402 protein-coding genes, 6 tRNA genes and 10 pseudogenes (2 of these 418 cut by a window edge) are annotated in these 461373 nt (G+C 60.9%); 183 read left to right on the top strand and 235 right to left on the bottom strand.

What is annotated here, in order from left to right; translation table 11 throughout:
• The 10 genes from ACUN0G_RS11280 to ACUN0G_RS11235 all read right to left on the bottom strand — a co-directional run.
• Positions 1-377 carry the beginning of an MFS transporter gene (locus ACUN0G_RS11280; RefSeq protein WP_445575546.1) on the bottom strand. It extends 811 nt beyond the left edge of the window, so the window shows 377 of its 1188 coding nt (coding positions 1-377); its start codon is at positions 375-377; its stop codon lies beyond the left edge, outside the window.
• Between the two features lie 2 nt (positions 378-379).
• Positions 380-1654 carry an MFS transporter gene (locus tag ACUN0G_RS11275; RefSeq protein WP_445573411.1) on the bottom strand — a complete coding sequence of 425 codons (1275 nt, stop codon included), beginning with the start codon at positions 1652-1654 and terminating at the stop codon, positions 380-382.
• Positions 1651-2724, bottom strand: coding sequence for an LLM class flavin-dependent oxidoreductase (locus tag ACUN0G_RS11270; protein ID WP_445573410.1), 1074 nt, complete (start codon positions 2722-2724; stop codon positions 1651-1653). Before ACUN0G_RS11270 ends, ACUN0G_RS11275 begins: the two co-directional genes overlap by 4 nt.
• A 14-nt stretch (positions 2725-2738) precedes the next feature.
• Positions 2739-5330, bottom strand: coding sequence for a TonB-dependent receptor domain-containing protein (locus tag ACUN0G_RS11265; RefSeq protein ID WP_445575545.1), 2592 nt, complete (start codon positions 5328-5330; stop codon positions 2739-2741).
• Positions 5331-5488: 158 nt separating this feature from the next.
• On the bottom strand, positions 5489-6343 hold the full coding sequence (locus tag ACUN0G_RS11260) for a class I SAM-dependent methyltransferase (protein ID WP_445573409.1): 855 nt from the start codon (positions 6341-6343) through the stop codon (positions 5489-5491).
• Entirely contained in the window at positions 6327-6986 is a 660-nt protein-coding gene (locus ACUN0G_RS11255; protein WP_445573408.1) for a hypothetical protein, read from the bottom strand. The genes ACUN0G_RS11260 and ACUN0G_RS11255 overlap by 17 nt, the downstream gene beginning before the upstream one ends.
• Entirely contained in the window at positions 6983-7879 is an 897-nt protein-coding gene (locus tag ACUN0G_RS11250) for an alpha/beta fold hydrolase (protein WP_445573407.1), read from the bottom strand. The genes ACUN0G_RS11255 and ACUN0G_RS11250 overlap by 4 nt, the downstream gene beginning before the upstream one ends.
• Before the next feature lie 14 nt (positions 7880-7893).
• A complete protein-coding gene (locus ACUN0G_RS11245) occupies positions 7894-8403 on the bottom strand; it encodes an aromatic-ring-hydroxylating dioxygenase subunit beta (protein ID WP_445573406.1) in 510 nt (169 codons plus the stop codon).
• A 30-nt stretch (positions 8404-8433) separates the two neighbouring features.
• Entirely contained in the window at positions 8434-10263 is a 1830-nt protein-coding gene (asnB, locus tag ACUN0G_RS11240; protein ID WP_445573405.1) for an asparagine synthase (glutamine-hydrolyzing), read from the bottom strand.
• 90 nt (positions 10264-10353) lie between these two features.
• The gene (locus ACUN0G_RS11235; RefSeq protein WP_445573404.1) at positions 10354-11511 is read right to left on the bottom strand and encodes an aromatic ring-hydroxylating dioxygenase subunit alpha; all 1158 of its coding nucleotides are present in this window, start codon (positions 11509-11511) and stop codon (positions 10354-10356) included.
• A gap of 632 nt (positions 11512-12143) precedes the next feature.
• Between ACUN0G_RS11235 and ACUN0G_RS11230 the strand changes: the two genes are divergently transcribed.
• The 11 genes and pseudogenes from ACUN0G_RS11230 (at position 12144) to ACUN0G_RS11180 (ending at position 21967) form a co-directional block, all read left to right on the top strand.
• On the top strand, positions 12144-12899 hold the full coding sequence (locus ACUN0G_RS11230; RefSeq protein WP_445573403.1) for a hypothetical protein: 756 nt from the start codon (positions 12144-12146) through the stop codon (positions 12897-12899).
• A 109-nt stretch (positions 12900-13008) separates the two neighbouring features.
• Positions 13009-13239 carry an AlpA family transcriptional regulator gene (locus ACUN0G_RS11225; protein ID WP_057023657.1) on the top strand — a complete coding sequence of 77 codons (231 nt, stop codon included), beginning with the start codon at positions 13009-13011 and terminating at the stop codon, positions 13237-13239.
• A gap of 4 nt (positions 13240-13243) precedes the next feature.
• A pseudogene (locus tag ACUN0G_RS11220) lies at positions 13244-14117 on the top strand (ParA family protein).
• A 53-nt stretch (positions 14118-14170) separates the two neighbouring features.
• Positions 14171-14380 (top strand): hypothetical protein, encoded by a 210-nt coding sequence (locus ACUN0G_RS11215; protein ID WP_057023655.1) that lies wholly within the window; start codon positions 14171-14173, stop codon positions 14378-14380.
• A 14-nt stretch (positions 14381-14394) separates the two neighbouring features.
• Positions 14395-15981 carry a ParB family protein gene (locus ACUN0G_RS11210; RefSeq protein ID WP_445573402.1) on the top strand — a complete coding sequence of 529 codons (1587 nt, stop codon included), beginning with the start codon at positions 14395-14397 and terminating at the stop codon, positions 15979-15981.
• A complete protein-coding gene (locus tag ACUN0G_RS11205; RefSeq protein WP_445573401.1) occupies positions 15978-16526 on the top strand; it encodes a DUF2857 domain-containing protein in 549 nt (182 codons plus the stop codon). The genes ACUN0G_RS11210 and ACUN0G_RS11205 overlap by 4 nt, the downstream gene beginning before the upstream one ends.
• Complete coding sequence (locus tag ACUN0G_RS11200; protein WP_445573400.1) at positions 16523-17713, top strand: STY4528 family pathogenicity island replication protein; 1191 nt, start codon at positions 16523-16525, stop codon at positions 17711-17713. Before ACUN0G_RS11205 ends, ACUN0G_RS11200 begins: the two co-directional genes overlap by 4 nt.
• A 337-nt stretch (positions 17714-18050) precedes the next feature.
• Positions 18051-18806 carry a PFL_4669 family integrating conjugative element protein gene (locus ACUN0G_RS11195; RefSeq protein WP_445573399.1) on the top strand — a complete coding sequence of 252 codons (756 nt, stop codon included), beginning with the start codon at positions 18051-18053 and terminating at the stop codon, positions 18804-18806.
• Entirely contained in the window at positions 18803-19321 is a 519-nt protein-coding gene (locus ACUN0G_RS11190) for a DUF3158 family protein (RefSeq protein WP_445573398.1), read from the top strand. The genes ACUN0G_RS11195 and ACUN0G_RS11190 overlap by 4 nt, the downstream gene beginning before the upstream one ends.
• Positions 19318-19758 (top strand): single-stranded DNA-binding protein, encoded by a 441-nt coding sequence (locus tag ACUN0G_RS11185; protein ID WP_445573397.1) that lies wholly within the window; start codon positions 19318-19320, stop codon positions 19756-19758. Before ACUN0G_RS11190 ends, ACUN0G_RS11185 begins: the two co-directional genes overlap by 4 nt.
• Positions 19759-19999: 241 nt before the next feature.
• Positions 20000-21967 carry a DNA topoisomerase III gene (locus tag ACUN0G_RS11180; protein ID WP_445573396.1) on the top strand — a complete coding sequence of 656 codons (1968 nt, stop codon included), beginning with the start codon at positions 20000-20002 and terminating at the stop codon, positions 21965-21967.
• A gap of 43 nt (positions 21968-22010) precedes the next feature.
• On the opposite strand, the gene ACUN0G_RS11175 is transcribed toward ACUN0G_RS11180, so the two are convergent.
• Complete coding sequence (locus ACUN0G_RS11175) at positions 22011-22268, bottom strand: hypothetical protein (protein WP_445573395.1); 258 nt, start codon at positions 22266-22268, stop codon at positions 22011-22013.
• Positions 22269-22477: 209 nt separating this feature from the next.
• Here ACUN0G_RS11175 and ACUN0G_RS11170 point away from each other — a divergent pair, with 209 nt between their 5' ends.
• The 12 genes from ACUN0G_RS11170 to ACUN0G_RS11115 all read left to right on the top strand — a co-directional run bounded on the left by ACUN0G_RS11170 (position 22478) and on the right by ACUN0G_RS11115 (position 32031).
• A complete protein-coding gene (locus ACUN0G_RS11170; RefSeq protein ID WP_307518501.1) occupies positions 22478-22819 on the top strand; it encodes a helix-turn-helix domain-containing protein in 342 nt (113 codons plus the stop codon).
• 878 nt (positions 22820-23697) lie between these two features.
• Positions 23698-24279 (top strand): STY4534 family ICE replication protein, encoded by a 582-nt coding sequence (locus tag ACUN0G_RS11165; RefSeq protein WP_445573394.1) that lies wholly within the window; start codon positions 23698-23700, stop codon positions 24277-24279.
• A 71-nt stretch (positions 24280-24350) separates the two neighbouring features.
• Complete coding sequence (locus ACUN0G_RS11160) at positions 24351-24608, top strand: hypothetical protein (protein WP_307518505.1); 258 nt, start codon at positions 24351-24353, stop codon at positions 24606-24608.
• A 100-nt stretch (positions 24609-24708) separates the two neighbouring features.
• Entirely contained in the window at positions 24709-25203 is a 495-nt protein-coding gene (gene radC, locus ACUN0G_RS11155; protein ID WP_307518507.1) for a RadC family protein, read from the top strand.
• A 52-nt stretch (positions 25204-25255) separates the two neighbouring features.
• Positions 25256-26002: a DUF5983 family protein gene (locus ACUN0G_RS11150; protein WP_445573393.1), complete on the top strand. Its 747-nt coding sequence runs from the start codon at positions 25256-25258 to the stop codon at positions 26000-26002.
• A gap of 108 nt (positions 26003-26110) precedes the next feature.
• The gene (gene pilL2 / locus ACUN0G_RS11145) at positions 26111-26653 is read left to right on the top strand and encodes a PFGI-1 class ICE element type IV pilus protein PilL2 (RefSeq protein WP_445573392.1); all 543 of its coding nucleotides are present in this window, start codon (positions 26111-26113) and stop codon (positions 26651-26653) included.
• Positions 26650-27321, top strand: a complete 672-nt coding sequence (locus ACUN0G_RS11140; protein WP_445573391.1) for a chemotaxis protein — start codon at positions 26650-26652, stop codon at positions 27319-27321. Before pilL2 ends, ACUN0G_RS11140 begins: the two co-directional genes overlap by 4 nt.
• A 9-nt stretch (positions 27322-27330) precedes the next feature.
• Entirely contained in the window at positions 27331-28050 is a 720-nt protein-coding gene (locus ACUN0G_RS11135; protein WP_445573390.1) for a TIGR03759 family integrating conjugative element protein, read from the top strand.
• On the top strand, positions 28032-28580 hold the full coding sequence (locus ACUN0G_RS11130) for a lytic transglycosylase (RefSeq protein ID WP_307518517.1): 549 nt from the start codon (positions 28032-28034) through the stop codon (positions 28578-28580). The genes ACUN0G_RS11135 and ACUN0G_RS11130 overlap by 19 nt, the downstream gene beginning before the upstream one ends.
• Positions 28577-29092, top strand: coding sequence for an integrating conjugative element protein (locus ACUN0G_RS11125; protein ID WP_445573389.1), 516 nt, complete (start codon positions 28577-28579; stop codon positions 29090-29092). The genes ACUN0G_RS11130 and ACUN0G_RS11125 overlap by 4 nt, the downstream gene beginning before the upstream one ends.
• A gap of 9 nt (positions 29093-29101) precedes the next feature.
• Positions 29102-31207: a type IV conjugative transfer system coupling protein TraD gene (gene traD, locus ACUN0G_RS11120; protein ID WP_445573388.1), complete on the top strand. Its 2106-nt coding sequence runs from the start codon at positions 29102-29104 to the stop codon at positions 31205-31207.
• A gap of 92 nt (positions 31208-31299) precedes the next feature.
• Positions 31300-32031: a TIGR03747 family integrating conjugative element membrane protein gene (locus ACUN0G_RS11115; protein WP_445573387.1), complete on the top strand. Its 732-nt coding sequence runs from the start codon at positions 31300-31302 to the stop codon at positions 32029-32031.
• A gap of 184 nt (positions 32032-32215) precedes the next feature.
• Here the strand turns inward: ACUN0G_RS11115 and ACUN0G_RS11110 are convergent, their stop codons facing one another.
• From ACUN0G_RS11110 to ACUN0G_RS11060, 11 genes are all read right to left on the bottom strand, one after another.
• Positions 32216-32893, bottom strand: coding sequence for an HAD family hydrolase (locus ACUN0G_RS11110; RefSeq protein ID WP_058821777.1), 678 nt, complete (start codon positions 32891-32893; stop codon positions 32216-32218).
• A gap of 31 nt (positions 32894-32924) precedes the next feature.
• Positions 32925-34343: a UbiD family decarboxylase domain-containing protein gene (locus ACUN0G_RS11105; RefSeq protein WP_445573386.1), complete on the bottom strand. Its 1419-nt coding sequence runs from the start codon at positions 34341-34343 to the stop codon at positions 32925-32927.
• Positions 34344-34357: 14 nt separating this feature from the next.
• Positions 34358-35608 carry an MFS transporter gene (locus ACUN0G_RS11100; RefSeq protein WP_445573385.1) on the bottom strand — a complete coding sequence of 417 codons (1251 nt, stop codon included), beginning with the start codon at positions 35606-35608 and terminating at the stop codon, positions 34358-34360.
• Between the two features lie 25 nt (positions 35609-35633).
• Positions 35634-36854, bottom strand: a complete 1221-nt coding sequence (locus tag ACUN0G_RS11095; protein WP_445573384.1) for a phosphoribosylanthranilate isomerase — start codon at positions 36852-36854, stop codon at positions 35634-35636.
• The gene (gene trpD / locus ACUN0G_RS11090; RefSeq protein ID WP_445573383.1) at positions 36851-37906 is read right to left on the bottom strand and encodes an anthranilate phosphoribosyltransferase; all 1056 of its coding nucleotides are present in this window, start codon (positions 37904-37906) and stop codon (positions 36851-36853) included. The genes ACUN0G_RS11095 and trpD overlap by 4 nt, the downstream gene beginning before the upstream one ends.
• A complete protein-coding gene (locus ACUN0G_RS11085) occupies positions 37903-38514 on the bottom strand; it encodes a cysteine hydrolase family protein (RefSeq protein WP_058821782.1) in 612 nt (203 codons plus the stop codon). Before ACUN0G_RS11085 ends, trpD begins: the two co-directional genes overlap by 4 nt.
• Positions 38515-38541: 27 nt before the next feature.
• Positions 38542-39597, bottom strand: coding sequence for an LLM class flavin-dependent oxidoreductase (locus ACUN0G_RS11080; protein ID WP_445573382.1), 1056 nt, complete (start codon positions 39595-39597; stop codon positions 38542-38544).
• A 562-nt stretch (positions 39598-40159) separates the two neighbouring features.
• Positions 40160-40783, bottom strand: a complete 624-nt coding sequence (locus ACUN0G_RS11075; protein ID WP_445573381.1) for a LysE family translocator — start codon at positions 40781-40783, stop codon at positions 40160-40162.
• Positions 40784-40816: 33 nt separating this feature from the next.
• Entirely contained in the window at positions 40817-41602 is a 786-nt protein-coding gene (locus tag ACUN0G_RS11070; protein WP_445573380.1) for a class I SAM-dependent DNA methyltransferase, read from the bottom strand.
• Entirely contained in the window at positions 41599-42552 is a 954-nt protein-coding gene (locus ACUN0G_RS11065; RefSeq protein ID WP_445573379.1) for a hypothetical protein, read from the bottom strand. The genes ACUN0G_RS11070 and ACUN0G_RS11065 overlap by 4 nt, the downstream gene beginning before the upstream one ends.
• A gap of 27 nt (positions 42553-42579) precedes the next feature.
• Positions 42580-43359, bottom strand: a complete 780-nt coding sequence (locus ACUN0G_RS11060; protein WP_445573378.1) for a hypothetical protein — start codon at positions 43357-43359, stop codon at positions 42580-42582.
• 498 nt (positions 43360-43857) lie between these two features.
• Between ACUN0G_RS11060 and ACUN0G_RS11055 the strand changes: the two genes are divergently transcribed.
• From ACUN0G_RS11055 to ACUN0G_RS11015, 9 genes are read left to right on the top strand one after another with little or no spacing between them, the layout of a single operon-like run.
• Positions 43858-44193 (top strand): integrative conjugative element protein, RAQPRD family, encoded by a 336-nt coding sequence (locus ACUN0G_RS11055; RefSeq protein ID WP_058821789.1) that lies wholly within the window; start codon positions 43858-43860, stop codon positions 44191-44193.
• The gene (locus tag ACUN0G_RS11050; RefSeq protein ID WP_058821790.1) at positions 44190-44429 is read left to right on the top strand and encodes a TIGR03758 family integrating conjugative element protein; all 240 of its coding nucleotides are present in this window, start codon (positions 44190-44192) and stop codon (positions 44427-44429) included. Before ACUN0G_RS11055 ends, ACUN0G_RS11050 begins: the two co-directional genes overlap by 4 nt.
• A gap of 17 nt (positions 44430-44446) precedes the next feature.
• Positions 44447-44818 (top strand): TIGR03745 family integrating conjugative element membrane protein, encoded by a 372-nt coding sequence (locus ACUN0G_RS11045; protein WP_201021322.1) that lies wholly within the window; start codon positions 44447-44449, stop codon positions 44816-44818.
• A 7-nt stretch (positions 44819-44825) separates the two neighbouring features.
• Positions 44826-45239, top strand: coding sequence for a TIGR03750 family conjugal transfer protein (locus ACUN0G_RS11040; protein WP_445573377.1), 414 nt, complete (start codon positions 44826-44828; stop codon positions 45237-45239).
• Entirely contained in the window at positions 45236-45877 is a 642-nt protein-coding gene (locus ACUN0G_RS11035; protein ID WP_016978885.1) for a PFL_4703 family integrating conjugative element protein, read from the top strand. Before ACUN0G_RS11040 ends, ACUN0G_RS11035 begins: the two co-directional genes overlap by 4 nt.
• Positions 45874-46686, top strand: a complete 813-nt coding sequence (locus tag ACUN0G_RS11030) for a TIGR03749 family integrating conjugative element protein (protein WP_445573376.1) — start codon at positions 45874-45876, stop codon at positions 46684-46686. Before ACUN0G_RS11035 ends, ACUN0G_RS11030 begins: the two co-directional genes overlap by 4 nt.
• Positions 46676-48193: a TIGR03752 family integrating conjugative element protein gene (locus tag ACUN0G_RS11025; RefSeq protein WP_445573375.1), complete on the top strand. Its 1518-nt coding sequence runs from the start codon at positions 46676-46678 to the stop codon at positions 48191-48193. Before ACUN0G_RS11030 ends, ACUN0G_RS11025 begins: the two co-directional genes overlap by 11 nt.
• Complete coding sequence (locus ACUN0G_RS11020) at positions 48156-48572, top strand: TIGR03751 family conjugal transfer lipoprotein (protein WP_445573374.1); 417 nt, start codon at positions 48156-48158, stop codon at positions 48570-48572. Before ACUN0G_RS11025 ends, ACUN0G_RS11020 begins: the two co-directional genes overlap by 38 nt.
• Positions 48572-51325, top strand: coding sequence for a conjugative transfer ATPase (locus ACUN0G_RS11015; RefSeq protein WP_445573373.1), 2754 nt, complete (start codon positions 48572-48574; stop codon positions 51323-51325). Before ACUN0G_RS11020 ends, ACUN0G_RS11015 begins: the two co-directional genes overlap by 1 nt.
• A gap of 36 nt (positions 51326-51361) precedes the next feature.
• On the opposite strand, the gene ACUN0G_RS11010 is transcribed toward ACUN0G_RS11015, so the two are convergent.
• The 3 genes from ACUN0G_RS11010 to ACUN0G_RS11000 all read right to left on the bottom strand — a co-directional run bounded on the left by ACUN0G_RS11010 (position 51362) and on the right by ACUN0G_RS11000 (position 52968).
• Entirely contained in the window at positions 51362-52096 is a 735-nt protein-coding gene (locus ACUN0G_RS11010) for a zeta toxin family protein (RefSeq protein WP_445573372.1), read from the bottom strand.
• Positions 52093-52341 carry a hypothetical protein gene (locus tag ACUN0G_RS11005; RefSeq protein ID WP_020300912.1) on the bottom strand — a complete coding sequence of 83 codons (249 nt, stop codon included), beginning with the start codon at positions 52339-52341 and terminating at the stop codon, positions 52093-52095. The genes ACUN0G_RS11010 and ACUN0G_RS11005 overlap by 4 nt, the downstream gene beginning before the upstream one ends.
• Before the next feature lie 369 nt (positions 52342-52710).
• Positions 52711-52968, bottom strand: a complete 258-nt coding sequence (locus ACUN0G_RS11000; protein ID WP_445573371.1) for a LasR-specific antiactivator QslA — start codon at positions 52966-52968, stop codon at positions 52711-52713.
• A gap of 169 nt (positions 52969-53137) precedes the next feature.
• On the opposite strand from ACUN0G_RS11000, the gene ACUN0G_RS10995 reads away from it, so the two are divergent.
• From ACUN0G_RS10995 to ACUN0G_RS10975, 5 genes are all read left to right on the top strand, one after another.
• Complete coding sequence (locus ACUN0G_RS10995) at positions 53138-53392, top strand: helix-turn-helix domain-containing protein (protein WP_445573370.1); 255 nt, start codon at positions 53138-53140, stop codon at positions 53390-53392.
• Positions 53393-53497: 105 nt separating this feature from the next.
• Entirely contained in the window at positions 53498-54454 is a 957-nt protein-coding gene (locus ACUN0G_RS10990) for a TIGR03756 family integrating conjugative element protein (protein WP_445573369.1), read from the top strand.
• A gap of 32 nt (positions 54455-54486) precedes the next feature.
• On the top strand, positions 54487-55833 hold the full coding sequence (locus ACUN0G_RS10985; RefSeq protein WP_445575544.1) for an integrating conjugative element protein: 1347 nt from the start codon (positions 54487-54489) through the stop codon (positions 55831-55833).
• Between the two features lie 3 nt (positions 55834-55836).
• A complete protein-coding gene (locus ACUN0G_RS10980; protein WP_445573368.1) occupies positions 55837-56145 on the top strand; it encodes a hypothetical protein in 309 nt (102 codons plus the stop codon).
• A 10-nt stretch (positions 56146-56155) separates the two neighbouring features.
• Entirely contained in the window at positions 56156-57700 is a 1545-nt protein-coding gene (locus ACUN0G_RS10975; RefSeq protein ID WP_445573367.1) for a conjugal transfer protein TraG N-terminal domain-containing protein, read from the top strand.
• Positions 57701-57710: 10 nt separating this feature from the next.
• Here ACUN0G_RS10975 and ACUN0G_RS10970 read toward each other — a convergent pair whose 3' ends face one another.
• Positions 57711-58094 (bottom strand): DUF3742 family protein, encoded by a 384-nt coding sequence (locus tag ACUN0G_RS10970; protein ID WP_445573366.1) that lies wholly within the window; start codon positions 58092-58094, stop codon positions 57711-57713.
• Between the two features lie 455 nt (positions 58095-58549).
• Here ACUN0G_RS10970 and ACUN0G_RS10965 point away from each other — a divergent pair, with 455 nt between their 5' ends.
• Positions 58550-58879, top strand: coding sequence for a hypothetical protein (locus ACUN0G_RS10965; RefSeq protein ID WP_057005013.1), 330 nt, complete (start codon positions 58550-58552; stop codon positions 58877-58879).
• 135 nt (positions 58880-59014) lie between these two features.
• Entirely contained in the window at positions 59015-59977 is a 963-nt protein-coding gene (locus tag ACUN0G_RS10960; protein ID WP_057005012.1) for an ArdC family protein, read from the top strand.
• A 139-nt stretch (positions 59978-60116) separates the two neighbouring features.
• Here ACUN0G_RS10960 and ACUN0G_RS10955 read toward each other — a convergent pair whose 3' ends face one another.
• Positions 60117-60311: a DUF7740 domain-containing protein gene (locus ACUN0G_RS10955; protein WP_137211827.1), complete on the bottom strand. Its 195-nt coding sequence runs from the start codon at positions 60309-60311 to the stop codon at positions 60117-60119.
• Positions 60312-60534: 223 nt separating this feature from the next.
• Between ACUN0G_RS10955 and mobH the strand changes: the two genes are divergently transcribed.
• Positions 60535-62262: a MobH family relaxase gene (gene mobH / locus ACUN0G_RS10950; protein ID WP_445573365.1), complete on the top strand. Its 1728-nt coding sequence runs from the start codon at positions 60535-60537 to the stop codon at positions 62260-62262.
• Between the two features lie 267 nt (positions 62263-62529).
• Here mobH and ACUN0G_RS10945 read toward each other — a convergent pair whose 3' ends face one another.
• From ACUN0G_RS10945 to ACUN0G_RS10900, 10 genes are all read right to left on the bottom strand, one after another.
• A complete protein-coding gene (locus ACUN0G_RS10945; protein ID WP_445573364.1) occupies positions 62530-65658 on the bottom strand; it encodes an AAA family ATPase in 3129 nt (1042 codons plus the stop codon).
• Positions 65639-66187, bottom strand: coding sequence for a hypothetical protein (locus tag ACUN0G_RS10940; RefSeq protein WP_445573363.1), 549 nt, complete (start codon positions 66185-66187; stop codon positions 65639-65641). Before ACUN0G_RS10940 ends, ACUN0G_RS10945 begins: the two co-directional genes overlap by 20 nt.
• Positions 66171-67391 (bottom strand): ABC-three component system protein, encoded by a 1221-nt coding sequence (locus tag ACUN0G_RS10935; RefSeq protein WP_445573362.1) that lies wholly within the window; start codon positions 67389-67391, stop codon positions 66171-66173. Before ACUN0G_RS10935 ends, ACUN0G_RS10940 begins: the two co-directional genes overlap by 17 nt.
• A 73-nt stretch (positions 67392-67464) precedes the next feature.
• On the bottom strand, positions 67465-68517 hold the full coding sequence (locus tag ACUN0G_RS10930) for a ComEC/Rec2 family competence protein (RefSeq protein ID WP_445573361.1): 1053 nt from the start codon (positions 68515-68517) through the stop codon (positions 67465-67467).
• A gap of 231 nt (positions 68518-68748) precedes the next feature.
• Positions 68749-72981 carry an nSTAND3 domain-containing NTPase gene (locus tag ACUN0G_RS10925; protein WP_445573360.1) on the bottom strand — a complete coding sequence of 1411 codons (4233 nt, stop codon included), beginning with the start codon at positions 72979-72981 and terminating at the stop codon, positions 68749-68751.
• Between the two features lie 87 nt (positions 72982-73068).
• Positions 73069-74373 (bottom strand): RES family NAD+ phosphorylase, encoded by a 1305-nt coding sequence (locus tag ACUN0G_RS10920; protein WP_073162562.1) that lies wholly within the window; start codon positions 74371-74373, stop codon positions 73069-73071.
• 34 nt (positions 74374-74407) lie between these two features.
• Positions 74408-76177, bottom strand: coding sequence for an alkaline phosphatase family protein (locus ACUN0G_RS10915; RefSeq protein WP_073162564.1), 1770 nt, complete (start codon positions 76175-76177; stop codon positions 74408-74410).
• A gap of 5 nt (positions 76178-76182) precedes the next feature.
• Positions 76183-76425, bottom strand: a complete 243-nt coding sequence (locus ACUN0G_RS10910) for a hypothetical protein (protein WP_445573359.1) — start codon at positions 76423-76425, stop codon at positions 76183-76185.
• Entirely contained in the window at positions 76419-77291 is an 873-nt protein-coding gene (locus tag ACUN0G_RS10905) for a DUF4062 domain-containing protein (RefSeq protein WP_445573358.1), read from the bottom strand. Before ACUN0G_RS10905 ends, ACUN0G_RS10910 begins: the two co-directional genes overlap by 7 nt.
• Before the next feature lie 118 nt (positions 77292-77409).
• Entirely contained in the window at positions 77410-80340 is a 2931-nt protein-coding gene (locus ACUN0G_RS10900) for a DEAD/DEAH box helicase (protein ID WP_445573357.1), read from the bottom strand.
• Positions 80341-80764: 424 nt separating this feature from the next.
• Here ACUN0G_RS10900 and ACUN0G_RS10895 point away from each other — a divergent pair, with 424 nt between their 5' ends.
• Positions 80765-85822, top strand: a complete 5058-nt coding sequence (locus ACUN0G_RS10895; RefSeq protein WP_445573356.1) for a hypothetical protein — start codon at positions 80765-80767, stop codon at positions 85820-85822.
• A 965-nt stretch (positions 85823-86787) separates the two neighbouring features.
• Here the strand turns inward: ACUN0G_RS10895 and ACUN0G_RS10890 are convergent.
• From ACUN0G_RS10890 to ACUN0G_RS10865, 6 genes are all read right to left on the bottom strand, one after another.
• Entirely contained in the window at positions 86788-88623 is a 1836-nt protein-coding gene (locus tag ACUN0G_RS10890; protein WP_445573355.1) for a tyrosine-type recombinase/integrase, read from the bottom strand.
• 222 nt (positions 88624-88845) lie between these two features.
• Positions 88846-88921: transfer RNA gene (locus ACUN0G_RS10885), tRNA-Gly, on the bottom strand.
• 63 nt (positions 88922-88984) lie between these two features.
• On the bottom strand, positions 88985-89545 hold the full coding sequence (pgsA, locus tag ACUN0G_RS10880) for a CDP-diacylglycerol--glycerol-3-phosphate 3-phosphatidyltransferase (protein WP_003208929.1): 561 nt from the start codon (positions 89543-89545) through the stop codon (positions 88985-88987).
• Positions 89546-89577: 32 nt separating this feature from the next.
• Entirely contained in the window at positions 89578-91416 is a 1839-nt protein-coding gene (gene uvrC / locus ACUN0G_RS10875) for an excinuclease ABC subunit UvrC (RefSeq protein ID WP_445573354.1), read from the bottom strand.
• Position 91417: 1 nt separating this feature from the next.
• A complete protein-coding gene (gacA, locus tag ACUN0G_RS10870) occupies positions 91418-92059 on the bottom strand; it encodes a response regulator transcription factor GacA (RefSeq protein WP_008436066.1) in 642 nt (213 codons plus the stop codon).
• Positions 92060-92210: 151 nt separating this feature from the next.
• Positions 92211-92576 (bottom strand): helix-turn-helix domain-containing protein, encoded by a 366-nt coding sequence (locus ACUN0G_RS10865; RefSeq protein WP_177040175.1) that lies wholly within the window; start codon positions 92574-92576, stop codon positions 92211-92213.
• Positions 92577-92658: 82 nt separating this feature from the next.
• Between ACUN0G_RS10865 and ACUN0G_RS10860 the strand changes: the two genes are divergently transcribed.
• Positions 92659-92877: a DNA-binding protein gene (locus ACUN0G_RS10860; protein WP_421523977.1), complete on the top strand. Its 219-nt coding sequence runs from the start codon at positions 92659-92661 to the stop codon at positions 92875-92877.
• Between the two features lie 85 nt (positions 92878-92962).
• On the opposite strand, the gene ACUN0G_RS10855 is transcribed toward ACUN0G_RS10860, so the two are convergent.
• Together ACUN0G_RS10855 and ACUN0G_RS10850 are read right to left on the bottom strand one after the other, a co-directional pair.
• Positions 92963-93397: a GNAT family N-acetyltransferase gene (locus ACUN0G_RS10855; RefSeq protein ID WP_177071612.1), complete on the bottom strand. Its 435-nt coding sequence runs from the start codon at positions 93395-93397 to the stop codon at positions 92963-92965.
• A gap of 13 nt (positions 93398-93410) precedes the next feature.
• Positions 93411-94163 (bottom strand): carbon-nitrogen hydrolase family protein, encoded by a 753-nt coding sequence (locus ACUN0G_RS10850; protein ID WP_445573353.1) that lies wholly within the window; start codon positions 94161-94163, stop codon positions 93411-93413.
• Positions 94164-94308: 145 nt separating this feature from the next.
• Here ACUN0G_RS10850 and ACUN0G_RS10845 point away from each other — a divergent pair, with 145 nt between their 5' ends.
• Positions 94309-94443, top strand: coding sequence for a hypothetical protein (locus tag ACUN0G_RS10845; protein ID WP_256344006.1), 135 nt, complete (start codon positions 94309-94311; stop codon positions 94441-94443).
• 339 nt (positions 94444-94782) lie between these two features.
• Positions 94783-95859 carry a 3-deoxy-7-phosphoheptulonate synthase gene (locus ACUN0G_RS10840; RefSeq protein WP_445573352.1) on the top strand — a complete coding sequence of 359 codons (1077 nt, stop codon included), beginning with the start codon at positions 94783-94785 and terminating at the stop codon, positions 95857-95859.
• A 124-nt stretch (positions 95860-95983) separates the two neighbouring features.
• Here ACUN0G_RS10840 and ACUN0G_RS10835 read toward each other — a convergent pair whose 3' ends face one another.
• From ACUN0G_RS10835 to ACUN0G_RS10785, 11 genes are all read right to left on the bottom strand, one after another.
• Positions 95984-96682, bottom strand: a complete 699-nt coding sequence (locus tag ACUN0G_RS10835) for an NAD(P)H-dependent oxidoreductase (protein ID WP_445573351.1) — start codon at positions 96680-96682, stop codon at positions 95984-95986.
• A gap of 9 nt (positions 96683-96691) precedes the next feature.
• Positions 96692-98311, bottom strand: coding sequence for an ABC transporter ATP-binding protein (locus ACUN0G_RS10830; RefSeq protein ID WP_445573350.1), 1620 nt, complete (start codon positions 98309-98311; stop codon positions 96692-96694).
• Positions 98312-98313: 2 nt separating this feature from the next.
• Entirely contained in the window at positions 98314-99141 is an 828-nt protein-coding gene (locus tag ACUN0G_RS10825) for an ABC transporter permease (RefSeq protein WP_003208948.1), read from the bottom strand.
• Between the two features lie 3 nt (positions 99142-99144).
• Positions 99145-100104: an ABC transporter permease gene (locus ACUN0G_RS10820; RefSeq protein WP_445573349.1), complete on the bottom strand. Its 960-nt coding sequence runs from the start codon at positions 100102-100104 to the stop codon at positions 99145-99147.
• 186 nt (positions 100105-100290) lie between these two features.
• Positions 100291-101877: an ABC transporter substrate-binding protein gene (locus ACUN0G_RS10815; RefSeq protein ID WP_445573348.1), complete on the bottom strand. Its 1587-nt coding sequence runs from the start codon at positions 101875-101877 to the stop codon at positions 100291-100293.
• 12 nt (positions 101878-101889) lie between these two features.
• Complete coding sequence (locus ACUN0G_RS10810; protein WP_445573347.1) at positions 101890-103500, bottom strand: 5-guanidino-2-oxopentanoate decarboxylase; 1611 nt, start codon at positions 103498-103500, stop codon at positions 101890-101892.
• A gap of 11 nt (positions 103501-103511) precedes the next feature.
• Positions 103512-105611: an acetate--CoA ligase family protein gene (locus ACUN0G_RS10805; protein WP_445573346.1), complete on the bottom strand. Its 2100-nt coding sequence runs from the start codon at positions 105609-105611 to the stop codon at positions 103512-103514.
• An 18-nt stretch (positions 105612-105629) separates the two neighbouring features.
• The gene (locus tag ACUN0G_RS10800) at positions 105630-106790 is read right to left on the bottom strand and encodes an acyl-CoA dehydrogenase family protein (RefSeq protein WP_445573345.1); all 1161 of its coding nucleotides are present in this window, start codon (positions 106788-106790) and stop codon (positions 105630-105632) included.
• 42 nt (positions 106791-106832) lie between these two features.
• A complete protein-coding gene (locus ACUN0G_RS10795; protein ID WP_258344903.1) occupies positions 106833-107624 on the bottom strand; it encodes an enoyl-CoA hydratase/isomerase family protein in 792 nt (263 codons plus the stop codon).
• 154 nt (positions 107625-107778) lie between these two features.
• A complete protein-coding gene (locus tag ACUN0G_RS10790) occupies positions 107779-108417 on the bottom strand; it encodes a TetR family transcriptional regulator C-terminal domain-containing protein (RefSeq protein WP_445573344.1) in 639 nt (212 codons plus the stop codon).
• A 41-nt stretch (positions 108418-108458) separates the two neighbouring features.
• Entirely contained in the window at positions 108459-109352 is an 894-nt protein-coding gene (locus tag ACUN0G_RS10785; RefSeq protein WP_445573343.1) for a class II aldolase/adducin family protein, read from the bottom strand.
• Between ACUN0G_RS10785 and ACUN0G_RS10780 the strand changes: the two genes are divergently transcribed.
• The 7 genes from ACUN0G_RS10780 (at position 109351) to ACUN0G_RS10750 (ending at position 117459) form a co-directional block, all read left to right on the top strand.
• Entirely contained in the window at positions 109351-111306 is a 1956-nt protein-coding gene (locus ACUN0G_RS10780; protein ID WP_445573342.1) for an oxidoreductase, read from the top strand. The two genes, ACUN0G_RS10785 and ACUN0G_RS10780, sit on opposite strands and share 2 nt — an antisense overlap.
• Complete coding sequence (locus tag ACUN0G_RS10775; RefSeq protein ID WP_445573341.1) at positions 111294-111872, top strand: helix-turn-helix domain-containing protein; 579 nt, start codon at positions 111294-111296, stop codon at positions 111870-111872. The genes ACUN0G_RS10780 and ACUN0G_RS10775 overlap by 13 nt, the downstream gene beginning before the upstream one ends.
• A 121-nt stretch (positions 111873-111993) precedes the next feature.
• Positions 111994-112200 (top strand): hypothetical protein, encoded by a 207-nt coding sequence (locus ACUN0G_RS10770; protein WP_063028939.1) that lies wholly within the window; start codon positions 111994-111996, stop codon positions 112198-112200.
• Entirely contained in the window at positions 112188-113015 is an 828-nt protein-coding gene (locus ACUN0G_RS10765) for a hypothetical protein (protein ID WP_445573340.1), read from the top strand. Before ACUN0G_RS10770 ends, ACUN0G_RS10765 begins: the two co-directional genes overlap by 13 nt.
• A gap of 161 nt (positions 113016-113176) precedes the next feature.
• Complete coding sequence (locus tag ACUN0G_RS10760; protein ID WP_445573339.1) at positions 113177-114565, top strand: amidase; 1389 nt, start codon at positions 113177-113179, stop codon at positions 114563-114565.
• A 93-nt stretch (positions 114566-114658) separates the two neighbouring features.
• The gene (locus ACUN0G_RS10755) at positions 114659-116011 is read left to right on the top strand and encodes a citrate-proton symporter (RefSeq protein WP_063028934.1); all 1353 of its coding nucleotides are present in this window, start codon (positions 114659-114661) and stop codon (positions 116009-116011) included.
• 101 nt (positions 116012-116112) lie between these two features.
• Positions 116113-117459, top strand: coding sequence for an OprD family outer membrane porin (locus ACUN0G_RS10750; RefSeq protein ID WP_445573338.1), 1347 nt, complete (start codon positions 116113-116115; stop codon positions 117457-117459).
• A gap of 9 nt (positions 117460-117468) precedes the next feature.
• Here ACUN0G_RS10750 and ACUN0G_RS10745 read toward each other — a convergent pair whose 3' ends face one another.
• Positions 117469-118371: a LysR family transcriptional regulator gene (locus tag ACUN0G_RS10745; RefSeq protein ID WP_017475444.1), complete on the bottom strand. Its 903-nt coding sequence runs from the start codon at positions 118369-118371 to the stop codon at positions 117469-117471.
• A 1008-nt stretch (positions 118372-119379) separates the two neighbouring features.
• On the opposite strand from ACUN0G_RS10745, the gene ACUN0G_RS10740 reads away from it, so the two are divergent.
• The 10 genes and pseudogenes from ACUN0G_RS10740 (at position 119380) to ACUN0G_RS10695 (ending at position 129598) form a co-directional block, all read left to right on the top strand.
• The gene (locus ACUN0G_RS10740; RefSeq protein ID WP_003215747.1) at positions 119380-120150 is read left to right on the top strand and encodes a FadR/GntR family transcriptional regulator; all 771 of its coding nucleotides are present in this window, start codon (positions 119380-119382) and stop codon (positions 120148-120150) included.
• Positions 120151-120246: 96 nt separating this feature from the next.
• On the top strand, positions 120247-121449 hold the full coding sequence (locus ACUN0G_RS10735; protein ID WP_093208421.1) for an ABC transporter substrate-binding protein: 1203 nt from the start codon (positions 120247-120249) through the stop codon (positions 121447-121449).
• 67 nt (positions 121450-121516) lie between these two features.
• On the top strand, positions 121517-122377 hold the full coding sequence (locus ACUN0G_RS10730; RefSeq protein ID WP_258344893.1) for a branched-chain amino acid ABC transporter permease: 861 nt from the start codon (positions 121517-121519) through the stop codon (positions 122375-122377).
• A 1-nt stretch (position 122378) separates the two neighbouring features.
• The gene (locus ACUN0G_RS10725) at positions 122379-123389 is read left to right on the top strand and encodes a branched-chain amino acid ABC transporter permease (protein WP_445573337.1); all 1011 of its coding nucleotides are present in this window, start codon (positions 122379-122381) and stop codon (positions 123387-123389) included.
• Positions 123386-124135 carry an ABC transporter ATP-binding protein gene (locus tag ACUN0G_RS10720; protein WP_445573336.1) on the top strand — a complete coding sequence of 250 codons (750 nt, stop codon included), beginning with the start codon at positions 123386-123388 and terminating at the stop codon, positions 124133-124135. Before ACUN0G_RS10725 ends, ACUN0G_RS10720 begins: the two co-directional genes overlap by 4 nt.
• Complete coding sequence (locus ACUN0G_RS10715; protein WP_445573335.1) at positions 124135-124830, top strand: ABC transporter ATP-binding protein; 696 nt, start codon at positions 124135-124137, stop codon at positions 124828-124830. The genes ACUN0G_RS10720 and ACUN0G_RS10715 overlap by 1 nt, the downstream gene beginning before the upstream one ends.
• 13 nt (positions 124831-124843) lie before the next feature.
• On the top strand, positions 124844-126115 hold the full coding sequence (locus ACUN0G_RS10710) for a Zn-dependent hydrolase (protein WP_445573334.1): 1272 nt from the start codon (positions 124844-124846) through the stop codon (positions 126113-126115).
• On the top strand, positions 126112-127515 hold the full coding sequence (locus ACUN0G_RS10705; RefSeq protein ID WP_445573333.1) for an amidase: 1404 nt from the start codon (positions 126112-126114) through the stop codon (positions 127513-127515). Before ACUN0G_RS10710 ends, ACUN0G_RS10705 begins: the two co-directional genes overlap by 4 nt.
• A 164-nt stretch (positions 127516-127679) precedes the next feature.
• Positions 127680-128542: pseudogene (locus ACUN0G_RS10700) on the top strand (LysR family transcriptional regulator).
• Between the two features lie 51 nt (positions 128543-128593).
• Positions 128594-129598 (top strand): LacI family DNA-binding transcriptional regulator, encoded by a 1005-nt coding sequence (locus ACUN0G_RS10695; protein WP_445573332.1) that lies wholly within the window; start codon positions 128594-128596, stop codon positions 129596-129598.
• On the opposite strand, the gene ACUN0G_RS10690 is transcribed toward ACUN0G_RS10695, so the two are convergent.
• The 12 genes and pseudogenes from ACUN0G_RS10690 to ACUN0G_RS10635 form a co-directional block, all read right to left on the bottom strand.
• The gene (locus ACUN0G_RS10690) at positions 129595-130320 is read right to left on the bottom strand and encodes an SDR family oxidoreductase (protein WP_445573331.1); all 726 of its coding nucleotides are present in this window, start codon (positions 130318-130320) and stop codon (positions 129595-129597) included. The genes ACUN0G_RS10695 and ACUN0G_RS10690 overlap by 4 nt on opposite strands.
• 138 nt (positions 130321-130458) lie before the next feature.
• Positions 130459-131991 carry an FGGY-family carbohydrate kinase gene (locus ACUN0G_RS10685; RefSeq protein WP_445573330.1) on the bottom strand — a complete coding sequence of 511 codons (1533 nt, stop codon included), beginning with the start codon at positions 131989-131991 and terminating at the stop codon, positions 130459-130461.
• Position 131992: 1 nt separating this feature from the next.
• Positions 131993-133072 carry an alcohol dehydrogenase catalytic domain-containing protein gene (locus ACUN0G_RS10680; RefSeq protein WP_421526031.1) on the bottom strand — a complete coding sequence of 360 codons (1080 nt, stop codon included), beginning with the start codon at positions 133070-133072 and terminating at the stop codon, positions 131993-131995.
• Positions 133073-133141: 69 nt separating this feature from the next.
• Positions 133142-134134, bottom strand: a complete 993-nt coding sequence (locus ACUN0G_RS10675; RefSeq protein ID WP_445573329.1) for an ABC transporter permease — start codon at positions 134132-134134, stop codon at positions 133142-133144.
• Positions 134100-135608, bottom strand: a complete 1509-nt coding sequence (locus ACUN0G_RS10670; RefSeq protein ID WP_421552133.1) for a sugar ABC transporter ATP-binding protein — start codon at positions 135606-135608, stop codon at positions 134100-134102. The genes ACUN0G_RS10675 and ACUN0G_RS10670 overlap by 35 nt, the downstream gene beginning before the upstream one ends.
• Positions 135609-135671: 63 nt before the next feature.
• Entirely contained in the window at positions 135672-136598 is a 927-nt protein-coding gene (locus ACUN0G_RS10665) for a substrate-binding domain-containing protein (RefSeq protein ID WP_445573328.1), read from the bottom strand.
• Positions 136599-137522: 924 nt separating this feature from the next.
• A pseudogene (locus tag ACUN0G_RS10660) lies at positions 137523-138634 on the bottom strand (IS481 family transposase).
• Between the two features lie 160 nt (positions 138635-138794).
• Positions 138795-140237, bottom strand: coding sequence for a mechanosensitive ion channel domain-containing protein (locus ACUN0G_RS10655; RefSeq protein ID WP_445573327.1), 1443 nt, complete (start codon positions 140235-140237; stop codon positions 138795-138797).
• Positions 140238-140300: 63 nt separating this feature from the next.
• Positions 140301-141167, bottom strand: coding sequence for a pirin family protein (locus ACUN0G_RS10650; RefSeq protein WP_445573326.1), 867 nt, complete (start codon positions 141165-141167; stop codon positions 140301-140303).
• A 135-nt stretch (positions 141168-141302) separates the two neighbouring features.
• Complete coding sequence (ycaC, locus tag ACUN0G_RS10645) at positions 141303-141929, bottom strand: isochorismate family cysteine hydrolase YcaC (RefSeq protein WP_063028909.1); 627 nt, start codon at positions 141927-141929, stop codon at positions 141303-141305.
• A 44-nt stretch (positions 141930-141973) separates the two neighbouring features.
• Positions 141974-142657, bottom strand: coding sequence for an isochorismatase family protein (locus tag ACUN0G_RS10640; RefSeq protein WP_063028907.1), 684 nt, complete (start codon positions 142655-142657; stop codon positions 141974-141976).
• Positions 142658-142741: 84 nt separating this feature from the next.
• Positions 142742-143608 carry a pirin family protein gene (locus ACUN0G_RS10635; protein WP_177040386.1) on the bottom strand — a complete coding sequence of 289 codons (867 nt, stop codon included), beginning with the start codon at positions 143606-143608 and terminating at the stop codon, positions 142742-142744.
• A gap of 109 nt (positions 143609-143717) precedes the next feature.
• On the opposite strand from ACUN0G_RS10635, the gene ACUN0G_RS10630 reads away from it, so the two are divergent.
• From ACUN0G_RS10630 to ACUN0G_RS10620, 3 genes are all read left to right on the top strand, one after another.
• Positions 143718-144623 carry a LysR family transcriptional regulator gene (locus ACUN0G_RS10630; RefSeq protein WP_445573325.1) on the top strand — a complete coding sequence of 302 codons (906 nt, stop codon included), beginning with the start codon at positions 143718-143720 and terminating at the stop codon, positions 144621-144623.
• Between the two features lie 136 nt (positions 144624-144759).
• A complete protein-coding gene (locus tag ACUN0G_RS10625; protein ID WP_445573324.1) occupies positions 144760-145866 on the top strand; it encodes an efflux RND transporter periplasmic adaptor subunit in 1107 nt (368 codons plus the stop codon).
• A 2-nt stretch (positions 145867-145868) separates the two neighbouring features.
• A complete protein-coding gene (locus tag ACUN0G_RS10620) occupies positions 145869-148940 on the top strand; it encodes an efflux RND transporter permease subunit (RefSeq protein ID WP_445573323.1) in 3072 nt (1023 codons plus the stop codon).
• 167 nt (positions 148941-149107) lie between these two features.
• Here the strand turns inward: ACUN0G_RS10620 and ACUN0G_RS10615 are convergent, their stop codons facing one another.
• The 3 genes from ACUN0G_RS10615 to ACUN0G_RS10605 form a co-directional block, all read right to left on the bottom strand.
• A complete protein-coding gene (locus tag ACUN0G_RS10615; RefSeq protein WP_330208948.1) occupies positions 149108-150337 on the bottom strand; it encodes a M20/M25/M40 family metallo-hydrolase in 1230 nt (409 codons plus the stop codon).
• 69 nt (positions 150338-150406) lie between these two features.
• A complete protein-coding gene (locus ACUN0G_RS10610; protein WP_421526104.1) occupies positions 150407-151465 on the bottom strand; it encodes a diguanylate cyclase in 1059 nt (352 codons plus the stop codon).
• Between the two features lie 79 nt (positions 151466-151544).
• Positions 151545-152180 (bottom strand): LysE family translocator, encoded by a 636-nt coding sequence (locus ACUN0G_RS10605; protein WP_445573322.1) that lies wholly within the window; start codon positions 152178-152180, stop codon positions 151545-151547.
• 129 nt (positions 152181-152309) lie between these two features.
• On the opposite strand from ACUN0G_RS10605, the gene ACUN0G_RS10600 reads away from it, so the two are divergent.
• The 3 genes from ACUN0G_RS10600 (at position 152310) to ACUN0G_RS10590 (ending at position 156414) form a co-directional block, all read left to right on the top strand.
• Positions 152310-153713 carry an aminotransferase-like domain-containing protein gene (locus ACUN0G_RS10600; protein WP_445573321.1) on the top strand — a complete coding sequence of 468 codons (1404 nt, stop codon included), beginning with the start codon at positions 152310-152312 and terminating at the stop codon, positions 153711-153713.
• A gap of 929 nt (positions 153714-154642) precedes the next feature.
• Positions 154643-155320, top strand: a complete 678-nt coding sequence (locus tag ACUN0G_RS10595; protein ID WP_421525633.1) for a sterol desaturase family protein — start codon at positions 154643-154645, stop codon at positions 155318-155320.
• Complete coding sequence (locus tag ACUN0G_RS10590; protein ID WP_445573320.1) at positions 155317-156414, top strand: SMP-30/gluconolactonase/LRE family protein; 1098 nt, start codon at positions 155317-155319, stop codon at positions 156412-156414. Before ACUN0G_RS10595 ends, ACUN0G_RS10590 begins: the two co-directional genes overlap by 4 nt.
• Positions 156415-156468: 54 nt before the next feature.
• Here the strand turns inward: ACUN0G_RS10590 and ACUN0G_RS10585 are convergent, their stop codons facing one another.
• From ACUN0G_RS10585 to ACUN0G_RS10560, 6 genes and pseudogenes are all read right to left on the bottom strand, one after another.
• Positions 156469-157914 carry a hypothetical protein gene (locus tag ACUN0G_RS10585; protein WP_421525631.1) on the bottom strand — a complete coding sequence of 482 codons (1446 nt, stop codon included), beginning with the start codon at positions 157912-157914 and terminating at the stop codon, positions 156469-156471.
• Positions 157915-158026: 112 nt separating this feature from the next.
• Positions 158027-158395, bottom strand: coding sequence for a hypothetical protein (locus tag ACUN0G_RS10580; RefSeq protein ID WP_258344866.1), 369 nt, complete (start codon positions 158393-158395; stop codon positions 158027-158029).
• Positions 158392-158895: pseudogene (locus ACUN0G_RS10575) on the bottom strand (hypothetical protein); the annotation flags it as partial. The gene ACUN0G_RS10580 and the pseudogene ACUN0G_RS10575, both read right to left, overlap by 4 nt.
• A gap of 219 nt (positions 158896-159114) precedes the next feature.
• Positions 159115-160179, bottom strand: coding sequence for a lipocalin-like domain-containing protein (locus ACUN0G_RS10570; protein ID WP_445573319.1), 1065 nt, complete (start codon positions 160177-160179; stop codon positions 159115-159117).
• Positions 160169-162643 carry an FtsX-like permease family protein gene (locus ACUN0G_RS10565; RefSeq protein WP_445573318.1) on the bottom strand — a complete coding sequence of 825 codons (2475 nt, stop codon included), beginning with the start codon at positions 162641-162643 and terminating at the stop codon, positions 160169-160171. The genes ACUN0G_RS10570 and ACUN0G_RS10565 overlap by 11 nt, the downstream gene beginning before the upstream one ends.
• Before the next feature lies 1 nt (position 162644).
• Positions 162645-163313, bottom strand: coding sequence for an ABC transporter ATP-binding protein (locus tag ACUN0G_RS10560; RefSeq protein ID WP_445573317.1), 669 nt, complete (start codon positions 163311-163313; stop codon positions 162645-162647).
• Between the two features lie 346 nt (positions 163314-163659).
• Here ACUN0G_RS10560 and ACUN0G_RS10555 point away from each other — a divergent pair, with 346 nt between their 5' ends.
• From ACUN0G_RS10555 to ACUN0G_RS10535, 5 genes are all read left to right on the top strand, one after another.
• The gene (locus ACUN0G_RS10555; protein ID WP_258344862.1) at positions 163660-164343 is read left to right on the top strand and encodes a lipopolysaccharide core heptose(II)-phosphate phosphatase PmrG; all 684 of its coding nucleotides are present in this window, start codon (positions 163660-163662) and stop codon (positions 164341-164343) included.
• 348 nt (positions 164344-164691) lie between these two features.
• Positions 164692-166347 (top strand): lipid IV(A) 4-amino-4-deoxy-L-arabinosyltransferase, encoded by a 1656-nt coding sequence (arnT, locus tag ACUN0G_RS10550; RefSeq protein ID WP_421525625.1) that lies wholly within the window; start codon positions 164692-164694, stop codon positions 166345-166347.
• A gap of 59 nt (positions 166348-166406) precedes the next feature.
• Complete coding sequence (locus ACUN0G_RS10545; protein ID WP_445573316.1) at positions 166407-167927, top strand: ArnT family glycosyltransferase; 1521 nt, start codon at positions 166407-166409, stop codon at positions 167925-167927.
• A 67-nt stretch (positions 167928-167994) separates the two neighbouring features.
• Entirely contained in the window at positions 167995-168756 is a 762-nt protein-coding gene (locus ACUN0G_RS10540; protein ID WP_445573315.1) for a M15 family metallopeptidase, read from the top strand.
• A gap of 83 nt (positions 168757-168839) precedes the next feature.
• Positions 168840-169562, top strand: coding sequence for a L,D-transpeptidase family protein (locus ACUN0G_RS10535; RefSeq protein ID WP_445573314.1), 723 nt, complete (start codon positions 168840-168842; stop codon positions 169560-169562).
• On the opposite strand, the gene ACUN0G_RS10530 is transcribed toward ACUN0G_RS10535, so the two are convergent.
• The 5 genes from ACUN0G_RS10530 to ACUN0G_RS10510 form a co-directional block, all read right to left on the bottom strand.
• A complete protein-coding gene (locus tag ACUN0G_RS10530) occupies positions 169529-170389 on the bottom strand; it encodes an alpha/beta fold hydrolase (RefSeq protein WP_421525621.1) in 861 nt (286 codons plus the stop codon). The genes ACUN0G_RS10535 and ACUN0G_RS10530 overlap by 34 nt on opposite strands.
• Positions 170390-170694: 305 nt before the next feature.
• Positions 170695-172275 (bottom strand): dipeptide ABC transporter ATP-binding protein, encoded by a 1581-nt coding sequence (locus tag ACUN0G_RS10525; protein ID WP_445573313.1) that lies wholly within the window; start codon positions 172273-172275, stop codon positions 170695-170697.
• Complete coding sequence (locus ACUN0G_RS10520) at positions 172272-173099, bottom strand: ABC transporter permease (RefSeq protein WP_421525619.1); 828 nt, start codon at positions 173097-173099, stop codon at positions 172272-172274. Before ACUN0G_RS10520 ends, ACUN0G_RS10525 begins: the two co-directional genes overlap by 4 nt.
• Positions 173099-174076 carry an ABC transporter permease gene (locus ACUN0G_RS10515; protein ID WP_076015720.1) on the bottom strand — a complete coding sequence of 326 codons (978 nt, stop codon included), beginning with the start codon at positions 174074-174076 and terminating at the stop codon, positions 173099-173101. The genes ACUN0G_RS10520 and ACUN0G_RS10515 overlap by 1 nt, the downstream gene beginning before the upstream one ends.
• Positions 174073-175656 (bottom strand): ABC transporter substrate-binding protein, encoded by a 1584-nt coding sequence (locus ACUN0G_RS10510; RefSeq protein WP_445573312.1) that lies wholly within the window; start codon positions 175654-175656, stop codon positions 174073-174075. The genes ACUN0G_RS10515 and ACUN0G_RS10510 overlap by 4 nt, the downstream gene beginning before the upstream one ends.
• A gap of 340 nt (positions 175657-175996) precedes the next feature.
• On the opposite strand from ACUN0G_RS10510, the gene ACUN0G_RS10505 reads away from it, so the two are divergent.
• The gene (locus tag ACUN0G_RS10505) at positions 175997-177349 is read left to right on the top strand and encodes a tetratricopeptide repeat protein (protein WP_445573311.1); all 1353 of its coding nucleotides are present in this window, start codon (positions 175997-175999) and stop codon (positions 177347-177349) included.
• 650 nt (positions 177350-177999) lie between these two features.
• Here the strand turns inward: ACUN0G_RS10505 and ACUN0G_RS10500 are convergent.
• Entirely contained in the window at positions 178000-178992 is a 993-nt protein-coding gene (locus ACUN0G_RS10500; RefSeq protein ID WP_445573310.1) for a P1 family peptidase, read from the bottom strand.
• 306 nt (positions 178993-179298) lie between these two features.
• Here ACUN0G_RS10500 and ACUN0G_RS10495 point away from each other — a divergent pair, with 306 nt between their 5' ends.
• The 7 genes from ACUN0G_RS10495 to ACUN0G_RS10465 all read left to right on the top strand — a co-directional run bounded on the left by ACUN0G_RS10495 (position 179299) and on the right by ACUN0G_RS10465 (position 188299).
• The gene (locus ACUN0G_RS10495; protein ID WP_421526150.1) at positions 179299-181737 is read left to right on the top strand and encodes a TonB-dependent receptor plug domain-containing protein; all 2439 of its coding nucleotides are present in this window, start codon (positions 179299-179301) and stop codon (positions 181735-181737) included.
• 58 nt (positions 181738-181795) lie between these two features.
• A complete protein-coding gene (locus ACUN0G_RS10490) occupies positions 181796-183133 on the top strand; it encodes an LLM class flavin-dependent oxidoreductase (protein ID WP_445573309.1) in 1338 nt (445 codons plus the stop codon).
• A complete protein-coding gene (locus ACUN0G_RS10485; protein WP_445573308.1) occupies positions 183130-184047 on the top strand; it encodes a 5'/3'-nucleotidase SurE in 918 nt (305 codons plus the stop codon). The genes ACUN0G_RS10490 and ACUN0G_RS10485 overlap by 4 nt, the downstream gene beginning before the upstream one ends.
• Positions 184044-185033, top strand: a complete 990-nt coding sequence (locus ACUN0G_RS10480; protein ID WP_421526147.1) for an LLM class flavin-dependent oxidoreductase — start codon at positions 184044-184046, stop codon at positions 185031-185033. Before ACUN0G_RS10485 ends, ACUN0G_RS10480 begins: the two co-directional genes overlap by 4 nt.
• Positions 185030-185908 (top strand): LLM class flavin-dependent oxidoreductase, encoded by an 879-nt coding sequence (locus tag ACUN0G_RS10475; RefSeq protein WP_445573307.1) that lies wholly within the window; start codon positions 185030-185032, stop codon positions 185906-185908. The genes ACUN0G_RS10480 and ACUN0G_RS10475 overlap by 4 nt, the downstream gene beginning before the upstream one ends.
• A 266-nt stretch (positions 185909-186174) precedes the next feature.
• Complete coding sequence (locus ACUN0G_RS10470) at positions 186175-187167, top strand: LLM class flavin-dependent oxidoreductase (protein ID WP_445573306.1); 993 nt, start codon at positions 186175-186177, stop codon at positions 187165-187167.
• On the top strand, positions 187157-188299 hold the full coding sequence (locus ACUN0G_RS10465) for an LLM class flavin-dependent oxidoreductase (RefSeq protein WP_445573305.1): 1143 nt from the start codon (positions 187157-187159) through the stop codon (positions 188297-188299). The genes ACUN0G_RS10470 and ACUN0G_RS10465 overlap by 11 nt, the downstream gene beginning before the upstream one ends.
• A gap of 857 nt (positions 188300-189156) precedes the next feature.
• On the opposite strand, the gene ACUN0G_RS10460 is transcribed toward ACUN0G_RS10465, so the two are convergent.
• The 8 genes and pseudogenes from ACUN0G_RS10460 to ACUN0G_RS10425 all read right to left on the bottom strand — a co-directional run bounded on the left by ACUN0G_RS10460 (position 189157) and on the right by ACUN0G_RS10425 (position 194702).
• Positions 189157-190236 carry a sigma-54 interaction domain-containing protein gene (locus ACUN0G_RS10460; RefSeq protein WP_167665456.1) on the bottom strand — a complete coding sequence of 360 codons (1080 nt, stop codon included), beginning with the start codon at positions 190234-190236 and terminating at the stop codon, positions 189157-189159.
• A 99-nt stretch (positions 190237-190335) separates the two neighbouring features.
• The gene (locus ACUN0G_RS10455) at positions 190336-191001 is read right to left on the bottom strand and encodes a methionine ABC transporter permease (RefSeq protein ID WP_003212526.1); all 666 of its coding nucleotides are present in this window, start codon (positions 190999-191001) and stop codon (positions 190336-190338) included.
• The gene (locus ACUN0G_RS10450; RefSeq protein WP_421526211.1) at positions 190998-191744 is read right to left on the bottom strand and encodes a methionine ABC transporter ATP-binding protein; all 747 of its coding nucleotides are present in this window, start codon (positions 191742-191744) and stop codon (positions 190998-191000) included. The genes ACUN0G_RS10455 and ACUN0G_RS10450 overlap by 4 nt, the downstream gene beginning before the upstream one ends.
• On the bottom strand, positions 191741-192535 hold the full coding sequence (locus tag ACUN0G_RS10445) for a MetQ/NlpA family ABC transporter substrate-binding protein (protein WP_421526210.1): 795 nt from the start codon (positions 192533-192535) through the stop codon (positions 191741-191743). Before ACUN0G_RS10445 ends, ACUN0G_RS10450 begins: the two co-directional genes overlap by 4 nt.
• Before the next feature lie 14 nt (positions 192536-192549).
• Positions 192550-193587 carry an isopenicillin N synthase family dioxygenase gene (locus tag ACUN0G_RS10440; protein ID WP_445573304.1) on the bottom strand — a complete coding sequence of 346 codons (1038 nt, stop codon included), beginning with the start codon at positions 193585-193587 and terminating at the stop codon, positions 192550-192552.
• An 86-nt stretch (positions 193588-193673) separates the two neighbouring features.
• Positions 193674-194192, bottom strand: a pseudogene (locus tag ACUN0G_RS10435) (thioredoxin family protein); the annotation flags it as partial.
• A gap of 77 nt (positions 194193-194269) precedes the next feature.
• Positions 194270-194449, bottom strand: a complete 180-nt coding sequence (locus ACUN0G_RS10430; RefSeq protein ID WP_421526208.1) for a hypothetical protein — start codon at positions 194447-194449, stop codon at positions 194270-194272.
• Positions 194450-194459: 10 nt separating this feature from the next.
• Positions 194460-194702: a DUF2790 domain-containing protein gene (locus tag ACUN0G_RS10425; protein WP_445573303.1), complete on the bottom strand. Its 243-nt coding sequence runs from the start codon at positions 194700-194702 to the stop codon at positions 194460-194462.
• Positions 194703-194918: 216 nt separating this feature from the next.
• Between ACUN0G_RS10425 and ACUN0G_RS10420 the strand changes: the two genes are divergently transcribed.
• Positions 194919-195659 carry a response regulator gene (locus tag ACUN0G_RS10420; RefSeq protein WP_063028866.1) on the top strand — a complete coding sequence of 247 codons (741 nt, stop codon included), beginning with the start codon at positions 194919-194921 and terminating at the stop codon, positions 195657-195659.
• Positions 195656-196960, top strand: coding sequence for an ATP-binding protein (locus tag ACUN0G_RS10415; RefSeq protein WP_445573302.1), 1305 nt, complete (start codon positions 195656-195658; stop codon positions 196958-196960). Before ACUN0G_RS10420 ends, ACUN0G_RS10415 begins: the two co-directional genes overlap by 4 nt.
• Before the next feature lie 831 nt (positions 196961-197791).
• Here the strand turns inward: ACUN0G_RS10415 and urtE are convergent.
• From urtE to urtA, 5 genes are all read right to left on the bottom strand, one after another.
• Positions 197792-198481 carry an urea ABC transporter ATP-binding subunit UrtE gene (gene urtE / locus ACUN0G_RS10410; protein ID WP_076015741.1) on the bottom strand — a complete coding sequence of 230 codons (690 nt, stop codon included), beginning with the start codon at positions 198479-198481 and terminating at the stop codon, positions 197792-197794.
• Positions 198482-198491: 10 nt separating this feature from the next.
• Entirely contained in the window at positions 198492-199250 is a 759-nt protein-coding gene (urtD, locus tag ACUN0G_RS10405) for an urea ABC transporter ATP-binding protein UrtD (protein WP_017475231.1), read from the bottom strand.
• Positions 199247-200407, bottom strand: a complete 1161-nt coding sequence (gene urtC, locus ACUN0G_RS10400; RefSeq protein ID WP_017475232.1) for an urea ABC transporter permease subunit UrtC — start codon at positions 200405-200407, stop codon at positions 199247-199249. Before urtC ends, urtD begins: the two co-directional genes overlap by 4 nt.
• Before the next feature lie 10 nt (positions 200408-200417).
• Positions 200418-201335 (bottom strand): urea ABC transporter permease subunit UrtB, encoded by a 918-nt coding sequence (gene urtB, locus ACUN0G_RS10395; protein ID WP_063028859.1) that lies wholly within the window; start codon positions 201333-201335, stop codon positions 200418-200420.
• Positions 201336-201497: 162 nt separating this feature from the next.
• Positions 201498-202706 (bottom strand): urea ABC transporter substrate-binding protein, encoded by a 1209-nt coding sequence (gene urtA / locus ACUN0G_RS10390; RefSeq protein WP_017475234.1) that lies wholly within the window; start codon positions 202704-202706, stop codon positions 201498-201500.
• 300 nt (positions 202707-203006) lie between these two features.
• Here urtA and ACUN0G_RS10385 point away from each other — a divergent pair, with 300 nt between their 5' ends.
• Both ACUN0G_RS10385 and ACUN0G_RS10380 read left to right on the top strand, forming a co-directional pair.
• Positions 203007-206393, top strand: coding sequence for an ATP-binding protein (locus ACUN0G_RS10385; protein WP_445573301.1), 3387 nt, complete (start codon positions 203007-203009; stop codon positions 206391-206393).
• Positions 206368-207108, top strand: coding sequence for a response regulator (locus ACUN0G_RS10380; protein WP_445573300.1), 741 nt, complete (start codon positions 206368-206370; stop codon positions 207106-207108). Before ACUN0G_RS10385 ends, ACUN0G_RS10380 begins: the two co-directional genes overlap by 26 nt.
• Positions 207109-207153: 45 nt before the next feature.
• Here ACUN0G_RS10380 and ACUN0G_RS10375 read toward each other — a convergent pair whose 3' ends face one another.
• On the bottom strand, positions 207154-207984 hold the full coding sequence (locus tag ACUN0G_RS10375; RefSeq protein WP_445573299.1) for an IclR family transcriptional regulator: 831 nt from the start codon (positions 207982-207984) through the stop codon (positions 207154-207156).
• Positions 207985-208225: 241 nt separating this feature from the next.
• Here ACUN0G_RS10375 and ACUN0G_RS10370 point away from each other — a divergent pair, with 241 nt between their 5' ends.
• The 8 genes from ACUN0G_RS10370 (at position 208226) to ACUN0G_RS10335 (ending at position 215963) form a co-directional block, all read left to right on the top strand.
• Positions 208226-209254 carry an ABC transporter ATP-binding protein gene (locus ACUN0G_RS10370; protein WP_445573298.1) on the top strand — a complete coding sequence of 343 codons (1029 nt, stop codon included), beginning with the start codon at positions 208226-208228 and terminating at the stop codon, positions 209252-209254.
• Positions 209251-210096 (top strand): ABC transporter permease, encoded by an 846-nt coding sequence (locus ACUN0G_RS10365; RefSeq protein WP_003218273.1) that lies wholly within the window; start codon positions 209251-209253, stop codon positions 210094-210096. Before ACUN0G_RS10370 ends, ACUN0G_RS10365 begins: the two co-directional genes overlap by 4 nt.
• A 4-nt stretch (positions 210097-210100) precedes the next feature.
• Positions 210101-210895, top strand: a complete 795-nt coding sequence (locus ACUN0G_RS10360) for an ABC transporter permease (protein ID WP_063028849.1) — start codon at positions 210101-210103, stop codon at positions 210893-210895.
• A complete protein-coding gene (locus tag ACUN0G_RS10355; protein ID WP_445573297.1) occupies positions 210895-211185 on the top strand; it encodes a (2Fe-2S)-binding protein in 291 nt (96 codons plus the stop codon). The genes ACUN0G_RS10360 and ACUN0G_RS10355 overlap by 1 nt, the downstream gene beginning before the upstream one ends.
• Complete coding sequence (locus ACUN0G_RS10350; protein WP_445573296.1) at positions 211182-212525, top strand: FAD-dependent oxidoreductase; 1344 nt, start codon at positions 211182-211184, stop codon at positions 212523-212525. The genes ACUN0G_RS10355 and ACUN0G_RS10350 overlap by 4 nt, the downstream gene beginning before the upstream one ends.
• Complete coding sequence (locus ACUN0G_RS10345) at positions 212522-213625, top strand: NAD(P)/FAD-dependent oxidoreductase (protein ID WP_258344851.1); 1104 nt, start codon at positions 212522-212524, stop codon at positions 213623-213625. Before ACUN0G_RS10350 ends, ACUN0G_RS10345 begins: the two co-directional genes overlap by 4 nt.
• A 17-nt stretch (positions 213626-213642) precedes the next feature.
• Complete coding sequence (locus ACUN0G_RS10340; protein WP_445573295.1) at positions 213643-214674, top strand: ABC transporter substrate-binding protein; 1032 nt, start codon at positions 213643-213645, stop codon at positions 214672-214674.
• 164 nt (positions 214675-214838) lie between these two features.
• Entirely contained in the window at positions 214839-215963 is a 1125-nt protein-coding gene (locus tag ACUN0G_RS10335) for an IS481 family transposase (protein ID WP_445573294.1), read from the top strand.
• Between the two features lie 815 nt (positions 215964-216778).
• Here the strand turns inward: ACUN0G_RS10335 and ACUN0G_RS10330 are convergent.
• The 3 genes from ACUN0G_RS10330 to ACUN0G_RS10320 are packed head-to-tail and all read right to left on the bottom strand — an operon-like array spanning position 216779 to position 220555.
• Complete coding sequence (locus ACUN0G_RS10330; protein WP_445573293.1) at positions 216779-218077, bottom strand: NAD(P)/FAD-dependent oxidoreductase; 1299 nt, start codon at positions 218075-218077, stop codon at positions 216779-216781.
• A complete protein-coding gene (locus ACUN0G_RS10325) occupies positions 218074-219162 on the bottom strand; it encodes a polyamine ABC transporter substrate-binding protein (protein ID WP_003219153.1) in 1089 nt (362 codons plus the stop codon). The genes ACUN0G_RS10330 and ACUN0G_RS10325 overlap by 4 nt, the downstream gene beginning before the upstream one ends.
• Positions 219163-219196: 34 nt before the next feature.
• A complete protein-coding gene (locus tag ACUN0G_RS10320) occupies positions 219197-220555 on the bottom strand; it encodes a glutamine synthetase family protein (protein WP_445573292.1) in 1359 nt (452 codons plus the stop codon).
• 140 nt (positions 220556-220695) lie between these two features.
• Between ACUN0G_RS10320 and ACUN0G_RS10315 the strand changes: the two genes are divergently transcribed.
• On the top strand, positions 220696-221598 hold the full coding sequence (locus ACUN0G_RS10315) for a helix-turn-helix domain-containing protein (protein ID WP_445573291.1): 903 nt from the start codon (positions 220696-220698) through the stop codon (positions 221596-221598).
• A 112-nt stretch (positions 221599-221710) separates the two neighbouring features.
• On the opposite strand, the gene ACUN0G_RS10310 is transcribed toward ACUN0G_RS10315, so the two are convergent.
• Genes ACUN0G_RS10310 through ACUN0G_RS10300 form a run of 3 tightly spaced genes read right to left on the bottom strand, consistent with a single transcriptional unit; the run spans position 221711 to position 224841 of the window.
• Positions 221711-222808, bottom strand: coding sequence for an acetoin dehydrogenase dihydrolipoyllysine-residue acetyltransferase subunit (locus tag ACUN0G_RS10310; RefSeq protein WP_445573290.1), 1098 nt, complete (start codon positions 222806-222808; stop codon positions 221711-221713).
• Positions 222805-223824, bottom strand: a complete 1020-nt coding sequence (locus ACUN0G_RS10305; protein WP_076015753.1) for an alpha-ketoacid dehydrogenase subunit beta — start codon at positions 223822-223824, stop codon at positions 222805-222807. The genes ACUN0G_RS10310 and ACUN0G_RS10305 overlap by 4 nt, the downstream gene beginning before the upstream one ends.
• A gap of 39 nt (positions 223825-223863) precedes the next feature.
• Positions 223864-224841 carry a thiamine pyrophosphate-dependent dehydrogenase E1 component subunit alpha gene (locus tag ACUN0G_RS10300; RefSeq protein WP_003219159.1) on the bottom strand — a complete coding sequence of 326 codons (978 nt, stop codon included), beginning with the start codon at positions 224839-224841 and terminating at the stop codon, positions 223864-223866.
• A gap of 310 nt (positions 224842-225151) precedes the next feature.
• On the opposite strand from ACUN0G_RS10300, the gene ACUN0G_RS10295 reads away from it, so the two are divergent.
• Positions 225152-227017 carry a sigma-54-dependent Fis family transcriptional regulator gene (locus ACUN0G_RS10295; protein WP_445573289.1) on the top strand — a complete coding sequence of 622 codons (1866 nt, stop codon included), beginning with the start codon at positions 225152-225154 and terminating at the stop codon, positions 227015-227017.
• 164 nt (positions 227018-227181) lie between these two features.
• Here ACUN0G_RS10295 and ACUN0G_RS10290 read toward each other — a convergent pair whose 3' ends face one another.
• Entirely contained in the window at positions 227182-227961 is a 780-nt protein-coding gene (locus ACUN0G_RS10290; RefSeq protein ID WP_445573288.1) for an acetoin reductase, read from the bottom strand.
• A gap of 190 nt (positions 227962-228151) precedes the next feature.
• Between ACUN0G_RS10290 and ACUN0G_RS10285 the strand changes: the two genes are divergently transcribed.
• Positions 228152-230296 carry a TonB-dependent siderophore receptor gene (locus ACUN0G_RS10285; protein ID WP_445573287.1) on the top strand — a complete coding sequence of 715 codons (2145 nt, stop codon included), beginning with the start codon at positions 228152-228154 and terminating at the stop codon, positions 230294-230296.
• On the opposite strand, the gene ACUN0G_RS10280 is transcribed toward ACUN0G_RS10285, so the two are convergent.
• Complete coding sequence (locus ACUN0G_RS10280; protein WP_445573286.1) at positions 230286-231416, bottom strand: MFS transporter; 1131 nt, start codon at positions 231414-231416, stop codon at positions 230286-230288. The two genes, ACUN0G_RS10285 and ACUN0G_RS10280, sit on opposite strands and share 11 nt — an antisense overlap.
• 99 nt (positions 231417-231515) lie before the next feature.
• Between ACUN0G_RS10280 and ACUN0G_RS10275 the strand changes: the two genes are divergently transcribed.
• On the top strand, positions 231516-232280 hold the full coding sequence (locus ACUN0G_RS10275) for an AraC family transcriptional regulator (protein ID WP_445573285.1): 765 nt from the start codon (positions 231516-231518) through the stop codon (positions 232278-232280).
• 140 nt (positions 232281-232420) lie between these two features.
• On the opposite strand, the gene ACUN0G_RS10270 is transcribed toward ACUN0G_RS10275, so the two are convergent.
• Together ACUN0G_RS10270 and ACUN0G_RS10265 are read right to left on the bottom strand one after the other, a co-directional pair.
• The gene (locus ACUN0G_RS10270) at positions 232421-232858 is read right to left on the bottom strand and encodes a carboxymuconolactone decarboxylase family protein (protein WP_421553739.1); all 438 of its coding nucleotides are present in this window, start codon (positions 232856-232858) and stop codon (positions 232421-232423) included.
• Between the two features lie 111 nt (positions 232859-232969).
• Complete coding sequence (locus ACUN0G_RS10265; protein WP_445573284.1) at positions 232970-234007, bottom strand: AraC family transcriptional regulator ligand-binding domain-containing protein; 1038 nt, start codon at positions 234005-234007, stop codon at positions 232970-232972.
• A 203-nt stretch (positions 234008-234210) separates the two neighbouring features.
• Here ACUN0G_RS10265 and ACUN0G_RS10260 point away from each other — a divergent pair, with 203 nt between their 5' ends.
• The gene (locus ACUN0G_RS10260; RefSeq protein WP_445573283.1) at positions 234211-235152 is read left to right on the top strand and encodes a SphA family protein; all 942 of its coding nucleotides are present in this window, start codon (positions 234211-234213) and stop codon (positions 235150-235152) included.
• Positions 235153-235279: 127 nt separating this feature from the next.
• Here the strand turns inward: ACUN0G_RS10260 and ACUN0G_RS10255 are convergent, their stop codons facing one another.
• The 5 genes from ACUN0G_RS10255 to ACUN0G_RS10235 all read right to left on the bottom strand — a co-directional run bounded on the left by ACUN0G_RS10255 (position 235280) and on the right by ACUN0G_RS10235 (position 240265).
• Positions 235280-236548 (bottom strand): DSD1 family PLP-dependent enzyme, encoded by a 1269-nt coding sequence (locus ACUN0G_RS10255; protein WP_445573282.1) that lies wholly within the window; start codon positions 236546-236548, stop codon positions 235280-235282.
• Positions 236548-237876, bottom strand: coding sequence for a D-arabinono-1,4-lactone oxidase (locus ACUN0G_RS10250; protein ID WP_445575543.1), 1329 nt, complete (start codon positions 237874-237876; stop codon positions 236548-236550). The genes ACUN0G_RS10255 and ACUN0G_RS10250 overlap by 1 nt, the downstream gene beginning before the upstream one ends.
• A gap of 77 nt (positions 237877-237953) precedes the next feature.
• The gene (locus tag ACUN0G_RS10245; protein ID WP_445573281.1) at positions 237954-238322 is read right to left on the bottom strand and encodes a c-type cytochrome; all 369 of its coding nucleotides are present in this window, start codon (positions 238320-238322) and stop codon (positions 237954-237956) included.
• A gap of 236 nt (positions 238323-238558) precedes the next feature.
• Entirely contained in the window at positions 238559-239311 is a 753-nt protein-coding gene (locus ACUN0G_RS10240; RefSeq protein WP_421553741.1) for an outer membrane beta-barrel protein, read from the bottom strand.
• Positions 239312-239434: 123 nt separating this feature from the next.
• Positions 239435-240265 (bottom strand): arylamine N-acetyltransferase family protein, encoded by an 831-nt coding sequence (locus ACUN0G_RS10235; RefSeq protein WP_445573280.1) that lies wholly within the window; start codon positions 240263-240265, stop codon positions 239435-239437.
• A gap of 158 nt (positions 240266-240423) precedes the next feature.
• Here ACUN0G_RS10235 and ACUN0G_RS10230 point away from each other — a divergent pair, with 158 nt between their 5' ends.
• Positions 240424-240669 carry a DUF6555 family protein gene (locus ACUN0G_RS10230; RefSeq protein WP_023658994.1) on the top strand — a complete coding sequence of 82 codons (246 nt, stop codon included), beginning with the start codon at positions 240424-240426 and terminating at the stop codon, positions 240667-240669.
• A gap of 34 nt (positions 240670-240703) precedes the next feature.
• On the opposite strand, the gene ACUN0G_RS10225 is transcribed toward ACUN0G_RS10230, so the two are convergent.
• Both ACUN0G_RS10225 and ACUN0G_RS10220 read right to left on the bottom strand, forming a co-directional pair.
• Positions 240704-240898: a DUF6021 family protein gene (locus tag ACUN0G_RS10225; protein WP_063028817.1), complete on the bottom strand. Its 195-nt coding sequence runs from the start codon at positions 240896-240898 to the stop codon at positions 240704-240706.
• 24 nt (positions 240899-240922) lie between these two features.
• Positions 240923-241096 carry a hypothetical protein gene (locus ACUN0G_RS10220; protein ID WP_167663801.1) on the bottom strand — a complete coding sequence of 58 codons (174 nt, stop codon included), beginning with the start codon at positions 241094-241096 and terminating at the stop codon, positions 240923-240925.
• A 153-nt stretch (positions 241097-241249) separates the two neighbouring features.
• Between ACUN0G_RS10220 and ACUN0G_RS10215 the strand changes: the two genes are divergently transcribed.
• Positions 241250-241771, top strand: a complete 522-nt coding sequence (locus ACUN0G_RS10215) for a DUF3087 family protein (RefSeq protein WP_445573279.1) — start codon at positions 241250-241252, stop codon at positions 241769-241771.
• Positions 241772-242624: 853 nt separating this feature from the next.
• Here the strand turns inward: ACUN0G_RS10215 and ACUN0G_RS10210 are convergent.
• The 9 genes from ACUN0G_RS10210 to ACUN0G_RS10170 all read right to left on the bottom strand — a co-directional run bounded on the left by ACUN0G_RS10210 (position 242625) and on the right by ACUN0G_RS10170 (position 249358).
• Positions 242625-243755, bottom strand: a complete 1131-nt coding sequence (locus ACUN0G_RS10210) for an MFS transporter (RefSeq protein ID WP_445573278.1) — start codon at positions 243753-243755, stop codon at positions 242625-242627.
• Positions 243756-243830: 75 nt separating this feature from the next.
• Positions 243831-245195, bottom strand: a complete 1365-nt coding sequence (locus ACUN0G_RS10205) for an MFS transporter (RefSeq protein ID WP_076016073.1) — start codon at positions 245193-245195, stop codon at positions 243831-243833.
• 92 nt (positions 245196-245287) lie between these two features.
• Entirely contained in the window at positions 245288-245824 is a 537-nt protein-coding gene (locus tag ACUN0G_RS10200; RefSeq protein WP_445573277.1) for an alpha/beta fold hydrolase, read from the bottom strand.
• A 3-nt stretch (positions 245825-245827) separates the two neighbouring features.
• The gene (locus tag ACUN0G_RS10195; protein WP_445573276.1) at positions 245828-246604 is read right to left on the bottom strand and encodes an HvfC/BufC family peptide modification chaperone; all 777 of its coding nucleotides are present in this window, start codon (positions 246602-246604) and stop codon (positions 245828-245830) included.
• Positions 246601-247452 carry an MNIO family bufferin maturase gene (gene bufB, locus ACUN0G_RS10190; RefSeq protein ID WP_445573275.1) on the bottom strand — a complete coding sequence of 284 codons (852 nt, stop codon included), beginning with the start codon at positions 247450-247452 and terminating at the stop codon, positions 246601-246603. The genes ACUN0G_RS10195 and bufB overlap by 4 nt, the downstream gene beginning before the upstream one ends.
• Before the next feature lie 98 nt (positions 247453-247550).
• A complete protein-coding gene (gene bufA2 / locus ACUN0G_RS10185) occupies positions 247551-247823 on the bottom strand; it encodes a BufA2 family periplasmic bufferin-type metallophore (RefSeq protein ID WP_076016069.1) in 273 nt (90 codons plus the stop codon).
• Positions 247824-247847: 24 nt separating this feature from the next.
• Entirely contained in the window at positions 247848-248615 is a 768-nt protein-coding gene (locus ACUN0G_RS10180; RefSeq protein WP_076016068.1) for an alpha/beta fold hydrolase, read from the bottom strand.
• Positions 248616-248660: 45 nt separating this feature from the next.
• Positions 248661-249089, bottom strand: a complete 429-nt coding sequence (locus ACUN0G_RS10175) for a DoxX family protein (protein ID WP_445573274.1) — start codon at positions 249087-249089, stop codon at positions 248661-248663.
• Entirely contained in the window at positions 249086-249358 is a 273-nt protein-coding gene (locus ACUN0G_RS10170) for a BufA1 family periplasmic bufferin-type metallophore (protein ID WP_003211270.1), read from the bottom strand. Before ACUN0G_RS10170 ends, ACUN0G_RS10175 begins: the two co-directional genes overlap by 4 nt.
• A gap of 701 nt (positions 249359-250059) precedes the next feature.
• Here ACUN0G_RS10170 and ACUN0G_RS10165 point away from each other — a divergent pair.
• A complete protein-coding gene (locus tag ACUN0G_RS10165) occupies positions 250060-252885 on the top strand; it encodes an ATP-binding protein (protein ID WP_445573273.1) in 2826 nt (941 codons plus the stop codon).
• Positions 252886-253996: 1111 nt separating this feature from the next.
• Here the strand turns inward: ACUN0G_RS10165 and ACUN0G_RS10160 are convergent.
• Positions 253997-254881 carry a LysR family transcriptional regulator gene (locus ACUN0G_RS10160; protein WP_076016066.1) on the bottom strand — a complete coding sequence of 295 codons (885 nt, stop codon included), beginning with the start codon at positions 254879-254881 and terminating at the stop codon, positions 253997-253999.
• 104 nt (positions 254882-254985) lie between these two features.
• Between ACUN0G_RS10160 and ACUN0G_RS10155 the strand changes: the two genes are divergently transcribed.
• From ACUN0G_RS10155 to ACUN0G_RS10130, 6 genes are all read left to right on the top strand, one after another.
• The gene (locus ACUN0G_RS10155) at positions 254986-255642 is read left to right on the top strand and encodes an RraA family protein (protein WP_445573272.1); all 657 of its coding nucleotides are present in this window, start codon (positions 254986-254988) and stop codon (positions 255640-255642) included.
• Positions 255639-256868 (top strand): pyridoxal phosphate-dependent aminotransferase, encoded by a 1230-nt coding sequence (locus ACUN0G_RS10150; RefSeq protein ID WP_445573271.1) that lies wholly within the window; start codon positions 255639-255641, stop codon positions 256866-256868. The genes ACUN0G_RS10155 and ACUN0G_RS10150 overlap by 4 nt, the downstream gene beginning before the upstream one ends.
• Before the next feature lie 97 nt (positions 256869-256965).
• On the top strand, positions 256966-258303 hold the full coding sequence (locus tag ACUN0G_RS10145; RefSeq protein ID WP_256576936.1) for an MFS transporter: 1338 nt from the start codon (positions 256966-256968) through the stop codon (positions 258301-258303).
• Positions 258304-258328: 25 nt separating this feature from the next.
• Positions 258329-258991 carry an RraA family protein gene (locus ACUN0G_RS10140; protein ID WP_093198880.1) on the top strand — a complete coding sequence of 221 codons (663 nt, stop codon included), beginning with the start codon at positions 258329-258331 and terminating at the stop codon, positions 258989-258991.
• Between the two features lie 97 nt (positions 258992-259088).
• A complete protein-coding gene (locus tag ACUN0G_RS10135; protein WP_017478976.1) occupies positions 259089-259646 on the top strand; it encodes a helix-turn-helix domain-containing protein in 558 nt (185 codons plus the stop codon).
• Between the two features lie 87 nt (positions 259647-259733).
• Positions 259734-260309 carry an HD domain-containing protein gene (locus ACUN0G_RS10130; protein ID WP_445573270.1) on the top strand — a complete coding sequence of 192 codons (576 nt, stop codon included), beginning with the start codon at positions 259734-259736 and terminating at the stop codon, positions 260307-260309.
• Positions 260310-260315: 6 nt separating this feature from the next.
• On the opposite strand, the gene gspD is transcribed toward ACUN0G_RS10130, so the two are convergent.
• From gspD to ACUN0G_RS10070, 12 genes are all read right to left on the bottom strand, one after another.
• On the bottom strand, positions 260316-262529 hold the full coding sequence (gene gspD / locus ACUN0G_RS10125) for a type II secretion system secretin GspD (protein ID WP_445573269.1): 2214 nt from the start codon (positions 262527-262529) through the stop codon (positions 260316-260318).
• On the bottom strand, positions 262526-263050 hold the full coding sequence (locus ACUN0G_RS10120; protein ID WP_445573268.1) for a hypothetical protein: 525 nt from the start codon (positions 263048-263050) through the stop codon (positions 262526-262528). Before ACUN0G_RS10120 ends, gspD begins: the two co-directional genes overlap by 4 nt.
• On the bottom strand, positions 263047-263658 hold the full coding sequence (gspM, locus tag ACUN0G_RS10115; protein WP_023659000.1) for a type II secretion system protein GspM: 612 nt from the start codon (positions 263656-263658) through the stop codon (positions 263047-263049). The genes ACUN0G_RS10120 and gspM overlap by 4 nt, the downstream gene beginning before the upstream one ends.
• Positions 263633-264673, bottom strand: coding sequence for a PilN domain-containing protein (locus ACUN0G_RS10110; protein WP_177027103.1), 1041 nt, complete (start codon positions 264671-264673; stop codon positions 263633-263635). The genes gspM and ACUN0G_RS10110 overlap by 26 nt, the downstream gene beginning before the upstream one ends.
• Positions 264670-265392: a type II secretion system minor pseudopilin GspK gene (locus tag ACUN0G_RS10105; protein WP_445573267.1), complete on the bottom strand. Its 723-nt coding sequence runs from the start codon at positions 265390-265392 to the stop codon at positions 264670-264672. The genes ACUN0G_RS10110 and ACUN0G_RS10105 overlap by 4 nt, the downstream gene beginning before the upstream one ends.
• On the bottom strand, positions 265389-266006 hold the full coding sequence (locus ACUN0G_RS10100; RefSeq protein ID WP_445573266.1) for a prepilin-type N-terminal cleavage/methylation domain-containing protein: 618 nt from the start codon (positions 266004-266006) through the stop codon (positions 265389-265391). Before ACUN0G_RS10100 ends, ACUN0G_RS10105 begins: the two co-directional genes overlap by 4 nt.
• Positions 266003-266371, bottom strand: coding sequence for a type II secretion system protein (locus ACUN0G_RS10095; RefSeq protein WP_445573265.1), 369 nt, complete (start codon positions 266369-266371; stop codon positions 266003-266005). The genes ACUN0G_RS10100 and ACUN0G_RS10095 overlap by 4 nt, the downstream gene beginning before the upstream one ends.
• Complete coding sequence (locus ACUN0G_RS10090; RefSeq protein WP_258344813.1) at positions 266368-266799, bottom strand: GspH/FimT family pseudopilin; 432 nt, start codon at positions 266797-266799, stop codon at positions 266368-266370. The genes ACUN0G_RS10095 and ACUN0G_RS10090 overlap by 4 nt, the downstream gene beginning before the upstream one ends.
• Positions 266799-267224, bottom strand: coding sequence for a type II secretion system major pseudopilin GspG (gene gspG / locus ACUN0G_RS10085; protein ID WP_017478966.1), 426 nt, complete (start codon positions 267222-267224; stop codon positions 266799-266801). Before gspG ends, ACUN0G_RS10090 begins: the two co-directional genes overlap by 1 nt.
• Positions 267225-267244: 20 nt before the next feature.
• Positions 267245-268447, bottom strand: a complete 1203-nt coding sequence (gspF, locus tag ACUN0G_RS10080) for a type II secretion system inner membrane protein GspF (protein ID WP_226477903.1) — start codon at positions 268445-268447, stop codon at positions 267245-267247.
• Positions 268444-270168, bottom strand: a complete 1725-nt coding sequence (gene gspE / locus ACUN0G_RS10075) for a type II secretion system ATPase GspE (protein ID WP_258348808.1) — start codon at positions 270166-270168, stop codon at positions 268444-268446. The genes gspF and gspE overlap by 4 nt, the downstream gene beginning before the upstream one ends.
• 95 nt (positions 270169-270263) lie before the next feature.
• Complete coding sequence (locus ACUN0G_RS10070; protein WP_421525542.1) at positions 270264-270491, bottom strand: hypothetical protein; 228 nt, start codon at positions 270489-270491, stop codon at positions 270264-270266.
• Between the two features lie 508 nt (positions 270492-270999).
• Between ACUN0G_RS10070 and ACUN0G_RS10065 the strand changes: the two genes are divergently transcribed.
• Entirely contained in the window at positions 271000-273753 is a 2754-nt protein-coding gene (locus ACUN0G_RS10065) for a beta-glucosidase (protein ID WP_421525541.1), read from the top strand.
• 109 nt (positions 273754-273862) lie between these two features.
• On the opposite strand, the gene ACUN0G_RS10060 is transcribed toward ACUN0G_RS10065, so the two are convergent.
• Both ACUN0G_RS10060 and ACUN0G_RS10055 read right to left on the bottom strand, forming a co-directional pair.
• Complete coding sequence (locus tag ACUN0G_RS10060; protein ID WP_017478961.1) at positions 273863-274489, bottom strand: TetR/AcrR family transcriptional regulator; 627 nt, start codon at positions 274487-274489, stop codon at positions 273863-273865.
• 61 nt (positions 274490-274550) lie between these two features.
• Entirely contained in the window at positions 274551-275591 is a 1041-nt protein-coding gene (locus ACUN0G_RS10055; RefSeq protein ID WP_445573264.1) for a LacI family DNA-binding transcriptional regulator, read from the bottom strand.
• A gap of 205 nt (positions 275592-275796) precedes the next feature.
• On the opposite strand from ACUN0G_RS10055, the gene ACUN0G_RS10050 reads away from it, so the two are divergent.
• Genes ACUN0G_RS10050 through ACUN0G_RS10040 form a run of 3 tightly spaced genes read left to right on the top strand, consistent with a single transcriptional unit; the run spans position 275797 to position 280321 of the window.
• Entirely contained in the window at positions 275797-278037 is a 2241-nt protein-coding gene (locus ACUN0G_RS10050) for a TonB-dependent receptor (protein WP_445573263.1), read from the top strand.
• A gap of 2 nt (positions 278038-278039) precedes the next feature.
• Positions 278040-279371 (top strand): LLM class flavin-dependent oxidoreductase, encoded by a 1332-nt coding sequence (locus ACUN0G_RS10045; protein WP_445573262.1) that lies wholly within the window; start codon positions 278040-278042, stop codon positions 279369-279371.
• Positions 279368-280321 carry a sulfonate ABC transporter substrate-binding protein gene (locus ACUN0G_RS10040; protein WP_445573261.1) on the top strand — a complete coding sequence of 318 codons (954 nt, stop codon included), beginning with the start codon at positions 279368-279370 and terminating at the stop codon, positions 280319-280321. The genes ACUN0G_RS10045 and ACUN0G_RS10040 overlap by 4 nt, the downstream gene beginning before the upstream one ends.
• On the opposite strand, the gene ACUN0G_RS10035 is transcribed toward ACUN0G_RS10040, so the two are convergent.
• A complete protein-coding gene (locus ACUN0G_RS10035; RefSeq protein ID WP_445573260.1) occupies positions 280291-282681 on the bottom strand; it encodes a TonB-dependent siderophore receptor in 2391 nt (796 codons plus the stop codon). The genes ACUN0G_RS10040 and ACUN0G_RS10035 overlap by 31 nt on opposite strands.
• 87 nt (positions 282682-282768) lie before the next feature.
• Positions 282769-283191 (bottom strand): homoprotocatechuate degradation operon regulator HpaR, encoded by a 423-nt coding sequence (gene hpaR, locus ACUN0G_RS10030; RefSeq protein WP_010175430.1) that lies wholly within the window; start codon positions 283189-283191, stop codon positions 282769-282771.
• Between the two features lie 212 nt (positions 283192-283403).
• On the opposite strand from hpaR (ACUN0G_RS10030), the gene ACUN0G_RS10025 reads away from it, so the two are divergent.
• Positions 283404-284660, top strand: coding sequence for an OprD family porin (locus tag ACUN0G_RS10025; RefSeq protein ID WP_445573259.1), 1257 nt, complete (start codon positions 283404-283406; stop codon positions 284658-284660).
• An 11-nt stretch (positions 284661-284671) separates the two neighbouring features.
• On the opposite strand, the gene hpaA is transcribed toward ACUN0G_RS10025, so the two are convergent.
• Positions 284672-285574, bottom strand: coding sequence for a 4-hydroxyphenylacetate catabolism regulatory protein HpaA (gene hpaA / locus ACUN0G_RS10020; RefSeq protein WP_445573258.1), 903 nt, complete (start codon positions 285572-285574; stop codon positions 284672-284674).
• A 143-nt stretch (positions 285575-285717) separates the two neighbouring features.
• Here hpaA and ACUN0G_RS10015 point away from each other — a divergent pair, with 143 nt between their 5' ends.
• The 8 genes from ACUN0G_RS10015 (at position 285718) to hpaI (ending at position 293018) form a co-directional block, all read left to right on the top strand.
• Positions 285718-286383 (top strand): fumarylacetoacetate hydrolase family protein, encoded by a 666-nt coding sequence (locus tag ACUN0G_RS10015; protein ID WP_421525533.1) that lies wholly within the window; start codon positions 285718-285720, stop codon positions 286381-286383.
• On the top strand, positions 286380-287150 hold the full coding sequence (locus ACUN0G_RS10010) for a fumarylacetoacetate hydrolase family protein (protein WP_445573257.1): 771 nt from the start codon (positions 286380-286382) through the stop codon (positions 287148-287150). Before ACUN0G_RS10015 ends, ACUN0G_RS10010 begins: the two co-directional genes overlap by 4 nt.
• 5 nt (positions 287151-287155) lie before the next feature.
• Positions 287156-288616 (top strand): 5-carboxymethyl-2-hydroxymuconate semialdehyde dehydrogenase, encoded by a 1461-nt coding sequence (hpaE, locus tag ACUN0G_RS10005; RefSeq protein WP_201139891.1) that lies wholly within the window; start codon positions 287156-287158, stop codon positions 288614-288616.
• Between the two features lie 148 nt (positions 288617-288764).
• Complete coding sequence (gene hpaD / locus ACUN0G_RS10000; RefSeq protein WP_003209884.1) at positions 288765-289622, top strand: 3,4-dihydroxyphenylacetate 2,3-dioxygenase; 858 nt, start codon at positions 288765-288767, stop codon at positions 289620-289622.
• A 14-nt stretch (positions 289623-289636) separates the two neighbouring features.
• Entirely contained in the window at positions 289637-290029 is a 393-nt protein-coding gene (locus ACUN0G_RS09995; protein ID WP_177037362.1) for a 5-carboxymethyl-2-hydroxymuconate Delta-isomerase, read from the top strand.
• 51 nt (positions 290030-290080) lie between these two features.
• Positions 290081-291385 (top strand): MFS transporter, encoded by a 1305-nt coding sequence (locus ACUN0G_RS09990; RefSeq protein WP_063031555.1) that lies wholly within the window; start codon positions 290081-290083, stop codon positions 291383-291385.
• A gap of 10 nt (positions 291386-291395) precedes the next feature.
• Positions 291396-292199, top strand: a complete 804-nt coding sequence (hpaH, locus tag ACUN0G_RS09985; protein WP_445573256.1) for a 2-oxo-hept-4-ene-1,7-dioate hydratase — start codon at positions 291396-291398, stop codon at positions 292197-292199.
• A gap of 18 nt (positions 292200-292217) precedes the next feature.
• Positions 292218-293018 carry a 4-hydroxy-2-oxoheptanedioate aldolase gene (hpaI, locus tag ACUN0G_RS09980; protein WP_445573255.1) on the top strand — a complete coding sequence of 267 codons (801 nt, stop codon included), beginning with the start codon at positions 292218-292220 and terminating at the stop codon, positions 293016-293018.
• 132 nt (positions 293019-293150) lie between these two features.
• On the opposite strand, the gene hpaR (ACUN0G_RS09975) is transcribed toward hpaI, so the two are convergent.
• Entirely contained in the window at positions 293151-293573 is a 423-nt protein-coding gene (gene hpaR, locus ACUN0G_RS09975; protein WP_445573254.1) for a homoprotocatechuate degradation operon regulator HpaR, read from the bottom strand.
• Between the two features lie 195 nt (positions 293574-293768).
• Between hpaR (ACUN0G_RS09975) and ACUN0G_RS09970 the strand changes: the two genes are divergently transcribed.
• The 8 genes from ACUN0G_RS09970 (at position 293769) to ACUN0G_RS09935 (ending at position 304180) form a co-directional block, all read left to right on the top strand.
• A complete protein-coding gene (locus ACUN0G_RS09970; RefSeq protein ID WP_076016037.1) occupies positions 293769-295067 on the top strand; it encodes an NAD(P)/FAD-dependent oxidoreductase in 1299 nt (432 codons plus the stop codon).
• Positions 295068-295269: 202 nt separating this feature from the next.
• On the top strand, positions 295270-295635 hold the full coding sequence (locus tag ACUN0G_RS09965; protein WP_003209872.1) for a cupin domain-containing protein: 366 nt from the start codon (positions 295270-295272) through the stop codon (positions 295633-295635).
• A gap of 52 nt (positions 295636-295687) precedes the next feature.
• Positions 295688-296347 carry a helix-turn-helix transcriptional regulator gene (locus tag ACUN0G_RS09960; RefSeq protein WP_445573253.1) on the top strand — a complete coding sequence of 220 codons (660 nt, stop codon included), beginning with the start codon at positions 295688-295690 and terminating at the stop codon, positions 296345-296347.
• A gap of 86 nt (positions 296348-296433) precedes the next feature.
• Complete coding sequence (locus ACUN0G_RS09955) at positions 296434-297255, top strand: molybdenum cofactor biosynthesis F family protein (protein ID WP_445573252.1); 822 nt, start codon at positions 296434-296436, stop codon at positions 297253-297255.
• Entirely contained in the window at positions 297248-298048 is an 801-nt protein-coding gene (locus ACUN0G_RS09950; RefSeq protein WP_445573251.1) for an SDR family NAD(P)-dependent oxidoreductase, read from the top strand. The genes ACUN0G_RS09955 and ACUN0G_RS09950 overlap by 8 nt, the downstream gene beginning before the upstream one ends.
• The gene (locus ACUN0G_RS09945; RefSeq protein WP_445573250.1) at positions 298041-298802 is read left to right on the top strand and encodes an SDR family oxidoreductase; all 762 of its coding nucleotides are present in this window, start codon (positions 298041-298043) and stop codon (positions 298800-298802) included. Before ACUN0G_RS09950 ends, ACUN0G_RS09945 begins: the two co-directional genes overlap by 8 nt.
• Positions 298803-298976: 174 nt before the next feature.
• Positions 298977-303761 (top strand): RHS repeat-associated core domain-containing protein, encoded by a 4785-nt coding sequence (locus ACUN0G_RS09940; protein WP_445575542.1) that lies wholly within the window; start codon positions 298977-298979, stop codon positions 303759-303761.
• Between the two features lie 2 nt (positions 303762-303763).
• Positions 303764-304180 carry a hypothetical protein gene (locus tag ACUN0G_RS09935; RefSeq protein WP_445573249.1) on the top strand — a complete coding sequence of 139 codons (417 nt, stop codon included), beginning with the start codon at positions 303764-303766 and terminating at the stop codon, positions 304178-304180.
• Positions 304181-304276: 96 nt separating this feature from the next.
• Here the strand turns inward: ACUN0G_RS09935 and feaR are convergent, their stop codons facing one another.
• The 3 genes from feaR to ACUN0G_RS09920 form a co-directional block, all read right to left on the bottom strand.
• Complete coding sequence (feaR, locus tag ACUN0G_RS09930; protein WP_258344794.1) at positions 304277-305230, bottom strand: transcriptional regulator FeaR; 954 nt, start codon at positions 305228-305230, stop codon at positions 304277-304279.
• A 117-nt stretch (positions 305231-305347) separates the two neighbouring features.
• Positions 305348-305932, bottom strand: coding sequence for a DUF3156 family protein (locus ACUN0G_RS09925; protein WP_445575541.1), 585 nt, complete (start codon positions 305930-305932; stop codon positions 305348-305350).
• Positions 305913-307412 carry an APC family permease gene (locus tag ACUN0G_RS09920; RefSeq protein ID WP_003219898.1) on the bottom strand — a complete coding sequence of 500 codons (1500 nt, stop codon included), beginning with the start codon at positions 307410-307412 and terminating at the stop codon, positions 305913-305915. Before ACUN0G_RS09920 ends, ACUN0G_RS09925 begins: the two co-directional genes overlap by 20 nt.
• 217 nt (positions 307413-307629) lie before the next feature.
• On the opposite strand from ACUN0G_RS09920, the gene ACUN0G_RS09915 reads away from it, so the two are divergent.
• Complete coding sequence (locus ACUN0G_RS09915; RefSeq protein WP_445573248.1) at positions 307630-308958, top strand: hypothetical protein; 1329 nt, start codon at positions 307630-307632, stop codon at positions 308956-308958.
• A gap of 173 nt (positions 308959-309131) precedes the next feature.
• On the opposite strand, the pseudogene ACUN0G_RS09910 reads toward ACUN0G_RS09915, so the two are convergent.
• Both ACUN0G_RS09910 and ACUN0G_RS09905 read right to left on the bottom strand, forming a co-directional pair.
• Positions 309132-309617: pseudogene (locus ACUN0G_RS09910) on the bottom strand (flavin reductase family protein); the annotation flags it as partial.
• A 156-nt stretch (positions 309618-309773) separates the two neighbouring features.
• Entirely contained in the window at positions 309774-310943 is a 1170-nt protein-coding gene (locus ACUN0G_RS09905; protein WP_445573247.1) for a p-hydroxyphenylacetate 3-hydroxylase oxygenase component, read from the bottom strand.
• 228 nt (positions 310944-311171) lie between these two features.
• Between ACUN0G_RS09905 and ACUN0G_RS09900 the strand changes: the two genes are divergently transcribed.
• From ACUN0G_RS09900 to ACUN0G_RS09880, 5 genes are all read left to right on the top strand, one after another.
• A complete protein-coding gene (locus ACUN0G_RS09900) occupies positions 311172-312659 on the top strand; it encodes an aldehyde dehydrogenase family protein (RefSeq protein WP_445573246.1) in 1488 nt (495 codons plus the stop codon).
• A gap of 823 nt (positions 312660-313482) precedes the next feature.
• Entirely contained in the window at positions 313483-314019 is a 537-nt protein-coding gene (locus ACUN0G_RS09895) for a DUF3833 domain-containing protein (RefSeq protein ID WP_445573245.1), read from the top strand.
• A 17-nt stretch (positions 314020-314036) separates the two neighbouring features.
• The gene (locus tag ACUN0G_RS09890) at positions 314037-314342 is read left to right on the top strand and encodes a DUF6482 family protein (RefSeq protein WP_093198989.1); all 306 of its coding nucleotides are present in this window, start codon (positions 314037-314039) and stop codon (positions 314340-314342) included.
• On the top strand, positions 314339-315880 hold the full coding sequence (locus ACUN0G_RS09885) for a cryptochrome/photolyase family protein (protein ID WP_445573244.1): 1542 nt from the start codon (positions 314339-314341) through the stop codon (positions 315878-315880). The genes ACUN0G_RS09890 and ACUN0G_RS09885 overlap by 4 nt, the downstream gene beginning before the upstream one ends.
• Before the next feature lie 105 nt (positions 315881-315985).
• Positions 315986-316450, top strand: coding sequence for a hypothetical protein (locus tag ACUN0G_RS09880; RefSeq protein ID WP_177078356.1), 465 nt, complete (start codon positions 315986-315988; stop codon positions 316448-316450).
• Positions 316451-316599: 149 nt separating this feature from the next.
• Here ACUN0G_RS09880 and ACUN0G_RS09875 read toward each other — a convergent pair whose 3' ends face one another.
• On the bottom strand, positions 316600-318705 hold the full coding sequence (locus ACUN0G_RS09875; RefSeq protein ID WP_445573243.1) for a TonB-dependent receptor family protein: 2106 nt from the start codon (positions 318703-318705) through the stop codon (positions 316600-316602).
• A 433-nt stretch (positions 318706-319138) separates the two neighbouring features.
• On the opposite strand from ACUN0G_RS09875, the gene ACUN0G_RS09870 reads away from it, so the two are divergent.
• Positions 319139-320326: an acyl-CoA dehydrogenase family protein gene (locus ACUN0G_RS09870; protein WP_445573242.1), complete on the top strand. Its 1188-nt coding sequence runs from the start codon at positions 319139-319141 to the stop codon at positions 320324-320326.
• A gap of 8 nt (positions 320327-320334) precedes the next feature.
• Positions 320335-321423 (top strand): sigma-54 interaction domain-containing protein, encoded by a 1089-nt coding sequence (locus ACUN0G_RS09865; protein ID WP_445573241.1) that lies wholly within the window; start codon positions 320335-320337, stop codon positions 321421-321423.
• Between the two features lie 35 nt (positions 321424-321458).
• On the opposite strand, the gene ACUN0G_RS09860 is transcribed toward ACUN0G_RS09865, so the two are convergent.
• The 16 genes from ACUN0G_RS09860 to ACUN0G_RS09785 form a co-directional block, all read right to left on the bottom strand.
• A complete protein-coding gene (locus ACUN0G_RS09860) occupies positions 321459-323264 on the bottom strand; it encodes an ABC transporter ATP-binding protein (RefSeq protein ID WP_445573240.1) in 1806 nt (601 codons plus the stop codon).
• 290 nt (positions 323265-323554) lie between these two features.
• On the bottom strand, positions 323555-324067 hold the full coding sequence (locus ACUN0G_RS09855) for a GNAT family N-acetyltransferase (RefSeq protein ID WP_445573239.1): 513 nt from the start codon (positions 324065-324067) through the stop codon (positions 323555-323557).
• Positions 324064-325506 (bottom strand): MFS transporter, encoded by a 1443-nt coding sequence (locus tag ACUN0G_RS09850; protein WP_445573238.1) that lies wholly within the window; start codon positions 325504-325506, stop codon positions 324064-324066. Before ACUN0G_RS09850 ends, ACUN0G_RS09855 begins: the two co-directional genes overlap by 4 nt.
• Positions 325503-326711 carry an acyl-CoA dehydrogenase family protein gene (locus ACUN0G_RS09845; RefSeq protein ID WP_445573237.1) on the bottom strand — a complete coding sequence of 403 codons (1209 nt, stop codon included), beginning with the start codon at positions 326709-326711 and terminating at the stop codon, positions 325503-325505. The genes ACUN0G_RS09850 and ACUN0G_RS09845 overlap by 4 nt, the downstream gene beginning before the upstream one ends.
• A gap of 20 nt (positions 326712-326731) precedes the next feature.
• Positions 326732-328447 carry a dipeptide ABC transporter ATP-binding protein gene (locus ACUN0G_RS09840; protein WP_445573236.1) on the bottom strand — a complete coding sequence of 572 codons (1716 nt, stop codon included), beginning with the start codon at positions 328445-328447 and terminating at the stop codon, positions 326732-326734.
• Positions 328444-329307 carry an ABC transporter permease gene (locus ACUN0G_RS09835; RefSeq protein WP_076016009.1) on the bottom strand — a complete coding sequence of 288 codons (864 nt, stop codon included), beginning with the start codon at positions 329305-329307 and terminating at the stop codon, positions 328444-328446. The genes ACUN0G_RS09840 and ACUN0G_RS09835 overlap by 4 nt, the downstream gene beginning before the upstream one ends.
• On the bottom strand, positions 329304-330284 hold the full coding sequence (locus ACUN0G_RS09830; protein ID WP_026078166.1) for an ABC transporter permease: 981 nt from the start codon (positions 330282-330284) through the stop codon (positions 329304-329306). Before ACUN0G_RS09830 ends, ACUN0G_RS09835 begins: the two co-directional genes overlap by 4 nt.
• A complete protein-coding gene (locus tag ACUN0G_RS09825; protein ID WP_445573235.1) occupies positions 330281-331942 on the bottom strand; it encodes an ABC transporter substrate-binding protein in 1662 nt (553 codons plus the stop codon). The genes ACUN0G_RS09830 and ACUN0G_RS09825 overlap by 4 nt, the downstream gene beginning before the upstream one ends.
• A gap of 969 nt (positions 331943-332911) precedes the next feature.
• Complete coding sequence (locus tag ACUN0G_RS09820; RefSeq protein WP_445573234.1) at positions 332912-333418, bottom strand: GNAT family N-acetyltransferase; 507 nt, start codon at positions 333416-333418, stop codon at positions 332912-332914.
• Positions 333419-333459: 41 nt separating this feature from the next.
• On the bottom strand, positions 333460-334860 hold the full coding sequence (locus tag ACUN0G_RS09815) for an LLM class flavin-dependent oxidoreductase (protein WP_445573233.1): 1401 nt from the start codon (positions 334858-334860) through the stop codon (positions 333460-333462).
• Between the two features lie 37 nt (positions 334861-334897).
• Positions 334898-336556: a dipeptide ABC transporter ATP-binding protein gene (locus ACUN0G_RS09810; RefSeq protein WP_445573232.1), complete on the bottom strand. Its 1659-nt coding sequence runs from the start codon at positions 336554-336556 to the stop codon at positions 334898-334900.
• Positions 336553-337416: an ABC transporter permease gene (locus ACUN0G_RS09805; RefSeq protein ID WP_076014576.1), complete on the bottom strand. Its 864-nt coding sequence runs from the start codon at positions 337414-337416 to the stop codon at positions 336553-336555. The genes ACUN0G_RS09810 and ACUN0G_RS09805 overlap by 4 nt, the downstream gene beginning before the upstream one ends.
• 15 nt (positions 337417-337431) lie before the next feature.
• Positions 337432-338484, bottom strand: a complete 1053-nt coding sequence (locus tag ACUN0G_RS09800; RefSeq protein ID WP_445573231.1) for an NADP(H)-dependent aldo-keto reductase — start codon at positions 338482-338484, stop codon at positions 337432-337434.
• Positions 338485-338516: 32 nt separating this feature from the next.
• Positions 338517-339770 (bottom strand): acyl-CoA dehydrogenase family protein, encoded by a 1254-nt coding sequence (locus ACUN0G_RS09795; protein ID WP_421523464.1) that lies wholly within the window; start codon positions 339768-339770, stop codon positions 338517-338519.
• A 23-nt stretch (positions 339771-339793) separates the two neighbouring features.
• Positions 339794-340726, bottom strand: a complete 933-nt coding sequence (locus ACUN0G_RS09790) for an ABC transporter permease (protein WP_445573230.1) — start codon at positions 340724-340726, stop codon at positions 339794-339796.
• The gene (locus ACUN0G_RS09785; protein WP_445573229.1) at positions 340723-342426 is read right to left on the bottom strand and encodes an ABC transporter substrate-binding protein; all 1704 of its coding nucleotides are present in this window, start codon (positions 342424-342426) and stop codon (positions 340723-340725) included. Before ACUN0G_RS09785 ends, ACUN0G_RS09790 begins: the two co-directional genes overlap by 4 nt.
• 434 nt (positions 342427-342860) lie before the next feature.
• Between ACUN0G_RS09785 and ACUN0G_RS09780 the strand changes: the two genes are divergently transcribed.
• Positions 342861-345011: a TonB-dependent receptor family protein gene (locus ACUN0G_RS09780; RefSeq protein ID WP_445573228.1), complete on the top strand. Its 2151-nt coding sequence runs from the start codon at positions 342861-342863 to the stop codon at positions 345009-345011.
• Positions 345012-345155: 144 nt separating this feature from the next.
• Here ACUN0G_RS09780 and ACUN0G_RS09775 read toward each other — a convergent pair whose 3' ends face one another.
• Complete coding sequence (locus tag ACUN0G_RS09775) at positions 345156-346091, bottom strand: AraC-like ligand-binding domain-containing protein (RefSeq protein ID WP_445575540.1); 936 nt, start codon at positions 346089-346091, stop codon at positions 345156-345158.
• 360 nt (positions 346092-346451) lie between these two features.
• On the opposite strand from ACUN0G_RS09775, the gene ACUN0G_RS09770 reads away from it, so the two are divergent.
• The 12 genes and pseudogenes from ACUN0G_RS09770 to ACUN0G_RS09715 all read left to right on the top strand — a co-directional run bounded on the left by ACUN0G_RS09770 (position 346452) and on the right by ACUN0G_RS09715 (position 357857).
• Positions 346452-346613 carry a hypothetical protein gene (locus ACUN0G_RS09770; protein ID WP_421523460.1) on the top strand — a complete coding sequence of 54 codons (162 nt, stop codon included), beginning with the start codon at positions 346452-346454 and terminating at the stop codon, positions 346611-346613.
• Between the two features lie 42 nt (positions 346614-346655).
• Entirely contained in the window at positions 346656-347714 is a 1059-nt protein-coding gene (gene oxdA / locus ACUN0G_RS09765; RefSeq protein WP_421523459.1) for an aliphatic aldoxime dehydratase, read from the top strand.
• Between the two features lie 83 nt (positions 347715-347797).
• Positions 347798-348664: a transporter gene (locus tag ACUN0G_RS09760; protein WP_445573227.1), complete on the top strand. Its 867-nt coding sequence runs from the start codon at positions 347798-347800 to the stop codon at positions 348662-348664.
• 189 nt (positions 348665-348853) lie between these two features.
• On the top strand, positions 348854-350368 hold the full coding sequence (locus ACUN0G_RS09755; protein ID WP_445573226.1) for an amidase: 1515 nt from the start codon (positions 348854-348856) through the stop codon (positions 350366-350368).
• Positions 350369-350453: 85 nt separating this feature from the next.
• Positions 350454-351047, top strand: coding sequence for a nitrile hydratase subunit alpha (nthA, locus tag ACUN0G_RS09750; RefSeq protein WP_017478886.1), 594 nt, complete (start codon positions 350454-350456; stop codon positions 351045-351047).
• A gap of 41 nt (positions 351048-351088) precedes the next feature.
• On the top strand, positions 351089-351751 hold the full coding sequence (gene nthB / locus ACUN0G_RS09745; protein WP_445573225.1) for a nitrile hydratase subunit beta: 663 nt from the start codon (positions 351089-351091) through the stop codon (positions 351749-351751).
• Positions 351748-352998, top strand: a complete 1251-nt coding sequence (locus ACUN0G_RS09740) for a GTP-binding protein (RefSeq protein ID WP_445573224.1) — start codon at positions 351748-351750, stop codon at positions 352996-352998. Before nthB ends, ACUN0G_RS09740 begins: the two co-directional genes overlap by 4 nt.
• 28 nt (positions 352999-353026) lie before the next feature.
• Positions 353027-354025 (top strand): annotated as a pseudogene (locus ACUN0G_RS09735) (PAS domain-containing protein); the annotation flags it as partial.
• Positions 354026-354310: pseudogene (locus ACUN0G_RS09730) on the top strand (methyl-accepting chemotaxis protein); the annotation flags it as partial.
• A gap of 78 nt (positions 354311-354388) precedes the next feature.
• On the top strand, positions 354389-356029 hold the full coding sequence (locus ACUN0G_RS09725) for an AMP-binding protein (RefSeq protein ID WP_445573223.1): 1641 nt from the start codon (positions 354389-354391) through the stop codon (positions 356027-356029).
• Between the two features lie 55 nt (positions 356030-356084).
• On the top strand, positions 356085-356651 hold the full coding sequence (locus ACUN0G_RS09720; protein WP_445573222.1) for a TetR/AcrR family transcriptional regulator: 567 nt from the start codon (positions 356085-356087) through the stop codon (positions 356649-356651).
• A gap of 165 nt (positions 356652-356816) precedes the next feature.
• Positions 356817-357857, top strand: a complete 1041-nt coding sequence (locus tag ACUN0G_RS09715; RefSeq protein ID WP_445573221.1) for a zinc-dependent alcohol dehydrogenase family protein — start codon at positions 356817-356819, stop codon at positions 357855-357857.
• A gap of 120 nt (positions 357858-357977) precedes the next feature.
• Here ACUN0G_RS09715 and ACUN0G_RS09710 read toward each other — a convergent pair whose 3' ends face one another.
• The 4 genes from ACUN0G_RS09710 to ACUN0G_RS09695 all read right to left on the bottom strand — a co-directional run bounded on the left by ACUN0G_RS09710 (position 357978) and on the right by ACUN0G_RS09695 (position 364478).
• Positions 357978-358679: an MlaA family lipoprotein gene (locus tag ACUN0G_RS09710; RefSeq protein ID WP_445575539.1), complete on the bottom strand. Its 702-nt coding sequence runs from the start codon at positions 358677-358679 to the stop codon at positions 357978-357980.
• Between the two features lie 86 nt (positions 358680-358765).
• Positions 358766-360160: an efflux transporter outer membrane subunit gene (locus ACUN0G_RS09705; protein ID WP_445573220.1), complete on the bottom strand. Its 1395-nt coding sequence runs from the start codon at positions 360158-360160 to the stop codon at positions 358766-358768.
• Positions 360157-363291: an efflux RND transporter permease subunit gene (locus ACUN0G_RS09700; RefSeq protein ID WP_445573219.1), complete on the bottom strand. Its 3135-nt coding sequence runs from the start codon at positions 363289-363291 to the stop codon at positions 360157-360159. The genes ACUN0G_RS09705 and ACUN0G_RS09700 overlap by 4 nt, the downstream gene beginning before the upstream one ends.
• A gap of 2 nt (positions 363292-363293) precedes the next feature.
• The gene (locus tag ACUN0G_RS09695; protein ID WP_445573218.1) at positions 363294-364478 is read right to left on the bottom strand and encodes an efflux RND transporter periplasmic adaptor subunit; all 1185 of its coding nucleotides are present in this window, start codon (positions 364476-364478) and stop codon (positions 363294-363296) included.
• A 144-nt stretch (positions 364479-364622) separates the two neighbouring features.
• On the opposite strand from ACUN0G_RS09695, the gene baeS reads away from it, so the two are divergent.
• Positions 364623-366008 carry a sensor histidine kinase efflux regulator BaeS gene (baeS, locus tag ACUN0G_RS09690; protein ID WP_445573217.1) on the top strand — a complete coding sequence of 462 codons (1386 nt, stop codon included), beginning with the start codon at positions 364623-364625 and terminating at the stop codon, positions 366006-366008.
• 3 nt (positions 366009-366011) lie between these two features.
• Positions 366012-366695 (top strand): response regulator, encoded by a 684-nt coding sequence (locus ACUN0G_RS09685; RefSeq protein WP_445573216.1) that lies wholly within the window; start codon positions 366012-366014, stop codon positions 366693-366695.
• 81 nt (positions 366696-366776) lie between these two features.
• Here ACUN0G_RS09685 and ACUN0G_RS09680 read toward each other — a convergent pair whose 3' ends face one another.
• The 3 genes from ACUN0G_RS09680 to gabT are packed head-to-tail and all read right to left on the bottom strand — an operon-like array spanning position 366777 to position 369296.
• Positions 366777-367265, bottom strand: coding sequence for an Lrp/AsnC family transcriptional regulator (locus tag ACUN0G_RS09680; protein WP_010449292.1), 489 nt, complete (start codon positions 367263-367265; stop codon positions 366777-366779).
• A 45-nt stretch (positions 367266-367310) separates the two neighbouring features.
• Positions 367311-367955, bottom strand: a complete 645-nt coding sequence (locus ACUN0G_RS09675; protein WP_445573215.1) for a 2-haloalkanoic acid dehalogenase — start codon at positions 367953-367955, stop codon at positions 367311-367313.
• A 48-nt stretch (positions 367956-368003) separates the two neighbouring features.
• A complete protein-coding gene (gabT, locus tag ACUN0G_RS09670; protein WP_445573214.1) occupies positions 368004-369296 on the bottom strand; it encodes a 4-aminobutyrate--2-oxoglutarate transaminase in 1293 nt (430 codons plus the stop codon).
• A 193-nt stretch (positions 369297-369489) separates the two neighbouring features.
• On the opposite strand from gabT, the gene ACUN0G_RS09665 reads away from it, so the two are divergent.
• Positions 369490-370416, top strand: coding sequence for a 2-hydroxyacid dehydrogenase (locus ACUN0G_RS09665; protein WP_445573213.1), 927 nt, complete (start codon positions 369490-369492; stop codon positions 370414-370416).
• Between the two features lie 1908 nt (positions 370417-372324).
• Here the strand turns inward: ACUN0G_RS09665 and ACUN0G_RS09660 are convergent.
• The 12 genes from ACUN0G_RS09660 to ACUN0G_RS09605 form a co-directional block, all read right to left on the bottom strand.
• Positions 372325-373410 carry a tartrate dehydrogenase gene (locus ACUN0G_RS09660; protein WP_445573212.1) on the bottom strand — a complete coding sequence of 362 codons (1086 nt, stop codon included), beginning with the start codon at positions 373408-373410 and terminating at the stop codon, positions 372325-372327.
• A 20-nt stretch (positions 373411-373430) separates the two neighbouring features.
• Positions 373431-374891 carry an NAD-dependent succinate-semialdehyde dehydrogenase gene (locus ACUN0G_RS09655; RefSeq protein WP_445573211.1) on the bottom strand — a complete coding sequence of 487 codons (1461 nt, stop codon included), beginning with the start codon at positions 374889-374891 and terminating at the stop codon, positions 373431-373433.
• Positions 374892-375008: 117 nt separating this feature from the next.
• Positions 375009-376166: an acetylornithine deacetylase gene (gene argE / locus ACUN0G_RS09650; protein WP_445573210.1), complete on the bottom strand. Its 1158-nt coding sequence runs from the start codon at positions 376164-376166 to the stop codon at positions 375009-375011.
• The gene (locus ACUN0G_RS09645) at positions 376163-377317 is read right to left on the bottom strand and encodes an NAD(P)/FAD-dependent oxidoreductase (protein ID WP_445573209.1); all 1155 of its coding nucleotides are present in this window, start codon (positions 377315-377317) and stop codon (positions 376163-376165) included. The genes argE and ACUN0G_RS09645 overlap by 4 nt, the downstream gene beginning before the upstream one ends.
• Entirely contained in the window at positions 377314-378693 is a 1380-nt protein-coding gene (locus ACUN0G_RS09640; protein WP_445573208.1) for an FAD-dependent oxidoreductase, read from the bottom strand. The genes ACUN0G_RS09645 and ACUN0G_RS09640 overlap by 4 nt, the downstream gene beginning before the upstream one ends.
• Positions 378675-378983 (bottom strand): (2Fe-2S)-binding protein, encoded by a 309-nt coding sequence (locus ACUN0G_RS09635; RefSeq protein WP_076014590.1) that lies wholly within the window; start codon positions 378981-378983, stop codon positions 378675-378677. Before ACUN0G_RS09635 ends, ACUN0G_RS09640 begins: the two co-directional genes overlap by 19 nt.
• Positions 378980-380821, bottom strand: a complete 1842-nt coding sequence (locus tag ACUN0G_RS09630) for an ABC transporter ATP-binding protein (RefSeq protein WP_445573207.1) — start codon at positions 380819-380821, stop codon at positions 378980-378982. Before ACUN0G_RS09630 ends, ACUN0G_RS09635 begins: the two co-directional genes overlap by 4 nt.
• Before the next feature lies 1 nt (position 380822).
• Positions 380823-381698 (bottom strand): ABC transporter permease, encoded by an 876-nt coding sequence (locus tag ACUN0G_RS09625; RefSeq protein WP_258344740.1) that lies wholly within the window; start codon positions 381696-381698, stop codon positions 380823-380825.
• Complete coding sequence (locus tag ACUN0G_RS09620; protein WP_017478859.1) at positions 381695-382651, bottom strand: ABC transporter permease; 957 nt, start codon at positions 382649-382651, stop codon at positions 381695-381697. The genes ACUN0G_RS09625 and ACUN0G_RS09620 overlap by 4 nt, the downstream gene beginning before the upstream one ends.
• A gap of 13 nt (positions 382652-382664) precedes the next feature.
• Positions 382665-384302, bottom strand: a complete 1638-nt coding sequence (locus ACUN0G_RS09615; protein WP_258344738.1) for an ABC transporter substrate-binding protein — start codon at positions 384300-384302, stop codon at positions 382665-382667.
• Between the two features lie 95 nt (positions 384303-384397).
• Positions 384398-385672: an NAD(P)/FAD-dependent oxidoreductase gene (locus ACUN0G_RS09610; RefSeq protein ID WP_421551651.1), complete on the bottom strand. Its 1275-nt coding sequence runs from the start codon at positions 385670-385672 to the stop codon at positions 384398-384400.
• A 21-nt stretch (positions 385673-385693) separates the two neighbouring features.
• Entirely contained in the window at positions 385694-386362 is a 669-nt protein-coding gene (locus tag ACUN0G_RS09605) for a haloacid dehalogenase type II (RefSeq protein ID WP_017478856.1), read from the bottom strand.
• A gap of 499 nt (positions 386363-386861) precedes the next feature.
• On the opposite strand from ACUN0G_RS09605, the gene ACUN0G_RS09600 reads away from it, so the two are divergent.
• Together ACUN0G_RS09600 and ACUN0G_RS09595 are read left to right on the top strand one after the other, a co-directional pair.
• A complete protein-coding gene (locus tag ACUN0G_RS09600; protein ID WP_445573206.1) occupies positions 386862-387713 on the top strand; it encodes a GNAT family N-acetyltransferase in 852 nt (283 codons plus the stop codon).
• 21 nt (positions 387714-387734) lie between these two features.
• Positions 387735-388448 carry a cupin domain-containing protein gene (locus ACUN0G_RS09595; RefSeq protein ID WP_445573205.1) on the top strand — a complete coding sequence of 238 codons (714 nt, stop codon included), beginning with the start codon at positions 387735-387737 and terminating at the stop codon, positions 388446-388448.
• Between the two features lie 8 nt (positions 388449-388456).
• Here the strand turns inward: ACUN0G_RS09595 and ACUN0G_RS09590 are convergent, their stop codons facing one another.
• Positions 388457-389341: a LysR family transcriptional regulator gene (locus tag ACUN0G_RS09590; protein ID WP_017478853.1), complete on the bottom strand. Its 885-nt coding sequence runs from the start codon at positions 389339-389341 to the stop codon at positions 388457-388459.
• 95 nt (positions 389342-389436) lie between these two features.
• On the opposite strand from ACUN0G_RS09590, the gene ACUN0G_RS09585 reads away from it, so the two are divergent.
• The 4 genes from ACUN0G_RS09585 (at position 389437) to ACUN0G_RS09570 (ending at position 394181) form a co-directional block, all read left to right on the top strand.
• Positions 389437-390573 (top strand): DSD1 family PLP-dependent enzyme, encoded by a 1137-nt coding sequence (locus tag ACUN0G_RS09585; protein WP_445573204.1) that lies wholly within the window; start codon positions 389437-389439, stop codon positions 390571-390573.
• Complete coding sequence (locus ACUN0G_RS09580) at positions 390563-391747, top strand: NAD(P)/FAD-dependent oxidoreductase (protein ID WP_330208806.1); 1185 nt, start codon at positions 390563-390565, stop codon at positions 391745-391747. The genes ACUN0G_RS09585 and ACUN0G_RS09580 overlap by 11 nt, the downstream gene beginning before the upstream one ends.
• A complete protein-coding gene (locus ACUN0G_RS09575; protein WP_445573203.1) occupies positions 391744-392589 on the top strand; it encodes a GNAT family N-acetyltransferase in 846 nt (281 codons plus the stop codon). The genes ACUN0G_RS09580 and ACUN0G_RS09575 overlap by 4 nt, the downstream gene beginning before the upstream one ends.
• Before the next feature lie 146 nt (positions 392590-392735).
• Positions 392736-394181 carry an aldehyde dehydrogenase family protein gene (locus ACUN0G_RS09570; RefSeq protein WP_258344724.1) on the top strand — a complete coding sequence of 482 codons (1446 nt, stop codon included), beginning with the start codon at positions 392736-392738 and terminating at the stop codon, positions 394179-394181.
• Between the two features lie 83 nt (positions 394182-394264).
• On the opposite strand, the gene ACUN0G_RS09565 is transcribed toward ACUN0G_RS09570, so the two are convergent.
• The 9 genes from ACUN0G_RS09565 to thrS form a co-directional block, all read right to left on the bottom strand.
• Positions 394265-394341: transfer RNA gene (locus ACUN0G_RS09565), tRNA-Pro, on the bottom strand.
• Positions 394342-394431: 90 nt separating this feature from the next.
• A complete protein-coding gene (locus ACUN0G_RS09560; RefSeq protein ID WP_003219935.1) occupies positions 394432-394788 on the bottom strand; it encodes a MerR family transcriptional regulator in 357 nt (118 codons plus the stop codon).
• A complete protein-coding gene (gene ihfA / locus ACUN0G_RS09555) occupies positions 394769-395071 on the bottom strand; it encodes an integration host factor subunit alpha (RefSeq protein ID WP_002553164.1) in 303 nt (100 codons plus the stop codon). The genes ACUN0G_RS09560 and ihfA overlap by 20 nt, the downstream gene beginning before the upstream one ends.
• Positions 395072-395074: 3 nt before the next feature.
• Positions 395075-397453 carry a phenylalanine--tRNA ligase subunit beta gene (gene pheT / locus ACUN0G_RS09550; RefSeq protein ID WP_445573202.1) on the bottom strand — a complete coding sequence of 793 codons (2379 nt, stop codon included), beginning with the start codon at positions 397451-397453 and terminating at the stop codon, positions 395075-395077.
• Positions 397454-397479: 26 nt separating this feature from the next.
• Positions 397480-398496: a phenylalanine--tRNA ligase subunit alpha gene (pheS, locus tag ACUN0G_RS09545; protein WP_063031643.1), complete on the bottom strand. Its 1017-nt coding sequence runs from the start codon at positions 398494-398496 to the stop codon at positions 397480-397482.
• Between the two features lie 109 nt (positions 398497-398605).
• Complete coding sequence (gene rplT / locus ACUN0G_RS09540) at positions 398606-398962, bottom strand: 50S ribosomal protein L20 (RefSeq protein WP_003219940.1); 357 nt, start codon at positions 398960-398962, stop codon at positions 398606-398608.
• A gap of 28 nt (positions 398963-398990) precedes the next feature.
• Complete coding sequence (rpmI, locus tag ACUN0G_RS09535) at positions 398991-399185, bottom strand: 50S ribosomal protein L35 (protein WP_002553160.1); 195 nt, start codon at positions 399183-399185, stop codon at positions 398991-398993.
• 59 nt (positions 399186-399244) lie between these two features.
• The gene (infC, locus tag ACUN0G_RS09530) at positions 399245-399796 is read right to left on the bottom strand and encodes a translation initiation factor IF-3 (RefSeq protein ID WP_169875357.1); all 552 of its coding nucleotides are present in this window, start codon (positions 399794-399796) and stop codon (positions 399245-399247) included.
• The gene (thrS, locus tag ACUN0G_RS09525) at positions 399796-401718 is read right to left on the bottom strand and encodes a threonine--tRNA ligase (RefSeq protein WP_445573201.1); all 1923 of its coding nucleotides are present in this window, start codon (positions 401716-401718) and stop codon (positions 399796-399798) included. Before thrS ends, infC begins: the two co-directional genes overlap by 1 nt.
• A gap of 364 nt (positions 401719-402082) precedes the next feature.
• Here thrS and ACUN0G_RS09520 point away from each other — a divergent pair, with 364 nt between their 5' ends.
• Together ACUN0G_RS09520 and ACUN0G_RS09515 are read left to right on the top strand one after the other, a co-directional pair.
• Positions 402083-402397, top strand: coding sequence for a hypothetical protein (locus ACUN0G_RS09520; protein WP_258348801.1), 315 nt, complete (start codon positions 402083-402085; stop codon positions 402395-402397).
• A 289-nt stretch (positions 402398-402686) separates the two neighbouring features.
• Positions 402687-402899, top strand: coding sequence for a cold-shock protein (locus ACUN0G_RS09515; protein ID WP_003179963.1), 213 nt, complete (start codon positions 402687-402689; stop codon positions 402897-402899).
• 73 nt (positions 402900-402972) lie between these two features.
• On the opposite strand, the gene ACUN0G_RS09510 is transcribed toward ACUN0G_RS09515, so the two are convergent.
• Positions 402973-403293: an I78 family peptidase inhibitor gene (locus ACUN0G_RS09510; protein WP_017478844.1), complete on the bottom strand. Its 321-nt coding sequence runs from the start codon at positions 403291-403293 to the stop codon at positions 402973-402975.
• A 147-nt stretch (positions 403294-403440) separates the two neighbouring features.
• Positions 403441-403746 carry a hypothetical protein gene (locus ACUN0G_RS09505; RefSeq protein WP_258344722.1) on the bottom strand — a complete coding sequence of 102 codons (306 nt, stop codon included), beginning with the start codon at positions 403744-403746 and terminating at the stop codon, positions 403441-403443.
• A gap of 143 nt (positions 403747-403889) precedes the next feature.
• Between ACUN0G_RS09505 and ACUN0G_RS09500 the strand changes: the two genes are divergently transcribed.
• The gene (locus tag ACUN0G_RS09500) at positions 403890-404102 is read left to right on the top strand and encodes a hypothetical protein (protein ID WP_076014608.1); all 213 of its coding nucleotides are present in this window, start codon (positions 403890-403892) and stop codon (positions 404100-404102) included.
• Positions 404103-404135: 33 nt separating this feature from the next.
• On the opposite strand, the gene ACUN0G_RS09495 is transcribed toward ACUN0G_RS09500, so the two are convergent.
• The 7 genes and pseudogenes from ACUN0G_RS09495 to ACUN0G_RS09465 all read right to left on the bottom strand — a co-directional run bounded on the left by ACUN0G_RS09495 (position 404136) and on the right by ACUN0G_RS09465 (position 411103).
• Entirely contained in the window at positions 404136-405164 is a 1029-nt protein-coding gene (locus ACUN0G_RS09495) for a nucleoside hydrolase (RefSeq protein ID WP_421551661.1), read from the bottom strand.
• A 25-nt stretch (positions 405165-405189) separates the two neighbouring features.
• A complete protein-coding gene (gene rbsD / locus ACUN0G_RS09490; protein ID WP_258344720.1) occupies positions 405190-405594 on the bottom strand; it encodes a D-ribose pyranase in 405 nt (134 codons plus the stop codon).
• On the bottom strand, positions 405591-406508 hold the full coding sequence (rbsK, locus tag ACUN0G_RS09485; RefSeq protein WP_445573200.1) for a ribokinase: 918 nt from the start codon (positions 406506-406508) through the stop codon (positions 405591-405593). Before rbsK ends, rbsD begins: the two co-directional genes overlap by 4 nt.
• 23 nt (positions 406509-406531) lie before the next feature.
• Complete coding sequence (locus ACUN0G_RS09480) at positions 406532-407554, bottom strand: LacI family DNA-binding transcriptional regulator (protein ID WP_063031656.1); 1023 nt, start codon at positions 407552-407554, stop codon at positions 406532-406534.
• Positions 407555-407557: 3 nt separating this feature from the next.
• Complete coding sequence (locus ACUN0G_RS09475; protein ID WP_063031658.1) at positions 407558-408535, bottom strand: ABC transporter permease; 978 nt, start codon at positions 408533-408535, stop codon at positions 407558-407560.
• 27 nt (positions 408536-408562) lie between these two features.
• Positions 408563-410086: pseudogene (locus ACUN0G_RS09470) on the bottom strand (sugar ABC transporter ATP-binding protein); the annotation flags it as partial.
• Positions 410087-410143: 57 nt separating this feature from the next.
• Positions 410144-411103: a sugar ABC transporter substrate-binding protein gene (locus ACUN0G_RS09465; RefSeq protein ID WP_445573199.1), complete on the bottom strand. Its 960-nt coding sequence runs from the start codon at positions 411101-411103 to the stop codon at positions 410144-410146.
• Positions 411104-411669: 566 nt separating this feature from the next.
• Here ACUN0G_RS09465 and ACUN0G_RS09460 point away from each other — a divergent pair.
• The 3 genes from ACUN0G_RS09460 (at position 411670) to ACUN0G_RS09450 (ending at position 413933) form a co-directional block, all read left to right on the top strand.
• The gene (locus ACUN0G_RS09460) at positions 411670-412758 is read left to right on the top strand and encodes an asparaginase (RefSeq protein WP_076014615.1); all 1089 of its coding nucleotides are present in this window, start codon (positions 411670-411672) and stop codon (positions 412756-412758) included.
• Positions 412759-412987: 229 nt separating this feature from the next.
• Positions 412988-413239 (top strand): DUF1654 domain-containing protein, encoded by a 252-nt coding sequence (locus ACUN0G_RS09455; protein ID WP_201142495.1) that lies wholly within the window; start codon positions 412988-412990, stop codon positions 413237-413239.
• Between the two features lie 4 nt (positions 413240-413243).
• Positions 413244-413933 carry an endonuclease I family protein gene (locus ACUN0G_RS09450; RefSeq protein ID WP_258344712.1) on the top strand — a complete coding sequence of 230 codons (690 nt, stop codon included), beginning with the start codon at positions 413244-413246 and terminating at the stop codon, positions 413931-413933.
• 43 nt (positions 413934-413976) lie between these two features.
• Here ACUN0G_RS09450 and ACUN0G_RS09445 read toward each other — a convergent pair whose 3' ends face one another.
• Entirely contained in the window at positions 413977-414354 is a 378-nt protein-coding gene (locus ACUN0G_RS09445; protein ID WP_226477700.1) for an SPOR domain-containing protein, read from the bottom strand.
• A 263-nt stretch (positions 414355-414617) separates the two neighbouring features.
• Here ACUN0G_RS09445 and csrA point away from each other — a divergent pair, with 263 nt between their 5' ends.
• The gene (gene csrA / locus ACUN0G_RS09440; protein ID WP_003192511.1) at positions 414618-414812 is read left to right on the top strand and encodes a carbon storage regulator CsrA; all 195 of its coding nucleotides are present in this window, start codon (positions 414618-414620) and stop codon (positions 414810-414812) included.
• A 120-nt stretch (positions 414813-414932) separates the two neighbouring features.
• On the opposite strand, the gene ACUN0G_RS09435 is transcribed toward csrA, so the two are convergent.
• Positions 414933-415391 carry a DUF2214 family protein gene (locus ACUN0G_RS09435; protein ID WP_421551666.1) on the bottom strand — a complete coding sequence of 153 codons (459 nt, stop codon included), beginning with the start codon at positions 415389-415391 and terminating at the stop codon, positions 414933-414935.
• Between the two features lie 169 nt (positions 415392-415560).
• On the opposite strand from ACUN0G_RS09435, the gene ACUN0G_RS09430 reads away from it, so the two are divergent.
• Positions 415561-415821: a hypothetical protein gene (locus ACUN0G_RS09430; RefSeq protein WP_258344710.1), complete on the top strand. Its 261-nt coding sequence runs from the start codon at positions 415561-415563 to the stop codon at positions 415819-415821.
• A 60-nt stretch (positions 415822-415881) separates the two neighbouring features.
• Here ACUN0G_RS09430 and ACUN0G_RS09425 read toward each other — a convergent pair whose 3' ends face one another.
• Positions 415882-416556, bottom strand: coding sequence for an HAD family hydrolase (locus tag ACUN0G_RS09425; RefSeq protein ID WP_445573198.1), 675 nt, complete (start codon positions 416554-416556; stop codon positions 415882-415884).
• Between the two features lie 243 nt (positions 416557-416799).
• On the opposite strand from ACUN0G_RS09425, the gene ACUN0G_RS09420 reads away from it, so the two are divergent.
• From ACUN0G_RS09420 to ACUN0G_RS09400, 5 genes are all read left to right on the top strand, one after another.
• On the top strand, positions 416800-417012 hold the full coding sequence (locus ACUN0G_RS09420) for a phage infection protein (RefSeq protein WP_421551668.1): 213 nt from the start codon (positions 416800-416802) through the stop codon (positions 417010-417012).
• Positions 417013-417173: 161 nt separating this feature from the next.
• Complete coding sequence (locus ACUN0G_RS09415) at positions 417174-417944, top strand: alpha/beta fold hydrolase (RefSeq protein ID WP_421523413.1); 771 nt, start codon at positions 417174-417176, stop codon at positions 417942-417944.
• Positions 417945-418055: 111 nt separating this feature from the next.
• Positions 418056-418304, top strand: a complete 249-nt coding sequence (locus ACUN0G_RS09410; protein ID WP_421523412.1) for a DUF2790 domain-containing protein — start codon at positions 418056-418058, stop codon at positions 418302-418304.
• 51 nt (positions 418305-418355) lie between these two features.
• On the top strand, positions 418356-419027 hold the full coding sequence (locus ACUN0G_RS09405) for a heavy metal response regulator transcription factor (protein WP_063031680.1): 672 nt from the start codon (positions 418356-418358) through the stop codon (positions 419025-419027).
• Positions 419024-420436 (top strand): heavy metal sensor histidine kinase, encoded by a 1413-nt coding sequence (locus ACUN0G_RS09400; protein WP_258344705.1) that lies wholly within the window; start codon positions 419024-419026, stop codon positions 420434-420436. The genes ACUN0G_RS09405 and ACUN0G_RS09400 overlap by 4 nt, the downstream gene beginning before the upstream one ends.
• Here ACUN0G_RS09400 and pcp read toward each other — a convergent pair.
• The 3 genes from pcp to ACUN0G_RS09385 are packed head-to-tail and all read right to left on the bottom strand — an operon-like array spanning position 420429 to position 422744.
• On the bottom strand, positions 420429-421076 hold the full coding sequence (gene pcp, locus ACUN0G_RS09395; protein WP_445573197.1) for a pyroglutamyl-peptidase I: 648 nt from the start codon (positions 421074-421076) through the stop codon (positions 420429-420431). The genes ACUN0G_RS09400 and pcp overlap by 8 nt on opposite strands.
• A 7-nt stretch (positions 421077-421083) precedes the next feature.
• Positions 421084-422034 (bottom strand): DUF979 domain-containing protein, encoded by a 951-nt coding sequence (locus ACUN0G_RS09390; RefSeq protein WP_063031687.1) that lies wholly within the window; start codon positions 422032-422034, stop codon positions 421084-421086.
• Positions 422031-422744, bottom strand: coding sequence for a DUF969 domain-containing protein (locus ACUN0G_RS09385; protein ID WP_177071439.1), 714 nt, complete (start codon positions 422742-422744; stop codon positions 422031-422033). The genes ACUN0G_RS09390 and ACUN0G_RS09385 overlap by 4 nt, the downstream gene beginning before the upstream one ends.
• 228 nt (positions 422745-422972) lie before the next feature.
• Between ACUN0G_RS09385 and ACUN0G_RS09380 the strand changes: the two genes are divergently transcribed.
• Positions 422973-423200, top strand: a complete 228-nt coding sequence (locus ACUN0G_RS09380; RefSeq protein WP_445573196.1) for an SPOR domain-containing protein — start codon at positions 422973-422975, stop codon at positions 423198-423200.
• 3 nt (positions 423201-423203) lie between these two features.
• Here ACUN0G_RS09380 and ACUN0G_RS09375 read toward each other — a convergent pair whose 3' ends face one another.
• Complete coding sequence (locus ACUN0G_RS09375; RefSeq protein WP_445573195.1) at positions 423204-423629, bottom strand: GNAT family N-acetyltransferase; 426 nt, start codon at positions 423627-423629, stop codon at positions 423204-423206.
• 184 nt (positions 423630-423813) lie between these two features.
• A complete protein-coding gene (locus tag ACUN0G_RS09370; protein ID WP_421523407.1) occupies positions 423814-424590 on the bottom strand; it encodes an AraC family transcriptional regulator in 777 nt (258 codons plus the stop codon).
• Between the two features lie 211 nt (positions 424591-424801).
• Here ACUN0G_RS09370 and ACUN0G_RS09365 point away from each other — a divergent pair, with 211 nt between their 5' ends.
• The 5 genes from ACUN0G_RS09365 to ACUN0G_RS09345 all read left to right on the top strand — a co-directional run bounded on the left by ACUN0G_RS09365 (position 424802) and on the right by ACUN0G_RS09345 (position 431376).
• A complete protein-coding gene (locus ACUN0G_RS09365) occupies positions 424802-426418 on the top strand; it encodes an APC family permease (RefSeq protein ID WP_445573194.1) in 1617 nt (538 codons plus the stop codon).
• 30 nt (positions 426419-426448) lie between these two features.
• Positions 426449-427375 carry a 4-hydroxyproline epimerase gene (locus ACUN0G_RS09360; protein ID WP_445573193.1) on the top strand — a complete coding sequence of 309 codons (927 nt, stop codon included), beginning with the start codon at positions 426449-426451 and terminating at the stop codon, positions 427373-427375.
• Positions 427376-427413: 38 nt separating this feature from the next.
• Positions 427414-428361, top strand: a complete 948-nt coding sequence (locus ACUN0G_RS09355; RefSeq protein WP_258344697.1) for a dihydrodipicolinate synthase family protein — start codon at positions 427414-427416, stop codon at positions 428359-428361.
• 180 nt (positions 428362-428541) lie between these two features.
• Positions 428542-430113 (top strand): aldehyde dehydrogenase (NADP(+)), encoded by a 1572-nt coding sequence (locus ACUN0G_RS09350; RefSeq protein ID WP_445573192.1) that lies wholly within the window; start codon positions 428542-428544, stop codon positions 430111-430113.
• Positions 430114-430116: 3 nt separating this feature from the next.
• The gene (locus ACUN0G_RS09345) at positions 430117-431376 is read left to right on the top strand and encodes an FAD-dependent oxidoreductase (protein ID WP_445573191.1); all 1260 of its coding nucleotides are present in this window, start codon (positions 430117-430119) and stop codon (positions 431374-431376) included.
• Between the two features lie 45 nt (positions 431377-431421).
• Here ACUN0G_RS09345 and ACUN0G_RS09340 read toward each other — a convergent pair whose 3' ends face one another.
• Positions 431422-432513 (bottom strand): NADH:flavin oxidoreductase/NADH oxidase, encoded by a 1092-nt coding sequence (locus tag ACUN0G_RS09340; RefSeq protein ID WP_258344694.1) that lies wholly within the window; start codon positions 432511-432513, stop codon positions 431422-431424.
• Positions 432514-432571: 58 nt separating this feature from the next.
• Between ACUN0G_RS09340 and ACUN0G_RS09335 the strand changes: the two genes are divergently transcribed.
• The 3 genes from ACUN0G_RS09335 (at position 432572) to ACUN0G_RS09325 (ending at position 434997) form a co-directional block, all read left to right on the top strand.
• The gene (locus ACUN0G_RS09335) at positions 432572-432907 is read left to right on the top strand and encodes an ArsR/SmtB family transcription factor (protein WP_258348794.1); all 336 of its coding nucleotides are present in this window, start codon (positions 432572-432574) and stop codon (positions 432905-432907) included.
• Between the two features lie 175 nt (positions 432908-433082).
• Positions 433083-434255, top strand: coding sequence for an alpha/beta fold hydrolase (locus ACUN0G_RS09330; RefSeq protein ID WP_445575538.1), 1173 nt, complete (start codon positions 433083-433085; stop codon positions 434253-434255).
• Between the two features lie 199 nt (positions 434256-434454).
• The gene (locus ACUN0G_RS09325) at positions 434455-434997 is read left to right on the top strand and encodes a GNAT family N-acetyltransferase (protein ID WP_445573190.1); all 543 of its coding nucleotides are present in this window, start codon (positions 434455-434457) and stop codon (positions 434995-434997) included.
• Positions 434998-435135: 138 nt separating this feature from the next.
• Here the strand turns inward: ACUN0G_RS09325 and ACUN0G_RS09320 are convergent, their stop codons facing one another.
• Entirely contained in the window at positions 435136-435597 is a 462-nt protein-coding gene (locus ACUN0G_RS09320; protein ID WP_421523400.1) for an anti-virulence regulator CigR family protein, read from the bottom strand.
• Between the two features lie 257 nt (positions 435598-435854).
• A tRNA-Val gene (locus ACUN0G_RS09315) sits at positions 435855-435931 on the bottom strand.
• 184 nt (positions 435932-436115) lie between these two features.
• Between ACUN0G_RS09315 and ACUN0G_RS09310 the strand changes: the two genes are divergently transcribed.
• Positions 436116-437399, top strand: coding sequence for an NAD(P)/FAD-dependent oxidoreductase (locus tag ACUN0G_RS09310; RefSeq protein ID WP_017478810.1), 1284 nt, complete (start codon positions 436116-436118; stop codon positions 437397-437399).
• A gap of 162 nt (positions 437400-437561) precedes the next feature.
• Here the strand turns inward: ACUN0G_RS09310 and ACUN0G_RS09305 are convergent.
• From ACUN0G_RS09305 to ACUN0G_RS09225, 17 genes are all read right to left on the bottom strand, one after another.
• Positions 437562-437638, bottom strand: a tRNA-Asp gene (locus tag ACUN0G_RS09305).
• 105 nt (positions 437639-437743) lie between these two features.
• Positions 437744-437820 (bottom strand) — tRNA-Asp (locus ACUN0G_RS09300).
• 55 nt (positions 437821-437875) lie between these two features.
• A tRNA-Val gene (locus tag ACUN0G_RS09295) sits at positions 437876-437951 on the bottom strand.
• Between the two features lie 107 nt (positions 437952-438058).
• On the bottom strand, positions 438059-438823 hold the full coding sequence (locus ACUN0G_RS09290) for an SDR family oxidoreductase (protein WP_083676665.1): 765 nt from the start codon (positions 438821-438823) through the stop codon (positions 438059-438061).
• Positions 438824-438834: 11 nt separating this feature from the next.
• Entirely contained in the window at positions 438835-440046 is a 1212-nt protein-coding gene (locus tag ACUN0G_RS09285) for an O-succinylhomoserine sulfhydrylase (RefSeq protein WP_017478808.1), read from the bottom strand.
• A 186-nt stretch (positions 440047-440232) separates the two neighbouring features.
• Complete coding sequence (gene purF / locus ACUN0G_RS09280) at positions 440233-441738, bottom strand: amidophosphoribosyltransferase (RefSeq protein ID WP_017478807.1); 1506 nt, start codon at positions 441736-441738, stop codon at positions 440233-440235.
• Positions 441739-441779: 41 nt separating this feature from the next.
• On the bottom strand, positions 441780-442337 hold the full coding sequence (locus tag ACUN0G_RS09275; RefSeq protein WP_003212681.1) for a CvpA family protein: 558 nt from the start codon (positions 442335-442337) through the stop codon (positions 441780-441782).
• A 260-nt stretch (positions 442338-442597) separates the two neighbouring features.
• Positions 442598-443263, bottom strand: coding sequence for an SPOR domain-containing protein (locus ACUN0G_RS09270; RefSeq protein WP_258344691.1), 666 nt, complete (start codon positions 443261-443263; stop codon positions 442598-442600).
• Positions 443247-444554, bottom strand: coding sequence for a bifunctional tetrahydrofolate synthase/dihydrofolate synthase (gene folC, locus ACUN0G_RS09265; RefSeq protein WP_445573189.1), 1308 nt, complete (start codon positions 444552-444554; stop codon positions 443247-443249). The genes ACUN0G_RS09270 and folC overlap by 17 nt, the downstream gene beginning before the upstream one ends.
• Positions 444551-445471 (bottom strand): acetyl-CoA carboxylase, carboxyltransferase subunit beta, encoded by a 921-nt coding sequence (gene accD, locus ACUN0G_RS09260; RefSeq protein ID WP_003212675.1) that lies wholly within the window; start codon positions 445469-445471, stop codon positions 444551-444553. Before accD ends, folC begins: the two co-directional genes overlap by 4 nt.
• Positions 445472-445714: 243 nt before the next feature.
• Positions 445715-446347: a phosphoribosylanthranilate isomerase gene (locus tag ACUN0G_RS09255; protein WP_258344689.1), complete on the bottom strand. Its 633-nt coding sequence runs from the start codon at positions 446345-446347 to the stop codon at positions 445715-445717.
• A 63-nt stretch (positions 446348-446410) separates the two neighbouring features.
• Positions 446411-447235 (bottom strand): tRNA pseudouridine(38-40) synthase TruA, encoded by an 825-nt coding sequence (gene truA, locus ACUN0G_RS09250; protein WP_445575537.1) that lies wholly within the window; start codon positions 447233-447235, stop codon positions 446411-446413.
• A 210-nt stretch (positions 447236-447445) separates the two neighbouring features.
• Positions 447446-449998, bottom strand: coding sequence for a FimV/HubP family polar landmark protein (locus ACUN0G_RS09245; RefSeq protein ID WP_445573188.1), 2553 nt, complete (start codon positions 449996-449998; stop codon positions 447446-447448).
• A gap of 160 nt (positions 449999-450158) precedes the next feature.
• Positions 450159-451169 (bottom strand): aspartate-semialdehyde dehydrogenase, encoded by a 1011-nt coding sequence (locus tag ACUN0G_RS09240; RefSeq protein WP_445573187.1) that lies wholly within the window; start codon positions 451167-451169, stop codon positions 450159-450161.
• A 239-nt stretch (positions 451170-451408) separates the two neighbouring features.
• The gene (gene asd, locus ACUN0G_RS09235; protein ID WP_010175747.1) at positions 451409-452521 is read right to left on the bottom strand and encodes an aspartate-semialdehyde dehydrogenase; all 1113 of its coding nucleotides are present in this window, start codon (positions 452519-452521) and stop codon (positions 451409-451411) included.
• A 64-nt stretch (positions 452522-452585) separates the two neighbouring features.
• Positions 452586-453668, bottom strand: coding sequence for a 3-isopropylmalate dehydrogenase (gene leuB / locus ACUN0G_RS09230; protein WP_445573186.1), 1083 nt, complete (start codon positions 453666-453668; stop codon positions 452586-452588).
• A gap of 53 nt (positions 453669-453721) precedes the next feature.
• The gene (locus tag ACUN0G_RS09225) at positions 453722-454486 is read right to left on the bottom strand and encodes a class I SAM-dependent methyltransferase (protein WP_445573185.1); all 765 of its coding nucleotides are present in this window, start codon (positions 454484-454486) and stop codon (positions 453722-453724) included.
• A gap of 39 nt (positions 454487-454525) precedes the next feature.
• Here ACUN0G_RS09225 and ACUN0G_RS09220 point away from each other — a divergent pair.
• Positions 454526-454615, top strand: a pseudogene (locus tag ACUN0G_RS09220) (outer membrane lipoprotein carrier protein LolA); the annotation flags it as partial.
• 2 nt (positions 454616-454617) lie between these two features.
• Here the strand turns inward: ACUN0G_RS09220 and leuD are convergent.
• Together leuD and leuC are read right to left on the bottom strand one after the other, a co-directional pair.
• Entirely contained in the window at positions 454618-455262 is a 645-nt protein-coding gene (gene leuD / locus ACUN0G_RS09215; protein ID WP_005789771.1) for a 3-isopropylmalate dehydratase small subunit, read from the bottom strand.
• A 10-nt stretch (positions 455263-455272) separates the two neighbouring features.
• Positions 455273-456691, bottom strand: a complete 1419-nt coding sequence (leuC, locus tag ACUN0G_RS09210) for a 3-isopropylmalate dehydratase large subunit (RefSeq protein WP_003212658.1) — start codon at positions 456689-456691, stop codon at positions 455273-455275.
• A gap of 145 nt (positions 456692-456836) precedes the next feature.
• Here leuC and ACUN0G_RS09205 point away from each other — a divergent pair, with 145 nt between their 5' ends.
• Both ACUN0G_RS09205 and ACUN0G_RS09200 read left to right on the top strand, forming a co-directional pair.
• Positions 456837-457727, top strand: coding sequence for a LysR family transcriptional regulator (locus ACUN0G_RS09205; RefSeq protein ID WP_017478796.1), 891 nt, complete (start codon positions 456837-456839; stop codon positions 457725-457727).
• A 63-nt stretch (positions 457728-457790) separates the two neighbouring features.
• Positions 457791-461099 (top strand): EAL domain-containing protein, encoded by a 3309-nt coding sequence (locus ACUN0G_RS09200; protein ID WP_445573184.1) that lies wholly within the window; start codon positions 457791-457793, stop codon positions 461097-461099.
• On the opposite strand, the gene ACUN0G_RS09195 is transcribed toward ACUN0G_RS09200, so the two are convergent.
• A protein-coding gene (locus ACUN0G_RS09195) for a hypothetical protein (RefSeq protein ID WP_445573183.1) crosses the window boundary here: on the bottom strand, positions 461085-461373 show its 3' portion. The gene runs 1610 nt beyond the window's last position; only the last 289 of its 1899 coding nucleotides appear in the window; its start codon lies beyond the right edge, outside the window; its stop codon occupies positions 461085-461087. The genes ACUN0G_RS09200 and ACUN0G_RS09195 overlap by 15 nt on opposite strands.

Genomic DNA, 461373 nt, shown 5'->3' with positions numbered 1-461373 from the left:
ACGGTGATGGCGACCACCACGGTGACCGAGGCACTGGCCGCCACCAGCAGCCGGCTGAGCAGCAACAGCGTGAACGTCCCCGCTGCTGCCCCGGCCAGGTTGGCAACCACAAACACCAGCAGCGCCACCAGCAACAGGCGTCGCCTGCGCACCCTGGCGCTAAGGTAGATCAATACCGGACCAGCCAACGCATAGACCAGGGCATAGAGGCTCATCAACAAGCCGGCCTGCCCCTGGGTGACGCCAAACGTCTGGGCGAGGTGATCGAGAATCCCCGCCACCACCAGTTCAACGGTGCCGACCACAAACGCCAGGCCTGCCAGTAACCATACCCCGGGCGCCAGGCGGTTGCGCTCGTTTGCGGCTTCCAATGCCATACTCATGGCGGTGTTGCTCCCTTGCTTGATAAACCGGTGGCGGTGTGACGATAACGGCCCAGGCCCAACAGCAATACGGTAGCCATCGAGAAGGCCGCCAGCAGCACCTGACTCGATAAGCCGTAGCCGCCCGAGCGGTCATACATCACGCCCAGCATATAGGTGCCCAGGCTGATCGCGATGGCAGATGTAAACGGCTGCACCGAACCATAGATCACGCTGAAGTGGCGCAAGCCAAAATACCGTGTCAGAAAATACTGGGTAGTGCCGGTTTCACCGCCGGCACCAAGGCCGATCAGGAATACCGCGGCCCACAGCCAGCCCGGCTGGCTGGCCTGAATCAACACCAGCATGCCCAACACCGCCAACAATGCAAAAGGCAGCGCCACCCGGGGGCTGTTGTAGCGGTCCAGTGCAAGCCCCAGCAGCGGTTGCGACACGATCATGCCCAGCCACAACGCCGAAAGCACGTCTACGGCGTCTGAGCGTGCCAGACCCTTTTCCACCAGCAAGGGCACGCCATGGATGATCACCCCCGTGACCGCAAACACCCCCAGCAGCAAATTTGCCAGGATCAACCAGAACGTTATCCCCGCCCAGGCCTGGCGCGGTGTGCTGCCCTCGGTCGGGCGTCGACGGCTGGATGCAGACACCACCACAGGCCGCTCGCGAAACAGCCACCACAACAGAGGCAAGGCCACCATGCCCTCAAGCAGGCCGAAGATCAAATAGGTGGTGCGCCACCCAAACACCTCGATACACAGGTTGCCAGCATACAACGCCAGCGGACCACCGACACCGAAACCCAGGCCCAGCAACCCATAGGCGGCGCCCCGTCGATGATTGAACCAACCGCCGAGAATTCGCGCATAGGGAATGTTGCCCGGCGCCAGCAAACCCATCAGCAAAAACAACAGATACAACTGCCAATCGGCCCGTACCCAGGCAGTGCAAGCCATGCACACCGCCAGCAGTGCCGTAAGCGGCAATACCAGCGCCCGCGCGCCCCAACGGTCCACAGCCCAGCCTTTGAACGGGCTACTCAGCGCCACCGCCAAGCCCAGCCAGGTCACCAGCAATGCCACGTGGCTGCGGTCCCAGTGCAATTCGGCGCTGATGGGGTCGATAAACAACGAGAAGCTGCTGATCACCAACCCGGTGGGGCCAACGATGACGCCGATGACACAGGCCAGCAGCACCCCCAGCGTCACCGGTGTGAACTCAGAAGCGCGTGGCTCGACCAGCGGTTCGGCCCGGCTGATGGACGTATCACTCATGAGGCCGCCCTCAGGCGCTCGATCAACTCGCGCCGCAACTGAATATCGAGCGCACTCTCGGTGGTGGCCTCCAATTGGACAATATCGATGCCAGCCTGATGAAACGCCAGGATGTCCAAGGCGACCTTGTCGATCGTTCCGACCCGCAGGACGGCGAACGCGCGCTCGACCACTTCGACCGCCCATTGCTGACGCCTGGCCGGGCTCAACTGCCCGAGCAGCTCGCGTTCGTTGTCCCGCGCCAACTGAGGTGAGGCACTCAGTTCCGCAGCGGGGCGCGCCAATAACAAGCCCAGGGCTGCCTCACGCCACTTTCGCGCGGTGTCCCGCGCCGCCTGTTCGGTCTCGCCGAGAATCACCTGGAAATGCTTCCAGAACTTCAAGGGGCGCCCATCGGCCAGCGCCTGCAGTTTCACTTTTAGCTGATAGGTGGCCTCAGGGCTGCTGAAGCTGCCGGCGTAGATGTCGGCAAAGCGCACCGCCAGTTGCTGGGCACTGTCCGACGAACCACCGATGGATAAGGGAGGACGCGGCTGCTGCACCGCCGAAAAGCCGCTGCCGGCATTCTCGAGCCGATAGAACTCGCCCGCATAATCGAAGGGCTCGGAACTGGCCAGGGTGCGGGTGAAGATCTCCAGGTATTCGAAGGCTCGCCGATAGCGTTGCTCCTTGTCGGCAAAATCACCGTCGCGGCGCACATCGGCGTCGCTGGAGCCGATCACCACATGCACCGCCGCACGTCCCTGGGACAAACGGTCCAGGGTCGCCAGGGAGCGTGCCGCGACGGTGGGTTGAGTGACACCTGGACGGTGGGCCACGGTCACCCGCAGTGTGTCGGTAGACGACAAGGCGTAACCGGCCACCAGCCAGGGGTCCGGCCACGCGCTGGCCACGGTCACCAAGGCACTGTCCAGGCCATCGGCCTCCTCCAACCGGGCTTTCTGCTGAATATCGAAGGGGCATACCGGGCGACTGCGCAGGTCGGGCAGGAAACGCCCGGCCTGGCGTTCAAACACCGTGTCACCGGCGACGGCACAGGCACGCACGCCGCCACGCAATTCAATGGACATCGTGTTCACCTCCCCTAGAAGCTGTAGACCGCGTTCACGTAATAGAAAGCCCCGTTGAAGCTGATCTGCGAGGCATAGGTGTCGTAGTGGTTGAACCCCAGGTAAGCGCTTTCAGCGGGCAGTTTGTCGGGTTTGACGTCGAACACGTTGTTTGCACCCACGGCCAGCGACAGTTGGCGAGTCGCGGCGTAGCGCAACTCGATGTCGGTGAGGTACTTGGGGGAGTTCTCGAAATGGTTGAACTCGGTGGTGGAGTACGCATTGGGCCCGGTGTAATAGTCCAGTTCAGAGATGGTTTTGCTGTAGCGCGTCTCGCGTACGGTCAGGCCCCATTTATCGCGACTCCAATTGGCTTCCAGGGACACCTGGCTACGGGGTGTGGAACTGGTGATCCAGGCCTGTTGCTGATCGTTGAGCAGCAGCCGGCCGTCGCTGCCGATGTGGTTTTTCAGCAGATTGGTGCGGTTGAAGTTGGCGCCCAGGCGCCAGTCGATCTGGCCCCAGCCGTCGAGCCGGGTCAGGTAGGTGGCCGTGATGTCGACACCGTGGGTGCGGGTGTCGGCGCCATTGGTCATATAGTGGGTGCTGACCGAGGCCAGGCCCGACGGCACCGAAATGCCGCCGGCATGTAGCGCGTCGATGGCTTGCTGGCCCGAGTAGGTGCCGCCGTCGACGATACGGTCACGTAGGGTGATCTGGTACGCGTCGATGGCGATATTCAAGTCGCTCAGCGGGTTGAGCACCAACCCCAGGTTGTAGTTGATCGACTTCTCGGGCTTGAGGTCCTCGGCTCCCAGCATCTTGGCCGCCGCCGAGTTGGCGGCGAGCAACCCGGTGGCAATCGTCGGCGAGACCCCAAGGCTGGTATAGTTCTCCTGGGCCAGGGACGGCGCACGAAACCCGGAACTGACACTGGCCCGCAGGCCCACCTGGGGGTTGAAATCGTACCGGGTCGAGAGCTTGCCGTTAGTGGTACTACCAAAGTCGCTGTAATGCTCGTAACGGGCCGCCGACGCCACTTGCCATTGCTCGGTCAGGTGGGTGGAGAGGTCCAGGTAGCCGCCCAGCACGTCCCGCGTCCACTGCCCGGCAGTGGCGGGTGCCTGGCCGGGCAAGGCTTTAGAGCCGCCGTTGTAGTAGGAGTAGTAATCGCCGGCGCCAACCTTATACAGATCGCGGCGCTGCTCCAGCCCCCAGGAAAAGTTCAGCGGCTTGGGCAGCAGCGCCACGTCGAAGGCACGGCGCAGGTCCAGGTTGTTGGTCCATTGGGTGACCTTGTATTCGGCCAGGTCAAACTTGCGTGGGGTGGTGCCGGTTTCGTTGTACAGCGCGAGGTTCACCGAGTGGTCCATTCCGATATCGGGCTTGTCGGCGCCGTAGGTGGAGCTCAGGTCCCAGTCCCAGTCACCGAACAGTTCCACGCCGCGCAGGCCGGCGGTGAGGGAATAGTCGTCCTCATCACTGGTGATGTGTGGCGTAAAGCCGTTGGGGTAAATGGTCGGCACCAGTGTGGGCAACTGGTAGATCTGCGCCGACGACACCGTGCGATGGGTGTAGGTCGCGAAGCTGTAGAAATCCAGCTGGTCGGTCAGCGCCGCCCCTGTGTTGAACGCCAGGGCCTGGCGATGCACGGCCGGGTCGCCAATGGAGGGGTTGCCGTAATGCCCGGTACGCTCGTCGATGCCGGCGCGGATCGTACTCTTTTGCTCGCGGAACTCGGCGCTGAGATTCAGATAGCCGGTCTCCCCCACCCGGTAGCCGTTGTTCACCGCCCCGCCCTGGGAAAAGCCGTCACCCGCGCCGTACTGGCCAGCGTTGTAAGAGACCAACCCGCCGTGGTCGGCCGAGCGCAGAATGATGTTGATCACCCCGGCAATGGCATCGGAGCCGTATTGGGCCGAGGCGCCGTCGCGCAGTACTTCGATGTGGTCGATGGCGGCCATGGGGATGGTATCCAGGTCGACCCCGGTGGAACCACTCTGCAAGCCGCCGCTGACGTTGATATTGGCCGTCTCGTGGCGACGCTTGCCATTGACCAGCACCAGTACATGGTTGGGGCTCAGGCCCCGCAGGGACTGGGCGTTGGTCAGCGCCGAGGCGTTGTAGGCCTGGGCCTGGCGCGACAACGAGGGCAGTAACTTGATCAAGGCTTCGCGCACATTCTGGGTGCCGGTCTGGCGCAATTGCTCGTTGGAGACCACGTCAATCGGGCTCAGGCTGTCAGTGGCCTTGACATCTGCCTGGCGAGTCCCGGTCACCACCACGGTGGCCAGGGTTCCGGCCGAGGTCGCGGGGGTTGAGGTGGTGGGCTGTGGCGCCTGGGAGGCCACCGTGTGCAAGGTCAAGACGCCGGAGGCGCTGCGGCTGAAATCCAGGCCGCTGCCGCGCAAGGCTTGCTCCAAGGCCTGGTCCACGCTCAACGAGCCTTTGATGGCAGGCCCCGACAGCCCCTGCACCCGCGCCTGATCAAACGAGATCGGCGTGCGGCTCTGGCGGACGATGCTCAGCAGCACCTGAGACAAATCCCCCGCCGGAATATCAAAGGACAACACCTGAACCTTGCCCGCCGGCGCGCCAGGTTGGGCCCAGAGGGGCTCGGCCGCCATCAGGCAGGTAAAGCCCATGGCCCAGATCATGGGAGTACGGTGTAAACAGGACGGACGTTCAATTGACATCATCAACTTACCCTAAGGAAATCACGTACCTGTGTGTGCAACTGCCCCAGGTTCTTTTCAGCAGCGATCCAGACTGTTTATTCATAAGGTTATGCCCCGCTTTTTTCCGCACGTCGAACACAGCGCCAGACGCTGACGGGGATGTCTGTCACATGCCCCTGGCGCGCCATGCGTTGTTCGGCGATGGCGCCCAGGCGGGCAAAGAACTCCTCGATTCGTTCCGGTGGCACCAACGGGCTGAAATAGGTGCCAAAGGTGGCGGCGTGAAAGCGCTGATATTCCTCGATGCTGTGGATCCGCAGCGCCGCCGAGCGACTGGCAATCGAACGCACCTGAAAATGGCGCTGCACCAGCGCTTCCAGCGCCACCCGTGATCGGGTACGCGTGCCCATCGGCAGTACCGCCGCTTCGGCGAAACGCGCCTGCACGTGCCCCGGCGTGACCAGTTTCATCGCCAGCAGTGCCTCGCCTACCAACTCATCCTCACCGCCCAATCCTTGCGGCGAGACGGGGTGATGAGACGTGAAGAGAAACACGCCCTGCTCACCCAGATGCCGTGCCACCCACTGGAACAACTGGTCCTCATGGGGATACAACCAATGCAGGACAGCCGTCATGCTTATCAGGTCAAAACGCTGCTCCAGCGCGGGCAGGTCCAGCAGGTCGCCCTGCTGCAACACCACCTCGGCCGGGGCATGGCGCAACTGCTCGCGCGCCAGGTCCAGGCGCAACTGCGAACGCTCGATGCCCCACACCTGCTCCAGGCTCGGCCAGCGCTCCACGGCCCCTTGCAGCAGCGAACCGATGCCGCAACCCAGGTCGAGTAAACGCCTGGGCTGGATCTGTGCACGCCCCAGGACCCAGTCCTGGTCACGCAACTGCAAGAGTTGGCTGGAGGTTTCATAACCGGCCAGGGTACGGGCTTGCTCAATGATCGTGCTCATGCTCGATGGCTCCTGCGGGGATAAGGATTTCCCTGGTAATGGTCCATTCGCAGCCATGGCCCTGTTCGTCGGCCAGCAACGTCCAGCGGGCGTCACACCCCTTGGCATGGACCAGCGAAGACAGGAGCTTGGTGCAATAGGTGCAGGCCGACTTCAAGGTGATCGGCACGCCGTTGGCCCGGGCATGCTCGCGGTAGTCCCAGATTCCGCAGTGATGCACCTTGAACAGACTGGCGTCGGGAGCGACCTGGCGAATCTCGAAACGCGTGCCGTAGAGCGAAGCCTGTCGCCCCAGGCGCTCGGCCGCCACAGCGGGTTCACCCTGGCCGGCAGGCTCCAGGGCGCGATACACCTGGCCGGTAGCGGCCGCCCAGGCATCCAGGTCGTAAACCTGCTTGCGCTGCACGATGAATTGTTCGATCAGTGCCTGGGTGCGGAAAAACACCGCCTGCCACTCGGTACTGCCGGCGCCCAAGGCGGGCGGCAAGTCCTGGAAGATCCGCCCGGTGACGTCAACCCAGTCGGCGAGGTCCTGCGCCCGATGTTCCTGGATCAGGTAGGCCGTCATCGCGCTGTGGGCCTCAAACAGACGCTGACGCCACAGCGCACCTTGCTCGGCCGGCGTCAGGGGCGCCGCACTCATGGCTGCGCAACCTGATGCAGGAAGGGCAAGAGCTGCTCCAGCACCGCCTCGGGTGCTTCTTCGGCCAGCATATGGCTGGCCGCAATCGCCGCGCCCCGCACCTCCACGGCCCAGGATTGCCACACCGCCAACGGGTGGCTGGTCGCGGCGTAGGGACGGTCCTGCCACAGCACCAGCACCGGGCAGCGCACCTGGTGACCGGCGTCGCGGTCGGCCTGGTCGGCGGCGGCATCGGCGCCGGCTGCCGCCCGGTAGTCTTCGCACATCGCGTGCAACACCTCGGGACGGGCAAAAGCTTGGTGGTAACTTTCCAGCGCCAGCGGATGATAAATATCGCGACCCTGGGCCATGCGCTGTAACGTCCAGTCGAGGAAATAGCCAGGGTTGGCACCGATCAGCCGCTCCGGCAGATCAAACGGCTGGGCCAGGAAAAACCAGTGGTAGGCGTTCAGGGCAAAGGCCTTGTTGACCCCTGCCCAGACATCCAGGATCGGCACCACTGTCAGCGACACCAGAGCACTCACCACCTGCGGGTGTTCCAGCGCCAAGCGATACGCCACCCGTGCGCCACGGTCATGGCCCACTACCGCGAACCGCGAAAACCCCAGCTTCTGCATGACGTCCAGCTGGTCCAGGGCCAGTGCGCTCTTGTCATAAGCGCCCGGAGCGTTAGCATCCAGGGCGCGGGATTCGCCGTAGCCGCGCAGGTCTGCCAGCACCACCGTGTAGTCCTCGGCCAAGCGCGGGGCAACGCGGTGCCAGGCCAGGTGGGTTTGCGGGTAACCGTGCAACAGCAACAGTGGCGGGCCACTGCCCTTGACCGCCACCTGAATCCGCGCACCGCGGGTGGTCAGGGTCGAGTACTCGAAACCGGGAAGCAATGAATGACTCATGAAGGGCTCCTGCCTCATAAAATGATGCTGATGCGCCGCTGGGCACTGATGGTTTCGTGGTCCAGGCGAATTTCGCGCTTGAGAATCCGCAAGCCACGAGGGCTGTCGTACAGCACATGGGTGGCCTCGCCGACGAAGTACCAGGTTTGCTGGTTGCGAAACTGGTGCACCACGAAGTTGCTTTTGATGGTCAACTGCTCGCCGTCCCGGGACTTGATCCGCACGTTGCTCACCAGCCGTCGGGTACGCGAAGGCGGCGTCTCCATCCAGCTATGGCCACTGAGGAGGCTGTCGACCCGCTCACGCAGGCGGCCGTAGTCATCGGCAATGATGAACAGGCTGTCGTGGGGCTCACCCTCAACCAGATGGCGTTGCAACGGCAGCACCCGGTACTGGGCGGGTTGATCGAACAGGCCGATCCAGGTTTCCAGCTCGCGGTTGTCCAGCAGCTCGGCTTCGCTGATCAGGAAGTCGCTGACCCGGGTCTGCAAGCTCGGGGCGCTGATGTTCAATGGAAGGCTCATGGGCATGTCCCCTGAAGGTTGAAGGCGGTGCTAGAGGCGGATTTCCACCTGGTACAGGCGTAACCAGCGGTCCAGGTTCAGCAGGTAGGCCAGGCCGGCCGTGGGGCTGCTGGAGGCCCGGGGACTGGGCAGCGGCTGTTCCAGTTCGAGCAGCTCACCCACCCGGAGCGCATCCACCAGGTCTAACACCGGCGAGTCGCCGTCAATCAGCAACTGCCTGAGCTGGCTGCGCAACAACGCCAGGTAGCGCGGGTCGGGATTGGCCGGAAAGCCGCTTTTCCTGCGCTCGACAATCGCTTCGGGCAATTCGCCGCGCACGGCGTTGCGCAACAGAGTCTTGCCCTCCCCGGCCACGCTCTTGATCGACCAGGGCACATTCCATACGTAGTCCACCAGGCGGTGATCGCAAAACGGCACCCGCACCTCCAGGCCCACCGCCATGCTGATGCGGTCCTTGCGGTCGAGCATCGCCGGCAACCAGCGCGTCAGTGCCAGGTACGTGACCTCGCGCTGTCGCCGCTCAACCGGGCTGTCTGCGGCCAGGTGCGGAACCTCCGCCAACGCTTCCTGGTAACGCCTGGCCATGTATGCCTGCGGTGCAACCCGCTCGGCGACCTCGGGCCGCAGCAGTTCCCAAAGACCACTCTTGCCCGCCAGCCAAGGAAACCCGGAAAAATCCAGGGCCTGCTGGTCGTGAAAAAACGGATAACCGCCGAACACCTCGTCCGCCGACTCCCCCGAGAACGCCACCGTGGTGTGCTCGCGCACCTGCTGGAACAGCAGGTACAGCGAGCTGTCCAGCTCTCCCCAACCCGGCAGGTCCCGGGCACGCAGTACCGCGTCTTCCTGCTCCAGCACCTGTTCGGATGCGACCGCCAAGGTGGTGTGCGGCGTACCCAGCGCTGCGGATGCCAACTGCGCGAAAGGTTCGTCCCAACTGCTTTGCCACGGGGTTGGGGTAAAGCCTTCACCACCGCCGGTAAAGTCCACCGAAAAGGTCGGCAACGAGCGCCCTTCACGCCCCAGCGCCTGAACGGCATAGGCGCTGATGGCGCTGGAATCCAGGCCGCCGGAAAGCAGGCTGCCCAGGGGTACATCCGCCACCAATTGTTCCTCGACCACCTGGCGCAACAAGCTGGCAACCTGCCGGGCAGTGTCGGCTGGGCTGTCACTGTGAGGCTCGGCCGTCAGCGACCAATAGACAAGGTCCTGTCGCCCGTTGGCATCGAACCTCAAGGCATGGCCAGGCTTGAGCTGATAAAAACCCTGGTAGATCCCGTGGCCAGGCGTGGGCGCGGTACTCAGCGCAAACAGCTCGGCAACCCCACTGGCATCCAGCACCGGGCGTACCTGGGGATGGGCAAGGATGGCCTTGGGCTCGGAGCCGAACAGCACGCCGGTGCCGGTGGCAAAGTAATACAGCGGCTTGACACCAAAACGGTCGCGTACCAGCCACAGGCTTTGGTCCCGTTCATCCCACAGGGCAAAGGCGAAAATCCCGGTCAACCGGGCGAACGCGTGCTCGCCCCATTGCAGGTAGGCACGCAGCACCACTTCAGTGTCCGAACGGGTGGTGAAGGCCTGCCCCAGTGCCTGCAGTTCTTGGCGCAAGGCCAGGTAGTTGTAGACTTCTCCGCTGTAGGTCAGCACCACTTCGTTGCTGGCGTCGGCCATGGGTTGGGCGCCATGGGCCAGGTCAATGATCGACAGGCGCCGATGCCCCAGCAGCGCGTGGGGCGCCACCCATATCCCTTCGGCATCCGGGCCCCGCAGCGCCAGGGTGCGCGTCATGTTTTCGATCACCTCGCGCTGGGGGCGCAGGTCTTGGGTCCAATCGGTCCATCCGGCAATTCCGCACATGAATAATGCCCTTGCAGTGCCCGATATTCCCCACGTAGCCCAAGCTCGGTGCGCGTGGAAGATCTGCCAGGAGTCGGTGATAGTGACTGGCTAAACAGCGATGGCCAGTTGGCGCAGAGGGGTCTGTTGCCCGAGGCGACGGCTCCATTCACGCCAGAAACTGCGGTTTTGTTCTTCATCGGTGTGGCGCTGGGTGCCTGGCCCCATGCCCCGGGAAAAATCACTGTAGCCCAGGGCACTGTGGGCATAGGCCCGCTGGCAGGACTCAAGGATTTCCACATCATCCGGGGTGCCGAAGCCGCCCGGGCCAATAAAGGAGATCAGGCCGTTGATCCGCGCTGCCCGCTCCTCTCGGCTCTCGTTGCTGAACCCCGCGCCCCATACGGTGACATTGACCTGGGTAGCGGAGACGGGGAAAAAGGTGCGGATGTTCAGGCCCAGGATGTCGTTGATCACCAGGTTGGGAAAGATGAACAGGCTCTTGTTGGTGTGGGCGATGGTCTGCGCCCGCGCCAGTCCGAAGCGCTGCACCAGGTGCTCGAATTTATCGGCAATCGGCGCTTTCAGTGCCTCGGGAAACAAAGGGCTCCAATAGGCAATCGGCCGGCCCGTGGAGGGGGGCCCGCTCATGATCAAGCCGTGCCCGTTGCCCAGGGATAAACCTTCGCCGGTACGCTTGTGGGACGCCGGATCGGTGCCCAGGGTGTTGAGGTATTCGAGGTAACGCTTGTGGGCGAACGGCAGGTGGTAGGCATCAACACCGTTCTCGGCGAGCAATTTCCAGTTGCCTTGAATGGCATGGTCAAACGCGCCGGGGATTATTTCCAGGGAGGACTCGGACTGGTCGAGGATCAGGTCGATGTAGTCGGCAGCCTGCCCGAGGTAGTCCTCCAGGGTGTTCTGCGTGCGGGCAAAGTGAATGAACACTAAACCCTTGTAGACGGAGTGCTTGATGCGGGTCAGCGACAGGTCGAGGTTGCATTGGCCGTGATGCTCGTAGGCTGCCTTGTCTGGCTGGCCAATCAGCGCCCCAGCCGTGTCGTAGGTCCAGCCGTGGTAAGGACAGCTAAAGCGCTGGGTATTGCCCTGAGGCTCGGAGCACACCCGCGCGCCCCGGTGCGAACAGGCATTGAGGAACACCGCAAGTTCACCGGTGCCCTGACGCTGGAAGATCAGGTTGCGCCCGCCCACGTCACGGGTAAGGAAGTCCCCGGCCGCTGGCACCTCGCTGAGGTGGGCCAGATACAACCAACTCTTGTCGAAGACCGATTCGAGTTCTTGCTGGTAAACCTGGGGGGAAACATAAGCCTGTCGATTTACTTTGAAATAACTAAGATTATCGGTCTCTATAAATCCATTCACGTCACGACCTCCCTTGCTGTTTCGATAGAACTTATAAAAACCTAACACAACAAAACCGGCGGTAACTATAACGATTGACCATTAGCTCATAACTGAAAGCCATAGGCATAAGCACTGAAAAAATAAATCTAAGTCGACAGTAAAAAAAACAAGGAGCTATTGCACTCATAAAGGGCTTCTTTGCACTTAGCAAAAACTAAAGCCGTCACAGACCACTCACTAGCCCCCACAGATAACGACAACGCAAAATTGCATTATCCAGGAAATAAATAGTAATTTTCGGTTACGCGACGACGTGAGCGTTTGTCTAGATTTTCCTTCGCGCACCGAGCTCAAGCCATTAGTTCGCTAACTGCTGGGATCGGCGAATGCACGCGCTGGGTATTTATCCCTAACGACTGCCAAGCCGCGACTTGCATGAACAAATTCACACTGGTAGCAACCACGGAAGCCTATTTCATCGCGTAAGGCATTCAGACCTCCCGTAGCGGACCACCCTTCTATTAGAGGCCACCTCTATGAACGAAGCTAGTAGAGTGACTCCAACTGAAAAGCTGTTCTACAGGCCCATCGAAGCCGCAATACGTTGGAGTAATTTAACTGCCCATGAGTCCGTGATCCTCGAGTTCGCATGGGGCCATCCCGATCGCCTAAGCAATGAGTTTCCGCAGTGGCCGTGCCTGCACGCGAACTTCTGGAAGATTCTGGATGCCATTCGAAATCGTGAGATTCCGTACGGAGCCTTGGGTATTACGGTCACTCCAGGCACACCTGTCGACTTCAGGCTCCTGACCATCCGACATTCAGATTTAAAGCGCTGGATGTCTATGTACCACCCTGATCAACGACCATCTTTTCTTTTCGGCCCACCGCTAATCAGTCAGGAAACAATCCACAACCACACGTACTTGACCTTACAAGCCGATCGAGATGCCCTACAGGTACAGCTAAAAGCTAGCGGCGTGAAACTCCAAACTTTGACTGATGAGTTGAAAGCTGCAGGACTGGAGCGCGAACAGCTTCGCGAGCTCGCCGAAAACAAACTCCAACTTAGTGAAGGCAGCAAGGAAACTTTACTTAACATTATCGGCGCGCTGGTCGAAACCATCTTAGGTTCCACCAGCACCGGTAGACGGCACTCCGTTTTCGACAGTCAAGCTTCTCTCGTCGACTCAATTACCGCGCACTACGGCGGCGTAAAGGGTCTGAGCAAACGCACACTAGACGGAAAGTTTGCGGCCGGCAGACGCAACCTTGCAAAGGCTAAAAAGTGAGGGTTGCACTGCAATCACTTCAATTGCACTGCAATGACTACTCCCGCTTTCTACTATTGAATCCAGGTCACTTCCCACCCGATGCCATACGGCGCTAGGAGTGACCAACATGCTTAATCAATCTTTCTCTACGGCTGATGCACCTAATCCTCAGGTCGAGCGCCATATCATGCGCCGTGATGAGGTGGAGCGAAAAACCGGATTCAAGCGCGCTCACATCTACAACCTGATGAAGGAAGGTAAGTTCCCTAAAGCTAAACGTATTGGACTGCGTGCAGTCGGATGGGACTCGCTGGAAATCGAGCAATGGATCACCGAACGTTTGGTGCAAGAGGGCTGATGGTATGCGTGAGATATCGATTGTTTCGACCAAAGGAGCTGTCGGCAAAACCACTGTAGCGGCCAATCTTGCCGGTCTGCTAGTGGATACGGGCCTCCGTGTGCTGCTACTTGATCTGGACAGCCAACCCACCCTCTCCAGCTATTACGCATTGAATCAAAAAGCGTCTGCGGGGACGTACGAGTTTATAGCACTCAATCAGACATCTCCTGCACAGATTATTTCCAAAACAGAGGTCAAAGGTCTCGACTTGATTATCTCCAATGACGATCAAGGTCGGTTGAGCACATTACTGCTGCATGCCCCCGACTGTCGGCTGCGGCTGCGAAATTTACTTGACCAATTCGGCGCCAGCTATGACCTTCTTTTGATCGACACCCAAGGCGCACGCAGCGTGCTTCTGGAGATGGCCACGCTGGCCTCCGATCTTGCCCTCTCGCCCGTCACTCCGGAAATGCTCGCCGCACGCGAGCTGCATCGCGGCATCCTAAAGCTGCTGAGTGAACTAGAACCGTTTCGTCACTTGGGCATAACAACACCATCGCTGCGACTGCTGCTTAACCAAGTAAACGCACGGCGGAAGGATACCCAGATGATCATTCGGGGTCTGCGCGAAACCTTCATTAAAACACCCAACATATCAATCCTATATACCCTAATTCCAGATCGGGGTGGCGTACCTCAACGCCGCATCTCTTGGACTTCCAGTACACCGAATGGAGAGTCGCCAGTCACCCGGACGATGTTCGTCATCAACGCTAGAAACCATGCAAGCGTTGGCCGCCGCGCTGTTCCCGGAATGGCGTTCGGCAATCTACACGGTAAACAGAGTCTCGGTGATTCAATCAGGCGACTCGTCGCGCGAGTGTTCTCGATAGCCGTTTAGGTTAATCGATCTTGATGCCAACAGCGTTTGGCAAGGAGTCTGTTGATGTTGTATCAGCTTCCCATCATCGTTCCACCGTCCACTCAACCACACCACCCACCTTGTGAGGAGTACTGCACCGTGGTCTTTCGCCTGCAGGGTGGGCGCTCGGCCATGGGCTGGTTCCTCGCAGAACTCTCCCGACATTTCGAAGGTTCGGGCACTGCCGAGATCGTCAAGTTCGAGGTCGGTGACCATTTGCGCAACCGGCGTTAACTGAGGTTGTTCAGATGAAGAAGCTGAGTCAGGAGCAGATCACCGACAAGCTGCACCAGGACCACTTCCCTCGGGGCCCGGAGCTGGCGCGGCTGTCCGATCCACTCATCGACACGCCCATGCTGGTCACGCTGGAGCAGTTGCGGCCCTACGAACACAACCCGCGCTTCATCCGTAATCCGCTGTACGACGACATCAAGGTGTCGATCCGTGAGCGCGGACTGGATCAACCGCCACCGATTACCCGCCGCCCGGGCGAAACCTATTTCATCATCCGCAACGGGGGTAATACGCGCTTGGCGATTCTCGGCGAGCTGTGGCAGGAAACCCGCGACGAGCGCTTCTTTCGCATTCATTGCCTGTTCCGACCTTGGACCAATGAGCTCACCGCCCTACTCGGCCATCTGGCTGAAAGCGATCTGCACGGCCAACTCACCTTCATCGAACGGGCTCTGGCGGTAGCCAAGCTCAAAACCATGCTCGAAGCAGAGGGAGCGGTGCTATCGCAACGAGAGCTGGCAAAACGCCTTGCCGCTGGAGGCTATCCGATTTCGCAGTCGCATATCAGCCGGATGCTGGACACTCTCGAACACTTATTACCCGCCATTCCACAAACGCTGTATGCCGGATTGGGTAAGACTCAGATAGAGCGCCTGATCGGTCTACGTAGTCAGGCTGAGCGAACCTGGAACCGTTATCCAAACGCCGCAGTTTCATTTGCAGATTTCTGGCTAGAGACCATGGGCTACTTCGATGGCGATCCTGAATCCTTTGATCTTGAACAGATCCAGGACGAGTTGCTCGAACGCATGAGCGGCTTGCTCGGACAGTCCTACCGTATGCTGGCCCTAGAGTTGAGCGATACCCAACGGGTCGTCTCCACGCCTGAGACTGTCACCACCACGCCTTCAGAAAACAGCCATCTGCCAAGCGTGGATGAAACTGCGGCAGAGTCGCCCTCCTCCGACACTGACCCCGAATCAACTGACGCCAAGAGCAAGAAAGAGCCAACTTCAGGAGAACTGCTCACAGCACCCGAGATAAATGCTTCACCTGCGGTCAGCCCTCGATCACGCGTTCAGCAGATTCGTGAGCAAATCGATCGTGAGATAGACACCGAGGGGAAGTCTCCAGTCGATACCTGCCCAATCGACGACCTCTGGCTCATCCCACCCCCGCTGGATACGCCCGAACAACTGCGTTTAGCCATTGCCGGACTGGCTCGGGAAATGGCGGCCTATGCCGGAGATGCCGAGAGCATCATTGATCAAAAGCTTGGCTTGGGCTTCGCGCTGGACATTGAGCAACTTGATCTTTCAACGCCTCGCTCGATCGGCGTTCACCTAATGCTCCTGGCCCTGCTACGTGCTCAAGATGAGGTGAACTGGGAGGATCGCAAGCAAATACCCTCCGCACTGTTCGGACAGCTTTTGCTGGGGGTCTATCAACTCCCTCTACCAGATCGACCGGTCACGGACGTGGGGCTGGAGCGACTGCCTGACAATCTGCTAATCAAACTGTTTCGCCTGATCCGCTTGGCACGGCGTCTAATCGACTTAACGCTCACCGCTGAAGATAACTCACCGAAGGAGCTGAGATGAACCTGTCCTTCAATATGCTCAATCAAGCCATGCTAACCCAGGTACTACACGAACTCCGCCAGGGGAACCTGCAGCGCTGCAAGGCGCTTGGACTGAGTGAGGATGACATTTTCTTGCTGCAATCCTTACCGCCGACCACACTATCGCGCCTGGCCCACGCCACCGTCCCTTGGCTGGAGGTCAAGATTGACTCGCCGGTGCTACATCGTTTGATTGAACAATCTGAACGCGACGAACAGAACGAACGGTTGATCAACCGAGCGCTCAAGCTCGGCGCCAGCAGCACCATCATGTACCAGTGCTTTGGCTTGGCGCATTCGGAAACAGCCATGCGCCGGCGCCTACTCAAGATAGAAACCCGTAAAGGCCGTCCTCAACATTTGAGCGAAGCGCAGGAACATGCGTTGTGGCAACGTTGGTGCCAAATACGAACAGAAGACGGGACCGAGGATAAACTCGACGCCATGATGATGCTTGCTGAGGAACAGCAGATCAGCTTGACCATTGTTTGGCAGCAAATCGACCAGTACAGCAACAACACATGAATGCTGTTCATTCCAGTCGCTGGCAACGTGTCCTGCAGCAATGCACCCAGCAGTTGCAAGAGCGCTGGCCCGAACGCCCCACCACTGAACAGCCCTCCAACCAGGCTCTACAGGCGGGCTTTCTGTTTAGTGGCCAATCACACGAAGTCGTGCCCTGTCGGCTGCTATTGGATAATCGGCTGACGCCCTTGGAGCGAAATGCCTGGCAGGTATTTCGACTCATGCTGCAGGGTCAGGGCGTGGTCACGCCACGCTATGAGGATTTGCAGCCTTACCTCTCGAGCGTGCCCTACGGTGCGTCAGCCTCCCGTGAAACCATCGCTCGGGTGTTGACGATGCTCAGGTTGACGCGTTGGCTCAGTTTGGTGAGTCGCGGACGCGATCAGCTCAGCGGACGTCTTCAAGGTTCGCTGTACGTTCTGCACGATGAGCCGTTAACCCCCGCCGAAGCCATGGAACTGGATCAGGATTACCTGGCTCTGGTCGGACATGCCCTCGGCCATGCCACCAAGGCGGTGCGTATTGTCGCGCAGCACATTGTGGAAGAAATCCGCCAGGACACGAATATCGATCAAGGTCGACTACCGACACGGCTCGACAGTTGGGGCGAACACTGGATGCAGCAAGGATTGGATCCGGCAAGCGACTCCGCGGTGCACGATTCCGAACGGGGGGAAGATGCCCTCGTTCGGAATCGTGCAGGCCCTCGTTCGGATTCCGAACCGAGTCTGAACGCCAGTGTTTCCGGCACCGTTCGGAATCCGAACGCCGCCTGTACTGTATTAAAAGAAAGCATTTGTACAGTACCGCGCGCGACCTCAGCGGTGGATAACCTGCACTGGCCCGCTGCGCTGCACCTGAGCCCAAGCGAGCGTCAGGCCGTCGCCGTGGCGCTGAACAAGCTCAAACCAGCGGATCGGCAGGCGGTGCTCAACGAAGCGGGGGCACGCTGTGCGGCCGGTGGAATCCGCAAGCCAGCGGCGTATCTGATGGGTCTGATCCAGCGTGCGCTGAACGGCGAATTTCATCCTTGGGCAGGTCAGGCCGAACCGTCACCCATTGCAAAACCGCCAGCACCAACCCCCTCGCGCCCCATTCGAAAACAGGGCGAACCCGCCTCCGCCCTCGCCCAAGCGTGCCTGAATGAGCTGCGCCAACTGCGTGGCAAACGCGGTGGACGTCAGTAGATTTGATGCCAGTGGCATCAAATCCATGGGGTTCCAATCTACGAACACATCGAACCAAATTATGAAACTTTTAGGGAAAAGCCGGGACATCTCCTCCCATGAACGTAGACGTCAATGGATTTGATGCCAGTGGCATCAAATCCATTGAGTTCCACTCTACGAACATGTCGGACCAAACTATGAAACTCTTAGGGAAAAGCCGGGACATCTCCGCCCATTGACGTCTCCATAGTTAACCCTCTTAAACCAAACCGAACAGACCGCATTCAGCTTTTTGGCTGTCCTTGACCCGCATCTGTCGCAACGTTCCCGTCCAAGCCGATGCGAGGACACCACCGTGGCCGATCACTATCAACTCAATCTGGGTTCATTGCGCAGCAGCATCACCCTGACCCTGCACACCCACCATGCCGCCCGTATCTGGCAAGGTCGAGCCGCACGCGAAGGCGTGCACTCGATCATGGGTATGGCCGGCTACATCAGTGTCACCAACCTGATCAAACAAACCGCGGCCCAGGACGATCCCTATGCCGATTGGGCCATCGTGCAACTCGAAGAAAAACTGATGCAGGCCAAGGCAGGGATGCTGGAGCTGACTCAACAGCTGGATCGGATCAGACAGGATCTGCCGACGCAGATCGACATGGGCGACAACCTCAACATCCACCCCGTCACCTTGCCGTTGTACATCGGCAGCCAGCTAGGTTTTCTGGCGGTCTACCTGCTGACCGACTACGACACTCTTGTACGCCGAACCCTGTTGTCTCATCACACCGCCTTGATCGGTCGCAGGGACATGGAAGCCTGGATCGATGACGGCGCCCATCTGCTGCGCAGCCTATTCGGCCAGGCCCAGCGTTATCGGCATGCCGGCGTCACACGTGATGATATGGCGGCGAACAACGCCCGTGCCATTGCGGCCATCGAGAAGATGGGTTTGCCTCCGATGGACATCCTTGAGGGGCATCGCCGCTCCCAGTTCGCGCCGCCAATCACTCGCCGTGGTGCGGTGGCAGTGGATGACGCCGACGCGTTGGCAGAGGACGTGGGAGCGTCGTCTGCGACAGTGAATGAGCCGGAGGACCAAGCATGAATCCGATGATCCCGGCTCAACCAATGCACTTCGAAGCGCTGACACAGGACGCCTATCGACAGCTTGAACACGCAGCCTCCCTAAAAGGCCTTTTAAAGCCCTTTAAGGGTAAGGGGGAGTTGGAGCACCTGGCCCAGGTGGCGAGGGAAATCGAGGCGCAGTTATGCCACCTGATGGAGGCCGTGGTGCAGCAGGCCGGACAGCCCCCTTACTCACTGCTGGATATCCGATTGGTGCTGCAGAACACCAGCGCCGGCAGCACCTTTTTGCGTTGGCGCACCCGTGATTTTGCCCGTATGGGAGTCTCGGTCTGGGAACGCCAGGTCTGCAACGAAGCCTTGCCGCAGGTCGTACGCGAAAGATTGCACCGTTTCGAATGCGACCGCATTGCACTCAACCTGCAGATGAGCGTGGTGCATTCGCTTTACCGCCAGGCCACGACCTGCGCAATCAAAATGGCCAGCGCCGAACAGCTGCTGCGCCAGTTCACACCCGCAATGGAGGTATCACGATGAGTACTTTTTTCGTTGGCGAAGGCAATATAGGCAGTGCGCCAGAGTTCCAGGAATTTCCATCCGGTAATGACGAGCCACGACGTTTGCTACGGCTGAATGTGTACTTCGACAACCCCGTGCCACGCGAGGGTAACTATGAAGATCGGGGCGGTTATTGGGCGCCGGTTGAGCTTTGGCACCGCGAGGCTGAACACTGGAGCACGCTGTACCAGAAAGGCATGCGCGTGCTGGTTGAAGGTCGTACCGTGCGCGACGAGTGGGAGGACAGCGAAGATAACGCGCGGGTGACCTTCAAGATCGAGGCCCGTCGAGTCGGTATCCTGCCTCACCGGTTAAACGGCGTGGTCATGCGCGAGCGCTCCAGTGAACCCGCGATTTCTCAAAATACAGAGCAGGCCAGTACACCGGCGTCGAAACCCAAGAAGCGCGGAGGGTAAACACCTGGGGCCTGACAGACTTCAGGCGTAAAAATTGCGCCTTTGCGCGAAGTCGCCGGTCAGTTTTAACTCACTGCTCGTGAAGCCCCGCCCTGTCGTCCACGCTACAACAAGGTAGCAGCTTCGGCCCATTCAAGGCTGCCCTCACGGACTAATATGAGGAACCTGCCATTCAGGTTTCTCATATCTCGCCACTGCTGTTTCCAACAACGCTGCTCCGAACTCAATCCGGAGCAGTTCTATGCGCCTCTTCCTCTGCGAGAAGCCTTCCCAAGGTCGGGACATTGCCAAAGTACTTGGAGCCACCCGGCGCGGCGATGGTTGCCTGATCGGTATAGAGACAACCGTCACTTGGTGTATCGGCCACTTGCTGGAGACAGCCCCACCTGACGCTTACGGTGACCAATACAAATCCTGGTCGCTGGATCATCTTCCGATCATTCCCGTGCAGTGGCAGGTCGAGGTCAAACCCAAGACTGCCACGCAGTTCAAAATCATCAAGCGCCTGCTCAAGGAAGCCGCCACGGTCATCATCGCGACCGACGCCGACCGCGAAGGTGAAATGATTGCCCGCGAGTTACTGGAGCTCTGCCAGTACCGAGGTCCCGTTCAGCGCCTCTGGTTGTCCGCCCTCAACGAGGCGTCGATTCGCAAAGCCCTGTCCTCGCTGAAGTCTGATCAGGAGACTTTCCCGCTCTATCACTCGGCGCTCGCCCGCGGCCGCGCCGACTGGCTGATCGGCATGAACCTCAGTCGTTTGTTTACCCTTCTCGGTCGGCGAGCAGGTTACGACGGCGTTTTGTCAGTGGGGCGCGTCCAGACACCCACTTTACGTTTGGTAGTCGATCGGGATCGTGCGATTGCCAGCTTCGTCCCGGTGCCTTACTGGAACGTTGACGTGCACCTATCGTCGATGGGCCAGCGATTCATCGCGTCGTGGTTACCACCACGTTCAGGACGGGACGAAGCGGGGCGTTGCCTGCAACAGGCGCTTGCCCATCACGCGGTCCAAACAATCACCGGCGAGAAGTCCGCCACGGTACTTTCGTTGCAGACTGAGCAGTTCCGAGAACCACCGCCCCTGCCCTTCGACCTGAGCACGTTGCAAGAAGTCTGCTCGCGTAAGCTGGGGCTCGGTGTTCAGGAAACCCTGAACATCGCCCAAGCCCTGTATGAAACCCACAAAGCCACCACCTACCCGCGCAGCGATTGCCGCTATTTGCCAGAGAGTATGTTCAACGAGACGCCCGCGGTACTCGATGCCCTGCTCAAAACGGATCCTGCACTCAGACCTGCATTCGGGAGCCTCGATCGATCATTGCGCGCCCGCGTATGGAACGATGCCAAGGTCACCGCGCACCACGGCATCATTCCCACCACCGAGCCCGCAAACCTGGTGCGGATGTCCGAACAAGAACGCCAGGTCTACGAACTGATCCGTAGCCACTACCTGGCGCAGTTTCTTCCGCATCATGAGTTTGATCGAACCCAGGTCGAACTGGAATGTGGCAAAGAACGTTTGACCGCTGTCGGCAAACAGATCCTGATCCAGGGCTGGAAAGGCTTGCTCACCGAAAACACCGAGGACGATGAGCGCGGCCAAAAGTCCCAAGTCTTACCTTTCCTGCAACAGGGTACTCAGTGCGCCGTAAACGACGTCGAACTCAAGTCCATGCGCACCGCCGCTCCCAAGCCGCTCACCGAGGGCGATCTGATCAAGGCGATGAAAAATGTGGCCAAGCTAGTCAACGACCCACGCCTGAAACAGAAACTTCGGGACACCACCGGTATCGGCACCGAAGCCACGCGAGCCGGCATTATCAAAGGGTTGATTGATCGCGGTTATTTACTGAAGAAAAAACGCGCCTTAATGGCCTCCGCCGCGGCCCATACCCTGATTGAGGCGGTACCGGCAGCAGTCGCCGATCCAGGTATGACCGCAATCTGGGAACAGGCGCTGGATGAAATCGAAGCGGGACGCCTGAGCCTGGATGCGTTCGTTGCCAAGCAGGCGAACTGGATTGCGCAGTTGGTCGCACACTACCGCTCGCTCACTTTGGCAATAGCGGTCGAAACGAGCCCGAGCTGCCCCAAGTGCAACGCCTCAATGCTCAGGCGAAAGGGAAAATCAGGACCGTTCTGGTCATGCTCCCACTATCCAGACTGCAAAGGCACCGTGCCGATCAGCAAAGCGACGCATCGTCCATGAGGTGCCATTGGTGTTCACATGAATCTCGGGGGTGATGTGCGAGTCAGTGCACCATCAACGGCGGCTGATCCTTCTCCAAGTCGCCTAGCGGTTGTCCGACTTCACGCGCCAAGGCGATGCCTGCCGCTATCCATATCTGCCCCAGTTCGTTGAACGCTTTCAGGTGAGCAGAATCTTCGTTAAGCCAATGAACAAGGTTGTCGCAGTGTTCGGGGCTATCAGGGTAGTCATGGATCTTGATGAACAACTCCACTGTTCGATCCCAGATCAGGTCCATGTCGTTCTCGCGCTGCTCACCCATGCTCAACCTTGCCTCCCTTTGGTCCTATCAGACCGCTCAGTCTCACTGGTCACTACGTGCTTTCATTCCTGTAGGAACACATGTCACGTCGCGACAAAAAGGTATTTCAGTCAATATAGCAACCCAAAAAGTCGATACTCAACCGTTAAGGATGTTCATGTCAATGGGTCTTTGCTCAACCATTCGGGTTGAATTGGAGAACTCATCACTTGACACATAAACATCCAACCCAAGCCCAAATCGGACGCATGATCGCGAAGCACCGCACTCAGCGTAATTTTACCCAGGAAGAGGTGGCTGAACGCCTGGGGATAGGCAGCGAAGCCATTTCGCGCCTTGAGCGGGGTGTGGTGGAGCTTTCCGTGGTCAAGCTGATGCAACTGGCGGACGTCTTCGACTGCCGGATGGATGAACTGCTGACGGAATCGAGCAATCGCCCCAACGACCAGGGCCGGATGATCGCGGGCCTGCTGAGCGGCCTTCAAGAAAGCGACCGTGCCTTTATCCTGACGACCGTCGAACAGCTGGCCGCTCATCTCAATAGCAAATAACCCCTTCGCCACTGGCTTGACGTGATCCCACCCTCTCTGCTGTAGTGCTTCAGGATCATCGCCAACGGCGACCCAAGACCGATTTGCTCCGGGTGGCTCGGTCGGACTTTTAGAGTTCGGAGCCTTCTTTTCTGCGGAATTTAATTCCCGTTTTATGCTAGACCTGATCGTGGTGGCGGATGACCGCTGTTGCCTCTACCCGGCAATAGCGGTCATCCGCTTCGGCGATCGTATTCAGTCCCGGAGCCCACCGGGGAAACACTGGGCTCCCTTTGTGCGCGGATGCGTGCCAGCAGGTTCCGACCCAGGCCACGACAAGGGTCGGTTGGCGAATCATGGCGCAGTTAAACCAAGTTTTGCGAGGAGCTTGTCGACTGCGTCAGTTCGCCAAAGGTGGCTTTTCTCTTCCTCGCCTGGCGCCCAGCCGGGCCCACTGTTCATTTTTTCATTTTCTTAATTCCAGTAACTGCCACCGTATTCCGGCCTTAAAAAACCGGGTCGCAGCGTCTTGACGCTCCCCTGTGACAGGCTTATATAAAGGGCGTGGTCCGCTGTCGTTGACAGCCCAGCCCAGGTAGCCAGAACCTTCAAGGCTACGCCATGTTCGTGGTGGTTCACCCAAGTGCGATCAGCATTCGGAAGCTCGCGCGTTTACCGCATCGGCGGTGATGAATGCCCACTATCCCATGCCTGCGGATCACCTCCGCAGACACTTCTCTGCTGCACCGCTATTCCCCCAAGTCGCATCGTTCTGATTGTCATCGGCTTGCCGATGGTGAATCGCTCATCGCTTGCCTTCACCTTACCCACCCTGACGGGGGCTCACTTCCCGTAAGGGATTGTGCGTCGCCGTTTTCCCTTGAAACAGGAGAACTACCATGGCCCACGCCAACCACTCCCATGAAGCGACCACTTACTTCAACTTGCACACCGTCGGTATCGGTTACCTCAACCGAGTTCGTGAAGTACAAGTCCGCCGCGGCCAACCATTCATGGCCTGCGATATTGCAGCCCTGCACGGTGCCACCGATGCGGTGGAATACACCCGCTTCGACTGCAAAGTCGCTGGGGGTGAAGCAGAACGCTTGATTCGTCTCTATATGGACGCCGTCAAAGCCGAGAAAAAGGTCTTGCTGTCGTTTCGTATCGGCGACCTGTGGATCGATCCGTTTCTCTACGAGAAAGGCGATAAACAAGGCCAACCGGGCGCCAGCCTGAAAGGTCGTTTGCTGTTCATCGACTGGATCAAGGTCAACGGCACGGTCGAGTACAAAGCGCCCGCCAGGCAGGAAGCAACAGCACCTGCTGAGCAAGTGCCAAACAGTGAGCCATCCCCAACGTCGGCTGATGCCGAAGCTGAGGAGCTCGAAAACCCAACAGAAGCTCAGGTCGAACCTGAATCTGCACTTGCTCCAAGCACGGCGCGCCGTGATGCCCCCCGTACCGTTCAGTCCGCCTGAACAGCCCACGATACCCCTCATCAAGGCGCTCCCTCGAGCGCCTTTTTTTCACTCCGCAAAGGAGAATCCACATGGAATCCTTCTGGCTATGCGACGACTGCCTATTCGCGGCTGCTTACGAGGACTTCAGCACGTTATCGCTCTACTACACCACGGATGAAAGCGAGAAACGGATCGCCGGCATCCATCGTGGACTGGTTCGGTTAATGCCCATTAGTGCCGACTTCGATCCCGAAACTGGCTGGGGAATAAGAGCCTTTTCTCCGTTGCCTTGCGACGGTTGTGGTTCACCTCTGCACGGTCAGCGCCACCGATTCACTCGGCTGTAAACCGTACATAACCTGCAAACGCCTGCAACTCCACACCCACCCAGGGGACACCACGCCTCTCGGGCGTGTACCCCTGATTGTTCCCTTCGGAGGTACCACCATGAGCACCCAACTCACACTGATTGAAACCTCAAATGTCGAGGCTGATCGTATCGTCCAAGAAAACCAGCTGATCGACGAAGCGCTGCGTATTCTGGATCGTCGGCTGTTCTCCCGTGGCCCTAACCTGACGTCGCCTGAAGCTGTGGCCTCCTACCTAAAACTGCACCTTGTGCAACAGGAGCACGAAATCTTCGGCGTAATTTTTCTCGATGCCCAGCACCGGGTGTTGGTGTTCGAAGCCCTCTTTCACGGCAGCATTGATGGCGCCAGCGTTTACCCCCGCCAAGTCGTTAAGCGTTCGCTCGCGCATAACGCTGCGGCCGCCATTTTTGTTCACAACCACCCTTCAGGGTGCACGGAACCCAGCCAGGCGGACCGCATCTTGACCGCACGGCTGAAGGAGGCCTTGGCCTTGATCGAAGTGCGCGTACTGGATCACTTCATTGTGGGTGAAGGTCGTCCGCTCTCCCTTGCCGAATATGGCTGGCTTTAACCCTCACAGGCGCCTTCGGGCGCCTTATTCATTTTCATCCTGGAGAACCCTCATGAACCCCGCCCCCCAAGCCGCAGCCCTGCTGCCGGCCTCAAATCCATTTGCTCGCGGCTACGACAACCTTCATATCGAACGGCTGCTACTGATCACCTACGAAAACGACTACCCTCCCTGCTTTCGACCCCTGCACGACTCCCAAGCCCAACTGCCCGACAATGAGCTGCAACTGTTCCCCTGCCTGTTCAATGACGATTTCGCCTTGATCAGCGAAGGCCAATCCATTTCGGATGATTTGGATGAACGCTGCCCGTCCACCGGGCTAGTGCGCCAAGTAATCTACGCTGTGATGGGCGAAATGCTCAACGAGCGGCATCACCTCGGTGATCTGTACTCCCTGGAAGAGGCACAAGTCATGGTCCATCGCTTGAGCTTCGAAACGGGACACTACAGTCGAGCCTGGGAGATCAGTACCGCACACCTCCCCGAAGGAGCGATGCTTTATCTGGAAGAGTGGGTCAGTCACTCCGATCTGCGGAAAACCAGCCTTTTGTTTGAGCTGTTCGCGTTGCCGGATTGCCACGGGACCGGTTGCAAACTAATCGGCACACCCTGGACGGACGAGAATCTGCTGAACATTGAGGGCAAACCTTATTCAAACTTGAGACAAGAGCAACTCGACGCCGGCACACCGGAAGCCTTGGTCAACGTACTGTATCTGGCGGCATTGGCGGATGTGCGATTGTTGATCTTCGACCCCGACGCTGCCGTCTTGGATGGGCTCGCCATTTTTGATGAATAGCAACGTGTTCGGCGTTAAAACAGGACCCGCCTTGAATCAACTTTCTCACTGAGTCGCGCCTTCACCTCATGTCAGGTTCTGCACTGAATCTGACATGAGGTTTTTTCCATGGAGCGTTTTTTCACGCCTGTCTGCCTGCTGGGGTTGTTGAGCGCCTGCACCGCGCAACTCCCCAACCCATTGCCGACCATTCCGAAAATCGACAGCGGCTCCAATCGAACCCAGTTTTCGAGGGGGCCAATCGAAGTAGACCATCCGGCAGAACTCCGCTATGGCCGCTATACGCTGGTCAGCACCGAACCCACTGCGGAACAACGTGATCTTCTCGCTCAAATCATTGAAGTGAACATCCCTTCCAGCCTGAACCCATCGGTACAGGAGGCGATGCACTACGTGCTGCAGCGTTCGGGTTATGCGCTTTGCCCAGATACTGCGTCGCTGAAGGTGCTGTTTACTCGGCCCCTGCCCGCGGCCCATTACCGGCTTGGTCCAATCCCTTTGCGCAGCGCGCTACAAGTGCTGGCTGGCCCCGCCTGGCGACTCACGACCGATGAAATCAACCGATCGGTCTGCTTCGAACAGCAAAAAACGGGTGTCGGTGTCGCGCTGATCGCACCCGTCTCGCCCCATCAGTCGGAGGAGCGACCATGAAAGCCTCGACATTTCAGACCCTCATCGTTGGCTTACTTTGCCTGGCAGTCGCCGGTCTGAGCGCTGGTTGGTACAACCAGTTCCAACGCGTGGCCGAGCTACAGAGTACGAACACTCAGCACCTACACACTTTGGACACCCTGCAACGTGATTCAAGCGCGCTCAAGGACGCACAGGAGAAGCTGCAGTACGCACTCAAAGATCTGAAGCAGATGGTCGATACCGGTGAGCAACAGGCCAATACCCTCGATCCGATGCTGGACCAATGGGCGCAGGAGATACAGGAACTGCGCGACGGTCAGGCAGCTCGTGCCACCAAGGCGGACCTGACCGCGCTGCGCGCACGGCTTGAACAGGTCGAGCAGCAGCTTCTGGACCTCAAAACCCAGCCATCACCCCTACCTCCGAGTTTATCCGCGACCAAGCCGAAAAAGACCGCTCGCCCTAAACCTGCCCCGCTTTCGCCACCGTTCTCAGTGTTGGGTGTCGAGTCCCGCGGGGGTGAGCGCTTTTTGGCGATTGCCCCTCCTGACAGTCGCTCTCTCACGGATGTTCGGCTGTTGCATAGCGGCGAGCAGCTCGGAGCCTGGTACCTGAAAGTGCTGGAGCCGAACTCAGCCATCTTCGCGGTGGTCGCTCAGCCAAACCAGACCGTGCACCTCCCTTGAGAAGTGATCATGAACAGAGCGCCACTACTCCTCGTCGTCTGTCTGGTTTCTCTACTGAGCACGAGTGCTTCGATGGGCAACCCCATTACGGCACAGTCACAGTTCCAGGACACGCAGTCCGCTCCGCTGAGGCGCTCTGACTCTGAACAGGCGGCGAGCTGGGGTCTAACGGAGCAGGAGTGGACGCGCTTCGAACAGATCCAAGCCGGCCCACGCGGCTTTTGGAGTCCAAACCTCGATCCGCTGACCGCACTCGGGGTCGAGGCCCTGACCGACCAAGAGCGCCAGCGCTATGCCGAATTACAGGTAACGCTGGAAGCCAAACGCGCCGAGCGCGAGTTGGCCTACCAAAACGCTTACACCGCGGCCTGGACCAAGCTGTTTCCCGGACTGCTACCGATCCAGGGCATGGCATCTTCGTCCCCTGCCAGCTCATCGGTCGTTCCGCGCCCAGCTTTGTTTGTGGAGGACCACTGCCCGGCATGCACCGCCGAAGCGCAGCGTCTGCAAAGCAGCGACACGGCGTTCGATATCTACCTGGTGGGCAGCCAAAGCGAGGATGAGCGCGTCCGTAACTGGGCTCAGCAAGCGGACATTGATCCGGCCAAGGTTCAACGCCGGCAGATCACCCTGAACCATGACCGTGGTCGCTGGTTCAGCCTGGGTGCTCCGGGGCCATTGCCCGCCACATTTCAACAGGTGAACGGACAATGGCAACGGCTCGACTGAGCGGTCTTGCGCTCACGCTGACGGTGCTCGCCGTCCAGGCTGACGAACTTCCGCCTCCGGCCTATCAGCTGGCGGCGCATGACGCCGGCATCCCTTCTACGGTGCTGTTCGCGATTGCGCTGCAGGAGAGTGGTATCCGCGTCCGTGGCCGACTGCTGCCCTGGCCTTGGACCTTGAACATCGCCGGAACACCCTACCGCTTCGCCACTCGCCAGGCCACCTGTCACGCCTTACTTCAGGCGCTCACTCAACATGACGCCAAGCGGGTCGATGCCGGATTGGGGCAAACCAACCTGGGCTACCACGGGCAACGTTTTTCCAGTCCCTGCGAAGCCCTCGACCCCGACCGAAATCTCGCCGTCACCGCGGCGCTGCTACAGGAGCATCACGCCGCCACCGGTGATTGGGTGTCAGCGGCCGGACGCTATCACCGCCCGGCAGGAGGAACGCCGGCCGCGCGTTACCGCGCCGGTTTTTCCCGGCAACTCGAACGGTTGCAGGCTTCCTTCAAACAGGGCACACCACCATGAAGCGAATGCCCCTTACCTGCTACTTCATCCTGCTCTTGGCACCTTTCGCCCAGCCGGAGCTGACCGTAGCCGGGGATCAGCCTAGCGACTTCAACCGGCCCCATTTTCAGGTTGCCAGGCCGCTAATAAACAACAAGCTCCAGCCTAATCGGGCCATGCATGCGGACCTGTCCACGTTTGCCGATGAAGCCTGGATACTACCCGTCCGCAGCTCTCACTTGAGCCCCGGCCAAATCACGTCTCGCGCCTTAAACATGCCGGGCTTACGGCCATTTTTCCTGGTGGGTGAGGATCCCCAGTCACTGGCTTGGTTGCGTCAACGCGCGACTGAACTGCAGGACATGGGCGCGGCCGGTCTAGCGGTTGAAGTAACCGATATCGAAGCTTTGGCCCGAATTCGAGCCGCCGCTCCGGACATCACCATCCTACCGGTCAACGGCAACGACATCGCCACTCGCCTGCAGATCGAGCACTACCCCGTCTTGATCACCGCCACCTCACTGGAACAGTGAGTCCAAGCCATGGCCGAGCATGCGATGGAATCCAAGCTCCGGCCAGCGGTTGAGCTGTACACCGTAGCGATCTGCATCGCGGCCGCAGTGCTGTGCGTGTACTCGCCCTGGGCGGTGGCCCTGACACCCGAGATCGGTCTGGTTGCGGCGCTGGCCTATGCCCTGTTCGGCCTGATCCGGCTGCGACAAGCCTGGGAGGTGTTGCGCTATCGGCGCAATATCCGCCGGCTGCCCCGCTACGAACTGACCAGTCGGCAGATTCCGGTTAGCCGTAAGCGCCTGTTCATGGGCCGCGGCTTTCGCTGGACCCGCCTGCACACCCAGCGCTTGGTCGAGGCTCAGGATCCGGCTGTCGCCCACTATATCGACCAACCGACTCGCTATCGTCTGGCACGCGGTCTCGAACGCCGCCTGGAACATGCACCGTTTCCGCTCTCGACATTGGCACGCGTCACCGCTTGGGACAGTGCCTTCAATCCGGTGCGCCCTTTACCACCGGTAGGAGGCTCGCCACTGCTGCATGGGGTCGAGCCCGATGAAACGGAAGTCAGCCTGCCGCTGGGCGAACGGGTCGGACACACCCTGGTGCTCGGCACTACCCGCGTCGGCAAGACCCGGCTCGCCGAGGTGTACATCACCCAGGACATTCACCACGTTGAACATGAGGTAGTGATTGTCTTCGACCCGAAGGGCGATGCCGACTTGCTCAAGCGCATGTACGTCGAAGCCAAACGCGCCGGTCGGGAAAAAGAGTTTTATGTCTTCCATTTGGGCTGGCCAGAAATCTCCGCCCGCTATAACGCGGTGGGACGTTTCGGACGTATTTCTGAGGTGGCATCTCGCATTGCTGGGCAGCTCAGTGGTGAAGGTAACTCCGCTTCCTTCCGTGAGTTCGCATGGCGTTTTGTCAACATCATTGCCCGTGCTTTGATCGAATTGGGCCGGCGTCCGGACTACCTGCAAATCCAGCGGCATGTGGTCAACATTGATGCCCTGTTCATCGAATACGCCCAGCAGTTTTTCGCCAAGACCGACCCGAAGGCGTGGGAAGTGATTGTCCAACTCGAAGGCAAACTCACCGAGAAGAACATTCCCCGGCATATGATAGGACGCGAAAAGCGGGTGGTGGCCATCGAGCAATACCTGGCGGTGAAACGCGTATTTGATCCGGTAATGGACGGACTACGTTCAGCGGTGCGCTACGACCGCACTTACTTCGACAAAATCGTCGCCTCGCTACTGCCGCTGCTGGAGAAACTCACCACCGGCAAGACCGCCCAGTTACTGGCTCCCAACTACACCGATTTAGATGACCCTCGGCCAATCTTCGATTGGATGCAGATCATCCGAAAACGCGGCATCGTCTACGTCGGTCTGGATGCGCTGACCGATGCCGAGGTGGCCGCCGCTGTGGGCAACTCCATGTTCGCCGACTTGGTCTCGGTCGCCGGACATATCTACAAACATGGCATTGACCATGGGCTGCCTCAATCTGACAACGCTGGTTACAAACTGCCAATCAACCTGCACGCCGATGAGTTCAACGAGTTGATGGGTGATGAGTTTATCCCGCTGATCAATAAGGGCGGTGGTGCCGGCATTCAGGTGACGGCCTACACCCAGACCCTCAGTGATATCGAAGCGCGGATTGGCAACCGGGCCAAGGCCGGCCAGGTGATCGGCAACTTCAACACCCTGCAAATGCTGCGGGTGCGCGAAACCGCGACCGCGGAGCTGCTCACCCAGCAGTTGCCCAAGGTTAATGTGCTGACCAAGATACTGGTGTCGGGTGCCACCGACACCTCCGATCCGGAGGCCAACACGGACTTCACCTCGTCCTCACAGGACCGTGTCAGCAGCACCAGCGTGCCGCTGATCGAGCCTGCTCACATCGTCAGCTTGCCCAAGGGGCAAATGTTCTCCTTCCAGGCCGGGGGGCAGCTTTGGAAAGTCCGCATGCCGTTGCCAAAACCCTCCAACGACGATGCCATGCCCAAAGACCTGCAGGAGCTTACCCAACGGATGCGCGCGGCTTACAACAAACAGGCAGGACAATGGTGGAGTGCAAGCGGTGGCGGTCCAACAACAAACTTCGATCTGGATCAGGTTGGGTAGCCCGGCCCTGTCACAGGTTTCGATTCAGCAAAAACGTATTTGGCAGGCGTCGTGCCCGCATCAACTCTGCAACTCGCAATATGGAGTGAACGATGACGACTTCCGCCCAGAACACGTCGCCACAACCGATCCAGCGCCCGGGATTGATTATCTCGGCAATCATCCTAGTCCTGCGCATCATCAGTATGCTAATGGCGTCGTTGGTGTTCTCGATCCTCATCGAGTTCGCCGGTTTGCTACTGGTCTGGGGCGATCAGGGTTGGCGGCACAGCCAGGCCATGTTGACGAACGAACTGGGCTGGCTGAGTGAGCATTTCAAATATTCACTCATCATCCAACAACCCGGACACACGATTGTCCAGTGGCTGAATTTTCTAATTCAATGGCTGCTGGTCAAGACTGGTTTTGCGGATTTTGCCCAGCAGGCGAGGCTGTCGAGCCAGGGCAAGGGCTTCTGGAGTTGGACCAATCAGCTATACGTGAGCATTGAGGATTTCGTGCTGGCAGCGGTGTATGTCACCTTCACCTTCGTGGTGCGCCTGACCATTCTGGTTCTAGCCACACCACTATTTTTGTTGGCCACGCTCACCGGTTTTGTCGAGGGTTTGATGCGCCGTGACCTGCGCAAATTTGGCGCAGGGCGAGAAAGCAGTTTTGTCTATCACCGCGCCAAACGAGCAGTGATACCGCTGCTGATCGTACCTTGTGGCATTTACCTTTCCCTGCCCTTTTCGCTTAATCCCATGGCTATTTTTTTTCCTAGCGCGGTGATGTTAGGGATAACAACAGCAGTCACCGCAACGACGTTCAAAAAATACCTTTAACAATGCAATAAACTAAAAAATTCTATTCGTCCGACCATTTCATCCACCAGCCCTCCAAAGGCAAGGCGTTGTATGCATTCAATTTGCCTCCGAGAAAGTTGGACATCATCACTAGCCTTCTAAGCGATTATTTCATGCAGCCACTACGCCGGTGTCATTTCAAATCCTTCAAAACCTAAGTTATTCAAGAGTCTGTACGGCAGTCCTCCAGCCGTAGCAGGTCATTCGCCGACTGAATAACGAAATCCGGCGCCAGCACCTCGCAGCGTGATGACAGCCCATACCCGTAAGCCGCCCAGCAACTCGCTACTCCAAGGTTGCGGGCGTACCCGAGATCGATCTCGGTGTCGCCGATCACCAAGACCTGGGCTTTGTCGCCGTGACGCATCCGGGGCCTGACCCGTTCAAAAAAGCTCGCTGGGTCCGGCTTGGGCGCGCGATCACCAACAGCCGCAACCACCCCGCGAAAGCATGGGCCAAGCCGGTACTGTTCAAGGGTGTCCAGGATCGAGACCTCGCCCTTGTTGGAAACAATAAACAGCTCTATACCTGCCTCATGCAGTTGCTGCACAACAGCTTCGACACCCGGATAAGGCGCACTCTGGGCCACCCCCAATCCGCCGTTGTAGATCGCGCGATAGTCAGCGACCCATGCCGGCAAACCAGGCACATCACCGGGGCCCAGCAGCACACCCAACATATCCACCAACGAGAGCCCCTGGTCGATCACTTGGTCGATCAAGTGGGCGGCAAAAGGCGCCGCACCACGGCGGCCGGCCAGGGCTTCCAGGGTTTTGCGGATCGCATTGCGGGTGTCGAACAGCGTGCCATCGAAATCAATCAGCAGCGTGCAATAGTGCATAGGCCATGGACCACTCAAGTGGGCAAAACCATCAGGCAAACGCCCGGCGGAACCGTGGGCGTAGAGTAAACGGCACGGTGCAATCGAACACGCTTTTGGGCGCCGCCCCCGTGAACTCCCCAGAGCAGTAAAGGCTCGACAGCGTCGGGTCCAGCGGCGTACCCGGCAATGGTCGAGTGGGGTGAATATCCATTTCTGCCCGGAAGCGGGTGGACATCGCCCACAACACGTCCTCGGCGGAGTGCGGATTGACGTCCTCGTCCAGCAGCACAATGTTCTTGGTGCTGGAAATGGCTTCCAGCAGCCGTTGCGCCAGTTGCCGGACCAGCCGATCATCCGCCTCGCAGGACTTGGCCACCTGCAATACGGTCAACAGATGGCCGCCGCCGGCGGGTTGCGCCACGATGTCCTTGATCCACGTGCTCATGCCCCACTCACTGAGCAACCGCAGGATCGATGCTTCCTGGCCAGCCCCCAACAACTCCGACTGCTCCCGACCCGGCCCCGAGAGCGCCTGATAAACAGCCCCCGGACGATGGCTCAAGGCACTCACACGCAGCGTCGACACTTCGCCGCACGGTGAGTAGTAACCCAGGTACTCCGGCATCGAGTGCGCATCGCCGAGCGATGACTCGGGCTCCATTTCGGTTCCCAGGCTCGCCTCCAGCACGATCTCCGCGTGCTCAACAAACCGCCCGGCGTTGGAATAACACGGTGCCAGTTCGACGCCGCGCCCACGAATCGCGCCCGCCACGCCCAGTTCGTCGTCACCAAAGCCGAGGGCAGGTTTGCTCAAGGCGGCGGCGATATAAATGGCCGGGTCCATGCCGATGTTGACTGAAACCGACAGCCGTTCGCCCCGCTGGGTATGCAGGTCAATCAGGCGTTGCAGGTCGCCTCCCGGATAGATCGCAATCGCCACCGAAGCGGGTTTGATCGTGATGCGATGCACCGAGCAATTGCTCGCGCCACTGCGCTCATCGCGGGCGTAAACCATACCCAGCGTAATGGTCGGTCCCGGGTCACCGACCGAACACGTGAGCGCGGGCAGCAACGTGTGCACGTCTGGGTTTTCCAGTACCACCCGCTCCGCCGCAGGGCGCACCATGACCGGCGCGATCGGGTGCATGATCGCCCGGCACACCAACTCGGCATTGCACACCTCACTGCCGTGGCGGCCTTGAGGGTCCAGGAACATCCGGGTATTAGCCCGGCTGCCGAACACCCCCAGCAATACCGAAAATGCCCCCGTCCGGGGCTTGCGGTATAACCGCAGCGGTTGCTCGGCGCTCATCACCGAGTTGGTCGCGGTTCGGTACGCGGCCAGGTAGTCACTCAGCAAATCCAGGTTCGGGTCTATCGGTGTATTGATGTGCGCCACGGTTTGTCCGTGACGCTCAAGCACACTCAACGCCGAACGCAGGTCATGAATCTCAAGGCTGTCAGTCATCACTGCGCCCTCGCTCAGGAGCCAGCCGAAGCCGCCGGGATGGCAACCTCAGGCACCGGGCGAGCGGCAATCAGGATGAACACTACTGAGAGCAATGCACAGAGTGCACCCAGCATGATCGACGCCGCGTAGCTCTGGTAAAGGTCGAACAACAGCCCCGCGACGCTGCCGCCGATCAAGGCGGCGACGCCCACCGAAATGTACAGCGAGCCGAGGATCGCCCCCAGGTTCGCCGTGCCGAACCAACTGGCGGCCACCGACGGATAAAGGGATATGCAGCCACCGTTGGCCACACCGAAACAAATCGCGAACAGCGCCAGCGTGACGAACGTATGGGCGCCCAGCCACAGCAGGTTGAGCAGCACCAGTGCGAAGGTCAAAACCATCAGCAGGCGACGCGCGCCCATGCGGTCACCGATGCTGCCCAGGAATAACCGGCCGGCGACGTTGCCCACGCCGATCAGCCCGATCAACAGGTTCGCCTGGGTGGCGGAAATACCAAACTGCCGCGCATAGGGGTTGATGTGCACCAGCGCAAGAAACAAGCCCACCGAGCCAAAGAAAATCGCGCCGAAATACCACCAGAATCGCCCCGTACTCGCAGCCTCCGCCAGGCGCATGCCGCTGGGCGCCGCCTGACGCCCGGGGCTCGCATCCGCCGGCGTGAGGCCATCCGGAAACAGCCCGAGCTCTTGCGGATTACTCCTGACCAGCGACGCCACCAGCAGCCCCACCACCAGGATCGCCCCGGCAAAAATCTGCAGGGTCGATTCCCAGGAAAAGTGCTGCATCAGCAGCCCGGCAGCGGAAGGACCGACAAATGTCCCGACCCCGGTTCCGGCCAGCGCAATGCCCGAAGCCTTGCCGCGATTCTTGACGAACCAGCGCTGGACCGCGGCCACCGTCGGCACATACACCAGGCCGACACCCAGCCCGACGAGGGAACAGAAACACACCAGGAACAGTTGCAACGACCCCGAGGCAAGGCTACTGAGGAAGAACCCCAGCGCCAGCAAGACGATGCCAACCCCGACCACGACGCGAGTAGAGATACGATCCGCCAACGAGCCGGAAAACACCCCCACCACGTAATAGATGAACGCCGTCAGTGAGAACACCGAAGCTACGGAAAAACGCCCCACATCGAAGTTGGACTGGATCTGTGAAAAGAACGCGCCGAATGAGTAGGCGCCACCAAAGATAAGCGCCAGCAGCAGATGCGCTGCGAACACTACGTACCATCCCGGAAAGATTTTGGATTTCATCACACTGCTCTCGCTCTTGCAGACGTTAATAGGCAACGCTGACTACGCTGGACGTGGCCCCGGACACTCGCACGCGAACCAGGGTCTTGACCTCTAGACCAGTGACATTGCGCACCCGCTCGACACCGGCGTAGTCGAGCTTCTCGGCCACACAGATAATCTGCTCGACATGCGCGCCTGCCCGCCGCACCGCCTCGATCAAACCGATGAGCGTGCCGCCGGTGCTGATCAGGTCATCGACAATCACCACACGATCACCGGGCTCGACGCCGTTGAGGTACAACTCGCCCGAAATGTACTCACAGTCGAAGCCGACCTTGACCTGTCCTTCGAGCCCCGACGGGTACCAACGCGCAATGCCAAAGGGCAGGCCACAGAGCAACGAGACCGCCGCCAGCAGCACACCGCCCTTGTCCTCCTCCCCCACCAGCTTCAACCCCGGGGAGAGGTCAGCCGCCTCGCACACCCGTTGCGCCGCCACGTGCAGCAACTGCGCCGAGGTCGCGGGTACCTGTTCGGTCAGCGAGTTGATCAGGAACTGCTTGCCGTTGACCTCCACCAGTGGCCGGTCATGGAAGGCGTCGCGCAGGATGTCGACTTCACCGAATGCCACCTTTTCCAGGGGTGGCTCCTGCCCCGCCATCTCGACCGCCGAGACAAAGGCGCGCATCTTGGCGCTGTCCTTGGTGGTGGCGGTTGCCGAGACGCCGCTGCTGACATCCACTCCGTCAGGGTTCAAGGCCTCCATCAGGTGCCGGACGTTGCTCACATTCAGGCCGCCGGCGACGATCACCGGGCGGGAAAAATGACGGCGTTGCAGCAGCTCCCAATCGAAACGCTGGCCCGTGCCACCGTCCTGCCCCTTAACGTAGGTGTCGAACAGATAGGCGCTCACCTGATAGCTATTGATCAGGTCAACATCCACTTCCGCGGCGACGCGAAAACCCTTGATCACGGGCTTATCGATCTGCTGGCAATACTCATTGCTCTCATGGCCCTGCAACTGGACCATCGAGATGCCCGAGCGCTTAATCGTATCCAGGACGACGGGCAACGGCTCATCGACAAATACGCCGACCGTGCTGATAAACGGCGGCAGCCGGCTGATGATCCCGCGCACCACGTCGGCACTGACCTGGCGCGGGCTCGGCGAAAAGACAAAACCCAGCGCATGGGCACCGGCACTCACGGCCGCCAATGCATCTTCCAGCGTGGTGATGCCGCAAATCTTGATGGTTGTTTTCATAATCCCTGCCCCAAAAATCCTTGAAAAACCTGATAGGCCTTGCCGCTATCAATGGCTGCGCGGGCCATGTGTGCACCTTCCAAGAAGCTCTCTGCCCTGGCGCTCAACACTAGCAGCGCGCTCGCCGCAATCACCACCGCATCGCTGCGGGGCCCTCGCTCGCCTTCGAGGATGGCGGTGCACAGTTGCGCGTTGCGCTGGGGGTCACCCCCGATGAGGTCCTGCATGCGGCAAGCGTCAACGCCGAAGTCACGCGGGTGCAGGCTGAACGTCTCGACGGTGCCGTGACGAACATGTGCGACCAGGGTTTCACCGACGCAACTGACCTCATCGAGACCATCGAGTCCGTGCACCACGAAGGCTTCTTCACGCCCAAGCCTTTGTAGGGTGTCGGCCATCAGCCCAAGCTGATTGGGTCGTGCGACGCCGATCAGCTGACGCTTGACGCCCGCCGGGTGAACCAGCGGGCCCGCCAGGTTGAAGACGCTGCGTACGCCGATCTCACGCCTGATCTCGCCGATACGCGGCGCAAACCGGTGAAAGCTGGCGGTGGCCACAAACGCGAAGTTGTATGCGGCGAGGTCTGCGCGGATTTGCTGCGCACTACTGCGTTGTTCAACATCCACCCCCAGTGCGGCAATCATGTCGCTGCTGCCACAGCGGCTGGTGACGCTGCGGTTGCCGTGCTTCACAACCGGCACGCCCACCGCAGCGGCGACGAAGGCCGCCGTGGTGGAAATATTGAACGTACCGGCCCGGTCACCGCCCGTTCCGCCGATATCGACCGCGTTGTCGAAGCCGGTCTGCAAGGGCGTACTGCGGCTCAAAATGGCATCCACCGCCCCGGCAATCTCGTCCGCCGTCTCACCTTTGCGACTCAGGGCAACCAGCGTGGCGGCAATTTGCAGGTCGCTGAACTGGCGGTCCAGAATGGCCTCGACCACCTGCTTCGTCTCCTGGCGGGTCAGATCGGCCCGCTCTTCCACCAACTGGCGAATCACCTGATGGTAATCGGCACACGGCAACTGGTTGGCGTCCTGTACCGCGCTCATGTCGATACCTCGCAGCTGTCACGCATGTGCTGCATGACCGACGCCAACGGCAGAACCCGGCCAAGCACATAACCGATATGTTCCAGCGCCGCCAGATGACGAGCCTCGCTGGTCCCTGCCACGCATTCATGCGGCACCCAGACCCGGTAATCCAGTTGCAAGGCGTCCTGGGCGGTGGCACGCACGCAAACATCCGTCGCCACGCCGGTCAACACCAAGGTATTAACGCCCAGGCCCTTGAGCAGCAAGTCCAGATCTGTGGCGAAGAAGCCGCTGTAACGGCGTTTCACCAGGACATAATCACTCTCGTGGGGGCGCAGTTCGTCGATGATCTCGATCCCCGGCGTACCCTCGACGCAATGCTCAGTTTCGCCGTACTCAAGCTCCAGCCCGAAGTCGACCTTCTGCTTGCGGTGTGATTCGCGGGTATAGATAACCGGGATCCCCAGCGTGCGGGCCAACTCGGCCAACTCGTGGATCAGCGGCACAATGGCGCCGGCGCCCTTGCAGGCGATGGGTGCGTCTTCGTCGACAAAATCGTGCTGCATATCGATCACCACCAACGCAATGTTGTGTGTGGCGTTGACCGTCGTGAAAGGTCGTTGCATGGAGCTCTCCCATTCCATTGAGATGAGTCAGAAATCGTTGGCGACTATCCCTGCCAGGGCGGCATAACTGTCTCGGGTAGCCGCCAGGTCATCCAGATGGTCGAAGCACATGATGTGCAATACGCCGAAACCGCCGGACTGTTCCTGCATGTCCTCGATCCGCTGCCTGACCGTTTCAGCCGAACCCAGGATCCAGCAATGCTGGGCGACGTACTCCACCGTCACATCGCTGTCGGGCACGTCGGGGTGATGCTTGAGCAACCCCAAGGCGTTGTTACCCGCCAGCATCGGCAGGTAGTCCTCGCGGAAATAACGCCCCATCTCACCGCCCACTGAACGACGCCAGGCCTCTTTATCGGTGTCGGCGACGAAGAACGGGCGGCTCACCCGCCACATGTCTCTTGACGGAGCAACACGTCCTGCCTCAAGCGCCCCACGCTCCACCGCCGCCCAATGGGTGTGCAGGTATTGGGGGGTGAAGCAAAAACTGATGGGGATCCAGCCATTGGCACCGGCAAGTGCCAGGGTGGGGGATGAGGCGGAGAGGCCAGTCACGCCAATCGGTGGGTAGGGCTGCTGGAATGGCTTGAGGTGGTAGCCGGAACATTTATCCATCTGGTCGGCGGGCCGCCGTACCGTCCAGTACTTGCCGCGATACTCAAAGGGGCCTTCGCTTTCCCAAAAGCGGGTCATGATCGCAATCGACTCGGCGGTCATCTCGCGATGCGCGCCAGACTTGTGATCAATGTTGAACATCTCAAGGTCGAGGTTAGTGCCGCTGGCCCCGATACCGACCATGAGGCGCCCTTCGGAAATATGGTCGAGCCAACTGATGCGATGCGCCAGCTCCGCAGGGTGATGGAAAGGCAACATAAAGGCCCCGGGAGCCAGTTTGATGCGCTTGGTTTTGAGAAAGGCTTGTGCGATCAACAGGTCGGGTGAAGGACAGGGTTCTGACGGCATCATGTAATGCTCGCCAATCCAGGCTTCTTCAAAACCGATGCGGTCCAGATATTCCAGCGTATCCAGATCGTGAAAATGGCCGTCGCGGATGGAGCGATGGCGCGGATGCGCCGGCATCATAAAAGCTCCCAACTTCATCAGGTGTACCCCCTTAGATCCGTCTATGGTTACCGCATCTACCCTAAAGCAATTTTTCGGCCAGCCTCATTCATCCGTCTCAGTTCAGAGGCACCGTCAACGATTGAAAACCGCAAAAAACCGTTGGAATCAATAAAATGAACGCGAAAAAAACAAACCCACCAAAACCCGCGATTCGGAGAGGATTTGTGTTGTTTTGCACACCAGAACGATACATTTAGTAACAATTTGTCAGGAGTAAGTGCATGGTTAACAGAGATGAAGAATAGGTTGGAACCTGAAGAGGTCCAAGCGAGCCCCCAGTCCGTTATCGACACCGAAAAGAGGTTCAAACACTCTGAAGACCACCTCCGAATCTAGTGAAATACGTGACCTACCTTCATTGATTACTCGTATGGCATCGATGCACCAAGTCGTTGGGCAGACTGATGACTCTGAACGATGCAGCTCGTTATGCCGTTCCTTTGCGACGGCATTTGAACGCTGGAGCATTTTGACGGCGTGATCGAGCAGCCTTCACTCGAATGTTGAATAGCTCACCAGGTTACGGGGGAGCGGAGAAAAAAAGCAGGCCTGCCATGACCAGCAAAATAACACCCGCAATACGATTTATAAGGCGGATGGTGACGGAATTGCTACGGGTATGAGTTTTGACCCATACCCCCGAATAGGCGTAGCAGCACGCGCAAAAAAACTCTACCAGGATGTAAATGCCCCCAAGGGTGATCAATTGCATGTCATACGCGATCCCTGGAACGATGAACTGCGGCAGGAATGCAGTAAAAAGCAAAAGCGCCTTAGGGTTGCTAGCGGCCACGAGAAACTCTTTGGTCGTCATGTCCGCCGTGCTCACAGCGTCTATCTCGCCATATTTTTCGGGGGGCGTCGAGAAGATAAGAATCCAAGAAATATATATGAGGTAAAGGGTACCGATAGCCTTGATAAATGAAAAAGCAAAGGGAGATTGTTTGAGTAACTCCCCCATTCCATACGCAACCAACAGAATCATAATAGCGAATGCGATAAAACGACCCACCAGACTCATGACTGTGGAAAAAAAACCCGCTTGCGTGCCGTGATTGAACGCGAGCAAATTGTTAGCGCCTGGGGTTATCGCAACCACAAACGCAGCGGGTGCAAAAGTGATCAGTTGTTGAAATGTGAGCAAGGGATATTTTCCTGAAGCAGCAGACGTGAACGGTCAGGCGGCTGACAGTGATTTCCTTCCAATGATGTAGTCATAGTAAATTTCATTGCCACCTACGCCATAACGGTGAAAAATTTTGCCGCGTTGCACATCAACAATATCCTCATCAGCGATCTTTTTGTCGATCCATTGATTTAGCGCGATGCACTCTGGATCCGGATCATTTGGCTTCACATGAAAAATGAACCATCCTCCCGCAGAGAGAAGTTCAAAAGCTTTTTCAAAACCTGCGACCGGTATGTGATTACCCCAGCCAGTAGCAGATGCGACACCAACGCAGTTCGGTTTAAAGGAGTTGATGGTGGACAAGCTCTCGTGGGAAAGATTGCAAAGGTCATCAACGATGTAGTCATTGTAGACAAAAGGCCGATCTCTCGCGGCAGCTTCCTGGGCTTCTTCTACGATATCCAATCCTATAATCTTCAGGCGCCTACTGTTATTGAGCAGGGCCTGCCCAAACGCCCCGGAACCAGCGCCTATTTCCAATACGCGCAATTCCTGTTCCTTTGAATGTTGATCAAGTAGCTGCTCGAACTTCTCTGCTAGCAGTGCTGGCGTACGACATCCGAGCATCCCGTAAATCATGGCGTCATACAAATTCGGGATCTTGTACATGGTTTTGTAGTCGTGCATCGAGTAGATCGCTTCCACACCTTCTACGACAGCTGAAAATCTCTCCTCAGACTGAATGTTAATGTTGCTGGAATGAACCGGTCGAATCGAATACTCCATTGCCAGCTTGCTATAGTCAGTGACCGGAAGATTTGCTTTTTCGTTCATTTCATACTCCTCGTGCGTTGGTAAATTTTCTCGTTCGTCTTGCTTAGCTGAAAAAAATAACGATGATTATGCCAAGGTAACTTGAAGCGACTCCAATTCTTTAATGTCCTAAAAAGTCCATCATCGGGCGCACTGTGCCAGAATTTATTACTATCATTCATATGGAAGTACGGACAAAAGAGCGAAATGACCAGCGTGATGCGAAATCCCTGAGTCACGGGAGTTACACCGTGAAAGATTTTTGAACCCTTAGTGAAGATAGCCTCACCTTTATTATGAAAGTCTGCAACTCTGATTTTTTCGTGGTGCTGTTCTATGCGAGGAACAAATGTCGCGGCCACGCCATCGTAGTAAAGAAAATTGCCTCCCATGTAGGTGGAGCTGTCGGTAAGGAGGATGGTCAGTACATAATCCATACCGTCGGTATGCCACTTTGCGACGTCCGGATTTTTCTCGGGGCGAGACGCGTCATGACGATAGTAATTAATTTGGACCGCCGCATCCGGATGTGGATGGAGTATCAAAGGTACGCCGGCAAGCGCTGACATATTGCATAGAAAGTCAGGACTATCGATTAGATCAGCGATAAATTGTGAGTGTTGTTGCGCCCCCCTTAACCGCCTGGAGACAATATGTGGATTACTCGGTGCTTTTTCTTCCAATCGTTGCGCAGTGGTTGAAAGGATATTGATACATTGATCAGTGAAGGGGCGGATCGGTCCAATATAGCCAAGATTATCAATGTGCCGCTCATGGCGATTGATATCGGACTGACTGTAACCGAGATCCAATAACGTGCGGCACAAGGTGACGTCGATTTTTGCATCGGATCGGTTGAAGGCATCGTCCCAGAGAGGTTCACCCTGCAGCCGGGAAGGTTCCGGATGTCTAGCTTTCAAAGACTTTACAAGCAGCGACAAGCCTTTTGACATACGTGGAATATCTTTCATGGCAATATCTCGAATGCGCTGTCGTATTCAGGAATGAATATTTTTGGCTCTCAAGTACGCTGGATACTGTCGGTTTACAACATCGTCGACCCAAGGCTGCACCACATCCTCAGGAAGGTCATCCTGTAGGAGGCGAAATAAAGTATTATCATCTTTCCAAGGTTGATGCTTTGAGCGTAATACCAGTACCAAAGTAATACGCTCAGACTCACTATTTATTTCTGCAGCGTGTAGTAAACAGCGACCTTGCAATAGAACACTCGCACCGACTTCCTGAGTTACTCGTATAATCTCATCTTCGGAGAACGGCGCCTGGAGCTCACCAAAACTTGATCGGGCAGAAGCGCTTCCCTTGTAGATCAAGGTGGCAGTATTGGTCTTGGCGCCATCGATATACAATGGAATAAGTTCTACCATCGCGGCCCCGTCCGTATGATAACCAATCGCCGGCTCGCCCCGTCGATAATAATTTATATGCGCCGCAGCGGTGGAAATAGGATAAGGTTCAAGCTCACAACCTGCCAACAGGGACAGGTATTCGAGCCTATACTTATTCAGCATCAGGCTTTCAATTTGGGGTATATGAACATGAGCTTTGCGCAAGTGCTTTAACGACAAAAACTTATTGCTTGCTATAGACTCTAGCTTAAGGGCTTCGTCCAAGATACCCCTTAATAGTGCAGGGTCGTAGCAGTTTTTGAATTGTGCAAAGCCAAGCGTTGAAATAGCTCGATCAGAAGGGAAATTTCCGATGATGCTTTCCAAGCTCATCGCGCTTAATAATCTGCTACTATTCAATGCAATCAAAATTATACCTTCCTTGGCATCAGTATTAAATTAAAACCAACAGAACATATCAGCACATCTTTGATGATAAGCCTAACTCTGTTATGTATCGAATATATTAACCAGCATCGCTTAATTGCGATGAAGTAATATTTAGCCCATGCGATTGGACAGGTCAAGGGAACCTGACAAATGGCAATCAATGTGCGTGGTACTTGGGTCATCAAGCTAAACTCATGCGCCGTCATGTACCAACGTCTTCAACCGATTGGCATCTATTCGTAAATAGATAAGCACAGCGCGGCCTTACCGCCGAACGGAGGTGCGACCGGCGCAGCTCAAGTGCTGACGCGCCTATCTTGGGATTGGTTGCGAGCCAAATGGCGTTTATACGGATCACTGCTACAGGGCTCGCAAGAAAGCGCATTCCATAAATGTGATCCATCACACCTCAGGTTTCTTACGGAAAATTTCACCCTCTAGCTTGATTCTGCTCCCAGATCCATAAGGGCTAGCATCATGCCAATTACCACCTTCCGCAGCTTGTTTTTGCTATCGCTGGTTATCGTCCATGGCAGCAGCTATGCCGCGTCTGATCGGGAGCAGGATCAGTTCAGCCAAGTCCAGCAGCAGCTCGATATTATCGAACGCCTTGTAACGCAAGCTGAGGCAGCCAGCACGTTCGAACCCGACGATCGCTATCGCTTCGACTATCCCCGCCTAATTCAAGACATTCAGCGCATTCGTCAAGGCGTACGGGACTATCTATCCCCCTCCCGCGCCCAACCCCGTGATCCCACCGATTTGGTCGGCAATTACCGCCTCGACACTACGCCCGCAGAGCCTTCGCCATGAGCATGACTGACGCCCAAATCGCAGCGTTTCAGAATGCCTCCGGTTTCTCGGCACAGAACAGTTCCACGCTGTGGCTATCCCTGGTTCTCGTCCTGGTTTTGCTTTGGTGTGCCTGGGTGATGTGGACGGCTTACCGGGGTTGGGCCGCCGGCAGTGTGCGCTTTGGGGCCTTCGGCGGCAGCGCCGTGCGCGTCTTGCTCGCCCTGCTCCTACTGATGTTCTTCACCCTGTCCTAATCCAGGAGATCGCCGCCATGCTCAAGTGCTTAGTCCCCCTGAAAAACAATCTGCGTGATCGCGCGAGCCAGCGCTTGATCGGCCTGTTGCTGGTGCTTGGTCCGAGCCTGGCCTTTGCCCAATTACCCACCATGGAAGCCCCTTCGCGCGGCGAAGGATCCGGGTTGATCGAGACCATAAAAAACTATGCCTACGACGGCGGCATCCTGCTCGGTCTGCTCATCGCCCTGCTCGCTTTTCTCGGTGTGGCCTGGCATTCCCTGACCGTGTATGCCGACGTGCAGAATCAGCGCAAGACCTGGAAGGACCTCGGCGCGGTGGTCGGTATTGGAGCACTGTTGGTGGTGATCATCATCTGGTTCCTGACCAAGGCTGCCGCAATTCTGTGAGGTGGGCATGAACGACACTATCGAACGTCTTGCTGACGGCACCTTGGTCTTTCTACCGGAGCGACTCAATCGTGATCCCGCCGTATTGCGCGGTTTGACCAATGATGAGATGTGGGTAGCGCTTGGCACCGGCGCCGTCATTGGCCTGCTGTTGGGCGTTCCTCTGGCAATCGCCACCGCCTCCATTGCCGTGGCACCGACCAGCATGATCGCAAGCATGGCAGTGGTGTTATTTGCCGGTGGCACGCTACTGCGTCGGGCCAAACGGGCCCGCCCCGAGACCTGGCTGTACCGCAAGCTCGAATGGATACTCGTCAGCCGTTGGCGCCTGAGTCGCGGGAGTTTGATCCTTCACTCCGGCGGCTGGACGGTTCGCCGTTCGCGTCGACTGCGCCCTGCCCTGTCCCGGTGGCAGCCATGAGTCGTTTTCGGAACAAGGTGGATGCCCAACAGGCCCATATCTTCAGCCTGCGTCTGGCGGTAATGATCCTTGCCCTGGTCTGTGCCGGGCTCTGGTACGGCTGGCGCTCGGCACCGACCGATCTAACCGTGCATGTACCACCGGATCTGCGCTCGGGCAGCACTCGCAAGTGGTGGGATATCCCCTCAGAGAATGTCTATGCCTTTGCCCTGTACATCTTTGGTCAGCTCAACCGCTGGCCCTCGGATGGCGAGCAGGATTATCGCCGCGCTATCTATGGCTTGCAGTCCTACCTGACACCCGCCTGCAAGGCCTTCCTCGATGGCGACTACGAGTACCGCAAGGCCGCCGGCGAACTGCGCCAGCGGGTGCGTGGCGTCTACGAAATTCTGGGCCGAGGCTACAGCGAAGATCCTGAACTCAGGGTCAAGCAACTCGACCGCGACAGCTGGCTGGTCAAGCTCGACCTCAACGCCGATGAGTATTACGCCGCCGAACCGGTGAAACGGGTGGTGGTGCGTTATCCATTACGCGTGGTGCGTTTTGATCTGGACCCCGAACGCAATAAGTGGGGGCTGGCACTGGATTGTTATCAGGGCACTCCCCAAAAAATCTCCCTGCCTGGAGGTGAGCCATGAAGCGGATTTCTACCCTGGGACTCGCCGTCGCACTGACTACATGGGGAGCTGTAGCGCAGGCCGTCGAACTGATGCACTGGGAACGCCTCCCCCTCGCGGTCCCTCTGGTGATCAATCAGGAACGGGTGGTCTTTATCGATGAGGATGTTCGAGTCGGCGTGCCCTCAACCCTGACGGGCAAGCTGCGCGTGCAATCAACCGGCGGCACGCTGTACCTGCGAGCGTCGGAAGCCATTGCACCGACCCGACTGCAACTGCAATCGGTCACGACGGGCGAGATCATCCTCCTGGATATCGCGGCCACCCCTGGCGATCAACCGCTGGAGCCCGTGCGTATTCTCAAGAATGCTCCGGTGCAGGCTACCGAGGCGGAATCGAGCACCGCACCTATTCCAGAACGTACGCCGATCCCGGTCGCTTTGACGCGCTACGCCGCACAGAGCCTGTACGCGCCGCTGCGCACCGTAGAATCCCTACCCGGCGTACGCCGCGTACCGCTCAAGCTGCGCACGGAACTGCCGACCCTGCTGCCGACCGAAAACGTGTCCAGCACGCCCATCGCCGCCTGGCGACTCGGTGATTACTGGGTGACGGCGGTGAAGTTGCGCAATCGTGGTTCAGAGACGGTGCAACTCGACCCGCGTCGGCTTCAGGCCCAGCTGTTCGCCACGGCCTTCCAGCATGCTTTCCTCGGGCCTGTCGGCAGTGCTGAAGACACCACGATAGCCTACCTCGTCACTCGCGGTGCCGGTCTCGAACACGCCGTGCTGCTCCCACCCGTTACGCGAGGTGCTGACGATGAAAGCTAACGCCTTGCTCAAATGGCTGGTACCGGCTGCGCTGCTGGCCGTGGTGCTGATCATCCTGAAAAGCTGGGTCGCTGGCGGCAGCACGCCCTCTCCAGAGAACCCAGTTGATCAGGGCAACATTCAGTTATCCGCCGAGCAGGCCAAGTCGCTTGGCATTGCTGGCGACACTCCACGAGATACGGTCGCCACCCTGATCGGTCAAGTAAAGGCCATGCGCAGCGACATGCTCGGTTTGAAGAAACACAATGACTCACTGCAGACGGAAAACAACCGCCTGCGCGAGCGGGAAAACAGTGTCGATTCGCGTATCCAGACGGCGCTTGGCAGTGTGACCCAGCAGGTCGACGAAGGCCGCCGACAAGCCAACGAGGCCCGACTCAAAGCGGAACAAGACAGTCGCCAGGCTCGCGGTCTGCTGACGCAATTGCAGGATCAGTTGTCGGGGCTGACCGGCAAAGGCAAGGATATGCCGATCGGATTGGGGCTTGAGCCTGGCGATGGGGCCCAGTTCGACGGGCAGCATCCTGCCAATGATGCGCTGCAGTGGATTGAACCCTCGGATGCTCCGTCCACCGACGCCCAAGGCAAAACCAAGACCTCCTCCGCACTGAGTCTGCCTACCGCTTTCAACTCACTGGAGGGCTTGAAAGATAACGCTATTGATCGCAGCCAGAAGCAGCTACGTGCAGTCACTAAGGGTGAGCCTGACCTGACGCGATCCGTTGATCGTACCGAAGGCGCGAAGCAGATCTACACCATTCCCGAAAACGCCACGCTGATGGGATCGGTCGCCATGACTGCGCTGATTGGCAGAGTCCCCGTGGACGGCACAGTGAACGATCCCTATCCCTTTAAGGTACTGGTCGGTCCGGAGAACCTGACGGCCAACGGCATCGACCTGCCGGACGTCGCGGGTGCCGTGATGAGCGGCACGGCGTCCGGGGACTGGACCCTGTCTTGCGTACGCGGACAGGTCGAGTCGATCACCTTTGTGTTCACCGATGGCACCATCCGCACGGTGCCTCAACCGAAGGCGGTAGCCAGCCGCAATGCCTCCACCACCCAGAGTTCAAGCACCGACAAAATCCGCGGTGGCCTCGGTTATCTATCCGATCCGTATGGCATTCCTTGCATCGCCGGCGAGCGCCGCTCGAACGCCCAACAGTACATCGGCAGCCAGAGCCTCATCACTGCGGCCGGCGCGGGTGTCGCCGCCTTGCTCGGGGATGAGCAGAACAACAGCAGCGTGATCAGTTCGGGCGGTAGTACGCTCGGGGTTACCAACAGCACGGGCAACAGCGCGCTGAATTCAATTCTCAGTGGTGGGGTCAGCGACATCCGCGAGTGGGTCAACAAACTGTATGGCGAGGCCTTTGCTGCCGTGTACGTGCCACCGGCCGCACAGGTCGCGCTGCACCTCGACCATGAGATCACCATCGACTACGAGCCCAAGGGCCGGAGCGTTCGCCATGAAAAAGACCATGCCTCTCTACCTGACCTGGATTAGCGTGTTCTGCTGGGTCTTGGCGGGGTGCGCCACCGACAAGGAAACGCTGCTGCCCCATGGCGAGCAAACCATGCTGGACGTCTGGAATGACGCCGGTTCGCAAGGCACTCAGCAGCAACTGCTGGATGCTCGGCAGCAGTTACGCCGTCCGCTGGCCCAGACAGATGTCTCCGCGGCTCTCCAAGAACCGTACACGCGTACAGCGGCGAACGAGATCCGCAACCTGTTCCCTCGCCTGCCCAATCCCGATCTGGTGCTGTACGTGTATCCGCATTTGAGTGGTACCGAACAGGCACCGGTCCCGGGTTACTCGACTGTCTTTCCGTTTTACCAACGGGTGCAGTACGCATTACCTGGTGAACGTCAGGAAGACTTGTAGTGCGTAGCGGCGATTCGAGGAACCACACTGCCGCGTGGAAAGCTTGGCGCAATCCATTGCGCCATCGCGCCACCTTGGCCGAGGAAGCCGCACTCTACGCGCATAACCCCAGCTTCACTGACCACCTGCCGTGGGTCGAATACCTCGATACCGAACAGTGTTTTCTGCTCGATGACAATCGCTCGGTGGGCGCGGTATTCGAGTTACTGCCCATCGGCACCGAAGGGCGCGAACCCGATTGGCTGATGGCAGCCCGCGATGCCATCGAGGATGCCCTGCAGGACAGCTTTGACGAGCTGGATCAAGCGCCTTGGGTGGCGCAGTTTTTCTGTCAGGACGACAACGACTTCACCCCCTACCTGAACCGGCTGACTGGCTATGTTCGGGACAGTGCGCGAGGCACGGTGTTCACCCAAACGTACCTGGAACTTACTCGCCGACATCTGAAGGCCATCGCCAAGCCCGGTGGTCTGTTTGAGGATAAGGTAGTGACGCGCCTGCCCTGGCGTGGCAATAACCGACGGGTGCGCCTGGTGGTCTATCGCTGGCTTGAGTCTGACGCCGAGGAGACTGGACTCACTCCGGTGCAATCCCTCCAACAGGCTTGCGAACGAATCGGTGCCTCGCTACAAGCATGCGGGGTGCAATCGACGCGAGTCGATGGCCAAGGTTTGTATGCCTGGTTGTTGCCCTGGTTCAATCCGGCACCCAGGCTCACCGATGAATCGCCCGAGGATTTCTACCGCCGCGTGGCCTATCCGGATTCAGGCGACGGTGAGTCGCTGGAACTACCCTTTGATCATGACTTCGCCGAGCGGCTGTTCTTTAACGAGCCGAGTTCAGATGTCCAACGCGGACTCTGGTTTTTCGATGATCAGCCTCATCGGGTGATGGTGGTGGACAAGCTGCGGCGGGCACCGTTGATTGGTCAACTCACCGGCGAAACCCGCAAGGGCGACGCGGTGAATGCCCTGTTCGACCAGTTGCCTGAGGGCACGGTGATGAGTCTGACCCTGGTGGTCAAACCTCAGGATGTGCTCGAAGACCAGTTGAACCGCCTGGCGCGCAAAGCCATCGGTGAAAACCTGGCCTCGACCCAGACTCGTCAGGATGTCGAAGAGGCTCGTGCAATCATCGGTCGCCAGCACAAGCTGTACCGCGGCACCTTGGCGTTCTACCTGCGCGGTCACGATGAACAGCAATTGCACCAGCGCTCGGTCAGCCTTGCTAACGCACTGTTAGGTGCCGGTCTGCAGCCGGTGCGCGAAGGCGACGAGGTCGCGGCCTGCAACAGCTACCTGCGTTGGTTGCCGATGGCTTACAACCCGGCCCGCGACACGCGAAACTGGTACACCCGCCTGATGTTTGCCCAGCACCTGGCGAATCTGGTTCCGGTCTGGGGCCGCAGCACCGGCACCGGCCACCCGGGCATCACCCTGTTCAACCGCGGCGGCTCGCCATTGAGCTTCGACCCATTGTCACGCCTGGATCGGGCCATGAACGGTCATCTGCTGTTGTTCGGCCCCACCGGCGCCGGCAAGTCGGCCACCCTGGTCACCCTACTGATGCAGGTCATGGCGGTGTACCGCCCTCGCCTGTTTATCGTCGAGGCCGGCAACTCATTCGGCTTGCAGGGCGACTACTTCGCGACACAAGGTCTCTCGGTCAACAAGGTCCAATTGAAACCTGGCGCCTCCGTCAGCCTCGCCCCGTTCGCCGATGCTTGGCGCCTGATCGAGCAGCCGGATCAGGTGGCGAGTCTGTCGATCGATGAGCTGGACGATGAGGTGGTAACCAGTCGCGAAGACCAGCGTGATGTTCTCGGCGAACTGGAAATCACTGCCCGTCTGATGATCACCGGAGGCGAGGCCAAAGAAGAGGCGCGCCTGAGTCGAGCCGATCGCAGCTTGATCCGCGAGTGCATTCTCGATGCGGCGCAGACCTGCGTCGCGGCGGGTCGCCAGGTACTGACCCGCAACGTGCGCGACGCCTTGCTGGGCGTCGCCGCCGATCCGCACTTGCCAGAGAAACGTCGCGAGCGTGCCCAGGAAATGGGCGAGTCCATCGACCTATTTTGCCAGGGTTTCGAGGGTGAACTGTTCGATCGCGAAGGCACGCCTTGGCCCGAGAGCGATGTGACTATTGTCGATCTCGCCACTTACGCTCGCGAAGGCTACGAGGCCCAGATGTCCATCAGCTACATCAGCCTGATGAACACCGTGAACAATCTGGCCGAGCGCGACCAGTACCTGGGCCGACCGATCATCATGGTCACCGACGAGGGCCATATCATCACCAAGAACCCGCTGCTGGCGCCATTCGTGGTCAAGGGGACGAAGATGTGGCGCAAGCTCGGCGCTTGGTTCTGGCTGGCCACACAAAACCTTGCCGACTTCCCCGCTGCTGCGCAGACCATGCTCAACATGATCGAATGGTGGATTTGTTTGAACATGCCGCCCTCAGAAATCGAAGAGATCGCTCGCTTCAAGAAGCTCACGCCGGCACAGAAAGCCCTGTTGCTCTCCGCCAACAAAGAACCAGGTAAATACACCGAAGGGGTCGTGCTGTCGAAGAAACTCGAGACGCTATTTCGAGCCGTGCCACCCAGTCTTTACCTAGCCCTCGCCATGACGGAACCCGAGGAAAAAGCTGAACGCTGGAAGTTAATGCAGGAATACCAGTATTCTGAATTGGAGGCAGCTTATCGGGTATCTGAACGCATTGATCAGGCCCGTGGAATAGAGCCAGGGTAAGGTGGGAAGTGCATCCGGTGTTGACCAACCCGGCAGCTAGCCGTTGAGCACTTTTTCAACGTAGGCATCCATGAACCAGCCAGGAACCTCGTCAACTTTGAACTCAAGGTCAGTCCCATCCGTAACTTCGGCAAGCAACACGAGGTCGGCACCGGAGTTATCGAAGATGTAGGCCCGGTTCGAAGCAGCAATAGCCGCAGGCAGCAGGCTCAGACAACGGCCATAACGCTGGACAATTTTCTCTGTGGGAACTGGATGCCCACCTGCTGCAACACGGTTCCTGACCCTGTTGATATTGATGTCAGGGTCTTCAGTTGCCACAAAGTAGAGGTAGGTTCGATATCCAGACTCTCTCGCCTTGAGCATAAAAGCGATTTTGTCGTCGCTGGACATCACCGTTTCGAAGGTGAAAGACAGCTGCTCTTCGAGAAGCTTGTTCCGGATGAAGTCAGAGAGCACCGAGGCAAAATAGGAGTTCATCGCGACCGTCTGGAAATTCAGACCGTTGCTGCTAAAGCCTATCTTGGCCGACTCCTCATCGAGCCCGGCGGACTTGACCAGCCGATGCTCCCTAATGAAACTGAGGACCTCATCACCTTCAGCTTCCAGTTGAAAATCTCTGAATTCCAGACGGCCGCTCTCTTTGGCAGCCTTCTCGATTTCATCCGGGTTAATGTAGATACCAATCAGGTGGGAAGGGATGGCACTTTTCATCGTGCTCTTGCCGGAGCCATTGGGTCCAGCAAAAACCCTCAACCGAGGAACCGTCATGAGCAGCGGCGCACCTTGATTACACCACCCAGAGTCACTTTGTGCTTGGGTTTGGCCACCCGAATGACCTTGTGCTTACCGTCGGCAGTCGTTTCAACAAGCATGCCGTTCATGACCTCCATCACACTGCGCCCGGCAGCCAGCGCGTTGATATAGGCGGTATTGATGGCACCTTCAGCCATGACCGGAATCTTATCCTCCAGTCGGCTCACCAGATCGTCACTCAACACTCGTTTGGCTTTCATATCGCGCTCCACGTTCTCAGAGCGTGCAGAATCTGCACTTAATCAGAATCTTAGCTACGTAAACCTGTTTGTAACAGGGCGAAAACTACTTCTGTCAGCCCCCAGTCTAGAGGAATGGCGTCTGGAACCATACCTTTCAAGAGATTTTCACGCTCGATGCATGACTGGCGGCACTGGAGGCAAGTACCGCCCCTGGCGCAGCACCCAACTAAGGAAAGCGCGATTCCCACCAAGTTTTTCAGTATTTGGACCAAGACACCTCAGCTAGACAGACAATAGCTCTAACGCTGCAATCATTTGTCTGTGCCGAGGTGGTCTGATTGATGCAAACGAGGGTCAAGTCGATGTAATCGCCATGAGCAACAATAGTTACTGTGACACGCCCCGAAGCCGCTGCTGAATCCTCAATAAAAAACCTGCTTCAAAAGCATCCTGGCAGTCACCGACTGGAAAGGTCTTACGTGTTTGCGCCAGCTCCCACCACAGCGGAATCTCACCAGACGTATCAAGCCAAGCCTGAGCGCATTGCACGCCACGTTCGATCATCGGAGCAAATTCGTTGCCCCAAGGTGTCAGAAGACTTGGGCAACCATCCGCCGCGGGAATTGAAATGTAGTTTTCGTCCATACACACCCTAGATTTCTGATTTTATTGTTAGACGCTGGACCCAGCCTCGAAATCTTAACGAAACCAAATGAACGCTCGATAACAGGCATGGGCACCAAAGGGCCTAATTCAATGCCAATGTAGACTATATCCCGTGGATTGAGAGTCCCTCAAGGCGCAATTTGCGCGCATGACTCAAGACTACGAACAACTTCGTCTGCAACTGGCGGAGAACATCCGCTGGATGCGGCGCGTAAAGAACCTTACCCAGGAGCAGCTGGCGCTCATGGCCGAGGTGGATCGCACCTACGTCAGCCAAATTGAACGATGCACGGGCAATCCGTCGCTGTTGGTCCTGTGTAAACTCGCCAATATTTTCGAAATCAACGCAGATCAGTTACTTGTGGAACCCGATATCCTGCGCAGCGCCCTTCACGTCAAATAATAGTCTCACGTTTCACAAACCCGATAGATCCGCCTTCATAATTTCCACTGACAGCCTTCATTCCGTAACCGAACCTGCCCAGGCCATACACCGAGAGCCTGGATTATGCCTGTTGCCTGCTCGTCACTTCCGCCCACAAAAATACGGCCCTTGGCGCTAAGCATCCTGCTGGCGTGCGGCCCTAGCATGGCGCTGGACACCGGCAGCATCACCTCCTCCGTGTTTTCGCCAAACTGTCTCGAATACAAGGTTGTCGGCATTTGTTTCTGGCTTCTCTGCACGCCCTTCGGCTGCACAGTCAGAACCTCGACCAAGGTTCGCCATTTCATTCCTGAGCTGGTGGTCTCGAGTTACGCCACCACCGGCAATAACCCTTGGACCGAGATGGCCACCCTCTCCTCTCCCATCAGCGGTGCGGAAGGTGGCGGCAACCTGATCACGCCGAACACCCACCGCGACAACCTGCCTCGTTTCAAAAACGTTGATGGCATCGGTCACCCAGGTGGCTGGGCCGCAACGCAATTGGCCGCTCAATCCGGTTACACCTGCGCCAGCGGCGCTACCGCAGTCATGCCCTACTACCTGAGCACCCTGGACTCGCTGGCCTGGCGCCATGGCCTACCGGAAAGTTTCTACCCCGAGTCGCTAATGCCGGGGATCCGCGAAATCGGTCGTCAGGCCTCGGGTAATATGTGGGGTAGCGTTTATCCCCGGCAGGGGTTTCTGGTACAGCCCGACGACTTCAAGGCGGCCGCAGTCATGGCGCAACGGGCCGGCGATGTGATTACCCGCAGCTGGCAGCCGCATGTGTACGTACCGCTCACGCCCGCCAAACGCGACGGCTACTGGCCACCTGGCCCGATCATTGAAAACGACGCTTCGACCCACAAATGGCAATTGCTCTACCCTCAGGTTCAGCCCACGTGCGCCATCTTCCCCAGCGATCCGGTACAGAGCGCGGATGGCGGCTACGCCTGGTCGCTGTGGCGTCCCTATAGCTGCTGCAAACGTGAGGGGCAGACCTTTCTGTTCAGCATCGACTTCGAAGGCGGTGCGTCATGAGTCGGTTTTTCACGCGAGCATGGTTTGGCGTGATGAGTCTATTGCTCTGCGGACTGCTCGCCATGGCCACGCCTGCCCACGCCGCCGAGGGCGATTACCGCCTGGGCACTCAAGGCGAAGTGCTCGACGACCGGGTGATGTATACCATCGGTGGCGGCTCGGCAGTGGGCTCACCTAGCTCGCTTTACCGACCCAGTGGTCTCGGTGTCGGCGGGTCCTGGCGAGCGAACATGATGTGCGGAAACATGAGCCTCACCAATACCCTGCAAAACCAGCTGAACGGTGCCACCGAAGGTTTCCAGCAGATCATGGGCAATATCGTGCAGAACGCGACCCAGGCGGTGATGTCGCTGCCAGCGTTGATCATCCAGCGCGCCAACCCCGGTCTCTATGAGTTGCTCAGTAACGGGGTGATGCAGGGGCGTATCGACTTCGATCGTTCCAAACTGACCTGCCAAGCCATGGCCGAGAAGATGGCGGATAAGGTCGGTCAAGCCGGCTGGGGCGCGCTGGCCAAGAACCAGGAGATGCAGGGCAACCTGGAGCAAACCGGCGGTGATGCGGTGGCTGCGGTGAAAAACACCGAGGCGCGTAACGGCAACAATGGGGTGTCCTGGGTCGGCGGTTCGAAGGCAGGAGGCAATGGGCAGACACCCATTCGAGTGACCGCCGACGTGGTGCGCGCGGGCTATAACCTGCTGCATAACAGGTCGGTGGATGACAGTGCCTCGATCAGTAGCAGCGATTGCCTGGGTGGGGCTATTTGCCAGACATGGACCTCGCCCCAAGAGGAGTCCGAATGGGCCGTTCGCGTGCTGGGCGAGAGCGAAGTCTCGACCTGCGACAGCTGCGAAACCCTGCGTGCGACCGCCGGCAGCGGGCTGACGCCGCTGATCCAGGAGGCCTACAGCGAACGCCTCAAGGCCCTGCAAGGGCTGCTGTCTGGCTCACTGCCGCCTACCCCTGACAATCTGGCTAAAGCCTCCAGTCCAATGCTGCCGGTAACCCGTGGCGTGGTCGAAGCCTTGCGCGACGATCCCGACCAGGATCTGCTGGCGCGACGTCTGGCCAGCGAGACGGCCCTGTCCAGCGTACTCGAAAAGGCGCTCCTGCTACTGCGCACCCTGCTGGCAGGCAGTCACGAACCGAACATCGCCTCCGCCGAGCCGGCCCAAACCGCCTTGACGAAAAACATCGACGCTCTGGAGCGCGAAATACGCCTGCTACAGACCGAACTACAGGTCCGGCAGATGCTGGCCACCAACACCGCCAGCCTTGTGCTCGATCGGCATGCGGGTGGTGCCGATGCTTCGCGTACCGTCGAGCAAGGCGACCCCGAGCCCGGTCGACTCAATGATGCTGACGCCAGACGAAAGTAAGCCATGAAACGTTCACGGCTGTTCACTTTGCTTTCAGGTCTGGGAATTACCGCGGCGATGATCCTGAGCGTCACACTGGTCGCCTGGATCGGCCGCAATACACTGGGTAGTTTCGAGGCCTGGCAGCAGGCATTCGAATCCGTACGGCCCTATCTGCGGTGGTGGCGTGCCCTGCTCTATGGCGCCCTCTTTGCGGCCTGGTGGGATCTGCTTCGGCGCTACCGACATCGACAACAGGATCGACTGCGCGTGAAGCGCATTGGGGCAATGGGGCTCGTGCTCTTTACCTGCGTCGAACTCACCCGATTGTGAGGTTGCCACCATGCTCATGAGCACCAACAGCTACCTGGAGTTTTACCTCTCCCTGCTGGCCTGGATCATTAACAACGGCCTCTGGAACGTCCTGTCCGATACCGGACTGTTCGCTGCGCCCTTTGGTGCAATCATCTTGCAAGAATGGTTGTCGGCCCGTCAGCAAGGCGCGGATGAAGGCAACAAGGGACTGCTCTCGGTGCCGCGAATCGAGAACCGGCTGTGGCTGGCCTACATCGTGGTGTTGTTCGGTTGCGCGCCGGTCTTTCCGCTGAGCCTCGCCTCAATGGCGTTCGATGATGCGGCGAGTCAACGCTGCGGCATCAGTGTGGCTAAGCCAGCAGAAACCGCCTGGGGAACCACCTTCAATACCATCGGCGAACGCTCCGCCAACGTACCGATCTGGTGGTTTCTGGTGCATGCCTTGAGCAAAGGAGTAACCGCGGCGGCCACCGCCTCCATCCCCTGCGCACCGGATATCCGGCAGATGCGCATGGAGATCGATACCTCGCGCATCGACAGTCAGGTACTGCTGCAGGAAGTCGCCGACTTCACTCGCGACTGCTATGGCTATTCCCGCTCTCGGCTGTTCACCAACCGCCCGCAGTTAGACAAGGCACAAAGTCACGATGCGTCCTGGATCGGCTCAAACTTTTTTCTCGATACGCCCGGCTACTACGATACGGATCGTTCACGCACACCGCGAGTCAGCTGGCCGTATGACGAAAGCCGCGATGTGTCCTTGCCACGGCTGGAGAATGGCGCGGGCTACCCCACCTGCAAGCAGTGGTGGAGCGATAGCGGTGTCGGATTGCGCGAGCGCTTGATCGAGCAAGTCGATCCTTCGCTGCTGACTCAGCTGAAAGGTTGGTTGACTGGCCGTTCGAGCAACGAGATCGAGGATGCCACCCTCCGTGAGCTGGTCAGCCCGCGCCAGCAATCGATGTCCATGTCGCCCGGACAGGTGTACCAGGACTATGGCTCCAGCGCCCGTGGCGGCTCGATCAATCAGGGGCTCAATAACCTGGCCACCAACACCGGGCTGGCCCTCGGCTCCTTCAGCAACTTCCCGGCGATGAATGCGCTACGCGCCGCTCTGCCAATGGTGCAGGCCTTCCTCATCATGGGCGTCATCATCAGCTTACCGTTGATCCTGCTGGTCAGTACCTACCAGCTGAAGACCGTCATGACGGTGACGTTCGCGCTGTTCACCTTACACATGCTGACCTTCTGGTGGGAACTGGCGCGTTGGGTCGACTCCAGCATGCTCGATACCCTGTACAACCAGGTTTCGGCTTCCAATCAGGTGCTGTTGTCGCTGCCCACATCCGGGTTTATGGATGGGACTGTCACCGCGCAGGTGATCGAGTACGTGATGGGGGCGATGTTCATCGTGCTGCCGATGGTTTTTCTAGCCACCATGAGTTGGGCCGGATATACCGTAGGTTCCATAGCAGAAGGCATGCTAGGAAAAGGGACGCTCAGTGCCCAAAATGCGGGTTCGAAAGGAACTGATGCCCTGATGTCTGCAGGTACTTCAATCAGAAAAAGCTAACGACAACCCACTAATGCTCGTCCAGATCAGGCTGTCCCGGTGCACGATTGAGTTCGTACTCGCCATAAGGGTCACCGAATGCCTGAGCCCCGTAAAAGTCCTTTGAATCGTTGAATCGGCGATGGACGATTACCCAATACAAAACAATTAGAGTCATCAACGACAGGAGCACCCAAAAACTTACAAAAAGCAACGCGCCCACCATAGTGAGCTTGGCAATCAGAAAGCTCCCGCGAACGATTAAATTACCCCCAGGCATACCTGCGGTCACCGCTCGCTCAGCCACGCGGGACTCAAACGCTTTCAACTTACGATAGCCACGCTTCACCGACATGCCACAGACGTACGCCCAGCAGTGGACACGGGAAACTTGAACAGGGTTCTGCGTCGGCATGTTCTCGCCCTCTTCTGAGCGTTTTCATGGTTGAGACAGGAGTAACAGCCTACTACTGAAAACTGTCCGTGCCTGACCGTCTATCAGTTTGCCGAGCCGAAAAATCTTCACTGGAAGACAGAAGACAAGCCGCGTGAAACAGCTTCTCTACAGTGATTGACCCTTATAAATCGTCCGGCTAAATACAAGGTACGGATCGCTGTTATCGACAGCACCTTCCCAGGTAGCCAGAGCCTTCAAGACTACGTCACTTCGGTGATGGTTCTCCCCAAGTGCGATTAGCGTTCGGTAGCTCGCACGGTCACCGTTGCTACGGTGATGAACGCCTACTGCTCTCCTGAGCGTCTTCCGAGCTCCGCTCGCCAGACAAAACTTCTTGTTTTTCTTCAACCCACCGCGGGGAAATTATCTCCCGCACGGGACAGGTTTCTTCGCGCTTTCAACGGAGGCACACCATGTCCGACTCGCTAACACCCAAAGCCCTGAACACCCTTCAGCTTCCTATTGTGTTCACCCCCGCAGCTTGGCAAAACGCGGTACTGCTCGAGCGCTCAGGTCATCCTGAGAAGCTGCAGGTCGATCGGCTCAGCCACGTATTGCGCGCAGCCTTCGAGGCACACCTGGCCTCTCCACACGAGCCCTATGTGCTGTTCGAGGTAGCCCACATCGCGTCAACGGGTCATCCACGCCAAAACCCGTTGCTGCAACTGAGCCTAAGCCTGCTCCTCGAGCCAGGCCAGCCTAACGCCTTACTGATAGCGCTTGCAGGAGAACATCAACGCTAAACGCACACGGTCGTACTCACCACCCCGATCCACACTCAGACGGCATGCAAGCCCTGCATCAATCCAACCATCACCCACCGGGGAACCCTCCCCGACGGGCAAGGCGTTCCTCCGTTTTCTCTCGAGGAAAATGCCATGCGCGATATCTACCAAGACGTGACTGACAAGATCGTTACCGCGTTGGACCAAGGCGTTGCCCCCTGGATCAAACCCTGGTCCTCAAGTGGCTCAGCTGACGTCGGTCACCATCAACCCTTCCCCATTAACGCCATCACGCGTCGCCCCTACTCGGGGATCAACTTACCGTTGCTCTGGGCCGAGGCGAGGTCGCAGGGATTCACTCAAGATCGTTGGCTGACCTTCAATCAAGCCAAAAAGGCCGGCGGGCACATCCGTAAGGGTGAGCACAGTGCCCTAGCGGTGCTCTACAAGCCGATGGAGCGCGAGGAACAGACCGAGTCAGGCCAACCGGTCCTCGATGAGAACGGTCAACCCAAGGTCGCTCACTTTGGCATTCTCAGGACGCATTTTCTGTTCAACATCGAGCAAACGGAGGGGCTAGAAACGTTCAACGAAACCTTGCTCGATACGGACCCGACCGATCCCTTCCTGGCCAACAGTGCTGCGGAAAATCTGCTGTTAAGTTCAGGCGCACACATCGTTCATCGATCTGCCGACGAAGCCTTTTACCACCCGATCAGGGATCTCATCCAACTGCCGACAAAAGCGCAATTTCACGATGAAGGTGGGTACTACGCCACCGCACTTCACGAGCTGACACACTGGACCGGGCATCACTCTCGGTTGCAGCGCGAAGGCGTGACGTCACCCTGTTCGTTCGGCTCACCAAGCTACGCGTTTGAGGAGTTGATCGCCGAAATGGGCGCTGCGTTCTTATGTGCCTACACCGGTATACAGGGAGAGCTGCGGCACGAGGGTTACATCGACTCCTGGCTCAGCCTGCTCAAGGCTGACAAACGCGCGATCTTCCGCGCCAGTGGCCAGGCCCGAAGCGCCTCGGAGTATGTACTCAACCTGGAGCAGCAACTGAAGCAAGCGGTCTTGGATGACTCACTGTGCATGAACGATGGAGCTTGATCGTTACCTCACCGCTGCAAACGCTTCACAGGGCCCAACGCGAGTTGAGCCCTTTTTTTTGTTTCCAGAAAACAGACGGAATCATACGGCGGGCCCTCACGCAAAGAACAAGAGAGGGGCGCACACCCGCAGCATGCCGTTATGTATCCAGGTTCTGCGCCAGAAAATCCACCAGCTCGAGCGGACTCCGGCTGTCGATCACCTTGTAGATCAGATCGCGTTTACTGCGCGGCAACTTCTTGACCACGCTCCTCGCCGAGGCCCTGACGGCTTCGTCGGTCCCATGGATACGTGCCGCGAGCAGCAACACGAGCGTGGCGTCAGTGAGGTTCATGGCAAGACCAAAAAAATAGGCACCGCAGTGTACCGACTCTTGTCTTTTCCATACCAGCCCCCCAACAAACTGACGTGTAGCAGTATCGATAATCCGATTGCCGCACAAAGGGGCACGAGCCAAAAGGACGGGTAAGGGTTGGAAAGGAATGGGGAGTCAAGGGTAAGAGCCCTATCCGAAAAGGCTAAAAGGCTACTGACCCAGCCACTTCCCGGAGGTCACGATGCTCAATCTGTTTCGTTACAAAAGGCAGAAGCCCACTCCGCCACCGACCATGAGCGTCGCCGAAGGTTACCTGCCCATCGAGTCGGCCCAGAGCTTGTTAGCCGCGGAGCATCGCCGCCAGCTGCTTGATCGCATCTGGCAGTACACCGCCCTCTCCCACGCGCAGTTCATCCAACTCTATTTAAATCCGATCCATCGCTACGCCGAACAGGTCCAGCAGCTCCCGGCCAGCGAGACGCACCACCATGCGTATCTCGGCGGCATGCTCGACCATGGACTGGAATTGGTCGCCTGTAGTTTGAAACTACGCCAATCCTATCTGCTGCCCACCGGCGCGGCGCCGGAAGACCAAGCCGCGCAGACTGACGCCTGGTCGGCCGGCATCGCTTATGGCGCCCTGCTGCATGACATTGGCAAGATCGCCGTGGACCTGGAGGTCGAGCGCCAAGATGGCCGTGCTTGGCATCCTTGGCAGGGCCCGCTGGACCAGCCCTACCGTTTTCGTTACCTCAAAGGTCGCGACTACCATTTACATGGAGCCGCAACCGGCTTGCTCTACACCCGGATTCTCGACCGCCCGATCCTCGATTGGCTCAGTGGGTTTCCGTCGCTTTGGGCCAGTCTGCTGTATGTTCTGGCGGGTCAGTACGAACGTGCCGGCGTGCTGGGTGAGATGGTGATTCAAGCCGACCGCGTCTCCACCTCGCAGAACATCGGTGGCAACCCGAGCAAGGCGCTGCAAGCGCCAATTCATTCGCTGCAACATCACTTGATCAGCGGACTGCGTCATCTGGTTCAACACGAGCTGAAACTCAACCAGCCGGGTGCCGCGGGTTGGCTAACCCAGGACACCCTGTGGCTCGTCAGCAAGGCAGTCACGGACAAGCTGCGAGCCTATCTACTGTCGCAATCAATTGAGGGCATTCCCTCCTCCAACATCGCAGTGTTCGACGAACTCCAGTCGCATGGGTTGGTCGAGTCCACCCCGGCAGGCAAAGCCATCTGGACCGCTCTTGTCGCACAGGGGAACTGGCAGCAAACCTTTACTTTTCTGCGCATTCAACCGGCTTTAATCTGGGGGAGCGAAGACCGCCCCGAGGCTTTCAGCGGAACGGTGAGCATTGCAGTCGATGACCACCCGACTGACGCTCCGCCACCTGCACCAGCCCCTAAGGCAGGCGGAACAGGATCGCATCAAAACCAATCGCTGGAAGATCCTATGGCGATGGAGGATGCCGACTACCTCGGAACGTTGCTGGATATGTTCAAAATGGGAGAACCCGAGGTACGTGATGCGCCGTCAGAAAATGCTCTCGAAGTCTCAAGCCCCCCTGCGGACAGCCCAGGTCAAGTTTTCCTGAATTGGGTCAAGGAAGGCATCCAGAGCCACAAGCTGATCATCAACGACAGCAAAGCTAAAATCCACACGGTGGATGGCTCTGTGTTCCTTGTTACGCCGGGTCTATTCCAACGCTATGTACAGGAGTTCCCTGGTATCTCTAAAGGGGCCAATCAGGAAAATGAAGAATGGCGATGGGTACAAAAACAGTTTGAGAGCCTGAAGACCCATAGAAAACGCGCTGATGGTTTGAACATCTGGGTCTGTAAGGTCGAAGGTCCTCGCAAGAAAGCAAAACTCAAAGGCTATCTTCTAGAAAACTCAGCACTATTTTTCGAAGCCGGGTCCATACCGACCGACAACCCCTTTCTTAAACTCGAAAAATAGCAAATTTCCATAGCTTCTACTGAAGTAATTGGTAGCGGCCAAAATATTTGGACCTGCAGTATCCAAGGATAGCGTAAACCAGCTTACTCAACGGCTAAGCTGATTCGAAACGCTAAGGTAGTTCGCAGCGAACCCGCCAGCTAACAATAACTCCCTCAAGATAAGTAATTAGCAGATACTGTGCAATGTGAAAACCAGGCCCTAAAAGCTCCGTCGCCGAGTGGTGTATCACGGAAGGGGAAAATTAATCCCCTCCGCGATAAATTACTAATTCAGGAATGGCTCGACCGGCACTACCACCCCAAATTTTTCCAACTGCAGAAACTTTGCGCCCAAAATCTCAGCTGGAATCTTACGCTGCAAAAGGCCGAAGAAGTTTTCATCGTGTGTAGAGATGATAATTTGTTTATCAAACTGTAGACAGATACTGCGCAAAAGATCAATGGTTGAGAGAATATTGATGGAGTCCATCGACTGGATAGGATCATCGATCATCACGACATCGATCGAATTACCCTGATCATCCTTGGCATGAAGCGCGCCGGCCAGAAACACACTGAGACTGAGGATATTGGACTGAGCAGCGCTGAAGTACAGGATTGGAGAAATCAAAATCCCATCTTCGTCACTCACGACAATATTCAAACCGGGCTTATCAGAGTCAAAATCCGGCTTGAATTCTACCTTCTTAAAGGATGGGTGTGGGTCAATTTTTTTGTAGATAACGTTGATGAGATCTTCATAGAAGAAATTATTAATCATTGTCTTCAGCTGTTCGATCACAGCCGACCGCTCCGAACTCAGGAGAATATCAACTTGACTTCGCTGATCCAGCTGAACTTCCAGTTCAGCCAACTCATCTTGAAGGGATAACCGCTTGATGTAGGGTTTAAAGGAAGCCATCAATTCCAACAACAGTTTGAAACTGTTTTCAGCGGTTTCAAGTTGCTCGGTGCGCAAGCGACGGGTCTGGAGTTCACTGCTGATCAGTGCTTTGACTTGGTCTAAACTATCCTCTAAGCGAACAACCATCAAAGCTGCAAGGCTTTCATAGAAAGCGTTGATTGCGGACTGAGCGCGAGCCAATTCCAGATCAAGCCCATCTTTCTGAGATCGAAGCTGGGCAAAACTCACCCACGTCCCATCGGACACCATCTTCTGCTGGAGTGCACTGCACTGAATCGTCAGCTTATCAGTAGCGGCCTTGGCGTTAGCAAGTTGAGATTCAAATTTACTCTTCTCGGCCTGACAATATTCAGCCAATTGAGCTGAATTGATACCGTTATTAACCAGGTACTGAGAGACAAGCAGATAGGACGCTTGGGACTTAAGGGTATCGGCTTCCGTTGTCAGCACCTGCAAATCTGCATCAATCTGTGAAACCTTTCGATTGAGCTGTGCAATCTCTTCAGATAACTCAGTTTGGCGATTTACAAGTCCGGAGCGTTTGAATGAAAGCTGAGCGATCTCGCCTTGAGCACGGGTCAAGAGCTCATCCAGTGCGAGACTCCATACGGTCTTATCGAGTGTGTTAACTCTGTCCTCTAAGGCGCGTTTTTCCACCTCCAGATCAGACTTTTCTCGTTCAATTAGCTCCAGTCTTGCACTCATCTCCTTGATTGTTCCGCGAAGGTCAGCCAACTGCTGCCCATGTGCCTCTTCCGCCACTCGCGTGATAGATTTCACTTCATCCAGCAGCTGCTTACGACGTGTTTCCGACTGTGCGAGAAGTTCCGCGTTTTCCTGACTAAGCCGCGATAGCAGAGTCTGCGATTTAACTTTCAGCCTGAGCTTGTCGGCATCTTCGTGGGGGGCGCTGCACAGCGGGCAAATATTTGACGGCCATGCGCTGAGGTAGTCAAGGCCGGTGGAAATCAAACGTTCATGCACACCCATCTGGTTAGCCAAGGCTGCTTGAGTCGCATGCACAGTTTTGTCATGGAGATCAATGGATTCCAACTCAGTAAAACACTTGGTCAAGCGCTCAATATTCTCTTGACCTAAATATTTAGTGCCTTCAACCGCAGACAAGATAAAGTTTGCAGTAAGTTTGAAACCTGACACTTGCTTCAAGTTGGCTTGAAGGCCATCCAACTTTGCTGTGTCCAGACGAACCGAAACCTCTTTCTCAGCAATTTGCTGAGCGATCAACTCTATTCGCGCACGATGCGATGTTAGCTCTGCATATATCGGCCCCGCATTATCGATAGAGTTCCTAAGAAACGCAACGCGATCATCAGCCTCTTTGAGCTCCTGAGTAAGATCGCTCATGGCCCTTGCAAACCCTGACAACTGTGCCGCATGACCTGATCGGCTATCTCCCAGCGCTATTTGACGTTTGGCGATCTCATTGAGGCGTGATTCAGACAGAAAGAACCCAACGGAATGATTGATTATGTCAAGAATATTTGTCGAACGCTGACTCGCCTCTAGGACGTCGTTTGTGCTTTTTTCATGAGCGTTCAGCAGTTCCTGATAGCCGCCAGCATCTTTTACACCCTGATCAAGACGCGCTGAAATAGCTTTCTGATCGATGAAAAATTGGCTATTAAGTTCAATCTCAGGAATCTTTACCAATCTATCAGCAAGAGTGTCAACCGCCCGGACATTAGCTTCACGTTCTACGTTTAATTCATGCTGTCGGGAGATAAGGCTTGCATTCAGTGCATATTCAGCCTGAGCGGAAAACCTCTCGTCCGCGAGCAAGATGTTCTCACCAGCAGCGTTGAGCTGTGTAGCTAATGCATTGAAACTATCAAAGATGGAGAGGTCAACAGGCTGATCCAGCTCGGCGATAATGGCTTCACGCTGAGAATCCAAAGCCAGCAGCTCAGATTTATTATCAAGGATAAGTGCAGTCAATTCCTTGCGGGCCTTTTCAGTTTTCCCGCCAAAATTTTCCATAAACTTCGTATAGCGTTCTTGCGGCTTCGCCTCCCGGAGGAATCTGTCAATCTCATCTTGACTTAAGATGACACGCCGAAAGTAATCGTTCTCGCGTCCTTTTTCTCCAAAGCGTAAGTCCCGTCCATTAATGCGTATTTTTCCCAACTCTCGTGTAAAAGGAGTAGGCAGCGTAGTTGAAACAACCACCTGAGTTTTAACTTCGTCGTCGACGTATTTATTTCGAAGGATCTCCTGCCCCTTGTCCACGTCCTTGGTCGCGCGGGCAGCGCCTTCATAATTAGCTCTATTGTAGTCGCCACCTAAACGCTCCAAATGATTCGTGACCGCCCATTCGACAGCATCATAAAACGAGCTTTTACCAAATCCATTAGGAGCAAATATCGCAACAAAATTAGAAGGAAGATCGTCAGCATTCGTAAAATCGAATGTGCCTTCTGATTTCATTTTGTAAGCACGAAATGCTTCAATTTCAACCTTTTTGATTTTCATTTTTATTCAGAGATTCTATGATTTCATTTATCATTGACGCGCGTTTTTCCTTGGATTCAATCTTTTGATCTAACGGCGCGCCCCGAACGAATTTCTCCAGCGACAATAACGGTTCTCGGGTTTCCGCAACACGAGGATCCAGCGTCAAATCTGCTCCTAGGAGCTGTTCTTCCAGGCAGCCAGTTAATTGCTCAACCGTGGGCAATTCAGCATACCCATCAATTATCAATTTACGAGCAGAGTATTTGTTGTTCTCGATCTGGTATTTATCCCAAATCGGCACAGTGCCGATCGTCACAAAAGCGATATATACGTTCCACACAGCGAGGTTTCCGGGAGGTTGGTGGTGAACCGAAACAAGGTTTTGGATCACCCGCCAGTTCGCTACGATATCTGACGGTTTTTTACACAGGCAAGCAATACACGAAATATAGGACAGCAAATCATCTGAGCGAAACATTTGAAATTCAATGCCATCAAACTCAGCAGTAAGAAACTCAAAATCATAATCTTTAATTAATAATTTCATTCAACTTTTTCCTGAGTTCTAGCAGTTGAACCTTACCTGGAGCCAAACTGCGATAGTCAAACTCTTTCTCGATGACGCAGCTTTTGCGCAAACCTTCCAGATGAGTGAGCTTATAGCTGTTATAAATCGCACTCTCAACTTCATCAATAGAGAAAGGACCTTGGTTCGGAACGGTTGCAATATTGCTAATTACATTCTCAAGCACAAAGTCTGGAGGAAAGGGTTGCGCTGCAGCATCAGGCGAGGCGACCACAAGGGTGCCGTTTTTGTCGAGCAACTTACGGGCAATTTTGAGAATTTCATCCAAGCGGCCAAGCCAGTTGGTGACATCGCTGGTGTACAGCAGGCGACGCTTTTTATCGATCCCGCCGATATAGCCGTTATCCGTAATTCCAGCACCATCCATGAGTGCGGAGATCACAACAAACTCTAAATATGCAATCCACAACTCTCGTGCTTCCAGCACGCTGGACTGCCCCGTGTCTATCAATAACTGGACATCATAGTGCTTCATGATTTCGTAAGGAGGCGGCATTCCGCTCTCGATTAATGAGTCTGCGAAACCAATTAATGCAGTTTTCAGATGCTGAACATTACTGGGATCAATCACATTGAATGCGAAAATCCTATCCCGAACTCTCGAAAAGCACTCCATATGTGGCGGAATCATTGGCGCACTTGAATGGAGGGTGAGGAGTTCGGTGTATCGAGCTAGGCCATGACAATCGACGCGGCCATACTGGTGATCCAGACAACTGGCCTCCATCTCGAATTCCACTCCCACCAAATACGGATAATCGTTATCTATATGGTATACGCCACCTCCAGACATCCCTTGAATGATGTCTTTACTCGGAATACCCGCCAATTCCAGGGTTATAAGGTCGTTGACCACGCTGGCCGCGTGGCCAGTCCGATGCTTGATTGGCGTTGCACTCGCCCTTTCCGCTTTTGGGAGGCCCACAAAAGTGAGGTTGGCCTGGAGTGGCAAGTGAGCGGCACTCCAAGATTTCTGAGATAGGTCAGCCTGATGCGTAATTTTTAATACTGCGCAATCTAAGGATTCCTGCTGACCCACCTTGGGGAAAACCAAGACGCCCAGCACTTCAATGGAATTCTGATTATGGTCAACTACCACGTTACGAGCAGCGTCTTCAAAAACGGCGTGCCTGGCCGTGAGCACGTAGGAAAATTCCTGAGTCATGGCATTCACCAGAACACCGCTTCCGCCATTAACCATTACACAGTATGACTGCATAATTTCCGAAACTGTCTTATTAGAATCTGATTTCATCATCGAGCACTTCTAGACGCGAGGAGTATTCCTCAATTTCATGAGCTAGTAGCAGGGGAGCGACCACATGATCATAATTAAAACACACTTTACCCAGCGTAGATTTTATGATTCTGGCGATCGTCCTTTTGTTCGGAAGCCCATGCCTAGATCCATCAGTGGACACAATATAAATCGGCGAATCCAGAAGCCCCAACAAATCGCTACTGGTATTGTATTGGCTTCCGTGATGCGACAACTTTACAAGCTCCAATTGAAGCTTGTTGGTTTCGCTGTGATCAAAAGCCCGTAAGCTTTCGCACACTACGCCATCGTGTGCATCTCCTAGAAAAAGCATGCGTCTACCATCTGCCTCGAGTATAAATGCTATAGAGCTACCGTTATAAATAGAGGCATCAGAATGAAACTTATCGTCTGACCAGATATCTTGAAACGCTAAATGATAGTCAGTGTCGTGCGCCGAGGTCTTTCCTGAATCAACTTCGAAAGGCCAAACATTCAATAACTTCATAAGTTGCTCACGACTAGGCGACAACACCTTGAACGTAAAGGGGCCAGCTTTATAAGTTTGCCCTGCCATTACGAGCGGAGCTCGAACGCAGCCAATCTTATCAAGCAATTCTTCCAGGTCTTTTCCTTGCTTGACCGATGTTTGCGGATCGTCATCAAGCAGCTTGATATTATTTTCGGGTATTTCGGGCACATCAAAATGACGTGTGATCAATCGCGAAGAATTAAACCAGATGGATTTGACCATATCACCTAGATAACCAGGTTTCTCAAAGGCTTTGATAAGTCCATTGATATGATCGTCATCAATGTGGGTGAGGATGGCTAGATCGATGTGCTGCCCTTTGGCTTTCAAATCATCGAGGGTATTGCACAGCGCACCGGCGTAAAGCTGCCGTGGCCCATGCCTGAAGGTCGTAGACGTTCCTCCATCTATCAGCAGATTGAACACCCCGCCAGGCCCCTCATGGCTGACGAGAATGCAGTCTCCTTGCCTCGCTTTGAGAACGCGGACGATTATAGCCATCAGGACTCCCTGTCACTGCCTGGCTCTGCCAGGCTGTCAAGATGCCAGTAGCATAGGCCCTACGCGGAAGACTTCCAAGGAAAGCGTCCAAGCCAATTTCTGGCGTCAGACAACCTACAGATTTTTCCCCTCATTTCGTACAGTGCCTAGGCACTAGTCAGATAACAACAGATCTTTATGCTGACCAACCGCGCGACAGTCTACGAGTCCGTTTGCGCCTTAATGCCGGGGTCACTCCATTCCCCCTAACATCTCGGCAAACGTCATAATAGGCATGCCTTTCCTCCGCCGGAGCGACCACGGCTCGAAGGTGTCCTCGATGAGTGATAGCCCCGTTCGAAGGGTCATCATCCACAAAAGCGTCGACTCGACGTCGGCTCCGCCCTGCATGGAAGACAGCCAAGTACGGCAGGATGAGGATAGTGCCCAGCGAGAGAGCTGAGCATCATCTGTAGAGAGGTCTTCGCTGTCGTCAAACAGCGGGTGGCTAGCCACCAAAAGATCGTGCTTGATGGCCAGCGCCCGTGCCACTCCTTGATCGTCGATCATAGATAGCGCGAGCGCCACGCGAGAATCGGAGGTATTCGTGCCGCGAAGGGCTTCCAAAGAATCAGCATCGCAGCAACGTGCCAGCTTCGCGCCAAGCGCCAGAAGCAGCGGCGCAGCTAACTGCGGATCAATGTGGTCTACCGCTCGATTAATCACTGACCAAGGCACGAGAGTGAGCTCGGAGGGATGATGGCTGAACCTGTGCACAGCGCTCCAAGCCGCCGCGTAACGCACGGGATAAAGATTTTCCTCGCCGCTACCGACCACATGGTTGTCGCAAAGACAGTGTTCGATCACCGTCCAGGCCGTCGGATAGTCTGGAGTGATCATCAGGTCGAGCAAAGCCCCGTGTAGAAGGGCATCAATGGCCTTGTCGTCTTCGCGGATGAGGAAAGCCGTGATGCGGTCTAAGACTGCCACCGGTAGGGAGTCTAACTGACCGAACGCATTCGTAGCAGCACGGGCGACGTGATACTCGGGCTCCTCTCGGTGCTGATGCATAAAATGCCTAGCATAGTTTCGACGGTCGCCAAGAAGCGTTAGGAGAGCCTCGAGTCCTTCAGCCCAGCGATGCTGACCAATGACAACGGCCAGTGCCTCTCGAACTGGCGCGCTCCTGTCTGTGACCAAGTCCAATAGTGCCGCCTTTTCAGCCCCGTCGGCCTTCGGGGCCAAGGCCCCTATGGCGGCGCGTCTTACCCTGTAGTGCGGATGAACGAGCGCCTTGGCGATCAAACGACGGGCCGTTGGGCTGCCGATCGCGGCTAAAGCCCCAACGGCCGCCTGGGCATCGTCTTCATCCTCAGATCCGACCCATTTTTCAGCTAATACTTGGACATCCTCGCCTTCAACAGCTGAGGCCTTAAGCAGTAGACGCGCCAGACCCCGGGGCCCTTCATTCAGCAGGGTTTGTCTCTGGTCCAGCGGGATATCCTGGAAACATTTTAAGAGGGTGGCGTCTTCAGCTCGGAGCTCACGCGAAAGCGCCAGGTGCAAGGCGGCCTTAGCATTGGGCGGGCTCGCGGTCAAAATGCGCTGCGCAAGCGTAGCCGCCTTTTTCCCGTACTCCAGGCTGGCAATCTTCGGTGCTAGCAGCACGGCGCGAACTGGCGACAGTTGCGGTAAAAGGCCCAACAGAATGCTCTGCGCCGATGGCTTTCCCGATCCCCCTTCACCGTCGCTTTCAAGAAATGAAAGAGCCCGGACGGCGGCGTCGATCGCCTTGGTACCGCCGCCAGTCAGTGCTCGCATAATGCGGTCTCGCCCAAATTCGAGGCGCCGGTCAGCAATGATGTTCAGCCCTGCGGCCTGAAGCCAGTCGTCCTCACCAGCGGCCGCGAAAAAGGCGTCAAGCTCGACGGCCTTGACCGTGGGCCGACTGTAGCGCATGACCTCGGCCCAAAGCGGCAGAATAATATCCGGTCTAGGATATTTCGCGATCCATTCGTGGCCTTGCAGGCGCCGGCGCGCGCTGACATAGCCTATGGCAAAGTGATCAGCCGAAGAAGGCCCTTCCTCCTCGGCGCGCTCCTGGATGGAGAGACTTACAGCAAAATCCAGCTCTCCTTGCCAAGCTTGACGGCGCTCCTCGCTGGACCGAGCCAAGGTAATGTCAACGCTCGCCCGCATGTCCATAATCTGATCCCACACCGCATCATACGGCGGCTCAGCACCCGCCAAGGCGCATTCCGAAATCGCGTCGGCACTCATTGCAAATTCGGCTCTGTTCGATACCACCTCACCTGCTGCCAGGAAAGCCTCGGTAAAATCCACCGCAAAAGGCCGCAGCCAGGAAATTAGATCCTCGGCAGCATAGTCGGTATCCGTCCATGGCAAGCAATAAGCGATAAATCCATTGACGATGCGCAGTTCTGGATCGGCGGCGACCACGGCATCGCGATCAGTCTTGGAAACCTTGGGTGGTTGCCAGCCGACAGCACCGAAGCCATCTTTCTTTCTCGGCCCACCACGCTCGAGCCAGTCTACGAGCCTGCGAATCGGAGAATCCGGGCTAAGTAGTCGAGTGGCCGAGCTCCACGCCCCTCTGAAGTTGTTGGCATCGCCCGCAGCCTTGATCAGGCCGTCAATCAGAATGCTATCGAAGGCTGCTACAACGGCCTCGTCGGATTCAACCCCATCGTCCTCAAGCGCCCTCGCCCCGGTCACCAGACGTTCGACTGCACCTAAGAACTCAAGATCTTTCCTGGCCAGGACGAGGGCCGCTCGGGCAGACGCATTGATCGCATCTTCAGCCGCGCGAGGCTGTTCACGAGCCAACTGTTCCATTGCTTCAACGACTTTGGCATGAGCGGTATAGTTGCCCTTGCCGTCCTTGGTCAGTTGGGTCAGAGCCAAATGTTTAGCCAGGTCGTCGAGCCCGATCTCGACCACGCGCTCGCGATCAACCTCACGGCGAAGCTGGACAAGCTGGCTAGGTGGTAGGCTGCGCGAATTACGCAGCAGTGCCCAGAGCACGGCGGCGCCGCGGACGCCTCGATCGCCAAAGCCGCCAATCTGATCACGGACCACCTGCAACCGGCTATCACTGAGCGCCCGATCCACTAGCCGACTGATGTCCACTTCAGCGGGCTCGGAGACGGCTATCAGTTCGCGTGCAAAAGCGTTCAGCTCGAACGGCGACTTCAAGGCACGGAGCAACCATTTTTCATGCTGGCGCGTGAGGTCCTGGCGCCACGCGCCGGTAGCAACCAAGGGACCCATCAGGATCACCTTGCGCGCCGCCTCAACGTAGGCGTCGTCGTCGATGACGACGGTACAGTCAGCCCACACTGGCGCTGGCGCTGCGCTGAGAGCCGCGCGATAGATCTCACTCCGCGACGTGATGACGAACTGCTTGTCAGGGCCTCTATGGTGAATGAGGGCGCTGATCCGTTTGGTCCAATCCTCGGCCTCGCCCCTCTTTAACCCGGACTGACCCCATGGGTCTTCTAGATGGAAGAGCACCCGACCAGGAGCGGCGAATGCCTCTTCGATCGCTGGCAGCCCCGCGCTTTCGCGGACCACTTTATAAGGCGGATCAGCCTGGCGGCGGTCGAAGGCCAGTTTGTCGGCTGTGAGACTCTTGCCATAACCCGATGGGCCGATCAGCAACACTGCGCCGAGCTTAGTCAAGTAAGCTTCGGCAAGAGGAAGGTTGGAGGGAGGAACGTACCGGGCGAGCTGCGGGCTGGCGTGCGGCATACCACCGAAACCTTCGGCAATCTTCTGGATATCCGTCTTGCGCAGTGGATCGGGGACTGTGAGAAAACGATCCTCGACGGCCCGTTTGAACCGTTCAACGCAGGCATCAAGGCCCTGAGTAGGGACATGCAGCGCGCCACCGAGGATTGTGTCGATTTGTCGCCGCGTCTCCTCATGGGTCATGCCTTCGATCAGGGCGAAACGACCGGCTAGGCTAAGTTTTCCCGCTGCATCGAGATTGAGATTCTTAGGGAGGAAGGCAGCATCGGACTTCTGCTCAGGATAACTGACTCGTCCCTTGGCCAAATCACCATCCACGCTGGAGTTGGTGATGAAGACATAGCGACGACTGCTATCGGCAAGGAGCAGAGCTTTGGCACGGGATCGCGGCTTCGGCCCCTTGACGCCCTTCGCCCCCTTATCGTTGACTACGCTCGCAAACTCCTTGGCGCTCCAGGCGCCAGCGCCCTTGAACTTGATTTGCACATGCAGTTCGCCGCTAGCAGTGATCTTGAGGCTGGCTTCGGCCGCTTCCTCCGGCACTGCTAGGCGCGCCATTACGTCGTCGTGAGACGCTGGCTCAACCACCACCTGGTCTGTGACGGCACCCGGACCAAACATTAGGCGCAACGCCACCCAGACAGTCACCAATTTCTGGTAGTCGTAGCCGTAGTAGGACGCGTTGGCCCCACCTTCGTCATTTCCTATGGTCATAGAGATGCTTGTCCGCTCAAGATCGTGCAACCGGTTAGTACTCGGGTGTCTAAGTGGCCCTATGCATCGGTGATAAACAAATAGGTCTCAATAGTCCCATTCACCGTAGGGGTCTTGCTCGTAACGCCAATCCCTGATGACGATATCGCCGTTTATAACTAGCGGCTCGACCTCAAAGGTGACACAGCCGATTTTGTGGGCCTCCAGAGTATCCGGGATATACGCAAGACCAGACGGGAAAGGCCCATTGCCGATGATGGGGTCGTCCTCTGTCCTTTCCTGATAAGGAATGATGGCGAGCACACGTGAAAACAGAACAATGTTGATCCCGTCCTGGTGCTGAACAGAGGCAAACATCACCCCATCAATAGGTGGCTCAACCTGCGTAGAAAGGTACTCTGCAATCACTTGGGTCAGTAAATATTCATGTTCTTGGTCAGGCGTGACCGGCGAACTAATTTTACTGTGCAAGGTGCGTAGAAACTGTCTTCGCTCCATATTCATTCGATACGCCGGATCAAAACAACTCATAGGCTGAGAATCGAATATGTTCTCCAACACACCAAAATCGAGCACTCGGGCATCCCGTAATAACTGAAACGCCCCCGTTAGCACCATACCGCCCACCGATGGGCGCAACTCGGCGATGCACGTGTCTCGATCAAATGCGCCATAAAACACAGGAACGCCAACAGGATTCATTCGTCCTGCACGCGCCTTTTCCTTGGGAGGTGCCGCTAGTTCAGTTTCCGGGGAGACAAGAATGTTTTTAGGATCCGATGACGGTGGGCAGTAGCGCCCTCGATACAGTTCCCAACCATCCTCTACTTCAAACAATCGCACCACCTCCTGGCTGTTTTCGTCTTTGAGGTGATGAATACCTTTAAACAACCAATCGAGGAACGCTTTACCGTGATCGTTAAAGAAACGGCTGCGGTGCATCACACCATTTTTGAATTCTTGCCATTTTTCCTCGACTTCTGTCGGTCGGATACTGCGCCGCATGTACAGCGCATCAGCCTCAAAACGTGGCTCACCGCCTCGTTTCAAGTCATATTCAGAGCAAACAGTGAGCAACTCGACAATGGCAGCAGTGACGGAGCCTTCATTATCGTCGCACTCAAGCATTTCCGCGACGATGAGCGCCAAGGGATTGCCGGCGCGAATGTAGCGTCCCAGATCCCCAGCACCGCAAGTTCTGATGACCGGATCAGTCCCGTAGAAATTGTAAAGAATCTCTGCAATATCATCCGCTAAAACCTCAATGGCTATGCAGGGCCGCACATGCTCACAGACCGCACACTTGGCCATATCGCATTGATCACGAATACGTTGCCGAAGAAAGATATCCCCCACACAGCCATCACATACAATTTCTACGCTGCCTTTCAAATCATACCCCTTGAAAGCACCTATCCTAGAACCACTATTTCTGAGCCGGATGCACCGCTTGCAGATGGTTGGAAAAACCTACCTCAGTTTCACAACGCCAAGTCGCCCACAGCTTGCATCCCGTCTCGCCCCCCATGTCCAACTCAAACGCCAACCAGTTCCGAGCCGGCATCACATACCGATTAAAACCGGGGAACAACATCATCTCGACACAGTGCTGCACATCGATGGATTGGACCTTGCTGGCGGTATGGTTCAGCAACTGAAGAAAAAGCCGTTCGGCCACTCCAATCAACGACGGATGCACCACACCTGACGAAGTAAATTGCTGAATCTGCGCCCAGTTCGACGTTGGCGGAATATCCCTTCGGTAGCAACTGCCCCAGGCCGCGACATGCACGTCCCCAGAAGCAATGGATACACGCAGCATTCTCTGCTCAGCAATACGAGTCAGCGACTCCAGGAGTCGCTTACGCTCCCCCTCGTGATCCCCGTGCGACCAATGATCCTTAAGGTCATCAGCATTACTGTCGAGCACATGATCCTGCCCAAACGTATCGAGCAACCCTTCAGCCAGCGACAATTTGGGGTGCGCGACCGGAACCGAGGACATGAAGATCAAGTGCTGACATTTGCTTCCAGGATGAGCAGGCTTACCGTCACGGAGCGTGTTGAGCCAAGCCTGCATAGCAGTCCAGGTATCGGCCCCCAGTACCTGGGTACGTGAACGCTCAGTGCGCAGATCAGCAACAAACAACGATACCGGCCCCAAGTGATAGCCAAAACTAAAGCCCGGCTGACCATCCAAGAGCGGCAAGGCCAATCGATCTCCCTTTAATCGGGCACTCCATTGCATCGGCTCATACTGTGGATCCTGCTGGGAAACGTTTGCACGCTGGAGCAATTGCAACGGCGGCAAATCATCAAGGGCATGCTGCAACTGAAACACCCAGAACGCCCTACGCGCATGACGCATCAACACCTGGAATAACTCACAGTGCTGCATAGCCGGGCTGTAGGACCCCCAACCGTCGAAGATGTCGTGGTCGTCCCACATCATCACCGTAGGGATTCTCGCCATCGCATCAGCGGCATCAAGGTTCGGTTTGGGGTGCCCCCAGTCACGCCGCGTATCTGGCAGCCAACGATTGGCATAGAGCCCGAAATAGTAGGACTCGATCTCTTTCTCCAGCGCCGCACTTACCTTGAACGCCAATTGCTCCTTGCGCGACAGTCCGACCCATTTCTTGAGGGACTTCACATCCTCCCAAATCGAGTCAAAGTAAATTTGGTCGCCCCCCATCAGCATCAATTGGAACCGCTTCAAGCCCTTGTCATGAATTCGTCCTTCATGCCAAAGCTGTTCCTTGTCCAGCACGTAACCTGCAGCACGCAAGTCACTGTCATGATTGCTGATCAGGTCAGTCCAGACGGCGTTTTCAGGGCGCACCAACTTGCGCATCCCACTAGGGTCCGAAAAACCATTGCAAGAGACGTAGGCCATTCTTGGGGCATAGTCTCGACCGGGAATGGAGAACTGCCATTGCGGCCCTTCCTGCCCTACACCAAACTTTATTGTTCGCTCCTGCGCCTGCTGATCACAGCTCAGGTCGTAACGAAGGATGGTTTCTTTCGGGCGCTCCAGCAAAACCTTCGGCGCCGGACAAACGTGGCCGTCAACAGAAAGAACAGGAAATGCGGCGCCAGCTACAACTCCGACTAACGCGGTCACCTGCCACTGCCCGGTTTTGCTGACGCCTCGGAAGGACAATACTGGCCCCACAGTAAAAAGTGCTTTTGACATCCCTGTTATCTCCCTTCAAGTTCGGCGGCAATAACTTTGACAATCTTGGCGCGTGAAGCGGCTCTCTTGGCCAGAATTTGCGCTTCGCCTGTTTGATCCAACCATTCCCTAAAACGCTGGAGCGCATGGCGCGTTTGCGACGCATCGCGACAGTTGGCCAGGAAGGCAAACTGTACTTTCTGTACATCATCAGCGACAAAAATACCGAAGGAACCGCTTACAACCGTAGCATCCGGAAAGCCTAACAACGCAGTGGCCTGAGTCTCTGGGCGATTAAATGCAACGGTCCTTCTGCACCTTTCAACAGATCAGCATGCTCATGGTCACGTAGAAAAGGCTTACCCACCAGCTCACGCGCAGCAGCAACCGTGAACGCAGCCGGGATTGCATGGACAAACACAACGACATTCACTCCAGCAATTGGAACAATGGCGAACGCTTCGCTAGAAAGGACTTTGCCACCATTGAGCGCCTGCAGTAACACCGCTTCCATCGCTCGTTTGCGCTGACGGAAGTCCATCCGTGTCCAATCCAGCGCCTGGCCCATATCGAAACGGCTCGAAGCCGCAGCGGTTACACCGCGCGGGGTCAGAACGACCAACGCATCGAGAAGCGCTTCCTGAACGCGGCTACGCAATTGCTCAACGGTTGAGACCATTCCACCCCTGAAGGGTGTCTGTTGTGCAATAAAGGCCTGGAAGCGCTGATTACGTGCTGTCTCAGCTACCTGGCCATCGCCTGTTGGGATATTTGGCATAGCGATGAAGCGCACCTTCCCCCGAGTAGTGGCTAGTCCCTCCATGTACTCCGCATGGCAAATACCAATGTCGCCGTCACCACTGGCCCAGCCGGCATCACCATTGGACAGCACCAGTAGCACATCGCAATCCCTCACGGCTTGCAAACAGGCTTCCCAGCTGTCCTGCATTCCGTCCGCAGGAGGTGCATCTTCGTTAATCCAAACTTCAAATACCTGTTTGCCAAATAGCTTCGTGCCCTCTATCTCACGTTTGAGTTGCTCTCGGATATTGCTGAGCGTTTGATCGCTGTCCGCGGGAAAGCGATCGTTACAACGACTGGACAGCATTACTTTGATTCTCTTTGACTGGGCCATCCTTGCTCCTGCCACACTTCCGAGGCCTCAAATTCTTTGATCAATGAATACCTTCCCGCCCTATCTCCAGATTCACCTGGCCAAGAAGCCGGAGGCAATATGGTGCCCCCCCTTTCTGTTAGGCACTGGTTACGACCCGGACATCTGAACCAGATACGTTCTTAATGTAGGAGTAACTGGTGCCGAGGAGAGCAAGCTGATCAGCGGAGATTTTCGCTGCCGAAATGGCAGGCTGTACGATCACGAATCTGAAAATCATCTCGTGGTCGTGGCACTTGTTGCGAAGCAGCTCCAAATCTATTGGGTCACCCTTGAGGATTCTGTCGAACCCTTTCGGCAGCGATTGCTGGTACCGCCACATCAATCGATTGAAGAATTTTTCCTCGGTGTGCAGCCACTTCACCGATCGTGACGCTTGGCCGCAGACCTCGTAGACATCGTTCACGCGAGCACCAGGCCGATCTTTTTGGGGGCAATACTTGCAGTGGTAAAGGTCGACAAAGATTGCGTCCTTGCTTTCTTTGATTGCCACCAAATCCGCAATCTCACCTGCGCCATCATCGTTGAAAATGAATGCATAGTCGTCCTCGATTCGGCTGTAGGTGAAACCTTGGACGGTGTCCATGTTACGAGTTGCCCTCATGGACTCGCTGTGGATCTGGGTGGTCCCCCAGTCCCAAGCCTCAATCAGCGCTATAGGAAGCTTCAAGTCCAAACTATTGGGTGTGTAGAACCGGTAATTACCCTCGACCATTGAACCGTCTACGGCTAGCAGGACCAAAGGGTTCGCATCCAGGTACTGCTCAAACGAGCTCTCTTCAGCGAAAATGATCTTCACCCCTGGGCAGGAGACTTGGTAGCTGTCGTTCAGTAACCGTATCGTGATGCCAGGAAGCTGACACTCCGTGCCATCTGCTGCTATGGCGATGACGGGCACTTCTAGTGTCAGATCGTCGGTCCGCTGAGGCTTGCCAAGCTCGACATCAAGCAGGTTGAAGATCTCACCATTGAGCGCCAGCGAAATTTTCTGCTCGTTTTCGATCGCAATGGGCTCAGGCCAATCAGCATAGAAGAGTCCAGTTGGCCAGGCTCCCTCAATCTTCTCCGAGCGAATCACATCCTTGAGCACTTCAGAAGGATTTATCGTGGCATTGTTGAGTTTCTGTGAGGCGCGCTTGCACCAATCAATCCAGTAAATGATGCTGGAAGAGTTCATCTCCCAGATCTTCCCTTTGTGAGAGCAGCCAACGGTGGTGCGCTGTCCATCTTCATAGCCCGTTGCGAAGATGTTGGATTTTTTCGCCGTGCCGTTCTCGATTTCACTGATGACGGTATTGATGTCCCGCCCGACGTGCATCGTGAATCTCAGATCCTTGCGTGTCCTGGACAGCCCCACGTTCTGCAGCTTCATGAGCTTGATGTTGTGCAGGGTTCGGAAGGTAGGCTCGCCGTTGATTCGCCTGGCATCCTTTGCAATCAAATTCAAAAAACGCGTCGCTTGCGACTCATCACCAGAGGAGTGAATGAAGAGCGTCTTGTCAGGCGCGTGGTAGTACGCCAGGTACAGAATCCAGTTCGTGTCCACAATCGCCGAGGTCTGAGCCCATCCGACGGGTGTTTCTCGTCGGGCCACCATGATGATGGTGTCTGAATCGTCGTTGATAGAAAGGAACTGCAGCGGTTCTTTCTTCTGGGAGAAGTGATTCGCTTTCTCTGGCCGCCAATGGTCGCGCTCCACATGGTAGGCGATCGCACTGATCTTGGGGTTTGGGTTCAACCCGAAGATCTCCTCGGAGTCGGCATCACCCGGGAACTGTTCAGTGAACGTCTCTTTTTCGATTTCGCGGGCGATCTTGTCTTGGCTCACATCTCGAATCACGGCGCTCCAGTCGGCGCTTTCCTTGTAAAGCACTGCCATCTGGTAATCGACTTTCTGGTTGGCAATGTTTGAGACGAATTTGGCGTCGCCTAGCGTGTCATCAACCCGGGTTAGCCGGCCGATGAACTGTAGCGTGACGGCCGGACTGCGATGCTGGTCGTGAATAGCCGCGATTTTCAGCTCTGGCAGGTCGAAGCCTTCGCCCAGCATGTCCACGCATACGATGATCTTGTATTTCTTCTCGACAATTTCACCCAGCAGCTTGACCCGATTCGGCACCTTGCTGTGGATGAGAATGGGTGAGAGGTCTTCATGCTTTTTGTAGAGCTCAAACAGGGCTTCAGCACGTTTTTGCGATCGTGCGCGTACCATCAGTAGGTGGTTAAAGCCTTGCTCTCGATCACCTCGCAACAACTCTACCGCCTTATCAGCAACCACTTGGTCAGCCAACTCGAGGTTGTATTCGCGCACTGGGTGAAATTCGATCGACTTGAAGTAGCCATCGATCTGCGCATCCTTCAACGGGTAGTTGTAGATAATCTTGCCTTCGAGGGGCTGATTGTCCTCCCTGAAAGGCGTAGCAGTGAACTGCAGGCATGGCTTCTCTTTAAACGCGGTTTTCACCCGCCCCCATGTCATGGCAGCCACATGATGGGTTTCGTCGATGATCAGGTGGCTGCAGAGCTCAGCCAAGGCTTGGAGCGATTCTGTGTCGAATCGCTGCAATGCTTGCGGAGTAGCGACAATTACATTCGCCTCGGCAAGCTGTTGGACATTTTCAGCCGACATTCCTGAGCCGATCGCCCTAACCACAGGGTTAAGTGCTGTGGCAGAAACAGCACCGATCTCCCGAAGTTTTTTCAGCCCGAGGCATTTTTCGACAAGCTGGGAACGCAAGGCATCTGACGGGACGAGCACCAATGTCCTTGCCAACCGCCCTGCGATAAGCAGACCAAGCATGGTATCGGTCTTGCCGGTACCCGTTGGCATCACGATCGTTGCCGTCGTGGCCGGAGACATCACCAGGTGGCCCAGTGAAGCGTATAGGGCGGCAAGCTGAGGCTTACGCAAGCCCGGCGTATTGGTATCCCGGACTGCCAGGTTGAAGTTGAAGAGGTGTTGCTGCCAGCTTTGATATACGTCTAAGTACTTCCCTGTAGCATCGACCATTGCGTTCACCAAATTGAATGTAAAAATCAGCGCTGATTATTCAATGGCCACATGCTATCAGTGAACATCAGTTCAGGTGTACCCTGAAAGTTTGCGGTCATACCCGCCACTCTCTCTACCTTCACCAACTGACGATCGATGCCAAACACTCAAATCTGAGACGGGGGTAAAATGCCCCCCAATCCACCCTAGTCTCCGTCAGAAAACGTCATTCGCGATAGCTCCCACACCCGGTGTGAATGAGGGCAAAAATGGGGGGAAAACTCGCTTTTTTCGAGCTGGCCCCATCGTAATAGCCAGGCCGAAATGTTGTTCGGCAGCCCTGAGAGCTAGTGATAACTGCTCATAAGCAACTTGCATAAGCTGGGGCTGGAAAGCGAGCGTAGCGCAAATATGGGCGACAGACATCATTCAGGAGACATTCATGTCAGGCGGCATTAGTGCAATCAAAGGATTTGATTACCAAGCGGCGGTTATTCTAGAACTGTTGCTGGAGCATTTCAGAAAGCACCCTGAGGGCCGAGTAAGGCCAGAGGGACTGGATGATCTGGACCTCTATGAATCTAAAAGCGCCGAAGGCATTACGTTCGTTCAGATTAAAAAGCCAACAGAGAACGTAGAAGGCGAACTCACACCGTCCCCTTGGACTCTGCATAAAGCCGCCCGGCACTTGATGGGCTCCGCCGTAGATAATTTACGTAACGAAAAGGCCAGGCAAATATGGATTCTGGGTGATGAAAGCGACTTTGAGCTCAAACAGCTTATTGCCGCGGGAACCCAAGCGCCAGCGCAGTGCCCGGCGTCATTCTGGCTCATGGTCTTGTTGATCACTCGACAAAGCCTTGAAGCAGATGGTTTACCCGTCGAACACCTACCCAAGCCCAATTACAAGCGGCTGAAAGCGTGGACAATGACACACAACTCAGACACTTTCGTTAATTGGCTGGGGGAACACATCTCTTCAATCGCCACCCAACAAGGTGCATCGAAGCGCCTCGTCAACATCCACGCGCAGAAACTCTCAACCTACGCAAGCTCCATTCCGCATGTGCTAGAAAGAATCACTCTGCGATGTGGGTACGGATCAGAACAGCAGGTCAATGCTCGTGTAAAGAATACACTCTCCAGCGATTTGGCTCTTTCTGCAGAGGTCGTCAACAGCACGCTCTATCTCAACCTTCGAGCCTTTATCAATGAAATCTCGAAAAAGCCTAGGCAATGTTTCTCTCGGGATGATTTCGAAGCGGAGGTGCGTTGTGTATGGCCGCACATGAGCCCCATCCGCGTGCCCCCGGCCCTGTCCCCCCATCACATAACGCGCGCCGACATCACCCATTCGCTGATGTCTGAGCCTTTCGCGGAAGTGATCGGTGTTTCGGGATCTGGAAAGACCCACCTGGCTACCGAGACTTATCATCTGGCCCGCCAACGTGAGCCAGGCCGCGAGATCTATTACATCGAAGTCAGGCCGGAGACTTCCCTGAGGTCCGTGCTGGCCGGAGTTTCCTTTCAGCTGCGTAGGATAGGTATTCGAGAACCTTTCAAAGTTATTACCCGAGCGGTCGAGACAGAACAAGAACGTATCTCGCAGTTAGCGGCGGCATTAAGCGTGTCCAGCGCCAGAATATTGCTCTTGATCGACATTGCCGACGGTACATGCGGTCCGTCGTTCAAGCGTGAAATCAGTTCATTTATCAAGACGCTGCAACCTGGCGCCGTATCAATACTATTTTTTTCCCAAGAAAGCCCGCTGCTGCTGAGCAACTTAGAACGCAAAAGCGCCCATGTTGCCACGCTGAACCTGCGCGGTTTTACGTATGAGGAATTCTCCAGGCTGGTAAGCCACTACCACGCCAACTCCCAAGACTGGCCGCTTTATAGGATCTTCAGGCGCATCACCGCAGGTCGAGAATCCGGTTTGTTCGCAACGCTTGCGGATACACTTGCACGTGCCTCAACGCTCGGCGAAATGCAAATGCTCGCCGCACAAGAACCAGAAAAGATTCTGCCCATGGCAGAGCGGATCAGATTCGCAAATATCAGTAATCGCGCCTGCTCTGCGGCGGAAAAACTCATATGTTTCGCCCTCCCATTCGACCGCTCCGACGCCATAGAGATTTTCCCCAAGGAACCTGTGGCGCTCGCCATATCAGAAATGCTTGAGCTTGGCCTGTTGCGGACCCGAGGTGACGGTCTATTGGAAATGCATGAGGTCGTCAGGGCGGGGCTTGAAGAGAATATCCCTGTTGATACCCGCCGCTGTGCACACCAAACACTGGCCACTTGGTACGGGTCGTGCGGCGTCGTCAGCGCCGAGGTATTTCACCTTGATAAAGCCAACCTCACCGCAATGGCACAAGCCCGTGCCAAACAGGCTTTTCTTAAAGGGCTGAACTGGAACGAACTGGCAAGCTTTGTATTGCGCCGCAAACTCATCAGCGCAGAGGAAGTCATTACCACCTTTGCACAAGCCGACAAGGCCATTGAGCGCTGTTTCATACTGCCTGACCTCTTGCGTGCGCTGGATTACAACGATGCCAATGCTCTGATCGCTGTACTGAAAGAACGGATCAAACATCCACAGCTCGACTACCAGTTTGACAGTGCGATTACTGAAGCCATCATGCAGATCGACCCTGGAAAAATTGAAGAACTGATAGTGCTTATCGTTGATGCGACCACGGATGAGGTAAAACGGAAATCCGCGTTTTCCACGCTGTCGAGTGGCATAAGAAAGTTCAAATTCGTACTTTCAGAAGCGACCCTTTGCCTTTTCGACGCCCAATCTTTCGAGACACAACGATCACTGTTAGGCATTTTTTCGCAGGACAAACGCGTTGTTACACTCAGTCGCGTTTTCCAAGTCCATGCAGAAGAACTAAGAGCCGCTACTTGCGATAAACACGTAAGCCCTCTTCATCTGAAAATAGCTACACTGGAGGACGCCAAAGCCCTTATCACGGCCTTGCCGTCCGTTTCCACGCAGGCCATGTTGATTTCCAAATCGGCGTTATTAGGTCCGCTCGTCGACACTCTCCGTCCACTTAGAGTTGCCTTGAAACGCCACAGTATTGAAATCCTGAGGCAGCCCTCTATTGATCCGGGGTTGCACGCCAATGCCATTCGCGTGATCTCTCTGTTTGCAGACAGGCACACCCCTGTGCTCTGTCACGCGTCGATTGTCAACCAGCTACCAATGGCGGCCTTCCATGCAGTTATCCCAGCGATGATGCCCTCGTTGTGTGAGCGAGGCAACTATGAAAGCGTCGTTCTAAACCCGTTAATATCGATTGGAGAGCGCCGTTGGGCCATGACAGCACTCGCGCTTTTAGGTGTCGACCTCGAAGAAACCTTGCACGCACTCGCAGCGCTGCCCGGCCAAAAAGACACGGACGACCAGTGGGAGCTCTACAGCCTACTGACCTGTAGCTTTAGCCCATTCAAGGGTGCCATAGCTCTATTGCGCAAATTCTTCGAAGCAAACCAAGGCAGCGCACCCATAGCACTGACGCTGGGCCCATTGCTCAAATTGAGCGAACTCGATGCACCCGACGCTTCAGCGCTTTTGGTCATGGCATTGACAAGCCCCCACAGAGAGGTTCGTTGCCTCGCTGCGATGCGATTGCAATACCGAAGGGACAGCACCGTCCTCGCCCCCATGATCCAGGCCTATCGCAAGGAACAGGACACCTCCACGGCACTTTATCTGGCCAGGGCCATTGTTGCTTCCGGTGCCAAGAATACAGGTGATCTAGACCATGACCAGCACCAGGATGCCCCGTTCATGGTGTGGCGTTGCATATTGGCCAGACGCAGTAAAGACCAACGGGCATCTGCTTTACTCGTCAAGCTAGCACTTGATAACGCCCAATCATGGAAGGTCCGCAGGGCAGCAATAGCAGCGGCAGGCGAGTTGCCGTACGACACTTTACTCTCGCTGATCCATACCCCTCTGCTGACAACTGCACTTCCGCTTGCCGATCACAGTGTCAGTCTTTCCAGCTACCTTATTCTGAGCTTGCACATCGAACATAACGCCAGACTATTTCTCCAGTGGCATTCCTTGGGACGAATAACCTTTATTAAGCTCGTGGGGGGCCTCGTTGACCGTGAAATCAAGGACAGATGGTTTTCAGAATGCGCGACGTCAGGCGAGACCGCTGCCGAGTGGTTGTATGACAGCCTTTCACGCGACAACCGAACCGCGCCCGATAATCTTGGCGCTGTGGAAAATGCCATCCACCTCCCCTTACTTCAACTGGCTACAATCCGGTCATTACGCAAACATGGCAAAATCGACATCATCGAAGCCTTGCTAAAGACTACAACCTGCGAATGGTTGAAAATCCATGCCACCAAACAACTCGTTATAGCACGGGGAGGCGGCAGTGCCACGGAGTCCTACCTTCGCCACCTCTTAGGCGATGTGTGTTCCGATCACTCCTTTCTCGGAGCTCTCCTACCAGATCTCTGCCGTCGCAAGCCGGCCTCTAGCGCCCGAAGCCCGTATCCACCGCCCCACCGAACTATCAGCAATAAACCCCAGGGACTGGCCGCCTCCTCAATCATAAAAATGGTCCGGGAAGAAACCTTCGAACACGCCTTGCCCCACGATTTCGTCATCACGGATTTATCGCAGACACAACTCATCGAGTTGATACAATTGCTCGCCCCTGAGCGCGACCCTTCTTCTTTTGTTAGCGAATTCCAATCCGTCCTTGGATTTATGTCAGACGGTCACTATGTCGCACAGGAAAGCTCGCGCTCCCGTCCGTCCTCGAATGCTCGCTCCAGACTCAGGGCCGCGCTGGCGGCTGCCAACGACTTCGACGTGAAAATCAACTGGCATAGCCAAAGCCTTTCCAGCCCCTATTGCACCGACTACCGTGCCGGGTACTTTCGTGCACTGGTACTTAGGGGTAACTCGCAAAAAATCTATAACGAACTGGACGTCAATCGCGACACCCTGCTCATTGAGCTTTTGGAGAACGGCAGAATCGAGTCGCTCTCCAACCTGCTGGACGACCGGGTTATCCCTTTGATCTCGCCCTATATAGAACCTTGCAACCTCGAGCTGTTTTTATCACTCTGCAACGTTGCAGCGCTTATACAAACTCCGTCAATCGATGCCACACTCAAGCGACTTACCTATCGCTGGGCTAGAGAGTTCACAGCACCCGTGTCTGAGGCAATGGCCCATAACAAACGCTTTTTACATCAAGGCTTCCACCTTCTTTCTCGACACCCTCGATTCATCCATGCCGACGGCATTTATGAGTGCCTCGCCTCGGTCTACAGGCACACGCACGAAGTGTTCGATGATTTCGACCTGCCCGACATCTTCGAACATCACTCCCGCGCCTACGTCGATCTGGAGTCCAGGCTTGTAGACCTTGTGGAATTCGAGCACTACCAAGTTAGCAGATACGACAAATTGGATGATCGTTGTGCACAATTGTTCAGCTCCCTTTATGTTCCCTAGGCTCTTTACGATACCTTTGAAACCCTGTCAAAGCCGCTCGGCCTGATGTCCAATAGAGTTCTCGCCTTTAAGGCGAGGGCACTTTTCTAGCCCAGCAATACGAACTTTCCGACGCTTACCGGAAATGGTTATAAGCGTGCACCCGAGCGGCGCCACCAAATCCATCTATGGCATTACACTGAACTCCATCAATGGCTAAACCGGAACGCAGTTAGGATCCCCAATCTCGATCGCCCGTGCATGATTTGCGAATGGGGCAAAACTGGGGGCAAACAAAAGATTTATCGACCTGAAAACACCGCCCTAGAGCCCAGTCAAAATGTTCTTTGGAGAGAACGACCTTGACTGTATATACAGACTTCGGGCTTACCAGGCTTTGCGGCGCGACTCTGCATCAACCGCAACCGCTCTCAAAATCGGCAACCCTTTAACAAGCGTCTTCGCGCCTTCAGGCTCTTGCAGTGATACGACCTGCCCGGGGAAACGAGAGTCGAACGCCTCTCAAGTGGCATATCTACCGAGACCCAAGATATCCGTGGGAGTAAATGTGGGAGTATTTTTTTAGACATGAAAAAGCCCAACCTTTTCAGATTGGGCTAAGTCATTGAAAAATATGGTCGGGACGGAGTGATTCGAACACTCGACCCCTAGCACCCCATACATAGGGTCGCTGATTGCTCAAAATTTATCCCTCAGCCATGCCTGCTGGGCGAATAAAAAACCCGGCGCGAGGCCGGGTTACCCACGCTCTCCAGGACGCAGCCCCCAAATGAGAGGGATGGAGAGCTGACAAGAGAGTGCGGGGGCGAGATATTGCCAAATGGTGTCATTCTGTGCAATAGAAGCCTCTCCGTCCCCCTCCAACATTTCATGTAACTTGTGAATTCCACGCATTCAGAAGTAACTCTTGCCAGACGCACTTAAGCGAGCGGCAATATCCGTTGTCACCGCTCGAAGGCAGCCCCTCAGCGTGAGCCCAAGGCAGTGCAAACGATCCGTGCAGTAATGTCGAAATTCTCCAGAGTGAGCACATCAATTGGCGAACGACCTTTTAGTCGCTCATGAGGCTTACAAAGGGTGCGATAAAGCTTCCATGAATCCGCATCCGGAGACTGCATCAGCACCGCGAGAACTAATTTGTACCGCAATGGATCAAGCTGCCAATCGGGAATGCGCTGACCGCGATTCCCCAGGCTCAGAGACAGCAGACGCCGAGCCTTGATATCGCGATTGATCTGATCACGCGATTTGCCGGCCAGTCTGGCGAAAACCAGCAACGGCAAGTTACTCGAAGCCTCAAACGTGGCCAACATTTCCGCGCGTTCAGACTGGATGTCAGACATGTGAGAGTTGAGAGCTTTTTCAGTCCGTATCGGAGCGGCCACGACAGGCAATCGGCCGGCCCCCATCGGGGCATTCTCGCGACTGTCAAGCATCGCCACTGGGGCGGTCGCCGGTGGAAAGCTGCTGTAGAGAACGGCATTTCCCTTCGCGTTTTCCAGTAACGGCAGCGAAGCTGCGCCCTCTAAACGAATAGTCAGCGTAGAGCTTGCCGCTTTCAGCTGGCCCTGCCCCCAAAGATCCAGACGATTCGCCCAGTCCTGCATCATGGTCCGGCGCTGCTCGACATATTCCGCGTGATTGTAGGCCGCACTAACCTTGTCCGGATCCGCATGAGAAAGTTGAGCATCTACCCACACCTTCGGGTACCCGATCTCGTTCAGCGCCGTCGAGATCGTCGCCCTCATCCCATGACCGGTGAGTTGATCAGCGTACCCCATCCGACGTAACGCGCCATTCAGAGTGTTCTCGCTGATGCGCTTGCTAAGGTCACTACGGTGCGCAAATAAATAACGTTGCGCGGGGACAACCTGATCAAGCATGTACCGCACTATCTCAAGCGCCTGAACCGACAGCGGGACGATGTAGGGCGGTACATTTTGGGCCTGTTTCCCAGGTTTTCGCATCGCTAACTGGAGTTGTTTCACTACTTCCGCTGGTATGACCCACAAGCGCTTCTCCAGATCGAACTGATTGGGTGTTGCCAACCGTAACTCGCCCGTACGGACACCGGTCAGCAACAACAGCCGAAGGCCAAGCCGAGTTTGGTTCGCACCACCGTAGTTTCGAAGAGCAACCATCAATCCCGGGAGCTCGTCCATACGAAGAAATGGATTGTGTGTAACAGGCGGTTTGGGGAGTGCTACAACATCGAGGTCTGAAGCCGGATTGTGTTCCAGCCCCTCGACCTTCACCAGCGCATATCGGAACAATTGGTTGAACCAGGTCCGACATTTTTCGGCTGTCGTTAAAGCCTTGCGCTGTTCGATCCTGCTTAGCAAATCCAGCAGATCGTGACGATTGATATCGTAGATAGACCGTCCACCCAGTGTGGGCAGGACGTCTTTATTGAAGATTCTCAAGATTTGCGAAAGCGTGCTTTGGCGGCCCTCCTTCAGGCTCAGTCTGCGGAACTCCACCCACTGATTGAATATCGCCTCGAAGGTATGCTCTGTCGCAAGACGAACAGCACGGCGCTGCTCTTTACGGTGCACATAGGGATTGATCCGCTGGGCAACCAAGGCACGTGCTTCATCACGGCGGCTACGAGCTTCTTTAAGCCCAATTTGCGGGTAGCTACCTAGGGACATGCGCTTTTGCTTGCCCGCCCAGTAGTAACGGAAAAGCCAGATTTTTCCGCCGCTGGCCGTCACATTAAGTGTGAGGCCATCACTGTCACCAAGGGTGTAATCACTGCCCGTGACCCGGGCGTGCCGAATAGACATTTCTGAGAGTGCCATCGCGAGCTCCTGAACAGAGTCAGGGCCAGATGCTCATCTCGCTACACAATCTGCTCCAGCAATAAACCGATTCAGTGCTCATCAGAATCCTGGACTCAAACCTGGACTTAAACGCACCGGATAGTGCTGGATTTCAGTGGTTCCCGCCGGAACGAAAAAAGGACCCGAAGGTCCTGATTTCAATCACTTACAGAATTCACTGGAACTCTGCAGCGCAATATTTGGAGCGGGAAACGAGACTCGAACTCGCGACCCCGACCTTGGCAAGGTCGTGCTCTACCAACTGAGCTATTCCCGCGTCTTGGTGATGCGCATTCTATAGAATCCTCATCACCCGTCAACCCCTTGATTCAAAAAAGTTTTATTTCTTTTCAACCTCAGTGCGCAGATGCGGCCAGGCGGCGCGCAAATATTGCAGCATGGACCACAAGGTCAGGCCCGCGGCGATCAGCAGCAAGGCGTAGCCCAGCAATACCCAGAAGGAGAAATCCGACGGGTTGGCCAGCAGGATCACCAGGGCAAGCATCTGCGCCGCGGTTTTCCATTTGCCCATGTTGGACACGGCCACGTGGGCACGGGCGCCGATTTCGGCCATCCATTCCCGCAGGGCCGAGACGACGATCTCGCGACCGATGATCACAGCCGCCGGCAAGGTCAGCCAGAGGTTGCCGTGTTCCTGCACCAGCAGCACCAGGGCGACGGCTACCATCAGTTTGTCAGCCACCGGGTCCAGGAACGCGCCAAACGGCGTGCTCTGCTCCAGGCGGCGGGCCAGGTAGCCGTCCAACCAGTCGGTGGCAGCCGCGAAGGCGAAGACCGAACTGGATGCCATGTAACTCCATTCGTACGGCAGGTAAAACAGCAAAATGAAAATCGGAATGAGCAGGACGCGTAGTACGGTGATCAGATTAGGGATATTCATCGGCACAACTGGCTACGAGGTGAGAAGGCATTCTACTCGCTGTGCAGATTTGCATAAATCAACTCTGCGAGCTTTTTACTGATACCGGGAGCTTTGGCTATTTCTTCGATGCTGGCACGGGACAGCTCCTGCAAGCCACCAAAATGTTTCAACAAGTCCCGCCGCCGTGTCGGCCCTACCCCCGCCACCCCTTCCAGGGTTGAGGTACGCCGGGTCTTGCCACGTCGGGCGCGGTGGCCGGTGATGGCGAAACGGTGGGCTTCGTCGCGGATCTGCTGGATAAGGTGCAGCGCCGGGGAGTCGCCCTTCAAAGTGAACTCATGGGCGGCATCATTCAAGTACAAGGTTTCAAAGCCGGCCTTGCGGGTGGCCCCCTTGGCCACGCCGAGCAGGATCAGGTCGGGCACCGCCAGTTCGTTGAGCACGTCGCGGGCCATGGACAGCTGGCCCTTGCCACCGTCCACCAACAGGATGTCCGGCAGCTTGCCCTCGCCGTCCTTCAGCTTGCTGAAGCGCCGGGTCAGGGCCTGGTGCATGGCGGCGTAGTCATCGCCCGGGGTGACGCCTTCGATGTTGTAACGCCGGTAATCGGACTTGATCGGCCCTTCCGGCCCGAACACCACGCAGGAAGCCACCGTGGCTTCGCCGCTGGAGTGGCTGATGTCGTAGCACTCGAGGCGCTGGGGCGGCTCGTCGAGATTGAGGACTTCGGCCAAAGCGTCAAACCGCGCGGCGACGTGCTGCCGGTTGGCCAGGCGTGCGCCCAGGGCCTGTTCGGCATTGGTCACGGCCAGTTGCTGCCAGCGGGCCCGGGTGCCGCGTACGCGGTGACTGATGTCCAGCTCGCGACCGCGCAATTCATGAATCGCCTCGATCAGCGCCGGGAAGTCCTCGTGCACCACGTTGACGATCAGCTCGCTCGGCAGGTCGCGCTCGGGGCTGCTGACGTAGTACTGGCCAAGGAACGCCGCCATGACTTCGGCGACCTCCTCTTCTATACCGGTCTGGGGGAAGAAGTTCTTGCTGCCCAGCACCCGGCCGCCGCGCACGCTGATCAGGTGCACACAGGCGCCGCCCGGGTTGACGAAGGCGGCGATCACGTCGACGTCGCCGGTGCCGCCTTCCATGCTCTGCTGGTCCTGCACGCGGCGCAGCAGGGAGATCTGGTCGCGCAGTTCGGCGGCACGCTCGAAATCCAGGGTACTCGCCGCTTGCTCCATGGCGCCGGACAGTTCATCGGCCAGGGCGTTGCTGCGGCCTTCAAGGAACATTACCGAGTGGCGCACGTCCTCAGCGTATTCCGCAGGCTCAACCAAGCCCACGCACGGCGCCTTGCAGCGCTTGATCTGGTACTGCAGGCACGGGCGGTTGCGGTTCTTGTAGAAACTGTCTTCGCACTGGCGCACGAAAAACGCCTTTTGCAGCAGGCTCAGGCTTTCGCGGATGGCGCCGGCGCTGGGGTAAGGCCCGAAGTACTTGCCCTTCTGCTTCTTGGCGCCACGATGGATGCTCAGGCGCGGAAAGTCGCCGTCCGAGAGAAACACGTACGGGTAGGACTTATCGTCACGCAGCAGGATGTTGTAGGGCGGCCGCCATTCCTTGATCAGCGTCTGCTCAAGCAGCAGCGCCTCGGTTTCATTGGCGGTGATGGTGGTTTCCACCTGGGCGATACGCGCCACCAGTGCCGCCGTCTTCGTTGCCAGGCCGGTCTTGCGGAAGTAGCTCGCCAGGCGGCTCTTCAGGTTCTTGGCTTTACCGACGTAGAGCAGGCGCGTTTCGCTGTCGAACATGCGATACACGCCGGGACGGCCACTGCAGGTTGCAAGGAACGCACTCGGATCGAATTGGACCTTTATTTCAGGAGCTGTCATTTCAGGCGCTGGCATCTACCATGCCGTGGCGTACCGCCAGCAGGGTCAATTCAACATCACTGCTGATGGAAAGCTTTTCGAAAATCCGATAACGGTAGGTGTTCACGGTTTTCGGCGACAGGCACAGCTTGTCGGAGATCGACTGGACTTTCTGACAGCCGACAATCATCAGGGCGATCTGGATTTCCCGCTCCGACAGCGCATCGAACGGCGAGTCGCTGGTGGGCTGGAACGACTTGATCGCCAATTGCTGGGCAATCTGCGGGCTGATGTAGCGTTGGCCGGCAAATACCAGGCGGATAGCCTGGACCATCTCGGCCAATCCCGCGCCTTTTGTCAGATAGCCAGCCGCGCCCGCTTGTAGCAACCGTGTAGGAAAAGGATCTTCCTCGCACACGGTCACTACCACGACTTTGATATCCGGATGGCTGCGCAACAACTTCGTAGTGGCGCCAAGACCGCCGATCCCGGGCATCTTGACGTCCATCAAAACCACATCGGGCTTCAACTCCCGGGCCTTGATCAGGGATTCCTCCCCTGACTCGGCCTGGCCGACTACTTGCAGGCCATCGATGTCAGCCAGCATTCGTGTAATGCCTGTACGAACGAGATCATGGTCATCGACTACTAGCACCCTAATCAAGCAGACACCTCGCGATATGGTCTTATAGGTTGCTGAACACCTTAGCAAAAAACCACGGCGCAGACCTAGCCGCAAGCGTCATATATATAGAGTTTCAATGAACAAGGGCCGTCTACCGGGCGGTAGGCGGCCGAATTTTCTGAGAAAAAGGTCAGGATTCCTGGAGGGGTAGCTTTGTTTTTCCATTCAATGAAGCTGAATGCTCGGCCAGCGTAGTGGTCAATCGCCGGATTGCATCCTGATCCTCCTTTAACATTGCCCGGTAATTGCCCAGGACTTTTTCCTCCAGCTGGCTAAGGTTATCCAATTGAATAGGAGTAGACGTGCCCGTCAGCACGTACAGGATATCGACACCTCTTTCAGCTACCCGTGACAGATAGTCCGCCTTGGGCGCCCGTCCACCACTTTCATATTTGCCTTGCGCGTTGGCTTCCACGCCTCCTATTTCACCAAAAGTTTTCTGTGACAGGCCAAGTCGCTCTCTTTCTTGCCGTAACCGCGAACCGATTCCACTCATTTGGATGTATGATCCTATTTGGCACACCCCAAGAGGTGACACTCTCATCTCTTTATTAAACAAACTTGAACGGTTTTGAACTATGCCCGGAATTCGTACGGCTGCACAAGCCAAGGCTTGGCTTGAACATCAAGGAAAATCTGTTCAAGAATTCGCCCGGGAGCATGGCGTGGACCCGGCAACCACCTATCAAGTGCTCGCTGGGCGCAAAAAGGGACGACGTGGAGAAGCCCACAAGGTCGCGGTCCTGTTGGGCATGAAGGACGGGATCATCCCGCTTGAGGGCGAAACCGTAAGGTAAGATCAGGAAGTCATTTCTTGAAGTCAGTATGCGCTTATTAAAGCCAAGTGCCTGTTTTCCAAAAATCGGCAGTACTAGCACCTGATCACGTCCGGCAATTGCGCTCCATGCGCCAGAAGCAATCCTCCGCATCTACGATTTCCAGGCCCTTGCGTTGATACAGCCGTCGCGCCGGGTTGGTCTTGAAAACGGTCAACCGTAAAAGACCCAGCCCTTCCGCGCGCGCCTTGTACACCATCTGCTCGATAACCCAGCCGCCAGCCCCTTGATGACGAAACGCCTCAAGGATGTGCAATTCGCGGATATACAACGCCTTTGGGTCACGACTAAGGCTGATGAAACCCAGCACCTGGGTATCGCGACAGATCAACCAATTTTCCCGACCTGCCCAGGCGGTATCGAACCCGGCATCGGACCAGGACAAGTCGTATTGGCGATAATAGTTGCCCATGGCCTGATGGGTCAGGGTTCGGGCGAAAGCCAGGTGCTGGCTGGTTGCAGCCTGTAGTTGAAACGCCATGTGTCTGCGCCTCCTAAATCGCCACCTGTTCCCCGTGCCAGTGGCCAGCGCTGCTGCGACGTGCAATCACCAACAAATCGCCCACACCTGGGGCGGCTGCGATCAAAGTGCCGTCAGCGCCCCAGATGGCACTGCGTCCGGCGCACGTCCAGCCACCGGTCGGGCCACCGTGATTGGCCATCAGCACCAGCATTTGATGCTCGGCCGCGTAGCCTTGGAGCAACGTCGTATCTGGAGCGTAGCCGCCTTCGCTGATCAACACACCCGCAGCGTAGATGTTCGCCCCGGCTTCGGCTGCCTGCCGTGGGTGGCTGGGGTGGGAGAAGTCTGCACAGACCGCCAGGGCAATCCGGTCGCCACCCCATTCAAGGGCGGCCCCGCCCTGCCCCGCAGCAAAGGCCGCTTCTTCACCGGGATGCAGATGCTGCTTGGTATAGACCGACACCGAACCGTCCGGCCCCAGCACCAGCGCGCCGATCAACACCTCACTGGCGGCCCCCAGGCGAATCGGCATGCCCACCACCGCGGTAATGCGCAACTCACGGGCCATCTCCCGCAGCGGCGCCACTACTTCATCGTCAGGCGCAATCGCCAATCCGGCGGCCAACGCTGGTTCGTACCCCGTCAGCGACAGTTCCGGAAACACCAGCAATTGCACATCATGCTCTGCCGCCGTGCGCATGAATGCCAAGTGACGCGCGATATTTACGGGCACGTCGCCCGCAATGGAAATGGATTGGGCAGCAGCAATCGTAAAGGCCGTCATGGTCGCATCCAGGCAATCATCGTGAAGTCCGTGCAGCATATCGACACTTGGGTCATAGCCGTAAGTACCCACACTCAATAGAAATTACTGATTGAATCCACCCGCTCGCCTCAGTTAAGCTCCCCCCATCATTTGGAGACACACCATGCTGCAACTCACCCACATTCAGGTTTGCCCTGCTGCCAGCGTCCAGCGCTCGGTCGTGGCTGCCCGTGTGAGCGGTTTGAGCGCACTGGTCAGCTTTTATTTTGGGTATTGGTTTAGCCACTGGCGCGCCTGATACCTGAAATCGGCGCCCACTACTCAAGGGGTCGCCTACCAGAGAAATCTAACCCCCGGTCGGCTCCCCGACCGGGGGTTTTGTTTTTTCAGCCCTTAATTATTTTTGCCACACACCGAACACTTAAAGGACTCACGACATGAACTACGCCACCTGTTACCGCTACGACACCTCCACCGCCTGGCGATTTAGCAAGCTCCGTTCGGGACAGCCTGCCGCCTCCGATCGGTCACCTATTGGTGGCAAGCCAACACACGTAGCCAATACGGCCAATTGTCGAACACCCCAGTAGGGCAGAGCGCGCGGGAACAGCCCGCCGCTTGCCCAGGAAGCCCGAATATGAACGCCTCGATCGCCGCTCTGCCTGTTTCAACCCTGTCCTGCGCCAATGAAGCGCTGACCCAGCGTTTGCCCAGTGCCCTTGAGCTCAAGCACCAACTGCCCCTGAGCCCATTCCTCAACGAACAGATCCACGCCCATCGCCAAGCCGTGCGCGCCATTCTCCAGGGCGAAGACTCACGCCTGCTGGTGATCGTCGGCCCGTGCTCGATCCACGACCCGGAATCGGCCATGGAATACGCACGCAACCTGAAAAAACTGGCCCATGAAGTCAGTGACCAGATGCTGCTGGTGATCCGTGCCTACGTCGAAAAACCCCGCACCACCATCGGTTGGAAAGGCTTGGCCTACGACCCACGCCTGGATGGCAGCGACGACATGGCCGCAGGCCTGACCCTGTCCCGGGAACTGATGCGTGAAATGCTGCGCCTGGGCCTGCCGGTGGCCACCGAGCTGCTGCAACCGATGGCTGCCGGCTACTTCGATGACCTGCTGAGCTGGGTCGCCATTGGCGCGCGCACCACCGAATCGCAGATCCACCGCGAAATGGCCAGCGGCCTCGGCATGCCCGTGGGCTTCAAGAACGGCACCGACGGCGGCGTCGCCATCGCCTGTGACGCCATGCGCTCCGCCGCGCACCCGCACCGCCACTTCGGGGTCGACAGCCAGGGCCATCCGGCGATCATCCAGACCCCGGGCAACCCCGATACCCATCTGGTATTGCGCGGCGGCCACCGTGGGCCGAACTACGATCGTCAGAGCGTGGCCCAGATACACGCCGACCTGGCCAAGAGCAAAGTCGCGCCGCGGATCATGGTCGACTGCAGCCACGCCAACAGCGGCAAAGACCCGCTGCGCCAACCGGCAGTGTTCAACGACGTGCTGGAGCAGCGCTTGCAGGGCGACACGTCGCTGATCGGCATGATGATCGAGAGCCACCTGTTCGAAGGCTGCCAGCCGTTGAGCCCGTCGATGAAATACGGCGTGTCGATCACCGATGGCTGCCTGGGCTGGGATGGCACCGAACAGTTGCTGCGCAGCGCTGCCGAGCGGCTGCGGGCACACAATCCCGCCTGATAATGACGATCAAATGTGGGAGCGGGCTTGCTCGCGAATGCGGTGGTTCAGCCAGCATATGCATCAACTGGCACACCGTTTTCGCGAGCAAGCCCGCTCCCACGCTGGATCTTCACTTACTTGACTAAAGTGGGTACAGCGCCTCATCAAACTGCTCGAGCTTGGGAAACACCAACGGCTGGTCATCCGCCAGCCCTTCCAATCGCTGCTGGTAGCGGTGCAGAAAATCCTGCCGAGCCTCGGCGCTGATATACGGCACATGCCACGCCACAAACGGCTCGAGCACTTCAAACCCGACATACGCCAGCGTGCCACGCAGAATCGGCCGCAGCATGTCCTCCAACGGCCCATGAATCGCCCCCTCGCCAAACATATGCTCGCGTCCGCCGAGGGTCACCGTGACCAGCGCTTTCTTGCCCGCGAGCCCGCCCTGATCGTAAAACCGCTTGCCGCCGTAACACACCCCCGACACCAGCACCCGGTCAATCCAGCCCTTGAGCATCGCGGGCGCCGAGAACCAGAAGATCGGGAAGTTGAGGATCAGCAGATCGGCCCACAGCAGCTTGTCCAACTCCTGCCGGATATCCGCCGCGATGGATTGGCTTTTCACCCCCAGGCGCTGCTCCAGGGCATACACCAGATAGTCGGGGTTCTCCCGCGAGGTGAAGTCCGAGGCGCTGGCTACGGGATTCCAGTTCATCGCGTACAAATCACTGACCTGCACCTCGTGCCCCTGCGCTTGCAGGGTGGCGATGGCCTGGTCACGCAAGGCCGCGGTAAACGACTGCGGCTCGGGATGGGCATGGACAATCAACACCTTCATAAAAACTCCTCAAGAAGTAAGCGCGGCCCGTTCGGCCAGCAAATGGTCGAGCCAGTCGGGGTCCATTTCCGGCTCCGATGAAAACAGCAGGCCGGTGTAGTCCTGATACGGCGGGGTGAAGATCGCGCTGCGGCTGCCCTGGTCCACCACCCTGCCCCGCTGCATCACCACCACTTCGTCGGCGATGGCGCGCACTGTGGCCACGTCGTGGGTGATAAACAGGTAGGCCACGCCCAACTGTTGCTGGATACGGTTGAGCAGCTTCAGCACGCCTTCGGCCACCAATTGATCCAGGGCCGAGGTCACTTCATCGCAGATGATCAATTGCGGATCGGCCGCCAAAGCGCGGGCGATACAAATCCGCTGCTTCTGGCCGCCGGACAGCTCACGGGGCTGACGCTCCATGAAGGTGGCCGGGTCCAGCTCGATCATCTCCAGCAACTCAGCGACCCGGGCGCGCATGGCCTTGCCCTTGAGGCCGAGGTAGAAGGTCAGCGGCCGGCCGATGATGTCGACGATGCGCTGGCGCGGGTTCAGCGCGGTATCGGGAATCTGGTAGATCATCTGGATCCGCCGCAACTGCTCCTTGCTGCGCCGACGAAAGTCCGCCGGCAACGCTTCACCGTCATACAGCACCTGCCCCGCCGTAGCCGGCAGCAACCCGGTAATCACACGTGCGGTGGAGCTTTTGCCGCTGCCGGACTCACCGATCACCGCCAACGTCTGGCCGCGATGCAAGCTCATCGACACGTCATGCAGCACCGGCTGATGCCCGTAGCTGGCGCACACCTGACGCACTTCCAGCAGCGGCACCTGCTGCTGCGGACAAGCCTTGGGCTCGGTGCGAAAACTGCGTACCGCCCATAGGGATTTGGTGTAGTCCTGCTGCGGCGCACTGAGCATGGTGCGGGTCTCGGCCTCCTCCACCAGCTTGCCGTGACGCAGCACCATGATGCGGTCGGCCATCTGTGCGACCACCGCCAGGTCATGGCTGATATACAGTGCGGCGCTGCCGAAGGTTTTCACTGCATCGCGAATCGCCGCCAGCACTTCGATCTGGGTGGTGACGTCGAGGGCGGTGGTAGGTTCGTCGAAGATGATCAGGTCGGGGTGGCTGGCCATCGCCATGGCGGTCATCACCCGTTGCAGTTGCCCACCGGAGACCTGGTGCGGATACCGTTGGCCGATGGTTTCCGGATTGGGCAGGCGCAGCACGCGGTACAGCTCCACCGCCTCGCGTTCAGCCTGGGCGCGACTGATGCCACCATTGATCACGGCGGTTTCCACATGCTGGTCAATCAGCCGATGGGCCGGGTTGAACGACGCGGCGGCGCTCTGCGCGACGTAGGCAATGCGCAGTCCTCGCAGCTTGCGCAGCGCTTCGGGCTTGGCCTGCAACAGCTGAATACCGTCAAAGCACACCGAGCCACCGGTGATGCGGCAACCGTCGCGGGCAAAGCCCATGGCCGCCAGGCCCAGGGTTGATTTACCCGCGCCAGACTCACCAATCAGCCCCAGCACCTCGCCCCGTTGCAACGTCAGGTCGATGCCCTTGATCAACGGATGCCAGGTGTCTTCGTAATGCCCTTCAATCTGCAGGTTGCGGATTTCCAGCAATGGCTTGTCCATCCTCAACACTCCTTCAGGCCGCTGGATTTATGCAGCATCCAGTCGACGACAAAATTCACGCTGACGGTGATCAACGCCACTGCCAGCGCCGGCAGCAACGGGCTGATATCGCCGAAGGTGATCAGCACCGCGTTGTCGCGGACCATGCTGCCCCAATCGGCGGTGGGCGGTTGAATGCCCAGGCCAAGGAACGACAGCGCGCTGATAAACAAAAACACGAAGCAAAAGCGCAGGCCGAACTCGGCAATCAGCGGCGCGGCGGCGTTGGGCAGCACTTCGCGGGTGACCAGCCACCACAGCCCTTCCCCACGCAAGCGCGCGGCTTCGACAAAATCCTGCACCACCACGGTCATCGCCACAGCCCGGGACAGGCGAAACACCCGGGTCGAGTCCAGCAATGCAATCACCAGCACCAGGGAGGTGGCATTGGTGCCCACTACGCTGAGAATCAGCAAGGCGAAGATCAGCTGCGGGATCGCCATCAGGATGTCCACCACCCGCGACAACCCCTGATCGACCCAGCCGCCCTTGATCGCCGCAATCAAGCCGCTCAAGCCACCCAGTAAAAACGCCAGCACCGTCGTCAAAAAAGCGATGCCCAGGGTGTTGCGCGCGCCATACACCAGGCGGCTGAACATGTCCCGCCCAAGGTTATCGGTGCCCAGCAGGAACTGGCCGCTCCAGGGCGCAAACCCGTCACCCACCACCTGGGTTTCCCCGTAAGGTGCGAGCACCGGCGCAAATAACGCCACCAGCACGTACAGCACGATAACCAGCAGGCCGAACTTCGCGCTCAATGGCGCCCTGGCCAGTTGTGTGAGGAGGCTCATGGTCTACCCCTTGGGATGCATCAGGCGTGGGTTAGTGGCGATGGACAGCACATCGGCGCCGGTGTTGAGCAGGATGTAGGTGGCAGCAAAGATCAGGCTGCACGCCTGCACCACCGGGATATCGCGCTTGGACACCGAGTCCACCAGCAACTGGCCGAGGCCCGGGTAGACAAACACCACCTCGACCACCACCACACCCACCACCAGGTACGCGAGGTTGAGCGCGATCACGTTGACGATCGGCGCAAAGGCATTGGGCAGCGCATGGCGCCAGATAATCCGCGACTGGCTGATACCCTTGAGCCGGGCCATTTCGATATACGGGCTGGCCAGCAGGTTGATCAGCGAGGCACGGGTCATGCGCATCATCTGCGCAATCACCACCAGGCTCAGGGTGGCCACCGGCAGCACCGAGCGTTCGAGAATGGTGCCGAACGACGCGTCCGGCGCCAGGTTGGACAGGCTGGGAAACCAGCCGAGCTTGACCGAAAACACCAGAATCAGCAGGTAGGCAACGAAGAACTCGGGGAATGACACCGCACTCAGGGCCGAGGTGTTGAGCAGGCGGTCGAACCAGCTATTGCGGTACAGCGCGGCGAGCATGCCCAGCACCAGCGCCAGGGGCACCGAAACCAGCGCAGCCAATGCCGCCAGGCGCAAGGTGTTGCCCAGGCGTGCGCCGATCAGTTCGGCGATGGGCCGCTGGTTGGCCAGGGACGCGCCGAGGTCGCCGTGCAGCAGGCGCAGCAGCCATTGCACGAACCGGCTCAGCGGCGGCAGGTCGAGCCCCAATTGGGCGCGAAACGCGGCGATGGTTTCAGGCGTGGCGGACTGGCCGAGCATGGCCTGGGCGATATCGCCGGGGAGCATGCCCACGGCCAGGAAGATGATCACCGAGACGGCGAACAACGACAGCAGGCCGAGAGCAAGGCGTTGGAGTACCAGTTTGAATAGGCTATTCATGTTCGGTTCTCATGAGTTGGGCATGTGCTCGAAGGCGACAAATGTCCTCTGTGGGAGCTGTCGAGCTTTAGCGAGGCTGCGATGCAGGCGCCGCGGTTTAACAGGACACCGAGGTGATGCCATCGCAGGCAAGCCAGCTCCCACACTTGATTTTCATTGCCTGAGCGATAGCGTTCGACACAAGAGTCACGCCTGCCACCACCGCTCGATCAGCCGCAACCCATCCAGTTCTCCATACGGCGCCGTCAGCGGTCCATGGCTGACGCGGTTCGAGCGGGCCGCTACGGAGCTGGCGAACAACGGCACAATCGCCCCGCCATCGTCCCGGCACAGGCTCTGCATTTCGTTGTACATCTCCTGGCGCAGCGGCGCGTTCATCTCGCCCCGCGCTGCGTTGAGCAACTGGTTGAAGCGGTCGTTATCCCAATGGGTTTCGTTCCACGCCGCACCCTTGGCGTAGCCGATGCTGAACATGCGGTCGGCGGTCAGGCTGCTGTACCAGAACGAGGTGGTGAATGGCTGCTTCATCCAGATGTTGGAGAAGTACCCATCCGCCGGCTCGCGCACCACGTCGATATCAATCCCGGCCTGGCGTGCCTGTTCCTTGAACAGCACCGAGGCGTCCACTGCGCCGGTGTAGGCGGCATCGGAAGCTTGCAGGCGCACCTTCAGCGACTCGACACCGGCCTTGCGCAGGTAGAAGCGCGACTTGTCCGGGTCGTAGGTACGCTGCTCCAGCGCCGCGTTGATAAAGCGGCTGCCGGGCTGGATCGGATGGTCGTTGCCCACCAGGCCATAGCCATGCAGCACCGAGGCCAGCAGGGTTTCGCGGTTGATCGCATGCTTCATCGCCATGCGAATGTCGTTGTTCTTGAACTCGTTGCTGTCGCACAGCATCGGGAAGGTGTAGTGCTGGGCGCCTTTGGTTTCTTCGATGACCAGCGTGGGATTGCGCTTGAGCAGGGCCACGGTTTTCAGGTCGACCTTGTTGATCACGTCCACCTGCCCGGTGACCAGCGCATTGACCCGCGCCGCGCCGTCGGCAATCGCCAACAGCTCGGCGCTGGCGAAGTGCGCCCGGCCCGGCTTCCAGTAATCCGGGTTGCGCTCCAGGTCCATGCGCACGCCGGGCTCGAAACTTTTCAGGCGATAGCCGCTGGTGCCGATCCCGGCCTGCCAGTCGGCGGCACCGTCCTTGGCGGGCATGATCACCAGGTGGTAATCGGCGACCACATAGGCGAAATCGGCATTGCCCGAATGCAGTTCGAACACCACCGCATCGCTGCCCTTGGCGCTGACACTGGCCACATCGCCGATTACGGTCTTGGCCGCCGACGTAGAGTTGGCTGCCAGGTGATGGTTGATCGAGACCACCACATCGTCGGCGGTCAGGCTTTTGCCGTTATGGAAGGTCACGCCCTGGCGCAGTTTGAAGGTCCAGATGCGTGCGTCGGGCGTCGACTCAAAGCTCTCGGCCAGTTCGGGGATGGCGCTGCCGTCCACCGCGATTTCCGTGAGGGTGTTGTACACCGCCGAAAAGCCGACGAAGGTAAAGGTATCGACCCAGGAACCCGGATCGCGGGAGTCGGTGGTGCTGCCGCCGGCCAATCCCATGCGCAGCACGCCGCCGGGCTTGGGCGTGCCCTCTTCAGCGAAGGCCTGCAGCGGCAGGCCCAAGGAAAACGCGGCGGCCACGGCACCGGCTACAGCGCTGTGTTTGAGGAAGTCTCGTCGGTGCATCGCTTGAGTCATTTTGTTGTTGTTTTCGCTCATGGTGTTGCTCCTCTAAAGGTTCACACAGGCATGCTTCAACTCGATCAGGGTCACGCCGTTGCGCTTGAAACCGTTACGCAAATCCGTCTGCAGCTCATCCAGGTTCTGTGGCTCGCTGACCGTGCAGCCGAACGCCCGCGCCAGGGCGGCGAAGTCCGGGTTGCGCGGCAGCACGCCGATGGGTTCGATGTCCAGGCTCAGCATGTCGTCGCGAATTTGCCCGAGGGCGTCGTTGTTCCACAGCAACACCACCAGCGGGCTGTCCAGCTCTTCCACCGCCGTGGCCAGTTCCTGGGCGGTGTAGAGAAAGCCACCGTCGCCCACCAGCACCAGGCCAGGCCGTTCAGGCGCACCGAACTTGGCGCCGATACCGGCCGGCAGGCCATAGCCCAAGGTGCCGTAGCCGGTGGGATGCAGCCAACTGCGGGTGGCGTTGCTGGGGAAGGCGTAGTTGCCTGTGTAGGCCAGTTGGGTCATGTCACTGCTGATGAAGGCATTGGCGGGCAACTCGGCGGCGACGCGGTCGAGAATCGCCTGGTGAATCCGTTGCAACGGGCCGTGGCCGCTGCTGACTGCCTGGCGTAACCTTGCAACCGCTTCGGTCGCTGTATCGGCGTTGCGCGGCGTGGTTGGCAAGCGTTCCAGCAAAGCCAGCGCCGTTTGCCGGGCATCACCGTGCAACGCGACGGCGCAAGGATAGAAATCGTTGAACTTGCGCGGGTCGATATCCACGCGCAGCAGTTCGCCGTTAATCGGCAGGCGTTCACGCCAGAAGTCGGTATCGGCCATTTCGGTGCCAATGGCCAACACCACATCCGCCTCGGCGATAAGCTGCCAGCCAGGCTCGATGCACAAGGTCGAACCGGCATTCAACGGATGCGCCACCGGCAACAACCCCTTGCCGGCGACACTGCTGAAAAACGGCGCCGCCAGTTGTGTGCTCAAGCGCTGCAAGGCCTCGGCCGCCAACAGTGCGCCGCCACCGGCAATGATCATCGGACGCTTGGCCGCCGCCAGTTTTGCCACGGCGTGATCGAGGCTTTCAGCCGATGGCAGACCTCGCCCGGGACGGCGCACCACGTCATTGCTCCAGTCGCGCTTGATCGGCGCCGACAGCACATCCAGCGGCACCGAAATATGCACCGGCCGTGGTCGCTCACTGTCGAACACCGCGTAGGCCCGCGCGATCAATTCCGGCAAATCCTCGGCACTCAACGCCACTGCCGAAAACGCGGTGATGGGCGCGGTCATCGCCCGTTGGTCCTGGGTTTCATGCAGGCAACCCCAGCCCTTACCGAGGCTGGCGGTGTGGTTAACGCTGGAAATCACCAGCAGCGGAATCGAGTCGGCGTACGCCTGGCCGATCGCCGTGGCCGCGTTGGTCACCCCCGGTCCGGTGATGATGAAACACACCCCCGGCTTGCCGCTGACCCGCGCATAACCGTCGGCCATAAAGCCGGCGCCCTGCTCGTGACGAGTCAGCACATGCCGAATGCCACTGCCGGGCAAGCCGCGATACAGCTCCAGCGTGTGCACGCCGGGAATCCCGAATACGGTGTCGACGCCATAGTTGGCCAGCAATCGCACCAGGGCCTGGCCGCCCGTCAAGGTTTTGCTTTGCATCGTCATCTCCTTCATACCTGGGCGAGACGGATCAATGCATCGACCGCCGTGGCGCCTCGGGCATTGACCAGCAATGGGTTTACATCGAGTTCCAGCAACTGCCCGGCGTTGGCGCAGGCGTAGTCGGCCACCGCACGAATCGCCGCCACCAGCGCCTCCATGTCGGCCACTTCCCGCCCGCGAAAGCCTTGCAGCAATGCCGCGCTGCGCAGGCTGAGCAAGGCATTGCGGATCGCATCGTCGGTGGTCGGCAGCAGCAGGCTGCGACTGTCGTTGAGCAATTCCACGAGGATTCCACCGGCGCCAATTACCAGCGCCAGGCCGAAATCGTTTTCGCGCTTGATGCCCACAATCAGCTCGGCCAACGGCGGCGTGGCCATGGCTTCCAACAGCAGGTGATCGAAAGGTACACCCGGCGCGTAGGCAGCAATCCGCTCACGCATATGGGCCAGGGCCGCAGTCAAGGCGAAGCCGTCCCGCAGGTTGAGCGCCACGGCGCCGGCTTCGGTTTTGTGCGGTAGATCGGCACTGACGGCCTTGAGCACCAGCGGGTAGCCCAGCACTTTGGCATCGGCGATGGCCCGCGCTGGCGTGCTCAAGACACCGGCCGGCGTGGACAGACCGAAAGCCCGCAACGCCTGCTTGGAGTCCCACTCGTTAAGCGACTGTCCGAGTGCTTCCAGCGCTTGCGGGCACAGCGGCACCAATACCGACTCACCCCGCGCCAGCAGCGCCCGCCGATTGTTTTGGTAGTCGGCAATCCGCCCCCAGGCCGCCAGCGCATCTTCTACGCCCTGCAACGCCGCAACACCTTGCGCATGCAGGCGCTCGCGAGCGTGAGCCGGCAACAATTCGGGGAATGCCGAGGTGACAAAGCCGGTCTTGCCGTGGCGAGTCAGCGCACCGCAAAACAGCTCCAGCAGCAGGTCGCATTCCTTGCGCTCACCGGTAAATTCCGCCGGGTAGTCGAGCACCAGCATCGCCGCATCCGCGTCGGTGCGCAGTGCGGTATCGAGCATGGTATTGAGGGCTTCGCTGTTGCCCCAGATGGCCGTGGTGAAATCCAGCGGGTTGACCAGGTTGGCGTAGCTCGGCAGTACCTGCGCCAGTTCCGAACGCTGGCCTGCATCGAGTTTGGGCAGGCTTAAATCGTTGCGCTCGGCGTAGTCGGCAATCAACCCGGCATCGCCACCGGAACAGGCCAGGGCGATCAGGCTGTTACCCGCCGGCAAGTTACCGCAGGCCGCGGCTTTCAGGGTTTCGACAAAACTCACCGGGCCGCTGACCCGGATCACGCCCAGGCGCGCAAACAGGCTGTCGTACAACGCGTCTGAACCCGACAACGAACTGGTATGACTCAAGGCCAACTCGGCACCGATCTGCGACACGCCGGTTTTCAGGGCGATGATCGGAATGCCTTTTTCCAGCGCCTTATGGGCCGCACGGGCGAACCCCGGCACATTCTTCAAGCCTTCCAGGTGCAAGCCGATGGCCGTCACGCGTGGTTCGTCGAGCAACACATCCATCAACTCGGCAACCCCCAATTGCGCCTGGTTGCCCACCGACGCCATATAGGCCACCGGCAGCGAACGGTCGCTCATGGACAGGTTGTAGGCGAAGTTGCCGCTCTGGGTCAGCACCGCAACGCCCTTCTCTACCGGCTTGCCGCCATGGGCTACCGGCCACAGTGCCGAGCTGTGCAAGTAATCCAGCAGGCCATAGCAATTGGGGCCGAGCAGCGCCATCTCGCCAGCCGCCTTGAGCAGTTGTTGCTGCAAGGCCAGGCCCTCTGCGCCGGTTTCGGCAAACCCGGAGGCGTAGCAGATGGCGCCACCGGTGCCGATGGCCGCCAGTTCGGCAACGCAGGTCAGGGTCAGCTCGCGGTTGGTGGCAATAAACACCGCGTCCGGGCCGCACGGCAGATCAGCCACGCGGCGTACGCAGGGAATGCCATCGAGGCTGTCATGCTGCGGATTGACCAGCCACATCTGGCCGGCAAAACCACCTTCGGCACAGCGCTTGAGGGCGCGGGCCATGCTGCGCCCGCCGACGAATGCCAGGTGACGGGGCGCCAGCAGGCGCTTGAGATTGTCGCGAATAGCCTGGGACATAAGCGTTCTCCCACCCGATCAGCGCAACAGCGGCCGCAACAGTTCGCGGGCAATAATGTGGCGCTGGATTTCCGAAGTGCCTTCCCAGATCCGTTCGATCCGCGCGTTGCGCCAGATGCGCTCCACCGGCCCTTCGTCCATCAAGCCCATGCCGCCGTAAATCTGCACGGCCTCGTCAGCGACCTTGCCCAGCACTTCGCTGGCAAACAGCTTGGCCATGCCGGCCTCGCCGTCGGTCATGGTGCCCTGGTCCATTTTCCAGGCGGTGTTCAAGGTCAGCAGTTCGGCCGCGCGGATTTGCGTGGCCATGTCGGCGAGCTTGAACGAGATGCCTTGATAGGTGCCGATGGGCTGGCCGAACTGCTTGCGATCCGCCGCCCATTGCAGGGACACGTCCAACGCACGCTGGGCCTGGCCGACGCAGTTGGCGGCCACCATCACCCGGCCTGCGGTCAGCCAGGCGTTGGCAACCTCCCAGCCTTTGCCGACTTCGCCAAGGACTTTGGAGGCCGGCACGCGGCAGTCGTCGAAGAACATTTCATAGGTGTGGTAGCCGCGGTTACTGACGCACTTGGGGCCTCGGCGAATGGCCATGCCCGGCGTGCCACGGTCCACCAGGAACGAGGTCACGGCGTTGCGCGGGCGGCCGTTGTGTTCGTAGGTGTCGGTGACGGCAAACACGATCGCAAAATCCGCGTGGCCGGCGTGGCTGATGAAGTGCTTGCTGCCGTTGAGCACAAAGTCATCACCGCTGCGCACGGCGCGGGTCTTGATGGCATTGGCGTCGGAACCGGCACCCGGCTCGGTCAAGGCAAAACAGTCGATCTTCTTGCCCTGCACGCACGGCAACAGGTACTCGCCAATCTGCGCGCCGGTGCAGGCCATGAGGATTTTCGAGGGCCGGGCGACAAACACATGCAGCGCCCAGGACACCTTCGACAACTCCCGTTCGATCAACGCCTGGGACAGGTAATCCAGGCCGCCACCGCCGACCTCTTCCGGCATGTTGAAGGCATAGAACCCGGCGGCAATCGCCTTGTCCCGGATCTGTGCGGCGAGCTCCGGCGAGACTTCATCGGCGCGGTCTACCGCCTCCTCGTGGGGCAACAATTCCTTGGCAACAAAACTGCGTACCGCGTCCACCAACATGTCTTGTTCTTGGCTGGGCTGGAAATTCATGGCGCTACCTGTCGATCGTTCGAGGGGTGTTTTGATGAGGGATCAGTTGCCGGAGAAATTCGGGGGACGCTTTTCCATCGAGGCGCGCAGGGCTTCAGCACCGTCGGCGCTGCGGCCGCACAGCAGGCCGGCGGCGAGTTCGGCCTGGAGTTGTTCGGGCAGGCTGCGCCCGGCGCCTTCGCGAATCAGGGTTTTGGTCTGGGCGAAGGCGAAGGTCGGACCGTTGGCCAGGCGCGTGGCCAGGTCGGTGACATGGGCGTGCAGTTGCTCATCGGCGACCACTTCGCCCACCAGGCCGGCGGCCAGGGCACGGTCGGCACTCCACAATTCATCGAGGAACAGCAGGCGCTTGGCTTGTTCGCTGCCGATCAGGCGCGGCAGATGCCAGCTGGCACCGGCGTCCGGCGAGTAGGCCATGCTGGTGTAACCGGCCTTGAAACGTGCCGATTGCGCGGCTACACGCAGGTCGCAGCACAGGGTCAGGTCCATGCCGGCGCCGACGGCCGTGCCGTTGATGGCGGCAACGGTGGGTTTTTCGAGGGTGTGCAGGCGGGTCATCAGGGCGTGGGCGGTTTCGGTCCAGCCGTAGGTTTCGAGGGCCCCACGGGCTTCGGCGTCGGCCCATTCGGCGAGGTCGGCACCGGCACAGAAGCTGCGACCTGTGCCGGTCAACACCACCACGCGCACCGCCGGGTCGCGGTTGAAACCGTCGAGCAACGCATGCAGGTGCTTGAGGGTCGGGATGTCCAGGGCGTTGCGCTGGGCGCCGCGATTGAGGGTGATCCAGGCAACGCCAGCTTGCACTTGAGTGAGCACGGACGGATCTGTAGTCATGGAATCCTCGAATTATTTTAATTGGCTTGAGGGGTGCGACATGGGGCGATACTAAACGAGTGTTCAGTAAGGAGGCAATCGGGTAACTGCAAATATTTTTCGAGGGGAAAATGCCGGCCCGGACATTGCGTCCAGGCGGCGCGGAATCGTCAGTTCAGGGTTTGAGATGGAAGCGCTTGCGGCCGCCGGACTGCAAGCCGTCGACCCAGGCTTCGCAGATCTGGATGCCCTGCTCCGGGGTGAAGGTACCGGGATTGAGCCCCGATTCCAGCCACAAACCGTCGAGCAAGGCGCTCAAGGCGATGGCTGCCAGGTCGGCGTCGAACTGCTTCCAACCCTCCTCCTCGGCCATGTCCACCAAGGCCGAACGCATGATGGTGCGGTACTCGCCATAGGAATGTTCGTGGGCCTGGTTGATCGCCGGGGCCGTCTTGACCGCACCCCAGAACACCAGCCAGGCATCCAGCAGTTTCGGATCCAGCAACTCGGGGGAAAACGAGCCGCGAAAGAACGCCGACAGGCGCTCACGCGGGCTGGGCGGCGCCTTGGCCATGGCGTCACGCAGCAAGTCCATGACCTGCCGGGTGATAGACCGGTAGGCCTCGGCCACCAGTTCATCCTTGCCCGAATAGTGATGACTGATCAGCCCCACCGACACCCCGGCCTCGGCGCTGATCTTGCGGATCGACGCGCCTTGGAAGCCGTCGCGCTTGAGGCACACCAGTGTGGCCTGGACCAGATTGGCCTTGCGCAACTCCGGTTCCATGCGGGAGAAACGGGATTCCTGGGTCATGAGGCGGTGTCCTTGGGTAGAGTCGGCTGGACGACTCTACCTCACTCCCGGAACCCCGGCGACACCCGATCCAGCAACCGCAGCAATGCCGCCCACGCCAGTTGCATGGCGTCCAGGTCTGCCAGCTCGCCCTCTTCCAATGAGCGGCCAGGCTCATTGAACTGCCGCTCGGTGTATTCACACACGTCTGCAGGCGGCAGGATCAGCTTGCCGCACGCCTGGGCGGCAAGCTGGATATCGCAGGCCTTCTCCAGGTAGTACATGCGCAGGAAGGCCTGGCTGACCGTCTCCCCCACCGTCAACAAACCATGGTTGCGCAACATCAACACCGGCTTGTCGCCGAGGTCGCGCACCAGTCGTTGTTGCTCGTCCATGTCCAGCGCCACGCCTTCGTAGTCGTGGTAGGCAACCTTGCCGTAGAACTCCATGGAAATCTGGTTCACCGGCAACAGCCCGCATTCCAGCGCCGCCACCGCACACCCGGCGCGGGTGTGCGTGTGCAGCACGCACTGGGCGTCTTCACGGGCGCCGTGAATTGCGCTGTGAATCACAAACCCCGCCGGGTTGACGCCATGGGCCGACGCCTCGACCGCGCGCCCGTCCAGGCCGATCTTCACCAGGCTGGACGCGGTGATCTCCTCGAACATCAGCCCATAGGGGTTGATCAAAAAGTGATGCTCGGGCCCGGGAATACGCACCGAGATATGGGTGAAGATCAGGTCGCTCATGCGAAAGTGCGCAATCAGCCGGTAGCAGGCGGCAAGCTCTTCACGCAGCTGTCGTTCGGTGGCCCCAGTCATTTTTTTGTTCTCCAGGCGGGTGGGTGATGTGGCTGACGCTAATCCAGTCCCCAGTAAAAAAACAAGTTGATTTTTTACTGGAGCTGACCTCCTATAGAAAAATAATAACAACAGCGCCTGGAGTATCCGCACCATGTCGCCCCATGCCTTTCCGCATCTTTTTGAACCGCTGGTACTGCGCGGCAAACGCCTGAAAAATCGCATCATGTCCAGCGGGCACGACACCTCGATGCCCACCGACAACCGGGTCAACGAGCAGTTGATCGCCTACCACCGGGCACGCGCCGAAGGCGGCGTCGGGCTGATTGTGTTGCAGGTAGCCGGCGTGCATGACAGCGCCCGCTACACCTCCCATGTGCTGATGGCCACCGATGACAGCTGCATCGACGGCTACCGCCAACTGGCCGAAACCTGCCACGCCCACGGCACCGTGGTGCTGTCGCAGATTTTCCACCCGGGACGGGAAATCATGGAGTCGGCGGATGGCTTGCTCGCGGTGGCTTACTCGGCGTCCGGGGTGCCCAACGAGCGGTTCCGGGTGATGCCGCGCGCCCTTGACCAGTCGATGATTGACGAGATTGTGGCGGGCTACGGTGCGGCGGCGAGGCGCCTGCATCAGGCGGGGATTGACGGCGTGGAAGTGGTCGCCAGCCATGGGTATCTGCCGGCGCAATTCCTCAACCCGCGAGTGAATCGCCGCACCGACGGCTACAACGGCGAGCTTGAACAACGCCTGCGTTTCCTGCGGGAAATCATCGCCGCCGTGCGTGCCGAAACCGATGAACAGTTCATCATCGGCCTGCGTATTTCAGCCGATGAGCGCGACCCCGAAGGCCTGACGGAAGATGACTCCCTGGCGGCCGTGCAACAGCTGCAATCACAGCTGGATTATGTGCACATCGTCGCCGGCACCTCGGCTTCCCTCGGCGGCGCGATCCATATCGTGCCGCCCATGGCTATTGCTCCGGCTTACCTGGCCACAGAAGCCGCAACGTTCAAGGCCAGCCTGTCGATTCCGCTGTTCGTCACCGGGCGCATTAACCAGCCTCAGGAGGCCGAGCTGATGTTGCAGCGCGGCCAGGCCGATGTGTGCGGCATGACCCGCGCGCTGATCTGCGACCCGCGAATGCCGGCCAAAACCTCAAGCGGCCATGCCGAGGATGTACGGGCATGCATCGCCTGCAATCAGGCCTGCATCGGCCACTTCCACAAAGGCTTGCCGATCTCCTGCATCCAGCACCCCGAGACCGGCCGCGAATTGCAGTTTGGCCAGTTGCAACCGGCATTGCGACGCAAGCGGATTATGGTCGTCGGCGGCGGCCCGGCAGGGATGAAAGCCGCGGCGGTGGCGGCGCAGCGCGGCCATGAGGTGACCTTGTATGAAGCCGGTGCCCAATTGGGTGGCCAGGTGCTTCTGGCGCAGTTACTGCCCCGACGCAGCGAGTTCGGCGGGGCCAGTACCAACCTGCAGCGCGAGATGGAACTGGCCGGGGTTCGCGTAGTGCGCAACACCCGCGTCAACCGCGCATTGGTGGAACGCGAACAACCCGAGCTGGTGATCGTCGCCACCGGCGCCGAACCCTACTGGCCGACCTTCGAACGCGGCGGTGAGTTACAGGTGGTGGACGCCTGGCAAGTGCTGCGCGACGAGGTCCCGCTGGGCCGTTCGGTGGTCGTGGTGGACTGGCGTTGCGACTGGATCGGCCCGGGCATTGCCGAGCGCCTCACGCGCGCCGGCCATCAGGTGCAACTGGCGGTGAACGGCACCCATTGCGGGGAAAACCTGCCGTTGTACGTGCGTGATCAACTGGCCGGTGAACTGCACCGGCTGGGCATTCCTATCATCCCTTACGCTCGTTTGTATGGCTGCGACGACACCACCGTCTACCTGCAACACACCGCCAGCGGCGAGCCGATGCTGCTGGAAAATATCGACACCCTGGTGTTGTGCCAGGGCCATCAGCCGGTGGACACTCTGGGCGCAGAACTGGAAGGCCTGGTGGCGTTCAGGCGCATCGGCGATTGCCTAGCGCCGCGTACCGCCGAAGAGGCGATTTATGAAGGATTGAAGGTAGCGTGGGACATTTGAACGACCAACCGCCACAGCTGTTTCTCGGCACCCGCATCCGTGGCTTGCGCAAGGCCCGGGGCATGACGCTTACCGAATTGGCGCAGATGAGCGAATTGACGGCCGGCTATATCAGCCAACTGGAACGCAACCTCGCCTACCCGTCGATCCCGGCCCTGTTCAACATCGCCCGCAGCCTGGGGGTGACGATCCAGTGGTTTTTTGCCAGCGAGACCACGCCGGCCCCGGAGGATGAAGGGTTTGTGGTGCGCAGGAACAATCGCCAGAGCATTCACTATGAGGACGGGATCGTCGACCAGTTGCTGACGCCCCTGCCCAATCATCAATTGGAGATGCTGCACTCGCGCTTTCCACCGGGCACCTATAGCCAGCAGAGCTATAGCCATGAGGGTGAAGAGGCGGGTTATGTGTTGAGCGGGACGTTTGAGTTATGGGTGGGCGAGCGGCATTTTCAGCTGGCTGAAGGGGACAGTTTCAGCTTCTCCAGCAGTGAGCCCCATCGGTATGGCAACCCCGGAAAGGTGGATGCGGTGGTGATTTGGGTGATTACGCCGCCGACGTTTTAGTCCGTTGGAGTGAATGGAGACGTTTCCTACGGGAACTGGCGACGCTGGCATGCCGGCCATCAATGGCGGGGGTCAAGGCCGCTTGCTATAAAAACGACTCCATCTTTTCGAGGTCGTCGCCATGTTTGGATTGTATTCGTTGTTTGCCGGTAAGCCGACTCAGGATGACTTGGATACGGTGGAAGCCATCAAGTCGAAAAGAACCATGAGGATTGAGGGAGAATGGGGTATTTCAGTCTCCGCCGAAGAAGTCATGGAATCCGAGGCCTACAAAGAAGCAATTCGCCAAGTCCGCAAAATGGAGGCCAATGATTCATGGGCCTGCTGATCATTTTTCCGTTACTGGTCAGCGGTTATCTGGTGTGTATCAAGCATCCTTACTACTACTGCCGGCTGCATCGTTTTGAAGGGCAGTTACTCTATCTACAGGTTGCGCGACTGGGACTGGTTTGCCTGGTCGTCGCCAGCCTGACAAGTGCCTTGATTCTGGCATTGTCCCAACAGGCGGTTTACGTCGCAGGCCGTGGGGTTGCAACAGACTATGGCCGCTATCTTGGCGCCCTATTGGTACAACTCGATATTGCCAACGAAAAGAATGCCGCACTTTGGGTTTTCTGGCTGCAGACCGGCTTGACCACCCTGGTCATTCCTTCTCTCTGGGCAAGGCTTTATGTCAACGCGAAGAAAAAAGAGCTGAAGTTGAAATCCGATGAGCAACTGAACTGCCGGCTCGCCCTGAACATCCTTGAAGGCACACCTTTCAAATACCTGCTCAGAGAATCCATCCAGAAGTACACGCCTTGCATGTTCAGCTTGAACGATCGAAAGGTGTACGTAGGCATTGTCGTATTCGTTGGCATGCCCACCGAGTCAGAAGGAGTGGACCATGCCTTCACTCTTCTCCCCCTGCTTAGCGGCTACCGTGACAAGGACACACTGGAAGTCACCCTGAGCACGCGTTATTCAGATAGCAGCCACCCAGCCCCCATCATGCTGATCCAGGAAAACGTAGTCTCTGTCACTCGCTTCGATTTCACCACCTGGAACACTTCACACGCTCGAAAGAACCGCCCACCTCAACAGGAGCCGTTCTTCAATCACCGCTCCATCCGTACGACAAAAACCTCAAGCGCCTGCGCCTGAGGTTTTAAAATAAACCAGAGGCTGCGCTTCGGGTTTCAGTGCACACAAAAACGCAACACTGAACTGCACCGATTGTGATGGCCGCGTCACACCGGGGTTTATATAGTCGTCCCTACTGCAACCCGCCATGAGCCAGCCGGCCCATCACAAGGAAGCGTTCGATGACTGACCTGCATACCCTTACAGCCGCCGAACTGCTGGCGCAATTCGCCAGCCGGCAACTCGCGCCCATCGACTACTACGACCAGCTCCTGGCCCATATCGACCGCTGGGAGCCGCAGATCAACGCGCTCTATGCCTTCGACCCGCAACAGGTACGCCAGCAGGCCCAGGCATCCACCGAGCGCTGGAACAAGGGCCAGCCCAACGGTGCCCTCGACGGCGTACCGGTGACCCTCAAGGAATTGATCGCCACTGAAGGCGTGCCTATCCCCCTCGGCAGCGCCGCCACCCGCCTGACCCCGGCCCTCAGGGACGCACCGCCCGCAGCCCGTATGCGTGAAGCAGGCGCGATTATCCTGGCCAAGACCACCAACCCGGATTTCGGCATGCTGTCTTCCGGCCTGTCGAGCTTCCACGGCATCACCCGCAACCCGTGGAATACTGCCAACAACACCGGCGGCTCCAGCTCCGGTGCCGCCGCTGCGGCCGCCGCCGGTTATGGCCCGCTGCACGTGGGCACCGACATCGGTGGCTCGGTGCGCCTGCCCGCCGCCTGGTGCGGCCTGGTGGGGTTCAAGCCGACCTTGGGACGCATCCCCATCGACCCGTATTACACCGGCCGCGCCGCCGGGCCCATGACCCGCACCGTCGACGACTGCGTGCTGCTGATGCAACACCTGGCCCGCCCCGATGCCCGCGACGCCACCAGCCTGCCGCCACTCACCACCCAGTGGAGCAACCAGCCGTTGTCGGTCAAGGGCCTGCGGGTCGGCCTGATGCTCGAGCCCGGCGTGGGCATGCAGCCTGAAGGCTTCGTGTGCGAAGCCGTGGAGCAAGCCGCGCGGCTGTTCGAAGCCCATGGCGCCAAGGTCACGCTGATCCCGCCGATCATGGACCGCGCCCAACTCGACGGCCTCGACCATTTCTGGCGCGCCCGCCAGTGGGGCGACTTGTCCGCGTTGAGCAGCGAGCAGTTCGACAAGGTCTTGCCGTACATCCGCGACTGGGCCGCACCAGGCGCCGAGGTCAGCGGCGTACAAGCGGTGAAGGGTTTCAACCAGACCTTCGAGATGCGCCGCCGCGCCGCGCAGGTGTTCACCGAACTCGACCTGGTGCTGTCCCCCACCAACCAGGTCAACGCCTTCCCGGCCGAGTGGCCTTCACCCAGCAACAACCCGCAACTGCCGTTCGAACATATTGTGTTCACGGTGCCCTGGAACATGGGCGAACAACCGGCGCTGTCGATCAACTGCGGTTTCGCCGCCGATGGCATGCCTATCGGCTTGCAGATGATCGCCCCGCGTTTCGCCGATCAATGGCTGCTGCAAATCGCTAAAACCTACGAGAGCTGGCGTGGCGCAATCCACCACTGGCCGAATCCTTCCTGACTTTGACGCTGTAAGAACTGCCCACCCACACGCCAGCTCCGGGCCTACGCGGCCGGAGCTTGGACGACCTATAACTAAAATCGAGGGGCTGGTATGCACACTGAGCAATTGACACGATCCGATCCTGATCACGCACCCGAAACACCGTCCCCGGACGCCGGCAAAAAGAGCATCTTCGCCGTGGTCCTGGGTAACGCCGTGGAGTTTTTCGACTTTGGTGTGTACGCAACCTTTGCGGTGATGATCGGCCACACGTTTTTCCCGTCCGACAGCGCCTTCGTCAGCTTGATGCTGTCGGTCACCGCGTTCGGTATCGGCTTTATCGTCAGGCCCCTGGGCGCGGTGCTGATCGGCGCCTACGCCGACCGCGTCGGGCGCAAGCCGGCGATGCTGTTGACCCTGGTGATGATGGCCGTGGGCACCGGCAGCATCGCGATATTGCCGGGCTACGAGACCATCGGCATCGCGGCGCCGATCCTGCTGGTGCTCACCCGCATGATTCAGGGCCTGGCCTGGGGCGGTGAAGCCGGCCCCGCCACCACCTACATTCTCGAAGCGGCGCCGCCCCACAAACGCGGGACCTACGCCTGCTGGCAAGTGGTCGCCCAGGGCGTGGCCGCCATGGTGGCCGGGCTGGTGGGTTTCACCCTGACCAAAGTCATGTCCCCGGAAGACCTCAACAGCTGGGGCTGGCGCGTGCCGTTTGTGTTTGGCCTGTTGGTATTGCCGATCGGCATCTACATCCGCCGCAACCTCGCCGAAACCTTCCACGGCCACGGCGAGCAGACCAGCACCGGCGACCTGGTGCGGGAAGTTTGCGGCAAGCACCGACGGGCCTTGGTACTGGGGTTGCTGATCCTTTCCGGCAGCACCATCACCCAGTACTTCCTCAACTACATGACCACCTTCGCCCTCACCGAGCTGAAGCTGCCCACCAGCATCTCCATGCTCTCGACCCTGGTGGCGGGCGCCGCCATGGCGGTGTGCGCGGTGGCCGGCGGCATGCTCTGCGACCGCTTCGGGCGCCGGGTAATCCTGATGACACCGCGGGTGGTGTTGCTGTTGATTCTGTTCCCGGCCCTGCAACTGATGACCGAGCACCCAAGCCCGGCGACCTTCCTGCTGACCCTCGCGGTGCTCTCGGGCCTGCACGGCATGAGCGGCGCAGCGCTGATCGTACTACTGGTGGAAAGCTTCCCGAAATCCGTACGCTCCACCGGTTTCTCCATCGTCTACGCCTTCGGTGTGGCGGCGTTTGGCGGCACTGCGCAGATCATCATCACCTGGCTGATCGGCACCACCGGCGATCCGATGTCACCGGTCTGGTACCTGCTGATCGCCAACCTGGTATGCCTCACGGCCGCCTGGTTCGCCAAGGAAACCCGCCCGTCGCTGCCCGGCAGCCCGGCCCGCGAAACCCGGCTCACAGAAGCCTCGGTTCGCTGAACACCTTTTCCCACTGTCCCGCGTCTTTTCGCCACCGATCGGCAGCGCCTGAGGGCCTGCCGGGACGGTCGCCTTACGTCTGATTTGTATGGGGATTTACCATGTATCCACGTCTTTTGCTGGCCGTCACCCTGGCTTCCAGCACCCAGGCTTTCGCCCAAGAGAACGCTCAAGCCAGCGCACCGGGCTTCCTCGAAGGCAGCACCCTGGACCTGAACCTGCGCCATTACTATTCCAACCAGCACACCAAACGCACCACCCGCCTGAGCATCAAGAAACCCGGCGGCATCGAGCCCACTCGTGTACGCGAAACCTGGGTGCAGACCAGCATGCTCAAGTACAGCTCCGGCTACACCCAGGGCCTGATTGGCGTGGGCGTGGATGCGGGAATCTTCAGTGCGGTCAACCTTGAGCGTGGGCACGGCAAGGTGGCCAATGGTGGCGACCGAGTGCTGGTAGACGGCGACGGCGATGCGATTCCAACCTGGAGCCGCCTGGGCGTGGGCGACGTGCGTTTGCGCCTGTCCAGCACCGAGATCAAGGCGGGCCGGCTGATGACTGACAACCCGATCCTGCGCTACAAGGACAACCGTGCCCTGCCCTCCAGCTTCCAGGGCGTGGGCCTGTTCAGCAACGAATTCGACTGGCTCTCGGTGCAGGGCGGCAGCTTCGAGCGGGCGATTCCGCGCACCGGCACCGGTGCCGAAAAGCTCACCACCACCTTCGGCAACCGCGCCTACAGCGGCGCACGCATCAGCTACCTGGGCGCCACGGTCAAACCGGGTTACGGGCTGGAAGCCAGCGTCTACGCGTCGCGCTTCGAAGACATGTGGGACCAGACCTACGTCGGCCTGACCCACCGCATCGGCGACAAAAGCGACATCGCCTTAAAGACCGCCTTCAACTACTACCACACCAGTGATTCGGGGGACAAAAACCTCGGCTACATCGACAACAACGCCGCCAGCCTGGCCTTCACCGCCACGCACCTGGCCCACAGCCTGACCCTGGCCTGGCAGCAGGTGTTCGGCAATGAATACTTCGACTACGTGTGGGAGTCCACCGGCAACTACATGGCCAACTCGCTGTACTCGGACTACAACGGCCCCAACGAAAAATCCTGGCAACTGCGCTACGACCTGGACTTCGCCGCCTACGGCGTGCCCGGCCTCACCGCCAGCCTGTGGCACGCCAAGGGTTGGGACATTGACGGCACCCATTACGACGGCGACCGCAACGGCCACAACACCGGCTACAACGTGCGCAGCCTGGATGGTGCCAAGCACAACGAAAACGGCTTGATGGTGGCCTATGTGATTCAGTCCGGCACCCTCAAAAACACCGTACTGCGCACCATCGTCTACAACCACCGCGCCAGCGGCGGGCAGATTGACGGCAGCTACGATGAATTCCGCCTCGTCGCCAATGTGCCGATCAACATCTTCTGAGGCTCAGGCTCAGTTCAGCGAACAACGCTGCATCGCCCCCGCCAGCATTTCCTGGCACTTGAGCACCGCCACCGAGCGGGGGCGGTTGCGGTACACGCAGAGGTCGATGCGGATGCGGCCGAGGTCTTCATCGGCGATCGGCACGGCGACCAGGCCGTCGCCCAAGTCCCGTACGTCTGCCTCGACCTGGGGCAAAATCAGCACCGCTGCCCGTTGCCGGGCCAGGCTTTTCTGCACTTCCAGGGAGCTGGTGGTGAACACGGGTTCGAGGGTGACGCCGCGTTTTTTCGCGGCCACTTCCAGGGCCTGGCGCACGCCGTAGGCCGAGTCGGGAATCGCCAGGGGCTGGCCTTCCAGTTCGCTCAATTCGATGCTTTCGCGTTGGGCGAAGGGGTGTTCGGCGCTGACCAGCACCCGGTGCCACAGCTGGCAGTGGGCGGTGACTTCGACGTCGGCGCGTTCTTGCAGGTAGAACGCCAGGCCCAGGTCTGCCTCACCGCTGCACAGGGCGTCGAGGGTGGCCGATGCACTGGCGATTACGATGTTGAAAGTGACCTTGGGGTGGGCGCGGTAGAAGGTGGCGAGTACCGGGGCGAGCACGGTGGAAACGATACTTTCTGACACATGGATGCTGATGTTACCGGCCACCTGGCTTTGGCGGCTGGCGATGACTTCGCGTACCTGGTCGAGGCCGCGCAGGGTTGAGGTGACTTGTTCGGCCAGGCATTCGCCCTCGGCGGTGAGGCGGATGCCGCGGGGGCCGCGTTCAATCAGGGCGGCGCCGAAGAAGTGTTCCAGGTGTTCGATCTGGCGGCTGACGGCGGTTGGGGTGACGTATAGACGTTCGGCTGCCTTACGCAGGGAGGCGCAGCGGGCGACCTCGTGGAAATATCGCAAGGCGCGTAGTTGCATTGGGGTTGCTCCTTTTTTTGGGGGGTTGGGTTGGGGGGGACGCAATTACTGCGCCATGCATGTGTACATATCCGTTTCTTCGGTCACGGCGGCTTATGGTTCCGCTCTTACAGCGGCTCACTTTGGAAAAGCCGGAATGCCGGCCCAGCCCAAAGTAAGCAAAGGGCTCTGCCCCGCCTGTCGGCGCCTCGCTGTGGCTCGGCGTTCCCTCACTCCGGCATTGCTCCGCGGGCCGCCGCGACGGGCCATCCATGGCCCGGCGCGGCTAAACCGGCGTCCTGCCGGTTTACCCGCTCCGCAATACCTGCGTTCGGCCTCGGGCTTATTGGGGCAGTCAGATCAAAATCAAAAGCAAAAGCACAGCGGCCTCCCGGCCGGCTTGAGTGTTAAAAGCCAGATCAAAAGCCAGAGCGAAAACAGCTCTGCTTTTCTGTGGGAGCGGGCTTGCTCGCGAAAAACCTGAGAGCGCCGCGTTGAATCAGGATGCCCACGTCATCGTTAACGATCTTCGCGAGCAAGCCCGCTCCCACATTTTTGACCGTGCCCGCTTTAGCTTTTGATTTGGCTTTTGCTCTTCAACACTCAAGCCGGCCGGGAGGCCGCTGTGCTTTTGCTTTTGATCTTGATTTTGATCTTAGGCGCCCCGTTAAACCACGCTGGCCGAACGCAGGCTTTGGAGCGTGGGTAACCTGGCAGGACGCCAGGTTAGCCGTCCTGGGCCAGGGATGGCCCATGACGGCGGCCCACGGTCCAAAGCCGGAGTGAGGGCACACCGAGCCTAGGCGAGGTGCCGAGTGGTGGGGCAAGAGCGTTTTGCTTACTTTTGCGCTCTTCAAAAGTGAGCCGCTGTAAGAGCGGAACCATAAGCCGCCGTTACCGCAGCAACGGATATACACACCCCCACCATTTACGACCCATCCAAACCAAAAACGACCCCCTCCGTTGACGCCCCACCCCAAACCCCTATTAAGTACTATTAATGCGCATTAATAGGATCAATCACCCACCATGCTAAGCCGCCCATTGCGCCGCAAACGCCAGAAACTCTCCGACGTGATCGTCGAGTCGGTCAAACGCTCCATCGTCACCGATGCCCTCAAGCCCGGCGACCGTTTGCCCACCGAACGCGAACTGATGGAAAGCTTCCAGTGCTCCAAAGGCTCCGCCCGCGAAGCCCTCAAGGCGCTGGAAGTCGAAGGCCTGGTCAACACCCGCACCGGCCCCAGCGGCGGGGCCTACCTCAACCAGGCCGGCACCGAACCCGCCAGCCGCGCCCTGCGCAACTACCTGCACTTCCAGCACCTGGACGGCGAACAGGTCTACCAACTGCGCAAAGTCATCGAAGTCGAACTCGCCGTCTCCGTGCTGGGCCGCCTGAGCGAAGACGACTATCGCGCCCTCCAGGACAACGTCGATTTCTGCAGCGCCCCCGAAGACAGCGAAGCCGGCCAACGCGAACAACGCATCGCCGAACTCGAATTCCACAACCTGCTGGCCAAGGCCTGCCCCAACCCGCTGCTGAGCTTCATGGCGCAATTCCTCAACGACCTGCTGCGCGACCTGGTCGTCCTGAAAAAAGCCTACAAACCCAAGCGCAAGCAATTCGACGCCGCCAACCTCGACTACCACAAACAACTGCTGATCGCCTTCCGAGCCGAAGACGAAGCCACCGTACGCAGCCTGATGCACGAACACATGTGCGACGCCGAACACCACATGACCGCCCTTGAAGGTGAAGTCAGCCCGCACTTTCTACTGGAGTTCGATCACAACCACTGACACGCCCCAACCCCCAATAAAAGGCCTGCCCACAGGCCGTGCTCCACCGTATCGCCATTGTCACTCCTGCCAATAACTAATCCAGGGAGTCACCCCATGCAGCGTCGTACGTTGTTGAAAGCCAGTCTCACCGCAGCCGCCGCCCTCAGCCTCCCGCTGAGCGTGCGTTCTGCATTCGCCGCCGAGCCCTTTACCTTTTACGGCCTCAAGTCCATGTCTGGCGCCTTTGCCAGCTATGGCAAATTTGCCGACATGGGTTCACGCCTCGCGGTGGAACAGCATCCCGAGTTGCTCGGCCGCCCGCTGAACTACAAGGTGATCGACACCGAAGGCAACGCCGGCAAGGCCGTGCGCAAGGTCCAGGAAGCGATCCAGCAGGACGGCGCACGCTTTTTCCAGGGCTGCACCCTGTCGTCTTCGGCACTCGCGGTGGCCAAGGAAGTGAGCAAGGCCGGTGGCGTGTTCATGACCCCGGTGGGCGCCGATGAAGTCACCGGCAAGGACTGCAACAGTGCCACCTTCCGCTGGTCGGTACCCACCTACGGTGCGATCCGCGAAACCCTCGTGCCGCTGATCAAGCTGCTGCCCGACGCCAAGCGCTGGTACACCATCACCCCGCAATACGTGTTCGGCGAAGCCCTGCTCGAAGGCGCCAAATCGGTGCTGGCCGAGCATGGCCTGGAACACGCCGGCAACAGCTACCACTCCCTGCAGGAACAGGAATTCTCCGGCTACCTGACCAACGCAATCGCCGCCAAACCCGACGTGCTGGTGCTGCTGAACTTCGGCAGCCAGTCGTCCAACACCCTGCGCCAGGCGGTGAACTTCGGCATCAAGGAGCGCATGAAAGTGCTGCTGGTGTGGTCCGCCGGCCTGGATCAGTTCCAGGAGCTGGGCAGTGACGTACTGGAAGGTGTGTACCTCGGCGCGCAGTACTGGCATCAGGTCGACACTCCGCTCAACCGTGACCTGGTGAAACTGACCAAGGCCAAATACGGCATCAACCCCACCTACCCGCTGGCCGCTGACTACATCAGCACCAAGGTCATGCTCGAAACCATCATCTCCACCGGCAGTTTCGACGGGCCGACCGTGGCCAAGGCCATGCAGGGCCTGAGCTACGAAGGCCCCACCGGCAAGGAATCGATCCGCGCCGGCGACCATCAGGTGATCAAGGACTACTACCTGCTGGTGGGCAAGGCCGCAGGCGACATGGCCGACAAGGACGACCTGGCCAAGGTGCTCAGTTCCGGCCAGTCGTTCCCGCCAGTGGAAGCCACGGGCTGCGTGCTCGGCTGATCCGCTGAAAATCTACTGGTGACACAGCGCAGGGCCGCTCACGCGGCCGCCTGCCGAGGGTTCCTGCATGCTTAATCTTTACCTGTTCCAGATTCTCAACGGCCTGGGCCTTGGGATGATTTATTTCCTGATCGCGGTCGGCTTGACGATCATTTTCGGCTTGCTGAACTTCGTCAACTTCGCCCACGGTGCGTTCTTTTTGCTGGGCGCCTACATCTGCTACACCGCCGTCAGCCTCACCGGCAGCTTCTGGCTGGCACTGCTGATTGCGCCGCTGGTGGTGGCCGCACTGGCCTGGGTGATCGAGCGATTATTGATCCAGCGGATTTATCACTTGCCGCACATGTTCCAGATTCTGGTGACCCTGGGGATCGCCCTGATCATCCAGGAAGCCAGCGTGATGATCTGGGGCCCGGTGGGCAAGAGCGTCGCCGTGCCGGAATTGCTGCGCGGGGTGCTGGTGATCGGCGATTTCGTCTACCCCTACTACCGCCTGTTCCTGATCGTGTTCTCCGGCCTCGTTGGCCTTGGCCTGTGGCTGCTGCTGGAACGCACGCGCTTCGGCGCCCTGGTGCGGGCCGGCAGTGAAAGCACCGAGACCGTATCCTTGCTGGGCACCAACATTTTCCGCCTGTTCTCCATGACCTTCGCCCTCGGCGTGGCCCTGGCCGGCGTTGCCGGTGTGCTGTTCGCGCCGTTGCGCGGCGCCCAGCCCTTTGTCGGCCCGGAAATCCTCGGCGTGGCCTTCGTGGTGGTGGTGATTGGCGGCATGGGTTCGTTCAGCGGCGCACTGGTGGGCGGCCTGTTGGTCGGCGTGGTGCAAAGCCTGATGACCACACTCTGGCCTCAAGGCGCGAGCCTGATGATCTACGGCGCGATGGCCGTGGTGATTCTGGTACGTCCTTACGGCCTGTTCGGGAGAGCCTGACATGAGCGAGAAAAATCCCCTGCCGTTCGCCAAGACCCAGTCGCGCTATATGCTGCTGTTGGTGCTCGCGGTGTTGATCGGCTTACCGTTGATTTTGCCCTCGGCGACCCTGGCCACCGAGATCCTGATCTTTGCCATGGCCGCCCTCGCCTGCAACCTGCTGCTGGGTTACACGGGGCTGCTGTCGTTCGGCCAAGGCATCTTCTTCGGGGCCGGCGCCTACTGCGCGGCGTTGCTGATGATTCACCTGCAACTGGGCCTGTTCAGCGCATTGCTGGGCGCTGCGGTCGCCGGTGGTTTCCTGGCTTTCCTGGTGGGCGCCCTGGCGATCCGCCGCACCGGCATTTACTTCGTGATGCTGACCCTGGCCTTCAGCCAGATGGCCTACTTCGTCGCCTACACCCTGAGCGACTGGACCGGCGGCGACAACGGCCTGCTCAGCGTGCCGCGCCCGGAAATCCGTCTCGGTGACACGGTGCTGTTGTCGCTGACCGATGCTCGCGCGTTCTACGGGTTTGTCGCGGTGCTGTTCCTGCTGATCTTCATCGGCGCCCGCCGGGTGATCGCCTCGCCATTCGGCAGCACGCTGATGGCGATTCGCGAAAACGAAACCCGCGCCTCAGCCATCGGCTACGACACCCGCCACTTCAAGATCCTGGTGTTCGTACTGTCCGGCGCCGTGACCGGAATTGCCGGGGCGCTGTACGCGATGCTGCTGCACTTTGTGCCGCTGTCGAACATCGACCTGGCGATGTCCGAGAACATCCTGATCATGACCATCGTCGGCGGCACCGGTTCGCTGTTCGGCTCCTTGCTGGGCGCCGGTTCCATCGTGCTGCTGGGGGACTTCCTGTCTGACCTGTGGCCGCGCTGGCTGATGCTGCTGGGGGTGATTCTGATCCTGGTGGTGATCTTCATGCGCGGCGGTTTGTGGGGCGGCTTTTCGACCCTGTTCGAACGTGTGCGCGGCAGCCGCAAGGCCGACGTTGTGAGCAAGGAGAAGCTGTCATGAGCATCCTGTTGGAAACCAAGAACCTGGAACTGGCCTACGGCGCATTCCACGCGGTGAACGGCGTCAACCTCAAGGTCGAAGCCGGCACCATCCACACCATCATCGGCCCCAATGGCGCCGGCAAGACCAGCCTGTTCCACTGCCTGACCGGCGAGCGTCAGGCCACCGCCGGGGCGATTCATTTCGACGGCAAGAACCTGATGCGCAAACCGGCCCACAGCCGCGTCGGCCTGGGCATGGCCCGTTCGTTCCAACTCACCAGCCTGTTCCAGAACCTCAGCGTGCGCGAGAACCTGCGCCTGGCCGCCCAGGGCCGCGACGGTGCCCGCGCCCTGAACTTCTGGCGCCGGGTCGACAGCAAGCGCGAACACCTGGAGATGGCCGATCAGGTGCTGGAGCGCCTGCAACTCACCGCTCGCGCCGATACCCTGGCCGGCGAGTTGTCCCACGGCCAGCAGCGGGTGCTGGAAGTCGGCATGTCGATCTGCTCCAAACCCAAGCTGCTGATGCTCGACGAACCCACCTCGGGCATGGGCATCGACGACATCCCGATCATGACCCAACTGATCAGCGACCTCGGCCGCGACCATACCGTGCTGTTGATCGAGCACAACATGAGCATCGTCATGTCCATCAGCCAACGCATCACCGTGATGAGTCACGGCCAGATCCTGGTGGAAGGCACACCGGAATTCGTGCGCGCCGACGAGCGCGTACGCACCGCCTATTTGGGAGAAGCCGCCTGATGCTGACCGTCGACAATATCCATTCCTACTACGACAAGAGCCATGTCCTTGAAGGCGTGTCCCTGACCGTCAACCCTGGCGAACTGGTGACCCTGCTGGGGCGCAACGGCGCCGGCAAGACCACCACCCTGCGCAGCATCCTCGGGATTATCTGCCCGCGCCAGGGCCAGATTCACTTCAACGGCCAGCCACTGGTGGGGCAGAAAATCTTCGAAATCGCCCGCCAGGGCCTGGCGCTGGTGCCGGAGAACCGCGGGATTTTCCGCCTGCTCACGGTGGAGGAAAACCTGCGCATTGCCGTGCGCAAGACCAGCCGCTGGCAGATGGAAGACGTGTACAGCATGTTCCCGCGCCTCAAGGAGCGCCGCAAAAACGCTGGCCACGCACTGTCTGGCGGCGAGCAGCAGATGCTCGCCATCGCCCGCGCCCTGCTCAACGATCCGAAGCTGCTGATCCTCGACGAACCCACCGAAGGCCTCGCGCCGGTGATCGTCGACGAGCTGGTGAAGATCCTGCGCAAGGTCAAGGAAGACGGCCTGCCGGTGCTGCTGGTGGAACAGAACCTGATGGTCTGCGACAAGCTTGCCGACCGCCATTACGTCCTCGAACAAGGCCGCGTGGTGTACGAAGGCAGTGCCGAAGCCTTCCGCGCCGACCCGACGATCAAGAACCGTTACCTGGCCCTGAGTGCCTGACCGGAGACTGCTGATGAATAGTTTTGCGCAACCGCTCCAGAGCAACGCCCCGCTGATCAACCGCGAGCGCCTGTGGCAATCGCTGATGGACCTCGCCCGCCTCGGCGCCACACCCAAGGGCGGCGTATGCCGCCTGGCCCTCACCGACCTTGATCGCCAGGCCCGCGACCTGTTTGTGCAATGGTGCGAGGCGGCCGGCTGCAGCGTCAGCGTCGACGCCATCGGCAATATCTTTGCCCGCCGCGCCGGGCGTAATCCGGCACTGGCGCCGGTGATGACCGGCAGCCATATCGACACCCAGCCTACCGGCGGCAAGTTCGACGGCTGCTACGGCGTGATGGCCGGCCTGGAAGTGATCCGCACCCTTAACGATTTGAATATAGAGACTGAAGCACCGATCGAAGTGGTGGTGTGGACCAACGAAGAAGGCTCGCGTTTCCCGCCGTGCATGATGGGTTCCGGGGTATTCGCCGGTAAATTCGACTTGCAGGAAACCCTCGACAAACAGGACGAGCACGGCCTGTCGGTGGGCGCCGAATTGCGGCGCATCGGCTATGCCGGTTCCCGCGCCGTGCTGGGCCATCCGGTGGGGGCCTATTTCGAGGCGCATATCGAACAAGGCCCGGTGCTGGAAGACCAGGCCACCACCATCGGCGTGGTCATGGGCTGCCTGGGCCAGAAGTGGTTCGACCTGACCCTCACCGGCGTCGAAGCCCATGCCGGCCCGACGCCGATGCACCTGCGCAAGGACGCCCTGGTAGGCGCGGCGCAAGTGGTCAGCACGGTGAATCGCATCGCCCACGAACAACAACCCCACGCCTGCGGCACTGTCGGTTGCCTGAGCCTGCATCCCGGCTCACGCAACGTGATTCCCGGCCAGGTTCACATGACCATCGACCTGCGCCACCTGCACGCCGACAAGCTGCAAGCGATGGTCGACGAAGTGCGCCAGGTGATCGAAGCGACGGCCGAGCAACACGGCCTGAGCTTTGAACTGACGCCTACTGCCGACTTCCCGCCGCTGGACTTCAACCCCGCCTGCGTCAACGCCGTGCGCGAGGGTGCAAGCAGCCTGGGCCTGAGCCATATGGACATCGTCAGCGGCGCCGGGCATGACGCGATCTTCGTCGCCGAACTGGGCCCCGCCGGGATGATTTTTGTGCCCTGCGAAGGCGGCATCAGCCACAACGAAATCGAAAACGCCGCGCCGGATGACCTGGCGGCGGGCTGCGCCGTGTTGCTGCGGGCCATGGTCAACGCGGCGCAAGGAGGGAAAGCGGCATGACGGATATCGCCAACCTGACCGCTGTTGAGCTGCTGGCTCTCTATCGGGATAAAAGCCTGTCGCCAGTGGAAGTCACCGAAGACGCCCTGCTGCGGATCGAACGCTACAACCCGGCGGTCAACGCCTACTGCCACGTCGACCCGGAAGGCGCCTTGAAGGCGGCGCGGGATTCGGAACAGCGCTGGCTCAAGGGCCAGCCGTGCGGGGCCCTGGACGGTGTGCCGTCATCCATCAAGGACCTGACGCAGACCATCGGCATGCCGACGCGCAAGGGTTCGCGCACCACCTCCGCCGAGGGCCGGTGGGAGGTGGATGCGCCCTTCTCGGCCTTCATGCGCAAGGCCGGCGCGGTGCTGCTGGGCAAGACCACCACGCCGGAATTCGGCTGGAAAGGCGTCACGGATAATCCGTTGTATGGGATTACCCGCAACCCGTGGGACACGCGCATGACGGCGGGCGGTTCGTCCGGCGGTGCCGGTGCGGCGGCGGCGTTGAACCTGGGCGTGCTGCACCAGGGTAGCGATGCCGGTGGCTCGATCCGGATTCCTTGCGCCTTCACCGGCACCTTCGGCATCAAGCCGACTTTCGGTTATGTGCCGCAATGGCCGGCCAGTTCGATGACCATTTTGTCCCACCTGGGGCCGATGACCCGAACCGTGGAAGACTCGGTGCTGATGCTGCAAACCATTGCCCAGCCTGACGCGCGGGACGGCTTGATCGGCGCGCCCCGCACCACGCCATGGCTGCAGGCCGGGGCCGACTTGAAAGGCCTGCGTATCGCCTATAGCCCGAACTTCGGCTATGTGGACGTGGACCCGCAAGTGGCCCGGGTCGTCGCCAAGGCGGTCGAAGGCCTGGTGCAGTTGGGTGCCCATGTAGAGCAGATTGATCCGGGGTTCAGTGATCCGCTGGAGGTGTTCAATACCCTGTGGTTTGCCGGTGCGGCACGCCTGGCCGGGCCGTTAAGCGATGCGCAACGGCAACTGATGGACCCGGGGTTGCTGCGCATTGCCCGACTGGGCGAGCAGATCAGCCTCAGTAACTACAGTGCGGCGCTGGAAGCACGGGCTGCACTCGTGGCGCGCATGGCGGCATTCCATGAGCATTACGATGTGCTGGTTTCGCCGATGATGCCGATCACCGCGTTCGAGGCCGGGCATAACGTGCCGCCGGGTTCGGGCCTTGGGGAGTGGATGGAGTGGACGCCGTTTACCTATCCCTTCAACCTGACCCAGCAACCGGCGGCGTCGGTGCCGTGCGGGTTGGCCGCGAATGGGTTGCCGGTGGGGTTGCATGTGGTGGGGGCGCGGTTTGCGGATGAGCAGGTGCTGAGGGTTTGCCAGGCGTATGCCAAGGCTTTTCCAACCGAGCACCTGCAAGCCCCCAAAACCCCAACCTGAAATGCAATCAAACTGTGGGAGCGGGCTTGCTCGCGAAGGCGGTGTGTCAGTCAAGATATCCGGTGACTGACACACCGCCTTCGCGAGCAAGCCCGCTCCCACATTTTTTGTCCGTATTCCAATCATCAGCCCCTACAATGCCTCCTATCATCCAAGGGGGTTTCATGGACATCGAACTGGCACGCACCTTCCTCGAAATCACCCGCTGCGGCAGCCTCGCCGCGGCGGCCGAGAAGCTGCACGTCACCCAGACAGCGATCACCGCCCGCGTCAAGAACCTCGAAAGCCAGCTCAACAGCACCCTGTTCGTGCGCAACCGCGCCGGTGCCCGCCTGACCCGGACGGCGAAGCTTTCGTGGTCTACGCCAACCAGCTGGTACAAACCTGGGAAGCCGCACGCCGCGACCTGCCATTGCCCGATGGTTACCGCAACGTGCTGCACATCGGTGGCGAAGTCAGCCTGTGCAACCCGTTGATGCTCGGCTGGGCCCAGGCCTTGCGTGAACAGATTCCCGGTCACGCCCTGCGCACCGAGATTCGCGAAGGCGAGTACCTGTTGCGCCAACTGGAGCTGGGGGTGCTGGACGCTGCACTGGTGTTTCAGCCGCAATACTGGCCGGGGTTGCAGGTGGAGCAGGTGCTGGAAGAAAAACTGATCCTGGTGCAACTGGCGGCGCGGCCCGAGCCCTACGTGTATATCGACTGGGGCCAGGGCTTCCGTCAGCAACACGACGCGGCCCTGCCGGACAAGGCCCGCGCCGCCCTGAGTTTCAATCTCGGGCCGTTGGCGTTGCAGTACATCCTGGAGAATGGCGGCGCCGGGTATTTCCGCACGCGGGTGGTGCAGAGCTACATGGACAGCGGCGTGATGGAGCGGGTTCCCAAGGCGCCGGAGTTCAGCTTTCCAACGTACCTGGTGTATTCCCGCGAGCGCGACTCGGCGGTTTTGCAGCAGGCACTGGCCTTGCTGCGGGCGGTGGTGGAGGCGGAAAAGGATTGGTCGCAGCGCTGGGATCCGGTGATTTGAAGCCGTGCACATGGTAGCCTCAGGTTGTTTTCTCCTGGTTTCCCCCTGCCGATGAACAAGAAAAAATCCGTCACCATCAGCGACATCGCCAAACGGGTCAACATGACCACCATCACGGTGTCCCGTGCGCTGAGCAAACCCGACCTGGTCAAGCCCGCCACCCTGGCGCGGATCCTCGAGGTGGCACGGGAGCTGGACTACGTGCCCAACGCCTTCGCCCGCGGGCTAAAGCGTAGCGAAAGCCTGATCATCGGCGTGATCACCGCTTCGGTGGACAACCCCTTCTACAGCGAGATGATCAAGGCGATTTCCCGCGAGGCGAAAAAGCACGGCTACACCATCATGCTGGTGGACACCGACGAACTGGAAGAACTGGAAAGCAAGGCAGTCGATACCCTGTTGGGCTACCGTGTGGCGGGGATCATCCTGTCACCGGTCTCCGACGAACCCAGCTACCAGCCGGACTACCTGGAGCGCCTGGGCAACGGCAAGACCCCGGTGGTGTTGCTTGACCGCACCATCCACGAGAGCCCGTTCAGCCGCGTGGTGCTGGACAACTACCACAGCGGCATCGAGGCGGCGCGGTACCTGGTGCGGCAAACCCCGAATCTCAAGCGCCTGCTGGTGCTGACCGGGCCGGAGCATTCGCGCATCACCATGGAGCGCCTCAAGGGCCTGAAAGAAGTCCTGGCCGAGCACCCGCAGGTGCAGGTGGAAGTGTGTGCCGGCGACTACACGCTGATGCCCTCCTACCTGCACACCCTCGACTACCTGGCCGAGCATTCGGCGCCGGACGCGATCATGGGCTTCAACCAGTTGATCACCCTCGGCGCCTTGCGCGCGTTGCGCATGCACAACATCCCCCACGACAGCCTGACCATCTGCGGCATCGACCGCCTGCCCTTCGCCGATATCTTCGGCGTGCCGATTGCCTGCGTGGCCCACGATGCGTCACTGGCCGGCAGCAGCGCAGTGCGACTGCTGCTGGACCGCCTCGAAGACCCGCACAAGCCGCGGGACAAAGTGGTAATCGCCGGCAAGCTGGAAAACGGCTAGCGGCTGGTGTAGCCGCCATCGATCGGCAGGCTGACACCGCTGATCATGCTGGCGGCATCGCTCAGCAGGAACAGCACCGGCAGGGCCACCTCCGCCGTTTCAGCAAACCGCCCCAGCGGGATCGCCGCCAATGCCGGGTCGCGCTTGGCCGGTGCCGACCAGGCCATCTGTGCCATGGGCGTCAGGGTCACGGTGGGGTTGACGCTGTTGACGCGGATCCCGAAGCGGCCCCATTCCGCGCATTGCACCCGAGTGATGGCGTCCAGTGCGGCCTTGGAGGCGCAGTAGCCGAGGTGATCGTCCAGCGCCACCAGTGAGGCTTGGCTGGAGACGTTGACGATGCTGCCGGGAATCCTGGCTTCAATCATTGCAGCGGCGATACGGCTGGCGACCTGGGCGGCGGCGCGGGCGTTGACGTTCATCACCTGATCGAAGGCTTCTGCGCTGATGGCGGCAGCCGGTTCCAGGCGAGAGATACCTGCGCAGTTGACCAGGCCGTGCATCGGCGGCAAACCTTGCAGGGCCAGGTCCAGGGCGGTGCTGTTGGCGATGTCCAGGCACAGGGTTTCGCAGCCGAGTTGGGCCAGGGAGTGGGCATCGCGGCCCAAGGCGAAAACCTCGGCGCCGCTGGCGATCAATTGCAGGGCGATTTCCCGGCCGATGCCGCTGCTGGCGCCGGTGACGAGGATGCGCTGGTGGGTGAAGTCGAAGGTAGCGTTCATGGTTCACGATCTCTAAAACGATGGAGATCCAATGTGGGAGCGGGCTTGCTCGCGAATGCGGTGGGTCAGGCAATCAATTTGGCACTGATACACCGCATTCGCGAGCAAGCCCGCTCCCACATTTGGCTCGGTGTTCGCTTAATTTAATTGCAGGCTGTGCATCACCGGTTTCAGCGCCGGATACAGCTCCAGATAGCTGACAAACGCCCGGTCATACACCCCGACATTCCCCGCCTCCGGCTCCGCCCGCAGCTCCAACTGCACCCAGCCCTTCTCCATCTGCCGATCATCCACCAACCCCACCGCATGGGCCGCCAGCAACGCCGCGCCCAGCGCTGCCTCCACCTCTTGCACGATGGTGTAGACCTGGTAATGGGTGATGTCCGCAATAATCTGCATCCACAAATCCGAATGGCTCGCCCCACCCACCACAATCAACCGTGGATCAAGGGAATGCGCCCCACGGGTGCCCGCTTCGATATTGTGCCGCAGGGCAAAACTCACCCCTTCAAGCACCGCGCGGTACAAGTGGATGCGGCTGTGATAGAGGTTCAGCCCGACAAAGCTGCCGCTGGCCCGGTCATCCCACACCGGGCTGCGTTCGCCCATGAGGTACGGCAGGAACAACAGGCCTTCACTGCCCGCCGGGATCTTCGCGGCGCTCTGCTCCAGCAGCCACAAACTGTCCTGGCCGGTCTCCCTGGCCTGTTGCTCTTCGGCCTGGCAGAACTGCTCGCGAAACCAGCTCACCGACGCCCCGGCGGTAATCGCACCGCCGAAGATGTACAGGTCCTGATGGCCGTTATAGACGTGGGGCATGCTCACCAGGCCATGGCGCGCGTCCACCTGCTGATTGAGATAACCCCAACACATGCTGGTGCCGATCATCGCCACGTGATTGCCCGGCCGCGTCACTCCGGCCGCCAATGTGGCCATGGCCGCGTCCACGCCTCCGGCCAGGATCGGAGTGCCCGTCTGCAGGCCCAATCGCTGCGCCCATTCCTCGAGCAAACCGCCGACCACTTCACCGGAATACAGCAGACGCTCCGGCATCATCGCCAGGGGAATCTCCAGCGCCGCCAACATCTCGGCCGACCAGTCACGCCGGGCCACATCGTAGACCCCGCCGATATTGCCGGCGCTGCTGTGGTCCACCGCCAACTCACCGGTCAGGCACCAGTTGATGTAACTGTTGGGCGGCAGCAGGTAGCGGGTGTTGGCCCACACCTGCGGCTGGTGTTGCTTGAGCCAGAGCATCTTGGTGAAGCCGTAGTAGCTGTCCACCGAGTTGCCGGTGACCGCAAACAGCCGCTCCAGGTCCACATGCTCGCGCACCCACTCCACTTGCTCGCCCGCGCGCCGGTCCATCCAGATCAGGCACGGGTGCAGCGGCGTGATCTGCTCGTCCACAGCAATTCCGGAGCCGCCATACAGGCTGCTGATGCACAGCGCCTTGACCTGCGCTTTCCCTACGCCGGCCTTGGCCATGCACTGGGCGACGCAGGCCTCGACCGCATCCAGCCAGACCTGCGGCCACTGCTCGGCCCAGCGCACTTTCGGGGTATCCACGCGATACCCCTGGCTGTGCTGGGCGATGATCAAGCCGTCCGCATCCACCAGCAGCGCCTTGGTGCTCTGCGTGCCGATGTCCACACCCATTACGTAGTTCATCTCAGACCACCGGCTTCAGCAGCACCTTGATCGACTTGGTCGAATTGGCCAGTTCAAACGCCTCGGCCCAGTTATCCAGCCCGAAGTCATGGGTCACGATGCCCTTGGAGGTCACCAGGCCGCGCTCGAACAGGTCGATGGCCACCGGGTAGCAATACGGCCCCAGGTGCGCGCCACGGACGTCCAGTTCCTTGCGGTCGCCGATGATCGACCAGTCGGCGCTGGTTTCGGCGCCAAACACACTGAACTCGACAAACCGCCCGAGCTTGCGAATCAGATCCAGGCCTTGGGTCACGCCCGCCGGTACGCCGGTGGTTTCGATGTACACATCGCAGCCGTAGTTGTCGGTCAGGCCATTGATGATCTCGCGGGCATTGTCCCGGGACGGGTTGATTACCACGTCGGCACCGTACTGCTTCGCCAGTTCCAGGCGCTCGTCGACCATGTCGATCACCACCAGTTTCTTCGGTGTTTTTAGCGCCGCCACCTGCACCATGCACAGGCCCAGGGTGCCGGCACCAGCAATCACCAACACGTCATCCAGCTGAATCTCACCGCGGTTGACGGTGTGAATTGCGCAGGACATCGGCTCGATCAGCGCCGAATCTTCCAGGGACACCGACTCCGGAATCTTGTGCACAATGGCGGTCTTCGGGATGCGCATGTACTGGGCCATGCCGCCTTCGGCCACTTCACGCTGGAAGCCGAAGATGTTGTGCACCTCGCACATCCAGTACTTGCCGGACTTGCAGAAACGGCACTTGCCACACGGTACGATCTGCTCGGCGATCACCTTGTCGCCGACCTTCACCTCAAAGTGCTCCTCGGCGCCCTCGCCCGCTTCCACCACGTAGCCAAAGAACTCGTGCCCCGGCACCACCGGCGCCTTGACCCACGGGTTGTCGCCGCCCCAGAACATCGCAGCGCCGGAGTGGCATTTGCAGTCACTGGCGCAGATGCCACAGGCGGCGATGCGGATCACCAGTTCATTGACCCGCGCCTGGGGTTTGCTGATGCGTTCCAGGCGGTAGTCTTTCGGGCCGTGGCAGACGACGGCTTGCATTTGGTTGTGCTTTTCCATGATGTGCGGACCTTTCTTGAGCATGAGAGAACCCATCGCGGCCACCATGGCCGCGTGGAGATAACCGGTTTACTTGTGGCGCTGACGGCTGATAAAGATCGCCAGCAAAATGATCCCGCCCTTGATCACACTCTGGACGTAGGGCGAGACCCCGAGCATGTTCAAGCCGTTGTTCAACACCCCCAGCAGCATGGCGCCGAGCAAGGTGCCGACAATCACCCCGCGCCCGCCGGCAATCGAGGCGCCGCCCAGGACCACGGCGGCAATCGCGTCGAGCTCAAACGACACCCCGGCATTCGGCTGGCCGCTCATCAAGCGCGAGGTCAGCACCAGCCCGGCAATCGCGGCGGTGAAACCGCTGATGCCATACACCAGCAACTTGAAGCGCGCCGCCCGCACGCCGGACAGGCGCACCGCTTCCTCGTTGCCGCCAATCGCGTAGATATAGCGACCGATGCGGGTGTGTTGCAGCAGCACATAAGCCGCCAGGTACGTCACCAGCATGATCAGGATCGGCACCGAAATACCGAACAGGCTTTCGCGGCCAAAGAAGCCAAACCACTCCGGCAACCCGGAAATCGGGTAGCCATCGGTGTACATCAGGCCGAACCCGCGGGCGATGCCCATGGTCGCCAGGGTGACGATGATCGGCGGCATGTGCAGGTAGGCGACAAACAAGCCGTTGCCGATGCCGAAGGCCACGCCGACCAGCATCCCGGCGCCAATCGCCAGGCCCGGCGGCAAGCCGGCGACCATCAAGCCAGCGGTCAGGGTGCCGGACAAGGCCATCACCGGCCCCACCGACAAATCGATGCCGCCGGTGAGAATCACGCAGGTCATGCCCACCGCGATAATCGCGTTGATCGAAACCTGGCGCGCAATATTCGACAGGTTGTTGGCGGTGAGGAAATTGTCGCTGGCGAAGATCATCACCAACGTCACCACCAGCAGCCCGACAAAGGGATAAAACGCCGGTGAGCGAATCATCCGCGCCAGGTTCAGGCGCAGCCGGCCAGGCGTCACGGCATTAATGGACGTATTCACTTGAGCCCCCTGTTGCATGGCGCATGACCTCTTGAGGATTGACGGCAGACGCTTCCAGTACCTTGACGATGGCGCCCTTGTGGAACACGGCGACGCGGTCGCACATGCCGATGACTTCCGGCAGTTCCGAGGAAATCATGATGATTGCGTAGCCTTGTTCGGTGAGGCTGCGCATCAGCGCGTAGATCTGTGCCTTGGCGCCGACGTCGATGCCACGGGTGGGTTCGTCGAATACCAGCACGTCGCAGTGATGGTTGATCCAGCGGGCAATCACGACTTTCTGCTGGTTGCCGCCGCTGAGGTTGAACACCCGGCTCTCGCCGCTGGGGGCCTTGATCGACAGCTGGCGCATCAGCGCTTCAACGCTGGCACATTCCTTGTCCTTGTCGATCAGGCCGCTGACGTTCTGGTATTTGGGCAGGTTGTTGAGGGAGATGTTTTCGCGAATGCTGAAGTCGGTGATCAGGCCTTCGGTCTTGCGACTTTCCGGCAGCAGGCCGATGCCATGGGCCAAGGCCTGGGCCGGGTCGTCGAGGGTGATTTTTTCGCCGCGCAGCCACACGTCTTTGCTCACCGACGGCAGCGCGCCCATCATGCCCAGCGCCAATTCGGTACGCCCGGAACCCACCAGGCCGGCAAAGCCGAGAATCTCGCCCTTGTGCAATTCAAAGTGGTTATGGGGGCCGTTGCGCACCAACTGGATGTCCTTGACCTCCAGCAACAGCGGCCCGCGTTCGCTGGTGGGCTTGGCCGGAAAACTGCACTCCAGGCGGCGGCCGACCATCATTTCCACCAGGCGGTCGATATCACTGTCGGCCACATCGGTGACGCCCACATTGCCACCGTCGCGCAGCACGCTGATGCGGTCGCACACCTGGAAAATCTCCTCCAGGTGGTGAGAGATAAAAATCACCGCCACGCCCTGGCGCTTGAGCTCACGCATGATCTCGAACAGCAGCTCGGCCTCGCTGGGCGTGAGGGTGGCGGTGGGTTCATCGAGCACCAGCAAACGCGCATCCAGGGCCAGGGCCTTGGCGATCTCGACGAACTGCTGCTCGGCCACACTCAGGTGCTTGACCGCGCATTGCAGGTCAATGCTGACGCCGAGGCGCTTGAACAACGCCTCGCTGGCCTCGACCATTTCGCGTTTGCGCAACAGGCCAAAACGGTTGCTCAGCTCATGGCCGAGGAAGATATTTTCCACCGCCGTGAGGTAGGGAATCAGGCTGAATTCCTGGAACACGATGCCGATACCGGCGGCAATCGCATCACGGTAGGTCGCAAACTGCCGGGCCTCGCCGTCGATCAGGATCTGCCCTTCGTCCTGGTGCTCGACCCCGCCAAGGATCTTCATCAGGGTCGATTTGCCCGCGCCATTTTCCCCGAGCAAGGCATGAATCTCGCCCCGCTGCACTTCCAGGTTGATCGCCTTGAGGGCTTGCACCCCCGGGTAGCGCTTACAGATGTTTTCCAGCTTCAGAAGACTGCTCATACCGCCGACCTCGCATTCAGATGGATGACCTGTGCCCCACGCCTGGCGTGGGGCCTGGGTGTTTTACCAACTGAAATCCTTGGCCTTGTCCTGGTCGATCAGGGTGATGTCCACCGGGATTGTGGCCGGCACTTGCGAGCCCCACTTCTTGGCCAGGGCGATGCCCAGGGCCAGGCGGATCTGGTCACGGGGGTATTGCGCGGAGGTGGCGATGAATTTGCTGCCGGGTTTCTGGATGGCCTTGATCGCTTCCGGTGCGCCGTCGACGCTCACCAGTTTGACGTCCAGGCCACTGGCTTCGATGGCCGAGAGTGCGCCGAGGGAGCCGTTGTCATTGACGCTGAAAATGCCCTTGAGGGTGGGCTGGGCCTGCAGCATGTTTTCGGTGACGGTCAGCGCCTGGTCACGTTCCTGCTTGCCGTTCTGGATGCTCACGATCTTGATGTCCGGGTGCTTGGCCACGGCTTCTTTGCAACCGCGGACGCGTTCCAGGATCGGTACGACGGCGATGCCGTCGAGGATGGCGATATTGCCTTTGTCGCCGATGTTTTTGGCCAGGTATTCGCAGGCCTGGAAGCCGGCGTCGAAGTTTTTCGAGCCGACGAAGGAGTCCAATGGGCCTTCGGCCTGGGCGTCGACGGCGACCACGACTACACCGGCGGCGTGGGCGGATTTGACGGCTGATTGCACGCCGACCGAGTCGGTGGGGTTGATCAGCAGGATGTCGATGCCCTTTTGCAGCATGTCTTCGACGTCGCTGACCTGTTTGGACACGTCGTGGCGGGCGTCGGTGATGATCAACTGCGCACCGATGGTCGCCCCGGCTTCCTGCAGGGCGTCTTTCATGGTGACGAAGTAAGGGTTGTTGATTTCCTGGAAGGACGCGCCGATGCGGATGGGGGCGGGTTTGGTGTCGGCTAGTGCCAGGCCAGAAGTGCCAAGACTGATGTTCAGAGCCAATAAACACAGGGTTTTCGGAAGCATTTTCATGGTAGGGATCTCTGTTTTGTTTTTATTTTTAGAGCAAATGTTATCGTTAACATTTTGTAAGAAGCTAGCAAAGAAATTGGGGGGTCGCAAGGGGTGTTTGATCGGGGGTGGCGGGGGTGGTGGACATATCCGTTGCTGCGGTAACGGCCGCTTATGGTTCCGCTCTTACAGCGGCTCACTTTTGAAGAGCGCAAAAGTAAGCAAAACGCTCTTGCCCCACCACTCGGCTCCTCGCCTAGGCTCGGAGTGCCCTCACTCCGGCTTTGGACCGTGGGCCGCCGTCATGGGCCATCCCTGGCCCAGGACGGCTAACCTGGCGTCCTGCCAGGTTACCCACGCTCCAAAGCCTGCGTTCGGCCAGCGTGGTTTAACGGGGCGCCTAAGATCAAAATCAAGATCAAAAGCAAAAGCACAGCGGCCTCCCGGCCGGCTTGAGTGTTGAAGAGCAAAATCAAAATCTAAAGCGGGCACGGTCCAAATGTGGGAGCGGGCTTGCTCGCGAAGGTCGTTAACGATGACGCGGGCATTCTGGATGAACGCGGCGCTCTCAGATTTTTCGCGAGCAAGCCCGCTCCCACAGAAAAGCAGATCTGTTTTCGCTTTGGCTTTTGATCTGGCTTTTAACACTCAAGCCGGCCGGTAGGCCGCTGTGCTCTTGCTTTTGATTTTGATCTGCGGGCCCCGTCAACCACGATGGCCGCAAGTAGGCACGGTGGAGCGGGTAAATCGGCAGGGAAGCCGATTTAGCCGCGCCGGGCCATGGATGGCCCGTCGCGGCGGCCCGCGGAACCGGGCCGGAGTGCGGGCATGCCGAGCCTAGGCGAGGCACCGAGTGGTGGGGCAAAGACCTTTTGGTTACTTTTGGGGCGTTTGTGTACGGACCGGACACATGGTGGACACATGTGCGGGGACATGGTTGACACATTATGGACCATAGTCTGGCTTGCTCACGTCGATTGTTCGTAGGAAGTGATGGCAAAAGTAGACATCAAAAAGCCCATCACTTTCAGGATTAGGACGTATGGCGAGGTGATGCCCAGCCAGACCCTTAGCGATGCTGAAATAGCGTTTCTGAAAGCGGAATCGGCTGTGATAAGCCTTGGCCAATACGTCGTCCGGTCCGTATTCAAACTCCGATAACTGCTGCGGATAAGCCCATGGGCTGGCTCGATACCGGTCCATCGGCACCTTGTAGTCCAACGCTTGATGAGGCCGTTGCAAGTTATAAACCTCACGCCATTGATCAAATGCTGTTTGAGCTTCCTTGATCGTGGAAAACTGACGCCCATCAAGCACTTCGGCCTTGAGTGACCGATGGAAACGCTCAATCTTTCCATTGGTTTGGGGGTGGTAAGGACGGCTAAAGCTGATCCGAATTCCTAAGCGAATCAACCAGATACTCAGCTCTGTGATTTCGCCAGGGTTGCGTGGCGAGCCCCAGGGCGGGCCGTTATCGACGTTGATGCGAGCCGGTAATCCGAAGCGCTGGAACACTTCGATCATTTTCTCTTTCACCGTGGTCCCACGCTCGTTATCACAGGCCTGAATCGCCAGTGGTCGTCCAGCAGGGTCAGGGGATGGCATCGGCCTTGTTGCGTCGGGAAATGCCCTTTGAAGTCCATCTGCCAAAGATCGTTAGGCGCATCGTGTTCAAATCTCAACTTTGCCGCTTGTTCCTTCTGAGCAGGCTGAATTAGCCCGTGTCGGTGCAGAACATTAGTAACGGTGCTGGGAGCGATTTGTTTTTTCAAAATGCTGCTGATCGTGCGCCCACCCCACGCTGGATGCTCTTGCCTGAGCGCTATGACCGCCGTCTCTAGAGTGGTGTTGGTCAGCTTGGGGCTGGTGACAGGTTTGCGGGACTTCTCTTGCAGCCCCGACCGGCCTTGCGTCTCGTAGCGATCGAGCCACTTGTACGCCGTTTGGGGGCTGATACCGAATCGTCGACACAGTTCTCGTTTATTACTGCCGGGTTGCCGCGCCAAGGCGACAAACTCTTCTTTCAGGCTCATGGCATCTCTCGTGTTCCAGGGCATGATGGTTTTCCGGCAAAGTTAGCTCGCCGAAAAGTGTCCACCATGTCCCCGCACACCCGTCAACCATGTGTCCGGTCCGTACAGGGCGTTTGCCAAAAGTGACCCGCTGTAAGAGCGGAACCATAGGTGGCCGTTACCGCAGCAACGGATATGTACACCTTCAGGCCCGACTCCGCAGCCACTGCATAAGCCCCTTCTTAACCGGCACCACAGGCGCCTCCTGCGTCAAACTCTGAGCCGCATGCAACCTGAAATCCAACAAACTTTTCATAGCCTCACTGATGTCATGCCGAGCATCCAGACAAGGCTTCAGATACTCCTTCTCAATCCGATACAACGTACAAAACGTCTTCGCCGAAAAGTCCGCAGGCACACCCTGCTCCGACAAAATCCCGGCCTCACCAATTACCTCCCCCGGCCCCATCCGCCCGGCTTCAAACTTGTGCCCCGCCTTGGTCAACATCACCGAAATCACCCCGGACTCAATGATAAACAGGTGATCACTCACCTCCCCCGCCGGCAAAATCATCTCCCCGGCGCGAAAGGTCTGCAGCGTCATGTTCTGGCTGAACGTCTCCTTCTCCTCCTGCCTCAACGTCGAGAAAATCAACGAACTCTCCAACAACGCCCGAGCCCTGGAAACCGCCACCGGCGCATTACTCTCGGCTGCCGACAACAAACTCACCCCCGCCGCCTGCAAATGCCGAAACGCCAAATCATAAAGCTGGTTACGCACCTCACGCTTGAGCGCCATCGCCGGCACAAACCCACTGATCTCATACTCCACCCCACCACTGGCCGAGGTCTTGAACGCCACACTCGGCGCCGGCTTGGCCAACAACGGCCGACACCCCTGCATCGCCCGCTCCAGCGCATCCAGCACGGTTTGCGGCCGCGCATGGGGGCTGACCTGCAGGCTGACCGACAAACCAAACATATCCGCCGGGCGCGAGAAGTTGATGATCTTGGCCTTGGCCGCCAACGAATTGGGCACCACCGCCAGGCTGCCCTGGGAGGTTTGCAATTGAGTGGCGCGCCAGTCGATGTCGATCACCCGGCCCTCGATGCCGTCGATGGAGATCCAGTCATCCAGTTGGTAGGGCTTGGTGGTGTTGAGGACAATCCCGGAAAACACGTCGCTCAAGGTGCTTTGCAACGCCAGGCCGACGATGATCGCCACCGCACCGGAAGTGGCCAGCACGCCCTTGACCGGCAGGTCGAGCACGTAGGCCATGGCCGCGATGATCGCGATCAGAAAGATCACCGCGCCCACCAGGTCCTGCAACAGCCGCCCGGTATGGCCGACCCGCTGCATCATCACCGCGCCAAGCAATACCGTGAGGGTGCGCGCCGCAAACAACCACCAACCGATCTGAAACGCCGTCGCCGCCAAATGCAGCGCCACGTTGTCGCCAAACGGCGCGACCTGCATCGGGTTCATGCCTTCGTTGAACAGCACGGCGCTGAACACCGCAAAGATCACCAGCCGCGCCGCCAGCTTCCAATTGGCGATATCGGCAGAGATCAGGCGCCATACGGCGATGTCGATCAGCACCAGCGCCAAGGCACAGAACATCGGGTGATCGGAGATAAATGAGGGCATTCAGGCGACTCCAGGGCGAATGCCATGAAGATCGCATGAAATGCCTTTGGAGGGTATAGCGCCCTAGCGCTGCATCTGCCCGAATTGCCCGGACTGATAGTCAGCAAACGCTTGGTGGATTTCCTGCTCGGTGTTCATCACGAACGGGCCGTGGCCGACGATGGGCTCGTCGATCGGTTCGCCGCTGAGCAACAACACCATGGCATCGTCGCTGGACTCAAGGCGCAGTTGCGTGCCGTCGCGCTCAAACAATGCCAACTGTCCTTCCCGCGCCACCTCAGTGCCGTTGATCCGCAGCGTGCCGCGCAATACCACCAGCGCGGTGTTGCGCCCGGCGTGCAGGTCCAGCGTCACCGAACGGCCGGCGTTGAGGCGCATGTCCCACACGTCGATCGGCGTGAAAGTTCGGGCCGGGCCCTTGACCCCGTCAAACTCGCCCGCGATCAGGCGCAGGCTGCCGGCGTTGTCGGCCAGGGGCAGCGTCGGGATATCGCCATCGAGAATGGTCTGGTAACCGGCGTCGGTCATTTTGTCCTTGGCCGGCAGGTTGACCCACAACTGGACCATTTCCAGGGCGCCACCGCTGCGGGCGAACGCCTCGGAGTGAAACTCCTCGTGAATGATGCCCTTGGCTGCGGTCATCCATTGCACATCGCCCGGGCCAATGGTGCCGCCGGCTCCGGTGGAATCGCGGTGCTCGACTTCGCCCTTGTAGACGATGGTCACGGTTTCAAAGCCGCGATGAGGATGCTGGCCCACGCCGCGCCGTTGCTCGGTCGGGGTGAATGCCGCAGGCCCCGCGTGATCCAGCAACAGGAACGGGCTGATCTGCTTGCCCATGGTGTCGTAGGAAAACAGCGTGCGAACCGGAAAGCCGTCGCCGACCCAATGGGCGCGCGGGCTGGTGTAGATGCCGATGATGTTTTTCATAGTGTCTCCAATAATGGATACACCTTAAATCTGATACCAATCTGGCGCTAGACGGCAAAAATAGCTCTTACTGTTCCACTGGCAAGACAATTAAACACTACGGGCCAAGTGCTTGGCCCGCAGTGAATCCAAGGCTTATTTAGCGCCGGTCAACGCGTTGTAGCTGGTAAACAGATTGCGGTAATCCGGGATGTGATTGGCGAACAAAGCACCCAGGCCTTCGACATCGTTGCGCCAGTCACGATGCAACTCACAGGCCAGGCCGAACCAGGTCATCAGTTGCGCGCCATTGGCTGACATCCGGTCCCAGGCCGACTGGCGAGTGATCTCGTTGAACGTGCCGGAAGCGTCCGTGACCACGAACACCTCAAACCCTTCCGCCAGGGCCGACAAGGCCGGGAACGCGACACACACCTCAGTCACCACACCCGCGATGATCAGTTGCTTCTTGCCAGTGGCCTTGATCGCCTTGACGAAATCCTCGTTGTCCCAGGCATTGATCTGGCCCGGACGGGCGATGTACGGGGCATCCGGGAACAGCGCCTTGAGTTCCGGCACCAGCGGGCCGTTGGGGCCGGTTTCAAAGCTGGTGGTAAGGATGGTCGGCAGCTTGAAGTACTTGGCCAGGTCGGCCAGGGCCAACACGTTGTTCTTGAACCTGTCCGGTTCGATGTCACGCACCAGGGACAACAGGCCAGCCTGATGATCAACCAGCAGAACGGCGGCGTTGTCCTTGTCCAGGCGTTTGTATTGAGTCGTCATGAGTAGTCCTCTTTCGTCGATTAAAGGGTGAGTCTCAGTGGCACTCAGCGCTGGGAATCCAGAACTTCGTGTTCGGTCGCCACTTGCTGGGCCTTGAGGTAGCTTTCGATCAGCAACTGGTAATGCGGCATGGCCTGGGTGTAGACCTGAGCCCACTGCTCGGCATCCGGACGGTTCCATGAGCCTTGCAGTTCGGAGAGGGTTGCCATGATGTCGATTGGCACCACGCCGGCCTGGGACAACCGGGCAATGGTGAGGTCCGTCGCCAATTTGGAGTGGTTGCCCGAGGCATCGACCACGGCGAACACTTTGTAGCCTTCATACACCGCGCTGATGGAGGGAAACGCCAGGCATACGCTGGTGAGGGTGCCGGCGATCACCAGGGTTTTCTTGCCAGTGGCTTTGACCGCCGCGTGAAACTCGGGGTTGTCCCAAGCGTTGATTTCACCTTTGCGGGCCACGTATTGGGCATGGGGTGCCGCCTGCTGGATCTCGGGGATCAGCGGGCCGTTGGGGCCCTGCGGCACCGAGGCGGTGGTGATCACCGGGATATTCAATAGCGTCGCGGCGCGGGCCAGGGCGATGGCATTGGCGCGCAACTGCGGCACGTCCATGTCCTTGACGATCTGGAACAGGCCACTTTGATGGTCGATCAACAACATTGCCGTGTCGCTGGCGTCGATGACGGGTTTGTGACCGTTAAAGTTGGCCGGAGCAGCAGTAGTCATGGGCTTTTCCTCTTTTCTATGGGCAACAGCCATCCTTGGCCGGTAAACCGGCCTGGCTGTCGGGGGTTGGTTTTGCGGGGTGTATCAGGTGTGCATCTGGCCGAATTGACCGGACTGGAAGTCGGCAAAGGCCTGGTGGATTTCCTGCTCGGTGTTCATCACGAACGGACCGTGGCCGACGATGGGCTCGTCGATAGGCTCGCCACTGAGCAGCAGGAACATGGCGTCATTGTTCGACTCCAGCGCGAGTTGATCACCGTCACGCTCGAACAACGCCAACTGCCCTTCGCGCACCAGTTCCAGGCCATTGACCTGCACAGTGCCCTTGAGTACCACCAGCGCCGTGTTGCGTCCGGCGTGCAGGTCGAGGGTCACCGCCTTGCCAGCGTTGAGCCGCACGTCCCACACGTCGATGGGCGTGAAGGTACGGGCCGGGCCTTTGGCTCCGCCAAACTCACCCGCGATCAGTCGCAGGCTGCCGGCGTTATCGGCCAGGGGCAGCGCCGGAATATCACCGTCGAGGATGGTCTGGTAACCGGCGTCGGTCATTTTGTCCTTGGCCGGCAGATTCACCCACAACTGCACCATTTCCAGGGCGCCGCCACTGCGGGCAAAGGCCTCGGAGTGGAACTCTTCATGAAGGATGCCCTTGGCCGCAGTCATCCATTGCACATCGCCCGGGCCAATGGTACCGCCGGCACCGGTGGAATCCCGGTGTTCGACTTCGCCCTTGTAGACGATGGTCACGGTTTCGAAGCCGCGATGGGGGTGCTGGCCGACTCCGCGGCGTTTATCAGTCGGGGTGAAATCGGCAGGCCCGGCGTGGTCCAGCAGCAAGAAGGGGCTGATGTGTTTGCCCATGGTGTCGTAGGAAAACAGCGTGCGAACGGGAAAGCCGTCGCCCACCCAATGGCCTCGTGGGCTGGTGTAGATACCGATGATATTTTTCATGGTGCGTCTCCAAATGGGTGAAAGCAGTGCATGGATCAACCTTAAATCCGTTACCTTTGCAGGGCTAGATGGCAAAAATGACCTTTAGCGTTCTATTTGGAGAACGATAGTGGAAGACCTGAACACCCTCTATTACTTCACCCAAGTGGTCGAGCATCGAGGCTTTGCAGCGGCAGGCCGGGCGCTGGACATCCCCAAGTCCAAGCTCAGCCGGCGTATCAGCCAGTTGGAAGAGCGCCTGGGCGTACGCTTGATCAACCGCACCAGCCGCCACTGCTCCCTCACCGAAATCGGCCAGGCCTATTACCAGCGCTGCCTGGCCATGCGCGTGGAAGCGGAAGCCGCCGCCGAGGTGATCGAGCGCAACCGCTCCGAACCCCAGGGCATTGTGCGCTTGAGTTGCCCTACGGCCCTTCTCAACTCCTGGGTCGGGCCGATGCTGACCCGCTACATGCTCAAGTACCCGCTGGTGGAACTGCACCTTGAAAGCACCAACCGCCGAGTGGATGTGATTCACGAAGGCTTCGACATCGCCCTGCGCATTCGCTTTCCGCCACTGGAAGACACTGACTTGGTGATGAAGGTGCTGGGCAACAGCACCCAATGCCTGGTGGGCAGCCCGGCATTTGTGTCACGCCTGTCAACGCCGCCGTTGCCGGGGGACTTGAACGGGTTGCCGAGTGTGTACTGGGGATCGGCGCAACGGGAATATCAGTGGGAGTTGTTTGGAGAGAACGGCGCCAGTGCGGTCATCCGGCATGCTCCGCGGATGATCACCGATGATTTGCTGGCGCTGCGGCATGCGGTGTGTGCTGGGGTGGGTGTCGCCCACCTGCCCAGCGTGGTGGTGCGTGAGGAAATCGCCGCGGGACGGATGGTGAACCTGATTCCCGGCTGGGCGCCGAGGACCGGCATCGTGCACGCCGTATTTCCGTCGCGCCGAGGGTTGCTGCCTTCGGTACGAAGCCTGATTGATTTTCTTGGGGAGGAGTTCGCGCGAAGCGATATGGCATGACGACGCCGCAGGCGCCGACCGGCGCATCCGACATGGGGTCTGTGCAGGGGCTGGATTAATATATATTTCAGCCATAATATGGCGACAAATATTACGCATGTAATTTTTAGCTCACCCCGCCCCCACGGAGCCCGACATGAACCCTCTCCCCTTGCGTCTTCTCACGCCCCTGGCCCTGTTAGCGGTACTCAGTGGCTGCAACAACAAGGCCGACCCCGTCGCCGAAACGCCCCTGCCCCGCCCGGTACTCGCAGCCAAGGTCGAAGCCGCCGGCAGCCAGCAAAGCGCCTACACCGGCGTAGTGGCCGCACGCACGGAAAGTGACCTGGGATTTCGCGTCAGCGGCAAAGTGATCGAGCGCAAGGTGGATCCCGGCCAGCACGTCAGCCGTGGCGACACCTTGCTGGTGCTGGATATCGGCGACTTCGAACTGGCCCTGCGCTCGGCCAAAAACCGCGTCAATGCGGCCCAGGCGCAACTGCGTCAGCGCCGGGATGACGAATCCCGCTACCAGCGCCTGGCCAATACCGGCGCCGTGTCGCGGCAGATTTTCGACCAGTCCGCCACCAACCTTCGGGTGGCTGAAGCCGAGCTGGCCTCGGCGCAATCCGATGCCAGCCAGATCGAAAATCGCCGCACCTACTCGGTGCTGAAGGCCGATAGCGACGGCATTATCACCGACGTGCGGGTGGACCGCGGCCAAGTGGTGGCCGAGGGGCAAGTGGTGGCGCGCCTGGCCCACGACGGCGCCCGGGAAGCCATCGTCAACCTGCCGGAAAACCAGCGCGACCAGGCTGCGCAAAAAGCCCTGGCCTTCCCCTTCGGCGCCCCCGAACAGGCAGTGACAGCCACTTTGCGCGAGCTGTCCGCCAGTGCCGACCCGACCACCCGCACCTACCGTGCACGCTATGTATTGCACGGCCCCGTCGACCGCTTCGCCCTCGGCTCGACCATCACCGTGCGCCTGCAAGGCGACGGCCAGGCCCAACAGACCCGCGTGCCCATCGGCGCACTGCAGGATGCCGGCAAAGGCACCGGCGTGTGGGTGATCGGCGCCGACGACAAAGTCAGCTTCGCCCCGGTCAACGTTGCCAGTCTCGGCCAGGAAGACGCCTTGCTGGACAGCGGCGTGAGCCCCGGCCAAGTCGTCGTCGCCCTTGGCGCGCATCTGCTGCACAGCGGCGACGCCGTACGCCTGTTGCCGGCCCAAGTATTGGCCCTCAACCGTCAGCAGGAACACTGATAATGCGCGGGATCAACCTCTCCGAACTGGCGGTCAAGCACCGCGCGGTCACGCTGTTCCTGATCATCGCGATCCTCGCCGCCGGGGTCTTCGCCTTTGGCAAACTGGGGCGCGCCGAAGACCCTTCGTTCACCGTCAAAGTCATGACCATCACCGCCGCCTGGCCCGGCGCCACCGCCCAGGAGATGCAGGAACAAGTGGCCGACCGCCTGGAAAAACGCCTGCAGGAGCTGGACTACTACGACCGCGTCGAAACTATCGCCCAGCCGGGTTTTGTCTCGATGCGCATGACGTACCTGGAGTCCACACGCCCCAGCGAAATCCAGGACCTGTTCTACCAGACCCGCAAGAAACTCAGTGACGAAGCCGCGAAGTTGCCCAAGGGCGTGATCGGGCCGTTCTTCAACGATGAATACTCCGACGTGTACTTTTCCCTCTACGCGCTGGAGGCCGAACACCTGCCGCACCGGCAATTGGTACAGATGGCCGAAGACATGCGCCAGGGCTTGCTCAATCTGCCGGGGGTGAAGAAGGTCAATATTCTTGGCGAGCAGGCACAGCGGATCTTTGTCGAGTTTTCCTATGAGCGCCTGGCAACCTTGGGCATCAAGCCCGAACAGATCTTCGCCGCCCTCGCCGCCCAGAACGCGGTGGCGCCTTCAGGCTTTGTCGAGACGGCCGGGGCACGCGCCTATATCCGCATCGATGGCGCTTTCGACAGCCTGGCGCTGATCGAAAACGTCCCGCTGGAAGCCAACGGCAAGCTGCTGCGCATCGCCGATGTGGCCACCGTCAGCCGGGGCTATGAAGACCCGCCCAGCTACCGCATCCGCCATCAGGGCGACCCGTCGCTGATGCTCGGGGTGATCATGGAGAAGCACTGGAACGGCCTGGAACTGGACAAGGCCCTCAAGGCCCAGGAAGCGAAAATCCAGGCCGACCTGCCGCTTGGGGTCAACTTCGCCAAGGTCTCCGACCAGGCGAAAAACATCAGCCTGGCGGTCAACGAGTTCATGCTGAAGTTCTTCGTCGCCCTGGCGGTGGTAATGGTCATCAGCCTGCTGGCCCTGGGGTTCCGGGTTGGGCTGGTGGTGGCGGCTGCGGTGCCGCTGACCTTGTCGATCGTGTTTGTGATCATGCTGATGACCGGCCGCGAGTTCGACCGGGTGACCCTGGGCGCGCTGATCATTTCCCTCGGCCTGCTGGTGGACGACGCGATCATTGCGATCGAGATGATGGTGGTCAAACTCGAAGAGGGTTTTGACCGGATCCACGCGGCTACGTTTGCCTGGAGCTCCACCGCCGCGCCGATGCTCACGGGCACGCTGGTGACGATTATCGGCTTCCTGCCGGTGGGTTTCGCCCGCTCGGGCGCCGGGGAATATGCCGGGAATATTTTCTGGATCGTCGGCTTTGCGCTGATTGCCTCGTGGCTGGTGGCGGTGGTGTTCACGCCGTACCTGGGGGTCAAGCTGTTGCCGCACATCCAGCCGGTTGCCGGCGGCCACGATGCAATTTACGCCGGACGTTATTACCAGAAACTGCGCCGCCTGGTGGACGCTTGCGTGCGCAGACGCTGGCTGGTGACCGGGTTGGTGGTGGCGGCCTTTGTGCTCTGTGGCCTGGGCATGGGCGTGGTGAAGAAGCAGTTCTTCCCCAACTCCGACCGCTCCGAGCTGATTCTTGAGGTGTACATGCCGCCGGGCAGCGCCTTCAAAAGCACCGAAGCAGTGGCGGCGCAGGTGGAAAAGGCACTGATGGAGGAGCCACAAACCGTGATGGTCGACACCTACGTTGGTGGTGGCGCGCCACGGTTTTTCCTGTCGCTGAACCCCGAGTTGCCGGACCCGGCCTTTGCCAAGCTGATCGTGCAGACCGCCGACGCCCACGCCCGGGACACCCTGAAAAAACGCATGGCTGAACGCATCGCGGCAGGCGAATTTCCATCGGCGCGGGTGCGGGTCACCCAGTTGGTATTCGGCCCGCCGGTGCCGTTCCCGGTGGTATTTCGCGTGTCCGGCCCCGACCTGAATGTACTGCGCAGCCTGTCTGAAGACGTGCGCCAAGTGGTCGCCGCCAACACCCTCACCCGCGACAGCTTCCTCGACTGGGGCGAGCGCGCCAGCAGCTATCGCCTGGTGCTGGACCAGGACCGCCTGCGCCTGCTGGGCTTTACCCCCGACGGGGTGAAGTCCCAGCTCAACGCGTTGCTCAGCGGCAACCCGATTACCGAAGTGCGCGAAGGCAATCGCACCGTTTCAGTGGTCGCCCGCTCCCAGGGCAGCCAGCGCGAAGACCTCGGCAACCTGGACAACATGACCCTGACCAACAGCGCCGGCGTGTCGGTGCCATTGGCCCAGGTCGGGCATTTCCAGGCGGTGATGGAAGAGCCGATCCTCAAGCGCCGCAACCGTGCGCTGACCGTGGAAGTGCGCGCCGACATCGTCGACGGCACCCAGCCGCCGGATGTGGAAATGGCGGTGTACAAGGACCTGCAACCCCTGATCGCCAAGCTGCCGGCCGGGTATCAGATCGTCATCGGCGGCCCGGTGGAAGAAAGCGCCAAGGCCAACGTCGCCCTGGCGGCGCTGTTCCCGATCATGATCCTGCTGACGTTGACCGTGATCATGTTCCAGGTGCGTTCGTTCGGGGTGATGTTCATGGTGTTCGCCACCGCGCCACTGGGGCTGATCGGGGCGGTGCCAACGTTGCTGCTGTTCAACCAGCCGTTCGGGTTCAACGCGATATTGGGGCTGATCGGGATTGGCGGGATCCTGATGCGCAACACGCTGATCTTTACCGACCAGATTCGGCAGAACCAGGACCAGGGCATGGTGATTCGCGAAGCCATCATCGAGGCCACGGTGCGCCGGGCACGGCCGGTGATCCTGACCGCGCTGGCGGCGGCGTTGGCGTTTATTCCGCTGACGTTGTCGGTGTTCTGGTCGTCGCTGGCGTATGTGCTGATTGGCGGGGTGCTGGTGGGGACGGTGTTGACGTTGCTGTTCCTGCCGGCGTTGTGCAGTTTGGTGTTGGGCCGGGAGAAGACCCGGGAAGTGGTGCCTGCAACCTGATCCAACTAACACCACAAAACCAATGTGGGAGCGGGCTTGTGTGGGAGCGGGCTTGCTCGCGAAAGCGGTGTACCAGATAAGCAGATGTCGACTGCTAGACCGCATTCGCGAGCAAGCCCGCTCCCACACAAGCCCCCTCCCACATTTAGAGGTGGGGCGTTTTTAAGTCAGCGCTTGGAAAGCTCCATAATCATCCGGCTCAGCAGATAAATCCGCGGCGCCACACTCTCCACCTCGGCATATTCCTCCGGCGTGTGAATATTGCCCCCGACAATCCCGAACCCGTCCAGGGTCGGCGTACCCACACCCGCCGACAAGCTGGCATCCGCCGCCCCGCCGCTGCCTTCAATGGTCAGCTTGCGTCCCAGCTCGCCATAAATCCCCTGGGCAATCGCCACCAGCTTGTCCGACTCCGGCGTCTGCGGCATCGGCGGCAATCCACGGTGCAGGCTGGTGGTCACTTCAGTCTCGGGGATCAGCTTGTTGGCCGAGACTCGCGCCAGGTCTTTCTCGATCCGGTCAAACTCTTCCGGCAACGCCGCCCGCACGTCTGCCTTGGCGGTGGCCTGGTCCGGGATCACGTTGACCCGGTCGCCGGCGTTGATCACGGTAAAGTTGATGGTGGTCTTCTTCTCGGCATCCCCCAGTTTGCCCAGTTGCAGGATCTGGTGCGCCGCTTCCATCGCCGCATTGCGCCCAAGTTCCGGAGCCACGCCGGCGTGGGCGGCCTTGCCCTTGACCTCGACCACCGCAGTGGCGCTGCCTTTGCGCCACACCACCAGGCCATCCGCCGGCCGACCCGGTTCCAGGTTGAGGGTCACGTCGTGGCCCTTGGCGGTGTTGCGGATCAGCTCGGACGCGCCATCGGTGCCGGTTTCTTCGCTGGCGTCCAGCAGGAAGGTGATTTGCGCGTAGTCCTTGAAGCCCTGGTTTTTCAGGACTTTCAAGGCGTAGATGCCGGCGACGATGCCGCCCTTGTCATCCATCACGCCCGGACCATAGGCGCGGCCGTCCTTGATGTGGAACGGCCGCGCGGCCGCCGAGCCTTCCTTGAACACCGTATCCATGTGGGCCATCAGCAGGATCCTGGCCTTGCCGGTGCCTTTGAGGGTGGCGACGACATGGCTGTTATGGGCCGCAGCATCCGGCACCAACTGGATGCTGAAACCCAGTTGCTTGAGCTCGTCGACGGCGATGTCACGCACTTGGGTCAGGCCCGGCTCGTAGCCGGAGCCCGAATCGATATTCACCAGGCGCTCCAGCAGTTTCAAAGCATCGGCCTTGTACTGCTCGGAATCGGCCTGGATCTGTTTGTGAGGTTCGGCGCTGAACGCCGGCATGGCGAACGACAGCGCCAGGGTGGCTGCCAGCAAGGTACGCGGGAAGTTGAAGAGCATGAACCGATCCTTGTTTTTTGTTGGGAGGGAGCGCTCCACCCTACCTGACAAAAAACAATTTGTTGATCCTCAGATCGACCTCAGCCAACTTCCCTGCACCGAACTGACCCGGTTGCGCCCGCTGCTCTTGGCCTCGTACAAGGCCTGGTCGGCATCGTTCAGCCAACTGGTGGCGTCGCCGTGGGCCGGTCGGTACGGCGCCAGACCGATACTCAGGCTGGCGCGCAAGGTCGGGTCCTGTGCGTAGGCCAGGGAGTTGAAGCGGTCACGCAGCGCATCCATCACTTCGGTGGCGCGGTTCAGGGGCATGTCCGGCAGGATCACGCAGAACTCATCGCCGCCATAACGCCCGGCCAGGTCGGTGACCCGCAGGTTCTGGCGCAGCACTTTGCTCAACTGGCGCAGCACGATATCGCCGGTGACGTGGCCGTAGGTGTCGTTGATGGTCTTGAAGTGATCGATGTCGATCAGCGCGATGGCGGCGCCCTGCTGGTCGCGGCGACAGCGCTGGAACTCGATTTCCAGGTGATCTTTCCAGGCGCCGTGGTTGAGCAGGCCCGACAGGCTGTCGGTGCGGCTCAGGGCCAGTAACTCGCGTTTGTGCCGGGCCAGGGTGATCGCTTGCCGGTAGCAGATCCAACCCAGGGCCAGGGGATAGAGCATCAGGATCGGCAGGCAGGCGTAGAGCTGCACTTCGCTGGTGAGGGCCGTCACCGCCGGGGTGAACACCAGCAGCGAGGCGCCGATCCCCAGTGCCTGGGCCACCCAGCCGGCGAGCATGAAGCGCGGGCCGCCGATGGCGACGTTGTTCATGGTCATCATCGACAAGGTGGTCACGCTGGGCAACGGGTTGAACTGCATGGCGCCGACCCAGAACCCGCCACAGAACGAGTCGAGCAACAAGTTGCGGTGTTCCGAACGCAGGGAGTTTTTCGAGTGCCGTGACCATTGGAACGCCACATGTGGCCAGATAAAGGCATTGGCGATCATCACCCCCCAGACCCAAAGGGGTTTATCCAGCGGGTAGATGGCGGCGGCCACACAGACAAACCCGAGGGTCAATCCCAGGACGCGCGACTTGTACAAGCGTGTGGCGAGCGAAAGTCCCTTTCCTCCTGCGGCTGGCATGATCTGGCTTGATCCTGGATGACTGCCCGAAGTCTATCAGGGCAACGGCAGATCGCCACTACCGCTCATAAGCTGACCATCAGTTGGAAAAACCCCGGGCCAACATCAGCGCCACACCCAGCAGCAGCACCGCCGTAGCCCGTTGCAACAGCACCCGGCGCTTGGGGTTTTCCAGCACGTGCTTGATGCGCTGGCCGAAGTAGCAATACAGGCAACCGCTGGCAAATTGCAGTAACAGGAAAGTCAGGCCGAGGATGGCGATGTCGGCGGCCGCACTGCCCTGGCCGATGGCGGCGAACTGCGGGAATACGGCGCTGAACAGGATGATCGCCTTGGGATTCGACAGCCCGGTCAGCAGGCCTTTGCCGAACAGGCTGCGGGCATTTTCCGGGGTTGCGTCGAGGGTAGTGATCGTTACCCCGCTGCTGGTCCATTGCTTGTAGGCCAGGTAAAGGATGTAGGCGACGCCCACCACCTGAATGATTCGAGTGATCAGCGGGTAGTCCTTGATCAGTTCGGAAAAGCCCACGGCAAAGATCAGGATCGAGATCAGGTAGGACACACTCGCGCCGAACTGTGCCGGCAAAGAGCGGCGCAGGCCGTCTTTCAGGCCGAGGCTGAGCAACAACAAGGTCATGGGTCCGGGACTGAACGCCAGGGTGGTGCACAACAGCAGAAAATACAAAAACGAAGACAGCGTCAGTGCGGTGGCCATGGCGTGGGGTTCACAGCAGGAAAGAAGGTTTACAGTCTAGGGCGCAAGGCGTGCCACAGGCAGGTAAACTCTGCGGAAATAAGCGCAGACTTTACCGGTAAAGTTGGCGGCAAACTTAAGGACAGTGTGATGCCCATTCCTGCGATTCACTTTCATGACCGAGCGCCGAAGGTGCAGCAGATTGTCGATGCCCTGGCCCATGCGATTGAGCAAGGCGAGCTGGCGGCCGGCAGCAAACTGCCGTCGGTGCGAGAGTTGGGGGCCTTGCTGGGCGTCGGAAAGTTCACCGTAAATGAAGCACTGGATCGCCTGCGCGGGCGTCACCTGCTGACCTCCAGCCAGGGCCGCGGGCACTTTGTCGCCAGCAGCCTGGCGCAGCCGTCGTCCAGCACCTGGGTCGACTTGCTGCCCCAGGACCTGCTCAGCGTACTGCGCCGCCCCCTGGCCATGGCACACGGCGACCTGCGCCCCGGCGGCGGCCACCTGCCGGAAGACTGGCTGGATTCCGACGTGTTGCGCCAGGCAATGCGCAGCGCCGTGCGTGCTCCCACGCTGCGCATCGCCGGGCTGGGCACCCCGGCGGGCCTGCTGCCGTTGCGCCAGGCGTTGCAACAGAAACTGCACGGTGAAGGGTTGTCGGTGTTGGTGGAGCAGATCATCACCACGCCCAACACCGTGCAAGGCCTGGACATGCTCATGCGCCTGCTGGCGCGGCCCGGGGACACGGTGTTGCTGGATGCGCCGTGTTACTTCAACTTCCACGCGAACCTGGCGTTGCATGGGGTCAAGGTGGTGACGATTGCGCGCCGGCCTGACGGGTTTGATTTTGGCGCGTTGGAGCAGTTGCTGGCGGAGCATCGTCCCAGTCTGTATCTGACCACCAGTGTGTTGCATAACCCGACTGGGCATTCGTTTAGTCCGAGCCAGGCGTTTCGGTTGTTGCAGCTGGCTCGGGAGTATCGCTGCCATATTGTTGAGGATGATCTTTACGGGGATCTGCACCCTAACCCGCCGCCGCGTTTGGCGACGTTGGCGGGGTTGGAGCAGGTGACGTATCTGTCGGGGTTTTCGAAGGTGCTGACGGCGAATGCGCGGGTCAGTTATGTGGTGGCGGCGCCGCAGTTGGCGGCGAATCTGACCAATATGAAGTTGATGAGCGGCGGGATTACGTCGGAGTTGTTTGAGCAGATTGTGTATCGGCTGTTGAGTGAGGGCGGGTATGCCAGGCATCGCAAGCGCATGGTTCAGCGGCTGCTGGAGGCTGGGGGGCGGGTTGAACAGTGGCTGCGGCGTTGTGGGTGTGAGTTGCCGATGGGGTTTGAGGGGGGGATGTTTATCTGGGCGCGGTTGCCGGCGGGGGTTAACGGTGAGCGGCTGGCTGAGGCCGGGTTGAAATGCGGGATGGTGTTGGCTCCGGGGGCGTTGTTTGGGTATGAGCCGGGGTTGCGGGATTTTATGCGGTTTAATGTGGCGCATTGTGATCAGGCGCGGGTTCAGGTTGAGTTTGAGGGGTTGTTGCTGTCGCAGGTGTAGGCTGGGTTGGGGTGTATATCCGTTATTTGGGTGATGGCTGATATTGGTTCCGCTCTTACAGCGGCTCACTTTTGAAGAGCGCAAAAGTAAGCAAAACGCTCTTGCCCCACCACTCGGCACCTCGCCTAGGCTCGGTGTGCCCTCACTCCGGCTTTGGACCGTGGGCCGCCGTCATGGGCCATCCCTGGCCCAGGACGGCTAACCTGGCGTCCTGCCAGGTTACCCACGCTCCAAAGCCTGCGTTCGGCCAGCGTGGTTTAACGGGGCGCCTAAGATCAAGATCAAAAGCAGATCAAAAGCAGAGCACAGCGGCCTCCCGGCCGGCTTGAGTGTTGAAAAGCAAAATCAAAATCTAAAGCGGGCACGGTCAAAAATGTGGGAGCGGGCTTGCTCGCGAAGGTCGTTAACGATGACGTGGGCATTCTGGATGAACGCGGCGCTCTCAGGTTTTTCGCGAGCAAGCCCGCTCCCACAGAAAAGCAGCTCTGCTTTCGCTCTGTTTTTTGCTTTTGCTCTTCAACACTCAAGCCGGCCGGGAGGCCGCTGTGCTCTTGCTTTTGATTTTGATCTGCGGGCCCCGTCAACCACGATGGCCGCAAGTAGGCACGGTGGAGCGGGTAAATCGGCAGGGAAGCCGATTTAGCCGCGCCGGGCCATGGATGGCCCGTCGCGGCGGCCCGCGGAATCGGGCCGGAGTGCGGGCATGCCGAGCCTAGGCGAGGCACCGAGTGGTGGGGCAAAGACCTTTTGGTTACTTTTGGGGCGTTTGCCAAAAGTGACCCGCTGTAAGAGCGGAACCATAAGCCGCCGTTACCGAAGAAACGGATATGTACACACGAATCACAGGCCCCCCCGCCCGCGAAGCCAAGCAATCCCCCCAATCCCAACTAAGCTCACCCCCCAACAAAAACAACACCGAGCGCCCCCCAATGACCCACCCCACCGAGGCCTTCCGCGCCGCCTACCGCGCAAGCATCACCCCCCACTACAACCCATGGCTCCACGCCGGTTTCGTCCTCGGCTACGGCCTGCTCTGCATCACCCTGTTCTGGTCCACCACCCAACAAATCCACCTCCTGGAATGGCTGACCATCCCCCTCACCCTGATCTTCTTCAACCTGTGCATCTACCTCGTCCACCGCCACCTGGGCCACCACAAACACCCCTTCGCCCGCCTGTTCTACGCCCGCCATACCGGCGACCACCACAGCTTCTTCACCCCAGGCCACATGACCTACGACAGCCCGCGAGACTGGCGCGTCATCCTGTTCCCCGCCTGGCTCATCCTGCTCCACAGCCTGGTCATCACCCTGCCCGCCTGGTGGCTGCTCAAACACCTCAACCCCAACGTCGCCGGCCTGTTCGCCGGCTGCATGATCCTCGGCTACCTGCTCTATGAATTCTTCCACGCCTGCGAACACCTGCCCCCCGACCACCCCGTGGCCCGCCTGCCATGGATCCGCCAGATGCACCACCTGCACGCCCTGCATCACCGCCGCGAACTCATGCAAGGACGCAACTTCAATATCGTCCTGCCGCTGATGGACTACCTGTTCGGCACCCTGCATTGGGAACCCATCCACACCGACAACCAGGAGTCGTCATGAGCGCCCGCCCAAGGAAAGTTCATCACGTCGCCCTGCTGATCCTGATCGCCATCGTCGCCTTCCTGCTGCTGATGCCCACCAGGGTTCAACCGGTCAACTGGTCGCCGCCAAAGGCGCCGTCCATGAAGGACGGGCCCTACGCCGAAAACCAACGCCTCAAGGCTGTAAAAAAAACCGGCGCCCAGGACATTGCCGGGCCAGAAGCTCTGTTGCTGGATGCCAAAGGTTTTCTCATCACCGGACTGCATGACGGGCGCATCATCCGCACCGCGCCCGAAAGCCATATCCTCGAAGAACTCACCAACACCCATGGCCGCCCGCTGGGCCTGGCCCTGCACCCTGACGGGCGCCTGATCATCGCCGACGGAATCAAGGGCCTGCTTGCCCTCGACAGCCAGCACAACCTCACGACCCTCGCCACCAGCGCTGCCGGCCTGCCGTTTGGCTTTACCGACGACGTCACCATTGACGCTGCCGGGCGTTATGCCTACTTCAGCGATGCGTCCAGCCGCTGGGGTTACGGGGAAGACGGCGAGGCGGTGATCGAGCACGGCGGCGATGGCCGGTTGCTGCGTTATGACTTCAGCAACGGCCACACCGATGTGCTGCTGGACCAGTTGCAGTTCGCCAATGGCGTGGCCCTGGGGCCCAACGAAGAGTATGTGCTGGTCAACGAAACCGGCGCCTACCGCATCAGTCGCTACTGGCTCAAGGGTGACAAGGCTGGCGTCCACGACCTGTTTATCGACAACTTGCCGGGCCTGCCAGACAACCTCAGCTTCAACGGCCAGGACCGTTTCTGGGTGGCCTTGTATTCACCACGCAACCCGTTGCTCGACGGTTTTGCCGGCTACCCGCTGATGCGCAAGATCATGGTGCGGGCTTTGATCGTGGTGCCCAAGCCCATCGAGCGTAAGGCCTTTGTGCTGGGGCTGGATGTGAACGGCAAGGTGATCGCCAACCTGCAGGACGGCAGCAGCGGTAATTACTCGCCCATCACCACCGCCCGCGAGTATGGCGACTGGCTGTACCTGGGCTCGCTGACCAACACAGGCATGGCACGCTTGCCACTCAAGCAGGCATTGGCGCAATAACGCAAAAAGGGGCAGCCCTTGCGGACTGCCCCTTGCCTTACTTGAACAACCTCATCAGTGAACGATGGTCTGGGTGCAGATGTGGCCCAGGCTGACGTACTGCACGTTACTGCCGCCTACGCCAACACCGGGGAACTCATCCAGCTCGATGCGCCAGCCGCCTTCGTTGAAGGTGGTGTCCCACTTGTAGGACACGCCGGTGCTGCTGTCGTTGAAGATGGCGCGGTAGTCACCGTTGCAAGTACCCAGCGTGGCTGTCGCGGAAGATGCGCCGGCGCTGTTGGTCGTGGCCTTGTAATCAACCCAGTGATAGTTGATGTCATAGAAACGCTTGTCGACCCGCAGCACCGGGGTGATGCCCGGCAATGGTACGCCAGTGGTATCCGACCACTGGGTGCTCCAGTTCAACAGGCGTGCGGTCTGAGTGGCGGTCGAAGACATCGAGAACGGAATCCTGACGATGTTGTCACCGGTCACACTGTTGCTGTTCAGACGTGGGAAGGAACCCAGCGTCAACTTGTAGTGCGCAGTTGGGTCCTGCGTCACTGCGGTGTTGGCTCGCACCCGCACCTTGGCGGTAAAGCCCGCTGCGCCCGACAGGCTCACGCTGGTACCGGCCGGGACGGCAACCCAGTTGCTGCCGTCGAAACGATCGAGGATCCACTGGTTACGCGTGCCTTCGCGGTCCTCTTTCAGGGCCAGGGCGACATTCTGGCCACGCACCGACTTGAAGTCGAAGTAGTCAACATCATTGGCGTTGTCGAGGTTACCGACCACCTGGTTCAGCGCATCCGGCAGCACAAAGGCAGTCTGCGCGGTGTCGTTGGGTTCATAGGCGTCCACGTTGGTGTCTGCGGCTACGCCAAAACTGAACTGCGCGTTATTCGCCGTGTTCGCCACCATGTACCAGTAGTAATCACCCGCCGGCAGGATGCCGCTGATGTATTCGTCGGCATTGCCTGGGTTATCGGAAGTCGCCAGCAGCACCGGATCGCCACCTTGGCCGTCATCCCGGAACAGGCTCAACGACATATCGGCGCCCGCACTCTGGCCGATCAACTGCACCAGTACGCGAGCGCTGTGGGGCAGGTTGAAGTGGTAGGGAAATTCCTGGCCGGTCTGCACTTCACTGATGGTGTAGAGGGTGTTGATGTCCAGGGTCGGGAACAGCGGAACGAAATCGGCGGCGGCCGCTTTCAGCTTGCCCTGGCTGGGCTTCTTCGGTTCGCTGACCACGGTTTCAGTGATGCCGGCTTTGCTGGTGGCCGGTTTGAGCACCGGGGTTGTACCCGCAGCCAGGGCGTCCTTGAATTTCTTCGCGAGTTCTTCGGAAAGCGGCTGGGCTTGAAGGGTACCGCCGGGCTTGAGGTCGAAGCCCGATGCAGGCGTGACCGCCTGTGGGCTGACGGTCGAAGGGTATTGCTCGGCCAGGGCAAAGGCCGAAACGAAGCTGGCAGCCATCATGGCCGCGCCCAATACAAAGGCTTTTTTAGATTTCATTTTTTATCCATCCATAGTTAAAAAATTGAAGCTCAGGTAACCGGTGACATCCGGTCACCTGGGATGGACTGTAGGATAATGCTGTACGCATGTACAGTATTTTCTTAAAAAACTACCATTTCATCCAGACGTACCAAAGCGCTGAACCTACAAATCCAACCATTCCAAAACGATACGGCCACAGCACCCAGCGCTTGAGAGACAGAGGAACAGACGCCAGCTCTGCCGCCGTCACGTCTCCTCTTCTGATGTGCAGCTTGGGCAGTGAAAGAAAGTCGACAATCAGACTCAAACGCTTGTATCTGTCGATCAGTTTGTTTCTGCCCCAAAACCGTTTGTTGTCACGGACCAAAACGTTATCGATGAAGTAGCTTTCCAGTTCATCCAGTTTTCTGTACTCGACGAATAGCTTCAAACCCAAAAAAATAAATGGCCATCCCCCCAATAAAATCACGCTAAATCCGTACAACGAAATAGTCATGCGCCCTCGCCCTCATAGAATAAGTCGCCGGCCATTTCTCCTAACGCTCCTCCCACGGTTCCACCGGTATACCCTCCCGCAGCACCGCCAATAATCCCGCAAGCGAGTTCACCTTTTCCTTTGGTAGCGATACCCAAAACTAATTTACACAAACCACGCGCCACCTTTGCGCCCAATACCCCTCCACCCGCGGCCCCACCCACCCCACCCACCAACTTCCCACCCTCCACATACTTCGCCCGCCTACACATCGCCCCCCGCCCCGCCATGCATGCTTCCTTGATCTCCAACCCCGCCACACCCACATCCAACGCCAACCCCACATACGTCCCCTTGCCCAAAAACCTCGACGTCTCGGCAATGCTGCGAACCCGCTGCGTGTAGCCCACGATTTCACTCTTGTGCAGATAACTCTTGGTGGAAATACCCAGCACTTTCTTCAGCGATTTATTGGTTTTCAGGCTCGTGCCAAATCGCGCCGCGCCTCGCAGTTGAGATTCCGGCTGGACCCAGCCAATAGCCGGGACTTCAAACTGAGGTAGTCCGTGGTGCGGTCATTGATGTATCCCTGCGCCATCACTTACATCCCTGATGTAATGAAGATGGCGCAGGAATATAAGCAGGCTGACACAGCCCGGACACAAGCCTGGGACGGCTGAAATTACATTTGGGAAATCACCTACCTGGCAGGTAATCAAGGCCTACAAAAAGCATCGGACTCAATACCCCGTCATCTCCAGGTACCCCACCCCACCGTGAAATTTCACCGGCCCTTCCCAGTAAGGAATGCTCAGGTTCATCCAGGCTTTTGGGTTGACCGCTTCCGTACTGATATCCAGATGTTTGCCCGGGATTTTCAATGACCACTGGGTGGGAATACTGCGCCCATCGATCGCGGTCGTGCCCAGCGGCGTCAGTTGAATATCCTGGTTGTGCAGGGTCTGTGTGTGGCCCTCTTTGTCGATCCAGGTGCCGGTCAGGTAGGACGGTCCGTCTGTCTGCCGCACCCGAAACAGCATCAGCTGCTCGCCGCTGTCCAGGTGCAGGGAGAACCAGTCCCAGCCAGTCTGGCTGGCGGTCAGGGGCTGGCTGCTCCATTCGCGATCGAGCCAGGCGGTGCCGGTGACTTGGTAAGATTTTCCATCGATGGTCACGCGTCCATCCGCCTGAAAAAACGGCTGGCTGTAGTAGTACGACGCCTGGCCCTGGTCGGACTTGCGGCTGTAGCCGTTATCGCCCTGGAGCACCAGCGGGCGGCTGGAGGTCAGGTGCAGGTCGTAGTTGAAATGCTCGCCGGCAGCCTTCAACTGCATGTCCGCCAGGGGGCTGGTTGCACCGGGGCGGGTGGCGAAATTCCAGTCATCGATCCAGGCATTGAACGGCGCTGCCTGGGCGCCCGCCTGGCCCACGCCGCCCCGGGCATAGCGTTCGGCGGCGTAATGGCGGGTGGCCGAGGTGACGGCGGCGTGGCCGAGCCAGATCGTCGAGTCGTGCCAGCCCGGGAGCGTCGGCCCGGCCTTGAGGGCGTTGCGAAACAGTGTCCATTGCACGCCGTAGGCATTGCCCTCGGCATCCTTGAGGTTGGCGGTGAGGTACCACCATTCGATGCGATAGCCGTCATGGGGGCCGTGGTCCTCGGGAAAGCTGAAGACTTTACCGGGCACCACCTGGGCAAAGTCCGCCGCCTGGCTGCCCAGCCCGGCGAAGCTTTCTTCAGGCGCAGGCGCTTTGTCGCAGGCGCCCAGCAGTAGGAACGTCGCCCATAGCAGGCACTTAATCTTCATTGGCAAAGGTCCTCAGCAAATCCGCCGGGCGGCTGCGGTACAACTGCCACAGCGGCCAGGCCGACGCCAGCAAGGTGGCGAACATCGCCAGCCCCAGCAGTTGCGCCAGTTGCCACGGGAATACCTGCAACGGCAACCGCCAGCCGAAGGCCTGGACGTTGATCACCACATCCAGGCACCACGCCAGCAGCAAGCCCAAAGGCAGCGCCAGCACCAGGGTCAGCACGGCCAGCAGCCAGGTTTGGCCGAGGTTGAGCAGCATCAATTGGCGGCGCGTCACGCCCAGCGTCCACAACGGCGCCAACTGGCCGAGGCGGCTTTGGCTCTGGGTCAGCAGGCTGATGAACAACGCCACCCCGGCGACTCCCAGGGTCAGGCTGTTGAGGGCGGCGGTGGCGGCAAAAGTCCGTTCGAAGACCTGGCTCGACCAGCCCTTGAGCTGCTGCTGGTCGACGATGCGGCTGTCTTCCAGGGCAAACCGATTCTGCACATCACGCACCAGCGTTGGCACGTTACCCGGCAACACTCGCAGGTTGAAACGTGCCGGTGATAATCCAGGCCAGTGCTGCAACAGGTGCCGCGAGTTCACCAGCAAATGGCCCTTGGGGTTGCCGTAATCGGCGTAAATCCCCACCACCTTGGGCGACCATGGACCTTCAGGCGTGGGGATACTGATGACATCGCCCAGCTGCACCTTGAGCCTTCGCGCCATTTGCTCGCTGAGCATCAGGGTGTCGTCCTGCAGCAACTGGTCCCATGGGTCCGTCGCCGCTTCCAGCAACGGCCAATGCTGGCGATAAGTAGGGTCGTCGACCACGCCGAACAGGTCCGCTGGCCAACCTTGCAGTTGCACCGCAACCTGCCAGGTGGGCAGTACCGCCTGCACCAGTGGCTGTTGCACCAGCCAGGTTTGCAGCGCGTCGGCCTGGGCCGGGTTTTGCGGGTTGAGGTACAGCTCGGCGGTCAGGCGTTGTTCCAGCCAGTTGTTGAAGGTGTGGCGAAAGCCCGAGGTCATCGAGCCCGCGCCGATATTGGCGGCCAACGCCAGCAGCAAGGCCATCAGCGCCAGGCTCAGGGCCGGCAACTGCTGGCGGCAATCGGCGAGAAACCACTGCCCCAACACCGAACGGCTGCGCCCCAGCACCGTTTTGAGCACGCCATTGAGCACCACCGGCAAGCCCAGCGCCGCGCCCAGCAACAAGGCCGCCATCAAGACAAAACCGCTGGCCAGGCTATCGCCAAACACCAGGGCCAGGATTGCGATCAGCAAGGCAGCGCCTGCCACCCAGCCCTGACGCCGCAGCCAGCGCCCATGGGCCTGATGCCAGGCCTGAGCATTGGCCAGCGCCAACAACGGCAAACGCGCCGCCCGCCACAAACTGCTGGCCCCGGCGAGCAACGCACCCAGCAAACCCAGGCCCAGGCCACTGAGCCACCACAGCGGGCTAAGGCTCAGTTGGCCGGGCACTTCGGCGCCGTACAAGCCGCGCAAGCTGGCGGCCACGTCCGGCAGCAACAGGCTGGCCAGCAAGTACCCGCTGGCCACGCCCACCAGGCCACCAAGCACGGCCATGCCACCCAGTTCGACCGCCAGGCTGAGGATCAGCATCCGCGCGCTGACCCCACACGCACGCAACGTTCGCAGCAGGCCGCGCCGTTGTTCCAGGGCCAGGCCGATGGCGGCATGCACGATAAACAGCCCCACCACAAAGGACAAAAAGCCCAGTGCATCGAGGTTCAGGTGGAAGCTTTCAGTGAGGCGCGCGAGGTTGTTTTCCTCGGCCTGCTTGAGCTGCAGTTGCGCGCCCAATTCAGGTGGCAAGGCGGGATGCGCGGCAGCGAAGGCCTTGTCGAGCAACAGCCGCGACAAGCGTTGAGGCATGTCCAGCAGTGGTTGGGCGAAGCCAATGTCAGTCAGTAACAGTCCTGGCGCCATGTCCGGTTGTACATGCAGGGGCGGCAGCGCCAGCCCGGCGATCGTCAGCGGCTGGTCACCTTCTTTCAGGCCCAGCGCCTGCAAGGTCTGCGGTGCAATCCAGGTACGTCCCGGCGGGTTGAAGAACGCGACCATCTGCGCCCGGTCCAGGGTCTGCCCGGCCACCGCGCCACCGCCAGGCAACGACACCGGGTCGATGCCCATCACTTGCAGGCGCTGGTCTTCATGGCCCTTGAGCGTCACCCGGCCCTGTACCACCGGCGACACCGGCCAACCCGCGCGACGCAACTCGGCAAATAGCGCCTGGGGAAAACTGGCACCGTCCGGCGCACCGAGACTGGCCTGGGGTTCGCCGCCGATCAGTTGGCTGGCGCGGGCGTAGCTGTCCCGCGCCTGGCTGTTGAGGGCTTGCACGCCAGTCAACAGCGCGGTGGCCAGCCACAGACCGGTGAGCACGCTGAAAAACTGCACCGGGTGACGACGCCAATGGCTGAGCAACGCGCGGAGTGTCCAATAGAAGACACGCATTTCAGCGGGCATCCGCGGCGAGTACCTGGCCGCGGTGCAGTACCACCTGCTGGTCCAGGCGCGCCGCGATGCGCGGACTGTGGGTGACCATCAACAAACTGGTAGGGCTGTCCCGCAGCAGGTCCAGCAGCAGTTGCAGCACTTCGTCGCTGGTGGCTTCGTCGAGGTTGCCGGTGGGTTCGTCTGCCAGTAACAAGCCAGGCCGCGACGCCAGGGCTCGCCCTACCGCCACCCGTTGCTGCTGGCCGCCGGACAGTTGTTCGGGATAACGCTTGAGCAAATCTCCCAGACCCAGCCGTTCCACCAACTGTGCTTGCCATGCCGGATCAAGGCGCCCGGCCAGGCGCGCCTGGAATGCCAGGTTGTCTTCCACCCGCAAGCTGCCGATCAGGTTGAACTGCTGGAACACCAGGCCGATCTCGGTGCGGCGCCAGTGAGCCAACTGCGCTTCGCTCATCTGGTCCAGGCGCTGACCGCCGACCTCGATGCTGCCACGGTCGACCTGGTCGAGCCCGGCCACCAGATGCAGCAGCGTGCTTTTGCCGCTGCCGGACTCCCCCATCAACGCCAGGCTGCTGCGCTCCCCCAGGTAAAGGTCGACACCCGCCAGCACGGCCAAAGGCCCCTGCGGCGTGCCATAGCTTTTAAACACCCCTTGTACCTGCAGCATCACCCTTCCCCACTTGCCTCTGGATTGAGGACGAGAATAACGGTTGTCACATTTTTATGTCACAACCGTGGGCAAAAGGAGCGCCCATGACCCGCTGCAAATTTTTCACATTGATTTCACTCGGTTGCCACTTGCCGAACTTTAAATTGCCGCCCACGAGCAGATAACAGGCCGGTTGTTTTCAAACGCCCGTTAGTGCAAGTGAATAAATTTTTATATCGGTATGTTCAGCAAAAAGACAGCGCCCCTATGACACGCTTTTGCACATTCCTGCATAAGCGCCGTTCACTTGGTGCCCTGTCTAACTTGCCGCTGCCGGTTACTGGATTACGCCTGGAAGTTACCTATGGTGAATAGTGTGGTTGACCTGACTCTGAGCAAGTCTCGCTCGCGCTGGGCATTTGTAAAACAGCTGAACAAGCTCTGGCTTGGCGTGGCCGGTACTGTGATGGTCAGCCTCGCTATAACAGCATTTATCTGGTGGCCAAGATCGCCCCTGGACTTGGGCGTGGGTCATCGCCTGCTCACCTCCGGCGCCCTGGAAGCCTGGCGCAACGGTGACCTGGTGGTGCTGGTACGTCATGAAGAACGCTGTGACCGTTCCAACAACCCCTGCCTGGGGCCGGCAGACGGCTTGACCACACTCGGCTCATTGTCGGCCAGCGCGGTGGGCAGAGCCTTTCAGACACTGGGCATGGAAAACACCGACGTACTGAGCAGCCCTACCACCCGCACCGCGCAGACCTCGCTGTTCATGTTCGGCAAGGCCGAATTGTCACCCGGCCCGCTGGCCATCTGCGGCCCTGCCATCGGCGAGGAACTGCGTCCGCACAAACACGCGGATCGCAACCTGCTGGTGGTCACCCACAGCGCCTGCATCAGCGACTTCGAGGAAGCACTGGGCTACTCACACGCAGCCCATGCCGAGTACGGCAGTGCGTTGTTTGTAAAGCTTCTGCCCAATGGCAAGTTCAAGGCACTGGGTATTATGAACAGCAAGGACTGGGCCGCCGCCCTTAAACAAATTTAGAACAGTTTTTTACATTTAATCATTCAAGTTCGTTCAGCAAAAAGACAGCCACACCGTGGCATCTTTTGCAGTTTTAATTGGCCTTTTTTTGAAGAAAACCTTAGCTAACTAACTTTTCACACATTAACAACATAGTGATGACGTTCGATGACTCATTGGACGCTAAATGTTTAACGAGCTTGACTGGGGCACACAGACATTCAACTCCGTTCCCACTTACAGACTGTTTAAGGAATAACGTTCTGTGCTGCATTTTTACCCGACCAGGACCACGCTCCACCCCTCGCGCATGGCTGATCCAGCGCTCGCGCTGATCTACCGTCAATACCGCTTGAGAGTGCAATATTCATGACCCGCCTTAAACCATTGCCCGTATTGCTACTGGCATTCGTGATGTTCTATCTGCTGCCACTGGGCCTGCATGGCCTATGGATTCCTGACGAAACCCGCTACGCCCAGATCAGCCAGGAAATGATCATGAGCGGCAACTGGGTAGCACCGCACTTCATGGGCGTGCGCTATTTCGAAAAACCCGCCGCCGGCTACTGGCTGATCGCGCTGGGCCAGGCGATATTCGGTGAAAACCTGTTCGGTGTACGCATCGCCTCCGCCCTGACCACGGGCCTGAGCGTCATGCTCGCCTACCTGATCGCCCGCCGGCTGTGGAACGACCCGCGCAAGAGTTTTGCCTGCGCACTGCTGTATATGAGTTTCGGCCTCGTCGCCGGGCAGGCCGGTTACTCCAACCTGGATCCGCAATTCACCTTCTGGGTCAACCTGAGCCTCGTGGCCCTGTGGTTTGCCCTCGACAGTGCCAACCCCCGTACCCGCCTCGCCAGTTGGACTTTATTGGGTGTGGCCTGCGGCATGGGCTTCATGACCAAGGGCTTCCTCGCGTGGCTGCTGCCGGTACTGATCGCCCTGCCTTACATGCTCTGGCAGCGTCGCCTGGGCGAACTGCTGCGCTACGGCCCGCTGGCGATTCTGGTGGCGGTCGTGGTGTGCCTGCCCTGGGCGCTCACGGTCCACCTGCAGGAGCCGGACTTCTGGCGCTTCTTTTTCTGGCACGAACATATCCGCCGGTTTGCCTCCGACAACGCCCAACATGCCCGGCCGTGGTGGTTCTACCTGCCGCTGATGGTGGTGTCGTGCCTGCCGTGGGCAGCGCTGCTGCCAGCAACGCTGTGCAAGGCCTGGAAGGACAAAGGCCAACCGGCCATCGTCTTCCTCGCGCTGTGGATGCTGCTGCCCCTGGGCTTTTTCAGCCTGAGCAACGGCAAGTTGCCGACCTACATCATGCCGTGCCTGCTGCCGCTGGCGCTGCTGATGGGCCATGCCTTGATCGACCTGCTGGCCAACGCCCGCACCCGCACGCTGCGCGTCAATGGCCTGCTCAACCTGGGCATCGGCCTCGCCGCGATGGTGACGCTGATTTACCTGCAAATCGACCGGCCGTTGTACGGCAACAGCCACAGCGAGATGTTCAACCTGTCCCTGACGTTCATCGTGCTGATGGGCTGGATGCTCGCCAACCTGCTGCAAGCGTCCCGCCCGCTGGCGCTGTGGGCGATGCCGGCCTTGGGCATTGGCCTGCTGGTGGCGCTGTTGCCCGCCGGCATGCCGGCGGTGGTCGAAGATAACCAGATGCCTGACCAGTTCGTGCTCCAGCACCTGGACGAGCTGCAACAGACCCATGCGCTGCTGAGTAACGAACTGGAATCGGCGTCGGCCCTGGCATGGCGCCTGCGCCGGCCCGAAGTGACGCTCTACAACACCGAAGGCGAACTGCGCTACGGCCTGCAATACGCCGACTCGATGCACCGCAAGGTGGATCTCGACAGCGTTCAAGCCTGGCTCAAGCAGGCGCGCCAGCAAGGCCCGGTGGGCGTGCTGATGCGGGTCAGGAGCACCAGCGAAATGCGCGAAGCCGGTCAGCTGCCACTGGGGGGCAAGCGTTATTACAAGGGTGACCTGGAGATCATCATCTACCCGCCATTGCCGTAACACAGCGGCACTAATGTGGGGTGACCCATTAAATACTCATCCCACATCGGAACCGCTCCATGACCTTCTGGAAAACCGAACGCGGCGCCCTGCTGTTGCTCCTAGGCGTGTCCGCCGTGATCCTGCTGCTGGGCCTGGGCGCCCGCGACCTGTGGGGCCCGGAAACCCGCTGGGCGAACATCACCCTGCAGATGCTGCAAAGCGGCGACTACTTCGACCCGTACCTCAAGGGCACCCCTTACTACGACAAACCCTTGCCGTCGTATTGGCTGATCACCGGGTTTGCCAACCTGATGGGCGGCCTGGGGCCGTGGTCGTTGCGCTTGTCATCAGTGATCTCGGCGTGGCTGAGCATCTGGCTGGTCTACCTGATCGGCGAGCAGCTGTTCCGCAAAGGCACCGGCCTGATTGCCGGCTGGATGCTCGCGACCACCTTCTACTTCATCTTCTGGGCCCGGGTGGCCACAGCGGACGTGCTGACCGTGTGCGGCGTGCTGGCGGCCGTCTGGTGGTATTGGCGCGGGCCGGACGACACGCGCCTGGGACGCTACACGGTGTTCTTCCTGTTGCTGGCCGCGACATCGCTGTTCAAGGGGTTGATCGGTTTTGTACTGCCGGGCCTGGTGCTGTTGCCGCACTTGCTCAGCGAACAGCGCTACAAGCGTCATCTCAACCTGCGGCTGGTGTTGGCCGTGGTTATCGCCGGGGCGTTCTATGGGATTCCGTTTGTACTGTCCCATCTCTACGGCGCACCGACCTACGGTGAAAGCGGCCTGGAACTGGTGTTCCGGGAAAACGTGGTGCGCTTCTTCGACCCGTTCGACCATATGGGGCCGATCTACACTTACCTGATCTACCTCCCGGCCTACACCCTGCCATGGGCCCCGTGCTGGGTCCTCGGCCTGTGGCTCGCCGTGCGGCATTGGCGCGACACCCCGCCCAACACCCGCTGGCTGGTCTGGGGCCTGGGCCTGTTGTTTGTGTTCTTTACTGCCAGTGGCAGCCGACGCAGTTACTACGTGCTGCCGCTGGTGCCGTTCGCGCAATTGCTGGCGGCGTGGTGGGTCAGTGAGCGTATCGCCCGCAACGGCACGGTCGGCCGAGGCTGGTACCGCGGCTTCGGCATCGCCGCCGGGGTGATGCTGCTGGTGCTCGGGGTGGTGTATCCGTGGACCAATGGCAACGGTGGCGTGACCCGTTTTGCCGATGACGTTCAAGCGCAGGCGGTGAAAAGCGCGCCATGGAACGAGTGGCAGATGGTGATGGTGGAAGTCGATAACAAGGTGCCGATGTACCTGCAAAATCACGGCGCGCCGTTCTACTACGTGGCCGAAACCCAGGATTTTCCGCGCCAGGGCGACAGTGCAGCGTTCATGGCCTGGCTGGAAAAAACCAGCGGCCGCCCCTTTGATCCCAAGCGCACGATTATTATCACGCAGTACACCAAGGATGACCCGACGCCGCTGGCCTATCTGGGCAACGATCATCAGGTCATCACGACCCAGCCGGACAACGGCGAACGGTTGTTCCACAAGCGTGACGCTGGCAGCGTGGCGTTTGTGCCCAACGCCGCGCCGTAGCACTGGCGGCATGGGCCGGGCATTGCTAGTGTGGCGCGCTTAAGCCACCGCCCGAGCCCGGCCGCCCATGCCCTACTCTTTCCCCGCAGTTGCCGCCCTTAGCCTCCTGGTGCTCGCCGCGCCGGCAGCGGCAGACACGCCAATGCCAGCCAACATGGTTTACCTGCGAAGCCTCGACCCGAGCATCGCCCAGGACATTCGCTACGCCAGCCCCCACAACTTCACCGGAGCGCCGCTGGACGGCTACAACGCCGCCGAATGCGTGCTGTCTGCCGACGCGGCAAAGGCACTGGTACGGGTCCAGGCCGAGTTGGCCAGGCAGGGTTACGGCTTGAAGATATTCGACTGCTATCGTCCCAGCCGTGCCGTCGCAAACATGGGCCGCTTCGCCAGCCTGCCGGGGGATCCGGCCAAGGCCGAGTTCTATCCCCGGGTGAACAAGCAGGATTTCTGGCGCCTGGGCTACGTGGCCAAGGTTTCCAACCACTCCCGGGGCGCGGCAGTCGACGTGACCCTGACCGGCCCCGATGCACGGCCAGCCCAGGCCTGGAGCGCCGACACCGCGGCGGTGGATTGCGCGGCCGGGTACGGACGACGCCTGCCGGATGGCGGCCTGGACATGGGCACCGGTTTTGATTGCTTCGACGAAATGGCCCATACCAACAGCCCCCACATCAGCCAGGCGGCACGCCAGAATCGCCAACGGCTGAGCGCTGCGATGGCCAAGGAAGGCTTTGCCGGTTATGCCGGCGAATGGTGGCACTTCACCTATAGCCGAAACCCGGTGCGAGCCGAGCCGATGGACTTCCCTATCGAACCGCTGCGGTAACATCACAACACAGCTTCAGCTTGATAAAGCCCGGGGCAAAAACTAGCGTTTGAGGTTTCCCTCTTTTCAAGGACTGAACGACGTTGAACACGCTCATCAAAACCTGCGCGGCGCTGCTGACGCTGCTTTCAAACGTGGCACTCGCGCAAATCCCCGACGACAGCCGGCAACTGATCGTGGTCACCACCCCGGACTGGAACGCCCTCCAGGGCACCGCACAACGCTATGAGCGGCATGGGCAAGGCTTTCAGAAAGTCGGCGAACCCTTTGCCATCGTGGTCGGTAAAAACGGCATGGCGTGGGGCACCGGCCTTACGACGCCCACCCCCGACCAGCAGCCCCTCAAGCATGAAGGCGATGGCAAGGCCCCGGCCGGTATCTTCAAACTCGGCAGCGCCTTTGGCTACGCCCCCACCGCCGATACCCGGTTGCCCTATACCGCCAGTGCGGCCACTCGCGAATGCGTGGATGACAGCCAGTCCAGCCACTACAACACCCTGGTGGACAGCTCGGCGGTGAACAAGGACTGGACCAGCTCCGAGCGGATGCTGCGCAAGGATCAGCTGTACCGCCAGGGGATTTTTATCGAACACAACACACCGGCTTTGGCCAACGGCGGCTCGTGTATTTTCCTGCATATCTGGCGCAGCGTCAGAGCGGGGACATTGGGCTGTACGGCGATGGAGCCGGTAAATATCCAAGCGTTGTTTGCCTGGCTGGACCCGCGAGAAAACCCGGTGCTGGTGCAACTGCCGGCGGCGCAATATGACCTCTACCGGGAGCGCTGGAAGCTACCGCCCCGCTGAGCTGACAGCAGGCGCTGAAATGCGGCCAATACCTCATCGGGTTTTTCCAGCATGAGTTGGTGGCCGCATTCGGGCAGCAACTGATACTCGGCATTGGGCAAATGCCGGGCGAGTGCTTCGCCGCCGCTGGCTGGGGTCAGGCCGTCGCTGTCGCCGGCCAGCACACTCACGGGCAAGGTCAGGGTGAGCAGTGCGTTGGCGTCTGGCCATTGGACGTTTTTCATCAGGGCCTTGAACATGTACAGCGGGTTGCGCTCGGTGAGTTTTTCTTCGTAGGCGACCAATGCGGGGTCGGCCTTGGCGTTCCAGGCGGCCTGGCGGAAACCTTTGGCCAGCAATGGGCGCAGCCACTCCAGGATCCATGCAGGTAGACGCATCAGGCCGCCGCTCCGGCTGATGCTGTGGAGTCGGGTGCCCAGCAGTAATACGGCTTCGATGGGAACAGCGGGTTTGGCCAGCAACGCGCTCAGGGTCAGGCCAGTGCCGAAGGAGTGGGCGATGATGAGGTTGCGGGAGCCGCCGTAGCGCTTGAGGATTTCCAGGTAGTCGGCGACCAGTTCGGGCCAGGCGTAGGCCTCGGGGCTGCGGTTTTTTGCGCTGGCGCCGTGGCCGAGCAGGTCCCAGGCGACCAGGCTGTAGCCTTGGGTTTTCAGGGATTGCCATTGGTGGCGCCACTGGTCTTTGTTGCCGCCGGCGCCGTGGCAGAAGAACACTACCGTGTCGGGTTGGGTGGTGCCCGCGTGATGAGTGATGCTCAGGTGACGGTTGGGGCGGATTTCCAGTTGTTGGCCCTGGATCACTGGCAGTTCGGTGAAAGAGGTCGGCATGGAGGTTTCTCAATAAGTGAAAGGGTTGAGTGTGGTGAAGCAACAGCAAAATCAAAGGCGGACACGATCCAAATGTGGGAGCGGGCTTGCTCGCGAAGGTCGTTAACGATAACGCGAACATCCTGATTCTACGCGGCGCTCTCAGGTTCTTCGCGAGCAAGCCCGCTCCCACATAAAGCGGCTCTGCTTCTGCTCTAACACTCAGGTCGCCTTTGCCGCTGTTGCAACGTGACTCGCTGTGAGAGCGAAACCATAGGTGGCCGTTACCTGAATAACGGATATGCCCCCAACCCCAACAACCCAAGTCAGATCGCCTCAGCCATCAACAACTCCCGCGTATACGGATGCCGCGCATCAGCAAACAGCGCCGCCGTCTCCCCCTGCTCCACCACCCGCCCCTGACGCATCACCGCAATCCGGTCGCACAGCCGCGCAGCCACCCGCAAGTCATGAGTAATAAACACAATGCTCAACCTGAACCGCCGCTGCAGCGACTCCAGCAACTCCAGAATCTGCACCTGGATCAGCGCATCAAGCGCCGACACACACTCATCAGCGATCAACACCTTAGGCTCCACCGCCAACGCCCGGGCGATGCCGATGCGCTGCCGTTGCCCCCCGGAAAACTCATGAGGAAACCGCTCAAACGCCGCTGCCGGCAACCCCACCAACCCCAGCAACTCATAGGCCCGCCGCTCGGCATCCGCCTTGGAAACCCCCTGCACCAAAGGCCCAGTCATAACAATCTGCCCCACTGTCTGCCGCGGATTGAGCGACGCAAACGGATCCTGGAAAATCATCTGCACATCACTGCGCAACGCTCGCAGCCGCCCTTCAGACAGCCCCGCGACCTCCTGCCCCAACCACTCAATCCGCCCGCTGTCAGCACGCAGCAAACGCACCAGGCACCGACCCAGGGTCGACTTGCCCGACCCCGACTCCCCCACAATCCCCAACGTCTCGCCTTCACGCAATTGCAGCTGAACCGCATCCAACGCCTGAGTCGTACGCCGCCCCCACCAACCGCTGCGGCTGCTGAACACCTTGCCCAGCGCTTCGGCCTTCAGCACCACAGGGCCAGCCACCTGCGTACGCGGCACCAGCGGTTGCGCCGACACCGCCGCCAACAACTGCCGGGTGTAATCTTCCCGGGGCACACGCAACACCGCCGGGGCCGTGCCCTGCTCCACCACCCGGCCCTTTTCCAGCACCAGCACCCGGTCGGCAATCGCTTCGACCACGGCAAAGTCGTGGGTGATAAACAACAGCGCCATGCCCTTGTCCTGCTGGATCTTGCGCAGCAGGTCGAGAATCTGCGCCTGGGTGGTCACGTCCAGCGCCGAGGTCGGCTCATCGGCAATCAACAGCGCCGGATCAAACGCCAGGGCCATGGCGATCACCACCCGCTGACGCTGCCCACCGGACAGTTCAAACGGATACGCCAGTCGCAAGCGCTCAGGGTCGGGCAAGCCGACATAACCGAGCAAATCCACCACCCGCTGACGCCGCACCCGTGCCGCTGCCATGCCATGGGCGCGCAGGGTTTCATCGATCTGTTCGCCCACCCGCAACAGTGGGTTGAGGGCGCTCATGGGCTCCTGGAATACCATGCTGATATCCCGCCCGCGCAGTTGACGCATGGCCTCCTCGCTGCGGTCGGCCAGGTCTTCGTCGCGAAACACCAGACGCCCGCTTTCCACCTTCAGCGAGTCCGGCAACTGGCGCAGCAAAGCCTTGGCCAGCATTGACTTGCCGGAACCGGATTCACCCACCACACACAAGCATTCGCCACGGTTCAGTTGCAGCGACAGGTCATACAGCGCATGGCTGCGGTCCGCACCGGCCGGCAAGGCGATACGCAAATGTTCAACACTCAACAACGTCACAGCGACCTCCCGGGCTCAAAGGCCACACGCAAACCTTCGCCGACTCGATTGACCGCCAGCACGCACAGCACAATCGCCAATCCCGGCAGAAAGCTCATCCACCAGGCGTCCCGCAGCAAGCCACGGGAGGCATTGATCATGTAGCCCCAGCTCATGGCTTCCGGGTCGCTCAAGCCGAGAAACGCCAGGGCCGCTTCGGTGAGGATCGCCGTGGCCATGACAAAGGTCATGGTCACCAGCAACGGCGCCAGGGCGTTGGGCAGGATCTGCTGGACGATGATCCCCAGCGGCGACTGCCCCAGCACCCGCGCGGCCTGCACGAATTCGCGCTGGCGCAGGGTCAGGAACTCACTGCGCACCAACCGCGCCACCGCCGGCCACGCTACAAGTGCGATGGCCAGCACGATGGAGAACAGGGACGGCTCGAGGATCGCCACCAGGATTACCGCCAGTACCAGTTGCGGAATGATCTGGAAGAACTCGGCAATGCGCATCAGCACACTGTCGAGCCAGCCACCGAAATAGCCGGCGACCGCGCCGACCAGCAGGCCCACCACCAGGGTCGCCAGGCTGGCCAGCGCACCCACGGCCAGGGACACCCGCGCGCCGTACAGCAAGCCACTGGCAAGGTCGCGACCGAGCAGGTCGCTGCCCAGCCAATGGGCCGGGTCGTGAAATGGCGCAAGCATCGGCTGGCTATTCATCTCCCATGGCGAGCTGCTGGTCAGCCAGGGGGCGGCGATCGCCAACAGCGTCAGCAGCAGCAAAAACAGCGCACCGATCAATGCCGCAGGCTGGCGCACAAAACGTCGGAAAACCAGCATCAGCCTTGCACTCCTGCACCGATACGCGGGTCGAGAAAACGACAGATCACATCGGTCAACACGTTAAAGCCCACCACCAGAATCGAGATCACCAGGAAACCGCCCATCAACACGCCGTAGTCACGCTGGGCCAGCGAGTCGTACATCAAGCGACCAATCCCCGGCCAGGAATACACCACCTCCACCAGCAACGCGCCGCTGGCCAACTGGCCCAGTTGCAAACCGGCAAAGGTGACCACCGGCAACAGCGCATTGCGCAACACATGCACGTACAAAATCCGCCGCGGGTGCAGGCCCTTGGCGTGGGCGGTGCGCACGTATTCCTGGCCAAGGGCGTCGAGCACGGCGGCGCGGGTCAGGTGGATATACAAGGCCAGGAACAGCACGCTCAACGACACGCACGGCAGCAGCAGGTGCTTGAGCCGGTCGAGCAGGGAAAAGTCCTGTGCCACCGTTTCCATACCAAACGCCGGCAACCAATCGAGGCTGACGGAGAACAACAGGATCAGCAGCATCGCCAGCCAGAATGGCGGCATCGCATACAGCAGCAATGCGCCATGGGAGATCACGCCATCCAGCCAGTGACGCTTCTGCCGGGCCCGGGCGGCCAACGTCCCCAGGGTGACGCCAAGCACCGACGAGAGCAAAAATGCCGAGCCCATCAGGGCCAAGGTCGCCGGCAAACGCTCGGCAATCAGCGACCACACCGGGGTCTGGTTGCGGTAGGAATAACCCAGGTCCAGATGGGCGATATTGCCCAGGTAGATAAGCAACTGCGTAAGCAACGGCTTGTCCAGGCCCATGGTCTGGCGCAGGTGTTCGATGAACTGCACATCGTCCACCCCTGCCTCGCCGGCCAACAGCAGCGCCGGATCACCCGGCGCCAGGCGGATCAGCAAAAAGCCCAGCACCAGCACCGCCACAATCATCAACAGTGCCTTGAGCAGGCGACCGCTGAAATACAGCAACCCGTTCATGGTGCAGGCGCGTCGAGGTAGACGCTTTCGTAGTCTTCGTTAAGGCTGGTGGCGGTTTGCAGCAGGTTCTTCACCTCTTTGTGGAACAGCGTCGGGTAGCGCATTTCGAAGATCGGCGCGATCGGCAGGTCGGTGTTCAGCACGTTTTCCAACTGGCTATAGAGCCTGGTACGTTCCGGGCCTTCCGGGGTGTTGGCGACCTGGGTCCACAGGGCATCGGCCTCGGGGCTGTTGTAGCCGCTGACGTTGGCAAACGGCGAAGTCTTGAGGATGTAGTCGGAGCGGTACAGGTAGGCGTTGGTCAGGTACGGGTCGCCGATCTGGAAGATGAAGTTGTAGGTCAGGTCGAAGTCCCAATCGCTGACGCGCTGGAACCAGGTGGCGGCGTCGGACGTCACCACTTGTACCTTGAAGCCCAGCGGTTGCAGGGCTTGCTTGGTGTATTCGGCCAGGCGCTCCCAGGCGCCGCCCTTCTCGCCGTTGAGCAGGCGAATCCGCACGGCGCCCACGTCCACGCCGGACTCGGCAATCAGCGCCTTGGCTTTTTTCACGTCATAGGTGTACTGCGGCAATTGCGGGTCATGGTACGGCGAGGTGGACACGAACTGGCCGGGGGCAACCTTGCCCGAACCGAAGAAGATGTTGTCGACGATGAACTGGCGGTTCAGCGCATACAGGATCGCCTGGCGCACCTTGGGGTTGTTCAGCGGTGGCTTGCGCGTATTGATCTGCAGGAAGGCCAGGCCGGAATACAGCTCCCAGCCTTTTTCCGACGACTGCACATCCGGCAAGGCGGTCAGGCGCTTGAGGTCGGAATAGTCGGCATCACCGCTGCGCAGCACCTGCACGTCGTTGCGCTCGAACGCCGCAGCGCGGGACGAGCCGTCCGGGATCACGTGGAAGATGATCGCATCCAGGTGTGGCAGGCCCTTTTTCCAGTAGTCGGGGTTCTTTGCCAGCTTGATATAGGCGCCGCGTTTCCACTCCACGAACACAAACGGGCCGGTGCCGACAGGCTTGAGGTTATAGGGGTTGTTGCGAAAGTCAGTGTTCTCGTAGAGGTGCTTGGGTACCACAGGCCGCAGCCCGCTGCCCAGGGCCGAGAGCAACGGCGCGAAGGGTTTCTTGAGCTGGAACACCACCTGCAGCGGGCCCTTGGCGGTGATGCTGTCGACGTATTCGGTGAAGACCCCGCCCAGGCGCTTGTCCACTTCGGGGTAGAAGGTCTGGAAGCTGAACAACACGTCATCGGCGGTGAAGGCGTGGCCGTCATGCCAGCGCACGTTGTCCTGCAAATCGAAGGTGTAGGTCAGGCCATCGGGGGAAACGGTCCAGGCCTTGGCCAATACCGGTTTGGGTTTCAGGTCGGTGTCGAAGGTCAGCAGGCCCTGGAGGATCTTGCCGCTGACGTACTGGGTGGACACGTGGCTGACCACGCCGTGCATCAGCGACGGCGGTTCGGGTTGGGCCACCAGGTTCAGCACACCGCCGTCATGGGGTTGCGCCTGAGCGGTGCCGGCCAGCAGCACGGCGCCAAGTCCCAGGTATGAAAGGACACGGCGAAAAGATAAAGGGCGCATGGAGACTCCTTGACTAAGGTTTTGTCAGGGATTTAGCAAGGGCTGTGCCATGGGGCGATGGCCTTGGGTTTGCGGCGGTCAGGGGCCACCGCAGTGATGAAAAAACCACAGTGGCCGGGACGAGTGTGGAAAAAGCAACAGCCCGCCCTCTTGAGAAATGGTTGTGCGTAGCAGCTGCCGAGCCTTGGCGAGGCTGCGTCTGCGGTGTGTCAGGTACTCCGCCAACGCAGCCTCGCCAAGGCTCGGCAGCTGCTACGGTAAGGTTTGAAGTTTGAGGGCCCCATCACTGGCACAAGGTTTGCCCGTCTAACCGCTATCTGAACCCATGAGTTTGAAGCGCATGTCACTGGATTATCTGGGTAACCCCATCGACACCCTCAACCCCGCCACCCGTCAGGGCCTGGATGATTTCGTCGGCGGCTTCCTCGGCTACCAGCCCCGTGCCGAGGGCATCCTCGCGGTCGCCGATGCCGACCCCGACTCAGCATTGGCCAACGGATTTGCCGGCCTGCTGCTGATGTTTATCGAGTCGCCCGAGGGCCCTGTGCTGGCCGAGAAGTACCGCCAGCGGGCGGCGGCGGTGAATTCCCGACATCCCCGGGCGCTCGTATATCTGCAAGTACTGCAAGCCTGGATCAACGACGAGCTGGATGACGTGCTGCGCCTCAGTGAGCATCTACTGGATCTTTATCCGCGGGACCTGCTTGCGGCCAAGCTCAACCAGTATCTGGAATTCAACCGGGGCAACTGGCCGGCGCTGCTGCGGATCGGTTTGAAAGCCACCGCCGGCGCGCCGGATATCGCCCACAGTCATGGGTTACTGGCGTTTGCGTATGAGCAGTGTCATTTGCTGGAGGAAGCCGAGGCCAGTGCGCTTGAGGCCTTGCGGTTGCAGGCGTCCGAGCCATGGGCCCATCACGCATTGGCCCATGTGATGCTGACCCAGGGGCGCACCGAGGAAGGCATCGGGTTTCTGGAGGGCGTGAAGCAGCACTGGGACGGGCTGAACTCGTTCATGTACACCCATAACTGGTGGCATCTCGCGTTGTTTTATCTGGGGCGCGGGGAGGATCAGCGGGTGCTGGAGATTTATGACCGGCATGTATGGGGGATCTTGCCGGAATACTCCCAGGATCAGGTGGGCGCGGTGTCATTGCTGGCGCGGCTGGAGCTGGCCGGGATTGATGTGGGTGCGCGGTGGCAGGCGTTGGCGCCCTACCTGCAGCGTCGGGTTGGGGATGCGGTACAGCCGTTTTTGAGTGTGCAGTATCTGTATGGGTTGGCCCGGGCGGGCAAGCCTGAAGCGGATCAGTTGTTGGCGGCTTTGCGCAGGCACAGTGTGGAGGCGCGGCCGGTTTGGCGAGAAGTGACGTTGCCGTTGGCTGAGGGGTTGTTGGCGCATGCCCGGGGGGATGGCCGGCGGGCGTTGGAACAGCTGGGGATAGCGTTGCCGCGGCTGAATGAGATTGGCGGGAGTCATGCGCAGCGGGATTTGTTTGCGCAGGTGGAGCTGGATGCGCGGTTGCGGGTTGGGGATTGGCTCGGGGCGCAGCAGACGCTGGAATTGCGCCGGCGGTATGACGGGCTGGATGTGCCGACGAATCGGGCTTTGGTGGTGGTGTATGAGGCTTTGGGGTTGCCTGGGGAGGCGCTGCGGGCGCGGGCGCGGATTGGAGGGATATCCGCTATTTAGGTGATGACTTGTATCGGTTCCGCTCTTGCCCCACCACTCGACACCTCGCTTCGGCCAGCGTTGTTTGACGGGGCTCCTAAGATCAAGATCAAAAGCAGATCAACAGCACAGCGGCCTCCCGGCCGGCTTGAGTGTTGTAAATCAAAAGCTAAAGCGGGCACGGTCCAAATGTGGGAGCGGGCTTGCTCGCGAAGGTCGTTAACGATGACGCGGGCATTCTGGATGAACGCGGCGCTCGCAGGTTTTTCGCGAGCAAGCCCGCTCCCACAGAAAAGCAGCTTTGCTTTCGCTCTGGCTTTTGATCTGGCTTTTAACACTCAAGCCGGCCGGGAGGCCGCTGTGCTTTTGCTTTTGCTTTTGATCTTGATCTGACTGCCCCAATAAGCCCGAGGCCGAACGCAGGTATTGCGGAGCGGGTAAACCGGCAGGACGCCGGTTTAGCCGCGCCGGGCCATGGATGGCCCGTCGCGGCGGCCCGCTTCGCGGTGCCGGAGTGAGGGAACACCGAGCCTAGGCGAGGTGCCGACAGGCGGGGCAGAGCCCTTTGCTTACTTTGGGCTGGGCCGGCATTCCGGCTTTTCCAAAGTGAGCCGCTGTAAGAGCGGAACCATAGGTGGCCGTTACCCAAATAACGGATATACCCCCCCCCCCTAACCCCGCGCAGCAAACACCCCCCGAGCAATCGACCGAGCCACACAATCAGCCGCCGCCGACCCAATCCGCCCAATATCCACCTGCCGCCGAGGCCCATCCGCCACCTCCACCGCCCCAGAGGCCAGAGCAAACACCGTATCCCCATCAAACGGCAAATGCGCCGGCCGCACCGCCCGGGCAATCCCGTCCTGCGCCATGATCGCCACCCGCTTGCACTCCGCCACCGTCAACCGCGCCGTACTCGCGACCACTACCAGCGTGGTATTGGCCCCCGCTTGCAGGCGCCCCATGGAATCCAGCCGCGACAACTCCGGCATCGGATCACTGCAATCCATCTCCGTCACCGGCCGCGCCCCACCAAACTCCCCCGCCACCTCCCAGGGCCACGCCCAGAACGTCTCCCCATCCGGCATGTAGACCGAACCAATCGGATTAGCCACCACCAACGCGGCAACCACCAACCCATCGCCCAAATCCAGGGACGCTGTCCCCAGCCCACCTTTCAACACCCCGGCCATCGCCCCACGCCCGGCCCCGACAGAGCCCAGCTCAAACTCCGGACCGGCATTGGCCAGCGCCTCAAACCCCAGCCGTCGGTAAGGTGGCTCCAGGCCCCAATCCTTGTCCCCGCCATTCGCCAAATCATGCAACACCGCCGCCGGCACGATAGGAATCGCCGGCGCACCCGGCTTCAAATGCAACCCCACCTGGTCCTGGGACAACTTCGCCGCCACCGCATCCGCCGCCCCCAGGCCAAACACCGAGCCACCGGCAAACACCAAGGCGTGCAGCTGACCCACCATGTTCTCCGGCTCCAGCGCCGCGGTTTCGCGACCACCTGGGCCTCCACCTCGAATGTCGATACTGGCAGCCCAAAAACCATCCGGGCGGATCACCGTGACGCCGGTGTCGGCGTACAGGTCTGTGGCGTGGCCAACCTCCAGGCCGGGAATATCAGTGAGGGCGTTGCGCGGGCCAGGTCTAGGCATACAGAAAAGCTTCCTTGGGTTTAGGTATGGCGTGGGGAGAGCAAGGGGTGTGCCAAGGAGGCGCTCCCCCGGCCCAGCGTACGCTAGCAGCTTCGCGAAAAAATCCTCTGCACAAAAACCAACACCCTGCCCTCCTGCCTGTTAGAAAAACACCACCCGCCCCGCAAACCCTCCAACAACTCCTTGTTATCCAAGACTTTTCAGCGATGGCACAGCCTTTGCTCTCCTGCCTCCACCAGAGCTTGAACTCAACAAGCCGTCCTCGAACAAGGCCCGTTGCCTAACCACACTGGAGTGTTGCACATCATGAATCCATCACGCGCCGCAGGCCGCCGCCAACCCGGCAAGGCTTTCGCCCATACCCTGTTGTTCCTCGCCGTGTGCGAGGCTGTCAGCTACAGCAGCCTGACCCTCGCCGCCGACGCCCCGGCCAGCGATAACCCTCTGGACACCGTCGTGGTCATCGGCAACCGTGGCCAGGCCCGCACCCTGGCCGACAGCCCGGCGCCGGTGGACGTGATTTCTTCCAAGCAGTTGCTCGCCACCGGCCAGGGCGACCTGACCCGTGCCTTGAGCAAGGTGCTGCCGTCCCTCAACCAGCCGGCCTCGTCGGGCTTCGGTTCGACCTCGATCGTGCGCCCCATCAGCCTGCGCGGCTTGAACGGCGACCAGGTACTGGTGTTGGTCAACGGCAAGCGCCGCCACAACAGCGCGCTGCTGAACAACGCCACTTCCCTCAACTCCGGCTCGCAACCGGTGGACCTGGACATGATCCCCACCGCCCTGGTGGATCACATCGAAGTCCTGCGTGACGGCGCCTCGGCGCAATACGGGTCGGACGCCATCGGCGGCGTGATCAACATCGTGCTCAAGCAAACCGACCACGGCGGCAGCTTGTCCACCACCTACGGCCAGAACTATGAAAACGGCGACGGCGAAACCGTGCGTCAAACCGGCAATGTCGGCCTGGCCCTGCCCAACGACGGTTTCATCAACCTCGCCCTGGACGTGAAGAAACAGGACGTTTCGGACCGTTCCGATGCGGCGCCGTACACCGACAGTGCCGGCAACACCAGCCAACGCCACACTTACTACGGCACCGGCTTGCCCGAGGCGAAGAACTTCAGCCTGGGCTACAACGCCGAGCTGCCGGTCGCCGACGCGCTGACCCTGTACTCGTTCTCGACCTACACCCACCGCAACTCGGAAAAGCCCCTGGCGTTCCACCAGCCACCGTCGTTCAACGGCATCCAGACCCCGTACCCGGAAGGTATCGAAGACAACCTGCGCTTCATCGAAGACGACTTCCAGGTGGCGTTCGGCGGCAAGGGCCAGGCCGCCGGCTGGGACTATGACCTGTCGAGCACCTACGGCCAGGACCATGCCCGGGCCACCCTCACCGACACCTACAACCTGAGCTACGGCCCGAACTCACCGACCTCGGTCGACACCGGCGTAAAAACCTTCAGCCAGTGGACCAACAACCTCGACCTGACTCGCGCCTTCGACCTCGGCCTGTACAAGCCGACGCAGATTTCCTGGGGCCTGGAACAGCGCTACGAAGACTACAAGATCGGCAAGGGAGACCTCGCCTCCTACGCCAGCGGGCCGTTCGACACCGGTGCCAACGGCGCGATCATTCCACCCGGGACCATTTCCGGTGCCGGTACCACCCCGGCCGACGCCGCCGAAAAAAGCCGCATCAGCCTCGCGGGCTACGGCGAGATCGGCCAGGACCTCACCGACAAATGGCATGTGGACCTGGCCGGGCGCTACGAGCACTACAACGACGGCTCGGGCACCACCACCAACGGCAAGTTCTCCACCCGCTACCAGTTGACCCCGATCCTGGCCTTGCGCGGCACCGTCAGCACCGGGTTCCGCGCACCGTCCCTGGCCCAGCAGATCTACAGCTCCACCTCGCAAACCAGCGTCAACGGGCAACTGTTCGACTACCGCAACGTGGCGGTGAACTCCGATGTGGCCAAGGCCTTGGGCGCGACCACCCTCAAGCCTGAAAAGTCGACCAACTACAGCATCGGTCTGACCCTGCAACCCACTGACAACACCAACATCACCCTGGATGCCTACCAGATCGTGATCAAGGACCGCATCGCCCAGACCGGTTACCTGGGCGGTACGCCGCAGATCAGCGCGATCCTCGCCGCCGCCGGGCTCAACCCGAACCAGGCGGTGACCTACTTCACCAACGCCCTCGACACCACCACCCGTGGCGTCGACCTGGTGGGTGACTACCGCCAGGACATCGGTGCCTATGGCAGCCTGAAATACAGCGCCGGCTTCAACTGGAACACCACCCAGATTGACTCGATCCACGCCTCGACCGTGGCCACACAGGCCCTCGGCCCGGACGGTGGTTATGGCCGCCAGCGCCAGGGCAACCTCAAGTACGGCTTGCCGCAATCCAAGCTGCTTCTGGGCACCACCTGGACCTACGACAAAGTCGAAACCAGCCTCAACCTGACCCGCTACGGCTCGTACACCGAGTACGGCACCGCCGAGATCTACGACCGCAACTTCGCGCCGACCTGGATCACCGACCTGAACATCGACTACCACCTGACCAAAGCCGTGACCCTGAATGCGGGGGCCAACAACCTGTTCAACAAATACCCGAAACGCACCGATCTGGTAAGCAGCTCCGGCGGCTTCCCGTACGGTACCTTTTCGCCTTACGGCACCACCGGTGGCTATTGGTACACCGGCGTGACGTACGCCTTCTGACCCAGCCCGCGGGGCCGGTTCGCCGGCCCTGCGCCTGACCTTTTGCGGGAGCCTGTCCATGACCCGACGTACCGATCAACTTAAGCTGGGGGCCTTCCTGGCCAACAGCGGCCACCATGTATCGGCCTGGCGCCACCCCCTGGCCCAGGCGGATGCCAGCCTGGATTTCGAGCACTTCAAACACATCGCGCAAACCGCCGAACGCGGCAAATTCGACGCCTTGTTCGTCGCCGACGTGGTCGCCTTATGGGGCCATCATCACGACGCCCTCAGCCGTACTGCCCGCGCCGAACACTTCGAACCCTTGACCCTGATGGCCGCTTTGGCAGCCGTCACGAGCCACATCGGCCTGATCGCCACCGCCACCACCAGCTACAACGAGCCGTACCATATCGCCCGCAAGTTCGCCTCCCTCGATCATCTGTCCAAGGGGCGCGCCGCCTGGAACCTGGTGACCTCGGTGGTCTCGGATGAGGCCTGGAACTTCGGCCGCGAAACCCATATCGACCATGGCGACCGCTACCAGCGCGCCGAAGAATTCCACGACGTGGTCAAGGGCCTCTGGGACAGTTGGGACGACGACGCCTTCACCCGCGACAAGGCCAGCGGGGAGTATTTCGACCCGGCCAAACTGCACACCCTGAATCATCGCGGCGAACATTTTTCCGTACGTGGCCCACTCAACGTCGCCCGCCCTCCACAGGGCCATCCGGTGCTGGTGCAGGCCGGTGCGTCGGAACCTGGCAAGGCCCTCGCCGCCCGCGTTGCCGAGCTGATTTTTGCGGTCAACCATGACCTGGCCGGCGCCCAGGCTTTCTATCAAGACATCAAGCAACGCGCCGCCGCCTTTGGCCGTGACCCCGACCACATCAAGATCCTGCCCGGTGTCACCCCGTTTATTGGCGAAACCCGCGAACAGGCCCAGGCGCTGTTCGAAGAATTCCAAGCCCTGGTGGACCCGGTGCTGGGCCTGCGTTTCCTGGCCGACACCCTGGGGGATGACATCGACCTGTCGGGCTACGACCTCGACGGCCCGCTGCCGGAAACCCCGGTAGGCCAGCGCGGCAGCCGTCGCGACAAACTACTGGAACTGGCCCACAGCCAGAACCTGAGCATCCGCCAGTTGTATTTGCACCTGACCGCCGGCAACCCGGTAATCGGCACCGCCGAAGACATTGCCGACTTCTTCGAGCAGTGGTTCGAAGCCCGTGCCTGTGACGGGTTTAATGTGTTCTTCCCGTACTTCCCGGGCGGTATCGACCTGTTCGTCGAGCAGGTGATCCCACTGCTGCAGCAACGCGGGCTGTTCCGCACCGAATACGAAGGCACCACCCTGCGGGAAAACCTCGGCCTGCCGCGCCCGGCCAATCGCTTTACCCAGGGAGTCACACCATGAAGCACAGCGCATGGATGCTGGCCGTCGGCAGCCTGTTCGTCTCGAAGGCCTTTGCCCTGAACATTTTGCTGAGCAACGACGACGGTTATCAGCACCCCAATATTCGCGCCCTGTACACCGAGCTCAAGGCCCAGGGGCATACAGTGCGGATTGCCGCACCGCAGGCCGACCAGAGCGCACGGGGCGGTGCGTTTTTCTTTGGTCGCGAAGTCACCATTGGCCATGACGACGACCCGGCCTACCCCGACAGTTACTACATCAGCACCACTGAAAACGGCGTGTGCCAAAGCCCCGAATGCGCCGGCAAAGACGTGCAGATCGAAATCAGCGGCACGCCGGTGATGGCCTTGCTGATGGGCCTGAAAAAAGTCATGCCCCACCCCGACCTGGTGATCGTCGGCCCTAACCCCGGGAATAACCTGGGGGCGATCAACAGCGCTTCCGGCACCTTCAACGTCGCCAGTGTCGCGGTGCAGGCGGGCATTCCGGCGCTGGCGGTCAGCACCGATTTGAAAGAGACAGACCCACAACGCGCGGCACTGCTGGTGGCGAAGCTGGTCAATGCCCTGGACCAGCATCGCCAGCCCGACGGCGCGCTCTTGCCCAAGGGCCTGGGCCTGAATATCAACCTGCCAAAAGCCCCACAGATCAAGGGCGTGAAACTCACCCGCATCGGCAGCTATGTGGGTTTTGAAGCGGTGTACACCGACGACCTCAAGCAATTCAAGCTGCCGGGCAAGCCGGGCATCGGCTTCCAGTACAGCCCTGCCGCCACCGCCGAGCAGCAGAAGCAGGATGAGGCGGTATGGCTCAACAGGGGTTACCTGACCATCAGCCCGTTCAGCGGCCTGCTGGAGTCGGTCAATGCCGGCCCCGCGCTGCAAACACAACTGGCCCGCGAGGTGCTGCCATGAGTTCGCGTTTTTCCCTGGGGTTTCTCAGCCGGGTCTACAGCCCCGGCTTCGAGCCCAAGGTCTACCGCGACACCGTGGAGTTGTTCAAGGTCGCCGAAGAGCTGGGCTTTGACAGTGGCTGGGTGGCGCAGCACCACTTCGCCAGCGAAAACGGCCGCCTGCCCTCGCCCCTGGTATTGCTCGCCGCCATCGCCCAGCGCACCCGCAGGATCAGCCTGGGCACCGGGATAATCGTGCTGCCCCAGGAAGCGCCGCTGCGCCTGGCGGAAGACGCCTCGGTGCTGGACCTGTTGAGCAATGGCCGGCTGGAGCTGGGCCTGGGTGCGGGTTTTGATCCCGACACGTTCACGGCATTCGGTCGTGAGCCTGAGGCGCGCCACCGCGACTATGAGCAGCACCTGCAACAGTTAATCCATGCCTTGGGCAACGCACCACTGACCGACAGCGGCTCGCGCCTGTTGCCACGGGCAGCCGGCCTTGGGCAGCGAATCTGGGAAGCCACCTCAAGGGTGGAAATGGTGGCCGAGCGCGGCCACGGCCTGATCATGGCGCCCAACCCGCACCTGCCGCCTGAAGCCGGGGTAGAACTGGTCAACCGCTATCGCAACGCCTGGACCGGTGACAACGGCACCCCGCCCCGCGTCGCCCGGGTACAGGCGCTGATCCCGAACCCGGACGCCGCCACGCGCAACGATATCCAGGCCTACGTGCAACGCCAACAGAGCATCGGCGTGTACAAGGCGCCGGTGGATGATGATTTCGACGCCACCCTCAAGCGCCTCGGCATCCTGCACGGCCCGGTCGAGCAGATCATCGAGCAGTTGCAGCAAGGCCCGAGCCTGACGGCCAACGACCACCTGGTGCTGCAAGTACAGACCGCCAGCACCCCGCTGCGGGATGCGATCCGCGCCCTGGAAATCATCCGCGAACAGATCGCCCCGGCCCTCGGCTGGCAACCGACACTGCCCCAAGGAACCCTGACATGAGCTTCAAACTGGGCTTTCTCAGCCACGCCTTTGGCGACGATCCACAGCAGGTCTACCGCGACCTGATCGAACAATTCGAAGTCGCCGAAGCCCTCGGTTTCGACGGTGGCTGGATTGCCCAGCACCACCTGAGCAACGGATTTGGCCGGCTGCCGTCACCGCTGGTATTGCTGGCGGCGGTGGCCGAGCGAACCCGGCATATCGAACTGGGCACCGGGGTGATCGTGCTGCCTTTCGAAGACCCGATCCGCCTGGCGGAAGACGCCAGTGTGCTCGATGCCCTGAGCGGCGGCCGGGTGCAATTGGGCCTGGGCAGCGGCGGCGCCAACCTCGACAATTTCAGCGCGTTTGGCCGTGATGCCGTGCAACGCCAGGTCGACTTCAGCGACCACCAGCAGCAGGTCCAGCAGTTACTCGACGGCGAGCCGTTGACGCCCCGCAGCGCGCTGACCCTGCAACCGCCAGCAACCGGCTTGAGCCGCCGCTTGTGGCACTCCCACGGCAGCCTCGAAGGCGCGGCATACACCGCCAGCCAGGGCAACGGCCTGCTGCTGGGCACCGCCACCCACGATCCGCTGACGGTGCAGAAACCCCTGGCCGATGCTTACTTGAACGCCTGGACCCGCACCGATCGCCCACCGAGAATCGGCGTGGTGCGGGCAATTTTCCCGGCAGCGGATCGTGCCAGTGCCCAAGCGGAACTGGCGGTGGATATCGAGCGCCACATCCCCCGCCTGCAACGCGAGGGCCTGATTGATCAAGCCGTGGACCTGCAGGAGCACCTGCGCCTGATGAACGTGCACCACGGCCATCCCGACGAAGTGATCGCCAGCCTGCAACAGGACCCGCCCTGCTGCCCTATGCTGACTACGTGATCGCCGTGGTCCAGGCTGAAAGCTCGACCCAGGCGCAGATCCTCAAGCGCCTGGAAATCATCGCCCGGGACATCGCGCCGGCCCTCGGATGGCGAGGACGAGAGTAGGATGATCAAACGCCCTGAAAGCGTCCGCTCCCGTAGCAGCTGTCGAGTGAAACGAGGCTGCGTAGCGGTGTGTCAGATACACCGCGAACGCAGCCTCGCCGGGGCTCGACAGCTGCTACGACGACGCGTGATGCTGATGCCAAACTATGGAGCCCGTGTATGCCCCTTGAATTCAGTTGGTTGATGCCCCTCTGTACCCCCGACTGGGCGGCGCGGCCGGGGCAATGGATCCAGCTGGCCCAGGCGGTGGAATACGCCGGCATCGACGGCCTGTGGATCCCCGGCGGCGCGCTGTGTGCCGACAGCCTCGGGGTGGCGGCGGCGTTATGCGCCCACACCCGACGAGTGCAATTGTCGGTGAGCGTACCGCCGGAAGTCATGCTGCCGGCGGCCCTGGCCACCACCCTGCAAAGCCTGCAATCGATCAGCAGCCACCGGGTGCGCCTGCACTTGCCCGACGGCGAACAAGGCAGCCTGCGCAGTGCGTTTGGCGAATGGCTGAATCGCGACCAGCGCAGCGAACGCATCGGCGAATACCTGGAGATTCTCCAACAACTGCTGGCACCGAATGACGGCGGCCTGGATTATCAAGGCCGCTATTTCCAACTGGAAAACGCCGGCGTCGCCCGCCGCGAGCTGCCTGCGCCGCCACTGGTGCTGGACGACAGCCAAAGCCACGCGCTGGTGGCCGGCCACGCCCAGGTGTGCCTGTTACAGCCTGGGCATCCACAGTGGCTGGCCCAGGAGATACAACGCTGGCGCCAGCTTCAGCCGGGCCTGGCCTTTGCCTGTACCTTCGGCCTGGTCATCGGCGACAGCGAGGACCTGGCCTGGGAGACCGTCGCCGCCCTGCTGCCGACCCAGGACCTGCCCAACCACCGCATCGCCACCGTGCCCCGCGACCGACACCCGTTGCGCCAGTGGGAGATCCACCCGAACCTGCTGCAACTGCACCCTGGCCAACCGCTGATCCTGGTAGGCACGCCCCGCCAAATCGCCACGCGCCTGCAGGAACTGCACGGCCTGGGCCTTGGCCACATCATCCTGCAAGGCGGCCCGGCGGTCGGCGAAGTGCTGCGCTTTGGTGAACAGATCCTGCCGCTGCTTTTTCAACACGGCCTGCGCAAGGAGCGCCTGCACCATGAACACTGAGGTTCGCCCCGCGATCCAGCTCGACTGGTTCCTGCCCACCAATGGCGACGGTCGCCACCTGACCAGCAGCGGCCTGCCCAAGGTCGGGCTGTTCCAGCAAGGCGAACGTGCCCCCACCCTCGATTACCTGCGCCAGATTGTGCGGGCTACCGAACAGGCCGGATTCGACGGGATCATGGTGCCCACCGCCAGCGGTTTCGAGGATCCGTGGCTGATTACCGCAGTGCTGGCCCAGGAAGTGCGACGGCTTAAATTCCTCCTGACGTTGCGACCAGGCATGGAGCTGCCAGCCTATACCGCCCACCGTGCGGCGACCTTGCAGTTGCTGAGCGAGAATCGCCTGGCGTTGCATGTGGTGACGGGGTCCAGCCGTTTTGAGCAGCGTTCGTTGGGGGATTTTCTCGAACACGATGAGCGTTATGCCCGTACTGCGGAGTTTTTGCAGGTGTTCCAGGCGGTGTGGGCTGGCAAGCAGCCGGCGCATCCGGGACGCTACTACCGCACTGGGATCAGCACGCCGGTGGCGCCTGGGGCCGAGGTGCCGGCGATCTATTTTGGGGGTGCCTCCGAGGCTGCCGAGCAGGTGGGGGCTGCCCATGGGCAGACGTACCTGATGTGGTGTGAGCCGCCGGCGATGATTGCCGAGCGGGTGGTGCGGATGCGTGAGTTGGCCGCGATGCAGGGCCGGACGTTGCGCTTTGGGTTGCGCTTGCACATCTTTGCCGATCGCACTGACGAGGCGGCCTGGGCGCATGTGGAGCGGCTGTTGGAGGAGATACCCAAGGACGCCATTGACCAGGCGCAGCGGCAGATGGCCAAGTATGAATCGGTGGGTCAGAGTCGCCAGACCGAGTTGATGAAAGGCCGTGGGCGTGGGGCGCGGGAGCTGGAGGTTTCGGCCAACCTCTGGGCCGGTGTGGGCCTGGTACGGGGCGGGGCCGGGACGGCGTTGGTGGGGAGTTATGAGCGGGTGGCGGAGCGGATCGAGGAGTATCACCAGCTCGGGGTGGACAGCTTTATTCTCTCGGGGTTTCCGCATCTGGAAGAGTCGATTCATGTGGGGGCGGAGGTGTTGCCTTTGTTGCGCAGGATTGGGGCTTCGGGGAGGGTTGTTGAGGTGGGTCGGGGTTGATTGAGTACATATCCGTTTCTTCGGTTATGGCTGATATGGGTTCCGCTCTTACAGCGGCTCACTTTTGAAGAGCGCAAAAGTAAGCAAAACGCTCTTGCCCCACCACTCGGCTCCTCGCCTAGGCTCGGAGTGCCCTCACTCCGGCTTTGGACCGTGGGCCGCCGTCATGGGCCATCCCTGGCCCAGGACGGCTAACCTGGCGTCCTGCCAGGTTACCCACGCTCCAAAGCCTGCGTTCGGCCAGCGTGGTTTAACGGGGCGCCTAAGATCAAGATCAAAAGCAGATCAAGAGCACAGCGGCCTCCCGGCCGGCTTGAGTGTTGAAGAGCAAAAGCCAAATCAAAATCTAAAGCGGGCACGGTCCAAAAAATGTGGGAGCGGGCTTGCTCGCGAAGGTCGTTAACGATGACGCGGGCATTCTGGATGAACGCGGCGCTCTCAGGTTTTTCGCGAGCAAGCCCGCTCCCACAGAAAAGCAGATCTGCTTTCGCTTTGGTCTTTGCTTTTGCTTTTGCTTTTCAACACTCAAGCCGGCCGGGAGGCCGCTGTGCTCTTGCTTTTGATTTTGATCTGACTGCCCCAATAAGCCCGAGGCCGAACGCAGGTATTGCGGAGCGGGTAAACCGGCAGGACGCCGGTTTAGCCGCGCTGGGCCAAGGATGGCCCATCGCGGCGGCCCGCGGAGCAATGCCGGAGTGAGGGAACACCGAGCCCCAGCGAGGTGCCGACAGGCGGGGCAGAGCCCTTTGCTTACTTTGGGCTGGGCCGGCATTCCGGCTTTTCCAAAGTGAGCCGCTGTAAGAGCGGAACCATAGGTGGCCGTTACCGAAGAAACGGATATGTACATCATCAAAAAATCAGGGTTTCACCCGCCCCTTGAGCATCCCATGATTCACCAAAAGCGTCCGCATGGCATTACGCGTCACCCCCAACAACTCCGCCGTACGCAACTGATTAAACCCACAAAACCCAAACGCCTCCCGCACGATCAAATCCTCGATATCGTGCAACAACGAATCCCCCGGCACCTCGAACAACCGCAGCAACTGCTCCCGCACCACCTCCTGCGGAATCCTCGGCGCCCCGCTGTTAACGCTGGCATGCATCGCACTCAGCCCCGCAGAAAACTTCAAATGCGACGGCATGATCGGCCTGTCCCCAGCCACCAAAAGCGCCAGGTGCACCACATTCTCCAGCTCGCGAATATTCCCCGGCCACGGATAATCCAGCAACGCCTGGGTCGCCGACTCCGACAACATCGGCTCGGCGATTTTCAGCCTGGCACTGTAGAGCCGCCGAAAATGCTCAACTAGCGGCAGGATATCCAGCGGCCGCTCACGCAACGGCAACACCTGCACCTGCGCCACGTTGATGCGATAGAACAGGTCAAGCCGAAAGTTGCCCGCCTCCACCGCCTGCTCCAGGTCGATGTTGGTGGCCGTCACCAGCCGGATATTGATCTTGATCGGCTTGCGCGACCCCACCCGCACCACTTCCTGCTCTTGCAATACCCGCAGCAGCTTCACCTGCAACGGCAGCGGCAAATCACCGATCTCATCGAGGAACAGGGTCCCGCCATCGGCCTCTTCAAACCAGCCGATCCGCCGCCCCGAGGCCCCGGAAAACGAGCCGGCCTCATGCCCAAAAAATTCGCTTTCCGCAAGGTTCTCGCTGATGGCCCCACAGTTCACCGGCACAAACGCACCGGTGCGGCCGCTGGCGCTGTGGATATAGCGCGCCACCAGCTCCTTGCCGGTGCCGGTCTCGCCATTGATCAACACCGGCGCTTCACTGGGGCCGACACGCTGCAAATATTCGAGCAGTTGCAGGGAACGCGGGTCGGCAAAGACCAGTGCCTTGGCGCGAATCGACAGCGGGTCTTTTTCGCCCTGGGGCAAAGTCAGGATCGGCGTGGGATGCCCGTGGGGACGGTTCATGAAGAGTATTTCCCGGCGACGAGGTGGAGGTACGAAGGAGAACTTTACTCAGTCATGTATATAACTAGAAATATTAAAAATTCATTAGTACATAACTGTTTATCGACGATGCGCCAGCGACCTCACGCAACGATCCCCCAGGCTTTGCACGCCCTGAACCAGCACCACCAACACAATTACCGTCACCACCATGATCTGATTGTTGAAACGCTGATACCCATAACGAATCGCCAGGTCGCCGAGGCCGCCACCGCCAATCACCCCGGCCATGGACGAAAAGCCGATCAGCATCACCAGGGTCAGGGTCAACCCCGCAAGCAACGCAGGCAGCGCCTCCGGCAGCAGCACCTTGAAGATCACATGCCGAATATCCCCGCCCATGGCGACAATAGCTTCGATGCGACCCTTGTCCACTTCGTCCAGCGCGTTCTCGACAATCCGCGCAAAAAACGGAAAGGCACCAATGGTGATCGGCACCACGGCGGCAGTGCTGCCCAATGTGGTGCCGACGATCAGCCGGGTCAGTGGAATCAAGGCAATCAGCATCACCACAAAGGGCAATGAGCGGCCCAGGTTGATCACCGCACCCAGCACACGGTTCACCCGTGGCAGCGGGAACAGCCCGCCGCGGCGACTGACAAACAGCAGCACCCCCAGGGGCAGGCCGATCAGCAAGGTAAAGACCGCCGCCAGCAGCACCATGTACAGGGTTTCGCCGGTGGCCGTGAGCAGCAATTGCAGGATGTCGTTCCAGTCCGTTTTCATACCGCCCTCACCGCTGGCAGGTTGGGGGCCAGTGACCGGCCCAGGCTTGAGGCGGGGTCCGCCTGCAATTGAATCAGGCTGCCGCTTTCCACCACGCGCCCATTGGCCAGGGACACCGCGCTGTCGCAGATAGCCTTGACCACATCCAGCTCGTGGGTGATCAACACGATGGTCACCCCCAGTTGCCGATTGATACTGCGCAGCAGTTCCAGGATCGACGCGGTGGTTTCCGGGTCGAGGGCGCTGGTGGCTTCGTCCGACAGCAAATAATCCGGGCGCGCCGCCAGTGCCCGGGCGATGCCGACGCGCTGCTTCTGGCCGCCGGACAGTTGCGACGGAAACGCCAGTGCCTTGTCACTCAGGCCGACCAGCTCCAGCAATTCCTTTACCCGGGCGACCCGTTCGGCCTTCGGCTGGCCGGCGATTTCCAGGGGCACCGCCACATTGTCGGCGACGTTGCGTGAATGCAGCAGGTTGAAACCCTGGAAGATCATGCCGATGCGCTGACGTTGCTGGCGCAGTTGCTTGTCACTGAGCAGTGTCAGGTCCTGGCCGTCCATGAGGATACGCCCGGAGGTCGGGCGCTCCAGCAGGTTCAGGCAACGCAGCAAAGTACTCTTGCCCGCCCCGCTCCGCCCCACGATCCCGAAGATCGAACCATCGGCAATCTGCAACGACACGTTATCCAGCGCCGGCGGCTGGCCATCGGCGTAGGTTTTGCTGACCTGCTCGACGACGATCATTCGACAGCTACCGGAATCACCGAGCCTGCGTATTTCTCGGTAATGAACTTGGCCACCTCCGGCGAATTCAGGTCCTTGGCCAGCTGTTTGATCCGTGGGTCGTCCTGCAATTTCGGGGTGGTCACGAGGATATTCGCGTAGGGATTGCCCTGGGCTTTTTCCAGCCCAAGGGCGTCCTTGGCCGGTGACAGGCCGGCCTCGAGGGCGTAGTTGCCGTTGATCACAGCGAGGTCGACGTCATCCAGGGCGCGAGGAATCTGTGGTGATTCGATCTCGAGGATCTTCAGGTGCCTGGGGTTCTCGGCAATGTCCTTGGGCGTTGCCTGGTCCTTGGCCGGGTCGCTGAAGCCGGGCTTGAGCGTGATCAGGCCGTTGGCTTGCAGCAGGTACAGCGCACGGCTCAGGTTGGTGACGTTGTTGGGCACGGCCACGGTGCCTTTATCCGGCACCTGGGCAAAGCTGGTGTGGCGATGGGAATAGATACCCAGCGGCTCGATATGTACGGTGGCTGCCACTGTGAATTTCTGGCCGAGAGCCTGTTCCTGGGAGTGCAGGTACGGCAAGTGCTGGAAGTAGTTGGCGTCCACATCACCGTGGGCCAGCAGTTCATTGGAGTTCACGCCGTTGGGGATTTCGATGATTTTCAGCTGCAGCTGCGGGTCGAGCTTCTGCACGTATTCGAGGATTTGCGCGTGGGGAATCGGGTCCGCCGCCACACGCAGGGCCTCGGCGGCCTGGGCGTCGAAGGAGGCAATCAGGACGGCCAAGGCCAGGGCTGTTTTCTTGAGCATGGTGATGTTCCTTATCAGGCGGACAGGGCTTGGGGAATCGTGGCATCGGCGTAAAACCGTTGGGCGACATCCGGATGGGAACGCAGGCGACCCTTGAGGTAGTTCCAGCCGACGTCCCGCAGCAGCGGGTTACGCGGGTCACTGGTGGGGCCATGGGCATCGCGCAGCAACTCGGGCGGCAACTGATACACCGGCACCACCGCGTCCAGTTGCGCACCGAGGAAAAACGCCAGGGACAAACGTTCGCGGCCCAGGGGCGGCGATTCGACCCGGTGCACCGTGGCACGCAGGTAGCCGTTGGTGGCCAGCTCCAGCAACTCGCCGATGTTCACCACCAGAGTGTCGGGGCGCGGCGAGGCGTCGATCCAGCGGCCCTCCTCCACTTCCACTTGCAGGCCGGCCTGCTGGTCTTGCAGGAGGAAGCTGAGAAAGCCGGAATCCTTGTGGGCACCGACGCCCTGGCGACTCTGCTGGGCGTGGCGGCCGGGGTAGCGGATCAGCTTGATGTGTTCGTTGGGCTTGTCGCCATACAGCGGGTCGAAAGCATTTTCCGGCAGCGACAAGGCCTGGGCAAAGGCGCGCAACAAGCGCAGGGACATCTGCGTCATCGCCTGCTGCCAGGCCAGTAACAAGGGCTTGAGTTCAGGCAACGCGGCAGGCCACTGGTTGGGACCTTGCAGGCGCGACCAGGCCGGTGAATCCGGGCCTTGCTGCAACGGCTCGCGCTCGGCGCCAAGGTCGAACTGTTCACGCAGGTCCGGCTGCCCCCGGGTGATCTCCGACGCGGCGCGGTTGTAGCCGCGAAAGTGCGGGGAGTTGATCATGCCTACAGCAAGTTTGTCGGCCTCCGGCAAGGCGAAAAACTGGCGCGCCTGCTGCTGCACCTGGGTGAGCAACCCGGCGTCGATGCCGTGGCCAGTGAGGTAGAAAAAACCGATATGCCGCGCAGCGTGGCGCAGGTCATCGAGAAACTGCCCACGCTGGGCCAGGCTGCCGTCGAACAGCGCCAGGTCCAGCAGGGGCAAGGTGTTGATTGCCAGGGGGTGCGACATTGGGTGCTCACTCCATGAACAGGTACGTGGAGTGGTGAAGCTAAACGATCTAAAAACCTCGCAATAAATACCTTTTTGGCATTAGCTTAGGTTGGCGCGTTAGCCGCCCTGGCTTCTTCCAGCAAGGCCTGGATGACCTTCTCCTGATTGTCATAGCGGCCTTCACCGAAATGGCTGTAGCGCACTTTGCCGGTGGCATCGAAGAAGTAATGGGCCGGCCAGTACTGGTTATCGAAGGCGCGCCAGATCCGGTAGTCGTTGTCGATGGCCACCGGGTAATGGATGTCCAGCTTCTTGACCTGGCTGCGCACGTTATCCAGGACTTTCTCGTAGGCGTTTTCCGGCGTGTGTACACCGATCACCACCAACCCGTCCCTGGCGTACTTCTTCGCCCACTGATTGACGTACGGCAGGCTGCGCTGGCAGTTGACGCAGTCGTAGGTCCAGAAATCCACCAGCACCACCTTGCCCTTCAGGCCCTCGGCCGTCAGCGGCGGCGAGTTGAGCCATGCCACGGCGCCGTCGAGGGACGGCATGCGCTCATCGGACTGGTTGAAGCTTTCGGCGTCGACGTTGTTGATCAGGTAGTTGACCGCCTTGGGTACGCCGACCAAGGCAACCACCAGTGCCAACAGCAGCAGGCCTTTTGAGCGGCGCAGGTATCGGATGAAGTTCATGGGTGTCACCTCGTGGCCGGGGGTGTTTCGTCGCGTTTGCGACCCGCGCCGTTTTGCGCCACCGGCGTGTTCTGGAAGCAGGTTTCACTGCCGGTGAGTTTTTTCGCGGTAGCGGCGTTCACATCCGCCGCCACACCCGCCATGGAAAATGCCAGGGCACTGAGAAAGCTGTTGAGTCGCGTCATGGCAGGCTCCTCAGCTGCCTTCAAGGCAATTGCTGGAAAATTTGCGGTAGTCGAGGACGTGGCGCTGGCCCTCGGAATCGAGGTAGGTCAGGTGCGAATTGACGATGCCGCACAGGGCGCCACCGGACTCTTCGGAGATCGACACCACCTGGTGGATATCCGGCTGGCTGGCGTTGGTTTCGGCATGGGCGGCAACACTCAGGCCAGTGAGTAAGGCGAACAGGCAACTGGCATAGGTAGCTTTAATAGTCATGGTTGGTTCCCCGGGGGTTCAAGTGGGCCGAGGCGGACTACCTCGATGGGCTCATTTGAACCTTGCGAGGTATCCGGATTGTGTCGGCCAAGCCCGGATTTTTGCGTCGACGTGTATCTCGTCACCGCCAGATACACTGCAATACAAAGGGCACAAGGCAAGCCCGCCGCCAGTGGCTAGACTGCGCATCAATGACTATTCAACGAGGAAGGCAGCATGGATCACGTCGATCACATTCTGATTGTCGATGACGATCGGGAGATCCGCGAACTGGTGGGCAACTACCTGAAAAAGAATGGCCTGCGCACCACCGTGGTGGCTGACGGCCGGCAGATGCGCAGCTTCCTAGACACCACGCCCGTGGACCTGATCGTGCTGGATATCATGATGCCCGGCGACGACGGTTTGCAGCTGTGCCGCGAGCTGCGGGTGGGCAAGCACAAGGCCACGCCGATCCTGATGCTCACCGCGCGCAACGATGAAACCGACCGCATCATCGGCCTGGAAATGGGCGCCGACGATTACCTGGTCAAGCCCTTCGCCGCCCGTGAACTGCTGGCCCGCATCAACGCCGTGCTGCGCCGTACGCGGATGCTGCCGCCAAACCTGGTGGTGACCGAAAGCGGCCGGCTGATCCGCTTTGGCCGCTGGCGCCTGGACACCACCGCCCGCCATCTGCTGGACGAAGACAACACCCTGGTGGCCCTGAGCGGCGCTGAATACCGCCTGTTACGCGTCTTCCTCGACCATCCGCAACGGGTGCTCAACCGTGACCAGTTGCTGAACCTGACACAGGGCCGGGACGCGGACCTGTTCGACCGCTCCATCGACCTGCTGGTCAGCCGCCTGCGCCAGCGCCTGCTGGACGACGCCCGTGAGCCGGCCTACATCAAGACCGTGCGCAGCGAAGGCTATGTGTTCTCCCTGGCGGTGGAAATCCTTGGGGACTCGGCATGACCCTCACGTTCCGCTGGCCGCGCACCCTGGCGGCGCAACTGTCGGTGATTTTCATCGTTAGCCTGCTGTGCGCCAACGCCCTGTCGTTCAGTGCGCAGTTCTATGAGCGCTACATGAGCGCCCGGAGCGTGATGCTGGGCAACCTGGAAAACGACGTGTCGACGTCGATCGCGATCCTCGACCGCCTGCCCGCCGCCGAGCGCGCCAGCTGGCTGCCGCGCCTCGACCGCAACGCCTACCGCTACCTGCTGAATGCCGGCGAACCCGGCGAGCCGATGGCCAGCGACGACGTGCCCATGGCCGCCACCTCGATTGCCGATGCCCTGGGCGAGCATTACCCGCTGACGTTTCGCAACATCCCCGGCCTGCAAAAACACTTCCAGGCGCACCTGACCCTGGCCGATGGCAGCCCGATCACCATTGATGTACACCCCAAGCCCATCCCGTTTGCGTTCTGGCTGCCGGTGGTGTTGGTGCTGCAACTGGTGGTGTTGCTGGTGTGCACCTGGATCGCCGTGCGCATCGCCATCCGCCCGCTGACACGGCTGGCACGGGCGGTGGAAACCCTCGACCCGAATGCGCGCCCGACACCGCTGGACGAAACCGGCCCCACCGAGGTGGCGCATGCGGCGGCGGCGTTCAACGAAATGCAGAAGCGGATTGCCGAGTACCTCAAGGAGCGCATGCAAATTCTGGCGGCGATTTCCCATGACTTGCAGACGCCGATCACCCGCATGAAATTGCGTGCCGAGTTTATGGAGGACTCGGTGGACCGGGATAAGCTCTGGAGTGACCTGGGGGAAATGGAGCATCTGGTGCGCGAGGGTGTGGCGTATGCCCGCAGTGTGCATGGGTCCACCGAGGCCAGTTGCCGGATCGACCTGGATGCGTTTCTCGACAGCCTGGTGTTTGATTACCAGGACATGAACAAGCAAGTGAGTTTGACCGGTAAAAGCGCGGTGGTTTTGGATACACGGCCCCATGCGTTGCGTCGGGTGCTGGTGAACCTGGTGGATAACGCGCTGAAATTTGCCGGGGCGGCGCAGTTGGAGGTGGGGGCGACGGCGGCGGGTGAGCTTTCGATCAAGGTGCTGGACCGGGGGCCGGGGATTGCGGCGGATGAGTTGGTGCAGGTGATGCAGCCGTTTTATCGGGTGGAGAGTTCGCGTAATCGCGGCACTGGGGGTACTGGGTTGGGGTTGGCGATTGCCCAGCAACTGGCGGTGGCGATTGGTGGGGAGTTGACCTTGAGCAATCGGGATGGTGGTGGGTTGTGTGCGGAGGTTCGGCTGGTGCTGTGACGGGCGGTGTGTATATCCATTATTTGGGTGATGGCTTATATCGGTTCCGCTCTTACAGCGGCTCACTTTTGAAGAGCGCAAAAGTAAGCAAAACGCTCTTGCCCCACCACTCGGCACCTCGCTTAGGCTCGGTGTGCCCTCACTCCGGCTTTGGACCGTGGGCCGCCGTCATGGGCCATCCCTGGCCCAGGACGGCTAACCTGGCGTCCTGCCAGGTTACCCACGCTCCAAAGCCTGCGTTCGGCCAGCGTGGTTTAACGGGGCGCCTAAGATCAAGATCAAAAGCAGATCAAGAGCACAGCGGCCTACCGGCCGGCTTGAGTGTTGAAGAGCAAAATCAAAAACTAAAGCGGGCACGGTCCAAATGTGGGAGCTGGCTTGCCTGCGATGGCATGAACTGGGTGTACCTGATACACCGAGGTGTCTGCATCGCAGGCAAGCCAGCTCCCACAGAAAAGCAGAGCTGCATCAGCTTCAGATTTGGCTTTCGCTCTGGATCTTGCCTTTGCTTTTAACACTCAAGCCGGCCGGGAGGCCGCTGTGCTTTTGCTTTTGATTTTGATCTGACTGCCCCATTCAGCCCGAGGCCGAACGCAGGTATTGCGGAGCGGGTAAACCGGCAGGACGCCGGTTTAGCCGCGCCGGGCCATGGATGGCCCGTCGCGGCGGCCCGCGGAGCAATGCCGGAGAGAGGGAACACCGAGCCTAGGCGAGGCGCCGACAGGCGGGGCAGAGCCCTTTGCTTACTTTGGGGCTTTTCCAAAGTGAGCCGCTGTAAGAGCGGAACCATAAGCCGCCGTTACCGAAGAAACGGATATGTACTCAACCAAGTCAAACCGACAAATACCGACTAATAGTCGCCTCGTCCACCCGATCCCGAGTCTCCTCAATCACAAACCTCCCCTTCTCAATCACCAAAAACCGATCAGCAATCTCCAAGGTAAACGACAACACCTGCTCCGAAACAACAATCGTCAAATCCCGCAAATTGCGAATCTCCTTAAGCGTACGAGCAATGTCCTTGATGATCGAAGGCTGAATCCCCTCAGTCGGCTCATCCAACAACAACACCTTGGGATTCGTCGCCAACGCCCGGGCAATCGCCAACTGCTGTTGCTGCCCCCCAGACAAATTCCCCCCCTTGCGCGAACGCATGTCATACAACACCGGAAACAACGCATACAAATCCTCAGGCACCCTGCCCCGAGCCGCCGCCGGCAACCCGGTCTGAATATTCTCCAACACACTCATGCTGGGAAAAATCATCCGCCCCTGAGGCACATAGGCAATCCCCCGCTCGACCCGCTCATGGGTTTCAAGCCCAGACACATCATGCCCATCCACACTCACCTGCCCCTGCCACTGCGGCAGAATCCCCATCAGGCTCTTGAACAGCGTGGTCTTACCCATCCCGTTACGCCCCATCACCGCGACGATCTCACGCTTCGCCACATCCAGCTCCAGGTCGTGAAGAATCTGGCTCTGCCCGTACCCACACGACAGTTTGTCGATCTTGAACATGCCCGACTCCTCAGTGGCCCAAATACACTTCAATGACTTTCGGATTGCTCTGCACCGACTCCATGCTGCCCTCGGCCAGCACCTTGCCCTGATGCAAAACCGTGACCTTGTGAGCGATGCTCTTGACGAACTCCATGTCATGCTCGATCACCAACACCGAGCGCCCCTGGCTGATGCGCTTGAGCAACTCCGCCGTTTGCGCCCGCTCGTTGACGCTCATCCCGGCCACCGGCTCGTCGAGCATCAGCAATTCAGGGTCTTGCATCAGCAGCATGCCAATCTCCAGCCACTGCTTTTGCCCGTGGGACAGCAGGTCCGCCTGCTGCTGCAACAAATCACCGAGGAATATCTCCCGCGCCACTTCCTCGACCCGCGCGACCACCTGGGCATTGCGCTTGAAAAACAGCGCACCCCACACCTTGCGCCCGGCCGGATACGACATCTCGAGGTTTTCAAACACCGTGAGGTTTTCGTAGATCGACGGGTTCTGAAACTTGCGCCCTACCCCGGCCCGCACGATGTTGTATTCGCGCATTTTGGTCAGTTCCTGGCCGTCGAACTGGATGCTGCCGCTGGTGGCGCGGGTCTTGCCGCAGATCAAATCCAGCACCGTGGTTTTGCCGGCACCGTTGGGGCCGATCACCACCCGCACTTCATTGCGGTCGATGTACAGGTTGAGGTTATCGACCGCCTTGAACCCGTCGAACGACACAGTCAGCCCCTCAATGGCCAACACGGGCTTTTTCATTTCAAAACCAACGGCGGTCATGGTTGTGTCTCCAGGATCTTGGCTTCAGCCTTGGGCTTGATCTTCGCCGGTTCGGCCTTGACCACCGGTTTGCGCCGCAACAGTCGAGCCAGGGCCTGGCGACCATGGCTGTCCCACAACCCGGCCAGGCCGTTGGGGAAGTACATGACCACCGCGATAAACAACCCGCCCATCAGGTACAGCCACAGCTCAGGGAAGGACTCGGAAAAGTAGGTCTTGCCGTAGTTCACCAGCAACGCGCCATACACCGCGCCCAGCAGCGACATGCGCCCGCCCACCGCCGCGAAGATCACCATTTCGATGGACGGCACGATCCCCACGAACGACGGCGACATAAAGCCCACCTGCAAGGCAAACATTGCTCCGCCAATCGCCGAGAACGCCGCCGCCACGCAGAACACGAAGATCTTGAAACTGGCCACGTCATACCCGGAAAACCGCACCCGCTCTTCCTTGTCACGCATGGCCATCAACAACCGGCCCAGCTTTGAAGCGAGGATGAAACGGCCAATGAAGATGCAGCCAAACAGCAGCCCGGCGTTGATGAAATACAGGATCATCTTCGCGCCGTCGCCGCGCAGGTCCCAGCCCAGCAGGGTCTTGAGGTCGGTGATGCCGTTGACGCCACCGGTGAGGCCTTGCTGGCCGACGATCAGCACCGTGAGAATCAGCGCAATCGCCTGGGTGACGATGGAGAAATACACATCGCCCACCCGCCGCTTGAACAGCGCCATGCCGATGATGAATGCCAGCAACACCGGCACCGCAATCACCGCGAACAGGGTGAAGGTGAAGCTGTGGAATGGCTGCCACAGCCACGGCAGTTCGGTGATCTGGTTCCAGTCCATGAAGTCCGGAATGCCCGGGGTCGACTGGATCCTGGTGCTCTCGGGATCGGACGCTTCCAGCTTCAGGAACATCGCCATGCAGTAGCCGCCGACGCCGAAAAACACGCCCTGCCCGAGGCTGAGAATCCCGCCGTAGCCCCAGCACAGCACCAGGCCCACGGCGACGAACGCGTAGGTCAGGTACTTGCCGACCATGTTCAGGCGAAACGCATCCAGGGTCAGCGGGAATACCACGAGGATCAACAGCGCCAGCAGCACGATGCCGATCAGGTTTTGCTGGCCGCCCAGCAGTTTGTCTAGAGCCTTCATCGGTTCGCCTCTACTTGCGCACTTTGATGGAGAACAACCCTTGCGGGCGCAGCATCAGGATCAGGATCACCGACGACAGCGTCAGCACCTTGGCCATCGAACCACTGAGGAAAAACTCCGACAGCGATTGGGTCTGGGCAATCACGAACGCCGAGGCAATGGTGCCGAACAGGCTTTGCGCGCCTCCGAATACCACGACCAGGAAGGTGTCGACGATGTACTGCGAGCCGGCGGTCGGCCCGGTGGAGCCGATGGTGGTGAAGGCCGCACCGGCCACGCCCGCCACACCGCAACCGAGGGCGAAGGTCATGCGGTCGACCTTGCGTGTATTAATGCCCACGGCGCGGCTCATCAAGCGGTTTTGCACGGTGGCGCGCACTTGCAGGCCCCAGCGCGAACGGTAGAGCATGACGAAGATCGCCCCGGTCAGCAGCAGGGTCAGGCCCATCATGAACAGGCCGTTGCGCGGAATTTCGATGGCGTCGGTGAGGTTCACCGAACCCATCAGCCAGGCCGGCGGTTCGGCACTCACTTCACGGGCGCCGAACACCGAGCGGAAGGTTTGCTGCATCACCAGGGACAAGCCCCAGGTGGCGAGCAAGGTGTCCAGTGGGCGCTTGTACAAGCGGCTGATCATCGCCCATTCCACCAGCCAGCCGACGGCGCCGGCGACGAGGAAAGACAGGGCAATGGCAATGAAAAAGTAATACGGCTGAAAGCTCGGCGCGAAGTGCGCGGTGAGGCTGGAACAGACGTAAGTGGTGTAGGCGCCAATGGTCAGGAACTCACCGTGGGCCATGTTGATCACGCCCATCTGGCCGAAGATGATTGCCAGTCCCAATGCCATCAGCAACAGCACGCAGAACACGGACAAGCCGTTGAACCCCTGCATCGCCGCGATGGCTCCAAATTCCGATAGCCATTCCATGATGATGGTCTCCTGAGCGGGAGGTTGAAATGCAATCTGCCTCTGCTTTATGTGGGAGCTGGCTTGCCTGCGATGGAATCACCTCGGTGTCACTGAAAGACCGAGTCGCCTGCATCGCGGGCAAGCCCGGCTCCCACAGAAGCCGGGTTTACACGTCAAAGGTTATTGATAGCCTTTCGGAAACGGATTCGGCTCGATCAGATCCGACTCGTAGATCACCTTGAACTGCCCGTTCGGCTGCACTTCACCGATGCGCGACTTGCTCCACAGGTGATGGTTTTCGTGGATCTTCACGTAGCCTTCCGGCGCATTTTTCAGCTCGATGCCAGGCGATGCGGCAACGACTTTATCCACGTCGAAACTGCCCGCCTTCTCCACCGCCGCTTTCCACAACCATGGGCCGAGGTAGGCCGCCTGGGTCACGTCGCCAATCACCGCATCCTTGCCGTACTTGGCCTTGAACGCTTCCACGAAGGCTTTGTTGTTCGGGTTGTCGAGGCTCTGGAAGTACTTCATCGAGGCATAGAAGCCGGCCATGTTCTCGCCGCCGATGCCCAGCAGTTCGTCTTCGGTCACCGACAGGGTCAGCAGGGTTTGCTTGGATGAATTCACGCCCGCCGCGTTGAGTTGTTTGTAGAAGGCCACGTTGGAGCCGCCCACCACCGCCGCGAACACCACGTCAGGCTTTTTCAGTTTGACCTTGTTGATCAGCGAACCGAACTGGGTGTTGCCCAGCGGGTAGTAGTCTTCGCCGACCACAGTGCCGTGCAGGACGTTTTCAATGTGCTTGCGCGCAATCTTCATCGAGGTGCGCGGCCAGATGTAGTCCGAGCCCACCAGGTAGAAGGTTTTGGCGCCCTTGGTCTTGGCGATCCAGTCGAGGCTGGCGAGGATTTGCTGGGTGGCTTCCTGCCCGGTGTAGATCACGTTTTTCGACTGTTCCAGGCCTTCATAGAAGGTCGGGTAGTAAAGCAGGCCGTTTTCTTTCTCGAAGATCGGCAATACGGCTTTACGTGAGGCTGAGGTCCAGCAGCCGAACACTGCGGCCACCTTGTCGTTGACCAGCAGTTTCTTGGCCTTCTCGGCGAAGGTCGGCCAGTCGGACGCGCCGTCTTCCTGGATCACCTTGATCTGCCGCCCTAGGATCCCGCCCGAGGCGTTGATCTGCTCGATGGCCAGGCGTTCGGCCTGGATCGAACCGGTTTCGGAAATCGCCATGGTGCCGGTGGCCGAGTGCAGCTGGCCGACGGTGACTTCCGTCGGCGTGACCGCCAGGCCTTCGTTGTCGGCCATGACGCCATGGCTGAACAGACTGGCCGCCAGCAGTGATAACGCCAACAACGGTTTGGAGCGGATCAATCGTGATTCCATGGGGCGACTCCTCTGCAATGAGGGGTTCAGCATGGCGGCAGGTGGCCACGGCGGGTATACGCAGCCTGACGTAACGGCGTACGTCATTTGACGTATGCCGTTGCGCACCATTTTCGAGCAGGATCCCGCCCGCCCAAACACCACCGATCAATGTGGGAGCTGGCTTGCCTGCGATAGCGGTGTGTCAGTCGAAGCCCCTGTGCCTGACCCAGCGCTATCGCAGGCAAGCCAGCTCCCACATTTTGAATCAGGGCATGGAACTTGCTCATCCTCCTAGCCCACTTCCCGGAGCCACCCACCGTGCATCCCCTCCCCGGCACCCAGCGCATCGTCAAGATTCGCCGCGACTACAACTCCTGGGTCGCCGACGAGACCATGGAAGACTACGCCCTGCGCTACACCCCAAAGTCCTTCCGCAAATGGTCGGAACTGCGCATCGCCAACACCGCCCTCGGCGCCGTGTCGTTCCTCGCGCTGGAAGCTATCGGCGGCGTATTGGCCTTGAGCTACGGGTTCACCAACACCTTCTGGGCGATCCTCGCCATCAGCCTGGTGATTTTCCTCACCGGCCTGCCCATCAGCTATTACGCCGCCCGCTATGGCGTAGACATGGACCTGCTGACCCGCGGCGCGGGCTTCGGCTACATCGGTTCGACCATCACCTCGCTGATCTACGCCAGCTTCACCTTCCTGTTCTTCGCCCTCGAAGCGGCGATCATGGCCCTGGCCCTGGAGTTGTATTTCCATATTCCGCTGGCCATCGCCTATGTCATTTGCTCGGTGCTGGTGATCCCGTTGGTGGCCTATGGCGTAACCCTGATCAGCCGCCTGCAACTCTGGACCCAACCGCTGTGGCTGGTGCTGTTGGTGCTGCCTTACGGCTTTGTATTGTGGAAAAACCCCGAAGCCTTCAGCGACTGGACCAGCTTCGTCGGCCGCAGCAGCGACGGCGGTGACTTCAACCTGCTGTCGTTCTGCGCCGCCTGCACCGTGGCGCTGTCCCTGGTTACGCAAATCGGCGAACAGGTGGACTACCTGCGCTTCCTCCCGGAAAAAACCGCCGCCAACCGCAAGCGCTGGTGGGCCGCGCTGTTGTGCGCCGGCCCGGGCTGGATCGTGCCGGGCGCCTTGAAGATGTTCGCCGGGGCGTTCCTGGCCTTCCTCGCCCTGCAACATGAAATCCCCATGGAGCGCGCCGCCGAGCCGACCCAGATGTACCTGGTCGCGTTCGGCTATGTGTTCTCCTCTCCCGAATGGGCCTTGGGGGCGATGGTGTTGTTCGTGTTCATCTCGCAGATGAAGATCAACCTGACCAACGCCTACGCCGGCTCCCTGGCCTGGTCGAACTTCTTCGCCCGCGTGACCCACAGCCACCCCGGCCGCGTGGTGTGGCTGGTGTTCAACGTGGCAATCGCCTTGATGCTGATGGAGCTGGGGGTGTTCGATGTGATCGAGCAGGTGCTGGGGCTCTACGCGAATATCGCGATTGCCTGGATCGGCACGCTGGTAGCGGACCTGGTGATCAACAAGCCCCTGGGCCTGTCGCCCAAACACATCGAATTCAAGCGTGCGCACCTCTACGACATCAACCCGGTGGGCGTCGGCTCGATGCTGATTGCCTCGCTGCTGTCGATCCTCGCCCACTTCGGCCTGTTCGGCGCCCTGGCCCAGGCCGCGCCGCCCTTCGTCGCGCTGGGCACCGCACTGGTCATGGCGCCGCTGCTGGCATGGCTGACCAAGGGCCGCTACTACATTGCCCGCAGCAGCGAAGCGCAGTTGATTCATCCGCAACCCGGCACCGGGCTGGTGATCTGCGGGCTGTGCAGCAACCCGTTCGAAACCGCCGACATGGCGTTCTGTCCGGCCTACAGCACGCCGATCTGCTCGCTTTGCTGCTCACTGGATGCACGCTGTGGCGACCGCTGCAAACCCCATGCGCGACTGGCCAGCCAGTTCGAAGGCGTGTTGCGCTGGTTGCTTCCGACGACGTTGGTGCCGCGCCTGCATACCCGACTGGCGCACTACCTCGGATTGTTAATGGCGCTGGTGCTGATGCTCGCCGGGGCGCTGGCGCTGATCTACATGCAGGCCGCCCAGGGTTTGCCCCACTCGCAGACCTTGTACCAGGCGTTCTTCAAGGCGTTCCTGACCCTCTCGGTGTTGGCCGCCGTGCTCGCCTGGTGGGTGGTACTCACCCGCGAAAGTCGGCGGGTCGCCCAGGAAGAATCCGACCGGCAAACCTCGCTGCTGATGCAGGAGATCGCCGCCCACAGCCTCACTGACCAGGCCCTGCAACAAGCCAAGGAAGCCTCGGAAGCGGCGAACGCGGCCAAGAGTCGCTACGTTACCGGGCTGTCCCATGAGCTGCGCACACCTCTAAACAGCATCCTCGGTTTCACCCAGATTCTGCAGCGTGACAGCGCCATGCCCGAGCAGCACCAGGATGCCCTGGCGACCATCCTGCGCAGCGGCTCGCACCTGCTGTCGCTGATCGACGGCCTGCTGGACGTGGCGAAGATCGAGGCCGGCAAGTTGCGCCTGGAACTCACCGAAATCCCCTTCCCGGAACTGATCCACGACCTGGAACAAATGTTCACCCCCCAAGCCGAAGACAAGGGCCTGCGCTTTCGCCTGGACTGCGTGGGCAAGATCCCTGCCGTGGTGCGTGGTGATGAAAAACGCGTGCGGCAGATCCTGATCAACCTGCTGGGCAACGCGATCAACTTTACCGACAGCGGCGAAGTGCGCCTGCGGGTCAGCTACATGCGCGAGACCGCCAACTTCGAGATTATCGACACCGGCATCGGCATTGACCCGGAGCAGATCGAACGGATTTTCCAGCCGTTCGAACGCGGCGACCTGATGCGCCAGGACAAGGGCGTGGGCCTCGGCCTGACCATCACGCGCATGCTGACCTCGTTGATGGGCGGCGAATTGCGGGTGGTCAGCGAGCTGGACAAGGGCACCTGCTTCCAGGTGCGGCTGTTCCTGTCCCAGGTCCGCGTGCCGCAGGCGGTGGTGCATGTGGAGCACGACATCATCGGCTACCACGGCGAACGGCGGCGCATCCTGGTGGTGGATGACCACGTGGACCATCGCAAGGTGCTCAGCGGCATGCTCACGCCCCTGGGCTTCGAAGTCGCCCAGGCAAGCAACGGCCAGGAGGCGATCCGCCAGGTAGCGCTGCTGTCGCCAGACCTGATCCTGATGGACCTGTCGATGCCGACCATGGACGGCTGGGCCACCAGCAGGCTGATCCGGCGTAACGCGTTGTCCACCGCGCCGATAATCATCATCTCCGCCAACGCCTTCACCGACGACCGCGAACGCAGCATCTCTGGCGCCTGCAACGACTACCTGGCCAAGCCGGTGCGCACTCCGGAACTGCTCGGGCGCCTGCAACTGCACCTGGATTTGCAATGGCTGCGCCGCCGCACACCGATCGCCGCGCCGGTCGCTACAGAGGGTGCGCTACCCAACGCAGAAGAACTCGCGGTGCTCGCCGAATTGAACGCCATTGGCTATGTGCGTGGTTTGCATGAAAAGCTCGACGCCATCGTGCTGGAAAGCCCAGGCACCGCACCGTTCATCAACAAGCTCCGGGCGCTGCTGAAAAGCTTTCGCCTGGAAGAACTCAACCGAATCCTGAAGGAGGCCGAAGATGAATGCCTTGACCCACAGCGCTGAGCCCGGCGTGGTGCTGATTGTCGACGACACCCCGGACAACCTGGCCATGCTCTCCGACGCCCTGGACGACGCCGGCTACATGGTGCTGGTGGCGCTGGACGGCCTCAGCGCGCTGAACCGCGTGCAACGCCGGCGCCCGGACCTGATTCTGCTGGACGCGGTGATGCCCGGCCTGGACGGCTTTGAAACCTGCCGCCGGCTCAAGGCACAACCGGCCAGCGCGGACATTCCGGTGGTGTTCATGACCGGGCTGACCGACAGCAAGCATGTGGTGCAGGGGTTTGAGGTGGGCGGCAGTGACTATGTGACCAAGCCGATCCAGACGGATGAAGTGCTGGCGCGGGTGGCGGCGCATTTGCGGACCTCGCGGATTCTATTGTCGGCACGGGCGGCGACGCAGCCGAGCGTGATTACCCTGGAGGATGAGCCGGCGCATAAGCTGTTGTCGGCGCGGTTTCAGTTGACGGAGCGGGAAGTCGAGGTGTTGCGCTGGGTGGCGTGTGGCAAGACCAATCGGGATATTGGCGACATTCTTGGGCTGAGCCCGAGGACGGTGAACAAGCATCTGGAGCATGTGTATGTGAAGTTGGGGGTGGAGACGCGCACGGCGGCGACTTCAGTGGCGATGGCGGCGATGAGTCCGGTGAATGATCGTTCCCACGCTCTGCGTGGGAATGCCGCTCAGGACGCTCCGCGTCTGCTCTTGAGGTCGTGACGCGGAGCGTCACAGGATGCATTCCCACGCGGAGCGTGGGAACGATCATCCACCGAAGATCTGCGAAGGCCGGCGCAACGTCGGATCAAACGGGTTGATCTTCGGCCCGATCGCCGCCGCTTCCCGTTTGAGCAACTCCACCACCGTCGGCAACCGCGCCGGCCCCAGCCGATCGCTGATGGTCGCCACACTCAACGCTGCCACCGCATGCCCATTGCGGTCCAGGATCGGCACCGCCAACCCGGCCATGCCTTCCAGCACTCCGGTATTGCGCGCCGCATACCCCAACCGCCGCACACTCTCTACCTCCGAGCGCAAAAACACCTCGTCGTACAGATGAAAATCCTTGAGCCGTGGCAAGTTGTAGCGGATCACCGTCTCGCGCTCTTCCTCCGGCAAAAACGCCAGGATCGCCAGGCTGCCCTGCCCTACGCCCAGCGCCACGCGCCCGCCGATGTCACCGGTAAAAGTTCGGATCGGGTACGGCCCTTCACTGCGGTCCAGGCAGATCGCATCAAAGCCGCTGCGCGCCAGTAGGAACAATGAATCCCCCAAGGACGCACTGAGGCGCAACATGCTCGGCCGCACCAGGTCCCGCAGGTTGCCGGTATTGCCTGCATTCGCCGCCAGGGCGAAGAACTCCAGGCTCAGCCGATAGCGCTTGGTACGCGCGTCCTGCTCCACCATGCCCTCGTCCATGAGGCTGCGCAGTAACCGGTGGGTGGTAGGTTGCGACAACCCTACCTGCTGCGCCAGTTGCGTCACCCGTTCACCCCCTTCCGGTGCCGCGCCGAGGATACGCAGCAATGCAAACAAGCGGGAGACGCCACCGGCGCCGACTTCCTTGACACTTTCGTTCCGCTCAGTGGAATCCATAGGCTGATATCTCACACCAAATTCTGATCAGTGAATGAAACTGAAAAAAGTACTCTATCCAGTGAAATTCCGTCTTCCGCCATCCTAGTCTTTCGCCCTAATCTGCGTCCACAGGGGCGAAATGAACAACTAACGGCAGCCGACTCAAGATCGAGCGCCAACGCACCCGCAACACCCTTTTCGCATCTGCCCAAAACAAAAAAGCGCGTTTCGACGCGACTCAAAAAGGTGGAACGCAGACATGGCTTTTCTCCAACTCAACGCCTTGAGCAAACGCTACGGCGCCGTCGACGCGGTGGTCGCCACTGATCTTGCGGTGGAAAAAGGCGAATTCGTGTCCCTGCTCGGCCCCTCGGGCTGCGGCAAGACCACCACCTTGCAAATGATCGCTGGCTTCGTCGATGTCACCGGCGGGCAGATCCTCCTCGATGGTCGCGACATCACCCACGCCAAACCCGCCAGCCGTGGCCTGGGCGTGGTGTTCCAGAGCTACGCGCTGTTCCCCCATATGAGCGTGCGCGACAACGTTGCCTTCGGCCTGAAGATGCGCAAGGTGCCCGCCGGCGAGATCGCAAGCAGAGTCAAGACCGTGCTGGAACTGGTGCGCCTGGGCATTCACGCCGAGCGCTACCCGCGGGAACTCTCCGGCGGCCAGCGCCAGCGTGTGGCCTTGGCCCGCGCCTTGGTGATCGAACCCCCGGTGTTGCTGCTGGACGAGCCACTGTCGAACCTCGACGCCAACCTGCGGGAAGAGATGCAGTTCGAAATCCGCCGCATCCAGTGCGAAGTCGGGATCACCACCCTGATGGTCACCCACGACCAGGCCGAAGCGCTGTCCATCAGCGACCGGGTGGTGGTGATGCAGGCCGGGCGCGTCACCCAGATCGACGCGCCGTACAAACTCTATGAACACCCGCGCACGCGCTTTATCTCGGACTTTGTCGGCAAGGCCAACCTGCTGGCGGGCGACTTCGATCAACTCGGCGCGCCGCAAGTGCGCTTCGAGCCGGGCAACGGCGAGCTGACCCTGAGCCTGCGCCCGGAAAAGATCGACCTGGTGGCCGCCGGCTCAGGGCGCCTGCAAGGCACGATCCTCGACAGCTATTTCTTCGGCAGCCAATGGCTGTACCGCATCAAGACCCGGATCGGCGAGCTGACCGTGGTCCGCCGCAACGACGGCAGTGCGCCCTTGGGTTGCGGCGCAGCGGTAGGCCTGGACTGGGAGTCGAGCCTGCTGCGAGTGCTGGCGGCCGATGAGGTGCGCGCATGAGCCGTGGCTACCTGTTGTCGTTGCCGGCGCTGGTGTTGTTTTTCGGGCTGCTGATCCTGCCCCTGGGCCTGACGCTGGTGCTGTCGTTCAACGTGTTCGACTATCAGGTGGGGGTGAAGGCCGATGAGTGGACTTTCGCCCACTACCTGTCGCTGTTCAGCGACTCGTACTTCTACGAGATCTTCTGGCGCACCTTCTGGATCAGTGCCCTGGTGACCTTGCTGTGTGTGGTGATCGGCGTGCCCGAGGCCTACATCCTCAGCCGCATGGGCACGCCGTGGCGCTCGATCTTCCTGATCTTGATCCTCACGCCGTTGCTGATTTCGGTGGTGGTGCGGGCCTTTGGCTGGAGCCTGCTGCTGGGTGCCGATGGCCTGGTGAACCAGGTGATCCAGGCCCTCGGCGGCAAACCGGTGAAGCTGCTGTACACCTCGTTCGCGGTGATCATCGCACTGGTGCACGTGATGCTGCCGTTCATGATCATTCCGGTGTGGACCTCGCTGCAGAAGCTCGACCCGTCGGCGGAACAGGCGGCGCTGTCCCTGGGTGCCAGCCAGGCCACGGTGATGCGCAAGATCGTGTTGCCGCAGGTGATGCCCGGGGTGCTCTCCGGCACCCTGATCGTGTTCGGCCTGGCCGCCAGCTCCTTCGCGATCCCCGGCCTGTTGGGCGGACGCCGGCTGAAGATGGTCGCCACGGTGGTCTACGACCAATACCTCTCGGAACTCAACTGGCCCATGGGCGCGACCATCGCGGTGGTGCTGCTGTTGGTCAACTTGCTGATCATGCTGAGCTGGAACCGCATGGTCGAAGGCCGCTACAAAAAGTCCCTGGGAGTATAAGACGATGTCCAGAAACGGTCCTTTGGCCCTGGGCTTTCACGGCCTGGTGGTGCTGTTCATGATGGCGCCGCTGGTGGTGGTGTGCCTGGTGGCCTTCACCCCGGAAAACACCTTGAGCCTGCCGACGTCGGGCTTCTCCCTGCGCTGGTTTCATGCCGTGTTCGAACGTGCCGACTTTATCCAGGCGTTCTACAACAGCCTGGTCCTGGCGTTCGTGGCCGCCAGCTTGGCGACCTTGATTGCGGTGCCGGCGGCCCTGGCAATCAGTCGCTACCAGTTCCCCGGCCGCAACTTCTTCAGTGCGCTGTTCCTCTCGCCGATCATCATCCCGCACCTGGTGCTGGGGGTGGCGATGCTGCGGCTGTTCGCAATGATGGGCGTCAACGGCAGCTTCACCTGGCTGATGCTGGCCCACGTGGTGATCATCACCCCTTACGTGTTGCGCCTGGTATTGGCCGCCGCCATCGGCATCGATCGCAGCGCCGAGCAGGCTGCCGAATCCCTCGGTGCCAGCCGCTTCACCCTGTTTCGCCAGATCACCTTGCCGATGATTTTGCCCGGTGTGGCCGGCGGCTGGTTGCTGGCGTTCATCAACAGTTTCGATGAAGTGACCCTGTCGATCTTTGTCAGCTCGCCGGCCACCCAGACCTTGCCGGTGCGCATGTACGTGTACGCCACCGAATCCATCGACCCGATGATGGCGGCCGTGTCGGCGCTGGTGATCGGCTTGACGGCGGCGGCCATGATTCTGCTGGACCGGGTCTACGGCCTGGATCGCGTATTGGTAGGGAAGCATTGATGGCGCTGTTCAAACGACTGGCCGAGACCGAGCGGCCCACCCTCACCTTCACCCTCGACGGGCAGCCTGCCACGGGCTTGCTCGGGGACACCTTGCTGACCGCCGTACTGACCTGCGCCGACCACCTGCGGGGCAGTGACTTCAGCGCCGAACGCCGCGCCGGTTTCTGCCTGATGGGCGCCTGCCAGGATTGCTGGGTACGGCTTGAGGACGGTCGCCGGGTGCGCGCCTGTTCGACCTTGCTGGAAGACGGCCAGGCGATTCGCCGTGATCCGGGGCGTCAGGCATGAAGACAGTGGTGATAGTCGGCGCAGGCCCGGCGGGGATTACCGCCGCCCGGACCTTGCTGGACCATGGCGTAACCCCGGTGTTGGTGGACGAAAGCCTGCGTGGCGGCGGCCAGATTTATCGGCGCCAGCCGGCGAACTTCCAGCGCTCGGCCAAGCAGTTGTATGGCTTTGAAGCGGGCAAGGCGACGGTGCTGCATCGCACCCTGGATGAGCTGGCCACGCTTGTTGATTACCGGCCTGAAACCCTGGTGTGGAATGCGGAAAATGGCCGTCTGGACATGCTCAACAACGGCCACGCCGAAAGCATCGAATACGCGCAGATCATCGTCGCGACGGGCGCCACTGACCGCATCCTGCCGGTGCCGGGCTGGACGCTGCCCGGCGTGTACAGTTTGGGCGCGGCGCAAATCGCGCTGAAGTATCAAGGCTGCGCCATCGGCGAACGCGTGGCGTTTTGCGGCAGCGGGCCGTTGCTGTACCTGGTGGCGTATCAGTACGCCAAGGCCGGGGCCAAGGTGGTGGCGGTGCTCGACAGTGCGCCGTTCAGCGCCCAGTGCCGCGCCCTGCCGGCATTGCTCGGCCAGCCGGCGACCCTGGCCAAGGGTTTGTACTACCGCGCCTGGCTCACCGCCCACGGCATCCCGGTGCATCAAGGGGCGACGCTGTCGCACATCGACGGCGAGCAACGAGTGACGGGCATCCACTGGGACCAGCAGGAAATCGCCTGTGATGCCGTGGCCTTCGCCCATGCCCTGCGCAGCGAAACCCAATTGGCGGATTTGCTCGGGTGTGAATTTGCCTGGAATGCATTGAACCGCGCGTGGTTGCCCCAGCGAGATGCGGCCGGGCGTAGCAGTGTCGCCGGTGTTTATTTAGCGGGTGATGGTGCCGGAATCATGGGCGCCGATGCGGCGCAAATCGCGGGCGAGCGAGCGGCGTTGGCGTTGCTCGAAGACACCGGCGTTGCCATCGACCTTCGTCGGCCCGCTGTGCTGGAACAGCAATTGGCGAGCATCCAACGCTTTCGCCATGGCCTGGAAACCGCCTTCCCCTTCCCGGAAAACTGGGCCGCTGAAGCCCCGGATGAACTGATCCTGTGCCGCTGTGAAGAAGTCAGCGTCGGCGAAGTACGCGCGGTGGTGGACGAAGGCCACTGGGAAGTGAACCGGGTCAAGGCCCATTGCCGGGTTGGCATGGGCCGTTGCCAGGGCCGGATGTGTGGGCTCGCAGCGGCAGAAATCATTGCCGAACGCAGTGGGCGCGAGATTCAAAACGTTGGCCGCCTGCGGGGCCAGGCACCGATCAAACCCTTGCCGTTTGGCGTGGAGGTGCAGCCATGATCGACAGCGAAGTGATCGTGCTGGGCGGCGGGATTGTCGGCGCGTCAGCCGCCTTGATGCTGGCGCAGAAAGGCCGGCGCGTGGTGCTGGTGGAGCGGGACTTTTGTGGCTCGCACTCCAGCGGTGTGAACTATGGCGGCGTGCGGCGCCAGGGGCGGCCATTGCATCAGTTGCCGTTGTCCCAACGCGCCCATGCGCTATGGTCCGACTTGCCGGGGCTGATTGGCATCGATGGCGAATATGTGCGCTCCGGGCATCTGAAACTGGCCCGCAGTCACGAAGACCTGGCCGCCTTGCAGGCTTACGCCGACGCCACTCGAGGCTTTGGCCTGGGCCTGCAAATGCTGGATCACGCTCAGCTGCGTGCGCGGTTTCCATGGGTGGGTGATGTGGCGGTCGGCGCCTCACTCTGCCCCGAAGACGGCCACGCCAATCCGCGCCTGGTCTCCCCCGCCTTTGCCCGCGCCGCCCAACGCCACGGTGCGAGGGTGATGGAGCAAACCGAAGTCACCCAGGTTGAGCATGACGGCCAGCTGTTTCAGGTGCGCTGTGCCAATGGTGTGCAGCTTCAAGCCCGCTGGCTGTTGAACTGCGCCGGCGCCTGGGCCAGTACTGTGGCCGCGCAATTTGGCGAACCGGTGCCGATGACCTCGGCACACCCGGCGATGCTGGTGACCGAGCCACTGCCGGTGGTGATGGACGTAAGCACCGGGGTCGAAGGCGGCGGAATTTATGCGCGGCAAGTCGCTCGGGGCAATTGCATCCTCGGCGGCGGTCGCGGCTTTGCGCTGGGCCCGCAACAGGCCCGCCCGGGGCAAGCGGCGGTGCTGGAGATTCTGCGCAACGCCGGCGAGTTGTACCCGTTCCTCAAAGGTGCCCAAGCGATCCGCACCTGGAGCGGCACCGAAGGTTATCTACCCGACCACGAACCGGTGATCGGCGACAGCAGCACCCAACCCGGCCTGCTTCACGGTTTCGGCTTTGCCGGCGCCGGGTTCCAGCTCGGCCCCGCGGTCGGTGAAGCCCTGGCAGAAATCGTCTGCACGGGAGCCAGCCGGCAACCCATCGAAGCATTTTCCATCCGTCGTTTCCAAGCCTGAGAGGAAGATTTATGCACATGATCAAACGTACTGCGCTGTCTTGCCTGTCCCTCGCCCTGTTGAGCACGGCGGCCCATGCCGCACCGACGCTGTACCTGGGCATGAACGGCGGGACCATGGAGCGGGTCTACGCCGACAAGGTGCTGCCCGCGTTCGAGAAGGCCAACAACGTCAAGGTGGTGATCGTGCCGGGCACCTCGTCGGACATCCTGGCCAAGGTGCAGGCCAACAAGGACAACCCGCAGATGCACGTGATGTTCCTCGACGACGGCATCATGTACCGCGCGATCTCCATGGGGTTGTGCGAGAAGCTCACGCCCAACCCGACCCTGGATCAGATTCCGGCCAAGGCGAAGATCAAGGAAGAAGCGGTTGCGGTGACGCTCGGGGTGACCGGGTTGGGTTACAACGCCAAGATGTTCAAGGAAAAGGGCTGGGCGCCGCCGACGTCGTGGATGGACCTGGCGGATCCACGGTTCAAGGACAAGGTGGTGTTTCAGTCCCTGGCCTCCTCCACATTTGGGTTGCATGGTTTCCTGATGTTCAACCGGATTCAGGGGGGTAGCGAGACCAACGTGGAGCCGGGGTTCAAGGCGTGGCCGAAGACGGTTGGGCCGAATGTGCTGGAGTACATCGCCAGCTCGGCGAAGGTTTCCGAGATGGTGCAGACGGATGAGGCGGCGATCTTTCCGCTGACGCCAACACAGGTGACCACGCAACAGTTGTTGGGTGTGCCGATGGAGTATGCACAGCCGAAAGAAGGCGCGGTGGTGTTGAACGTGGCGGAGTGTGTGATTGCGCGGAATGACCAGCCGGCGTTGGCGCAGAAACTGGCGCAGTTCTTGTTGACCGCAGAGGCGCAGGCGCCGGCTTTGGAACTGGGGGATCAGATTCCTTCGAATCCTACGACGCCGACTACCGACAAAACCCGGGCGCGGGTAGAGGCGATGAACAGTTATTTGCAGACGGCGATTTCGATTGACTGGGATCAGGTGAACCAGGCACGGCCCGAGTGGAATGCGCGGTGGAGTCGGTCGATTGAGCGGTAGGCTTTGGGGGTGAATATCCATTATTTGGGTGATGGCTTAAATGGGTTCCGCTCTTACAGCGGGTCACTTTTGAAAGGAGCCTGTACGGACCGGACACATGGTTGACGGGTGTGCGGGGACATGGTGGACACTTTTCGGCGAGCTAACTTTGCCGGAAAACCATCATGCCCTGGAACACGAGAGATGCCATGAGCCTGAAAGAAGAGTTTGTCGCCTTGGCGCGGCAACCCGGCAGTAATAAACGAGAACTGTGTCGACGATTCGGTATCAGCCCCCAAACGGCGTACAAGTGGCTCGATCGCTACGAGACGCAAGGCCGGTCGGGGCTGCAAGAGAAGTCCCGCAAACCTGTCACCAGCCCCAAGCTGACCAACACCACTCTAGAGACGGCGGTCATAGCGCTCAGGCAAGAGCATCCAGCGTGGGGTGGGCGCACGATCAGCAGCATTTTGAAAAAACAAATCGCTCCCAGCACCGTTACTAATGTTCTGCACCGACACGGGCTAATTCAGCCTGCTCAGAAGGAACAAGCGGCAAAGTTGAGATTTGAACACGATGCGCCTAACGATCTTTGGCAGATGGACTTCAAAGGGCATTTCCCGACGCAACAAGGCCGATGCCATCCCCTGACCCTGCTGGACGACCACTCGCGATTCAACCTGGCGATTCAGGCCTGTGATAACGAGCGTGGGACCACGGTGAAAGAGAAAATGATCGAAGTGTTCCAGCGCTTCGGATTACCGGCTCGCATCAACGTCGATAACGGCCCGCCCTGGGGCTCGCCACGCAATCCTGGCGAAATCACAGAGCTGAGTATCTGGTTGATTCGCTTAGGAATTCGGATCAGCTTTAGCCGTCCTTACCACCCCCAAACCAATGGAAAGATTGAGCGTTTCCATCGGTCACTCAAGGCCGAAGTGCTTGATGGGCGTCAGTTTTCCACGATCAAGGAAGCTCAAACAGCGTTTGATCAATGGCGTGAGGTTTATAACTTGCAACGGCCTCATCAAGCGTTGGACTACAAGGTGCCGATGGACCGGTATCGAGCCAGCCCATGGGCTTATCCGCAGCAGTTATCGGAGTTTGAATACGGACCGGACGACGTATTGGCCAAGGCTTATCACAGCCGATTCCGCTTTCAGAAACGCTATTTCAGCATCGCTAAGGGTCTGGCTGGGCATCACCTCGCCATACGTCCTAATCCTGAAAGTGATGGGCTTTTTGATGTCTACTTTTGCCATCACTTCCTACGAACAATCGACGTGAGCAAGCCAGACTATGGTCCATAATGTGTCAACCATGTCCCCGCACATGTGTCCACCATGTGTCCGGTCCGTACAAAAGGAGCCCAAAAGTAACCAAAAGGCTCTTGCCCCACCACTCGGCACCTCGCCTAGGCTCGGTGTGCCCTCACTCCGGCTTTGGACCGTGGGCCGCCGTCATGGGCCATCCCTGGCCCAGGACGGCTAACCTGGCGTCCTGCCAGGTTACCCACGCTCCAAAGCCTGCGTTCGGCCAGCGTGGTTTAACGGGGCGCCTAAGATCAAGATCAAAAGCAGATCAAGAGCACAGCGGCCTACCGGCCGGCTTGAGTGTTGAAGAGCAAAAGCCAAATCAAAATCTAAAGCGGGCACGGTCAAAAATGTGGGAGCGGGCTTGCTCGCGAAGGTCGTTAACGATGACGCTGGCATTCTGGATGAACGCGGCGCTCTCAGGTTTTTCGCGAGCAAGCCCGCTCCCACAGAAAAAGCGGCTCTGCGTCAGCTCTGGATCTTGCCTCTGCTTTTAACACTCAAGCCGGCCGGGAGGCCGCTGTGCTCTTGCTTTTGATTTTGATCTGACTGCCCCAATAAGCCCGAGGCCGAACGCAGGTATTGCGGAGCGGGTAAACCGGCAGGACGCCGGTTTAGCCGCGCCGGGCCATGGATGGCCCGTCGCGGCGGCCCGCGGAGCAGTGCCGGAGTGAGGGAACACCGAGCCTAGGCGAGGTGCCGACAGGCGGGGCAGAGCGTTTTGGTTACTTTGCCGCTTTTGCAAAGTGACTCGCTGTAAGAGCGAAACCATAGGTGGCCGTTACCGAAGAAACGGATATGTACCCAATCAATCACCCCACCATCTCCCGAACCCGATACCACAACATCCCCAACGCCAACAGCGGCGAACGCAACACCCTCCCCCCGGGAAAGGTCATATGCGGCACCTGGCTGAAAATATCCAACCCCCGACTCTGCCCAGCCTGAATCCCCTCAGCCAACAACCGCGCGCACCAGTGAGTCACGTTCAACCCATGCCCCGAATACCCTTGGGCATAGAACACATTCGGGTGCTGCTTCAGGCGCCCCACCTGGGGAAAGCGATTGGCGGTGATGCCGATCTTCCCCCCCCACTGAAACTCAATCGCCGTATCCACCAACTGCGGAAAAACCTTAAGCATCTTCGGCCGCATATACCCCGCGATTTCCACCGGATCACGCCCCGAATAATGACAAGCCCCCCCAAACAACAACCGCCGATCCGCCGAAAGCCGGTAATAATCCAACCCCACTTTCTGATCGCACAACGCCAAATTCTGCGGAATCAACTGATCAGCCACCCCAACCGACAGCGGCTCGGTCGCAATGATATAGCTCCCCGCCGGCAGCACCTTGCCACTCAACTTCGGCTCCAGCTCTTCCAGATGCGCATTACACGCCAACACCAAACTGCCAGCGCGCACCGTGCCAAACTCGCAACGCACCTGCACCGTATCGCCATGAACCAACTCCAGCACCGGGCTGTTTTCAAAGATCCGCACCCCAAGTGATTCGGCCAAAGCCGCCTCCCCCAGCACCAGGTTCAGCGGATGCAAATGCCCGGACCCCATGTCCACCAAACCACCGGCATACACACCTGAGCCCACGACTTGCGCCATATCCTGCGGCGCCACCAACCGCGTTTCAGGCGCATACCCCAACGCAGCCAGACTCTCCAGCTCCCCCTGAAACGCCGCAAACTGCGCCGGCGTATTCGCCAACTCACAAAACCCCCAGCGCAGGTCACAGTCAATCCCGTGCTCGCGAATCCGCTCGCCCACCAGCGCCACCGAATCGATCCCGGCCTGCTGCAGGTAACGCACGCCCTCCTCGCCCACGTACTTGGCAAAGCCCGATACGTCATGCCCAATCCCGCGTATCAACTGCCCGCCATTGCGCCCGCTGGCACCCCAGCCAATCCGCCGGGCCTCCAGCAAAATCACCGATAGCCCACGCTGGGCCAATTCGATGGCGGTATTGACCCCGGTGAACCCACCGCCAATCACACACACATCGGCCGTCAGGTCAGCCCCCAGCGCTGGGCGCTGGGGCATGGCGTTGGCCGAAGCCAGGTAATAGGAACGGGCGTGGTCGGACGAGGAATGGCTCATTTGTTGGTCTTCACTTTGCTCCAGGACCGCGTCATCAAGCGCATGACGGCAGGCGTCGGGGTGGTGGAAATATAAAGTTTGTCGAGCACTTCCTGGGACGGGTAGATCTCAGGGTTGTTCACCAGCTCCGGCGCCATGAAGGCCTTGGCCGCCGGGTTCGGGTTGGCGTAGCCGACACTGGCGCTGACCTTGGCGATCACTTCCGGGTCCAGCAAGTAGTTGATAAAAGCGTGGGCGGCTTTTGGGTTGGCCGCGTCTGCCGGAATTGCCAGCAGGTCGAACCACAGGTTGCTGCCTTCCTTGGGGATTGAGTAGGCGATGTTCACGCCGTTCTTGGCTTCCTTGGCGCGGTTGGCGGCCTGGAACACGTCGCCGGAATAACCGAAGGCGACGCAGATATCACCGTTGGCCAGGTCCGAGATGTACTTGGAGGAATGGAAATAAGTGATGTACGGCCGCAGGGTCAGCAGCTTGGCTTCGGCTTGTTTGTAGTCCTCGGGATTCTCGCTGCGCGGGTCCTTGCCCATGTAGTTGAGGATCGCCGGGAACAGTTCATCCGCCGAATCGAGAAACGCGACGCCGCACTCGTGCAGCTTCTTGATGTTCTCCGGTTCGAACAGCACGGCCCAGGAATCGATATGGTCGATGCCTAGCACCTGCTTGACCTTGTCCACGTTGTAGCCGATGCCGTTGGTGCCCCACAGGTACGGCACGGAGTGCTCGTTGCCCGGGTCGTTTTTCTCCAGCAGCTTGAGCAGCTTGGGGTCGAGGTTCTTGAAGTTGGGGAGCTGCGAGCGGTCCAGCTTGAGGAACGCACCGGCTTTGACCTGCCGCGCCAGGAAGTGGTTGGACGGTACCACCACGTCGTAGCCGGTACGGCCGGCAAGCAGTTTGCCTTCCAGGGTTTCGTTGGAGTCGAACACGTCGTAGATCACCTTGATCCCGGTCTTGGCCTGGAAGTCGGCCAAGGTGGTCTCACCGATGTAGTCGGTCCAGTTGTACACACTGACCGTCTGCGCGGCGTGGCCCGCGCTGCTGAACAACGCCGCCAAGGCCAGCGGTAGAAGCTTTTTCACCAGACGCATATCGACACCCCTTTGGTTTTTTTAGTGTGGTCTCTCAGACGCTCAGCAGCAGGAATTCACGTTCCCAGGAGCTGATCACCCGCTTGAAGTTCTCGTGTTCGGCGCGCTTGACCGCGACGTAGCCGCGCACAAACTTGTCCCCCAGGTACTGCTTGACGGTGTCGCACTCTTCCATGCGCGCCAGGGCGTCTTCGATAGTGATCGGCAGCCTCAGGTTGCGGCGTTCGTAGGCGCGGCCTTCCACCGCGGCGCTGGGTTCGACCTTTCCGATCATGCCGAGGTAGCCGCACAGCAGGCTGGCGGCAATCGCCAGGTACGGGTTGGCGTCGGCACCCGGCAGGCGGTTTTCCACACGCATCGCGTCGGGGCTGGAGCTCGGTACGCGCAGGCCGACGGTGCGGTTTTCTTCGCCCCACTCCACGTTGACCGGTGCCGAGGTGTCCGGCAGGAAGCGGCGGAACGAGTTCACGTTGGGCGCAAACATCGGCAGCAGCTTGGGGATGTACTTCTGCAAGCCGCCAATGTGGTTCAGGAACAGTTGACTCTTGTTGCCGTGCTCATCGACAAACACCTGCTTGCCGGTGGCGATTTCCACCACGCTCTGGTGCAGGTGCATGGCGCTGCCGGGCTCGTCGGCCACGGGTTTGGCCATGAAGGTGGCGGCGACGTTGTGCTTGAGCGCCGCCTCTCGCAGGGTGCGTTTGAACACGGTGATCTGGTCGGCCAGGTCGAGGGCATCGCCGTGGCGGAAGTTGATTTCCATCTGCGCCGGGCCGTCTTCGTGGATCAGCGTGTCGAGGTCCAGACCCTGGGCTTCGCACCAGTCGTAGACGTCTTCGAACAGCGGATCGAATTCGTTGGCGGCGTCGATGGAGAACGATTGGCGGCCACTTTCGGCGCGGCCGGAACGGCCCAGCGGGGTCTTCAGCGGCAAGTCCGGGTCTTCGCAGCGCTGGGTCAGGTAGAACTCCATTTCCGGCGCAACAATCGGCTGCCAGCCTTGATCGGTATACAGCTGCAGGACCTTTTTCAGCACGTTGCGCGGCGACAGCTCGATGGGGTTGCCCTGCTTGTCGAAGGTGTCGTGGATCACGATGGCAGTGGGCTCGATGGCCCACGGCACCACATAGGTGGCGTTGGACACCGGGCGGCAGATCATGTCGATGTCGGCCGGGTCCAGCAGGTCGTAGTAGATGTCGTCGTCGACAAAGTCCCCGGTTACCGTTTGCAGCAACACACTTTCCGGCAGGCGCATGCCTCGCTCATGCAGGAACTTGTTGGTGGGCGAAATCTTGCCGCGTGCGATGCCAGTCAAATCACTGATCACGCATTCGACTTCGGTAATCTTGTGTTCTTTCAGCCAGGCGGACAGCTGATCGAAGGGGGCGTTCATAAGGACCTCGTCATGGGTTGGATGATGCGCCGCAGGCTTCCCTCGCCGCGCATTGAGGTCTATCTTGGGCCAGCCGTCCGACGGCATCTATCCACTTTGCACCCACCACAACGCACCAATAGAGTGCGCCCAGGTTACCCATGACACAGGCAACAGCTTTGCGCGTACAGGCCTTCACCACCGGTGATGTGGCCGCTCAATGCAGTGCGACACCCGGTTGGGTGCAACAGTACCAGCAGATGTCTCCGGGGCATTTTGCCGGGCAGATCCGCTACCTCGACCTGCAAGGTGTCGAGGTGTATGAAGAGCGGATGAACACCCGGGTGGAGCAGAACTTCAACGCGCCACCGGGTTCCCTGGCGTTCTGTTTCGATGGCAGCGACAACACGCTGTACGTGCTCAATGGCGAAAGCCGCAACACCTGGATCACCCCGGAAAACTACCGCGAAGTCGCGGTGGTGTTCGGGCCGCAGTTCGTCCAGCGCCACGGTTTGGAGGTGGCGAAACTGGAGGGATTGTTCATGGCCCCGCTCAACTCCCTGCAAAACGCCTTGTTCAGCCGCTGGCTCAGCGGCACGCTGACGCGGCTGTCGGCCACGTTTGACCCGCCGAGTCGCGATGCCCTCACACAACAGTTGCTGGACGACTGCCTGTTCATCCTCGACAACGCCTGCGTGTGCCTGGACAAGGGTTCATTGCAGCGGCGCACCGAGGAGCGAATCATCATGGCGCGCATTGGCGAATGGGCGGCGGATGTGCCGGATGAAACCGTCAACCTGCTGGAGCTGGCGCGCATTGCCGGGGTGCCGTTACGCCAGTTGCAGCAGGGGTTCAAGACGTACACCGGGATGAGCCCGGCGCAGTGGTTGAGGCTGCGCCGGTTGAACAGTGCACGGCGGGAGTTGTTGAACCCGCCGTCAGCGGACACCACCGTGGCGGAAGTGGCGATGAATTGGTCGTTCTGGCATTTGGGGCGGTTTTCCAACAGTTACCGGGCGCTGTTTCAAGAGTTGCCCAGCGAGACCCTGAAACGCCAGAGGTAAGTGTTGAAGATCGTTCCCACGCTCCGCGTGGGAATGCATCCTGTGACGCTCCGCGTCACCCTCGGGACGCGGAGCGTCCAGGGCGGCATTCCCACGCGGAGCGTGGGAACGATCAGGTCCGAAGAAACGCCAGCATCAACTGATTCACCCGCTCCGCCGCCTCCAACTGCACCATATGCCCCTGCCCCGGCAGTATCTCCACCTGAGCCTCCAACCCCTGGGCATGGCTCGCCGGGATGATTGCGTCCTCACTGCCCCAGATCACCAGGCTCGGCTGCTGCCCGACAACGTTGCGCAAATCCACCAATTGCCGACCACCGCTGAACAACGCCCCGGTGATCTGCCGCAACGCCTGATCCACCCCCTCCAGGCGCTTGAACTTGAGCATGTCTTCCAGCGTCTGCCGGGTCACCAGCGCCGGGTCGCTGAACAGTTGCACCAGTTGCGGCTTGAGTGCATTGCGATTGCTCGCGTCGATAAAACCTTGCAGGTAATCACCGTTGATCTGCGTACCCAATCCAGCACTGGCGATCAGCGTCAATGACGCCACACGCACCGGCGCCAGTTGCGCAATATTCAGCGAAACCAGCCCGCCCATGGAATGCCCGGCGAGGTGTACCCGGTCAATCTTCAGATGATCCAACAGTGCCAATACCGCCTGACTCAACGCCTCAAGGTCGCCGTCTTTCAGGTACTTGCCCGACTCGCCATGCCCCGGCAAATCCAGGGCAATCACCCGACGCTCAGCCGCGAGCACCGGGTGATTGAACAGCCAGTTATTCAGGTCGCCACCAAAGCCATGGATCAGCACCAGCGGTGTGCCGCCCTCCCCGAGGTCCAGATAGCGCAACAAGCGCCCGCCCACTTCGACCTTCTGTGCCGATGGCCCGCTGGCTTCAGCCTCGGCAGCATTGGAAACGAACCCCGCCTGGAACGCCTCGATTACCCCATCAATCTCGGCCTCGCTGGCCTCGCCTTCCACTACGATTGCCAGCAATGCCCCCACCGGCAAGGTCTCATCGCTCTGGGCCAACACCCGCCGCAGCACTCCGCTGAACGGCGCCTCGACGCTGCTGGAGATCTTGTCGGTCTCGACATCCAGCACTTCTTCGCCCTTCTCCACCCGGTCGCCCGGCTGCTTGAGCCAGACATCGACCCGGCCCTCGGTCATCGACAGCCCCCACTTGGGCATGGTCAGTGTATGGATCATGCGGCATTCCTCTTGTCGGCGATCTTCAGCACCGCAGCTTCGATCTTCGCCGCGTTGGGGATGTACAGGTCTTCCAGGGCATCGGAGAACGGCACCGGGGTATGGGGCGCGGTGACCATTTCGATCGGCGCGCGCAGGAAGCTGAACGCGCGTTGCGCCACCAATGCACTGATGTCCGTGGCAATCGAACAACGTGGATTGGATTCGTCGATCACCACCAGGCGCCCGGTTTTCTCGACGCTTTCAAGGATGCTGTCTTCGTCCAGCGGGCTGGTGGTGCGCAGGTCCAGCACTTCGCAATCGATGCCTTGGCGCGCCAGGTTGGCTGCGGCTTCCAGGGCGATGTGCACCATGCGCCCGTAGGTCACCAGGGTTACGTCATTGCCTTCACGCACGAAGTTGGCTTCGCCGAACGGCACGGTGTACAGCTCTTCCGGCACTTCGCCCTGGAGGCTGTAGAGCATTTTGTGTTCGAGGAAAATCACCGGATCGTTGTCGCGGATCGCCTGGATCAGCATGCCCTTGGCGTCATAGGGCGTGGCCGGGCACACCACCTTGAGCCCGGGAATATGGGTCCACATCGAGGTGAGCATCTGCGAGTGCTGGGCCGCCGCACGCAGGCCGGCGCCGTACATGGCGCGCACCACCAGCGGCGTAGTGGTCTTGCCGCCGAACATGTAGCGAAACTTCGCCGCCTGGTTGAGCAGCTGGTCGAGGCAGCAGCCGATAAAGTCGACGAACATCAATTCGCACACCGGGCGCATGCCACGGGTGGCCGCGCCGACGGCCATGCCCACATAGCCGACCTCGGAAAGTGGCGCGTCGAGCACGCGGTCGGGGAATTCCGGGTACAGGCCCTTGGTGACGCCGAGCACGCCGCCCCAGGCGTCCTGTTCACCGGGCGAACCGGTACCGCCGGACACATCCTGGCCGATGATGAACACGCTCTGGTCCCGGCGCATTTCCTGGGCCAGGGCTTCGTTGATTGCCTGCTGATAGCTGATTTTTCTAGCCATGATGACTTCTCCACGGATTGTTTTTGTAGTGGGTGGCGGTTAGCGGTAGGCGACGTAGACATCACTGAGCAGGTCGGCGGCCTGGGGTTTGGGGTCGGACTTGGCCAGGCGCACCGCGTCTTCAATCAGTTGCGCGACTTCGGTGTCGATGCGTTCGAACTGCGCTGCGTCGAGCCAGCCTTCGGCGGTGCAACGCTGGCGAAACAGGCTCAGGCAGTCGCCGGTTTCCCGCAGGTTTTTCACCTCGTCCGGGCCGCGATAGGTTTGCGCATCGCCTTCGAAGTGCCCGTAGAAACGGCTCAGTTTGACCTCCACCAGCGTCGGCCCCTTACCGCTGCGGGCACGTTCTACCGCAACGCCAAGGGCGGCGTGCACGGCGAAAAAGTCGTTGCCGTCGACAATCACCCCTGGCATGCCAAAGCCCACGGCGCGCTCGGCAATATCCTTGCAGGCCACCGACCAGCCGGACCCGGTGGCTTCGGCGTAACCGTTGTTCTCGGCCACGAACAGGCACGGCAGGTTCATGATCGAGGCCAGGTTCATGGCTTCAAACACCGCGCCCTCGTTGGAGCCGCCGTCACCAAAAAACGCCACGGCCACACCCGCGCTGCCCTTGAGCTTGGCCGCCAGGGCCGCACCGGCTGCCAGCGGCGCACCGGCCCCCACAATGCCGTTGGCGCCGAGCATGCCCTTCTCCTGGTCGGCGATGTGCATGGAGCCGCCCTTACCGCCGCACACCCCGGTTTTCTTGCCGTAGATCTCGGCCATCATGCCGAACACATCCACGCCCTTGGCGATGCAATGGCCGTGGCCACGGTGGTTGGAGGCGATGCAATCTTCATCGTTGAGGTGGGCCATGACCCCGGCGGCACTGGCTTCCTGGCCGGCATACAAATGCACGAAACCGGGAATCTCGCCGGTGGCGAATTCCACATGCAGGCGTTCTTCGAAATCACGGATGGTGCGCATCACGGTGTAGGCATGAAGCAATTGATCGGTGGACAGGTGAGTGGACATCTTGTTGTTCTCCAGGTTGTCTCGACACACAAAAGGCTGGATCAGGCCAGCTGCAAGGCACTCAGCACGGCCTGTGCCAATCCGTTGGAAAACCCGGGAAAGCCTTGACCCAGAGCAGTTGCCTGGAAGCGCGGACGTGCCACTGTGGGCTGTTCAATGAGACGCGCCGTTGCAACCTGCCCGCAGCGTCTCAGGCGCCATGAGACGCTGCGTCTCACCTCGGGCAGTTGGTCAGGCCGCCCTTGTCCCGCCCGGCCCATGGGCGCTTAATGGCGGGCATAACAACAAGGATCGAGAACCGGAGGCTTCAATGCTCGCCGTGAACTCCAAGGACCATGTCGACTGCGTCAGCCGCGTGGTTCGCAATGCCGATCGCCTGCCCCAGGCGCCGGTACCGTCGCTGATTTTTGACTCCTGGCGCCGCTCCATGGAGCAGCACCACCTCGACCCCGGTTCCCTGCAAGGGCCGCGCATCCTCACCAGCACCCTGCTCAAGGAATGCCGCGAACGCGCCGAACTGTTCATGCGCATCGCCAGTGAGGAAGTCGGGCAGATTCACAACCGGGTGCGCCACGCCGATTACTGCGTGATGCTCACCGACGCCCAGGGCCAGACCATCGACCACCGCGTAGACGCCGGCATTCGTAACGACTGCCGCAAGGCCGGCCTGTACCTTGGTACCTGCTGGTCGGAAGCCGAGGAAGGCACCTGCGGCGTGGCCACGGTGCTGACCAGCAAGGCCGCGGTCACCGTGCACAAACGCGACCACTTTCGGGCGGCATTTATTGGCCTGACCTGCTCTGCCGCACCGATCTTCGATCCCCAGGGCAACCTGCTGGGCGTGATGGATGCCTCTGCCCTCAAGTCCCCGGATGATCGGCGCAGCCAGCACCTGGTGCGGCAGATGGTGGCGCAAAGTGCACGGGCCATCGAGAACGCATTTTTCATGCACAGCGCCCGGCAGCACTGGGTGTTGCAGGCCCACAGCACGCCGGGTTACGTCGACAGCCAGCCGGACATACTGCTGGCGTGGGATCAGGATGGGCGACTGCAAGCCTTGAACAGCAAGGCGCGGCAGGCCTTGAGGGTGCGCTTCGGGCAGTTGCCGGAGCATATCGGCGAAGTGTTTGACCTGGACGCGTTGCGCGCCGTCACCGATCAATCGACGCAGCAGTTGCACTGGCTCGGCGAACCTGGAGCCTTGCAGGTACGGGTCAGCGCGCCACGGCGTAAAGCGGCGCGGGCGGTAACGTCCTTGGCCAGTCAGATAGACCCGCGTGTGGAAGAGCATCTGCGCCTGGCCGTGCGGGTCAAGGACCGCAACCTGCCGGTGCTGGTCCAGGGCGAAACCGGCGCCGGCAAGGAAGTGTTTGCCCGCCAGTTGCATGAACGCAGCGCCCGTCGCGACGGCCCCTTCGTGGCGGTGAACTGCGCGGCGATCCCGGAAAACCTGATTGAGAGCGAACTGTTCGGCTACGTGGCCGGCGCCTTTACCGGTGCCTCCAGCAAGGGCATGACCGGGCTGCTGTTGCAGGCCGATGGCGGCACGTTGTTTCTCGACGAGATCGGCGACATGCCACTGGCGTTGCAGACGCGACTGCTGCGGGTGATGGCTGAAGGTGAAGTGGCGCCGCTGGGCGGGGCAAAAACCCGTGCGGTGGATATCCAGGTGATCTGCGCCAGCCATCGGGATTTGGCGGCGCTGGTGAGTGCTGGAAGCTTTCGCGAGGATTTGTATTTCCGGTTGGGCTGTGCGCGGTTCTGTGTGCCGCCGTTGCGCGAGCGCACGGACAAACTGGCGTTGATCAATCGGCTTCTGGAGCAAGAGGCGCGGCACAGCGGTGTTGCGGTCGGGATCGCAGCAGCGGCGCTGGAGTCGCTGCTGGGTTATGCCTGGCCGGGGAATGTGCGGCAACTGCGGCATGTGTTGGCGTATGCGTGTGCGGTGTGCGATAGCGGGACGATTCAATTGGCGGATTTGCCGGTGGAAGTTCGCGGTGACACGGTTGCGGTGGAAACATCGGAAAGCGTCAGCCCAGAGCGGCAGTTGGTGCTGGACGCACTGATCCGGCATCGGTGGAAGCCGCTGGCGGCGGCGCAGGCGCTGGGGATTTCCAGAGCGACCTTGTATCGGCGGGTTAACCAGCTGGGTATCGACATGCCCGGCAAGCACTGATGATCGTTGATGATCGTTCCCACGCTCCGCGTGGGAATGCATCCTGTGACGCTCCGCGTCACGACTGCAGAAGCGGACGCGGAGCGTCCAGGCGGCATTCCCACGCAGAGCGTGGGAACGATCAAACGCGGTAAAAAAATGTGGGAGCGAGTGATTCCGCCGGGTCAGCGGTAGAGAATCCCCCCATCAATCAACGGCGATTGCCCGGTCATGTAATCCGAATCCGGCCCCGCCAGGTACGACACCAGCCCCGCCACATCCTCCGGCGTTTCCGCCCGGCCCAACGCAATCCCGTCCACATACTTCTTGTACGTCGCCCCTACCTCGGCGCCGGTAATCTCGGCCATGCGTTTGTCGATCTCGACCCACATATCCGTGCCCACCACACCCGGGCAGTAGGCGTTGACGGTAATCCCGTCACTGGCCAACTCCCTCGCGGCGGCCTGGGTCAGCGCGCGCACCGCAAACTTGGTGGCTGAATATACCCCCAGCAGCGCAAAGCCCTCATGGCCGGCAATCGAGCAGGCATTGATGATCTTGCCCTTCTGCTTCAGCGCCTTGAATTTCTTGCCCGCGGCCTGGATGCCCCAGAGTGTGCCCTGCACGTTAATGCGCAGCGTGCGGTCGACCTGTTCCGGAGTCACGTCCAGCAGTGCGTCAATCTGTGCGACACCGGCGTTGTTGATGATGATGTGGAAGCCGCCCAGGGTCTGGTGGGCGTGGTCCACCGCCGCGACCACTTGCTCCAGCTTGGAGACATCGGCAACAAACACCGAGGCTTTGCGCCCCAGTGCAACGACCTCGGCCGCCACCGCTTCAATCTTCGCGCTGTTGATGTCCACCAACGCAATGTCGGCGCCGTCCCGCGCCAGGCGCAGGGCGATGGCCCGGCCGATGCCTTGCCCGGCGCCGGTCACCAGTGCAACTTTTCCAGCGATACTCATGACGATCCCCTTCAACGGTGAGAGAAGCCTTGTCTATCGCAGTTGCCAGGGGCCGCTGTCGAGCAGCAGCAGGATTGGCCTGCGGGCTGAGACGGGGCGTCTCAACGCGAACCCTTCTCGAAAACTTGTAAAACGCCGCCGTTATGCCTAGCTTATGCGCCCTCCGCTCTGTGCTCTCAGGCCTTCCCCCATGGTTTTGCGTCTTCGCCCCGCTGTTCCTTCACGTTTCGCCCTCGGCCTGTTGCTCAGCGCAGGCATCGGTAGCAGCCAGGCGGCTGATATCGAGCTGTCGGAGGTGAAGGTCCAGGGCCAGGATGAATCCGGCTATAACAGCGACACTGCGTCGGTGGGCGGTTTCAATGAAGCGCCGCTGCTCGACACGCCGGCCTCGATCGCGGTGTTCAACGAGTCGCTGATCAAGGATCAACAGGCGCGCTTGCTCAGCGAAGTGCTGCGCAATGACGCCTCGGTGGGCGACAGCTATGCGCCCATCGGCTACTACGAAAACTTCGTGGTGCGCGGCTTCTCGCTGAATGCCGCCAGCAGTTACAAGATCAATGGCCGCACTATCACCGGCGAGCAGAACGTTGCCCTGGAGAACAAGCAGCGCGTGGAGTTGCTCAAGGGATTGTCGGGCCTGCAAAGCGGGATCTCCGAGCCCAGCGGCGTGATCAATTACGTGACCAAGCGTCCGGAAGATGTGCGCTCGGTGACGGTGTCCACCGATGATCGCGGCAGTGGTTACCTGGCCACCGACGTGGGCGGCTGGTTTGGCAGCGAGCAGCAGTTCGGCCTGCGTGCGAACGTGGCCCATGAAGACCTGCATTCCTATGTCGAACATGCCAATGGCCACCGGGATTTCCTGTCCCTGGCGTTCGACTGGAACATCAGCCCCGACGCGGTATTGCAGCTGGATGCCGAGTATCAGAACAAGCAGCAGCGCTCGGTGCCGGGCTATCAGTTGCTGGGCGGGACCGAGGTGCCGCACGACGCGTCGCCGAAAAAACTGCTGGGGCATCAGAGCGGTGCGAATCAGGTAGGGATCGATTCGCTGAACCTCAATGGCAAGTTTGAGTACCGCTTCAATGACCAATGGAAAGGCAGCGTGAGCGCGGCGCGCAGCAAGGTGGTGATTGATGATTACAGTTCGTTTGCGTGGGGTGGCGACACTGCTGGCAACGGCAATTACTTCAGCCCGGAAGGCGACTATGGCATCTATGACTTCCGCAGCCCGGATGACACCCGCCGCGATGATGAAATTCAGGCAGCGATGACCGGGTTGTTTGATACCGGTGGGCTGGGGCATGAGCTGACGTTTGGCACGAGCGCGTTTCGCCGAGTCGTGGACAATCGTGTACCGATCAATCAATGGATCGGCACGGGCAATATCAATCAGGAGCCGGAAAACTTCCCGCGCTACGACGGCGAACTCAACCCCAGCCACCGTCGCCTGGACAGCCGCCAGTACGGCCTGTTCCTGACTGACACCCTCCGTTTCAATGAACAATGGCAGACCGTGCTGGGTGGCCGTGAGGTACGTCTCGACGAGCGCGCCTACGATACCAACGGTGATGAATCGCGCCATACCCAGCAATACGTGTTCCTGCCCCAGGCAGCGCTGATCTACAAGCCGATTGAAAACCTGTCGCTCTACACCAGCTACAGCAAGGGTTTGTCCCTGGGCGGCACGGCGCCGTGGTACGCCCTCAACAACCTCGATACCCTCGCCCCAACCGTCTCCCGCCAGATCGAAGCCGGCGTGAAATACGACTGGCGCCGCATCAGCTTCGCCGCCGCGATCTTCCAGACTCGCCAGGCCTATCAATACGCCAAACCCGACGACGCGGGTGCGTTCACCTACGTGCAACAAGGCCAACAGAAAAACACCGGCCTGGAGTTATCCGCTAACGGCTGGGCCACCGAGCGCTTGCAGATCGCCGCCAGCGTCGCGGCCATCCGTGCACGGGTGACGGGCAGCGGCACGCCGGAATACGAAGGCCATCAGGCGATCAATGTGCCGAAACTGCGCGCCAGCCTGTATGCCGACTACGCCCTGCCCTGGGTCGATGGCCTGGCGTTGCTCGGCGGCGTGCAATACAGCGCCAACAAGTACGCCAATCGCACCGGTGATGTGGAAGTGGGCGACTACGCCATCGTCAACGTGGGCAGCCGCTACACCACCAAATTCGATGGCTATGAGACGGTGTTTCGCCTGAGCGTCGACAACCTGTTCGACAAGCGTTACTGGCGTGATGCCGGCGAATACATGGGCGATGACTACCTGTTCCAGGGCGCGCCATTGACTGCACGCTTGAGTGCAACGGTCAATTTCTGACGGTGCGCGGGATCGCCAGGCATAGCGCCGCCAAGGCGCACACCAACAGGGTCCAGCCCAACTGCTGGAGCCAGGCCGCCAGGGTCAACCCCGCACCGATCACCAGGTAGTACAGCAAACCGAACAAGGCACCGGCGGTGCCAAGGCGGTCGCGATAGGCCGTGAGTGCCGCCCCCAGTACATTGGGGATCGCCATGCCAAAGGCTATCACCACCAACAGCATCGGCAACACGAACAGCCAACGCTCCTGCAACAGCACCACCAGCACGCTGCCCACTAACATCACGCCACCGGCTGCCAGCACCAGCTGTTCGCTGCTGGCCCCGCGCTTGAGCAACCCTTTGTTGAGCCAGGCCCCAAGCCCCGAGCCCAACGCCAGCAGGACGCCGCTGTAGCCGAACTGCTCGGCAGACAACCCCAGGCGCTGGAACACAAACGGCCCCAGGCTGTAATAGCTGAACAGCGCGATATTGAAGGCCGCGACCAGCCCAACCGAACGCCACAGGGCCGCATCCTTGAGCATCAGGCCCAGGGTGCCACGCAACGAGGCCGTGGGCAGCGAGGCCGGGCGGGTTTCCGGCAAGGCCCACAGGCACCAGGTCCATAACGTCAGCGCCAACAGCAACAAAGCGGTGAGCACCCCGCGATAGCCAAAGTGCTGCACGAGGCCCGCGCCGGTGAACAGGCCAATGGCGGGGCTGGCCGCCAGGGCAATGCCCACGACTGAAAACACTTGCGCCAGTTCGGCGCCGCTGAAACGGTCGCGCAGCACGGTTTGCGTCACCACCGACCCCACCGCCGCACCAAACGCCGCCACCGCCTGGGCCAGCAACAGGCCATTGAACGAACGCACGCCCAAGGCCAGCGCTGTGGCCGCGCCATAAAGGGCCAACCCGGCCAGCATCACCGGCCGCCGGCCAAAGCGGTCACACAAGCGTCCCCACACCACGACCCCGAACGCGAAGGCCAGAAAGTACACCGACAAGGTCTGCCCCGCCGCCTCGGGCCCTACCGCAAATGCCTGGCCGATATCCGCCAGCGCAGGGCTATACAGGGTTTGTGCGATCTGCGGGAACATCAGCAGCGCCACCGCCAGCACCAGCAATTTTTTCAACATCATCGAAAGGCTCTTCCCGGGTAAACAGGCCAGGGAGTCTAAACAGCGCTGGCTGGCGTATTATCCAGACTTTGACATGTTATCAATGAAATCGGACATTCCATGGCATGGCTTGCGGCGCAGACACCGTTCAATCCCGACCGCTTCGACGCACCCGTGGTGGGCATCGCCGCGCTGCTGGGTGACCACGACTCCGGCGTGCATCGGCACCAGCGTGGGCAATTGCTGTTTACCCAACAAGGCTGCACGCGCATTACCCTGGCCAACCAACTGTGCCTGCTGCCGCCCACCCGGGCAGCCTGGATTCCCGGCGGCGTGCCGCACCGGGCGGTGATGCAACAGACCGTGGATTATCGTTCGGTGTACTTCAGCCCGAAATTGGCCGGACAGTTGCCGGCACAGGTGCGGGTGATTGAGGTGAGTGCATTGCTGCGGGCGGTGCTGGAGCCCATGGCAATGGCGGCGTTCGACACCGATTGGCAACAGGGCAAATATGCGCATTTGCTGGCGCTGTGCCTGAGTGAAATCCGCGAGGCGGTCGAGCAACCGCTGCTGCTGCCCCTGCCCACGGACAAACGCCTGGCGCCGTTATTGGAGAGCCTCGACGCGCTGCCGCCGGAGCTGCAAGCCTTGCAACACCAGGTGGCCGCCAGCGGTAAAACCATCGGCCGGATCTTCCTGCGGGAAACCGGTATGGGCTATCAGCAATGGCGCCAGCAGTGGCGCTTGATGCGCGCCATCGAGTTGCTCGCCACCGGGCGCAGTCTCGGGTACTGCGCCTTTGAGTTGGGCTTTGCCAGTGACAGCGCGCTGATTGCCTTCTTCAAGGCCATGACCGGCACCACGCCACGGGGTTACTTCAAGTGAATGCCGATTGGCTATAACCCGGTGGGAGCCGTCGAGCTTTAGCGAGGCCGCGATGGCGGTGGATCAGCCGATATCAATATTGACTGTGCCGCCGCCATCGCAGCCTCGCCGGGGCTCGACAGCTCCCACAATGGAGCGGCTTACTTGGGCATCTTGCGAAAGCCCACCGCAAGACGGTTCCAGCTGTTGATGGTGGTGATCGCCACGCTCAGGTCGACTTGCTCTTGCGGGCTGAAGTGGGCAGCCAGTTCGGTGAAGTCTGCATCCGGTGCGTGAGTCTGGCTGAGCAGGGTCAGGCTTTCGGCCCAGGCCAGCGCGGCACGTTCACGGGGCGTGAAGAACGGCGTTTCACGCCAGGCCGACACGGTGTACAGGCGGCGCTCGGTCTCGCCACCCTTGCGGGCGTCGGCGGTGTGCATGTCGAGGCAGAAGGCGCAGCCGTTGATCTGCGACACACGCAGGCGAATCAGCTCCAGCAGCGGCAGTTCGATGGACAGTTTGCCGACGGCGGCCTCCAAGGCCAGCATGGCTTTCATGGCGTCCGGGGAGGCGGTGTAGAAGTCGGTACGAGCTTGCATGGTGATACTCCAGAACAGTGGGGATTGGTGTCTAGAGTAGTGAGACGGGTGCGTTGGACAAATAGCCAATCCGGGGAAAGATCAGGTAGCCAATGGGGCCAATCCTGACGCTCACCCCGGCCCTGCGCCTTCACCGCGAAATGCACTGGGACTCAGCCCGGTCCAGCGCTTGAACGCCCGCCGAAAACTGCGCACATCGCTGTAGCCGACTGCCTCGGTGATCCGTTCGATGGACAACCCCGGGTTGCTCAACAAACCCATGGTCCTTGCCCTGCGCACCTGTTCCAGCAGGCCTTCAAAGGTCAGCCCGTGCTCGGTGAGGCGCCGGCGCAAGGTACGCCCGCTCATGTTCAAGTCACTGGCGACCTTTTCCAGCTGGCTGCCCTGCAAATCCCGGGAAATCGCGCGCTCCACCGCCTGGATCAAATCCATTTTCTGATGCAACTGGGCGCTTTCCAGCTCCAGCAATTCCAGGGCCTGGCGCAGGGCCAGGGCGTGGTGATTGGGCAGGCGCACGTCCAGCCAGTGGCTGGCCAGGACCATGCGGTTATGCAGGCAACCAAAACGCACATCCGCGCCAAACAGCTGGTGATAGTCGGCGACGTAGACGGGCGCAGCGTGGATAAATTCGACTCGCAACGGCATGAAGCCCTCGCCCACCAGGGCCCGGCCATACACCATCAGGCTCGCAAAAAACTCCTCCGCGGCAAACACCTGAACCTCGGCATACGGCAGCAGGCATTCGATATCGACGAACACTTCCTGGGGGCCTTCATGGGTGCGCGAAGTGGCGATACCGCCGGAGGTGTGCTGGTGGCGTTCACCGATGGCAAACGCATCGCGCAACGTCTTGCACAGTGAAATCACATGGCCGAGCAGGCCCAGGGTGCCGAGTACATTCTGATGGCCTACCCACAGGCCCAGCCCCTGGTCGGGCAACACCTTGAGTGCACGCTGGATCATCGCTACCGCCTGGCGATAGGAAATCCGCTGCGCCGGGTCGTCCAGGTCGGCCAGGGTAAACCCCAGGCCACGGCACAGGTGCTCGGCGCTCGCGCCCTTGTGCGCGACCACTTGTCCGAGGGTTTGCAGCAGAAATGGCGAGACCAGGGCCAGGTCATAGTGCGGATCAACGGCTTTCCTTTGCATGGGTGTTCGATTCCCGACTGAGTGCTTCAGTTCTTGTTTTGGAAACATCCTGACAATCATAGGCGCTTGCAAGAACTGCTGCACTCTGGATGAAAGCTGTCCGCCAAAGTCCCCCTATGTGGCCGCCAATACCCTGCCCCGCTGGCCGTTCAGGGCTTATTTGTATAGGTAGCGTCGCCCTAACAATAATAATGAGGCCAGCCATGAACCCGACCCGTGCGTTTTACCCCGTGCAACTCGCCCTGTTGACCCTCATCAGCCTGCCGGCCCTGGCCACCGAAGGCGGCGTCGACAACATCGGCCCCGGCACCGATGGCTTCTACATCCTGCCGCTGGACGTCAATAACCTGCCCGATCACATGTTCGCCTTCAACATCTACTACAACCATTACGAAGCCAGGAAGCTCGATATCAGCTCGTTGGGTGGCAAGGTGCCGGACGTGAAGATCAAGTCCGATGCGATCATCCCGCGCCTGGATTACCTCAGCCCGCTGCGGGTATTCGGCGGGCGCCTGGGCGGCTACATCGCCCAGCCGTACTTGAAGCAACAGGTGTCGCTGTTCGGCATGTCCGACACTCGGGAAAGCATGGGCGACACTACGGTGGCGCCGATCATCCTCTGGGACCTGGGCAAAAACCTGACGGTGGGCACTGCCCTGGAAATCACCCTGCCCACCGGTGAGTACGACGCCACGCGCCTGGCCAATACCAGCAACAATTTCTACACCTACAAGCCGTTGGTGTCAGCGACCTGGTTGCCCAACGAGCGTACCGAGCTGTCGATCAAGACCACCTACAGTTTCAACAAGGAAAACCCCGACACCCATTACCGTTCGGGGCAGATTTTTCACTTCGATTATTCGGCCAGCTACAAGGTGACGGATAACCTCAGCCTTGGGCTCAATGGTTATTACCTCAAGCAGACCACCGACGATAAGCAGTACGGGCGTACCGTGGTGAACATCTACGGCGAGGATGTGGATGACGGGGTCAAGGGCCAGGTGTTTGCAATCGGCCCGGCGGTGTATTTCACCTTCCTCAAGTACGCGAGTGCCGAGGTGCGCTGGGCCAAGGAGTTTGCTGTGCAGAACCGGCCGGAAGGCGACATGTTGTGGGCGAAGTTGACGATTCCGTTTGCGCTGTAAACCCGGCAAAAACTGTAGGAGCGAGCTTGCTCGCGAAAAACGTCAACGATAACGCGGGCTGTCTGGATGAGCGCGTCGTCCTCGGGTTTTTCGCGAGCAAGCTCGCTCCTACAGTGGGACGGCGTTGTCAGGTGTAGACCGGCCAAGCGTCGACAATTTTCCCGCCCCGCACTGCCAGCAAATCCCCGAACTGCAACAGCACAAACTCGCTCTGGGTCGGACGCAGGAACACCTGGTCTTCCACGTTCAGCCCCACCTTGGGCGAACCATTGACCATCTCCTGATTGGAACTGCGCCCGTACAGGTCATTACTCTGCAAGCCCTTGGGCGATTCAAACTCGGCCATCCAGTTACCCCCATAAATAAAGAACGTGGCGCGCTGATTCGCATCCCACCACGAGAACAACCGCGACTTGCCATCCAGCGCCGGGATATCCACCGGCCCGGTGCTTTTCAACACGGGCGTGGCGATATAGGCCGCCGGCACATGCTCACTCAGCGACGGCAAGTCATAGTGCGTCGGCTTGAGCAACGCGGTGCCCACCGACACCTCGCTGCTGAGCTTTTCCTGCTCGTGAATGCGATAACTCGGGCTGCCTGCCGTGTTCAACGTCAGGCCGTCCCGCCACAGCGGCGCAAAGTGCTGGCGGGTGTAATCCACATGGCCGTTGTAGCGCTGCATGACCTTGTCGAACAGGTCCTGGGGCGAGCCGAGAATCCCCGGCACGCCCATGCCCACGAACGGGTCGTAGCCCATGAACCCGCTGAATTCCAGCTGCTGCGGATGCGCGCTGATCATCGTCAGCATCTGTCCCAGCACCGCGTTGTCGCTGATGCCGCCGCGATGCAGGCCCACATCCAGCTCGATATTGACCCGCAGTTTGGTGCCCAACCCCTGGGCCAGCGCCAGGTATTGTTGCAAGCGCTCGGGGGTGTCCAGCAGCCATTGCAACTGGCGGGACGGATCGAACGGGCCTTTGTGGCTTTGGTAAAACAGCTCGGCTGAGCGCACCGGCAACGGCTTGCCCAGCAGGATGTCCGCATCGGGAAAGACCTGGGCGTCGTGGTTCAGAAATGGCTGGTGAAACGACATCAGGCGCTGGGTGCCGGCGCGCTTGGCGATGTAGGCCAGCAGCCCCGGCGACGGCAGGGATTTCTCCACCAGCCGCAGGTGTTTGCCGCCGCGCTGCACCGACTGCATGACCACATCGATGTTGTGGTCCAGCTTGTCCAGGTCGATCAGCATCACCGGGCGCATCGGCCCATGGGCCTTGAGTTCCTGGTTGAGGCTGCGGAAATACTCGGTGTACGGGCTGCCCCGGTCGCCGGGCCTGAGCAAGATGGCCCCCCCCACCAGCAACACGCCGGTGCCGAGCATGAAATGTCTGCGGTTCATCAGGCCACTCCCAAAATAGACGACAGGTGCGCATTGAGGAATTTGCCGCAGGGGTCCAGCTCGCGGCGCACTCGGGTGAATTCCTCCCAGCGCGGATACAGCGGCTGCAAGGTGCGCGCGTTGAGGGTGTGCAACTTGCCCCAGTGCGGGCGGCCGGCGTATTTCCAGAAGATTGGCTCTACGGCGGCGAAGAAATTGTGGTGGTCCATGGTGTAGTGCTGGTGCACAGAAATCGAACAGCTGTCGCGGCCCTCGAACATGCTCAGCGGAATGTCGTCGGCCTTGACGTAGCGGTACTCGATGGGAAACCAGGTACGCAGGTCCTTGTCGTTGATCAGCTTGAGGATTTCCCGCAGGCAGGCCGGGCCGTGTTCGGCGGGCACCGAATATTCCATCTCGTTGAAGCGCACGTTGCGCACGTTGGCGTACACCTGGAACGACTCGGCGACGCGGTCATCGAAGCTGGCAAAAAAGCGCAGGCTGTTGAGCAAGGTACGGCGGGCGTCGGGGAAATCGCTGCCGTATTTGTCGAGTTTCTCGATGATCGACACAAACTCGTTGCCGCCCGCCTCGGCCGGGTCGATGGGCGGGGTTTCGGGGTCGGTGGTTTCATTCAGGGCGATAGACAAGGCGTAGTCGGAATGGGTCACCACGAGCATTTCCCAGTGCTGGTTTTCCCGGGTGTTCTTCGCCACGTCCTCCAGCAGTTCTTCAGTCTTGGCGATCCACTGGCGCTCCCGCAGGCGGTAGGGCGCGCGGTTTTGCAGGCGGACTTGAGTGGCCACGCCCAGGGCGCCGAGGGACACTCGCGCGGCGCTGAACACTTCGGGGTGGCGGCGGGCGTCGCAGTCCAGCATTTCGCCCTGGGCGGTCACCAATTGCAGGCCGGTGACGCAACCGGAGTAAGAGGTGAAGCCCACGCCCGTGCCGTGGGTCGAGGTGGAGATCGCCCCGGCCAGGGTCTGGTAGTCGATATCCGCCATGTTCGGCAGCGCCTGGCCAACGTCCTTCAACGCCTGGCCCATGCGCGACATCGGCGTACCGGCGGCGAAGGTGGCCTGCAAGGTATGCGCATCGTGCTCCAACAGACCGTTGAAATAACTCAGGGACAGCAACGTGCCGTCGGTGGGCACCAGCGCACTGAACGAATGGCCCGAGCCCACCGGCCGCACCTTGCCCGGTGCCTGGCCGATGACCTGCACCAGTTCATCGAGGTTTTTCGGCGCCAGCCGGGCCAGAGGCAAACAGGTTTGCGCCCCCGACCAGTTGCGCCACGGAATCAGCCGCGGTGCCCGGGCCAACTGGGCCAGCACCGGGTTACTGGTCAATGCCATGAACGCGCCGGCTACCGCGCCGCGCTGCAATAATTCTCGCCGTGAAAGCGCCATCGCCTACCCCGTTATGCTTATTGGATGTGTTGGCCCGACATAAAGCTGATCAGCCCCAGGAATTGCGCTTCGGAGCACTGCACGCACAGGCCCATCGGCGGCATGCCGTTGTAGCCGTTGATGGTGTGGTCCAGCAGGGTGTCCGGGCCCTGGGCGACGCGCGGGCTCCAGGCCGGGCCATCACCGGTGAGCGGCGCACCGGAGGCCGGGTTGGCGTGGCACAGCTTGCAACTGGTGTCGTAGACCTGGGCCAGGGCTGCGTCGCCGGGCATGGCATTGGCCGCCGTGGCATGTTCGGGGGGATGTTTCGGTTTGTCGTCACAGGCTGTCAGCAGGCAGGTCACGGCCAGCAGCAGACTGATGCGACGGGGGTTGATTGCCCGCATAGCCACCTTCTCTCTTATTGTGTGAAAGCGTGATCCACACTAAGGCAGCCAGGGCGCGGCGTTGAGGGTATTGGGGGACAGAAAGGGGGGCTTGGGCGGACAGTTGATTGAGCCGCAACGCCAATCAAATGTGGGAGCGGGCTTGCTCGCGAATGCGGTGTGTCAGTCACCAAATTTTTAACTGATACACCGCATTCGCGAGCAAGCCCGCTCCCACCGTTAGAATCGAGGTGGGCTTAGAAGGCTATACCGACCTTGAACCCGTACTCGTCACGCTTGAGCTTGGTGTTGTCGGCCACGTACGAATCGTCATCGAGCTTGTACTCGGTGCGGGTGTAGTACAGGCCCGCCATCACCGGCAGGTCGCCTTTCTGGTTCATCAGCAGGCTGACTTCGGCGTACGGGTTGGTGCGGTCCTTGAGGTCCACGGTGTCGCTGCCGATGCCGTCGACCTTGAGTTTGGCGCGGCCGTCGATGGTATGACGGGCACCCAGTTCAACACGCATGGTCATGTCGTCGAACTGGTGGTTGTAGCCCAGGGCCGCCTTGGCGAACGGCGATTTGTTGGTGAGTTTCATGTCGTAGTCGCCCGAGTCCGGCTCGTAGCGGGTCCAGCTGTAGCCGCCACCCACCAGCACGTCGACGAAGTTGCGCGCATCCAGCGCGGCACGCCAGCCGAGGTCGAGGTCGGCCTGGCCTTCCTTGAGCTTGTTGTCGCTCTTTTCGCCGTACTTGGCTTCGATACCGGCCTGGTAGATAAAGCCCGATTCCGCCGTCAGCTTGTTGCCGAAGTTGTAGAACAGGCCGGCTTCAGGCATGTGGTCCTTGTCGCTCTGGCTACCGCCTTCGAGTTTGAAGTCGTTGTAGCTGCCGAGGATCCCGAAGGTGGAAATCGGGTCGGTCGGCGCTGCGGCGAACACCACACCCGGTGCTGCAATCAGGGCCAGGACCGAGGAATTCTTGAGAAATTTTCCGAATAGTTTGGACATCGTTTTACGTCTCCATTGTAGGTGGCAAATTATTCAGGAAACGCTTCGAACCCTCGTTTTGGCGAAAGGTTCGAATTATTTTGCACCTTTTTCGAGGTAAAACGGTTCAGCGATGGCTCTATCTCAAGCTTCTTGGGCGGGGACCAGCAAACGACCGAGTATTGGCCGCAACTGTGGATGCTCCGGCAGGCGAATGCCAAAGCTGGCTTGCAGCAGCGTCAGCAGCTCGTCCACATCCTCGATAACACGCTTCTCGCTGGCGCGGCCCAGGTGGTGAATCGCGTACTGGCCGTTGTTCAGTGTGCGGCGAAATCCCGGGCCGATGAGCGCGACTTTCAACTGGCTGAGGAACGACGAGTCCGGGTGGGTGGAGACGTACCAGTTGCCGATTTCGTAGTCGATGCGTGACTGCAGCTGCAGGTCGAATACATAGAGGCCGCGCCACTCCCCCGCCACCTGCGCCCACAACGTGTAGCTGCCCTCGTTCAGGCTCAGGCGATAGGGTTCATGGGCCGTGGCCTGGGTGGCATCAGTGTCCAGTTGCAACGGGCTGGTGGGCACCATGCCACCAAAGCCGACATCGCTGATGTAACGCGTGCCGTCCAGGGTCACCAGGCTCAGGCGATGGGTGCGCCCCGTCAGCGCATCGGGCGGCCCGCCCATCACCACGCGCCCAGTGATGCCCCGCGCGTCGAAGCCCAACTCCTGCAACAAGGCCAGGAACATCTGGTTCAGCTCGTAGCAATAACCACCCCGCCCGTCGAACAGGACTTTGTGCTCAACGCTCGGCAAATCGATGGGTACAGGCACGCGCAGCAAGGTCGACAGGTTTTCAAACGCGAAGGTACTGACGTGGCGCAACTGCAAATCCTGCAGGGTTTGCAGGGTGGGCGGTGGCGGCGTGTCGTAGCCCAAACGTTGCAGGTAGAGGCGGCTGTGGGTCAGCTCAGGCATGACGCAATCCTTGAGTCGGTAGCGAAGGCACCACTAATACCCTGACGGTGGTTGTTTGCCAATTGTGATTTGAATCAAATGCAAGCCCTCGGATGCATAAACTTTCTGAACCTTTCTGAACCGATTTATATCCATTCAAAACAAGACAGGGAGGCATCATGAGTACCGCAATGATCTACACCATCCACTACTTGCTACACGGCGAACCGAAAACCTTTGTGGTGCGTGCCGAGGTCATGAACAACGCCGAAGCGTGGCATTGGGCGGCCGTTGACGCCGACATTGCCCACGTGGGGCGCATAGGCCGACCGGGCCATGAGCGGGTGAAAAAGACCACTCGGCCCTGGGCGGAGAAGTTCGGCATCACTGAGGTGACATGGACAGCCCCGAAACGGCTTGGCTGAGGAAAAAAAGCCCCGCTCGACGGCGGGGCTTGTTTCACTTCTTCAGATCACCGAGGGGATCATAGGCCGGCTTCTTGCCGGTTTTTTCTGGCTTGTCCAACGGGGCAATGGCAGGGCCTACCGGGTCGACCTGTGGGTCTGCGACGTCCGGGGAGTCGGGGTCGAAACCCAATTCGTCCTTGCCGCTGGAGTGCTCCGATGAATGCGGTCCGCTTGTACTGTTAGTCATAACTATCTCCTTGACGCGCCGGGTTTACAGCGGGCGTGCCTTGTCGTGCAGGTTTTCCAGGTCTTCTTCGACCCGTTCTTCGTCGTCTTGCCGTTCGGCGGGATCGTTGGGGCGCAGGGCGTCGTTGTCACGTTCCTCTTCGCCGGGGGTGCGGTCGGGGTTGGGTGTGCCGGGCGGCTGTTGCTGGTACCGGGTCATGGTTCACCTCGCTTGGGGGTCGGTTGCCTACGAGGTTTAGAGAAATTGCTGTGTGCCATCGTTCAACCTGATTACCGTCACTCCGACGGGCGAAGCATGAGAAGATGCCGGCCGACGCTATACCCTTACTCAGCCCATGGAGACTGCACCCGGATGTTTGAGCTCAAACCCTGCGACCCGATTACCTTTCGCCAGCAGACACGCCGTAGCACGCTGATTGTCGCGGGGCTGTTTGTGGTGTTGGCGATGGTGCTTTCCAGCCTGGCGGTGATGGTGTTTGGGGAGCCTGGGGGGGATAACTTTCGCTTTAATGTGGGCGGGGTGTTTGCCGGGGTGTTGATTACCGTAGGGTTGGTGCGGGGGCCGTTCTGGAGCCAGGCGTGGCTGGCGCCGGCGGTGTATGGGTGGCAGCTCAAGCGCAGTTTGATGAGTGTGACGAACGTGATGCACAAGGTGACTGACGGGGTGAAGGCGAATGATCCGGTGGCGATCAAGTTGCTGCGGTTTTATCACCTTGGGTTGATGCAGATGCACGAACTGGACGCTAATTCGAGTTCTCAGGCGCAGTTGGTGCGGGAGGTTGATGAGCATCTGGAGAAGATGCGGGGGTTGGGGATTGAGCCTGACCAGACGCGGCTGGATCCGGGGTGGATTGAGGCGGTGAAGGGTCGCTGATTGGGGTGTGCATATCCGTTGCTGCGGTAACGGCCGCCTAGGGTTCCGCTCTTACAGCGGCTCACTTTTGAAGAGCGCAAAAGTAAGCAAAACGCTCTTGCCCCACCACTCGGCTCCTCGCCTAGGCTCGGAGTGCCCTCACTCCGGCTTTGGACCGTGGGCCGCCGTCATGGGCCATCCCTGGCCCAGGACGGCTAACCTGGCGTCCTGCCAGGTTACCCACGCTCCAAAGCCTGCGTTCGGCCAGCGTGGTTTAACGGGGCGCCTAAGATCAAGATCAAGATCAAGATCAAAAGCAAGAGCACAGCGGCCTACCGGCCGGCTTGAGTGTTAAAAGCAAAATCAAAAGCTAAAGCGGGCACGGTCAAAAATGTGGGAGCGGGCTTGCTCGCGAAGGTCGTTAACGATGACGCGGGCATTCTGGATGAACGCGGCGCTCTCAGGTTTTTCGCGAGCAAGCCCGCTCCCACAGAAAAGCAGCTCTGTTTTCGCTCTGGTCTTTGCTTTTGCTCTTAACACTCAAGCCGGCCGGGAGGCCGCTGTGCTCTGCTTTTGATCTGCTTTTGATTTTGATCTGCGGGCCCCGTTAACCACGATGGCCGCAAGTAGGCACGGTGGAGCGGGTAAATCGGCAGGGAAGCCGATTTAGCCGCGCCGGGCCATGGATGGCCCGTCGCGGCGGCCCGCGGAATCGGGCCGGAGTGCGGGCATGCCGAGCCTAGGCGAGGCACCGAGTGGTGGGGCAAAGACCTTTTGGTTACTTTTGGGGCGTTTGCCAAAAGTGACCCGCTGTAAGAGCGGAACCCTAAGTGGCCGTTACCGAAGAAACGGATATGCACTCAATCCCCCCATCTCATGCTAACCCCCTGGCCCGCCAGCAAAACACCGCACTAACCGCAATCGCCGCCCCCGCCACGCCAAACACCCAAGGCGCCGACGCCACCGGCAACAACAACCCCGCCAGCAATGGCCCAAGCCCCGCCCCCACATCCCGCCACACCGCATTCGACGCCAACGCCGAAACCCGCATCGCCCCCGGATTACGCTCCGCCACCAACGTCGTCACCAGCGGCAACTGCAACGCCCGCAACACCAACACCGCCGCCGCCCCCACAATCACCCAGTGACTACCAAACGCCCCCAACGCCAACGCACTGAGAAACGAAAACAGCAACAACATCGAAGTCGCACCAAACTGCTGAGCCACGCGCCCCCCTAGCGGACTCAGAAGCAACTCCGAAACATATCGCAGCGCCATCAACCCACCGGCAATCAATACCGCATTCCCACCCAGCATCTTCTGCGCCTGAATCGACAGACCAAAGATAAACAGCCCATCCAGCGCCACCCCTTCGATAAACGACCAGGTCGCCACACTGTCAGGCAACTTGAACCGCCGCCCCGGCGTGCCCTGCAAATTGTGACCGGCGGTCGGCAACCCCCGCGCCATCCACAACCCCACCAGGCAACACACCGCCAGAATCCAGAAGATCGGCCGCGGCCCCACCTGTAACGTCAGCCATCCACCCAGCGGCAAGGCCAGCATCGGCCCCAGGGCAATCAACGCCCGTGACCGCCCCGCCCGACGCGCCGCACCCAGCGGTTCAGAAGTGGCCAATACCTGAGTGGAAAGGTTCAACGCCGCAAAACACAGGCCCCAGACCAATCGCAGGCCAAGCAAGGCAGCAAACCCGGAGAGCATCGAGTTGCCGAGGGCACACACCGCCGCCGCGCCGGCGGCGATGGAGCACGTCAGCCGATCACCGTTACGGGCGTAGAAATTCAGAACATGCTTGTAGCCGAAGATCCGCACCAGGCGGTTGGCCGCCAGCAGCACCCCGGCCTGGGCCAGGGTGATTCCGAACGCCTGGGACTCCATCGGCAGTACCAGGTACAGCAACACGTCACTGGGCAGGCACAGGCCAAGGGTCAGCGCGGCACGGCGGGAGTGGGAATCAGCACTGCGTTGGGCCAGATCAGACATAAAGGCTGAAACATTCAGAATTATTTAGACAGCCACGGTAGCCGTCTCCCTCAATGTTTTACAAGGCCCAAATACTTAAACCTTGGCGCCGTCCTGCATCAGGCGCAACCCGCTGGCCACCGCGCCCACCAGGGCAAACCCGCACCCCAGCCACAACGCGTACTGCGGGCCGCTGCTAAGGGACAAGTGGAAGCACAACGCCACCAATGAAGCGCCGAGTGTCTGCCCCATCAGCCGCGACGTGGCGACGATGCCGCTGGCACCGCCACTGCGGGCGATGGGCGCGCTGGTCATGATCGCCTTGAGATTGGGGGACTGGAAGAAACCGAACCCGGCGCCGCACAGGGCCATGCGCCAGCCGATATCGAAGGTGGAGGCGTCGTTGCCCAGGGTCGCCAGCGAGGCCATGCCCGCGCTCAGCATCACCAGGCCGATGCCGCACAGCAACGCCAGGGAGATACGGTCCGCCAGGCGCCCGGCAATCAGTGCCATCACTGCCACCACCGCCGGCCACGGGGTCATCAGGAAGCCGGTGGCCACCTGGCTGTGACCCAGCACCGTTTGCAACAGGAATGGCAGCGACACAAACGCGAGGCCCTGGGCGCTGAACGCGCAAATCGCGGTGAGGGCCGACAAGGTGAACAGCGGGCGTTTGAACAGGTCCACCGCCAGCATCGGCGCCGGGTGCCCGGCCTGACGGCGGATCAGCAACAGCCCGCACAGCAGCGCCACGGCGATCAGCCCCAGGGTCAACACCGCCTGCGCACCGTGCACCGCCGAGCCCAGGCCCAGCACCAGCAGGGCGAACAGCCCGGCACAGAGAATCGCCGCGAGCCGGTCGAAGGCATGCCCGGTGATCGGGATCACCGGAATCGCACGCCCCCCCAGCCACAAGGCCAATGCGCCCAGGGGCAGGTTGATCAGGTACAACCAGTGCCAGGTGGCCACCGACAGAATCGCCGACGCCGCCGTGGGCCCGAGGGTAAAGGCCAACCCCACCACCAGCGAGTTATACCCCAGCCCCCGGCCGAGTATTTTTGCCGGGTAGATATGCCGCAACAGCGCAATGTTCACGCTCATGATTGCCGCCGCGCCCAGGCCCTGCACCACCCGGGCGGCGGTCAGCGTCGGCAGCGACCAGGCCAGCCCGCAGAACAGGGACGCCACCACAAACACCAGCAAGCCGCCGAGGAACACCCGGCGGTGGCCGACCACATCACTCAGGGAAGCAAAGGGCAGCACCGCAGCGATGGTCGCCAACTGGTAGGCATTGACCACCCAGATTACTGAGGCGGAGTCGGTGCCAATGCCTTCGGCCAGTGTGGGCAACGCGGTGTTGACGATGGCCGTGTCGAGGGTCGCCATGCCGATCCCCAGGGAAATGGCGACAACCGCCGCGAGACGTTTATCACTGGGCAACCCATCAGCTACTGAAGACATGGACAATCCGCACACGTGGCAAAGGCCTCTAGATTACGGGCAGCGGCCTTTTTTTTCAGCGGGCAAATGCGCGGCTGTCCAAATATTCATGTTCAGGTGCGCCAGTTGCCCATCCGGGCCATCTGCACCAGCACCTCGGCCAGGGCGGGCTGCGGCGCGCTGTTGACGGTGACCAGCGCCACACAGCGGCTCGGCCGCAAGGTGGCCGCAGCCGTGACGGCACGACCGCCGAGATCGAACCCACCCAGCACCGCTTCAGGGATGTGCAAGGCGTTCATCAGGTCCAGCACGTCCTGGCCGAGAACGACTTCCTGAGTGACGGCGGGCGCAGCCTTGTCCAGTTGCGTGGTGCTGCCATGGCCTCGCAGGTACGGGATGACCACCCGAAAGCCTTGGGACACCAGATGAGGCGCGACCTCGGCAAAACGCTCAAGGTCGCCGTCAGCCCCATGCAGCAAAATGATCGGCCGGCCGTCTTCCGGGCCGGCTTCGTAGTAGCCGATATCCAGCAGGTCGGTGCTGACCTGGCGGATCGTCCAGGGCGCAGGCGCCGCCCATACCGGCAGTGACAGCGCGACTGAAGCAATGACGCTGGAAATCAGAAAGCGACGGCGATTGAAAAAAGACATGGGTTATAGCTCCAAAAAATTCGACACTGGAAGGTCATCAACGACCCCCACAATCAACTCGCTGCCGATCCAGCCGGCCAGCCACTCACCGGCTTTTGCCACGCCCTCCTCTTCCCCCAGGCGCTCCACCAGAAACTCGCACAGCCCGGCAAAACTGCCGTCGCCTTGCAGGTGCACCAACGCCTGGAACTCCAAAGCCTCGACTTGCCGCAAACGCGAGGTGAACTGCCGACGCCACACCAGCAACCCACCGGCCTCAGCCAGCATCACCGCCTCGGGCGCCGGGGTTTGCTGCCACAACGCCGACCAGATCGCCTCGGCATTAGTGGTCAGCCCGTGGCAACGCAGCGACGGCGTGAGTTGCAGGCGTGCCGTGTCCCAATCCACCGCCGCCAGCACATCCATGGGCAACGGGCTGGCATCGGCGGCGACAAATGCCTCGTTGAGCGACGACTCGATCCAGGCCAGTTCATGCACGTCGGGATTGTTGGGGAACCGTTCACCCAGGGTCAGGTGAAAGCCCTCGGGATAGACGTCCAGGGTCCAGGCATGGGGCGGATACCGGTCGATATGGCTGATGCACGCGGCCAGAAACGCCTCATCCCCCAGCCAGCGCCGCAGGTTGGGAAACGCCTGCTCCAGGCAACCCACCAACTGCGCACGGTAGTTGTTCTGGTAAACCGCCAGGCCTGCGGCCTTGTTACCCAGCAACTGGGCCGACTCGTCCGAGGCACTCACCAGCCAGGTGTGAAACGCCTGCTGCCATTGGGCGAGATTCATGAGCGCACCTGCGCACGCTTGCAGGCCTCGGAAGCCCCCAGCATGCGGGCGATGGACAGTTCCTCCAGCAGCTCGGCCAAGGGCGGAATCTCGTCATCGCGCTCGATCATCGTGGCGACCGGGCCGAGCAACGCAACGGCCTTGGCATACAAATCCCAGACCCCGTCACACACCGGGCTGTCATGGCTGTCGATCAGCAAATCGCGGCCCTGACTGTGCCCGGCCAGGTGAATCTGCCGCACCCGCTCGGCCGGAATCCCGTCGAGAAATGCCAGGGCGTCGAAGCCATGGTTGCTGGCGCTGACAAACACATTGTTGACGTCCAGCAACAGCTCGCAGCCGGTGCGCCGGGACATGGCGGCGATGAATTCCCACTCGCTCATGGATGCGCCATCAAAGGCCAGGTAGCTGGACGGGTTTTCAAACAGCATCGCGCGGCCCAGCACGTCCTGAGCCATGTCGATATTGGCGCAGAGCCTGTCCAGTGCCTCATCGGTATAAGGCACCGGCAGCAAGTCATGGGAGTTGAAGCCTCCACTGCGGGACCAGCTCAGGTGGTCGGACACAAACAGCGGTTCGATCTCGTCCACCAGCGACTTGAGACGCTTCAAGTAATCGCGATCAAGGCCTTCGGCCGTGCCGATCGACATCGATACCCCATGCAGCGCCACCGGGTACCGCTCACGAATCTGGCGCAGGATATGCCGGGGCTGGCCGCCCGCGACCATGAAATTCTCGGAGATCACTTCAACGAAATCCACCGCCACCGGGGTCTCCAGGAACTCACTGTAGTGCTCCTTGCGCAACCCCAGGCCGTAGCCCGGGAAACGCGGATTGGGTGTCGGCATCACATGGCCTCCGTTAAAAAACTGTAGGAGCGAGCTTGCTCGCGAAAAACCCGAAAACAACACGGGGCATAAGACGCCCCGCGTCATCGTCAACGGCCTTACTTCGGCTCAGTCGTGGTACCACCCAGCTTCAAGCACTCGGACGGAGTCTTAACGACAACGCCCTCACCCTTGCAGCTGTTGAGACCCTTGCAATCGTTCTTGGCCGTGGCGCACAGGCTTTCGCCCTTGCAGTTGTTCACGCCGTAGCAGCGACCCGGCTGTTCCGGCTGGTCAGCGGCGCTGGCGGCAGCGGCAAAGGACGCCGACGCCATGGCGATCAGGGCGGCAGCAGTGGCAAGGCTCAAACGGGATTTAATGGACGTGCTCATGGGTATTACTCCTCGGGGTGGGGTTTACTTGATGACGGATGCAGCGTCTTCGATGACCTTCGCCACAGCCTCGGGCTGGGAGATGTACACCGAGTGGCTGGCCTTGATTTCAGTGACTTTCGAACCGGCGCGCTTGTACATCCAACGCTGCAGATCGGGGCTCAGGGCACGGTCCTCGGTGGACACCACGGCGTAGGTCGGTTTCTTGTGCCAGGCCGCAGCCCACACGGTGCCGCCGAACAGCGCGGTAGTGGCCGGCACCTGAGAGGCGGCCATGAAGTCGGTGCGGTTGGTGGTCAGGTCGGCAGCAAAGTCGGCATTGAACTTGGTGCGATCAAAGAACAGGTGCCCGTCGCGGGTCTGCTTGACGTCATTGCTCGGCGCCGGCATCGAAGACAGCAGTTGGCTCATGTTCTCGCCGACTTCCGGTTGCAGGGCCGAGACATAGACCATCGATTTGACCTTGTCGCGGTCACCGGCAATCGAAATCACCCCGCCGCCGGAACTGTGGCCCACCAGCACCACCGGGCCGACTTGCTGCTCCAGCACTTCGCGGGCCTCGGCCACGTCGGCGGCGAGGCTTTCATGGCCCTGATGCACCACGGTGACCTTGTAGCCCTTGTGAATCAGGATGTCGTGCACCACTCGCCAGCCGGAGCCGTCGACGAAGGAACCGGGTACGATCACCACGCTTTTACCGGTGCCCGGTTGAGGCTTGGCTGCATCGGCGGCCGAGGCCACCAACGGTGCAGCGAGTGCCATGGCGATCGCCAGGGAAGAAAGAATACGCATGCGACTCTCCACAGGCCTTGGGGCCTGATCATTGTTGTGAAAGGGTTAACGCCGTGGGCCAGACAACACGCGGTCCAGTGACCAGGCCCCGCCGCCATACGCCAGCAGCGGCAACAACAGCCCGGCCCAGGTCAGGTGGGTCGGCCAGGCATCGGGGTACACGAACACCTCGATCACCAGGGTCATACCCAACAGCGCGGCGGCCGCCGGGCGGGTCAGCAGGCCCAGCACCAGCAACAGCGGGAACAGATGCTCGGCGTAGGTCGCCAGGTGTGCCGCCCAATCCGGCGGCACCAGCGGCAAGGCGTATTCCGAGCGAAACAAGGTGTAGGTCGACGGCTTGAGTTGCAGAAAACCGGTCACCTTGGTGCGGCCCGAGAGGAAAAACACCGAAGCGATACCCACGCGAGCCACCAGCAACAGCAGCGCCTCAGGCAGCACGCGCTTGAGCACCGCAGGGGCCAGGGCAATCATGGTTGTTCCGTCAGGCTGCCGAAGCCTTTGGGGGTTTTGATCTGGGTGCAGGTGCCTTTGTCCACCAGCACCCAGGCGTTGCCCTGGTAATCCGCCTTGGCGGTACCGGCGCAGGAAGTCCCGGCACCGGCGGCGCAATCGTTGGCCCCGGCGAGGGACACGCCGAAGCATTTCTCCTGAGGCTTGGCATCCTCGGCGTGGGCGGTGGCGGCGAAGGCACCGAGGGACAGTGCGAGGGTGGCGGCAAGGGCCGCGTAGTGGCGCTTCATGGTTGAATCTCCTGGCTTGACTGAATGTGGCCAGGGCGCTTGTGCGGTGGGTGACCACTTGCGCCATCTGGTAGACAGATTTAAAGCCAGGCGTGTATCCCGTCTGTGTCGCGTTCCCTCCGGCTAATCATGCCGCTGTATCAGATGGGTGCTGATACACAGTCTGATACACAGCCAAAATTGTGGCGAGCGGGCTTGCCCCGCGTTGGGCTGCGAAGCAGCCCCAATAAGGGATCACCGCGCATCTACAGACAAACCAAGACAGCCGATTTCAGGGCCGCTTCGCGCCCCAACGCGGGGCAAGCCCGCTCGCCACAGCCATCGCCGTTTTATTCGGCATCCCGAACGACACAATTAGAAATATTCGCCTTTCCGAACATTCCTCTCCGACCGCCTTCGGCGACCTCAGAAATCACCATAAATTTCATACGGTTGTTGTCATCTTCGTTACATGCCAACTGGCATACATTCTGCTACATCAGGTTTTCTAGTAATAAAATGTTTCTGAATTGAAACAGTCTCATCGCCTGACACCCAACGGCCCCGCGCCCTATAACAATGTCCATGCCCCAAAGGAGGGCGGCAATTCTCACCTTTTTGATCGACTTCAACTCTCCAAGCCTGCTGCCGCACGTAAGCACCCAAAAGGGCGAATGGCCTGATCGCCAATAACAAGCCCGACTACAAAAAAGGACAAATTGATGAGTTCGAGCAAATACCCCGCAGTGTCCTTCACGGACCTCGTCCCCCAGGCCCCGGACCACACCGAGAATGCTATCGGTTTTGGCCCCTTTCTTTTGTTGGCGCGCCAGCATGTATTGCTGCGCAACGGCGAGCCGGTGACCCTCGGCAGCCGCGCCTTGTACTTGCTGATCGCCCTCGCCAGCCGGGCTGGCGAGTTGCTGGAAAAGTCCGAACTGATCTCCTTCGCCTGGCCCAAGGTGGTGGTGGAGGAATGCAACCTGCGCGCACAGATCGTTGCCCTGCGCCGGGCGTTGGGGGATGACGGCAACTTCAGCTACATCGTCACCGTGCCGGGCCGGGGTTACCGGTTTGTCGCGCCGGTGACGATGCAGGCGGTGAGTGAAGGTGCCATCGCCCAGGCGCTGGTGCCCGCCCCGACCGTGGAGGCACCGAACCTGCAACCGCCGCCCATCACGGTGATTGGCCGCGAACAACTGATCCTGAGCCTCGCTGACCAGCTCCTGAGCCAGCGCTTCGTGACCATCACCGGCCCCGGTGGCATCGGCAAGACCACAGTCGCCCTGGCCGTGGCGCAACTGCTGCAGGGCCGCTTTCACCAGGGCATGTGCTTCGTCGACCTGGCCCCCGCCACCAGCGGCCAATGGGTGGCCGGCATGCTCGCCAACGCACTGGGCATTCAAAGCGTGAGTGACGACCCCTTGCAAAGCGTGGCCTCGATGCTCGCCAACAGCCCGTTGCTACTGGTGCTCGACAACTGCGAGCACGTGCTGCAAGCCACCGCCGACGCCGTCGAAGTGCTGCTGCGCTGCGCGCCCCAGTGTTGCGTGCTGACCACCAGCCGCGAACCGCTGCGGGCCGAAGGTGAACGGGTGCACGACCTCGCACCTCTGCTGGTACCGGACGAAGACTTAAACCTGAGCGCCGAGCAAGCCATGACCTGGTCGGGCATCGCGTTGTTTATCGAACGGGTCAAGGCCCTCGACCCGAGCTTTGTGTTCAAGGACACCGACGTCGCCGCCGCCAGCGCCATCTGCCGCAAGCTCGACAGCAATGCCCTGGCCATCGAAATTGCCGCGGCGCGGGTGCGCACCTTCGGCATCCAGGACCTGGTGGGTTTGCTCGACGGCAGTTTCCGCCTGCAAATGACCGGCCGACGCACCGCCCTCGCCCGCCATCGTTCACTGAGCGCGACCCTGGACTGGACCTACTCGATGCTCACCGGCGACGAACAGGCCATGTTGCGTCAACTGGCGGTGTTCACCGGTTCCTTCACCCTGGACGCAGTCAAGGCCATGACCGCCAGCAGCACCCTCGACGCCCGCAATGCCCTGCCCTTGCTGGAAAGCCTGATGGACAAGTCGCTGCTGATCGCCGGTGAATCGCAGTTGCTCAAGCGCTACCGCCTGCTGGAAACCACCCGCGCCTACGCCCTGGAGAAACTCAACGAACACGGCGAAGCCGACGCCACCCGTCAGCGTCATGCACGGTATGCCCTCGAGGTTTTGCAGGAAGCCGGGCAGACCCTCGACAGCCTTTCTCCCGAGACCTGGGTTGGCCTCTACGGCCCGGAAATCAACACGATTCGCGCCGCACTGGAGTGGGCCTTTTCAGCTTCGGGCGACCTGCCCACCGGCATCGAACTGACCCTGGGCGGCGTGCCGTTGTGGCTGCGCCTGTCGCTGGTCAGCGAGTGCCGTACCTGGGTCGACAAGGGCCTGGCCAGCGCCGACACCACCCCGCTGCCGCTACGCCAGCGCATGCTGTTGCAAACGGCCCTGGCCAGCGTGCTGATGCTCACTTACGGCACCGGCGGGCCGATGCGCGAAGCCTGGCGCCAGGTGCGCGAAGACGCCCGCGACCTGGGCGATGCCGAGCACAAACTGCGGGCGCTGTGGGGCCTGTGGAGTGACCGCTGCGGCTGCAACCAGTACGCCGAAGCGCTGGAACTGGCCGAGCGCTACATCAGCCTGAGCCACAGCGGCAACCAGCAACTGCTGGGTAAACGCATGCGTGCGGTGGCGTTGTTTCACATGGGCGACCTGGCCGGCGCCCGGCAGAATATCGACGAGGCACTGGGGTCACCGTCGGCGCCGCGCTCGCACATTATCGACGTGCATTTCGACCAGCGCATCGCCGCCCGTTGCCTCAAGGCAAAGGTGCAGTTGCTGGAAGGCGATGTTGACCCGGCGCTGCGCCTGATCGGCAGTTGCGTCGATGAAGCCATCACCCTCGATCACCCCGCGACCCTCTGGTACACCCTGTGCCTGGGGGCGATTCCCCTGGCGCTGTTGGCGTCCAACCTGCCCAAGGTGCGTTATTACCTGGGCTTGCTGCAGGGCAGCACCACGCAACAAGACCTGCATATCTGGCGCCAGTTTCGGTTGTGTTTCGAGAGCATTCTGCTGATTCGCCAGGGCTCGCCTGAGGAAGGTGTGCCGCTGTTGGGTGAGGCGTTGCATCACTTGAGTGGGCAGGGAGACAGCCAGCTGTATAGCTTGCTGCGCTGTGAATACGCCTTGGGCCTGGCGCGGCTGGGGCTGGAGAAGCTGGCGCTGGAGGTGTTGGAAGACACCTTGCAATTGGCGTTGGGGCGGCATGAGCATTGGTTCGTGCCGCAGATGTTGCGGATCAAGGCACAGTTGATCTTGCGCCAGGCCCAGTATGGGTCGGTGGACAAGGCCAAGGTGTTGCTGCGCCAGGCGTGGGTGGATGCGCAGTTGGCCGGGGCGCACTTTTGGCGGGCGCAGATTGCCAGTGACCTGGCCAGGTTGCAGGAACCGAAGATGCGGATTGCTTCGTTGCCCCGGTTTCAGCATCGGTAGGCGACCGTTAATCGGTACGCACTTGAGTGTTCTGGGGTGGGGGCAATGTTAGGGGGCGGGGGTTCTGATCGGGTCGGGTGCATATCCGTTTCTTCGGTAACGGCCGCTATTGGTTCCGCTCTTACAGCGGCTCACTTTTGAAGAGCGCAAAAGTAAGCAAAACGCTCTTGCCCCACCACTCGGCACCTCGCCTAGGCTCGGTGTGCCCTCACTCCGGCTTTGGACCGTGGGCCGCCGTCATGGGCCATCCCTGGCCCAGGACGGCTAACCTGGCGTCCTGCCAGGTTACCCACGCTCCAAAGCCTGCGTTCGGCCAGCCTGGTTAACGGGGCGCCTAAGATCAAGATCAAAAGCAAAAGCACAGCGGCCTCCCGGCCGGCTTGAGTGTTGAAGAGCAAAAGCCAAATCAAAAGCTAAAGCGGGCACGGTCAAAAATGTGGGAGCGGGCTTGCTCGCGAAGGTCGCTAACGATGACGCGGGCATTCTGGATGAACGCGGCGCTCTCAGGTTTTTCGCGAGCAAGCCCGCTCCCACAGAAAAGCAGATTTGTTTTCGCTCTGGCTTTTGATCTGGCGGTCAAATGTGGGAGCTGGCTTGCCTGCGATAGCATCAACTAGGTCTGCCTGATACACCGAGTTGTCTGCATCGCAGGCAAGCCAGCTCCCACAGAAAAGCAGAGCTACATCAGCTTCTGATTTGGCTTTCGCTCTGGATCTTGCTTTTGCTTTTAACACTCAAGCCGGCCGGGAGGCCGCTGTGCTCTTGCTCTTGCTCTTGCTCTTGCTCTTGCTCTTGCTCTTGCTCTTGCTCTTGCTCTTGCTTTTGATTTTGATTTTGATCTGACTGCCCCATTCAGCCCGAGGCCGAACGCAGGTATTGCGGAGCGGGTAAACCGGCAGGACGCCGGTTTAGCCGCGCCGGGCCATGGATGGCCCGTCGCGGCGGCCCGCGGAGCAATGCCGGAGTGAGGGAACGCCGAGCCCCAGCGAGGCGCCGACAGGCGGGGCAGAGCCCTTTGCTTACTTTGGGGCTTTTCCAAAGTGAGTCGCTGTAAGAGCGAAACCATAGGTGGCCGTTACCTAAATAACGGATATGTACTCAACCCCAACCCCTAGCGAAACCGCGCAATCACCGCCTCCACCACCGGATTCGGCCGCTGGGTATTCCACGCGACAGCCGTAGTCACCACATTGAGTTTCTGACTCAACCCACGAAACACCACATTAGCCGGCGCCAGCTTCTTCAACGACGCCGGCACCAACGCAATCCCCTGCCCATAGCTGACAAACGCGATCTGCGAAGCCACCGACCGCACTTCATGCAGCACCCGAGGCGAAAACCCGCTGGCACGACAGGTCGCGATCAAATTGTCGAAATACACCGGACTGACGTTGCGCGAAAACATCACCAACGGCTCATTCGCCAGGCTCGACAAACTGATCCGCGTACGACTCGCCAACGGGTGATCCGCCGGCAACGCCACCACCAGCCGGTCCTCCGTCAATGGCAATGACTGCACCGAAGCCCCAAGGTCACCATCCAACCGAGCAAACGCCAGGTCGATATCCCCGGCCTCCAGCGCCGGCAACGCCTCGACGCTGTCGATTTCCCGCACCGACACCGTGAGCTGCGGATAATCAAGCTTCAGTTGCTCAATCAACCCCGGCAGCACATCAAACATCGCCGTGGAAATCGCACCAATGGTCAACATCCCCGACTGCCCCGCCACCGCTTCCTCCACCGCGAGTTCCAGACGCTCCAGCTGCTCGGCGAACTTACGCACCGCCGGCAGGATCGCCGCGCCCACCGGAGTCAGCTTGGCCCCCCGTCGGGAGCGGTCGAACAGCTTGACCTTGAGCGCCTGCTCCAGCACCTGGATCTGCTCGCTCAGCGGTGGCTGGGACATGCCAAGGCGCTTCGCCGCACGGCCGAAGTTCTGCTCCTCAGCCACCGCAAGGAACAACCAGAGGTGGCGAATCAGGCGAAAATTGATCATGGCTTTATCCATAGGTTAAGCGTATGCAAGGCTTCTGTACTTCGTAATATACCTATCATAGCCACTGACTGACACTGGCCGCCTCCGTCACCCGAGGCTTGCCCATGACCCCTGACCGTTTGCTCGATCGCCTGGCCGCACTGGACACCAACACCGTGTCCGACGCCCTCGACTTCCTCGGCCTGCCAGGCGCCACCGTGGGCCTGCGCCCGTTGTGGAACTGCCCGAAGATCGTTGGCCGCGCCAGTACCGTACTGCTCGGCCCCAAGTCCGACATCGCTCCGACCGTGCACTTGATCACGCCGGTGATCGAACAGGTCGAAACCCGCGACCGGGTGCTGGTGATTGCCGGCGGTATCGAGGGCATTTCCTGCTGGGGCGACATCATCGCCAACGCCGCAGCCCGCAAACAGATACGCGGCACGGTGATTGATGGTTTCAGCCGCGATATCGACGGCAGCGAGGCCATCGGCTATCCGGTGTACGGACGCGGCGTGACCATGATCAGCGCGCGCAACCGCGTGGTGCAGCTCGACGCCGGCGTGACGCTCAACGTTGCTGGCGTGAGCGTCAGCGAGGACGACTACGTGATCGCCGATACCTGCGGCACGGTGTTCGTGCCCCAGGCGGTGATCGAAAAGGTCCTGGACCTGGGCGAGCGCATCGCCCGCCGCCAGGATGGCATGGTACAGGCGGTGCGCAGCGGGCGTTCGGTGGTCGAGGTGATGCACGACGCACAGTTTGAGGCGATCACCCGATGAGCGCCGATATCCAGCGGCTGAACCCGCGCCTGGCCAGCGCACAACCGTCCGCCACCTATCGCATCATGGACCGCGTCGCCGAACGCCGGGCACAAGGCGCACAGATTATTTCGCTGTGTGCCGGCGAGCCGGATTTCGACACCCCGGCGCATATCCGCGAGGCTGCGATCCAGGCCATCGAAACCGGGCATACCCGCTACACTCAGGTGGCCGGTGCGCGGGCCCTGCGGGAGGCGGTGGCGGCGAAGTTCCGGCGCGAAAACGGCCTGGACGTGTCCTGGCAGGACACCCTCGTGTGCAACGGCGGCAAGCAGGTGATCTATAACGCCCTGGCGGCCACCCTCAATGAAGGCGACGAGGTGATCGTGCCCGCGCCGTACTGGGTCAGTTACCCCGAGATGGTGCAACTGTGCGGCGGCGAAGCGCGCATCGTCACTTGCGATGCCGACAGTGGGTTCAAGCTGACACCCGAGGCCCTGGCCGCTGCAATCACCCCGCAAACACGCTGGCTGATCCTCAATTCACCGTCCAATCCCACCGGCGCGGTGTACAGCGAGGGCGAGCTACGGGCGCTGGCCGAAGTGCTGTTGCCCCACCCGCAGGTGCTGATCCTGGCGGACGACATCTACGAGCACCTGATCTTTGACGGCCAGGTGTTCCATACCCTGGCCCAGGTTGAACCCCGGCTGGCACCGCGTACATTGACCATGAACGGCGTGTCCAAGGCCTACGCCATGACCGGCTGGCGCATCGGTTTCGCCACCGGCCCACGCTGGTTGCTGGAGGCCATGGAAAAGCTGCAAGGCCAGCAAACCTCTGGCGCCTGCTCGGTCTCGCAACAAGCGGCACTTGCCGCGCTGGAAGGCCCCAAGGATTTTATCCGCGACAGCCGCGTGGTGTTCCAGGCGCGCCGGGACTTGATGGTGAAGTTGCTGAATGACACGCCAGGCCTGACGTGCATCAGCCCCGCCGGTGCGTTCTATGCCTTCGCCTCCTGCGCGGCGCTGATCGGGCGTACCTCGGCGGGGGGCCGGGTACTGCACAGCGATGAAGATGTCGCCCTGGCGCTGCTGGATGAGGCCAATGTGGCTGTGGTCCACGGCAGCGCCTTTGGCCTGGGGCCTTACATTCGCATCGCCTATGCCCTGGATGATGCGTCGTTGCGCCAGGCGTGCGAGGCAATCCGCGGCTTCTGCAGCAAACTGCTGATCGAAGAAAAAAAGTGATGAGTTCACATAGATAAATATCGCTAATGGTGGCGTTCGGCCCTTCTTAAGATTGGGGCCGAACAGGACAACACTCACAACAACAAGGTCCGCCCTCATGTCTATGCCTGAAGTCATAAAACCCGCTGTGCGCAGCCAATACCGCTGGGTGGTTGCGGCGCTGATTTTCCTGATCTACACCGTGGCGGCAGCCGACCGGGCCAACCTCGGCGTGGCGCTGCCGTTTATTCGCCAGGAATTTGAAATGAGCAATGCCCAGGCCGGCGGCCTGGTCAGCCTGTTCCTGCTGGCTTACGCCCTGGCACAACTGCCGTCGGGCTTTGCCTTCGGGCGCTTTGGCGTCAGCCGGATCCTGCCGGGGGCCATGGTGCTGACCTCGTTGCTGACCGGCCTGGTAGGCACCGCCAGCTCACTGCTGGCGCTGAAACTCTATCGCCTGGGACTGGGCATCGCCGAAGGCCCGCTGCCCATCAGCATGACCACCACCATCAACAACTGGTTTCCGGCACGGGAAAAAGGCACCGCGTCGGGGATCTTTTTGTCGGCCGTGAAGTTCGGACCGGTGATCGTGCCGCCGCTGTGCGCCGTGATCATTTCGGTGTGGGGCTGGCGCGAGATTTTCTACTTCTTTGCGATCCCGGGCATCGTGCTGGCGGTGGTCTGGTACTTCCTGGTCACTGACCATCCGTCCCGCAGCCGCTTCGTCAACCCGGCCGAACTGCAGTACATCGTCGAGGACACGGCAATCAGCCAGACCGCCCGCGTGCACAAGACGCCGGCCTGGGTTGAGAGGCTCGACCGGGTCATCCGCACCCGCGATGAAAAGCCTCTGGAAACCAACCGCCAGGTGTTCAAGTCGTGGAACATCTGGGGTTGCGCCACCAGCTACTGCTTTCAGCTCGGCGTCTCCAGCGTGCTGCTGGCGTGGATTCCCACCTACCTGATGACCGTCAAGCAGTTCTCGATCATGAACATGGGCCTGGTCTCGGCAGCGCCCTGGGTGGGCGCGGTGCTGGGCAACCTGTTGGGTGGTTTCTGCTCGGACCGCCTGATGGGCGGGCGCCGCAAGCCGGGCATGTTGCTGTCGGCCGTCGGCACCTCGTTGATGATGTACCTGCTGATCAATTCACCGGCCGAGCCCCTGCCCTACGGCTTGCTGCTGATGCTGACCGGCGTGGTGCTGAGCCTCGGCTTCTCGTCCTACATGGTCTACCCGATGGGCCTGACCACCAAGAAGACCTTCCCGATCTCCAACGCCATCGTGAACATGATCGGCCAGTTGGGCGCCGCCGCCACGCCCTTCATCACCGGCCTGCTGCTGGACAACTACGGCTGGAACTACGTGTTCGCCTGGCTGGCGATCGGCTCGTTCATCAGCTTCATCATTTTGCTGACCATTGCCGAGCCCCGCCCGGCCTCCAGCCAACCGACCTGATTTGTCACCCCACGAGGAGTTACCCATGTCGCCCCAAGACCAAGAATTGGTTGCCCTGTTTGCAGGCCTGGACACCCCGGGCGTGTCCGATGCCCTGGACAAACTCGGCTTGCCCGGCCAGTGCCTGGGAATCATGCCCCTGGACAACTATCGCCAGGTGGTGGTCGGCCCGGCCTTTACCGTGCGCTACGTCAGCGCCAGCACCCCGCCGGGCACCGTAGGCGACTTTATCGATGACGTGGCCGAAGGCGATGTGGTGGTGATCGACAATGACGGGCGCACCGACTGCACGGTGTGGGGCGACATCATGACCCAGTACGCCGGCAGCCAGCGGATCGCCGCGACGGTGATTGATGGCGTGTGCCGCGACGTCAGCAAAGCCCTGGGCGACGGCTACCCGCTGTTCACCAAGGGCCGGTTCATGCGCACGGGCAAGGACCGGGTTGAAGTGGAAGCGGTAAACCAGCCGGTGTCCATCGGCCAGGCCCGGGTGTGCGCCCGGGACATCGTGGTCGCCGACGCCAACGGCGTGGTGATCGTGCCGCGTGAGCGGGCCCATGAAGTGGCAGCCTGTGCACGCTCGATTGAAGCGGTGGAAGCACGTATCCGGGGATTGCTCGATGAAGGCAAATCATTGAGGGAAGCGCGGGCAGTGCTGGGTTATCACACCCTGCAACGCAAGGGCTGAGACGCGCCGGGCCGCTCCGCTGATCCAACAGATTTGCGCAGCGGCCCCTGCATTCCTCACACTACCCGCCCTCACCGCCTTCCCCGGAATGTGAAAAATGTCCGACCTGTTGCTCAAGCCTGCCCTGCCCGGCATTGCGCTGAGACGATGGCGTCTGCTGCACCGCGTCAAACAGACTCACGCCGCCGAGTTGTTCCACGTCACCCAGTCGACCATTTCCCGCTGGGAAAGTGGCGTGCAGGCCATGGAGCCTGCGGCGCACCGACAACTTGAACAGTTGCTGGCCGCACGCCTGGAAGCCGCCGCCGATCAGGCCCTCGCCCGGCTGGTCAAGGAAAGCCCGCGCCCGATGCACCTGGTGTGTGACCTGACCCACCGTCTGCTGGCTTGCTCGGCCTCCCGTGCCGCCGAGTTCAGCAGCCCGTTGGCGGACCTTCTGGGGCATTCACTGTGGCGCTTCGTGACGCCGGAAATCCTGCGTATGGAGTCCGCGCTGGATGACTCGGGCTGGCGCGACAGCCTCGCCCCGCCGGCCCTGGAGTTCATCACCGGCACCAACGACTCCACGGTTGTACCGATCCGCCAGAGCCTGTGCCGCTGGACCCGCATCCCCCTGAGCGATGGCACCGCCGCGCGGCTGGTCGAGACGCTCTAACTCCCCGGCGCATATTTTATGCGTGGACGCTTCGCACCACCGCGCCTAGTCTTGAATCCTTAACCGCGACCCTGCCGGGGCAGATTCATGGACATCGAAAAACTCAAGGGCCGCCTCGACTTCCTGCGCGAAGCGGAAAAACTCAAGGACGTGCTCAGAAGCGCGCACACCTCTTCCGGCCGCACCGAAAGCACCGCGGAACACAGCTGGCGCCTGTGCCTGATGGCAATTACCTTCGGGGATGAACTGGCCGGCCTCGACCTGCTGAAAATCCTCAAGATGTGCGTAATCCACGACCTGGGAGAGGCCCTCCACGGCGACATCCCGGCGGTCCAGCAAGCGCAGTTCCCCAACAAGAGCCAGCAAGAACACGACGACCTGCTGTTGCTGACCCGAGCACTGGATGAGCCGTTGCGGGCCGAGATTCTGGCCCTGTGGGACGACTACGAAAACGCCCGGTCCGCCGAGGCCAAGGCAGTCAAAGCCCTGGACAAACTGGAGACCCTGCTGCAACACAACCAGGGCCTGAACCCGCCCGACTTCGACTACGCCTTCAATCTGGCCTATGGCAAGAAACACACCAGCGCCGAGCCGATTTTCCAGACACTGCGCGAGATCATTGACCAGGATACAGAAGCAAAAATCCAGACTCCCAACCGGTAGCGCGAATTAGTTCACCGGCCGCAACAGCTGCATCTGCTGGCGATAGTCATCCGTCACCTGCCGTGCCTGGCCGCTGCTGGTAATCACCCTCGGTGTGATCAGCACGATCAGTTCGGTGCGGTCCTTGGACTTGCTGGTGTTGCCAAACAACCAGCGCAGCCCGGGGATTTTCCCCAGGTACGGCACCGCACTGACGCTCTCGGCGTTGTCCTGCTTGATCAGCCCGCCGAGCAACACGGTCTGGCCGCTTTGCACCGCCACCTGGGTGGACACCGAACGTGTGGAGATGCGCGGGTTGTTGGGCGTGTCACTGCTGTTGGTGGTTTGGTTCTCGGCGTCGCTGACCTGTTGCTGGATGTCCATGTACACCAGGCCGCCCGGGTTGATGCGCGGCACCACGTCGAGGATCACCCCGGTCTGCACGTATTCGACGCTGCTCAAGGTGCTGTCGGCGTTGCCAGTGTTGACCGTGGTCTGGCTGATGGGGATGTTGTCACCCACCTGGATCTGCGCGGGCTGGTTGTTCATCACCACCAGCGACGGCGCCGACAGCACCTGGGTGCGGCCGTTGGTTTCCAGGGCGTGCAAGGCCACTTGCAGGTTGGAGCTGACGAAGGAATAGAACAGCGAATCCGCGCCCAATCCCGCACCGCCACCGCCCAGGGCGCCCTGGCTGCCTGGGGTATTCGCCACTGTGGTGCTGGTAGAATTGCCCGCCAGACGTCCCAGGTACCATTGCACGCCGAGGTCCAGTTCGCCGGTGAGTTTGACTTCGAGAATGCGCGTCTCGATCTGCACCTGCAGCGGCGGGTTGTCGAGGCGTTTGATCGCCGATTCGATCTCCTTCCACTGCACCGGTCGGGTGCGTACCAGCAACTGGTTACTGCTTTTTTGCGCGGTGATTCGGGTGCCGGCGTCGAGGCTTTTGCCGGTCGTGCCTTCGGCAGCGCCCTGCTCCGTGCTTTCATTGTCTTCGCTGGCGGCCGGGGCCTGGTCTTCGTCGTCGCTGACGGGCGGGTTATTGCCGCTGTTGTTCAGGCCACCCGAGGTGCCGCCGCTGGTATTGAGTGACGACAAGGTCGCCGTGCGCAGGCCCGGCGCCACCTTGGCCGGCGTATCGTCCTTGATCACGCCGGTGCCGTAGATCTGCCGCAGGTATTTGGCGAGGTCCGTGGCCTTCATGTTGCGCACGTCGTAGACGTACATCTGCGGCTCGTTGCCGCCGCCTTCGTCGATGGTGTGAATCCAGTCGCCGACTTCGCTGAGGTACTGCGGCTGGGACGAGATCGCCACCACCGAATTGGTCCGCTCGATGGGCAGGAAGCGCACCATGCCCGCCAGGGGCATGCCGCTGTCGGGGCCGAACATTTTTTGCAGCTCGGGCATCAACTCCGCGACCGAAGCCCGTTGCAAACCGAATACGCCCACCGACATGCCCTTGAGCCAGTCGACATCGAAGGTGTCGATGGTGTCCTGGTAGTTGGCCAGCTCATCCGGCGTACCTGCCAGGCTCAACACATTGCGCGCCGGATCCACCAGCAGGAACGCGTTTTCCCGGGCAAACGGCTTGAGCAGTTTCTGCATTTCCGTGGCCGAGATATAGCGCAACGGAAACAGCCGCGCCGAGAGCCCGCTGGAGGGTTGCGACACGCTCATTTCCGGCACCAGCTTGCCCGCCACCGCCTGGTTGGCGGGCAGAATCACGTAGCGCTGGCCCTGGCGGATCATCGCGTTGTCGGTCCAGGACAGCAGGGTTTCAAGGATCGACAGCGCCTGTTTCTTGTTCACCGGCTTTGAGGTGGAAAAGCTTACGTTGCCTTTCACGCCCTGGGCGATGCTGTAGTTCTCGTGCAGCAGGTCGCCCATGACGCTGTTGATCACCGCTTCAATCGGCTGGTCGGCGAAGTTGAACACGATGTCGCCACTGGCTTCATCCTTGACCGCCGGCGCCGGTGCGGGCTGGCGCACGAACTGCTGGTTACCGCGAATCAACTGGCGCTGGGGCGGCGTGGGCGTCTGGGGTTGGCGACTGTCGACCGCAGACGACTCGCTGGCCGGGTCCTCGGGCGGCCGTTGCGAACCGGTGCCCTGCATCGCCTCGTGAAGCAAGGCATCGTCAGGGTCGAGGTGATCGGGGAATGACCCACAGCCGCCCAGGGCGACGGCGGTGGCCAGGCAAAACACGGTGGTGCGCAAGGCGCGAGGGGAAGTATCGATCAAGGGGCGGGCTCGTGAGGAAGGGAAATCGGGGGTGTGGTGGACGGCGGCGGCAAACGCGGAACGCTGAGGCTCAGGGTTTGCGTGCGGCCCTCCAGTACAAAACGGGCGTGCAGCGGTGTCAGGTGTTCCAGGCGCCAGCCGTTGGGCAGGGTCTGGCCTTGGTGGACCTTGAGTGGCGGACCGTCCGCGGGCTTGAGCAACGCGACGCGCAGGTCGCCGTCGAGCAGCACGCCGGTCAGCTTCAGGCTCGACAGGCTGGAAATCTCGGCCTGACCCACGGCGGCATCGGGGCTGCGGTCGGCGCTGAACAGCGGCGCCTGCCAGGTGCCGGCGAGGCTTTCCAGGGTCGCACTCGGGGCCACGTGAACCTTGGCTGACGCATTGGCGCGCGCGGCGGAGGCAGGCTCGTCCAGCCACTGCGGCGCATCGCCGATGCTGCTCAAGATGCCCACCATCAGCAGGCCCAGCAGCCCGGCCACACCGAGCAATCCCCACTCGAGGGGGCGCAATGAATTGATCATCGGCGGGCCTGCGTGGCGGCTGCCGGTTGCAGATAACCGCGCACCAACAGGTGCACCACCAGCTTTCCGGCACCGCCGCTGGCGGGGGCATTCGGACCGCGACGGACGCTCATTTCATCCACGAACAGGAACGGTCGCTGGTACTCCAGCTCATGCAGGATCGCAGTCAGGGGTTCGATGGCGCAGTTGAGGGTCAGGCTGACTTTGACCTGGCGATAGGGTTCGGTGTCGTCCTGCTCCGGGGTGATGGGCATGCGCTGGGTCAGGCTGCAGCCGCCGCCGAGGCCGGCGCGGCTGTTGATCAGGTCGGCGATGCGCTGCATCAGGTCCGCCGCCACGGCGCTGGGGTCATCTCCCGGCAACAGGCTGGTGCTGCTGGCCGGGTCCTGGCGGGCTTGTTCCAGTTGCTCACGCAGAGCGGCGCCCTGGTGCAGCAGGCCCGCATAGCGTTGCTGTTGTTCGCGCAGCTGTTCGGCCTGCTCGCCCATGGCGCGCAACGGCCCGGCGAACCAACTGTCGATCAGCAGCCAGTAACCGCCGCCCAGCACCAGCGCCAGGACCAGCAAGGCGGCGCCGCGACGTTCACGGGGTGTCAGTGGTCGGCGCATCGGCGGCCTCCTGGTGCAAGTGGGCGCGCAGGGAAAACTGATCCTTGCCGGTTTGCGCATCGGGTTGGATCACCCCTTCGAACTGGGGGTTTTCCAGGCTGTGGCAGGCCTTGATCCGGGTGATCAGGGCACTCGCCTTGGCGCTTTGCCCGGAGAAGGACACGTCGGCGCCGTCGTTGACCTCCAACTGGTCGATCCAGGTGTCGGCGGGCAGGCAGGCGGTCAGTTCGTTGAGCAGCGCCGCCAACGGCGGTTGTGCCGACTTGCGGCGAATCAGGTACTGCGCAGCGCCACGGGTATTGAGCAGTTGCTGGCGCAGGCTCTGGACCTCGGCGACCTGGGCTTTTTGCTGCTGCACCTGCTCACGCATGACATCGAGCACCCGCTGGCGGTCGTTGAGCCACAGCAGCATCGCGGCGATCAGCAAGGCACCGCACAGCCATGGCAGGCTGCGTTGCAAACCCTTCCCCGCCGGGCGTTGGCGTGGGCGCAACGGCGCCGGCAGCAAATCGATGCCCATAGGACCCTCTACATCCACCGCGTGGGGTTGCAAACCGAGGGCAGCGCAGTCCACCAGGATTTGATCCAGTCGCTCCCGCAGAATCGCCACCAGGGTCACTTGCACATGCGTGGCGCTGCGCCGCTCCTGACGGGCCACGAAGTACAACTGTTCAGCCTCGAACGGGGTAAAGCGGTCCAGTTCATAACCCACCACCGTCGACAGGTTGCGCGCGGCCGCCAAAGGCAGTGGCAGGGTTTGCAGCAGCACCGCCGAGGGCGCGAGCACCAGCACCTGGCGCACTTCGCCGGCAGGTTTTGCCACCGGCTCGGTCAACGGCCAGTGGTAGCGGTGCTCGGGGATGTCACGGACCGACAGCCATGCCGGCAGGCAGCCACGCAGCTCCTTGAGCCACAGGCGCCAGCCCACTTGCAGCAGGCTGCCGCGCCAGCGCCGGGTGAGCGGTTCGGCCAGCTGTTGAAGGCGCGCCACTGGCGCCGAAAAGTATGGATTCATTCTTGCCAACGCAGCACCCGATAAGGTTGTGCGCTTCCCTCCGATGGGCTCAATAAAACCGTGGTTCGTAACCGGGCGTGGTAACCGCCGGGGCGTTGTGCGCGGCTGTCGATCACCAGCACGTCACCGGGGTCGGCCCCTACCGCGCTCTGCCGGGGCAGGTTCAGCGCCTGGCGCATCAAGGGGCTGGCGAAGGCGGGATCGGGCCGGTCCAGGCCGCTCCACAAACTGATTTCCGGGGCCAGCCGGCTGTACAGCGCCTGGGTCATGCCGGGCAATTGCCGCACCTCCTCCACCACGCGGAACGGCGCCAGGCCTGCGTTGCGCCGCACTTCCAGGTCCCTGGCGAGCCGGCTGGCCTGGGCCTGGGTGGCGCCGCAGGCCAGGGCCAGGCGGGCAAAGTCGGCCGTCTCGGCGCTGTTCAAATACAGTTTGCCGCGCTCGCTGTGCAGGCTTACGTGGAGCTGTGCGTCATCAAATACCAGGGGCATTTCGCGGCCGTCGGCGATCCATTGCTTGCGTTGCAGCGGGTCGGCCAGGGCCTGCATGGCCAACGCCACACCCGCCTCCGCCGCCAGCAACGCCTGGGTATGCTGGCGATGCCATAGGGCTTGGCGGCTTTCCAGCTGTACCCACCCGGCCAGGCCGCCCAGCAGCAGGCTGAGCAACGCCAGCACCCACAGCACCAGCAGCAGCGCAACGCCGCGCTGACGCCTCATTCGCCTGATTCTCCGCCGGAGAGGTTCAGCCGCAGGGCAACCACTTGGGTGACCCACGGCACCGGCCCGTTGACCCGTGCTGCAATGCGTACCGCATAAGGCAGGCGTTTGGTCCACTGCCAGTCGCTGATCCAACCGGTGGCCTGACCCTTGGGCGACAGGCCGCGATAGCTGAATTGCAGGTCGTCGACGTTCTTCAACAACACCTGCGGCTCGCTGCGGGTGGCCGGCACGCTGGCTTGGGCGCCGGTCTCAAACCGGGCGAACGCCACTTGCAACTCGCCCTCGCGCAACTGCAAGGTGAAACGCTGGATGCCGCCACCGAGCACGCCCGGCAAGGTCGCGACGAATTGCAGGCGCTGGGGAGCGCCGACAAAAAAACCGTTGGTCTGGCTGTCGTCCTCGGTCACGTCCAGGGGCAGCGCCTCGCTGATGGACGTGCGCAGGAACTGTTGCGCGGCGCGACTTTCATCCAGGCTGACGGTGTAGCGCTGCGCTTTGAGTACTGCACGATTGGCTCCCAGGAGCGCGCCGCCCACCAGGGTCAACAACACGCCCAGCAGGCTGAGCACGATCATGATTTCGAGCAACGTGAAGCCCCGCTGCTGCTTCACTGGAGGCTCCCGTCGCGGCTGGCGCGCAGTTTCAAGGTACTGAAATTTGCGTGGCGCGGACCTTCGCTGACGCTGAGATCGAGGCGAAACAAATGTGGCTGACCGATGCGGGTGGGCTGCTGGGCGACGCGCAGTTGCCAGGCAATGCCGTCGAGCTCGCCCTGGCGCACGCCACTGGCCAGGGGGCCCGACGCTTCCTGATCCATCACGCTCAAGGCGGTATGGGTCAGGCGGTCGCTGTGGGCCACCTGCAACAACGAGCGCGCGCTTTGGCCGAACGCGACCAGCAACACCGTGCTGCAGATCGCCATGAGGGTCAGCGCTGCGAGCATTTCCAGCAAGGTGAAACCCGACTGACGCTTCATGGCAATGCCTTGGACTGCACGCTGCCGGTCAGCCAGCCGACGTCGATGCGCCAGCGCCGCGTGCCATTGGCCAACAACAGGTTGCCGCCGGTGGAGCTGCCGTCGGGGTAAAACTCCACCGCAGCGCCGGCGTGCTCGGCGGTGTGCAGGGTCACATGCAGGTCGGCCGGCCAGTGCTTGATGGGTTGCCCCGGCGCCTGAAAGCTCAGCCGGTCCAAGTCGAAGACGGTCTTGGCCGACGTGCCGCTGACAATTGCCCGCGCCCGGGTGCTGCGCAGGGCATCCACCATCTGCCCGACCACCTGGCGCTCCTTGGCAACCCGCAGGCCTTGTTGCAGGCCAAATCCCACCAACCCGGCCGCGATGCTGATCAACACGATCACCACCAGCATCTCCAGCAGGGTAAAGCCACGTTGGAGGGCCGGCATTATTCCCAGTTGCCCAGGTCGGCGCTGTAGCCTTCGCCGCCAGGCTGGCCGTCCTGACCGTAGAAGATCAGGTCGAAGGCGCCATGTTCACCGGGGAAACGATAGCCGAAGGCATGGCCGAACGGGTCCTTGAGGTCTGAGGGCTTGGCGTACGGCCCGGCCCAGCCGGCGGTGTTGCCAGGCTTGTCGACCAATTGCTGGAGGCTCTTGGGGGGCGAGCCGACGTCCAGGCCGTAGCTCTCGATCTTCATGCTCAGGCTGGCCAGTTGCGCCTTGCCGGCGCCGTATTTTCCCTTGTCGACGTTGCCACCTACCTGGCGCACCACGATGGTGGCGACGATGCCCAGCAACACGATCACCGCGAGCATTTCCAGCAAGGTGAAACCGCCTTGGCGGCGGGCGGGTTTGAAACGGGTATGGCGCATCGGCTTGCTTCCTCGGGTTTTCATAGGTTGCTGGTCAGGCTCATCAGCGGCAGCATGATCGCCAGCATGATCACCGCCACCAGCACCGCCATGACCACGGTCAGGGACGGCACCAGGGCGGCGAGCAGGCGGTCGATGCCGCGCTTGGCTTCGACGTCGAACACGTCGGCGACCTTGAGCAGCATGCTGTCCAGTTCACCGGCCTGTTCGCCGACTTCAATCATTTGCAGGGCCAGGTCCGGCAGCAGCGGTTGGCTGCCAAACGCACTGGCCAGGGTGCCGCCGCCTTTCACCGACTCGGCGGCCTGAGCCACTTGTGCCTGCAAGGCACGGTTGGTGCAAACCTGGCGGGCGATCACCAGCGCTTGCAGCAGCGCCACGCCGTTGCTCAGCAAGGTGCCGAGGGTGCGGGCCAGGCGCGCGGCTTCGACCCGCTGCAACAGCGGGCCGATAACGCGGATACCCAGCACGCGCCGGTCGTACTGTTCGCGGTGTCGTGGGTTGCGCAGGCGTGCCGCCAGGGCCCAGACCGTCACGATCAACCCGGCGAGCACCGCCAGGCCATAGGCGCCGAGGAATTGGCCAAGGCCCAGAATCACTTCGGTGATCAGCGGGATCGGCACACCCAGATCGTTGAAGATCGGCACGAACTGCGGCACCACGTAAGCCAGCAACAGCGCCAGGGAGCCGAGCACGCCCACCACCAGGAAAGCGGGATAGATCAACGCGTTGATCACCTCGCCTCTTAACAACTGGCTGCGTTCCAGGTAGTCGCTGAGTTGGCGCAGGGTGTTCTCCAGCGCGCCGCCCGCCTCACCGGCACGGACCATGCTGAGGTACAGCGGCGAAAACTGGCTGCCCTCCTCTTCCAGCGCTGCCGACAATGGCTTGCCCGCCTTGACGTGCTCGCGAATACGCTCGATCAGCGCACGGGTCTGCGGTTGGCCGGGTTGCTTGAGCAGGATGCCCAGGGAGCGTTCCAGCGGTTGGCCCGCTCCCAGCAGCGTGGCCAGTTGCTGGGTAAAGCTGACCAGCGCCGCGCCATTCAACTGGCCGCGCCCGAAGGCATTGCGCAGCCCTTGGGCACCGGCGGCATCGATGTGCAACAGCAGCAGGCCACGCTTGTGCAGCGCGGCGACGGCGGCGGCCTGGTCCCTGGCTTCGAGGGTGCCGTTCTGCACGACGCCCTGGCTGTCCAGGGCGCGGTATTTGAACAGGCTCACGCGCCCTCTCCACGGGTGACGCGCAGCACTTCTTCAAGGGACGTGACACCGGCCACCGCCTGGCGCAGACCTTCTTCATGCAGGGTGCGCAAGCCACCACGGCGGGCAGCCTGTTCGAGGGTCGCGGCGTCGGCCTGGCGCATCAACAAGCTGCGCAGTTCGTCATTCATCACCAGCAATTCGGTGATTGCACTGCGGCCGTGGTAACCGCCGCCGGGGGCGTTGGCGCGAGGCCGGTAAAGCAGGATCGGGCGCTGGTCGGTGAAGCGGTCGAGGCCGTGTTCCTCGATCAACTCCGGCGGCGCTTCGAACGCCTCACGGGTCGCCGGGTCGAGGCGGCGCACCAGGCGCTGGGCGAGGATGCCATTGACGGTCGAGGCGATCAGGTAACTCTCCACCCCCATGTCCAGCAAGCGCGTGATACTCGCTGCGGCACTGTTGGTGTGCAGGGTCGAGAGCACCAGGTGGCCGGTCAGGGAGGACTGGATGGCGATGCGGCAGGTTTCGAGGTCGCGGATCTCACCGATCATGATCACGTCCGGGTCCTGGCGCACGATGGAGCGCAGCGCGCCGGCGAAGTCCAGCCCGATGGCCGGCTTGACCTGGATCTGGTTGATGCCTTCCAGTTGGTATTCCACCGGGTCTTCGACGGTGATGATCTTGCGCTCGGCGGTATTGAGCCGCGAAAGCGCGGTATAGAGCGTGGTGGTTTTACCCGAGCCGGTGGGGCCGGTGACCAGCAGGATGCCGTGGGGCCGCTCGAGCACTTCAAGAAAGGTTTCCAGGCGCTGGCCATCAAAACCCAGGCTCTGGAAATCGAACTGCACGGTCTGGCGGTCCAGCAGGCGCATCACCACCGACTCACCAAAACTGGTGGGCACCGTGGACACCCGCAGGTCCAGTTCCTTGCCCTGAATGCGCAACATGATCCGACCGTCCTGCGGCAGGCGGCGCTCGGCAATGTCGAGGCGCGCCATGATCTTGACCCGGGAAATCACCGCCGCCGAAGAACTCGACGGCGGCGCTTCGGCTTCATGCAGCACACCGTCGATGCGGTAGCGCACCTTGAGCTGGTTTTCGAAGGGTTCAATATGGATGTCCGAAGCACGGTGCTCCACAGCCCGCTGCAGGATCAGGTTGACCAGGCGAATCACCGGCGCCTCGGAGGCCATGTCCTTGAGGTGTTCGATGTCTTCCAGGGCGCCGCCTTGTTCATCGAGGTTTTCGATCAGGGTGCCCATGGCCGAACGGCCCTGGCCGTAGTAGCGCTCGATCAGGGTTTCGACTTCGTTGCGCGGCCCGACCGCCAACCACACCGGCACGCCGCACGCATACGCCAGGGCCTGGAACGGATACAGCAACGCCGGGTTGGCCGCCAACACTCGCACCCCGCCGTGGCTCCAGCCCACCGGCACCACCTGGTAATGGCGCATGAAGCGTTCGGTCAGCACCGGCAGCGGGTCGAGCACGGGCGGTGCGGCGTCCGCCAGCAGCAACGGTGCGCCGAGCAAATCGGCCCAGGCCCGCGCCAGTTCCACTTCGGAAACCAGCCCCAGGCGCGTCAGCAGGCCGAGCAATCCGTTGTCGTCGGACTCCAGGGATAACCGCCGGGCGCGTTCCAGGTCGACGGTTTTCAAACCGGCCTGTTGCATCAGCCACGCGCACACCTGTTCGGTATCCGGAATCTGCATTCGGCAAGCATCGATGGGCGTGGACAACATGGGCTGGGGCATCGGCACAAATCTGAGGGGCTAGTTAAAAAACCTGTTCCGTGGCGCCCGCGAGGTGAGGCGCCCAGGAACAGGTGCATCCCCCCTTAGTTGGAGGTTTTTGGTGCAGTCGTCTGGCTGTTGCCCAGCGGGCGGCCGCCCTTGGTGGTCTCGGCCTTCTGCTTCTTCGCCGCCTTGGCGTCGTGGGCCTGGGTGATCACGGTGGAATCGGCGGCGCCGGACTTGGCGTCGGCGTCCGTCGACTCGACGGCCATGGCCGCACCACTTAGTGCAACGCCCAGTACAACACCGGCACTCAACAGGGAAATCTTCATCAACTTTCTCCAGATTAAAAACAATCAATCGCCCAGGTGCTGTCCTGACAAGGTCAAGACCCTACACCAAAGCACTTTGCATTACAGCCTATTCAAACCATGGCCATTTAGAACTACTGGCGAACGCCACTAGTTAGCCATGATCGTGCATATTTTATTAAACCAATCGACTGGTAGGTTTAGCCTTAGTTCAAAGACGTAAGAAAATATTTCTTATTTGACGCAAAAATTAGCTTTCGTTTGACATTTAATAGCAAGAATTGACTTAATTACGGCGTTTTTGCGGTTCAAAATGCCATCTCATGATATCGCCTAGACACTACGCACAAGAATAATTAGTTCCACTATTACACTTTTAAAACAGCGGAATCCGCCCAGTAATCGCAATTAGCCATCGGCCAAAAGTTGCGACAAAGGTGAACTATTGCCCGTAAAAAAGTGACGAGCGTGCACAACGAAACGCACTTCTCGCCGCCCAGCTTTCAATCATCAGTTGTCGGAGAGCCCCATGAGTAAACGCAAAATGATCGGTGCGCAGTCGGCGTTCGCCCTGCTGGCACTTGCCGTGTCCCAGGTGCATGCGGCCACCAGCCCTGCCTTGGATGAAGCCCGGGTAAACCGCGCCGAAAAGGCCGCGGACAAGACCCTGGCCAAGATGACCCTGGAAGAAAAACTCGCCTATATCGGCGGCACCGGTGGCTGGGACGTCAAGCCGCTGACCCAGTATGGTGTGCCGCAGATTCATGGCGCCGACGGTGGCGTGGGCGTGCGCTACACCAGCGAAGGCAATGACCAGGGCGTGGTGTACCCCTCCGGCCCGAACCTGGCGGCCAGCTGGAACCCCCGCCGCGCCATCGACCTGGGCAGGGCCCTGGGTTACGACACCGCCAGCGGCGGTTATCAATTCGTCACCGGGCCAGGGGTGAACCTGTACCGCATGCCCTACAGTGGCCGGGCGTTTGAGTACCTGTCCGGTGAAGACCCGTTCCTCGGCGCCAGCCTGGGGCCGGCGGTGATCAACGGTATCCAGTCGCGCGGGGTGTGGGCCAACGCCAAGCATTTCGCCGCCAACGACCAGGAAAGCAACCGCTTCCATCTCGACGAAACCATCAGTGAACGGGTGCTGCGGGAAATGACCCTGCCGCCCTTCGAGTCCGCCTCGAAGAACAGCAAAGTGGCGATGATGATGTGTTCGTTCCAGAAGGTGAACGGTGAGTTCGCCTGCGAGAACAAGCACCTGATGCACGACATCCTGAAGACCGAATGGGGCTATCCGGGCTTCGTGCAGAGTGACTACAACGCCGTGGTCAACGGGTTACCGGCGGCACAGGCCGGTACCGACCTGGACATGATGGGCTACCAGATGAACAGCACGGTGCTCAAGCCGTTCCTGGACAGTGGCGAGCTCGCCAGCGCGACCATCGATGACAAGGTGCGGCGCATCCTCAAGCAGATCTACCTGTACAAATTCGACAGCAAGGCACCGTTGACCAGCCACAACATGAACAGCGCCACCAGCAACCGCGTGGCACTGAATGCGGCCCGCGAAGGCATCGTGCTGCTGAAAAACCAGAACAGCCTGCTCCCCCTGGATGCGAAGAAGGTCAAGCGCATCGCCGTGGTCGGCAACCTGGCCAAATACGCACCGCCTACCGGGTTCGGCAGCGCCAACGTGATGGCGGCCAACTACATCAGTGAGCTGAGCGGCCTGCAGCAACTGGCGCCGAACGCCAAGGTCGAGTTCATCGACGGGCTGTCCCTGGACCAGACGACGTCCAAATGGACCCACACCGACAACGACGGCAATAGCGTCAAGGGCTTGAAGACTGAATTCTTCAGCAATGCCAACTGGTCCGGTGACCCGGCTGCCACCCGTACCGACACCCACGTCGACCTCGACTGGTCCACCGACAGTCTGCCGGTGAATGGCGACACTGCCGCCACGTCGATCCGCTACAGCGGCCAGATCACCCCGACCGTCAGCGGCGAACAGGTGTTCAAGGTCCGCGCCGACGGTGCCGTGCGCCTGTACGTCAACGGCCAGAAAGTCCTCGACAACGGCGACGGCAACCCACTGCCCAACAACAGCATCCCGCCGACGATTCCGGTGTTCGCCAAGGTCAATCTTGAAGCCGGCAAGGCCGTGGACATCAAGCTTGAGTACTCGCGCCGCAAAGGCTACCTCTCGACCATGGGCGGGCTGGTGGGCGTGCAAATGAGCTGGGCCTCGCTGGTGGCACCCAAGGACCTGGCCCAGTACGACGCCGTACTGGTGGCCGCGGGCAACAGCAATGAGTACGAAGGTGAAGGCTTCGACCACAGCTTCGATTTGCCGGAGTATCAGAACCTGCTGATCCAGAGCATTGCCAAGGTCAACCCGAATACCGTGGTCACCCTGCACGGAGGCACCGGGCTGAAGATGAGCGACTGGATCGACCAGGTGCCGGCGGCGCTGCATGCGTTCTACCCGGGCCAGAACGGCGGCCAGGCCCTGGCGGAGATTCTGCTGGGCAAGGTCAACCCGTCGGCCAAGCTGCCCATCAGCATCGAACGCAACATTGAAGACAACCCGATCTACGCGACTTTCCCGAAATTCGACAATCAGGAAACCCTCACGCAGATGAGCTACAAGGACGACCTGTTCCTGGGTTATCGCGGCTACGAGAAGAAAGGCATCAAGCCGCTCTACCCGTTCGGCTACGGCCTGTCGTACACCACCTTCGGCTACAGCAACATCAGCGTGACCCCCGGTGTCGCGGTGGCGGGCGCGCCGATCAAGGTATCGTTCGACCTGAGCAACACCGGCAAGGTGGCGGGGGCTGAAGTCGCCGAGCTGTATGTGGGCCAGAACCACCCGAAAGTCGAACGGGCACTGAAGGAACTCAAGGGCTACAAGAAGGTGTTCCTCAAGCCGGGCGAGAGCAAGCGCGTGACCATCGAACTCAACGACCGCTCACTGGCGTACTTCGATGTGGCGAGCAAGCAATGGGTGGTGGACGCCGACAGCTTCAACCTGTCGGTGGGCGCCTCGTCCCAGGACATTCGCCTGAACGCCAAGCTGGTCAACCCGTTCCGCCAGGAACTGTCGACCACCACCAGCAACCCGCTGCCACGCTCGGCGCTCAACTCGACGCTGCGTGAGCTGCCAACGGTCAAGACCGGTGGTGTGCTGCATCAGAACCAGGGTGAGTCCGACACCAGCGACGGTGACGGCTACGACACCTCGGATGACAGCAGCCAGGGCAGTGCTGTCGGCAACTGATAAAAACCTGTAGGAGCGAGCTTGCTCGCGAAAAACGCAAAGACACCGCGTTAATCCAGGATGCCCGCGTTATCGTTGACGTCCTTCGCGAGCAAGCTCGCTCCTACCTTCACGCGCGTATGGCCGCATCGACCCGCGCGATGTAGGTATCGAAACGCGCCACCAGGTCCACCTGATCGGGAAAGCGCAGCCACTGGATCTGCAAGCCGTCCATCATGGCCAGGATCTCTTCCACCAGCCCGGCGATGTCCACATCGGCGCGCACCTCGCCCATGGCCACAAGGTCTGCAAACTGCCCGTGCATGCGCCGATGAATGCCCGCATAGCGCTCCTGAAACCAACCCCAGGCCGGGTGGGTGTCCAGCAGGCTTTCCGCATTCAGAATCGTAAAAGCCCGCACCACCCCCGGCGCTGTCGCGTTGGAGCGGTTGATCGCCCGCAGGCTGCCGAGCAACCCGGACAATGACTTCTCGGCCCGAACCTCATCGGCAATCCGCTGATTGACCTCGTCCCGGCGTTGCAGCACCCCCATCAACAACGAAATCTTGCTGGGAAAGTGATGCAGCAGGCCGGCCACCGAGATGCCGACGATCGCCGCCACCTGGGCCATCGAGGCGCCGCTGTAGCCTTCGAGGGAAAACACCTGCAGCGCGGCGTCCAACAGTTCTTCCCGGCGTTTTTCACCTTTGGGCGCACGGCGGGATTTGGGCGTGGCAGCGGGTTGTGGTTCGGTCATTGGCAGGTCCTTTGGGCAGGCCTGCACCGTATCCAAAATGCCCCGGAGCCGCAAATAAACCTCAGGCGCTCTCGCGATCGATCAAGCGGCATTCCAGCAGGTTCAAGCGCTGCACCTCGTCCTCAACCGGCAACACGCCCAGGCTTTCGAGCACCCGCGTCGCCGCCAGCACCCCAATCTCCAGGGCGGGCGGCTTGATGGTGCTGAGACTCGGCAGAAGCATTTCGGCAAACGGGTAATCACCAAAGCCGAGCACCGCACAATCCTCGGGGATTCTCAGCCCTGCCCGTTGCCCCGCCAGCAAGCCACCGGCGGCGAGGTTGTCATTGGCGAAGATGATTGCGTCGGGCGGCGTGGCGGCGCTCATCAACACGTGCATGGCTTGCTTGCCCGCCTCAAACGGTGCGCGGTCGGCGTCCGGGGCGAACACCCAGGGCTGCATGCCCAGCTCAAGCAGGGTCGCGCTGTAGCCATCCCGGCGTTCCAGTGCACTGAAGTCCCCCGGCGCGCTGTTCTGTACGAAGGCGATGCGCCGATACCCCTTGCCATGCAGGTAACGCGCAGCGGTCACGCCCACCTCGTAATGGGAGAAGCCAATCTGCAACGGCTCCCGCTCGGGTTGGTAATCCCAGGTTTCAACCACCGGAATATCCGCCTCGGCGATCATCTTCTCGGTGCCCGCGCTGTGGAAGCGGCTGGTGAGCACCAATGCCGCTGGCGACCAGCCGAGGAACGCGCGCACGGCATTTTCTTCCTGCTCGGCGCTGAAGTAACTGGACGCCAGCAGCAGTTGGTAGCCGTGGCGGCTGAGGGTGTCGCTGAAGCCCTGGATGGTATTGGCGAAGATCGGCCCGGAGATATTCGGAATCACCATGGCGACGATCCGGCCTCGCGCTGACGCCAACCCACCCGCTACCAGATTGGGCACGTATCCCAGCTCGGCGACCACTGCCGCGATGCGTTCGCGGCGTTCGGGCGAGACCTGCTCCGGCTGGTTGAAATAGCGCGACACGGTAATCGCTGAAACACCGGCCTGGCGTGCCACGGTGTTCAAGGTGACGCGGCCGGCGCCACGGCGTTTCCGGGGTTTGTCTTCGCTCAAGGGACGATCCTGTTAGAAACCTAAAAGAATATAAAACTAATTTTTTAGTATTTGACGCTCTATGTCACACCTACCAATAATGCCGATGTTAGCGCTACCAAAGCATTTTGTCTGCTACTCGCTCGAGCGAATGCCCAAGACAGATTCAACGGCGCTGTCGTCGCAGAACGGCAGCGGTTCAGGGCACATTTCGAGCGGTCAGAGCATGCACACACAGCCGGGGCAACCTCAAAAACTTTCGCAATCCATACGCACCGCCACCGGGCGCCGCGCCCATCTGGGCTGGTTACTCGCCGGGCTCGCCGCCCTGCCCGTTCCCGCTGCATTCGCCGCCGACGAGCAGGAACCCACCCTAAAGCCGGTGACGGTCACCGCCACCCGCCGCGAAGAGTCGCTGCAAAAAGTCCCGGTGGCGGTTTCGGTACTCGATGGCGAGCAACTGGAGCGTGACAATCGCAACGGCGTGGCCAGTATCGTGCAGCAAGTACCCTCGCTGAATTTCCGCACCGGCGCGTCGAACAAGGACACGTCGCTGTTCGTGCGGGGCGTGGGCACGATTTCCACCTCGCCCGGGGTTGAACCCACGGTGGCGACGGTGATTGACGGCGTGGTGCACGCCCGCCCCGGCCAGGCCACCTTGGACCTGCTGGACCTGGAACGCGTCGAAGTCCTGCGCGGCCCCCAAGGCACGCTGTTCGGCAAGAACGCCTCGGCCGGCGTGCTGAATATCACGAGCAAGGCGCCGACGGCCGAGACCCACGGCTACATCGACCAGTCCTACTTCAGCGGCAATGAAAGCCGCACCCGCTTCGGCCTGGGCGGCAGCCTGATTCCCGGCACGCTGAAGGGCTCCATCAGCGGGCTGTTCGGCAGTTACGACGGCAACGTCGACAACAAGCACAACGGCCAGGAAGTAAACGGCTACAACCATCAGGGCGTGCGCGGCAAACTGGAGTTCACCCCCAACGACGACGTGAAACTGACCCTGATTGCCGACTACATGCAGTCCCACGACGACGCGCCGAATGGCGTGGTGAGCCAATCCCTGACCCCGGCGTTCGCCAACGCACTGAACCCGGTGCGCGGCTCCAGCGACAACCGCGACATCAACACCGACACCCGCAGCCACGTGGAGGACACCAACAAAGGCCTGTCTGCCCAACTGGACTGGAACCTCGGCGACTACACCCTGACCTCGATCACCGCCTGGCGCGGTTGGGACAACACCCAGTACCAGGACGGCGACCGCCTGGGCACCGTGACCGCCGCGTTCCCCGGCACCGCCGACAAAGGCCAACTGGCGTTCGACCAATACTCCCAGGAGCTGCGCCTGGCCTCGCCCAAAGGTGAATTCCTGGAATACGTCGGCGGCCTGTTCTACATGCACGGCAAGGACCAGGAAACCTACCAGCGCACCCTGACCACCACCACGCGCACCGACCGCGGCATCGCCGACTACGGCACCACCAGCGACAGCTACGCGGTGTTCGGCGAGACCACGCTGAATTTCACCTCGGCTTTCCGTGGCATCGCCGGCCTGCGCTATACCCACGACGACCTGGAATACGATCACCGCCGCGTGTCCACCTCGGCCACCACGGTCAGCGGCATTCAACCGGCCACCAGCAGTTCGGGCTCGGTGGATGAAGACGGCTGGTCCGGCCGGCTGGGGGTGCAATACGACCTGAGCGACACCGTCACCAGCTACCTGACCTACTCCCGCGGCTACAAAGGCCCGGCCTACAATGTGTTCTTCAACATGCAGCCACGGGACACCGACGCGCTGAAACCGGAAACCTCCAACACCTGGGAAGTCGGGATCAAGGCCACCAGCTGGAACAACCGCCTGACCACCAACCTGGCGATCTTCCACAGCGACTACGACAACTACCAGGCGAACTTCTTCGACACCGTCGCCGGGCAAGTGGTGACGCGCCTGATCAACGCCGGCAGCGTCAGCACCGAAGGCGTCGAACTCGACTACGCCTTGCAGGCCACCCAACAACTCAAACTCTCTGGCGCGCTGGCCTACACCCGGGCCCGCATCGATGAGTTCGCCTGCCCGCCTGGCGCGGCGGCGTCCTGCAACGTCAACGGCAAGCCGCTGCCCTTCAGCCCGGACTGGAAAAGCTACGTGCGCGCCGACTACAGCATCCCGCTGGACAACGGCCTGGATATCGAACTGGGTACCGACTACAGCTGGCAGAGCGAAGTGCAGTACGACATCAGCCAGAACGTCGACACCCAGCAAGGCGCCTACGGTATCTGGAACGCCAGCGTCGCCCTGGCCGACTACAGCAACGGCTGGCGCGTAGCCCTGCTGGCGAAGAACCTCACCGACAAGTCCTATTCACCGCTGCTGGCCAGTGGCGGCAGCTACATTTACCGCGCCGTGCCCCGTGACGATGAACGTTACTTCGGCGTGCAACTGCGCAAGGATTTCTAAGCATGCCCCGTCAACTGAAACTCGGCGCTTTCCTGATGGCCACCGGGCACCACGTCGCTGCCTGGCGCCATCCCGAAGTGCCGGCCAATGCCGGGCTGGATTTCGCCCACTACAAGCGCCTGGCGCAGATTGCCGAGGCGGCAAAATTCGACGCCTTGTTCGTGGCCGACAGCATTGCCGCCGCCACCGGGGAGATTGCCAGCCGCATGGCGCGCTCGGATCACTTCGAGCCACTGACGTTGCTGTCGGCATTGAGCGCGGTGACTGAACACATCGGCCTGATCGCCACGGCCACCACCAGCTACAACGAGCCGTACCATGTGGCCCGCAAGTTCGCCTCACTGGATCACCTGTCCGGCGGGCGTGCAGGCTGGAACCTGGTGACCTCGGACAACGCCGCCGAAGCACAGAATTTTGGCCGCGACGAACACCTCGGCCACGGCGAACGCTACAGCCGTGCCCGGGAGTTTCACCAGGTGGTGACGGGGCTGTGGGACAGCTGGGAAGACGATGCCTTTGTGCGCGACAAGGCCAGCGGCAGCTACTACGACCCGGCGAAACTGCATGTACTCGGGCATGTCGGCGAACACTTTCGTGTGAAAGGTCCGCTGAACGTGGCGCGCTCGCCTCAAGGCCAACCGGTGATTGTCCAGGCCGGCTCTTCCGAGGCCGGCCGCGAACTGGCGGCACAAACCGCCGAAGTGGTGTTCACCGCCCAGACATCATTGGCCAACGCCCAGGCGTTCTATGCCGACCTCAAGGGTCGCCTGGCGCAATACGGGCGGGAACCGGATGCGCTGAAGATCATGCCGGGGGTATTTGTGGTGGTCGGGCAGACAGAAACTGAAGCCCGGGACAAATTCGAGGCCTTCCAGCAGTTGGTCGAACCGCAGGTGGGTGTCGCATTGCTGGGGCGCATGCTGGGTAATTTCGACTTGTCCGGCTACCCGCTGGACGGCCCGCTGCCAGAGCTGCCATTGACCGACAGCGGCCAGCGCAGTCGCCAGCAACTGCTGACCGAACTGGCAGGCCGCGAACAGCTGAGCCTGGCGCAACTGGGCCGACGCATCGCCGGTGGCCGCGGGCACTACAGCCTGATCGGCACGCCCGCGCAGATCGCCGATGAACTGCAGCACTGGTTCGAGAATGGCGCCGCCGATGGCTTCAATGTGCTGGTGCCGCACCTGCCGGGCGGGCTGGAAGATTTCGCCCAAGGGGTGGTGCCGGAACTGCAACGGCGCGGGCTGTTCCGCAGCGAATACGCCGGCACCACCCTGCGTGAAAACCTGGGATTGGCACGGCCGGCCAATCGCTTTGCGGAGCAATCGGCATGAGAATGTCTGCATTGTTGTTTGCGCTGTTGGCCCTGACTCAAACCGCGATGGCTGCCGATCCGGCCAGCCTGAGGATCGGCTACCAGAAAGGCTCGATCGCCCTGGTGCTCGCCAAGGAGCATGGCCTGCTGGAAAAACGCTTCGACCAGACCCAAGTGCAATGGATCGAATTCCCCGCTGGCCCGCAGATGCTCGAGGCCTTGAACGTGGGCGCCCTGGACGTGGCATCCACCGGTGATATCCCGCCCCTGTTCGCCCAGGCGGCGGGGGCCGACCTCGTCTACATCGGCGCTGAACCGCCCAAGCCGACGGCGGAAACCATCCTGGTGCAGGCCGACAGCACACTGCACGGCATCGCCGACCTCAAGGGCAAGAAAGTCGCCTTCCAGAAAGGCTCCAGCTCTCACAACCTGATCCTGCGGGCTTTGAACAACGCCGGCCTGAGCTACAAGGACATCCAGCCGGTTTACCTGCCACCGGCCGATGCCCGCGCCGCCTTCGAGCAAGGCAGTGTCGACGCCTGGGCGATCTGGGAACCCTACTCGTCACTGGCCCTGAGCCAAAGCCCCAGCCGCGTGCTCGCCAATGGCGAAGGCTTGAACCTGTCTGGGCCGATCTATACCGCGCGCCGTGCATACGCCGAGGCCAATGGTCCCTTCATCCACGCCCTGCTCGATGAGCTGAGCGCCGCCGAAGCCCTGACCCGCAGCCAGCGTGAAGACAGCCTGCAGGTGCTGACCCGCTTCATGGGTTTGCCGGCCGGGGTGATTGCACATTATGTCGATAACCGGCCGCCATCGCCGATCCTGCCGATTGATGCGCACATCATTCAGGCGCAGCAGCAGACGGCGGACCTGTTTTACCAGAACCGCCTGCTGCCCAAGCCCATCGATGTACAGAAGGCTATGTGGCAGCCTCCTCAGAAGTCGACGGTGGCCGACAGCAAGTAAGTGCGCGGCGTCGACAAGGTCAACCCCGGCTCGCTGTCATCCGAGGCACCGGCCGAACTCCAGTAGCGCCGGTCGGCCACGTTCTCGACATTGGCCCGCAGGGTGATGTGCTTGTCGTCGACCTTGAAGGCGTAGCGTGCGCCCACATCGAGGCGGGTCCAGGCGTCGATTTCCTTGACGTTGGACTGGTCCAGGTACTGCGAGCTGGAATAGATCCCGCGGCTGGTCAGGGTCAGGCCTTCAACGGTGGGCACATCCCACTCGGCGCCGAGGTTGACGTTGTACTTGGGCGTGGCCGGCGCGCGGTTGCCGTCGAAGGTGCCGTTGGTGGTATTAGTCAATTCGCTGTCGATGTACATCACCCCGCCCAGCAGGCGGAAGCCCTTGAGCGGTTCGCCGAACACGCTGAGTTCGACGCCGTCGTTCTGGCGCTTGCCGTTGGGGCCGAAGACCCGCGTGGTGGCGTTGGTCTCGTAGGCTGGCTGCTTGATCCGGAACACCGCAGCGGTGACCGCGAACGCCCCCGCGTCGTACTTGGCACCGACTTCAACCTGGCGGCTGATGAAGGGCGGGAAAATTTCATCCTCGTTGATCGAGGTCGACGGCGCGATCTTGCCCTGGCTCAGGCCTTCCATGTAGTTGGCGTACAGCGAGAGCTTGTCGGTGGCCTTGAACAGGATGCCGCCCGACGGTGAAATTTTTTCCTCGTCGTAGGCGGTGTCGCCTTTGACGTTATCGGTCCAGTCGTCCACCTTGACCCGCTGCCAGCGTGCGCCGAGGGTCAGCAGCAGCCGATCATCGAATAAGCCCAGGGTGTCGGACAACGCCACGCCGCTGAAGCGGTTTTCGGTGTAGACCTTCGAGTCAAATCGCGTTGGCCGGCTTGGCGTAGGTGTTTCCACCGGGTTGTAGAGATTGCTCGGGGCTGCGGCATAGCGCGCGCCGCCGTTTTCGAAGTCCATGTAGAAGTAGCTGGCTGCCAGGTTGACCTCATGGCTCACCGGGCCGGTATGGAACCAGTTGCGCACGCCCGCCGTGGCGGTGCGCACGTTTTCGTCGCGGGTGAAGTCGCGGGGCTGCACGCTGAAGTCACCGGCATTGTTGGTCACCGACACGGCATGGCGCAGGAAGTCGTGGTTACTTTTGCGCGCGCCGACGCCGCCATAGAGCATCACGTTGTCACTGAGATCGAACTCTCCGTTGACCGTGCCGAAGGTGTCATTGGTGCTCGCCTTGCTCCAGGGTTGCGCGTAGTTGTGACGCACGTCGTTGGCACTCGGCACCTTGGCATTGGGGCCAACTTGCACGCGCTCTTGCGGGGCGTCGGTGTCGCGCTCGGTGCGGCCGATGTCGGTGGAGAGGCGCAGGCGTTCACCGCGAAAATCCAGGCCCAGCACGGCCATTTCGCGGTCGACACTCTGGTCGTCCCAGGCAGTGTCGCCGGACTGCTTCACGCCGTTGAAACGCAGGCCGAATTTATTGTCTTCACCAAAACGCCGGCCTATGTCCACGGCCCCGCCCGCCTGGCTGTCGGAGGCCCAACTGCCGGTAAACGAGGTGATGGGCTTGTCGGTAGCGCGCTTGGGCACCACGTTGATCCCACCGCCGACGCTGCCCCGCGGCGAGATGCCGTTGATCAACTGGCTGGGGCCTTTGATGATGTCGACGCGCTCAGCCATTTCCATGTCGATGGTGTAGGTCGGCAGCACGCCGTAGAGGCCGTTGTAGGCGACATCGCTGTTGAACAGGCTGAAGCCGCGAATGGTGAATTGCTCATAGCGCCCGCCTGCCGGGTTGGTGGCGCGCACCGAGGGGTCGCTGGCGATCAGGTCGCCGAGGGTGCGCGCCTGCTGGTTCTTGACCGCCTCGCTGGTGTAGGTGGTCATGCTGAACGGGGTTTCCATGAAATCCCGTGAGCCCAGCAGGCCCTGGGAGCCACGGCGTGCCACCTGGCCACCGGCGAATGACTCGCTGCCGGCATCGCCGACGGTGCCAAGAATCGAGGTGGGCGCCAGTTGCAGGCTGCCACCTTCCGGAATCGGGGTCAGCATGTAGGCCTGCTCGCCCATGGGTTGCAGTTGCAGGCCCGAGCCTTGCAGCAAGCGGGCAAACCCTTCTTCGACGCCGTATTCGCCGGACAACCCGCTGCTGTTACGGCCGCTGACCAGCGCCGGGTCTACCGAGAGGTTGACCCCGGCCAGGCCGGCGAAACGGGTCAGCGCGGCGCTCAGGCTGCCGGCTGGCACCTGGTAGCTGCGCCGGGACGCGCCGTCTTCGGCATAACTGATGGGGACGAACAACGGGCTGGCACTCAGGCTCAGCATCAGGCTGAAATTCAGCAGCGGGCGGATTGCGGGCATTGGAAGAAGCTCTCGATTTTGTTCACTTATCTGGAATGACCAGCCACGTGAAAAAAAGGGACAGGCTTCAGCCAATTTTTTTGAATATTACGGTTTGATGCCTTTCAGCTTTTGGAGCAACTCCATCAATTGCTCCAGGGATTCCTCGCCGAACTGTTCCTGAATCTTCTGGTAGTTGCTTTCCATCCCGGCGCTCATGTCGACAAAACACTGCTGGCCCTGTTCGGTCAGCGCGACGAACACCCGGCGCTGGTCTTCGGCGGATTTGCGCCGGCGCACGATGCCGTCACGCTCCAGCCGGCCCAGCACGCCGGTCATGCTCGGCTTGAGAATGCACGCGAGGTGCGCCAGTTGGTGGCTCTCTAGTTCGCCCTGCTGACGCAGGATGCGGATCACCCGCCACTGCTGTTCGGTCAGGTCATGTTCATTGAGCAGTGGCCGGAAGAACGCCATGGTCGCTTCGCGGGCCTGGAGCAAGGTGAGCGTAAGGGACGGTCTAGGGGTGGGCATGGTTCACGCGCAGTAGAGGTCGAAGCGTCGAAGCTTAGAGTCGGCACCGTGTGCATGCAACCCGAGGCAGGGAACAAATCATTAATCTGTAAACGATTTTTAAAAAACCTGCCAATCCAGCTATTCAGCCTATAGATAACATGTTAACAATATGCCGCCCCTGACCTAGCAGAGGGCGCATACCAACAAAAACAACAAAAGGAACGCCCCTCATGCATTCGTGCCTCTTCCGCACGGCGGCAAGCGCTGGCCTGTGCGCCGCGTTTACCCCTCTGGTCGCCCACGCCGACTTCATCCAGGACAGCAAAGCCAGCCTGGACCTGCGCAATTTCTACATGAACCGCGACTTTCGCCAGGCCCACGCGCCGCAGAACAAAGCGGACGAATGGGCGCAAGGTTTTGTGCTGCGCCTGGAGTCGGGCTACACCGAAGGCGTGGTCGGTTTTGGCGTGGATGCCTTGGGTGAAATGGGCTTGAAACTCGATTCCAGCCGCGACCGCCGTGGCACCGGGTTATTGCCGTCTGGCGCCAGCGGCGAGCCGGCCGACAGCTACAGCGAACTCGGCCTGACCGCCAAATTGCGCCTGTCGAAAACCGTGCTCAAGCTCGGCACCCTGCAACCGGTTTTACCGGTGGCCGCCTACAACGACACCCGGCTGCTGCCGTCGACCTACAACGGTGAACTGGTGACCTCCCAGGACATCGACGGCCTGACGTTGAACGTCGGCCGCCTGGAAAAGCAGAACCTGCGGGACTCCTCCAACAACGAATCCATGAGCTACGGCGGCGTCACCAGCAGCCACCTGGACCTGGCCGGCGGCACCTACGCAATCAATCCGCACCTGGCGGCGACTTATTACTACGCGCAGATGCAGGACATCTACCGCCAGAATTTCATCGGCCTGGTGCATGACCTGCCGCTGGCCCAAGGCGTCAACCTGCGCAGCGACCTGCGCTACTTCGACACCCGCGAGCAAGGCAGCACGCTATTGCGCAGCCCTACCCGCGTGGACGGCGGCCGGATCGACAACCGCTTTTTCAACGGCATGTTCAGCCTGTCGGTGGGCGCACACAAATTCGGCCTGGGCTTTCAGAGCCTTTCCGGTGACGGCGACTTTGCCTTCCCGGGGCAAGACCCGTACTCGGTCAACCTGGTGACCATCAATATCTTCACCAAGGCCAACACCGACGCGTGGCAGGCACGCTACGACTACAACTTCGCCGCCCTCGGCCTGCCGGGCCTGACCTTCATGACCCGCTACGTCGACGGCAGCCACGCGCAAGCCGCCACGGTGCGCAACGGCCGGGAATGGGAGCGCGACACCGACTTGGTCTACACCGTGCAGAGCGGCCCGCTGAAGAACGTCAACGTGCGCCTGCGCAACGCCACCCTGCGCTCAAGCAACGGCCTGACCAGCGACATCGACGAAAGCCGGGTAATCATCGGCTACACCGTGGCCCTGTGGTAACGCCGGGCGCCTCAACGCAACCCCGATTGGCGCTGGCGGTATTCCCCCGGCGTCATTTGCGCGTAGCGCTGGAAGAACCGGCTGAAATACGCCGGGTCCTTGAACCCCAGCTGGTAGCAGATTTCATTCGCCGAGTTGCCGGTGAACAGCAACAGGCGCCGGGCTTCCTGCATCAGCCGTTCGAGGATCAGGCGTTTCGAGGGCAGGTCGGCGATCCGCCGACACACCTCGTTGAGCCGCGCTTCAGTGACGCCGATACCGTCGGCATAACGCGACAGCGGCCAGTGTTGCAGGTAGTGGTCTTCGATCAGTTCGTTGAAGCGGTGGAAGATCCGCAGGTCTTCGTGGCGTGCAGGCCGGGCTTCCAGGGAATTGGCGCAGAGCCGCAGCAGGCTGATCATGATCAGGCGCGTCAGGCTGTCCAGCGCCGAACTGCGCCCGCTGGCCTGGGCGTTGATCTCACTGCACAGCTCATCAAACAGGAATTCCAGGCGGCGCGCTTCGGGCTGAAACTCCGGCGCCAGGCGCGCCAACGCCACACAGGCCGCCGGCAATTGCGCGCCGGGGGCCAGGCTCGGGTCGGCGTCAATCAAGGCCCACACCAGTTGCTGGCGCACGGTCAGCACATGGCCGTCGGCGTCGGCTTCGGTGACGAAGGAATGCGCCACCGTCGGCGGCGTGAGGAAAAACATCGGCCCGGATTCGAGGTACTGCTGGTCGTCCAGATAGACCCGCACCGCTCCGGTCTTGACGTAATGCACCTGGAAAAACCGGTCATGGCGATGCACCGGCATGTTCCGGCCAAAAAATCCGGCCAGGTTGCCGAGCCGGTCGTAATGCACCTCGGCATCGCTGTAACGCTGGTCGTAGACCTGCCCGATGTTGATGTTGGGGATCGGCTGACGATCGCTCATCACTGCATTCTCTTTGTTGTTTTGAGTGCCCTGAAATATTGCCACGCTTGACGATAGTTAACATCTTAATTACAACGTTAACAGGTTAACGAATATCCCACGGAGCAGGCCCGAATCTGCCCCGCTACTGCCAGGAGAAAAGCATGAGCCGTGCCCTGCATGATGTTGCGAACGGCACCCTGTTCGGCGTTGCGCTGAACTACCAGGGGTTGCTGAACCAACGTCTCGCCGAATTCGAACAAGCGCCTTACCAGAAACCACCGGTGAAGCCGGTGCTGTTCATCAAGACGCCCAACACCCGCAACGGCCACGACGGCGTAGTGCTGCACCCTCAGGGTGAACGCCTGCAACCGGGCCCGGCCCTCGGGGTGGTGATTGGCAAGACCGCCAGCCGTGTCAGCGTCGAAAACGCCCTGGAGCATGTGGCCGGCTACACCATCATCAATGAGTTCAGCCTGCCGGAAGACAGCTACTACCGCCCTGCGGTGAAAGCCAAGTGCCGGGACGGTTTCTGCGCCTTGGGTCCGGAACTGGTGGCCCGCGACCAGGTCGCCAATCCGCATCAATTGAGCGTGAAGTTGTTCGTCAACGGTGAACTGCGCCAGCAAAACTCCACCGCCAACTTCGTGCGCAGCCTCCCGCAGTTGATCGCCGAGATCAGCGAGTTCATGACCCTGCACGAGGGCGATGTGCTGATCACCGGCACGCCCGAAGGCCGTGTGGATGTGCATCCCGGCGACACGGTTGAAGTCGAGATCAGCGGCCTGGGTCGCCTGGTCAACCACATCAAGGCAGAGGAGCTGTCATGAAACACGCGCGTATTCGCTTTGAAGGTGCCGTGCACCAGGTTCTGGTAGAGGCACAGAACGCCGTGCGCCTGGCCGACGGTCGCCTGCTGGCTGAAGACCAGGTCGAATGGCTGCCACCGGCCAACGGGAGCATGTTTGCCCTGGGCCTGAACTACGCCGACCACGCCGCCGAACTGGCCTTCAAGCCGCCGACCGAACCGCTGGCGTTCATCAAGTCTCCCGGCACCTACACCGGCCACAACCAGGTGACCTGGCGCCCGGACAACGTCGCCTACATGCACTACGAGTGCGAGCTGGTGGCGGTCATCGGCAAGCCGGCGCGCAACGTCAAGCGCGAGAACGCCCTGGAGTATCTGGCCGGCTACACGGTGTGCAACGACTACGCGATCCGCGACTACCTGGAAAACTACTACCGCCCCAACCTGCGGGTGAAAAACCGCGACGCCACCACGCCTGTGGGCCCATGGATCGTGGATGTCGCCGACGTACCGGACCCAAGCAACCTGAAGCTGCGCACCTGGATCAACGGTGAACTGCGCCAGGAAGGCAGCACGAAAGACATGATTTTCGACATCCCGTATTTGATCGAATACCTGTCCAGCTTCATGACCCTGCAGCCCGGCGACATGATCGCCACCGGCACCCCGGAAGGCCTGGCGGATGTGGTGCCGGGGGATGAAGTGATCGTGGAAGTGGAAGGCGTAGGCCGCCTGGTCAATCGAATTGTCAGCGAGGCGGAATTCTTCTCCGCCCGGAAAGAGGCTTGAGCAACATGATCAAACACTGGATCAACGGCCGTGAGGTCGAAAGCAAAGACACCTTCATCAACTACAACCCGGCCACCGGCGAAGCCATCGGTGAAGTGGCCAGCGGCGGCGCCGAGGAAGTAGCGCAAGCGGTAGCGGCAGCCAAGGAAGCCTTTCCGAAGTGGGCAGGCACACCGGCCAAGGAACGTGCCCGCTTGATGCGCAAGCTCGGTGAGCTGATCGAACAGAACGTGCCGCACCTGGCCGAGCTGGAAACCCTCGACACCGGCCTGCCGATCCACCAGACCAGGAACGTGTTGATTCCACGGGCCTCCCACAACTTCGACTTCTTCGCCGAAGTCTGCACCCGCATGGATGGCCACAGTTACCCGGTGGACGACCAGATGCTCAACTACACCCTGTACCAGCCGGTGGGTGTGTGCGCATTGGTGTCGCCATGGAACGTGCCGTTCATGACCGCCACCTGGAAGACTGCGCCGTGCCTGGCGCTGGGCAATACCGCGGTGCTGAAAATGTCCGAGCTGTCGCCGCTGACGGCCAATGAACTGGGACGCCTGGCGGTCGAAGCCGGGATTCCCAACGGCGTGCTGAACGTAATCCAGGGCTACGGCGCCACCGCCGGTGATGCACTGGTGCGCCACCCGGACGTGCGAGCGATTTCCTTCACCGGCGGTACCGCCACCGGCAAGAAAATCATGCAGACCGCTGGCCTGAAAAAGTACTCCATGGAACTGGGCGGCAAGTCGCCGGTGCTGATCTTTGAAGATGCCGACCTGGAACGCGCCCTCGACGCGGCACTGTTCACCATCTTCTCGCTCAACGGTGAACGCTGCACCGCCGGCAGCCGGATCTTCATTCAGGAGAGCGTGTACCCGCAATTCGTCGCCGAATTTGCCGCCCGCGCCAAGCGCCTGATCGTCGGCGACCCGCAGGACCCGAAGACCCAGGTCGGCTCGATGATCACCCAGGCTCACTATGACAAGGTCACCGGCTACATCAAGATTGGCCTCGAAGAAGGCGCCACCCTGCTGGCCGGCGGCCTGGAACGCCCGGCCAACCTGCCGGCGCACTTGAGCCGCGGGCAGTTTATCCAGCCCACGGTGTTTGCCGATGTGAACAACCAGATGCGCATCGCCCAGGAAGAGATCTTCGGCCCGGTGGTGTGCCTGATCCCCTTCAAGGACGAAGCCGAAGCGCTGCAACTGGCCAACGACACCGAGTACGGCCTGGCGTCCTATATCTGGACCCAGGATATCGGCAAGGCGCATCGTCTGGCCTACGGCATCGAAGCCGGCATGGTGTTCATCAACAGCCAGAACGTGCGGGACTTGCGCCAGCCATTCGGTGGAGTAAAAGGTTCCGGCACCGGCCGTGAAGGCGGCCAGTACAGCTTCGAAGTGTTTGCCGAGATCAAGAACGTGTGCATTTCCATGGGCAGTCACCACATCCCGCGCTGGGGTGTGTAACCCGGATATAACAACGCTACCTGTAGGAGCGAGCTTGCTCGCGAAGAACCCGCAGGCGCCGCGGGCTAACAGAAGTGCTGCGTTATCGTTGACGTTTTTCGCGAGCAAGCTCGCTCCTACAAAAGAACAAATACTCAGGAGAATGATCATGGGCGAAGTGGTTCTGGCAGCGAAGATCTGCCACGTCCCCTCGATGTACCTGTCGGAACTGCCCGGCAAGCACCACGGTTGCCGCGAAGCAGCCATCGCCGGGCACAAGGAAATCGGGCGGCGCGCCCGTGAACTGGGGGCCGACACCGCCGTGGTGTTCGACGTGCACTGGCTGGTCAACAGCGGCTATCACGTCAACTGCGGCGAGCATTTCAAGGGCACCTACACCAGCAACGAACTGCCGCACTTCATCAAGAACATGGAGTACGAGTACCCGGGCTGCCCGGAGCTGGGCGAGTTGATCGCCGCCGAGGCCAACCTGGCCGGCGTGCGCACCATGGCCCACAACATCCCGAGCCTGGAGCTGGAATACGGCACCCTGGTGCCGATGCGCTACATGCACATGGGCGTGCCGGACGCGCAGAAGTTCGACGTGATCTCCATCGCCGCCTGGTGCGCCTGGCACCGGCTGGAAGACAGCTTCGCGTTTGGCGCCGCCGTGCGCCGGGCGATCGAGAAAAGCGACCGCAAAGTCCTGGTGCTGGCCTCGGGTTCCCTCTCCCACCGCTTCTCGGACGACCGCGAAGCCGAAGCCAACATCCACAACTGGACCCGTGAATTCGACAAACAGATGGACCTGCACGTGGTGGAGATGTGGAAGCAAGGCCGCTTCAAGGAGTTCTGCGCGATGCTGCCGGACTACGCCGAACACTGCTTCGGCGAAGGCAAGATGCACGACACCGCGATGCTCCTGGGACTGCTGGGCGGGCCGGACTACAACCAGCCGGCCGAGATCATCACCCAGCCGTTCGGCAGCTCGGGCACCGGGCAGATCAATGCCATTTTTCCCCTCTGATCCGGGAGCCGCACATGCCGCACTTCATCGCCGAATACACCGACAACATCGAGCAGCAAGCCAACCTGCCGGCCCTGTTCGAGCAGGTTCACGCCGTGCTGGGGGACAGCGGCGTGTTTCCCCTGGGGGGCATTCGCAGTCGCGGGGTGCGCCTGGACACTTGGCGCATGGCCGACGGCAAGCATGACTACGCCTTCGTCCACATGACCCTCAAGGTCGGCCACGGGCGCGACCTGGAAACCCGCAAGACGGTGGCCGAAGCCCTGTTCAAGGTCATCACCGAACACTTCGCCGAGCTGCAATCCCAACGGCTGCTGGCGTTGTCGTTCGAGATGATCGAACTGCACCCCGAGCTGAATTTCAAGCAGAACAACGTGCACGCATTCCTGAAGAACCAGGCGGGCTGACCACAGCCCACCTTTCCGCCCATGGCCACTCAAACAAAAAAGAACAACATCATGAGCACAGCCAATACCGCCGACAGCACCACCCTGATCGAACATCAGCGCACCCACAGCATCGTCACCTGGCGACTGATGCCATTGCTGCTGATCTGCTACCTGTTTGCCCATCTGGACCGGATCAACATCGGCTTCGCCAAGATGCAGATGAGTACCGACCTGCATTTCAGCGACACGGTGTACGGCCTCGGTGCCGGCCTGTTTTTTATCGCCTACGCGCTGTTCGGCGTGCCGAGCAACATGGCCCTGGACCGGGTCGGCCCACGGCGCTGGATCGCCTGCCTGATGGTGGTGTGGGGCGTGCTGTCCACAAGCATGCTGTGGATCGAAAGCTCCACCGGCTTCTACGTGCTGCGCTTTTTGCTCGGGGTGGCCGAAGCCGGCTTCTTCCCGGGGATCCTGGTGTTTCTCAACCGCTGGTACCCGGCCCGGCGCCGGGCGCAAGTCACCGCGCTGTTTGCGATTGCGGTGCCCATGGCCGGTGTGGTCGGCGGGCCGTTGTCCGGTGCGATCCTGGAGCACTTCCATGATTTCGGCGGGCTGCGCGGCTGGCAGTGGATGTTCCTGATCGAAGGCGCGCCGGTGGTGCTGCTCGGTCTGGTGGTTCTGAAATACCTGCCGGACAGCTTCGAAACCGTGAAGTGGCTGGAACCGGCGCAAAAGCAACAGCTGCGCGAGCAACTGAGCAGTGAAGAACAGCGCAAATCCATCACCTCCTTCGGCGGCATCCTGCGTGATCCGCAGGTGTGGCTGCTAGTGGCGGTGTACTTCGCGGTAATGCTCGCGGTGAATACCCTGGCGTTCTGGATGCCCACCCTGATTCACGGTGCCGGTATCGGCCGCGATAGCCAGGTGGGCCTGCTGAGCGCCGTGCCGTACCTGGCCGGGTGCTTCTTCATGATCGGCTGCGGGCGTTCATCCGACCGCAACCGCGAACGCCGCTGGCACTTGTGCGTGCCGTTGCTGATGTCGGCCATCGGCATCGCCGTGGCCGGGCTCTCCCCCACCAACCCGACCCTGGTGCTGGGCGGCCTGATCCTGGCAGGCATGGGCGCCAGCGCTGCGCTGCCGATGTTCTGGCAACTGCCGCCGGCGTTCCTGTCCAACAGCACCCAGGCGGCCGGCATCGCGTTGATCAGCTCGTTCGGCAGCATCGCTTCGTTCCTCGCGCCCTACCTGATCGGCTGGATGCGCGACACCACCCAAAGCGCAAGCCTGGCCCTGTATGTGCTGGCGCTGCTTATCGCCCTCGGCGGCCTGCTGGTGCTGCGCACCCACGCTGCCATCGTCAATCCCCAGTAGAGAGTTTGTCATGCTTGATCAAGCCCAAATCCAGCAAGCCGCCACCCGACTCGACCAGGCCGAGCGTTCCCGTGAACAGGTGCGCCAGTTTTCCCTGGAACACCCGAACATCACGATTGACGATGCCTATGCCATCCAGCGCGCCTGGGTGGCCCAGAAAATCAAGGACGGGCGCAAGCTGGTCGGGCACAAGATCGGTCTCACCTCCCGGGCGATGCAGGTGTCGTCGAACATCACCGAGCCGGATTACGGCGCCCTGCTCGATGACATGTTCTTCGACGAAGGCACCGACATCCCGTTCGAGCGCTTCATCGTGCCAAGGGTGGAAGTGGAGCTGGCGTTCATCCTCGGCAAGCCGCTCAAGGGGCCGAACTGCACGATCTTCGATGTATTGGACGCCACTGAATGGGTGATCCCGGCCCTGGAAATCATCGACGCCCGCATCCAACAGATCGATCCGCACACCAACGCCACGCGCAAGGTGTTCGACACGATTTCCGACAACGCCGCCAACGCCGGCGTGGTGATGGGCGGCCGCGCCGTGCGCCCCACCGAGATCGACCTGCGCAAGGTGCCCGCTGTGCTGTACCGCAACGGGGTGATCGAGGAGTCCGGGGTGTCGGCTGCCGTGCTCAACCACCCGGCCAAGGGCGTGGCGTGGCTGGCGAACAAACTGGCGCCGTACGACGTCACCTTGCAACCGGGCCAGATCATCCTCGGCGGCTCCTTCACCCGCCCGGTGGCGGCGAATCCGGGCGATACCTTCCATGTCGACTACGACATGCTCGGTTCCATCTCCTGCCGCTTTGTCTGAATACTGGAGGACCGTTTCATGGACATGCCCATCAACCGCTTCAAGCAGCGCCTGCAACGTGGCGAAACCCAGATCGGCCTGTGGCTCGGTTTGGCCGACGCTTATTGCGCCGAACTGGCCGCGAATGCCGGGTTCGACTGGCTACTGATCGACGGCGAGCACGCGCCCAATGACCTGCGCGGCATGCTAGGCCAGTTGCAGGCTATCGCCGCCTACGACAGCCAGCCGGTGATTCGCCCGGTGATCGGCGATACCGCGCTGATCAAGCAGGTGCTGGATATTGGCGCGCAGACGCTGTTGGTGCCGATGGTAGAGACGGCTGAACAGGCTCAGCAGTTAGTGCGGGCCGTGCGCTATCCGCCCTTTGGCGTACGGGGCGTTGGCAGTGCGCTGGCACGGGCTTCGCGCTGGAACAGCATTCCGGGTTACCTGGATGAAGCGGATGCGCAGATGTGCCTGCTGGTGCAGATCGAGAACCGTGAAGGCCTGGACAACCTGGACACGATTGCGGCGGTTGATGGCGTGGATGGGGTGTTTATCGGGCCGGCGGATTTGAGCGCGGCCATGGGGCATCGGGGCAATCCCGGGCATCCCGAGGTGCAGGCAGCGATTGAGGACGCGATTGGGCGGATTCAGAAAGCTGGCAAGGCGGCGGGCATCTTGAGCGCGGATGAGAAATTGGCGCGGCGGTATATCGAGTTGGGGGCGGCGTTTGTGGCGGTAGGCGTGGATACGACAGTGTTGATGCGCGGGTTGCAGGGGTTGGCGGCGAAATTCAAAGACACCGCAACACCGGCCATTACCGGCGGCGTGTACTGACTCTCTGAAACCACAAAGATCCAAAATGTGGGAGCGGGCTTGCTCGCGAATGCGGTGTGTCAGCCGACAAATCTGGCACAGATACACCGCTTTCGCGAGCAAGCCCGCGCCCACATTTGGATCGGCGGTGTGTCAGCGTTTGATGGTTTTCAACTCATCCAGCAACCCCAGCAACACCTGCAACTTCTCCTCCCCAAACTGCTCCTGCAACCGCTGATAATTCTCCTCCATACACTGGCTCATCGACTCGAAACAGGCCTTGCCCTTCTCCGCCAGCGTCACCAGCACCCGCCGCTGATCCTGCTCGGCCTTGCGCCGGTGCACCATCCCCGCCGCCTCCATGCGCACCAGCACGCCGGTCATGCTCGGTTTGAGAATGCACGCCAGTTCGGCCAGTTGGTAAATCTCCAGCTCGTCATGCTGGCTGAGAATTCGAATAACCCGCCATTGCTGTTCGGTCAGCCCATGCTCATTCAGCGACGGCCGAAAAAAACTCATGGCCGCTTCACGGGCCTGCAACAGGGTCAAGGTCAGGGATTGTCTGGGTTTCAACATAGGCTCAGGGTCACGATAGATTTAGTTAATGTTTTAACGAAACTCTAACACTCTCCTCCCCGCCGCACGCTATAACTTGTGAAGCCGGCGAAGGCTCTGGCGCGCAGGATCAAAAAGCCCGGCACACAGAATCAAGACATCCAGCGCGCCAACGGCCTTAATACACTCATTAGTTCTTCACTGTCAGGCAGCGCAATGATCAATATCGAAACGCCGACCTATTACACGGCGACCAAGAAATACAACCTCAGCTTCCCCACCCTGGAACAGGACGTGGAAGCCGACGTGGTGATCATCGGTGGCGGCTTTTCCGGGATCAACACCGCCCTGGAACTCGCCGAGAAAGGCATCACCAACATCGTCGTGCTGGAAGCGCGTTACCTGGGTTTTGGCGGCACCGGGCGCAACGGTGGGCAGATCATGGCCGGCATCGGCCACGACCTGGAGAAGATCAAGAAGGACGTGGGTGAAGACGGCCTGCGCCAGATTTTCGAGATCAGCGACCTGGGCGCCGACATCATCAAGAATCGCATTGCCAAGTACGACATCGATGCCGATTTCTGCCACGGCTACGGCTACATGGGCTTCAACGCCCGCCAGGAAAAGACCCTGCGCGCCTGGGAAAAAGACTTCAAGTCCATCAACACCCAGCACGAGATCCGCTTCCTTGGCGGATCCGACGTGAAGCAGATCATCGGCTCCGACGCCTACAGCAGCGCCCTGCTGCACATGGGCGGCGGGCATGTACACTCGTTGAACCTGCTGCTGGGCGAGGCCAAGGCCCTGGCCGGCCACGGCGTGCAGATTTTCGAGAACAGCCCGGCACTGGAAGTCAGCTACGGCGAACGCATCACCGTGCGCACCGGCCGCGGTTCGGTCAAGGCCAGCAAGCTGCTGTGGGCCTGCGACAGTTTCCTCAACAAGCTGGAACCGGAACTGCACCGTTCGACCATCAACACCTACGCGTTCCAGATGATGACCGAGCCGTTGTCCGAAGAACTGATCAACCGTATCAGCCCGATTCGCGGGGCCTACAGCGACATTCGCCCGGTGATCGACTACTACCGCGTCACCAATGAAAACCGCCTGCTGTTCGGCGCCGCCACACCGTTGGTGGAGCACATTCCCGGCGATTTGAAAGCCTGGAACCGCAACCTGATGCTGAAGATCTTCCCGTACCTCAAGGACGTGAAGATCGACCTGGCCTGGGGCGGCCCGATGGCCTGCAGCCCGAACCTGTTCCCGCAGATCGGCACCCTGCCCGGGCGCAGCAACGCGTTCTATGTGCAGGGTTATTCAGGCTTCGGCGTCACCCCGAGCCACATCATTTGCAAAGTGCTGGCCGAGGGCATGAGCGAAGGCTCGGCGCGATATGACCTGGTCAGCTCGATCCACCGCCCGACCATCATCGGCAAAGACGCGATCCGCCCGCTGCTGCTCACCGCCGGCAAGTCCTGGCACCAGCTCTCAGGATACTGGAACGGCCGCCGCTAAAACCCACACCTAACACCTAACACCTAACACCTGTCACCTGACACCTAACACCTGACACCTGACACCTGTAGGAGCGAGCTTGCTCGCGAAAAACCCGAGGGCACCGCGTTCATCCAGGACGCCAACGTCATCGTTGACGACCTTCGCGAGCAAGCTCGCTCCTACAGTTGATCGCTATTTTTTCTCATCAGGAGCAACTGCCATGACCCTCGTTACCCTCAAGAAAGACATCCAGCTGTCCGAACTCGACGCCTGGGGCACCGTCGCCGACCTCGGTTCAACCATCCTCGAAGGCGAAGTCCGGGCCTTCGGCAAAATGACCTTCGGTGCCCCCACCGACCCGGTCAGCAGCGCCTATTTCGGCACCACCCAGGGCAAGTTCCGCATGGTCTACCCGTTTGCCGAACAAGCCACCGTGGTCACCGGCGAGGTGGTACTCACCGACGAATCCACCGGCCAGAGCACCCGCTACAAGGCCGGCGACAGCTGGTTCGTGACCAAGGGCACCCCGGTGCTGTGGGAAGTGGTCAGCGAAAGTTTCGTCAAACACTACTTCGCCGTGGTGTGATGGCCCCGGCTGCCGGCCCCCGTCGGCAGCCTTTTGGCGCAGGTGTCCCTCCATGCACGCTCTCCCCGCCCACGAAGTCGCCGGCCAGTGCCTGCAGGCTTTCACCCGCTTGATTCCGGTCAGCCAGGCCGCGTTCTATTGCGTCGACCGCCATCTGCAAGCCCAGGATTTCCAGTTGCACGGCATGAGCGGCGAGATGCACCGCGACTACCTGGACAACTACCGCCAGTTCGACCCGCTGCAACCGCGCAACTGCCTGTCCAGTGGACTGGCGGTGGTGCCGCTGGGCGTTGCCATGGCCCTCCAGCCGGCGCGGGATACCCGGCGCTATGGGGATTTTCTACGGCGATATGGCGTGGTGGACGTGGTGGAAATCCTCGCCCAGCGTGGCGGCCAGCCCCAGGCGGCGATTTCGCTGTTGCGCACCGCCGACCAGGGCGCCTTCACCGGCGAGCAACTGGCCCAACTCAACGCCCTGCAAACCATGCTGCAACTGGCCGTGGCCAATATGCAACCCGCTGAAGATGCATTGGCCAACCTCACGCCCAAGGAGCGCCAGATCGCCCTGTTGTTGCGCCAGGGTGCCAGCAACAAACAGCTGGCCCGAGAGTTGGACGTCGGCCTGCCCACCATCAAGACCCACCTGATCAACCTGTTTCGCAAGACCGGCGTCAGCAGCCGCACCGAACTGGTGGGCAGCCTGTTCCTGTAGCCCGCCTCAACCATCCGGTTGATGGTCGGCCATGCTCCCGGGCGCGATGATCCGAGGTGTTCATCCACCCAACCGGAGCATCGCAAATGACCACACCTTCTGACTGGATCACCGTGGGCGCCCTGGCCGACGGCTTCGCCCCAGAGGCATTTATCCTGCCGAACCTGGCGGAACTGAGTGGCAAGACCTTCACGCTGCACTTCGCCAATGGCTGGCAGATCGAGCACCGTTTCGAGCGCGACAGTCTGTCCTGGGTCGCGGCCGACGGTCACTCCAGCGGCAGCGCAACCTACCGCGCGACCTCGGTGCGCCCCGGCTTGTACCTGGTGGATTTCATTAAGCGCGAAGGCGCCCAAGCCTGGTCGGTCAGCCTGGTGCTCGACACCGCCAGCGCCTCGTTCACCGCCGTACTCGGGCGCCTGCCCACTCAGGAACAAACCCGCGAAGGCCTCTACAGCCGCGCCCTGGCCGGCAAGCCGCTGACGTCGGTGGAGGTGGAATTCCTCCACGGCAGCCTCGACCGCCCCTGGCAAGCCGGCCAGTGCCCCCACGCGCCTACCACCGAACTGACCGGCCTGCGCAACCAGTACCGCTACAGCCCGAGCGAGGTCTACGAGCACATCTACCTCAACCACCAGTTCTACGCCTGGCAATGCCTCAAGGGCGTCGAGCAAGGCCTGTGCGACACCGACCGCTGCCATTACTACAAGATCGCCGACCAGCTGTACCTGTTCGTCTGGCGCGAAAAAATCATCCCCACCCTCGGCCTGGTGCTGATCGACCTGCAACAGCACCGCAGCGACGGCAAGATCTTCGGCTATGCCGGGGCGTCGTTCGATGAGCTGTCGAACTTCCCCATCAGCTCCTACTGCCAGGTGCTCAACCGCACGGAGCATCCCGATGACTGAGCCGCGCACGATTGTGATCACCGGGGCCGGCACGGGCATCGGTGCCGCGTGCGCCCGGCTGTACGCCGCCGAGGGTGCGCATGTGGTGCTGATCGGCCGTCGTCGTGAGCCGCTGGAGCAGGTCGCGGGGGAAACTGGGGGGTTGGTGCTGGTGGGTGATGCGGCCTGCCCGGACACGTGGGCGGGCTTTGTGCAGCAGATTCGCCAGCGCTTCGGCCGGATCGATGTGCTGCTGGCCTGTGCGGGCGGCCATGGCGTGGGCAGCGCCACCGACACCAGCCCGCAGACCTGGGAAGTGGCGCTGCGTAGCAACCTCGACAGCGCCTTCTACAGCGCGCGGGCGTGTCTGCCGCTGCTGCTGGAAAGTGGCGGGAACATCGTGCTGATGGGTTCGATTGCCTCACTGGCTGCCGGGCCCGAAGTGTGCGGCTACACCACGGCCAAACATGCGTTGCTTGGGCTCAACCGTTCGCTGGCCCGGGATTACGGCCCGCACGGGGTGCGGGTAAACGCGGTATGCCCGGGCTGGGTGCGCACGCCGATGGCGGATGAAGAAATGCAGCCGTTGATGGATTTTCATGGCGAGACACTGCAACACGCCTATGACCGGGTGTGCGCCGATGTGCCGCTGCGACGCCCCGCCAGCGCTGAAGAAATCGCCAGGGTGTGCCGCTTCCTGGCCTCCAGTGAAGCGTCGATCATTACGGGTGCGGCGCTGGTGGCAGACGGTGGTTCGAGCATCGTCGATGTGCCGACGTTGGCCTATGCGCATATGGAGCTGAATCATGGATGAAGACCTGGATTTCAGCGGGCGCAGCGTATTGGTGACGGGTGGCGCCCAGGGCATCGGTCGGGCCATCGTCGAGGCCTTTGCGCTGCGGGGTGCGCGGGTGATGATCGCCGACCTGCAACTGGCAGAGACGCTTGCGCTCGAGCTGTGCGGGCGCGGCTGCCAGGTGGAAGCGGTGACTGTGGATCTGGCGGATGCGGCTGCGGTTTTCGCGCTGATTGCCGGGGTGGAACAAAGTTGGGGGCGGCTGGATATTCTGGTGCATAACGCCGGGTATTTTCCGCTGACGCCCTTTGCCGAAATCACCCCGGCGATGCTCGACCGCACCTTGGCGGTCAATCTCTCGGCGTTGTTCTGGCTGACCCAGGCGGCGTTGCCGATGTTCCGCCGCCAGGGTCGGGGCTGCGTGCTGGTGACGTCTTCTGTCACCGGGCCCAGGGTCGCATTTCCCGGGCTGAGCCACTATGCGGCGTCGAAGGCCGGGGTCAACGGGTTCATTCGCAATGCGGCGCTGGAACTGGCCGCTCTGAATGTGCGAGTCAACGGGGTGGAGCCCGGCATGATCGCCACGCCGGCCATGGGCAACCTGGGGGATGACCAGGTGAACGCACAGATCGCCAGCCGGGTGCCGCTGGGACGGTTGGGTGCGCCAGCGGATATTGCCGGGGCGATGCTCTTCCTGGCATCGGACCTGGCGGGTTACATCACCGGACAAACGCTGGTGGTGGACGGCGGCTCGACCTTGCCGGAGGTTTAACGAAACGTCCTACCGAACGGCCGGATAACCTCTACTCCCCCGCCTTGAGAACCGCTGCAAAGTCCCTCGCCTGATCACACAGTGCGAGGGAACGCCGATGTCATTTTCGATTAACACCCAGCCCGAAGGGGCTGCCTCTTGATTCCCGCCATAGGCTTTCTGGTCGTGGCGGCGATGGACCCGAAGACGCGCGACGTCGACGGGGTTCTCAACGACTTCACACACTGCCTGAACACCTACGACGCCTGGGCCGAGAGCTTCTGGAGTTTCTCGGCGCTGGATGTCGAGCAGGTGTTCAAGGTGGGGGATGAAGTTGCGCTGGTTGCGCCCATCACCCGGTCTCTTTATCCCAGCAGCACCGTCGCAACCTGCAAAGCCAACGCGTCGTTGAAGCTGGTGCATATGTTCCAGAGCTCGCGGTTCGTGCCCATCGGTAATACGCCGGTGATGCTGCAGGAAGTCGCGCAAGACGGTGGCCCCCTCGGCGACCCCATCCATAAGACCATCGGCCCCAGCGGCATTCTCGAAGTCACCGAGTGCACCGTCGACCGGCAGTACCGGGTCAGCTTTTACCCCAACGTTTCCAGGGACCACGTCAAGGCGCTGTATGCCTCCTATCAGTCCGAGATCAGCTCGCTGGAAGGCCGCTTGCGTGGCGAATGGACGAGCACGTTCAAGCCGATATGGGAGAGCTATTCCAAGGCCGGCTTTGTCGATCGCTACACCTCGCTGCAACAGGCGTACGCGCAAGGGTTTGGCAACGTGCTTTACGGTCTGTGGGACGGTATTGCGCAACTCTACCAGTGGCTGGCAGATATCAGGCCCAACAGCGAAAAGCTGCTGCAGTACCTCTCCCAGGCCGAGCTTGAAGCGCTGCTGAAGCTCAGTAATGAGGCGATTGCCAAAGGGTTGTTGATCCTCAGCGATGAGCCACTGCTGTTCATCTACCTGTCCGCAATGGTCAGTTGGATGCGCATGCTGCCACCGCATTACATGCTTGAGTTGCTCGGGGAAATCACCACCGAGGTGCTGCTCAACCTGCTGTTGCTGTGGGCTACCGGTGGCATGGGTGTGGCGGTGCGCCTGGGTGCGCAGGTGCTGGGCAAGGTCAAGTCCGGGCAGGCACGGGAGTGGTTGGAGCAGATTGCCAAGCTGGGTGGTGCGGCCCCGCTGGATGGGCATGCGGAGGTGCTTAAGCCGTTATCACTTCAGAGTCATGCAGTGCCGGTGAAGGCTGCAGCGGTGCCGTTGAAGGCTGGCGTGGAGGAAGTTTCGAACCCGGCACCCATGGTGCGGGAGCCCAAAACGGCGCGAACAGCGCTGGTGAAGCAGGAGCCTGTGGATGATGTGCCTGCTTCGGCGAAAAACCCCAATGGGGATGCTTCGGCCTGTTCTGCTAGCACCTGTACCAATGGCTGTCCGGTTTCGATGGTTACCGGTGAGGAGCTGCTGACCCTCACTGACGGCTCGTTGGAGGGTGTGCTGCCGTTTGCCTGGACGCGGTTGTATCGCAGCAGTGCCGTGGAGTTGGATTGCGGGTTGGGGTTTGGCTGGAGTCATGCGCTGGCGCAGCGGTTGGTGGTGAGCGGTGAATCGGTGGTGTGGACCGATCACGAGAATCGCAGCACTACCTTTCCCCTGCCCTCTGCTGCACGGCCGGCCATCACCAATAGCCTGGCGGAAGCGGCGATTTATCTGGGTGCTTTGCCCGATGAGTTGGTGCTGGCTCAAGCCTCCCTTTTCTACCACTTCCGTGACGGTGTGCTGACGTCGATCAGCGACGCGTACGACAACCGGCTGCGCATTTCTCGAGACTATTCCGGGCGGATTCAGCGAATCGATAACCACGTCGGCCAAGGATTGCTGCTGCGGTATGACCGTGGACACATCGTTGCGGTCGACTATCAGGTGCAGCGGGAACTCGGCTGGGTTACCGAGCAGAACGTTGTTGCCTACACGTACGACGATGCCTGGCGGTTGATCGAAGCGACCAACGCGGTAGGCGAAAGCGAACGTTATCGCTACGACGATCAACAGGTGATCCTGGAGCGGGAACTGGCCGGTGGGGCGAGTTTCTTTTGGGAGTGGGAACGGTCTGGCAAGGCTGCAAGGTGTGTCCGCCACTGGGCCAGCTTTTCGCAGATGGACACGCGGTATGTGTGGGACGACAACGGCACGGTCACCGTGCACAACGCCGATGGCAGCCAGGAAGTCTACGTCCACGACCAGCGCGCTCGGCTGGTGCAGCGGATCGATCCGGACGGCGCGCAGCACTTCAAATCCTACGATGAAAAAGGCCGGCTGACGGTCGAGCAGGATCCGCTGGGGGCGGTGACGGCTTATCAGTATGACGAAGCCGGTCGGTTGATTGCGCTGTTTCCCGGTGACGATGCACCCACGTCCTACGAGCATGACAACGGGTTCGTGCGGGTTGTACGCCGTGGTGACGCGGTGTGGAAATACCAGCGTAACGACCAGGGAGATATCACCCGTAAGACTGATCCGGACGGCAATTACACCGAATACACCTACACCCGACACGGAAAGCTCAGCGGCGTCTGGTATCCGGATAACAGCAGCCAGCGGCTGATCTGGGACGAACGTGGTCAGCTCACCGAAGAGAAGCTGGCGAATGGCGGTGTGCGGCGTTATCGCTATGACGACCTGGGGCGGCAGGTTGCTTGCGAAGATGAGCATGGCGCGCTGACCCAATACCAGTGGGACGCCGTGGGTCGTTTGCTGAAAGTGATTCAGCCGGGCGGCGCCACTCGCGAATTCAGCTACAACCCGTACGGAAAAATCACTGCAGAGCGCGACGAGCTGGGTCGGGTTACGCGCTACGAATATGCCGACGGCCTGCATCTGATCAGCCGTAGGATTAATCCGGACGGCACGCAGCTCAAATACCGCTACGACAATGTTCGGTTGTTACTCACCGAGATCGAAAATGAGGTTGGGGAAACCTATCGGCTTGAGTACCACGCCAACGGCCTGATACAGCAGGAAACCGGGTTTGATGGCCGCCGCACCGCCTACGTCTACGATCTCGCCGGGCACCTGCTGGAAAAGACCGAATACGGCGATGACGGCAGTCAGCTGGTTACCGGTTATGCGCGCGATGCGGCCGGGCGCCTAGTAAGAAAAAACCTGCCTGACGGCAACAGCGTCAATTACACCTACGACCGCCTCGGCAATCTCCTCAGCGTCGACGACGGTAATTGGCCGCTCCACTACGAATACGACCTGCAAAACCGCCTCACCGCCGAGCATCAGGGCTGGGGCACCTTGCGCTATGACTACGACGAATGCGGGCAACTCAACTACCTGCGCCTGCCCGACAACAACCGCCTGGCCTTCCACCACGACAAAGGCGGCGACCTCGCCACCATCGAACTCAACGGCAGCCTGCTCACCTCGCACCTGTTCAAATCCGGCCGCGAGCACCAACGCCAGCAAGGCCAACTCCTCAGCCACTACCACTACGACGACCAAGGCCGCCTGCACGCCCACGCCATCACCCAACAGGAACAACGCCACCAGCGCCGCCAATACGACTACGACAAACGCGGCAACCTCACCCGCATCCTCGACACCCGTAAAGGCCAGCACGACTACCACTACGACCCACTCGACCGCCTGACCCGCGCCAACCACTCGCACGACCTGCAGGAACGCTTCGTCCACGACCCGGCGGGCAACCTGCTGATGCAAGACCGCGTCGGGCCCTGCGTCGTCAAAGGCAACCGCCTGTTGATGCAAGGCGACCGTCATTACGACTACGACGCCTTCGGCAATCTCCTGCGCGAGCGTCGGGGCCGTGCCCAGCAGTTGGTTACCGAATACCGCTACGACTGCCAGCACCGACTGATCAGCGTCACCCAGCCGGACGGCACAAAGGCCAGCTACCGCTACGATCCGTTTGGTCGGCGCATCGCCAAAACCATCAACGGCCAGGCCACCGAATTTTTCTGGCAAGGCGACAAGCTGATCGCCGAGCACAGCGCCGATCACCACCAGAGCTACCTCTACGAACCCAACAGTTTTCGCCCGTTAGCGCTGCTCAAAGGCTACGGCCCGGAAGACGTAAAACCCTTCTACTACCAACTCGACCACCTGGGCACCCCACAAGAAGTCACCGCGCCCGATGGCGAAATCGTCTGGTCCGCGCACTACCGCGCCTACGGCCAAATCGCGAAGCTGGACGTCAACACCGTTACCAACCCGCTGCGCTTCCAGGGCCAATACTTCGACCCTGAAAGCGGGCTGCACTACAACCGTCATCGCTACTACAATCCGGACATTGGCCGCTACCTGACGCCCGATCCCGTGAAGCTGGCGGGTGGGCTGAACGGATACCAGTACGTACCCAACCCGACCGGGTGGGTGGATCCGTTGGGGTTGAATACCTGTCCGGGTGGGGATGGATGCAAGCCAAGTGCCGGCATAGAAAAACCGATTGCCAAGGTTAATGACGGTGAACCACCTCTACCCAAGCAAACGCAAGCCGAGCGCCGGGCAAAAATTGACGAGCTAACCGAAGCGAACGCAAAACGGCGAGTCTTGGAGTTTGAAAAGAAATACGACATGCATACTGTAGTCAAGCATGGACCAGAAATACCGGACTGGTCTATGAAGCAACGTGCGATAGATGGAACTAACCCAGCGAATGGAAAAAAAGGGAAGACAAGTTCAAGCTCACAATTTAAAAGTTGGAAAATGCAGCTTCATGCAATAAATAAAGCTTTGAATAGGATGCTGGGCAAAAACCCTTCACCTACAGGATTTGACAGTGAAGGAAACCCAGTAGTTCTTATGGAGTTACCAGGAGCAGGACATGGATACAAGCCGAATAAAAAAGACAAACAAAATCCAAAATATTCTGAAAACATGAACAAAGCCGAAGTCCGGTTCGACAAAAACAACGTGAACCGCCCCTTTACTGCATTCCCAGTGAGATAACGATGTTAAAAGTCCCATTTATAGACGCACCCTATGAGCCAAAACTCTCTCACATATTGGGAGCGCTATCCATATATGACCAAGAAGAAACTAAAGGCGAAGCACTTTGGCAATACAACCCTAACAAATCCAAGGATCGAGAAACAATTATCAGGTCGTTTATTTTAAAAGATCTTGAGTATTTAACTTACAGACATCGATTTGTTTTAATCTCCATTTTGAAAGCGGCGATAGAAAACCCCAATACTGACTTTTCAAAAGAGTTTAAAAGCGACCACGACAAGCATAAAGTAATGGCGTGGGATGAGACTGAGATTGATGAACCGCGAATTTTTTTTGAGGATATCTATAAACTAGCGAGCGATGATTGGAAGGAGGAACTTCAAAGAGCGAGCGTAGAGGATCAGTCTACTTGGTAGCCCTAATTTTTTTTAGCGCCTACCAAATCGCCATCGCAGGCAAGCCAGCTCCCACAATTAAACTGTGTACGTCAAAGAAGCTTCTGCGGTCGCCAGTCACCCCACTTGCTGCAACCGCCCAGCCCGAAAATCCTTCGGCGACACTTCGAACTGTTTCTTGAACGACCGACTAAAGTGCGCCGAATCCGTAAACCCCCACTTATACGCAATCGACGTAATCGACTCACTGCGCAAAAACGGGTTGGTCAGATCATCCGCACTCCGCTTCAACCGCGCCCGCTGGATATACCGGCACACACTGTCATCCTGTTCCTCAAACAACCGATACAAATGCCGCACCGAGATATTCAACCGACTCGCCAACCCCACCGGGCTGAGCCCTGGCTGGGTCAACGATTCATCAATCACCTTCTGCACATAGCTGCGCAGATTGCTGCCCTGCAACCCGCCACAATCGTCCCGCTCATCATCTTCCTGCTCAAACGCCGACCCCAGCAGCGAGATAAACGCCGACTGCAACGCCTGCCCCTCGCCGACCGCGCCTTCGCCGTTCAATGCGTCTTTGCACAGTTGGTCCATCAGCACATGCAACATGCGCCCGCAGGCTTTGCTTGAGGAGATTTTGCCGAAGGTCTTGGGCTGGTTGCCGAACTGTTTGCACACCTCTGCGCGGGACAAGGACAGTGAGGCATGTTCGATCAGCCCGAACGGGGTGATGTCGATGGAGCCCACCGAGTCCATCAAGAGTAATTCGCCGGGGGCGAGTTGCACGCTCTGGCCGTTTTGGGTGATCTGGCAGTAGCCGCTGCGCTGGCTGACGAGGAAGCAGTTCTGGTCGTCATCGTGGTCGGCGCGGGCTTTGGGCCGTTTGATCAGGCCGGCGTTGGTGCGCAGGTTCGCCAGGGGCAAACCGCCGCGGGAAAAGGTGCTGATGCTGCCGATGAACAGCGAGCGGTTGAAGGCCAGTTCTGTGTCGAAGTGACCGCAAACCGCGCGCAGATCCCGGGTCCAGCGGTCCAGCCCGTCTTGCCCAATCTGTTGCATGCTCATGGTAGTTTCCACCTTGGCTTTTTGTTTTTGTCGGGCAATAGTTAACATGTTATCTATATGCGCGCAACAAGTACGTGTCTGCCAAGGTGGTTGCACTATTGATGCCAGATCCTGCGGTCAGTGGGCCTGTAATGCGCGCTGGAAACCGCTCAAGGCGTCCAGCAGCCAGGCACGTTGATCGCTGCTCAAAGCGATATAGCGCCGGAATGCCGGCATGCGATTGACCACCTCGCTGCCGCCCATATGCTCAAGCCGCACGCACCATTGGTGATCCACCAGGTCGATGCGCAGGCGCTTGAAGTCCAGCGGCATAAAGGCGCGATACAACGCACTGCCCTCCTGCAACGCGGCTTGCAGAACGCCTAACACTTCCTTGTCTCCCGAGCGCTGCCGACAGCGGATTCCAGTGCGTCGGACGGCCCCGGTGTGGTGCAGTTCGAAGCTCGCCGTGCCCTGCTGCGAGGCAGGAATGCGCAGTACGAATTCGGTCATGACCAGGTGCATCAACAGTTGCGATTCGGTGCGTTCGACGATCTCCAGTTGCAATCCGAGCTCGTCCAGGGCCACACGGGCCGTCGTCGGTCCGCACGCCGCATAACCGGCGAGGCCAAGGTTGCGCCGCAGGTGTTCCAGCGTAACGCCGGGACGATAACCGGCAGGCGCGCGCCGGGCGCTGAACAGCTCAGACAGTTTTTGCAGCATGGCTGATATACCCGTTGTGCGGCTGACCTGGCTCATGGGCGAACTCCTTGGCTAACACCTCTTCCACCGAGGCGGGCTTGAATGGATTGACCTTCTGCACCACCAGAGTCCAGAACAGCGCGTACGCCGCCGTGCAACCGAGCATCACGCCGAAGGGAATGTAGATGTCAGCAGGGTTCATCCCCGGCGGCGTGATAAACCACATGCCCAGCAGGATGCCGATGCTCGACAGAATCTGCGGCAGCGGAAAGAACGGCGAACGGTAGGCACGAGGCAGATCAGGCCGGCGAATCCGCAGGATCACCACCGACAACGTCACCAGCAGATAAGCAAAACTCCAGGCGCACACGGCGGCCAATACCAGGTGCATGATGTTGTCGGTGTTGCCCCCCAGGTACAGCGCGTGCAGGCACGGAATCAGCATCGCCACCAGGATGCACAGCAGCGGTGTCTTGAAGCGCGGGTGCAGGTAGGTGAAGACCTTGGGCAACGCGCCGTCGACCGCCATGCCGTACAGGATCCGTGGCACCCCGGCCATCAGGGTGTTGATGGTCGCAGCCCCGGCAAACAGGAAGCCGATGCCCAGCCACATCGGGCCGATGCTGCCCATCACCTGCTCGGCGAATTTCGGGATGGCCATCGGCGTATCCAGCAGGTGCACGCCGCCCGCCGCGTCGATCAATACGTTTTCCACCTGGCGCTTCATGGCGGCGCCGTAGATGAACATGCAGGTGGCCACCCCCAGCAACCCCAGCACCATGGCCTTGGGCATCACCTTGGCCGAGTTGCGCAGGTCCGGCGCCAGCGGCGTGACGAACTCGCAACCGACAAACATGAACATCGCCATGCCCACCAGCGACAGGATCGTGATCAGGTCGGTGCCCACCAGGGATTCACCGAACCAGCCATCCAGTTGCACCGCCGGGGCTGCGATCAGGCCCAGTACGCCGAATACCATCAGGGTGGTCCACATGCCGAAGGTGAGGATGATCTCGGCCCGGCCGAACGCGCTCACACCAAACGCATTCAGCACCCCGAACACAATCACGAAGCCCACCCCGAGCAACCACGAACCGCCGGCGGATTCCGCCAGGGTATTGAGGTGCTCGAAGTTCACCAGCGCCATCACCCCGGACAGGATCGTCTCGGCGGTGCCGGCAAACACATGCACGATCAGGTACGCCGACAAGGTGCCGGTGATCGCAAAGAACCGGCCCATGCCGCAGTTGATGTAGTCGTAGACCGAACCGGTGGTGGGCAGGATCGAGGCGGCTTCGGCGAAGGTGGTCGCCTGGGCCAGCATCATCACCACCGCGATCAACATGGCCACCGCGAAGGCACTGCCGCCGATGCCAAACCCCATGGTTGCGGTGAGGATCACCGGGCTGGCCATGATCAGGCCAATGGTGCTCGCCAGCGCCGTGGGAAAGCCCACCGTGCCGCGTTTCAAGTGTTCGGTGAGACGGTCGTTGATCGACATGGTGCAGATCCTCAAGAAGCGGATTTTTAGAAGTATTGGCACTCTGCGCCCCGCCCTGGCTGATCGTCTTGCTCCTGGCTGCCGCCGGTTTTGTTGCTGCCTGCCACTGTCCCGCCGCTGGCGGCCAGGGTCAATTACCTGGCACGCAGAGGAAAGACTTGGCCCGCTCCCGCTCGCACTAATGCGCCCTCAACTCAACCTGCTGGGGACTATAACAATGGAGCACACACAAAAAACCCGTCGGCTGTACAAGGCCGTGAGCCTGGGCATTGCGCTGATGATCATCGAGTCATCGGCCCAGGCGTTTGAGCTGTATGCCGATGACGACACCCAGGTCACCGGCAACTTCCTTGCGGTGTACGGGATGTTCAACAGCCGCAAAAACTATGACGGCACCACCGGCGGTTCCAGCTGGCGTGAAGGTTTCATCAAGTATGGCTTGAGCGTTGACCAGCGTTTCGGCGCCCTGGGCAGCGTGTATGGCACGGCCAACCTTGTCAGCTCCGGCACCTGGGGCGATGGCGATGCGTCCGGCGTGACCACCGGCAGCGAGCGCACCAACAAGTTCGACGAAGCCTTCGCCGGTTGGCGCTCGGGGGAGCTGTTTCCGGCGCTGGGCAAGGATGGTGTGGACCTGTCATTCGGCCGCCAGATCATCATGCTCGGCGACGGCTTCATCATCAATGACGACGGCCCGAACCTGGGCAAGGGCGTGGATGACGGCAAGTTCAATCGCGGCGGTGCCTATTACATCGCCGCGCGCCATGCCTTCGATCAAACCGCCGTGTTACGCCTGGGGGGCAAGGACGGCGTGCACGGCAGCGTGATGTGGATCAAATCCGACAACCGCGCCCAGGCCAACACCGAAATGGCCGCCGGCACCCTGGACTACACCGCCGCGCCGGGCACGGTGGGATTGACCTATATCCATGGCATCAGCGTCGATGATCGTTACGCCAATGACCTGCAAAAACAGCGCGCCGGGATGAACCTCTACAGCCTGCGGGGCGCGGGCAATGCCGGGATCGAGAACGCACATTTTTCCTTTGAATACGCCTGGCAGGACAAGGACGCCGGCCCGGAAAAAGCCTGGTACACCGAGGGCGGTTATACCTTCGCCGCGCTGCCGTGGTCGCCGGACCTGACCTACCGCTACAGCCGCTATTCGAAAAACTGGGATGCGATGTTCTCGGGCTTCAACCGTGGCTATGGCACTTGGGTGCAGGGCGAAGTGGCTGGCAATTACTCGGGGCCGTTCAATACCAACACCGAGGTGCAGCACGTGGCGTTGAAGGTCAAGCCGCTGGACAGCGTGACCGTCGGCGCGCTGTTCTTCGATTACAAGACGTTGAGCAAGGGCGGCATGCTCAACCTCGATGGGCGCGAACTGGACCTGTACGCGGAGTGGGCGGTGAACGAACACCTGATCGTCACGCCGCTGCTGGGCCTGTACAAGCCCAACAAGGATGAGAGCAACGGCGGCAACCAGGTGGGTGGCAATGGCACCAATCTCTATAGCCAAGTCACTGTGGCCGTGCCGTTCTAACGCAGATGCAATGAGCTACCGAGATCACATGTGGGAGCGGGCTTGCTCGCGAAAGCGGTGTGTCAGTCGCCAGATGTATTGGCTGACACTCCGCATTCGCGAGCAAGCCCGCTCCCACATTTAACCTGCTTCAGCCTTCGATAGAGGTGTTCGCCCTACGGTTGCCGTTCCTCGATCCGCGCATACGCACCCTGGTGATAGAGCAGCGGCGAACGCCCAAAATCATCAAACGCCACCACCTTGCCGATCATGATCCAGTGATCACCACCGTCCACCTGCTGATACTTCTCGCAGTGAAACCGCGCCGAGCAATCGGCGAAGACCGGTGAGCCACCCTCGCCCGGCTCAAATTCGATTTCCGCGAAACGATCATCCTTGGGCCGGGCAAAATTGTTCGACAGGTGGATCTGGTCAGCCGCCAGCACGTTGACCGCAAAATGGCTGGCCTGCTCGAACACCTCGTGGCTGTTGGAGCGCTTGTCGATGCTCCACAGCACCAGCGGCGGGTCCAGGGACACCGAGTTGAAGCTGTTGGCGGTGACACCCACTTTGCGCCCGCTGGCATCAGCGGCAGTGACCACCGTGACGCCGGTGGCAAAGTTGCCCAGGGCCCGGCGAAAGGCCCGTGGATCGAAGATCGTAGCGCTGTGCTCAGACATACAAGACTCCCGGATTACTTATTATCGAGCTGCTCCCTGTAGGAGCGAGCTTGCTCGCGAAGGTCGTTAACGATGACGTGGGTTGCCTGGATGGGCGCGGCGCTCTCGGGTTTTTCACGAGCAAGCTCGCTCCTGCAGAGGGGCCGCCACGAGGCTTCAAATCATGCTCGGATCAGGCTCAAGCCCCATCAGCTCACGCCCCAGAATCTGCGCGCACACGTCGTAATCGGTGTACGCATGGGCGCCGGTCATATGGGAATCGCGGAACAACCGCTGCATTTCGTTGTGCTCAAACCACGCATTGCCACCCGCTGCTTCGAACAAACGGTCCACCGCCTGAATGCACATCTTGGTGGCATACGCCTGGTTGGTGCGCCAGAACGCCAGGGTCTCGCGGCTCGGGTAACGGTGCTGTTCGCTGTGTTCGGCGTGTTCCTGCCAGGTCTTTTCCAGGAACGCCCGGGCAGCGGCCACCTGATGCGTCGACTCCGCCAGGCGCATCAACGTCGGAGTCGCGGCCCCCACCGCCGCGCCGGTGTAGGCACGTACGCGGGTCTTGGTTTTCTCGCGGAACACCTCAAGCATGCGCTCGGCCACGCCCAGGCTGACGGTGGAGAAACCGCTGGCGAAATACGGACGGTACGGCGAGTAGAAAATCTTGCTGTCGGGGTACAAACCGAAGCCGGCGGACTTGCCTTCCATCATGTCCTTGGCTTTCTGGATGCGATGTTCGGGCACCCGCACGTTGTCGATGATCAGGGTCTTGGTGCCGCTGCCCTTCATGCCGGCGGCGAACCAGTCATCACGAATCTGATAATCGCTGCGCGGCAGCACCGCGAAGCAGTAATCCTGAGTGCCTTCGGCGTTTTTACGACGAAAACCGACAATCGCCCACTCGGCGTGATCGCAACCGCTGCTCCAGCCCATTTCACCGCTGAACAGCACACCCCCTTCAACTTCTTCAGTGCGGCCAAACGGCGCGATGCTGCTACTGGCTGTGGCGTTCGGGTTGTCGCCCCAGACTTCCTGCTGCAGCTTCGCGGAAAACAGCGCCAGTTGATGGCTGTGGGTGCACAACAGGCTCATGGCCCAAGCGGTGCTGGCACAGGCGCCGGCGAGCAAGGCGATGCAGTCGGCAAACTGCGGCAGCGAGATTTCCATGCCTCCAAAGGGTTTGGGTTGAAAGGCACGGTGCATGCCGATGCTCTTGAGCAGCGCAATGTTCTCATCGGGAACCTTGCGGTCCTGCTCGGCCTGGAAGGCATTGGCAGCGATGATCGGCAGAATCGCCTTGAGGTCTTCGAGGAGCGGGTTTGGCTTTTTCATGGACGGCCCTGCTTATTATTGGATGTCCGGCTGGCGTTCCAAAGCAACGAACGACGCTGGATGTGGGGCCAGTATGGAGCCGGCGATCACCCCGGAAAATGCACCTTCCACAGCCAAGATTGCACTTTCCACAGGCCTGGCAGCCACAGACATATCGCCCGGCAGGCACAGACAAGCCTGGCCCGGCGGCGCTGGCTAACCTCGGGCTTTTGCGAGCAGGAAATTCCCATGAGCGATATCGCGCTGCTGCCTGAAGTCCAGGCCTTCCTCCGTCGAAACCATGCCTTGTTTATCGACGGCGGCTACGTCCAGAGCCACTCCAGCCAGACCCTGGAGGTGATCAACCCGGCCACCGGCGAAGTGATCGCCCACGTGGCCGATGCCGACCTTGCCGATATCGACGCGGCCGTGGAATCGTCCCGGCGTGGCTTCCGGCAATGGTCCCAGGTCGCCCCAGCCATGCGCGGCAATGTGCTGCTGAAACTCGCTGACCTGCTGGAGCAACACCGCGAAGAACTGGCGCAGATCGAAACCTGCCAGTCGGGCAAGATCATCCAGATTTCCCGGGCCTTCGAGGTGGACCAGGCCGCGCACTTCCTGCGCTACTACGCCGGCTGGGCCACCAAGATCAGCGGCCAGACCATCACCCCGTCACTGCCCTCCTTCGCTGGCGAACGCTACACCGCGTTCACCCTGCGGGAACCGGTGGGCGTGGTGGTGGGCATCGTGCCGTGGAATTTCTCGACCATGATCGCCATCTGGAAACTCGCCTCGGCGCTGGTGACCGGTTGCAGCATCATCATCAAGCCCAGCGAGTTCACCCCGCTGACCATCCTGCGCATCGCCGAACTGGCCATCGACGCCGGCCTGCCGGCGGGCGTGCTGAACGTGCTGACCGGTGGCGGGCATGTGGGCAAAGGGCTGGTGGAGCATGCGGACACCGACAAGGTTTCGTTCACCGGCTCGGTGCCCACCGGCATCGCGGTGGGCCGCAGCGCCATGGGCGCCGGATTGACCCGGGCGACCCTGGAACTGGGTGGTAAAAACTCGGCCGGGTTCCTGCGGGATGTGGACCTCGACAAGGCGGTCAACGGGATCATCGAAGCCGGGTTCCTGCACTCCGGGCAAATCTGCGCGGCCGCTGAACGCTTCTTCGTCCACCGCTCGCAGATCGAGGCGATCATGGACAAGCTGGCGCAACGACTGGGCCGCTTGAACATCGGCTCTCCCCTGGATGAACGCACCGAATTCGGCCCGGTGACCAACCGTCAGCACCAACAGAAACTCGAAGGGTTTTTCGCCACGGCGCGGGCCGAGAACAATACGATTGTCCACGGCGGCAAGCGGATCGACGGGCCGGGTTGCTACGTGGAGCCGACGGTGATTCTCGCCAACACGATCAACGACACCTTGCTCAACGAAGAAACCTTCGGCCCCATCGCGACGTTTTTCCCCTACGACACTGAGGAAGAGCTGCTGGAGCTGATGAACAACACACCGTACGGCCTGAGCGCCAGCCTCTGGACCAACGATTTGAGCAAGGCCCTGCGCATGGTGCCGGCGATCAACGCGGGGACGGTGTGGGTGAACATGCACACGATGCTCGACCCGGCGGTGCCGTTTGGCGGCAACAAGTCTTCGGGGGTGGGGCGGGAGTTTGGCGGGGCTTTTATCGAGGACTACACCGAGCTCAAGTCGGTGATGATTCGCTACTGACCGGCATGCGGAGTGCCTGTCGGCTTGAGTGTTAAAAGCAAAATCAAAAGCTGAAGCGGCCACGGTCCAAATGTGGAAGCGGGCTTGCTCGCGAAGGTCGTTAACGATAACGCGGGCATCCTGATTCAACGCGGCGCCCTCAGGTTTTTCGCGAGCAAGCTCGCTCCCACAGAAAAGCAGATTGATCGTTCCCACGCTCTGCGTGGGAATGCATACCGTGACGCTCCGCGTCACCCTTGCGCGAGGCGTCAATCCGGCGGTGCCAGCGGGACGCAGAGCGTCCGAGGCGGCATTCCCACGCAGAGCGTGGGAACGATCACCTATCCGTTATTTGGGTGATGGCTGAGATTGGTTCCGCTCTTACAGCGGCTCACTTTTGAACAGCGCAACGCTCCAAATGTGGGAGCGGGCTTGCTCGCGAAGGTCGTTAACGATAACGCGGGCATCCTGATTCAACGCGGCGCCCTCAGGTTTTTCGCGAGCAAGCTCGCTCCTACAGAAAAGCAGCTTTGCTTGTGCTTTGATCGTTCCCACGCTCTGCGTGGGAATGCATACCGTGACGCTCCGCGTCACCCTTGCGCGGGGCATCAGTCCAGCGGTGCCAGCGGGACGCGGAGCGTCCGAGGCGGCATTCCCACGCAGAGCGTGGGAACGATCACCTTCGCCTACCACACCGCAATATGCGAATCCGCCCGGGGCTCGGTCCCATAAGTGGGCAACAACATTCGGATACCCTTCTAAATACCTGTACAAATTTATTATTTTGTACAAGTATCAGCTATCGAGGCTTCATCTGTATCAAGCCCTCTCAGGGAGAACCGCAATGACCCGTCTATTGGTTTCGCTGGCCCTGGTGCTGGGCCTGAGCAGTTGTGGCAGCGTGGATGTAAAACACTATGCCGACCAGCAGCCCCAACTGGACCTGGTGCGCTTCTTCAGCAAGCCCGTCAAGGCCTGGGGCATATTCGAGAAACGCTCGGGTGAAGTGGCCAAGCGTTTCGAGGTGAATATCGCCAGCCGCCGCGAGGGTGAAAACCTGATTCTCGACGAACGCTTTCTCTACAGCGACGGCACTCGCCAGCGGCGCGTCTGGACCCTGACCCCCGATGGCCCGAACCACTGGCGCGGCCGCGCCGACGATGTGGTCGGTGAAGCCAAGGGCGAAGTGGCCGGCAACGCGTTGCGCTGGCGTTACGTGCTGAGCCTGCCGGTTGACGGCTCCGTCTATGAAGTGAGCCTCGACGACTGGATGTACCTGATGGACGAAGACACGCTGATCAATCGCTCCAGCATGTCCAAGCTGGGCGTCGAAGTGGGCCAGGTGACGCTGTTCTTCCGTCGCCAGTCTTCGCAACCCTGACCGGCAAGGAGTGAATCATGAACCTGCAAACCCTGACCCAATTGGCCACCCAAGGCGACGTGCGTGAAATGGAACTGCTCTCCCTGGAGGGTGGATTCTATCTGGCGCGCGTCCGGCTGGACCACGGCCAGTTCACGTTGCTGGACGCGGCCGCAAAGCCCCTGCACTTTCGTTCCGTCAACCACCTGCGTGATGTGTTGCAGTCAGTCCCGGCGTTCCCCTGCACCCTGGTGCATCAGTGCGTCCACGATGAAATGTGCGGCCGGCGTGAAGGACCCATTGAGGCACTGCGAACGCCATTTTCCCTGGAAGCGCCCTGGTGACCAAGGCCGTTAGAAACCTGTGCCTGGTGCTGGGCGATCAGTTGTCGTTTGACCTGGCCTCACTGGACGGGCTGGACAGCCAGCACGATGCCGTCTTGATGGTCGAGGTGATGGAGGAAGCCAGCCATGTGCCCCACCATCCGCAAAAAATCGCCCTGGTCTTCAGCGCCATGCGCCACTTTGCCCAGGCGTTGCAGCAGCGTGGTATCCGGGTGCAGTACGTCGCCTTGGACGACCCGCAAAACACCGGCTCGGTACCCGGCGAGCTAGGGCGCTGGCAATCTCTGATGCAGCCACAGGCACTGCACCTGACCGAATGCGGCGACTGGCGCCTGGAACAATCCCTGAAAGACTGCGGCTTGCCGATCCAGTGGCATGCCGACAGCCGTTTCCTGTGCAGCCGTGACGAGTTCGCTACGTGGGCCAGCGGCAAAAAACAGCTGCGCATGGAGTTCTTCTACCGGGAGATGCGCCGCAAGAGCGGGTTATTGCTCAACGGTGACGGCACGCCAGTCGGCGGCGCCTGGAACTTTGATGCAGACAACCGCAAGGCGCTGCCCAAGGGAACCAAGGCGCCCTACCCGGCGCGCTTCAGTTCAGACGCCATCACCCAGGACGTGCTGGCGCTGGTACGTAAACACTTCAGCAGCCACTACGGCGACCTGGACACCTTCGATTACCCGGTAACCCACACCGATGCCCAGGCATTGTGGGAGTACTTTCTGGATTACGGCCTGGCCGGGTTCGGCGACTACCAGGACGCCATGGCCAGCGACGAGCCCTTCCTGTTTCATGCCCGCATCAGCGCGGCGCTGAACATCGGCCTGCTGGACCTGCGCCAACTGTGCAGCGACGTGGAGGCAGCCTATTGGTCGGGCGGCATCGGGCTGAATGCCGCCGAAGGGTTTATCCGCCAACTGATTGGCTGGCGTGAATACGTACGCGGCGTGTACTGGCTGAAGATGCCGGACTACGCCGCCGGCAATGCATTCGGCAACAGCCGCCCGCTGCCGGAGTTCTACTGGACGGGCGAGACGCAAATGAACTGCATGCGCCAGGCGATCGGCCAAAGCCTGAAACATGCCTACGCCCATCACATCCAGCGGCTGATGGTCACCGGCAATTTCGCCCTGCTGGCCGGCATCGTGCCCAGCCAGATATGCGAGTGGTACCTGGCGATCTACATGGACGCTTTCGACTGGGTCGAGCTGCCCAACACCCTGGGCATGGTCATGCATGCGGATGGCGGCTACCTGGGTTCCAAACCTTATTGCGCGAGCGGCCAATACATAAAGCGCATGTCGGACTACTGCCGAGGCTGTGCCTACAAAGTCACGGAAAGTACCGCTGACAATGCCTGCCCGTTCAATGCGCTTTACTGGCACTTCCTGATGCGCCACGGCGACCTGCTGCGGGGCAATCAGCGCATGGCCATGCTCTACAAGAACCTCGACCGGATGCCTGAATCCAAGCAGGACGCGCTGTGGGAACGGGGCCAGAGGCTGCTGGCGAAGCTGGATGCGGGTGAAACGCTGTGAAATTTTCCGGCCGCTGCGAATTGTTGTGAAGCCGACGATAAATGGCCAATTGCCCATGCTAACGTCGGCTTCGATGTCATCCAATTCATTGAGGGAGCAGCGCCGATGTCTACTACCGTAACACCCGCCGGTGGCGGACCGACCACTCAAAAAGCCTCGACGTCGGTATTTGACGACAAGTTGAATATTTCCAAGTCGAGCAAGGTGATCGCCGATTACATGCGCCAGTCGGGCAAGTCGGCGATTACCAAGCAAGAGCTTTCACAGTTGGCCAGCAACGCCTCGGGCAAGGTGCCCGCCGATGTGAGCGCTGCGGCCCAGTACATGGAACGCCACCCCGACGTGTTCACCGCCATCGAAACCCATGACGTGGCTGGTGCCGATAACCTGTCCGGGGTGTGGAACTTCGACTGGGCGGCCAACGGTGGCCTGAACGGCACGGCGACCGATGCGATCGCCAAGATGCAGGACACCTTTGACTTTGCAATCGCCAAGTCGGCGCAGATCACCGAGATCAGCACCGGTAAAAAGGCCGAGCTGGATTCGACCAAGCAGCGGCCGCAGAACTGAATCTCCAGCCACTACAAAAATCCAGTGTGGGAGCTGGCTTGCCTGCGATGCGGGCACCTCGGTGCTTCAGGTACACCGAGGTGATGCCATCGCAGCCTCGCTAAAGCTCGACAGCTCCCACACTGGATTTGCTTTGGCTGTCACTGCCATCAAAAGCGAAACGCCACCCCCGTGGTCACGTTGAACGCATCCCCTACATAGAAGTTGGCCGAGTCCTGGCCCTTGGCGTCGTACGCGGTGTTGGTGGCCGTGGCGTAGCGCTTGTTGGTCAGGTTGCGTGCATCGACGAACACCTCCCACTTCTTGCTCGGCGCCTCGTAGCCCACCTTGGCCCCCCACAAGGTATAGGACGGCGCACTCAGGGAGTTGGCAAAATCCACGTAGTAGCTGGACGCCGCCCGGGCATTGAGCTGCGCGTAGAAACCACTGCCCTGGCGATACTCCAGCTCCGCCTGGTAGACCTGACGCGGCAAGCCCGGCAACTGGTTGTCGCCAAACACCCCATCATTGCGGTAGTGGAAGTCGTTGAAGGTGTAGGCCTGGCGCAAGGTCACGCTGTCGCCGTTGCCGCCGTCCCACAGTTGCGCATTCAAGCCGGCTTCGATGCCCTGGTGAATGGTTGCGCTGCCATTGGAGGTGGCCACCAACTGGTCCTGGGTGGCGGTTGCCTGGCGCACCACCACCGACAACAGTTCTTTCTGCACCCACGACCGGTAGACCGTCAGGCTGCCGTCGAAGATGCCATGGCCGCCACGAATACCGAACTCCACGGTGTTGGCTTTTTGCGGCCGCACATCACGGATGTAGGGCGTGCCGGTGCTGCCCAACTGCCAGGTGACCGGTGGATCTACGGAGCGGCTGACGTTGCCGAACACTTCGAATTCCGGGGTCAGCTGGTAGCGCAGGCCGATGCGCGGGGCGACGTCGGTCTCGTCGTACTCGACGCCACTGGGGAACGCGCTGGTATTGGTGCCGGTGCTGTATTCGATCTGCGCCTTGCGCTTGATATCAATCAGCGACAGCCCGGTGGACAGCCACGTCCGGTCATTCAGTTGCAGTTCGTTGCCAAGGGAAAACACCGTGTCCCGGGAGCCGGTGTAGTTGGTTTTCTGCTGGGTGATGCCGGTGGCCTTGCTGTGGGACTTCACATCAGCGAGGTACGCCAGGGTGTTGCTGAAGGTCACGCTGCTGTCGCTACGCAGGCCGAAGAAGGTGTCGGCGGTGCGCAGGTAGCGCAGGGTCAGGTTGACGTCCTGGGAGCGCCATTCCTGGGGTGTTGGCGAGTAACGCCAGCCGTTGTCCAGCGGGTAGTCGTTGTAGCCCAGGCCGACTTCGAGCTTGGCATTGTCGTCGAAGGTGTAGGTGGTGGTGCTGCCCAGCAGGGTCGAGCCGTCCTTCTTGCGCCCGATGGGCACGAGGTTGCTCGTAGGGTCGTGCTTGAGCTGGTATTTGGTCAGGGTATTGCCCTGGCTCAGGGTTTCTTCCTTGTAGCGAATGTAGAAGCGCGTCTCCAGTTGCGGGCTGAACACGTGGCCGAAGTTGGCGACGATCCCCTGTCCCTTGTTCGGCGTGTTGTCCTGATAACCATCCCGCTCGTTGTGCTGGATGCTGACGTAGTAGTCGTTGTCGCCCTCTACACCACCGGTGCTCAGTTGCTGCTTGCGGTAGCCGAAGCTGCCGGCTTCGAAGCGTGCGTAGTTGCCCGGATCGGTGCGGCCGGTCTTGCTCACGAAGTTGATCGCGCCGCCCAGGGACAAGGCCGAATAGCGGAACGCGTTGGCGCCGTAGAGCACTTCGGTGTGGTCCACGGAGGCCATGTCCAGCATGTCTTCCTGGGTGCCCCCCGGGCCGGTCAACGGCAGGCCGTCGTAGAGGAATTTGATCCCCAGCACATAGCCTTGATAGAAGGTGTTGAGGCCCGAACCACGGATCGAAATCTTGTTGGCACCCGAGCCGCTGGTGGCCTGGGCGAAGACTCCCGGTTGCAACGCCAGCACGTCCTCGGCATTCGCCGCCCGGCCCTGCTCGATCTTGCGGTTGTCGATCACCGCGGTTTTGCCGGGCACCTTAGCCAGCTGCCTTTCGGCTTTTTGCGCTTCGGTGGCTTCGGCACCGGTGACGACCACTGTGGCCAGGGTCGGGTCGGTCTGGGCCGCAACGGCCGCACCGTGTATCAGCATCAACAGCACGCCAAGGCTGGACGCCGTAGCCAGTGACTCAAAACGACGAGCGCGTGGTTCAAACAGTTGCCGCATGGATTAAATACTCCTGGGGTCTCTAATTAGTTGGAGCATCTATTTGTATAGTCGCGCTCTGAATCCAACTTTGCAGGGTTCGTGCCACGTCAAAACATCAATAAACACGGGACCACAACCGTATTTAATCGGCACAGGCGCAACATTTTGCTGGCGGAATGTTCGATTTCCAACAACCGTTAAAAAGAAAAATTACTTATATGCTTAACCGATAAAAGCATAACCGGCACCAGGCCACACGGGCCTTGGCACAACTGTCCGAATCCCAACACCTGTGCAACAAAAGTTGTGCTTTTGATAATAGTCGGCGCCGTCTGCGAACAAAAACCTGCAAGTTTCCAGCATCCTGTTACTTGGTATGGCTCTTGCTCTATCAACGGTTGAATAAACTCACTCAACCACGCTCGACTATTAAGCAACGAGGTATTCACGCGTGACGGCCAACTTACTCTGCACCCGCAGGACGCCGCTGGAGATTGCCCGTGACCTGGCGAGCGAATTTGCCCGCACCGCCGTCGACCGCGATGCCAGCGGCGGCACGCCCAAAGCCGAACGCGACAAGCTGCGCAGCAGCGGCCTGTTGTCCCTGAGCATCCCCGGGCAATTCGGCGGGCTGGACGCCAACTGGTCGGAAACCTTCGAGGTGGTGCGCGAATTTGCCCGGGTCGACAGCTCCATCGCCCACGTATTCGGCTTTCATCACCTGATGCTCGCCACCGTCCGGTTGTTCGCCACCCCGGCGCAGTGGCAAACCTGGTTCAGCCTGACGGCCAGCAACAACTGGTTCTGGGGCAACACCCTGAACCCGCTGGACACCCGCACGGTGGTCAAGCGCCACACGGGTTGGCGGGAATTCTCGGGGCAGAAGAACTTCTGCTCCGGGGCCAACGACTCGGAGATGATGATCGCCTCGGCCATCGATGAAAGCGCCGGCGGCAAGTTGCTGATCGCGGCGATTCCCAGCGCCCGCAGCGGGATCATCCTGCACAACGACTGGAACAACATGGGCCAGCGCCAGACCGACAGCGGCAGCGTGACCTTCAAGCGCGTACGCGTGGAAGAGTCCGACCTGCTGCTGGACCCGGGGCCGTTGAGCACGCCGTTCGCCTGCCTGCGCCCGCTGATTGCGCAACTGCATTTCGCGAATATCTTCCTCGGCATCGCCGAGGGTGCATTCGAAGAGGCGCGCCAATACACCCTGGAAGAAGCCCGCCCATGGTTCCGCTCCAGCGCCAGCCACACCACCCAGGATCCCTACATCCTCAGCCACTACGGCGACTTCTGGGTGGCGCTGCAAAGTACCCGCCTGTTGGTGGAGCGCGCCGGTGAGGTATTGGACGCGGCATGGGCCAAGGGCTCGGCCCTGACCAGCGAGGAACGCGGCACAGCTGCGATTGCCATTGCCACCGCCAAAGTCGCCGCCAGCCGCAACGGCCTGGAGTTGTGTAGCAAGGTCTTCGAGGTCACCGGCGCGCGGGCGACCAACGCCTCGGTGGCCCTCGACAGGCACTGGCGCAACTTGCGCACCCAGAGCCTGCATGACCCGCTGGACTACAAGCTTCATGAACTGGGCGAATGGGCACTGAACGGTACCCCGCCCATCCCGACGTTCTATTCGTAGAGATTGCCATGCAACTGCTGACCCTACCGCCCTCGCCCGCCCTTGCCACTTCCATCCGCGCCACCGCCCAGGTATTTGAAGACCCCCGGTCCAAAGCCTTGCTCAAGCATGTGCAACAAGTCGCGCCGAGCGAAGCCAGCGTGCTGATCATCGGCGAAACCGGCACCGGCAAAGAGCTGGTGGCTCGGCATATCCACAACCTCAGTGGCCGCAAGGCACAGCCGTTCGTGGCGGTGAACTGCGGTGCGTTCTCCGAGTCTTTGGTGGAAGCCGAGCTGTTCGGCCACGAGAAAGGCGCGTTCACCGGCGCCCTCAGCGCCAAGGCCGGCTGGTTTGAAGAAGCCAACGGCGGCACGCTGTTCCTCGATGAAATCGGTGACCTGCCGATGTCGATCCAGGTCAAGCTGCTGCGTGTATTACAGGAACGCGAAGTGGTGCGCCTGGGGTCGCGCAAAAGCATTCCGATCAATGTACGGGTGCTGGCGGCGACCAACGTGCAGCTGGAAAAAGCCATCAACGCCGGGCATTTTCGCGAGGACCTGTTCTACCGCCTGAACGTGGTCAACCTGGAACTCAGCCCGCTGCGGGACCGCCCCGGCGATATCCTGCCGCTGGTGCAGTATTTCATCGACACCTACACCCGCCGCCTGGGGTACGGCGAGGTGATCCTGAGCAAGGACGCCGAGCAACGGCTGGCCACCTACAGTTGGCCGGGAAATATTCGCGAACTGGAAAACGTCATCCACCACACCCTGCTGATCTGCCGGGACGGCGTGATCCAGGCCGATGACCTGCGCATGTCCAACCTGCGTATCGAACGCCAGGAAGACAGCACCACGGCCCATGACCTGCTCGACTTGGCCTTCCAGCGCCTGTTCGAGGAACAGGTCGACAACCTCCACGAACAGGTCGAGCGCAGCCTGCTCACTGCCGCTTACCGGCTGTGCCATCACAACCAGGTGCACACCGCCGAGTTGCTGGGGCTGAGCCGCAACGTGACCCGCACCTTGCTGATCAACCTGGGTGAGCTGAAGGTCAACAAGCGCCGCCCGCTGGCTGGCGCCAAAGACGAGCGAGTGCTGCACCTGTCGATCTGACCTGCACTGCGCGGCGTACCCGGTACGCCGCCTGATCACAGCGCGACTTCATCCAGCGCATCACTGAACTGGCGACTCCACAACCGCGCATAGTGCCCGCCCTGGCGCAGCAACTGTTCGTGGCTGCCGTCCTCGATCACCCGGCCATTGTCGAACACCAGGATCCGGTCCAGATGGGCCACAGTGGACAGCCGATGCGCCACCACCAGCACGGTCTTGTCTTCCATGATTTCGTCAAGCTTGTCCTGGATAAAGCGCTCGGTAATCGAGTCCAGGCTGGAAGTGGCTTCGTCCATCACCAGGATCGGCGCGTTCTTCAGCAACACCCGGGCGATCGCAATGCGCTGGCGCTGGCCGCCGGACAACTTGACCCCACGCTCGCCCACCAGCGACTCGTAGCCGTGTTCCATGCTGTCGATAAACTCACTGGCGCCGGCGCGGTGGATCGCCTCGGCGACTTCATCCATCGAGGCATCCAGGCGGCCGTAATGGATGTTTTCGCGAATGCTGCGGTGGAACAGGCCGGGCTCCTGGGGAATCAGGCCGATCTGCTGGTGCAACGAATGCTGGGTGACGTCGCGCACGTCCTTGCCGTCCACCAGCACCTGGCCTTGCTGCACGTCGTAAAGACGTAGCAGCAGGCTCAGCAGCGTCGACTTGCCGGAACCCGAAGCGCCCACCAGGCCGACTTTCTGGCCGGCGGGAATCACAATATTCAGGTGTTCGAAAATCGGCCGGCCAGCGCCGTAGCTGAAGCCCACGTCACGAAACTCGATATCGCCGCGCTTGACCTGTAGCGCCTTGGCACCGGGTTGGTCGATGACTTCATGGGGGCGAATCAAGGTGCGCACGCCGTTGGCAATGTTGCCGGTGGCTTCGAAGAATTCGAGAAAGCGTCGCGACAGGTTTTCCACATCGCTGATGATCAACAACGAAAGGCTGGTGGACATGACAAACGCAGCAATGTCGATACGGTGGCTGCGCCACAGGTAGAGCGCCAGCAATAACAAGCCGAGCTTAAGCACTACGCCACAGGAAGCCTGGAACCAGCGAATTTTCTCCATATACCCCAGGGATCGGTAGGCAGCCGCCACCTCCTTGTCGAGGAAAGTGCCGAGGTAACTGTGCTCGAACGCATGGCGCGCAAACAGGCGGATATTGGCCAGGTTGGAGACCGCATCCACCACCTTGCCGGTACTGGTGCTGCGCGCTGCCGAATATTGTTGGGCCAGCGGATGGCTGCGGCGTGCGAGCACATAACAGATGGCGATGAACGCCACCGACCAACCCGCCATGAACAACGCCAACAACGGCGATGCGGTCCATAGCAAGGCCGTGGCCAGGCTCAGCGTCACCAGCAGCGGGATCAGGTCGAACAGCAAGATGCTCAGGGTCTGATTCACCCCCAGGGTAATTTCCGCCACCCGATGCGCCAGCGCCCCGGCGAACTCATTGCTGATGAAACGATGGGAATGCTGTTGCAGATAAGCGAACACCACATGCGTCACCGTGCGCCGCTGCAACGGCAAGACGTGGATATGGCAGCCTGCGGATGCACGGGTAAACAGTACCTGGCACACCAGTAGCGCGCTTAGCAGTGTCAGTGGCCATTGCAGCACTTCAAATGCGCGCTCAGCCGCTAAGCCGTTGCTGACGGTGCGGGTGATCTGCCCCAGCCCCCAGGGCGTCAGAATCGAACACACCACGGCGGCAATCTGCAGCAGCAGGATCGCCAGGTACCACCCTTTGAAATGACCGATGAAATGCCGCACAAACGCCGCCGGGGTCGACGGCAAGTGTTGGACATTCCAGGTGCGAAACAATGAAAAAGACGAGTTCATGGCCAATGACATTCCTGAATGACGCCTGTGGCCGCGCAGCTTTCAGGCAAAAATGGTGAGTGTGATCGTTCCCACGCTCTGCGTGGGAATGCATCCGGTGACGCTCTGCGTCACGATTTCAAGAGCGGACGCAGAGCGTCCAGAGCGGCATTCCCACGCAGAGCGTGGGAACGATCTCAAATTCCCCTGTGGCGAGGGAGCTTGCTCCCGCTGGAGTGCGAAGCGCTCCCAGGATTTTGGGGCCGCTGCGCAGCCCAGCGGGAGCAAGCTCCCTCGCCACAGGTTCAGCGTCACTTTTGGGATTGGTAGCGGATTTCCTCCAACTCACGACCGCCCCGGGTAAGGGTGCGGCTTGATTCGGGCTGCGCTATCCATCCTGCATTTTGGTAAAAGCGCACTGCCCGCCGGTTTTCAGCCAGCACCCACAACGTCGCCGTCTCCAGGCCCAGGCTTGCAAGATGTTCCAGCCCCCTGAGCCACAGCGCCCTGCCCACTCCGGTTCCCCAGTGTTCGGCCAGCACATACAGCGCCTGCACTTCACCGGTTTTCCCGGGGTCGACATCCTCATCACGGCTCGGGCTGACAACAATCCAGCCCACCACACGCCCCTCGACCTGCGCGACAAACACAGCTTCGCTTCCCTGCTCAATCGACTGCCGCCAAAAGGCTTCGCGCCGAGGCTGCGTCGCCTCCAGCGAAGTCAGGTAATCCGCAGGCATCAGCTCACGATAAGCCTGCTGCCAACTACGAATGTGCACCCAGGCAATGTCACCTGCGTCCTCGATACGTGCTGCCCGAATCATCCAATTCCCTCTGCGCGTTTTGCATAAATCGCCGAGCCCGCCTGCGGCGACAGCCTGCGATAAACCAGCCCCGATAAGGCACACAGCAATCCGGCCCCCGCCATGATCCAGGCGATATCACTCTGCTCGACCGTGGCATGCCCGCGCATGGCCATGATCAAGCCGAGCAGTCCCGCCGCGATGCCCACCGACAAACTCAAGGTCAGTTGAATGGTCATCGCCGACAGGCTGCTGGCACGGCTGGATTGCTCCGGCGGCACGTCGGCATAGGTCAACGCCCCGAGGGTGCTGAATTGCAGCGAGCGAATGATCCCGCTGCCAAATAACACCAGTATTACAAGCCAGTAAGGCGTTGATACCTCGAACAGGCTGCACGCCAGTAGGGTTGCACCGGTGAGCACGGCATTGCTGATCAAGGTGCGGCGGAAGCCGAAGCGGCTGACAATCCGCACCGCCAGCATTTTCATCAGGAACGCACCCACACCACCGGCCACGCTCAGCAGCCCGGCCTGCAACGGGTTAAGCCCGAAACACAGCTGAAACAGCAGCACCAGCAAAAACGGCTGTGACGCGCTGCCGATGCGCATCAGGTTGCCGCCCCAGAAGCTCACGGCGAAGGTCGGTATTTTCAACAATGAAAAATCGATCAACGGGTGCGCCGTCCGCCGCGCATGCCGGACATACAGCCAGGCGCTCAACAACCCGCCGCCAATCAGCAGCAACGCCCACTGGCGCGGCAACAGGCCGTGGCCCAGTACCTCGAAGCCGAACACCAGCCCGCCCAATGCCACACCGCTGAGCAACAGGCCGGGAACGTCCAATGGCTGGCCGGGCGTCCCGGAATAGTCCGGGATGTAGCGCAGCACCAGGATCACCCCGAGCACGCCGATCGGCAGGTTGATCAGGAAGATCCAGTGCCACGACAGCACCGTCACCAGCAGCCCGCCCAACGGCGGCCCGAGCAACGGCCCCACCAGCGCCGCCACCGTCAGGTACGACATGGCGCGCAGCAGGTTTTCCCGCGCCGACCAGCGCAGCAGGATCACCTGCCCCACCGGCACCATCATCGCGCCCGAAGCCCCCTGGGCCAAACGTGCCAGGGACAACTGCAGCAACGAGCCCGAGCCGGCACAGGCCACCGACGCGAGGGTGAACAGCACGATGGCGCTGATAAACACCCGGCGCGGCCCGAACCGGTCGGCTGCCCAACCGCTCACCGGCACGAACAGCGCCACCGCCAGCAGGTACAGCGACACCACCAGGTTCATGCGCACGCTGGGCTCGCCGAAATCCTGGGCCATCTGCGGCAGCGCCGTGAGCACTGCCGTGGCGTCGATCAGTTCCATGAACAGCGCACAGCCGATGATCATCGGCACCCGGCGCGCGTGCCCGGTGCCCACCTCGCCCAAGGGGTGTGAAAGGTCGAGGGCTTTGTTCAAAACAGCCCCGAGGTCGGTGGCGGCGTGCCCTTGAGTTGCCAGGCGCCCACGGCCGCGGCTTTCCAGTGACGGGGGTTATGGTTGGCCACAGTGCGCGCGTTGCGCCAATGCCGGTCCAGGTTGTGGGCGCGGCCGGTGGTGGAAGCACCACCCACGTCGAACACCAGCTCGGCGGCCTTGAGTGCCGACTCCGCCGCGATGTATTGCGCCTGGGCCACATCCACTGCCGCCTGGTCGACGGCCACCGCATCAAGATCCGCAGCCCAGGCGCGGTCGATGGAGTCCGCCGCGTGCAGCACCACCGCTTCGGCGGTAAAGGCCCGGGCCGAGACGTCGCCCACGCTCAGTTCCACGTACGGGTCGTCCACCGAGCGCGTGGCGCTGCTGTGCTTGATCGGCCGCGCATGCTCCTTGGCAAAGGTCACTGCGTCATTCAGCGCATTGCGCGCAATACCAGCCTGCACCGCCGCGAGGAACACTTGCAGGAACGGCGTGACAATCGTGCGCTTGCCCTCCTCGACGGTGCGGGTGCGAATCTCGCTGGCCAATACCTGCACATCATGCAGATGGGTGGTGCCGCTGGCCGTCAGGCGCTGGCCCATGGCGTCGAAATCATCCAGCAACTCCAGGCCCTGGCGGTCGCGCGGCAGGATGAACGATACGGGCTGGTCATTCTCGTCCAGGGCGACGGCGCTGACCCAATCGGCATACAACGAACCGGTGCTGTAGTACTTGCTGCCGGAAGCGCGAAAGTGCTCGCCGTCACCCACGATGCGCGCGCTGATGGAACCGTTGGCGCCACCGACTTCCCAACCGGCATTGCCGATCACGGCGCCTTGCAGGTAGCGCTCGAACCAGCGTTCACGCTCCTCCTCCGCCCCTTCGGCGCGGGACGCCAGCAGGCCTTCGACAAACCCGAAACCGGGGCGCAGCGCCTGGGCCACGTTGGAGTCGGCCGAAGCGATGCGAATCAGCAAGGCGATCACGTCCTTGACCGAACCACCGGCACCGCCAAACCGCTTGGGAATCCGCACGGTAAACAACCCGGCCTTGGCGATCTGCGCCACGGCCTCATACGGCAGTTGGCGGTCACGCTCACGTTGCGCAGCCCCGGCGGCAATCTGCGGCAAGATGCGATCAGCACGGGCGTTCAGTTCGGCCACCGTCACAACCGGCGGCGTGGGTACAGCAGACAACTTGCTCATGGCACTTCCTTGATTCAGGTCTAGATGGCGATTTTCCACAGGCGCGATTCATCAAACAGCCAGCCGGGGTTTTCCGGCTCCAGGGCCGGCACCACCAGCTGCGTACCGCTGCCGGGCAGGCGCGGCACTGCGCCCAACAAGCGTTGGGTGTATTCGTGTTGGGGGGATTCGAACAACGTCTCGACGCTGGCGCTTTCCACCACCTGGCCGTGGCGCATCACCAGCACCTCGTCGCTGACGTGGCGGATCACTCCGAGGTCGTGGGAAATAAACAGGTAGGCCAGGCCCAGCGAGGCTTGCAGGTCTGCCAGCAAATCCAGGACCTGGGCCTGCACCGACACGTCCAGCGCCGACACCGGCTCGTCACAGATAATCACCTTGGGGTTGCTGGCAATCGCTCGGGCAATCGCCACGCGCTGGCGCTGCCCGCCAGACAGTTGCAACGGTCGGCGCTCGGCCAATTGCGGCGCCAGCCGTACCTGGTCGAGCAACTGTGTCACGCGGGCCGCCTGTTGCTCGAAGGCGATACCGGCAACGTCCAGCGCATCACTGAGAATCTGCCCGACTGTCCAGCGCGGGTCGAACGAACTCAGCGGGTCCTGATAGATCACGCTGATATCCCGGCGATGCAAACGTCGGGTCTTTTCCTCGACCCTTTCGGCGCCCGCTGCTGCCCATGGCTGGCCGAGAAAACGCACCTCGCCGGCATCCGGTTGCAGCAGCCCGAGGGCGATACGCGCCACCGTGGTTTTGCCCGAGCCCGATTCACCGACGATGCCCAGGGTGCGGCCGGCGCGCAGCTCGAAGCTGACGTCGTCCACCACCTGGCGCGACTGTTGATCGGGGCCGACATACCGTTTGCCCAGCCCGGAGGCCTTGAGCAACACCGGCGAATCCGCGCCCGGCCGTGGTTGCGCCACCGCGTTGCTGCGCTCCGGCGACAAGCGTGTGCCACGGGCATGTTCGGCGGGCACCGCATCCAGCAGCGAGCGTGTGTAGGCATGGCGAGGATTGAGCAGCACCTGGTCCATCGGCCCCTGTTCCACCACTTCACCGTGGCGCAGCACCAGTACCTCATCGGCCAATTGCGCAACCACCGCCAGGTCATGGCTGATGATCAGCAGCGAATCGCCACGGGCCTTGATCTGCTGCAACACCTGCAGAATCTGCGCCTGCACCGTGGCATCCAGCGCGGTGGTCGGTTCATCGGCGATCACCAGGCCGGGGTTCAATGCGAGTGCACTGGCTATCAGCGCACGCTGGCGCAGGCCGCCGGAGAGTTGATCAGGACGCTGGCGGGCACGCAGTTGCGGTTCGGGTACGCCCACCAGATCCAGCAGTTCGATGACGCGTTCGCCACGGCTGCGACGGTCGCCCCAGCGATGGGTCTCCAGCACCTCGAGAATCTCCTTGCCCACCGGCCGCAACGGGTCGAGGGACACCAGTGCGTCCTGCAATACAAAGCCGATGCCATTGCCACGCAAACGACGCCAGCCACGCTCCGACAGGCTGAGCAAATCCACCCCGTCATAGCTCAAGGTACGTGCGGTAACCTTGGCACCGGCACCTGCGAGGCCGATCAGGCTGCGGGCGGTGACGCTTTTGCCGGAACCGGACTCCCCCACCAACGCCAGGGGCTTGCCCGGCTCCAGGGTGAAAGACAAATTGCGTACGACAGACTGCCCGGCAAACTCGATGGACAGCCCTTCAACGATCAAGCGTTTCTGGTCGCTCATGAAAGACGGCCCTCCAGGCGTTGTTGCAGGTAACGGCCAGTGACTGTGGTCGACAGGGTGGTGAGGACGATGAACAGGCCGGGGAAGAACGTCAGCCACCAGGCGTTGGCGATAAAGTCGCGGCCCATGGACAACATGGTCCCCCACTCCGGCGCCGGCGGGCGGGCGCCCAGGCCGAGAAAGCTCAGGGCCGAGGCCCAGACAATCGCCTGGCCCACGCCCATGGTCAGGGTCACGATCAACGGGCGCATGGCGTTCGGCAGCAACTGGCGCAGGATGATGCGCAATGGCGGATGCCCGAGGGCCCTGGCAGCTTCGATATAGCCCGCGTTACGCACCGCCAGCACCTGGCCACGAACCATCCTTGCGTAACCCGGCGCACTGCCCAGCCCGGTGGCGACAATCAGAGGGCCGATGCCGCTGCCAAAGATCGCCACGAACAGCAGCGCCAGGATCAGGCTCGGAAACGCAAACAGCACTTCCAGCAACCAACCCACGCCACGGTCCACCCGCGCGCCGCCAAGGCCGCCCAGCAAACCGAGAACGATGGCGATGCTCATGGCAATCGCTGTGGCTGCCAGGCCGATAAACAACGACTGGCGAGTGCCGTAGATCACCCGCGAAAAAATATCCCGCCCCGACTGATCGGTGCCGAACCAGTGGGCCAGGCTCGGCGAATGAAACGCATCGCGGGGCACGATAGCCAGCGGGTCGCTGTAGGCGAACAACTGCGGCACCAGCGCCGCGACAATCACCAGCAGCAAAAAGGTAATCGCCAACAGCGGACCGAGGCGCAGGGTGCGAGTGGTGCGCTGAATCCGCAGCGCGGGCAGCGGTGTTTCCAGGGTCAGGCCGCTCATGCTGGAAGCTCCTGTTGGCGAGGGTCGACCCACAGGTACAGCAGGTCGACCAGGATGTTGGCGAGCACGTAACCGGCGGCGACCACCAGGCTGATGCCGATGGTCAGCGGCAGGTCCTGTGCCTGCACCGCCTGGTACAACTGGCGGCCGAGGCCCTTGCGGGAAAAGATCACTTCAATCACCACGGCGCCGCTGATCAGCGCGCCGATGGCCCAGCCCGACAGCGAGATGCCCGGCAACACGGCGTGGCGCAACGCGTGCTTGAAGCGCACGTTGAAGTCACTCAGGCCACGGGTGCGGGCGGTCAGGATGAAGGGTTGGTCGAGGGTCAGGTCCAGGGATTCGCGGGTGACCTGGGCGATAAACCCGGCCAGCGGAATGGCCAGGGCGAACGACGGCAGCACCAGGGTGCGCCAGCCATCACTGCCCGCCGGCGGGAACAGCCGCAGGCCGAACGCAAACACCGCCAGCAATAGAATCCCCAGCCAGAAATGCGGCAACGCGGCGGCCAGGGTTTCGGCCAACGAGGCCAGGCTGGCAACCCAGCGCCGGCGCCCCGCCGTCAGCACCGTCAGCGCCAGCACCAGAACCCAGGCCAGTGCGAGGGATGTCAGGGTGAGTTCCAGGGTTGGCCAGGATTGCTCCGCGAGGACGCGGGTCACCGGCAGGTGCTGGGAATAGGAAACCCCCAGGTCACCCTGCACCAGGCGCCCGAGGTACAGCGCATATTGCACCGCCAGAGGCTTGTCGAGGCCGTATTCGCGGGTGGCTTCAGCGATGGTTTCAGCAGTGGGATTGCCACTCGGGCCGCCGAGGATCGCCAGCACCGGATCACCGGGCATCAGGCGCAAGGCAAAGAAAGTCAGCGTGGCCACCGCCCAGAGCACCAGCACGCCGCCGGCAAGGCGCCACAGCGCACGTTTGCCGAGCCGGGCCAGGCGCTCGTGGCGAGGGTTGGCAAGTGATGGACGGCTCATTTGTTCACCCATGCGTCATAGAGATACGTCACCGCCAGCGACGGCTCCAGCCGCACGCCCTGGGTGGTCTTGTAGATACCCAGCCGCGTGCTTTGCGGGTAGGTGGTCAGTTGCAGGTACTGGCTGGAAGCGATTTTCTGCGCCTGGTAATACAGGGCCCGGCGCTGCTCGCTGTCCTGGGTGGTGAGGGCCTGCTGGATCAGCGTGTCGAAGGCTGGATCACTGAAGCCTGCGGTGTTCTGGTGATAACCCCCGACGCCTGCCGGACGGATGAACTCGCTGCCAAAGATGATCCGCAGCACGTCGGCGGTGTTGGTGTTCCAGTAGCCGAGGCGAATGTCGTAGTCCCAGTCGGCCTGGCGCTTGGTGGCCTGCACGTCACTCATCTGGTCGACGATCAGCTCGAAGCCGACCTGCCGGGTGGTGGCCTGCACCTGCTCCCACAAGGTGTATTCCGACGGTGGCGTGCGGTTGCCCATCACCACGTGAACTTGCAGACGCTTGCCGTCCTTGGTGCGGTAGCCCTCGCTGTCGCGTTGGGTCCAGCCGGCCTGGTCGAGCAACTGCGCGGCACGGGCCGGGTCGTAATCCTGGGCGTGCTGGAATTCCGGGTTGTAGAAGCGCGTGGCCGGGCTCAACGGCCCACCGGCGCGGGGGAATTCGTTGAAATACACGCTCTTCAACGCGCCCTCGATGTCGGAGCTGCGCACGAAGGCTTCGCGCACCCGCAGGTCATCGAACGGCGCACGGGTGATGTTCAGCGTGCCGTTGGTGGGGTTGCCGGGGCGTTGGGCGATTACCAGGGTCAGGTCCGGGTTGCGTCGCGCGGCCTCGTGGGATTCGGGAGGCAAGGCTTCGATCACGTCGACCTCGCCGGCCTGCAACGAGGCGAAGCGTACGGAAGGTTCCTGGATGAACTTCCAGACGATCCGGTCGAGCCAGGCCGGGCCCTGGTGTTTGGCGGTGGGTGGGGCCCAGTTGTAGTCGGGGTTGCGCACCAGTTCGACCTGGCTTTGGCGGTCCCAGCGCACGACCTTGAACGGGCCGCTGCCGACCGGGCTTTCGCAGTTCTCGTCGCGGGAGCGCAGCAGTGCGGTGGGGGACTCGATGCCGAGGAAGCCTTGGGCCAACACTTCCAGGAACGCGGCGTAAGGCGTGGCCAGGTGCACCACTGCGGTGTATTCGTCGAGCACGTCGGTGCTGCGGTATTGGCGGATGTAGCCGCCTGCGGTGCTGGATTGGGTCTTGGGGTTGGCCATGTGGTCGAGGTTGGCCTTGACGGCGGCGGCGTTGAACGGGGTGCCGTCGGTGAAGTGCACGTCGTTGCGCAAGTGGAAGGTGTAGGTCAGGCCGTCGGGGGAGACTTCCCAGGTCTTGGCGAGCCAAGGGCCGATGCGGCCGTCGGTGTCCATTGAGACCAGGGAGTCGAGGTATTGCTGGGCGACGAACACCTGGGGCATGTCGCCGGCCACGTGGGGGTCGAGGCAGGTGGGTTCGCGGTCGGTGGCGTAGACCAGGGTGCCGCCCTTTACCGGTTGGTCACTGCGGGTGACGGTGGAGCTGCTTTGGCCGCAGCCGAGCAGCAGGCTGCAGAGTGTGGCGGTGCCGATGAGCAGCAACGGGGTGGATCGTCGCGGGTAAGGGGCGGGTTCTTGCATGATGACTGAGGCCTAAAGTCCGGGAACTGGGTCATTGCACAAGGCATGCCGGGTTTTTGGGCCTGTAAACAGGGGGTGTTGGGGGTTTAGGTGATGGCTGAAAACGACAATGTGTGCGGCAACTGTTGGCCAGGCAACATCTGGCCTTGGGGGGAGTACATATCCGTTGCTGCGGTAACGGCCACTTATGGTTCCGCTCTTACAGCGGCTCACTTTTGAAGAGCGCAAAAGTAAGCAAAACGCTCTTGCCCCACCACTCGGCACCTCGCCTAGGCTCGGTGTGCCCTCACTCCGGCTTTGGACCGTGGGCCGCCGTCATGGGCCATCCTTGGCCCAGGACGGCTAACCTGGCGTCCTGCCAGGTTACCCACGCTCCAAAGCCTGCGTTCGGCCAGCGTGGTTTAACGGGGCGCCTAAGATCAAGATCAAAAGCAAGAGCACAGCGGCCTACCGGCCGGCTTGAGTGTTGAAGAGCAAAATCAAAAGCTCAAGCGGGCACGGTCCAAAAAATGTGGGAGCGGGCTTGCTCGCGAAGGTCGTTAACGATGACGCTGGCATTCTGGATGAACGCGGCGCTCTCAGGTTTTTCGCGAGCAAGCCCGCTCCCACAGAAAAGCAGCTCTGCGTCAGCTCTGGATCTTGCCTCTGCTTTTAACACTCAAGTCGGCCGGGAGGCCGCTGTGCTCTTGCTTTTGATTTTGATCTGACTGCCCCAATAAGCCCGAGGCCGAACGCAGGCAGTGCGGAGCGGGTAAACCGGCAGGACGCCGGTTTAGCCGCGCCGGGCCATGGATGGCCCGTCGCGGCGGCCCGCTTCGCGGTGCCGGAGTGAGGGGACACCGAGCCTAGGCGAGGTGCCGACAGGCGGGGCAGAGCCCTTTGCTTACTTTGGGGCTTTTCCAAAGTGAGCCGCTGTAAGAGCGGAACCATAAGCCGCCGTTACCGCAGCAACGGATATGTACTCAACCCTCATTCCACAGAACCCACCAAAGGCACCCGATATCGCACCAACGGCAACGGCTCATCATGTTCCACCACGGTCTTTTCAGTCTGCGGTTCAGCCACAAACCCAAGCGCCCGATAGAAACCCAGAGCGCGCCGATTCCCCTGCACCACCCAAACGGTCGCACTGATAAAACCGGCCTCGATCAACTGCTCCCGAACCCGCCCCCAAAGCCGCTTACCAATCCCCTGCCCCCAAATGCCGGGCAACAGATTGAGCGCCCGCAATTCCCCGGTAATCGACGATGCATCCGCATCCCGACTGCTACCAAACGACGCCCACGCCACGAGCTCCCCGTCCAACTCCACCACCCACACCGACAAGGTGCCAACACCGATGGCCTGGGCCAGAAACGCCGTGCGCTGTGACACGCCGCTGTTCAGTTCAGCAAGAAAACGCTCGGACAAAATCTCCCGGTACGCAGCCTGCCAAGTCTGCAAATGGATGTGCGCCAACCGCGGCGCATCTTCCACCCTGGCAGCCCTGAAATACAGAACCCCCTCAGGCACACCACTCACGCCGGAAACCGCAACGGCAACGCCGGCTTCAGCAACGCCTCCGGATCCCGATAACGCGCGCCAAAATGGTCCCCCGGCAACCGAGCCAGCCCAGCCCCAAACAACCGCTCCCGCAGCGTCTCCCCCTCGTTGTACCGCTCACGAAACCGCCCCCGACGACGCAACTCCGGCACCACCAATTCAATAAAATCCCGCGCCGTTTCAAACGACAAATACTGCCTCAGGTTAATCCCGTCGATCCCATCCTCATCCAGCCATCTCTCAATCGCATCAGCCACCACCGTAGGTGTACCGGCAACGAAAAAACGCTCACGGTTGAAGCCGCCAAGCTGGGCCAGAACCGCGCCCACCGTGGAATCCGGTTTATACCGGCTCAAACTCTCCCACCCCTTGACCTGCCGCCCCACCAGATCACTGATCAAGGTATCCCGCGGATACGCCGTCAAATCGATCGCCGACTGCCCATGAGCCAGCGACGCCTCAACACTCACCAGCTTGCGATAACTGTCGAGCTTGGCACTCACCTCCTCATCGGTACGCCCGACGATCACCCCCGCCATCACAATAAACTTCAACCCCGCCGGATCGCGATCATGCTCAACCGCCTTCTGCCGCATCGCCTGGATATTCGCCCGCACCGCCGGCGCATCATTGCCGCCGGTAAACACCACTTCAGCATGCCGCCCGGCAAACTCGATGCCCGCCGGTGACCCGGTGGCCTGAAACAACACCGGCGTACGTTGCCGCGAAGGCTGGCACAAGTGCGGACCGGCAACCTTGAAGTGCTCCCCCACGTGGTTGATATAGCGCACCTTGTCCGGATCGGTGTAGATCCGGCGCTCGCGGTCGACGATTACCGCGTCGTCGTCCCACGAGCCTTCCCAAAGTTTGTACAACACGTCCAGATATTCATCGGCGATCTCGTAGCGGTGATCATGGACCACCTCAGTGTCGTGCCCGAAGTTGCGCGCCGCATTCGGCAAATATGAGGTGACGATGTTCCAACCCACCCGCCCCTTGGTCAGGTGATCGAGGGTACTCATGCGCCGCGCAAACGCGAACGGCGGTTCGTAGGTGGTGGAAAAGGTCGCGCCGAAACCAAGGTTTTTAGTCACCCCGGCCATCGCCGGAATCACCAGCAGCGGGTCGTTGCTGGGGATCTGCATGCCTTCACGCAACGAGGTTTCAGGGCCATCACGAAAACGGTCGTAGGTGCCAATCACGTCGGCCAGGAACACACCGTCAAAGGTGCCGTATTCCAGCAACTGCGCCAGCTCGGTCCAGTAGTCCAGGTCGTTGAAGCGGTGTCGGTTGTTGTCCGGGTGCACCCACAAACCATGGACGATGTGACTGACGCAGTTCATCTCAAACAAATTCACGTGCAGTTGCTTGGGCACCTGAAGCACTCCTTTCGTAGATACGTTTTCCAATACGTCAGATCGCGACGTTCAGATAGAACGGGACTGGCGTGTAGTCGGTTTCAAGGGTCGGGATCGCGTCGATCAGCGCGCGGGTATAGGCGTGGGCCGGGCGGTCGAAGACGGCGCGTACCGAGCCGGACTCCACCACTTCGCCGGCTTTCATCACCAGTACGCGTTCACTGACGTGATTGATCACCCCCAGGTCGTGGGAGATGAACAGGCAGGCCAGGCCGAGGCGGCGCTTGAGGTCGTCGAGCAGCTTCAGAATCTGTGCCTGTACCGACACGTCCAGCGCCGAGACCGGTTCATCGCAGATAAGGATTTGGGGCTCGCAAGCCAACGCCCGGGCAATCGCAATCCGTTGGCGTTGGCCGCCGGAGAGTTCGATGGGTCGGCGGGACAAGGCGCTGGCATCGAGGCGCACCAGTTCCAGCAGTTCCAGTGCGCGGTCGCGCCGTGCGTGACGCGGTACACCGGCCACCACCAGCGCTTCGAACAGCACACGCTGCACCGTGTAGCGCGGGTCGAAGGAGCTGAGGGGGTCCTGGAACACCACTTGCACCGCACGCCGGGCTTCGCGTTTTTGCCGGGTGTCGAGGTCGGACCAGCGCTGGCCCTTGATCCATACCTCGCCGGCATCGGCGGTTTCCAGGCCGAGTATCAGGCGGGTCAAGGTGGTCTTGCCGCAGCCCGATTCACCCACAACCCCCAGCGTCTCGCCGCGACGCAGTTGCAACGACACCTGGTTCAACACCGTGCGGGTTTTGCCGTCGGGACCAACAAAGGTTTTGGAGAGATCACGCGCTTCGAGCAGCACCTCGCCTTCGGGAGCAGGCTCCGGTTCAACTGCCGTAAGCAACCGGCGTGTGGGCTGGAAGTGCACGGCCTTGGCCGCCCGCAGCAGCAGTTGCGTATACGGATGACGCGGGTCTTGCAGGACCTGCTCGGTGCTGCCCTCCTCCACGATCACCCCGTGGCGCATCACGGCCACGCGATCGGCCAGGCGCGAGACCACCGACAGGTCATGGCTGACCATCAGCAGCGCATTGTCTTCGCCCCGCAGGCTTTCCAGCAGCGCGATGACCTGGGCCTGCACCGTTGCATCCAGTGCCGTGGTGGGTTCATCGGCAATGATCAGCCGTGGGTTGCAGGCGATGGCCGAGGCGATCAACGCACGCTGGCGCAAACCGCCGGAAAGTTGCCAGGGGTATTGGCTGGCGCGCAGTTCCGGTTCTGGCACGCCAACATCCCGCAGCAGTTCCAGCACCCGCAGGCGGCGCGCTTCCAGGCCCAATGCGGTGTGCAGGTGCAACGGTTCTTCGATCTCGGCACCGACGCGGCGCAGCGGGTCCAGCGCGCCGAGGGCGTCCTGCATCACAAAGCCGATGCTCGCGCCGCGCAGTTGCTGCCAGGCCCGTTCGTTGAGCTGGCGCAGGTCGATGCCCTGGAAGGCCAGCTTGGCGGCCTGGACGTGGGCGTCCTTGCCGGTGAGGCCGGCCAGGGTGCGGGCAGTGACGCTTTTGCCGGAGCCCGACTCCCCCACCAGCGCCAGGCATTCACCGCGATGCAACTGCAGGCTGACGCCGTGCAACACCGGCTCGGCCTGGCCGAAACGGACCGTCAGGTCGCGGATATCGACCAGCGGGCCGAGGGTATGGATGTTCATCGTCATAGGGGCTTTCCTTCGCTGCGGCGCAAGAGTTCGCGGCCGATGGCACTGATGGAGACAACGGTCAGGGTGATGATCAGGGCGGGCCAGGCCACCAGCCACGGCGCATTGGCCAGGAAGCTGCGCCCGATGGACATCATCCCGCCCCACTCCGGCGCGGGCGGCGGTGCGCCGAAGCCGAGGAAGCTCAAGGCGGCGCCGGCGGTGATCGCGCCGCCGACGCCGATGGTGGCGAGGATCAGCACCGGCTTGAAGGCATTCGGCAGGATGTGCCGCAGCACCACCGCCAGATGGGATTGGCCGAGGGTGACGGCGGATTCGACGTAGCCGGCGTTGCGCACATTAAGGGTTTGCGCCCGCACCAGCCGCGCATAACGCGGCACGCCGGCGATGCCAATCGCGAGAATCAGGTTGGCCGTGCCCTGGCCGAAAAACGTGATGATCACCAGCGCCAGCAACAGGTCGGGAAACGACAGCAACACGTCGATCCCGCGCATCAGGGCGCCATCCAGCCAACGCGGACCAAGGCCGGCGATCAACCCGAGCAAGGTACCCCAGGCCAGTCCCAGCGCCGTAGCGGCGATGCCCATGAACAGCGACGAGCGCACGCCATAAATCAACCGGCTGAGCACGTCGCGCCCGTTCTCATCGGTGCCCAGCCAATACACGTTGCTCGGCGCCTGGAACGCCAGGCGCGCCGACGCCTCCAGCGGGTCATAGGGCGCCAGCCATTGCGGAACAACGGCGGCCAACAGCAGCAGGGCAACAAACACCCCGGCGAGCAATAGGCCCGGCCGCAGCCGGGTCAGCCCGGCAAGACGCAACGGGCGAATGCCGCTCAACGTATCAATGGTCTGCGTCATGCCAGGCTCCTCGTTCTAGGGCGCAGGGTTGGGAATGCGCTGGTGGATGGCCTGGACCTGCGCCTTGATCTCGTCGCTGAGGCTCACGTCCAGCGCGCCGAGGTTGTCGCGCAATTGCGCCAGGCTGGTTTGCCCGGTGAGCGCGCTGGTGACGAAGGGTTTGTCAATGATGAAGGCCAGGGCCAACTGAGCCGGCGTCAGGTCGTGCTGCCGGGCAATTTCCACGTAGCCGGTGATGGCCTCCTGGGCCGAGGCGCTGTCGTAGCGGTTGAAGGTGCGGTACACCGCCGACAGTCGCGAGCCCTCGGGACGTGCGCCGCCCAGGTATTTGCCGGTGAGCGCACCGAAGGCCAGCGGCGAGTACGCCAGCAGGCCGACGCCTTCGCGGTGGGTGAACTCCGAGAGGCCGCCCTCGTACAGACGATTCAGCAGGCTGTAGGGGTTTTGCACACTGGCAATTCGCGGCAGGCCGAGGCGTTCGCTTTGCTTGAGAAACTCGGCCACGCCCCACGGGGTTTCGTTGGAAACGCCGATGTGGCGCACCTTGCCGGCCTTCACCTGATCGGCCAGCACCGCCAGGGTTTCCTCGATGGCGACGCTCTGGGTGTCTTCCCGATACGGGTATTCGCGCTGGCCGAAGATGTTGGTGGTGCGGTCCGGCCAGTGCAGCTGGTAGAGGTCGAGGTAGTCGGTGTTCAGGCGTTTGAGGCTGCCGTCCAGGGCTTCGACGATGTTGCGCCGGTCGTGGTGGCTGAGGCCGTCGCGGATGTGTTGCTGGCTGCTGGGGTCACGGGCCGGGCCGGCGATTTTGCTCGCCAGGATCACCTCGTCCCGGCGACCACTGGCCTCCAGCCAACTGCCGATGTAGCGCTCGGTGGTGCGCCAGGTTTCGGCCTTGGTGGGCGTGGGGTACATCTCGGCGGTGTCGATGAAGTTGATGCCTTCGGCCAGCGCCAAATCAATCTGCTGATGGGCATCGGCTTCGGTGTTCTGGTGGCCCCAGGTCATGGTGCCCAGGCCCAGCACGCTGACTTGGATATCGCTGTTGCCCAATTGGCGGTAACGCATGGGTGATCCTTTTTTATTCAAGGGTTGAAGGCTCATACCGCACTCGCTTCGTCGCGGGCGGCCTGCTGCTCGGCGTCGGCGGCTTGCAGGCTGCGCCAGGCGGCGTTGGGGGTGACGTCGTTGAGGTAGTAGTTGCCCAGGGCCCGTTCGCGAAAGATCGCCGGGTTATGGGAGGCCAGGGTGCGCGCGTTGCGCCAATGCCGGTCGAAACGACGCGACTCGCTGGTGGCGGAGGCGCCGCCGACTTCGAACAGCAGCGTGGTGGCTTCCAGTACTTGTTCCAGCACGATCTGTTGGGCCTGAAAGGCGCGGATCTCCGCCTCGGTGTAATGCTCTTCGTTGGCGTAGCCGCCCTGCTCTGCTTCGTGCACCTCCTGAAGGACCTCGGCAACGGCCAGCACCTGGGTGCGGGCGGCATAGGCCAGGCTCGACAGGCGACCGATCACCCGCTGCACCAGCGGATCGTCCTTGGGGCTCGATTGCCCCGGCACGCCAAACGCGCGGGTGCGGCCTTTGACGAATTCGGTGGCGTCGCGCAGCACGGCGTTGGCGATACCGGCCAGGGTCGCCAGATGGAACAGCTGGTAGAACGCGCTCAGGTAGGACTCGGCGCGCAGTTCGTCTTTCTTGAAGCGCCGCACGATGTGCTGCGCCGGTACGTCGACCGCCTTGAAGCGCGTGGTACCGCTGCCGGTGAGGCGCTGGCCGAAGCCGTCCCAGTCATCCTCGACGGTGACACCCGGCGCGTCGGTACGCACCGCGAGGCTGACAAAATCCTCGCCATCCAGGGCAACGGCGGCGATCCAGTTGGCGTACAGCGTGCCGGTGCAGTAGTACTTCTCGCCGTCCAGTTGCCAGCCGGAATCGACGGCGCTGAGGGTCACCGAGTTGCGGGTGGTGTCGGTGCGTTCGGCCATGGCGGCGCCCCACAGCTCGCCGTCGACGACTTTGGCGAACCAGTAATTTTGGGACTCGCTGTCACGGCTGGAAATCCGGCCTTCAACAAACCCGAAATGCGCGCGCACAATCTGCGGCAGGTTTGAATCCGCCTCCCCCAGTTCAATCAACAGGCGAAACAACTGCGGCAGGCTCGCACCCAGGCCGCCCAATGCCTGCGGCACACGCAGGGCGCCAAAGCCGGCCTCCCGCAGCCACGCCACCGCATCATGGGCCAGCTCGCGTTGCTGCTCGCGGGCGACGGCGGTGTCGGCTATCCGTGCAAATACGTCGGCGAAACGCTGGTGCAAGTCGGCATAACTCACCGCAGCGGGGATCGAAGCACTCATGGTTTTTCCTTCTTCAAAGACACTCACGCTTGATGGGCCCGGGGGTCAATCCAGCGGTTGATCAAATCGACGGCCAGGTTCACCAGCACGTACACCGTGGCTGCGAGCAGGGTCACCCCCAGCACCATCGGCACGTCTTTGTTACTGGTGGCATCGAGCATCAAGCGCCCGATGCCCTGGCGTGCAAACAGCAATTCCACCACCACCGCGCCCCCCAGCAGGCTGGCGAACACGAACCCGGCCAGGGTTACCAACGGCACCAGCGCGTGGCGCAACGCATGGCGCAGGCGCACAGCGGTTTCGGACAGGCCGCGTGCGCGGGCCATGGCGATAAAGGGTTGTTCGAGGGTGTCTTCCAGGGACTGACGCAGCAGTTGGGTCAGCACCGCGGCTACCGGCAAGGCCAGCGCGACCGAGGGCAGGATCAACGAACGCCAGCCCACGGAACCGGACGGCGGCAACCAGTGCCAATGAAACGAAAACACCAGCAACAGCAGCATGCCGATCACAAACGAAGGCGCCGACGACAGCACCAGTTCACTGCCGGAGACGACTGAGCGCACCCAGCGCGAACGGTTGGCGGTGAGGATCGCGCACACCAAGGCCAACACCACCGCCAGCAGCGCCGCGCTCAGGGACAGTTGAATGGTTGCGCCGATCTGCTCGGCAATCGCCTGCTGCACCGGGATACGCAAGCGGTAGGACTCGCCCAGGTCGCCATGGGCCAGGCGTACCAGGTATTGGCCGTATTGCACGATCAGGGGCTGGTCCAGGCCGTATTCGGCACGCACCCGGGCCAGCAGCTCCGGCGTGGGCATCGAATCCGGGCCGCCGAGGATCGCCAGCGCCGTATCTCCACCGCTGAAATTGACCGCGAGAAAGGTCAGCGTCGCCGCGCCCCACAGCACACCGATGCCCGCCAGCAGCCGCCAGGCGATGGATTTGAACAGGCTCATGGTTGCCCCCGGTCCAGCCAGATGCTGGTGAAGAACGGTACGTTGTGGGAGGTATCAAAAATCACGCCCTGGACTTGCCGGCCATACGCGGTGAGCACCTGGCTTTCCACCGAAGGCACCGCCGGGACGGTTTCGGTCAAGCGCTTTTGCGCTTCGCTGTAGAGCGCCTGCAATTCAACCGGGTCGCGGGACTGGCGAGCGGCGCTGAGGACCCGATCCAGCTCGGCATCGCGGAAGCGTCCGACGTTCTGGCCGATGATCTTGTCGGTGCTGATGGCCTGGCTGTGATAGAGCACGAACAGGCCATCGGGCGTGTTGGTGTGCCAGTAACCGCCGGCCAGCGCCTGGAACTTCCCGGCATAGCGTTTCTCGGTCACCCGGGTCAGCGGCAGCATTTCGATGGGCATTTCGAAGCCGACATTTTTCAGGTCGGCCTGGATGGCCACCGAAACGCTGGCGGGAAACGCCGGGTTGTCATAGGACAGCATCGTTGCCTTCAGGCGCTGACCGTCCTTGGTTCGATAGCCCTGGGCATCGCGCCCGGTCCAGCCGGCGTCGTCCAGCAGCGCATTGGAGGCTTTGACGTCGTAGGCCAGGGCGTCGTTGTTGGGTTGATAAAACCGGGTGTTGGCCGCCAGGAAATCCGCCTTGGCGATGTATTCGCCGAAGCCGGAAATCCATGCCAGCCCTTCGCGGTCGATGGCCTTGGCGACTGCGCGGCGCACGCGTACGTCGTCAAACGGTGGCTGTTCAACGTTGAAGGTCATGCTGCGGCTCGGGTTGCCTTTGCGGATCCGGCTGCGCATCACCAGGTTCGAGTTGGCACGAATGGCGGCGGCGTTCTGGGCCGGCGCGTCGAGGGCGAAATCCGACTGGCCGGACTCCAGCGCCGTGAAGCGGATCATGGCTTCGGGGACGTAGCTCAACTCGATGCGGTCCAGGTAGGCCTCACCCTTGTGCCGCGTCACCGGTGGCGCCCAGTTGTAGCCGGGCCGCTTGATGAACACCGCGCCCTGGTCACGGGTGTAGCTCTGCAACAGGAACGGGCCGCTGCCGATGGGATGTTCAGCGATGGTCTTGGGCGCTTCGCGGATCTGTTTTGGTGAGATCATGCTCAGCCAGGACTGCGCCAGCACGTCGAGGAAGGGTGTGTAGGGTTCGCGCAAGTGGGCTTCGAAGGTGTAGTCATCGATGACCTTGCCGCCCAGGTACGGCGCGATATAGGCCGCAGCCAGCGGGGACTTGGTCGCCGGATCGCGCATGTGCTCCAGGTTGGTTTGCAGCGCCTGGGCGTTGAATTTCTCGCCGTCGCTGAAGGTCACGTCATCGCGCAGGTGAAAGGTGTAGGTCTTGCCGTCCTCGGAGATGTCCCAGGAGCGGGCCAGCCATGGGCTGATATTGCCCTGCTCGTCCTGATACACCAGGCAATCGTAGAGAATTCGGCCCATCCATTGGATGTTGCCGTTGGATAAGGCGTGAACATCGAAACTGCCGGCGTCGGAGGCGGCGGACACTCGCAAAGTTCCACCGCTGCGCCCCGGTGACGGCTCATAAAAGTCCGCCGCCGAATAAGTCACCACACCGTTAGTCACAGTGCCATCAGCCACCGAAGTTTCATGTTGTGGCGCAGCAGCCGGTGAACAGGCATTGATCGCCAGGGACAGTGATATAACCGCCGACAGTTTCAGGATGGTTGTCAATGACGCTTCCTTAGAGGAACTCGATAAACACTGAAAGTTTGCAACTACAGGCTGTAATGCAGTGAGCATGCCAGTCTTTCAGAAACGCCATCCCGACCAATAAACAAGCGCGAAACCCTTGCAGAACGGGCATATCCATAACAAACACTTATATGGTTATACCCGTTATACGACTTTAAGTTGTTGGTAGCGTTACACACTGCTTATCCACTGTTGCGTTCGCGACAGTCGCCGTAAATTCGGCCAATAAAGTTGACTGTTGAAAATTAAACACTGATTCAAAACAAAGTATCCCGCAGAACACTTACCTCCCACTGAGCGCCCGTAATCCTTGGCAAATAGCGTTGGCATAGAAACTGCTCAGAGCGAAACAGGCATGACTATTCGAATAGAAAGCTGGGGCTATCTTTATCTATTCACAAGGAACACGCTTAATGGATCCGATCTTTCGGGGAGAGTTGCAAAAGTTGACACTTGCCGTGCGGCAAGCCACTTGGCTGGCGATGCTGGGACTGGGCTCGGCCCTGATGTTTTCAGCCAGCGCACAGGCAGAGGATGAGGTCACACCGACAACCGGTACACGGCTAAAGACCGTGACGGTGGAGGCACAAAAAATCACGCCCGTTGAGGCGGCAAAGAGTCAGTTGTCCGAGGTACCCGGCGGCACCAGCGTGGTGGATAGCGAACAGGTGGCCAAGGGGCGCACCGCCACCTTGCAGGACACCCTCGCCTACCAGCCGGGTGTGTTCGTGCAGTCCACCGGTGGTAACGACGCGGCCAAGATCTCGATTCGGGGCTCGGGGGCCAACACCTCGCCGGGGTATTTCCGCGAGGGCATCAAGTTCCTGTTCGACGGCCTGCCGATCACCGGCCCGGGCGGCACACCCTACGAATTCCTCAACGGCTCGGGGGTGAACTACACCGAAATCCTGCGGGGAGCCAACGCCTTCCAATACGGCGCACTGAGCCTTGGCGGCGCCATCAACTTCGTCAACCAGACCGGCTACACCGCACCCGGGCTACGGGTGCGCGCGGAAACCGGAAGCTACGGCTATAACAAGCAAAGCCTGAGCGTCGGCGGCGTCGAGGGCGCGTTCGATTACTACCTGAATGCCGACAACTACCGCAGCGATGGCTACCGCGATTACAGCCTGTCGAAAAGCCAGGGCGTAGTGGCGAACTTTGGCTACCGCTTCAGCCCGCAACTCGAAACCCGGGTGATGCTGCGTTACCGCGACGAGTTCCACAACGACCCGAGCGCCACCACCCTGGATGCGGTGAAGCACCACTCCGACCGCGCCAGTGCCACCGCCGAAAGCAGCGGCGCCGGCAGCCGTCGCCCCGGCAGCGTATGGCTGGGCAGCAAGACCACCTACACCTTTGAGGACGACGCCACCCTGTCGGTGGGTTTCGTCTACTACCAGTACGCCCACAACAACAGCCCGAACAGCCCGAGCAACCCCAGCTACTGGGACTGGCATGACCTGAGCGCGGTGATCAACTACGACCGCCGCGACACCCTGTTCGGCCACGAAAGCCGCTCCAGCCTGGCCTTCACCTCCACCGAACACCTCAAGGGCCAGGTCGACTCCACCTTCGCCAACAAACAGACCCGCAAGTTCGTCGACTACAGCTCGTCTTTCGATCACGTGTTCTCCGTGGGCAACGACCTGGAACTGGTGGACGGCCTGTGGCTGACCAGCGGCGTCTCGGCGATCAACGTACGGCGCCATGCCGACGTCAAGGAAGCCCTGGTGGCCAATACCACCACGTACCCGAGCGATGTGACCTACGACAACTGGAGCCTGGCACCGCGAATCGGCGTGCGTTACGAGTTCACCCCGCAACTGCAAGTCTTCGCCAACGTCAGCCGCTCCGTCGACCCACCGGCATCGTGGGAATACTCCGGCTCCGGGCCGACCTCGCCGTACGTACGGCCGCTGGTGGAGCAGAAAGCCAATACCGTGGAAGTCGGGATCAAGGGTTCATCGGGCATCTTCGACGGCAGCCTGGCGCTCTACCGCTCGTGGGTGAAAAATGAATTGCTCAACGTGCAGATCATTCCGGCGACATCCACCGCAGCTGCGATCACCGGTGCATTCAACGCCACACCGACGATCCATCAAGGGATCGAGGCCGGCTTGAATACGCGCCTGTGGGAAAACACCTCGGGTGAAAAAATCACCCTGCGCCAGGTGTACACCTACAACGACTTCTACTACCGGCACGACCCGACCTTCGGCGACAACCAGTTGCCGGGAATTCCGAAGCATATCTATCAGGGCGAGGTGCAGTATCAGCACCCGGCGGGCTTCTATACCGGGGTGAACGTGCAATCGGCTTCGCGTACGGCGGTGGACTATGCGAACAGCTTCTACGCGCCCTCCTACACAATCTTCGGGGCGAACGTGGGGTATGAAACGCCGAGCAAGGACTGGAAGGTGTCGCTGGATGTGAAGAACCTGACCAATCAGAAATACGTGACGGCGGTGCAGCCGTTGTATGACGCGAAGGGGCAGGATACGGCGTCGTTGTATCCGGGGGATGGGATTGGGGCTTATGTGGCGGTGGAAATGCGCTACTAAGCCCGCACTGATCAAGCATCGGCGGCTGGGGTGAGTCGTAACCTCGGCCGCCATCACGGCAGCCTTCGATCTCGCAAAGGAATCAGCGGCCTCAGGTACTGAATCCGTGCTGTTTAGTCGCCAGCCGTTTGCGCATCAAGCGCCTCAACTTCGCCGCAAGAGGGTATTCGGCGCAACACCAAAGGCTTTGCGAAACGCGTGGCTGAAATGGGAGAAGTCAGAAAACCCGAAGTCCAGCGCCGCCTGGGAAACGCTGCGCACCTGGCCGCGCTCAATCGCTTCACGGCTGGCATTCAGACGCTCCTTCCAAATCTCTGCAACCGGGGTTTTCTGGTACCGCGCGAAGGCGCGCGTAACGGTTCGCGTGGACACATTGTGGGCTTGCGCGATGACTTCAATCGACAGGTCCGGCTCGGTCAGGTGCCGTTGGATGTACTTCATGATGCGGCCGTAGAGGTCCAGCTCCTGGTGGGTTGTCTTCAGGTCCTGAAGTTCCAGGCTGATCACCAGCAGGTCAATCAACGCGCCTGAATAACGATTCGAGATGTGCTCATCCTGCAACGACGTCGGCGCGCTCGCGGCCTGACGCAACATTTCACGCAATGGAACGACGCCGGGGCGCCGGTCGTCGAGGACCATCGCCGTGTAATCGGCGATCCGTGGCAGACGCTCGGTCAGCAAGGCCCGAGGAATACGGACCAGGTGGTTTTCGGTACCACCGAAGCTGAATCGAAACGCTTGAGTTGCGTCATAAAGAAACAAATTTCCGGTTGCCAGGCTGGCTTTTCTTCCGCCTTGCTCAATTTGTCCATGGCCATTTCGGGAGAAACCCAACCATAAATCTTCAGCCGGCCCGCTGCGCAGGTGCCGCTCGGAGCGCTCCCAGTAATGCAGCGGCGAAGACAGCGAACAGATGTCCAGATCGCCGACCGAATTGATGGCAAGCGCGCCATCGAAACTGCTCTGGGACAAGGGTTTGCTATCTGCCGACAGGCAATGGCGGCAGACCACCTCTTTCCAATAATCAAAGCGACGGGGTGCCGCTACGGCAAGGGTCGAATACTGAGTGCTTGGGTTCATGGCACTGACCTCAACAACGATGCAATTGACGCTCGATAGGTTTTGATTTGCGGCCAATTTCCTGCCATCAAAAGCAATTAACAGGCCAAGCGCAGTTGCAGGCCTCTTCAGGTGCTGCCATGTGATCTCCATCGAGACTTTCGCCAGGCGTCGGTGCTATTGCCTTCGCCGTCATCCCCATTTAGAAGCACCGCACGTCACGCGGTTGGCTTACGTGCACCAATGCGGAACACGAGTGAAGTACCCGTTCAGCATTGTCTTTTCCAACCAAACGGTTGTCTCGTCGAACAAAGCGCGCCCTCACCGCCCAGCCTAATTTCCACCTCACAGCAGCTCACCCCACCGCTGATGAGGCATGCCATGCATCCACCCTATTCACAACGATTGGCTGATTCTTCCTGGCTTCTGCAAAGGCGCGACCTCGCACCTGAAGAGTCGGCTTATTGGTTGATTGAATGGGGGGCCATGACGCTGCTGCACCGATGGCAGATCGCCAAGCGCGACCTGCCGCCGAAGCGCTGACGCCCACCCGTAGGCCTGAACGAAAATAACGAGGAGCTCAACATGGAATCTGCAATCGACACACATCTCAAATGCCCACGCACCCTGTCCCGCCGTGTGCCCGACGAGTATCAACCGCCGTTCCCGATGTGGGTCGCGCGTGCTGACGCGCAGTTGGAACAGGTGGTGATGGCCTATCTCGGCGTGCAATATCGTGGCGAGGCCCAGCGCGAGGCTGCATTGCAGGCAATGCGCCATATCGTCGGCAGCTTCAGCCTGGCCGATGGCCCGCAAACCCATGATTTGACCCACCACACCGACAGCAGCGGTTTTGATAATTTGATTGTGGTCGGGTACTGGAAAGACCCTGGCGCCCACTGTCGCTGGTTGCGCTCACCCCAGGTCAATGACTGGTGGAATTCGCCGGATCGGCTGAGTGACGGCCTGGGCTATTTCCGCGAAATCACCGCCCCGCGCGCCGAGCAGTTCGAGACCTTGTACGCCTTCCAGGAAAACTTGCCCGGTGTCGGCGCAGTCATGGATACCACCAGTGGCGAGATCGAAGAACACGGTTACTGGGGCTCGATGCGCGACCGCTTCCCGATCTCCCAGACCGACTGGATGAAGCCCACCACTGAGCTGAAAGTGATCGCCGGTGACCCTGCCAAAGGCGGACGGGTCGTGGTGCTGGGGCATGACAACCTCACACTGATTCGTTCCGGCCAGGATTGGGCCGATGCCGAGGCGGACGAACGCTCGCTCTACCTCGACGAAATCTTGCCGACCTTGCAGGACGGCATGGACTTCCTGCGTGACAACGGCCAACCCCTGGGCTGCTACAGCAACAGGTTCGTGCGCAATATCGACATGGACGGCAACTTTCTCGACCTGAGCTACAACATCGGCCATTGGCGCTCGGTGGAGAAACTCGAACGCTGGGCCGAATCCCACCCTACCCACCTGCGTATTTTCGTGACGTTCTTCCGTGTGGCTGCGGGTTTGAAAAAGTTACGGCTGTACCACGAAGTGTCCGTGTCAGACGCCAAGAGCCAGGTATTCGAGTACATCAACTGTCACTCGCAGACCGGCATGTTGCGCGACGCGCTGTCGCCAACCGCCTGAGCGCCATCGGCGCTTACAGCCCAATGACTGCTTCCTGGCCACCCTCCCCGGATGGCCCGGTCTCCCTGTGCGAGGAATAAAAGATGAATAGGATTCGCCTGCTGACACTCTCCACCCTGTTGCCCGCCTTTCACGCGAACGCCGGTGAAGTAGCCCCTGGCGACTATGAGCAATACCCGGTCGGCGCGACCATCGGTGCGATTTATTACCAGCACTCCACCACGGACTCGGCTTACGCCAACGGGCACAAGGTCAGCTCTGACTACAAGTTGAGCTCAGACGTCGGCATTCTGCGTCTGCTCCATGTCTACGCGCTCAGCGACACGGTCACCATCGACCCGCAATTTCTTTTGCCTTTCGGGCACGTCTCCAGTGGAGGTGATGCCTCGACGCTGGGCAGTACCCGTGGCGTCGGCGACTTGATCCTGACCGCGCCGGTCAAGTGGCGGCTCAACGAAGCCCGCGACACCCTCAGTATCGCCCCCTATGTGTATGTACCCACCGGCACATACGACAAGAATGACGCGCTGAATATCGGTGAGAACCGTTGGAAGTTCGAACTGCAGAGTGCCTACGTCAAGCACTTCACAGAAAAATGGGCAATGGACCTGGTCGGCGGCGCTACCTGGTATGGCGACAACACTGATTATGGTGCGAATGCCGACCGTATGAAGCAAGACGTTTCCTACGCAGCACAGATCATGGGGCGTTACATGCCGGACGCCACCACCGCGTTTGCTATCGGCTTCGGGCGCACCTGGGGAGGCGAGACGAACGTCGAGCACGTCAATCAGGATAACGAGTTGGGGACAACCAACTTCCGTCTGACGGCCACCAAATTCGTCACCCCCCAGGACCAGATCCAACTGCAGTTGGGCAAGGACCTCTCGGTGGACTACGGCGCCAAGGAAGACTTCCGCATGAACCTGCGTTACGCCCGCATCTTTTGACGCAAGCCTCCACCGGACGGCCATCGCAGACCTCTGCTGCCTTGGCGCAGGGCTGTCCGGCTCAGCCAAGTCGATGTCTTTTTCAACCAAGCCTCCGACCGGAGGCGCGGACTATCTTGAGCACCAGGCCCACTGATCTTGACGAGTACGCAGTGCTCTTCGGCCACTGACGATAAGGACCGCCCCACCATGGCAATCGTTCGCCCCACCCTTGAGCAGCTATTGGATATCGCGAGCAGCCTGCACATGCAGCTCAGCCCCGAGCAAGCTGATGAATACTTGCTCCTTATGCAGTCAAGCTTCGACGCTTACGACCTGATTGACGAGCTGCCCGACTTTATCCCGCCTGTACGTTACGAACGCAGCTCGGGCTATCGCCCATCGGCCGCACACAACCCACTGAATGCCTGGTACTTCCGGACGGAAGTCAGCGGCGCCCGTGAAGGCAAACTGGCCGGTAAAACGGTCGCGCTCAAGGACAATATTTCACTGGCTGGCGTCCCCATGATGAATGGTGCCAGGCCGCTGGAGGGCCACGTTCCAGCGTTCGACGCCACCGTCGTCACCCGCTTGCTGGATGCGGGCGCAACCATCCTCGGCAAGGCCACGTGCGAGCATTACTGCCTGTCCGGTGGCAGTCACACCTCCGACCCGGCACCGGTGCACAACCCTTATCGCCATGGGTTTGCCTCGGGTGGGTCGTCTTCCGGCAGCGCGGCGCTGGTTGCCGCGGGCGAGGTCGACCTGGCAGTCGGCGGCGACCAGGGCGGGTCCATCCGGATTCCTTCCGCCTTCTGCGGCACCTACGGCATGAAGCCGACCCACGGCCTGGTGCCGTACACCGGGATCATGGCCATCGAAGCGACCATCGATCATGCCGGCCCCATCACCGCCAATGTGCGCGACAACGCCTTGATGCTGGAGGTCATGGCCGGAGCGGACGGGCTCGATCCGCGACAGGCCGCCCCGCAGGTCGACAGGTACAGCGATTACCTGGAGCGCGGCGTGAGCGGTCTCAGGATCGGCATCCTGCGGGAAGGCTTCGAACTGGCCAACCAGGACCCGCGCGTGGCTTCGTCTGTACGCAATGCCATCGCACGGTTTTCGCAGTTGGGCGCGCAGGTCGAGGAAGTGTCGGTGCCGGAACACAAGATTGCCGGTTCGCTGTGGCACCCCATCGGCTGTGAGGGCCTGACGATGCAGATGATGCACGGCAACGGGGCCGGCTTTAACTGGAAAGGGCTGTATGACGTCGGGTTGCTGGACAAGCAAGCCGGATGGCGCGATCAGGCGAATGACCTGTCGGCCTCCCTCAAGCTGTGCATGTTCGTCGGTCAATACGGTGTCGAGCGCTACAACGGCCGTTTCTACGCCAAGGCGCAAAACCTCAGGCGCCTGGCACGCTCCGCTTATGACGCGGCATTGGCGCGCTATGACCTGCTGGTGATGCCTACCGTGCCGATCATTGCCCAGCCCCACCCGGAGCCGGGTTGCTCGATCACCGAGTATGTGGCCCGAGCCCTGGAAATGATCGGCAACGCCTCCGCCCAGGACATCACCGGCCATCCGGCCATGTCGATTCCCTGCGGCCTGGTAGACGGTTTACCGGTCGGGCTCATGCTGGTGGGCAAGCACTATGCCGAAGGCACGATTTACCAGGCTGCCGCGGCGTTCGAAGCGTCTGTTGACTGGAAAAACGGTTAGCCGGTCCTGCAGCGCCAAAAGAAGCAGCGCAAAAAGAATAAGCCGTCAGGCGCTGCCTGGAAGATCAATGATGAGGAATCAACCCATGACCACACCGGAAAAAAACACATCAACCCCAGGCGAACGGGCACAGGCATTACTGCAAGTGCTCAAGCAGAAAGACCTGATCCCCGATGGTTACATCGAGCACATGACGCAGCTGATGGCGCACGAATGGAGCCCGGAGAATGGTGCTCGGATTGTGGCCAAGGCCTGGGTGGACCCGCAGTTTCGCGAACTGCTGCTCAGGGACGGCACTGCAGCGTGCGCCCAGTTTGGCTACACCGGCCCGCAGGGTGAATACATCGTTGCCCTGGAAGACACGCCCAGCGTGAAAAACGTGATTGTGTGCAGCCTGTGCTCCTGCACCAACTGGCCTGTGCTCGGCTTGCCGCCGGAGTGGTACAAGGGCTTCGAATTCCGTGCGCGGCTGGTTCGCGAAGGGCGCACCGTCCTGCGGGAATTGGGCACGCACCTGCCGGCCTCGGTCACCATCAAGGTGTGGGACACCAGCGCCGAAAGCCGCTACCTGGTGCTGCCGGTGCGGCCGGAAGGGAGCGAGTCCATGGATGAAGAAGCGCTTCGAAAATTGATCACCAAGGATGTCCTTATCGGCGTGGCGCTACCGCACGTAGCGTAACCGGGGCGCTTTGTTTCTTTCACTTTTCAGAGGTATTCACGATGGATGGTTTTCACGATCTCGGTGGGTTTCAAGGCTTTGGCAAGGTCCCTCATACCATCAACAGCCTGAGCTACAAGCAGGTGTTCAAGCAGGACTGGGAGCACCTGGCCTACAGCCTGATGTTTGTCGGTGCCGATCACTTGAAAAAATTCAGCGTGGACGAAATACGCCACGCCGTCGAACGCCTGGATGTTCGTCAACATGTCGGCACCCAGTACTACGAACGCTATGTCATCGCGACTGCCACCCTGCTGGTCGAAACAGGCGTCATCACTCAGGCGGAACTCGATCAGGCCCTGGGTGCTCACTTCAAGCTGGCGAATCCCGCGCATGCTGAAGGTCGTCCGGCGATCACCGGTCGACCGCACTTTGAGGTGGGCGACCGCGTGCTCGTGCGAGACGAGTACGTGGCCGGGCATACCCGCATGCCCGCCTATGTACGTGGCAAGGAAGGCGTGGTCCTGCACCGCACATCCGCGCAGTGGCCGTTCCCGGACGCGATTGGCCATGGCGACCTGAGCGCGGCGCATCAGCCCACCTACCACGTGGAGTTTCGCACACAGGACCTGTGGGGGGACGCCGCAGATGAGGGTTTGGTGGTGGTCGACCTGTTCGAAAGCTACCTGGATAAGGCCGCAAGCCAACCCGCGGTGAACACATGATTGACCGCGCCCAGGCGGGCCGACTGCCGGTGACGGTGCTTTCCGGCTTCCTCGGCGCCGGCAAAACCACCCTGCTCAACCATATCCTGCGCAATCGCGAAGGCCTGCGGGTAGCGGTCATCGTCAATGACATGAGCGAAGTCAACATCGATGCCGAAGAGGTGCAGCGCGACGTGTCACTGCACCGTGGTCGCGATGAGTTGATCGAGATGAGCAATGGTTGCATCTGCTGCACGCTGCGCGCCGATCTGCTCGAACAGATCAGTGCCCTGGCACGTCAGCAGCGTTTCGATTACCTGCTGATTGAGTCCACCGGGATCTCCGAGCCGATGCCCGTGGCGGAGACGTTCGCTTTCCTGGACGCACAGGGCTTCAGCCTCAGCGAACTGGCACGGCTCGATACGCTGGTGACGGTGGTCGATGGCAGTCGTTTTCAGGCGTTGCTGGAGTCGCCGGACACTGTGGCCCGCGACGACACCCAGGAGGACGCGCCCAAGCGCCATCTGTCGGACCTTCTGATCGAGCAGGTGGAATACGCCAACGTCATTCTCGTCAACAAACTGGACCTGCTCGATGAGCCTGGCTACCAGGCCGTGCACGCGATCCTCGCCGGCCTTAACCCGACCGCGCGGATCGTGCCGATGGTTCAGGGTAACGTTGAGTTATCCAGCCTCCTCGATACCCATCTGTTTGACCTGCCCAGCCTTGCGGCGTCGCCGGGCTGGATGAAGAACATGGAGGCCAGCGAAGCACCGGCCTCCGAGTCGGACACCTATGGCGTGACGTCCTGGGTGTACCGCGAGCGCGCGCCTTTTCACCCACAGCGATTGTTCGACTTTCTCCAACGGCCCTGGTGTAACGGGCGTCTGCTGCGCAGCAAAGGTTACTTCTGGCTCGCCAGCCGACACCGGGAAACCGGCCTGCTGGTGCAGAGCGGCAAGCAGTTCCAGTGGGACTATGTCGGCCACTGGTGGAACTTCATCGAGCCGTCGCAATGGCCGCGGGATGAATATCGGTTGCAGAGCATCATGGCCAAGTGGGACAGCATTGTCGGGGATTGCCGGCAAGAGTTGGTCTTCATCGGCCAGGATCTCGATACCCACACGTTGCAGCGCGAACTCGACCACTGCCTGCTGAGTGCTCAGGAAATCGCCGCCGGCCCGTCGGCCTGGCAAACCCTGCCGGGGGCGACAGCCTTTGACGCCCGGGCCTTGTCGACAGGCCCGACGCCCTCGCTTGCAGGCTGACCCCATTTGATCGAGGTAGAGGTGTTCCATGCTTTTTTTCAGCCGAACCACCCGCTGGGTACTGGCGCCACTTGCCGACCGGCTGGAGCAGCCTGACCAGGCGAGCACGCCGTTATCGTCGAACCACCCGTTATTGCGCCGCATCCTTGCAGGCGTCGAGCAACTGCTGCAGGAGCGGCAAACCCTGAAGGAGCAAACCCGCGCACTGACATTGCACGTCAGCCAATTGGACGAGCGCCTGGCCGACCGCGACCAACATTTGCGCCAGTTGGAAGCACGCTGGGCACTGATCACCCGAGGCGCAGATGAACTCTTCTGGTCACTGGACCTGGAGGGCGCCCCCGCACCCGCGGCGGAGTCCAGGATGGCGTGGACGGGGTCTGCGTCGATCCAGGCCCACGGTATCGATCAGCTTGGCCATTGGAATGAACAGTTGCACCCGGCTGATCGGCAACCGCACCTGGAGGCGCTTGCCAGGCATCTTGCCGACCGCAGCGGGCGGACGCCCTTTGCGCTCGAGGTGCGGATGAAGTCCGCATCAGACGGTGACTATCGATGGTGCAGGATCAGCGGCGATTCATGCCGCGATTCGCAAGGCGTACCTCTCGCCATCGGTGGGACCCTGCGTGACATTCACGACCGGCGCCTGCACACCGAAGCGCTCGAACTGGCGGCCACACGTTTCGACATTTCCCGGGAGATGCTGCATGACGGGCTCTGGGACATCGAGGTCGTGGCTGGCGACCCTGCGAACCCGAAAAATACCATTTGGTGGTCTTCGCAAATGCGCCGGCTGCTGGGGTGCAACACGGTTAAAGAATTCCCCAACACCCTGGAAAGCTGGACCTCGCGCCTGCATCCCGACGACAGCGCGCGGGCAATCGCAGCGTTTGTCGCCCACGTTGACGACCGCAGCGGCAAGACCCCGTTTGATGTGGATTATCGACTCAAACATAAAAGTGGCACTTACCGCTGGTTTCGCGGCCGGGGGCAAACGCGCCGCGCGCAGGACGGTTCACCGCAAAGAGTGGTGGGTGCCATCACCGATATCCATGCCCACCATGAAGAAAGCACGATGCGTGAGGCTCAGGCGGAACAGCATCGGGTGATGCAGGAAACCCTCAGCAAATTGACCCAGATTGTCGCCACCATCCAGGGCATTGCCAGCCAGACCAACCTGTTGGCGTTGAACGCCGCCATTGAGGCGGCGCGCGCAGGCGAGGCCGGGCGCGGGTTTGCCGTGGTCGCCGATGAAGTGCGCAAGCTGGCCACCCGAACCAGCCAGGCCACACAGCAAGCAGCCGAAATGATGGACAGCTGACACCCTGAAAGCGCGTGCACTGGGCCAGTGCACACAGGGCATATTCCAACAATAACAATCAGGTACGTTATGCGCGATTACGACTCAGCAGTGAGCTCTTTCGATTATCTACAACTGGCCGCCGAGGATTTACACGGCGAGCTGGCTGCCTTGAACGCCTGCATCGAATGCTGCGACCGGCACGCCGACGGTGATGCCGTGGCGTTGTATTGCGAAACTCGGGATGGCCACGCCACGCACTACACCTTCAGCGAGCTGCAGGCACACGCAGCGCGATTCGGCAACTTTCTGCGAGAGCAAGGGGTCAAGCCGGGCGACCGTGTGGCAGGCCTGATGCCACGCACGGTTGAACTGTTGATTGCCATTTTGGGTACCTGGCGCATCGGCGCGGTCTACCAACCGCTCTTCACTGCATTCGGCCCGAAGGCAATCGAACAGCGATTGGGCTGCTCCGAGGCACGCTGGATCGTGACCGATGGCCATAATCGCCCCAAGCTGGACGAGGTCACTGACTGCCCCTCTATCATCGTGACCGGCGCTGATCCACGGCACCCGGGTGATTACGACTTCTGGGCCGCCCTGGGTCGTCAACAGGCGGATTGCGCGCCTGAGTTGCTGGACGCCAGTGCACCGTTCCTGCTGATGTGCACGTCGGGTACCACAGGGCCGGCCAAGCCACTGGAGGTACCGTTGAGCGCCATTCTGGCCTTCAAGGGCTATATGCGTGATTCGATTGACCTGCGAGAGGACGACCGTTTCTGGAATCTCGCCGACCCCGGCTGGGCCTATGGTTTGTATTACGCAGTGACCGGCCCGCTGGCGTGTGGCCGTGCCACGCTGTTCTATGACGGGCCTTTCGCGGTGGACAGTACCTGCCGGATCATCGCCAAGTATGCGATCAGCAACCTGGCCGGCTCGCCGACGGCTTATCGTCTGCTGATCGCGGCAGGGGCTGAGTTCGCCGACCCGGTGCGTGGCCACCTGCGTGTCATCAGCAGCGCCGGCGAACCGCTCAACCCGCAAGTCATCCGTTGGTTTGCCGAAGAACTCGACGTGGTCATCCACGACCACTACGGCCAGACCGAAATCGGCATGGTGCTGTGCAATCACCACGGCTTGCGCCACCCGGTACGTGAGGGCTCGGCCGGCTATGCGGTTCCGGGGTACCGGATTGTCGTGCTGGATGACGCACATCGGGAATTGCCGACTGGCCGGCCAGGCGTGCTGGCGGTGGATCGCGAGCGCTCGCCCCTGTGCTGGTTCAACGGCTATTTCGGTATGCACACCAAGGCCTTTGTCGACCGTTATTACTTGAGCGGCGATATCGTGGAGCTGAATGACGACGGCAGTATCAGCTTCGTTGGCCGTAACGACGACGTGATCACCACCTCCGGTTATCGCGTCGGGCCTTTCGATGTGGAAAGTGCGCTGATCGAGCACCCGGCGGTGGTTGAAACCGCCGTCATCGGCAAACCCGACCCGCAACGCACCGAGCTGATCAAGGCGTTTGTCGTACTGAACAGTCAGTACCTGCCAAGCGCCGAGTTGGCTGAAGTCCTGCGCCTGCATGTGCGACAGCGCCTGGCCGCACATGCGTACCCACGGGAAATCGAGTTCGTCGAACAACTGCCCAAGACACCGAGTGGCAAACTGCAGCGGTTCGTTCTGCGCAACCAGGAAATGGCCAAGCAGCAGGCGCTCGACACATGACCCAAGGCCGGGGCCGTCGGGAGTGGCTGCGTGTGTACAGCACGGCGTGTGTATTGTGCTAAGCCGCTCGGAATTCCAGCGCAGAGCCCTGGAGTTGTTCCAGGAGCGCAGTTTCAGCCAGGTCAGCATGCGTGAATTGGCGGCTCATGTCGGCATAACGCCGGGCGCGATTTATCACCACATAGAAAGCAAGGAAGCGCTGTTGTTCGAGTGGTTGATGGAGCTGTATCAGACGTTGTTGTCGCACGTCGAGCTGATCAAAAAGCGAAGATTGACGCCCGCGCAACGTCTGACGAAACTGATCGAAGGCCACCTTCGATTGCATGAACACATGGCCGGGCAGTTTAAGCTGGCAGCCATGGACATCCGCTGTCTGAACGCGCCGATGGAAGACAGTGTACGGCGATTGAGGCAGGCTTATGAGGCAGAAATACTGAGCCTGGTCGAGCAGCTATGTCAGCAACCGGGTGGTCCCTTGCGCGAAGGTGCACTGCAGGCAATATTGCCCATGCTCAACAGCCTGCCTGCATGGCTGAATCCCATGATGGAGAAGGCTCAGCGCCGGGTCATTGCCCAGGCCATCGTCAACGCTGTCGTCCAGGCGATTAAGGCTCTGCCTTGAGTCAGGTACTTAATGTGCCTGGACAAGGCCCTCAGATACTCAGGAGCTCGGCCAGCGGAAAACGATGCGTGGTCTTCAATTCCCACAGCGACAGGTTCGAGCATCACCCCGCCCACGAGATCAATCGAATACAGCGCAGTGTCTATCCAAGTAGAGGTGACTTTCATGAAAGCAGTTGTCTACGAAGCCTTTTCCCAACCGCCGCGCCTGATGAACATCGAAGACCCGACGCCGGAACGGCACGGCGTGGTCATACAGGTGCGCGGCACGGGCGTTTGCCGCAGCGACTGGCACGGTTGGAAGGGGCATGATCCGGACATCCAGCTGCCCCATGTTCCCGGGCATGAGCTTGCCGGCATCGTGGCGGAGGTTGGCAGGGACGTCACCCGGTGGAAGGTCGGCGACCGTGTGACGGTGCCTTTTGTGGGTGGGTGTGGCGCGTGTCCCGAGTGCAACAGCGGTAACCAGCAAGTCTGCACCACCCAGTTTCAACCGGGCTTCACTCATTGGGGTTCGTTTGCCGAGTACGTCGGCATCCACCAGGCCGACCTGAACCTCGTCGAACTCCCGCAGAGCATGGACTTCGCTACCGCTGCGAGCCTGGGCTGCCGCTTCGCCACCTCATTCCGCGCTGTCGTTGACCAAGGCAAAGTCAGCGCCGGACAGTGGGTCGCGGTGCATGGCTGCGGAGGCGTGGGCCTGTCCGCCGTGATGATCGCCCAGGCCCTCGGCGCGAACGTCATCGCCATTGATATCTCGCAGGAAAAGCTCGAGCTGGCACGCGCGCTCGGTGCCGTTGCAACCGTGAACGCACAAGACGTTGCGGACGTCACCGAAGCCGTGCTGGAAATCACCCAGGGTGGCGCCCACGTATCGCTGGATGCATTGGGCCATCCCACCACGTGCTTCAACTCCATCAATAACCTGCGCCGTCGAGGCAAACACGTCCAGGTGGGGCTGATGCTCGCCGACCACGCCACGCCGGCAATCCCCATGAGCAAGGTCATCGCGCACGAGCTTGAGATCTACGGTAGCCACGGCATGCAAGCCCATCGTTATGACGCGATGATCCAGATGATCACCAGCGGAAAACTGGCCCCGGAAAAACTCGTGGGTAAAACCATCAGCCTGGAGCAGTCCATCGATGCGTTGATGAACATGGATCGCTTCGAGACTGCCGGCGTAACCGTTGTGACGGAGTTCTAGACTGAATCACCTGCTACCAGCAATGTGAAGGTGTGTGAGCTCCTCGCTGACTCTATCAGCGCCGTATTCCGGCACCTGATCTAAATCAGCAGGGGCACGACGCAGTGGGTCACGTGCCGATCAAAAGTCGTCCTTTACGGCTCCGCCCTTGATCTTGAACGTTCGGGTTTGCAGATAGGCACTTCGAATGAAGTTGTACTTATCGCCCGTAATAAGCTTTTCGGAAGTCAGATATTGAGCACGTCCGTCGATCAGGCTCACGCCGTAAAGGCTATTACGGGTAGGAACGTCGCCGATGTAGCGAACCGGATTGGCGTAGGCATCGGGAAGGATGGCGGGCGCATCGCGCAGTGTGCTCGGCCCCAGGAGCGGCAGTACCAGGTAAGGGCCGCTACTTACCCCCCAGTAACCGAGGGTTTGACCGAAGTCTTCGTCACTGCGTTGCAGCCCCATGGGCGTCGCGACGTCAAACACCCCCGCCAGGCCAATCGTGCTGTTGAGCAAAAAACGACTCGTATCCACGCCGGCACTATGAAACTTGGCTTGAAGTAAGTTGTTGGACAGATTTTTGACCTCCCCCAGATTATTGAAAAAATGATGAATGCCGTCTTGAGCAACCCGGGGAGTGACGAATTGATAGGCTTGGGCGAGTGGTTTCAGTGCATAGGTATCCAACGTGTCGTTGAATGAGAAAACCGGGCGGTTGATACCTTCCCACGGATCTGCGTCGGAATCCGCACGGGAAGGCGGTGAAAGCGTGATGAAACAGGCGCAGGCAAGCACCTGGACGCAACGGCTTACACTGGAACGAAAGGCACACATGGTTATTCCCCACTGAAAGAAGTCATCTGATTTGATGCGCGCAAGCCGTTCCTTCGCTGCGGTGATGTGTGCACGTGGCAGGGCCATTAATTCCAACCGCCCCCCAGCACTTTGTACAACGTGATGCGGTTACTCTGCTCGGTCAGGCGCAGCGTGATCAGGTCCTGCTGTGCGCTGTAGAGCGAGCGTTGCGCATCCAGCGCTTCGAGGTAGCTTTGCGACCCACCCCGATACAAGGCATCCGAGAGTTCGAAGCTTTTGCGGCTGGCGTCGGTCAGCGCCTGTTGCGCGGCGATACGGCGATCCAGGGTGCTGCGCACCGCCAACGCATCGGCCACTTCGCGGAATGCGGTCTGCAGGGTTTGCTGATAGGTCTGCACCTGAATCTCGCGTTCTACCTTGGCCGAATCCAGGGTCGCGCGGTTACTCCCACCGTCAAAAATCGGCACGCTGATGCTCGGGGCAAAGGTCCAGGCACCGCTGCCGGACTTGAACAGGCCGGCCAATGCCGCACTGGACGAGCCGGCGTTGGCGGTCAGGCTGATGCTCGGGTAAAACGCCGCACGGGCCGCGCCAATATCGAGGTTGGCAGACTTGAGCGTATGTTCGGCCGAGAGCACGTCCGGGCGTTGTTGCAGCAAGCTGGAGGGCAGGCCCGCCGGAATCTCCACCAGCACCGCCGCCGACTCCAGGTGCGTCCCCGGCAAGAGCGCCTCGGGCACATCACTGCCGACCAACAGGCGCAAGGCATTGCGGTCCTGCAGGATCTGGCTCTCGTAGGACGCCACATCGCCCCGTGCCGACTCGACCGTGGTCTGGGCTTGCGCCACGGACAACGCGGAGGAGCCGCCCAAGGTGTAGCTGCGCCGGGTCAGGTCGTAGGTGGCCAACTGGCTGGTCAAGGTTTCCTGGGCCAGCAGCAGCCGTTCGTTGTCGGCGGCCAGGGTCAGCCAGGCCGTGGCCACTTCGGCCACCAGACTGATTTGCGTGCTGCGCCGGGTTTCCGTCAGCGCCAGGTAGTCTTCCAGCGCCTCATCCCGGAGGTTGCGAACCCGGCCAAACACGTCCAGCTCATAACTGCTCAGCCCCAATTGAGCGCTGTAATCGTGAGTGGTGGCCGCCGCGCCGGAGTTGGACAGCGCCCCCGGTGTACGGCTATGGGTGCCGCTGACGCTCGCGTCGATAGTGGGAAACAGGTCTGCACGCTTGATGCGGTACTGCGCCTGGGCCTTCTCAACGTTCAGGCTGGCCAAACGCAAGTCGCGGTTATTGGCCAGCGCCAACGCCTGCAACTGCGCCAGGCGGCTGTCGGTAAAGAACTGCTGCCATTTGATATCAACCCCAGCCTGCCCTTTTGGCAGGCTGGCTGCTGGCAGCCATTGCTCGGACACCGGTGCATCGGGACGCTCATACTGCGGTGCCAGGTTGACGCAGCCGCCCAGGACCAGGGCGGCCAGCAACGGCCAGTGTGACTTGATCATGCATCACCTGTCGGGGCAGATTGGTTAGCGCTGTGCACGCGGCCAAAACGGCGGCGGATCAGCACGAAAAACAGCGGCACAAAGAAAATTCCCAGCACCGTCGCGCTGAACATGCCGCCCAGCACCCCGGTCCCGATGGCCTGGCGCCCGGCGGAGCCTGCGCCCGTACTCAAGGCCAACGGCAACACGCCGAACATGAACGCCAGGGACGTCATCAGGATCGGCCGCAGGCGTTGGCGCACGGCGATCAACGTCGCGTCGATCACGCTGTTGCCCTGCTCTTGCAAGTGCTTGGCAAATTCAACGATCAGGATCGCGTTTTTCGCGGCCAGGCCCACGGTGGTCAACAGCCCGACCTGGAAATACACGTCGTTGCTCAACCCGGCGACACGGGTCGCCAGCACTGCACCGATCACCCCCAGGGGCACCACCAGGATCACCGAAAACGGCACCGACCAACTCTCATAGAGCGCGGCCAGGCACAGGAATACAAACAACACGGAGATGCCGTAGAGCAGCGGCGCCTGGGATCCCGACAGGCGCAGTTGATAGGACTGCCCGGTCCACTCGTAGCCGATACCCTGGGGCAATTGCCGGACAATCGCTTCCACCGCGTTCATCGCATCCCCGGAGCTCACCCCTGGCGCCGGATCACCCACGATTTCCAGGGAGGCGCTGCCGTTGTAGCGCTCCAGCAATGGCGAGCCATAGCTCCAGGAACTGCTGGCAAAGGACGAGAACGGCACCATTTCATTGTTGCTGTTGCGCACAAACCAGTGATCAAGGTCCGCCGCCTGCATGCGCGAGTTTGCCTGGCCCTGTACATAGACTTTTTTCACCCGGCCCTGGTTGAGGAAGTCGTTTACGTAAGTACCGCCAAGCGCCGTCGACAATGTGGTGTTGATGTCACTGGTACTCAAGCTCAAGGCCCCCGCCTTGCGGTCGTCAATGCTGACCTTGAGCTGCGGCGCATCGTCCAGGCCGTTGCTGCGCACTCCGAGCAGGCGTGGATCTTTTCTGGCCAGCTCCAGGAACTGCTCGCGGGCCGCCACTAATGCATCATGGCCCAGGCCACCGAGGTCCTTGAGTTGCAGGTCGAACCCCGAGCTCTGGCCCAGGCCGCGCACGGTCGGAGGCTGCATGACGAAAGCATCCGCGTCACCGATGCTCGACAGCGCCATGGTCGCCCGCTGAGCAATGGCGGCCGCATCCTGGCCGGTGCCACCACGCTCGGTCCAGTCCTTGAGGCGGATAAACGCCCGCGCGGTATTCTGGCTATTGCCGCCCATGCCCAGCCCGCTGATGCTGATCATCGCTTCGACTTCGGGCTGTTTCAGGATGTAGTCTTCGAACTGTTTGATCACGGCCTGTGTGCGGCTGTCCGTCGCGCCGACCGGTAACTGGATCTGTGCCAGGAGGATCCCCTGGTCTTCATCCGGCAGGAACGACGTGGCCAGGCTCACGTACCCCACCGCCATGACCACCAGCACCACGCCGTAGATCAGCAGACTGCGCGCCCAACGCCGCAACACCGCCCCTACCCAGCGCTCATAACCGGCACTGGCACGTTCAAAGGTGCGGTTGAACCAGCCGAAGAACCCGCGCTGAGCCGTATGCGCCTGGCCGCCGCGCGCCTTGAGCAACGACGCGCAGAGCGCGGGTGTCAGGGTCATCGCCACCAACACCGACAGGACCATGGCCGAGACAATGGTCACCGAAAACTGCCGATAGATAATCCCGGTGGAACCACCGAAAAACGCCATGGGAATAAACACTGCGCTCAGCACCAGGGTGATACCGACCAGTGCGCTACTGATTTCACTCATCGATTGCCGCGTGGCAGCCACGGGCGACAGCCCCTCGCCCATCAACCGCTCGACGTTTTCCACCACCACAATGGCGTCGTCCACCAGCAAACCGATCGCCAGGACCATGGCAAACATGGTCAAGGTGTTGATCGAATAGCCGAACAGCGCCAGCACACCGAACGTGCCCAACAGCACCACCGGCACGGTAATCGCCGGTATCAGCGTTGCCCGCAGGCTTTGCAGGAACAGGAACATGATCAACACCACCAGCACGATGGCCTCGCCCAGGGCCTTGACCACTTCCTCGATGGACAGGCTGACAAACGGCGTGGTGTCGTAGGCAATCACGTTTTTAAGCTGCATTTCCATCGGGTAGAACGGTTCCATCTCTTTAAGCTTGGCCTTGACCGCCTCGCCGACATTCAGCGCATTGGCACCAGCCGCCAGTTGCACCCCCATGGCTGCGGCGGGTTTGCCGTTGAGGGCAGAACTGATGTCGTAGCTTTCACTGCCCAACTCCAGGGTCGCGACGTCGCCCAGCAGAACGACAGCCCCATCACTGCTGGACTTGACGACGACATTGCGAAACTCTTCGACGGTCTGCAGTTTGCTGCGGGCGCTGATCGTGGCGTTCAACTGTTGCCCCTTGATCGCCGGCAACGCGCCGAGCTGCCCCGCGGAAACTTCAGTGTTCTGCGCTTCCAGGGCACTGCTGATGTCCGAAGGCATCAACGCGTACTTTTCCAACAGGGCGGGATCCAGCCAGATGCGCATGGCGTAGCCCGATCCCAACGTCTGCACATCGCCCACGCCGTCTATTCGGCTGATGGAGTCCAGCAAGGTGGTGGAAATGTAGTCGCCGATCTGGGTGCCGGTGACACTGGGGTCATCCGATGCCAGGGCGACGATCATCAAGAAGTCCGAGCCGCCCTTGGTCACGGTCAGACCCTGGCTTTGTACCGACTGCGGCAATCGCGATTCGGCTTGTTGCAGCTTGTTCTGTACCTGCATCTGGGCAACATCCGGGTCGGTCCCGGCGGTAAAGGTCAAACTGATGCTGGCGCTGCCGGCCGAACTGCTGGTGGCCGACATATAGGTCAGGTTATCCAGGCCTTTCATCTGCTGTTCGATGACCTGGGTCACCGAGTCTTCCACGGTCTTGGCCGAAGCCCCGATGTAGGTGGCGGAAATCTTGACCGTGGGCGGTGCGATGTCCGGGTATTGCTCCAGCGGTAACTGGTTGATGGACAGGCTGCCACCGAGCATGATCACGATGGCGATCACCCAGGCGAAAATCGGTCGATCAATAAAAAAATGCGCCACGTTCAACCCTCCTTCGCGGGGGTGAGGGGTGTGGCCGCCTGAGCACTGGCGTCCTGCACTTGAACGGCGGCGCCGGCACGGACTTTTTGCCCGCCTTCGACGATCAACTGGTCACCCGCCTGCAGGCCTGCCGTGACCCACCACTGATTCCCCACCGCGCGATCGATGGTCAGCTCACGTTGTTCGACCTTGCCGTCGACCACCAGCAACGCGGTGGTCACACCACTGGCGCTGCGGTTTACCGCTTTCTGCGGCACCAGAATGGCCTGGTCATCGCGCGCCTGTTCCAGCACCGCACGTACGTACATGCCCGGTAGCAGCAGGTGGTCCGGGTTGGCGAATTCAGCACGCAGGGTGACGGTGCCCGTGCCCTCGCTGACACTCACACCGCTGACCTTGAGCCGGCCCTCTTGGTTGTAGGTGGTGCCATCGTCCAGTTTCAGGCTGACCCGGGCCTGCCCTTCGCCATTGGACTGCAAGGCGCCGCTGGCCAGGTCACGCTTGAGCCGCAGCAATTGCGTAGTCGACTGGGTGACATCCACGTAGATCGGATCGAGTTGCTGCACCGTGGTCAATGCGCTGTCCTGATTGGCCACCACCAGCGCCCCTGGGGTCACGGTGGAGGTTTCAATCCGTCCGCTGACCGGCGAGGTAATACGCGTGTAGGCCAGGTTGATCCGTGCGGTTTCGACTTCTGCCTCGGCAACTTGCACGTCGGCAGCGGCGGTCAGCAAGGTCGCCTGCGCGTCCTCATTATCCTGTTGACTGATGGCATTGATTTTCACCAGTTCGGCGTCGCGTTTAGCAGTGGCCTGCGCCGACTTAAGCGTGGCGCGGTACTTGGCCAGACTCGCCCTGGACTGCGCCAGGGCTGCGGTATAGGACGCCGCATCCAATTGGTACAGCGCTTGCCCGACCTTGATATCCGCCCCCTCGACAAACAACCGCTGCTGGACGATGCCGCTGACCTGCGGACGAATCTGCGCCACCATAAAGGCCTGGGTGCGGCCCGCAAGCTCGGTGGTCAGCACTTGGCTCTGGGGTTTTATGCTGATCACCGAGACTTTGGGGGTGATCGCAGCAGGTGCTTGCTCGCCGCCGAAGCAGCCGCCCAGCATGACCAGAGTGATCAAGGACAGGAGCACCGCGGCGGTGACCAGGAATTTGGCGATTATTTTCGTCGACATAGCTGCCTCTGCAAGACGGGATGGCTTGAGTCAGCGCCATCCTGCGAGGCAAATGTGCAGGAAAATTGAAGATTGCCCGGCCGGGTTGAATCTTTTGTTCGCCAGGGCCTAAATGGTCCAATCCATTCCTGACGGCCCACCTCCATGAAGTTGAGTATCTCCACCAAGCTGTTTATTGCGGTACTGGCCGGCGTGCTGCTGGTCATCCTGAGCATGGGCTTGGCGACCAGCTGGAGTTTTGGGCGGGGCTTTCTCGGCTATCTCAATGAACAGGCACTGGACCGCATGGCGCCGGTGCTGCCGCGCCTGGCCAGTGCCTACGCGCGGGAAGGCAATTGGGAATTCCTGCGCAACCAGCCGGACCGTTGGTTCGACATCATGCGGCCCGAACTCGGTGAAGATCCGGCGAAGAACGACTTGCGCACGCCCCTGGCCTCGGACCTGACGGGCGCCCTGTTTCGCATCGCCTTGCTGGATAAACACAAGAAACGCGTGAACGGTTACCCGGATATCGGTAACGACGCCCTGTTACGCCCGATTGTCGTGGCCGGTGAAACCGTTGGCTGGCTGGCCGTGACCCCGTTCCAGAGCGTGACCGAAGCCGGCGGCGAACGGTTCCAGCAATATCAGTTACGCACCAGCCTGGTCATGGGCGCCTTTTCGCTGTTGCTGGCAATGCTGATTGCCTGGTGGATCGCCCGCACACTGTTGGAACCGGTCAAGCGGGTGGCTGCGGCGACTCACCGCCTGGCCAGCGGCGATTACAGCAGTCGGGTGGCAGTGGCCTCCAATGACGAGGTAGGCCAATTGGCCCGTGACTTCAACCAGCTCGCCTACACCCTGGAGCGCAATGAGCAGATGCGTCGCGAATTCATGGCCGACGTGTCCCACGAGTTGCGCACCCCGCTGTCGGTATTGCGCGGCGAGCTGGAAGCCATCGAAGACGGTGTACGCACCCTGAACCAAGGCTCGATGAAGTCCTTGCAAGGTGAGGTCAGCATGCTCAGCAAACTGGTGGATGACCTCTATGAGCTTTCGCTGGCGGATGTGGGCGCGCTGACCTATCGCAAGCACTCGTGTGCGCTGGATCAACTGCTGAAAAGCAGCGTATCGATGTTCCAGGAACGCTTGACCGCACGCCACTTGCGCATCGAACTGGACCTGCCGCCTGAGCCCCTGGAAATGTTGGCCGACGCCAATCGTTTGAAGCAATTGTTTTCCAACCTGTTGGAAAACGCGGTGCGCTATACCGATCCGGAGGGCGTCATACGCATCCGTGCTTTCCCGGATCACGCCGATGTGTGCATCGACTTCCTAGACTCAGGCCCTGGGGTTTCGGCCGAGCAGTTGCCGCGCCTGTTCGAGCGCTTCTATCGCGGCGAGTCGTCGCGCAACCGTGCCAGTGGCGGGGCCGGCCTGGGGCTGGCGATTTGTCAAAGCATCGCCCTCGCCCACGGCGGCGGCCTCAGCGCCGCTCACTCCCCCCTCGGAGGCCTTTGGCTGACCCTCCGCCTGCCAAGGAATATCTGACCCATGAGCGACGCAAGCCCGATCCTGATCGTTGAAGACGAACCGAAGCTGGCCGCATTGATGCAGGATTATCTGATCGCCGCAGGCTACCCGACCTTGTGCCTCGACAACGGTTTGCAGGTGGTGCCAACCGTGCGCGCCCAGGCACCGCGCCTGATCCTGCTCGACCTGATGCTGCCTGGGCGTGACGGTATGCAAGTGTGCCAGGACCTACGCGAGTTCAGCTCGGTCCCCATCGTCATGATCACCGCCCGCGTCGAAGAAGTGGACCGCCTGCTGGGTCTGGACCTGGGCGCCGACGACTACATCTGCAAGCCTTTCAGCCCCCGCGAAGTGGTTGCCAGGGTCAAGGCCATCCTGCGGCGTGGCCCCCAATTGCTGGTCAGTACGCGGCAGCGATTGGTGATCGACGAAACGCAGTATCGCGCCTCACTCGACGGTGTCGCACTTGACCTCACGCCCCTGGAGCTGAGGCTGCTCAGCACCTTCGCACGTTCCGCTGGGCGGGTATTTTCCCGTGACCAACTGCTCGACAAAATCTACTCCGACCACCGCGTGGTCACCGACCGCACGGTGGACAGCCATATTCGCAATCTGCGGCGCAAGCTGGAGCAGGCGTGCCCTGGGGAGACGCCCATCGAATCATTGTATGGGGTGGGTTATCGGTTTCAGTTGGCTGACGCTTGAAGCATCGAGGCACGGACGTGTCCATTTCAGGTACAACGCCAATCCCCCCACACCGCCTCTTCATCAGCAGTGCAGGCGACTTCAATGGCGCAGCAGTTTACGCAGGGGCACGCCGTCCTTGAGCACCGGCGACTTGATGACGATATAGCTGAAGTACTTGGAGATACCAATGTTCTTGTCCAGCAGGCTCTCCACCACTTCCTGGTAATGCTGGATGCTGCGGGTCATGAAGCGCACCAGGTAGTCGTAACCACCACTGATCAGGTGGCATTCGAGCACTTCGTCTACCAGGCGGATATTGGATTCGAACTTGGCGAAGTCTTCGCGCTTATGGTCGCTGAGGGTGATCTCGGTGAACACCGTGACCGAATCGGTAATCTTGGCCAGGTTCAAGTGCGCCTTGTAGCTGGAGATATACCCCGCTGACTCCAACCGCTTGACCCGTTGCAAACACGGGCTGGCAGACAAGCCCACGGCGTCGGCGAGACTGACATTGGTCATCCGGCCGTCCTTTTGCAGTTCAACCAGAATACTGATATCGATCCGGTCCAGCTTCACTTGCCCTTCCATTACGTACCTCTTGACTGCCGCTTGTAAGACAATCTTCTAGCAAAATCAGCGCCGTAAAGACAGCTGATGCTGAGCCACCAGATCCGCCATGCTGCTGATACAGTACTCCGCTGCGCACGGCGAAGGCTTCCGGGGCCGCTGGCGGCCGATCAAACAGCGGTCCAGCACCCCGTGCGCCGCGACCGACGGTCGTGTCACATGCAGCACCGGTTGCACATCCTCCGCTTGCGCGCTGAGCCATTGCAGGTCATCGGCCAGGGAAATGAAATCTTCCGGTGCAATACCCAGCCGCTCACACAACACACCACGATCCTCCGCGTCACGGTCGCCACGCACCAGTAACCGATAGAACTTGCGCAAATACAGCATAGCCCCCGGCGCATCCTCGAACAGCGCCCAACTGCCGGCGCTGCGGGCAAAGCTCATGCCCTCCTCCCAACTGGCGTGGAGCCCCCAGCGTTCGGCGAGTTGGCGGTGGGCGAAACACAGCAGGCCACTGAAGCCCAACTCGGCGAAGCGCGGGTAGAGATTCGCGACCACCGTGTTGTACTCGGCCAGTACCTGCTCCCTGGGCGGTTGCCCGCCACGGCTGTCGAGCAGCGGCTGCAAGGCGGCCAACACACCCGAGTCGCGGTCCACCAGCACTTCATCGCAATCGATCAGCAACGCTCGATAATCTGTCAGTCCCATGTGGGGTCAAGTCTCCAATGATGCAGTCCACCCTGAACAAGCACAGGCTCAGTTCAAGACCCGTGCCAAAGCGCCGTCGAGTATCTGCAAGGCTTCGTCGACCTGGGCCTCGGTCGTCACCAGCGGCGCGAGAAAGCGCAGCACGTTGCGATGCACGCCGCATTTGATCACCAGCAACCCGCCGGCGCGGGCTTCATCGATCAGCCGTTGGTTGAGGTCGGCGTCCGGCGTGCGCGCCGGGTCATCCTGAATCAGTTCGATCGCCAACATGAAGCCGGTGCCGCGCACATCGCCGATACGCGGGTAGCGCGCCTGCAAACCGAGCAGGCCCTGGCGCAGGCGTTCGCCCAGCCGTTGGCCGCGTTCGAGCAATTGCTCCTGCTCGAACGCGCTGATCACCGCCAGCGCCGCCGCGCACGCCAACGCATTACCGCCGTAGGTGCCGCCCAGGCCGCCGGGCAACGGCGCATCCATGATGTGCGCCTTGCCGACCACACCGGACAATGGCAAGCCGCCGGCCAGGCTCTTGGCCACGGTGACCAGGTCTGGCTGGATGCCGGCGTGTTGGAAGCCGAACCAGGTCCCGGTACGGCCAAAACCGGTCTGGATCTCATCCAGGATCAACACGATGCCGTGCTTGTCAGCCAACGCACGCAGCGCCTGGAGAAACTCCGCAGGCGCGGCAAGGAAACCGCCGTCGCCCTGCACCGGCTCGATGATGATTGCCGCGATCCTCTCCGGCGCCACTTGGGTCGCCAGCAGTTCATCCAGGGCTTTGAGTGCCAGCTCGCTGGTCACCCCGCGATACGCATTCGGATACGGCGTGTGGAACACCTCCGGTGCAAACGGCCCGAAGTTCTGTTTGTAGGGTTGGCTCATACCGGTCAGCGTGGTGCCAAGCAGCGTGCGACCATGGAAGCCGCCCCGAAAGGCGATCACCGCCGAACGATTGGTGTGGGCGCGGGCAATCTTCACCGCATTTTCCACGGCCTCGGCGCCGGAGGTGAAAAACGCGGCCTTATAGGCTTCCTGCCCGCCGACCATTTCGCACAGCCGCTGTGCCAGGTCGAGGTAAGGCTGGTAGGCCACCACCTGGAAGCAGGCGTGGGAGACCTTCTGCAACTGGGCCTGCACCGCAGCCACCACCTTGGGATGGTTATGCCCGATGTTCAGCACGCCGATCCCGCCGACGAAGTCCAGGTAACGCTTGCCATCCACGTCCCACAACTCGGCGCCCTGGGCACGGTCGATCACCAACGGGTGAGCGGTCACCAGGCCACGGGGAACGAATTGATCGCGCTGACGCAGCAAATGAGGGGTTTCGTCGACCTTGCTATTCATGGCAGTTCCCATCGTGAATGCAGCAACCGGAAAGTGGTTGCGATGCGGTTCAGAGTAAGGCTTGCGGGCAACCAACTACGCCGAACTTGGCCCGTGAGAAATTCGGATCGACTGTTTTGCCCCCACCTTTCAACAGATCCTGCGCCGGGCTTGGGGGATGATGAGGGCTACCCGAACCCTGCAGGAAATGCCCATGGCCTTGCTCTACAAAGCTGACCCGGTGCGCGGCCAACATTGGCAGGCACTGTTCGCCGAACACGCGCCGCAGATCGAATGGCGCGCCTGGCCCGACATCGGTAATGCCGAAGAGGTGGACTACCTGGCCGCCTGGCAGGCGCCCGACAACCTCATGCAAGTACTGCCCAACCTGAAAGTGCTGTTTGCCTTGTCGGCCGGGGTCGACCAACTGGACCTCTCCCGCCTGCCGCCCGACCTGCCCGTGGTGCGCCTGCTCGACCCCGGCATCACCCGCGGCATGTGCGAGTACGCCAGTTGGGCGGTGCTCAGCCTGCACCGCGATATGTTGCGCTATCGCCAGCAGCAAGCAGCGCGTTGCTGGCAGGCGCACCTATTGCAGCCGGCCGTGAATCGCAGGGTCGGCGTGATGGGCCTGGGCACCCAGGCCCAGCAGATTCTGGCAACGTTGGCGCCGTTGGGGTTTGCGCTGTCGGGCTGGGCGCGCAGTGCTCATCAGTTGCCAGGTGTGGACTGCTACGCCGGTGAACACCAACTGCCGACGTTTCTCAGCCAGTGCGACATTCTGTTGTGTGTGCTGCCGTTGACCGAGCAGACCCAAGGCATTCTCGACCGCCAGCTGTTTGCGCAGTTACCGCGTGGGGCGGCGCTGATCAACATGGGGCGTGGCGGGCACCTGGTGGAGGAAGACTTGCTGGAGGCATTGGGCAGTGGGCAACTGAGCGGCGCGGTGCTGGATGTGCTGCAGGAGGAACCCGCGCCGGCGAATCATCCATTCTGGGATCACCCGCAGATTGTGCTGACGCCCCATATCGCAGCGATGACCCAACCGACGAGTGCGTTTGGGGTGTTGCTGGAGAATATCCGGCGGTATGAACGTGGGGAACAGATGGTGGGTGAAGTGGATCGGCGCAAGGGTTATTGACGCGTGGAGATCCAAATGCGGGAGCACCTGTCTTGACGTGATCGTTCCCACGCTCTGCGTGGGAATGCAGCCCCGGACGCTCTGCGTCCAACGAGCAGCGCACGGTTCAAGTCTTGCGCAGTGGTGACGCGGAGCGTCACAGGATGCATTCCCACGTAGAACGTGGGAACGATCGCTGAAAGCTCGACAGCTCCCACAGAAAACCTGTGTAACCGATGCAATTAGGCGCCGGCGTGCAGATGACCAAGCTGACACCCTGCAGTTTGGCGGCTGACAAAGAACCAATGTGGGAGCCGTCGAGCCTTAGCGAGGCCGCGATGGCGGTGGGTCAGGCACCATCAATGTCGACTGTGCCGACCACATCGCAGCCTCGCTAAAGCTCGACAGCTCCCACAGAAAACCTGAGTAACTGACGCAATTAGGCGCCGGCGCGCAGATGGCCAAGCTGGCACCCCGCAATTTGGCGACTGACCAAGACCCAATGTGGGAGCCGTCGAGCCTTAGCGAGGCCGCGATGGCGGTGGGTCAGGCACCATCAATGCCGCCTGTGCCGACGTCATCGCAGCCTCGCTAAAGCTCGACAGCTCCCACAGAAAACCTGTGTAACCGATGCAATTAGGCGCCGGCGTGCAGATGACCAAGCTGACACCCTGCAGTTTGGCGGCTGACAAAGAACCAATGTGGGAGCCGTCGAGCCTTAGCGAGGCCGCGATGGCGGTGGGTCAGGCACCATCAATGCCGCCTGTGCCGACGTCATCGCAGCCTCGCTAAAGCTCGACAGCTCCCACAGAAAACCAGCCTAACTGATGCAATTAGGCGCCGGCGTGCAGATGGCCAAGCTGACACCCTGCAGTTTGGCGGTTGACCAAGACCCAATGTGGGAGCCGTCGAGCTTCAGCGAGGCCGCGATAGCGGTGGGTCAGGCACCATCAATGTCGACTGTGCCGACCACATCGCAGCCTCGCTAAAGCTCGACAGCTCCCACAGAAAACCTGAGTAACTGACGCAATTAGGCGCCGGCGCGCAGATGGCCAAGCTGGCACCCCGCAATTTGGCGACTGACCAAGACCCAATGTGGGAGCCGTCGAGCCTTAGCGAGGCCGCGATAGCGGTGGGTCAGGCACCATCAATGTCGACTGTGCCGACGTCATCGCAGCCTCGCTAAAGCTCGACAGCTCCCACAGAAAACCTGCCTAACAGATGCAATTAGGCGCCGGCGCGCAGATGGCCAAGCTGGCACCCCGCAGTTTGGCGGTTGACCAAGACCCAATGTGGGAGCCGTCGAGCTTCAGCGAGGCCGCGATAGCGGTGGGTCAGGCACCCTCAATGTCGACTGTGCCGGCGTCATCGCAGCCTCGCTAAAGCTCGACAGCTCCCACAAAAAACCTGCGTAACTGATGCAATTAGCCTCCGACGCGCAGATGGCCAAGCTGACACCCCGCAATTTGGCGGCTGACAAAGACCCAATGTGGGAGCCGTCGAGCCTTAGCGAGGCCGCGATGGCGGTGGGTCAGGCACCATCAATGTCGACTGTGCCGACGTCATCGCAGCCTCGCTAAAGCTCGACAGCTCCCACAGAAAACCTGCCTAACAGATGCAATTAGGCGCCGGCGCGCAGATGGCCAAGCTGGCACCCCGCATTTTGGCGACTGACCAAGACCCAATGTGGGAGCCGTCGAGCCTTAGCGAGGCCGCGATAGCGGTGGGTCAGGCACCATCAATGTCGACTGTGCCGACGTCATCGCAGCCTCGCTAAAGCTCGACAGCTCCCACAGAAAACCTGTGTAACTCTCCGACACCGTGCCCCGCGCCAAATCAGCCGAATGCGGGGTGTCAGACAAAGATATTTCAACTGAACCCCTGCATTCGCGAGCAAGCCCGCTCCCACTTTTTTTGACCGTGCGCGCTTTAGATCGGGAGCCTTTGGGCAATCGCCAGCCCGACATCCTGAGTAGAGCACTTCCCGCCCAGATCTGGCGTCACCACGCCCTCGGCAATCACCGACTCAATCGCGTGCAAGATTCCGTCATGGGCCGCCCGATACCGCTCATCCCCGTTGCCAAGGAAATCCAGCATCAACGCCCCCGACCAGATCATCGCTATGGGATTCGCAATGTTCTGCCCGTAAATATCCGGCGCCGAGCCGTGCACCGGCTCGAACAACGACGGAAAGCGTCGCTCGGGGTCGAGGTTGGCCGACGGCGCAATACCGATCGTCCCGGCGCACGCCGGCCCGAGGTCGGAGAGGATGTCGCCGAACAGGTTCGAAGCCACCACCACATCAAACCGGTCCGGTTGCAGCACAAACCGCGCGCACAATATGTCGATGTGCTGCTTGTCCCAACTCACTTCGGGGTAGTAGGCGGCCATCAATGCGGTGCGCTCATCCCAGTAAGGCATGCTGATGGAAATGCCGTTGGACTTGGTCGCCGCCGTGAGTTTCTTGCGCGGGCGGGACTGGGCCAGGTCGAAGGCGAACTTGAGGATGCGGTCGACGCCGCGCCGGGTGAATACCGACTCCTGCAGCACGAATTCATGCTCGGTGCCCTCGAACATCTTGCCGCCCACCGAGGAATATTCGCCCTCGGTATTTTCGCGGATCACCACAAAATCGATGTCCCCCGGCTCGCGCCCGGCCAGTGGGCACGGTACCCCGGGAAACAGTCGCACCGGGCGGATGTTCACGTACTGGTCGAAGTCGCGGCGGAACTTGAGCAACGAACCCCACAGGGAAACATGGTCCGGGACTGTGTCCGGCCACCCCACGGCGCCAAAGTAGATCGCATCAAACCCCTTGAGCTGCTCAAACCAGTCCTCGGGCATCATCTGCCCGTGTTCCAGGTAGTAATCGCAGTGGGCCCAGTCGAGCACTTCGATGCTCAGGTTCAGGTCCCAGATCCTGGCGGCCTGTTGCAGTACCCGCAGCCCTTCGGGCAACACTTCCTTGCCGATACCATCGCCGGCAATCGCGGCGATTCTGAATGCCTTGCTCATGGTGCGTGCCTCGCAAAAATTCAGTTCAAGCCGCCGATATGGAAGGCTTTGACTTCAAGGTATTCGTCCAGGCCGTACTTGCTGCCCTCGCGCCCCAGGCCCGATTGTTTGATACCGCCAAACGGCGCCACTTCCATGGAGATGATCCCGGTGTTGAGCCCGACCATGCCGAACTCCAACGCTTCGCCAAAACGCCACGAGCGCTGCAAGTCCTGGGTGAAATAATAGGCGCCCAGGCCATACGGCGTGGCATTGGCCAGGGCCAGCGCCTCGGCTTCATCCGTAAAGCGCATCAGCGGTGCCACCGGGCCGAAGGTTTCTTCATTGGCCAGCAACATGCCGGCGTGGGTGTCACCCAGCACCGTGGGCTGCACGAACTGGCTGTCACCCGTGGGGATCGCGCCACACAACAGGTTCGCGCCCTGGCTCAAAGCATCGTCGATATGCCGTGCGACCTTATTCACCGCCGCCGGGTTGATCAGCGGGCCGATGGTCACGCCCTCCTCCAGACCGTTACCGACCTTGAGCTTGCCTACCTCTTCCACCAGCCGTGCGGCGAAACGCGCGTAGATACCGGCCTGTACCAGGATGCGGTTGGCGCACACGCAGGTTTGCCCGGCATTGCGGAACTTGCTGAGCATCACCCCGGCCACCGCCTGTTCCAGGTCGGCGTCGTCGAACACGATAAAGGGCGCATTGCCCCCCAGCTCCAGGCTCAGACGCTTGATGTGCTCGGCGCTCTGGCGCATCAACAGGCGCCCGACAGCCGTGGAGCCGGTGAAGGAAATCTTGCGCACCGCCGGGTTGCCGGTCAGCTCCTCACCAACACCGGCGGGCAAGCCGGTGATCACATTGAACACCCCGGCCGGAATGCCGACGCGCTCGGCCAGCACCGCCAGGGCCAGGGCCGACAGTGGCGTGAGGTCCGACGGTTTGACGATGATCGGGCACCCGGCGGCCAGCGCAGGCGCACATTTGCGGGTGATCATCGCGTTGGGGAAATTCCACGGGGTAATGGCGGCGCACACGCCCACGGGTTGCTTGAGGGTCAGCAGGCGGCGGTCGCCACTGGGCGCGGGCATGGTTTCGCCGTAGACCCGGCGGGCTTCCTCGGCGAACCATTTGACGAAACCGGCCCCGTAGCGCACTTCGCCGCGGGCTTCGTTCAGCGGCTTGCCCTGCTCGCAAGTCATGATCAGCGCCAGGTCATCAAGGTTGTCGATCATCGCCTGGTACCAGCGCTCCAGCAGCGCCGCACGCTCGGCGGCCGGGCGTGCACGCCAGGCGGGCCAGGCACGTTCGGCGGCTTCAATGGCACGACGGGTATCCACCCCGTCCATGGCCGGAACTTGAGCGAGCAAATGGCCGGTGGCGGGGTCGCGGATGTCCAGAATGGCGCCGCTGTCGGCAGCGATCCACTGGCCATCCACATAGGCGAGTTCAGCCAGGAGGCTGGGGTCTTGCAAGCGATTCTTGAGCATGGTCGAGTCCTGATCCGAGACACGCTCCAGTCTAGGGAGGTGCCGCGAATCAGGATGCCGAAAGCGCAGCTTAAGCAGCGTCCCGTGCTGAAATTGCCCCCAGGACGGCAGGCTCTGCTAGGCCGTAAGCGAACCCAGCAAACCTTGCAAAAAGCGCTCGCCGGCGTCCATCTGGCTGATCTCGATAAACTCGTCGGGCTTGTGCGCCTGCTCGATCGAACCCGGCCCGCACACCACTACCGGCACATCCAGGCGCTGCTTGAACAGACCGCCCTCGGTACCGAACGAGACCTTGGAAGTGCCGGTGCCTGGCGCGGCGAATTGCTTGAGAAAACGCACGGCTTCGACGCTGGGGTGGGTGTCGAGACCGGGATACACATTGACGGTTTCGATTTCGATGGCCGCCACGCTGGACAACTTCTGTGCCTCGCGCACGATCACTTCAGCGCGCTCGCGCATCTGCTCCAGGAATTGGTCCAGATCGTCGGCAGGCAGGTTGCGCACTTCGAAATCCAGGGTGCACAGGTTAGGCACGATATTCAGCGCCTTGCCGCCGACAATCTGCCCCACATGCACGGTGCTGTAGGGCACGTCGTAGTCGCTGTCCTGCGCGCCGTGGCGTTGCAGCTGCTGCTGGCTCTCGCGCAGGGCAGCGATAAAGTCGCACGCTACATGAATTGCATTGACCGAACGTGGCGCCAGGGACGAATGGGCCTCCTGGCCCCGGCAATACGTGCGGTAAGAGCCCTTGCCCTTGTGGCCCAGCACGAACTGCATATTGGTCGGCTCTCCGATCACGCACAGAAACGGCCGCACCGGCGCCAGGTGCAGCACGTCGAGCAAGCGTCGCACACCGACGCAACCGATCTCTTCGTCATGGGACAGCGCCAGTTGCAGCGGGCGGTTCAGGCTGTGGTCGGCGGCCTCCAGCATCGCGTCGATGGCCAGGGCGATAAAGCCCTTCATGTCGCAACTGCCGCGCCCATAGATGCGCCCGTCCTGCACGGTGGCGGCGAAGGCGGGAAAGGTCCAGGCCTGCCCCGCCGCAGGCACCACGTCGGTGTGCCCGGACAGCAACACCCCGGGATGTTCCTTGGGCCCGGTGCTGGCGAACAGGTTGGCCTTCTTGCCGCTCTGGTCTTTGACGATCAGCGACTCGATGCCCTTGCTCAGCAGCAGGTCGCGCACATATTCAATCAAGGCCATGTTCGACTCCGACGACACGGTGTCGAAAGCCATCAACTGTTTGAGAATCTCGAGAACCCGGGGTTTCATGAGGCTTGGCTCCGTTGCTCGGCAGGTGGGGCGAACCGGGTGATGGAGAACGGTTCGATCGGGGTACTGGTGCTTCCGGTGCCAAGCAGTTCGGCCATGACATCGCCGACGCCCGGGCCGAGCTGGAAGCCGTGGCCGCAAAAACCGAACGCATAAAACAGGCCGTCGACGGTGCCGCTGGCGCCCATCACCGGCAGCGAGTCCGGCAGGTAGCCTTCGATGCCACTCCACACTCGGATGATATTCAGGTTACCCACGCCCGGCAGCAGGCGGCGCATCTGGCTGACCTGGTTGAGGATGCTGCGCGGTTCCACATAGGCGCGGCGGTTGAGCATGTCCGGCTTGCTGCGGTAACCGCCGCCGATGACGATATTGCCCCGGGGGATCTGGCGGAAGTAGATCACTTCTTCCGGGATCTTGGTGTAGACGCCGATCACCGTCGGCAATGCATAGGGCACCGGCTCGGTCACCGCCATTTGCGGGCCGTGGGTTTCCAGCGGTACCGGTTCGCCGAACTGCGCCGAGAGTTTCTGACCCCAGGCGCCGGCGGTGATCAACAGTTGCGCGGCGTGGAACTGGCGGCCGTCGGTGGTGGTGATATGAAAGTCGGCGCCGACCTTCTGCACCTCGGCGACTTCAGCGCGTTCTTCAATCTGCGCCCCCAGGCGTCGTGCAGCCCGGGCAAACGCCGGAGCGGCCAGGCGCGGGTTGGCGTGGCCATCGTGAGGCGCATAGGAGCCGCCCTTGACGTCGGGACCGAGGAAGCCGAAACGTCGATGCAGCTCGGCACCGCGATAAATTTTCAGGTCCAGCTGTTCAGCTTCCGGCGCGGCCGCATAAGCTTCCAGCTCGGCGATTTCGTCTTCGCGGTAACACACGCGCATGTGGCCACTGGGAATGAACTCCAGGTCATCATCGATCAGTTCCGGCAGGCGCTTCCACAGCGCCCAGGAGCGGTTGGCCAGGGCCAGTTGACCAAGGAAGCGTCCTTGCCGGCGCACGTTGCCGAAGTTGACGCCACTGGCGTACTGGCCGATCTGGTCGCGCTCCAGCAGGATCACCGACAGCCCGCGACGCCGCAGAAAAAACGCGGTCGCCGAGCCCATCACGCCGCCACCGACAATCACTACATCGGCTTTTTGTACACTCATGAAGGCACCTCCTCGGTGATCAGCATCGACAAGGGTTTGACCGGCGCCTGGCCGCGCTGGCGACCCACCTCTTGGACCTGCACGCCGGCAGCGGCGGCGATCACTTCAGCCCCGGCCTGGGAGCAATAACGCCCCTGGCAACGGCCCATGCCCACGCGGCTGAACGCCTTGGCGCGATTGACCTCGCAGGCGCCCTTCTCCTTCACCGTGCGGCGCAACTCGCCGGCGCTGATCATCTCGCAGCGGCACACGATGGCGCTGTCTGGCAAGGCCCTGGCCTGTTCACTGGGCCAAGGGAACGCCTGGGCCAGGCCGAGGCGGAACTGGTCCATCACTGCCAAGGCCTGTTGTTGTTCATCACGCAAGCCGGTGTCCACCGGTTGCTGCAGGTCTTCCAGCAGTGCCAACGCCACCAGGCGCCCGGCGTGCTCGGCGGCATCCGCGCCGCGAATCTTCGAACCGTCACCGGCCGCGTACACGCCCTTCACCGAGGTGCGTCCGGCGTCGTCGGTGGCCAGCCACCATTGGCTGGAGGCCTGATCAAACGCCATGGCGCACCCGGCCAGATCGCCCAATTGCGTCTCGGGGCGCAGGTGATAACCCAGCGCAACGGCATCGGCCTGCACCGTGACGTCCCGACCACTGCCCGTGGTGAACCGCACGCCCATCACACCCTTGGCGGCGTCGCCCATGACTTGCAGCGGCTTGATCCCCAGGTGCACCGCCACCTTGGCGCGGTACAGTTGCGCCAGCAGCTTGATCCCGGTGAACAGCAGGCCAGGCCGCGCCAATAGTTTGGGCATGGCCTTCAGGCGCAGGCTCAGTGGCGAGGTATCGAGCACGGCCGCCACCTCGGCGCCCGCCTTCACGTACTGGCTGGCAACCAGGTACAGCAACGGCCCGCTGCCCATGAACACCACGCGATGGCCGATGGACACGGCCTGGTTTTTCAAGGCGATCTGCGCCCCGCCCAAGCTATAGGTGCCCGCCAATTGCCAACCCTCGACGGGCATCAAGCGGTCAGTGGCGCCGGTGCACAGGATCAGCGCGTCATACTCCACGGTGGTATGGCGCCCCTGGCTCACGCAGCACAGTTGCCCCGGCGTCAGGTTCCACACCAGGGTGTCGGGGCGGTAGTCAATGGCACCGCGCAGGCGATCGAAACTCTGGTGCAGGTCCTGGGCCTTGGCGGCCTCGCTGCCGTACAGGGTGGTGTAGTCGCGGGTGAACCCGTCGGGCTGGCGGCGGTAGATCTGGCCACCGTCACGGCGGTTTTCATCAATCAGGATCGGCTTGATACCCGCCGCCAACAGGGTTTCGGCGCAGCGCACCCCGGCAGGTCCGGCGCCCACAATAACTACCCGTGCAGTGGCCATGTCGCCTCCGGTTGTGTGGTAACGATGTCCAGTCCGTCACGGACTTCATTGGAGCAGGCACGCAGGCGTTCGCCGCTGCGGGTCCATACCCAGCAATCCTGGCACGCGCCCATCAGGCAGAAACCGGCGCGGCGCCCGCTGTCGAATTCCGACTGGCGCAGCGCGTTGCCCTGGGTCAACAGCGCCACCATCAGGGTGTCGCCCTGCAAGGCCTCGATGGCTGCACCATCCACGGTCAGGCTGACCGTCGGCCGGCCCTGTTCGGCCAACCTCACAAAACGCCCCTTCATGCATAGGCTCCCAAGCTGGTGGTGGTGACGCCCCGCTGGGTATTCAGCAACTGGGCGCTGTCGTGGTGGCAAAGGATTTCACCGCCGTTGTCGAGGGCTCGGCGACTCGGCGCAGTGCGGTTGCACAGGCCGTCAACGCGTACCGGGCAGCGATTGAGGAAGGTGCACAGTTCCGACACGTTGGCCCGCTCGCCAATCGCTGGCAGCGTTTCGCACGTGGTGCCGCAGGTTTCCAGCCAGCCCTGGCGCAACTCGGGCACCGAGTGAATCAGCAGGTCGGTGTAGGGGTGGAACGGTGGCTCGGCAAACGACTGGCGGTTGCCGGCCTGCACCTTGTGGCCGCTGTACATCACCACAATGTCATCGCACAACGCACGCACGGTGGAGATGTCATGGCTGATAAACAGGTACGACACCCCCAGTTGCTGACGCAGGTCGCGCAGCAGTTCGAGGATCGCCGCGCCCACCACCGTGTCGAGGGCCGAGGTCACTTCATCACACAGGATCAGGTCGGGCTTGGCCGCCAGCGCACGGGCCAGGTTGACCCGCTGCTTTTGCCCGCCGGACAGCTCGTTGGGACGACGTTCGGCCAAGGTGCGCGGCAGGCGCACCAAGTCCAGCAACTCACCGACGCGCGCCTTCAAGGCAGCGCCCTTGAGGCCGAAATACATCTTCAGCGGGCGGCTGAGGATGGCCGCCACGCTGTGCATCGGGTTGAGCGCGGTGTCGGCGTTCTGGAACACCATCTGGATACGGCGAAACTGCTCCGGGCTACGCTCGGCGAGGCTGCCGCCCAAGGGTTGTCCGTCGAAGGTCAGGCCGCCGAGGGCCGGGGTCAACAGCCCGGCCACCACCCGCGCCAACGTGGACTTCCCGGAGCCCGACTCGCCGATCACGCCGATGGCCTGGCCACGGCGCACCGTGAGATCGATGTCTTCGAGCACCCGAATTGACGGCATGCCGTGCATGTTTTTGTTGCCGTAACCGGCGGTGAGGCCGCTGATGGTCAGCAGTGGCACGTCTTCGGCAATCCCGCTGGGCGGGCGGATGGTGGTGTCTGGCCGCGCCGCAGCCAGCAGGCTGCGGGTGTACTCGTGGGCCGGCGCCTTGAGCAGCGGCGCCGTGGCGCTTTGCTCGAGAATCTGCCCGCCATTGAGCACTACGATCTGGTCGGCCATTTGCGCGACCACCGCCAAGTCATGGGACACGTAAACGGCCGTGGCGCCGCGCTCACGCACCACCCGTTTGAAGGCGCGCAGCACGTCGATCTGGGTGGTCACGTCCAGCGCCGTGGTCGGCTCGTCGAGTACGACCAGCACCGGGTCGCTGATCAGCGCCATCGCCGCCATCACCCGTTGCAGTTGCCCGCCGGAGACCTGGTGCGGGTAGCGCCGGCCAATGCGCTCGGGATTGGGCAAGGCCAGGTCGCGAAACAAGCCGATGGCCTTGGCTTCCAGCTCGACCCGGGTGCCCAGGCCATGAATCAACGCGCCTTCCACCACTTGGTCGATGAGTTTCTTGGCCGGGTTGAAAGCCGCTGCGGCGCTTTGGGCGATATAGGACACGCGATTGCCGCGCAGGCCCTGCAGCTGTTTTTCGCTCAAGGCGAGCATGTCGTGTTCACCGACCTGTACCACCCCGCCGGACAGGCGACAGCCACGCCGTGCATAGCCGAGCAACGCCAGGGCGATGGTGGTCTTGCCCGAGCCGGACTCACCGATCAACGCCAGCACTTCACCTTTTTCAAGGGAAAAGCTCACGCCTTTGACGATTTCCACCTCGCCGCGCTCGTCTCCAGCAACGACACGCAGGTCTTCGACGCGAATCAATTGGGTCATTTCAATGGCCTCCCGTGCGTCGGCTACGGCGTGATGACAGGTAGTCGATCAGCAGATTCACACCAATGGTCAGTGTGCCAATGGCCAGCGCCGGAATGATGATGGCCAGCGCGCCCTGATTGAGGCCGCCGATGTTTTCGCGCACCAGCGAGCCGAGGTCGGCGTCTGGCGGTTGCACACCGAGGCCGAGAAAACTCATGCCGCTGAGCAACAGCACGATGTAGCCGAAACGCAGGCCCAGGTCGGTCAATACCGGGTTGAGCATATTCGGCAGGATTTCCATGCACGCCACGTACAACCGGCCTTCGCCGCGAGTGCGCGCAACCTGCACGTACTCCAGGGCCTCGATATTGACCGCCATGCTGCGGGCAACGCGGAACGAGCCCGGGATGTAACTGATAACCGCCGTGCAGATCAGCAGCGTCACTGACGAGCCAAATGCCGAGACCATGATCAGCGCAAGCATTTTGCTTGGGATCGAGATAAAGGCATCCATGATGCGGCTGATGATCTCGTCCAGCCACTTGGGCGAGACCACGGAGAGCAGCGCACACCCGGTGCCGAAGGTGCTGGCCAACAGCGCCGCCACCAGCGCCAGCCCGACGGTGAATCGCGCGCCCACCAATACCCGGCTGAGCATGTCGCGCCCCAGGTAGTCGGTGCCGAACGGATGAGTAAGGCTGAAGCCTTCGAAGATGTTGTCGGACACCACTTCACCCACCGGGTGTGGCGCCAGCCAGGGGCCGAACAGCGCCACCAGCAACCAGGCGACGCACACTACGGCGCCCACCAGCCCCAGCCAGGACGGGCCGCTGGAAACCTTGGCGAGGGCCAGCGCGGAGGACACAGGCTTGGATTTCGCAATGAGCGGGTTCATTGGTTTCTCAGCCTCGGATTGGACAGGATTGCGCACAGGTCGGCGATCAGCACCAACCCCAGGTAGGCCGCGCAGAACAACATGGTGCACGCCTGCACCAGCGCCATGTCACGGTTGGTCACGGCATCGACCATCAAGCTGGCAATGCCGGGATAATTGAAGATGGTTTCGACGATCACCACCCCGCCCAACAGGTAGGACAGGCTGAGGGCGATAGCATTGGCAATCGGCCCGATGGCATTGGGCAGGGCATGGCGCAGCACAATACGAATGGGGCTGACGCCTTTGAGTCGGGCCATTTCCACGTAGGGGCTGTCGAGCTGGTCGATCACGGCGGCGCGGGTCATGCGTGCCATTTGCGCGACGATCACGCAGCACAGCGTCATCACCGGCAAGGCATAGGTACGCATGAATTGCAGCGGTGAGGTGATGTCGCTGGCGTAAGACAGCGCCGACAACCAGCCGAGGTTGACCGCGAAGATCAGCACCGCCAGGGTTGCCACCAGAAACTCCGGCACCGCGACCATCGCCAGGGTAATAAAGCTCAGGCAGCTGTCGATGCGCCCGCCCCGGCCCATCGCCGAGCCAATACCCAGTACCAGTGCCACCGGCACCGAGACCAGCGCCGTGGCGCCCGCCAGCATCAGGGTGTTGGGCACCCGGCCCGCCATCAGTTCACCCACCGGCATGGCGTTGGACACCGACACACCCAGGTCGCCGGTGAGCAGGCTCATCAACCAGTGCAGGTAACGCAACACACCGGGCTGGTCCAGCCCCAGCTTCAGGCGCAGTGCCGCCACCTGTTCGGGGGTCGCGAACTGGCCGAGGGATTGCTGCGCCGCGTCCCCCGGCAGCACCGCCGTGATCGCGAACACGACCATGGACACGATCAACAAGGTCACGGCCCCGGCGCCGAAACGCCGGGCGATCAACCACAGTGTATTGCCATTCATCGCACTGCCCTCCTCACGCGTCCAACCACACCTGCTCGGCAAACATGTAGCCCATGAAACCGCCCAGCGGGTTGGTGCCGTAGCCTTTGATGCGCTGGTCGACACCGTCGATGTTGCTGATAAATACCGGTACACCGATACCGCAGTGGTCGTGCACCAGGGTCTGCATGTCGCCATACATTTTGGCGCGCTTGGCGTCATCGGTTTCGCCACGGGCCAGCATCAACAGCTGGTCGAACTGATCGTTCTGCCAGCCGGATTCGTTCCACGGCGCCTTCGACTGGAAGAACTGCGAGAACATCACGTCGGCATTCGGCCGAGGGTTGATGTTGCCGAAGCTCAACGGGTGCTTCATCCAGTGGTTGGACCAGTAGCCGTCGCTCGGCAGGCGGTTCACGTCCAGCTTGAGCCCGGCCTGTTTCGCCGATTGCTGCAACAGCACGGCGATGTCCACCGAACCGGTGGCGGCTGGCGATGCCATGACCGGCATAGTGATGCTTTCCATGCCGGCTTTCTTCAGCAGGAACCTGGCTTTTTCCGGGTCGTAGACCGTCTGCGGCAAGTCGGCGTTGAAGTAACGTGAACCCGGCGCGATCGGGTGGTCGTTGCCCACCACGGCAAACCCACGGAACACCGCAGACTTGACCTGCTCACGGTCGAGCAGCAGCTTCATGGCCTGGGTGAATTCCGGGCTTTTGCCGGGTAACTGGTCCTGGCGAATGATCAAGTCAGTGTAGTTGCCCGACGGCGCATCCACGACCCGGTGCTTGGTACTCGCGGCAATGCGCGTGGTGGAGCGCGGGTTGACCTCGTTGATCATGTGCACGTCGCCCGACAGCAACGCGTTGACCCGCGATGGCTCGTCGGCGATGGCAATGAACTCGATCTCGTCGAGGTACGGCAAGCCCGGTTTCCAGTAGTTCTTGTTGCGCACGGCAATCGAGCGCACACCCGGCTTGAACTCACCGACAGTGAACGGGCCGGTGCCAATGCCTTTGTTGAAGTCGGTGGTGCCCTCGGGAACGATCAACAAATGCGACACGGCGAGGATCGACGGTAACTCGGCGTTGGGCGCGCTAAGGCGAATTTGCACCTCGTTCGGCCCGCTGGCCTTGATCTCGGCGAACTGCTCCATCAGCGGCATGACTTTGGAGCCGGTAAGCGGGTCTTTGTGGCGGTTCAGGGAGAACACCACGTCGGCGGCCGTCAGGGCCTTGCCATTGTGAAAGGTCACGTCTTTGCGCAGGGTGATGGTCCACACCGTGGCGTCGGTATTGTCGATGCGCTCAGCCAGTTCCAGTTGCGGCACCAGGTGCTTATCGAAACGGGTCAGGCCGTTGTAGAACATGTAGTGGCGTGCATAGTCGGTGGACAGCGCGCCCTTGGCCGGGTCGAGGGTGTCGGCGGTGGAGCTGGACATGCCGGCCACGCGGATCTTGCCGCCCGGCTTGCCTTTGCCCTCGGTGGCCGCTTCATCGGCGAACAATTTGCCGGCGGCGCCGAACAGGCTGCCCGCGCCAGCGGCGGCGACCCCCGCAACGCCGAGCATTTGCAGGGCATTGCGGCGCGACATGCCACGGTTGAGACTTTCGAACACCCGCAGGCTTTCCTGGCCGGAGATGAGCTCGGGTGTGTTTTTGTTGTCAGTCATAGCAAGGCTACCTGTCGATAATCGGAAGAATCGAGTGCTCACGGATGTCCGGAGCGTCCTGGAAACGCAAACGACGGTCACGCAACAACGGCAACTCAGTGCAAATAGTCCTGGAAACGGTAATAGGCGCCCACGAACGGCAGGAACCAGGGTTTGCCGAAATGCCCGGGAATCGCCGGCCATTCCAGTTCACCCCACGGGTTGGCTGCCGTGTTGCCCGCCATGACGTCGGCCATGACCTGGCCCATGTGCACCGACATCTGCACGCCATGGCCGCTGTAGCCCATGGAATGGAACACGCCGCCATGCTGGCCGGCGCGGGGCAGGCGGTCGGACGTCATGTCCACCAGGCCACCCCAGCAGTAGTCGATCTTCACGTGCGCCAACTGCGGGAACATATTCAGCATCGCCGCTTGCAGCACCTTGCCGCTCTTGGCGTCGGAGACGCTGTCAGACATGGCAAACCGGGCACGCCCGCCAAACAGCAGGCGGTTGTCCGGGGTCAGGCGAAAATAGTTGCCGATCATGCGGCTGGTCACATAGGCGCGGCGCAGTGGCAGCAACTGATCGATCAGCGCTTGGGGCAAGACTTCGGTGGCGATGACAAAACTGCCCACCGGCACAATGCGCCGACGGTACCAACCGAGGTCGCCATGCTGGCAGGCGCCGGTGGCCAGCAGCACTTGCCCGGCGTGCAGCGAGCCTTTGGCGGTGTTGACCTGATAGCCGCCGGCCTGGGCCTTCCAATCCTTGACGGCAGTGTGCTCGTAGATCATCGCGCCGCGCCGCGCGGCCGCCTCGGCCAGGCCAATTCCGAAGCGACCGACATGCATCTGCACACCATTGCGCTGCAGCAAGCCGCCGTGGAACTGGGTCGAGTTGACTTCGGCACGGGTCTGTTCGGCGCTGAGCAACGCGACATCGGCATCCACCTCCTGGCGGATCAGCTCACAGGTGCGGGCCAGGCCTTCGTAATGCAGGGGCTTGGCCGCCAGCTTGAGCTTGCCGTTGCGCACCAGGTCGCAGGCAATCCCTTCCTGCTCGACCAACGAAACGACGGTCTGCACCGCGCTTTCATAGGCCTGGTAATAGGCGCGCGCCTTGGCGGCACCGAGGCTGGCGTGCAGCCCGGCATAATCCTGGGCCACGCCGGTGTTGCATTGGCCACCGTTGCGCCCCGAGGCCTCACCGATCACGCGGCCGGCGTCGAGCACCACCACACTCGCCCCTTTGCTCGCCAACGCACGCGCCGCCGCCAGGCCAGTGAAGCCACCACCGACCACCGCCACATCGACCTGCCCGGGCAAGCTGCCCAGTTGGGCACCGGTGAACGCCGGTGCGGTGTCGAGCCAATAGGATTCACTGCCCATGCTTTACCCCTTGGTGTGCTGTTACAGACCGACCAACGCTGGCAGCCCACCGATATCGGTGATCTGCTGGTAACCGTAAAACGCATTGCCTGGCACTTCGTGGCCACGGGCAACGAACGCCTTGTTTTTGATCTTCATGTCATGGGCCGGCATCAGGTCATAACGGAAGCTGGAAGACACATGCAAGATGTCGTCCGGGCCGCAACCCAGGTTATCGAGCATGAATTCGAAGGCGGCCAGGCGCGGCTTGTAGGCCTGGGCCTGTTCGGCAGTGAATACTTTGTGGAATGGCGCGCCGAGCTTGTCGACGTTGGACATGATCTGACTGTCGCTGGCGTTGGAGAAGATCACCAGGGGAATCTTGTCGGCAATCTTCGACAGGCCGGCCGGCACGTCCGCGTGGGGGCCCCAGGTCGGCACAGCGTCGTAATACAGCTGGCCTTCCTCGCGATACTCGATACCCCAGCGCTTGCAGGTACGGGCCAGGGCGGTCTTGAGAATTTCGTCGTAGGGGCGCCAGTCGCCCATGACCTGGTCGAGGCGGTAGGCGGAGAAGTCCTTGACGAATTGGTCCATCTGCTCAGGGGTGATGCGATCGGCGAAGAGCTCGCGGGTCATGGTGCCCATATGAAAGTTGGTCAGCGTACCGTAGCAGTCGAACGTAATGAATTTGGGACGAAGAAAGCTCATGGAGTGCGGTCCTGAAGTTCGTTGAGTGTGACAAGCGTTCACTGCCCTGGCGGCGGCTCCGCCTCGTTGCAGCACAGGTTCATTACACCACTGTGAAATCAGCATATGCCGTCTAAAAAGACCTTCGCTCAATACAAACCACCGTTTTGGTGGCCGGGCTCAGCAGACTTTGCGGTGCGCGCCAGGCTTGGGCAGGGCCTGTGTTTGTGCGCTTTTAGGGGGCTTTTGGGGGCAGAAAGGCTTAAGGACGGGGGTGCAGGCGGCAGAAAGTGTGGCTGGCCGGGATTGCTTGCATGGCCGTGACCGCGCGATGGAGATGTACTCGAAAAACACCCTTGGCATTTGCTGCTGCCCCCCTACCCCAATTAAGTAGTAACTGTGGCCGCGCAACACACTGCCCAAGGAATCTGCCGAATATTCCCGACCCACTTGCCAGCCTCTAAAACAGGTGGGATACAAGCAGCCTCGTGCTGCACAAAACGCTCTATGGAGGCTCGCCATGTCCGCCCTGCCACACCCTGCTTATGTATACCGCCCGATGACCGCGGCCGATCTACCGGCCGCCCATGCCTTGTCGGTGCAACTCAAATGGCCTCACCGCCTGGAAGACTGGGCCATGTTGCAACGTGTCAGCGACGGTTTCGTGGTGATGGATGGCGAGCGTCTGATCGGCAGCGCCTTCACCTGCCCCCAGGGCGACTACGCCACCATCGGCCTGGTGATCGTCAGCAATGACTACCAGGGCCAGGGCATCGGCCGTCGCTTGATGGAAAAAGCCCTCGCCGCGTGCGATGCGCGCACGCCGGTCCTCAACGCCACCCTCGCCGGCGCCCCGCTGTATACCAGCCAGGGGTTTGTCGAATTTGGGCGAGTGCAGCAACATCAGGGCCAGGCGTTGGTGCCCGCCCTGCCGGGACTGGCCGATGGCGAAACCTGCCGCGCCCTGCACGCCGACGACCACCCCAACCTGCTCGCGCTGGCCAAAGCCGCCAGTGGCCTGGACCGCCGCGAAGTACTGCGTGACCTGCAGGTGGAACACGCGGTGGGCATCGAGCGCGACGGCCAGCTACGCGGCTTCGCCCTGCTGCGGCCGTTTGGTCGTGGGCGCTGCATTGGCCCGGTGGTTGCCGAAAACATCGATCAGGCCAAGCACTTGATCGCGGTACTGCTGGCCCAGGTGCCGGATGCCTTTGTCCGCATCGACATTCCCGTCGCCTGCGGCCTCAGCGACTGGCTCGAAAGCGCCGGCCTGAAGAACATCGACACCGTCGCGCAGATGGCACTGGGCACGCCGCCCCGGGCCAGCCACGGCGTACTCCCTTTTGCCCTGATCACCCAGGCGATCGGCTGACTTTCCTCCCGGAGCATTCCCATGTCCTCTCCCCGTATCCTGCTGTTGGCTCGCGCCGACGGCAGCCGAATTGCCACGTCTTTCAATACCGGCGCCTTGAGCACGCTGGACCCCTTCGGCGACACCCGCCAACTCGCCTGGCTGGGCGACGATGGCGTGTCCGCAGGGCTGGTGACCTTTAGCGGCGAAGCCGTGATCGAAGACTTCCCCCACAGCGAAACACTGGTGGTGCACGCAGGCCATGTGGTGCTCGGCAGTGCAGAACAGACATTGGAACTGGGGGTCGGCAGCAGCGCCGTGATCGGTCGTGGTACACGCCTCACGGTGCAGGCGAGCGCAGGCAGCCAATGGGCGTTCTGCGCCGTCGACCAAGCCGATGCTCCGGCGCGCCCGGGCCTGACCTTGCTCGCCCGGCATACGATGCTCAATCCCTCCGCCGCGCCCGAGCCACAGATCCTGATCGGCCCTACCCCGCAGTGCCGCGCGTTGAACCTGTTCGATGATGAAGTCACTGAGTTGCGCATCGGCATCTGGGACTCGACGCCCTACGCCCGCCACGGCCGCCCGCACAAACTGCATGAATTGATGCACCTGCTCGAAGGCTGCGTCACGCTGCAAGACGACGAGGGGGTTGCGGTGACGGTCAACCGTGGCGACACGGTATTCGTGGCCAAAGGTGCGCCGTGTGCCTGGAACAGCACGGTGTATGTACGCAAGGTCTACGCCGTGAAATAAGGCGCAGATCAGGCTTTCAGCGCCTCTTCCATAAACGCCACCAATGCCTGGACGCGCGGGCTGCGAAGCTTGCGCGACGGCACCAGGAGGATGATCGGCGCACTGTCAAAACTCCAGTCTGCCAACACGCGCACCAGGCTGCCGCTGGCAACGGCGTCGCTGACATCCCACTGCGAACGCAGCACCAACCCCAAGCCTTGCTCGGCCCATCGCCGGGCAACGCTGCCATCGTTGCTCAGCAACGCCGGCTCCACGCGCAGCGTCTTGCGGCCCTGCCCCTTGCGCAGGTGCCACAGCGTAACGTCCTCATCATTTTCACGAATGCAAATGCAGCGATGGGACGCCAGTTCATCCGGTGATGACGGCACACCGTGGGCCTGCAGGTAGGCTGGGCTCGCGCATAACCAGCGCTCGTTGGGCGTGAGCGACCGCGCCGTCCACAGGCTGTCATTGAGATGGCCGATGTGAATCACCGCATCGCTATCATGACGATCAGGCCAGGGGGTCTCGCGCAAATCCAGGTGCAGGCACAGCTGGGGGTGCATCCTGGCAAAACGCGCCAACAGCGGTGCGATTCGCTGCCGACCATAGCCAAATGGCGCCGCCAACCTCAAGGTGCCCACCAGCGTTTCATCCTTTTGCCTGAACGATTCCGGCAGCGCTTCGAGCTGCTCCAGCAGCAGCGCACTTTCCCGCGAGAACCGCTCGCCATCTGCCGTAAGGCTGAGGCGTCGGGCGTCGCGATTGGCCAGGGTCAGCCCCAGGAAGGTCTCCAGTTTACGCAGGCGCATGGAGAGCGCCGGCGGGGTGACGTTCAGGGCTCTGGCCGCAGCGCTCAGTGATTCAGAGCGCGCAAGGGTGACGGCCAGCCGCAGGTCTTCGATGGAAATCATTCAATTTTACTTAATGATTGATTAGCCATGATTGAACCACAACTTAAGGACAGCTGAGTAGAGTGCCGCCTGTACCCAGTCACTCGAGTTCCGCCATGTCCCTGCAGATTGCCTCCCTAGACACACCTGTCGCACTCATCGACCTTACGCGAATGCAGCACAACATCCAGCGTATGCAAGCGCGCATGGGCACCCTTGGCGTCCGTTTGCGCCCGCACATCAAAACCAGCAAGTGCTTGCCGGTGATCCAGGCACAGATTGACGCAGGCGCCAGCGGCGTCACGGTTTCCACCCTCAAAGAGGCCGAGCATTGTTTCGCCGCAGGCATCAGCGACGTGTTCTACGCCGTTGCCATCGCACCGGGCAAGTTGCCTCAGGCCCTGGCCCTGCGGCGCAAAGGCTGCAACTTGAGCCTGCTCACCGACAGCGTCTCAGGCGCCCGCGCCATCGTCGCGTTCGCGCAGCAACATGACGAACGCTTCGACGTCTGGATCGAGATCGATTGCGACGGCCATCGCTCAGGCCTGGCCCCGCAAGACCCTGTGCTGATTGAGGTGGCGCACCTCCTCAACGACGGCGGTATGCGCCTGCGGGGGGTGATGACCCACGCGGGCTCCAGTTACGAGCTGGACACCCTTGAAGCCCTGCAAGCACTGGCCGAACAGGAACGTGCCCTCTGTGTACGCGCCGCCCACACCATTCGCGAAACCGGGCTGGCGTGCGCCGAGGTCAGTATCGGCTCAACCCCCACCGCCCTCTCGGCCCTGAACCTGGACGGCGTCACCGAAGTGCGGGCGGGCGTGTATGTGTTCTTTGACCTGGTGATGCGCAACATTGGCGTGTGTCAGGCCGACGAGTTGGCACTCAGCGTACTGACCACGGTGATCGGCCATCAGCCGGACAAAGGCTGGATAATCACCGACGCCGGCTGGATGGCCATGAGCCGTGACCGTGGCACACAGCGCCAGCGCCAGGACTTCGGTTACGGCCAAGTGTGTACCGAAGCCGGCGACTGGATCGACGGCGCGCTGGTCACGGGCGCCAATCAGGAACATGGCGTCGTCACCCTGGGCACCGCCGCCAGTGGCGACCTTGTTACGCGCTTCCCCATCGGCAGCCGGCTGCGCATTCTCCCCAACCATGCCTGCGCCACCGGCGCGCAGTTCCCGGACTATCACGCCGTGGACGCCAAAGGCGACGTGCACACCTGGAGCCGCCTCCATGGCTGGTAATCAACCAGGTTCGAAAAGCCAGGTGCTGATTATCGGGGGCGGCATCATGGGCGCCTCGTCGGCGTTTTTCCTGCGCCGGCGCGGCTGCTCGGTCACGCTGCTGGAGCGCGACCAGATCGGTCAGTACGCCAGCGGTGTGAACTTCGGCAACGTGCGTCGCCAGGGCCGCTACCTGGGTCAACTGGAGCTGGCCAATCGTTCTTGGGCGCTGTGGAAACGCCTGCCCGAGCTGATCGATGACGACCTGGAGTTCATCCCCAGTGGCCACATGCGCGTGTGCTACCGCGAAGATGAAATCGCTGAACTTGAGGCCTACGCCGCCGCGCCGGAAGCCGCGCAACTGGACTTGAAAATCTATCGCGGCGCCGAGCTGCACCGGCGCTTTGGTTTCCTCGGCCCGGAGGTGAAAGGCGGCTCCTATGCGCCTCACGATGGTCATGCCAACCCGCGCCTCGCCGCGCCGGCGTTTGCCCGTGCAGCCCGGCGTCTCGGGGCACGAATCGAAGAAAAGACCGAAGTCGCCGACGTGGAAAAGGTCAATGGTTTGTTCCAAGTCACCACCACCGATGGGCAACTGTTCGTCGCCGAGCAGCTGTTGATTACCGCCGGCGCCTGGGCTGCCCGCTTGTCCGAGCGCTTTGGTGAGCCGGTGCCGCTGGAGCCCAACGGCCCGCAGATGTCGGTCACGGAACCGGTGCCCTACGCCTTGCCGACCGTGATCGGTGTGTTCACCAAAATCAAGGAAGAGGTGATCTACTTCCGCCAGATCCCGCGCGGCAACATCATCATCGGCGGCGGCAACCGCTGTACGCCGGACATGATCAACCGACGGGCGTTTTTCAAACCCGAAAGCCTGCTCAACCAGATGCGCCAAATGCGGCGACTGTTACCGGGAGCCGAGAAGCTGAACATCATCCGCGTGTGGAGCGGTATCGAGAGCTACACCCCGGACTCCCTACCGGTGATGGGCCCGAGCGGCAGCGTGGACGGGTTGTTTTATGCCTTCGGTTTCTGTGGGCACGGCTTCCAGCTTGGCCCCGGCGTGGGGGATGTCATGGCCGAGCTGATCAGCACCGGCAGCACCAGCACCTTGATCAGCCCCTTCGATATCCGACGGTTTACCCAACCCTCTGCGGTGCCTGCAAACGCCCCCACTACAGGAAAACTGATATGAGCCACGCCTACGTTTATCGGACAGTCACCGCCGCCGACATGCCCGCCGCCCACGCGCTGTCCGTGCACCTGAAATGGCCTCACCGCGAGGAAGATTGGGCGATGGTGCAACGCACGTCCGAAGGCTTTGTCGCTGAACATGACGGCAAATTAGTGGGCGTGGCATTCGCCTGCCATCAGGGGGCTTATTCCTCCATCGGCCTGGTGATTGTGAGCGAGCAACACCAGGGCAAAGGCATCGGGCGCCAGCTGATGAACCTGTGCCTGGACGCTACGGCCCCACGTACGCCGATCCTCAATGCAACCGAGTCAGGGGCGCCGTTGTACACCAGCCTGGGCTTCGTCGACTTTGCGCGCATTCAGCAACATCAGGGCGTAGCGCAAGCTCCGGCACCCATGCCGTTGACCCGGCATGCCCACTGTCGCGTATTGAGCCTGGCTGATTACCCCACGGTGATCGAACTGGCCAATGCCGGCAGCGGCCTGGACCGCACCGAGGTACTCAACGACCTGCTGCCCACTGCCGAGCATGTGGTTGGCATCGAGGTCGAAGGGCAACTCAACGGTTGCGCCCTGCTCCGCCGATTTGGTCGGGGCCATATCATTGGTCCTGTCGTTGCACACAATCAGGAACAGGCCCGACAGTTGATCACTCACCTGCTGCGGTTGATCCCGGGTCAGTTCGTGCGCTTCGACATTCCCACCGCCTGCGGGTTGGCCGACTGGCTGGAAAGCCTGGGGCTGCCATGCGTCGACAAAGCGCCGCGAATGGTCTTGGGTGTGCCCCCGCAATCAAGCGGCGGCATCAACCAGTTTGCGCTGGTGACGCAAGCAATCGGCTAGGTCGCAACGTCAGCCTGCCAGATTCAGCAGATTATCCCTTGCAACGTTGAATAACGGCATCTTCGGGCTGGGACCTTTTGCTAGCTTAGCGAGACACCGGGCCTTGCTGTTCGCAGCGCCTATTGCCGCTCCAGGGAGCCAGTTGGATGACCATACACGTTTCGAACCAAACGTCTCAGCAGCTTTACATCGACGGCAGCTGGGTTTCCCCGACCATTGCCGCCAGTTTGCCGGTGGTCAACCCGGCCAGTGAGGAGGTGGTTGCACAGGTCGCAAGCGGGTCTGCCGAGGATGTGGATCGTGCCGTTGCGGCAGCACGTGCGGCGTTTGCCGGTTGGTCTGCAACGCCCGCGGCGTCCAGGGCGTTGGTGCTTGGGAAAATCCACGCGCTTATCCTTGAGCGCAAAGAGCAGCTTGCACAGGCGCTCTCCCTGGAAATGGGCGCCGCCATCGGCTTCGCTCGGGCGATGCAAGTGCCGTTGGCGGCCGAACACGTTCGGGTCGCTCGTGACTTGCTGTCCAGCTATTGCTTCCAGACGGTGGAAGGCGGTACCGCCATCCAGCGCGAACCCATAGGCGTCTGCGGTCTTATCACGCCGTGGAACTGGCCGTTGTATCAGATCACCGCCAAAGTCGCCCCGGCCATCGCTGCCGGTTGCACCGTGGTCTTGAAACCCAGCGAACTGTCGCCGCTGAGCGCCCTGCTGTTTGCACAACTGGTGCATGACGCAGGCCTGCCGCCTGGGGTGTTCAACCTGGTCAATGGAAGCGGTGCCCAGGTTGGCGCAGCCATGGCGGCACATCCGGATATCGACATGATCTCGATCACCGGCTCCAACCGCGCAGGCGCGCTGGTTGCCCAAGCGGCAGCCCCGACGGTGAAACGCGTCACCCAGGAACTGGGGGGCAAGTCGCCGAATGTGCTGCTGCCCGATGCCGACTTCGCCAAGGCCGTCCCGCTGGGGGTCATGTCCGCGTTTCGCAACGTCGGGCAATCGTGCAGCGCGCCGACCCGCATGATCGTGCCAATAAACCGCTTGGCCGAGGTCGAAGCCCTGGCGGCGGCGACCGCAAATGCACTCATCGTTGGCGACCCGCAATCGGAAGACACGCAGTTGGGGCCCATCGCCAACGAAGCCCAGTTCAACCGCGTCCAGGCGATGATCCAGGCAGGCCTCGACGAGGGTGCGAAACTGGTGTGCGGTGGGCCTGGGCGTGTGCTGGGTTTCGACAAGGGGTTCTATACCCGCCCCACGGTTTTCTCCGAAGTGAACAGCGCCATGCGCATTGCCCAGGAAGAAATCTTCGGCCCGGTGCTGTGCATCATTGCGTATGAGACGGTGGATGAAGCCGTCGCCATCGCCAACGACACGGTATACGGCCTGGGCGCCCACGTTCAGGGCCACGACTTGACGCAGGCACGTGCCGTGGCGTCGCGTATTCGTGCGGGGCAAGTGCACCTGAACTACCCGGCGTGGAATCCGATGGCGCCGTTTGGTGGCTACAAGCGCTCAGGGAATGGTCGGGAGTATGGCGTGCAGGGGTTTGAGGAGTATCTGGAAACCAAGGCAATTATTGGATTTGGTGAGTGAGGCATGGGCCTGTGGCAAGGGCATAATTTTGCAGGCATGAAAAAGCCCAAGCGTTACCGCTTGGGCTAAGTCATTGAATTATATGGTCGGGACGGAGTGATTCGAACACTCGACCCCTAGCACCCCATGCTAGTGCGCTACCGGACTGCGCTACGCCCCGACTAGGCGTTTTACTGGGTTCGCTTCGCAACGAAGCGATCAGGAATATACCGCAAGCTTTTGAAATGTGGAAGTATTTTAAAAGCCGGAATTACTTCTTCAAAACCACCAGCACATCTTCCAGTTCGGAGATCATCTGGCGGATCATTTGCTTGTATTGGGTGGTGTCGTCTTTGGCTTCATCACCGGACATACGCTGGCGCGCGCCGCTGATGGTGAACCCCTGGTCGTACAGCAACGCGCGGATCTGTCGGATCATCAGCACATCCTGGCGCTGATAATACCGACGGTTCCCGGTGCGTTTGACGGGGTTGAGTTGAGGAAACTCCTGCTCCCAATAGCGCAGCACGTGCGGTTTTACCGCACAGAGCTCGCTGACTTCACCGATGGTGAAGTAGCGTTTGCCTGGGATGACGGGCAGTTCGTCGTTATGACTTGGTTCCAGCATAAGCCTCAACTCGGGCCTTCAACTTCTGCCCTGGACGAAAGGTGACCACACGGCGAGCCGTGATCGGGATTTCTTCTCCCGTTTTTGGATTGCGGCCAGGCCGCTGGCGTTTGTCCCGCAGGTCAAAATTGCCGAAACCGGACAATTTGACCTGTTCGTTGTCTTCAAGAGCGTGCCTGATTTCTTCAAAGAACAGCTCGACCAATTCCTTGGCCTCGCGCTTGTTCAGGCCCAGCTCTTCATACAGACGTTCCGCCATCTCAGCTTTCGTCAAAGCCCCCATACGTCACTTCCTTAACGTGGCGTTTAACCTTTGTTCGAGCGAGGTGAGGATATTTTGTGTCGTCGTATTCACCTCATCGTCATTAAGAGTGCGCGATGGATGCTGCCAGGTCAAGCCAACTGCAAGGCTTTTTCTATGCGGATCAATGCCTTTACCCTGATAAACGTCAAATAGCCTGAGGTCTGTCAGCCATTCCCCTGCATTTTCACGGATTACGTCCAGAACAGCACTGGCCGCAACGCCTTGATCGGCAATCAGCGCCAGATCACGTCGTACTTCAGGGAAACGCGACAACTCGCTGAATTCAGGCATTTTGCCCAAGGCCACTTCAGCCAAGACTAGCTCAAAAACGAAGACTGGACGGTCCAGCCCCAAGGTTTTCGACAGTTCGGGGTGAATCGCGCCAACGAAGCCCACCAGGCGACCTTCACGTTCGATACGCGCGGTCTGGCCCGGATGCAACGCCGGGTGTTTGCCAGGGGTGAAAGTGAAGGCATCCAGCGCACCGGCAAAGCCCAGCACCGCTTCCACATCCGCCTTGACGTCGAAGAAGTCGACGGTCTCGCGACCTTGTGCCCAGCCTTCCGGCAGGCGGCTGCCGCAGACGACGCCAGCCAGCATCGGCTCTTGCTTCAGGCCGTCCAACTGACCGACAAAACGCAGGCCGCTTTCGAACAGGCGCACACGATCTTGTTGACGGTTCAGGTTGTGGGAAAGCGCTTTCACCAAGCCAGGCCACAGCGACGAGCGCATGGCGGCCATGTCGTTGGAGATCGGGTTAGCCAGCAACAGCGGCTCGACACCCGGGTTGAACAGTTCGAACTGCTTCGGATCGATGAAGCTGTAGGTCACCGCTTCCTGATAACCACGGGCAACCAGCAGGCGACGCAGTTCCGGCAGGTGTGCTCGGGCTTCAGCTTTCGGCTGCGGCGCCAGGCGCGCTTGCGGGTAACGAACCGGCAGGCGGTTGTAGCCGTACAGGCGGGCCAGCTCTTCGATCAGGTCGACTTCCAGGCTGATATCGAAGCGATGGCTTGGCACTTCTACGTGCCACTGCCCTGCTTCACCTGCAGAGATGCCGAGGCCGAGTGCCGACAGCAGGCGCTCGATTTCAACCGGGTCGATCACCAGGCCGAGCATTTGCTCAACGGCCTTGGCACGCAGGGCGATCGGTGCAACCGATGGCAGGTGCTGCTCGCTGACGGTTTCGATGATCGGGCCGGCTTCGCCACCAGTGATTTCCAGCAGCAGGCCAGTGGCGCGCTCCATGGCTTCACGGGCCAATTGCCAGTCCACGCCACGCTCGTAGCGGTGCGAGGCGTCGGTGTGCAGGCCGTAGGAACGGGCCTTGCCAGCGATGGCGATCTGATCAAAGAAGGCGCTTTCGAGAAAGATGTCGCGAGTGGTTGCGGACACGCCGCTGTGCTCGCCACCCATCACGCCGGCAATCGCCAGGGCGCGGGAATGGTCAGCAATCACCAGGGTGTCGGCACGCAGGCTGACTTCCTGGCCGTCGAGCAGTACCAGCTTCTCGCCTTCCTCGGCCATGCGCACGCGGATGCCGCCATTGATTTCAGCGAGGTCGAAGGCGTGCAGCGGTTGGCCCAGTTCCAACATCACGTAGTTGGTGATGTCGACGGCAGCATCGATGCTGCGTACTTCGGAACGACGCAGGCGCTCAACCATCCACAGCGGGGTTGGCTTTGACAGGTCGACGTTACGGATCACACGACCCAGGTAACGCGGGCAGGCGTTGGGAGCCAGCACTTCGACCGAACGCACTTCGTCGTGCACTGCAGGTACCGCTGCAACCACAGGACGGGTCACGGTCGCGGCGTACAGCGCACCGACTTCACGCGCCAGGCCCGCCAGGGACAGGCAGTCGCCGCGGTTCGGGGTCAGGTCGACCTCGATGCTGGCGTCTTCCAGTTCCAGGTAAACACGGATGTCCTGACCCACTGGCGCATCGGCCGGCAGTTCCATCAGCCCATCATTGCCTTCACCGACCTGCAGCTCCGCCTGGGAGCACAGCATGCCGTTGGACTCAACGCCACGCAGCTTGGCCTTCTTGATCTTGAAGTCGCCTGGCAGTTCGGCACCGATCATGGCGAACGGGATTTTCAGGCCCGGGCGCACGTTTGGCGCTCCGCACACGACCTGGAAGGTTTCCGCGCCGTTGCTGACCTGGCACACACGCAACTTGTCAGCGTCCGGATGTTGCTCGGTGCTCAGCACCTCGCCCACTACCACGCCACTGAAAACACCGGCAGCCGGCGTCACACTATCGACCTCAAGGCCGGCCATCGACAGACGAGCAACCAGCTCGTCGCGACTTACCTGCGGGCTTACCCAGCCACGCAGCCATTGTTCACTGAATTTCATCCTGCTCTCCTAAAGATCCGTTACGACTAGCGAAATTGCGCGAGGAACCGCAAGTCGTTGTCGAAGAACAGACGCAAGTCGTTCACGCCGTAACGCAGCATGGCCAGACGCTCGACGCCCATGCCGAAGGCAAAGCCCGAGAACTCTTCCGGGTCGATCCCGGACATGCGCAGCACGTTGGGGTGAACCATGCCGCAACCCATCACTTCCAGCCAGCCGGTCTGTTTGCAGACGCGGCAGCCTTTACCGCTGCACATCACGCATTCCATATCGACTTCAGCGGATGGCTCGGTGAACGGGAAGAATGAGGGACGGAAACGCACCGCCAGCTCCTTCTCGAAGAACACCCGCAGGAACTCTTCGATGGTGCCTTTGAGGTCGGCGAAGTTGATGTCGCGATCAACCAGCAGGCCTTCGACCTGGTGGAACATCGGCGAATGGGTGATATCGGAGTCGCTGCGGTACACACGGCCTGGGCAGACGATGCGGATCGGCGGCTTCTGCGATTCCATGGTGCGGACCTGTACCGGCGAGGTATGGGTGCGCAGCAGCATGTTCGCGTTGAAATAGAAGGTGTCATGCATCGACCGGGCCGGGTGGTGGCCTGGGATGTTGAGCGCCTCGAAGTTGTGATAGTCGTCTTCGACCTCAGGGCCTTCGGCAATGCCGTAGCCGATGTGGGTGAAGAACTGCTCGATACGTTCCAGAGTCCGGGTAATCGGATGCAGGCCGCCCGAGGTCTGGCCACGGCCAGGCAGGGTTACGTCAATGGACTCGGCGGCGAGCTTGGCCGCAAGATCGGCCTCCTCGAGCGACGCCTTGCGCGCATTGAGAACCTCTGTAACACGCTCCTTGGCCACGTTGATCAGCGCACCGACTTGCGGACGCTCTTCAGCCGGCAAATTCCCCAGGGTCTTCATCACCTGAGTCAATTCACCCTTTTTGCCAAGGTAGTGAACCCGGATTTGCTCCAGGGCATTGATATCTTCTGCGCGTTGCACAGCCTCTAGTGCTTGAGAGACCAGCGCATCCAGGTTTTCCATGTACAGACTCCAGATACAAAATAGGGGAAGAGCTTGAAGGCTCTTCCCCTATTTAAGACGTTTAACACCTTGGGCCGCGGAAGCGACCCAGGGTGACTGTCGGGGGTACTTAAGCCAAGGTGGCTTTAGCTTTCTCGACAATCGCAGCAAACGCCGCTTTTTCGTTCACTGCCAGATCAGCCAGAACCTTACGGTCGATCTCGATGGACGCTTTTTTCAGGCCAGCGATGAAACGGCTGTAGGACAGACCGTTAACACGTGCACCAGCATTGATACGAGCGATCCACAGAGCGCGGAACTGACGTTTTTTCTGACGACGGTCACGGTAGGCGTATTGGCCAGCCTTGATAACCGCTTGCTTGGCAACACGGAATACGCGTGAACGCGCGCCGTAGTAGCCTTTAGCAAGTTTCAGAATTTTCTTGTGGCGCTTACGCGCCATGACGCCACGCTTTACACGAGCCATGAGTTACTTCCTCTATTCTTGACTAAAATTAACGAAGGCGCAGCATGCGCTCGACTTTTGCGACGTCAGACGGATGCAGCAAGCTGCTACCGCGCAGTTGACGCTTACGCTTGGTCGACATTTTAGTCAGGATGTGGCTCTTGAAAGCGTGCTTGTGCTTGATACCGTTAGCAGTTTTCAGAAACCGCTTAGCAGCACCACTTTTAGTTTTCATCTTTGGCATGTTCGGTACTCCGCATTCAGTTGATAAACATAATCAGAAGGCCTGCCGTGCCCTATTGATTACTTCTTCTTTTTCGGGGCGATGACCATAATAAGCTGGCGTCCTTCCATCTTAGGATGCTGTTCGACCGAACCGTACTCGAGCAGGTCAGCTTCAACCCGCTTGAGGAGTTCCATCCCCAGCTCCTGGTGGGCCATCTCACGGCCGCGGAATCGCAAGGATACCTTGGCCCTGTCCCCATCACTCAGGAAACGTACCAGGTTGCGCAGTTTTACCTGGTAATCCCCTTCCTCCGTCCCTGGACGAAACTTGATTTCTTTCACTTGAATCTGCTTCTGGTTCTTCTTCGCCGCGGCAATCTGCTTCTTCTTCTCGAAGATCGACTTGCCGTAGTCCATCACCCGGCAAACGGGTGGGATTGCATCGGCGGAAATTTCCACCAGGTCCAATTTGGACTCTTCAGCAATACGAAGCGCTTCATCAATCGAGACGATGCCAATCTGCTCGCCGTCAGCGCCAATTAACCGAACCTCGCGTGCCGAGATATTCTCGTTGATCGGGGCTTTCGGTGCAGCTCGTTTATCTTGTCTCATTTCACGCTTAATAATAATTACTCCGAATCTGGGCGACCACGCCGGGAAACCGCTTGCGCGAGGAACTCAGCGAACTGGGCGACGGGCATCGAGCCCAGGTCAGCACCTTCACGAGTACGCACAGCGACAGTCTGCATCTCGACTTCCCGATCTCCGATAACCAAAAGATAGGGAACCTTGAGCAAAGTATGCTCGCGGATTTTAAAGCCGATCTTTTCATTTCTCAAGTCGGACTTGGCACGAAATCCGCTTTCATTGAGAGTTTTTTCAACTTCAGCGGCAAAATCTGCCTGTTTATCAGTGATATTCATGATCACTGCCTGGGTCGGAGCCAGCCACGCAGGGAATGCACCCTCGTAGTGCTCGATCAGGATCCCGACGAACCGTTCGAACGAGCCGAGGATCGCCCGGTGCAGCATAACCGGGTGTTTACGGCTGTTGTCTTCGGAGACGTATTCGGCTCCCAGACGGATCGGCAGGTTAAAATCGAGCTGCAGGGTACCACACTGCCAGACGCGACCAAGGCAATCTTTCAGCGAGAACTCGATCTTCGGACCGTAGAACGCGCCCTCGCCCGGCTGCAGGTCGTATGCAAGCCCCGCACTGTCGAGCGCTGCGGCCAGTGCAGCTTCTGCGCGATCCCACAGCTCGTCGGAACCCACGCGTTTTTCCGGACGAGTGGACAGCTTCATTTCGACTTCGGTGAAGCCGAAATCGCGATAAACGTCCATGGTCAGTTTGATGAACGCAGCGGACTCGGCCTGCATCTGCTCTTCGGTGCAGAAGATGTGGGCGTCATCCTGAGTGAAGCCACGTACACGCATAATGCCGTGCAGTGCACCCGATGGCTCGTTACGGTGGCAGGCACCGAACTCGGCCAGGCGCATCGGCAACTCGCGGTAGCTCTTCAGGCCTTGGTTGAACACCTGTACGTGGCACGGGCAGTTCATCGGCTTGATGGCGTAGTCGCGGTTTTCCGACTGGGTGGTGAACATGTTGTCGGCGTAGTTGGCCCAGTGCCCGGATTTCTCCCACAGGCTGCGGTCAACAACTTGCGGCGTCTTGATCTCAAGGTAGCCGTTGTCGCGCTGAACCTTGCGCATGTACTGCTCAAGCACCTGGTACAGGGTCCAGCCGTTCGGATGCCAGAACACCATGCCCGGCGCTTCTTCCTGGAGGTGGAACAGGTTCAGGCGCTTGCCGATCTTGCGATGGTCGCGTTTTTCGGCTTCTTCGATGCGCTGGATGTAGGCCGCCAGCTGCTTCTTATCAGCCCAGGCAGTGCCGTAGATCCGCTGCAGTTGTTCGTTCTTCGCGTCACCGCGCCAGTAGGCACCGGACAGCTTGGTCAGCTTGAACGACTTGAGGAAGCGCGTGTTCGGCACGTGCGGGCCACGGCACATGTCGACGTATTCTTCGTGGTAATACAGGCCCATGGCCTGCTCGTCCGGCATGTCTTCCACCAGGCGCAGCTTGTAGTCTTCGCCGCGGGCAGTGAACACATCGATCACTTCGGCACGCGGAGTGACTTTCTTGATGACGTCGTAATCTTTTTCGATCAGCGCGTGCATGCGCTGCTCGATGGCCGCCAGGTCGTCCGGAGTGAAAGGACGCTCGTAGGCGATGTCGTAATAGAAGCCTTCGTCGATGACCGGGCCGATGACCATCTTCGCGGTTGGGTACAGCTGTTTGACCGCGTGGCCAATCAGGTGCGCGCAAGAGTGGCGAATGATCTCCAGCCCCTCTTGATCCTTGGGCGTAATGATTTGCAGGCTGGCATCGCCGCTGATCAGGTCGCTGGCGTCAACCAGCTTGCCGTCGACCTTGCCGGCCACGGTGGCCTTGGCCAGGCCGGCACCAATGGATGCGGCGACCTCGGCTACGGAAACCGAATGATCGAATGAACGTTGACTGCCGTCGGGAAGAGTAATAGTTGGCATGGCGCCTCCTCTCCTAGTGGTGACCCCTACCAAAGGTCACGTGGGTTGGGATGAGCCAGTACAAGATCCAACACCAGGCCGTTCAAGGATGAACGCCTGCCTTACAGCGGCAGGAGCCTTTCGGCCAACCGGTAATCGAACCAGAGTGACTGGAGTTAAACAAAAAAGACCTTGGCGAGGCGGCATAGGGCGCGCCGGAAAATAGCCAAGCGGAAGATGCTAGCACAGATGAACGGTCATGGTGCCGACGCCGATTAACGAAACGCAAATTCCCGGCTTTTAGGGGCAAAAGTGAACTTGAACTGTACGGCGGCCCTCAAACACACCGAGAATCACTGTTCGTCCATGACTCCAGGAGCATTTCATTATGCGTTTTACCTCGACTTTCGCCCTTGCCGCATCCCTGACCCTCATGTCCCTGGGTGCGCACGCCGCAGCCCCGTCGAACTGGCCCGCCGGTGCACGGGAAGGCTTCATCAAGGATTGCAGTACAGCCGCCCAGCAAAGCGTTGATGCCAAAACCGCCAAAGACCATTGCGAATGTGGCGCGGACAAGATCAATGCCGAATTGAGCACTGCCGAGATCAAAGAGCTCATGACCAACCAGAACGCGAGCCCCGAGCTGAAAAACAAAGCTGTCGCGGCGATTTCGTCCTGCAAAGTCGTGAAGAAAAAGTAATTTTCACAACCCGGCAGACCGGCTAAAGGACCAAAAAACGCCCTGAAAACTGCCATTTCTCACAAATTACGCAGCTTTTACGGCTTTTTTTACCAACTGATATTTCGCCTAAAAGCCCCGTAGTTCGGGGCTTTTAGCCAACCAAGGCATGAAACACAACACGATTGATTAGCAAACAATGCCTTGGGGGGGCTCCCAAGTCGAACATTTCGACTATGATAGCTCGGTGTGCCCAGTTGGCCTGAGCAGCACAGCACTACTGAAAATATATGTTTCTTGGAGATACACCATGTCTAATCGCCAAACCGGCACCGTTAAATGGTTCAACGATGAAAAAGGCTTCGGCTTCATCACTCCTCAAGGTGGCGGTGACGACCTGTTCGTACACTTCAAAGCTATCGAAAGCGACGGTTTCAAAAGCCTGAAAGAAGGCCAAACCGTTTCCTTCGTGGCTGAGAAAGGCCAAAAGGGTATGCAAGCTGCACAGGTTCGCCCAGAGTAATTCTGCGCCGAACTAAAAAAACCCCGTCCATGTGACGGGGTTTTTTATGTGCTGGAGAAAAGCGCTTAAGCAATCAGCCGCAATTGACGCGATTGATCACCAGGTTGTCATCGGTATTGAGGTTCAGGCGATCGGAGCGGTATTCCAGGGTGACCATGTCGTCTGGCTTGAGAATGCGTGCGTTCTGCGCACCTGCGCGGCTACGGGCCTGTTCCAGCAATTGCGGTGAAGCCTTCTGGCCGATTGCGAACTCGGCAGCCTTCGCCTCACAGCGGCTATGACCAGCATCGGTCACGGCAGTGTCTTTGGCTGGCTCAGAGGTACCCGGGGTGCTGCAACCCGTCAAGACAAGCGCAGCCAACAAAGTACCGAATGATGCGAGCTTCCAAGGCATGAAGCCTCCTTTAAGAAAAAATGGGCAGAGACCGTGCGACCGCGGTTTGGCCGATTGGTTTCCGAATTGTCACAATTGGCCATGGGCCAGTCTGCCTGAGTCGACGCTGGGGGCCTGCGAATCAATCGTCACCAGATATGAACGCGCTCAGTAGATGTCGATGTAATCAAACGGCGGCGTCGGCCAGTTCTGCTTGAGCGCGTTGAAAATCTGCATCACCCACACCTCGTCGCTGGCTGCGACGTTGCCGACATAACCGGAACCCGCCGCCCAGGTTTCGAGACGAAACAGCAGGCCGTCGATATCAACACCGCCCACCACACCCGAAGAGATGTAGGCAATGCCGGCTTTGGTGACGCGCAATTGGGTGTGGACGTTGTCACTGGCGGAGGCCAGCAACTGTTTCACAGCCTCCAGCGTCAGGCTCTCGGGGTTGTTCAAATCGATCTGCACGCGGTTTGCCCTGGCAATTAAACAGGCGAACAGTGTCGCACAGCCCTCCCCTCATGCCTAAGTAGCAGTGCCAAACGCTGCGCAAAATGGTTAACTCCACTCGCAAGACAGCACCAACCGCCTTCCAGCCTCGCGAGACACCCATGACCATCGTCACGATCCACGCCGACATCAAAGCCAAGTGGCCCCAAGGGCAAAGCTCCTATAGCCCGGGCAGCCCGGAGGAGTTGGCAATCATCGGTATCGACCTGCTGGTCAAGGAACTGGGGACTCAGGCCGCGCAGGCATTTATCGGCCAGGTATTCGAGAAATACCCGGCCGATCACATGGGAGCACCAGACCCCGAGCGCGAATAAGACCCGGCCGACGAACGCCGACCGGTAAACCGCTTACTTCAGGCGACCAAGACGCTCGGTCAGCAGATCGAAGAAGCCTTGGGCATCGCCGTTTTCAACCCAGAACGCGTTCTTCGGTTGTTTCAGGCCGTCGTACCAATCGACGATGGTCTGGCCGAAGGTCGGGCCTTCACGGCTATCCACCACCACATTGACTTCACGGCCGCTGAACAGCGAAGGCTTGAGCAGGTAGGCAATGACGGTAGCGTCATGTACCGGGCCACCCGGGATGCCGTAGTGCTCCATGTCGCCTTTGACGTATTCATTGAGAATATCGCCCACCACCTTGCTCGCGTTGTTGTTCAACGCAGCGATTTGCTTCAGGCGTGCGTCACTGGTCAGGACTTTGTGGGTCACGTCCAACGGCAGGTAAGTCAGCTTGACGCCGCTTTTGAGCACGATTTCGGCCGCGATCGGATCCGCGAACAGGTTGAACTCGGCCACCGGCGTGATATTGCCACCGTTGAAGTGCGCGCCACCCATCACGACCACTTCCTTGATGCCTTGAGTGATCTCCGGCGCCTGGGTCAATGCCAGCGCCAGGTTGGTCTGCGGGCCAAGCATGGCGATCGTGATGCTGTGGGGCTTGGCGGTGCTCAGGGTCTTGATCAGGTAATCAACGGCATTGCCTTCGGCCAGGCCTTTCTTCGGCTCATGCACGGTGACGCCGGAGATGCCTTCCTTGCCGTGGATGTTTTCGGCGTAGATCGGCGTGCGCAGCATCGGTTTTGGTGCACCGGCGTATACCGGGATTTCCTCGCGCCCTGCCCACTCGCGAGCCAGGCGCGCATTGCGGGAGGTCTTGTCCAGGCGCACGTTACCGGCAACGGTGGTCAGCGCGCGGATGTTCAGCTCATCGGGCGAAGCCATGGCGAACAACAAGGCCACCACATCGTCCGCCCCGGGATCGGTATCGATGATCAGGTCGATTTTTTCCGCCGCGTGGGCGCTTGCAGCAGTTAGGAAGGACAAAAGCAGCACACTCCGGAAAAGGTGTCGCAGGGTTTGGGTACCACGTTGCATGACGCACTCCTTGTCGTTGGGAATTCTAGAACGTTACGCCGGAGACCAGCGCGATATTGCAGTAAGGCTGGCACTCACCGGTGCGCACCACCGCCCTCGCCTTGCGGCTGAGCTGCTTGAACTCTTCATGGCTGAGCAGGCGGCGCTCGCCGAGGGCGGCCTGTTCGGTCAGGGTATTGAGATCCGTCAGGGCCGGCGGTTGCTTGAGCAGGATTTCTTCCGCCAGCACGTGGCTTTCCACCTGCATTTCGCTGAGAACAATGCGCAAGGTGCTGACGAAATCCGGGATGCCTTTGGTCAGCGCCAGGTCGATCAGCTCAACGCCAGGCGGCACCGGCAGGCCGGCATCACCGATCACCAGAATGTCGCCGTGGCCAAGGGATGCGATCACCCGCGACAGCGCGATATTAAGCAAGGGAGTCTTTTTCATGAGGACACTAAACCTTGGACGTCATGCAATGTAGGAATGGACGGTTGCGCACCGGCACGGGTGACCGACAGCGCAGCCGCCGCCTGGCCAAAACGAATGGCCTCGGCCTCGCTTTTACCGTTAGCCAGTGCCGCCGCAAAACCACCGACGAAGGTGTCACCGGCAGCGGTGGTATCGACCGCCTTGACCTTGGGCGCCACCAAGTGCTCAAAGCCATGGCCATCGGCAAACAAAGCGCCCTCGGCGCCGAGGGTAATAATGACTTTGCCGGCGCCGGCCTTGATCAGGTGCGTGGCGGCGACCTTGGCGCTGTTCAGCGAATCCACCACCACGCCACTCAAGGCCGAGGCTTCGCTTTCGTTTGGAATCAGGTAATCGATGGCGGCGTACCAATCCTCAGGCAGCGGACCGCTGGCCGGCGCCGGATTGAGGATCACCGTTTTGCCCAGTTCGCGGCCGCGCTTGAGGGCATGGCCGACAGTGTCCATCGGCGTCTCAAGCTGGCAAACAATCACGTCGGCAGCCTGCAGCACGCTGTCGAAGGTCTGTAATTTGGCCGGGGTCAGCTCGCCATTGCTACCGGCGACGATAACGATCGCATTCTGACTGCTGTCATCCACCACGATCAGCGCCACACCGCTGGACCCGTCGACGGTGCTGACGGCCTGGCAATCGATGCCTTCCACCAACAGTGCGTCGCGCAATTGCGCGCCATAGGCATCGGTGCCCACGCAACCGACCATCGCGACTTCGGCCCCAAGACGCGCCGAAGCGACTGCCTGGTTTGCGCCCTTGCCGCCGGGAACGGTGGAAAACGATTGGCCGATCAGGGTTTCACCGGCGCGGGGCAGCCGGCTGGCCCGGGTGACCAGGTCCATGTTCAGGCTGCCTATTACCACTACTTTTGCTGGCATACATCAGTACTCATCAATTCGGTTCAGCGGTATTGGGCAAACACACCGGCCAACGGCGCCGTTGACTCGCGCAGAACAATACTCGGCGTCACGATGCGTTGATCGATCGGCAATTGGGGTGTCGCAATTCGTCGCAGCAAAATCTCGGCGGCCATCTCTCCCAGTTGCAGGATCGACTGGCCCACCGTGGTCAGCGCCGGGTACACGTACTGGCTCATTTGAATATCATCGAACCCGATCACCGACAGCTCACCGGGCACGCGGATATTACGCTCGGCCGCCGCGCGCAATACGCCGAAGCCGATCATGTCGTTGCCGGCAAAAATCGCACTGGGGGGATTATCCGCCAGCAATTGCGCCGCCGCCGCGTAACCACCAGTGCTGGTGAAATCACTCTCCAGCACACGGCCGGCCGGTACTTCAAGCCCGGCCTCGGCCAGGGCGCGGTAGTAGCCCGCCATACGCATCTGCGCCACGCGGGTATGGCTCGGGCCACCAATGCAGGCAATGTCGCGGTGCCCCAAATCCAACAGATGACGGGTCGCCAGGTAGGCGCCCTGTTCGTGGTCGATGCGCACCAGGTCCACATCGATCCCGTCGAGTGCACGGTCGACGATGACCATCGGCGTACGCACCGCTTTCAGGCCCGTCGCCAGGCCGCTGTCATCACCGCCTACCGAGGTCACGATCAAGCCGTCAATGCGCTTCTCCAACAGCACCCTCAAGTAGCTGCGCTGCTTTTCAGCATTATCGTCGGAGTTGCAGAGGATCACGCAATAGCCATTCCGTTCGCAGTAATCCTCGATGCCCCGGGCCAGCTCCGCAAAATACGGGTTGAGGCTGTTGGGCACCAACAGGCCGATGGTCGCGGTGGTCTTGGCTTTCAGCGACCGCGCGACAGCACTGGGCACATAGTCGAGCTGCTTGATGGCCGCTTCGACCTTGATCCGTACCGGCTCGCTGACCGGGCGCGTCTTGTTCACCACATGGGACACCGTGGTGTAGGAAATTCCCGCAAGCGCCGCCACATCCTTGATCGTTGCCATGGCTCAGGCTCGCCGACTGGCGCGCTGGCTGCGGTAAGTATCCAGCACCACCGCGATCACGATCACGGCACCGGTGATGATACGTTTGGTCGGTTCAGTGGCGCCAATCTGCGCCAGCCCTGCCGCGAGGACCGAGATAATCAGCACGCCGAAGAAGGTACTGATCACCGAGCCACGCCCACCCATCAGGCTGGTGCCGCCGATGACCACGGCAGCAATCACTTGCAACTCCAGGCCAGAACCGGCGTTTGGATCCGCCGCTTCCAGGCGCGAAATCTGGAACAGTGCCGCCACGCCGGCCAGCAGGCCCATCAGGCTGAACACCAGGATCTTGTAGGGTTTTGGATTGATACCGGCCAGGCGCACAGCCTCTTCGTTGGTGCCGATGCCGATCAGGTAGCGACCGAACACGGTACGCGTCAGCACAAGCTGCGCGGCGATGATCACCAGCAACGCGATGATGAACGAAGGCGAAATCCCGAAGGCCACCGGGTTGGACAACCAGGCAAACGAATCACCAATGTATGCGGTGCGCGAGCCGGTCATCTGGTACGCCACACCGCGGGCCATTTCCAGCACGCCGAGGGACACGATGAACGACGGGATGCGCCAGGCCACGGTGATGGAACCGGTAATGGTACCGGCCAACGCGGCGCAGCCCATGCCCAGTATGGCTGCCGGCAACACACTCCAGCCCCAGCCGAGAATCGCCACGCTGACGGCCGATGCAGCAAGAGCCAGCACCGAGCCTACGGAAAGGTCGATGCCGCCGATGATCAGCACGAAGGTCATGCCCACCGCCAATACCATCAGGTCGGGAATCTGGTTGGCCAGGGTGCTGAAGGTATCGTACGAGAGGAAGTGGTCACTCAGGAACGAGAACAACGCGATCATCGCCAGCAAAGCACCGGCCAGGCCCAGGTAAGTGCCCAGGCCGTAAAAGTTGCCGCCACGTTTTGCAGGGGAGGAAATGGTTTTCATGGGGTATTCCCTAGGCGCTGCGTCATTGAGCAGCGCATCACGTTTCTGATAGCCGGCAAAAGCAGCGGCAAGCAATTCGTCCTGGGTCCAGCTGTCGCGCTCGAAAGTCTCGATCAGGCGCCCGGCGGAAAGCACGCCGATGCGGTCGCAGATCAGCATCAACTCACGCAGGTCGCTGGACACCACCACCAGCGCCTTGCCCTGGCGGGTCAGGTCGCCGAGCAGCGCATAAATATCGAATTTGGCGCCAACGTCGATGCCCCGGGTCGGCTCATCGAACAACATCACTTCGCAGTCGCGCTCCAGCCAGCGGCCAATCACCACCTTCTGCTGGTTACCGCCCGACAGTTCGGACACCAACTGCGCCGGGCTGGAACTGCGGATGCGCATGGCGTCAACCTGGCGCTTGGCCAAGGCGGTTTCGTCACGACTATTCACCAGGCCACCGCTGGAGACCTTCGGCATGTTGCCCAAGGCAATATTGGCGCCGATGGATTGAGTCAGCAGCAGGCCCTCGCCCTTACGGTCCTCGGTGATCAGGGCGATGCCATGACCGACCGCGTCGGCAGGCGAACGAATGCTGACGACTTGCGCGGGTGTGCCCAGGGCCACGGTGCCGCTGTCGGCGATATCGGCACCGAAGATCAGGCGCAGCAACTCTGTACGGCCAGCACCGATCAGGCCGGAGATGCCATAGATTTCACCGGCACGCACTTCAAAGGACACATCGCGGACCTTGTCCGAGCGGGTCAGGCCTTTTACCGTCAACAGCGGCGCGCCGATGGTGCGCGGGCCCAGGTCGATTTTCTCGCCCAGTTCGCGGCCCACCATCAGCGTGACCAGTTGCTCACTGTTGTAGTTGGCCATCGGCTCGACACACACCAGCTTGCCGTCACGCAGTACTGCAATGCGCTGGGCGACACGGGCGAGTTCTTCGAGCCGGTGGGAAATATAGATAATCGCCACGCCCCGGGCCTGCAGGCGGGTGATTTGTTCAAACAGCATCTCGACTTCACGGGCGGTCAACATCGCCGTGGGTTCGTCGAGGATCAATACGTGGCAATCGCCGATCAGGTTGCGAGCGATCTCGACCATCTGTTGGTGGCCGATGCCAAGGCTGCCGACCAGGGTATCCGGGTCGATAGCGTCCAGGCCAACCTGGGCCATGGCTTCAATCGCGGCCTTGCGCAGTTGCTTGCGGCTGATCCAGCCACCGTGGCTGGGCAGGTTATCGAGGAACAGGTTTTCGGCGACCGTCAGGGTCGGCAGCAGGTTGAGTTCCTGCATGACCATGCGGATGCCCTGCTCTTCAGCCTGGGTCCGGCTGCCCGGCGTGTAGGCCTGGCCATTGAACTGCATCTGGCCATCGGTCGGCGTGACCAGCCCGCCGATGATTTTCGACAGGGTACTTTTCCCCGCGCCATTTTCACCGGTAAGCGCCAACACTTCCCCACGATTGAGCGTCAGGGTGATGTCGGACAGAACCGGTTGGGCATAGGTCTTGCCGATACCGCTGACCGAGAGGACAGCGTTCGGTGCGGAAGATGACATAGGAACGTCTCCAGGCGTCCGCTCGAGTGAGCGGACGCTGTTTGGTGCTGCCGGGAATTACTTCTTGAGGACGAGTTCGACCGGGGTTTCGATTACGCCGTCTTTGGCATCGACTTTTTCACCCTTGACTAGCTTGAGCGCGTTCTGGATACCGAACACCGCTTGCTGGGCAGCCGCCTGGTCGGCGGTCGCCAATACGCGGCCGTCCTGCAGCATGGGTTTAATGGCTTCGATGTTGTCGTAGCCCACGACCAGAACCTTGCCGGCCTTGCCTGCCGCACGTACGGCAGAGACAGCGCCCAGGGCCATGTTGTCGTTACCGGCCAACAATGCCTTGAGGTCCGGGTATTCGCTCAGCATGGCGGAAGCGACTTTCTGACCCTGGTCGATTTCCCAGTTACCCGACTGGGTGGAGACGATCTTCATGCCGGCAGCGTCCATCGCATCTTTGTAGCCTGCGGTACGCTGTTGGGCGTTGGTGGTGGTCGGCACACCTTCAATGATGCCGACCTTGTCACCCGCAGCCAGTTGCTTGGCCAGATAGTCGCCCACCAGCTTGGACCCTTTGCGGTTATCCGGGCCTACAAACGGGATATCGAGTTTTTTGCTTTTCAGCACTTGCGGATCAAGGCGGTTGTCGATGTTGACGACCTTGATGCCTGCATCGGAGGCTTTCTTCAGCACAGTGACCAACGCCTTGGAGTCCGCAGGCGCGATCACGATGGCGTTTACTTTGGCGAGGATCATCTGGTTGACGATATCGATCTGGGCACTGGTATCGGTTTCGTTCTTGATCCCGTTGGTGATCATGTCGAAATCGGCGGCGTGTTCTTTCTGGTAGGACTTGGCGCCGTCCTGCATGGTGACGAAGAATTCGTTGGCGAGGGATTTCATGACCAGGCCGACCTTGGGTTTGGCGGCGGTCTCGTCAGCAAATGCAGAGGAAAGAGGCAGGGCAGCGGATGCGGCAGCAAGCACAGCGACAGCAAGAAGACGTCCAGCGAATGGCAGCTTCATGGGTTCACTCCGATCTTATGATTATTGTGAGCAACGCTTGCACCGAAGAACGCTTCGGCAGCCATCCCACCCGGGCGGCTGATACGAGCTTTCACGACACTCAGGGAGCACCCCGTGAAACATCTCGCAAACGTTTGCGTTAGGTCAAACTATGAGAAGCTTGTCGAGATTTGTCAACGGAAGAAAACAGCCTTTTGATGAATCCGCTCTACGCCCCGCCCCTTCCCCATTGGCTGTCCTCCCTAAACATCGATGCGGCTTGATCGTTCTCTGAAACGACAGGTCGCGATGTGCCTTCTGCGTTTAAACTCAAACTTTTCCGTCATCCTTTTCGGACAACCGAACATTCGCACGCCGTTTTGTTCGGAAAGCCGGACAAAAGACGAAGCCCTTTGCTTAAAAATCAAATAAATATAGATATAAATCAATAGGTTAAATTCTATTCCCAAACAAAATACCGCTGGTACAAATCCTGCTCTTACTCAGCACCTCGCGGCGTTCAGAACCGCCCGGGTGTTTCTAGATGAACTTGCACCAGCACTCATCAAAAACTAGAGAGAAGAATAATGAAATCTGCGTTGAAAACCTTCGTTCCGGGCGCGTTAGCCCTCCTGCTGCTGTTCCCTGTTGCCGCTCAGGCAAAAGAAGCTGAAACCCAGCAAAAACTGTCCAACGTGGTGATCCTTGCCACCGGCGGCACCATCGCCGGCGCTGGCGCCAGCGCGGCCAACAGCGCGACCTACCAGGCCGCCAAAGTCGGCATCGAACAATTGATCGCCGGCGTTCCTGAGCTTAGTCAGATCGCCAATGTACGCGGCGAGCAAGTGTTGCAAATTGCCTCCGAAAGCATCACCAACGAAAACCTCCTGCAACTGGGTCGCCGCGTCGCCGAGCTGGCCGACAGCAAGGACGTCGATGGCATTGTGATCACCCACGGTACCGACACCCTGGAAGAGACTGCCTACTTCCTCAACCTGGTGGAAAAGACCGACAAGCCAATCGTCGTGGTCGGCTCGATGCGCCCAGGCACCGCCATGTCGGCTGACGGCATGCTCAACCTGTACAACGCCGTTGCCGTCGCCGGCAGTAAAGACGCCCGCGGCAAAGGCGTGCTGGTGACCATGAACGACGAGATCCAATCGGGTCGCGACGTCAGCAAGATGATCAACATCAAGACTGAAGCGTTCAAGAGCGCGTGGGGCCCGCTGGGCATGGTGGTTGAAGGCAAATCCTACTGGTTCCGCCTGCCAGCCAAGCGCCACACCATGAACTCGGAATTCGACATCAAGACCATCAAAAGTCTGCCGGACGTCGAAATCGCCTACTCCTACGGCAACGTAAGCGACACAGCCTACAAGGCCCTGGCCCAGGCCGGTGCGAAAGCCATCATCCACGCAGGTACTGGCAATGGCTCGGTGTCTTCCAAGGTAGTACCGGCCCTGCAGGAACTGCGCAAGCAAGGCGTGCAGATCATTCGCTCTTCCCACGTGAATGCCGGCGGTTTCGTTCTGCGTAACGCCGAACAGCCTGACGACAAATACGACTGGGTGGTTGCCCATGATCTGAACCCGCAGAAAGCCCGCATCCTGGCCATGGTCGCCCTGACCAAGACTCAGGACAGCAAGGAACTGCAACGGATGTTCTGGGAATATTGATCGCTTCCTGGCCCAGCCGGTAACGGTTGGGCCATCCCGCTCGTGGCGCACCGCGAGCGGGTCCAAATTGCCCCGCTTTACCCACCGCGCAATAAACCTTTGAAAAACAAAGCCCTCCTACACCAACTCGGCAAAAGCATTGTCAGAAGAACTTCCTGGATTTTAAGCAGTTGCGAAATTGCCCACAGTTAAATACTGTATGCACGTACAGCCTAATAAGGAATACTCCGTGGCAAAGCCCTCTTCCGCAGCACCAGCAGCGCCTGACGCCTATCAACGCCTGGCCATTCGCGTGCAAAAAATCATCAATTCCACCAACGCCCAGAAGAACAAGGCGGCGTTGATCTTCCGTTTGCCGGAGGAACCGGAAGACGAGTGGGCACGACTACTGGAGGAAATCGCAGAAAACGACAACGTCACCCTCGCCTATCGCGATGACGGTGGCGTGCAGATTTTCTGGGTTGTGCCGAAGGAAGATTGAGTCAATGAGTGTCCGTTTTATCAGTCTGTTGTGTGTGTTTTTTGCTGTCACCGCTCACGCCCAAGCGCCCAAGACGTTCAGCGAAGCCAAGAAAATCGCCTGGAAACTGTATGAACCGCAATCCACGGAGTTCTATTGCGGCTGCAAATACAACGGTAACCGGGTGGACCTGAAAGCCTGCGGCTATGTCCCGCGCAAGAACGCCAACCGGGCGGCGCGTATTGAATGGGAACACATTGTTCCGGCCTGGCAGATCGGCCATCAGCGCCAGTGTTGGCAAGACGGCGGACGCAAGAACTGCACCCGCAAGGATGCGGTGTACAAGCGCGCTGAGGCCGACCTGCACAACCTGGTGCCGAGTATCGGCGAGGTCAATGGCGACCGGAACAACTTCAGTTTTGGCTGGCTGCCGGTACAAAGCGGGCAATATGGATCATGCCTGACCCAGGTAGATTTCAAGGCCAAGAAGGTCATGCCCCGCCCGTCCATTCGCGGGATGATTGCCCGTACTTACTTTTATATGAGCAAGCAGTATGGCCTGCGCTTGTCGAAGCAGGACCGCCAGCTCTACGAAGCCTGGAACAAGACCTACCCGGTACAAGCCTGGGAACGCCAGCGCAATCAAACCGTGGCGTGCGTGATGGGGCGCGGCAATGAATTTGTCGGCCCGGTGAACTTGAAAGCCTGCGGCTGAACGTAAAAAGCGGGAGCGCCATGGGCTCCCGCTTGTCGGTCCTTTACTGTGCAACCTTGTGTTCGATGACCTCGGACACGGTGTCATTTTTCTTCGCAGTGGCCAGTTTCTCGGTCAACTGCACCTGCTTGGCCTCGGCCTCGGCCTTGGTGCTGAAGGGGCCCAGCAGTACCTGATCCTTACCGTCTTCCTTCGTCAGATAAAAACTGAAACCGTGTTCCAGCAACCACGCGGTCAGGTCAGTTATCGCTTGCAGCTTGTGATCCGGCGGCCCCACCCATACATCCCACTCTTGAGCGGCGATCGCACCGACCGCTGGTTGGGCCTGGGCGGGCGCCTCGGCAACGGCGGGCCTGGCCTTGGGGGCATCGACACTTTTACCTTCACCGCAACCGGCCAATGCCAACACCGCAATTGCCATCGCTACTTTACGCACTACCCTGCTCCTTAGAGGATCAAAGAGGCGACTTTATCATTCACTGTCTATTCTGGCCGTCATAAACGTTGGCTTAAACAATGCGAATCATGTATCGCAGACCTGTATGATGGCGGCATGGGAATTAATGCCGCCTCTATGCGTCCTAAAAGAGGCAGCCACAGGGAAGCGCTTCGCAGTAAGCTACACACATCCGACATCTGCCCTGTCTGAAACATGTGTCCTTCAAAGCAATCAAGGAGAAGTCCATGCTGATACTCACCCGCAAAGTCGGTGAAAGCATAAACATCGGTGATGACATTACTATCACCATCCTGGGCGTTAGCGGCCAGCAAGTAAGAATCGGCATCAATGCTCCAAAGGACGTTGCCGTGCATCGCGAGGAGATCTACCAACGTATCCAGGCGGGCCTGACGGCTCCGGATAAAAACCAGACACCTTGAAGCGCCTCCAGTAGCCAGCCCTTTCGTTCACTGTAACGGCTGGCGAAAACCTCCTTTAGCCTGCTCGCGGCTTCCCGTGGCCAGCGCGCCCTGTTCCCTTATTCCAGCGCCAGCCCACTGCTACCCCAGGCCTACGCCACGTGCCATTCCCGTCGCTGCAATCATCATCAGCACCACCAGCAACGCCTGCAGGTGGCTGATGCGCGCAAAAAGACCTGCCTGATGCAAATCGAGATGCGCGCCGCGCGCCAAAGCGATGCGCCACTTGATAAAGCGGATCATCGGCGCGAGCTCCAGTAACAAAATTAATACCAGCAGCGTCATCTTCACGTGAAACAACGGCTGGTGCAGGTAATAATCACCGCCTTTTTCATAGCCGCCAAAGGCCCGCATGCCACCGGTTACCAACAATATCAGGGCACTGACTCCCCAGATATTGTCCGTGATCAATACACGGCGCACGGTGGATGGTTCACTCTCTACCAGGTTGCGCAAAGCCTTGCCTCGAGCTAGCACGGCCGATAGCGCCATAGCGAATGCCAGTAAATGGACGGCTGCAAGAAACCACTGAACGAACATAAGGCGTACTCCCTTTGCATGACGGAAGGCAGGAACCCTTCACAGTAATAGCCGCTGGGTGCCCTTTACGCATGAAACAGCTTGCATACAAATGGAACTTGTTGAGTTTTCCACAGCCGAATCTCGTGACAAATCTTTTACAGTCTGCAGCGCGCCAAGGAGCACGTTGATGAGGCGTCCTGATAAACAGCCTTCTTTATCCAAGTCCTGGACGATCGCCGGGTTGATCGCCGTGGTCTTTTTCGGGCTGGAGTATGCCGTGCGGTACGAAATGGAGGGCATCTCCGATAATGCCTACTCCTGGCTGGACCTGGCGCTGTTCCTGGGGGCGTACTTGTTTGTCTTCTGTCTCCAGCCTCTCCAGGCTGCCATTCATCGAAAATTGTGTCGACGAGCCCCTCGCAGTGATCGCCGGAAAGCCTCGTCCTGAGCGTCTGTAAAACCGTCCGTTTACAAAGAAGGCCGATCCGGTTAACCGGATCGGCCTTTTTTATGTCAGGCGCTGCAGGTGCAACAGCCCGGCATCGTCCCGCAAAACCTGTAGATGCTCGTACCCGGCAATCGAGGGGTGTTCCGTGACCATAGGCGTGTGGTGCGTTGCCGTCACCACCATCACGTCGGCCCCCGCCGCCTCGCCGGCACGAATCCCGACGCTGGCATCTTCAAACACCAGGCAGTCCTGCACCGGCACTCCCAGCCGTTGCGCACCGAGCACATAACAGGCCGGATCCGGCTTGCCACTGGCGACATCCTCCGCGGTGACCAACACCGCCGGTGGATTGATCCCGGCCGCCCGCATACGGCGCAGAGCCAATGCCTTGGGTGCGGACGTGACCAGCGCCCATTGATCGCCGGGCAGCGTGTTGAGAAATTCCACCGCGCCGGCAATCGCCACCACCCCTTCTACATCCTCGAGTTCAGCCTCGGTGATCCATTGCGCCTCCGCCTGCGCGTCAACCCCGGGCAATGCCTGACGGGTGATGGTATCGATGGCCCGGGCGCCATGAATGGTCTTCAGAAAGGCCGCAACATCCAACCCATGGCGCTCAGCCCAGGTCGCCCAAACCCGCTCGGCGGCGGCAATGGAGTTCAGGAGTGTGCCATCCATATCGAACAGAAAGGCGCGGTAACGGTTGGTGAATACAGCTGAATCGCGGGTGGACACTGCTCGGCTTCCTCATGTTTTCGTCACCCGGTCTTGGGTACTGACGAACCACTTGCCCGATGCAATCTACGGATCGCCCCAAACGCTGTAAACCTTCCCGTGGTTTGTATCGGACTGTATGGAAACCCTGCCTGGATACGCGAACCTGCATTTCGCCACGCCCGGGCACACATGGCGGATACACCCCGGGGATTAACTACGACCACCAGCCAATCCGGCTGGCTCACGCGTAGGAGCCTCATCATGTTCAATCTCTCGAAAGCTTCGTCCCTGGTATTCGGCCTGGCTGTCGTCGCGGGCCTCGGGCTGTCATCCATCGCGTCGGCCAACACCCACGCCGCCGCAGCCAAAGCCCAGCCATCCCATCTGCTCGCCGAGGGCGGCGCCGATCGCCTGCACGAACGCGGCCTGGCGGAAGGTGGCGCTGAACGCCTGCAGGCAGCCCGTACTGTCTGATGAATCTGCGCCCAACAAGGGCAGCTCCAGGCTGCCCATTGCATTACAAACTTGTCATCAAGCTGTCAGTGTTGCCAGCACCCTCACTTCATACAGTGAAGTCGTCAGTCACCCACAGCCGGTGACCCAACTTCCCACTGATAAAGAAGCGAGCCCGCCCGATGAAACCTGCAAGCAAACTCTGCCTGATCGCCGCCAGCCTGTTGATGCTGGGCACCGGTACCGCCATGGCCGGCCCGATTGCACCGGTGAAAGCCAACAACGTGGTACTGGTGCACGGCTCCTGGGCTGACGGTTCCAGTTGGTCCGAAGTGATCACCCGCCTGCAGGCCGCCGGCTTGCATGTGACCGCCGTGCAAAACCCGCTGACCTCGGTGGCGGATGACGTTGCCGCCACCAATCGCGTACTCGATCAGCAGGACGGTCCTACCGTGCTGGTCGGCCATTCCTACGCCGGTACCGTGGTCAGCGATGCCGGGGTCAACCCCAAGGTCAGCTCCCTGGTATACGTCGCCGCTCGCGCCCCGGACGCCAACGAAGACTTCGTCGCCCTGTCCGCCAAGTACCCGAGCACACCCGTACGGGCCGGTGTGGTGGAGCACGACGGCTACCTGACCCTGAACCAGGACGCCTTCCTCAAGTACTTCGCTGCCGACGTGCCCCACGCCAAGGCCATGGAGCTGTACGCCGTACAACAACCGATCGCCAAGACCCTGTTCAGCGGCCGCACCGTCAACGCCGCCTGGCACACCAAACCGTCCTGGTATGCGGTGTCCAGCAACGACCAGACCATCAACCCCGACTTGGAACGCTTCCTCGCCAAGCGCATGAACGCCACCACCATCGAGGTGCCGTCGAGCCACTTGTCGCTGGTTTCCCACGCCAAGGAAATCACCGACCTGATCCTCGAAGCCTCCGGCCGCCAGCCCTGATCCCTTCATTACGATCTTGTCATCATCCTGTTGGTTGGCTGTTTGTGTCGCCTGGTTACTGTGAACTCACTGCCGGATACCGGCAGCCAACCCTTAAAGAGAGATACCGCCATGAAACTGTTTATCCTCGGCTTTGCTGCCCTCCTCGCCACCGGTTCGGCGTTTGCCGATACCACTTCGGTCATCCATGACACGCCCGGCTTCTTCATGCACATGGACGTGGCCAAAGTGCTGTCGAGCACCGACACCTACGGCCAGTGCGGCATTGTCCCCGCCCGCCTCGACTACCTCGACAGCCAGGGCCGCGAACACGTGCTGGACTATCAGGTACAGGGCATCGGCTGCCCCAATGACAATTGATCGGGCTACACTTGCGCCACGAAACACCGGCACATCACCAGGGCAACTCCCATGAATATCCTCGTAGTCGAAGACGAGCCCAAGGCGGGCAACTACCTGCTTAACGGCCTGCAGGAACTGGGTTACTCCGTGAGCCTCGCCCGCGACGGTGTGGACGGTTTGCACCAGGCCCTGGAAACCCCGTTCGACGTGATCGTGCTGGACGTGATGATGCCGAAGATGGACGGTTGGGAAGTGCTGCGTCGCCTGCGCAAGGAAGCCGACACCCCGGTGCTGTTCCTCACCGCCCGGGACGACATTGCCGACCGCATCAAGGGCCTGGAACTGGGCGCCGACGATTACCTGATCAAGCCGTTTTCCTTTGCCGAACTGGTGGCGCGCCTGCGCACCCTGACCCGGCGCGGGCCAAGCCGTGAAGAAGAACAACTGCAGATCGCCGACCTGCAGATCGACGTGCTCAAGCGCCGCGTTACCCGCGGCGGTGTGCGCATCACCCTGACCAACAAGGAGTTCGCCTTGTTGCACTTGTTCGCCACCCACCAGGACCAGGTGCTGTCGCGCTCGCTGATCGCCTCGCGGGTGTGGGACATGAATTTCGACAGCGACACCAATGTGGTCGACGTGGCCGTTCGCCGCTTGCGTCTGAAAATCGACGACCCGTTCCAGCTCAAGCTGATCCACAGCGTGCGCGGCATCGGCTACCGCTTCGATACGCAGCCATGAGCAAGCCTCGGCATTACTCCCTGACACTGCGCCTGGCACTGATCTTTGCCTTGCTGGCGTTCGCCCTGCTGGCGACCCTCGGCGTGGCGCTGTACCGCGACCTTGAGCGCGAGTTGATCCACCGGGACGATGCCGCGCTGATTTACCGCGTCGACCAACTGCGCAACCTGCTGAACGACAGCAACACCCTGGACCTGATCAAGACCAAGCCGGAGCTGTTCCAAAACATGCTGGGCAACCGCGAATCGGTGCTGAGCATCACCGCACCGGGGCAGAAGCCGTTGCTGGAGGTGAACCCCGGCAACATCGATATGCCCGCCGTGACACCGGTGCCCAGAAACCATGCCCTGGACTTCGCCGATGTGCAGCATTTGCCTGGCGTCAACGGAGTGCCCTTCTCCATGCTGGCCGCCACCATCGATTCCGGCGACCAGGGCAGCCTGCAAGTCACCACCGGGCGCCTGATGACCGAGCGCACCGCTGTGCTCGCCAGCTACCGGCTGAGTGTCTATATCCTCGCCAGCATCGCTGCGTTGGTACTGGCGGTGGTCGGTTACCTGATGGTGCATCGTGGCTTGCTGCCGTTGCGGCGCCTGGCGGTGCATGCCCAGGGCATCGGCGTCGGCAACCTTGCCGCGCGCCTCGACAGCCAGGGCGCCCCCAAAGAATTGCTGCCGATGATTGATTCGTTCAACACCATGCTCGAACGCCTGGCCAAGGGCTTCGTACAGTTAGGGCAGGTCTCCACCGACATGGCCCACGAACTGCGCACGCCCATCAACAACTTGCTGGGGGAAACCCAGGTGGCGTTGCAGCAACACCGCAGCGTCGAGGCCTACCAACAACTGCTGGCCTCCAACGTCGAAGAACTTGAACGCCTGGCGCGCATGCTCGACAACATGCTGTTCCTGGCCCGCACCGACCCCGCCAGCGCCTTGCGCCAACGCCAGGAACTGGATGCGGCCGATGAAGTGGAACGCATGGCCGACTATTTCGAAGGGCCGGCGGGCGATGTCGACATCAGCATCCTCGCCCGAGGCACCGGTGTGATCTGGGCCGAACCGATGCTGTTGCGCCGCGCCCTGGCCAACCTGTGCGCCAACGCCATCAAATATGGTGCGCCAGGTTCTGAACTGCTGATCCAGGCCACACCCGGCGCCGAAGGCATCAGCCTGACGGTGACCAACCATGGGGCGACCATCCCGGCGGAGCACTTGCCGAGGTTGTTCGAGCGGTTTTATCGGGTGGATGAATCCCGGGAACGCTCGGCGCATTCCAATGGGCTGGGGCTGTCCATCGTCGCGACCATCATGCAGTTGCACAACGGGCGCTACAGCGTCAGCAGCGAGGACGGCGTGACGTGCTTCGCGTTGTTTTTCCCGGGACGCGAAGCCGAAAACCTCAGCTGACTTGCCCACCCGGTTCAGTGATATCCACCTGGGTATTCCAGGCCGTCAGCAGTGCAATTCGCAACCCTTCAACCTGCATCGGCAACGCCATCGAGGGCGGCTCGGGTACGCGGCCCGCCACCTGTTCGGGCAGCCACGGCACATGGATGAAACCGCTGCGCACCCCAGACCCGGCGAGCGCGTGCTGCAAGAGGTAGAACACCTGATTGCACACGAAAGTGCCGGCGGTTTGCGACACGCTGGCCCCAATGCCGGCCTCGCGCACGGCCCTCACCATGGCCTTGCTCGGCAAGGTACCGAAGTAGGCCGCTGGGCCGCTGGGCACCACTTCCGTGTCGATAGGTTGCTCACCCAGGTTGTCCGGGATCCGCGCATCATTGAGGTTGATCGCGACCCGCTCGATGGAAATATCGCTGCGCCCGGGACCCAGCCCGACCGCAATGACCATCTGCGGACGATGTTCGGCCAACAGCTGAGCCAGGCGCTCGCCCGCCGTGGCAAAGGCGCAGGGTAACTGCCGCGCGACAATCCGCACATCAGCGCCCAACGGCACACCCTCCAACAGGCGTACCGCCTCCCAGGACGGGTTGATAAGGTCTTGGTCAAACGGTTCGAAACCCGTCAGCAATACAGTGCGCATTACAGCCTCACATCAGCAGGTAGAGCAGGACAATATTGACCACCAGCATCATCAACGCCGTCGGCATCTGCGCCTTGATCACCGCGTTTTTATCCGGCAGCTCCAGCAACGCCGCCGGAACAATATTGAAGTTGGCCGCCATGGGTGTCATCAACGTACCGCAGTAACCGGAGAACATGCCAATGGCGGCCATCACCGCCGGGTTACCGCCGTAGATACCCACCAGCACCGGCACACCCACGCCGCCGGTCATCACCGGGAAGGCGGCAAAGCCATTGCCCATGATCACGGTAAACAGCGCCATGCCCAACACATACACCATCACCGCTACCAGCTTGTAATCCAGGTTGATGTAGGTGGTGGTGATGTGCGCAACCGCCGTGCCCACGCCCGCTTCGTTGAACAACAGCCCGAGCATCGCCAGCATCTGCGGCAGCACCATCGCCCAGCCCAGCGCTTCGGTGAGGCGCCGGGATTCGCGAAGGGCTTGCACCGGGGTGTCCCGCGTCAGCCAGCAGGCCAGCGCCAGTGCAATCAGGCAGCCGATGCCCAGGGAAACAAAGGTGGTGTTCTTCGGGTCCAGCAGCGGCACGCCGCCGATCTCGGTGTGCTTGAGCAGCACCGAGCCGATCACCGTGGTCAACGGAATGGCCAATGCCGGGATAAACAATTTATGCCCCAGGCGACCAGCGCTGGCCCGTGCGGCCTTGTCATGCAACTGAGCGTGCGCGCCACGGCCTACGCCGCCCAGGCCCGCAATGAGCGCCATGACCACAACGCCCACGCCGACCACTACCGAAGGCAGACGCTCCCCCACCAGGAACGGAATGGCAAACAGCAGCCAGAACAACGAACTCGACCAGCGCTTGGGGTGGGTGCGATCCATCAGGATCATCCCGGAGGTGATCACCAGCAGAATGCCGGCCAGCCAGTACAGGTATTCAATGGAAATGATCATTGCGCCGCCTCCGCTTGCTTGGCCGGTAACAGCTCTCGGGTCAGCATTCGGTCAAAGCGGTGCAAGCGGATGGCGTGAATGATGAAGGCGCAGATGGCCGTCGGGATGCCCCAGACCGCAATGTGCAGAGGCTCGACATCAATCCCCGAACCCAGCAGGAAGGTGTGCATCAACGCAATCGCACCAAAGGCGACGAAGATATCCTCGCCAAAAAACAGCCCGACGTTGTCGGTCGCGGCACACATGGCCAGGACCTTGTGGCGAAGCTTGTCGGGAAGTTTGCCATAGCGTTTTTCCGCCGCGCCTTCCGCCATCGGCGCCAGCAACGGGCGCACCATCTGCGGGTGCCCGCCCAGGCTGGTCAGGCCCATGGCCGCTGTGGATTCACGCACAAACAGGTAGATGATCAGCAAGCGCCCGACCGTGGCCCGCTCAAAACGCGCGATCCAGTTTTGCGCATGCAGGCGCAAGCCATGGCGCTCCAGCAAGCCGATGACGGCCAGGGGCAACAACAGGATCAATTGCAAGGCGCGGGTCTGGAGGAAGCCGTCGCCCATGGTGGCGAGGATCTTTTCCAGTGGGAAGTGGGCGGCAAAGCCGGTGGCAATCGCTGCCGCCGTGACGACCAGCAGCGGATTGAAGCGCAACACAAAGCCGACCACGATGACGAGTACGCCAATCAGCGGCCATAGGTTCACAACAGTTTGCATGGTGGTGAGGTCCTTAAGTGCGCGCTGCGGCGCCAGTAAAGCAGGTAGTGAACAAAGGGGTTCACTGCAAGAAAACGGCGTGCAGCCCGGCTCGATTTTTTATTGTTGACCTGGAAGGTCGAGCGTCAGTGGCGGCATCTTTGCTGCTTGGGGAGGGAGGTGTCCAACAAGAAAAATTGTTGCTGCAATCCAATAAAGTTTGTGGGTGTTTGAAGCGTTAGAGGGCATTTGTATCGCAGCGGCTGGGTGGCGCGCCTTACCGGCGATACCGACAAAGCGTTTGGCGAACGGGTTGCGCAACTGCGAGCGCTCGATGTGCCCACCGTGCTCGATGAGCGGCCTCACGCCTTTGTTGGCCCGTTTGAAGAGAAGGCCCAGGCGCAGAACGTGCTCAGGTACTTTGAGTCCGATCAAGGGCTGGACGGCTTGGTCACGTGGCGGTCGGTGACCCGCTAGCCCTCAGCCCAGATGCTTCTGGAAAAAGTGGCGCGTGTGTCCTGGCGGGTACTCGGCAATATGCCCGAACTCGCTGAAACCCAGCTTCCGATAGAATCCGGGCGCCTGGAAGCTGAAGGTGTCCAACCAGATCCCCGCACAGCCTTTCTCCCGTGCCAGCCCCTCTGCCGCGTGCATCAGCCGCGAGCCCATGCCTTGAGTGCGCATTGACTCAGGCACGCTCAACAGCTCAACGAACATCCAGCCATAGGAAATTTTCCCGTACAGACCGCCCACCACTTCCCGGCTGGCGGGATCGCGCAACAACAACCCGAAGGTTTCGAACGGGTTCTCGCCGCATTGGCTGATGTTGTATTCCCGCAGCGGCTGGAGAATGGCCTGGCGCTCTTGCTCGGTAACTTCGAAAGATAACTCTATCGCCGATTCCATCTCGTTGGACTCCTGACAGTTTGAACACGACTATGGTTGAAGACGGGCACGGACTGGATGACTTGATAAGTCACACCAACGGCAGGGATAAAACTGACCAGGTTTGCGCAACTGCGAAGAGCGTTGGCGCCCTCCTTGTTGGCGCCACCGCTGCTCATGACATTCACGTAGATCCAATTAGACATCACTGCCCACCGGTCGCCTGACGATACTGGCGCGGCGTAAACCCGGTCAACGCCTTGAACTGCCGGGTAAACGCACTGTGGTCGGTATACCCACACTGCAACGCGACCTCAGTGATCGGCAGCTCGGTATGCAGCAGCCGATGCGCATGCTCAAGGCGCACCTTCTGGATCATCTGACGCGGCGTGAGGTGGAACACGCGCTTGCAGTAGCGCTCCAGTTGCGCCACTGAAATCCCGGCAATCCGCGTCAACTCACCCAACGTGACACGCCGATTGAAATGCGCCCGGATGTGCTCGTCCACCGCCGCCAGGCGTTGATAGGCCGGATGGGTTTCACTGGCGGTTTGCAGGTCGACCGAGATGCCCGCCAGGCCGATGATTGCTCCCTCGCGGCTGTACAGCGGCCATTTGTGGGTCAGGCACCAACCCGGCTCGCGGGTGCCGTAGAGGTGCAGTTCCAACTGGTCTTCCAGGACAAATCCCTGCTCCAGCACCCGTCGATCCTGTTCGGTATAGCCGGGCCCCAACTGCGCGGGAAAGACCTCGGCGCTGGTTTTCCCCAGCAGCGGTTGCAAGTGTTTCAACCCACACCGTTGCACCAGGGTGCGGTTGGCCAATACGTAGCGCGCCTGCACGTCCTTGATAAAGATCGCAGCATTGGGAATCACGTCCAGCATCGGCAACAACAGCCCCACGCCGGCCAGTAATTCTTCGATGGTGTGCGGACGGTTGGTCTCGCTCCCTTGGCAAAGGGTCGCGAACGCGCTCTGCATCATGACGCTTTCTCCTGCATTCAGCGGACAGGCCAGGCGCCCGGCGGGCGGTGCCTGGCGAGCAGATTGCCCCATGGGCGCCGGCATGTCGAGCGCTCGAAACTGTGCTGATTTCGTCATATCAGCCTGCGCAAAACATCAATCGCGGCGCCGGTGATGGGTTCACTGTATGGCCACTGCATGCCTATCCAATAACCCACAAGAAGGCGCCGCCATGTCAGCCCAAGGCAAGTTCAAGAAACAGCTTTCATTGATCGACCTCACCTTTATCGGACTGGGAGCGATCTTCGGTTCGGGCTGGCTGTTCGCGGCCAGTCACGTCTCTGCCATCGCCGGGCCGGCGGGGATTTTTTCCTGGTTGCTGGGCGGGTTCGCCGTGTTGCTGCTGGGCATTGTGTACTGCGAACTGGGGGCCGCATTGCCCCGCGCCGGTGGCGTGGTGCGCTACCCGGTGTACTCCCACGGCCCGCTGCTGGGCTACCTGATGGGCTTTATCACGCTGATCGCGTTTTCAAGCCTGGTGGCGATCGAAGTGGTCGCCTCGCGCCAATACGCCGCGGCGTGGTTTCCCGAGTTGACGCAGGCGGGTTCCAGCAACCCCACCGTCCTCGGCTGGTTCGTGCAGTTCGCGCTGCTCTCGCTGTTTTTCGCCCTCAACTACCGCAGCGTGAAGACCTTCGCCATGGCCAATAACCTGGTCAGCGTGTTCAAATTTATCGTGCCGTTGCTGGTGATCGGCGTGCTGTTCACCTTCTTCAAGCCTGAGAATTTCCACGCCCAGGGCTTCGCGCCGTTCGGCCTGTCGGGCATTGAAATGGCCGTGTCCGCCGGCGGGGTGATTTTCGCGTACCTGGGCCTGACGCCGATCATCTCGGTGGCCAGCGAAGTGAAAAACCCGCAACGCACCATTCCCATTGCACTGATCCTGTCGGTGCTGCTCTCCACCGCGATCTACGTGCTGTTGCAGACCGCATTCCTCGGCGGCATTCCCACCGAAATGCTCGCCAACGGCTGGGCTGGCGTCGCCAAGGAACTGGCCCTGCCGTACCGCGATATCGCCCTCGCCCTGGGTGTGGGCTGGCTGGCTTACCTGGTGGTGGCCGACGCGGTGATCTCCCCCAGCGGTTGCGGCAACATCTACATGAACGCCACGCCGCGGGTGATTTACGGCTGGGCGCAAACCGGGACCTTCTTCAAAATCTTCACGCGCATCGACGAAAAGTCCGGTATCCCACGCCCGGCGCTGTGGCTGACCTTTGGCTTGTCGGTGTTCTGGACCCTGCCCTTCCCGTCGTGGGAGGCGCTGATCAATGTGGTGTCCGCCGCACTGGTGTTGAGCTACGCCGTGGCGCCGGTGTCGGTTGCCGCACTGCGCCGCAATGCGCCTGACCTGCCGCGCCCATTCCGGGTCAAGTGGATGGGTGTGCTCGGCCCGCTGTCGTTCATCATCGCCGCGTTGATCGTCTACTGGTCGGGCTGGAGCACCGTGTCGTGGCTGCTCGGCCTGCAAATTCTGATGTTCGTGGTGTACCTGCTGTGCGGGCGTTTTGTGCCGACCCTGCACCTGAGCCTCGGCCGCCAGGTTCGCTCCTCCGCCTGGCTGATCGGCTTCTACGCCGTGACCATCATCCTGTCGAAGCTCGGCAGCTTTGGTGGCCTGGGCATCCTCAGCCATCCGTTCGACACCCTGGTCGTGGCCGCTTGCGCGCTGGGTATCTATTACTGGGGCGCGGCCACTGGCGTGCCGGCGCATCTGGTTCGCCTGGAAACCGAAGATGACGAAAGTGAAGCCCCTGAGCCCGACATCGGCCGCGTGCAGCTGGCTTCCTGAGTCTCAGCCCCCCCCTGAATGGACACTGTTATGAAACGAGTTCACATCATCGATTCCCACACCGGCGGCGAACCCACGCGCCTGGTGATGACAGGTTTTCCCGAGTTGGCCGGCGAGACCATTGCCGACAAGCTCGACAACCTGCGCACTCAGCATGACCAATGGCGCCGAGCGTGCCTGCTGGAGCCCCGTGGCAACGATGTACTGGTGGGCGCCCTGTATTGCGCGCCGGTCTCGGCCGATGCCACCTGCGGCGTGATTTTCTTCAACAACGCCGGCTACCTCGGCATGTGCGGCCACGGCACCATCGGCCTGGTTGCCTCGCTGTATCACCTGGGGCGGATCGCACCGGGGGTGCACAAGATCGACACGCCGGTCGGCCCGGTCAGTGCCACATTGCACGCCGACGGCGCGGTGACATTGCGCAATGTGCCCGCCTACCGCTATCGCCAGCAGGTGCCAGTGGACGTACCCGGACACGGTCGGGTCTACGGCGATATCGCCTGGGGCGGCAACTGGTTCTTCCTGGTTTCCGACCACGGGCAAGCGCTGCAAATGGACAACGTCGAAGCCCTGACCGATTACACCTGGGCGATGCTCAAGGCCCTCGAAGCCCAGGGCATCCACGGTGAAGACGGCGCGTTGATCGACCATATCGAACTGTTCGCCGACGACGACCAGGCCGACAGCCGCAACTTCGTCATGTGCCCGGGCAAAGCCTACGACCGCTCGCCCTGCGGCACCGGCACCAGCGCCAAGCTGGCGTGCCTGGCGGCCGACGGCAAACTCGCCGCCGGTGAGCCGTGGGTGCAAGCCAGCATCACCGGCAGCCAATTCGAAGGCAGCTACGAATGGGAAGGCGAACGTGTGCGCCCTTCCATCACCGGCCGCGCCTACATGACCGCCGACAGCACCTTGCTGATCGACGAACAGGATCCCTTCGCGTGGGGCATTTGAACCGCCCCCGCCCCTTCAATCAAACTGGAGCTGAAACCATGAATACCAACATCTTCACCGGCTGCATCCCCGCCCTGATGACCCCGTGCACCGCCGAGCGCAAACCGGACTTTGACGCCCTGGTCGCCAAGGGCCGCGAACTGATCGATATCGGCATGAGCGCGGTGGTGTACTGCGGCTCCATGGGCGACTGGCCGTTGCTCACGGAAGCCGAGCGCCAGGAAGGCGTGGCGCGCCTGGTGGCTGCCGGGGTACCGACCATCGTCGGCACCGGCGCGGTCAACAGCCGTGAAGCGGTGGCCCACGCGGCGCATGCGGCAAAGGTCGGTGCCCATGGCTTGATGGTCATCCCGCGTGTGCTGTCCCGTGGCGCCTCGGCGACGGCGCAGAAGGATCACTTTGCGGCCATCCTCAAGGCGGCGCCGAACCTGCCGGCGGTGATCTACAACAGCCCTTACTACGGCTTCGCCACCCGCGCCGACCTGTTCTTTGAGCTGCGTCGCGAGTACCCGAACCTGATCGGCTTCAAGGAATTCGGCGGCGCGGCAGACCTGCGTTACGCGGCCGAACACATCACGTCCAAGGACGATGACGTGACCCTGATGGTCGGCGTGGATACCCAGGTGGTCCACGGTTTCGTCAACTGCAACGCCACCGGCGCGATCACCGGCATCGGCAACGCGCTGCCACGGGAAGTTTTGCAACTGGTGGCCCTGAGCAAGAAAGCCGCCAAGGGCGATGCCACCGCACGCCGCCAGGCGCGGGAATTGGAGTCGGCACTGGCGGTGTTGTCGTCCTTTGACGAAGGCTGCGACCTGGTGCTGTTCTACAAGCATCTGATGGTGCTCAACGGCGACAAGGAATACACCCTGCACTTCAACGAGACCGATGCTCTCAGCGATGCCCAGCGTCGGTATGCCGAGCACCAGTACGCGCTGTTCCGCCAGTGGTACGCCAACTGGTCGGCGGAGCAAAACGTCGCTTAACACTATTCAAGGCCACAAAAATCAAATGTAGGAGCTGTCGAGCCCCGGCGAGGCTGCGATGGAATCACCGCGGTGTACCTGCCAGAGCGCAGTGCCTGCATCGCAGCCTCGCTCTGGCTCGACAGCTCCTACAGTAGATTCTCTTTATCCGGGCTCTCTTTACTTTCTCAGGATTACGCCATGACTCTGACGGGCACCATGCTGATTGGTCAGCACTCCATTCCAGGCAGCCGCGAGGCAATCCGGGCGATCAATCCTGCCACCGATATTGCGCTGGAACCTGCCTATGCCGGCGGCACTGCCGAGCATGTCGAACACGCCTGTGCGCTGGCATGGGGCGCCTTCGATTCCTACCGCGAAACGCCATTGGCCGCTCGCGCCGAATTCCTTGAAACCATCGCCAACGAAATCGAAGCCCTGGGCGATGAGCTGATTGAACGGGCGATGGTCGAAACCGGCCTGCCCCGCCCACGTATCCAGGGTGAACGTGGGCGTACCTGTCACCAATTACGCACCTTTGCCCGTACGGTGCGCGCGGGTGAATGGCTGGATGTGCGGGTTGATTCCGCTCAGCCGGATCGCCAACCGCTGCCCCGCTCCGACCTGCGTCAGCGCCAGGTACCTTTGGGACCGGTGGCGGTGTTCGGCGCGAGTAATTTTCCCCTGGCATTCTCAGTGGCCGGCGGTGATACCGCTTCGGCACTGGCGGCCGGTTGCCCGGTGATCGTGAAGGCACACAGTGCGCATCCTGGTACCAGCGAACTGGTGGGCCGCGCGGTGGCCAAGGCCGTTCAGCAATGTGGTCTGCCTGACGGTGTGTTTTCGCTGTTGTACGGCTCGGGCCGCGAAGTCGGGATCGCCCTGGTGCGCGATCCACGCATCAAGGCCGTGGGTTTCACCGGTTCGCGCAGCGGCGGCATCGCCTTGTGCCAGGCGGCCCAGGCACGTCCCGAGCCGATTCCGGTGTATGCGGAGATGAGTTCGATCAATCCGGTCTACCTGTTTCCCGCCGCATTGAACGCGCGCGGTGAAGCTTTGGCCCAGGGGTTTGTCGCGTCCCTGACCCAAGGCGCCGGCCAGTTCTGCACCAATCCCGGGCTGGTGATTGCCGTTGCAGGGCAGGCGCTGGACCACTTCATCGACAACGCCGCCAATCTGCTTCAGCGCAGCGCGGCCCAGGTCATGCTTACACCGGGAATCTTCAAGGCTTATGAAGACGGCGTCAGCGCCCTGGCGAAGCAGGCTCATGTCGCGGGCAAAGGGTTGGCGGCGCAAGGCCCGAACCAGGGCCAGGCCCACCTGTTTGTGACCCACGCACAAGATTTTCTCGCCAACCACAGCCTGCAGGCCGAGATATTCGGCGCCGCCTCCTTGATCGTGCAATGCGCCAACGCCGATGAAGTCCGCCAGGTCAGTGAACACCTGGAAGGCCAGTTGACCGCCACCTTGCATCTGGATGACGACGATCTGGAAACCGCCCGCGCGCTGCTGCCGACTTTGGAACGCAAGGCCGGTCGCCTGCTCGTCAACGGCTGGCCGACCGGCGTGGAAGTCTGTGATGCGATGGTGCATGGCGGGCCTTTCCCGGCAACGTCAGACTCGCGCACCACCTCGGTGGGCACCGCCGCGATCCTGCGATTCCTGCGGCCGGTGTGCTACCAGGACTTCCCGGATAGCTTGCTGCCGACGGCGCTGCAACACGGCAATCCAATGCTGCTGCGGCGCCTGCTCGACGGTCAGAGAGAAGCCTAGGCCATGAGCGAGAACGTCATTCCAGACATCGTCGTGGTCGGGGCCGGAATCATCGGCGTCGCCTGCGCGCTGCAACTGGCACGCCAGGGGCGGCGAGTGGTGGTCATCGACCCACAGCAACCCGGCCACGGGGCTTCGTTCGGCAACGCCGGTCACCTGGCGACCGAGCAAGTGTTTCCCATCGCGGATGCGTCGATCCTCAGCCGCTTGCCGGCCATGCTTCTGGACCCGATGGGCCCGCTGCGCCTGGACTGGAAATACCTGCCGCGCGCCCTGCCCTGGTTTACCCGGCTGCTGTTGAATCTGCGCCCGGCGCCATTCCAGCGCACCGTCGCCGGCATCCGCGCGCTGAATGAAAGCAGCCTGGGGGCGTGGCACCGTCTGCTGGAGAGTATCGACCGTACCGCACTGATGCGCGAAGACGGCTCATTGCTGATCTTCGAGCGCCCCGACTCCCGTCAGGCCATCGACGCCTTGCAGGCACGCATGCGCCAGCAAGCAGTGCCGGTGGATTATTGGCAGGCCAGTGCGGTACAGGAGGTGGCGCCGCAACTCAGCGAAGGGATTCAGGGCGGGTTGTTCTTTCCGCGCACCGGGCATTTTCTCGACCCTTACCGGGTGGTTTGCGAACTGGTGGAAGCAGCCAAGGCCTGTGGGGTGCAATTTCTCAAGCAACCGGTTTTGGGTGGGAAGCTCGGCGAGCACGGTGTTTCGCTGAGGACTGACCAAGGCGTGGTCGCGGCGCGTCAGGTGTTGATCGCCTGCGGTGCGCATTCGGCCAAATTGACCGCCGAACTGACCGGCAAAAAGGTCCCGCTGGATACAGAGCGCGGTTATCACTTGATGCTACCCAATGAGCATGGGCGGCTACCGTTCGCCGTCACGTCACTGGAGCGCAAGTTCATCATGACGCCCATGGATGGAGGATTGCGCCTGGCAGGTACCGTCGAGTTTGCAGGCCTCGATCGCCCGCCGAACATGGAGCGCGCGTGGCAGTTGCACCGGCTGAGTCAGGGGCTGTTTCGTCGTGATTTGAGTGCCGAAGATGCGACGCCGTGGATGGGGTTTCGCCCTTCCCTGCCGGACTCGCTGCCGATTATCGACAAGGTGTGCGATGGCAAGGTCTTGCTTGCGTTTGGGCACCAGCATCTGGGGCTGACGCAGGCGGCGGTGACGGCGGAGTTGATTGGCCAACTGGTGTCGCCGGTTTTTTTCAGCCACGGCTTGCCGGCGCTGGAACCCTATCGGCTGAGTCGTTTCTGACCGGAGCGGCACCCAAATTCGGGGCCGCCCGTCTGTTGGTGCTACTTAGCGATAACGTTCCAGCCAGTGAGCGTAAGGCGCAGGCAAGGTCCAGGATGACTTATCGACCCCCAGTTCCTTGGCCGCAAAGTACGCCCAATGTGGATCAGCCAAATGGGCGCGCCCTACCGACACCAGGTCGAGTTGCCCGGCCTGCAATGCGCCTTCAGCCAGTTGCGGCGTACCAAAGCCCCAGGCGGAAGTCACCGGCAAACCGGCCTCGCGACGCACTCGCTCGGCGATCGGCCCCATAAATGCCGGGCCCCACGGAATGTTGGCATCTGGCGTGGAGAAACCGACGCTGACGCTCAGCAAGTCCAGGCCACCGGCCTTGAAACGCCGGGCAAGCTCGATGGATTCCGTCAGGGTCTGCTCGTCGCGACCGTCATATTCGATCACGCCAAAACGTGCGGTCAGTGGCAGGTTTTCTGGCCAGACCTCGCGCACAGCGGCAAGGGTTTCCAACAAGAAGCGGCTGCGGTTATCGAAGCTGCCACCGTAGGCATCGGTGCGTTGGTTGGAATGCTCGGAGAAAAAGCTCTGGCCCAGGTAACCGTGGGCAAAGTGCAGTTCGATCCATTCAAAACCGGCGTCACGGGCACGGCGAGCAGCGTCGACGAAGTCCTGGCGAACCCGTGCGATGTCTTCCAGGGTCATGGCGCGGGGGACATTCGGCAGGTGTGCGCCAAAAGGGATGGCCGAGGGTGCAATGGTCTGCCAGGACCGGGCATCGGAAGCCGGGATATGGTCATCCCCTTCCCACGGACGATTGGAACTGGCCTTACGACCGGCGTGACCAATCTGGATGCCAGGGACCGAACCTGCGGCCTTGATGGCGTTGACCATGGGCACGAAGGCTTGCGCATGCGCGTCGCTCCAGATCCCCGCGCAGCCAGGTGTGATGCGCCCTTCAGGCGCTACAGCGGTCGCCTCGACCACCAGCAGACCCGCGCCGCCACGGGCCATACTGGCGAGATGCACATGGTGCCAGTCGTTGACCATGCCGTCGTCAGCCATGTACTGGCACATCGGCGGGATAGCGATCCGGTTGCGCAACGTCACGTCTTTCAGCTTGTAGGGTTCGAACAATGCAGCCATGAAAAGTCTCCTGAAGCGAAGGTAGGTTAGCTTTCGATTGTTCGATGTTAATCGAACTATGGTGTTAAGCGATAGCCCTGTTATCATTCGCCCCATGCGAGCCTTCAAACACCCCAATGCCGAAGACCTGATTCTCGAACGCGTGCTCTACGCGTTAAGTGACCCTGTTCGACTGGAAATCGTTCGCTGCCTGGCGGGAGTTACCGAGGCCACCTGCGGCGAGCTGGACGGCGGACGGCCGAAATCCAGCGTCTCCCATCACTTCCGGGTGTTAAGGGATGCGGGGCTTGTACACACCCGCAGTGTTGGCACGACCCATATGAACTCGTTGCGCACTGATGTAATGGACAGCCGGTTTCCAGGGCTGGTCCAGGCGATCCTTTCCCAGCAGTGAGCAGGCCCGCTGCGGTGGCGCCTTTTCCTGCGCCGGCCAGCGCTTCAGGCGAAATGTCTTGCGACGGTTTTGCACTACCAGCAGCGGCAGCCCGGTGATTATCGTGCATGACTTTACGGTTACGCGACGCCGGGAACCCGCCTTGAACAACCCCCACTCCTTTTCCATGCGCACGATGCTGCGAAGCGCCGCCTTTGCGATCATTGCCCTCCTATTTGCCAATACCGCCATCGCCGAATCGGCCATGCCTTTGGGCCAGAAATCGTTCGAGTCGTATCGCCTCGATACCTTGCAATGGCTGCGGGAGCATCGCGACTTCCAGGGCACCGACAGGGAAGCGGAACTCAACTGGAACGCGCCACAGGAATGGCGCCCGACTGGAACAGCCAAACGCGGGATTATTCTGGTGCACGGCCTGGGCGACTCTCCGTGGTCGTTCCACGATATCGGCAGCGCACTGGCTGCCCGCGGCTTCCTGGTGAGGACCGTGCTGCTTCCCGGCCACGGCACACAACCGGCCGACATGCTGCAAGTACGTATGGAAGACTGGCGCCGGGTGGTGGACGAACAGTCCGCGATCCTTCGTGCAGAAGTGGGCGAGATTTACCTCGGCGGCTTCTCCACCGGTGCCAACCTGGTCCTCGACTACGCCTACAAACACGACGACGTCGCCGGGTTGCTGCTGTTCTCCCCTGCTTTCCAGTCCAGCATGACCTACGACTGGCTGACGCCGCTGATCAGTTGGGCACGCCCATGGCTGCTGGCGCCAGACGCAAGCCGGCCACAACAGAGCCTGGTGCGCTACATGACCGTCCCCACCAATGGCTTCGCCCAGTTCTACCGCAGCAGCCGAGTGGCCCGCCAGGACCTGGAGCGTCGTCCCTACGACAAACCGGTGTTCATTGCCGTCGCAGCCCACGACTCAGTGCTCGATACGAACTATGTGCTGGAGACCTTCCAGCAACGCTTCAGTAATCCCCACAGCCGCTTGGCCTGGTACGGCACCCTGCCGCAGAGCGCCTGGGACACACAGCGGGTAAAAGCGCGCACCGACTACCTGCCGGAGCTGCGGATCAGCCAGTTCTCACACATGGGGTTGCTGTTCTCCCCCGACAACGCGCTCTACGGCGAACACGGCAGCCTGCGGTTTTGCTGGAACGGCCAGACGGAAGACGCCACCCGCGCCTGCGAGCAAGGGTCAGAAGTGTGGTATTCGGACTGGGGTTATCGCGAGCCAGGCAAGATGCACGCGCGGTTGACGTTCAATCCGTACTTCAACTGGCAGCTTGGGCTGATTGATGAGGTGCTGGGTAACCTGGCTCTGGCGAGTGAGAATGTTGGACGCTGAAACCCTTTCACATTCCTTTCACAGATGAACACCTATGGTTTGCCTGCTCCTGGTGAAACTCTAAAGCCCGCGCCCCCATCGCGGGCTTTTCTTTGCCTGTGATTCCAGCCAGGCAGCGCCGAGGCGGTACGTCTTCATAAATGGCATGCAACGGCGTTACCCTGACTGCTTTCCGCTCAGGCTAAGGATCAGCGCCAACATGCGAATTCAAAAACCTCCTGCCGTGGACCATCCGGATATCTCCCTGCGACAACTGGAGCGATCAGATATACCTGCGTGGTATGCCTACCTTTCACAAAGAGAAGTCATTCAACACACAAGCTGGGACCTGAAAAACGAGAATGACCTTTTGCCATTATTTGACGAGCTGGACTCGACCCGCCTTTCTTCAAACAGGCGCCTGGCTATCATTCATGGGACAAACCGCGAACTCATCGGCACAATCGGTTTCCACACGATCTCCGACAAAAACCGAAGCGCGGAGATAGCCTATGACCTCTCACCTGCTTACTGGGGCAAAGGCATTGCGAGCGCAGTGTGCGCAGCGATAACTCAGTGGGCATTCCTGGAATATGGTTTTGTCCGGGTACAAGGCACCGTTCTCGTGACGAACCCTCGCTCGGCCAACGTCCTGAAAAAAAGCGGATATCAATACGAAGGAACGTTGAGGTCATTCCGTATGGTGCGTGGCAGCCCCGGGGACTTTGAGATGTACGCCCTGTTGAATACCGACCGAACCTGAAAGGGTTGCCTGGCTTGCGTAGAGTCATACCGGTACTTAGAGTCCGGTGGCCGCTTCCCAAAACGATAGTGTTCGCCATATCGGCCTAAGGGAGTTTAGACGCGACCCGGGCGACGAGGTCATGGGCCCGTAAGCAAATCAATCAAAGGCCCCGTTGAGGACTTCGTAAATGATGCCGGAAGCGATTGCGACAAGGATGAGATCAGTACCCGCTTGTTGCCATTCGTAGCCGTCGTAATGGGGCAGTCTGCCGAGCAAGCGACCATCCAGCTTCTTGGCAATGCCAGGAGGAAGAGGCTTTCCTCTTGCCAGGTTCTTTTGTATTCCCGGTGGCAGTGAAGGACCTGGGCGCCAGTAGTCACGGTAGCCACCGACCACGCCCAGTACGCCGCCCCGGTCAATGCTGGGGCCGCGCCCCCAATCATCTCCGCTGGAGCCTTTCCCCTTGTTACCCTGGTTGCCATGGCCTTGGCCGCCTTGGGAGCTGCCTTTTCCATTGCCTTGACCCTTCCCATTACCAGGGTCGGCCAGCGCCGCCACTGAGCCAACGGCCAACGCAAGGCAGGTAACAGCGGCTACAAACGAGCGAGATTTGAACATGATCGTCTTCTCCAGAAGGGAATCCTCCTTTGAAAGGTAGACGGTATTGCCGATTTTAGTTCTGCATAACTCATACCGTGGAAGGAATACTGCCCAGCGAGCATTATCAGGAGCGGCACGACGAAAAGAAGATCGAGTACCTGGAGGTGGGCGCCGAATTGGCGTTCTGAGGTGGGATTTTTGCAAATCGCAGGCAACAAAAAAGGGCCCACCTTTCGGTGAGCCCTTCTAGACCGCCCAGCAGAGCGGATTTTGTTTGGTAGGCGCGATTGGACTCGAACCAACGACCCCCACCATGTCAAGGTGGTGCTCTAACCAACTGAGCTACGTGCCTGCTGTGAGGCGGCATTCTACGGAATTCCCGAGGGGTGTCAACACCTTTTTTGCAGCTAAGCCTATGAATATGCGAATTTTTTATTTGTGCGCGGCACGACGGTATTTTTCCGGTGGCTGGCAGCGGATTTTCAACTCAGGTAGGATCGGCGCACTCGTAAAAAATATAAAACAGAGGTTCCAGGATGGCGAACACCCCCTACCCCCAGTCGTATTACGCCGCGTCTGCGAATGCGGTACCTCCTCGCCCTGAGCTGCAAGGTGAAGTCGAAACCGATGTGTGCGTAATTGGTGCCGGCTATACCGGGCTTTCCAGCGCGCTGTTCCTGCTGGAGAACGGTTTTCGCGTAACGGTGCTGGAAGCCGCCAAGGTGGGGTTTGGCGCGTCGGGCCGCAACGGTGGGCAGATCGTCAACAGTTACAGCCGTGATATCGATGTGATCGAGCGCAGTGTCGGCCCCAAGCAGGCGCAGTTGCTGGGCGCGATGGCGTTTGAAGGCGGCAAGATCATTCGGGAGCGTGTGGCCAAGTATCAGATCCAGTGCGACTTGAAGGACGGCGGTGTGTTCGCCGCCCTGAACAGCAAGCACATGGGTCACCTGGAGTCGCAGAAGCGCCTGTGGGAGCGCTACGGGCACACTCAGTTGGAGTTGCTGGATGAGCGCCGCATTCGCGAAGTGGTCGCCTGTGACAACTATGTAGGCGGCCTGCTGGACATGAGCGGCGGGCACATTCACCCGCTGAACCTGGCGCTGGGCGAAGCGGCGGCGGTGGAATCCCTCGGCGGCACGATCTACGAACAGTCGGCGGCGATCCGCATTGAGCGCGGTGCCAATCCGGTGGTGCATACGGCCCACGGCAAGGTCAGGGCCAAGTTCATTATTGTCGCGGGCAATGCGTATCTCGGGAACCTGGTGCCGGAGCTGGCAGCCAAGTCGATGCCGTGTGGTACGCAAGTCATCACGACCGCGCCACTGGGCGATGAGCTGGCGAAGACGCTGTTGCCACAGGATTACTGCGTCGAGGACTGCAACTATTTGCTGGATTACTACCGGCTGACCAGCGACAAGCGCCTGATTTTCGGCGGCGGCGTGGTGTATGGCGCGCGGGACCCGGCGAATATCGAAGCGATCATCCGGCCGAAGATGCTCAAGGCGTTCCCGCAGCTCAAGGACGTGAAGATCGACTACGCCTGGACCGGCAATTTCCTGCTGACCCTGTCGCGTCTGCCACAGGTCGGCCGTCTGGGGGACAACATCTACTATTCCCAGGGCTGCAGCGGACATGGCGTGACGTACACCCACTTGGCTGGCAAGGTGCTGGCGGAAGCACTGAGAGGCCAGGCTGAGCGTTTTGATGCGTTTGCCGACTTGCCGCACTACCCGTTCCCAGGCGGGCAACTGTTGCGCACGCCGTTTGCGGCGCTGGGGGCCTGGTACTACGGGCTGCGGGACAAGCTGGGGTTCTGATCCCGGATCACGGGGCTGGCTTGCCGGCCCCGCATCAAGCTCCGAGCCAAATCGCAGACACAAAAAACCCCGGTCTTTCGACCAGGGTCTTTGCTATCGATCCAACCAAGCCAGCGGCTTGCTTTGGCGTCTCAGGGCGTTCAGTGGGCCCTGGAACAGATATGGCGCAGCGGACGGGACTCGAACCCGCGACCCCCGGCGTGACAGGCCGGTATTCTAACCGACTGAACTACCGCTGCGTATCGCTTAGACTGCTGAAGTGTCACCTTCAACCGTCTTCAAACATCTGACTGATCAGCCTTGGCTGTTCAATCTCAAATCTGAAACATCAGACCTGGAAAATATGGCGCAGCGGACGGGACTCGAACCCGCGACCCCCGGCGTGACAGGCCGGTATTCTAACCGACTGAACTACCGCTGCGCGTCGGTGCAACCTTTAACGTTGCGTCTTGCCCGAAGGCAAAACTCTCAAGAAGTGGTGGGTGATGACGGGATCGAACCGCCGACCCTCTGCTTGTAAGGCAGATGCTCTCCCAGCTGAGCTAATCACCCTTTGCTTCGTTGAGGCCGCGAAATTTACGCAGGTAGCGGACCTAAGTCAATAGCCTGCTTGAAGTTTTTCTGAAAAAGACAAAATTGCTTCAGGACCGCGACCCGCCCTACTCGCTGTAAATCATCTTCTTGCTCATGCCACCGTCAACCACGAACTCCTGACCTGTGACAAACCCGGCATTGCGCGACAGCAACCATGCCACCATCGCCGCCACGTCTTCCACAGTGCCCACCCTGCCCGCCGGGTGCTGGGCGTGATCGGCATCCGTCAGCGGCTCGGCACGGCGTGCAGCCGGGTCCCGGGCATCGATCCAGCCCGGGCTGACGGCATTGACCCGTACTTCCGGCCCAAGGCTCATGGCCAGCGCATGGGTCAGGGCCAGCAAACCGCCCTTGCTCGCTGCGTAAGCCTCAGTATCCGGCTCCGACTGACGGGCCCGGGTCGACGCCAGGTTAACGATGGCACCACCGTGGGCTCGCAGGTACGGCGCACAGTGCTTGGCCAACAGCATCGGCCCACTGAGGTTCACCGCCATTACGCGGTTCCAGTAAGCCAGGTCGAGACTTTCCAGGGTGATGTTGCGTGGATCGGCCACCGCCGCATTGCACACCAGCGCATCCAGGCGCCCGAACTGGCCAAGCACCTCGGCCACGCCCAGGGCGACCTGCCGCTCATCCGCCACGTCCATGGTGATGAACCAGGCGTTGTCACCCAGCACCTTGGACACCTTGGAACCGCGCTCACGATCAAGATCCGTGAGCACCACCTGCCAGCCTTCGCTGATCAGCCAGGCGGCAATGCCCAGGCCGATGCCCCGCGCCGCGCCAGTCACCAATGCAACGCGCCCGTTACTGGCGCCCGCCGCTTCCATGGACCACTCGATCACAGGGCAGCCAACCCACGGGCCAGATCGGCCTGCAAGTCAGCAACGTCTTCCAGGCCGACGGCAATGCGGATCAGGCTGTCGCGGATCCCGGCCGCTTCTCGCTCCTGCGGCGCCAGGCGCCCGTGGGAGGTGGTGCTTGGGTGCGTGATGGTGGTCTTGCTGTCACCGAGGTTGGCGGTGATGGAAATCAGGCGGGTTGCATCGATAAAGCGCCACGCGCCCTCTTTGCCGCCCTTGACTTCGAAACTCACCACCGCGCCAAAACCTCGCTGCTGGCGCTGGGCCAACGCGTGTTGCGGGTGGCTCTTGAGGCCGGCGTAGTGGACTTTCTCGATGCCGTCCTGCTGCTCCAGCCACTCGGCCAGGGCCTGGGCGTTGGCGCAATGGGCCTTCATCCGCAGGCTCAGGGTTTCCAGGCCTTTGAGGAAGATCCAGGCATTGAACGGGCTCAGGGTCGGGCCGGCGGTGCGCAAGAAGCCCACCACTTCCTTCATCTGCTCGCTACGGCCGGCAACCACACCGCCCATGCAACGGCCCTGGCCGTCGATGAACTTGGTAGCCGAATGCACGACGATATCTGCACCCAGCTTCAGCGGCTGTTGCAGCGCCGGGGTGCAGAAACAGTTGTCGACGATCAGCATCGCGCCCTTGGCGTGGGCCACTTCGGACAATGCGGCGATGTCTACCAGCTCGGCCAACGGATTGGAAGGCGACTCGACGAACAGCAATTTGGTGTTGGCCTTGATGGCCGCGTCCCAGCCGGACAGGTCCGCCAGCGGCACGTAGTCGACTTCAATGCCAAAGCGCTTGAAGTACTTCTCGAACAGACTGATGGTCGAACCAAATACGCTGCGCGACACCAGCACATGATCGCCGGCGCTGCACAGGCTCATGACCACCGCGAGAATCGCGGCCATGCCAGTGGCGGTGGCAACGGCTTGTTCGGCACCTTCCAGCGCCGCGATACGCTCTTCAAACGCACGCACGGTCGGGTTGGTGTAGCGCGAATACACGTTGCCCGGCACTTCGCCGGCAAAACGCGCAGCGGCGTCGGCGGCGGTGCGGAACACGTAGCTGGAGGTAAAGAACATCGGGTCACCGTGCTCACCTTCCGGGGTGCGGTGCTGGCCGGCGCGCACAGCCAGGGTATCGAAAGCTACGCCATCGAGGTCGCTGTCCAAGCGACCGGCATCCCATTCCTGACTCATGCTCTACTCCTCAACTCGAATGCTTTAACGATTCAAACGCCCCAGGGATAACCTGTAGGAGCGAGCTTGCTCGCGAAGTTCGTCAACGATAACGCGGGCATGCTGAATGAGCGCGTTATCCTTGAGATCTTCGCGAGCAAGCTCGCTCCTACATTGTCAGCCACCCGTATCAGGGCCGGTGTTTACTCAGTTGTTGTACAGGTCGATGATCGCGCTGACCGCCTGGGTCTTGATCTTCGAGGAGTCATTACGCGCCTGCTCGATCTTGTTCAGGTAGGCCTCGTCGACATCGCCGGTGACGTACTTGCCGTCGAACACCGCGCAATCGAACTCATCGATCTTGATCTTGCCACCACCAACAGCTTCGATCAGGTCCGGCAGGTCCTGGTAGATCAGCCAGTCGGCGCCGATCAGGTCCGCAACGTCCTGGGTCGAACGGTTGTGGGCGATCAGTTCGTGGGCGCTCGGCATGTCGATGCCGTACACGTTCGGGTAACGCACAGCAGGTGCGGCGGAACAGAAGTAAACGTTCTTCGCCCCGGCTTCGCGGGCCATCTGGATAATCTGCTTGCAGGTGGTGCCGCGTACGATGGAGTCATCCACCAGCATTACGTTCTTGCCGCGGAATTCCAGCTCGATCGCGTTGAGCTTCTGACGCACCGACTTCTTGCGAGCGGCCTGGCCGGGCATGATGAAGGTACGGCCGATGTAACGGTTCTTGACGAAGCCTTCGCGGAATTTCACGCCCAGGTGGTTCGCCAGCTCCAGCGCTGCGGTGCGGCTGGTGTCCGGAATCGGGATAACCACGTCGATGTCATGGTCAGGACGCTCGCGCAGGATCTTGTCCGCCAGCTTCTCACCCATGCGCAGACGCGCCTTGTACACCGAAACACCGTCGATGATCGAATCCGGACGCGCCAGGTAGACGTGTTCGAAGATGCACGGGGTGAGTTTCGGGTTCAGTGCGCACTGACGGGTGTGCAGCTTGCCGTCTTCAGTGATGTAGACCGCTTCGCCTGGCGCCAGGTCGCGGATCAGGGTGAAGCCCAGCACGTCCAGGGACACGCTTTCGGAAGCGATCATGTACTCGACGCCTTCGTCGGTGTGACGCTGGCCGAACACGATCGGACGGATGCCGTGGGGGTCGCGGAAACCGACGATGCCGTAGCCGGTCACCATCGCTACGACGGCATAACCACCGACGCAACGGTTGTGCACGTCAGTCACGGCAGCGAACACGTCTTCTTCGGTCGGCTGCAGCTTGCCGCGCTGGGCCAGCTCGTGGGCGAACACGTTCAGCAGGACTTCGGAGTCCGAGTTGGTGTTGACGTGGCGCAGGTCAGATTCGTAAATCTCCTTGGCCAGCTGTTCAACGTTGGTCAGGTTGCCGTTGTGCGCCAGGGTGATGCCATACGGCGAGTTGACGTAGAACGGCTGGGCTTCGGCCGAGGTCGAGCTGCCCGCTGTCGGGTAGCGCACGTGCCCAATGCCCATGTGCCCGACCAGGCGCTGCATGTGGCGCTGATGGAACACGTCGCGCACCAGACCATTGTCCTTGCGCAGAAATAACCGGCCATCGTGGCTGGTCACAATACCGGCAGCATCCTGGCCGCGGTGCTGGAGGACGGTTAGCGCGTCATACAGCGCCTGATTCACGTTCGACTTACCGACGATACCGACGATGCCACACATGCGACGCAACCCCTACTTAATGAATCTTGACTGAACACAACTTACTGAGGCGTTTTGGCCGGCAAGAGGTGTTCCTTGAACGGAAGATCAGCGGGTACGCTGATCCCGCTGGCCAGCCACTGACTGCTCCACCCCAAAATCAGGTTTTTGGACCAATCTGCAACCAATAGAAATTTTGGCACGAGTACAGACTCCTGCCACCACGAATCCTGCTGTACCGGCCCCAGGCTCAACAGCCCGACCGCCACGACCACCAGCAAGCCGCCACGCGCGGCGCCGAAGGCCATGCCGAGAAATCGATCGGTCCCGGAGAGGCCGGTGACGCGTATCAATTCGCCGATAAGATAATTGACCATTGCCCCCACCAACAACGTGGCGATGAACATGATGGCGCAGCCCGCGATGACGCGAGCCGAAGGTGTTTCGATGTATCCGGCCAGGTAGACGGACAATGAACCGCCGAACATCCAGGCTACAACCCCTGCGATGATCCATGTCAGCAGCGACAATGCTTCTTTAACGAAGCCGCGGCTCAGACTGATCAAAGCGGAGATGGCGACGATTGCAACGATCGCCCAATCAACCCAGGTAAATGGCACAGTTCAGCCTACAGACATATGAGGCGGCGCATTTTAGCAGAGCGTCGGGCTATCGGTAAGCTGTGATTGGCTGTGCATTTGAAATCAATGAGTTATAGGGGAATGGAAACCGGCCTGTCGCGGCACACCCAAAACACCTGTGGGAGCGGGCTTGCTCGCGAAGGCGGTGGGCCAGCCAATAAATCTGCTGACTGATACACCGCATTCGCGAGCAAGCCCGCTCCCACATTGACCGCACTCCAGCTTGAAACCTTGCAGCCTTAGCCTTTTTCGGGCTGGAAGCGAACCACAAAACCCTTGAGTTTTTGCTGGCGATCCAGCGAGTCACGCAGGCGATCCGCCTCGGCGCGCTCGATCAGCGGCCCGACAAATACCCGGTTCTTGCCGTCGGCACTGCGGATATAGGCGTTGTAACCCTGGCTGCGCAGGGTTTTCTGCAAGGCTTCAGCGCTTTCGCGATTGGCCAGGCTGGCCAGCTGGATCGACCAGCTGATCGGCAAGCCATTCGGATCAATGCGGCTTTGACCCACGTCCGGCTTGCCCGGTGCAGCCGGTTGCGGCACCACAGGTTTTGGCGCCGGCGCTGGCGCAGCAGGCTTGGCCGCGACTGCCGGAGCAGCAGGTGCAGGCTTCACCACCGGCACACTCGGCTGAATCGGCATCGACGGCGCCTGCTGCTGTGCAGCCACTTCGTCATCGGTCGGCACCGGCTCTTCTTCCGGCAGCGCCTGCGGCTCGGGAACCACCACCGGCTCAACCTGAACCTGAGGCACCGCGGGCGCCTGGGGCGCAGCCGGGGCCTCGACGGTCACCTGGCGTTGCTCGTCCTGGCGGGAAAACAGCATCGGCAGAAAAATCACCGCCAACGCCACCAGAACCAGGGCCCCAACCATTCGCTGCTTGTATGCGCTATCCAGTAATGCCATGTGCAGCTTCCTCCGTGGAGCGCCGGGCTAACCACTCGAGTGCCTCGGCAACACAATAAAATGATCCGAACAACAGAATCTCATCCTCAGGCGTCGCAACCGCGCACTGGGCTTCCAGGGCGGCCGTCACGCTTGCATGGGACGTCACCGACGCGCCAAGGTTCTGCAACGCAACCTGCAACTCGACGGCGGGACGACTGCGGGACGTATCCAGGGGTGCGACCGCCCAAGCCTGGACGTCGCCCAGCAATGGCGCAACCACACCGTCCAGGTCCTTGTCGGACAGCAACCCGAACACCGCGAGGCGGCGACCGACGGGCGGCGTGCGTGCCAGGCGCTTGGCCAGATACTCGGCGGCGTGAGGGTTATGCCCCACATCCAGCAGCAGGTTCAGGCGTTTGCCCTTCCAGTTGAAGCTGCGTCGATCAAGGCGCCCCACCACGCGAGTCGCCTGCAACGTAGCGGCAATCTGCTCGGCATGCCACGGCAAATCCAGCAACAAATAGGCTTGCAGCGCGAGCGCGGCGTTTTCCATCGGCAGGTTCAGCAGCGGCAGGTCGTGCAATTCAACAATTTGCCCGCGCGCATCGAGCCCGCGCCATTGCCAATGCAGATCGCCAATCTCGAGATTGAAATCACGCCCACGCAGGAAGAATGGGCAATCCAGCTCGCGCACCTTGTCCAGCAAGGTATGCGGCGGATCCAGGTCGCCGCACAGTGCAGGCTTGCCCTGGCGGAAAATCCCGGCCTTTTCATAGGCCACGGACTCACGGGTGTTACCCAGATAGTCCACATGGTCGACACCAATGCTGGTGATCAGCGCCAGGTCGGCATCTACCACGTTGACCGTGTCCAGGCGCCCGCCCAGGCCGACTTCCAGCACCACCACATCGAGTTGCGCACGCTCGAACAGCCAGAACGCCGCCAGGGTGCCCATCTCGAAATAAGTCAGGGAAATCTCGCCACGCCCGGTATCGAGTGCGGCGAAGGCTTCGCAGAGCTGCTCATCAGTGGCTTCGACGCCATTGAGTTGCACCCGCTCGTTGTAGCGCAGCAGGTGCGGCGAGCTGTACACGCCGACCTTCAGGCCCTGGGCTTGCAGCAAGGCCGCGACAAAAGCGCAGGTAGAACCCTTGCCGTTGGTACCGGTCACCGTGACAACGCGCGGCGCCGGCCGGCCCAACCCGAGGCGGGCCGCTACCTGTTGCGAGCGCTCCAGGCCCATGTCGATGGCTGACGGATGCAACTGCTCAAGGTAGGCGAGCCATTCGCCCAGGGTACGTTGGGTCATATGTTTGCAGGCACCGGTGGCACGACGATCGGCTCAATTTTAGGGGCGACGTACACAGGTGTCGGCAGGCCCATCATCTGGGCCAGCAGGCTACCCAGGCGTGGGCGCAGTTCGCCACGGGGAATGATCAGGTCGATCGCGCCGTGTTCCAGCAGGAACTCGCTGCGCTGGAAACCTTCCGGCAGTTTTTCGCGAACGGTTTGCTCGATAACACGCGGGCCGGCGAAACCGATCAGCGCCTTGGGCTCGCCGACGATCACGTCACCCAACATCGCCAGGCTGGCGGAAACGCCGCCGTAGACCGGGTCGGTCAGCACGGAGATGAACGGAATACCCTCTTCGCGCAGACGCGCCAGTACCGCGGAGGTCTTGGCCATTTGCATCAGGGAGATCAGCGCTTCCTGCATGCGCGCTCCGCCGGAGGCTGCGAAGCAGATCATCGGGCAGCGGTTTTCCAGGGCGTAGTTGGCGGCACGTACAAAACGCTCACCGACGATGGCGCCCATGGAACCACCCATGAAGGAGAACTCGAAGGCGGAAACCACTACTGGCATGCCCAGCAGCTTGCCGCTGACGGAAATCAGCGCGTCCTTCTCACCGGTCTGCTTTTGGGCAGCGGTCAGGCGGTCCTTGTACTTCTTGCCGTCGCGGAACTTCAGACGGTCAACCGGCTCCAGGTCGGCGCCCAGTTCGGAGCGACCATCGGCGTCGAGGAAGATATCAATGCGGGCGCGGGCGCCGATACGCATGTGGTGGTTGCACTTGGGGCAAACGTCCAGGGTCTTTTCCAGCTCCGGGCGATACAACACCGCGTCGCAGGATGGGCACTTGTGCCAAAGACCTTCAGGAACCGAGCTTTTCTTCACCTCGGAACGCATGATCGAGGGGATCAGTTTGTCTACTAACCAGTTGCTCATGCTTTCTTTCTCCAGTACCGGTGGCTTGAACACAGCCCCGCGTATGCCCTTGAGCTAAATTCATATGTGGCGATGACACAAACTGGACGGGGTCAGACGTTCGACCTGCCATTTCCTGCCTGTGTCCTCAGCCTTCCAGACAACCTGCCGTGCAGGGTTGCCACTTCATTTCCGGGCCTCCCACAGGCGGCACCGGGCTGTTTTACACAGTGGTAGTTATGGACGGCGGCAGACTGCCAGCCGTCACATCGTCCCACTGCTGTCGCGCACGGCCTGCATGAATGCGCGAATCTTTGCATGATCCTTGATGCCCTTGGCCTGCTCTACCCCACCGCTGACGTCCACGGCGTACGGCCGCACCTGCTGGATGGCGCCGGCCACGTTGCCCGGATTCAGGCCGCCCGCCAGGATGATCGGCTTGCTCAGGCCGTCAGGAATCAACGACCAGTCAAACGCTTCGCCGGTGCCACCGGGAACGCCTTCGACGTAAGTGTCGAGAAGAATCCCCCGGGCGCCGGTATAAGCCGCGCATGCCACCGCGATATCGTCGCCGGCCTTGACCCGCAACGCCTTGATATACGGACGCTGGTAGCTTTCGCACTCATCAGGGCTTTCATCGCCGTGAAACTGCAGCATGTCCAGTTGCACGGCATCGAGGGTTTCATTGAGTTCGCAACGGCTGGCGTTGACGAATAACCCGACGGTGGTCACGAACGGCGGTAGCGCGGCAATGATCGCCCGCGCCTGCAACACATTCACCGCCCGCGGGCTTTTGGCGTAAAACACGAAACCGATGGCATCAGCGCCCGCCTCGACCGCCGCCAACGCGTCCTCTATGCGGGTAATCCCGCAAATCTTGCTGCGAACGGCAGACATGTCGATGAAACCTCAGGGCGTGTCCGAGAAAGTCCCGGATGGTAACAAATGCTTTTGAGGGCGTCAGCCGCCAAGTTCGCTGAAACCTGTGAGGAAGTGTGGCCCGATGAACCGCTGCGGCAATTCGAACTCGTCGCGGTACTCCACATCCACCAGGTACAGGCCGAACGGATGCGCCGTGACACCGCCGGTGCGACGAATCCGGCTTTCCAGGACCTCCTTGGCCCACTCCACCGGACGCTCGCCGGTCCCGATGGTCATCAGCACTCCGGCGATATTACGCACCATATGGTGCAGGAAGGCGCCGGCGCGAATATCCAGCACGATCATCTTGCCGTGGCGCGTCACCCGCAGGTGATGGACTTCCTTGATCGGCGACTTGGCCTGGCACTGGCCGGCACGAAACGCGCTGAAATCATGGATACCCACCAGATGCTGGGCGGCCTCCGCCATGCGCTCGGCATCCAGCGGGCGGTGGTTCCAGGTGATTTCTTCGTTGAGATGGGCCGGGCGGATCTGATCGTTGTAGATCACATAGCGGTAACGCCGGGCAATGGCCTTGAAGCGCGCGTGAAAATCCGCCGGCATCACCTTGGCCCAACTGACGCTGACGTCGTGGGGCAAGTTGATATTGGCGCCCATCACCCACGCCTTCATCGAGCGCTCGGCCTGGGTATCGAAGTGCACCACTTGCCCACAGGCATGCACGCCGGCGTCGGTCCGCCCGGCGCACATCAGCGACACCGGTGAGTCGGCGACTTTCGACAGGGCCTTCTCCAGGGTTTCCTGCACCGTCTGCACGCCGGAGGCCTGGCGCTGCCAGCCGCGATAGCGTGAGCCTTTGTATTCCACGCCCAGGGCGATTCTGAAAAAGCCTGCGGCCGCCATTTCGGCGGCCGCGTTATCTATATTTGCCAAGAACTGAGAGCCTGATGAGTTGCGCAAAGGCGGCCATTATAAGGCCGTGCGCCGAGCTTGGGGCTTTTTGTAGGAGCGAGCTTGCTCGCGAAGGTCGTGAACGATAACGCGCCCATCCTGGATGAACGCGGTGCCTGGGAGTTCTTCGCGAGCAAGCTCGCTCCTACAAGGGGGGAGGGATTAAGCCAGCCGGCTGAGCATTTCCTTGGCTTCGCCTTTTTGACCGTCATCGCCCTCCTTGAGCACTTCGGCGAGGATATCGCGCGCGCCGTCGGCATCGCCCATGTCGATGTAGGCCTGGGCCAGGTCGAGCTTGGTTGCCACTTCATCAGTACCGGAGAGGAAGTCGAACTCTGGCTCATCGCCACCCAATGCCGCGTCTTCAGCGGTGAAGGACGGCTCGATCGGCGGATGCTCCAGGCTTTGCGACAGGCGATCCAGCTCGGCATTGACGTCGTCAAGCTCCGAAGCGAATGCATCGGGCTTGGTCGATGCAGGCGCCTCGGGCTCGTTGGCCAGGGACAGGTCGAAATCTTCCGGCAGGTCGAGGTCGTCCAGGTCGGCGGGCGTCAGGGTCGGTGGCTCTACCGGCGGCAGGTCCTTCATTTGGTCTTCGAGACCGGAGAGGAACTCGTCGTCGGACTGGGTCGACAATGGCGGGTCGAGCTGCAGGTCCAAGTCGAAATCCGAGAGATCGTCCTCACTGGCCTTGGCCTCGGTCTGCTGTTGCAGCACCGATTCAAAGCTCAGGTCGTCCGACGCTGGCTTGACCACTGCGGGCGAAGCGGCTTCCAGATCATCCAGGCTCAGGTCGAAGTCGGTGTCAAACGCGTCAGGTTCCGCCGCAGGAGCAGGAGCAGGCGGCGCAGGTTCGTCCTTGAGCAGATCCTTGACGTATTGGGCGTCGAGGGCGGCAGCAGCAACGGCAGCGCTGACGCCAGCCGCGAGCACGGCCATGGCCGGGAAGCGACTTTTCAGCTGTTCAACCTGGGCATGGTTGTCGCCATTGGCGACCAGTTGGCGCTCCTGGGTGACAAACCCTGCTTTGTTGCCCTGCAGACCGTGGACTTCCATCAGCTTGAGGCGCAGGTCGCTGCGGGCTGGCTCTTGCTTGATCGCATCTTCCAGTACTTCAGCGGCCTGGTTCAGGTGGCCTCGGTCGATGTGCGACTGGGCTTGAGCCAAGGCGTTGGCCGGGCGCTCTGCAGCAACAGGCGCGACAACCGGTGCGATCACCGGAGCCACTGCTGCTGCTGGAGCTGGAGCTGGAGCCAGCTTGACGTTCGGCGGCGGCACATCAAGGCCTTCGAAACTGTCGGATGGCAGATCGTGATCAATGTTCGGCGCAAATTCCGGCTCTTCAGCCAGAGCCCGCGCCATGCGCAGGTGCTTTTCTTCTTCAAGGCGCGCATTGCGATGACGCGCCCACAGCAGCAGAAGCAACAGCACCAGCAACCCCGCCGCGCCGCCGATCACGCCGAGCACGATCGGGTTGGTCAGCAGGTCGTTAAATTTACCCTCGGTGGTAGCAGGCACCGCGTCAGCCTTGACCGGCGTCTCGACCGGCACCGCCACGGGGGTTGCCGCCGGCGTTTCCGCAGCCGGCGCCGCCGGCTGTGCAGCCACTTCAGCCGGCATCGCGGCCGTGGCAGCAGGCTGCGCCGCAGCGCCACCTGGGGTCTGCAACTTGGCCAATTGATTGTTCTTGAGCTCGATCAGCCGCTGCAGCTTGTCCAGCTGACTTTGCAGGTCAGCCATGCGGCTTTTCAGTTCTTCATTCTCGCGACGGGTCGAATCCAGGCTTTCCTGGGTCACCGCCAGCTTGTTGTTCAAGGCCTGACTGTCGCCAGCCCCACCCTTCACACCTTTCTTGGCGGCTTCGGCCGAGACCAGGCTCAAGTTGTCCTTGGCATTGGTCTGCGCAGGCGCGTTACCGGCCTGGGTACGCTTGGTGGCGTCGAGTTGCGCCTTGCCGGCGGGCTGATTGGCGCCGCGACGCCCCTCGCGCCACGCCGCATTTTGCGCAGTCACTTCAGCAACCGCCTGAGGCTGCGGCAGGCTGGTGCTCTGCCCCGTATCCGGCAGGCGCAGGACGTGGCCGGTTTTCATGCGATTGATGTTGCCGCCGACAAAGGCATCAGGGTTCAGTGCCTGAATGGCCAGCATGGTTTGCTGCACCGAGGCACCATTGCGGTTCTTCGCGGCGATTTCCCACAAGGTGTCATGGGGAGTTGTGATGTGTTCCTTGGGCTTGCTGATAGCCGGAGCCGTCGCAGGCGCGTTCAGACGTGGCGCGGGCGCGGGTGCACTGGCGGCCGGGGTCGACTGGTCGAACTTGGCCGGGTCCAGCAATACGCTGTAGTCGCGCATCAGGCGACCGTTGGGCCATTGCACCTGCAGCAGGAAGCGCACATAGGAATCAGGCAACGGCTGGCTGGAGGTGACACGCACCACACTGCGGCCGTTCGGGTTGACCACCGGGGTAAACGTCAGGTCATTCAGGAAAGCCTGGCGATCAACGCCCGCATCCACAAAGGCCTGGGACGAAGCAAGGCTGGGGGTGATCTCGGAGGCGGTCAGGCCGCCGACGTCGAGCAACTCGATCTCCACCGACAGCGGCTGGTTCAGCTTCGACTTGAGAGTCATCTCCCCAAGTTGCAGTGCTTGCGCCATACCGGAGGACAGCGCCGAGGCGGCCGCTATTGCTAACACCAGTTTGCGAACTTGAACCATAGCCTCATCCTTTTTGAACACTCCCCGGCCTGCGAGAAGGGTGGTAACCGCTGCCATAAGGCATGGCGAGCCGATAGGTCACCGACGCGCAATCTTTCCAGCTTGGGGCCAAGCATAGCGCTTTGCTAGAATCAATCTACAAATTGCCGCCAAGTATCTTTTACACAAGGCCTTTTATCAACAACTGCGCCAGTTGTACGGCGTTTAGTGCGGCACCTTTGCGTACGTTATCTGACGTCAGCCACATATTTAGTTCCGCCGGGTCATCAACACCGGCACGCACCCGACCCACGTAAACCACGTCCTGACCGACCGCATCGCCAACCGCTGTGGGGTAATCGCCCTCTTCTACCAGTTCGACACCCGGCGCCGAGTCCAGGGCAAGGTTGACGGCGGCAAGATCGACCGCTGCCCCCAATTGCAGTGACACAGTCAGGCTATCGCCAAAAAACACCGGGGCTTGAACGCAGGTTGCGGAAATCTTTAGCAAAGGCATTTCCAGCACGGCGCGCAATTCGTGCACCAGGCGCTTTTCCAGCGCGGTGTGCCCTTGGGCGTCAGGCGTGCCGACCTGGGCCAGCAGGTTGAAGGCCATCTGCCGATCGAAGAATTTTGGCTCCAACGGGCGTACGTTCAGCAACTCGGCGGTCTGCCGGGCGAGTTCGCTGACCGCTTCACGGCCTTGGGCGGAAACGGCGAGATTGGCCGTGACGCTGACACGCTGGATATCCAGCACGCCACGCAGTGGCGCCAGCACCACAGCCAGGGCGGTGGCCGATGGGCTTGGGCTGCTGACCTGGTACGGCTTTTTCAGGCCATCCAGGACGTGAGCATTGGCTTCCGGCACCACCTGCGGCGCCTGATCGGCCGGCAAGGCGCCGGACAGGTCGATCAGCGTGCAGCCGGCGGCGGTGGCGCGTGGAGCGAAACTCAAGGTGACCGCAGGGCCGGCGGCGAAGAACACCAGCTGGACTTTGCTGAAATCAAATTCGTCGACTTCCCGTACCCGCACGTTCTTGCCTCGAAACGGCACCGAATGCCCGGCCGACTCGCTGCTGGCCAACAGGTGCAGGTTGCCTACCGGGAAGTCCTGTTCTTCGAGGATCTGCACCAGGGTTTCGCCAACGGTGCCGGTAGCGCCGATCACGGCAATATCAAAGGTCTGGGTCATGGGGGCTGCCTCGGGCATTGCTGGGGGGAGCGGCACTTTACCGGGTGGCCGGGGGTGAGGCAATTGGCTGGGGCTTGTGGTGTGGCTGATGGCCCCATCGCGGGCAAGCCCGGCTCCCACATTCTGATTTGTGAACACGGTCAAGTGTGGGGAGCTGGCTTGCCTGCGATAGCGGCCTTTGGGCCAATAAAAAACCCGCGCCTGTCACCAGAACGCGGGTTTCTTATTACAAGCAGCGATTACCGCTCCAGCAAGATCCGCAGCATGCGACGCAACGGCTCAGCCGCGCCCCACAGCAATTGGTCGCCGACAGTGAACGCGCCCAGGTACTGAGTGCCCATGTTCAGCTTGCGCAGACGGCCAACCGGCACATTCAGGGTACCGGTCACCTTGTTCGGGCTCAGTTCCTGGATGCTGATATCGCGGTTGTTCGGCACCAGCTTGACCCAAGGGTTGTGCTGGCTGATCAGCCCTTCGATATCGGCGATCGGTACGTCTTTGTTCAGCTTGATGGTCAGCGCCTGGCTGTGGCAACGCATGGCGCCGATGCGCACGCAGATGCCGTCCACCGGGATCGGGCTCTTGAAGCGACCAAGGATCTTGTTGGTCTCGGCCTGGGCCTTCCACTCTTCACGGCTCTGGCCGTTAGGCAGTTCCTTGTCGATCCACGGGATCAGGCTACCGGCCAATGGCACGCCGAAGTTCTCGGTCGGGTAGGCTTCGCTGCGCATGGCTTCGGCCACACGGCGGTCGATGTCGAGGATCGCGCTGGCCGGGTCAGCCAGTTGATCGGCGACTGCCGCGTGGGTCGCGCCCATTTGCTTGATCAGTTCACGCATGTTCTGCGCGCCGGCACCGGAGGCCGCCTGATAGGTCATGGCGCTCATCCACTCCACCAGGCCGGCTTCGAACAAGCCGCCCAGGCCCATCAGCATCAGGCTGACGGTGCAGTTGCCACCGATGTAATTCTTGGTGCCCGCGTCCAGTTGCTGATCGATCACCTTGCGGTTGACCGGGTCCAGGACGATGACCGCGTCATCCTGCATGCGCAGGCTGGAAGCGGCGTCGATCCAGTAGCCCTGCCAGCCGGCTTCACGCAGCTTGGGGAAGACTTCGCTGGTGTAGTCGCCGCCCTGGCAGGTCAGAATGACGTCGAGGGTCTTCAGTTCTTCAATGTTGTAGGCGTCCTTGAGCGGAGCAATGTCCTTGCCCACGGACGGCCCTTGACCACCTACATTGGAGGTGGTGAAAAACACCGGCTCAATAAGATCAAAATCCTGCTCTTCCAGCATCCGCTGCATGAGCACGGAACCGACCATACCGCGCCAACCGATCAGACCTACACGTTTCATCGCAACTACACCTTGTTCAAAAGTGGGCCGCCTTGCAGCAACATCTGCAAGCGGGCCCGAGAGATTACAGATTCCGCAGCGCGGCGACTACTGCGTCGCCCATTTCTTGCGTACCGACCTTGGTGCAACCCTGGGACCAGATGTCGCCGGTGCGCAGGCCTTGGTCCAGCACCAGGCTCACAGCCTTCTCGATGGCATCCGCCGCGTCGGTCAGGTTGAAGCTGTAACGCAGCATCATCGACACCGACAAAATGGTCGCCAACGGGTTGGCAATGCCCTGCCCGGCGATGTCCGGCGCCGAACCGTGGCACGGCTCGTACATGCCCTTATTGTTCGCATCCAGGGACGCCGACGGCAGCATGCCAATGGAACCGGTGAGCATCGAGGCCTGGTCGGACAGGATGTCGCCAAACAGGTTGTCGGTGACGATCACGTCGAATTGCTTGGGTGCACGCACCAGTTGCATGGCGGCGTTGTCGACGTACATGTGGCTCAGCTCGACGTCCGGGTAGTCCTTGGCGACTTCCTCGACGATTTCACGCCACAGCTGGCTGGAGGCCAATACGTTGGCCTTGTCCACCGAGCAGACCTTCTTGCCACGCACACGGGCCATGTCGAAACCGACACGGGCGATACGGCGGATTTCACTCTCACTGTACGGCAGGGTGTCGTAGGCCTGACGCTCGCCATTCTCCAACTCGCGCACGCCCCGTGGCGAGCCGAAGTAGATACCGCCGGTCAGTTCGCGGACGATCAGGATGTCCAGGCCCGCGACGATTTCCGGTTTCAGGCTGGAAGCGTCCGCCAGCTGCGGGTAAAGGATCGCCGGGCGCAGGTTTCCGAACAGGCCCAGTTGCGCACGGATTTTCAGCAGGCCGCGCTCAGGGCGGATGTCACGTTCGATCTTGTCCCATTTCGGGCCACCCACGGCGCCCAGCAACACGGCGTCGGCTGCGCGCGCACGGGCCAGGGTCTCGTCGGCCAGGGGCACGCCGTGTTTGTCGATGGCCGCGCCGCCGATCACGTCGTGGCTCAGTTCGAAGCCCAGGCTGTACTTGGTGTTGGCCACTTCCAGGACTTTGACCGCCTCGGCCATGATTTCCGGACCAATGCCGTCGCCAGGGAGAATCAGAATCTGCTTGCTCATGGGTTCCTCATTTCATCAAGCGACCCGCCCGCGGGCAGGTCGGGAAAAATTAATCAGCGTTCGGCCCAGACCACCAGCACGTCGGTGCTGAAGGTGCCATCGGCTTGAATCTCGAAATAATCGCGCACTTCCTGGCCCATCGCCTTTTGCAGCTCCAGGATCGCGGCACGCAATACCTCTGGGGTGCGCATGCGCTCCACCCACGAGGTGTATTCCAGGCGCAGGCGCTGGCGGCTGCTGTTGCGTACATGCAAACCGGCTTCGCTGAGCTGGTGCATCCACTCGCCGGCGGAATAGTCGCGCACGTGGCTGGTGTCGCGCAGCACTTCGACGGTTTGCAGGTAAGTGTCCAGCAGCGGGCTGCCCGGTGACAAGACGTCCACAAACGCGGCCACACCGCCCGGCTTGAGCACCCGGCGCACTTCACGCAGGGCCAGGCCGAGGTCGCTCCAGTGGTGGGCCGAGTAGCGGCTGAACACAAAGTCGAACTCGCCATCGGCAAACGGCAGGCGCTCGGCGGCGCCGTGCACGGTGCGGATGTTGCCCAGGCCACGGTCCACGGCAGCGGCGGCGACCACGTCGAGCATTGGCTGGGACAGGTCGTACGCCACCACTTCTTTAACCAGCGGTGCAACGTTGAAACTCACATGACCGGCGCCGCACCCCAGGTCCAGCAGTCGTGCAGCGCCCTGCCCGGCCAGTTCGGCCTGGAGTAGCGCGAATTCGGTGCCTTGAGCATGTACTGCGCTGCTCAGGTAGGCCGAGGCCTGTTCGCCGAATTGTTTTTGCACGACTTGGGTGTGGGCGGTGCTGGTCATGGGAAGCTCCTCGTTGTTGTGCTTTTTGTAGGAGCGAGCTTGCTCGCGAAGGTCGCCAACGATGACGCTGGGCATCTGACACCCCGTGGCGATCTCAGGTTTTTCGCGAGCAAGCTCGCTCCTACAGTGGGTTACGCGTCGCGAAACAACCAAGGCTGACTCGCCCGGTGCCTGGCCTCAAACGCTGCAATCGCATCACCGTCCTGCAAGGTCAGGCCGATGTCGTCCAGGCCATTGATCAGGCAGTGTTTGCGGAAGGCGTCCACTTCAAAGTGATACACCTTGCCGTCCGGACGGGTCACGGTCTGCGCCGCCAGGTCGACGGTCAACTGGTAGCCCACATTGGCTTCCACTTGCTGGAACAACTCATCCACTTCGGCATCGCTCAAGATGATCGGCAGCAAGCCGTTCTTGAAGCTGTTGTTGAAGAAGATGTCGGCGTAGCTCGGCGCGATAATGCTGCGAAAGCCATATTCTTCCAGGGCCCACGGCGCGTGTTCACGGCTGGAACCGCAACCGAAGTTTTCCCGCGCCAGCAACACGCTGGCGCCTTGGTAACGTTCGGCGTTAAGCACAAAATCCTTGTTCAACGGACGCTTGGAGTTGTCCTGGTAGGCGTAGCCCACGTCCAGGTAGCGCCACTCGTCGAACAGGTTCGGGCCAAAACCGGTGCGCTTGATCGACTTCAAGAACTGCTTGGGAATGATCTGGTCAGTGTCCACGTTGGCACGGTCCAACGGCGCGACTAAACCGGTGTGTTGGGTAAAAGCTCTCATCGGGTATTCCTCAGATCAATTCGCGAACGTCGATGAAACGACCGTTGACGGCAGCCGCAGCAGCCATGGCCGGGCTGACGAGGTGGGTACGGCCACCGGCGCCCTGACGCCCTTCGAAGTTACGGTTGGAGGTGGACGCGCAATGCTCGCCCGACTCCAAACGGTCCGGGTTCATAGCCAGGCACATCGAGCAGCCCGGCTCGCGCCATTCAAAACCGGCTTCGAGGAAGATCTTGTCGAGGCCTTCGGCTTCAGCCTGGGCTTTAACCAGACCCGAACCTGGCACCACGATCGCCTGCTTGATGGTCGAGGCGACTTTGCGGCCCTTGGCGATCACCGCCGCAGCGCGCAAGTCTTCGATCCGCGAGTTGGTGCAGGAGCCGATAAACACGCGATCCAACTGGATGTCGGTGATCGCCTGGTTGGCTTTCAGGCCCATGTACTTCAAGGCGCGCTCGATGGAGCCGCGTTTGACCAGGTCGGTTTCCTTGGCCGGATCCGGCACGTTCTGATCAACGGCCAACACCATTTCCGGCGAAGTGCCCCAGCTGACTTGCGGCTTGATCTGGGCGGCGTCGAGGGTGACCACGGTGTCGAATACGGCATCGGCGTCGGACACCAGGTCTTTCCAGGCTTCGACAGCCGCGTCCCAATCGGCACCGCTCGGTGCGAATGGGCGCCCCTTGACGTAGGCAATGGTCTTTTCGTCCGCCGCTACCATGCCCACACGGGCACCGGCTTCGATGGACATGTTGCAGATGGTCATGCGGCCTTCGATGGACAGGTCGCGAATCGCGCTGCCGGCAAATTCGATGGCGTGGCCGTTACCGCCGGCGGTGCCGATCTTGCCAATCACCGCCAGGACGATGTCTTTGGCAGTGACGCCGAAAGGCAACTCACCTTCCACCGACACCAGCATGTTCTTCATTTTTTTGGCAACGAGGCACTGGGTGGCGAATACGTGCTCCACCTCGGAAGTGCCGATGCCGTGCGCCAACGCGCCAAACGCCCCGTGGGTGGAGGTGTGGGAGTCGCCGCAGACCACGGTCATGCCGGGCAAGGTGGCGCCCTGCTCCGGGCCGATCACGTGAACGATGCCTTGACGCACGTCATTCATCTTGAATTCGGTGATGCCATATTCGTCGCAGTAATCATCGAGGGTCTGCACCTGGAGGCGCGACACGGTGTCGACGATGGCGTCGATCCCGCCTTTACGCTCCGGGGTGGTCGGCACGTTGTGGTCCGGGGTGGCGATGATCGAATCGACGCGCCAAGGCTTGCGCCCGGCCAGTCGCAGGCCTTCGAACGCTTGAGGCGAGGTCACTTCATGGATGATGTGACGGTCGATGTAGATCAGCGACGACCCATCATCGCGCCGTTTCACTTCATGGGAATCCCAAAGTTTGTCGTAAAGCGTTTTGCCGGCCATCACGCGGTCCTCATCAGGTGTTTCTATGCCCCGGGCCTTGAACGATTCAATAACCCTTTGGCTTGTGAGGCTGATGGTATGGCGCTACATTAAATAACTCAAATTCATATTTTTTATGCTTTGGATTACCAACTGGAATAGCACAATGGACCTGGCCAACCTCAATGCCTTTATTGCCATCGCCGAGACGGGCAGCTTCTCCGGTGCCGGCGAACGCCTGCACCTGACCCAACCCGCCATCAGCAAGCGTATCGCTGGCCTGGAGCAGCAATTAAAGGTGCGACTGTTCGACCGGCTGGGGCGTGAAGTCGGCCTCACCGAAGCCGGCCGCGCGTTATTGCCCCGGGCTTATCAGATTCTCAACGTGCTGGACGACACCCGCCGCGCCCTGACCAACCTCACCGGCGAAGTCAGCGGGCGCCTGACGCTGGCCACCAGCCATCACATTGGCCTGCATCGCCTGCCGCCCGTACTGCGCACGTTTACCCGGGAATACCCGAACGTCGCCCTGGATATTCAGTTTCTCGATTCGGAAGTGGCCTACGAAGAAATCCTCCATGGCCGCGCCGAAGTGGCCGTGATCACCCTCGCGCCGGAGCCCCACACACTGGTGCGCGCCACCCCGGTGTGGGACGACCCGCTGGATTTCGTGGTGGCGCCCGAACACAGCCTGATCAGCAACGGCAGCGTCAACCTGGCGGACATCGCCCGGCACCCGGCGGTGTTTCCCGGAGGCAATACCTTTACCCACCATATCGTGCAGCGACTGTTCGAGGCCCAGGGCCTCACGCCGAACATCGCCATGAGCACCAATTACCTGGAAACCATCAAGATGATGGTCTCCATTGGCCTGGCCTGGAGCGTATTGCCGCGCACGATGCTCGATGATCAGGTGGCACGCATCGCTTTGCCGGGCATACAGCTCAGTCGCCAGCTAGGCTATATCGTGCACACCGAAAGGACGCTGTCGAACGCTGCGCGGGCTTTCATGAGCCTATTGGATGCACAGGTCGATCTGCCAGGGAATCAGGCATGAATCGCTGTGGCCCGTAGACCGTGAAACCGCGCCGAACGCCCATTGAGCCAAGGCCCTTTGATAATGCGCAACCCCGTCGATACCGTGCCACCCCTGCCCCGCATCTACGCCCTGGACCCACAGGAAGCGGAACAGAGCTGGGACAGCGCGCCGCAACTGCTGGCGGCCCTCAATGCAGCCCGGCTGGGCGCCTGGAGCTGGGAAATCGATACCGGCCGGATCAGCTGGTCCCGAGGCACTCAGGCCCTGTTCGGCTTCGACCCGCGCCAGCCGCTGCCTGAAGACCTGGAGTACCTGGACCTGCTGGCCCCCGAGGACCGCGCCAAGGTGGTCCGGGCCTTTCATGCGGTGCTGGCCGGCGAACCCGCTGTCCAGGCCATGCACCACCGTATCCAATGGCCCGATGGCAGCCTGCACTGGCTGGAAATCAACGGCAGCCTGCTACCGGACAAGGCCGGGCGTCGGCGAATGATCGGGGTGATCCGCGAAATCACCCACCAGCGCGAGCGCGAACACGCCCTCAGCCATTCGGAAAAGCGTTTCGCCACCCTGTTTCACTTGTGCCCGCTGATGGTCCTGCTGACCCGCCAGACGGACGGCCTGATCAGCGAAGCCAACCAGTATTTCGAGAGCCTGTTCGGCTGGCCGTTGGCCGATGCCATTGGCCGCAGCACATTGGAGCTGGGCCTCTGGGTACACCCCGAACAACGCGCGCACCTGGTCAAGGCCACCCAGCGCAAAGGCGCCCCCATCACCATGGAAGTGCAGTTTCGCGCCAGCAACGGGCAGATCCACGATGGCACCCTCAGCGCCCAGAAAGTCGAGCTGGACGGCGAGGACTACCTGATCAGCACCTTCCTCGACACCACCGACCGCAAGAACGCCGAGCAAGCCCTCAAGGACAGCCAGGAACGCCTGGACCTGGCCCTGGACTCGGCACAACTGGGCACCTGGGACTGGCACATTCCCAGCGGCATGCTCTACGGCTCGGCCCGCGCCGCCCAGTTGCACGGGCTGGAACCCCAGCCGTTCCACGAATCCTTCGACGCTTTTTTTGAAGGCATGCCCCGGGAAGAGCGTGAGAGCATGCGCAATGCCTACCGGACCCTGCGCGAAGGCCCGGCGGGCAACTACCAACTGACCTATCGCGTGCAACTGGAAGATGGCAGTTCGCGCTACCTGGAAAGCCGCGCCCGCCTGTATCGCGATGAACTGGGCGTGCCCCTGCGCATGGCCGGCACGCTGCTCGACATCACCGACCAGGTCGAGCGTGAACAACGCCTGACCGCGTCGGAAGAAAAGTTCGCCAGCCTGTTTCTCGCCAGCCCCGACCCGATCTGCGTGACACGCCTGGAAACCGGTCAGTTTATCGAGATCAACCCGGCCTTCACTCAGACCTTCGGCTGGACCGCCGCCGAGGTGCTCAACAACAACGCCGAACAGATCGGCTTGTGGGATGAGCCCAGCAAGCGCCTGCAACGCATCGAGCAGGTGATTCGCGAACAATCCCTGAGCAACGTGGCAATCACCGTTCATCACAAGAACGGCCAAGCCCTTACCTGCGTGATCTCCAGCCGCCTGATCCAGGTCAGTGACCAACCCTGCATCGTCACCACCTTGCGGGACATCACCCAGCAGCAACGCTCGGAAGCGGCGCTCAAAGCCAGCGAAGAGAAATTCGCCAAGGCTTTTCATTCCAGCCCCGACGCGGTGTCGATCACCGAACGCGATACCGGGCGCTATGTCGAGGTCAACGACGGTTTCTGCCGCTTGACCGGCTACCGCGCCGAAGAGGCGATCGGCCTGACGCTGTACCAGATAGGCATCTGGGCCGACGAAAACCAGCGCTCTGCGTTATTGGCCGAGCTGCAGATCAAGGGCCGCATTCATCACCTGGAAATGCTCTGGCACAACAAGCGCGGCGAAGTGCTGGCGGTTGAAGTGTCGGTGGAACCCATCACCCTCAATGAAACCCCGTGCCTGCTGCTGACCGCCCGGGACGTGAGCCTGCTGAAAAACGCCCAGGCGCAGATTCGCCACCTGGCCTATCACGACCCGCTGACCAACCTGCCCAACCGCGCCCTGCTGATGGACCGCCTGAGCCAGCAGATCGCCCTGCTCAAGCGCCACAACCTGCGGGGCGCCCTGCTGTTCCTCGACCTGGACCACTTCAAGCACATCAACGATTCCCTCGGCCACCCGGTGGGCGACACCGTGCTGAAAATCGTCACCGCACGCCTCGAAGCCAGCGTGCGCATGGAGGACACCGTAGCGCGCCTGGGAGGCGATGAATTTGTGGTGCTGCTCAGTGGCCTGGAAGGCTCGCGCCTGCAAGTCAGCGCCCAGGTTTCGGAGTTGGCCGATACCCTGCGCGAACTGTTGTCCGAACCGATGTTCCTGGATGGCCAACGCCTGCAAGTCACGCCGAGCATCGGCGTGGCGCTGATCCCTGATCACGGCTCGACCCCGGCAGACTTGCTCAAGCGCGCCGATATCGCGCTGTACCGGGCCAAGGACTCGGGGCGCAACACGATCCAGATGTTCCACAACAGCATGCAGAAGACCGCCAGCGAGCGGCTGCGTATGGAAACCGACCTGCGCCTGGCCCTGTCCCGCGGAGAATTCAGCGTGCACTACCAACCGCAAGTGGATGCCCGGGGCAACCGGATCGTCGGCGCCGAAGCTCTGGTGCGCTGGCAGCACCCGCAGTTGGGCGCGCAATCGCCGGCTGAATTCATCAAGGTGCTGGAAGACAGCGGGCTGATTCTGGAAGTCGGCACCTGGATCCTCGATGAAGCCTGCGGGACCTTCGCGCAACTGATCGCCGAGGGCTTGGTGGACCCGCTGAATTTCAGCCTGTGCGTGAACATCAGCCCACGGCAGTTTCGCCAGAACGATTTCGTCGAGCGGGTGGAGCGCAGCCTGCGCACCCACCAACTGCCTTTTACGCTGTTGAAACTGGAAATCACCGAAGGCATCGTGATTCAAAACCTGGACGACACCATCAGCAAGATGCGCCGTCTGAAAAAGCTCGGCGTGAGCTTTGCGATGGATGATTTCGGCACCGGCTATTCGTCACTGACCTACCTCAAGCGCTTGCCGGTGGATGCGCTGAAAATCGACCAATCGTTTGTGCGCGATGCGACCCATGACCCCAACGACGCGGAAATCATCCGTGCGATTGTGGCCATGGCCCGCAGTTTGAATCTGGAGGTGATTGCCGAGGGTGTGGAAACCACCGAACAATTGGCGTTCTTGCAGGGGCTGGGGTGTCATTTGTACCAGGGGTATTTGCATAGCCGACCGTTGCCGGTGGAGGGGTTTCGGCAGTTGCTGGTCCAGGCCGGGCCGCGGTCTCTAAACCAACTTTAGCGCGGTGCCATCTTCACGCATCCAGCCCGATGTCCGCAGTCGGGTTGGGGACCCGTAATCATCTAACGCGCCATCAACCACGACCACGGAGTGCCGAAAGTTCGCCAGCGTCCCGATCACACCACCGGCCAACTCCTGCACGCTGCTCTGACGCGTAAAGGCGTACAACCCCAGACGCCGCAGCGCATCACCCGGGCTCTCGCCATCATTGAGCGTGCCCATGGCCGCCTCAAAACTCGCGGCGGCGCGAAACTCGTGATTCTCCATTTGCGCC

The organism is Pseudomonas sp. 32A (genome assembly GCF_052682255.1).
This window is presented reverse-complemented; position numbering and strand designations above follow the sequence as displayed.

Bases quoted from the DNA above. Each gene is read 5' to 3' on its own strand.
- ACUN0G_RS09630 (WP_445573207.1), bottom strand. From the start codon at position 380,821: ATGACCCAATTGATTCGCGTCGAAGACCTGCGTGTCGTTGCTGGAGAC.
- ACUN0G_RS10995 (WP_445573370.1), top strand. From the start codon at position 53,138: ATGACTCAAGACTACGAACAACTTCGTCTGCAACTGGCGGAGAACATC.
- ACUN0G_RS10965 (WP_057005013.1), top strand. From the start codon at position 58,550: ATGTCCGACTCGCTAACACCCAAAGCCCTGAACACCCTTCAGCTTCCT.
- ACUN0G_RS10695 (WP_445573332.1), top strand. From the start codon at position 128,594: ATGAACAAGAAAAAATCCGTCACCATCAGCGACATCGCCAAACGGGTC.
- ACUN0G_RS10595 (WP_421525633.1), top strand. From the start codon at position 154,643: ATGACCCACCCCACCGAGGCCTTCCGCGCCGCCTACCGCGCAAGCATC.
- ACUN0G_RS10690 (WP_445573331.1), bottom strand. From the start codon at position 130,320: ATGAACGCTACCTTCGACTTCACCCACCAGCGCATCCTCGTCACCGGC.
- ACUN0G_RS09385 (WP_177071439.1), bottom strand. From the start codon at position 422,744: ATGCAAACTGTTGTGAACCTATGGCCGCTGATTGGCGTACTCGTCATC.
- ACUN0G_RS09360 (WP_445573193.1), top strand. From the start codon at position 426,449: ATGAAACGAGTTCACATCATCGATTCCCACACCGGCGGCGAACCCACG.
- ACUN0G_RS09355 (WP_258344697.1), top strand. From the start codon at position 427,414: ATGAATACCAACATCTTCACCGGCTGCATCCCCGCCCTGATGACCCCG.
- ACUN0G_RS10745 (WP_017475444.1), bottom strand. From the start codon at position 118,371: ATGCAACTACGCGCCTTGCGATATTTCCACGAGGTCGCCCGCTGCGCC.
- ACUN0G_RS11165 (WP_445573394.1), top strand. From the start codon at position 23,698: ATGGCCCACGCCAACCACTCCCATGAAGCGACCACTTACTTCAACTTG.
- ACUN0G_RS10175 (WP_445573274.1), bottom strand. From the start codon at position 249,089: ATGATTGCCCTGGCCCCTGCGGTGCTCAAGCGCGTGCTGCCTGAGGCG.
- ACUN0G_RS10285 (WP_445573287.1), top strand. From the start codon at position 228,152: ATGGTTTTGCGTCTTCGCCCCGCTGTTCCTTCACGTTTCGCCCTCGGC.
- ycaC (WP_063028909.1), bottom strand. From the start codon at position 141,929: ATGACGACTCAATACAAACGCCTGGACAAGGACAACGCCGCCGTTCTG.
- ACUN0G_RS10980 (WP_445573368.1), top strand. From the start codon at position 55,837: ATGAAACGTTCACGGCTGTTCACTTTGCTTTCAGGTCTGGGAATTACC.
- ACUN0G_RS10495 (WP_421526150.1), top strand. From the start codon at position 179,299: ATGAATCCATCACGCGCCGCAGGCCGCCGCCAACCCGGCAAGGCTTTC.
- ACUN0G_RS10555 (WP_258344862.1), top strand. From the start codon at position 163,660: ATGGTGAATAGTGTGGTTGACCTGACTCTGAGCAAGTCTCGCTCGCGC.
- ACUN0G_RS09940 (WP_445575542.1), top strand. From the start codon at position 298,977: ATGGACCCGAAGACGCGCGACGTCGACGGGGTTCTCAACGACTTCACA.
- ACUN0G_RS10035 (WP_445573260.1), bottom strand. From the start codon at position 282,681: ATGCCCGCAATCCGCCCGCTGCTGAATTTCAGCCTGATGCTGAGCCTG.
- ACUN0G_RS10895 (WP_445573356.1), top strand. From the start codon at position 80,765: ATGTCAGGCGGCATTAGTGCAATCAAAGGATTTGATTACCAAGCGGCG.
- ACUN0G_RS09960 (WP_445573253.1), top strand. From the start codon at position 295,688: ATGCACGCTCTCCCCGCCCACGAAGTCGCCGGCCAGTGCCTGCAGGCT.
- ACUN0G_RS11265 (WP_445575545.1), bottom strand. From the start codon at position 5,330: ATGGCGGCCGAGCCCCTCTGGGCCCAACCTGGCGCGCCGGCGGGCAAG.
- ACUN0G_RS10985 (WP_445575544.1), top strand. From the start codon at position 54,487: ATGAGTCTATTGCTCTGCGGACTGCTCGCCATGGCCACGCCTGCCCAC.
- leuD (WP_005789771.1), bottom strand. From the start codon at position 455,262: ATGAGAGCTTTTACCCAACACACCGGTTTAGTCGCGCCGTTGGACCGT.
- ACUN0G_RS09810 (WP_445573232.1), bottom strand. From the start codon at position 336,556: ATGACGATGAACATCCATACCCTCGGCCCGCTGGTCGATATCCGCGAC.
- ACUN0G_RS09865 (WP_445573241.1), top strand. From the start codon at position 320,335: ATGCAACTGCTGACCCTACCGCCCTCGCCCGCCCTTGCCACTTCCATC.
- ACUN0G_RS11275 (WP_445573411.1), bottom strand. From the start codon at position 1,654: ATGAGTGATACGTCCATCAGCCGGGCCGAACCGCTGGTCGAGCCACGC.
- ACUN0G_RS09320 (WP_421523400.1), bottom strand. From the start codon at position 435,597: ATGTTCAAATCTCGCTCGTTTGTAGCCGCTGTTACCTGCCTTGCGTTG.
- ACUN0G_RS09245 (WP_445573188.1), bottom strand. From the start codon at position 449,998: ATGGTTCAAGTTCGCAAACTGGTGTTAGCAATAGCGGCCGCCTCGGCG.
- ACUN0G_RS11085 (WP_058821782.1), bottom strand. From the start codon at position 38,514: ATGCAACGACCTTTCACGACGGTCAACGCCACACACAACATTGCGTTG.
- ACUN0G_RS10205 (WP_076016073.1), bottom strand. From the start codon at position 245,195: ATGTCTTCAGTAGCTGATGGGTTGCCCAGTGATAAACGTCTCGCGGCG.
- trpD (WP_445573383.1), bottom strand. From the start codon at position 37,906: ATGAGCGCGGTACAGGACGCCAACCAGTTGCCGTGTGCCGATTACCAT.
- ACUN0G_RS10790 (WP_445573344.1), bottom strand. From the start codon at position 108,417: ATGACCCAGGAATCCCGTTTCTCCCGCATGGAACCGGAGTTGCGCAAG.
- ACUN0G_RS11205 (WP_445573401.1), top strand. From the start codon at position 15,978: ATGAACCTGTCCTTCAATATGCTCAATCAAGCCATGCTAACCCAGGTA.
- ACUN0G_RS10345 (WP_258344851.1), top strand. From the start codon at position 212,522: ATGATCGACAGCGAAGTGATCGTGCTGGGCGGCGGGATTGTCGGCGCG.
- ACUN0G_RS09475 (WP_063031658.1), bottom strand. From the start codon at position 408,535: ATGAAAACCATTTCCTCCCCTGCAAAACGTGGCGGCAACTTTTACGGC.
- ACUN0G_RS10850 (WP_445573353.1), bottom strand. From the start codon at position 94,163: ATGACGGCCTTTACGATTGCTGCTGCCCAATCCATTTCCATTGCGGGC.
- ACUN0G_RS10065 (WP_421525541.1), top strand. From the start codon at position 271,000: ATGAGTAAACGCAAAATGATCGGTGCGCAGTCGGCGTTCGCCCTGCTG.
- ACUN0G_RS09325 (WP_445573190.1), top strand. From the start codon at position 434,455: ATGCGAATTCAAAAACCTCCTGCCGTGGACCATCCGGATATCTCCCTG.
- ACUN0G_RS09590 (WP_017478853.1), bottom strand. From the start codon at position 389,341: ATGATTTCCATCGAAGACCTGCGGCTGGCCGTCACCCTTGCGCGCTCT.
- ACUN0G_RS11035 (WP_016978885.1), top strand. From the start codon at position 45,236: ATGAGTCGTTTTCGGAACAAGGTGGATGCCCAACAGGCCCATATCTTC.
- ACUN0G_RS10580 (WP_258344866.1), bottom strand. From the start codon at position 158,395: ATGACTATTTCGTTGTACGGATTTAGCGTGATTTTATTGGGGGGATGG.
- ACUN0G_RS09495 (WP_421551661.1), bottom strand. From the start codon at position 405,164: ATGCAACGTGGTACCCAAACCCTGCGACACCTTTTCCGGAGTGTGCTG.
- ACUN0G_RS09875 (WP_445573243.1), bottom strand. From the start codon at position 318,705: ATGCGGCAACTGTTTGAACCACGCGCTCGTCGTTTTGAGTCACTGGCT.
- ACUN0G_RS09615 (WP_258344738.1), bottom strand. From the start codon at position 384,302: ATGACTGACAACAAAAACACACCCGAGCTCATCTCCGGCCAGGAAAGC.
- ACUN0G_RS10160 (WP_076016066.1), bottom strand. From the start codon at position 254,881: ATGATCAATTTTCGCCTGATTCGCCACCTCTGGTTGTTCCTTGCGGTG.
- ACUN0G_RS11225 (WP_057023657.1), top strand. From the start codon at position 13,009: ATGCTTAATCAATCTTTCTCTACGGCTGATGCACCTAATCCTCAGGTC.
- ACUN0G_RS10805 (WP_445573346.1), bottom strand. From the start codon at position 105,611: ATGTCCCAGGCTATTCGCGACAATCTCAAGCGCCTGCTGGCGCCCCGT.
- ACUN0G_RS10305 (WP_076015753.1), bottom strand. From the start codon at position 223,824: ATGGCTAGAAAAATCAGCTATCAGCAGGCAATCAACGAAGCCCTGGCC.
- ACUN0G_RS09755 (WP_445573226.1), top strand. From the start codon at position 348,854: ATGGCAATCGTTCGCCCCACCCTTGAGCAGCTATTGGATATCGCGAGC.
- ACUN0G_RS11005 (WP_020300912.1), bottom strand. From the start codon at position 52,341: ATGAAAGCCAAACGAGTGTTGAGTGACGATCTGGTGAGCCGACTGGAG.
- ACUN0G_RS10570 (WP_445573319.1), bottom strand. From the start codon at position 160,179: ATGAAGATTAAGTGCCTGCTATGGGCGACGTTCCTACTGCTGGGCGCC.
- ACUN0G_RS10090 (WP_258344813.1), bottom strand. From the start codon at position 266,799: ATGCCGGCCCTCCAACGTGGCTTTACCCTGCTGGAGATGCTGGTGGTG.
- ACUN0G_RS09725 (WP_445573223.1), top strand. From the start codon at position 354,389: ATGCGCGATTACGACTCAGCAGTGAGCTCTTTCGATTATCTACAACTG.
- ACUN0G_RS09935 (WP_445573249.1), top strand. From the start codon at position 303,764: ATGTTAAAAGTCCCATTTATAGACGCACCCTATGAGCCAAAACTCTCT.
- ACUN0G_RS09645 (WP_445573209.1), bottom strand. From the start codon at position 377,317: ATGAGTGTACAAAAAGCCGATGTAGTGATTGTCGGTGGCGGCGTGATG.
- ACUN0G_RS10815 (WP_445573348.1), bottom strand. From the start codon at position 101,877: ATGAGCGAAAACAACAACAAAATGACTCAAGCGATGCACCGACGAGAC.
- ACUN0G_RS10655 (WP_445573327.1), bottom strand. From the start codon at position 140,237: ATGCCCTCATTTATCTCCGATCACCCGATGTTCTGTGCCTTGGCGCTG.
- ACUN0G_RS10810 (WP_445573347.1), bottom strand. From the start codon at position 103,500: ATGCAAAGCAAAACCTTGACGGGCGGCCAGGCCCTGGTGCGATTGCTG.
- ACUN0G_RS10270 (WP_421553739.1), bottom strand. From the start codon at position 232,858: ATGCAAGCTCGTACCGACTTCTACACCGCCTCCCCGGACGCCATGAAA.
- ACUN0G_RS10370 (WP_445573298.1), top strand. From the start codon at position 208,226: ATGGCTTTTCTCCAACTCAACGCCTTGAGCAAACGCTACGGCGCCGTC.
- ACUN0G_RS09845 (WP_445573237.1), bottom strand. From the start codon at position 326,711: ATGAGCAAGTTGTCTGCTGTACCCACGCCGCCGGTTGTGACGGTGGCC.
- ACUN0G_RS11180 (WP_445573396.1), top strand. From the start codon at position 20,000: ATGCGCCTCTTCCTCTGCGAGAAGCCTTCCCAAGGTCGGGACATTGCC.
- ACUN0G_RS10770 (WP_063028939.1), top strand. From the start codon at position 111,994: ATGTTTGGATTGTATTCGTTGTTTGCCGGTAAGCCGACTCAGGATGAC.
- arnT (WP_421525625.1), top strand. From the start codon at position 164,692: ATGACCCGCCTTAAACCATTGCCCGTATTGCTACTGGCATTCGTGATG.
- ACUN0G_RS09595 (WP_445573205.1), top strand. From the start codon at position 387,735: ATGTCCTCTCCCCGTATCCTGCTGTTGGCTCGCGCCGACGGCAGCCGA.
- ACUN0G_RS09640 (WP_445573208.1), bottom strand. From the start codon at position 378,693: ATGGCCACTGCACGGGTAGTTATTGTGGGCGCCGGACCTGCCGGGGTG.
- ACUN0G_RS09795 (WP_421523464.1), bottom strand. From the start codon at position 339,770: ATGAGTGCTTCGATCCCCGCTGCGGTGAGTTATGCCGACTTGCACCAG.
- leuC (WP_003212658.1), bottom strand. From the start codon at position 456,691: ATGGCCGGCAAAACGCTTTACGACAAACTTTGGGATTCCCATGAAGTG.
- ACUN0G_RS10680 (WP_421526031.1), bottom strand. From the start codon at position 133,072: ATGGAAAAGCACAACCAAATGCAAGCCGTCGTCTGCCACGGCCCGAAA.
- ACUN0G_RS09790 (WP_445573230.1), bottom strand. From the start codon at position 340,726: ATGAGCCTGTTCAAATCCATCGCCTGGCGGCTGCTGGCGGGCATCGGT.
- ACUN0G_RS10220 (WP_167663801.1), bottom strand. From the start codon at position 241,096: ATGACCCGGTACCAGCAACAGCCGCCCGGCACACCCAACCCCGACCGC.
- ACUN0G_RS09225 (WP_445573185.1), bottom strand. From the start codon at position 454,486: ATGACCAGCACCGCCCACACCCAAGTCGTGCAAAAACAATTCGGCGAA.
- ACUN0G_RS09895 (WP_445573245.1), top strand. From the start codon at position 313,483: ATGACCCGTCTATTGGTTTCGCTGGCCCTGGTGCTGGGCCTGAGCAGT.
- ACUN0G_RS09585 (WP_445573204.1), top strand. From the start codon at position 389,437: ATGTCCCTGCAGATTGCCTCCCTAGACACACCTGTCGCACTCATCGAC.
- ACUN0G_RS09330 (WP_445575538.1), top strand. From the start codon at position 433,083: ATGCTGCGAAGCGCCGCCTTTGCGATCATTGCCCTCCTATTTGCCAAT.
- ACUN0G_RS09655 (WP_445573211.1), bottom strand. From the start codon at position 374,891: ATGCTCAAGAATCGCTTGCAAGACCCCAGCCTCCTGGCTGAACTCGCC.
- traD (WP_445573388.1), top strand. From the start codon at position 29,102: ATGGCCGAGCATGCGATGGAATCCAAGCTCCGGCCAGCGGTTGAGCTG.
- ACUN0G_RS09945 (WP_445573250.1), top strand. From the start codon at position 298,041: ATGGATGAAGACCTGGATTTCAGCGGGCGCAGCGTATTGGTGACGGGT.
- pheT (WP_445573202.1), bottom strand. From the start codon at position 397,453: ATGAAATTCAGTGAACAATGGCTGCGTGGCTGGGTAAGCCCGCAGGTA.
- ACUN0G_RS11200 (WP_445573400.1), top strand. From the start codon at position 16,523: ATGAATGCTGTTCATTCCAGTCGCTGGCAACGTGTCCTGCAGCAATGC.
- ACUN0G_RS11130 (WP_307518517.1), top strand. From the start codon at position 28,032: ATGGCAACGGCTCGACTGAGCGGTCTTGCGCTCACGCTGACGGTGCTC.
- ACUN0G_RS09710 (WP_445575539.1), bottom strand. From the start codon at position 358,679: ATGTGTGCCTTTCGTTCCAGTGTAAGCCGTTGCGTCCAGGTGCTTGCC.
- ACUN0G_RS11255 (WP_445573408.1), bottom strand. From the start codon at position 6,986: ATGAGTGCGGCGCCCCTGACGCCGGCCGAGCAAGGTGCGCTGTGGCGT.
- ACUN0G_RS10635 (WP_177040386.1), bottom strand. From the start codon at position 143,608: ATGAAAAATATCATCGGTATCTACACCAGCCCACGAGGCCATTGGGTG.
- ACUN0G_RS10350 (WP_445573296.1), top strand. From the start codon at position 211,182: ATGAAGACAGTGGTGATAGTCGGCGCAGGCCCGGCGGGGATTACCGCC.
- ACUN0G_RS09740 (WP_445573224.1), top strand. From the start codon at position 351,748: ATGATTGACCGCGCCCAGGCGGGCCGACTGCCGGTGACGGTGCTTTCC.
- ACUN0G_RS09240 (WP_445573187.1), bottom strand. From the start codon at position 451,169: ATGACCCAGACCTTTGATATTGCCGTGATCGGCGCTACCGGCACCGTT.
- ACUN0G_RS10905 (WP_445573358.1), bottom strand. From the start codon at position 77,291: ATGGCCCAGTCAAAGAGAATCAAAGTAATGCTGTCCAGTCGTTGTAAC.
- ACUN0G_RS09920 (WP_003219898.1), bottom strand. From the start codon at position 307,412: ATGTCGATCAACGACCGTCTCACCGAACACTTGAAACGCGGCACGGTG.
- ACUN0G_RS11010 (WP_445573372.1), bottom strand. From the start codon at position 52,096: ATGACGGTTCCTCGGTTGAGGGTTTTTGCTGGACCCAATGGCTCCGGC.
- ACUN0G_RS09375 (WP_445573195.1), bottom strand. From the start codon at position 423,629: ATGGAATCGGCGATAGAGTTATCTTTCGAAGTTACCGAGCAAGAGCGC.
- thrS (WP_445573201.1), bottom strand. From the start codon at position 401,718: ATGCCAACTATTACTCTTCCCGACGGCAGTCAACGTTCATTCGATCAT.
- ACUN0G_RS10470 (WP_445573306.1), top strand. From the start codon at position 186,175: ATGCCCCTTGAATTCAGTTGGTTGATGCCCCTCTGTACCCCCGACTGG.
- ACUN0G_RS09805 (WP_076014576.1), bottom strand. From the start codon at position 337,416: ATGACGCAGACCATTGATACGTTGAGCGGCATTCGCCCGTTGCGTCTT.
- ACUN0G_RS09420 (WP_421551668.1), top strand. From the start codon at position 416,800: ATGTTCAATCTCTCGAAAGCTTCGTCCCTGGTATTCGGCCTGGCTGTC.
- ACUN0G_RS10975 (WP_445573367.1), top strand. From the start codon at position 56,156: ATGCTCATGAGCACCAACAGCTACCTGGAGTTTTACCTCTCCCTGCTG.
- rbsD (WP_258344720.1), bottom strand. From the start codon at position 405,594: ATGAAAAAGACTCCCTTGCTTAATATCGCGCTGTCGCGGGTGATCGCA.
- ACUN0G_RS10840 (WP_445573352.1), top strand. From the start codon at position 94,783: ATGAACGCCTCGATCGCCGCTCTGCCTGTTTCAACCCTGTCCTGCGCC.
- ACUN0G_RS09800 (WP_445573231.1), bottom strand. From the start codon at position 338,484: ATGCGTTACCGCCAATTGGGCAACAGCGATATCCAAGTCAGCGTGCTG.
- ACUN0G_RS09955 (WP_445573252.1), top strand. From the start codon at position 296,434: ATGACCACACCTTCTGACTGGATCACCGTGGGCGCCCTGGCCGACGGC.
- rpmI (WP_002553160.1), bottom strand. From the start codon at position 399,185: ATGCCAAAGATGAAAACTAAAAGTGGTGCTGCTAAGCGGTTTCTGAAA.
- ACUN0G_RS09370 (WP_421523407.1), bottom strand. From the start codon at position 424,590: ATGATGCAGAGCGCGTTCGCGACCCTTTGCCAAGGGAGCGAGACCAAC.
- ACUN0G_RS10245 (WP_445573281.1), bottom strand. From the start codon at position 238,322: ATGCGGGCAATCAACCCCCGTCGCATCAGTCTGCTGCTGGCCGTGACC.
- ACUN0G_RS11050 (WP_058821790.1), top strand. From the start codon at position 44,190: ATGAGCATGACTGACGCCCAAATCGCAGCGTTTCAGAATGCCTCCGGT.
- ACUN0G_RS10750 (WP_445573338.1), top strand. From the start codon at position 116,113: ATGTATCCACGTCTTTTGCTGGCCGTCACCCTGGCTTCCAGCACCCAG.
- ACUN0G_RS10610 (WP_421526104.1), bottom strand. From the start codon at position 151,465: ATGCCAGCCGCAGGAGGAAAGGGACTTTCGCTCGCCACACGCTTGTAC.
- ACUN0G_RS09255 (WP_258344689.1), bottom strand. From the start codon at position 446,347: ATGTCTGCCGTTCGCAGCAAGATTTGCGGGATTACCCGCATAGAGGAC.
- ACUN0G_RS10040 (WP_445573261.1), top strand. From the start codon at position 279,368: ATGAGAATGTCTGCATTGTTGTTTGCGCTGTTGGCCCTGACTCAAACC.
- ACUN0G_RS09995 (WP_177037362.1), top strand. From the start codon at position 289,637: ATGCCGCACTTCATCGCCGAATACACCGACAACATCGAGCAGCAAGCC.
- ACUN0G_RS09855 (WP_445573239.1), bottom strand. From the start codon at position 324,067: ATGATTCGGGCAGCACGTATCGAGGACGCAGGTGACATTGCCTGGGTG.
- ACUN0G_RS09510 (WP_017478844.1), bottom strand. From the start codon at position 403,293: ATGCCTTGGAAGCTCGCATCATTCGGTACTTTGTTGGCTGCGCTTGTC.
- pilL2 (WP_445573392.1), top strand. From the start codon at position 26,111: ATGGAGCGTTTTTTCACGCCTGTCTGCCTGCTGGGGTTGTTGAGCGCC.
- ACUN0G_RS09400 (WP_258344705.1), top strand. From the start codon at position 419,024: ATGAGCAAGCCTCGGCATTACTCCCTGACACTGCGCCTGGCACTGATC.
- leuB (WP_445573186.1), bottom strand. From the start codon at position 453,668: ATGAGCAAGCAGATTCTGATTCTCCCTGGCGACGGCATTGGTCCGGAA.
- ACUN0G_RS09350 (WP_445573192.1), top strand. From the start codon at position 428,542: ATGACTCTGACGGGCACCATGCTGATTGGTCAGCACTCCATTCCAGGC.
- ACUN0G_RS10640 (WP_063028907.1), bottom strand. From the start codon at position 142,657: ATGACTACTGCTGCTCCGGCCAACTTTAACGGTCACAAACCCGTCATC.
- ACUN0G_RS10315 (WP_445573291.1), top strand. From the start codon at position 220,696: ATGACACAGGCAACAGCTTTGCGCGTACAGGCCTTCACCACCGGTGAT.
- ACUN0G_RS10720 (WP_445573336.1), top strand. From the start codon at position 123,386: ATGAGCATCCTGTTGGAAACCAAGAACCTGGAACTGGCCTACGGCGCA.
- ACUN0G_RS09310 (WP_017478810.1), top strand. From the start codon at position 436,116: ATGGCGAACACCCCCTACCCCCAGTCGTATTACGCCGCGTCTGCGAAT.
- ACUN0G_RS09900 (WP_445573246.1), top strand. From the start codon at position 311,172: ATGAGCGATATCGCGCTGCTGCCTGAAGTCCAGGCCTTCCTCCGTCGA.
- ACUN0G_RS10050 (WP_445573263.1), top strand. From the start codon at position 275,797: ATGCACACACAGCCGGGGCAACCTCAAAAACTTTCGCAATCCATACGC.
- ACUN0G_RS10800 (WP_445573345.1), bottom strand. From the start codon at position 106,790: ATGAATTTCCAGCCCAGCCAAGAACAAGACATGTTGGTGGACGCGGTA.
- ACUN0G_RS10070 (WP_421525542.1), bottom strand. From the start codon at position 270,491: ATGAAGATTTCCCTGTTGAGTGCCGGTGTTGTACTGGGCGTTGCACTA.
- ACUN0G_RS10505 (WP_445573311.1), top strand. From the start codon at position 175,997: ATGTCACTGGATTATCTGGGTAACCCCATCGACACCCTCAACCCCGCC.
- ACUN0G_RS10380 (WP_445573300.1), top strand. From the start codon at position 206,368: ATGAATGCCTTGACCCACAGCGCTGAGCCCGGCGTGGTGCTGATTGTC.
- ACUN0G_RS10710 (WP_445573334.1), top strand. From the start codon at position 124,844: ATGAATAGTTTTGCGCAACCGCTCCAGAGCAACGCCCCGCTGATCAAC.
- ACUN0G_RS10105 (WP_445573267.1), bottom strand. From the start codon at position 265,392: ATGAGGCGTCAGCGCGGCGTTGCGCTGCTGCTGGTGCTGTGGGTGCTG.
- ACUN0G_RS10340 (WP_445573295.1), top strand. From the start codon at position 213,643: ATGATCAAACGTACTGCGCTGTCTTGCCTGTCCCTCGCCCTGTTGAGC.
- ACUN0G_RS10045 (WP_445573262.1), top strand. From the start codon at position 278,040: ATGCCCCGTCAACTGAAACTCGGCGCTTTCCTGATGGCCACCGGGCAC.
- ACUN0G_RS11000 (WP_445573371.1), bottom strand. From the start codon at position 52,968: ATGGACGAAAACTACATTTCAATTCCCGCGGCGGATGGTTGCCCAAGT.
- ACUN0G_RS10450 (WP_421526211.1), bottom strand. From the start codon at position 191,744: ATGATCGTCGTCGAGCAGGTCAGCAAAACCTACGCCGATGGCCAGCCG.
- ACUN0G_RS09610 (WP_421551651.1), bottom strand. From the start codon at position 385,672: ATGGGCAGTGAATCCTATTGGCTCGACACCGCACCGGCGTTCACCGGT.
- rplT (WP_003219940.1), bottom strand. From the start codon at position 398,962: ATGGCTCGTGTAAAGCGTGGCGTCATGGCGCGTAAGCGCCACAAGAAA.
- ACUN0G_RS10615 (WP_330208948.1), bottom strand. From the start codon at position 150,337: ATGCTCTTCAACTTCCCGCGTACCTTGCTGGCAGCCACCCTGGCGCTG.
- ACUN0G_RS10260 (WP_445573283.1), top strand. From the start codon at position 234,211: ATGAACCCGACCCGTGCGTTTTACCCCGTGCAACTCGCCCTGTTGACC.
- uvrC (WP_445573354.1), bottom strand. From the start codon at position 91,416: ATGACAGCTCCTGAAATAAAGGTCCAATTCGATCCGAGTGCGTTCCTT.
- oxdA (WP_421523459.1), top strand. From the start codon at position 346,656: ATGGAATCTGCAATCGACACACATCTCAAATGCCCACGCACCCTGTCC.
- ACUN0G_RS10795 (WP_258344903.1), bottom strand. From the start codon at position 107,624: ATGACTACAGATCCGTCCGTGCTCACTCAAGTGCAAGCTGGCGTTGCC.
- ACUN0G_RS11080 (WP_445573382.1), bottom strand. From the start codon at position 39,597: ATGATGCCGGCGCATCCGCGCCATCGCTCCATCCGCGACGGCCATTTT.
- ACUN0G_RS10625 (WP_445573324.1), top strand. From the start codon at position 144,760: ATGAACCCTCTCCCCTTGCGTCTTCTCACGCCCCTGGCCCTGTTAGCG.
- csrA (WP_003192511.1), top strand. From the start codon at position 414,618: ATGCTGATACTCACCCGCAAAGTCGGTGAAAGCATAAACATCGGTGAT.
- ACUN0G_RS10170 (WP_003211270.1), bottom strand. From the start codon at position 249,358: ATGAAGCGCCACTACGCGGCCCTTGCCGCCACCCTCGCACTGTCCCTC.
- ACUN0G_RS10025 (WP_445573259.1), top strand. From the start codon at position 283,404: ATGCATTCGTGCCTCTTCCGCACGGCGGCAAGCGCTGGCCTGTGCGCC.
- ACUN0G_RS10215 (WP_445573279.1), top strand. From the start codon at position 241,250: ATGTTTGAGCTCAAACCCTGCGACCCGATTACCTTTCGCCAGCAGACA.
- ACUN0G_RS09290 (WP_083676665.1), bottom strand. From the start codon at position 438,823: ATGGAAGCGGCGGGCGCCAGTAACGGGCGCGTTGCATTGGTGACTGGC.
- asnB (WP_445573405.1), bottom strand. From the start codon at position 10,263: ATGTGCGGAATTGCCGGATGGACCGATTGGACCCAAGACCTGCGCCCC.
- ACUN0G_RS10490 (WP_445573309.1), top strand. From the start codon at position 181,796: ATGACCCGACGTACCGATCAACTTAAGCTGGGGGCCTTCCTGGCCAAC.
- bufA2 (WP_076016069.1), bottom strand. From the start codon at position 247,823: ATGAGCACGTCCATTAAATCCCGTTTGAGCCTTGCCACTGCTGCCGCC.
- ACUN0G_RS09915 (WP_445573248.1), top strand. From the start codon at position 307,630: ATGGAGCACACACAAAAAACCCGTCGGCTGTACAAGGCCGTGAGCCTG.
- pgsA (WP_003208929.1), bottom strand. From the start codon at position 89,545: ATGAATATCCCTAATCTGATCACCGTACTACGCGTCCTGCTCATTCCG.
- ACUN0G_RS10060 (WP_017478961.1), bottom strand. From the start codon at position 274,489: ATGACCGAACCACAACCCGCTGCCACGCCCAAATCCCGCCGTGCGCCC.
- ACUN0G_RS09620 (WP_017478859.1), bottom strand. From the start codon at position 382,651: ATGAATGGCAATACACTGTGGTTGATCGCCCGGCGTTTCGGCGCCGGG.
- ACUN0G_RS10520 (WP_421525619.1), bottom strand. From the start codon at position 173,099: ATGCTGGTTTTCCGACGTTTTGTGCGCCAGCCTGCGGCATTGATCGGT.
- ACUN0G_RS10765 (WP_445573340.1), top strand. From the start codon at position 112,188: ATGGGCCTGCTGATCATTTTTCCGTTACTGGTCAGCGGTTATCTGGTG.
- ACUN0G_RS09675 (WP_445573215.1), bottom strand. From the start codon at position 367,955: ATGGGACTGACAGATTATCGAGCGTTGCTGATCGATTGCGATGAAGTG.
- ACUN0G_RS09430 (WP_258344710.1), top strand. From the start codon at position 415,561: ATGAGGCGTCCTGATAAACAGCCTTCTTTATCCAAGTCCTGGACGATC.
- ACUN0G_RS10760 (WP_445573339.1), top strand. From the start codon at position 113,177: ATGACTGACCTGCATACCCTTACAGCCGCCGAACTGCTGGCGCAATTC.
- ACUN0G_RS10375 (WP_445573299.1), bottom strand. From the start codon at position 207,984: ATGGATTCCACTGAGCGGAACGAAAGTGTCAAGGAAGTCGGCGCCGGT.
- ACUN0G_RS09415 (WP_421523413.1), top strand. From the start codon at position 417,174: ATGAAACCTGCAAGCAAACTCTGCCTGATCGCCGCCAGCCTGTTGATG.
- ACUN0G_RS10705 (WP_445573333.1), top strand. From the start codon at position 126,112: ATGACGGATATCGCCAACCTGACCGCTGTTGAGCTGCTGGCTCTCTAT.
- ACUN0G_RS09580 (WP_330208806.1), top strand. From the start codon at position 390,563: ATGGCTGGTAATCAACCAGGTTCGAAAAGCCAGGTGCTGATTATCGGG.
- ACUN0G_RS10990 (WP_445573369.1), top strand. From the start codon at position 53,498: ATGCCTGTTGCCTGCTCGTCACTTCCGCCCACAAAAATACGGCCCTTG.
- ACUN0G_RS10225 (WP_063028817.1), bottom strand. From the start codon at position 240,898: ATGACTAACAGTACAAGCGGACCGCATTCATCGGAGCACTCCAGCGGC.
- folC (WP_445573189.1), bottom strand. From the start codon at position 444,554: ATGACCCAACGTACCCTGGGCGAATGGCTCGCCTACCTTGAGCAGTTG.
- ACUN0G_RS09770 (WP_421523460.1), top strand. From the start codon at position 346,452: ATGCATCCACCCTATTCACAACGATTGGCTGATTCTTCCTGGCTTCTG.
- ACUN0G_RS11245 (WP_445573406.1), bottom strand. From the start codon at position 8,403: ATGAGCCTTCCATTGAACATCAGCGCCCCGAGCTTGCAGACCCGGGTC.
- ACUN0G_RS10485 (WP_445573308.1), top strand. From the start codon at position 183,130: ATGAAGCACAGCGCATGGATGCTGGCCGTCGGCAGCCTGTTCGTCTCG.
- ACUN0G_RS10605 (WP_445573322.1), bottom strand. From the start codon at position 152,180: ATGGCCACCGCACTGACGCTGTCTTCGTTTTTGTATTTTCTGCTGTTG.
- gspG (WP_017478966.1), bottom strand. From the start codon at position 267,224: ATGCGCCATACCCGTTTCAAACCCGCCCGCCGCCAAGGCGGTTTCACC.
- ACUN0G_RS11030 (WP_445573376.1), top strand. From the start codon at position 45,874: ATGAAGCGGATTTCTACCCTGGGACTCGCCGTCGCACTGACTACATGG.
- ACUN0G_RS10120 (WP_445573268.1), bottom strand. From the start codon at position 263,050: ATGATCAATTCATTGCGCCCCCTCGAGTGGGGATTGCTCGGTGTGGCC.
- ACUN0G_RS10945 (WP_445573364.1), bottom strand. From the start codon at position 65,658: ATGAAAATCAAAAAGGTTGAAATTGAAGCATTTCGTGCTTACAAAATG.
- ACUN0G_RS10650 (WP_445573326.1), bottom strand. From the start codon at position 141,167: ATGAAAAACATCATCGGCATCTACACCAGCCCGCGCGCCCATTGGGTC.
- urtA (WP_017475234.1), bottom strand. From the start codon at position 202,706: ATGGAATCACGATTGATCCGCTCCAAACCGTTGTTGGCGTTATCACTG.
- ACUN0G_RS09390 (WP_063031687.1), bottom strand. From the start codon at position 422,034: ATGATCATTTCCATTGAATACCTGTACTGGCTGGCCGGCATTCTGCTG.
- rbsK (WP_445573200.1), bottom strand. From the start codon at position 406,508: ATGCCAGCAAAAGTAGTGGTAATAGGCAGCCTGAACATGGACCTGGTC.
- ACUN0G_RS10925 (WP_445573360.1), bottom strand. From the start codon at position 72,981: ATGACCATAGGAAATGACGAAGGTGGGGCCAACGCGTCCTACTACGGC.
- hpaI (WP_445573255.1), top strand. From the start codon at position 292,218: ATGGACATGCCCATCAACCGCTTCAAGCAGCGCCTGCAACGTGGCGAA.
- ACUN0G_RS10940 (WP_445573363.1), bottom strand. From the start codon at position 66,187: ATGAAATTATTAATTAAAGATTATGATTTTGAGTTTCTTACTGCTGAG.
- ACUN0G_RS10355 (WP_445573297.1), top strand. From the start codon at position 210,895: ATGGCGCTGTTCAAACGACTGGCCGAGACCGAGCGGCCCACCCTCACC.
- ACUN0G_RS10150 (WP_445573271.1), top strand. From the start codon at position 255,639: ATGAGCGCCGATATCCAGCGGCTGAACCCGCGCCTGGCCAGCGCACAA.
- ACUN0G_RS10860 (WP_421523977.1), top strand. From the start codon at position 92,659: ATGCCCGGAATTCGTACGGCTGCACAAGCCAAGGCTTGGCTTGAACAT.
- ACUN0G_RS10900 (WP_445573357.1), bottom strand. From the start codon at position 80,340: ATGGTCGATGCTACAGGGAAGTACTTAGACGTATATCAAAGCTGGCAG.
- gspE (WP_258348808.1), bottom strand. From the start codon at position 270,168: ATGTTGTCCACGCCCATCGATGCTTGCCGAATGCAGATTCCGGATACC.
- ACUN0G_RS09560 (WP_003219935.1), bottom strand. From the start codon at position 394,788: ATGCTGGAACCAAGTCATAACGACGAACTGCCCGTCATCCCAGGCAAA.
- ACUN0G_RS09345 (WP_445573191.1), top strand. From the start codon at position 430,117: ATGAGCGAGAACGTCATTCCAGACATCGTCGTGGTCGGGGCCGGAATC.
- gabT (WP_445573214.1), bottom strand. From the start codon at position 369,296: ATGAATAGCAAGGTCGACGAAACCCCTCATTTGCTGCGTCAGCGCGAT.
- ACUN0G_RS10955 (WP_137211827.1), bottom strand. From the start codon at position 60,311: ATGAACCTCACTGACGCCACGCTCGTGTTGCTGCTCGCGGCACGTATC.
- ACUN0G_RS10865 (WP_177040175.1), bottom strand. From the start codon at position 92,576: ATGAGTGGAATCGGTTCGCGGTTACGGCAAGAAAGAGAGCGACTTGGC.
- ACUN0G_RS11095 (WP_445573384.1), bottom strand. From the start codon at position 36,854: ATGAAAACAACCATCAAGATTTGCGGCATCACCACGCTGGAAGATGCA.
- ACUN0G_RS11125 (WP_445573389.1), top strand. From the start codon at position 28,577: ATGAAGCGAATGCCCCTTACCTGCTACTTCATCCTGCTCTTGGCACCT.
- ACUN0G_RS10335 (WP_445573294.1), top strand. From the start codon at position 214,839: ATGCCCTGGAACACGAGAGATGCCATGAGCCTGAAAGAAGAGTTTGTC.
- purF (WP_017478807.1), bottom strand. From the start codon at position 441,738: ATGTGTGGCATCGTCGGTATCGTCGGTAAGTCGAACGTGAATCAGGCG.
- ACUN0G_RS10155 (WP_445573272.1), top strand. From the start codon at position 254,986: ATGACCCCTGACCGTTTGCTCGATCGCCTGGCCGCACTGGACACCAAC.
- ACUN0G_RS09835 (WP_076016009.1), bottom strand. From the start codon at position 329,307: ATGAGCGGCCTGACCCTGGAAACACCGCTGCCCGCGCTGCGGATTCAG.
- hpaE (WP_201139891.1), top strand. From the start codon at position 287,156: ATGATCAAACACTGGATCAACGGCCGTGAGGTCGAAAGCAAAGACACC.
- ACUN0G_RS11215 (WP_057023655.1), top strand. From the start codon at position 14,171: ATGTTGTATCAGCTTCCCATCATCGTTCCACCGTCCACTCAACCACAC.
- ACUN0G_RS09635 (WP_076014590.1), bottom strand. From the start codon at position 378,983: ATGAAGGGGCGTTTTGTGAGGTTGGCCGAACAGGGCCGGCCGACGGTC.
- ACUN0G_RS10475 (WP_445573307.1), top strand. From the start codon at position 185,030: ATGAGCTTCAAACTGGGCTTTCTCAGCCACGCCTTTGGCGACGATCCA.
- ACUN0G_RS10230 (WP_023658994.1), top strand. From the start codon at position 240,424: ATGAGTACCGCAATGATCTACACCATCCACTACTTGCTACACGGCGAA.
- ACUN0G_RS10295 (WP_445573289.1), top strand. From the start codon at position 225,152: ATGCTCGCCGTGAACTCCAAGGACCATGTCGACTGCGTCAGCCGCGTG.
- ACUN0G_RS09840 (WP_445573236.1), bottom strand. From the start codon at position 328,447: ATGAGCGACCAGAAACGCTTGATCGTTGAAGGGCTGTCCATCGAGTTT.
- hpaA (WP_445573258.1), bottom strand. From the start codon at position 285,574: ATGAGCGATCGTCAGCCGATCCCCAACATCAACATCGGGCAGGTCTAC.
- asd (WP_010175747.1), bottom strand. From the start codon at position 452,521: ATGAAACGTGTAGGTCTGATCGGTTGGCGCGGTATGGTCGGTTCCGTG.
- ACUN0G_RS11070 (WP_445573380.1), bottom strand. From the start codon at position 41,602: ATGAACGAAAAAGCAAATCTTCCGGTCACTGACTATAGCAAGCTGGCA.
- ACUN0G_RS10590 (WP_445573320.1), top strand. From the start codon at position 155,317: ATGAGCGCCCGCCCAAGGAAAGTTCATCACGTCGCCCTGCTGATCCTG.
- ACUN0G_RS09515 (WP_003179963.1), top strand. From the start codon at position 402,687: ATGTCTAATCGCCAAACCGGCACCGTTAAATGGTTCAACGATGAAAAA.
- ACUN0G_RS10420 (WP_063028866.1), top strand. From the start codon at position 194,919: ATGGATCACGTCGATCACATTCTGATTGTCGATGACGATCGGGAGATC.
- ACUN0G_RS09950 (WP_445573251.1), top strand. From the start codon at position 297,248: ATGACTGAGCCGCGCACGATTGTGATCACCGGGGCCGGCACGGGCATC.
- ACUN0G_RS10330 (WP_445573293.1), bottom strand. From the start codon at position 218,077: ATGAGCCATTCCTCGTCCGACCACGCCCGTTCCTATTACCTGGCTTCG.
- gspM (WP_023659000.1), bottom strand. From the start codon at position 263,658: ATGCGCCGACCACTGACACCCCGTGAACGTCGCGGCGCCGCCTTGCTG.
- ACUN0G_RS10095 (WP_445573265.1), bottom strand. From the start codon at position 266,371: ATGAAGCGTCAGTCGGGTTTCACCTTGCTGGAAATGCTCGCAGCGCTG.
- ACUN0G_RS09775 (WP_445575540.1), bottom strand. From the start codon at position 346,091: ATGAACCCAAGCACTCAGTATTCGACCCTTGCCGTAGCGGCACCCCGT.
- ACUN0G_RS11160 (WP_307518505.1), top strand. From the start codon at position 24,351: ATGGAATCCTTCTGGCTATGCGACGACTGCCTATTCGCGGCTGCTTAC.
- argE (WP_445573210.1), bottom strand. From the start codon at position 376,166: ATGAAACCCCGGGTTCTCGAGATTCTCAAACAGTTGATGGCTTTCGAC.
- ACUN0G_RS10935 (WP_445573362.1), bottom strand. From the start codon at position 67,391: ATGACTCAGGAATTTTCCTACGTGCTCACGGCCAGGCACGCCGTTTTT.
- ACUN0G_RS10300 (WP_003219159.1), bottom strand. From the start codon at position 224,841: ATGTCCACTCACCTGTCCACCGATCAATTGCTTCATGCCTACACCGTG.
- ACUN0G_RS09905 (WP_445573247.1), bottom strand. From the start codon at position 310,943: ATGAAAAAGCCAAACCCGCTCCTCGAAGACCTCAAGGCGATTCTGCCG.
- ACUN0G_RS09665 (WP_445573213.1), top strand. From the start codon at position 369,490: ATGGCCTTGCTCTACAAAGCTGACCCGGTGCGCGGCCAACATTGGCAG.
- ACUN0G_RS11175 (WP_445573395.1), bottom strand. From the start codon at position 22,268: ATGGGTGAGCAGCGCGAGAACGACATGGACCTGATCTGGGATCGAACA.
- ACUN0G_RS10585 (WP_421525631.1), bottom strand. From the start codon at position 157,914: ATGAAATCTAAAAAAGCCTTTGTATTGGGCGCGGCCATGATGGCTGCC.
- ACUN0G_RS10480 (WP_421526147.1), top strand. From the start codon at position 184,044: ATGAGTTCGCGTTTTTCCCTGGGGTTTCTCAGCCGGGTCTACAGCCCC.
- ACUN0G_RS10280 (WP_445573286.1), bottom strand. From the start codon at position 231,416: ATGATGTTGAAAAAATTGCTGGTGCTGGCGGTGGCGCTGCTGATGTTC.
- ACUN0G_RS11230 (WP_445573403.1), top strand. From the start codon at position 12,144: ATGAACGAAGCTAGTAGAGTGACTCCAACTGAAAAGCTGTTCTACAGG.
- ACUN0G_RS09970 (WP_076016037.1), top strand. From the start codon at position 293,769: ATGATCAATATCGAAACGCCGACCTATTACACGGCGACCAAGAAATAC.
- ACUN0G_RS10825 (WP_003208948.1), bottom strand. From the start codon at position 99,141: ATGAGCCTCCTCACACAACTGGCCAGGGCGCCATTGAGCGCGAAGTTC.
- ACUN0G_RS09410 (WP_421523412.1), top strand. From the start codon at position 418,056: ATGAAACTGTTTATCCTCGGCTTTGCTGCCCTCCTCGCCACCGGTTCG.
- ACUN0G_RS10240 (WP_421553741.1), bottom strand. From the start codon at position 239,311: ATGTCCAAACTATTCGGAAAATTTCTCAAGAATTCCTCGGTCCTGGCC.
- ACUN0G_RS10140 (WP_093198880.1), top strand. From the start codon at position 258,329: ATGTCGCCCCAAGACCAAGAATTGGTTGCCCTGTTTGCAGGCCTGGAC.
- ACUN0G_RS10255 (WP_445573282.1), bottom strand. From the start codon at position 236,548: ATGAACCGCAGACATTTCATGCTCGGCACCGGCGTGTTGCTGGTGGGG.
- ACUN0G_RS09965 (WP_003209872.1), top strand. From the start codon at position 295,270: ATGACCCTCGTTACCCTCAAGAAAGACATCCAGCTGTCCGAACTCGAC.
- ACUN0G_RS11185 (WP_445573397.1), top strand. From the start codon at position 19,318: ATGAGTACTTTTTTCGTTGGCGAAGGCAATATAGGCAGTGCGCCAGAG.
- ACUN0G_RS10460 (WP_167665456.1), bottom strand. From the start codon at position 190,236: ATGAACCGTCCCCACGGGCATCCCACGCCGATCCTGACTTTGCCCCAG.
- accD (WP_003212675.1), bottom strand. From the start codon at position 445,471: ATGAGCAACTGGTTAGTAGACAAACTGATCCCCTCGATCATGCGTTCC.
- ACUN0G_RS09990 (WP_063031555.1), top strand. From the start codon at position 290,081: ATGAGCACAGCCAATACCGCCGACAGCACCACCCTGATCGAACATCAG.
- ACUN0G_RS09890 (WP_093198989.1), top strand. From the start codon at position 314,037: ATGAACCTGCAAACCCTGACCCAATTGGCCACCCAAGGCGACGTGCGT.
- ACUN0G_RS10510 (WP_445573312.1), bottom strand. From the start codon at position 175,656: ATGCGCCCTTTATCTTTTCGCCGTGTCCTTTCATACCTGGGACTTGGC.
- mobH (WP_445573365.1), top strand. From the start codon at position 60,535: ATGCTCAATCTGTTTCGTTACAAAAGGCAGAAGCCCACTCCGCCACCG.
- ACUN0G_RS10620 (WP_445573323.1), top strand. From the start codon at position 145,869: ATGCGCGGGATCAACCTCTCCGAACTGGCGGTCAAGCACCGCGCGGTC.
- ACUN0G_RS10565 (WP_445573318.1), bottom strand. From the start codon at position 162,643: ATGCGTGTCTTCTATTGGACACTCCGCGCGTTGCTCAGCCATTGGCGT.
- ACUN0G_RS10235 (WP_445573280.1), bottom strand. From the start codon at position 240,265: ATGCCTGAGCTGACCCACAGCCGCCTCTACCTGCAACGTTTGGGCTAC.
- ACUN0G_RS09335 (WP_258348794.1), top strand. From the start codon at position 432,572: ATGGTGTTAAGCGATAGCCCTGTTATCATTCGCCCCATGCGAGCCTTC.
- ACUN0G_RS11190 (WP_445573398.1), top strand. From the start codon at position 18,803: ATGAATCCGATGATCCCGGCTCAACCAATGCACTTCGAAGCGCTGACA.
- ACUN0G_RS10730 (WP_258344893.1), top strand. From the start codon at position 121,517: ATGCTTAATCTTTACCTGTTCCAGATTCTCAACGGCCTGGGCCTTGGG.
- ACUN0G_RS09365 (WP_445573194.1), top strand. From the start codon at position 424,802: ATGTCAGCCCAAGGCAAGTTCAAGAAACAGCTTTCATTGATCGACCTC.
- ACUN0G_RS09445 (WP_226477700.1), bottom strand. From the start codon at position 414,354: ATGGCAATTGCGGTGTTGGCATTGGCCGGTTGCGGTGAAGGTAAAAGT.
- ACUN0G_RS10310 (WP_445573290.1), bottom strand. From the start codon at position 222,808: ATGATCCATACACTGACCATGCCCAAGTGGGGGCTGTCGATGACCGAG.
- ACUN0G_RS09270 (WP_258344691.1), bottom strand. From the start codon at position 443,263: ATGGCATTACTGGATAGCGCATACAAGCAGCGAATGGTTGGGGCCCTG.
- ACUN0G_RS09780 (WP_445573228.1), top strand. From the start codon at position 342,861: ATGGATCCGATCTTTCGGGGAGAGTTGCAAAAGTTGACACTTGCCGTG.
- pcp (WP_445573197.1), bottom strand. From the start codon at position 421,076: ATGCGCACTGTATTGCTGACGGGTTTCGAACCGTTTGACCAAGACCTT.
- ACUN0G_RS10015 (WP_421525533.1), top strand. From the start codon at position 285,718: ATGAGCCGTGCCCTGCATGATGTTGCGAACGGCACCCTGTTCGGCGTT.
- ACUN0G_RS10360 (WP_063028849.1), top strand. From the start codon at position 210,101: ATGTCCAGAAACGGTCCTTTGGCCCTGGGCTTTCACGGCCTGGTGGTG.
- ACUN0G_RS10265 (WP_445573284.1), bottom strand. From the start codon at position 234,007: ATGCAAAGGAAAGCCGTTGATCCGCACTATGACCTGGCCCTGGTCTCG.
- ACUN0G_RS10560 (WP_445573317.1), bottom strand. From the start codon at position 163,313: ATGCTGCAGGTACAAGGGGTGTTTAAAAGCTATGGCACGCCGCAGGGG.
- ACUN0G_RS11105 (WP_445573386.1), bottom strand. From the start codon at position 34,343: ATGACTGACAGCCTTGAGATTCATGACCTGCGTTCGGCGTTGAGTGTG.
- ACUN0G_RS10670 (WP_421552133.1), bottom strand. From the start codon at position 135,608: ATGAGCAGTCTTCTGAAGCTGGAAAACATCTGTAAGCGCTACCCGGGG.
- ACUN0G_RS10675 (WP_445573329.1), bottom strand. From the start codon at position 134,134: ATGCAACAGGGGGCTCAAGTGAATACGTCCATTAATGCCGTGACGCCT.
- urtE (WP_076015741.1), bottom strand. From the start codon at position 198,481: ATGTTCAAGATCGACAAACTGTCGTGTGGGTACGGGCAGAGCCAGATT.
- ACUN0G_RS10960 (WP_057005012.1), top strand. From the start codon at position 59,015: ATGCGCGATATCTACCAAGACGTGACTGACAAGATCGTTACCGCGTTG.
- ACUN0G_RS09575 (WP_445573203.1), top strand. From the start codon at position 391,744: ATGAGCCACGCCTACGTTTATCGGACAGTCACCGCCGCCGACATGCCC.
- ACUN0G_RS10145 (WP_256576936.1), top strand. From the start codon at position 256,966: ATGTCTATGCCTGAAGTCATAAAACCCGCTGTGCGCAGCCAATACCGC.
- ACUN0G_RS09880 (WP_177078356.1), top strand. From the start codon at position 315,986: ATGTCTACTACCGTAACACCCGCCGGTGGCGGACCGACCACTCAAAAA.
- ACUN0G_RS11110 (WP_058821777.1), bottom strand. From the start codon at position 32,893: ATGCACTATTGCACGCTGCTGATTGATTTCGATGGCACGCTGTTCGAC.
- ACUN0G_RS10665 (WP_445573328.1), bottom strand. From the start codon at position 136,598: ATGAAAATGCTTCCGAAAACCCTGTGTTTATTGGCTCTGAACATCAGT.
- hpaR (WP_010175430.1), bottom strand. From the start codon at position 283,191: ATGCCCACCCCTAGACCGTCCCTTACGCTCACCTTGCTCCAGGCCCGC.
- ACUN0G_RS10890 (WP_445573355.1), bottom strand. From the start codon at position 88,623: ATGGCACTCTCAGAAATGTCTATTCGGCACGCCCGGGTCACGGGCAGT.
- hpaR (WP_445573254.1), bottom strand. From the start codon at position 293,573: ATGTTGAAACCCAGACAATCCCTGACCTTGACCCTGTTGCAGGCCCGT.
- ACUN0G_RS10195 (WP_445573276.1), bottom strand. From the start codon at position 246,604: ATGAATCTCGCCCAATGGCAGCAGGCGTTTCACACCTGGCTGGTGAGT.
- ACUN0G_RS10010 (WP_445573257.1), top strand. From the start codon at position 286,380: ATGAAACACGCGCGTATTCGCTTTGAAGGTGCCGTGCACCAGGTTCTG.
- ACUN0G_RS10275 (WP_445573285.1), top strand. From the start codon at position 231,516: ATGGCATGGCTTGCGGCGCAGACACCGTTCAATCCCGACCGCTTCGAC.
- ACUN0G_RS10430 (WP_421526208.1), bottom strand. From the start codon at position 194,449: ATGACGCGACTCAACAGCTTTCTCAGTGCCCTGGCATTTTCCATGGCG.
- ACUN0G_RS10135 (WP_017478976.1), top strand. From the start codon at position 259,089: ATGTCCGACCTGTTGCTCAAGCCTGCCCTGCCCGGCATTGCGCTGAGA.
- ACUN0G_RS10200 (WP_445573277.1), bottom strand. From the start codon at position 245,824: ATGTCTTTTTTCAATCGCCGTCGCTTTCTGATTTCCAGCGTCATTGCT.
- baeS (WP_445573217.1), top strand. From the start codon at position 364,623: ATGAAGTTGAGTATCTCCACCAAGCTGTTTATTGCGGTACTGGCCGGC.
- ACUN0G_RS09605 (WP_017478856.1), bottom strand. From the start codon at position 386,362: ATGAGCTTTCTTCGTCCCAAATTCATTACGTTCGACTGCTACGGTACG.
- ACUN0G_RS10740 (WP_003215747.1), top strand. From the start codon at position 119,380: ATGCTAAGCCGCCCATTGCGCCGCAAACGCCAGAAACTCTCCGACGTG.
- ACUN0G_RS10110 (WP_177027103.1), bottom strand. From the start codon at position 264,673: ATGAATCCATACTTTTCGGCGCCAGTGGCGCGCCTTCAACAGCTGGCC.
- ACUN0G_RS10465 (WP_445573305.1), top strand. From the start codon at position 187,157: ATGAACACTGAGGTTCGCCCCGCGATCCAGCTCGACTGGTTCCTGCCC.
- ACUN0G_RS10685 (WP_445573330.1), bottom strand. From the start codon at position 131,991: ATGAACTACGTAATGGGTGTGGACATCGGCACGCAGAGCACCAAGGCG.
- ACUN0G_RS11210 (WP_445573402.1), top strand. From the start codon at position 14,395: ATGAAGAAGCTGAGTCAGGAGCAGATCACCGACAAGCTGCACCAGGAC.
- ACUN0G_RS10715 (WP_445573335.1), top strand. From the start codon at position 124,135: ATGCTGACCGTCGACAATATCCATTCCTACTACGACAAGAGCCATGTC.
- ACUN0G_RS10445 (WP_421526210.1), bottom strand. From the start codon at position 192,535: ATGCTCAAGAAAACAGCCCTGGCCTTGGCCGTCCTGATTGCCTCCTTC.
- ACUN0G_RS10845 (WP_256344006.1), top strand. From the start codon at position 94,309: ATGCTGCAACTCACCCACATTCAGGTTTGCCCTGCTGCCAGCGTCCAG.
- ACUN0G_RS10820 (WP_445573349.1), bottom strand. From the start codon at position 100,104: ATGAATAGCCTATTCAAACTGGTACTCCAACGCCTTGCTCTCGGCCTG.
- ACUN0G_RS11020 (WP_445573374.1), top strand. From the start codon at position 48,156: ATGAAAAAGACCATGCCTCTCTACCTGACCTGGATTAGCGTGTTCTGC.
- hpaD (WP_003209884.1), top strand. From the start codon at position 288,765: ATGGGCGAAGTGGTTCTGGCAGCGAAGATCTGCCACGTCCCCTCGATG.
- ACUN0G_RS10130 (WP_445573270.1), top strand. From the start codon at position 259,734: ATGGACATCGAAAAACTCAAGGGCCGCCTCGACTTCCTGCGCGAAGCG.
- urtC (WP_017475232.1), bottom strand. From the start codon at position 200,407: ATGAAGGCTCTAGACAAACTGCTGGGCGGCCAGCAAAACCTGATCGGC.
- ACUN0G_RS10455 (WP_003212526.1), bottom strand. From the start codon at position 191,001: ATGAAAACGGACTGGAACGACATCCTGCAATTGCTGCTCACGGCCACC.
- ACUN0G_RS11150 (WP_445573393.1), top strand. From the start codon at position 25,256: ATGAACCCCGCCCCCCAAGCCGCAGCCCTGCTGCCGGCCTCAAATCCA.
- ACUN0G_RS11140 (WP_445573391.1), top strand. From the start codon at position 26,650: ATGAAAGCCTCGACATTTCAGACCCTCATCGTTGGCTTACTTTGCCTG.
- ACUN0G_RS10425 (WP_445573303.1), bottom strand. From the start codon at position 194,702: ATGACTATTAAAGCTACCTATGCCAGTTGCCTGTTCGCCTTACTCACT.
- ACUN0G_RS09830 (WP_026078166.1), bottom strand. From the start codon at position 330,284: ATGAGCCGTCCATCACTTGCCAACCCTCGCCACGAGCGCCTGGCCCGG.
- ACUN0G_RS11065 (WP_445573379.1), bottom strand. From the start codon at position 42,552: ATGAAAGATATTCCACGTATGTCAAAAGGCTTGTCGCTGCTTGTAAAG.
- urtB (WP_063028859.1), bottom strand. From the start codon at position 201,335: ATGGAATGGCTATCGGAATTTGGAGCCATCGCGGCGATGCAGGGGTTC.
- ACUN0G_RS11270 (WP_445573410.1), bottom strand. From the start codon at position 2,724: ATGTCCATTGAATTGCGTGGCGGCGTGCGTGCCTGTGCCGTCGCCGGT.
- nthA (WP_017478886.1), top strand. From the start codon at position 350,454: ATGACCACACCGGAAAAAAACACATCAACCCCAGGCGAACGGGCACAG.
- ACUN0G_RS11115 (WP_445573387.1), top strand. From the start codon at position 31,300: ATGACGACTTCCGCCCAGAACACGTCGCCACAACCGATCCAGCGCCCG.
- ACUN0G_RS09435 (WP_421551666.1), bottom strand. From the start codon at position 415,391: ATGTTCGTTCAGTGGTTTCTTGCAGCCGTCCATTTACTGGCATTCGCT.
- ACUN0G_RS10325 (WP_003219153.1), bottom strand. From the start codon at position 219,162: ATGCGTCTGGTGAAAAAGCTTCTACCGCTGGCCTTGGCGGCGTTGTTC.
- ACUN0G_RS11100 (WP_445573385.1), bottom strand. From the start codon at position 35,608: ATGAAATCCAAAATCTTTCCGGGATGGTACGTAGTGTTCGCAGCGCAT.
- ACUN0G_RS09450 (WP_258344712.1), top strand. From the start codon at position 413,244: ATGAGTGTCCGTTTTATCAGTCTGTTGTGTGTGTTTTTTGCTGTCACC.
- urtD (WP_017475231.1), bottom strand. From the start codon at position 199,250: ATGACCGCCGTTGGTTTTGAAATGAAAAAGCCCGTGTTGGCCATTGAG.
- ACUN0G_RS09685 (WP_445573216.1), top strand. From the start codon at position 366,012: ATGAGCGACGCAAGCCCGATCCTGATCGTTGAAGACGAACCGAAGCTG.
- ACUN0G_RS09500 (WP_076014608.1), top strand. From the start codon at position 403,890: ATGACCATCGTCACGATCCACGCCGACATCAAAGCCAAGTGGCCCCAA.
- ACUN0G_RS10515 (WP_076015720.1), bottom strand. From the start codon at position 174,076: ATGAACGGGTTGCTGTATTTCAGCGGTCGCCTGCTCAAGGCACTGTTG.
- ACUN0G_RS10830 (WP_445573350.1), bottom strand. From the start codon at position 98,311: ATGGACAAGCCATTGCTGGAAATCCGCAACCTGCAGATTGAAGGGCAT.
- ACUN0G_RS10725 (WP_445573337.1), top strand. From the start codon at position 122,379: ATGAGCGAGAAAAATCCCCTGCCGTTCGCCAAGACCCAGTCGCGCTAT.
- ACUN0G_RS10855 (WP_177071612.1), bottom strand. From the start codon at position 93,397: ATGGCGTTTCAACTACAGGCTGCAACCAGCCAGCACCTGGCTTTCGCC.
- ACUN0G_RS09465 (WP_445573199.1), bottom strand. From the start codon at position 411,103: ATGAAGCTGCCATTCGCTGGACGTCTTCTTGCTGTCGCTGTGCTTGCT.
- ACUN0G_RS11250 (WP_445573407.1), bottom strand. From the start codon at position 7,879: ATGAGTCATTCATTGCTTCCCGGTTTCGAGTACTCGACCCTGACCACC.
- ACUN0G_RS09285 (WP_017478808.1), bottom strand. From the start codon at position 440,046: ATGAGTCAGGAATGGGATGCCGGTCGCTTGGACAGCGACCTCGATGGC.
- ACUN0G_RS09460 (WP_076014615.1), top strand. From the start codon at position 411,670: ATGAAATCTGCGTTGAAAACCTTCGTTCCGGGCGCGTTAGCCCTCCTG.
- ACUN0G_RS10780 (WP_445573342.1), top strand. From the start codon at position 109,351: ATGTCGCCCCATGCCTTTCCGCATCTTTTTGAACCGCTGGTACTGCGC.
- hpaH (WP_445573256.1), top strand. From the start codon at position 291,396: ATGCTTGATCAAGCCCAAATCCAGCAAGCCGCCACCCGACTCGACCAG.
- ACUN0G_RS09480 (WP_063031656.1), bottom strand. From the start codon at position 407,554: ATGGCAACGATCAAGGATGTGGCGGCGCTTGCGGGAATTTCCTACACC.
- ACUN0G_RS09205 (WP_017478796.1), top strand. From the start codon at position 456,837: ATGGACCTGGCCAACCTCAATGCCTTTATTGCCATCGCCGAGACGGGC.
- ACUN0G_RS10915 (WP_073162564.1), bottom strand. From the start codon at position 76,177: ATGTCAAAAGCACTTTTTACTGTGGGGCCAGTATTGTCCTTCCGAGGC.
- ACUN0G_RS10415 (WP_445573302.1), top strand. From the start codon at position 195,656: ATGACCCTCACGTTCCGCTGGCCGCGCACCCTGGCGGCGCAACTGTCG.
- ACUN0G_RS09715 (WP_445573221.1), top strand. From the start codon at position 356,817: ATGAAAGCAGTTGTCTACGAAGCCTTTTCCCAACCGCCGCGCCTGATG.
- pheS (WP_063031643.1), bottom strand. From the start codon at position 398,496: ATGGAAAACCTGGATGCGCTGGTCTCTCAAGCACTAGAGGCTGTGCAA.
- ACUN0G_RS10970 (WP_445573366.1), bottom strand. From the start codon at position 58,094: ATGCCGACGCAGAACCCTGTTCAAGTTTCCCGTGTCCACTGCTGGGCG.
- ACUN0G_RS09625 (WP_258344740.1), bottom strand. From the start codon at position 381,698: ATGAACCCGCTCATTGCGAAATCCAAGCCTGTGTCCTCCGCGCTGGCC.
- feaR (WP_258344794.1), bottom strand. From the start codon at position 305,230: ATGAGCATGCAACAGATTGGGCAAGACGGGCTGGACCGCTGGACCCGG.
- ACUN0G_RS11260 (WP_445573409.1), bottom strand. From the start codon at position 6,343: ATGAGCACGATCATTGAGCAAGCCCGTACCCTGGCCGGTTATGAAACC.
- ACUN0G_RS09705 (WP_445573220.1), bottom strand. From the start codon at position 360,160: ATGATCAAGTCACACTGGCCGTTGCTGGCCGCCCTGGTCCTGGGCGGC.
- ACUN0G_RS10735 (WP_093208421.1), top strand. From the start codon at position 120,247: ATGCAGCGTCGTACGTTGTTGAAAGCCAGTCTCACCGCAGCCGCCGCC.
- ACUN0G_RS10210 (WP_445573278.1), bottom strand. From the start codon at position 243,755: ATGTCTGATCTGGCCCAACGCAGTGCTGATTCCCACTCCCGCCGTGCC.
- ACUN0G_RS09570 (WP_258344724.1), top strand. From the start codon at position 392,736: ATGACCATACACGTTTCGAACCAAACGTCTCAGCAGCTTTACATCGAC.
- ACUN0G_RS09600 (WP_445573206.1), top strand. From the start codon at position 386,862: ATGTCCGCCCTGCCACACCCTGCTTATGTATACCGCCCGATGACCGCG.
- ACUN0G_RS10755 (WP_063028934.1), top strand. From the start codon at position 114,659: ATGCACACTGAGCAATTGACACGATCCGATCCTGATCACGCACCCGAA.
- ACUN0G_RS10365 (WP_003218273.1), top strand. From the start codon at position 209,251: ATGAGCCGTGGCTACCTGTTGTCGTTGCCGGCGCTGGTGTTGTTTTTC.
- nthB (WP_445573225.1), top strand. From the start codon at position 351,089: ATGGATGGTTTTCACGATCTCGGTGGGTTTCAAGGCTTTGGCAAGGTC.
- ACUN0G_RS10545 (WP_445573316.1), top strand. From the start codon at position 166,407: ATGACCTTCTGGAAAACCGAACGCGGCGCCCTGCTGTTGCTCCTAGGC.
- radC (WP_307518507.1), top strand. From the start codon at position 24,709: ATGAGCACCCAACTCACACTGATTGAAACCTCAAATGTCGAGGCTGAT.
- ACUN0G_RS10440 (WP_445573304.1), bottom strand. From the start codon at position 193,587: ATGTCGCACCCCCTGGCAATCAACACCTTGCCCCTGCTGGACCTGGCG.
- ACUN0G_RS09200 (WP_445573184.1), top strand. From the start codon at position 457,791: ATGCGCAACCCCGTCGATACCGTGCCACCCCTGCCCCGCATCTACGCC.
- ACUN0G_RS10290 (WP_445573288.1), bottom strand. From the start codon at position 227,961: ATGAGTATCGCTGGAAAAGTTGCACTGGTGACCGGCGCCGGGCAAGGC.
- ACUN0G_RS10600 (WP_445573321.1), top strand. From the start codon at position 152,310: ATGCCCATTCCTGCGATTCACTTTCATGACCGAGCGCCGAAGGTGCAG.
- ACUN0G_RS10540 (WP_445573315.1), top strand. From the start codon at position 167,995: ATGCCCTACTCTTTCCCCGCAGTTGCCGCCCTTAGCCTCCTGGTGCTC.
- ACUN0G_RS11045 (WP_201021322.1), top strand. From the start codon at position 44,447: ATGCTCAAGTGCTTAGTCCCCCTGAAAAACAATCTGCGTGATCGCGCG.
- ACUN0G_RS10165 (WP_445573273.1), top strand. From the start codon at position 250,060: ATGAGTTCGAGCAAATACCCCGCAGTGTCCTTCACGGACCTCGTCCCC.
- ACUN0G_RS10530 (WP_421525621.1), bottom strand. From the start codon at position 170,389: ATGCCGACCTCTTTCACCGAACTGCCAGTGATCCAGGGCCAACAACTG.
- ACUN0G_RS10180 (WP_076016068.1), bottom strand. From the start codon at position 248,615: ATGCGTATTCTTTCTTCCCTGGCGATCGCCATGGCACTCGCTGCACCG.
- ACUN0G_RS11055 (WP_058821789.1), top strand. From the start codon at position 43,858: ATGCCAATTACCACCTTCCGCAGCTTGTTTTTGCTATCGCTGGTTATC.
- ACUN0G_RS10320 (WP_445573292.1), bottom strand. From the start codon at position 220,555: ATGAACGCCCCCTTCGATCAGCTGTCCGCCTGGCTGAAAGAACACAAG.
- ACUN0G_RS10500 (WP_445573310.1), bottom strand. From the start codon at position 178,992: ATGCCTAGACCTGGCCCGCGCAACGCCCTCACTGATATTCCCGGCCTG.
- ACUN0G_RS09860 (WP_445573240.1), bottom strand. From the start codon at position 323,264: ATGAACTCGTCTTTTTCATTGTTTCGCACCTGGAATGTCCAACACTTG.
- ACUN0G_RS10835 (WP_445573351.1), bottom strand. From the start codon at position 96,682: ATGAAGGTGTTGATTGTCCATGCCCATCCCGAGCCGCAGTCGTTTACC.
- bufB (WP_445573275.1), bottom strand. From the start codon at position 247,452: ATGCCGACACCCAATCCGCGTTTCCCGGGCTACGGCCTGGGGTTGCGC.
- ACUN0G_RS09760 (WP_445573227.1), top strand. From the start codon at position 347,798: ATGAATAGGATTCGCCTGCTGACACTCTCCACCCTGTTGCCCGCCTTT.
- ihfA (WP_002553164.1), bottom strand. From the start codon at position 395,071: ATGGGGGCTTTGACGAAAGCTGAGATGGCGGAACGTCTGTATGAAGAG.
- ACUN0G_RS09695 (WP_445573218.1), bottom strand. From the start codon at position 364,478: ATGTCGACGAAAATAATCGCCAAATTCCTGGTCACCGCCGCGGTGCTC.
- truA (WP_445575537.1), bottom strand. From the start codon at position 447,235: ATGGCGGCCGCAGGCTTTTTCAGAATCGCCCTGGGCGTGGAATACAAA.
- ACUN0G_RS10785 (WP_445573343.1), bottom strand. From the start codon at position 109,352: ATGGTGCGGATACTCCAGGCGCTGTTGTTATTATTTTTCTATAGGAGG.
- ACUN0G_RS09340 (WP_258344694.1), bottom strand. From the start codon at position 432,513: ATGGCTGCATTGTTCGAACCCTACAAGCTGAAAGACGTGACGTTGCGC.
- ACUN0G_RS10930 (WP_445573361.1), bottom strand. From the start codon at position 68,517: ATGGCTATAATCGTCCGCGTTCTCAAAGCGAGGCAAGGAGACTGCATT.
- ACUN0G_RS09925 (WP_445575541.1), bottom strand. From the start codon at position 305,932: ATGCTGCAAAAACTGTCTGAGCTGTTCAGCGCCCGGCGCGCGCCTGCC.
- ACUN0G_RS09660 (WP_445573212.1), bottom strand. From the start codon at position 373,410: ATGAGCAAGGCATTCAGAATCGCCGCGATTGCCGGCGATGGTATCGGC.
- ACUN0G_RS11040 (WP_445573377.1), top strand. From the start codon at position 44,826: ATGAACGACACTATCGAACGTCTTGCTGACGGCACCTTGGTCTTTCTA.
- ACUN0G_RS09680 (WP_010449292.1), bottom strand. From the start codon at position 367,265: ATGGAAGGGCAAGTGAAGCTGGACCGGATCGATATCAGTATTCTGGTT.
- ACUN0G_RS11135 (WP_445573390.1), top strand. From the start codon at position 27,331: ATGAACAGAGCGCCACTACTCCTCGTCGTCTGTCTGGTTTCTCTACTG.
- ACUN0G_RS09825 (WP_445573235.1), bottom strand. From the start codon at position 331,942: ATGCAAGAACCCGCCCCTTACCCGCGACGATCCACCCCGTTGCTGCTC.
- ACUN0G_RS09405 (WP_063031680.1), top strand. From the start codon at position 418,356: ATGAATATCCTCGTAGTCGAAGACGAGCCCAAGGCGGGCAACTACCTG.
- ACUN0G_RS11025 (WP_445573375.1), top strand. From the start codon at position 46,676: ATGAAAGCTAACGCCTTGCTCAAATGGCTGGTACCGGCTGCGCTGCTG.